General features: G+C 45.8%; 449 protein-coding genes, 1 tRNA gene and 1 other RNA gene (2 of these 451 running past the window's edge). 217 read left to right on the top strand and 234 right to left on the bottom strand.

Annotated features, from left to right (window positions below; genetic code table 11):
- From P2W83_RS15995 to P2W83_RS15980, 4 genes are all read left to right on the top strand, one after another.
- Window positions 1-381: the 3' portion of a hypothetical protein gene (locus tag P2W83_RS15995; protein WP_276134768.1), read on the top strand. The gene continues 606 nt to the left of window position 1, outside the view; the window shows 381 of its 987 coding nt (coding positions 607-987); the start codon falls outside the window, past its left edge; its stop codon occupies window positions 379-381.
- 16 nt (window positions 382-397) lie between these two features.
- Window positions 398-1,090, top strand: a complete 693-nt coding sequence (gene purQ / locus P2W83_RS15990) for a phosphoribosylformylglycinamidine synthase subunit PurQ (RefSeq protein WP_276134767.1) — start codon at window positions 398-400, stop codon at window positions 1,088-1,090.
- Window positions 1,091-1,182: 92 nt separating this feature from the next.
- A complete protein-coding gene (locus tag P2W83_RS15985) occupies window positions 1,183-3,300 on the top strand; it encodes a protein-disulfide reductase DsbD family protein (RefSeq protein WP_276134766.1) in 2,118 nt (705 codons plus the stop codon).
- 79 nt (window positions 3,301-3,379) lie between these two features.
- Window positions 3,380-4,936 carry an NAD(P)/FAD-dependent oxidoreductase gene (locus P2W83_RS15980; protein ID WP_276134765.1) on the top strand — a complete coding sequence of 519 codons (1,557 nt, stop codon included), beginning with the start codon at window positions 3,380-3,382 and terminating at the stop codon, window positions 4,934-4,936.
- Here the strand turns inward: P2W83_RS15980 and P2W83_RS15975 are convergent.
- The 3 genes from P2W83_RS15975 to P2W83_RS15965 all read right to left on the bottom strand — a co-directional run bounded on the left by P2W83_RS15975 (window position 4,933) and on the right by P2W83_RS15965 (window position 7,164).
- Window positions 4,933-5,433 carry a Dps family protein gene (locus tag P2W83_RS15975; protein WP_276134764.1) on the bottom strand — a complete coding sequence of 167 codons (501 nt, stop codon included), beginning with the start codon at window positions 5,431-5,433 and terminating at the stop codon, window positions 4,933-4,935. The two genes, P2W83_RS15980 and P2W83_RS15975, sit on opposite strands and share 4 nt — an antisense overlap.
- Window positions 5,434-5,519: 86 nt before the next feature.
- The gene (locus P2W83_RS15970) at window positions 5,520-6,260 is read right to left on the bottom strand and encodes an MBL fold metallo-hydrolase (RefSeq protein WP_276134763.1); all 741 of its coding nucleotides are present in this window, start codon (window positions 6,258-6,260) and stop codon (window positions 5,520-5,522) included.
- Between the two features lie 88 nt (window positions 6,261-6,348).
- Window positions 6,349-7,164 (bottom strand): hypothetical protein, encoded by an 816-nt coding sequence (locus tag P2W83_RS15965; protein WP_276134762.1) that lies wholly within the window; start codon window positions 7,162-7,164, stop codon window positions 6,349-6,351.
- 249 nt (window positions 7,165-7,413) lie between these two features.
- Between P2W83_RS15965 and P2W83_RS15960 the strand changes: the two genes are divergently transcribed.
- Both P2W83_RS15960 and P2W83_RS15955 read left to right on the top strand, forming a co-directional pair.
- Window positions 7,414-7,812: a hypothetical protein gene (locus P2W83_RS15960; protein WP_276134761.1), complete on the top strand. Its 399-nt coding sequence runs from the start codon at window positions 7,414-7,416 to the stop codon at window positions 7,810-7,812.
- A gap of 92 nt (window positions 7,813-7,904) precedes the next feature.
- Window positions 7,905-9,230, top strand: coding sequence for a serine aminopeptidase domain-containing protein (locus P2W83_RS15955; RefSeq protein ID WP_276134760.1), 1,326 nt, complete (start codon window positions 7,905-7,907; stop codon window positions 9,228-9,230).
- Window positions 9,231-9,232: 2 nt separating this feature from the next.
- Here the strand turns inward: P2W83_RS15955 and P2W83_RS15950 are convergent, their stop codons facing one another.
- The 9 genes from P2W83_RS15950 to P2W83_RS15910 form a co-directional block, all read right to left on the bottom strand.
- A complete protein-coding gene (locus tag P2W83_RS15950; protein WP_276134759.1) occupies window positions 9,233-9,445 on the bottom strand; it encodes a YwbE family protein in 213 nt (70 codons plus the stop codon).
- A gap of 2 nt (window positions 9,446-9,447) precedes the next feature.
- Window positions 9,448-9,915, bottom strand: coding sequence for a hypothetical protein (locus P2W83_RS15945; protein ID WP_276134758.1), 468 nt, complete (start codon window positions 9,913-9,915; stop codon window positions 9,448-9,450).
- Window positions 9,916-9,996: 81 nt separating this feature from the next.
- Window positions 9,997-11,733, bottom strand: a complete 1,737-nt coding sequence (locus P2W83_RS15940) for a T9SS type A sorting domain-containing protein (protein WP_276134757.1) — start codon at window positions 11,731-11,733, stop codon at window positions 9,997-9,999.
- A 222-nt stretch (window positions 11,734-11,955) separates the two neighbouring features.
- On the bottom strand, window positions 11,956-12,210 hold the full coding sequence (gene rpsT, locus P2W83_RS15935; RefSeq protein WP_276134756.1) for a 30S ribosomal protein S20: 255 nt from the start codon (window positions 12,208-12,210) through the stop codon (window positions 11,956-11,958).
- Between the two features lie 66 nt (window positions 12,211-12,276).
- A complete protein-coding gene (locus P2W83_RS15930; RefSeq protein WP_276134755.1) occupies window positions 12,277-13,401 on the bottom strand; it encodes a lytic transglycosylase domain-containing protein in 1,125 nt (374 codons plus the stop codon).
- Window positions 13,402-13,503: 102 nt separating this feature from the next.
- On the bottom strand, window positions 13,504-13,722 hold the full coding sequence (locus P2W83_RS15925; protein WP_276134754.1) for a Sec-independent protein translocase subunit TatA/TatB: 219 nt from the start codon (window positions 13,720-13,722) through the stop codon (window positions 13,504-13,506).
- A 144-nt stretch (window positions 13,723-13,866) separates the two neighbouring features.
- Window positions 13,867-14,967, bottom strand: coding sequence for an RluA family pseudouridine synthase (locus P2W83_RS15920; protein WP_276134753.1), 1,101 nt, complete (start codon window positions 14,965-14,967; stop codon window positions 13,867-13,869).
- Window positions 14,968-14,991: 24 nt separating this feature from the next.
- The gene (locus tag P2W83_RS15915; RefSeq protein ID WP_276134752.1) at window positions 14,992-15,921 is read right to left on the bottom strand and encodes a MauE/DoxX family redox-associated membrane protein; all 930 of its coding nucleotides are present in this window, start codon (window positions 15,919-15,921) and stop codon (window positions 14,992-14,994) included.
- A gap of 27 nt (window positions 15,922-15,948) precedes the next feature.
- Entirely contained in the window at window positions 15,949-16,197 is a 249-nt protein-coding gene (locus tag P2W83_RS15910) for a hypothetical protein (protein ID WP_276134751.1), read from the bottom strand.
- Between the two features lie 141 nt (window positions 16,198-16,338).
- On the opposite strand from P2W83_RS15910, the gene P2W83_RS15905 reads away from it, so the two are divergent.
- The 7 genes from P2W83_RS15905 to rnpB all read left to right on the top strand — a co-directional run bounded on the left by P2W83_RS15905 (window position 16,339) and on the right by rnpB (window position 21,452).
- Entirely contained in the window at window positions 16,339-17,241 is a 903-nt protein-coding gene (locus tag P2W83_RS15905) for a DUF58 domain-containing protein (RefSeq protein WP_276134750.1), read from the top strand.
- A gap of 122 nt (window positions 17,242-17,363) precedes the next feature.
- Entirely contained in the window at window positions 17,364-17,927 is a 564-nt protein-coding gene (locus P2W83_RS15900) for a YceD family protein (protein WP_276134749.1), read from the top strand.
- Window positions 17,928-17,939: 12 nt separating this feature from the next.
- Complete coding sequence (gene rpmF / locus P2W83_RS15895; protein ID WP_276134748.1) at window positions 17,940-18,149, top strand: 50S ribosomal protein L32; 210 nt, start codon at window positions 17,940-17,942, stop codon at window positions 18,147-18,149.
- Window positions 18,150-18,169: 20 nt separating this feature from the next.
- Complete coding sequence (gene plsX / locus P2W83_RS15890) at window positions 18,170-19,129, top strand: phosphate acyltransferase PlsX (RefSeq protein WP_276134747.1); 960 nt, start codon at window positions 18,170-18,172, stop codon at window positions 19,127-19,129.
- Between the two features lie 41 nt (window positions 19,130-19,170).
- A complete protein-coding gene (locus P2W83_RS15885; protein ID WP_276134746.1) occupies window positions 19,171-19,815 on the top strand; it encodes an alpha/beta hydrolase in 645 nt (214 codons plus the stop codon).
- A 59-nt stretch (window positions 19,816-19,874) separates the two neighbouring features.
- Window positions 19,875-20,948 carry a bifunctional transcriptional activator/DNA repair enzyme AdaA gene (locus P2W83_RS15880; RefSeq protein WP_276134745.1) on the top strand — a complete coding sequence of 358 codons (1,074 nt, stop codon included), beginning with the start codon at window positions 19,875-19,877 and terminating at the stop codon, window positions 20,946-20,948.
- Between the two features lie 136 nt (window positions 20,949-21,084).
- An RNA gene (rnpB, locus tag P2W83_RS15875) (RNase P RNA component class A) lies at window positions 21,085-21,452 on the top strand.
- A gap of 66 nt (window positions 21,453-21,518) precedes the next feature.
- On the opposite strand, the gene P2W83_RS15870 is transcribed toward rnpB, so the two are convergent.
- Window positions 21,519-23,093, bottom strand: coding sequence for a T9SS type A sorting domain-containing protein (locus tag P2W83_RS15870; protein WP_276134744.1), 1,575 nt, complete (start codon window positions 23,091-23,093; stop codon window positions 21,519-21,521).
- A 162-nt stretch (window positions 23,094-23,255) separates the two neighbouring features.
- Here P2W83_RS15870 and P2W83_RS15865 point away from each other — a divergent pair, with 162 nt between their 5' ends.
- Complete coding sequence (locus P2W83_RS15865) at window positions 23,256-25,886, top strand: valine--tRNA ligase (protein ID WP_276134743.1); 2,631 nt, start codon at window positions 23,256-23,258, stop codon at window positions 25,884-25,886.
- A gap of 10 nt (window positions 25,887-25,896) precedes the next feature.
- On the top strand, window positions 25,897-26,361 hold the full coding sequence (locus tag P2W83_RS15860; RefSeq protein ID WP_276134742.1) for a hypothetical protein: 465 nt from the start codon (window positions 25,897-25,899) through the stop codon (window positions 26,359-26,361).
- A gap of 11 nt (window positions 26,362-26,372) precedes the next feature.
- Here the strand turns inward: P2W83_RS15860 and P2W83_RS15855 are convergent, their stop codons facing one another.
- Both P2W83_RS15855 and tamL read right to left on the bottom strand, forming a co-directional pair.
- On the bottom strand, window positions 26,373-27,320 hold the full coding sequence (locus P2W83_RS15855; protein ID WP_276134741.1) for an arginase: 948 nt from the start codon (window positions 27,318-27,320) through the stop codon (window positions 26,373-26,375).
- Window positions 27,321-27,368: 48 nt separating this feature from the next.
- Entirely contained in the window at window positions 27,369-29,807 is a 2,439-nt protein-coding gene (tamL, locus tag P2W83_RS15850; protein ID WP_276134740.1) for a translocation and assembly module lipoprotein TamL, read from the bottom strand.
- 35 nt (window positions 29,808-29,842) lie between these two features.
- On the opposite strand from tamL, the gene P2W83_RS15845 reads away from it, so the two are divergent.
- Window positions 29,843-30,583 (top strand): TrmH family RNA methyltransferase, encoded by a 741-nt coding sequence (locus tag P2W83_RS15845; protein ID WP_276134739.1) that lies wholly within the window; start codon window positions 29,843-29,845, stop codon window positions 30,581-30,583.
- Here the strand turns inward: P2W83_RS15845 and P2W83_RS15840 are convergent.
- The gene (locus P2W83_RS15840; protein WP_276134738.1) at window positions 30,570-31,187 is read right to left on the bottom strand and encodes a phosphatase PAP2 family protein; all 618 of its coding nucleotides are present in this window, start codon (window positions 31,185-31,187) and stop codon (window positions 30,570-30,572) included. The genes P2W83_RS15845 and P2W83_RS15840 overlap by 14 nt on opposite strands.
- Window positions 31,187-31,936, bottom strand: a complete 750-nt coding sequence (locus tag P2W83_RS15835) for an SAM-dependent methyltransferase (protein ID WP_276134737.1) — start codon at window positions 31,934-31,936, stop codon at window positions 31,187-31,189. The genes P2W83_RS15840 and P2W83_RS15835 overlap by 1 nt, the downstream gene beginning before the upstream one ends.
- 179 nt (window positions 31,937-32,115) lie before the next feature.
- Here P2W83_RS15835 and P2W83_RS15830 point away from each other — a divergent pair, with 179 nt between their 5' ends.
- Together P2W83_RS15830 and P2W83_RS15825 are read left to right on the top strand one after the other, a co-directional pair.
- Window positions 32,116-32,769 carry a tetratricopeptide repeat protein gene (locus P2W83_RS15830; RefSeq protein WP_276134736.1) on the top strand — a complete coding sequence of 218 codons (654 nt, stop codon included), beginning with the start codon at window positions 32,116-32,118 and terminating at the stop codon, window positions 32,767-32,769.
- A gap of 135 nt (window positions 32,770-32,904) precedes the next feature.
- Window positions 32,905-34,620: an MDR family MFS transporter gene (locus P2W83_RS15825; protein WP_276134735.1), complete on the top strand. Its 1,716-nt coding sequence runs from the start codon at window positions 32,905-32,907 to the stop codon at window positions 34,618-34,620.
- Between the two features lie 82 nt (window positions 34,621-34,702).
- Here P2W83_RS15825 and P2W83_RS15820 read toward each other — a convergent pair whose 3' ends face one another.
- On the bottom strand, window positions 34,703-35,602 hold the full coding sequence (locus P2W83_RS15820; protein ID WP_276134734.1) for a dioxygenase family protein: 900 nt from the start codon (window positions 35,600-35,602) through the stop codon (window positions 34,703-34,705).
- An 87-nt stretch (window positions 35,603-35,689) separates the two neighbouring features.
- Complete coding sequence (locus P2W83_RS15815; RefSeq protein ID WP_276134733.1) at window positions 35,690-36,103, bottom strand: DUF6157 family protein; 414 nt, start codon at window positions 36,101-36,103, stop codon at window positions 35,690-35,692.
- 509 nt (window positions 36,104-36,612) lie between these two features.
- On the opposite strand from P2W83_RS15815, the gene P2W83_RS15810 reads away from it, so the two are divergent.
- A complete protein-coding gene (locus P2W83_RS15810) occupies window positions 36,613-37,674 on the top strand; it encodes a hypothetical protein (protein ID WP_276134732.1) in 1,062 nt (353 codons plus the stop codon).
- 58 nt (window positions 37,675-37,732) lie between these two features.
- On the opposite strand, the gene P2W83_RS15805 is transcribed toward P2W83_RS15810, so the two are convergent.
- The 7 genes from P2W83_RS15805 to P2W83_RS15775 all read right to left on the bottom strand — a co-directional run bounded on the left by P2W83_RS15805 (window position 37,733) and on the right by P2W83_RS15775 (window position 41,455).
- Window positions 37,733-38,995: a sugar MFS transporter gene (locus tag P2W83_RS15805; protein WP_276134731.1), complete on the bottom strand. Its 1,263-nt coding sequence runs from the start codon at window positions 38,993-38,995 to the stop codon at window positions 37,733-37,735.
- A gap of 119 nt (window positions 38,996-39,114) precedes the next feature.
- Entirely contained in the window at window positions 39,115-39,471 is a 357-nt protein-coding gene (locus P2W83_RS15800) for a nuclear transport factor 2 family protein (protein WP_276134730.1), read from the bottom strand.
- A gap of 11 nt (window positions 39,472-39,482) precedes the next feature.
- Window positions 39,483-39,716, bottom strand: coding sequence for a hypothetical protein (locus P2W83_RS15795; RefSeq protein WP_276134729.1), 234 nt, complete (start codon window positions 39,714-39,716; stop codon window positions 39,483-39,485).
- A 1-nt stretch (window position 39,717) separates the two neighbouring features.
- Window positions 39,718-40,134, bottom strand: coding sequence for a DoxX family protein (locus P2W83_RS15790; RefSeq protein WP_276134728.1), 417 nt, complete (start codon window positions 40,132-40,134; stop codon window positions 39,718-39,720).
- 36 nt (window positions 40,135-40,170) lie between these two features.
- On the bottom strand, window positions 40,171-40,593 hold the full coding sequence (locus P2W83_RS15785) for a VOC family protein (RefSeq protein ID WP_276134727.1): 423 nt from the start codon (window positions 40,591-40,593) through the stop codon (window positions 40,171-40,173).
- A gap of 27 nt (window positions 40,594-40,620) precedes the next feature.
- A complete protein-coding gene (locus P2W83_RS15780) occupies window positions 40,621-41,034 on the bottom strand; it encodes a VOC family protein (RefSeq protein ID WP_276134726.1) in 414 nt (137 codons plus the stop codon).
- 10 nt (window positions 41,035-41,044) lie between these two features.
- Entirely contained in the window at window positions 41,045-41,455 is a 411-nt protein-coding gene (locus P2W83_RS15775; RefSeq protein WP_276134725.1) for a hypothetical protein, read from the bottom strand.
- Between the two features lie 169 nt (window positions 41,456-41,624).
- Here P2W83_RS15775 and P2W83_RS15770 point away from each other — a divergent pair, with 169 nt between their 5' ends.
- The gene (locus P2W83_RS15770) at window positions 41,625-42,599 is read left to right on the top strand and encodes a GlxA family transcriptional regulator (protein WP_276134724.1); all 975 of its coding nucleotides are present in this window, start codon (window positions 41,625-41,627) and stop codon (window positions 42,597-42,599) included.
- A 73-nt stretch (window positions 42,600-42,672) separates the two neighbouring features.
- Here the strand turns inward: P2W83_RS15770 and P2W83_RS15765 are convergent, their stop codons facing one another.
- The 5 genes from P2W83_RS15765 to gldD all read right to left on the bottom strand — a co-directional run bounded on the left by P2W83_RS15765 (window position 42,673) and on the right by gldD (window position 44,900).
- Window positions 42,673-43,014 carry a hypothetical protein gene (locus P2W83_RS15765; protein ID WP_276134723.1) on the bottom strand — a complete coding sequence of 114 codons (342 nt, stop codon included), beginning with the start codon at window positions 43,012-43,014 and terminating at the stop codon, window positions 42,673-42,675.
- An 11-nt stretch (window positions 43,015-43,025) separates the two neighbouring features.
- On the bottom strand, window positions 43,026-43,421 hold the full coding sequence (locus P2W83_RS15760; protein WP_276134722.1) for a hypothetical protein: 396 nt from the start codon (window positions 43,419-43,421) through the stop codon (window positions 43,026-43,028).
- Window positions 43,422-43,507: 86 nt separating this feature from the next.
- Window positions 43,508-44,089, bottom strand: coding sequence for a Crp/Fnr family transcriptional regulator (locus P2W83_RS15755; protein ID WP_276134721.1), 582 nt, complete (start codon window positions 44,087-44,089; stop codon window positions 43,508-43,510).
- 97 nt (window positions 44,090-44,186) lie between these two features.
- A tRNA-Arg gene (locus P2W83_RS15750) sits at window positions 44,187-44,258 on the bottom strand.
- 48 nt (window positions 44,259-44,306) lie between these two features.
- Window positions 44,307-44,900 (bottom strand): gliding motility lipoprotein GldD, encoded by a 594-nt coding sequence (gene gldD / locus P2W83_RS15745; protein ID WP_276134720.1) that lies wholly within the window; start codon window positions 44,898-44,900, stop codon window positions 44,307-44,309.
- A 112-nt stretch (window positions 44,901-45,012) separates the two neighbouring features.
- Between gldD and P2W83_RS15740 the strand changes: the two genes are divergently transcribed.
- From P2W83_RS15740 to P2W83_RS15730, 3 genes are read left to right on the top strand one after another with little or no spacing between them, the layout of a single operon-like run.
- Window positions 45,013-45,330, top strand: a complete 318-nt coding sequence (locus P2W83_RS15740; RefSeq protein WP_276134719.1) for a DUF3467 domain-containing protein — start codon at window positions 45,013-45,015, stop codon at window positions 45,328-45,330.
- A gap of 12 nt (window positions 45,331-45,342) precedes the next feature.
- Window positions 45,343-46,881: a glutamine-hydrolyzing GMP synthase gene (guaA, locus tag P2W83_RS15735; protein ID WP_276134718.1), complete on the top strand. Its 1,539-nt coding sequence runs from the start codon at window positions 45,343-45,345 to the stop codon at window positions 46,879-46,881.
- 14 nt (window positions 46,882-46,895) lie between these two features.
- Complete coding sequence (locus tag P2W83_RS15730) at window positions 46,896-48,179, top strand: ABC transporter substrate-binding protein (RefSeq protein WP_276134717.1); 1,284 nt, start codon at window positions 46,896-46,898, stop codon at window positions 48,177-48,179.
- Here the strand turns inward: P2W83_RS15730 and P2W83_RS15725 are convergent.
- Both P2W83_RS15725 and meaB read right to left on the bottom strand, forming a co-directional pair.
- Complete coding sequence (locus tag P2W83_RS15725) at window positions 48,146-49,216, bottom strand: glycosyltransferase family 4 protein (RefSeq protein ID WP_276134716.1); 1,071 nt, start codon at window positions 49,214-49,216, stop codon at window positions 48,146-48,148. The genes P2W83_RS15730 and P2W83_RS15725 overlap by 34 nt on opposite strands.
- 66 nt (window positions 49,217-49,282) lie before the next feature.
- Entirely contained in the window at window positions 49,283-50,206 is a 924-nt protein-coding gene (meaB, locus tag P2W83_RS15720; protein WP_276134715.1) for a methylmalonyl Co-A mutase-associated GTPase MeaB, read from the bottom strand.
- A gap of 29 nt (window positions 50,207-50,235) precedes the next feature.
- On the opposite strand from meaB, the gene P2W83_RS15715 reads away from it, so the two are divergent.
- The 9 genes from P2W83_RS15715 to P2W83_RS15675 all read left to right on the top strand — a co-directional run bounded on the left by P2W83_RS15715 (window position 50,236) and on the right by P2W83_RS15675 (window position 58,830).
- Window positions 50,236-51,495, top strand: coding sequence for an O-antigen ligase family protein (locus P2W83_RS15715; RefSeq protein WP_276134714.1), 1,260 nt, complete (start codon window positions 50,236-50,238; stop codon window positions 51,493-51,495).
- Complete coding sequence (locus P2W83_RS15710; RefSeq protein ID WP_276134713.1) at window positions 51,496-52,143, top strand: LON peptidase substrate-binding domain-containing protein; 648 nt, start codon at window positions 51,496-51,498, stop codon at window positions 52,141-52,143.
- An 83-nt stretch (window positions 52,144-52,226) separates the two neighbouring features.
- Window positions 52,227-52,970: a type III pantothenate kinase gene (locus tag P2W83_RS15705; RefSeq protein ID WP_276134712.1), complete on the top strand. Its 744-nt coding sequence runs from the start codon at window positions 52,227-52,229 to the stop codon at window positions 52,968-52,970.
- Window positions 52,951-54,246: a BamG family beta-barrel-assembly machinery protein gene (bamG, locus tag P2W83_RS15700; RefSeq protein WP_476704313.1), complete on the top strand. Its 1,296-nt coding sequence runs from the start codon at window positions 52,951-52,953 to the stop codon at window positions 54,244-54,246. The genes P2W83_RS15705 and bamG overlap by 20 nt, the downstream gene beginning before the upstream one ends.
- A complete protein-coding gene (lptC, locus tag P2W83_RS15695) occupies window positions 54,239-54,814 on the top strand; it encodes an LPS export ABC transporter periplasmic protein LptC (protein WP_276134710.1) in 576 nt (191 codons plus the stop codon). The genes bamG and lptC overlap by 8 nt, the downstream gene beginning before the upstream one ends.
- A 107-nt stretch (window positions 54,815-54,921) precedes the next feature.
- Window positions 54,922-57,078 (top strand): S46 family peptidase, encoded by a 2,157-nt coding sequence (locus P2W83_RS15690; RefSeq protein WP_276134709.1) that lies wholly within the window; start codon window positions 54,922-54,924, stop codon window positions 57,076-57,078.
- Window positions 57,079-57,162: 84 nt separating this feature from the next.
- Window positions 57,163-57,390: a hypothetical protein gene (locus P2W83_RS15685; protein WP_276134708.1), complete on the top strand. Its 228-nt coding sequence runs from the start codon at window positions 57,163-57,165 to the stop codon at window positions 57,388-57,390.
- A 31-nt stretch (window positions 57,391-57,421) separates the two neighbouring features.
- The gene (locus P2W83_RS15680; RefSeq protein ID WP_276134707.1) at window positions 57,422-57,853 is read left to right on the top strand and encodes an NUDIX hydrolase; all 432 of its coding nucleotides are present in this window, start codon (window positions 57,422-57,424) and stop codon (window positions 57,851-57,853) included.
- Window positions 57,854-57,861: 8 nt separating this feature from the next.
- Window positions 57,862-58,830 carry a hypothetical protein gene (locus P2W83_RS15675; RefSeq protein WP_276134706.1) on the top strand — a complete coding sequence of 323 codons (969 nt, stop codon included), beginning with the start codon at window positions 57,862-57,864 and terminating at the stop codon, window positions 58,828-58,830.
- 265 nt (window positions 58,831-59,095) lie between these two features.
- Here P2W83_RS15675 and P2W83_RS15670 read toward each other — a convergent pair whose 3' ends face one another.
- From P2W83_RS15670 to P2W83_RS15660, 3 genes are all read right to left on the bottom strand, one after another.
- Entirely contained in the window at window positions 59,096-59,665 is a 570-nt protein-coding gene (locus P2W83_RS15670) for a hypothetical protein (RefSeq protein ID WP_276134705.1), read from the bottom strand.
- Window positions 59,666-59,826: 161 nt separating this feature from the next.
- A complete protein-coding gene (locus P2W83_RS15665) occupies window positions 59,827-60,654 on the bottom strand; it encodes a hypothetical protein (protein ID WP_276134704.1) in 828 nt (275 codons plus the stop codon).
- Between the two features lie 126 nt (window positions 60,655-60,780).
- Window positions 60,781-61,194, bottom strand: a complete 414-nt coding sequence (locus tag P2W83_RS15660) for a hypothetical protein (protein WP_276134703.1) — start codon at window positions 61,192-61,194, stop codon at window positions 60,781-60,783.
- Between the two features lie 122 nt (window positions 61,195-61,316).
- Between P2W83_RS15660 and ftcD the strand changes: the two genes are divergently transcribed.
- The 5 genes from ftcD (at window position 61,317) to P2W83_RS15635 (ending at window position 66,994) form a co-directional block, all read left to right on the top strand.
- On the top strand, window positions 61,317-62,351 hold the full coding sequence (gene ftcD / locus P2W83_RS15655; RefSeq protein ID WP_276134702.1) for a glutamate formimidoyltransferase: 1,035 nt from the start codon (window positions 61,317-61,319) through the stop codon (window positions 62,349-62,351).
- The gene (lpxK, locus tag P2W83_RS15650) at window positions 62,348-63,457 is read left to right on the top strand and encodes a tetraacyldisaccharide 4'-kinase (RefSeq protein ID WP_276134701.1); all 1,110 of its coding nucleotides are present in this window, start codon (window positions 62,348-62,350) and stop codon (window positions 63,455-63,457) included. The genes ftcD and lpxK overlap by 4 nt, the downstream gene beginning before the upstream one ends.
- Window positions 63,438-65,483, top strand: a complete 2,046-nt coding sequence (gene rnr / locus P2W83_RS15645) for a ribonuclease R (protein ID WP_276134700.1) — start codon at window positions 63,438-63,440, stop codon at window positions 65,481-65,483. The genes lpxK and rnr overlap by 20 nt, the downstream gene beginning before the upstream one ends.
- Window positions 65,483-66,451 (top strand): polyprenyl synthetase family protein, encoded by a 969-nt coding sequence (locus tag P2W83_RS15640; RefSeq protein WP_276134699.1) that lies wholly within the window; start codon window positions 65,483-65,485, stop codon window positions 66,449-66,451. Before rnr ends, P2W83_RS15640 begins: the two co-directional genes overlap by 1 nt.
- Before the next feature lie 135 nt (window positions 66,452-66,586).
- Window positions 66,587-66,994 (top strand): EVE domain-containing protein, encoded by a 408-nt coding sequence (locus P2W83_RS15635; protein WP_276134698.1) that lies wholly within the window; start codon window positions 66,587-66,589, stop codon window positions 66,992-66,994.
- A 1-nt stretch (window position 66,995) separates the two neighbouring features.
- Here P2W83_RS15635 and P2W83_RS15630 read toward each other — a convergent pair whose 3' ends face one another.
- The gene (locus P2W83_RS15630) at window positions 66,996-67,955 is read right to left on the bottom strand and encodes a sterol desaturase family protein (protein WP_276134697.1); all 960 of its coding nucleotides are present in this window, start codon (window positions 67,953-67,955) and stop codon (window positions 66,996-66,998) included.
- Between the two features lie 65 nt (window positions 67,956-68,020).
- Window positions 68,021-68,584, bottom strand: coding sequence for a ribosome recycling factor (gene frr / locus P2W83_RS15625; protein ID WP_276134696.1), 564 nt, complete (start codon window positions 68,582-68,584; stop codon window positions 68,021-68,023).
- Between the two features lie 162 nt (window positions 68,585-68,746).
- Here frr and P2W83_RS15620 point away from each other — a divergent pair, with 162 nt between their 5' ends.
- From P2W83_RS15620 to P2W83_RS15585, 8 genes are all read left to right on the top strand, one after another.
- Window positions 68,747-69,091, top strand: a complete 345-nt coding sequence (locus P2W83_RS15620) for a HesB/IscA family protein (protein WP_276134695.1) — start codon at window positions 68,747-68,749, stop codon at window positions 69,089-69,091.
- Between the two features lie 16 nt (window positions 69,092-69,107).
- On the top strand, window positions 69,108-69,758 hold the full coding sequence (locus tag P2W83_RS15615; protein ID WP_276134694.1) for a toxin-antitoxin system YwqK family antitoxin: 651 nt from the start codon (window positions 69,108-69,110) through the stop codon (window positions 69,756-69,758).
- Window positions 69,759-69,969: 211 nt separating this feature from the next.
- On the top strand, window positions 69,970-71,709 hold the full coding sequence (locus P2W83_RS15610; RefSeq protein WP_276134693.1) for a hydroxysqualene dehydroxylase: 1,740 nt from the start codon (window positions 69,970-69,972) through the stop codon (window positions 71,707-71,709).
- A gap of 292 nt (window positions 71,710-72,001) precedes the next feature.
- Window positions 72,002-73,753, top strand: coding sequence for a hydroxysqualene dehydroxylase (locus P2W83_RS15605; protein ID WP_276134692.1), 1,752 nt, complete (start codon window positions 72,002-72,004; stop codon window positions 73,751-73,753).
- A gap of 15 nt (window positions 73,754-73,768) precedes the next feature.
- Window positions 73,769-74,503, top strand: a complete 735-nt coding sequence (locus tag P2W83_RS15600) for a transmembrane-type terpene cyclase (protein ID WP_276134691.1) — start codon at window positions 73,769-73,771, stop codon at window positions 74,501-74,503.
- Window positions 74,490-75,773 carry an adenylate/guanylate cyclase domain-containing protein gene (locus P2W83_RS15595; protein WP_276134690.1) on the top strand — a complete coding sequence of 428 codons (1,284 nt, stop codon included), beginning with the start codon at window positions 74,490-74,492 and terminating at the stop codon, window positions 75,771-75,773. Before P2W83_RS15600 ends, P2W83_RS15595 begins: the two co-directional genes overlap by 14 nt.
- Window positions 75,774-75,787: 14 nt before the next feature.
- The gene (locus P2W83_RS15590) at window positions 75,788-76,378 is read left to right on the top strand and encodes an HD domain-containing protein (RefSeq protein WP_276134689.1); all 591 of its coding nucleotides are present in this window, start codon (window positions 75,788-75,790) and stop codon (window positions 76,376-76,378) included.
- A complete protein-coding gene (locus tag P2W83_RS15585) occupies window positions 76,375-77,250 on the top strand; it encodes a YitT family protein (protein ID WP_276134817.1) in 876 nt (291 codons plus the stop codon). The genes P2W83_RS15590 and P2W83_RS15585 overlap by 4 nt, the downstream gene beginning before the upstream one ends.
- A 47-nt stretch (window positions 77,251-77,297) precedes the next feature.
- Here P2W83_RS15585 and P2W83_RS15580 read toward each other — a convergent pair whose 3' ends face one another.
- The 3 genes from P2W83_RS15580 to P2W83_RS15570 are packed head-to-tail and all read right to left on the bottom strand — an operon-like array spanning window position 77,298 to window position 79,702.
- A complete protein-coding gene (locus P2W83_RS15580; RefSeq protein WP_276134688.1) occupies window positions 77,298-78,455 on the bottom strand; it encodes a hypothetical protein in 1,158 nt (385 codons plus the stop codon).
- 18 nt (window positions 78,456-78,473) lie between these two features.
- Window positions 78,474-79,151 carry a hypothetical protein gene (locus tag P2W83_RS15575; protein ID WP_276134687.1) on the bottom strand — a complete coding sequence of 226 codons (678 nt, stop codon included), beginning with the start codon at window positions 79,149-79,151 and terminating at the stop codon, window positions 78,474-78,476.
- An 11-nt stretch (window positions 79,152-79,162) separates the two neighbouring features.
- Window positions 79,163-79,702 (bottom strand): RNA polymerase sigma factor, encoded by a 540-nt coding sequence (locus P2W83_RS15570; RefSeq protein WP_276134686.1) that lies wholly within the window; start codon window positions 79,700-79,702, stop codon window positions 79,163-79,165.
- 241 nt (window positions 79,703-79,943) lie between these two features.
- Here P2W83_RS15570 and P2W83_RS15565 point away from each other — a divergent pair, with 241 nt between their 5' ends.
- From P2W83_RS15565 to P2W83_RS15550, 4 genes are all read left to right on the top strand, one after another.
- Window positions 79,944-80,486 carry a fasciclin domain-containing protein gene (locus tag P2W83_RS15565; protein ID WP_276134685.1) on the top strand — a complete coding sequence of 181 codons (543 nt, stop codon included), beginning with the start codon at window positions 79,944-79,946 and terminating at the stop codon, window positions 80,484-80,486.
- 115 nt (window positions 80,487-80,601) lie between these two features.
- Entirely contained in the window at window positions 80,602-81,150 is a 549-nt protein-coding gene (locus P2W83_RS15560) for an RNA polymerase sigma factor (protein ID WP_276134684.1), read from the top strand.
- Window positions 81,151-81,154: 4 nt separating this feature from the next.
- Complete coding sequence (locus tag P2W83_RS15555) at window positions 81,155-81,985, top strand: anti-sigma factor (RefSeq protein ID WP_276134683.1); 831 nt, start codon at window positions 81,155-81,157, stop codon at window positions 81,983-81,985.
- Between the two features lie 294 nt (window positions 81,986-82,279).
- Window positions 82,280-83,236, top strand: coding sequence for a class I SAM-dependent methyltransferase (locus tag P2W83_RS15550; RefSeq protein ID WP_276134682.1), 957 nt, complete (start codon window positions 82,280-82,282; stop codon window positions 83,234-83,236).
- A 3-nt stretch (window positions 83,237-83,239) separates the two neighbouring features.
- On the opposite strand, the gene P2W83_RS15545 is transcribed toward P2W83_RS15550, so the two are convergent.
- Together P2W83_RS15545 and P2W83_RS15540 are read right to left on the bottom strand one after the other, a co-directional pair.
- A complete protein-coding gene (locus P2W83_RS15545; RefSeq protein ID WP_276134681.1) occupies window positions 83,240-84,772 on the bottom strand; it encodes a helicase HerA-like domain-containing protein in 1,533 nt (510 codons plus the stop codon).
- A 31-nt stretch (window positions 84,773-84,803) separates the two neighbouring features.
- On the bottom strand, window positions 84,804-86,582 hold the full coding sequence (locus P2W83_RS15540; RefSeq protein WP_276134680.1) for an acyl-CoA dehydrogenase family protein: 1,779 nt from the start codon (window positions 86,580-86,582) through the stop codon (window positions 84,804-84,806).
- Window positions 86,583-86,684: 102 nt separating this feature from the next.
- Here P2W83_RS15540 and P2W83_RS15535 point away from each other — a divergent pair, with 102 nt between their 5' ends.
- The 3 genes from P2W83_RS15535 to P2W83_RS15525 are packed head-to-tail and all read left to right on the top strand — an operon-like array spanning window position 86,685 to window position 89,056.
- Window positions 86,685-87,497 (top strand): alpha/beta fold hydrolase, encoded by an 813-nt coding sequence (locus P2W83_RS15535; RefSeq protein WP_276134679.1) that lies wholly within the window; start codon window positions 86,685-86,687, stop codon window positions 87,495-87,497.
- Entirely contained in the window at window positions 87,497-88,636 is a 1,140-nt protein-coding gene (locus tag P2W83_RS15530; RefSeq protein WP_276134678.1) for a glycosyltransferase, read from the top strand. Before P2W83_RS15535 ends, P2W83_RS15530 begins: the two co-directional genes overlap by 1 nt.
- Window positions 88,637-88,654: 18 nt before the next feature.
- A complete protein-coding gene (locus P2W83_RS15525) occupies window positions 88,655-89,056 on the top strand; it encodes a hypothetical protein (RefSeq protein ID WP_276134677.1) in 402 nt (133 codons plus the stop codon).
- On the opposite strand, the gene P2W83_RS15520 is transcribed toward P2W83_RS15525, so the two are convergent.
- Entirely contained in the window at window positions 89,053-89,757 is a 705-nt protein-coding gene (locus tag P2W83_RS15520; protein WP_276134676.1) for an SAM-dependent methyltransferase, read from the bottom strand. The two genes, P2W83_RS15525 and P2W83_RS15520, sit on opposite strands and share 4 nt — an antisense overlap.
- Before the next feature lie 55 nt (window positions 89,758-89,812).
- Here P2W83_RS15520 and P2W83_RS15515 point away from each other — a divergent pair, with 55 nt between their 5' ends.
- A complete protein-coding gene (locus tag P2W83_RS15515; RefSeq protein WP_276134675.1) occupies window positions 89,813-90,418 on the top strand; it encodes a DNA-3-methyladenine glycosylase in 606 nt (201 codons plus the stop codon).
- 49 nt (window positions 90,419-90,467) lie between these two features.
- Here the strand turns inward: P2W83_RS15515 and P2W83_RS15510 are convergent, their stop codons facing one another.
- Together P2W83_RS15510 and upp are read right to left on the bottom strand one after the other, a co-directional pair.
- On the bottom strand, window positions 90,468-91,505 hold the full coding sequence (locus P2W83_RS15510) for a PorP/SprF family type IX secretion system membrane protein (protein ID WP_276134674.1): 1,038 nt from the start codon (window positions 91,503-91,505) through the stop codon (window positions 90,468-90,470).
- A gap of 100 nt (window positions 91,506-91,605) precedes the next feature.
- On the bottom strand, window positions 91,606-92,256 hold the full coding sequence (gene upp, locus P2W83_RS15505) for a uracil phosphoribosyltransferase (RefSeq protein ID WP_276134673.1): 651 nt from the start codon (window positions 92,254-92,256) through the stop codon (window positions 91,606-91,608).
- A gap of 201 nt (window positions 92,257-92,457) precedes the next feature.
- On the opposite strand from upp, the gene P2W83_RS15500 reads away from it, so the two are divergent.
- The 4 genes from P2W83_RS15500 (at window position 92,458) to P2W83_RS15485 (ending at window position 96,973) form a co-directional block, all read left to right on the top strand.
- Complete coding sequence (locus tag P2W83_RS15500) at window positions 92,458-93,216, top strand: isoprenyl transferase (protein WP_276134672.1); 759 nt, start codon at window positions 92,458-92,460, stop codon at window positions 93,214-93,216.
- Between the two features lie 73 nt (window positions 93,217-93,289).
- A complete protein-coding gene (locus P2W83_RS15495) occupies window positions 93,290-95,848 on the top strand; it encodes a BamA/OMP85 family outer membrane protein (RefSeq protein WP_276134671.1) in 2,559 nt (852 codons plus the stop codon).
- A gap of 37 nt (window positions 95,849-95,885) precedes the next feature.
- The gene (locus P2W83_RS15490; RefSeq protein ID WP_276134670.1) at window positions 95,886-96,401 is read left to right on the top strand and encodes an OmpH/Skp family outer membrane protein; all 516 of its coding nucleotides are present in this window, start codon (window positions 95,886-95,888) and stop codon (window positions 96,399-96,401) included.
- Between the two features lie 71 nt (window positions 96,402-96,472).
- Window positions 96,473-96,973: an OmpH/Skp family outer membrane protein gene (locus tag P2W83_RS15485; protein ID WP_276134669.1), complete on the top strand. Its 501-nt coding sequence runs from the start codon at window positions 96,473-96,475 to the stop codon at window positions 96,971-96,973.
- A gap of 196 nt (window positions 96,974-97,169) precedes the next feature.
- Here P2W83_RS15485 and P2W83_RS15480 read toward each other — a convergent pair whose 3' ends face one another.
- Entirely contained in the window at window positions 97,170-97,778 is a 609-nt protein-coding gene (locus P2W83_RS15480; RefSeq protein ID WP_276134668.1) for a DUF1684 domain-containing protein, read from the bottom strand.
- A 257-nt stretch (window positions 97,779-98,035) separates the two neighbouring features.
- Between P2W83_RS15480 and P2W83_RS15475 the strand changes: the two genes are divergently transcribed.
- Complete coding sequence (locus P2W83_RS15475) at window positions 98,036-99,289, top strand: DUF6515 family protein (RefSeq protein WP_276134667.1); 1,254 nt, start codon at window positions 98,036-98,038, stop codon at window positions 99,287-99,289.
- Window positions 99,290-99,392: 103 nt separating this feature from the next.
- On the opposite strand, the gene lysS is transcribed toward P2W83_RS15475, so the two are convergent.
- The 7 genes from lysS to P2W83_RS15440 all read right to left on the bottom strand — a co-directional run bounded on the left by lysS (window position 99,393) and on the right by P2W83_RS15440 (window position 107,378).
- Complete coding sequence (lysS, locus tag P2W83_RS15470) at window positions 99,393-100,913, bottom strand: lysine--tRNA ligase (RefSeq protein ID WP_276134666.1); 1,521 nt, start codon at window positions 100,911-100,913, stop codon at window positions 99,393-99,395.
- Between the two features lie 96 nt (window positions 100,914-101,009).
- A complete protein-coding gene (locus tag P2W83_RS15465) occupies window positions 101,010-101,987 on the bottom strand; it encodes a WD40/YVTN/BNR-like repeat-containing protein (RefSeq protein ID WP_276134665.1) in 978 nt (325 codons plus the stop codon).
- A 203-nt stretch (window positions 101,988-102,190) separates the two neighbouring features.
- Window positions 102,191-103,525, bottom strand: coding sequence for a DUF58 domain-containing protein (locus P2W83_RS15460; RefSeq protein ID WP_276134664.1), 1,335 nt, complete (start codon window positions 103,523-103,525; stop codon window positions 102,191-102,193).
- A 5-nt stretch (window positions 103,526-103,530) separates the two neighbouring features.
- Complete coding sequence (locus P2W83_RS15455; protein ID WP_276134663.1) at window positions 103,531-104,514, bottom strand: AAA family ATPase; 984 nt, start codon at window positions 104,512-104,514, stop codon at window positions 103,531-103,533.
- On the bottom strand, window positions 104,477-105,718 hold the full coding sequence (locus P2W83_RS15450; protein WP_276134662.1) for a DUF4350 domain-containing protein: 1,242 nt from the start codon (window positions 105,716-105,718) through the stop codon (window positions 104,477-104,479). Before P2W83_RS15450 ends, P2W83_RS15455 begins: the two co-directional genes overlap by 38 nt.
- A 38-nt stretch (window positions 105,719-105,756) precedes the next feature.
- The gene (locus P2W83_RS15445) at window positions 105,757-106,428 is read right to left on the bottom strand and encodes a DUF4129 domain-containing protein (protein ID WP_276134661.1); all 672 of its coding nucleotides are present in this window, start codon (window positions 106,426-106,428) and stop codon (window positions 105,757-105,759) included.
- 5 nt (window positions 106,429-106,433) lie between these two features.
- Window positions 106,434-107,378 carry a stage II sporulation protein M gene (locus tag P2W83_RS15440; protein WP_276134660.1) on the bottom strand — a complete coding sequence of 315 codons (945 nt, stop codon included), beginning with the start codon at window positions 107,376-107,378 and terminating at the stop codon, window positions 106,434-106,436.
- A 60-nt stretch (window positions 107,379-107,438) separates the two neighbouring features.
- On the opposite strand from P2W83_RS15440, the gene P2W83_RS15435 reads away from it, so the two are divergent.
- Window positions 107,439-108,161 carry an RDD family protein gene (locus P2W83_RS15435; protein ID WP_276134659.1) on the top strand — a complete coding sequence of 241 codons (723 nt, stop codon included), beginning with the start codon at window positions 107,439-107,441 and terminating at the stop codon, window positions 108,159-108,161.
- A 4-nt stretch (window positions 108,162-108,165) separates the two neighbouring features.
- Here P2W83_RS15435 and rlmD read toward each other — a convergent pair whose 3' ends face one another.
- The gene (gene rlmD / locus P2W83_RS15430) at window positions 108,166-109,578 is read right to left on the bottom strand and encodes a 23S rRNA (uracil(1939)-C(5))-methyltransferase RlmD (protein WP_276134658.1); all 1,413 of its coding nucleotides are present in this window, start codon (window positions 109,576-109,578) and stop codon (window positions 108,166-108,168) included.
- Window positions 109,579-109,706: 128 nt separating this feature from the next.
- Between rlmD and P2W83_RS15425 the strand changes: the two genes are divergently transcribed.
- The 3 genes from P2W83_RS15425 to P2W83_RS15415 are packed head-to-tail and all read left to right on the top strand — an operon-like array spanning window position 109,707 to window position 114,591.
- Entirely contained in the window at window positions 109,707-111,155 is a 1,449-nt protein-coding gene (locus P2W83_RS15425; RefSeq protein WP_276134657.1) for a DUF5106 domain-containing protein, read from the top strand.
- 9 nt (window positions 111,156-111,164) lie between these two features.
- The gene (locus P2W83_RS15420; RefSeq protein WP_276134656.1) at window positions 111,165-112,604 is read left to right on the top strand and encodes a TlpA family protein disulfide reductase; all 1,440 of its coding nucleotides are present in this window, start codon (window positions 111,165-111,167) and stop codon (window positions 112,602-112,604) included.
- Window positions 112,605-112,626: 22 nt separating this feature from the next.
- Window positions 112,627-114,591, top strand: coding sequence for a peptidylprolyl isomerase (locus tag P2W83_RS15415; RefSeq protein WP_276134655.1), 1,965 nt, complete (start codon window positions 112,627-112,629; stop codon window positions 114,589-114,591).
- Between the two features lie 55 nt (window positions 114,592-114,646).
- Here the strand turns inward: P2W83_RS15415 and P2W83_RS15410 are convergent, their stop codons facing one another.
- Window positions 114,647-115,639, bottom strand: coding sequence for an acyl-CoA reductase (locus P2W83_RS15410; RefSeq protein ID WP_276134654.1), 993 nt, complete (start codon window positions 115,637-115,639; stop codon window positions 114,647-114,649).
- Window positions 115,640-115,696: 57 nt separating this feature from the next.
- On the opposite strand from P2W83_RS15410, the gene P2W83_RS15405 reads away from it, so the two are divergent.
- On the top strand, window positions 115,697-116,044 hold the full coding sequence (locus tag P2W83_RS15405; protein WP_276134653.1) for a 4Fe-4S dicluster domain-containing protein: 348 nt from the start codon (window positions 115,697-115,699) through the stop codon (window positions 116,042-116,044).
- A 46-nt stretch (window positions 116,045-116,090) separates the two neighbouring features.
- On the opposite strand, the gene P2W83_RS15400 is transcribed toward P2W83_RS15405, so the two are convergent.
- A complete protein-coding gene (locus tag P2W83_RS15400; protein WP_276134652.1) occupies window positions 116,091-116,609 on the bottom strand; it encodes a DUF6438 domain-containing protein in 519 nt (172 codons plus the stop codon).
- A 70-nt stretch (window positions 116,610-116,679) separates the two neighbouring features.
- Here P2W83_RS15400 and dprA point away from each other — a divergent pair, with 70 nt between their 5' ends.
- Together dprA and P2W83_RS15390 are read left to right on the top strand one after the other, a co-directional pair.
- Complete coding sequence (gene dprA / locus P2W83_RS15395; RefSeq protein ID WP_276134651.1) at window positions 116,680-117,792, top strand: DNA-processing protein DprA; 1,113 nt, start codon at window positions 116,680-116,682, stop codon at window positions 117,790-117,792.
- Window positions 117,793-118,039: 247 nt separating this feature from the next.
- Window positions 118,040-119,563, top strand: coding sequence for a hypothetical protein (locus P2W83_RS15390; protein ID WP_276134650.1), 1,524 nt, complete (start codon window positions 118,040-118,042; stop codon window positions 119,561-119,563).
- Between the two features lie 74 nt (window positions 119,564-119,637).
- On the opposite strand, the gene P2W83_RS15385 is transcribed toward P2W83_RS15390, so the two are convergent.
- Window positions 119,638-120,630: a c-type cytochrome gene (locus tag P2W83_RS15385; protein WP_276134649.1), complete on the bottom strand. Its 993-nt coding sequence runs from the start codon at window positions 120,628-120,630 to the stop codon at window positions 119,638-119,640.
- Between the two features lie 235 nt (window positions 120,631-120,865).
- On the opposite strand from P2W83_RS15385, the gene clpB reads away from it, so the two are divergent.
- Complete coding sequence (gene clpB / locus P2W83_RS15380) at window positions 120,866-123,490, top strand: ATP-dependent chaperone ClpB (protein ID WP_276134648.1); 2,625 nt, start codon at window positions 120,866-120,868, stop codon at window positions 123,488-123,490.
- Window positions 123,491-123,523: 33 nt separating this feature from the next.
- Here the strand turns inward: clpB and P2W83_RS15375 are convergent, their stop codons facing one another.
- Window positions 123,524-123,721, bottom strand: a complete 198-nt coding sequence (locus P2W83_RS15375; protein WP_276134647.1) for a hypothetical protein — start codon at window positions 123,719-123,721, stop codon at window positions 123,524-123,526.
- Window positions 123,722-123,816: 95 nt separating this feature from the next.
- Between P2W83_RS15375 and P2W83_RS15370 the strand changes: the two genes are divergently transcribed.
- Window positions 123,817-124,158 carry a DMT family protein gene (locus P2W83_RS15370; RefSeq protein ID WP_276134646.1) on the top strand — a complete coding sequence of 114 codons (342 nt, stop codon included), beginning with the start codon at window positions 123,817-123,819 and terminating at the stop codon, window positions 124,156-124,158.
- Here P2W83_RS15370 and P2W83_RS15365 read toward each other — a convergent pair.
- Complete coding sequence (locus P2W83_RS15365) at window positions 124,136-125,467, bottom strand: MFS transporter (protein ID WP_276134645.1); 1,332 nt, start codon at window positions 125,465-125,467, stop codon at window positions 124,136-124,138. The genes P2W83_RS15370 and P2W83_RS15365 overlap by 23 nt on opposite strands.
- Window positions 125,468-125,555: 88 nt before the next feature.
- Here P2W83_RS15365 and P2W83_RS15360 point away from each other — a divergent pair, with 88 nt between their 5' ends.
- From P2W83_RS15360 to P2W83_RS15350, 3 genes are read left to right on the top strand one after another with little or no spacing between them, the layout of a single operon-like run.
- A complete protein-coding gene (locus P2W83_RS15360; protein ID WP_276134644.1) occupies window positions 125,556-126,812 on the top strand; it encodes an ABC transporter permease in 1,257 nt (418 codons plus the stop codon).
- Window positions 126,813-126,816: 4 nt separating this feature from the next.
- Window positions 126,817-127,317, top strand: a complete 501-nt coding sequence (locus P2W83_RS15355) for a phosphoribosyltransferase family protein (RefSeq protein WP_276134643.1) — start codon at window positions 126,817-126,819, stop codon at window positions 127,315-127,317.
- Window positions 127,318-127,341: 24 nt separating this feature from the next.
- Window positions 127,342-128,292, top strand: coding sequence for an isoaspartyl peptidase/L-asparaginase family protein (locus P2W83_RS15350; RefSeq protein ID WP_276134642.1), 951 nt, complete (start codon window positions 127,342-127,344; stop codon window positions 128,290-128,292).
- 13 nt (window positions 128,293-128,305) lie between these two features.
- Here the strand turns inward: P2W83_RS15350 and P2W83_RS15345 are convergent, their stop codons facing one another.
- From P2W83_RS15345 to P2W83_RS15335, 3 genes are all read right to left on the bottom strand, one after another.
- Window positions 128,306-129,232: a hypothetical protein gene (locus P2W83_RS15345; protein WP_276134641.1), complete on the bottom strand. Its 927-nt coding sequence runs from the start codon at window positions 129,230-129,232 to the stop codon at window positions 128,306-128,308.
- Window positions 129,233-129,249: 17 nt separating this feature from the next.
- Entirely contained in the window at window positions 129,250-130,383 is a 1,134-nt protein-coding gene (gene darB / locus P2W83_RS15340) for a dialkylresorcinol biosynthesis protein DarB (RefSeq protein ID WP_276134640.1), read from the bottom strand.
- Between the two features lie 146 nt (window positions 130,384-130,529).
- A complete protein-coding gene (locus P2W83_RS15335) occupies window positions 130,530-132,029 on the bottom strand; it encodes a trypsin-like peptidase domain-containing protein (protein ID WP_276134639.1) in 1,500 nt (499 codons plus the stop codon).
- A 592-nt stretch (window positions 132,030-132,621) separates the two neighbouring features.
- Here P2W83_RS15335 and fusA point away from each other — a divergent pair.
- The 3 genes from fusA (at window position 132,622) to P2W83_RS15320 (ending at window position 135,920) form a co-directional block, all read left to right on the top strand.
- Entirely contained in the window at window positions 132,622-134,769 is a 2,148-nt protein-coding gene (gene fusA / locus P2W83_RS15330) for an elongation factor G (protein WP_276134638.1), read from the top strand.
- 96 nt (window positions 134,770-134,865) lie between these two features.
- Window positions 134,866-135,093 carry a hypothetical protein gene (locus P2W83_RS15325; protein ID WP_276134637.1) on the top strand — a complete coding sequence of 76 codons (228 nt, stop codon included), beginning with the start codon at window positions 134,866-134,868 and terminating at the stop codon, window positions 135,091-135,093.
- A gap of 575 nt (window positions 135,094-135,668) precedes the next feature.
- Complete coding sequence (locus tag P2W83_RS15320; protein ID WP_276134636.1) at window positions 135,669-135,920, top strand: hypothetical protein; 252 nt, start codon at window positions 135,669-135,671, stop codon at window positions 135,918-135,920.
- A 315-nt stretch (window positions 135,921-136,235) separates the two neighbouring features.
- Here the strand turns inward: P2W83_RS15320 and P2W83_RS15315 are convergent, their stop codons facing one another.
- Complete coding sequence (locus P2W83_RS15315; RefSeq protein ID WP_276134635.1) at window positions 136,236-138,188, bottom strand: T9SS type A sorting domain-containing protein; 1,953 nt, start codon at window positions 138,186-138,188, stop codon at window positions 136,236-136,238.
- Between the two features lie 67 nt (window positions 138,189-138,255).
- Window positions 138,256-139,290, bottom strand: a complete 1,035-nt coding sequence (locus P2W83_RS15310) for a flavin reductase family protein (RefSeq protein ID WP_276134634.1) — start codon at window positions 139,288-139,290, stop codon at window positions 138,256-138,258.
- Between the two features lie 171 nt (window positions 139,291-139,461).
- Between P2W83_RS15310 and P2W83_RS15305 the strand changes: the two genes are divergently transcribed.
- Complete coding sequence (locus tag P2W83_RS15305; protein ID WP_276134633.1) at window positions 139,462-139,671, top strand: hypothetical protein; 210 nt, start codon at window positions 139,462-139,464, stop codon at window positions 139,669-139,671.
- 33 nt (window positions 139,672-139,704) lie between these two features.
- A complete protein-coding gene (locus P2W83_RS15300; protein WP_276134632.1) occupies window positions 139,705-139,929 on the top strand; it encodes a hypothetical protein in 225 nt (74 codons plus the stop codon).
- On the opposite strand, the gene P2W83_RS15295 is transcribed toward P2W83_RS15300, so the two are convergent.
- Window positions 139,926-141,188: an MFS transporter gene (locus tag P2W83_RS15295; protein WP_276134631.1), complete on the bottom strand. Its 1,263-nt coding sequence runs from the start codon at window positions 141,186-141,188 to the stop codon at window positions 139,926-139,928. The two genes, P2W83_RS15300 and P2W83_RS15295, sit on opposite strands and share 4 nt — an antisense overlap.
- A gap of 81 nt (window positions 141,189-141,269) precedes the next feature.
- Window positions 141,270-141,887, bottom strand: a complete 618-nt coding sequence (locus tag P2W83_RS15290; RefSeq protein WP_276134630.1) for a hypothetical protein — start codon at window positions 141,885-141,887, stop codon at window positions 141,270-141,272.
- Between the two features lie 91 nt (window positions 141,888-141,978).
- Between P2W83_RS15290 and P2W83_RS15285 the strand changes: the two genes are divergently transcribed.
- Genes P2W83_RS15285 through P2W83_RS15255 form a run of 7 tightly spaced genes read left to right on the top strand, consistent with a single transcriptional unit; the run spans window position 141,979 to window position 148,505 of the window.
- Window positions 141,979-142,626, top strand: coding sequence for a DUF4291 domain-containing protein (locus tag P2W83_RS15285; RefSeq protein ID WP_276134629.1), 648 nt, complete (start codon window positions 141,979-141,981; stop codon window positions 142,624-142,626).
- Window positions 142,627-142,642: 16 nt separating this feature from the next.
- On the top strand, window positions 142,643-143,482 hold the full coding sequence (locus P2W83_RS15280; RefSeq protein WP_276134628.1) for a maleylpyruvate isomerase N-terminal domain-containing protein: 840 nt from the start codon (window positions 142,643-142,645) through the stop codon (window positions 143,480-143,482).
- 9 nt (window positions 143,483-143,491) lie between these two features.
- The gene (locus tag P2W83_RS15275; RefSeq protein ID WP_276134627.1) at window positions 143,492-144,070 is read left to right on the top strand and encodes a Crp/Fnr family transcriptional regulator; all 579 of its coding nucleotides are present in this window, start codon (window positions 143,492-143,494) and stop codon (window positions 144,068-144,070) included.
- A gap of 60 nt (window positions 144,071-144,130) precedes the next feature.
- Entirely contained in the window at window positions 144,131-144,727 is a 597-nt protein-coding gene (locus P2W83_RS15270) for a DinB family protein (RefSeq protein WP_276134626.1), read from the top strand.
- Window positions 144,728-144,785: 58 nt separating this feature from the next.
- A complete protein-coding gene (locus P2W83_RS15265) occupies window positions 144,786-147,062 on the top strand; it encodes an NADP-dependent malic enzyme (RefSeq protein ID WP_276134625.1) in 2,277 nt (758 codons plus the stop codon).
- Window positions 147,062-148,279: a BaiN/RdsA family NAD(P)/FAD-dependent oxidoreductase gene (locus P2W83_RS15260; protein WP_276134624.1), complete on the top strand. Its 1,218-nt coding sequence runs from the start codon at window positions 147,062-147,064 to the stop codon at window positions 148,277-148,279. Before P2W83_RS15265 ends, P2W83_RS15260 begins: the two co-directional genes overlap by 1 nt.
- A gap of 1 nt (window position 148,280) precedes the next feature.
- Window positions 148,281-148,505 (top strand): DUF2905 domain-containing protein, encoded by a 225-nt coding sequence (locus P2W83_RS15255; RefSeq protein ID WP_276134623.1) that lies wholly within the window; start codon window positions 148,281-148,283, stop codon window positions 148,503-148,505.
- Here the strand turns inward: P2W83_RS15255 and P2W83_RS15250 are convergent.
- Together P2W83_RS15250 and P2W83_RS15245 are read right to left on the bottom strand one after the other, a co-directional pair.
- A complete protein-coding gene (locus P2W83_RS15250) occupies window positions 148,502-149,629 on the bottom strand; it encodes an ABC transporter permease (protein ID WP_276134622.1) in 1,128 nt (375 codons plus the stop codon). The genes P2W83_RS15255 and P2W83_RS15250 overlap by 4 nt on opposite strands.
- Window positions 149,616-150,998 (bottom strand): M28 family peptidase, encoded by a 1,383-nt coding sequence (locus P2W83_RS15245; RefSeq protein WP_276134621.1) that lies wholly within the window; start codon window positions 150,996-150,998, stop codon window positions 149,616-149,618. Before P2W83_RS15245 ends, P2W83_RS15250 begins: the two co-directional genes overlap by 14 nt.
- A 96-nt stretch (window positions 150,999-151,094) precedes the next feature.
- On the opposite strand from P2W83_RS15245, the gene P2W83_RS15240 reads away from it, so the two are divergent.
- Both P2W83_RS15240 and bshA read left to right on the top strand, forming a co-directional pair.
- Window positions 151,095-151,421: a hypothetical protein gene (locus P2W83_RS15240; RefSeq protein WP_276134620.1), complete on the top strand. Its 327-nt coding sequence runs from the start codon at window positions 151,095-151,097 to the stop codon at window positions 151,419-151,421.
- Between the two features lie 92 nt (window positions 151,422-151,513).
- Window positions 151,514-152,659: an N-acetyl-alpha-D-glucosaminyl L-malate synthase BshA gene (bshA, locus tag P2W83_RS15235; RefSeq protein ID WP_276134619.1), complete on the top strand. Its 1,146-nt coding sequence runs from the start codon at window positions 151,514-151,516 to the stop codon at window positions 152,657-152,659.
- A 49-nt stretch (window positions 152,660-152,708) separates the two neighbouring features.
- Here the strand turns inward: bshA and P2W83_RS15230 are convergent, their stop codons facing one another.
- The 4 genes from P2W83_RS15230 to P2W83_RS15215 are packed head-to-tail and all read right to left on the bottom strand — an operon-like array spanning window position 152,709 to window position 154,864.
- Window positions 152,709-153,062 carry a carboxymuconolactone decarboxylase family protein gene (locus P2W83_RS15230; RefSeq protein WP_276134618.1) on the bottom strand — a complete coding sequence of 118 codons (354 nt, stop codon included), beginning with the start codon at window positions 153,060-153,062 and terminating at the stop codon, window positions 152,709-152,711.
- A gap of 3 nt (window positions 153,063-153,065) precedes the next feature.
- Window positions 153,066-153,530, bottom strand: a complete 465-nt coding sequence (locus tag P2W83_RS15225; protein ID WP_276134617.1) for a DUF4920 domain-containing protein — start codon at window positions 153,528-153,530, stop codon at window positions 153,066-153,068.
- 14 nt (window positions 153,531-153,544) lie between these two features.
- The gene (gene rfaD, locus P2W83_RS15220; protein WP_276134616.1) at window positions 153,545-154,519 is read right to left on the bottom strand and encodes an ADP-glyceromanno-heptose 6-epimerase; all 975 of its coding nucleotides are present in this window, start codon (window positions 154,517-154,519) and stop codon (window positions 153,545-153,547) included.
- A gap of 12 nt (window positions 154,520-154,531) precedes the next feature.
- Window positions 154,532-154,864, bottom strand: coding sequence for a hypothetical protein (locus tag P2W83_RS15215; RefSeq protein ID WP_276134615.1), 333 nt, complete (start codon window positions 154,862-154,864; stop codon window positions 154,532-154,534).
- 188 nt (window positions 154,865-155,052) lie between these two features.
- On the opposite strand from P2W83_RS15215, the gene P2W83_RS15210 reads away from it, so the two are divergent.
- Complete coding sequence (locus tag P2W83_RS15210) at window positions 155,053-155,619, top strand: HD domain-containing protein (RefSeq protein WP_276134614.1); 567 nt, start codon at window positions 155,053-155,055, stop codon at window positions 155,617-155,619.
- On the opposite strand, the gene P2W83_RS15205 is transcribed toward P2W83_RS15210, so the two are convergent.
- From P2W83_RS15205 to P2W83_RS15195, 3 genes are all read right to left on the bottom strand, one after another.
- Window positions 155,613-156,770, bottom strand: a complete 1,158-nt coding sequence (locus P2W83_RS15205) for a hypothetical protein (RefSeq protein ID WP_276134613.1) — start codon at window positions 156,768-156,770, stop codon at window positions 155,613-155,615. The two genes, P2W83_RS15210 and P2W83_RS15205, sit on opposite strands and share 7 nt — an antisense overlap.
- A gap of 78 nt (window positions 156,771-156,848) precedes the next feature.
- Entirely contained in the window at window positions 156,849-157,397 is a 549-nt protein-coding gene (locus P2W83_RS15200; protein WP_276134612.1) for a GNAT family N-acetyltransferase, read from the bottom strand.
- A gap of 35 nt (window positions 157,398-157,432) precedes the next feature.
- Complete coding sequence (locus P2W83_RS15195) at window positions 157,433-158,299, bottom strand: hypothetical protein (protein WP_276134611.1); 867 nt, start codon at window positions 158,297-158,299, stop codon at window positions 157,433-157,435.
- Window positions 158,300-158,497: 198 nt separating this feature from the next.
- Here P2W83_RS15195 and P2W83_RS15190 point away from each other — a divergent pair, with 198 nt between their 5' ends.
- Window positions 158,498-158,947 (top strand): hypothetical protein, encoded by a 450-nt coding sequence (locus tag P2W83_RS15190; protein WP_276134610.1) that lies wholly within the window; start codon window positions 158,498-158,500, stop codon window positions 158,945-158,947.
- 58 nt (window positions 158,948-159,005) lie between these two features.
- Here the strand turns inward: P2W83_RS15190 and P2W83_RS15185 are convergent, their stop codons facing one another.
- Entirely contained in the window at window positions 159,006-159,899 is an 894-nt protein-coding gene (locus P2W83_RS15185) for an alpha/beta hydrolase (RefSeq protein WP_276134609.1), read from the bottom strand.
- 54 nt (window positions 159,900-159,953) lie between these two features.
- Here P2W83_RS15185 and P2W83_RS15180 point away from each other — a divergent pair, with 54 nt between their 5' ends.
- A complete protein-coding gene (locus P2W83_RS15180; RefSeq protein WP_276134608.1) occupies window positions 159,954-160,382 on the top strand; it encodes a DUF1801 domain-containing protein in 429 nt (142 codons plus the stop codon).
- On the opposite strand, the gene P2W83_RS15175 is transcribed toward P2W83_RS15180, so the two are convergent.
- On the bottom strand, window positions 160,356-160,682 hold the full coding sequence (locus P2W83_RS15175; RefSeq protein ID WP_276134607.1) for a hypothetical protein: 327 nt from the start codon (window positions 160,680-160,682) through the stop codon (window positions 160,356-160,358). The genes P2W83_RS15180 and P2W83_RS15175 overlap by 27 nt on opposite strands.
- Window positions 160,683-161,163: 481 nt before the next feature.
- Here P2W83_RS15175 and accC (P2W83_RS15170) point away from each other — a divergent pair, with 481 nt between their 5' ends.
- Together accC (P2W83_RS15170) and P2W83_RS15165 are read left to right on the top strand one after the other, a co-directional pair.
- Window positions 161,164-162,645: an acetyl-CoA carboxylase biotin carboxylase subunit gene (gene accC, locus P2W83_RS15170; RefSeq protein WP_276134606.1), complete on the top strand. Its 1,482-nt coding sequence runs from the start codon at window positions 161,164-161,166 to the stop codon at window positions 162,643-162,645.
- A 107-nt stretch (window positions 162,646-162,752) separates the two neighbouring features.
- On the top strand, window positions 162,753-163,037 hold the full coding sequence (locus P2W83_RS15165) for a hypothetical protein (RefSeq protein WP_276134605.1): 285 nt from the start codon (window positions 162,753-162,755) through the stop codon (window positions 163,035-163,037).
- A gap of 48 nt (window positions 163,038-163,085) precedes the next feature.
- Here the strand turns inward: P2W83_RS15165 and P2W83_RS15160 are convergent, their stop codons facing one another.
- Window positions 163,086-163,631 carry a glutathione peroxidase gene (locus tag P2W83_RS15160; protein ID WP_276134604.1) on the bottom strand — a complete coding sequence of 182 codons (546 nt, stop codon included), beginning with the start codon at window positions 163,629-163,631 and terminating at the stop codon, window positions 163,086-163,088.
- 99 nt (window positions 163,632-163,730) lie between these two features.
- Between P2W83_RS15160 and P2W83_RS15155 the strand changes: the two genes are divergently transcribed.
- The 4 genes from P2W83_RS15155 (at window position 163,731) to P2W83_RS15140 (ending at window position 168,623) form a co-directional block, all read left to right on the top strand.
- Window positions 163,731-165,248: an Ig-like domain-containing domain gene (locus P2W83_RS15155; protein ID WP_276134603.1), complete on the top strand. Its 1,518-nt coding sequence runs from the start codon at window positions 163,731-163,733 to the stop codon at window positions 165,246-165,248.
- Window positions 165,249-165,292: 44 nt separating this feature from the next.
- Window positions 165,293-167,317, top strand: a complete 2,025-nt coding sequence (locus P2W83_RS15150; protein ID WP_276134602.1) for a S9 family peptidase — start codon at window positions 165,293-165,295, stop codon at window positions 167,315-167,317.
- 77 nt (window positions 167,318-167,394) lie between these two features.
- Window positions 167,395-167,853: a heme-binding domain-containing protein gene (locus tag P2W83_RS15145; RefSeq protein ID WP_276134601.1), complete on the top strand. Its 459-nt coding sequence runs from the start codon at window positions 167,395-167,397 to the stop codon at window positions 167,851-167,853.
- Window positions 167,854-167,855: 2 nt separating this feature from the next.
- Complete coding sequence (locus tag P2W83_RS15140; RefSeq protein ID WP_276134600.1) at window positions 167,856-168,623, top strand: exodeoxyribonuclease III; 768 nt, start codon at window positions 167,856-167,858, stop codon at window positions 168,621-168,623.
- A 52-nt stretch (window positions 168,624-168,675) separates the two neighbouring features.
- Here P2W83_RS15140 and sucC read toward each other — a convergent pair whose 3' ends face one another.
- Together sucC and P2W83_RS15130 are read right to left on the bottom strand one after the other, a co-directional pair.
- The gene (gene sucC / locus P2W83_RS15135; protein WP_276134599.1) at window positions 168,676-169,896 is read right to left on the bottom strand and encodes an ADP-forming succinate--CoA ligase subunit beta; all 1,221 of its coding nucleotides are present in this window, start codon (window positions 169,894-169,896) and stop codon (window positions 168,676-168,678) included.
- Window positions 169,897-170,011: 115 nt separating this feature from the next.
- Complete coding sequence (locus P2W83_RS15130; RefSeq protein ID WP_276134598.1) at window positions 170,012-170,917, bottom strand: DUF72 domain-containing protein; 906 nt, start codon at window positions 170,915-170,917, stop codon at window positions 170,012-170,014.
- 80 nt (window positions 170,918-170,997) lie between these two features.
- Between P2W83_RS15130 and P2W83_RS15125 the strand changes: the two genes are divergently transcribed.
- The 4 genes from P2W83_RS15125 to P2W83_RS15110 all read left to right on the top strand — a co-directional run bounded on the left by P2W83_RS15125 (window position 170,998) and on the right by P2W83_RS15110 (window position 175,452).
- Window positions 170,998-171,222 (top strand): CDGSH iron-sulfur domain-containing protein, encoded by a 225-nt coding sequence (locus tag P2W83_RS15125; protein WP_276134597.1) that lies wholly within the window; start codon window positions 170,998-171,000, stop codon window positions 171,220-171,222.
- Window positions 171,223-171,642: 420 nt separating this feature from the next.
- On the top strand, window positions 171,643-172,614 hold the full coding sequence (locus tag P2W83_RS15120) for a lytic transglycosylase domain-containing protein (protein ID WP_276134596.1): 972 nt from the start codon (window positions 171,643-171,645) through the stop codon (window positions 172,612-172,614).
- Window positions 172,615-172,714: 100 nt separating this feature from the next.
- A complete protein-coding gene (locus tag P2W83_RS15115; protein ID WP_276134595.1) occupies window positions 172,715-175,099 on the top strand; it encodes a penicillin acylase family protein in 2,385 nt (794 codons plus the stop codon).
- Window positions 175,096-175,452, top strand: a complete 357-nt coding sequence (locus P2W83_RS15110) for a hypothetical protein (RefSeq protein ID WP_276134594.1) — start codon at window positions 175,096-175,098, stop codon at window positions 175,450-175,452. The genes P2W83_RS15115 and P2W83_RS15110 overlap by 4 nt, the downstream gene beginning before the upstream one ends.
- A 188-nt stretch (window positions 175,453-175,640) precedes the next feature.
- On the opposite strand, the gene P2W83_RS15105 is transcribed toward P2W83_RS15110, so the two are convergent.
- Window positions 175,641-175,952: a YciI family protein gene (locus P2W83_RS15105; RefSeq protein WP_276134593.1), complete on the bottom strand. Its 312-nt coding sequence runs from the start codon at window positions 175,950-175,952 to the stop codon at window positions 175,641-175,643.
- A 292-nt stretch (window positions 175,953-176,244) separates the two neighbouring features.
- On the opposite strand from P2W83_RS15105, the gene P2W83_RS15100 reads away from it, so the two are divergent.
- The gene (locus P2W83_RS15100; RefSeq protein ID WP_276134592.1) at window positions 176,245-177,402 is read left to right on the top strand and encodes an AI-2E family transporter; all 1,158 of its coding nucleotides are present in this window, start codon (window positions 176,245-176,247) and stop codon (window positions 177,400-177,402) included.
- Between the two features lie 71 nt (window positions 177,403-177,473).
- On the top strand, window positions 177,474-178,391 hold the full coding sequence (locus P2W83_RS15095) for a pirin family protein (RefSeq protein ID WP_276134591.1): 918 nt from the start codon (window positions 177,474-177,476) through the stop codon (window positions 178,389-178,391).
- A gap of 99 nt (window positions 178,392-178,490) precedes the next feature.
- On the opposite strand, the gene P2W83_RS15090 is transcribed toward P2W83_RS15095, so the two are convergent.
- From P2W83_RS15090 to P2W83_RS15065, 6 genes are all read right to left on the bottom strand, one after another.
- Window positions 178,491-179,015: a hypothetical protein gene (locus P2W83_RS15090; protein WP_276134590.1), complete on the bottom strand. Its 525-nt coding sequence runs from the start codon at window positions 179,013-179,015 to the stop codon at window positions 178,491-178,493.
- Window positions 179,016-179,288: 273 nt separating this feature from the next.
- Window positions 179,289-179,816, bottom strand: coding sequence for a 3-hydroxyanthranilate 3,4-dioxygenase (locus tag P2W83_RS15085; RefSeq protein WP_276134589.1), 528 nt, complete (start codon window positions 179,814-179,816; stop codon window positions 179,289-179,291).
- Window positions 179,817-179,838: 22 nt separating this feature from the next.
- Window positions 179,839-181,107, bottom strand: coding sequence for a hemolysin family protein (locus P2W83_RS15080; RefSeq protein WP_276134588.1), 1,269 nt, complete (start codon window positions 181,105-181,107; stop codon window positions 179,839-179,841).
- Between the two features lie 55 nt (window positions 181,108-181,162).
- The gene (gene gmk, locus P2W83_RS15075; RefSeq protein WP_276134587.1) at window positions 181,163-181,732 is read right to left on the bottom strand and encodes a guanylate kinase; all 570 of its coding nucleotides are present in this window, start codon (window positions 181,730-181,732) and stop codon (window positions 181,163-181,165) included.
- Between the two features lie 101 nt (window positions 181,733-181,833).
- Window positions 181,834-182,247, bottom strand: coding sequence for a BrxA/BrxB family bacilliredoxin (locus tag P2W83_RS15070; RefSeq protein WP_276134586.1), 414 nt, complete (start codon window positions 182,245-182,247; stop codon window positions 181,834-181,836).
- A 123-nt stretch (window positions 182,248-182,370) separates the two neighbouring features.
- A complete protein-coding gene (locus P2W83_RS15065) occupies window positions 182,371-184,212 on the bottom strand; it encodes a CHRD domain-containing protein (RefSeq protein WP_276134585.1) in 1,842 nt (613 codons plus the stop codon).
- Window positions 184,213-184,418: 206 nt separating this feature from the next.
- Here P2W83_RS15065 and P2W83_RS15060 point away from each other — a divergent pair, with 206 nt between their 5' ends.
- The gene (locus P2W83_RS15060; RefSeq protein ID WP_276134584.1) at window positions 184,419-185,444 is read left to right on the top strand and encodes a formimidoylglutamase; all 1,026 of its coding nucleotides are present in this window, start codon (window positions 184,419-184,421) and stop codon (window positions 185,442-185,444) included.
- A gap of 104 nt (window positions 185,445-185,548) precedes the next feature.
- Entirely contained in the window at window positions 185,549-185,905 is a 357-nt protein-coding gene (locus P2W83_RS15055) for a DUF7674 family protein (RefSeq protein WP_276134583.1), read from the top strand.
- A 3-nt stretch (window positions 185,906-185,908) separates the two neighbouring features.
- Here the strand turns inward: P2W83_RS15055 and ypfJ are convergent, their stop codons facing one another.
- Together ypfJ and P2W83_RS15045 are read right to left on the bottom strand one after the other, a co-directional pair.
- Window positions 185,909-186,742 (bottom strand): KPN_02809 family neutral zinc metallopeptidase, encoded by an 834-nt coding sequence (gene ypfJ, locus P2W83_RS15050; RefSeq protein ID WP_276134582.1) that lies wholly within the window; start codon window positions 186,740-186,742, stop codon window positions 185,909-185,911.
- Window positions 186,743-186,780: 38 nt separating this feature from the next.
- Window positions 186,781-187,302: an RNA methyltransferase gene (locus tag P2W83_RS15045; protein WP_276134581.1), complete on the bottom strand. Its 522-nt coding sequence runs from the start codon at window positions 187,300-187,302 to the stop codon at window positions 186,781-186,783.
- Window positions 187,303-187,397: 95 nt separating this feature from the next.
- Here P2W83_RS15045 and P2W83_RS15040 point away from each other — a divergent pair, with 95 nt between their 5' ends.
- From P2W83_RS15040 to P2W83_RS15010, 7 genes are all read left to right on the top strand, one after another.
- Window positions 187,398-187,700, top strand: a complete 303-nt coding sequence (locus tag P2W83_RS15040) for an ATP-dependent Clp protease adaptor ClpS (protein ID WP_276134580.1) — start codon at window positions 187,398-187,400, stop codon at window positions 187,698-187,700.
- 144 nt (window positions 187,701-187,844) lie between these two features.
- Entirely contained in the window at window positions 187,845-190,013 is a 2,169-nt protein-coding gene (locus P2W83_RS15035) for a S9 family peptidase (protein ID WP_276134579.1), read from the top strand.
- A gap of 14 nt (window positions 190,014-190,027) precedes the next feature.
- Window positions 190,028-190,963 carry a YihY/virulence factor BrkB family protein gene (locus P2W83_RS15030; protein WP_276134578.1) on the top strand — a complete coding sequence of 312 codons (936 nt, stop codon included), beginning with the start codon at window positions 190,028-190,030 and terminating at the stop codon, window positions 190,961-190,963.
- The gene (locus P2W83_RS15025; protein ID WP_276134577.1) at window positions 190,941-192,323 is read left to right on the top strand and encodes a hypothetical protein; all 1,383 of its coding nucleotides are present in this window, start codon (window positions 190,941-190,943) and stop codon (window positions 192,321-192,323) included. The genes P2W83_RS15030 and P2W83_RS15025 overlap by 23 nt, the downstream gene beginning before the upstream one ends.
- 64 nt (window positions 192,324-192,387) lie before the next feature.
- The gene (locus P2W83_RS15020) at window positions 192,388-192,987 is read left to right on the top strand and encodes a redoxin family protein (RefSeq protein WP_276134576.1); all 600 of its coding nucleotides are present in this window, start codon (window positions 192,388-192,390) and stop codon (window positions 192,985-192,987) included.
- Between the two features lie 68 nt (window positions 192,988-193,055).
- Window positions 193,056-193,658, top strand: a complete 603-nt coding sequence (locus tag P2W83_RS15015; protein ID WP_276134575.1) for a MiaE family protein — start codon at window positions 193,056-193,058, stop codon at window positions 193,656-193,658.
- A gap of 101 nt (window positions 193,659-193,759) precedes the next feature.
- On the top strand, window positions 193,760-194,944 hold the full coding sequence (locus tag P2W83_RS15010) for a C1 family peptidase (protein WP_276134574.1): 1,185 nt from the start codon (window positions 193,760-193,762) through the stop codon (window positions 194,942-194,944).
- Between the two features lie 66 nt (window positions 194,945-195,010).
- Here P2W83_RS15010 and P2W83_RS15005 read toward each other — a convergent pair whose 3' ends face one another.
- The 4 genes from P2W83_RS15005 to P2W83_RS14990 form a co-directional block, all read right to left on the bottom strand.
- The gene (locus P2W83_RS15005) at window positions 195,011-198,265 is read right to left on the bottom strand and encodes a T9SS type B sorting domain-containing protein (RefSeq protein WP_276134573.1); all 3,255 of its coding nucleotides are present in this window, start codon (window positions 198,263-198,265) and stop codon (window positions 195,011-195,013) included.
- A gap of 209 nt (window positions 198,266-198,474) precedes the next feature.
- Entirely contained in the window at window positions 198,475-201,654 is a 3,180-nt protein-coding gene (locus P2W83_RS15000; protein WP_276134572.1) for a T9SS type B sorting domain-containing protein, read from the bottom strand.
- A 76-nt stretch (window positions 201,655-201,730) separates the two neighbouring features.
- Window positions 201,731-204,724 (bottom strand): T9SS type B sorting domain-containing protein, encoded by a 2,994-nt coding sequence (locus P2W83_RS14995; RefSeq protein WP_276134571.1) that lies wholly within the window; start codon window positions 204,722-204,724, stop codon window positions 201,731-201,733.
- A gap of 336 nt (window positions 204,725-205,060) precedes the next feature.
- On the bottom strand, window positions 205,061-208,045 hold the full coding sequence (locus P2W83_RS14990) for a T9SS type B sorting domain-containing protein (protein WP_276134570.1): 2,985 nt from the start codon (window positions 208,043-208,045) through the stop codon (window positions 205,061-205,063).
- A gap of 230 nt (window positions 208,046-208,275) precedes the next feature.
- Between P2W83_RS14990 and P2W83_RS14985 the strand changes: the two genes are divergently transcribed.
- The 3 genes from P2W83_RS14985 to P2W83_RS14975 are packed head-to-tail and all read left to right on the top strand — an operon-like array spanning window position 208,276 to window position 212,683.
- A complete protein-coding gene (locus tag P2W83_RS14985; protein ID WP_276134569.1) occupies window positions 208,276-209,097 on the top strand; it encodes an ABC transporter ATP-binding protein in 822 nt (273 codons plus the stop codon).
- A complete protein-coding gene (locus P2W83_RS14980) occupies window positions 209,098-210,783 on the top strand; it encodes a hypothetical protein (RefSeq protein WP_276134568.1) in 1,686 nt (561 codons plus the stop codon).
- Between the two features lie 19 nt (window positions 210,784-210,802).
- Entirely contained in the window at window positions 210,803-212,683 is a 1,881-nt protein-coding gene (locus tag P2W83_RS14975) for a M1 family metallopeptidase (RefSeq protein WP_276134567.1), read from the top strand.
- A gap of 72 nt (window positions 212,684-212,755) precedes the next feature.
- Here P2W83_RS14975 and P2W83_RS14970 read toward each other — a convergent pair whose 3' ends face one another.
- The 4 genes from P2W83_RS14970 to P2W83_RS14955 form a co-directional block, all read right to left on the bottom strand.
- Window positions 212,756-213,874, bottom strand: a complete 1,119-nt coding sequence (locus P2W83_RS14970; RefSeq protein ID WP_276134566.1) for a T9SS type A sorting domain-containing protein — start codon at window positions 213,872-213,874, stop codon at window positions 212,756-212,758.
- A 706-nt stretch (window positions 213,875-214,580) separates the two neighbouring features.
- A complete protein-coding gene (locus P2W83_RS14965) occupies window positions 214,581-215,297 on the bottom strand; it encodes a hypothetical protein (RefSeq protein WP_276134565.1) in 717 nt (238 codons plus the stop codon).
- Window positions 215,298-215,596: 299 nt separating this feature from the next.
- Entirely contained in the window at window positions 215,597-217,255 is a 1,659-nt protein-coding gene (locus P2W83_RS14960; protein ID WP_276134564.1) for a Kelch repeat-containing protein, read from the bottom strand.
- Between the two features lie 252 nt (window positions 217,256-217,507).
- Window positions 217,508-218,029 (bottom strand): hemerythrin domain-containing protein, encoded by a 522-nt coding sequence (locus P2W83_RS14955; protein ID WP_276134563.1) that lies wholly within the window; start codon window positions 218,027-218,029, stop codon window positions 217,508-217,510.
- 220 nt (window positions 218,030-218,249) lie between these two features.
- Between P2W83_RS14955 and P2W83_RS14950 the strand changes: the two genes are divergently transcribed.
- Window positions 218,250-218,942, top strand: coding sequence for a chitosanase (locus tag P2W83_RS14950; protein ID WP_276134562.1), 693 nt, complete (start codon window positions 218,250-218,252; stop codon window positions 218,940-218,942).
- Between the two features lie 28 nt (window positions 218,943-218,970).
- Complete coding sequence (locus P2W83_RS14945; protein WP_276134561.1) at window positions 218,971-219,294, top strand: hypothetical protein; 324 nt, start codon at window positions 218,971-218,973, stop codon at window positions 219,292-219,294.
- A gap of 50 nt (window positions 219,295-219,344) precedes the next feature.
- Here P2W83_RS14945 and P2W83_RS14940 read toward each other — a convergent pair whose 3' ends face one another.
- The 3 genes from P2W83_RS14940 to P2W83_RS14930 form a co-directional block, all read right to left on the bottom strand.
- Window positions 219,345-219,896, bottom strand: coding sequence for a hypothetical protein (locus P2W83_RS14940; RefSeq protein WP_276134560.1), 552 nt, complete (start codon window positions 219,894-219,896; stop codon window positions 219,345-219,347).
- Window positions 219,897-220,025: 129 nt separating this feature from the next.
- Complete coding sequence (locus tag P2W83_RS14935; RefSeq protein WP_276134559.1) at window positions 220,026-220,826, bottom strand: TerC family protein; 801 nt, start codon at window positions 220,824-220,826, stop codon at window positions 220,026-220,028.
- A gap of 89 nt (window positions 220,827-220,915) precedes the next feature.
- On the bottom strand, window positions 220,916-222,133 hold the full coding sequence (locus P2W83_RS14930) for an aminotransferase class V-fold PLP-dependent enzyme (RefSeq protein WP_276134558.1): 1,218 nt from the start codon (window positions 222,131-222,133) through the stop codon (window positions 220,916-220,918).
- A gap of 122 nt (window positions 222,134-222,255) precedes the next feature.
- On the opposite strand from P2W83_RS14930, the gene P2W83_RS14925 reads away from it, so the two are divergent.
- Together P2W83_RS14925 and P2W83_RS14920 are read left to right on the top strand one after the other, a co-directional pair.
- Entirely contained in the window at window positions 222,256-222,750 is a 495-nt protein-coding gene (locus tag P2W83_RS14925) for an FKBP-type peptidyl-prolyl cis-trans isomerase (protein WP_276134557.1), read from the top strand.
- Window position 222,751: 1 nt separating this feature from the next.
- Window positions 222,752-223,144 carry a DUF2784 domain-containing protein gene (locus P2W83_RS14920; RefSeq protein WP_276134556.1) on the top strand — a complete coding sequence of 131 codons (393 nt, stop codon included), beginning with the start codon at window positions 222,752-222,754 and terminating at the stop codon, window positions 223,142-223,144.
- On the opposite strand, the gene P2W83_RS14915 is transcribed toward P2W83_RS14920, so the two are convergent.
- Window positions 223,116-223,721 carry a YdeI/OmpD-associated family protein gene (locus P2W83_RS14915; RefSeq protein ID WP_276134555.1) on the bottom strand — a complete coding sequence of 202 codons (606 nt, stop codon included), beginning with the start codon at window positions 223,719-223,721 and terminating at the stop codon, window positions 223,116-223,118. The two genes, P2W83_RS14920 and P2W83_RS14915, sit on opposite strands and share 29 nt — an antisense overlap.
- Window positions 223,722-223,924: 203 nt before the next feature.
- Between P2W83_RS14915 and P2W83_RS14910 the strand changes: the two genes are divergently transcribed.
- Window positions 223,925-224,749 (top strand): phosphatase PAP2 family protein, encoded by an 825-nt coding sequence (locus tag P2W83_RS14910; RefSeq protein ID WP_276134554.1) that lies wholly within the window; start codon window positions 223,925-223,927, stop codon window positions 224,747-224,749.
- A gap of 83 nt (window positions 224,750-224,832) precedes the next feature.
- On the opposite strand, the gene P2W83_RS14905 is transcribed toward P2W83_RS14910, so the two are convergent.
- From P2W83_RS14905 to P2W83_RS14870, 8 genes are all read right to left on the bottom strand, one after another.
- Window positions 224,833-225,747: a L,D-transpeptidase gene (locus P2W83_RS14905; protein WP_276134553.1), complete on the bottom strand. Its 915-nt coding sequence runs from the start codon at window positions 225,745-225,747 to the stop codon at window positions 224,833-224,835.
- 166 nt (window positions 225,748-225,913) lie between these two features.
- Window positions 225,914-226,375 (bottom strand): GNAT family N-acetyltransferase, encoded by a 462-nt coding sequence (locus P2W83_RS14900; protein WP_276134552.1) that lies wholly within the window; start codon window positions 226,373-226,375, stop codon window positions 225,914-225,916.
- On the bottom strand, window positions 226,376-227,179 hold the full coding sequence (locus tag P2W83_RS14895; protein ID WP_276134551.1) for a class I SAM-dependent methyltransferase: 804 nt from the start codon (window positions 227,177-227,179) through the stop codon (window positions 226,376-226,378).
- Window positions 227,180-227,230: 51 nt separating this feature from the next.
- Window positions 227,231-228,565, bottom strand: coding sequence for a GEVED domain-containing protein (locus P2W83_RS14890; protein WP_276134550.1), 1,335 nt, complete (start codon window positions 228,563-228,565; stop codon window positions 227,231-227,233).
- Between the two features lie 107 nt (window positions 228,566-228,672).
- Complete coding sequence (locus P2W83_RS14885; RefSeq protein WP_276134549.1) at window positions 228,673-230,025, bottom strand: T9SS type A sorting domain-containing protein; 1,353 nt, start codon at window positions 230,023-230,025, stop codon at window positions 228,673-228,675.
- A gap of 187 nt (window positions 230,026-230,212) precedes the next feature.
- Window positions 230,213-232,609 (bottom strand): alpha-ketoacid dehydrogenase subunit alpha/beta, encoded by a 2,397-nt coding sequence (locus P2W83_RS14880; protein ID WP_276134548.1) that lies wholly within the window; start codon window positions 232,607-232,609, stop codon window positions 230,213-230,215.
- A 112-nt stretch (window positions 232,610-232,721) separates the two neighbouring features.
- The gene (locus P2W83_RS14875; RefSeq protein WP_276134547.1) at window positions 232,722-233,090 is read right to left on the bottom strand and encodes a hypothetical protein; all 369 of its coding nucleotides are present in this window, start codon (window positions 233,088-233,090) and stop codon (window positions 232,722-232,724) included.
- Window positions 233,091-233,117: 27 nt separating this feature from the next.
- Window positions 233,118-234,032, bottom strand: a complete 915-nt coding sequence (locus P2W83_RS14870) for a DMT family transporter (RefSeq protein ID WP_276134546.1) — start codon at window positions 234,030-234,032, stop codon at window positions 233,118-233,120.
- 168 nt (window positions 234,033-234,200) lie between these two features.
- On the opposite strand from P2W83_RS14870, the gene P2W83_RS14865 reads away from it, so the two are divergent.
- Window positions 234,201-235,613, top strand: coding sequence for a type III PLP-dependent enzyme domain-containing protein (locus P2W83_RS14865; protein ID WP_276134545.1), 1,413 nt, complete (start codon window positions 234,201-234,203; stop codon window positions 235,611-235,613).
- A 93-nt stretch (window positions 235,614-235,706) separates the two neighbouring features.
- Here P2W83_RS14865 and P2W83_RS14860 read toward each other — a convergent pair whose 3' ends face one another.
- From P2W83_RS14860 to P2W83_RS14850, 3 genes are all read right to left on the bottom strand, one after another.
- Complete coding sequence (locus P2W83_RS14860) at window positions 235,707-236,123, bottom strand: Hsp20/alpha crystallin family protein (protein WP_276134544.1); 417 nt, start codon at window positions 236,121-236,123, stop codon at window positions 235,707-235,709.
- A gap of 345 nt (window positions 236,124-236,468) precedes the next feature.
- A complete protein-coding gene (locus P2W83_RS14855; protein WP_276134543.1) occupies window positions 236,469-237,341 on the bottom strand; it encodes an SDR family oxidoreductase in 873 nt (290 codons plus the stop codon).
- A 74-nt stretch (window positions 237,342-237,415) separates the two neighbouring features.
- Complete coding sequence (locus P2W83_RS14850) at window positions 237,416-238,678, bottom strand: aminotransferase class I/II-fold pyridoxal phosphate-dependent enzyme (RefSeq protein ID WP_276134542.1); 1,263 nt, start codon at window positions 238,676-238,678, stop codon at window positions 237,416-237,418.
- 73 nt (window positions 238,679-238,751) lie between these two features.
- On the opposite strand from P2W83_RS14850, the gene pafA reads away from it, so the two are divergent.
- Window positions 238,752-240,437 (top strand): alkaline phosphatase PafA, encoded by a 1,686-nt coding sequence (gene pafA, locus P2W83_RS14845; protein ID WP_276134541.1) that lies wholly within the window; start codon window positions 238,752-238,754, stop codon window positions 240,435-240,437.
- Here the strand turns inward: pafA and P2W83_RS14840 are convergent.
- Window positions 240,424-241,185, bottom strand: a complete 762-nt coding sequence (locus P2W83_RS14840; protein WP_276134540.1) for a TspO/MBR family protein — start codon at window positions 241,183-241,185, stop codon at window positions 240,424-240,426. The two genes, pafA and P2W83_RS14840, sit on opposite strands and share 14 nt — an antisense overlap.
- Before the next feature lie 134 nt (window positions 241,186-241,319).
- On the opposite strand from P2W83_RS14840, the gene P2W83_RS14835 reads away from it, so the two are divergent.
- The 4 genes from P2W83_RS14835 to P2W83_RS14820 all read left to right on the top strand — a co-directional run bounded on the left by P2W83_RS14835 (window position 241,320) and on the right by P2W83_RS14820 (window position 246,150).
- Entirely contained in the window at window positions 241,320-242,633 is a 1,314-nt protein-coding gene (locus tag P2W83_RS14835; protein ID WP_276134539.1) for a DNA polymerase Y family protein, read from the top strand.
- A 26-nt stretch (window positions 242,634-242,659) separates the two neighbouring features.
- Complete coding sequence (locus P2W83_RS14830) at window positions 242,660-243,733, top strand: PA0069 family radical SAM protein (protein WP_276134538.1); 1,074 nt, start codon at window positions 242,660-242,662, stop codon at window positions 243,731-243,733.
- 172 nt (window positions 243,734-243,905) lie between these two features.
- Window positions 243,906-244,250: a hypothetical protein gene (locus P2W83_RS14825; protein WP_276134537.1), complete on the top strand. Its 345-nt coding sequence runs from the start codon at window positions 243,906-243,908 to the stop codon at window positions 244,248-244,250.
- A 13-nt stretch (window positions 244,251-244,263) separates the two neighbouring features.
- On the top strand, window positions 244,264-246,150 hold the full coding sequence (locus P2W83_RS14820; RefSeq protein ID WP_276134536.1) for a DUF4365 domain-containing protein: 1,887 nt from the start codon (window positions 244,264-244,266) through the stop codon (window positions 246,148-246,150).
- 370 nt (window positions 246,151-246,520) lie between these two features.
- Here the strand turns inward: P2W83_RS14820 and P2W83_RS14815 are convergent, their stop codons facing one another.
- The 9 genes from P2W83_RS14815 to P2W83_RS14775 all read right to left on the bottom strand — a co-directional run bounded on the left by P2W83_RS14815 (window position 246,521) and on the right by P2W83_RS14775 (window position 253,052).
- On the bottom strand, window positions 246,521-247,984 hold the full coding sequence (locus tag P2W83_RS14815; protein WP_276134535.1) for an N-acetylmuramoyl-L-alanine amidase: 1,464 nt from the start codon (window positions 247,982-247,984) through the stop codon (window positions 246,521-246,523).
- Complete coding sequence (locus tag P2W83_RS14810; protein ID WP_276134534.1) at window positions 247,981-248,343, bottom strand: BlaI/MecI/CopY family transcriptional regulator; 363 nt, start codon at window positions 248,341-248,343, stop codon at window positions 247,981-247,983. Before P2W83_RS14810 ends, P2W83_RS14815 begins: the two co-directional genes overlap by 4 nt.
- A 139-nt stretch (window positions 248,344-248,482) precedes the next feature.
- Complete coding sequence (locus tag P2W83_RS14805) at window positions 248,483-249,076, bottom strand: dihydrofolate reductase family protein (RefSeq protein WP_276134533.1); 594 nt, start codon at window positions 249,074-249,076, stop codon at window positions 248,483-248,485.
- A 45-nt stretch (window positions 249,077-249,121) separates the two neighbouring features.
- Window positions 249,122-249,490, bottom strand: coding sequence for a VOC family protein (locus P2W83_RS14800; RefSeq protein ID WP_276134532.1), 369 nt, complete (start codon window positions 249,488-249,490; stop codon window positions 249,122-249,124).
- Window positions 249,491-249,546: 56 nt separating this feature from the next.
- The gene (locus P2W83_RS14795) at window positions 249,547-249,900 is read right to left on the bottom strand and encodes a DUF2200 domain-containing protein (RefSeq protein WP_276134531.1); all 354 of its coding nucleotides are present in this window, start codon (window positions 249,898-249,900) and stop codon (window positions 249,547-249,549) included.
- A gap of 103 nt (window positions 249,901-250,003) precedes the next feature.
- Window positions 250,004-250,441 (bottom strand): carboxymuconolactone decarboxylase family protein, encoded by a 438-nt coding sequence (locus P2W83_RS14790; RefSeq protein WP_276134530.1) that lies wholly within the window; start codon window positions 250,439-250,441, stop codon window positions 250,004-250,006.
- Between the two features lie 63 nt (window positions 250,442-250,504).
- Window positions 250,505-251,080: a Crp/Fnr family transcriptional regulator gene (locus P2W83_RS14785; protein ID WP_276134529.1), complete on the bottom strand. Its 576-nt coding sequence runs from the start codon at window positions 251,078-251,080 to the stop codon at window positions 250,505-250,507.
- Window positions 251,081-251,168: 88 nt separating this feature from the next.
- On the bottom strand, window positions 251,169-252,296 hold the full coding sequence (locus P2W83_RS14780; RefSeq protein ID WP_276134528.1) for a T9SS type A sorting domain-containing protein: 1,128 nt from the start codon (window positions 252,294-252,296) through the stop codon (window positions 251,169-251,171).
- 168 nt (window positions 252,297-252,464) lie between these two features.
- Window positions 252,465-253,052, bottom strand: coding sequence for a T9SS type A sorting domain-containing protein (locus tag P2W83_RS14775; RefSeq protein WP_276134527.1), 588 nt, complete (start codon window positions 253,050-253,052; stop codon window positions 252,465-252,467).
- Window positions 253,053-253,283: 231 nt separating this feature from the next.
- On the opposite strand from P2W83_RS14775, the gene P2W83_RS14770 reads away from it, so the two are divergent.
- The 8 genes from P2W83_RS14770 to P2W83_RS14735 all read left to right on the top strand — a co-directional run bounded on the left by P2W83_RS14770 (window position 253,284) and on the right by P2W83_RS14735 (window position 256,943).
- Window positions 253,284-253,523: a TMEM175 family protein gene (locus P2W83_RS14770; RefSeq protein ID WP_276134816.1), complete on the top strand. Its 240-nt coding sequence runs from the start codon at window positions 253,284-253,286 to the stop codon at window positions 253,521-253,523.
- Between the two features lie 37 nt (window positions 253,524-253,560).
- Complete coding sequence (locus P2W83_RS14765) at window positions 253,561-253,890, top strand: TMEM175 family protein (protein WP_276134526.1); 330 nt, start codon at window positions 253,561-253,563, stop codon at window positions 253,888-253,890.
- A 69-nt stretch (window positions 253,891-253,959) separates the two neighbouring features.
- Entirely contained in the window at window positions 253,960-254,526 is a 567-nt protein-coding gene (locus P2W83_RS14760; RefSeq protein ID WP_276134525.1) for a SixA phosphatase family protein, read from the top strand.
- Window positions 254,527-254,600: 74 nt separating this feature from the next.
- Entirely contained in the window at window positions 254,601-254,924 is a 324-nt protein-coding gene (locus P2W83_RS14755) for an ArsR/SmtB family transcription factor (protein WP_276134524.1), read from the top strand.
- Window position 254,925: 1 nt separating this feature from the next.
- Complete coding sequence (locus P2W83_RS14750) at window positions 254,926-255,390, top strand: SRPBCC family protein (RefSeq protein WP_276134523.1); 465 nt, start codon at window positions 254,926-254,928, stop codon at window positions 255,388-255,390.
- Window positions 255,391-255,396: 6 nt separating this feature from the next.
- On the top strand, window positions 255,397-255,786 hold the full coding sequence (locus P2W83_RS14745; RefSeq protein ID WP_276134522.1) for a DoxX family protein: 390 nt from the start codon (window positions 255,397-255,399) through the stop codon (window positions 255,784-255,786).
- Complete coding sequence (locus P2W83_RS14740) at window positions 255,783-256,370, top strand: YdeI/OmpD-associated family protein (RefSeq protein WP_276134521.1); 588 nt, start codon at window positions 255,783-255,785, stop codon at window positions 256,368-256,370. The genes P2W83_RS14745 and P2W83_RS14740 overlap by 4 nt, the downstream gene beginning before the upstream one ends.
- A 12-nt stretch (window positions 256,371-256,382) precedes the next feature.
- Entirely contained in the window at window positions 256,383-256,943 is a 561-nt protein-coding gene (locus tag P2W83_RS14735) for a DUF4256 domain-containing protein (RefSeq protein ID WP_276134520.1), read from the top strand.
- Between the two features lie 148 nt (window positions 256,944-257,091).
- Here P2W83_RS14735 and P2W83_RS14730 read toward each other — a convergent pair whose 3' ends face one another.
- The gene (locus P2W83_RS14730; RefSeq protein WP_276134519.1) at window positions 257,092-257,655 is read right to left on the bottom strand and encodes a YciE/YciF ferroxidase family protein; all 564 of its coding nucleotides are present in this window, start codon (window positions 257,653-257,655) and stop codon (window positions 257,092-257,094) included.
- 375 nt (window positions 257,656-258,030) lie between these two features.
- On the opposite strand from P2W83_RS14730, the gene P2W83_RS14725 reads away from it, so the two are divergent.
- Window positions 258,031-258,555, top strand: coding sequence for a DinB family protein (locus tag P2W83_RS14725; protein ID WP_276134518.1), 525 nt, complete (start codon window positions 258,031-258,033; stop codon window positions 258,553-258,555).
- Between the two features lie 147 nt (window positions 258,556-258,702).
- Here the strand turns inward: P2W83_RS14725 and trxB are convergent, their stop codons facing one another.
- The 15 genes from trxB to hutI all read right to left on the bottom strand — a co-directional run bounded on the left by trxB (window position 258,703) and on the right by hutI (window position 275,098).
- On the bottom strand, window positions 258,703-259,671 hold the full coding sequence (gene trxB, locus P2W83_RS14720) for a thioredoxin-disulfide reductase (protein WP_276134517.1): 969 nt from the start codon (window positions 259,669-259,671) through the stop codon (window positions 258,703-258,705).
- Window positions 259,672-259,762: 91 nt separating this feature from the next.
- The gene (locus P2W83_RS14715; protein ID WP_276134516.1) at window positions 259,763-260,686 is read right to left on the bottom strand and encodes a DUF4249 domain-containing protein; all 924 of its coding nucleotides are present in this window, start codon (window positions 260,684-260,686) and stop codon (window positions 259,763-259,765) included.
- Between the two features lie 46 nt (window positions 260,687-260,732).
- The gene (locus P2W83_RS14710; protein ID WP_276134515.1) at window positions 260,733-261,518 is read right to left on the bottom strand and encodes a L,D-transpeptidase family protein; all 786 of its coding nucleotides are present in this window, start codon (window positions 261,516-261,518) and stop codon (window positions 260,733-260,735) included.
- 156 nt (window positions 261,519-261,674) lie between these two features.
- Window positions 261,675-263,429 carry a PKD domain-containing protein gene (locus tag P2W83_RS14705; RefSeq protein WP_276134514.1) on the bottom strand — a complete coding sequence of 585 codons (1,755 nt, stop codon included), beginning with the start codon at window positions 263,427-263,429 and terminating at the stop codon, window positions 261,675-261,677.
- A gap of 125 nt (window positions 263,430-263,554) precedes the next feature.
- Window positions 263,555-264,682 (bottom strand): 4-hydroxyphenylpyruvate dioxygenase, encoded by a 1,128-nt coding sequence (gene hppD / locus P2W83_RS14700; RefSeq protein WP_276134513.1) that lies wholly within the window; start codon window positions 264,680-264,682, stop codon window positions 263,555-263,557.
- Between the two features lie 30 nt (window positions 264,683-264,712).
- On the bottom strand, window positions 264,713-265,870 hold the full coding sequence (locus P2W83_RS14695) for a homogentisate 1,2-dioxygenase (RefSeq protein ID WP_276134512.1): 1,158 nt from the start codon (window positions 265,868-265,870) through the stop codon (window positions 264,713-264,715).
- A 110-nt stretch (window positions 265,871-265,980) separates the two neighbouring features.
- A complete protein-coding gene (locus P2W83_RS14690; protein ID WP_276134511.1) occupies window positions 265,981-266,928 on the bottom strand; it encodes a hypothetical protein in 948 nt (315 codons plus the stop codon).
- A gap of 50 nt (window positions 266,929-266,978) precedes the next feature.
- Entirely contained in the window at window positions 266,979-268,313 is a 1,335-nt protein-coding gene (locus tag P2W83_RS14685; RefSeq protein WP_276134510.1) for an MBOAT family O-acyltransferase, read from the bottom strand.
- A 188-nt stretch (window positions 268,314-268,501) separates the two neighbouring features.
- Complete coding sequence (locus P2W83_RS14680; protein ID WP_276134509.1) at window positions 268,502-269,101, bottom strand: DUF445 domain-containing protein; 600 nt, start codon at window positions 269,099-269,101, stop codon at window positions 268,502-268,504.
- Between the two features lie 68 nt (window positions 269,102-269,169).
- Window positions 269,170-270,039, bottom strand: coding sequence for a glucose-1-phosphate thymidylyltransferase RfbA (gene rfbA / locus P2W83_RS14675; protein WP_276134508.1), 870 nt, complete (start codon window positions 270,037-270,039; stop codon window positions 269,170-269,172).
- A complete protein-coding gene (rfbB, locus tag P2W83_RS14670) occupies window positions 270,039-271,094 on the bottom strand; it encodes a dTDP-glucose 4,6-dehydratase (protein ID WP_276134507.1) in 1,056 nt (351 codons plus the stop codon). The genes rfbA and rfbB overlap by 1 nt, the downstream gene beginning before the upstream one ends.
- 95 nt (window positions 271,095-271,189) lie before the next feature.
- Entirely contained in the window at window positions 271,190-272,527 is a 1,338-nt protein-coding gene (gene accC, locus P2W83_RS14665; RefSeq protein ID WP_276134506.1) for an acetyl-CoA carboxylase biotin carboxylase subunit, read from the bottom strand.
- A gap of 103 nt (window positions 272,528-272,630) precedes the next feature.
- A complete protein-coding gene (gene accB / locus P2W83_RS14660; RefSeq protein ID WP_276134505.1) occupies window positions 272,631-273,131 on the bottom strand; it encodes an acetyl-CoA carboxylase biotin carboxyl carrier protein in 501 nt (166 codons plus the stop codon).
- A gap of 34 nt (window positions 273,132-273,165) precedes the next feature.
- Window positions 273,166-273,732 (bottom strand): elongation factor P, encoded by a 567-nt coding sequence (gene efp / locus P2W83_RS14655; RefSeq protein WP_276134503.1) that lies wholly within the window; start codon window positions 273,730-273,732, stop codon window positions 273,166-273,168.
- Window positions 273,733-273,856: 124 nt separating this feature from the next.
- Entirely contained in the window at window positions 273,857-275,098 is a 1,242-nt protein-coding gene (gene hutI, locus P2W83_RS14650; RefSeq protein ID WP_276134502.1) for an imidazolonepropionase, read from the bottom strand.
- Between the two features lie 103 nt (window positions 275,099-275,201).
- Between hutI and P2W83_RS14645 the strand changes: the two genes are divergently transcribed.
- Complete coding sequence (locus tag P2W83_RS14645; protein WP_276134501.1) at window positions 275,202-276,872, top strand: C45 family autoproteolytic acyltransferase/hydrolase; 1,671 nt, start codon at window positions 275,202-275,204, stop codon at window positions 276,870-276,872.
- Window positions 276,848-278,071, top strand: coding sequence for a DUF2062 domain-containing protein (locus P2W83_RS14640; RefSeq protein ID WP_276134500.1), 1,224 nt, complete (start codon window positions 276,848-276,850; stop codon window positions 278,069-278,071). Before P2W83_RS14645 ends, P2W83_RS14640 begins: the two co-directional genes overlap by 25 nt.
- Window positions 278,072-278,596: 525 nt before the next feature.
- On the opposite strand, the gene P2W83_RS14635 is transcribed toward P2W83_RS14640, so the two are convergent.
- Entirely contained in the window at window positions 278,597-281,149 is a 2,553-nt protein-coding gene (locus P2W83_RS14635) for a T9SS type B sorting domain-containing protein (protein WP_276134499.1), read from the bottom strand.
- Window positions 281,150-281,737: 588 nt separating this feature from the next.
- On the opposite strand from P2W83_RS14635, the gene P2W83_RS14630 reads away from it, so the two are divergent.
- Window positions 281,738-282,109: a hypothetical protein gene (locus P2W83_RS14630; protein WP_276134498.1), complete on the top strand. Its 372-nt coding sequence runs from the start codon at window positions 281,738-281,740 to the stop codon at window positions 282,107-282,109.
- A 20-nt stretch (window positions 282,110-282,129) separates the two neighbouring features.
- On the opposite strand, the gene P2W83_RS14625 is transcribed toward P2W83_RS14630, so the two are convergent.
- The 5 genes from P2W83_RS14625 to P2W83_RS14605 form a co-directional block, all read right to left on the bottom strand.
- Complete coding sequence (locus tag P2W83_RS14625; protein ID WP_276134497.1) at window positions 282,130-282,972, bottom strand: SRPBCC family protein; 843 nt, start codon at window positions 282,970-282,972, stop codon at window positions 282,130-282,132.
- Window positions 282,969-283,319, bottom strand: a complete 351-nt coding sequence (locus P2W83_RS14620; RefSeq protein ID WP_276134496.1) for an ArsR/SmtB family transcription factor — start codon at window positions 283,317-283,319, stop codon at window positions 282,969-282,971. Before P2W83_RS14620 ends, P2W83_RS14625 begins: the two co-directional genes overlap by 4 nt.
- A 56-nt stretch (window positions 283,320-283,375) precedes the next feature.
- On the bottom strand, window positions 283,376-283,780 hold the full coding sequence (locus P2W83_RS14615) for a putative signal transducing protein (RefSeq protein ID WP_276134495.1): 405 nt from the start codon (window positions 283,778-283,780) through the stop codon (window positions 283,376-283,378).
- Window positions 283,781-283,863: 83 nt separating this feature from the next.
- Window positions 283,864-284,649 carry a class I SAM-dependent methyltransferase gene (locus P2W83_RS14610; protein ID WP_276134494.1) on the bottom strand — a complete coding sequence of 262 codons (786 nt, stop codon included), beginning with the start codon at window positions 284,647-284,649 and terminating at the stop codon, window positions 283,864-283,866.
- A gap of 3 nt (window positions 284,650-284,652) precedes the next feature.
- A complete protein-coding gene (locus tag P2W83_RS14605) occupies window positions 284,653-285,312 on the bottom strand; it encodes an NAD-dependent epimerase/dehydratase family protein (protein ID WP_276134493.1) in 660 nt (219 codons plus the stop codon).
- A gap of 120 nt (window positions 285,313-285,432) precedes the next feature.
- On the opposite strand from P2W83_RS14605, the gene pyrR reads away from it, so the two are divergent.
- The 4 genes from pyrR (at window position 285,433) to smpB (ending at window position 288,398) form a co-directional block, all read left to right on the top strand.
- Window positions 285,433-285,960, top strand: a complete 528-nt coding sequence (gene pyrR, locus P2W83_RS14600; protein WP_276134492.1) for a bifunctional pyr operon transcriptional regulator/uracil phosphoribosyltransferase PyrR — start codon at window positions 285,433-285,435, stop codon at window positions 285,958-285,960.
- A gap of 15 nt (window positions 285,961-285,975) precedes the next feature.
- A complete protein-coding gene (locus P2W83_RS14595) occupies window positions 285,976-286,911 on the top strand; it encodes an aspartate carbamoyltransferase catalytic subunit (protein WP_276134491.1) in 936 nt (311 codons plus the stop codon).
- A gap of 148 nt (window positions 286,912-287,059) precedes the next feature.
- Complete coding sequence (accD, locus tag P2W83_RS14590; protein WP_276134490.1) at window positions 287,060-287,908, top strand: acetyl-CoA carboxylase, carboxyltransferase subunit beta; 849 nt, start codon at window positions 287,060-287,062, stop codon at window positions 287,906-287,908.
- Between the two features lie 43 nt (window positions 287,909-287,951).
- A complete protein-coding gene (gene smpB / locus P2W83_RS14585) occupies window positions 287,952-288,398 on the top strand; it encodes an SsrA-binding protein (protein ID WP_276134489.1) in 447 nt (148 codons plus the stop codon).
- A gap of 54 nt (window positions 288,399-288,452) precedes the next feature.
- On the opposite strand, the gene P2W83_RS14580 is transcribed toward smpB, so the two are convergent.
- Window positions 288,453-289,784: a saccharopine dehydrogenase C-terminal domain-containing protein gene (locus tag P2W83_RS14580; RefSeq protein WP_276134488.1), complete on the bottom strand. Its 1,332-nt coding sequence runs from the start codon at window positions 289,782-289,784 to the stop codon at window positions 288,453-288,455.
- 183 nt (window positions 289,785-289,967) lie between these two features.
- Between P2W83_RS14580 and P2W83_RS14575 the strand changes: the two genes are divergently transcribed.
- The 11 genes from P2W83_RS14575 (at window position 289,968) to P2W83_RS14525 (ending at window position 303,337) form a co-directional block, all read left to right on the top strand.
- Complete coding sequence (locus P2W83_RS14575; protein WP_276134487.1) at window positions 289,968-290,333, top strand: hotdog fold thioesterase; 366 nt, start codon at window positions 289,968-289,970, stop codon at window positions 290,331-290,333.
- Between the two features lie 92 nt (window positions 290,334-290,425).
- A complete protein-coding gene (gene gyrA / locus P2W83_RS14570; protein ID WP_276134486.1) occupies window positions 290,426-293,080 on the top strand; it encodes a DNA gyrase subunit A in 2,655 nt (884 codons plus the stop codon).
- A 99-nt stretch (window positions 293,081-293,179) separates the two neighbouring features.
- Window positions 293,180-294,448: a tetratricopeptide repeat protein gene (locus tag P2W83_RS14565; RefSeq protein ID WP_276134485.1), complete on the top strand. Its 1,269-nt coding sequence runs from the start codon at window positions 293,180-293,182 to the stop codon at window positions 294,446-294,448.
- A 146-nt stretch (window positions 294,449-294,594) separates the two neighbouring features.
- Window positions 294,595-295,701, top strand: a complete 1,107-nt coding sequence (locus P2W83_RS14560) for a fatty acid desaturase family protein (RefSeq protein ID WP_276134484.1) — start codon at window positions 294,595-294,597, stop codon at window positions 295,699-295,701.
- Window positions 295,702-295,775: 74 nt separating this feature from the next.
- Window positions 295,776-295,982, top strand: coding sequence for a cold-shock protein (locus tag P2W83_RS14555; protein ID WP_276134483.1), 207 nt, complete (start codon window positions 295,776-295,778; stop codon window positions 295,980-295,982).
- Between the two features lie 152 nt (window positions 295,983-296,134).
- The gene (locus P2W83_RS14550; protein WP_276134482.1) at window positions 296,135-297,292 is read left to right on the top strand and encodes a DUF4856 domain-containing protein; all 1,158 of its coding nucleotides are present in this window, start codon (window positions 296,135-296,137) and stop codon (window positions 297,290-297,292) included.
- A 75-nt stretch (window positions 297,293-297,367) separates the two neighbouring features.
- On the top strand, window positions 297,368-298,498 hold the full coding sequence (locus tag P2W83_RS14545) for an imelysin family protein (RefSeq protein ID WP_276134481.1): 1,131 nt from the start codon (window positions 297,368-297,370) through the stop codon (window positions 298,496-298,498).
- 9 nt (window positions 298,499-298,507) lie between these two features.
- The gene (locus P2W83_RS14540) at window positions 298,508-299,884 is read left to right on the top strand and encodes an HTTM domain-containing protein (RefSeq protein ID WP_338090254.1); all 1,377 of its coding nucleotides are present in this window, start codon (window positions 298,508-298,510) and stop codon (window positions 299,882-299,884) included.
- The gene (locus tag P2W83_RS14535; RefSeq protein ID WP_276134479.1) at window positions 299,874-302,054 is read left to right on the top strand and encodes a TonB-dependent receptor family protein; all 2,181 of its coding nucleotides are present in this window, start codon (window positions 299,874-299,876) and stop codon (window positions 302,052-302,054) included. Before P2W83_RS14540 ends, P2W83_RS14535 begins: the two co-directional genes overlap by 11 nt.
- A 50-nt stretch (window positions 302,055-302,104) precedes the next feature.
- Window positions 302,105-302,734 (top strand): hypothetical protein, encoded by a 630-nt coding sequence (locus P2W83_RS14530; protein ID WP_276134478.1) that lies wholly within the window; start codon window positions 302,105-302,107, stop codon window positions 302,732-302,734.
- A gap of 96 nt (window positions 302,735-302,830) precedes the next feature.
- Window positions 302,831-303,337: a DUF1761 domain-containing protein gene (locus tag P2W83_RS14525; protein ID WP_276134477.1), complete on the top strand. Its 507-nt coding sequence runs from the start codon at window positions 302,831-302,833 to the stop codon at window positions 303,335-303,337.
- 40 nt (window positions 303,338-303,377) lie between these two features.
- Here P2W83_RS14525 and P2W83_RS14520 read toward each other — a convergent pair whose 3' ends face one another.
- From P2W83_RS14520 to P2W83_RS14510, 3 genes are all read right to left on the bottom strand, one after another.
- Complete coding sequence (locus P2W83_RS14520; RefSeq protein ID WP_276134476.1) at window positions 303,378-304,001, bottom strand: hypothetical protein; 624 nt, start codon at window positions 303,999-304,001, stop codon at window positions 303,378-303,380.
- Window positions 303,998-304,258 carry a zinc ribbon domain-containing protein gene (locus P2W83_RS14515; protein ID WP_276134475.1) on the bottom strand — a complete coding sequence of 87 codons (261 nt, stop codon included), beginning with the start codon at window positions 304,256-304,258 and terminating at the stop codon, window positions 303,998-304,000. The genes P2W83_RS14520 and P2W83_RS14515 overlap by 4 nt, the downstream gene beginning before the upstream one ends.
- Before the next feature lie 84 nt (window positions 304,259-304,342).
- Complete coding sequence (locus P2W83_RS14510) at window positions 304,343-305,380, bottom strand: AraC family transcriptional regulator (protein ID WP_276134474.1); 1,038 nt, start codon at window positions 305,378-305,380, stop codon at window positions 304,343-304,345.
- A 101-nt stretch (window positions 305,381-305,481) separates the two neighbouring features.
- On the opposite strand from P2W83_RS14510, the gene P2W83_RS14505 reads away from it, so the two are divergent.
- Window positions 305,482-306,834 (top strand): glycosyltransferase, encoded by a 1,353-nt coding sequence (locus P2W83_RS14505; RefSeq protein ID WP_276134473.1) that lies wholly within the window; start codon window positions 305,482-305,484, stop codon window positions 306,832-306,834.
- A gap of 56 nt (window positions 306,835-306,890) precedes the next feature.
- On the opposite strand, the gene P2W83_RS14500 is transcribed toward P2W83_RS14505, so the two are convergent.
- Complete coding sequence (locus tag P2W83_RS14500) at window positions 306,891-309,251, bottom strand: TonB-dependent receptor (RefSeq protein WP_276134472.1); 2,361 nt, start codon at window positions 309,249-309,251, stop codon at window positions 306,891-306,893.
- A gap of 19 nt (window positions 309,252-309,270) precedes the next feature.
- On the bottom strand, window positions 309,271-309,855 hold the full coding sequence (locus P2W83_RS14495; RefSeq protein WP_276134471.1) for a DUF3347 domain-containing protein: 585 nt from the start codon (window positions 309,853-309,855) through the stop codon (window positions 309,271-309,273).
- Window positions 309,856-309,927: 72 nt separating this feature from the next.
- Here P2W83_RS14495 and P2W83_RS14490 point away from each other — a divergent pair, with 72 nt between their 5' ends.
- Together P2W83_RS14490 and P2W83_RS14485 are read left to right on the top strand one after the other, a co-directional pair.
- Window positions 309,928-311,892, top strand: coding sequence for an ABC-F family ATP-binding cassette domain-containing protein (locus P2W83_RS14490; protein ID WP_276134470.1), 1,965 nt, complete (start codon window positions 309,928-309,930; stop codon window positions 311,890-311,892).
- 47 nt (window positions 311,893-311,939) lie between these two features.
- Window positions 311,940-312,431 carry a YajQ family cyclic di-GMP-binding protein gene (locus P2W83_RS14485; protein ID WP_276134469.1) on the top strand — a complete coding sequence of 164 codons (492 nt, stop codon included), beginning with the start codon at window positions 311,940-311,942 and terminating at the stop codon, window positions 312,429-312,431.
- A gap of 48 nt (window positions 312,432-312,479) precedes the next feature.
- Here P2W83_RS14485 and rfbC read toward each other — a convergent pair whose 3' ends face one another.
- Together rfbC and P2W83_RS14475 are read right to left on the bottom strand one after the other, a co-directional pair.
- A complete protein-coding gene (gene rfbC, locus P2W83_RS14480) occupies window positions 312,480-313,031 on the bottom strand; it encodes a dTDP-4-dehydrorhamnose 3,5-epimerase (protein ID WP_276134468.1) in 552 nt (183 codons plus the stop codon).
- Window positions 313,031-314,170, bottom strand: coding sequence for a DegT/DnrJ/EryC1/StrS family aminotransferase (locus P2W83_RS14475; protein WP_276134467.1), 1,140 nt, complete (start codon window positions 314,168-314,170; stop codon window positions 313,031-313,033). The genes rfbC and P2W83_RS14475 overlap by 1 nt, the downstream gene beginning before the upstream one ends.
- Before the next feature lie 146 nt (window positions 314,171-314,316).
- Between P2W83_RS14475 and P2W83_RS14470 the strand changes: the two genes are divergently transcribed.
- The 5 genes from P2W83_RS14470 to P2W83_RS14450 all read left to right on the top strand — a co-directional run bounded on the left by P2W83_RS14470 (window position 314,317) and on the right by P2W83_RS14450 (window position 319,506).
- Entirely contained in the window at window positions 314,317-315,081 is a 765-nt protein-coding gene (locus P2W83_RS14470; protein ID WP_276134466.1) for a hypothetical protein, read from the top strand.
- Window positions 315,082-315,203: 122 nt separating this feature from the next.
- A complete protein-coding gene (locus P2W83_RS14465) occupies window positions 315,204-315,998 on the top strand; it encodes a class I SAM-dependent methyltransferase (RefSeq protein ID WP_276134465.1) in 795 nt (264 codons plus the stop codon).
- Window positions 315,980-316,714, top strand: a complete 735-nt coding sequence (locus P2W83_RS14460; protein WP_276134464.1) for a glycosyltransferase — start codon at window positions 315,980-315,982, stop codon at window positions 316,712-316,714. Before P2W83_RS14465 ends, P2W83_RS14460 begins: the two co-directional genes overlap by 19 nt.
- A gap of 67 nt (window positions 316,715-316,781) precedes the next feature.
- Complete coding sequence (locus P2W83_RS14455) at window positions 316,782-318,197, top strand: DUF6056 family protein (protein WP_276134463.1); 1,416 nt, start codon at window positions 316,782-316,784, stop codon at window positions 318,195-318,197.
- A 55-nt stretch (window positions 318,198-318,252) separates the two neighbouring features.
- Window positions 318,253-319,506, top strand: a complete 1,254-nt coding sequence (locus P2W83_RS14450) for a 3-deoxy-D-manno-octulosonic acid transferase (protein ID WP_276134462.1) — start codon at window positions 318,253-318,255, stop codon at window positions 319,504-319,506.
- Here the strand turns inward: P2W83_RS14450 and P2W83_RS14445 are convergent.
- Window positions 319,470-320,015 (bottom strand): hypothetical protein, encoded by a 546-nt coding sequence (locus tag P2W83_RS14445; RefSeq protein ID WP_276134461.1) that lies wholly within the window; start codon window positions 320,013-320,015, stop codon window positions 319,470-319,472. The two genes, P2W83_RS14450 and P2W83_RS14445, sit on opposite strands and share 37 nt — an antisense overlap.
- A gap of 310 nt (window positions 320,016-320,325) precedes the next feature.
- Here P2W83_RS14445 and P2W83_RS14440 point away from each other — a divergent pair, with 310 nt between their 5' ends.
- The 7 genes from P2W83_RS14440 to P2W83_RS14410 all read left to right on the top strand — a co-directional run bounded on the left by P2W83_RS14440 (window position 320,326) and on the right by P2W83_RS14410 (window position 326,230).
- Window positions 320,326-320,814 (top strand): hypothetical protein, encoded by a 489-nt coding sequence (locus P2W83_RS14440; RefSeq protein WP_276134460.1) that lies wholly within the window; start codon window positions 320,326-320,328, stop codon window positions 320,812-320,814.
- Between the two features lie 85 nt (window positions 320,815-320,899).
- Window positions 320,900-322,342 carry a TolC family protein gene (locus P2W83_RS14435; protein ID WP_276134459.1) on the top strand — a complete coding sequence of 481 codons (1,443 nt, stop codon included), beginning with the start codon at window positions 320,900-320,902 and terminating at the stop codon, window positions 322,340-322,342.
- A 6-nt stretch (window positions 322,343-322,348) separates the two neighbouring features.
- Window positions 322,349-323,146: an inositol monophosphatase family protein gene (locus P2W83_RS14430; RefSeq protein WP_276134458.1), complete on the top strand. Its 798-nt coding sequence runs from the start codon at window positions 322,349-322,351 to the stop codon at window positions 323,144-323,146.
- Window positions 323,147-323,149: 3 nt separating this feature from the next.
- On the top strand, window positions 323,150-324,193 hold the full coding sequence (thiL, locus tag P2W83_RS14425; protein WP_276134457.1) for a thiamine-phosphate kinase: 1,044 nt from the start codon (window positions 323,150-323,152) through the stop codon (window positions 324,191-324,193).
- A gap of 54 nt (window positions 324,194-324,247) precedes the next feature.
- Entirely contained in the window at window positions 324,248-324,733 is a 486-nt protein-coding gene (locus P2W83_RS14420; protein WP_276134456.1) for a hypothetical protein, read from the top strand.
- A 91-nt stretch (window positions 324,734-324,824) separates the two neighbouring features.
- On the top strand, window positions 324,825-325,739 hold the full coding sequence (gldA, locus tag P2W83_RS14415; RefSeq protein ID WP_276134455.1) for a gliding motility-associated ABC transporter ATP-binding subunit GldA: 915 nt from the start codon (window positions 324,825-324,827) through the stop codon (window positions 325,737-325,739).
- On the top strand, window positions 325,739-326,230 hold the full coding sequence (locus P2W83_RS14410; protein WP_276134454.1) for a metallophosphoesterase family protein: 492 nt from the start codon (window positions 325,739-325,741) through the stop codon (window positions 326,228-326,230). Before gldA ends, P2W83_RS14410 begins: the two co-directional genes overlap by 1 nt.
- A gap of 26 nt (window positions 326,231-326,256) precedes the next feature.
- Here the strand turns inward: P2W83_RS14410 and P2W83_RS14405 are convergent, their stop codons facing one another.
- The 4 genes from P2W83_RS14405 to P2W83_RS14390 all read right to left on the bottom strand — a co-directional run bounded on the left by P2W83_RS14405 (window position 326,257) and on the right by P2W83_RS14390 (window position 328,603).
- Entirely contained in the window at window positions 326,257-326,799 is a 543-nt protein-coding gene (locus P2W83_RS14405; RefSeq protein ID WP_276134453.1) for a DUF4199 domain-containing protein, read from the bottom strand.
- Window positions 326,800-326,940: 141 nt separating this feature from the next.
- The gene (locus P2W83_RS14400) at window positions 326,941-327,453 is read right to left on the bottom strand and encodes a VOC family protein (RefSeq protein WP_276134452.1); all 513 of its coding nucleotides are present in this window, start codon (window positions 327,451-327,453) and stop codon (window positions 326,941-326,943) included.
- Between the two features lie 82 nt (window positions 327,454-327,535).
- Window positions 327,536-327,997 (bottom strand): helix-turn-helix transcriptional regulator, encoded by a 462-nt coding sequence (locus P2W83_RS14395; protein WP_276134451.1) that lies wholly within the window; start codon window positions 327,995-327,997, stop codon window positions 327,536-327,538.
- A 21-nt stretch (window positions 327,998-328,018) separates the two neighbouring features.
- Window positions 328,019-328,603, bottom strand: a complete 585-nt coding sequence (locus P2W83_RS14390) for a glutathione peroxidase (RefSeq protein ID WP_276134450.1) — start codon at window positions 328,601-328,603, stop codon at window positions 328,019-328,021.
- Between the two features lie 243 nt (window positions 328,604-328,846).
- On the opposite strand from P2W83_RS14390, the gene P2W83_RS14385 reads away from it, so the two are divergent.
- Together P2W83_RS14385 and P2W83_RS14380 are read left to right on the top strand one after the other, a co-directional pair.
- Complete coding sequence (locus tag P2W83_RS14385; RefSeq protein WP_276134449.1) at window positions 328,847-330,445, top strand: hypothetical protein; 1,599 nt, start codon at window positions 328,847-328,849, stop codon at window positions 330,443-330,445.
- On the top strand, window positions 330,442-330,789 hold the full coding sequence (locus P2W83_RS14380) for a T9SS type A sorting domain-containing protein (protein ID WP_276134448.1): 348 nt from the start codon (window positions 330,442-330,444) through the stop codon (window positions 330,787-330,789). Before P2W83_RS14385 ends, P2W83_RS14380 begins: the two co-directional genes overlap by 4 nt.
- 79 nt (window positions 330,790-330,868) lie before the next feature.
- On the opposite strand, the gene P2W83_RS14375 is transcribed toward P2W83_RS14380, so the two are convergent.
- From P2W83_RS14375 to P2W83_RS14355, 5 genes are all read right to left on the bottom strand, one after another.
- Window positions 330,869-331,606, bottom strand: a complete 738-nt coding sequence (locus P2W83_RS14375) for a hypothetical protein (RefSeq protein WP_276134447.1) — start codon at window positions 331,604-331,606, stop codon at window positions 330,869-330,871.
- A gap of 58 nt (window positions 331,607-331,664) precedes the next feature.
- Window positions 331,665-332,876 (bottom strand): DUF763 domain-containing protein, encoded by a 1,212-nt coding sequence (locus tag P2W83_RS14370; RefSeq protein WP_276134446.1) that lies wholly within the window; start codon window positions 332,874-332,876, stop codon window positions 331,665-331,667.
- Between the two features lie 99 nt (window positions 332,877-332,975).
- Window positions 332,976-333,167 carry a cold-shock protein gene (locus tag P2W83_RS14365; RefSeq protein ID WP_276134445.1) on the bottom strand — a complete coding sequence of 64 codons (192 nt, stop codon included), beginning with the start codon at window positions 333,165-333,167 and terminating at the stop codon, window positions 332,976-332,978.
- Between the two features lie 87 nt (window positions 333,168-333,254).
- Window positions 333,255-334,223, bottom strand: coding sequence for a fatty acid desaturase family protein (locus P2W83_RS14360; protein ID WP_276134444.1), 969 nt, complete (start codon window positions 334,221-334,223; stop codon window positions 333,255-333,257).
- On the bottom strand, window positions 334,220-335,119 hold the full coding sequence (locus tag P2W83_RS14355) for a lysophospholipid acyltransferase family protein (protein WP_276134443.1): 900 nt from the start codon (window positions 335,117-335,119) through the stop codon (window positions 334,220-334,222). The genes P2W83_RS14360 and P2W83_RS14355 overlap by 4 nt, the downstream gene beginning before the upstream one ends.
- Before the next feature lie 140 nt (window positions 335,120-335,259).
- Between P2W83_RS14355 and P2W83_RS14350 the strand changes: the two genes are divergently transcribed.
- Window positions 335,260-336,489 carry a DEAD/DEAH box helicase gene (locus P2W83_RS14350; protein ID WP_276134442.1) on the top strand — a complete coding sequence of 410 codons (1,230 nt, stop codon included), beginning with the start codon at window positions 335,260-335,262 and terminating at the stop codon, window positions 336,487-336,489.
- Window positions 336,490-336,526: 37 nt separating this feature from the next.
- On the opposite strand, the gene P2W83_RS14345 is transcribed toward P2W83_RS14350, so the two are convergent.
- Window positions 336,527-336,934, bottom strand: coding sequence for a hypothetical protein (locus tag P2W83_RS14345; protein ID WP_276134441.1), 408 nt, complete (start codon window positions 336,932-336,934; stop codon window positions 336,527-336,529).
- 152 nt (window positions 336,935-337,086) lie between these two features.
- Here P2W83_RS14345 and P2W83_RS14340 point away from each other — a divergent pair, with 152 nt between their 5' ends.
- A complete protein-coding gene (locus P2W83_RS14340) occupies window positions 337,087-338,826 on the top strand; it encodes a hypothetical protein (protein WP_276134440.1) in 1,740 nt (579 codons plus the stop codon).
- A gap of 3 nt (window positions 338,827-338,829) precedes the next feature.
- A complete protein-coding gene (locus P2W83_RS14335) occupies window positions 338,830-340,269 on the top strand; it encodes a hypothetical protein (protein WP_276134439.1) in 1,440 nt (479 codons plus the stop codon).
- 64 nt (window positions 340,270-340,333) lie between these two features.
- Here the strand turns inward: P2W83_RS14335 and P2W83_RS14330 are convergent, their stop codons facing one another.
- Both P2W83_RS14330 and P2W83_RS14325 read right to left on the bottom strand, forming a co-directional pair.
- Window positions 340,334-340,750 (bottom strand): hypothetical protein, encoded by a 417-nt coding sequence (locus P2W83_RS14330; protein WP_276134438.1) that lies wholly within the window; start codon window positions 340,748-340,750, stop codon window positions 340,334-340,336.
- Between the two features lie 21 nt (window positions 340,751-340,771).
- Window positions 340,772-343,081 (bottom strand): FdhF/YdeP family oxidoreductase, encoded by a 2,310-nt coding sequence (locus P2W83_RS14325; protein WP_276134437.1) that lies wholly within the window; start codon window positions 343,079-343,081, stop codon window positions 340,772-340,774.
- A gap of 97 nt (window positions 343,082-343,178) precedes the next feature.
- On the opposite strand from P2W83_RS14325, the gene P2W83_RS14320 reads away from it, so the two are divergent.
- A complete protein-coding gene (locus tag P2W83_RS14320) occupies window positions 343,179-343,958 on the top strand; it encodes a hypothetical protein (protein ID WP_276134436.1) in 780 nt (259 codons plus the stop codon).
- Here P2W83_RS14320 and P2W83_RS14315 read toward each other — a convergent pair.
- Genes P2W83_RS14315 through P2W83_RS14295 form a run of 5 tightly spaced genes read right to left on the bottom strand, consistent with a single transcriptional unit; the run spans window position 343,952 to window position 347,289 of the window.
- Entirely contained in the window at window positions 343,952-344,326 is a 375-nt protein-coding gene (locus P2W83_RS14315; RefSeq protein ID WP_276134435.1) for a DUF7009 family protein, read from the bottom strand. The genes P2W83_RS14320 and P2W83_RS14315 overlap by 7 nt on opposite strands.
- 10 nt (window positions 344,327-344,336) lie before the next feature.
- Window positions 344,337-345,158, bottom strand: coding sequence for a formate dehydrogenase accessory sulfurtransferase FdhD (gene fdhD, locus P2W83_RS14310; RefSeq protein ID WP_276134434.1), 822 nt, complete (start codon window positions 345,156-345,158; stop codon window positions 344,337-344,339).
- Window positions 345,159-345,183: 25 nt separating this feature from the next.
- Complete coding sequence (gene mobA / locus P2W83_RS14305; RefSeq protein WP_276134433.1) at window positions 345,184-345,792, bottom strand: molybdenum cofactor guanylyltransferase; 609 nt, start codon at window positions 345,790-345,792, stop codon at window positions 345,184-345,186.
- The gene (locus P2W83_RS14300) at window positions 345,789-346,286 is read right to left on the bottom strand and encodes a nucleoside-triphosphatase (RefSeq protein WP_276134432.1); all 498 of its coding nucleotides are present in this window, start codon (window positions 346,284-346,286) and stop codon (window positions 345,789-345,791) included. The genes mobA and P2W83_RS14300 overlap by 4 nt, the downstream gene beginning before the upstream one ends.
- Complete coding sequence (locus P2W83_RS14295) at window positions 346,273-347,289, bottom strand: hypothetical protein (RefSeq protein ID WP_276134431.1); 1,017 nt, start codon at window positions 347,287-347,289, stop codon at window positions 346,273-346,275. The genes P2W83_RS14300 and P2W83_RS14295 overlap by 14 nt, the downstream gene beginning before the upstream one ends.
- A 159-nt stretch (window positions 347,290-347,448) precedes the next feature.
- Here P2W83_RS14295 and P2W83_RS14290 point away from each other — a divergent pair, with 159 nt between their 5' ends.
- Window positions 347,449-347,700, top strand: coding sequence for a YgaP family membrane protein (locus P2W83_RS14290; protein ID WP_276134430.1), 252 nt, complete (start codon window positions 347,449-347,451; stop codon window positions 347,698-347,700).
- Window positions 347,701-347,821: 121 nt separating this feature from the next.
- Window positions 347,822-349,672, top strand: coding sequence for a tetratricopeptide repeat protein (locus P2W83_RS14285; RefSeq protein ID WP_276134429.1), 1,851 nt, complete (start codon window positions 347,822-347,824; stop codon window positions 349,670-349,672).
- A gap of 13 nt (window positions 349,673-349,685) precedes the next feature.
- On the opposite strand, the gene P2W83_RS14280 is transcribed toward P2W83_RS14285, so the two are convergent.
- The 3 genes from P2W83_RS14280 to P2W83_RS14270 all read right to left on the bottom strand — a co-directional run bounded on the left by P2W83_RS14280 (window position 349,686) and on the right by P2W83_RS14270 (window position 354,789).
- Window positions 349,686-350,147, bottom strand: coding sequence for a hypothetical protein (locus P2W83_RS14280; RefSeq protein ID WP_276134428.1), 462 nt, complete (start codon window positions 350,145-350,147; stop codon window positions 349,686-349,688).
- Window positions 350,148-350,287: 140 nt separating this feature from the next.
- Window positions 350,288-354,295 (bottom strand): DUF7948 domain-containing protein, encoded by a 4,008-nt coding sequence (locus P2W83_RS14275; protein WP_276134427.1) that lies wholly within the window; start codon window positions 354,293-354,295, stop codon window positions 350,288-350,290.
- Window positions 354,296-354,399: 104 nt separating this feature from the next.
- Window positions 354,400-354,789, bottom strand: coding sequence for a YkvA family protein (locus P2W83_RS14270; protein WP_276134426.1), 390 nt, complete (start codon window positions 354,787-354,789; stop codon window positions 354,400-354,402).
- Window positions 354,790-354,837: 48 nt separating this feature from the next.
- On the opposite strand from P2W83_RS14270, the gene P2W83_RS14265 reads away from it, so the two are divergent.
- Window positions 354,838-355,341 (top strand): GNAT family N-acetyltransferase, encoded by a 504-nt coding sequence (locus tag P2W83_RS14265; protein WP_276134425.1) that lies wholly within the window; start codon window positions 354,838-354,840, stop codon window positions 355,339-355,341.
- Between the two features lie 78 nt (window positions 355,342-355,419).
- On the opposite strand, the gene P2W83_RS14260 is transcribed toward P2W83_RS14265, so the two are convergent.
- The 3 genes from P2W83_RS14260 to P2W83_RS14250 all read right to left on the bottom strand — a co-directional run bounded on the left by P2W83_RS14260 (window position 355,420) and on the right by P2W83_RS14250 (window position 358,112).
- Window positions 355,420-356,187, bottom strand: a complete 768-nt coding sequence (locus P2W83_RS14260; RefSeq protein WP_276134424.1) for a murein L,D-transpeptidase catalytic domain family protein — start codon at window positions 356,185-356,187, stop codon at window positions 355,420-355,422.
- 131 nt (window positions 356,188-356,318) lie between these two features.
- Window positions 356,319-357,089 carry an exodeoxyribonuclease III gene (gene xth, locus P2W83_RS14255; protein WP_276134423.1) on the bottom strand — a complete coding sequence of 257 codons (771 nt, stop codon included), beginning with the start codon at window positions 357,087-357,089 and terminating at the stop codon, window positions 356,319-356,321.
- Window positions 357,090-357,149: 60 nt separating this feature from the next.
- Window positions 357,150-358,112, bottom strand: coding sequence for a Na/Pi cotransporter family protein (locus P2W83_RS14250; RefSeq protein ID WP_276134422.1), 963 nt, complete (start codon window positions 358,110-358,112; stop codon window positions 357,150-357,152).
- A gap of 208 nt (window positions 358,113-358,320) precedes the next feature.
- Between P2W83_RS14250 and P2W83_RS14245 the strand changes: the two genes are divergently transcribed.
- Window positions 358,321-358,761: a response regulator gene (locus tag P2W83_RS14245; RefSeq protein ID WP_276134421.1), complete on the top strand. Its 441-nt coding sequence runs from the start codon at window positions 358,321-358,323 to the stop codon at window positions 358,759-358,761.
- A 37-nt stretch (window positions 358,762-358,798) separates the two neighbouring features.
- Here the strand turns inward: P2W83_RS14245 and P2W83_RS14240 are convergent, their stop codons facing one another.
- The 3 genes from P2W83_RS14240 to P2W83_RS14230 form a co-directional block, all read right to left on the bottom strand.
- On the bottom strand, window positions 358,799-359,332 hold the full coding sequence (locus P2W83_RS14240; RefSeq protein ID WP_276134420.1) for a hypothetical protein: 534 nt from the start codon (window positions 359,330-359,332) through the stop codon (window positions 358,799-358,801).
- Between the two features lie 59 nt (window positions 359,333-359,391).
- A complete protein-coding gene (locus P2W83_RS14235; protein WP_276134419.1) occupies window positions 359,392-360,150 on the bottom strand; it encodes a hypothetical protein in 759 nt (252 codons plus the stop codon).
- 95 nt (window positions 360,151-360,245) lie between these two features.
- Window positions 360,246-360,605 (bottom strand): endonuclease domain-containing protein, encoded by a 360-nt coding sequence (locus tag P2W83_RS14230; protein WP_276134418.1) that lies wholly within the window; start codon window positions 360,603-360,605, stop codon window positions 360,246-360,248.
- Window positions 360,606-361,014: 409 nt separating this feature from the next.
- Here P2W83_RS14230 and P2W83_RS14225 point away from each other — a divergent pair, with 409 nt between their 5' ends.
- The 3 genes from P2W83_RS14225 (at window position 361,015) to P2W83_RS14215 (ending at window position 365,647) form a co-directional block, all read left to right on the top strand.
- A complete protein-coding gene (locus P2W83_RS14225; protein WP_276134417.1) occupies window positions 361,015-362,514 on the top strand; it encodes a hypothetical protein in 1,500 nt (499 codons plus the stop codon).
- Window positions 362,515-362,927: 413 nt separating this feature from the next.
- Window positions 362,928-364,739, top strand: coding sequence for an ABC transporter ATP-binding protein (locus P2W83_RS14220; protein ID WP_276134416.1), 1,812 nt, complete (start codon window positions 362,928-362,930; stop codon window positions 364,737-364,739).
- Window positions 364,740-364,795: 56 nt separating this feature from the next.
- Window positions 364,796-365,647: an FkbM family methyltransferase gene (locus P2W83_RS14215; protein ID WP_276134415.1), complete on the top strand. Its 852-nt coding sequence runs from the start codon at window positions 364,796-364,798 to the stop codon at window positions 365,645-365,647.
- Between the two features lie 329 nt (window positions 365,648-365,976).
- Here the strand turns inward: P2W83_RS14215 and P2W83_RS14210 are convergent, their stop codons facing one another.
- Window positions 365,977-366,267 (bottom strand): hypothetical protein, encoded by a 291-nt coding sequence (locus P2W83_RS14210; RefSeq protein ID WP_276134414.1) that lies wholly within the window; start codon window positions 366,265-366,267, stop codon window positions 365,977-365,979.
- Window positions 366,268-366,490: 223 nt separating this feature from the next.
- On the opposite strand from P2W83_RS14210, the gene P2W83_RS14205 reads away from it, so the two are divergent.
- A complete protein-coding gene (locus P2W83_RS14205) occupies window positions 366,491-368,371 on the top strand; it encodes a CocE/NonD family hydrolase (RefSeq protein WP_276134413.1) in 1,881 nt (626 codons plus the stop codon).
- Here P2W83_RS14205 and P2W83_RS14200 read toward each other — a convergent pair.
- Complete coding sequence (locus tag P2W83_RS14200; RefSeq protein WP_276134412.1) at window positions 368,368-369,999, bottom strand: ABC-F family ATP-binding cassette domain-containing protein; 1,632 nt, start codon at window positions 369,997-369,999, stop codon at window positions 368,368-368,370. The genes P2W83_RS14205 and P2W83_RS14200 overlap by 4 nt on opposite strands.
- Window positions 370,000-370,139: 140 nt before the next feature.
- Between P2W83_RS14200 and P2W83_RS14195 the strand changes: the two genes are divergently transcribed.
- The 3 genes from P2W83_RS14195 (at window position 370,140) to P2W83_RS14185 (ending at window position 372,503) form a co-directional block, all read left to right on the top strand.
- On the top strand, window positions 370,140-370,571 hold the full coding sequence (locus P2W83_RS14195; RefSeq protein ID WP_276134411.1) for a hypothetical protein: 432 nt from the start codon (window positions 370,140-370,142) through the stop codon (window positions 370,569-370,571).
- A gap of 95 nt (window positions 370,572-370,666) precedes the next feature.
- Window positions 370,667-371,701, top strand: a complete 1,035-nt coding sequence (locus tag P2W83_RS14190) for a DUF2157 domain-containing protein (protein WP_276134410.1) — start codon at window positions 370,667-370,669, stop codon at window positions 371,699-371,701.
- Window positions 371,702-371,738: 37 nt separating this feature from the next.
- Complete coding sequence (locus P2W83_RS14185) at window positions 371,739-372,503, top strand: tRNA pseudouridine synthase A (RefSeq protein ID WP_276134409.1); 765 nt, start codon at window positions 371,739-371,741, stop codon at window positions 372,501-372,503.
- Here P2W83_RS14185 and P2W83_RS14180 read toward each other — a convergent pair.
- From P2W83_RS14180 to P2W83_RS14155, 6 genes are read right to left on the bottom strand one after another with little or no spacing between them, the layout of a single operon-like run.
- Window positions 372,496-373,122, bottom strand: coding sequence for a VIT1/CCC1 transporter family protein (locus tag P2W83_RS14180; protein ID WP_276134408.1), 627 nt, complete (start codon window positions 373,120-373,122; stop codon window positions 372,496-372,498). The genes P2W83_RS14185 and P2W83_RS14180 overlap by 8 nt on opposite strands.
- Entirely contained in the window at window positions 373,119-374,354 is a 1,236-nt protein-coding gene (rocD, locus tag P2W83_RS14175; protein WP_276134407.1) for an ornithine--oxo-acid transaminase, read from the bottom strand. Before rocD ends, P2W83_RS14180 begins: the two co-directional genes overlap by 4 nt.
- Window positions 374,355-374,363: 9 nt before the next feature.
- Entirely contained in the window at window positions 374,364-375,347 is a 984-nt protein-coding gene (locus P2W83_RS14170) for an ion channel (RefSeq protein ID WP_276134406.1), read from the bottom strand.
- Entirely contained in the window at window positions 375,319-376,767 is a 1,449-nt protein-coding gene (locus P2W83_RS14165) for a lipopolysaccharide biosynthesis protein (RefSeq protein WP_276134405.1), read from the bottom strand. Before P2W83_RS14165 ends, P2W83_RS14170 begins: the two co-directional genes overlap by 29 nt.
- On the bottom strand, window positions 376,739-377,269 hold the full coding sequence (locus P2W83_RS14160; protein WP_276134404.1) for an acyltransferase: 531 nt from the start codon (window positions 377,267-377,269) through the stop codon (window positions 376,739-376,741). The genes P2W83_RS14165 and P2W83_RS14160 overlap by 29 nt, the downstream gene beginning before the upstream one ends.
- On the bottom strand, window positions 377,269-379,731 hold the full coding sequence (locus tag P2W83_RS14155) for a YfhO family protein (protein WP_276134403.1): 2,463 nt from the start codon (window positions 379,729-379,731) through the stop codon (window positions 377,269-377,271). Before P2W83_RS14155 ends, P2W83_RS14160 begins: the two co-directional genes overlap by 1 nt.
- A 173-nt stretch (window positions 379,732-379,904) precedes the next feature.
- On the opposite strand from P2W83_RS14155, the gene P2W83_RS14150 reads away from it, so the two are divergent.
- Window positions 379,905-381,983, top strand: coding sequence for an alpha-ketoacid dehydrogenase subunit alpha/beta (locus tag P2W83_RS14150; RefSeq protein ID WP_276134402.1), 2,079 nt, complete (start codon window positions 379,905-379,907; stop codon window positions 381,981-381,983).
- 5 nt (window positions 381,984-381,988) lie between these two features.
- Here P2W83_RS14150 and P2W83_RS14145 read toward each other — a convergent pair whose 3' ends face one another.
- Both P2W83_RS14145 and P2W83_RS14140 read right to left on the bottom strand, forming a co-directional pair.
- A complete protein-coding gene (locus P2W83_RS14145; RefSeq protein WP_276134401.1) occupies window positions 381,989-383,014 on the bottom strand; it encodes a S41 family peptidase in 1,026 nt (341 codons plus the stop codon).
- A 14-nt stretch (window positions 383,015-383,028) separates the two neighbouring features.
- A complete protein-coding gene (locus P2W83_RS14140; RefSeq protein WP_276134400.1) occupies window positions 383,029-383,856 on the bottom strand; it encodes a hypothetical protein in 828 nt (275 codons plus the stop codon).
- 396 nt (window positions 383,857-384,252) lie between these two features.
- Between P2W83_RS14140 and P2W83_RS14135 the strand changes: the two genes are divergently transcribed.
- On the top strand, window positions 384,253-384,582 hold the full coding sequence (locus tag P2W83_RS14135; protein WP_276134399.1) for a hypothetical protein: 330 nt from the start codon (window positions 384,253-384,255) through the stop codon (window positions 384,580-384,582).
- A gap of 47 nt (window positions 384,583-384,629) precedes the next feature.
- Here the strand turns inward: P2W83_RS14135 and P2W83_RS14130 are convergent, their stop codons facing one another.
- Window positions 384,630-386,117 carry a pyruvate kinase gene (locus P2W83_RS14130; RefSeq protein WP_276134398.1) on the bottom strand — a complete coding sequence of 496 codons (1,488 nt, stop codon included), beginning with the start codon at window positions 386,115-386,117 and terminating at the stop codon, window positions 384,630-384,632.
- A 122-nt stretch (window positions 386,118-386,239) separates the two neighbouring features.
- Between P2W83_RS14130 and P2W83_RS14125 the strand changes: the two genes are divergently transcribed.
- Together P2W83_RS14125 and P2W83_RS14120 are read left to right on the top strand one after the other, a co-directional pair.
- Window positions 386,240-386,866, top strand: a complete 627-nt coding sequence (locus tag P2W83_RS14125; RefSeq protein WP_276134397.1) for a hypothetical protein — start codon at window positions 386,240-386,242, stop codon at window positions 386,864-386,866.
- Between the two features lie 269 nt (window positions 386,867-387,135).
- Entirely contained in the window at window positions 387,136-388,200 is a 1,065-nt protein-coding gene (locus P2W83_RS14120; RefSeq protein ID WP_276134396.1) for a LamG-like jellyroll fold domain-containing protein, read from the top strand.
- A 56-nt stretch (window positions 388,201-388,256) separates the two neighbouring features.
- Here P2W83_RS14120 and P2W83_RS14115 read toward each other — a convergent pair whose 3' ends face one another.
- The 3 genes from P2W83_RS14115 to P2W83_RS14105 form a co-directional block, all read right to left on the bottom strand.
- Window positions 388,257-388,766: a thioredoxin family protein gene (locus P2W83_RS14115; RefSeq protein WP_276134395.1), complete on the bottom strand. Its 510-nt coding sequence runs from the start codon at window positions 388,764-388,766 to the stop codon at window positions 388,257-388,259.
- An 84-nt stretch (window positions 388,767-388,850) separates the two neighbouring features.
- Window positions 388,851-389,477 (bottom strand): alpha/beta hydrolase, encoded by a 627-nt coding sequence (locus P2W83_RS14110; protein WP_276134394.1) that lies wholly within the window; start codon window positions 389,475-389,477, stop codon window positions 388,851-388,853.
- A gap of 155 nt (window positions 389,478-389,632) precedes the next feature.
- The gene (locus P2W83_RS14105; RefSeq protein ID WP_276134393.1) at window positions 389,633-390,700 is read right to left on the bottom strand and encodes a branched-chain amino acid aminotransferase; all 1,068 of its coding nucleotides are present in this window, start codon (window positions 390,698-390,700) and stop codon (window positions 389,633-389,635) included.
- A 76-nt stretch (window positions 390,701-390,776) separates the two neighbouring features.
- Between P2W83_RS14105 and P2W83_RS14100 the strand changes: the two genes are divergently transcribed.
- From P2W83_RS14100 to P2W83_RS14080, 5 genes are all read left to right on the top strand, one after another.
- On the top strand, window positions 390,777-391,268 hold the full coding sequence (locus P2W83_RS14100; protein WP_276134392.1) for a hypothetical protein: 492 nt from the start codon (window positions 390,777-390,779) through the stop codon (window positions 391,266-391,268).
- Between the two features lie 6 nt (window positions 391,269-391,274).
- The gene (locus P2W83_RS14095) at window positions 391,275-393,179 is read left to right on the top strand and encodes a RecQ family ATP-dependent DNA helicase (RefSeq protein WP_276134391.1); all 1,905 of its coding nucleotides are present in this window, start codon (window positions 391,275-391,277) and stop codon (window positions 393,177-393,179) included.
- A gap of 28 nt (window positions 393,180-393,207) precedes the next feature.
- Complete coding sequence (locus P2W83_RS14090) at window positions 393,208-394,218, top strand: Gfo/Idh/MocA family protein (RefSeq protein WP_276134390.1); 1,011 nt, start codon at window positions 393,208-393,210, stop codon at window positions 394,216-394,218.
- Window positions 394,219-394,540: 322 nt separating this feature from the next.
- A complete protein-coding gene (locus tag P2W83_RS14085; protein ID WP_276134389.1) occupies window positions 394,541-394,975 on the top strand; it encodes a cupin domain-containing protein in 435 nt (144 codons plus the stop codon).
- 5 nt (window positions 394,976-394,980) lie between these two features.
- Window positions 394,981-395,817 carry a CvfB family protein gene (locus tag P2W83_RS14080; protein ID WP_276134388.1) on the top strand — a complete coding sequence of 279 codons (837 nt, stop codon included), beginning with the start codon at window positions 394,981-394,983 and terminating at the stop codon, window positions 395,815-395,817.
- Between the two features lie 12 nt (window positions 395,818-395,829).
- Here the strand turns inward: P2W83_RS14080 and P2W83_RS14075 are convergent, their stop codons facing one another.
- Window positions 395,830-396,843: an MBL fold metallo-hydrolase gene (locus P2W83_RS14075; RefSeq protein ID WP_276134387.1), complete on the bottom strand. Its 1,014-nt coding sequence runs from the start codon at window positions 396,841-396,843 to the stop codon at window positions 395,830-395,832.
- A gap of 170 nt (window positions 396,844-397,013) precedes the next feature.
- Here P2W83_RS14075 and P2W83_RS14070 point away from each other — a divergent pair, with 170 nt between their 5' ends.
- Window positions 397,014-398,396 (top strand): DUF58 domain-containing protein, encoded by a 1,383-nt coding sequence (locus tag P2W83_RS14070; RefSeq protein ID WP_276134386.1) that lies wholly within the window; start codon window positions 397,014-397,016, stop codon window positions 398,394-398,396.
- Here the strand turns inward: P2W83_RS14070 and P2W83_RS14065 are convergent.
- Genes P2W83_RS14065 through pheT form a run of 4 tightly spaced genes read right to left on the bottom strand, consistent with a single transcriptional unit; the run spans window position 398,358 to window position 402,240 of the window.
- Complete coding sequence (locus P2W83_RS14065) at window positions 398,358-399,074, bottom strand: DUF6048 family protein (RefSeq protein ID WP_276134385.1); 717 nt, start codon at window positions 399,072-399,074, stop codon at window positions 398,358-398,360. The genes P2W83_RS14070 and P2W83_RS14065 overlap by 39 nt on opposite strands.
- Entirely contained in the window at window positions 399,055-399,564 is a 510-nt protein-coding gene (locus tag P2W83_RS14060) for a DUF6452 family protein (protein ID WP_276134384.1), read from the bottom strand. The genes P2W83_RS14065 and P2W83_RS14060 overlap by 20 nt, the downstream gene beginning before the upstream one ends.
- On the bottom strand, window positions 399,557-399,832 hold the full coding sequence (locus tag P2W83_RS14055) for a hypothetical protein (RefSeq protein ID WP_276134383.1): 276 nt from the start codon (window positions 399,830-399,832) through the stop codon (window positions 399,557-399,559). The genes P2W83_RS14060 and P2W83_RS14055 overlap by 8 nt, the downstream gene beginning before the upstream one ends.
- Window positions 399,832-402,240, bottom strand: coding sequence for a phenylalanine--tRNA ligase subunit beta (pheT, locus tag P2W83_RS14050; protein WP_276134382.1), 2,409 nt, complete (start codon window positions 402,238-402,240; stop codon window positions 399,832-399,834). The genes P2W83_RS14055 and pheT overlap by 1 nt, the downstream gene beginning before the upstream one ends.
- A 429-nt stretch (window positions 402,241-402,669) precedes the next feature.
- On the opposite strand from pheT, the gene dnaB reads away from it, so the two are divergent.
- Window positions 402,670-404,394, top strand: coding sequence for a replicative DNA helicase (gene dnaB, locus P2W83_RS14045; RefSeq protein ID WP_276134381.1), 1,725 nt, complete (start codon window positions 402,670-402,672; stop codon window positions 404,392-404,394).
- 77 nt (window positions 404,395-404,471) lie between these two features.
- Here dnaB and P2W83_RS14040 read toward each other — a convergent pair whose 3' ends face one another.
- Window positions 404,472-405,143 carry a hypothetical protein gene (locus tag P2W83_RS14040; RefSeq protein ID WP_276134380.1) on the bottom strand — a complete coding sequence of 224 codons (672 nt, stop codon included), beginning with the start codon at window positions 405,141-405,143 and terminating at the stop codon, window positions 404,472-404,474.
- Window positions 405,144-405,287: 144 nt separating this feature from the next.
- Here P2W83_RS14040 and P2W83_RS14035 point away from each other — a divergent pair, with 144 nt between their 5' ends.
- The gene (locus P2W83_RS14035) at window positions 405,288-407,165 is read left to right on the top strand and encodes a T9SS type A sorting domain-containing protein (protein WP_276134379.1); all 1,878 of its coding nucleotides are present in this window, start codon (window positions 405,288-405,290) and stop codon (window positions 407,163-407,165) included.
- Between the two features lie 51 nt (window positions 407,166-407,216).
- A complete protein-coding gene (locus P2W83_RS14030; protein ID WP_276134378.1) occupies window positions 407,217-407,669 on the top strand; it encodes a hypothetical protein in 453 nt (150 codons plus the stop codon).
- Window positions 407,670-407,719: 50 nt separating this feature from the next.
- On the opposite strand, the gene P2W83_RS14025 is transcribed toward P2W83_RS14030, so the two are convergent.
- On the bottom strand, window positions 407,720-408,898 hold the full coding sequence (locus P2W83_RS14025) for an acyl-CoA dehydrogenase family protein (RefSeq protein ID WP_276134377.1): 1,179 nt from the start codon (window positions 408,896-408,898) through the stop codon (window positions 407,720-407,722).
- 332 nt (window positions 408,899-409,230) lie between these two features.
- On the opposite strand from P2W83_RS14025, the gene P2W83_RS14020 reads away from it, so the two are divergent.
- The 3 genes from P2W83_RS14020 to P2W83_RS14010 all read left to right on the top strand — a co-directional run bounded on the left by P2W83_RS14020 (window position 409,231) and on the right by P2W83_RS14010 (window position 412,145).
- A complete protein-coding gene (locus P2W83_RS14020) occupies window positions 409,231-410,088 on the top strand; it encodes a sigma-70 family RNA polymerase sigma factor (protein WP_276134376.1) in 858 nt (285 codons plus the stop codon).
- A gap of 104 nt (window positions 410,089-410,192) precedes the next feature.
- Window positions 410,193-411,437 (top strand): hypothetical protein, encoded by a 1,245-nt coding sequence (locus P2W83_RS14015; RefSeq protein ID WP_276134375.1) that lies wholly within the window; start codon window positions 410,193-410,195, stop codon window positions 411,435-411,437.
- A 30-nt stretch (window positions 411,438-411,467) separates the two neighbouring features.
- Window positions 411,468-412,145: a hypothetical protein gene (locus P2W83_RS14010; protein WP_276134374.1), complete on the top strand. Its 678-nt coding sequence runs from the start codon at window positions 411,468-411,470 to the stop codon at window positions 412,143-412,145.
- Window positions 412,146-412,200: 55 nt separating this feature from the next.
- On the opposite strand, the gene P2W83_RS14005 is transcribed toward P2W83_RS14010, so the two are convergent.
- The 23 genes from P2W83_RS14005 to P2W83_RS13895 all read right to left on the bottom strand — a co-directional run bounded on the left by P2W83_RS14005 (window position 412,201) and on the right by P2W83_RS13895 (window position 434,037).
- The gene (locus P2W83_RS14005; RefSeq protein ID WP_276134373.1) at window positions 412,201-412,566 is read right to left on the bottom strand and encodes an ApeI family dehydratase; all 366 of its coding nucleotides are present in this window, start codon (window positions 412,564-412,566) and stop codon (window positions 412,201-412,203) included.
- Window positions 412,553-413,203, bottom strand: coding sequence for a flexirubin biosynthesis protein LolB2 (gene lolB2, locus P2W83_RS14000; RefSeq protein WP_276134372.1), 651 nt, complete (start codon window positions 413,201-413,203; stop codon window positions 412,553-412,555). Before lolB2 ends, P2W83_RS14005 begins: the two co-directional genes overlap by 14 nt.
- A complete protein-coding gene (gene lolA2 / locus P2W83_RS13995) occupies window positions 413,178-413,819 on the bottom strand; it encodes a flexirubin biosynthesis/transport protein LolA2 (protein ID WP_276134371.1) in 642 nt (213 codons plus the stop codon). Before lolA2 ends, lolB2 begins: the two co-directional genes overlap by 26 nt.
- The gene (locus P2W83_RS13990; RefSeq protein WP_276134370.1) at window positions 413,806-414,573 is read right to left on the bottom strand and encodes a polysaccharide deacetylase family protein; all 768 of its coding nucleotides are present in this window, start codon (window positions 414,571-414,573) and stop codon (window positions 413,806-413,808) included. Before P2W83_RS13990 ends, lolA2 begins: the two co-directional genes overlap by 14 nt.
- A gap of 9 nt (window positions 414,574-414,582) precedes the next feature.
- Window positions 414,583-415,656 carry an iron-containing alcohol dehydrogenase family protein gene (locus P2W83_RS13985; RefSeq protein ID WP_276134369.1) on the bottom strand — a complete coding sequence of 358 codons (1,074 nt, stop codon included), beginning with the start codon at window positions 415,654-415,656 and terminating at the stop codon, window positions 414,583-414,585.
- A 54-nt stretch (window positions 415,657-415,710) separates the two neighbouring features.
- Window positions 415,711-416,454, bottom strand: a complete 744-nt coding sequence (gene kdsB, locus P2W83_RS13980) for a 3-deoxy-manno-octulosonate cytidylyltransferase (protein WP_276134368.1) — start codon at window positions 416,452-416,454, stop codon at window positions 415,711-415,713.
- Window positions 416,455-416,494: 40 nt separating this feature from the next.
- On the bottom strand, window positions 416,495-416,884 hold the full coding sequence (locus tag P2W83_RS13975; protein ID WP_276134367.1) for a DUF423 domain-containing protein: 390 nt from the start codon (window positions 416,882-416,884) through the stop codon (window positions 416,495-416,497).
- Window positions 416,863-417,381 (bottom strand): shikimate kinase, encoded by a 519-nt coding sequence (locus P2W83_RS13970; protein WP_276134366.1) that lies wholly within the window; start codon window positions 417,379-417,381, stop codon window positions 416,863-416,865. The genes P2W83_RS13975 and P2W83_RS13970 overlap by 22 nt, the downstream gene beginning before the upstream one ends.
- Window positions 417,378-418,631: a CinA family nicotinamide mononucleotide deamidase-related protein gene (locus P2W83_RS13965; protein ID WP_276134365.1), complete on the bottom strand. Its 1,254-nt coding sequence runs from the start codon at window positions 418,629-418,631 to the stop codon at window positions 417,378-417,380. The genes P2W83_RS13970 and P2W83_RS13965 overlap by 4 nt, the downstream gene beginning before the upstream one ends.
- Window position 418,632: 1 nt before the next feature.
- The gene (locus tag P2W83_RS13960) at window positions 418,633-419,049 is read right to left on the bottom strand and encodes an acyl-CoA thioesterase (RefSeq protein ID WP_276134364.1); all 417 of its coding nucleotides are present in this window, start codon (window positions 419,047-419,049) and stop codon (window positions 418,633-418,635) included.
- Between the two features lie 2 nt (window positions 419,050-419,051).
- On the bottom strand, window positions 419,052-419,834 hold the full coding sequence (locus P2W83_RS13955; protein WP_276134363.1) for an SDR family NAD(P)-dependent oxidoreductase: 783 nt from the start codon (window positions 419,832-419,834) through the stop codon (window positions 419,052-419,054).
- Window positions 419,835-419,878: 44 nt separating this feature from the next.
- Window positions 419,879-421,786: a PKD domain-containing protein gene (locus P2W83_RS13950; protein WP_276134362.1), complete on the bottom strand. Its 1,908-nt coding sequence runs from the start codon at window positions 421,784-421,786 to the stop codon at window positions 419,879-419,881.
- Window positions 421,787-421,832: 46 nt separating this feature from the next.
- Window positions 421,833-423,734, bottom strand: a complete 1,902-nt coding sequence (locus tag P2W83_RS13945) for a PKD domain-containing protein (protein ID WP_276134361.1) — start codon at window positions 423,732-423,734, stop codon at window positions 421,833-421,835.
- Between the two features lie 6 nt (window positions 423,735-423,740).
- A complete protein-coding gene (locus tag P2W83_RS13940; protein ID WP_276134360.1) occupies window positions 423,741-424,556 on the bottom strand; it encodes an alpha/beta fold hydrolase in 816 nt (271 codons plus the stop codon).
- Window positions 424,556-425,701: an Lnb N-terminal periplasmic domain-containing protein gene (locus P2W83_RS13935; RefSeq protein WP_276134359.1), complete on the bottom strand. Its 1,146-nt coding sequence runs from the start codon at window positions 425,699-425,701 to the stop codon at window positions 424,556-424,558. The genes P2W83_RS13940 and P2W83_RS13935 overlap by 1 nt, the downstream gene beginning before the upstream one ends.
- A 57-nt stretch (window positions 425,702-425,758) precedes the next feature.
- Window positions 425,759-426,535: a succinate dehydrogenase/fumarate reductase iron-sulfur subunit gene (locus P2W83_RS13930; RefSeq protein ID WP_276134358.1), complete on the bottom strand. Its 777-nt coding sequence runs from the start codon at window positions 426,533-426,535 to the stop codon at window positions 425,759-425,761.
- Between the two features lie 24 nt (window positions 426,536-426,559).
- The gene (locus P2W83_RS13925; protein WP_276134357.1) at window positions 426,560-428,536 is read right to left on the bottom strand and encodes a fumarate reductase/succinate dehydrogenase flavoprotein subunit; all 1,977 of its coding nucleotides are present in this window, start codon (window positions 428,534-428,536) and stop codon (window positions 426,560-426,562) included.
- A gap of 35 nt (window positions 428,537-428,571) precedes the next feature.
- Window positions 428,572-429,240 (bottom strand): succinate dehydrogenase cytochrome b subunit, encoded by a 669-nt coding sequence (locus tag P2W83_RS13920; protein WP_276134356.1) that lies wholly within the window; start codon window positions 429,238-429,240, stop codon window positions 428,572-428,574.
- A gap of 153 nt (window positions 429,241-429,393) precedes the next feature.
- Entirely contained in the window at window positions 429,394-429,954 is a 561-nt protein-coding gene (locus P2W83_RS13915) for a hypothetical protein (protein WP_276134355.1), read from the bottom strand.
- A 41-nt stretch (window positions 429,955-429,995) separates the two neighbouring features.
- A complete protein-coding gene (locus P2W83_RS13910) occupies window positions 429,996-430,316 on the bottom strand; it encodes a rhodanese-like domain-containing protein (RefSeq protein ID WP_276134354.1) in 321 nt (106 codons plus the stop codon).
- A 3-nt stretch (window positions 430,317-430,319) separates the two neighbouring features.
- Entirely contained in the window at window positions 430,320-432,188 is a 1,869-nt protein-coding gene (locus P2W83_RS13905; protein ID WP_276134353.1) for a T9SS type A sorting domain-containing protein, read from the bottom strand.
- Between the two features lie 2 nt (window positions 432,189-432,190).
- Window positions 432,191-433,009 carry a PASTA domain-containing protein gene (locus P2W83_RS13900; RefSeq protein WP_276134352.1) on the bottom strand — a complete coding sequence of 273 codons (819 nt, stop codon included), beginning with the start codon at window positions 433,007-433,009 and terminating at the stop codon, window positions 432,191-432,193.
- Window positions 433,010-433,038: 29 nt separating this feature from the next.
- Window positions 433,039-434,037 carry a D-alanine--D-alanine ligase gene (locus P2W83_RS13895; protein ID WP_276134351.1) on the bottom strand — a complete coding sequence of 333 codons (999 nt, stop codon included), beginning with the start codon at window positions 434,035-434,037 and terminating at the stop codon, window positions 433,039-433,041.
- A 154-nt stretch (window positions 434,038-434,191) separates the two neighbouring features.
- Between P2W83_RS13895 and P2W83_RS13890 the strand changes: the two genes are divergently transcribed.
- A complete protein-coding gene (locus P2W83_RS13890; RefSeq protein WP_276134350.1) occupies window positions 434,192-435,016 on the top strand; it encodes a DUF817 domain-containing protein in 825 nt (274 codons plus the stop codon).
- Between the two features lie 104 nt (window positions 435,017-435,120).
- Entirely contained in the window at window positions 435,121-435,681 is a 561-nt protein-coding gene (locus P2W83_RS13885; RefSeq protein WP_276134349.1) for a GNAT family N-acetyltransferase, read from the top strand.
- Between the two features lie 57 nt (window positions 435,682-435,738).
- On the opposite strand, the gene P2W83_RS13880 is transcribed toward P2W83_RS13885, so the two are convergent.
- On the bottom strand, window positions 435,739-436,425 hold the full coding sequence (locus P2W83_RS13880) for an alpha/beta fold hydrolase (RefSeq protein ID WP_276134348.1): 687 nt from the start codon (window positions 436,423-436,425) through the stop codon (window positions 435,739-435,741).
- Between the two features lie 259 nt (window positions 436,426-436,684).
- Between P2W83_RS13880 and P2W83_RS13875 the strand changes: the two genes are divergently transcribed.
- Both P2W83_RS13875 and P2W83_RS13870 read left to right on the top strand, forming a co-directional pair.
- Window positions 436,685-437,821, top strand: coding sequence for a PQQ-dependent sugar dehydrogenase (locus P2W83_RS13875; protein WP_276134347.1), 1,137 nt, complete (start codon window positions 436,685-436,687; stop codon window positions 437,819-437,821).
- 154 nt (window positions 437,822-437,975) lie between these two features.
- Window positions 437,976-439,328, top strand: a complete 1,353-nt coding sequence (locus P2W83_RS13870) for a patatin-like phospholipase family protein (RefSeq protein ID WP_276134346.1) — start codon at window positions 437,976-437,978, stop codon at window positions 439,326-439,328.
- Window positions 439,329-439,402: 74 nt separating this feature from the next.
- On the opposite strand, the gene P2W83_RS13865 is transcribed toward P2W83_RS13870, so the two are convergent.
- Window positions 439,403-440,164, bottom strand: a complete 762-nt coding sequence (locus P2W83_RS13865) for a cupin domain-containing protein (RefSeq protein ID WP_276134345.1) — start codon at window positions 440,162-440,164, stop codon at window positions 439,403-439,405.
- Window positions 440,165-440,246: 82 nt separating this feature from the next.
- Here P2W83_RS13865 and P2W83_RS13860 point away from each other — a divergent pair, with 82 nt between their 5' ends.
- From P2W83_RS13860 to P2W83_RS13845, 4 genes are all read left to right on the top strand, one after another.
- Complete coding sequence (locus tag P2W83_RS13860; protein ID WP_276134344.1) at window positions 440,247-441,230, top strand: helix-turn-helix transcriptional regulator; 984 nt, start codon at window positions 440,247-440,249, stop codon at window positions 441,228-441,230.
- Window positions 441,231-441,367: 137 nt separating this feature from the next.
- Window positions 441,368-441,691, top strand: a complete 324-nt coding sequence (locus P2W83_RS13855; RefSeq protein ID WP_276134343.1) for an ArsR/SmtB family transcription factor — start codon at window positions 441,368-441,370, stop codon at window positions 441,689-441,691.
- Window positions 441,688-442,191, top strand: a complete 504-nt coding sequence (locus P2W83_RS13850) for an SRPBCC family protein (RefSeq protein WP_276134342.1) — start codon at window positions 441,688-441,690, stop codon at window positions 442,189-442,191. The genes P2W83_RS13855 and P2W83_RS13850 overlap by 4 nt, the downstream gene beginning before the upstream one ends.
- Before the next feature lie 29 nt (window positions 442,192-442,220).
- Window positions 442,221-443,621, top strand: coding sequence for a hypothetical protein (locus P2W83_RS13845; RefSeq protein ID WP_276134341.1), 1,401 nt, complete (start codon window positions 442,221-442,223; stop codon window positions 443,619-443,621).
- A gap of 12 nt (window positions 443,622-443,633) precedes the next feature.
- On the opposite strand, the gene P2W83_RS13840 is transcribed toward P2W83_RS13845, so the two are convergent.
- Complete coding sequence (locus tag P2W83_RS13840) at window positions 443,634-444,230, bottom strand: TMEM175 family protein (RefSeq protein ID WP_276134340.1); 597 nt, start codon at window positions 444,228-444,230, stop codon at window positions 443,634-443,636.
- A gap of 111 nt (window positions 444,231-444,341) precedes the next feature.
- Between P2W83_RS13840 and P2W83_RS13835 the strand changes: the two genes are divergently transcribed.
- On the top strand, window positions 444,342-444,998 hold the full coding sequence (locus tag P2W83_RS13835; RefSeq protein ID WP_276134339.1) for a M949_RS01915 family surface polysaccharide biosynthesis protein: 657 nt from the start codon (window positions 444,342-444,344) through the stop codon (window positions 444,996-444,998).
- Window positions 444,999-445,043: 45 nt separating this feature from the next.
- Here P2W83_RS13835 and P2W83_RS13830 read toward each other — a convergent pair whose 3' ends face one another.
- The 3 genes from P2W83_RS13830 to P2W83_RS13820 form a co-directional block, all read right to left on the bottom strand.
- On the bottom strand, window positions 445,044-445,316 hold the full coding sequence (locus P2W83_RS13830; protein ID WP_276134338.1) for a DUF4242 domain-containing protein: 273 nt from the start codon (window positions 445,314-445,316) through the stop codon (window positions 445,044-445,046).
- A 143-nt stretch (window positions 445,317-445,459) separates the two neighbouring features.
- Window positions 445,460-446,101 (bottom strand): Crp/Fnr family transcriptional regulator, encoded by a 642-nt coding sequence (locus tag P2W83_RS13825; RefSeq protein WP_276134337.1) that lies wholly within the window; start codon window positions 446,099-446,101, stop codon window positions 445,460-445,462.
- Window positions 446,102-446,203: 102 nt separating this feature from the next.
- Window positions 446,204-446,605 (bottom strand): hypothetical protein, encoded by a 402-nt coding sequence (locus P2W83_RS13820; RefSeq protein ID WP_276134336.1) that lies wholly within the window; start codon window positions 446,603-446,605, stop codon window positions 446,204-446,206.
- Between the two features lie 98 nt (window positions 446,606-446,703).
- On the opposite strand from P2W83_RS13820, the gene P2W83_RS13815 reads away from it, so the two are divergent.
- Window positions 446,704-447,435, top strand: a complete 732-nt coding sequence (locus tag P2W83_RS13815; RefSeq protein ID WP_276134335.1) for a hypothetical protein — start codon at window positions 446,704-446,706, stop codon at window positions 447,433-447,435.
- A 125-nt stretch (window positions 447,436-447,560) separates the two neighbouring features.
- Entirely contained in the window at window positions 447,561-448,988 is a 1,428-nt protein-coding gene (locus P2W83_RS13810; RefSeq protein WP_276134334.1) for a DUF6600 domain-containing protein, read from the top strand.
- 51 nt (window positions 448,989-449,039) lie between these two features.
- Here P2W83_RS13810 and P2W83_RS13805 read toward each other — a convergent pair whose 3' ends face one another.
- Window positions 449,040-449,978 (bottom strand): ROK family protein, encoded by a 939-nt coding sequence (locus P2W83_RS13805; RefSeq protein ID WP_276134333.1) that lies wholly within the window; start codon window positions 449,976-449,978, stop codon window positions 449,040-449,042.
- Between the two features lie 124 nt (window positions 449,979-450,102).
- Here P2W83_RS13805 and P2W83_RS13800 point away from each other — a divergent pair, with 124 nt between their 5' ends.
- The gene (locus tag P2W83_RS13800; RefSeq protein ID WP_276134332.1) at window positions 450,103-452,067 is read left to right on the top strand and encodes a PAS domain-containing sensor histidine kinase; all 1,965 of its coding nucleotides are present in this window, start codon (window positions 450,103-450,105) and stop codon (window positions 452,065-452,067) included.
- Window positions 452,068-452,106: 39 nt separating this feature from the next.
- Here P2W83_RS13800 and P2W83_RS13795 read toward each other — a convergent pair whose 3' ends face one another.
- On the bottom strand, window positions 452,107-453,543 hold the full coding sequence (locus P2W83_RS13795; protein ID WP_276134331.1) for an aminotransferase-like domain-containing protein: 1,437 nt from the start codon (window positions 453,541-453,543) through the stop codon (window positions 452,107-452,109).
- 105 nt (window positions 453,544-453,648) lie between these two features.
- On the opposite strand from P2W83_RS13795, the gene P2W83_RS13790 reads away from it, so the two are divergent.
- From P2W83_RS13790 to P2W83_RS13770, 5 genes are read left to right on the top strand one after another with little or no spacing between them, the layout of a single operon-like run.
- Complete coding sequence (locus P2W83_RS13790; RefSeq protein WP_276134330.1) at window positions 453,649-454,611, top strand: DMT family transporter; 963 nt, start codon at window positions 453,649-453,651, stop codon at window positions 454,609-454,611.
- 12 nt (window positions 454,612-454,623) lie between these two features.
- Entirely contained in the window at window positions 454,624-455,673 is a 1,050-nt protein-coding gene (locus tag P2W83_RS13785; protein ID WP_276134329.1) for a branched-chain amino acid aminotransferase, read from the top strand.
- Window positions 455,674-455,675: 2 nt separating this feature from the next.
- Entirely contained in the window at window positions 455,676-456,140 is a 465-nt protein-coding gene (locus P2W83_RS13780) for a GNAT family N-acetyltransferase (protein WP_276134328.1), read from the top strand.
- 12 nt (window positions 456,141-456,152) lie between these two features.
- A complete protein-coding gene (locus tag P2W83_RS13775; RefSeq protein ID WP_276134327.1) occupies window positions 456,153-456,938 on the top strand; it encodes a PhzF family phenazine biosynthesis protein in 786 nt (261 codons plus the stop codon).
- A 1-nt stretch (window position 456,939) separates the two neighbouring features.
- Window positions 456,940-457,506: a DUF1572 domain-containing protein gene (locus tag P2W83_RS13770; protein WP_276134326.1), complete on the top strand. Its 567-nt coding sequence runs from the start codon at window positions 456,940-456,942 to the stop codon at window positions 457,504-457,506.
- Between the two features lie 35 nt (window positions 457,507-457,541).
- Here P2W83_RS13770 and P2W83_RS13765 read toward each other — a convergent pair whose 3' ends face one another.
- The gene (locus P2W83_RS13765) at window positions 457,542-457,958 is read right to left on the bottom strand and encodes a DUF6249 domain-containing protein (protein WP_338090253.1); all 417 of its coding nucleotides are present in this window, start codon (window positions 457,956-457,958) and stop codon (window positions 457,542-457,544) included.
- 132 nt (window positions 457,959-458,090) lie between these two features.
- Between P2W83_RS13765 and P2W83_RS13760 the strand changes: the two genes are divergently transcribed.
- On the top strand, window positions 458,091-458,666 hold the full coding sequence (locus P2W83_RS13760; RefSeq protein ID WP_276134324.1) for an RNA polymerase sigma factor: 576 nt from the start codon (window positions 458,091-458,093) through the stop codon (window positions 458,664-458,666).
- 17 nt (window positions 458,667-458,683) lie between these two features.
- A complete protein-coding gene (locus P2W83_RS13755; protein WP_276134323.1) occupies window positions 458,684-459,175 on the top strand; it encodes an anti-sigma factor family protein in 492 nt (163 codons plus the stop codon).
- On the opposite strand, the gene hxpB is transcribed toward P2W83_RS13755, so the two are convergent.
- Entirely contained in the window at window positions 459,167-459,823 is a 657-nt protein-coding gene (gene hxpB, locus P2W83_RS13750) for a hexitol phosphatase HxpB (protein WP_276134322.1), read from the bottom strand. The genes P2W83_RS13755 and hxpB overlap by 9 nt on opposite strands.
- Before the next feature lie 203 nt (window positions 459,824-460,026).
- On the opposite strand from hxpB, the gene miaB reads away from it, so the two are divergent.
- Window positions 460,027-460,061: the 5' portion of a tRNA (N6-isopentenyl adenosine(37)-C2)-methylthiotransferase MiaB gene (gene miaB / locus P2W83_RS13745; protein WP_276134321.1), read on the top strand. The gene runs 1,390 nt beyond the window's last position; 35 of the gene's 1,425 nt are visible here — the first part of the coding sequence; the start codon lies at window positions 460,027-460,029; the stop codon falls past the right edge of the window.

Raw genomic sequence — 460,061 nt, 5'->3', positions numbered from 1 at the left:
TTTCCAGCTATTAAACTTTGGCCCCATACCGGGTTCGCAATACCAGCGCATTTCAAAGCAGGGTTTTATGCTGTCACGGTGATTGTTGGGTTGGTAGTGCTGCTAATACTGGGTTTGTACGTAATGCAAGGGCAAATGCAGCGCTCTGCTGTGTTCCTGCGTCGTAGTTGGGTAATGATCTCAGTGGCCTTTTTGTTATCGGTGGTGGCATCAGGCGCAACTGACGCGACAATAAAAAATGGATGGCTGATAATGATGCCAGCATTGAGTTTGATCGTTGCACAGCCATTAAGTCTTGAAAAAAGCAAACGGTTTAGTAATTTTACATTTTACTTCTCTCTGCTATTTATAATCATATGCCAGGTGGCATATAACTATTAACAGAACACTTTTTATAATGAAATTTGGAGTTATTGTATTTCCCGGCTCAAACTGCGACAGGGATATGATGCATGCATTACAGGATGATCTTGGACAGGAAGTAGTGATGCTCTGGCACAAAGACAACGACCTGAGCATGTTTACCAAAGATGACTGTATCGTATTACCGGGTGGTTTTTCTTATGGAGACTACTTGCGTTGCGGAGCGCTCGCCCGTTTTAGCCCGATGATGGAGCAGGTAATCAAGTTTGCTAACGAAGGTGGCAAGGTGCTTGGTGTGTGCAATGGCTTCCAGATACTGTGCGAGGCAGGATTGCTGCCGGGTGTTCTTCTGCAGAACGACCATCAGAAGTTCGTTTGCAAAAACGTTTACATCAAATCTGAGAACGACCAGAACATGGTTGGCAAAAGCGTAGGAAAAAACATTCTACAAATACCGGTAGCGCATGGCGAAGGCAGGTATTATGCTGATGCCGCCACTCTCGACAAGCTGAACAAGAATAACCAGATAGTTTTCCGCTATTGCGATGAGCAAGGCGAGGTGCACATTGGTTCAAATCCCAACGGTGCTACTAATAATATCGCCGGTATCTGCAATGAAAGCCGTAACGTGTTTGGTATGATGCCACATCCTGAGCGTGCTTGCAGTGGAGAATTAAGTAATATCGACGGTCGCGCGATATTGCAGGCGTTCACGCATATGAACTAAGCGTAAGCTAAAATTATCTTAAAGTCACTAAGAGAACCAAACGAAAAACAATATCTTGGGTTTCTTTACTTAAGAAAAGAATCTTTACAGCAATGGTCACACACTTCAGAACGGCGCTACTTGTAGCGCTTAGCTTCTTCATATCATGGACGGTTAACGCCCAGATCATTGAAGATCCATCAGAATGGAAATTCGAGGCTAAGAAAAAGAAGGGGAATGAATATGATCTCATATTCCATGTGAATGTAAAGAACGGGTATCATATCTATTCGCTTGATCCCGGTGGAGATGGAAGTTTCCCGCCACCTGAATTCAATTTTACCAAAGGTGAGAACTTTAAGCTAAACGGCAAGGTTACCGAAAAAGGACAGCGTATAGACGAGACCATTGAGGATATCGGCACTGTACACTATTTCAAAAAGGTAGATTATATACAGCCGGCAACAATTACTGCTAATGGTAAGATAACCGGTAAGTATAGCTACATGACGTGCAATGAGCAGGGTTGCTTACCTCCTAAAACCAAGAGCTTCACCTTTACGATCAATGATCCGGAACTGGCATCCGGCACAGATACGGTAAGTGCAGATACCGCTAAGGCGGATTCTCTAATAGGTGCTGCAATTACGCCCGCAGCTGGGATGAATACAACCCATAAAGCGGTGGTTGAGGGTGCTAGCGCAGATGATGCACCTAAAGAAGAAAAAAAATCGCTGCTGTGGTTATTCTTCATGGCCCTTGCAGGCGGTTTCGCTGCGGTGCTGACACCTTGTGTGTATTCTATGATACCCATAACCGTGAGCTTTTTCACAAAGCGTAGCAAGACACGTGCAGAAGGTATCAGGAATGCCATCTACTATTCGCTGTCGATCATCATCATCTTTACGATACTAGGTGTATTGATATCGGTGATGTTTGGTGGTAATGCATTGAATAATCTATCGACCAACTGGATCGCGAATCTTTTCTTCTTTATCATTTTTGTCATCTTCGGTATTTCGTTCCTTGGAGCATTTGAGATCACACTTCCTTCTTCGTGGACCAGTACGACAGATTCGAAGGCTGGATTGAGCAGCTTTGGAGGTATCTTCTTCATGGCGCTGACGCTTGTGATCGTGTCTTTCTCTTGCACGGGGCCCATCGTTGGTCCTCTGTTGGTAATAGCAGGTAAAGGTGGTATTGCAGGGCCTATGTTAGGCATGTTTGGTTTCTCTATCGGCCTTGCTATGCCGTTTGCCATCTTCGCGATCTTCCCGGGTTTGCTTAATAAAATGGCGGCTTCGGGTGGATGGCTAAACCAGGTAAAGGTTGTGCTCGGTTTCCTTGAGCTAATGCTGGCGCTGAAATTCCTCTCGAATGCCGACCTCGCCATGGGCTGGCGTTTGCTGGACCGGGAGATATTTATTGCGATCTGGATTGTGCTAGCAATACTGTTAGGCTTCTACTTGCTGGGCAGACTGAAGCTGTCGCACGATGACGCTACCCCCAAAAATATTTACGGACAGGAATACGTTTCGATCTTCCGTTTGTTTCTCGCGATATGCAGTTTTACGTTTGCATTATACCTGTTCCCTGGTATGTGGGGGGCGCCGCTTAACGGTATGAGCCAGTTTGTACCGCCTATGGGAACCCAGGACTTTGTAATTGGCGCTGGCGGTTCCGGTGCAAGCCATGGAGACGCCAGTACTCACAGCGACAATGGTGTAGCTCCGGTAAAGTATGTTGAGGAAATGCGCATTTACGAGCCTCCGGTGGTGAAGAACCTCGGGCTGGTTACATATTTTGAATATGAAGAGGCAATTGCAGCGGCTAAGATCCTGAAGAAACCAATTATGCTCGACTTTACCGGCATCAACTGTGTGAACTGCCGTAAGATGGAATCACAGGTATGGTCTAAACCAGAAGTTGCGCAGAGATTAAAGAATGACTTTATCGTAGCATCGTTGTATTGTGATTACGATAAGAAAGACCTGCCGGCTAAAGAGCAATATTATTCGCAAGCATTGCAGGCAGATGTGGTTACTGTAGGCGATAGGAATGAAGACCTGCAGGCCGCTAAGTTTAATTCGAATTCTCAGCCGTTCTATTTCTTTATCGATGAGAATGGTAACAAGCTGGCTGAGGAAGGTTATCCTTACGACCCAGACGTTCAGAAGTTTGTAAAACACCTGGATAGGGTGAAAGAAAAATATGCAGCTTCAGTAAAATAATATTTGGTGCCGACTACAACTTAGTCGGCACATCTTTATGAAATAACAGTCCGCTTTTTAGGATAAAAACCTAACGCAGATGAGAAAGACAGTTTCCATTTCCCTGCCTCCGATGGAGGCCTCAGACGCCACACTGGTAAAACGCGCCGCTGCTGCAGACGCAGGTGTGCAAGCCAAACGTGTTACAGGTTATTCCATTCAAAAACGTTCTATCGATTCCCGTAGCAGACAGCCTAAGGTTGTTATGCAATTGGAGGTGTTCATTGACGAAAAAGTAGAGGAACGAACAGCATTTGATCCGCAACTGCGTGACGTGACGAATGCGCCGCACATTGTGATTGTAGGTGCTGGTCCGGCAGGTTTGTTTGGGGCGTTGAGAGCTATATCACTTGGATATAAACCCATAGTGTTGGAGCGAGGTAAAGATGTACGCCGCCGCCGCCGTGACCTGGCAGCAATGAATAAAGAAGGTATCGTAAATGCCGAATCCAACTACTGCTTTGGCGAAGGTGGGGCCGGTACTTATAGCGATGGTAAACTATATACCCGTTCTACTAAACGTGGCAATGTGCAACGCATACTGCAACTGTTCCATCACTTTGGTGCGGATGAACGGATATTGTATGAAGCGCATCCGCATATAGGAACGAATAAACTCCCACACATTATCACTGCTATGCGTGAGCAGGTGATAGCCTGTGGTGGCGAAGTGTTATTTGAAAAAAAGCTGACCGATATTCTTTTGGACGGAGATGCGATAGCAGGGGTAAAAACGGTTGATGGCGAGACGATCCCAACCCGCGTGGTAGTATTGGCAACGGGCCACTCAGCACGCGATATATTCGCATTGTTGCACTACAAGAAGATCGAAATAGAAGCAAAGCCTTTTGCACTTGGCGTACGTATAGAGCATCCGCAACAGTTGATAGATAAGATCCAATATCATTGCGATTTACGCGGCGACTATCTGCCGCCGGCAAGCTATTCTGTCGTTGCCCAGGAGTATGGCAGGGGAGTATTCTCGTTCTGTATGTGCCCCGGAGGTATCATTGCTCCGGCTGCAACTGCACCGGGTGAAGTAGTGGTAAATGGCTGGTCGCCATCCAAGCGGAATAATCCATATGCCAACTCCGGTACTGTGGTTGCCGTAGATGAGCGTGACTATGCCGCATACGGTTTTACGGGCCCATTGGCCGGCATACAATACCAGCAAATGGTAGAACAAAAAGCTTTTGCTATTGGTGGCGGCAAACTGGTCGCGCCAGCTCAGCGTATGGGCGATTTTGTAGATGGAAAAATATCGTCGACGCTACCAAACTGTTCTTACTTGCCGGGCGTGCACAGCGCAGCAATCAAAGATGTACTGCCTAAAGAGGTAAGCGAGGCTTTAAGAAAAGCTGTTGTTGACTTTGGCAAGAAAATGCGTGGTTATTTTACCAATGATGCGCTGCTGGTGGCGACTGAATCCAGAACAAGCTCACCGGTGCGCATACCTCGCGATAAAGACACTCTTCAGCACACGCAAATAAAAGGTCTTTACCCATGCGCGGAAGGCGCCGGGTATGCAGGGGGTATCGTTAGCGCTGCCATCGACGGAGAGCGCTGCGTAGAGTCTGCGATCAATCACTTGTCTTAAGCACCGAGATAGGCCGAATACATCCACAGCAGTTTTTCCTGCTCGCGTATATAATCGCTTACCAGCGAGTTGGTGCCCTCATCATCCAGCTCCGCAGAAAGGTGAAGGATCTCCCGCTGGCTGTCGAGAATAGTTTGCATGCTGTCAACGATCATGCGCACGCAGATTTTACCTTCAGTGATGTTGGTTTCCTCCTTGATCTGTGAATTCTTCAGATAACCAGAGAATGAATGTATGGGTGGATAACCCAACGTTACAATGCGCTCTGCTACTTCGTCTATTTTAGTGGCCAGGTCGTTGTAGAGTTGTTCGAATTTTACATGCAGTTCAAAGAACTTTTCACCCGAAATATTCCAGTGAAATCCTCTTGTGTTGATATAAAATACCTGGTAATTAGAGAGAAGTAAATTCAATTTTTCAGCTAGTGCCTTCGACTTGTTAGGGTCCAGGCCAATGCGTGTTTTCTTAGTAAGGCTGTGTTTAGCGGCTTTTGCCATAAGTGCAGATTTTCAAAGACTAGAGATAAAAATTGTACCGTTACAGTTGCTTTGTTACTGACGGTCACGACGGCGTTGCAAGTTGTCTATTCAGGATACCAATCCCGAAGTCTTACGTTAATGTCATTATTCTTTTCGTTCACCAGCCGTTTAAACTCATTGATATCCTGGCCACGATGGTGGTAGGGATAAACGTTACCCGGTTTAAACTCCAGCACTGCGCTGGCTGCCTGGTTCACATCCATGGTATAAGGCAGATTCATGCACACAAACGCGATGTCTATATTTCTTAATGCACGCATCTCTGGTGTGTCCTCTGTGTCGCCCGAAATGTACACGTTCTTGCCGCTGATATTTATAACGTAACCATTTCCGCGGCCCTTGGGATGACGTGAATCTGCGGTTTCAGGAAGATTGTACATAGGTATGGCGGTAAAGCCAACCTCTTGTTCGGTCACGCTTTCACCGTTTTTCATAATGATCATTTTGTTGGTGTACAATGGTTTTAAGGAATCGGCTACTGCCTGGGGAACAATAAAAACTGCTTTGTCTTTTTTCAAACCGTCCAGCGTTTTCTTATCCATATGGTCGCTATGGATATCTGTGATCAGAATGATCTCAGGTTTGGGAAGACTTTGGTAACGTTCTGCACCCCCGGCCGGGTCCACATAGATCGTTCTGCCTTTCCATTGTAATACCAACGAAGCATGCTGAACCGGTGTTATCTTAAGTTTGCCTTTTTCAACTGGAAATTCGTCGGTGTGCAGTTGTGCGCCGGTTGTACAGGCAACTATCAAAAACAGTGGCAGAAGGAAGAATGTTTTCATAACGGTATTGTTGCTGTGTAAAGCTAGACACAAATTCAATGCCCTGAAGCAGCAGTGAATTGTTACCCTACATGCTATGCCAATCACACTAATTAGCAAAGACCAGGGTAAAGACTGCTCTTAAACCAAAGTCAGGCCTGCTTTCTTTGCTCCCGGCAACCGGCATGCGTGGACCTACTGCCAGCTGTACAGGTTGATTGCCAAGCTTCGTGACTGCAGAAGCAATTGGATTAATGAAGATGGACGTTGTCTCTGATTCCCAATTGAAAGTCATTTCGGAGTTGAGCGTAACACCTGCGCCACTTTTCCAGTTTTTTGCAAAAAAGGGTTGAAAGAATAATTGATTGACATCGCTTCTGTTATCATCTCCGGCAAATGACCAAAGCTGGTTGGTTAGAAATCCATAAGTAAGGCCATTGGCTTGTCGCAATAGTAGCAAGGTTGGGCCTGCTGCCCACTTCCGTGTGCTTAGCAGATCATCGGTGCCGATGGGCACCAGAAAAGCTGGCCCTGCTCCCCAAATGATACCGCTTTTTTTGGGTGTTGAAGGGGAAAAGAAAAAGCTGATCGTGGCATCGCTAAGCCCGAACTCGCTGGTATGATCTGCAACTACGTCGCGCTGGTCTACCACGGGTATGATCCATCGTGTGATCAAATTGAGCTTCTTATTCAAAGCAAACGGTATCACTGGCTGAAAGTTTACCTGGTATTTTGAGCCGTTATGGCGCCCGATACCGTAATCAGAATTGTGTTGAAGGGGTACGCTGATCATGTTGGCTACGGGGTTTGATAGTTTATTTGCCACTGCTTGCGGGTCTGCAGCTGTCTGTTGAGCGGTTGAGCGGAAAGCTAAGCCTGCTAATATGATCAGTAAAGTAATGTTGGCGGCTTTTATGGTTTTCATGATTGGGTTTTGGTTTGTTCTCGTTTTGAAGACATACTGAAAGCATGCTTCGTTGCTTAAAGCAAGTTAGCTTGGCGTTCGAGTCTTAGGTAGTTTTGCCGGCAATATCTTGCAAAACCTTTCGAAAAACTTTGCCTGAAATCAACCAGCTTTTTTATATCCAATTAGTTATGATCTGCATCGAAAACTCTACAATAGAACGTAATTATTTGACGTTACTACGGTAACTTTATTCGAAATCTGTTCTTTATGAAACGCAACATATGCGCGATTGTGTTGATCGCTATAAGCCTTGCAGCAGTTAATGTTTTAGCGTCCTGCAATAAGAAAGCTAAGAAAATCTATAATGTAGGTGTAGACGTGCAAACCCAGTTTGAAAACGATAAGGTCCAGATCTATATTGACGACGAGCAGATACTCGATAAGCAATTAACAACCAATGATGTTTTAGGGGTTTGCCTGCCTGATGGTATTGTGCACAAAGAGATAAAGGAAGGTAAGCATAAGCTTAAAGTGGTAGTGAATGGTTCGGCTACCAAAACTGAGAAATTCTCACTTACAGAAGACGTTTATATCGGTGTCAGATATGATCGTTCCTCTGGCGATATTTCTTACCTGTTTCAGAAGGAAAAATTCATGTATGACTAGGTTATACATGTCAGTGTGATTTTCAGGGTGATTTTGACACATTGGCTTTTACGGGGCATTTCTTGTTTTTAGTTTCATGCAAAATACCGCGCATGAAACGCACGCTTTCTTTCGTTATTCTTTTCCTTTTTGCAACTAACATAGCAATCGCACAAGAGGCTGTTCGCAAAGGATGGATGGGCGCTAATGGTTCTTTTTCTGAACGCGGTATGGCACTCGATACAGCTATACCGGGTTCCACGATCCATACAATGGGCTTGCGCAAAGGCGATACCATCGTGGTATTAAATGGAACGATGATCGTTGATGTGTCCGCTTATAACCGGGTAGCGAGTGAAATACGAACCGGCGATAAAGTCGTAGTAAAGTTTAAGCGCGGCAGTAATACAAGAGAGAAGAGATCGATTGCAGTTATGAAGCCTTTTGATACACTGCCTAATGGAGAAGTGGTGTATGGCTGGGCGCAAATGGGCAATTGCAAGCTGCGCACTATTGTGCGAAAGCCTAAACGGTCTCAATCTATGCCTGCGATCTTGTTTATTCCCGGTTATAATTGTGGATCAGTAGAAGGCTATGGACAAGGCAGTTATGGAAAACTGATCAATACCTGGATCTCCAACGGATTTGCTGTGGTGACAATAGAGAAAACGGGTCTCGGCGATAGCTATGGATGTGTTTCCTGTATGGATGCAGATCTGGCAACAGACATACAGGTCTTTGAAACTGGTTATCAATTTATGGAGCGCCTTCCATATGCCGACAAGAATAACCTGTTCATTTTTGGGCATTCTATGGGTGGCGTGATCGCACCAATAATTGCGGAAAAGCATTCGCCTCGTGGTGTGATAGCATTTGCGACAGTGTATCGTCCCTGGAGTGAATTTCTGTTAGAGATGCACAGAGTGCAGTGGCCGCTCGATGGAAAGAGTTATGCAGAAACTGAAGACCGGACGAGGCTCATCCAAAAAGTTTACTACGAATATTTCAGGCTAAAAAAATCACCGGCAGAATTGTATGAGAACCCTGAGTACAAGGATTTGGTTGCGAGTGAACTTGAATACACTCCTGGCGCGCAACATATGTGGGGCAGACATTGGCGTTTCTGGCAGCAGCTTGATTCCGTTGACCTGGCCAGGAGTTGGAGCAATGTAAACGCAAAAGTTCTATCAGTATTTGGCGGTGCCGATTTTGTAGCCTGTTCTGAGTTGGAGCACGAGCTGATTGTTCGTGCGGTAAACAGCACGCATCCTGGCAATGCTGAGCATCTCAATATTGCGGATGTAGACCATCTAATGATCCGTAACCCTGACTGGCCAAGTGCGCACAAGCATTTTATGGATGCAGCCTATAAGAAGGATAATTTTCATCAAGGCTTTGCCGACAAGTTAACAGGCTGGATGAAAGGTGTGATGCAGTGATCCTACTCCGTTTCTTCGTCTATTATTTCTATAACCCGGCCTACCTGTCCATCATCCAGCATTACCTTAATGCCACGTGAATGATAAGTGGCACTAGTGAGCAGACGTTTTACATATCCTCGTGTGCGTTCGCCTGTGCGTTGGTCTTTCTTTAAAATAATATCCACTTCCATGCCGGGTTTTACATCGGCACGGTATTGCCCGTTCTTATTCATTTCTATTTGTCTTTCGGAACTAATTGAAAGCTTACACCGCCTGTCAGGCCAATGCACACATCTATATTAGTAAAGTGGAATGAACCCAATTTTAGTTTTTGCTGATAGCTATCGGCAAGCAATAATGTTTTTACTATTGTACTGAGCATTGCTTTGTCTTTATGCTGCTCCAGGATAGCATCCCTTTTTTCTGTGGGTATGTCGGTGGCTTTTTGAAAGTGGAATGTCACATCGGGTGGAAGACCAAGGCTTACTGTGATGCCTGTTGTAGCAAATCCGATCTCGTCAATAATGGGTGACAAAGAGATGAGGTCATTCATGAAGTTGATAGATTTCTCTTTGGCGCTATCACTCATGCCTGTAAACTTCTCCGAAAACTTAGCGAAGTTCAGGTTAGATTCAAAAGCTTCAACAGCGGCATCTCTTGTTTCAGCCACCTTTTCAGTCATCTTATTCAGCAGGTCTTTCATATCAACAAAACTTGCTGCAAAGATAGGTACAAAAAAACCGTCCGCTTGTTGGCGGACGGTTAAAGTAATGGGTAAAAGCTTTTATTGCCGTGTGAATCGTCTATTGATGAGTTTGCCAGTATCGTCTGCGAGCCGCAAAGTATACAGACCTGGCGCCAATTGTGAAATATTTAACGGGTTGCTGCCTGTTGCCAGCTGATATCTGGTAGCCAATACCGTTCTGCCCAGATTATCGATTACAGTAACGTTAACGTTCCTTACAGTTGTTTGGTTATCGATAAAAATTTCAGCGCCGGTGGCCGGGTTGGGGGAGAGCAGTATGCCACCTTCGCCCACTACATTTGAAACCGAATTTGGCAGGTACATTTTAAGCTGTGCCGGTGCGCTGGTATCATGATATATTCCGCAGCCAGGATCGGTAGATTTAATAATGCTACGGAACCACCACTCGGCCATGGAGAGCGGAGGGTTTTTCACCAGCAGGGTGGAAGTTTTTGTGCCTTTATAAAGAATATTGTCATTTATATTTGAATAGGTAATGCCGTCGGCACTAGCCTGCCAGTAGGTATTATAATTCTGACCATTTACAGAGATTGTGAACGCAGCATCTTCAGTAGGCTGTACTTTCTGGTCTACCGGACCGCCTGGATTTATTTCCGGTGGGGTAAGAACGGTAAGTGGAATGGAGGCAGAGGTTACCCCGCTACATTGTCCTGTCGCTGATACTACACAACGGAAAATATAATCGTTTAAGGTGTCTGGTGTATTAACGATGTTGAGTGTTGGCGATGTGGTGCCCGAATACGGGAATGAGTTTGGCACATCGCTGAAAATACCGACGGTTGCAATTGCCATTTGCCACTGGTAGCTGGTTACTGAGCCGAAGGCGGTCACATTCATGCTCGTTGCCGCTGTTTCGCATACACTGCCCGACATTGTTTGATTAGTGATCGTTGCGCCGGGCATTACATTAAGCGTTGCAACGTTTGATGTAACAGGGTTGTTACACGCACCCGTAAGAATGCAACGGTATTGATTGTTATTATAAGGCATTGATATCGTTGCTACGTTGAGGCTGCTTGTAGTTGCTCCGCTGTAAATGGCATTGTTGTTAATGTCAACAAATCCAGATCCGGTATTCACTTGCCATTGGTAAAAGCTGGTGTTGGTAGCAGTCACAGAGAAGTTGACATTTGTACCCTCGCACTGGTTCTTGTTTTGAGGCTGTGCGCTTAAAACAGGAGAAGGGCATGTTAGGATATCAAACCCAAAACCTGCATAGGTACCATCATACCCGCTGCCTGAGGCGGACCCATATGTACCATATATTCGACGGCCTGTCAGGCTGTTTTGGTAAACCGAAAAGCCATTTGAATAGCTCTGGCTTTCTACCATGACGATGATGTTTGATGTGCCGTCAAAAACAAACGGAGTTTGAAGCGTTATCTTCTGCCAGCCGCTAGCTATGTTGGGAACGGAGGCCATTACATACGATGCACTGGAGACAACGGTGGTCAACCCTGTTGCAGGATATGTAGACGACGTCCACGCAGAGGTTGACGTTAATCCCATTTTGATCGAGAAATTGGTGTACGTGGCATTGGTTGCCGATGAAGATGTCCGAAAATATATATCGGTAATCGTGCCTGCAGGAGGTGTGCCAAAGTCACTCGGCAGGTATAGCCAGGCTACTTTGTTACCAGCTGTAGTGTTGAAAGGATAGCTGTTGCTACCAGTGGTGCTATTTACAGAATACTGCTGGGCGATAGCCAGTTCACCAAACAACACGAAAAGAACGAGGAATAAAAGGTGTTTCATCTTCTACTTTTTAAAGGGTTGTTATTGTATTGTTAATAAATATAACAATCAAACCGCATTAAAAAAATAGGAATTAGTGACCGTTTGTAGCTAGTTTCCTATAAGTTATTGATGTTTATCGCCTTATTAGTTGCTAGTTAATAAAGTGCCGGAAAAATATTCTGGAGAAACGCAAAAATCCCCGGAATTCCGGGGATTTTTCAATGAGATATATAAAAAGGCTTAAGCCACTGCGCTCAATTTCTTTACGATACCTGATTTCAGGTTGCTGGCTTTGTTCTTGTGAATAACATTGCGTTTAGCCAGTTTATCGATCATAGATATCACTTTCGGCAGTTGCTCCGCAACTACAGCTTTATCGGTAGTAGCCAGCAGGGTACGAATGGCATTACGAGTGGTTTTACCGTAGTAACGGTTGCGCTCGCGACGTTTTTCACTCTGACGGATATCCTTTTTGGTTGCTTTATGGTTTGCCATCTAATTAATATTCTTTTTAAGGGACTGCAAAGGTAGTACAAAAACTTGTAACTGAAAAATATTTTCTTACATATTCAGAGCGCTGTAGATCTGCCTGGAGCGTTTCGTCAGCATTTCTTTCTTTTCAATGAAATTATCCAGCTTTTCTTTGGGTATACGCAGACTATAGAATTCTGTTGCATATGTTCCCATTTCGTACATGTCGTAGTCTGGATTCCATTTGTCATGGGTCTTTTTATCAAGCCCCAGCTCTTTCACCATCAGTTCTTCACTCAGCGGTTCAGACAAGCGTACAATAGCCATGTTTTTCAACTCATCGTCGCTGAAGACGATCTTCGGTTTTTTGGGCATTGCCTTTTTGTCAACAAGCGCAACATCCTCTTTAGTAACGCTCATATCGTCAGGCAGGTCGCTGATACCAATGAACTTGCTCATGTTCTCAAATATGGTAGCCGTAGCAATAAATGCCATCACGTGACCCTGGGTTTCTTTAGGCAAATGCTGTTTTATATCCCAGAAGCTATTGCTACCGGTGCGTGCTATAGCACGGTGTATCGGTGCAGGACCACTGTTATAAGCAGCGACCACAAGTAGCCAGTCATTTAGTTGATCATAGAGGTAAGCCAGGTATTTTGCCGCCGCGTTGGTCGACTTATACAAGTCTCTTCTTTCATCTTTCTTACCGCTTACTTTCAGGCCCATCATGCGCGCTGTCGACGCCATAAATTGCCATGGCCCTACCGCACCCACACGCGATACTGCATTGTGGTTGAGCGCAGACTCGATAACTGCTAAGTATTTCAGCTCTTTTGGGATATCATGCTGTTGCAGCACATTGTCCATCAGGGAGAATTGAGTATTACCACGTCCCATCACCACGCTAAGTGTTTGCTGGTGCACACGGAGGTACTTCTTCACAAATTCCTTGATATAATCATCCATTGTACCGTAGTACGCCTTTTCGCCAGCCAGGGGCACGGGCTTGTATGGCTTCTTTTCCGGAACTGCCATAACAGCATTGGCTGCCAGCGTCTGAGCAGGCATACCAGGCTTTACAAGCGGCTTGCGGATAACAATGGTGTCAGTTTTTACCACCTTCGTATGCGGCGCCGGTTTTTGGCCGGTTTGCGCGCTTGCCGAAGCTATGGTGAGTGTGGCTAACGAACTCAGTAAAAGATCTCTTAATTGCATGTTTTGATCGTTTTAAGCGGTGAAAACAATGCAACCCAATGGGCTACTTTCTTTCCCAGATTTAATGTTTCTGTAAACACGGCTGCACTAGCAGCTAAGGCCTTACTGAGCCTTCTCTTTCTCCCTCATACCAGATTCGATCTCGTTCTTAACGCCTTCTTTAGCGTCATTGAACTCACGAATGCCTTTGCCAATACCGCGAGCCAGTTCCGGAATTTTCTTACCACCAAATAGTACAATAACAACGATCAGGATGGTGATCCATTCTCCACCACTTGGCATAGAAATCAACAATTGCGGTTGAATCGCTAATAATGACATAACAATCTGTTTAAATGAGTATGCAGCAAAAATACGGCATCTCAGCCACTTAGAACCAGCCGAGCTTACCTTTTAACATTGGCAAGTTAATATTTAACAACTGGAAAACCGACTTATGTCGATAAGCTTTATGTGTTGGACGTTCTAACTTAACTGGTCTCTCAGTTGCTGAGTCATCCCGCTGGTGTAAGTGCGCCATTTTTCAATCACCTGTTTCATGTCGTCAGGTATCTCAGAGTCGAACTGCATCCACTGCCTTGTTTTGGGATGGGTAAAACCTAGTTCTTTGGCATGCAGGGCTTGCCGGGGCAGTATTTTGAAGCAGTTTTCTACAAATTGCTTGTACTTGGCAAACACAGTACCTTTAATAATGCCGTCGCCGCCATAGGTAGCATCATTGAAAAGTGGGTGGCCTTGCGATTTCATATGAATCCTGATCTGGTGGGTGCGGCCGGTTTCCAGTCGCAGTTCCAGTAAGCTTACATAATTGAAGCGTTCCAACACCTTATAGTGGGTGATGGCTTCTTTGCCATGGTCTCCATCGGGGAATGTTGCCATGATCTTCCTGAACCGCAGGTTGCGGCCTACGTGTGCATTGATGGTTCCTTCGTCCTCTTCGAGATTGCCCCAAACCAACGCAATATAACGGCGGTGTACGGTGTGCTTTTTGAACTGTGAAGCAAGATCGCTCATTGCTTTTTCTGTCTTGGCGATCAGTATCAGACCGCTTGTGTCTTTGTCTATGCGGTGTACGAGACCTACACGGTGCAGCGAGGTCACTTCAATATGCTCTTTTTGAAAGTAATAAGCCAGGCCATTAACCAATGTGCCGGAGTAGTTGCCGCAGCCGGGGTGAACCACCATACCTGGCTTTTTATTGATCACCATCACATCGTCATCCTCGTACACTATATCCAGCGGTAGTGGCTCGGGTATGATCTCCGTAGTTTCGGGACGGCGGGTATCGAGAACGATTATCTCATCGCCCGGCTTTACTTTATAGTTAGGTTTTACAACCTCATTATTCACTTTAATGAAGCCTTCCTCAAGCGCTTGCTGTATCTTGTTGCGGGTCGCGCCTTCCACGCGGTTCATCAGGAATTTGTCGATCCTAAGCGGCTCCTGGCGCTTATCTGTTACAATGCGCAGGCGCTCCACCGGCTCGGCAGAGGTTTGTTCTCCTTCCTGTTCATCCTCATCGTCCAGCAGGTCGTCTATATCTTCTATTTCGTCAATTCCGCTCATTAGTATGGCATTAAGGCTGCAAATTTATTGTTTTACCCACTTCTTTATCAACTGTGGGTCAAGTTGGGTGTAGTTGCTTTTGTATTCGATCACGCTGTTGTTTACCCAATAGATGGCAGGCACGTACTCTCCGGCCAGTTCAATAAATGCGGGCTTGTTGTCGAATAACATGTGGGGTACCCTATAGGCTTTCGATTCCTCGAAAAACGCTTTGAAATTCTCTGGATCTCCATTCAATACCAAGTAAATAGGAAGCTTGGGATCATTCTTCTTTAATACTTGCAAAAAATAGGCTGCTTTCCTGCAGTGTGGGCAGGTAAGACTCATAAAAGCAACAATGTGTTTACCCGACCGCAGTTCTACTTCTGGTTTTTGAGAGCCGGCTTCATATAGCAGGCTAAGGTTGATAGGCAGATTGGCTTTTTCTGGCGTGTTGTTCACATTTAGTGGCTCCAAAACAAAAGGCGTTACAATAGCCGCCAGCCATTCCTGGCCTTTGTAAGGGCGAACAGGGTATAAAATATACAAGAGTCCTACAGCCGCCAGCATAGCCACGTTTTTCCATATGGCCTCCATAGGTTTCATATAGATCCAGTCGCCGAAACATCCGCAATTGCCTGTGTTTCCCTGTTTTGCCAGCAGGAAGACAAGGTAACCTGTGAGTGCCAGCAACATAAATATGGTAGCAGGGTAGGTGACCTTTGTCAGGTAAATATGGAACAATAAGAAAAACGCTATCAGGAATTCAAACCCGATAAATAGCCGTGCAATGACCGAAGCTACCATGATATTGGATACGCCTAGGTCAACAAATGTCCACTGAAAGGCCTCGAATGAAACCAGTTTACTATAGGCTGAAAATAAAAATACTGCTGCGAGTGCCAGCAGCAGTATTAATCCTAAGATCCTTTTTATATAAAAAATAGCGCCTGATTTTTGAATTGTATCTGCCATAGCTTGTATGGCTCAAAAATAAGGCAATTAATATAAGTAGCAGGTTTCCTTTGTCTTAATGCCATCCATCTCAGATTCAACCGAGTTTTGTTCGCACAGCGATTTGGCTTTCTTTTTCGTTTCGGTGATAGGATAGTCCCGGAGTAGAGTGTCAGGTAAGCCGGGCTGTCCGCTGTAGGTTATCTCACACTGGCATGTATAATCACGTCGGCACGAGGTCATGCTTGTGATCAACAGCAGGGAGGCAGCAGCTAACAGTACGAGGCGTAATTTCATTGGGTTACTATTATTTGAACGGTTGAAGATAAAAGTAAATTTTCAAAAGCGCAATGCAAACGTTAATAATAATTGAATTCGCCGCCTGATGTAGCCGTGCACGTTTGATTTCGCTTAACTTTACTAGGTCAAGATGACCCAATGATACAGCCAAATCCCCTGGTAGAAAACCTCGAACTGCTTGCCCGGCAGGTAGTTGAAGGTTTTATTATCGGTCTCCATAAAAGCCCGTTTCATGGTTTTTCGGTCGAATTTGCCGAGCACAGATTGTATAATCAAGGCGACCCGCTCCGGCACATAGACTGGAGAGTATATGGGCGTACCGATAAACTTTTTATCAAGCGGTTTGAAGAAGAGACCAATCTTCGTTGCTGCGTGGTGCTAGACACTTCGTCTTCCATGCATTTTCCTAAAGATGAGAAAAAGTATAGCAAACTGCAGTTTGGCTGCCTGGCTGCCGCCAGCCTTTTTCAACTAACCAAACGCCAGTTGGACGCCGCGGCTTTAGCCTTGTTTGACGAGGAGATATATTATTTCTCCGATTGCAGGTCGGCTCATAGTCATTACCGCTTGCTCATCCACGAGCTGGAGAAGACGCTATCGTATAGCCCGCTGAATAAAAAAACGAATGCAGCCTCAGCACTGCACCAGGTAGCTGAGCAGATGCACAAGCGGTCATTGGTCGTAGTTCTGAGTGATATGATGGATGATGCCGAGCAGATTGAGGAGATGTTCTCTGCGATGCAACACCTCAGGTATAACAAACATGAGGTGATTTTATTTCATATAATGGACGGTAAACATGAAATGGCTTTCGATTTTGAAAACCGGCCATACGAGTTTGTGGACATGGAAAGTGGCGAAAAGATAAAATTGCAGCCTAACCAGGTAAAAGAGCAATATGTACACCAAATGCAGGAATTCCAGGATATGATAGAAGCCCGCTGTCATCAATATAAGATAGACCGTATCCCGGTAGATCTTTCGGAACCAGTAGAACAAGTGTTGTATGCATTTTTATTAAAGCGAAATAAATTACTCTAATTCAGAGGATTTTTATACCTTTGCACCCCATTGAAGTTTTTTGACAGAAGTGAAGTGAGAATAAGGGTGTATAATAGATTGTTATATGTTATAGGCCCTATAAGAAACGGGAGATAAACGAAATGAAACATAACCGGGAATTTGAAATAGCATGGCAAGGGTTAAAGCCCGGCGTTCATGTGTTTCAATACGACCTGAATGATAAGTTCATTGAAGAGAAGGGTGGAACTGAAAGAGAATTTCGTGACCTCGACGCACAGGTAGAACTGAAATTCGACAAAAAGACGAATTTCTTTCTTTGCCATTTTGATATAGATGGCAGTGTAACAGTACCTTGCGATCGTTGTGGCGATGATTATAAATTGAGGCTGTGGGACGAGTTTGACCTGGTCATTAAGCTGACTGGTGAAGAACACGAAGAAGCAGATGACGATGCCGATGTTGTATTCATTTCGCGTGGCGAAACTGTGATAGACATCAGCGACTGGTTGTACGAATTTGTGATGTTAAGTATACCTTTGCAGCACGTACATCCTGACAATGCAGACGGTACAACCGGTTGCAACCCTGAAGCCCTGAAACTGCTCGACCAGCTGTCGGGGCCGGAAGACAAGCCGGCCAATGATATCTGGAAAGGTCTGGAAGCCCTGAAAGAAAAAACGAACAATAAACGTAAATCGAAATAAAATCTAAGTAAGATGCCTAATCCGAAGCGACGTCACTCACAACAACGCGGTGCTAAACGCCGTACGCACTATAAAGCTGTTGCTGCAACTTGGAGCATTGATCCGGTAACTGGTGAAAGCCACCTGCGTCACCGTGCTCATTGGGTAGAAGGTAAACTGTACTATCGCGGTAAAGTCGTGATGGACAAAACACCAGCTACTGAAGGAGAAACAAATCAATAAACAGCTACATTACGGTTTGAATGAAGATAGCGTTTGATATCATGGGCGGAGATTTCGCGCCCGCGGAAGCTATTAAAGGTGTTCAACAATTTTTTGAGCAAGTGCCCGATCCGTCGGTGCACTTGTTGCTTATTGGCAACGAAGAAGCGGCCACACCGCATCTTTCGCTATTAGAACCGTATAAAGGACGGTTTACCGTCGTTAGTGCTCCCGAGGTTATCGGGATGCACGAACATCCTACTAAGGCGCTGAAGGAGAAACAAAACTCCAGCATCGCCATTGGTTTTGGTATGCTGGCCATGAAAAAGGCCGATGCATTCATCAGCGCAGGTAATACCGGCGCTATGATGGTGGGTGCTATGTATTCAGTAAAAAATATCGACGGTATCCAACGCCCGACCATCGCTTCGCCTGTACCAAGGCCAAGCGGTAAGTTTGGTTTGATGCTGGACGTTGGTATCAACGCCGATTGCAAGCCTGAAAACCTGGTGCAGTTCGCGCAGCTGGGTTCGCTGTACGTAAAGAATGTTTACGGTATCGAAAATCCACGTGTGGGCCTGCTGAACATTGGTGAAGAAGAAGGCAAAGGCAATATCCTGGCTCAAGCTACTTACCCGTTGCTTAAAGAGCAAACCGACATCAACTTCATCGGCAACATCGAAGGTAGAGATGTATTCTCTGAAGATGTTGACGTTATTGTTTGCGAAGGCTTTGTGGGTAACGTTATCCTAAAGATGGCCGAGTCGGTACATACTATCTTAACGGAGCGCAAGTTATCAGATTCATTCCTTGATAATTTTAACTATGAGATCTTCGGTGGTACGCCGATCCTGGGCATTAATAGCCCGGTGATCATAGGCCACGGTGTTTCTAATGCGCTTGCGTTCAAGAACATGATCGACGTAGCCCGTAAAATAGTTGCAGCCGACCTGATGAGCGTGTTCAAAAAACGCTTTGCTCCAACTACTACAGTTGAATAATTTCTCGTAAGTCTGGTATATTTTTATTGGCAGTATTGCCAATGGGTAAAATATATTGTCTGAGCGGCATCGGTGCCGATGACCGCATTTTCGGTAAACTGTCCATTCCCGGTTATGAGCTGGTACACCTGGCTTGGATCAAGCCGGAACGTAAAGAAACCTTACCGCAATATGCCCTTCGAATAGCCAAGCTTATAGATGAGGAGAATCCTATTATCCTCGGCTTGTCTTTTGGCGGCATGCTGTGTACGGAGATAGCTAAGGCGCTACCGGTCAAAAAAGCTTTCCTTATCTCCAGCGCTAAGACAAAACTCGAACTGCCTAAGCTCAACAGGGCAGTGCAGGCATTGATCAGGTCGCAGATATTACCCCCTTTTGTTTTTTCTATTCCTAACAGGTATATCTGCAAAATATTCGGGGCTGAGACTGCAGACGAGATACGCCTGCTAAACGGTATCATTCGCGATGCCGATGGTGCTTTTGTCAAATGGGCATCGAGGGCCATTGTCGAATGGCATAACGAGGTAGTACCGCCGAATATCATCCACATCCACGGAACCAACGATCATGTGCTACCTTCCGCTATTTCGAAGCCTGACTATTGGATTGATGGCGGTACACATCTGATGGTATACAGCTGCGCCGGCGAAGTGTCTACCATCATAGCCGGCGAACTCTCACACTAAAAAAATGCCTGTTCAATTTTCGGTTGTTGCTTGCGTGCAGATGCGGTTACTTTGCACTAATGCAGCAGGAACTGACACCGGAGATTATGTACGAGGCCAGCTGCCGTAAAGATGCCTCTTTCGAAGGGCTGTTTTTTATGGCGGTGAAGACTACCGGTATCTTTTGTCGCCCAGCCTGCACAGCGCGCAAGCCAAAGTTTCAGAACGTAGCGTTTTTCACCGAGGCTAAAGATGCTTTGCTGAATGGCTACCGTCCTTGTAAGGTTTGCAAACCCCTGCAGCAAAAAGGAGAAACTCCTGCTTATATCAGCACATTGTTGGCAGACCTGCAACGCGACCCCGCGTTACGGCTAAAGGACTGGGATCTGCGGCAGCGCGGGGTAGAACCGGCAACATTGCGCCGATGGTTTAAGCAGCATTACGGAATGACTTTTCAGTCTTATCAACGCTTCCTGCGTATCAACAGAGCTTTCGGTCAGATCAGGTACGGCGATAAGATCACAACAACGGCATTTGATAATGGTTTCGAGTCCCTAAGCGGTTTCGGAGAATCATTTCGTAAACTCACCGGCCACACACCACAACAAAGTAAATCACAGCAATTGGTAACTATAACAAGGATCACTACACCGGTAGGCCCTATGATAGCCGGCGCTACGGACGAAGGGATTTGTCTCTTCGACTTCGCCGAACGCCGCATGATGGAAAGCATCATGAAGCGTATAGAGCAAGGGCTGAATGCCAAGCTCATTCCCGGCGATCACCCGCATTTTAAAGTGCTGAATGAGCAGATGCAGGAATACTTTACCGGGCAAAGAAGAGAGTTCGATCTTCCGCTTCATATTATTGGTACTGAGTTTCAGCAGAAGGTGTGGCGCGGCTTGCAGCAAATAGCCTATGGTACTACCAAATCATACAAAGGTCAATCCATTTTTCTGGGCAATGAGAAAGCGATACGTGCGGTAGCTCGAGCTAATGGCGAGAATGGTATAGCTATTATTATTCCATGTCACCGCGTGATAGGGGAGAACGGACACCTCACAGGTTATGGCGGCGGCCTGTGGCGCAAAAAATGGCTGTTGGAGCATGAGGCTAAACATGCCGGTTATGATAAGCAGTATTCCTTGTTTTAAAACTCTTCGCAGCGCTCCATTCAATATCACGATCCTACAGCCTGGGTCGAAAACCCAAACGTGCCAAAATGTTAAATGCATTACTGGCTGGAGTTTTATTTGATTAGATGAGCTATTTTTCTTTAATTTTGTATCGACTACAAACCGGGTTATCGCCTCGGCGCAAGCAGGGGAGGAAAGTCCGGACAGCAAAGAGCAGCGCACCACCTAACGGGTGGGGTTCCGCGTCAGCGGAATACAGAAAGTGCCACAGAAAATAACCGCCTTCACATTGGGGGTAAGGGTGAAAATGTAGGGTAAAAGCCTACGCATCGCCATGGCAACATGGCGAGGGGGTAAACCTTGCGCGCTGAAATGCCAAATAGGCGGACGATCGAGGGCGGCTCGCCCGATGTCCGTGGGTTGGCAGATAGATCACGCAAGCGATTGCGTGACCAGATAAATGATAGCCGTCTCAATGACCATTTGAGATTACAGAATCCGGCTTACAGGTTTGTGGTTGTTTTGGTTAAATGATGAAGCGCCGGTATTGTCCCGGCGCTTATTTTTTTATTGGTCAGTCAGTTTGTTTTATCGTTGTATCACCAGCTTCTCCGTTCGTAATCCCTCTTCCGTTTTTAGTCTCAGTGTGTACACGCCCGCAGGCAGGTCGGCAACAGAATATTTCAGTGCAGAATATCCGCTTTCAATACGTGCAGCAGCCGCCAGTCTTTTGCTAATCTTTCCGCTGATGTCTACCAGATCAATCGTAGCTGTTACTGATTTGTCCCAATGGCATTTTACAACCAGTTCGTTGGTTGCCGGATTGGGATACGGTTCAAACAACACCTCGCCTTTATAATAGTTGCCCACAGATAGTTCTGCCAGTGTTGAAGTGTCGATCTGGATATTCTCATCGCCAGCCTGGTACTTGGTGTAGATGAAGTAGGTTAGCATCATTTCATCGGTCGTATTCTCACCTGCGCTAACGTTCTGTGGCGGATTGCTTGGGTTGAATGGATTATTGGTCGTGTTGTCGTAAAACGCATGCGAATACAGGGTAGAGCCTGCGGCTACCTTCACGATATTGCGCGTGGCATAGAATCCCTGCCAGTGAAAGTCCCAGTTGTTGATGCGGATGAATTTGACCGTGTCGTTCGCCGGCGTGACGGCAAAAGTGGTGATGTTTCGGCCTATCAGGTGCATATGCGGTGCGACGCCTAATATCGACGCATCTCCGAGGATAACAGGGATATTGAAGGATTCAGTGAATGTCTTGGTGGCGTTAGCAGGAATGAATAACGGTTGATCGATATTAGTAACGTGGTTCAACACAGGGTTGATATCTACCCGCCTTACCGGACCTGATGCGAAGAAGAAATGGACCTCGGTGCTGTCGATCTGCGTATTTGAACCTGCAGGATAGTGAATCTGGATGACGATATCTGCATTCTTAGGCAGACGTATGCCAAAGCCAGAGGGGAGCTTGATAGGCGCTGTTCCCGGAACCCAGCCACCCAATAGTTTTGCATCGTTAGTGCCAACACCGCCAAAACTTACATAGCCGGGGTTCGGATCATTTGCGTCAAGAGAGGCGCATGTACCGGTCGTGTCTGCATAAACGAGTACGTGGTGTACGATGGGTCTATTGCCAGGCAATGCTTCAATGGCTGTGATGTATTTATCCGCAGCCTGTCCGCTGGGTATTACAAAACATTGGTACAGGTCGCCGGAAGTGGCCGTAGATGTAAAATGCGGTATCTTAGAAATAAGGTCTGGTGTGCCCGGCAAGTCGCCATTAGCCGGAAAGACCGGATCTGGTGGTGCCAGTGTCGGGTCGCCCTGCGGTTTGCCGTTGTTTGCCCATGCCAGTATTTTATCTATTTCCTTTTGCGATAATAGTCTTTCGTGGGCCAGCCTGCTGTAGCTTGGGTCTGGAGGCCATGGGGGCATGCGCTTGGTTTGAACAGCGTTTGCTACGCCGGGCTGTGCCATCAAATTGTTATATCCAATAAGCGAGAACGGCGCAATACCACCTTGCCTGTGGCACGATGCGCACTTGTTGTTTATTATCGGGGCAATGTCAGTGCTCCATACGGGTGTCTGCGCTTTCACGGCTGTCAAAGTGGTGAAGAGTGCCGAGGTGATGAGTAAGAGTTTTTTCATTTGGGGCGACGTTTACTGCAAGATAAGCAAAAATATTGCGATATGTGTTTGTCGGTTGTTGCAGGGTTTTACATGAGCTTAACAGAGCAAAATGTTACAAATTCTGAAGGACGGGAGTTAGGTATTATCTTTGCACACTTATAATTTGCGCTCAGCGAAAACATGGAACTAAGTAAGAATTTTCAGCACGGCGAAGCCGAACAACGTTGGTATGAACATTGGGAACGTTCAGGGTATTTTAAATCAGTCCCTGACGAACGTCCGCCATATAGCATTGTCATACCTCCGCCCAACGTTACCGGTGTGCTGCACATGGGCCATGCGCTGAATAATACTATCCAGGACATACTCATCCGTCGTGCTAAAATGGAGGGTTTCAATACCTGTTGGGTGCCGGGTACAGACCACGCATCTATTGCTACAGAGGCTAAGGTAGTGGGTATGCTCCGCGAAAAAGGCATCGATAAAAAGTCGTTGTCGCGCGATGAGTTCCTGAAATATGCCTGGGAGTGGAAAGAAAAATACGGCGGCATCATCTTGCAACAGCTGCGCAAGCTAGGCTGTTCGCTCGACTGGGACCGTACTAACTTCACCATGAACGACGAGTACTATGCTGCTGTAATGCGCGTATTCGTTGAACTATACAACAAGGGTTATATCTATCGCGGCGTAAAAATGATCAACTGGGATCCCAAGGCAAAAACTGCTTTGAGTGACGAGGAGGTGATCTACAAGCAAACCAACTCTAAACTGGTTTACGTTCGTTATAAGATCGACAGTGACAAAGAAGAATACATAACGATAGCTACCGTTCGTCCTGAAACTATCCTGGGCGATACTGCTGTGTGCGTGCATCCGGAAGATGAACGCTACACTCACCTGAAGGGCAAATTCTGCTTCGTACCGCTGGTAAACCGACGCGTACCGATCATTTTTGATGATTACATCGATAAAGAATTCGGTACTGGTGCGTTGAAGGTTACTCCTGCGCACGACATCAATGACTACAACCTTGGTCTGAAACACAACCTGCAGGTTATAGATACACTGAACGATGACGGCACCATGAGCGAAGCTGCTCAGCTGTACATCGGTGAAGACCGTTTTGCTGTACGCAAGAAAATACTCGCCGACCTGGAAGCCGCGGGCAACTTGGTAAAGGTAGAGGACTACAGCAACCAGGTAGGTTTCTCAGAGCGTACCGATGCTGTTATTGAACCAAAGCTGTCAGTGCAGTGGTGGTGTGATGTAGAGCAGTTGGCTAAACCTGCACTCGAGAATGTACTGAATGATAATATCGAACTGATCCCGGCTAAATTCAAAAACCTGTATCGTCACTGGGTAGGCAATATCAAAGATTGGTGCATTAGTCGCCAGCTTTGGTGGGGGCAACGTATTCCTGCATGGTACGACAGCGAAGGTGCTATTTACGTGGCTACCGACGCCGCAGGCGCGCACGAACAATACAAAGCTAAAAAGCCAGAGTTAGCGGCTAAGCAACCAGAACTGAGGCAAGATGAAGACGTGCTGGATACCTGGTTCAGCAGCTGGTTGTGGCCAATGCAGGTGTTTGGCTGGAACAAAGACCCTAATAACGCTGAACTGAAATATTACTATCCTACAAGCACACTGGTTACTGGTTTTGATATCATCTTCTTCTGGGTGGCGCGTATGGCCATGGCTGGTTTCGAGTTCATGGACGAGAAGCCATTCAACAAGGTATACTTTACGGGTATGGTTCGCGACAAAGAAGGGAAGAAAATGAGTAAGCAGTTCGGTAACTCGCCCGATCTGTTGAACCTGATTGAACAATTTGGTGCTGATGCCTTGCGTTTCAGCGTGATGATATCTGCTCCCGCTGGTAACGACCTGCTGTACGATGAATCATCTCTGGAGCAGGGCCGCAACTTCAGCAATAAAATGTGGAACGCCACCAAGCTGGTGAAGATGTGGGAGAGCAGGATAGCTGATGGTGTTGAGTCAAATGCAGGTTTTGCTATCGATTGGATGGAACACAGGCTGGCTGATGCTTCTGCCGAGGTAGCAGATTTGATGAAAGACTTCCGCCTCAGCGAAGCTTTGAAAACCATCTACTCTTTGATATGGAATGATTTCTGCTCGTGGTATCTTGAATGGATAAAACCTGCACAGGATCAACCAATGAGCCGTGATGTGTACGACCGTACTATCAATATCTACGAAAGTCTGCTGCAGCTGTTGCATCCATATATGCCGTTCATTACCGAGGAAATATTCCATTCGCTGCGTGAACGCAAAGAGGGTGACGACCTGATCGTAAAGCAACTGCCCACTACAAAAAGCGTTGATAAGGGAATACTTAAAGATGGCGCATTGTTGCAGGAGCTGATCACAGCGGTTCGTGACACGCGCAACAAGAACCAGCTGAAGCCCAAAGAGACAATCAAATTGTGGATAGATACCGCGCAGCAGGATTTCTACAAGAAGGTAGAACCCATCTTGGCAAGGCAAGTAAACGCCGAGCAGATCGGTTTTACTGCTGAACCAAAGCAGGGCAGTATTGCTATAGTGGTGCAGACCGATAAACTGTACATTGAGGCCGATGCTGCCAATGTAAATACTGGCGCACAGAAAGAGCAGATGCAAAAAGAACTGGACTACCTGAAAGGGTTCCTGGGAAGCATTGATAAGAAGTTGGGTAACGAACGCTTTGTGCAGAATGCGAAACCCGAGGTGATAGAAATTGAGCGTAAAAAGCAGGCTGACGCCTTAGCTAAAATAAAAGCTATTGAAGAAAGCCTGAGTTTATTATAACTTTAGGAAAATGAATACGAAGCTAAAATTTGTTGTGATATGTCTTTCGTTGGCGTCTGTAACTGTATGGGCGCAAACGAAAGATAAGAAGACAGACAAGCCGGTAAAACGCATTCCAGTTTACCTGGGGCGGTCGACTGTCTCTGATGGTAAGCTGAGCAAAAAGACTTTTGATTCATTGTTGAAACAAGGGCTCACGTCGCGCGATTCCCTTGGGATGCCATATGGCGTCGACGGATTTGCACTCACCTATGGCGAGCGCAATCTCTATGAGGATTCAGTAGGCAACCTGATGTGGGTGACCGACCACTTGGTGGAATATTGTATGGGTGATAGCCTGACCACGTTTCTTCTGAATAACATCACAGAACGCTCAAAACCAGGCGATACTGTATATTTTGACCAGATCACAGTGCGCTCAGCTGCGGGCAAAGCTTCTCCCGGTAAAGCAATGCGGCTGGTGTTGACAAAGTAGTGGTTAGAGAACTAGTTCACTAAGAGCAGGTTCACGCTACGCTGTAGAATGTTGAAGGCTATCTCAGCCATCAGGTTTTCTTTATCCAGCGTTGGGTTTACCTCTGTCACCTCGAAGCAGCAGATCTTATGGTTTTGCATAAACGAAGCTATAAGGTCTTCTGCTTCTCTTTCTTTCAGCCCGTTGCTTACCGGTGTGCCTGTGCCGCGCGATATAGAGCTGTCAAGGCTATCTACGTCAAACGAAACATAGATATCATCGCAGGCGCTTAGATGGAGTAGCGCAGAACGTACTACACTCTCCACACCTTTACGACGCACTTCCTGTGTTGGAATTACTTTGATGCCATATTTCTTGATCAGGTGTTCTTCTTCCTTTTCAAAATCGCGCATGGCAATGTAAACGATGTCTGACGGCTGGATCTTTGGCTCGATCTTGCCTATGCTTTTCAGCTTATTCCAGAATTCTACGGTTTGTGCGTCAGGGTTGTGTACCTGGCTCTCTATGTTATCCTCGGCAAGGGCAGTAGCGAGTGGCATACCGTGCATGTTGCCTGATGGGGTAGTATAGGGCGTGTGCAGATCAGCATGTGCGTCTATCCATATTACACCTAGCCTGTTCTTAGGACGTGCCATTTTGATGCCTGCAATAGTACCACCCGCGGTGCTGTGATCACCAGCCAGTACCAGTGGGAACAGTCCTGATTTCAAAGTGTCGGCAACACTTTTTGCCACACGCTCATACATGGTATAAACACCTTGTATACGCTTGGCGTAGGGCGATGCTACCGGTTCGTATAAAAGACGGTTCTCGTTCTCTACCTGTTCAGAAGGAAAGTTTACAAAAAAGCTGCTCATGTAGTCGAGCGCCGCTATTCGTATGGCATCTATGCCGAGGCTTGCGCCTCTTGTTCCTGCTCCTATCTCAGATCTTACTTCTATGATCTTAATATTACGCATATGCGTCAAAGATATTAAATGCGATGCGCTTCAGCAAAAGCGCCAGTGTTAGAATGGATAGCCGATGGATACGGTAAGCACGAGGTTTTGTTTTGCCCAGTCTTTGTAGCCAAAAAATTCGTCGAGTGCCCAACCACGGCGGATCAAAGTACCATTTACATCGCGCGCTATCTCGTCATCAGGAAGGTAAAAAGGCCGTTTTATCGGTATACCTACGTCCGCTCTTACGAGAAAGAAACCCGCAACATCTATCCGCGCACCTGTGCCAACGTTAATTGCAATATCTCTGCCCAGGTTTTTAAATTGGAATTCTCCATCTGGATAGTCGCGTGTACTGTCTGCAAGCCAAATGTTTCCCGCATCGGCAAATAAGGCACTTTTCAAGTTCATCGCACCACCAAACAGGCGTACTACATCAAAACGGTACTCACCGTTTAGCTCCAGCCTTATGTCGCCCGTGCGGTCTACTACGTTCGTTCCTTCATCGGGCGTAACATCAACATAGCTGCCTGGCCCAAGTGTGCGTATACGGAAGCCGCGCATACTATAACCACCACCAACGTAATATTGTTTCAGGTATGGCAACGTTATCGAGTTGCCATAAGGCAAACCTATGCCGCCAATAAAGCGGAATGCCCAGGCTGAATGTCGTCGTGGTACGAAGTGTTGTGCGTCAAAGTCAAACTTGAGGTACTGCGAATACGAGCTGTCCAGTTTTGGAATGAAGGTGTTCAGACCACGAAGAATACCTCCTGCTTCTTCCAAACCAAGACGCGCGTAGAAATAATTTTTACCCAGTCGCTTTTCGCGGTCGGTGAAAATGAATGCAACGTTTTCCCCTTCAATGAATGTTTCTGTATAGGCGTTTCGTAGCCAGCTGTTGGTTCTTAGCAGGTTGTTGAATGAATCTGTAACAACCGGAAGACGGATAACGTTGGCAAAGATGGGCGTTAGCTCCCAGTTCTTGGTAGATGTTTCCCGCCATTTATACCTAAAGTTGGCCGAGGAGTTGAGCACAGTAAAGTATTTCACACGTTCCTGTATGGCCGTGCCCAAGTTGATCTCGGTACGCGGAATATTCTTTTTACTAATAGTGTGAGAACGGAACGGCAGGAGGAATTTTGGAAAGTCTATGCCCGCATTTACACTAAGCGTACGGGTCAGCATATGAAAACGGTCAATGAAGTTTTTACCGATGGTATCATGCGTCATTTCGATGCCGCCTGCTGCTGTCAGCGTCAGCATGTTTCCACCACGGCCAAAGTTTCGGTTGCGCAAACTTACAGACAGGGCATTTCCCAGCTGGTAAATTGAACCGTTTGATACCTCTAGGTTTGTATTGAAATCGAATTTCTGGGCCGGTGTAAGGAACACGTTAGCATTCAGCCAGCCCGGACCGCGTGTGGTGTCTTCGCTGAAGCTAATACGGATGGATTGGAACGATCCTAATTCATTGAGTTTATTGACAGTCTGGTCATATTCCTTCTGCGAATAATAGCGGTCGGGCTCGAGGAATAGGTGTCTGTAAATGATGTTCTCGCGTATATAATAGTCGTGATACTTGAATGTGACCTTGCCAATGGCCCTTTGGATCATTGTGGTATCGCGGAAGTCAGATCCTCCCTTATAGTCGGGAAACACCCGCACGCGGCTAATGCCATACCGGTAATACGAACTCGGATCTTCATCGGCGCGGATGATGATCTTGATATCCAGCGTTGGCTTGCGTTCATTTTTTTGAAACGCCAGCACATTGATCGCGTCCTCTATCAGGTTTTCATCGCTTCTCAACATGCGCTTGTTAGCTGTATCCAGCTCAAAGCTGATGTTATTGTTCGATATCTTATAATACCCCTGGTTGCGTAATACGGTTATTAGTCGTGTTCGTTCTTCTTCCAGCAGGGTATAAGTAAACTCTATCCCCGGTTTCAACACAGTGGCTCCTTCATTCAGTAGAACGAAAGAATTGATGGTGCTATCGTCGATATCATAAATACGGTTATTGATAAGGTAGTTGCTTCCCGTATTTACGAAATAGGTGACATAGGCTTTTTTGTCTTTAAACTTTGTGGTATCTGTAACCTTAGAATAAAAATACCCCTGGTTAAACAGGTAACTGCGCATGTTCAGCGCCGAGCGTCGCTTTGAAGCACTATCGTAAATAACCGGCGCCTCAACTGTTTTAGTACGTACCTGGTAGTGCCCGCTATCGTGCTGAAATTTGTTATAACGCCAGTTGTAAAAAATCAGCTTATACGGAATGCCAAGGAATTTTGTATTCGGTTTTTGCACGATCAGCGCTTCCAGGTTATCCCTGATCTCGCCCTTGCGTGTTATGTTTTGTTTGGAGTGAAGTTTTACGTCGTTGCTTTTTAGCAGGTATTCACCCTCTTTCAGGTGGCGGGTAATGTTACAACTTCCTGATACAAGCAACACTATCAGTAACGATAATGCCTGGACGGAGAAAACAATTCTTCTATGACTCATGTATCAGGTTAAGACAATTCAGTTAGCTTTGCTCTATGTTGTCGAAGGCGCAAAATAAATATATTCGGTCGTTATCGCTGCAAAAATATCGTAAAGAACACAATGTATTTATAGCCGAAGGCGACAAAATATCCCGTGAATGGCTGTCTTCAGATGCACCCATCCAGCACATAGCTGCGACTTACGAATGGGCCGAAGCTAACCGAGCGCTAATTGACAGGCATGAAGAAGCCACACTTCATATTGTCGACGATATTCAATTGAAGTCTATTTCCACTCTGCAAACACCCAATCACGTGCTTGTAGTAGCACACATGCCAAAACATGATGATGCGATGCCGGCTAATGAGTGGTGTATTGCGCTTGATGAGATTCAAGACCCGGGCAATATGGGTACTATCATTCGCATTGCCGATTGGTTTGGTGTCAAGCACATCATCTGCTCTCCTGGTTGTGTCGATGTTTATAATCCTAAAGTAGTGCAGTCAGCTATGGGCGGACATTTGAGAGTGAACATTCGCACAGCGCCTCTCAATGAATTCTTATCGCAGGCGAATATGCCTGTATATGCAGCTGCCCTCAATGGACAGAACATCTACGAGATTTCGAAACCAGCTTATGGTGTATTGATCATCGGCAATGAATCAAAGGGCATTTCTGATGCCATCCTCGATAAGGCGCAACACAAGGTCACGATCCCGCGTCTTGGCGGAGCAGAGTCTTTGAATGCAGCTGTGTCAGCAGGTATTATTTGTGCCTTGCTTATGGGGCGGTAGGCGCGGGTTTGACTTTAACCTTATGCGGTTTACTCAGGTCGAATAGGCGATTGAAGATATTACCGGTCAGCGTGCCTGCAACTGCACCCACCAGTCCGCCGCATATCACATCCAGCGGAAAGTGCACGCCAACATACACCTGTGCATAGCCGATCATAAATGCCCAGATCATGGTCATCCACCAGATGCCTTTTACTTTGGAGTGTAAGGTTGTGGCCATGAATACACCTAATCCAAAATGATTGGCCGCATGAGCGCTGGGGAAACTAGGGCCGCTTCCGCACGGTACTATACTATGCACCATTGTTTGCAGGAAGGGATTGTTGCAAGGCCTTGTACGTATGAATAAAGGTTTCAGCATAGATGCGCTCACGTAATCGGCAATGGCAAATGTGAGCAGGAAGAAGATGCACCAGATCCATCCCCTGCGTCCAAAGTTCATGGTCATGAACATAAGCAGGAACAGGTAGAGTGGTGCCCAGGCCCATTGGTTGCGTATGTATGGCATGATGGCATCCAGTATATAGTTATGCCATTCGGTGTTCAGGTAATACCACAACCCGTAGTCGAATGTTATAAGTAAGTTCTGGAGGTGCTCTAGCATCAGGCTTTTTTAAAGATCATGATCATTCGCGGCGAATCGGTAGGGTGGTAAGAGTTCAGCTGGTAATCGCCGAAGGTCCCCACCAGCGTCATTTTTGCACGTTTGAACATCTGGATGAAATCAGCCAGTGTAAAAGCGGCTACACTTTCGGTATAGCGCCTATGCTTGCCGTCGGCATCGGAAAAATCTATTGTTTTGAGAATGTGATTCCGTTCCAGTTTACGCGTAATGTGAAACGTATAACTCCCCCTTTGTACGGTCTCTTCCGGCACCAGTCCGCCAAGCACATATTCTTTGTTCAGGTAGTCTACCACCAGCAAACCATCTTTTTTCAGAGCGGCTGCAAACGCTTTGGCGGCCATCATATGGTCGCGGTCGTGGGCAAAATAACCGAAGCTAGTGAAGAAGTTAAAGGCATAGTCGAAGTAGTTAATGTAAAACGGGAAACGCATGTCGTGCACAAAAAACTGCAGGTGCTCTTCCTCAAACTGTTTTGCAGTTTCGATGCTGTGGTGCGACAGGTCGATACCTACTATGTCATACCCATGCTCAGCAAGCTGCACGGCAAAGCGGCCTTCGCCGCAGGCTATATCGAGCATGCTGCTGCCGGGCAGGGGTTGCAGGTGGTCTATCAGCTTTTCTACAAATGCCTGTGCCTCCATTTCATCCCTGTTCTGATACAAAATTTTGTAATAAGGGGACCCGAACCAACTTTCAAACCAATCTGTCGCCTGCGTGACTGCTTCCATGGTGACAAAAGTAAGACGTAACTCCCAAAGCAAGGCACAGCAGTTGGGTATTCGGTTACAAAACAGCTCATCGGTTAAGGCGTGAGCCGCGTACAGCTGAATATTAAGAAGATATGTAATAGCCTTATATGTGGTGTATCACCGCGCGAAAACTTATCTTTGCAGCCAATTTTTAAGTAATGAAGGCAAGTCTCCGTCGTTTTATAGTATTCAATCGCATACCTCTTGCAGTAGTATTGATTGGCCTGGGCTTTTGGCTAGGCTTTTCAGTTACCTGGTGGATCGCATGGCTGCCGTTCCTGGTGGCCATCCTGATGGTTGCTGCTCACTTCCTGATCGGACCAATGACGCTGATACAGGGTTATATTGAGGATGGAGATATGGAAGGTGCTCAGGCGCTGATGAAACGCGTAAAGTACCCGGACCTGCTGTACAAGCCTGTACGTTCGTCTTATTACATGTTGCGCGCCAACCTGTCTACCATGGGCGACGACCTTGACCAGGCAGAAGCTGATATCCGTAAAGGACTGGAGGCTGGTACCGAAAAAGAACTGGAAGGTACTGCCTACCTGCAGCTGGGTTCTATCGCGTACCGCAAAGGCAATACCAAAGAAGCATACGAGAACCTGCGCAAAGCCGTGAAAGCCGGTCTTCCTGATAAAGACAGCGAAGCAACGGCTTACCTGCAACTGTCAAGCATCAGCATGCAGCGCCGCGATTTCCGTGCTGCAAAAATGTACTTTGCAAAAGCAAAATCAATTAAGGCTACCAATCCGCAGGTGGTAGAGCAGGTAAAAGAGCTGAGCAAGTATATTGCACGTATCCCTGGTTAATTAACTAACGAACTTTTATACAAAGCCGCCTCACAAAGCGGCTTTTTTGTTCTGTATAGCAGACAGTATGCTATTGATCCTGAGTCGCTAATTGTGCGGGTATGGCTTTTGAGCTGAGTTGGGAAAGAACGATTGATGAACCAGACGAATAAATGGGCTATACTGTCAGGTGTTATACTCGCCATGTTACTTTCCTCGCTCGACCAGACCATTGTGTCGACCGCCATGCCAACCATAGTACAGGAACTGCACGGGCTTGAACACATCAGCTGGGTATTTACCGCCTATATGTTGGGGTCTACAGTTACGGTACCCATCTACGGTAAGTTGTCCGATATGTTTGGCAGGCGTGTACTCTATTTGTTGGGTATTGGCATTTTCCTGGCGGCGTCTATGCTTTGCGGGCTGTCGCAAAATATGACGCAGCTTATATTCTTTCGCGCACTGCAGGGTATTGGCGGTGGCGCTATGATGGTCAACTCTTTTGCCATCATAGGTGAAGTGTTCCCGCCGGCCGAACGGGGTAAGTTCCAGGGATTTATAGGTGGCATTTTTGGATTGAGCAGCATTGCCGGTCCCTTGCTTGGTGGTTGGATAACGGACAATACAACCTGGCGTTGGGTGTTTTATGTGAATATACCGCTGGGTGTGATCGCGATCGTGGTGTTGCTGGCGACATTGCCGAAGATAGCGCCGCACCACAGGGACAAAACTATCGACTGGCTTGGGGCATTTTTTATTGCCGCTACTCTCATCCCGCTGTTGCTCTCGCTGGTATGGGGCGGTAGCGTGTACCAGTGGAGCTCATGGCAGATCATCAGTTCCCTGGCGTTTGCAGCTGCATCCCTGTTCATTTTCATCCGCGTAGAGGGCAGGGCGCGCAATCCCATATTATCGCTGACATTATTCCGTAACCGCGTATTCATTGTATCGGTTGCTGCTATGTTCCTTACAGCTATGGGCATGTTTGGTGTCATCATTTACGTGCCCATATTTTCCCAAGGTGTTATTGGCGGTTCAGCCACACATGCCGGGCTTGTGCTCACGCCTATGATGCTATCGCTTGTGGTGGCATCCAGCGTTGCAGGACAAGTTATTTCGCGCACCGGCAAGTATAAAGTTTTGGCTATTGCAGGAACAGCTCTTACGGTGGCCGCTTTGTTTTATTTCTCTACTATCGATGAGCATACCTCCAATATTTCTCTCATCGTGCGGATGGTATTGCTGGGCGCTGGTCTCGGCGCTACTATGCCCATCTTCACCCTGGCTGTGCAGAGTGCTTTTCCCATGCAGCGGCTGGGAGAAGTAACTGCTGGTACACAGTTGTTCCGTAATATAGGCGGCACAGTAGGCACTGCTATTTTAGGTGGCATCATGAACAGTAAGCTGACAGAGCAGGCCAGTATGCTGAGAAGCGATCCATTTGTGGCGCAGATGAAGCAATTAAATACAAGCGGCAGCGGTAGCCATTTTGATGGTACCATGCTTCAATCGGTGCTCAACCAGACCAACCAGGAGCATATAAAACAGATGCTGGCTAAGGTGCCGCCTAATATGCAGCAGCAGGTGTACAGCAATTTCGAGCACTTTATTGGGCTTGCTAAGGTGGCATTCAGCGCTGCCGTAGACAGTGTGTTTTTTGTAGCTGCCTGCCTGATGCTGGTGGCGCTGATCGTTGTTTTCTTTTTGCCTGAGATACCATTGCTCAAAGCCAAACACCCGATCGTGGAAGAAGCAGGCATCATGCTGGAGGACGAATTTGGCCAAAGCGACGACGAAGCACAGCCAAGGACATATACAGACACAGAACGGAAATGGCAGGGTGACGGTAACCGCCTGGCTGATTCATGAAATAGAGAAAGCCGCTTTTCAGAGCGGCTTTCTCATCGTATAAGTTCTTTATTGTGGTGTCAGGTGGCAACACTTGACACGGTTATATATTTCCGATCAGAAAACTTCTTTCGCTGAATGCGGGAATACTTGGCGTGCCCTCGTAAAAATAGTTGATCTCGTCGCTCTTATCGGTGAGGCCGAGGCTGTATAATACCGGCACATAATGGTCTGGTGTTGGCGCTGCCAGTTTGCCTAGTTTGTGACTTGTTTCATACTTAACGATGTCGGCAAAATTGCGTGCGTCTATCGTTTTTTTGAGCCACTCATCATACTCGGCTTCCCAGCCATATGGGGTCATGTCGTTGCGGCTCATCTTCTGTCCTGCCAACTGCAGGTTGTGTATCAGCGAACCACTGCCTATGATCAGTACACCTTTCTCGCGCAGCGCCGCCAGTTGTCTGCCTAGTTCAAAATGATATTCCGGTTTTGCATAGTAGTCTATGCTCATTTGGAACACGGGTATGTTGGCTTCAGGAAACAGGTGCATCAGCATAGGCCAGGCGCCGTGATCCAACCCCCAGTCGGTGCTCTCCTTTACAGAAGGCACGATCTTCGCCACCTCGTGCGCTATCTCAGGTGCACCTTTTGCATGGTATTTTACTTCGTAATACTCTTTTGGAAAACCGTAGTAATCGTATATCTGCTGTTGCTCAGGCGATATATTGACATAAGTGCCACGTGTACACCAATGTGCCGACACGATCAATGCCGCCTTCACGTCGAAATTGTTTTGCAAACCCTTACCTAGTTCAAACAGCGCATTCCAGAAAGGGCGCTCGTCTTTGCTCAGGGGTATGTCCATCGGGCTGCCGTGGGACGTGAACAATACCGGCATCTTTCTGCCTTGCTTAGGCAACCCGTCTGTAAAATTTTTAAAGCTGGTGAGCGTACCCGCCGCCGAAAAAGCCAGCATCGTTCTCAGGAAGTCTTTTCGTTCCATGTATGCAAGTTACAAAACATCTATTGTAGGTACATTGGTTGCGGATAAAGATTAACAATAGGGGTATTAAATTGATGTTTATAGCACTTATTTACTACTCCTCATCGCCTTCACGACTTTCAGGCTCTTGTCCTCAGCCATCTTTTTGTATTCGGTCGTTTCGGCTCCATAAATGGCTATGCGACCAGCCTCGTCGCTGTGTACACCCCAGCCATATCGCTTGGTGAGGGGAGAGGTACGAAAACAGGGTTGACCCTTGGAAAAGAATGCTTTGCGCGCTTCAGCCGTTTCGCCTTTTTTGATCCCATTGCGATCGGCATACACCTGGAACAATACGTCGTCGGAAGTGTACTTGTACGGATTGTCATACACCATATCAAACTGCATGTTGGCTACCGTCTTTTTATCGCCCTTCAGTGGTGGCATCTCGCCTGCCTTTACAGGGCAGTCCTCAGCTATCTCGATAAACGCGTTCTGGTAGTTGGTGGTATGCTCTTTCATCTTTCCGGGCTTTACTAATGTAAATTTAAGAAACCGGGGCCACAAGTTTTAGGTCATTTAATGAGTAAAATGTTGTATATTTGTATTTAATAGCATTCTGGATAGATATTGAATGAAGACACTATGAAAACCTATCTTAAAATACCTGGCTTCAATGCTAGCCCCTGGAGATTTTTGGCTTCACGGCGTTTCACTCAAAATAATGAACACCGTTTCGACAACAAACGACAACAAATCAAGCTCCGACAACAAACGTCATTTCCGCCTGCGATCCACTTCGGAAGCATATTACAGCCTAAAATGCTACACGACACCAACCAGAATTCGACATTGGTTTGATAGAAAAACCAACAAAAACCAACAACGGATATTACGAACGATAATATAAACTTATACGCCAAATAAAAAAACGTGTTTCAACGGTATTTTAAGTATCTATATATGTTTACATTTGAAATGGGATAACAACAAACACTCATCATCATTAATCACCACACAACTTCTATTCTATGTTTGGATCAGCAATCGTCGACGTTGGTATTGGTCTTATCGTGGTCTTCATCCTGGTAAGCACCATTTGCACCGCGGTAAGGGAGGGTATTGAATCAATACTCAAAACCCGCGCCGCCTACCTGGAACATGGCATCCGCCAGTTACTGCATGATAAAGGTGGTAACGGACTGGCCAAAGAACTTTACCAGCACCCACTGGTAAGCGGCATTTTTTCTGGCGACTATAAGCCAGCCGACGGTACAGACAAGCCGGGGCTTTGGGCAAGGGGCCGCAACCTGCCTTCGTATATCAACGCGAAGAACTTTTCGCAGGCATTAATGGACATTGCAGCCCATGGTAAGCAAGCCGGTGACATTAACACGGCAACCGCAGGTCAGCCAATCTCGCTCGAGGCGATACGCAAGAACGTGGCTGAGATACAAAACCCGCAAGTACAGCGCGTATTATTGCATGCCGTAAATTCAGCACAGGGAGATATGAACAAGGCGCAAAAAGTTATTGAAGACTGGTTCAACAGCGGTATGGACAGGGTATCGGGTTGGTACAAGCGGTCCACTCAAATGATCATATTCGGCATAGCTGTGGCTGTTGTTGTAAGTATGAACATTAATACTCTCAGGGTTGCTAACTACCTTTCGGTAAACCAATCGGCCCGTGAGCTGGTGGTAAAGGAAGCAGGGACGATAACGGCCAATGGTGCCCCTGTTGATTATAAAGTGGCCGAATCGCATTTGCAGGCTCTTACGCTGCCAATAGGCTGGGATGGCGACCATCCGGCATGGATCAACTCAAGAGGCCAGGGCGGAGCGTGGAACTCATTTTGGGGTGTAGTCCTCGGCTGGCTTATTACGGCCTTTGCTGCCACGCTTGGCGCACCTTTCTGGTTCGATATACTGAACAAAATAATGGTGGTGCGCTCGACAGTAAAACCAAAAGAGAAGAGCCAGGATGAAGGGTCGGAAGACCGCCAGCCAGCGCCTCCAAGGTATATGCAACTACCACAGTCCCCGTTGATAGGGCAACCGCAGCCTACCACGGCAGACAATGGTTCAAAATAGAACAACAAGGGCTACCTTCTCCGGAAAGTAGCCCTTGCAAATTAGATAACAGGATAGGCTATTTTTTGTAGCCCACCTTATGGCCCCAAATGGCGAAATAAAGGATGTAGAGATAGCATGGTATCAGGATCCAGTAAGCAGCCTGGTTGTTCTGCAGATCGGCCAGGTGACCATAGAGCAGCGGTAACACAGCGCCACCTGCGATACCCATGATGAGCAGCGCGGCCCCGGTTTTGGTAAACCGGCCCAGTCCTTTAAGCGACATGGGCCAGATGGCAGGCCACATAATGGAGTGGGCAAGACCAAGGGCGGCAAGGCAGTAAACAGAGAAACGACCGTCGGAGGTCAGTACGCCAATGGTGAACAATATGCCGAGTACAGCACATACTTTCAGCGCTGTTTCCTGCGATATGAAATTGGGTGTAAGCAATATGCCGAGAAAGTAACCGGCTATCATACAGCCCAGGGTGAACGAGGTAAAGAACTTTGCCTCATTGATAGGTATACCGAGGTAGGTGCCATAACTGATGATCGAGTCGCCTGCAATCACCTCCACACCCACATACAGGAAGATGGCAAAAACGCCAAAGAACAGGTACGGGTGTTGGAAGATAGACGTGGTGCGGCTGTCGGCCTTGATGTCAGGGTTCTCCTCTTCGTCGTCAATGTCGGGCAGGGGGGAAATGAGCACCAGCAACGCTAGTACCACCAGTGCTATGGTCAGCACGATATATGGGTTGATGATACGGCGGGCGAGGTCGTCGAGCAACTGGCTTTTAGCAGCCACATCTGCTGCAGAAGCCAGTTTGGTTTTGACCGTGTCAATATCGCCCAGCAGTATAGTGGCCAGTATCAGCGGGCTCAGGATGCCTGCTACTTTATTGGCAATGCCCATGATGCTGATACGACGTGCAGCGCTTTCTTCAGAGCCGAGGATGGTTACATATGGGTTGGTAGCTGTCTGCAGTATTGATAAACCTAGACCTTGTGTAAACAGACCGATGAGGAAAAACGTAAAACTGCGTTGCATAGCCGCAGGTATAAAAATGACGGTGCCAATGGCCATCACAAAAAGCCCCAGGCTCATCCCCTTTTTGAAGCCGGTAGCCCTCAGTATTGCCGAAGACGGCAGGGCCATTACGAAGTAAGAGATGAAGAACGCAAAGGTGACGAAGTATGACTGGAAGTTATTCAGCTCGCAGGCGGCTTTAAGGAAGGGTATGAGTGTACCATTTAGCCAGGTCACAAACCCGAAAATGAAAAACAGGCAGCCTACAAGAAAAAGGGACGTAGTATATGATTGCTTGGTGTTTGACTTCATGCTTTGTAGTGTAATGGACTAAAAATAGTGCAAATGGCGGGAAATGGAAATTTAGATATACACAAATGCAAATGGCGCCCGATGCCGGCGCCATTTAGTAGTACGTGTTATGATGCTTGTTATCTGTATTCTACTATGTACGAGTTAAGTTCCTGTATCTTGCCATCGCGCATTTGGTATACATCGCAAAAAGCGCCGCGCCATTCTTTACCGTCTTTTTGCGTCATGGTCATTTCTCCGTCGCACATTACCATTTCGCCTTCGGCAATCAAGTGCTTGACGGTGAAAACTGGTGGCTGCGATGGCATGTTCGTTTTCATATCCTCGCGGATAGCATCGGCGCCTACAAGGCCGTGTGCGCCTACCATGCTCCACCGTACGTCGTTGGCACAGCTGGCCAGGAATGTTTCCATATCGTTTTTTGCGAAGGCATCATTCACCTTCCGTATGATCTCTTTGTTGTTTTCTGCTGACATAGGTAATTGTTTTAATAGTCTAAAATATGGCAATTGTAGCCGAATTGATTTACAATATTGATGATGGTGTTCGTGCACAACATACCACCTTCTATTCTCAACACCTTGTCACAATCGTCAAGGTCGAAGCTGGGTTTGCTGTTTGGGAATCTTGCCAAGAGGGCATCTGCCAATAACTGTGCTTCTTCGGGTACAGCCACGTCTGTTTTGAAAACCTCTACCATCGCTTTTGTGGTGATCATCATATTATCCCAGGGTTACAGGCGCACCAAAAACAGGTTGTGGATTCTTTGCAGCACGCAGTTTTAAACGCTTATGATAAAATATGTATGATGTAAACAGAAACAACAGCACGACTATCATAAACAGCCATCCGAGATCGTTAGGAGCAATTGATAAAACAGAATACGTGGCGAGAATTATGTCAAAAGCCAGGCCGGCATATGCCCATTCAGTAACACGTGGAAAGCCGGGAACAAGGATGGCTACAATGCCAAGAAACTTAGCAAAGCCGACAAAAGACACGAGGTATTCGGGATATCCCAGGCTTTTGAAGATGCCGATCCAGTCTGGCGTGGCCAGCATGTTAGGAATAGCCGATGATAGCATAAAAGCTACGAATGGTAGTGTAACAGACCAATAAATAATGTTTGTCTTTTTCATGATTATGGAATTTGAGTGTGTGGAATAATTTGATGGTTAGTTATTGTTGTTATCAAAGCTGATCATCCATTGTACTTTGAATTTATCGACGAACATGCCGAAATAGGCGCCCCAGAAAGTATCTTCCAGTGGCATCATTACCTTGCCGCCTTCTGAAAGGCCCTTAAAAAGCTTATCCGCTTCTTCGCGGCTGTCTGCGTTTACAGACACGTAGAAGTTGTTTCCGATGCTTGCAGGGCCGAAAGCCTGGGGTACGTCGCTGCCCATTAATACGGTGCCGCGACCTATTGGTAAGGATATGTGGAGCACTTTATCACCTTCAGCTTCTGTCATAGGCGAGCCGGGAGGCGCATCTTTAAAACGGCTCATAGTGTAGTCTCCACCAAAGATTGATTTGTAAAAGTTGAATGCTTCTTCGCAATTACCATTGAAGTGTACATAAGGATTCAGAGATGCCATAATGTTTGAGCTTTATTGAGTGAATTGTTATTGTTGATTTTTATTGTAATGGAGCAGCCAGTTGATGCCAAATTTGTCTTCGATGGTGCCGAATTTGGCACCCCAGAACATCTCTGCCAGTGGGTCGATTATTTGTCCGCCATCAGAAAGCTTATTAAAGTAACCGTTGATCTCGTCGTCGCTGCTGCAGTTCAGCATCAGCGATACCCGGTTGCCACCCGCTAGTTTTTCTCGTGCCATATCCGAGGCCATGATCATTAGGCTGTCTTTTTGTAAAGTAGAGTGGAGTATATGCTGGCGCATTTGTGGTGGCATTTTATCGGCCATGGGTGTTCCATCTACAGTTTGCAGAGTAAGCTCACCGCCAAGACATTCTTTGTAATAATTCATGGCTTCCCGGCAATTGCCGTTGAAAGTGAGGTATGCATTTATTTGAGTCATGTCTGTTTTATTAGGGATTGATCTTTACCATTAACTCTACCTGGTCGTTGCCTTTATACCATTCTATGCAAAAGGAGTCAGGGTCCAGTCGTTTATCTGCCAGCATAGTTTGAAATGTTGGTCCTATCAGCTCTTTATTATTACGCCAATCAAAAATGGTTTCTACGAGGTAGGTGCCCTGTTTTACTGTAATATTTTTGCACCCATATTTTTCTCCTTCGCCTTCATATTCTTCCAATACTGCAGCTTTATAGTTAATGCCGCCTTGTTGATTCATATTCGACAGTCCGTAGAATGTACGCCCTTCAGTTGATGGAAGTAATCCTTCCAGGTTTTTGAACGCAGCTTCTACGCCCGATGGAAAAGTTTCTGCTTCTATATAAAATAGCTTCAGATCATTTTCCAGATTGTACGTTTGCATATTATTTCCTTTAGCTTACAATGCAAACGTACTACTGTTAAATTTGCATTATGGGTGGTAATTGCGTCAATTAACGGGTTGTTTACGACAGGATTTTTGACGAAATTTATTCCTCCAAATTCACTGTGTTGAAACTCAGTGTTTTAATGTCATTATCAAACCATTTCAGATGAAACATATATCGATCCTGGTGCCTTCGGGTGCTGTTTTAGGTAGCATAGAAGGACCACGTCAAGTGTTTGTAGAGGTCAATAAATTCTTGCAGAATACTGGCCGGCCTGTGTTGTCCAAAGTAGAACTCGTTGGCTTACAGAAAGAGACACCTGCTGCAGGCGGCAAATATGTAGTACATGCAGATGCTGTCATTAATGACGTAGAAAAAACAGACCTTGTCATTATTCCGGCTCTCGATGGTGATATGGCTAAAGTGTTAGACACAAATAGAGCTTTTGTTCCGTGGATAAAGCACCAGTATGCAAATGGTGCCGAAGTGGCTAGTCTTTGCGTAGGGGCATTTATGCTGGCCTCTACAGGACTAATTACGGGGAAAAACTGCGCTACGCACTGGATGGCCGCTAATGACTTTCGCAAGATGTTTCCCGATGTGAAATTGGTTGAAGACAGGATCATCACCGATGAAGATGGTATTTACTCCAGTGGAGGTGCATTTTCTTACCTCAACCTGATTCTTTATCTGGTAGAGAAGTATGCTGGTCGCGAGACGGCTGTGTTTTTTGCTAAAGCCTTCCAGATAGACATGCAGCGTAACAGCCAGTCACAATTCATCATCTTCCAGGGACAGAAAGATCACGCAGATTCGGAGGTCATGAAAGCCCAGGAATATATCGAGACTAACTATGCTGAGAAGTTATCAGTAGACGATCTTGCATCGATGTTGTTTATTGGCAGGAGAAACTTTGAGCGCAGGTTCAAGAAAGCAACTTCTAATACTGTGGCTGAATACATTCAGCGAGTGAAAATAGAAGCGGCGAAAATGAGTCTGGAAACAATGGATGAGAATGTGAATGATATCATGTATAAAGTAGGATATACGGATACTAAGGCATTCCGTAATACTTTTAAAAGAATAACAGGATTATCTCCTGTACAATACAGAAATAAGTATTTAAGAGCAGCATCATAAAAAGAAAGAGACGCAATTGCGTCTCTTTTCGGTAGTTCTCAATGGAATTTGCTCTTGTTTTAAGGGGCGTAGACTATTTTCCGTGCTGTTGATACAGTTTCGCTTCAACGTTTGCTGTGCCGGGTTTCTGCCTTTTCTTCAATACTTCTACAAACTCCTGGGCTGCCTGCAGGCTTTCGGCCTCTTCGATCACTATCACATGTTTTTCATTTTCTGCGAGGCTGCAAATTTGAAGCACTTTAATGCCCGCCTGTTCACGAACAGAAGCTCCCGCATCAAAGGCTTTTTTCCATTCAGCAAAATTGTCTATAGTAAGGGAGACTATCAACGTTACTTTATTCGTTTCTTTAGCACCTTTGGCTGTTGCGGTTAAAGAGCCAGCGATTATCACGCTTGCTACTAACAGTTTTTTCATTGTTGTTGGTTTTATGCTTTTTGAGAGAATAGATTTGTTGTCGAGCGCTCCACAGCTATGACAGTATCGCCAGGATGGGTATTAAAGCATATGCGTGCTGAGGGCGCGTATTGATGGACAATATTTATTAGCTGTTCGAACAGCAGGAAATTCTGCTCCGGAACACGTATTCCTGCACCAATGAGCACACTGTCGAATGGCTGTAGCTGCAGTTTTTTTCTTAGGATGTCTGTTGCTGAGTTGCCGAAGTCGGTCCAGCAAACGTCTGCTTTGTAGCCTTTTTCAGTGAGGTGGTTGACCGCGTTCTTTATTCCGGCTTCTACTTTTTGCGCATTTAAGCTGGGAAAGGCGGCATATTCTGCTGATGTAAAGTCAATAAGGTAAGGATCTATACCAACGATAAGCACCTTCGGGATGTCCTAGTTGTTGTGTTTTAAATTGTGACACAAAACTATCCGGCATTGGGCCGCCCTCCATTGACATTTGTTAAGATTTAACCGGAAGCAAGTTTTTTTCTGATGCGGCTCAGACTTTCGGGACTTAATCCAAGATAAGATGCTATAAAGTGCTGAGGAACGCGCTGAAATAGCCCCGGCCTTTTCTTTAACAGGTCAAGATATCGTTCCTCTCCAGATCTTAGCTGCATGTCGGCCATCTGCTGTTGCATCAGAGTTGCCCATTTTTGGTAACCTTTTATGTGCGCTTCGGCCCACCACGGAAATAACTGAAAAGAACGTTCCCAGTTCTCACTGCTTATTGTGAGCAGCACGCAAGGTTCAATTGCCTGGAAGTTAAAATCACTGGAAACTTTGTTTCGAAGTGCCGGCAGGTCGCCGATGAAATGCCGCTCTTCTGCAAAATATACTATCGACTCAGCGCCTTCATCGTTCACGAAAAATTGCCGCAAGCAGCCCTTAATTACAAATATGGAGAACTTAGGAATAACACCGGCTTTAAGGATCAATTCATTTCTTTTGAATTCACGTACCTCCCACAGGTGTAGGAATCGTTCGATCTCTTCATTGCTAACGCTGATACGTTTTTTTATCTCTTCCTTAAATACCGATGTATCCATTGATTGAACAAAATTAGCAACATTATATTCGGGAAGAAATTGATACCAGCAACCGAAATATACCAAAGAAAAAAAGCCGCTCATTGAGCGGCTTTCGTAGCCCCGCCAAGAATCGAACTTGGATCTAAAGTTTAGGAAACTTCTATTCTATCCATTGAACTACAGGGCCATTACCTAAACCGGATTGCAAAAATAACTTTCTGAATGAAAATGCCAACTAATTTCTCCAACGCAGGGTTTGGATCATGTGCTCCATGTCTTTTCGAAGGAAATCGTTCACTGGTTTTAGTGAGTCCGCATTAGGTGTTACATCGAAATACAGTGCGCCGCGAATATAGTTTTTTACCGAATCTGTAGCATAGAACTGGTATGCTGATGCTGCGTTGCCCGTCACATTGTAGAAAATACCATGAACACGGGTAGTGTCGTTATGAAATACAAAATCGTCTATGTAATCAGCTCGCTTGGTGTGAAATGAGGTCATCTCATAGGAGTCTTCCAGTAGCTTTTCAATTGTCTGGTTCGGGCCGATCACTTTATAGCTAACATATATTCGTCCGCCTATAGAAGGAAAGTCGATGTTGATCCAGTAGGGATTTTCTGGTTTTTCGCCGAAAAAGTTGGTGTCGGGAATAACCTGGCCATATACCGGGTACTCAAAGCTGTACGGGTAAGTGGGGTTATCAAATTTTTGATAGGCTCGCTCCGGAAGCTCGACTTCGTAGTAGCCTCGGGGCTTGGGCGTATAGGTCTCGGGCCTGCATGAAAGCAGCAGCGAGCAAATGAAAACTGCTATAATGTAACGGGACATGCCGCCAAAGCTACAAAATCCCGCAAACCTTTGCCTGTGAGGCTTTTAAACTTAGACTAAAACGACTGGGTTTCTTTTGTTAATTTCGCACCCAAATTCTCAAACCGATCCAATGACGCAAGATCAACAACCCCAGGAACAACAATTAAACATTGAACTGACTGAAGAAATGTCGGATGGTGTTTATTCGAACCTGGTTATCATAACGCACTCATTTGCAGAATTTGTATTTGATTTTGTAAATGTGATGCCCAACGTGCCTAAAGCAAAAGTCAAATCGCGTGTGGTGATGACCCCGCAGCATGCAAAACGACTGATGCGTGCTTTGGTGGAAAACGTAAAACGCTTTGAAGCAGCTAATGGTCCAATAAAAGAACAGGAACAAGTAAACGTTCCTTTCAACTTTGGTGGTACTACTGGTCAGGCTTAATAAAAATACTACATGAACGAAAAGATACTCATACTCGATTTTGGCAGCCAGTATACACAGCTTATAGCGCGTGGCATTCGCGAGCTGAACATTTACTGCGAAATACAACCTTGTACCAAGCCAGTAAACTATACCGCAGACCTGAAAGGTGTGATCCTGTCGGGAAGTCCGTTCTCTGTGAACGATCCGACTGCACCCAAGCCGGATATAAAGGCGATAGCAGATAAGCTACCGGTACTTGGTGTATGTTATGGCGCACAGTTGCTGGCACAACAGAGTGGTGGAGAAGTAGGTAAATCTACTCACCGTGAGTATGGGCGTGCACACCTTCAGGCTATTGTGCACGATCCTTTGTTCGCAACAATATCGGATGGTTCCCAGGTATGGATGAGTCACAGCGATTCTATCAAACGCCTGTCTGAAGGATTCACAATCCTGGCGCATACTGAGTCTATACCCGTTGCTGCTTACAAGGCAGCCGATGGTTATGCCAATAACCCGGTATATGCTATCCAGTTTCACCCGGAGGTGACGCACAGTACAGATGGCCGCCAGCTGTTGAAAAATTTTGTGGTTGACATCTGTGGTTGCACGCAAGACTGGACACCTGCAGCGTTCATTCACGAAACGGTTGAACGTATCAAAGAACAAGTTGGCAATCAGAAAGTGGTAATGGCATTAAGCGGCGGTGTGGATTCAACTGTTGCGGCAACCCTGGTACACAAAGCCATCGGCGATAACCTGTTTTGCATATTCGTAGATAACGGCCTGTTGCGTAAGAACGAGTTTGAGCAGGTATTGGAAGGCTACAAACACCTTGGTCTGAATACCAAAGGTGTTGATGCAAAGCAACTGTTCTATTCTAAACTGGAAGGAGTAACAGATCCTGAACAAAAACGCAAGATCATTGGCGGTCTCTTCATCGATGTATTTTCTGAAGAGGCAAAGCATATAAAAGACGTGAAGTTCCTTGGCCAGGGTACTATTTATCCTGATGTTATCGAATCTGTATCGGTACACGGTCCTTCAGTAACCATCAAGTCGCACCACAACGTAGGCGGCCTGCCTGAAAAAATGCACATGCAGCTGGTAGAGCCACTGCGCTTCCTGTTCAAAGACGAAGTGCGTAGGATAGGCCGCGAGCTGGGTATCGATGATATCTTCTTGTCTCGTCACCCATTCCCTGGACCGGGTCTTGGTATACGAGTACTGGGGGCTATTACCGAAGACAAAGTAAAAATGCTGCAGGAAGCTGATGCTATATATACGCAACATCTGCGCGATAGCGGCCAATACAGCCAGGTATGGCAGGCTGGAGCTATACTGCTTCCGGTGCAAAGTGTAGGTGTAATGGGTGATGAGCGTACGTACGAATATACTGTTGCACTTCGTGCTGTTACTTCTGTAGACGGCATGACTGCCGACTGGGCACACCTGCCATATGAGTTCCTGGCCAAGGTGTCGAACGATATCATTAACTATGTAAGAGGCATCAACCGCGTGGTGTACGACATTAGTTCGAAGCCACCGGCTACCATAGAGTGGGAATAGATAAAAAGCACATCATGAAACGGACCGTTTACTTTTTGCTGCTGACGCTGTTTGTGGCCTGCTATGGCAATACCGCAGAGGCACAGATATGGCAGAAGATATTCAAAAAGGAAAAGCCGAAAAAGAAAGCGCCGGTTAAAAAAGCACCAGGTAAAAAAACTCCGGTAGCCAAGCCTTTTAAGAAACGCGAGATCGACTATCCTGTTTCAGTAAAGAAAGGTCGCTACAGGGTAGATGTGCTGGTGCCGCTTTACCTTGATGAACTGGTGCAGAACGATAAGGTGACCTTTAAAGGTAAACTCCCTGCAAAGGCAATGTCGGGTATGGAGTTTTATGAAGGAGTAAAACTGGCGGCAGATACGCTCACCTCATTAGGTTTTGATATCGATGTGTATGTTCATGATATCCAGGATGCTAATAATACGCCGGCCTTTCTGTCAAAGAACAAAGGTCTTGATTCCTCAGACCTGATAATAGGTGCAGTGCAGTCGCAGCAAATACCCGCATTCGCATCATTTGCTAAAGGCGGGAGGATCAATTTTATCTCGGCACTATCACCCTCCGATGCCGATGTGACAGACAATCCCTATTTCACTTTGTTACAGCCGACTTTGCAAACGCACAGTGAGCGCATCATGACCGCCCTTAAAAACAAGTACCCCAGATCCCGGCCGATACTTTTGCACCGTAATTCCGTTACGGTCGATCAGAGTGCTTACAAATACCTGACTGGTGTAGACAGCAGCATGAAAAAACTGCTTGTCAACGAGCTTCCCACGAGACAACAGTTGAAGTCACTGTTGGATAGCAATAGCACCAATGTCCTGATAGCTAGTGTTGTTGATGTCGTTTACGCAGAGAAGTTACTGAAACAATTAGTTACGCTCTTTCCATCGTATAGGTTTGAGGTGTATGGAATGCCGTCATGGACTACAATGGCCAGCCTGAAAAATGCAGGCAACTATCCGTACATGGCGATCTATATAACTGCACCATTCTATTACGATGCGTCAACTCCTGCGGGGCAAGCGCTCGCTAACGAGTATAAAAAGGCATTTAACGTTGGCAAACCCGGCGAAATGGTGTACAGGGGATACGAGACCATGTATTGGTATGCTTATCTATTAGCTAAGTATGGCACCATCTTCAACACTGAGGTTGATGACAATGGGGGCGCTCCGTTCACTAAGTTTGACGTTAAGGCAAAATGGGATAAGGATAACAACTTATACTACCTCGAGAATCTTCACTTGTACTGGTTCCGCTATTCCGATGGTTCATTTACCGTGACACCATAATTAGATTTCTCCAGCATTTTTTTGCGGATAAAAAACACGGCCGTGAAGATGGCAAGAGTTGTAATTGCAGCGGCTGATAGCATTACCGCAGCGCCCGCACCCTGTAAAAGATAGGCCAGGATTACGATCAATACATTCGAAGCAAGGATTACTAGTACAGCCTGTATATGGGTTAGACCAGTATCCAGAAGGAAGTAGTGGAGGTGATTCCTGTCGGCGCGAAAGGGGGATATGCCCTTGCTCAAACGTATTACGAATACCCTAAGACAATCAGCTATGGGCATCGATAGAAGGCAAAGAACAAAAGCATTTGCTGTAGTGCCGTCGTGTATCCAGTAGGATATGTCGGGTTTCCAGTTGTAGGAGTTGAGGAATAGCACCGAAAGTAAGGATATGGTAAACCCTAACAATAATGATCCTGTATCTCCCATAAATATTCGCGCAGGGGTTATGTTGTAGCGTAGAAAGCCAGCAGTTGCACCCATAAGGCTAAAGGCAAGACATGCGGCTCCTGTATACCCGGTTAGGCAGAGGCCAGCGCCGAGCATACCCGTATAGAATATTCCCATCGTACCAGCAAGACCGTCAATGCCATCGATAAAATTGAAGGCATTGGTAAAAAAGGTGAAACCGAATATAGTGATAAGTACACTAGGCCAATAGGGAAGTGTCATGACCTCAAAGAGTCCGATGGTTTGAAGGCGGAGATCACCTGGTATCACTACAATGGCAATAGGTACTAATTGAGCAATCAGTTTTTTCCACGAGCTTAATTCAACCAGGTCATCCATCAAGCCTGTAAGGAAAAATAGCAATGATCCTGCTATCAGGTAATGCCATTTGCCAAAGGCTTCCGGCTGCACAACTAGCGAAGTAACGATGATATAGGCAAAGAAAATGGCAACACCGCCAAGGCTGGATATTGTATGACTATGGAATTTTCTATGGTTATCCGGTTCGTCAAATAATTGTCTCCTTCCGGCCAGCGCTATAATCGCCGGGGTTGCAACGAGGCTTACAATAAAAGCCCCGACCATGGATGTGAGAAACAAAATTTTTGGCGAAACGTCCATACCAACTGCAATTACGTAATAAACTTGCGTTTATTTTATGTCCTGCTCAAATCTTTTTGTAAAGGCGTAAATATTGAAGGATGAATCGGCCAGCGCTGTCGCCAGTTCGTTACGCAGTTTGCTTTTACTGATGCTTTGCATTTTCCTGGCCTGGATGATCTGCCAGCTTTTTTCGGTTAGTAAGTGCAAGCGCTTTTCCGGGGCCGTGTTATGGTCAGCGAAGTATTGTTCAACAGCTTCGGCCAGGTCGCTTACACCTGTACTTTCGGTAGCTATGGTTTTTACTACAGGTATCTCTTTGCCGTTGTGCGCCTTTTCGTGCACCATAATGCGGAGGTTGCGGTACAATGTTTCTGCTGCGTCGCGGTCGGCTTTATTAACCACAAAAATGTTGGCTATCTCCATTATCCCCGCTTTCAGCGTTTGTACCTCATCTCCGGCTTCTGGAACTAGTGCCACAACAGTGCAGTCAGCAAGCCCGGCAACTTCTACTTCACTTTGCCCAACACCTACGGTTTCAACCAGTATCAGGTCAAAAGGCGCGGCTTTCATCAGGTCTGTTATCTCGATGATCTTTGGATGTAATCCACCCAAAGCCCCACGACTAGCCAACGAACGGATAAAAACATTAGGGTTTGTATAGAATTCACTCATACGTATACGGTCGCCAAGCAAAGCGCCGTAATTAAATGGCGAAGAAGGGTCTACCGCGATGACAGCAATTTTCTTTCCCTTACTTATCCAGTGCTGGAGCAGCGCATTTACCAGGGTGCTTTTGCCAGCTCCGGGAGGTCCGGTTATGCCGAGTACACGGGCTTGATGCGTGTTTTGCAATTCAAGTAACAGGTCTTCGTAGCCGGGTAACTCATTTTCTACTATGGTGATGGCCCTGGCCAGCGCATTATAGCTGCCGGATTGTATTTCTGAAAGGAGTTGTTTTATCTTGCCCTGCACTAAAAAGTTGTTGCGTTCGTTATTGAAAGATGAGCTCTACCCGCAAAAATAGTTTTCTCAGTCATAAACTCATATCGAGGACTAATATAGCATTGGTTGCGATATGCTGCATGTTGGCGGGCTTTCTTACATCCCGGGCATTGCTATCATTTGGGATCACTATGTTTGGTGTTGCCGGGTTGTGGGGCATGCATCCCAAAGAGTGGCTGAAACAAAAATGGTGGTTATTGGGTGTGGTGTGGGTGTCTATATTGGCGCTGTCCTATTTCTGGTCCTCCAACAAAGCAGACTGGGCGTACCGGATGGAGATAAAGATGCCGTTTTTGTTATTGCCATTGGCATTTTCTTTGTTGCCCGCCTTTTCTTTAAATCAACTACGGGGTTTTACCGTTGCAATATGTTCTCTTTTGCTGATCAGCGCCATATACAGCGCGTCTTTCCTTGCGAGTAATTTCAATGACCTTATTTATGGATACAAAGTATCTAAGGTCTTGCCTACGTTGGCCGAGAACGATCATATTCGATTCAGCCTTTGCATTTTGCTGACCATTATCTGGTGTGCTTATTTCTGGCCGCGCCTCGAAGGTAAAATCATGAAAGGATTTGTTGCAATAACAATGGTGGTTCTCAGCGTATACCTGCATGTTTTGGCAGCCCGTACGGGACTTATGCTATGGTATCTCTTTATTATAGCTTACACGGTGTTCTATGTGTCACGCCGAAATAAGGCGCTTGCAATAGCTGTTTTCATAGTACTGATCGTGATGGCTTTGGTAGCGATCGAATATGTACCAACGCTAAGGAATAGGGTAGGGTATTTCAACTACATGTATATCCTGTTTCGTCAAGGTGAGATATCTGCCATATACAGCGACATGAACCGGATGATATCGTATGAAATATCCAGCCGCGTTATTGCCGCTCATCCACTGGCCGGCGTTGGCCTTGGTGATATGATGACAGCTATGGCAAAGGGTTACGATAAATACTATCCCGGCACCGATAATGATCTTAAAATACTACCGCATAATCAGTTCCTGGTAATGGGTTTGGCCGTCGGTATCCCAGCCTTGCTGCTGTTCGTTACATGGGTTTTTGCGCCATTGCGCTATGTGCGGCGTAACCGGGACAGTTTCTTTTTTGCTATGGTATGGCTTGTATTGCTGTTACCTCTGCTGGTAGAACCCATGCTGGAAATTCAATTCGGAGTGTTTGTATATTTGTTTTTCCTGCTCTGGCAAAGACACATCTTGCTAAAAGGGATCACGGGGCAGCAAAAGCAAGCATAAATGAACTTTATACCAATATTTCCGTTAGACGTAGTAGTATATCCGGGCGAGCCTTTGAACCTGCATATATTTGAACCTCGTTATAAGCAGCTGATAAATGAATGCATGAGAGAACGAAAGGCTTTCGGCATTCCGGTTGTTCTTGATAAGGATCAAGGGGTAAGGGAATACGGTACGTCGATCGAGATATTGGAACTGGTAAAGGAGTATGAGAACGGCGAAATGGACGTCCGCACTCGTGGCTTAAATGTATTCCGCATACTCGAAGTCGTAAAAGAAATTCCGGATAAGCTGTTTTCAGGTGCAATAGTGAGCTATCCCCAGAATTTTATGGCTTCAGGAGATTCGAACCTGGCGAATCATGTGTTTAGTGAAGTAAAACGTTTATATGCGTTGCTAAGCCTGTCTGAGAAGTTTCCTGAACAAAAAAAGCCGATGGTATCCTATGAAATAGCCCACCAGGTAGGATTGACCAAAGAGCAGGAATATGAACTTTTAAGCATATTTACTGAAATACAGCGCCTTGAATACCTTCGACGTCACCTCGATAACATGACGAAAGTAGTACAGGAATTGGAAAAGGTAAAAGAACGGATACAGTTGAATGGTCATTTTAAAAATCTCTCTTTGGGCGATATTGATTTATAGATTTTGATTTTCCCCGGTCTGTATAGACAATCAGACTAATTTTACTATTTTAGAGATATTCGTACACCTAAATACAACTGGATATGTCAGTAAATCTCTGTGTTGACTGGGGTAATACCCGCGTAAAAGCTGCTGTTTACAATAGCGATCAACAAGTGGAAGCCCGTAATTTTTCAGCTGCAGAGGCACCTGAAGCTATCAATGAGCTTATCAACAGTTACCACCCTGCCAAAGGTATTATGTGTGCTGTGACCAACCACACATCTGAGGCAGAGCAAGTAATGAATGATAAGCTGAAGGCTTTTATCAAACTGACGAATAGCACCCGTGTACCGATAATGAATGCCTATTCATCGCCGGATACACTTGGGGCTGACCGTTTGGGGCTTGCTGTAGGTGCGCACATGCTCAATCCGGACAAAAACAACCTGGTGATCAGCATTGGCACTTGTGTGACATACAACTTTGTTCAAAAAAATAAGACTTTTCGCGGCGGTGCTATATCACCGGGTCTTCATATGCGTCTTAAAGCAATGCATGCGTTTACAGACCGTCTTCCGGAGGTGCCTCTCGAAGGCGAATTGCTGCTCCTGGGCTACGATACAGCGACTTGTATGCGTAGCGGTGCAGTGTTTGGTATTGCTGCGGAGATCGATGGCATGATAACTGAGTTCACTTCGCAATACCCCGATTTTAACGCCATCTTAACTGGGGGTGATTTGCCCTTCTTTGCAACCAAGGTGAAAAGTAAGATATTTGCAGACCCTGACTTGTTGCTCAAGGGACTAAATCTAATCCTGAACTATAATGTTCCACACATACGCTAAGTATTTTTTTACGTCGGTTCTTTGTTTGTCGGCGGGTTTTCAAGCGTTTTCTCAAAATGATGATATTGTTTCAAAACGGGTTACCGGCGAAAATTCGCCCTATTCCCGTTTTGGTATAGGTGAGCAAAGAAATGGCGTGAATACGCTTCTTCGCGGTATGGGCAGCATCTCGAGCGCGTACTCTAACCCTTTCGCAGTAAATACTGACAACCCGGCCTCGTATAGTGCACTAAAACTGACTACTTATGAGGCGGGAGGCGAGGGCGGTATCCGCAATGCGACCACCGGAGACCAGAAATATTCAACAGGCAGCGCTACCTTATCGCATCTGAATGTAGGTATCCCTGTGGCCAAAAATGCTGGCATCAGCTTTGGTCTGCGACCGTATTCCCGGGTATATTACAATCTGCAGGATAGCAGCTCGGAGCCCGGTTTGGGTAAAATAATTAACGAGTTTGCAGGCTCTGGAAGTACCAGCTATGGTTTCGTAGGGGCTGGTGGCCGGTATAAGGGTTTTAGTGCCGGCTTTAATGTTGGCTACCTGTTCGGTACCATCCAAACAGCACAGCAGCTATTGAGTATCGATACAGTAAAAGCACACCATAGTGCCTTTGTCAATGCTACCCAGCTGGGCGGTATCTATTGGAAAGTCGGGGCAATGTACGATGGTGAATTGAACAAAAAACTTGGAATACGTATTGGCGCAACGTTGGCTACTACTCAGACTATCGGTGCTGAACGTGATGAGTACTGGTTACTGAGAAACAGCGCGACCACAACTACTACCTACGATACCGCACTGAACCACGGTGGCCTGGAAGGCAAAACTACGTTGCCTATGACCTACACAGCTGGAGCGCAATTGATAGGTACCGATAAATGGATGGTTGGTGTAGATTACACTGGTACTAAGTGGAGTGAGTTCAGGAATTTTGGCGCAGTTGACTCTGTTGAAGACAATTATAAGCTCAGTATCGGTGGTGAATACACGCCGAATATGGCAAGTATGACCCGTTATTTTGATCGTGTAACGTATAGGTTAGGTCTAACGTATGGTAAGGATTATATTTCCTTACGCAATACGGATCTGAACTATTATGCTGTAACAGCTGGTTTGAGCCTGCCTTTCAGACGTACTACCGATCGTATACACACTGCGTTGGAAATAGGTCGCCGCGGTACTACCAGCAATGGTTTGATCCGCGAAACTTTTGTGCGCCTCGCACTTGGTATTTCGCTCAACGACCGTTGGTTCATCAAACGCAGGTATGATTAACCCCCGGGCCTTACATAGCCTTTTTATTGTTGCAGGATCGGTTGGTATTCTATCTATTGCTTCCTGTAAAAATGATCCTAAAGAGATCGACCGGCTGGTAACCAAGCATAGCCCGCAGGAGGATCGTGCCGAGGATGTGACGATACTATATAGCGAACATGGTCACTTGAAAGCACGCCTATACGCCAAAGAGTTTATACGCAACGAGGTAGCTAAGCCTCCGTTTACTGACATGAAAAAAGGGCTGAAAGTCGAATTCTTCGACGATAGCCTGAAGGTAGAGTCAGTGCTCACTGCGCGCTATGCCCGCTACTACGAAAAACAGGAGAACGTCCTGATCCGCGACAGTATAGTGGTAGTAAACAAAAAAGGCGAGCGCCTCAATACTGAAGAATTGGTCTGGAACCAAAGCATCCGCAAGTTTTACACGGAGAAGTTCGTTCGTATCACAACGCCTACGCAAGTGATGTATGGTGACGGACTGGAGGCCAATGAGGACTTCAGCTGGTACGAGATCAAAAATCCCAAAGGCATCGTACAGGTAAACAAGAGCGAACTGCCTGAATAATAACGCTAAATCCCCCATTTTTCTAACCCCGAATTGCTGCAACTAGTAGTTGCTATTTACTATTTTTGCGGCCTGTTGAGTTTTTCTAATTAAACGATCAAATAAAAATGAAAAAAATTCTTTTATCGCTCGTTGTTGCAATGGGGCTGCTGACTGCCCGTGCCGATGAGGGTATGTGGATCCCCCACCTGATAGGGAAGAATTATGACGAAATGGTTCGTTTGGGGCTGAAACTGTCGAAAGAAGATCTTTATAGTATTAACCAGGCAAGCCTGAAAGATGCCGTTGTTCAATTTGGTGGCGGCTGCACTGGCGAGATCATATCGCCTAACGGCCTGCTGATCACCAACCACCACTGCGGCTATGGCGCAATTGCGGGTCTTAGCACTGTCGAAAAAAACTACTTGGACAATGGTTTCTGGGCATATAGCTATGCGGAAGAACTTCCTGCAAAAGACGTAACAGCCCTTTTCCTGGAGCGTATCGAAGACGTAACAGACGAAGTGAACAAGGCTACTAAAAAGCTGAAAGGCGAGAAGCTGGCTAAAAAAATGGAAGAGATCCGCAAAAAGATCGAAGACCGTGCTTCTGAGAACAAGAAATATACAACACAGGTAAAAGAATACTTTAACGGTAACCAATACCTGCTGCTGGTGTACAAAAAATACACTGATGTTCGCCTGGTAGGTACTCCGCCTAAATCGCTGGGTAAATTCGGCGGCGATACAGACAACTGGATGTGGCCTCGTCACACTGCAGATTTCTCTATGTTCCGCGTATACGCCAACAAAGACAACAATCCTGCGGAATATTCTAAAGACAACGTTCCTTACCGTCCTAAGAAATACCTGCCGATCTCTATTAAAGGCGTAAAAGAAGGCGACTATGCAATGGTCTTCGGTTACCCTGGCCGTACCAACCGCTACGAAGTATCGAGCGGCATCAGCATGGCCATCAATGAAGTGAACCCTTCTATCGTTAAGCTGCGCGACAAGCGCCTCGCTATTATGCGCAAGCACATGGACCAGGATAAAGCTGTTTACCTGAAGTACACTTCTTCTTACGCCAGCATCTCTAACTACTGGAAGTATTTCATTGGCCAGACAGAACAACTGAAGCGCCTGAACGTGGTTGATGAAAAGATCGCTAAAGAAAAAGCATTTACTGACTGGGCTGTTAAAAACAAGAAATCTGAGTACAAGAACCTTACTGCTCAATACAACAACCTGTACGGTACTTATTTGCCATACGCGAAGCACGTAACTTATTATGGCGAAGCGTTCCGTGCGCCTGCACTGAGCCGCCTGGCTGCGTCTTTGGAGCCGTTGTATAAAGAACTGGAAAAGAAAAGTCCTAACGCCGATACAGTTAAGAAGCATACCGACGATCTGAAGAAGAACTACAAGGCTATCGTTCGCACACTGGATATACCTACCGATAAGGACTTGTTTGCTGCAATGACGCAAATGTTCTACAACGACATCCCACAGGCGCAACATCCTTCGATCTACCAAAGCACTATCTTCAAAAACTATGGTAGCAGCGCCAGCGAGAAAACTTATGTTGACTATACAAACTATGTATATGCCAACACGTTCTTGCTGGATAGCAATAAGCTGAATGCTTTCATCCAACAGCCTACTATCGAAAAGCTGAATAGCGATCCGGCTTTTGCTTATGCTTACAGCTTTGTGAAGAACTACAAAGACAACTACGAGGCTAAAGTGAACGATTTCAACGACAAAAAGAAAGAGTTTGCTAAGACCTACATCAAAGGTCTGACGGAGATGAATGAGAACGCACTGTTTTACCCGGATGCTAACTCCACAATGCGTATCACTTACGGGACAGTTGCCAGCTACGAGCCACAGGATGCCGTTAAGTACGACTACTACACTACTATGGACGGTGTGATGGAGAAATACAAACCAGGCGATGATGAGTTCGATCTGCCTTCTGAATTGATTGAGCTGTATAACAAGAAAGATTATGGCCGCTACGCTAACGCAAATGGCGAACTGGTAACCTGCTTTATTACTACTAATGATATTACCGGTGGTAACTCGGGTAGTCCTATTATTAACGGTAGCGGTGAGTGGATCGGTATTGCCTTTGACGGTAACTGGGAAGCTATGAGCGGTGATATCGCGTTCGACAAAAAGTACAAGCGTACTATTTGCACTGATTCTCGTTTCATCCTCTTCCTGATCGAAAAGATGGGTAAAGCCCACAACCTGCTGGAAGAAATGGACATCAGGAAATAAGATCATTTTCGACAATTTTATCAATGGCCTTGCAGATGCAAGGCCATTGATGTTTATGGGCATGATTTTGCCGAAGCTCCGGATATGCAACGATACGCAGCTGTTTCGGGAGATGCAGGTGTGGTGGGTTACGAGATACTGGAAGATGCGGTCATTCTCGAGTTCCGGGATGGCTCGCAATATTTGTACTCCTATGCCAGACCAGGAATGGAGCATGTGGAGCAAATGAAGGTGCTTGCTGCAGCAGGTAAGGGTTTGACCACCTACGTCAATCAACATATACGTGAAGACTATGATAAGCGTCTGAAATAAAACGGTATTTTGCCAACTGATAGCTTGACATATGCCATACACCTACGAATATCCCCGATTTGCACTTGGTACAGACGCCGTGGTTATTGCAAAACTCGGAGATGGTTTTAAAGTGCTTTTGATACAGCGGAAAAATGAACCTTTTAAGGGGATGTGGTCCTTGCCCGGCGGGTTTGTGGATATAGACGAAACCTGCGATGCAGCAGTGCACCGCGAGCTGGAAGAAGAAACAGGCGTGCGTGGTGTAGAACTACGGCGGATAGACGTATTCGACGCCGTGCACCGCGATCCCCGCGACAGGGTATTATCGGTAGCATATGTTGGTGTAGTGCCCAAAGAGTTGGAGGTAAAGGGACAGGACGATGCGGCAGATGCGAGGTGGTTTGATGTGACCGCATTGCCGAAGTTAGGTTTCGACCACAGCGAGATCATACAGCGGGCTTTATCGATGGTATCAAAATAGCATTGATCATGGAGCGCTGGCTGAAATTGTTGTCGTTTGTTGTCGTTTTCATAGTGGTGAATAAAACCGCACGATGCCAGGTGGTTACAAAGCCGCATCGCTTATTGCTCATCCTCAACGGTTCGGCGGGAATGGGAGCGAGCTGGCAGGGACAAGCTACCAAGTACAAACTGGCTTCGCAGCTGATTACTGGCCTGGCCGAAGAAATGTACCAGCACAACGACGATATACAGATGGGCCTGCGGGTCTACGGTCATCTCTTTCCTCTGTCTTATAATATTTGCAAAGACTCGCGCCAGGAAGTCCGCTTTTCCAAAGAGAATCATTTCCAGCTTGGCCTGAGACTCGCGGACATTAAACCTACAGGCAAGGGCGAATTGAATTATGCTTTTTCCGAGGCTATTGCCAATGAGCTTGCTGATACTGCTCATTTTCAATACAGCGTCATAGTGGTGAGCGATACCGGCCGCCAATGCCAGGCAGATAATTGCCTGCCTGCTGGTAAATTCTACCGGAAGTACCTGGTGGAATATGGGCGGGCTACGACCACCTGCTACGATTCTGTATTTAGTGGAGACCCGCTGAAATACCGGGCGGTTATTGACTATATCATTTCGCAGTATCCAGCCAAGGGCATGGCTACGATCATACAGCCCCCAGTGCGTGCCGATACCATCCGCATACCGATATATACTATGCGCAAGTTGACGCAAACCAATACGCCACCACGATCCGAGGTTGCCGACAGAGGTACGGCCATTATTTATAATACCAACCAGTTGTACGCTATCGTGCTTTATGTGGAGGAGCAGGGAGGGTACCGTAAGCTGGACGAGATCTATTTTTCCGGCGCAGCCAGCAGGTCCATTATGCTTGGGCCGGGCCGGTATAAAGCCGCCTTTATGGCAAATGGGGTAGAACATGCCAAGGTCTTTTCTGTCCAAAAAGATCAGTCGACCGAGGTTCGGGTAGAATAGGTGATAGGGCATTTGTTGACTGTTTAGTGCAAATTCCAGCCTTTTGAGCTGTTAAAATTGTTACAAACTCGCTTTTGCACAACCCTGAACTTCGCTCCCGTATTGTGTTTGAGCACGAATTTGTGTCAATTTGTTGCCGATGTGGCACCCCCTAGGCCTTTTGTAACATTCGGGTGTGGCAAAAACAAAGGAATGCGTATTTCAGGGCCATAGTGTTTTTAATTACTATAGCAAAAATACGCAAAAAATATAAAATAGTGTGTTGCTATTTCTTGGCGAGGTGGTCTTTTAGTGTCACGCCACTGAGCACATCGTCAACCTCTTTCTTGAATTCGGGAGAAAGCCTTGAATCGGCCTTCAGCTGGGACAGAAGTTGAATAACACCCGGGTTCTGGTAATTCATAACGATCTTATTGGAAGGCGATGGATACTTGTAGAGCACTATCTGGGCTATCAGTTCTTCAGCCGCGTTACGTGTTCTATATGCCCGGTATGCCGTACTCGCGAACTGCAGGTATTTGTCGAGTGGCAGATTGCTCATGGCGTACGCTGCAATTTGCTTTTGCTGGAGCGTATTGTGGCCATCCTTTATAAATGCGAGTGCAGCAGTAAAATCTGGTTCGGGGTTTTCAAACAGATCGACATAGGTAGCCGAGTAGTCAAGGTCGGCGGCTTCTTCCATGCTGGAAATATCGCGTTCGATCACTTGTATCTTTTCAGCAAAAGTTCGTGTAGTGTCTGCGACGCGAGTTGTAGGCGTTTTCTCTGCGTCCATTGTAGCGCAACTCTGACACAGGCAGAGCGCGGCGGCTGCGAATAAAATTAGTGTTTTCATAGTACACTAAAATTACGAAAACGGGCAAGGGTATTGGCGTTGGGTTTGCACAAAATACGAAGCGACCGATGAGGTTGCTTTTCAAATGTGTTTGGCCACTAACACCTTTAAAATCATCTTTTTGCTAAGCATAATTATGAAATTGTCGTTTGCTGAGGTAGTTAATAGTACTCAATCTCTCGTATTGACATTTGTTTTAGCGCAGGGTCACCTTCGAAATCTTTTGGAAAATCTTCTATACATTGTGTCCAGTTACCCCGACTGTCGTAAATGTATTCGCTAACGAAGCGCCTGCCTGCAGATCCATCGCTGACGCGTTCTTCTGCTAAAACCTCATTGTTGTGTTCGTCGTAAGTATAAACTGTTTTAAGGTCACCAAAACTGTATCGTTCACTTTCTGATTTGATCCTTCCTTTATCGTCGTAGGTATATTGGGTGGTGATGTTATCATTTTCTTCGATCAACTGGCCTTTCTCATTATACTTGAAAGTTTTTGTTCTGTTGATATTCCCGCCAACTGTTTGTTTTGCTATTAGTTGCTCTCCCAGATAAGTGTACTTTATCCGGCCAGTATCTTTCGTTCCGCTAATGTAAGAGCGCTCTTCAACTAATTTGTCAGACGTGTCGTAGATAAATATAATGTACAGAGTATCCTGAGGGTTTTGCTCTGTTTCACTATTCCAGTGATATTCTTTAACTAGAATTCCCCTCTGATTGTATTTATATTCTACACCTCCGCTTGTTTTTCCCCGATCTACATAGTATGTGCAGAGCATAAGTCCTTCGTTATTAAAACTATCTACCGAATAGCCGTCTTTATTAAAAGACATTGTCTTCGTTTGAACTTCACTCAAAAAACCATATCCCGACGTGCGGACAATTTTCACTTTGCCCAGTAGCGGCGCTCTTTTAGCAGATGTACGCATAGCTGGGTCTGCAACGCAAGCAAAAGAAAATGTCAGCACGAATGTTGTCAATACTGTTCTCAAATCTGCTAGATTTTACCCTAAAATACTTAATAGTATGCTTGATGCTACCGGGCGGTGGAGTTTGGAGAACTAAAAAAAGCGGCTCAAAGGCTGTTTATATCACAACAATGGGTCAAGTTTTATATTCTAGTTAAGCACTAGGTTGATAGTACCGGTCGCCAGCGCATTATCTTTTTCGTGTACAGTGACAGTATAAGAGCCCTTCGGCAGAGGTTTGCCGAGAGATACGTTCTGTGCATTGCTCTGGGCGTTAAAATTGGCTGTGAACAGAGTGATCTTTTGATCGTCTTTAATGGCTACTACGTAGTCCTTACCTACCTGGAAATCACCATTCAGCATGATGTCATTACCCATCACGAAGGTCTGAAACTCGATATGGCTGGCAACCTGTGCAGCAGGTGCCGCCGTTTTTTTGACAGGTGCAGTCGTTTTCTTTACTGTCGTGGTAGTTTTGGTCGTTGTAGTCTTTTTTTTCGTCGTCTGCGCCGTTGCGATAGCTGGCACAGCAAGGATAAGGAATAAGTAAAGGCTCTTTTTCATAACCGCCTGTTTTTTGGACTTTTATTGTTATCAAATTTACCGCAATCTGCTGATACTGTAGTTATGGCAGGTTAATTTTCACTTTTCTGCAACGGTGCACATTTTGCTACATTTACTGCAACATGACCTCTAAAGGACCGATACTGGAGTGCGTACCCAATTTTAGCGAGGGACGTGATCCTCAAAAAATACAGGCAATTGCAGATGCCATCCACTCAGTAAGTGGTGCGCAGCTACTGCATATAGATACCAGTCCCGCAGCCAACCGCACGGTAATGACCTTTGCCGGCGAACCCGGTGCGGTTTGCGAAGCCGCCTTCCAGGCTGTTAAAAAGGCAGCTGAAGTAATAGACATGACAAAACAGGAAGGTGTACACCCACGCATAGGTGCCACCGATGTTTGTCCGCTGATACCACTTTATGATATGACCGTCGATCAAGCGATCGCTCTTTCGCGGCAATTAGGAGAACGTATAGGTAGAGAATTAAATATTTCTATTTATTTATATGAACAGTCGGCTACTGCTGAACATCGCCGTGCGTTGCCCGATATCCGGAAGGGACAGTACGAGAAGTTTGCCGAAAAAATGAAGCTGGCGGAGTGGAAGCCCGATTACGGTCCACTTGAACTGTCACTTCAAACTGGTGCTACGGTAATAGGTGTCAGAGATGTTCTTGTTGCGTTTAATATATCATTGAAAACCAATGATGTAAATGCTGCTAATTACATTGCTGATAGAATTCGTGAAAGAGGCTATTACGAGCAGTCACCTCAAGGAAGACTTAAGGTGCCTGGACTGCTTCCGAAGCTCAGGGCGATAGGATGGTACATGGCCGATTTCCAATCTGCGCAGGTATCTATGAACCTGCTGGACTATAGAATAACATCGCCGCTTAAGGCCTGGGAGGCAACGAATGCCTTGGCCCAACCCTTGGGCGTCGAGGTGATCGGTTGCGAGGTAGTGGGACTGATTCCCGAAACCTGCCTGCTGGAAGCCGGCGCTTTTACCTGGCTGAGGGAAGGCAAAGAGCTACCGCATGACAAAGAGTTACTGGTGCACGCAGCTATCGAACATTTAGGATTAAACAGAGTCAAACCCTTCGACCCGCAGGAAAAGGTTTTGGAATATGCACTTAAAAGAGCGGGATTGATATGAGTCAAAGGAACATTTTCTATTTATTAGGCAGGATATTATTGGCACCATTTGCACTTATTTACGGAGCGGTGGTTTGGTTGCGGAACCGATTGTATGATGCAGGTGTTTTCTCGTCCATCGAATTTAGTCCGCCGGTTATTTCTGTCGGCAACCTGTCGACCGGTGGCACGGGCAAGACCCCGCACGTTGAATACCTGATCCAGTTGCTGCAATACCGTTTCCAGGTTGCCACTATGAGCCGGGGGTATAAACGCCGCACGCAAGGTTTCCTGCTGGCCGATGCGGAGACCAATGCCCTGCGTATAGGTGACGAGCCTATGCAATACCATATGAAATACCCTGAGCTGGTAGTGAGTGTGGCTGAAGAGCGCATTACGGGCATTCCGAGATTGCTACAGAAACGTCCGAATGTTGAAGTGATACTGTTGGACGATGCCTACCAGCACCGTTCGGTGAAGGCTGGTGTCAATGTGCTGATCACCGATTTTTCGAAACCATTCTATGCAGATCACATTCTGCCAATGGGTAGCCTGAGGGAAAGTCGCAGCGCCTATCACCGGGCTGATGTGATCATTGTTTCGAAATGTCCACCCAACCTGGATAGGGCCGTGGCCAATGACATGATCGCTAAGATCAACCCGCTGTCGCACCAAAAGGTATTTTTCACGGGTATCAGTTATCGTCAGCCGTATGATTTCTTTAGTCATGAGCCGGTATCGCTGCGCGGAAAAAGCGCAGTATTAGTATGTTGCATTGCCAAACCGGAACCGCTGGTAAGGTATTTGCAGGATGAGATGAAACAGGTGCATGTGCTGTCTTACGCAGATCATCATTATTTTGTGAGTAAAGACCTTGAAGAGATCAAAGAAGCCTACGGCAATTTTGAAGCAGAGGGTAAAGTAATAGTGACCACCGAGAAAGACGCTGCACGCCTGCACCTGCATTATGAGAAACTGAAAGAATGGAACGTGCCGATAATAGTATTGCCAATAGGGGTTTCTTTTTTATTTAATCAGGGCAATGAGTTTGACAATGTAGTTTTGCAATACGTTGAACAAACAATAGCCGAAAACAACCAGATGTTCTATGGCAGCCAGGAAATCTAAGGCATCACATAAAAAGAAAGTAGACAGCTCCGGCAGGAAGACCTATGTAGGTAAGCTGGAAATAACTCGCGGGGGGATGGGCTTTGTGATAGTGGAAGGGTTAGAAAAAGACGTGTTGATACGCAGGGGAGAGACCAGCAACGCACTGAACGGCGATGAAGTGAGGGTGGAGGTGATAGAGCGCGGACGCAAGTTCGGTGCAAGGCCCGAGGGTAAGATCATAGACGTGGTACGTCGTAAGCAAACCGAATTTAGTGGCAAGCTGGAAGTGCATCCGCATTTCTCGTTCCTGGTGCCTGACAGCGATAAGATGCCGGTAGATATATTCATTCCGTTGCACCTGTTGCATAATGCCAAGAACGGCGACCATGTGATAGCCCGTATAGTAGAGTGGACCGAAAAGACGAAGAATCCGGTAGGCGAAGTGGTGAGCATCCTCACCGACGAATCGGTGAACGAGATAGCCATGCAGGGCATATTGGTGGAGAACGGCTTCCCGCTGCATTTCCCCGATGATGTGATGGAAGATGCCGCAAGGTATCCGGAAGGGGTGCATAGCGCCGAGCTGAAGCACCGCCGCGATATGCGCGATACACTGACACTGACCATCGACCCAATAGATGCACGTGATTTCGATGATGCGATATCCTTCAAACACCTGAACGGTGATATATACGAAATAGGTGTACACATTGCCGATGTGAGTCATTACATAGAGCCCGGTTCAGCACTGGATAAGGAAGCTTACAACAGGGCTACCAGCGTGTATTTGCCTGACAGGGTGCTGCCTATGCTGCCAGAAAGGCTGTCGAACGAGTTGTGCTCGCTGAGGCCTAATGAAGATAAATACACTTTCTCTGCCATCTTCCAGATGAACACGCAGGGAAAGGTGAAAGACTACTGGCTGGGCAAGACGATCATTCGCTCGCAGCGCAGGTTTACCTACGAGGAGGTGCAGCTGATCGTTGAAGGCGCTGAGGGTGACCATAGAGAAGTATTGCTAACACTAAACGAAACCGCGCAGAACCTGCGTAAGGCACGTTTCAAAAAAGGCGCTATCAATTTCTCGTCTGAAGAAGTGAGGTTTACACTCGATGAATCGGGTCGTCCTACAGGTATAGTAGTAAAAGAAAGTAAGGAAGCACACCAGCTGATAGAAGAGTTTATGCTGCTGGCCAATAGGACTGTAGCTGAATACGTATCGGGCATTATAGTGAAAGACAAACAAGTGCCTTTCCCTTACCGTGTACACGACGTGCCCGATGAGGCCAAGCTGCAGGTATTCGCATCGTTTGCTGAGACCTTTGGTTACAGGTTCAATATGAACACGCCTCAGAGCATCCAATCATCCTTTAACGACATGCTGAGCATGGTGCAAGGCAAACCCGAGCAGCACGTGCTGGAAACACTCGGCATCCGCACCATGGCAAAGGCGGTGTATACAACAGATAATATTGGTCACTATGGCCTTGGTTTTAAAGACTATTGCCATTTTACCTCGCCCATTCGTCGTTATCCCGATGTATTAGTACACCGTATACTCGAGGAATGCCTGAAGAATGATGTAAAACCTATCAAACACCTTGAACAGCAATGCCGCCATTGCAGCGACCAGGAGCGCAGGGCCATGGAAGCAGAACGCGCTGCCAACAAGTACAAGCAGGTAGAATACATGACCAACTTTGTGGGCGAAGACTTTGAAGCCGTAGTGAGTGGCGTGGCTAGCTTCGGCTTCTGGGCGGAGACAGTAGAGCACAAATGTGAAGGGATGGTATCGATAGCCGACCTGGCGCAGTTTGACGATTTTGAACTGCGTGAAGGCGAATATTGCCTCGTAGGTCGCAGCACCGGTTTGCGTGTTGGTATGGGCGACAAGGTAAAAGTGCGCGTCGTATCAGCCAACCTCGATAAGCGCCAGATAGATTACACAGTATTAGAATTACCCGAACAAAAACATAAGAAGAAGCGGAGCATCGGTGCAGAAGGAAAGGTGAAAAAGAAAGCCCCTTCGAAACGTAAAAAATAATGATGCACAGCTTTACACAACTGGTAGAACAATTTGAAGACAGGCTTTCTAAATTTTTACCTTTTCCTGAGCAGCCGGGTACGCTTTATGATCCCTGCCGTTACTTTATGCAGATAGGCGGCAAGCGGATTCGTCCTGTGCTGTGCCTGATGGCCAATGAATTGTTTGGCGAAATAAATGAAGATGCATGGCATGCAGCAATGGGCATAGAGCTGTTTCACAACTTCACGCTCATTCACGACGATATCATGGATAAGGCTCCGTTGCGCAGGGGCAAACAAACTATCCACGACAAATACGGATTGACGGCAGGTATACTTTGCGGTGATGTAATGAGTATCCATGCTTACGATCAACTGGTGAACGTACGCCATAACCTGCACATGATACTGCATCTGTTCAACCGTACATCGATAGAAGTATGCGAAGGACAACAGCTCGATATGGATTTCGAAGCAAGGAACGACGTGAGCATCGATGAGTACATTCACATGATCACGCTGAAGACTTCAGTGCTGTTGGCCTGCTCACTGAAAATGGGAGCGCTGATAGGTGGTACGACAGAAGGCAACTCGAATAAGCTGTACACCTTCGGCAAGAACCTGGGTATTGCTTTCCAACTACAGGATGATTATCTCGATGCATTCGGTGAGACAGATAAACTGGGTAAACAAAACGGCGGCGATATAAAGTCGAACAAAAAGACCTACCTCTTACTAAAAGCAAGAGAAACTGCGAACCCAGAACACCTAAAACAAATAGACGAATGGTTGCAAAAGGACGGTGAGGATAAAGTACCTGCTATGCTGGAACTGTTCAAACAAACAGGGGCCGATAAAGCCTGCCGCGATGCTGTGGAATTGTATTCGCAGCGGGCATTCGACTGCCTGGAAGAAGCTGCCGTGACCAGTAAGCGCAAACAACCACTACATGATCTTGCCAGCTATTTGCTGATGAGGGATAAGTAGTTGGTCTGAACCATAATTTATAGAATTAAAGAATGACCGGAATTCTATTAATTCCTGAATTCTATAAATTCGGGTTCTGACATTAATATAGTTGCGCAGAAACCACAACTTACACGTAGAAAATCATCGATCGATATGAATTACTGGCTCGTAAAATCAGAACCTTTTAAATATAGCTGGGAGCAATTCCAGAAAGACAAGAAGACCCATTGGGATGGTGTGCGCAACTATGCTGCACGCAACAACCTGAAGGCAATGCAAAAAGGCGATCAGGTGTTTTTCTATCATAGCAACGAAGGGCTGGCTATAGTAGGTATTGCTGAAGTAGTGAAGACTGCTTACCAGGATCCTACAACAGAAGACCCGAACTGGGTTGTGGTAGACCTGAAACCAGTAAAGGCCCTGCCTACACCAGTAACGTTGGAACAGATAAAAGCGGAACCATCACTGGCCACTATGGACCTGGTGCGCTTGTCGCGCCTATCAGTAGGTGCAGTAAAGCCTGATGAGTATAAGAAGATAATGAAGATGGCAGGGCTGTAGGCTAGTACACCTCTTCCAGCTTTTCCATTTTTGCTTTACGTTTTGCAGCAGATGCCTCAGCCATCTGCTTTCTTTTTGCCCGTATCCAATCCACGCGCATTTGTTTGGTGGTTTGGCGGCTGCCATCGTGGCTCCAACCCGGTACGTAAAACAGGTATTTCAATTTGTCCTTCCAGCCTATGTCCTGTTTCAGGTCGGCGCCTATAGCTTTCCATTCGTGGAAGATGCTGTGAACGGGGTGGTGAGGATTTTCGATGGGCGAAGTGATGCCGTAGCGCGGGGGCTCTTCAGCCATTTCTTCGGCAAAGGTGCCGAACATCCGGTCCCAAATAATGAGCACCATGCCCATGTTCTTATCAAGATAGGGCACGTTGCTGGCGTGGTGTACGCGGTGGTGAGATGGTGTTACGAAAATGTATTCTATCCAACGCGGCAGCTTCTTAATGGCCTGTGTATGAACCATGATGCCGTACACCTGCGTGATAGCATACATGAACAGGATATCCACCGGGCGGAAGCCTATCAGGGCCAACGGTATAAAGTACAAGAAACGGTAGAACGGCATGAACACCGAAGAGCGGAAACCGGTTGTCAGATTGTATTCTTCAGACGAGTGGTGGGTAACATGCACAGCCCAGAATACGCGTACAGAATGATCAACATAGTGCTCCAGCCAGAACATGATGTCTTCGCAAAGGAACAGTAGTCCCCAATATACAACCGGGTGCCATTCGATATGGAGTTGGTATTGTGAAAAGAACATCAGCACTGCAAGGGCTACACCACGCAATAAAATGTCAATACCGGCGCTGGCGGCATTCATGTAAATGTTTACCAGTGTTTCTTTCCAGCTGTAAAATTTCCACTCGTGGAAATGACTCAAAAAGATCTCGAGCGGGATAAGGACAGCGTATATAGGGATGGAAAACAGCAACAAAATCTGTTGATGCAGTTGATCCATAGTTAGTTATGTGTGTTTAGGCGAAAAATCAAAAAAGCCCCCAAAATTAGGGGGCTTTTTCGAAATTATATCGTCATGATCTCTTTTTCTTTGTCTTTGCAGTGCTGGTCCACCAATACAATGTGCTTATCAGTGATACCTTGTATATGAGCTTCTGTGTCTTTGGCTATGTCCTCGCTCAGGCCATTTTTCTGTTCTTTTTTCACAGCTTCGATGGCGTCGCGGCGTATGTTGCGGACAGATACCTTGGCGTGCTCACCTTCGCCATTCACACGTTTTACCAGTTCTTTACGGCGCTCTTCTGTCAGCGGCGGCAGGAACAGACGTATCATGATACCGTCGTTTTGCGGGTTCAGGCCTATGTTGGAGGCGATGATGGCCTTTTCGATTGGGCCCATCATTTGCTTTTCCCATGGCTGAATGGCCAGGGTACGGGCGTCAGGAACGGTGATGTTAGCAACCTGGTTCAAGGGGGTAGGGTTGCCATAATATTCAACAAAGATCCCGTCTATAATCATCGGGTTTGCCTTGCCGGCGCGGATCTTGCTCAGTTCAGTTTCAAGATGGCTAATGGCCTTTTTCATAAGCTGGGATGCTTCGTTTACGATCCCATCCAGGACTTCGCTCATATAAGTAGTCGTTTTAGCGGTAGCAAAAGTAAAAAATGTTCTTTAACATATTTTATAGAATAGGCTGGTTATACAGATATTGGCAGGAATTATACTTTAACGTTCGGCATTTGGATAGCCTTTAGCGGTATGGTAACTTTGCATTAAAGCGACTAATAATCAATGGATACAACGATACAAAGCCCGGTAGCACTAACAGAAGGCGCAATTGCCGAAGTAAAAAAACTGATGGCTGACCCCGGATTTGATGCGACCCAGTTTCTACGCGTAGGCGTAAAGGGTGGCGGCTGCTCAGGACTGAGCTATGTACTTGGTTTTGATGCTAAAGAAGAAGACGATGAGATATATGATATAGAAGGTATACCTGTGGTAATGAAAAAGGCACATGGGATTTACTTGCACGGCATGCAGGTTGATTTTCAGGATGGCCTGAATGCGCGCGGATTCGTATTCAAGAATCCGAACGCCAGCAGTACCTGCGGTTGCGGCACCTCGTTTGCCGTTTAATGATTATCTTACAAGGATGAAGAGAGCCAGGACAATATTGATGGGTGCGATGTGCATGCTGAGCATCGGCGCGGTTAAAGGTCAGGAGAATCCACAGAGGTCGGGCCAGGCATATAACCAGACCGATGACCGTGGCAAGCGCCAGGGTCTCTGGGTGGTATCACAAGGGGAACGCATGGGAGAACCTGGTTACACCGAATTTGGCAATTACGACCACGGTATCAAAATTGGCCCCTGGTATAAACTTGGCGGTGAGGGCGAGCTTCAGGCAATGGAGACATTTAAGAATGACGTGAGGGATGGCGAAGCTAAATACTTCGAAAGTGGCCGTATGGTAGCTGTCGGACAGTACCGCGGCCTCAATCCCAAACGTGAACGCGATACATTTTTGGTGGAAGACCCTATAACCGGCGCGCAAAGTTTACGCTCTGTGGCTACCGAAAAAGGGAGTGTACGCCACGGCACGTGGAAGTTTTACGATCCTGCCACGGGTCGGTTAATTCGTGAAGAAGAATGGCAGGTCGATGAACTGGTCTTTCAGAAAGCATTCCCGATGTCGAAAGACGACAGCCTGTATTTCCAAAAGCGCGAAGCAGGCATGCCGCACAATACCAAGAAGAACTATTATAAGCCGCCTTCTAATAAGCGAACTAGTTATAGCAATTAATTAAAGCCACCGCCCGGTGGCTTTTTTGTTTCCAATTTTTCCGAAACTGAGATTTGTTGGCAAACAGTTTATGTCAATTTCTTTCTTTAATTAACTGCTTTTTGTATTTTGTTTTCCTGAATGTATAAAGTGACTGACTTTGTGCATTCATCTGCTATCGAACCATCGTCCCGGAAAACACTTCTAAACATCAATCTAAAAACGATATCGTATGTCAAAGAAAGTCATTGTTATAGGCGGTGGAGTAGCAGGCATGAGCGCTGCGCATGAATTGGTAGAACGTGGATTTAAGGTTGAAGTGTACGAGCGAAACAAAATCTATTGCGGCGGTAAGGCACGTAGCGTAGATGTGCCGGGCTCTAATCAACAGTATACGGACAAATTTCTTCCCGGTGAACACGGCTTCCGTTTCTTTCCCGGATTTTACAAACATATTACTGATACGATGTCGCGTATCCCTTTTGGTAGTGGTAGCGTACATGATAATCTGGTGCAGGTAGACCGAGTAGAGATAGCACGGTTTGATCAAACGCCGATTGTCACGGTGGTGAGCTTTCCTAATTCAAAAGATGATCTGAGAGCCATCTTGGCGTCCATGCATTCCGATACTGGTTTGACATCGGCAGAGATCGATCTGTTCAGCTCTAAGGTCTGGCAGATACTGACCTCGTGTTATGAGCGTCGTATCAACGATTATGAGGGTATTGGCTGGTGGCAGTTTATGGATGCCGATAACCAGAGCAAGAATTATCAAACGCTGTTGGTAGAAGGGTTGACCCGTACGTTGGTGGCAGCCAATGCCAAATATGCCAGCACAAAAACCGGCGGCGATATCTTCCTGCAATTGCTGCTGAACATGGCTAATCCACGCATACAGGCCGACAGGGTATTAAACGGTCCTACCAATGAAGTGTGGCTGAATCCCTGGATACAATATTTGAAAAGCTGCGGTGTTGACTACCGTTATGGCGCAAGCTGTACGAAACTCGATTTTGAGAATGGGCAGATAACAGGTGCCTGGATAAGCTTTGACGGTGGTGAACCTCAGAAAATAACAGGTGATTATTATGTACTCGCTGTACCTGTAGAAGTAGCTGCACCATTGATCAACGATGACATGATAGCCTATGACATGAGTTTGCAAGGCATACGTGATCTTGCACCATCGGTAGCCTGGATGAACGGTATGCAATTCTACCTGAATCAAAATGTAGAAATAGTGCATGGACACTGTATCTATGTTGACACGCCCTGGGCGCTTACGTCTATTTCGCAAATACAATTCTGGAAAGACTATGATCTGGACAAAAGGGGTAATGGCCAGGTGAAAGGAATTCTTTCTGTTGACATGTCGGATTGGGAAGTGCCAGGACTGAATGGCAAAGTAGCAACGGATTGTACTCTGGATGAAATAAAGAAGGACGTTTGGGAACAGCTGAAGAAAAGCCTGAACATAAACGGCAAAACTGTTCTCAGCGATGAGATGCTGGTGGACTGCTATATAGATTCAGATATCCATCCATCTGAAGCCAAAGACAAACCTTACGCGCTGACCAACACAGAGCCGTTGTTGGTGAACAGGGTGAACACATGGGGCTTGCGACCTGAAGCATATACGCGCATACAAAACTTCTTCCTGGCCAGCGACTATGTACGCACCTTTACCGACCTGGCTACCATGGAAGGCGCCAACGAGGCGGCCCGTCGCGCTGTGAATGCCATCCTCGATATTTCGGGTGTTGATGCTGAGGACTGTGATATCTGGAACCTGCACGAACCACATTTCGTAGTGCGTGCGCGTCATCATGATAAAGGGCGTTACGACAGGGGCTTACCCTATAAAGACCTGAAACGCCCGCTGTTGTCCACTGCGGGTAAAATACTCGGCTGGCCGATAGAAGAACTGAAAAAGATAGCAGGGAGAGGCGTTCCCGAAGACCAGGGAGAATAGCTTTATTTCAAATAGCGCGAAAAGGCGTGCAGTGACACCATCAAAAGAATTATCACAAGCCGCTGTTCAATAAACGGACAAGCTAATAGCAAAGAATTTAGAAGCCACCTTCTGGTCTTTTATTTACGATGACGATTATAGTATGGTTATTTTATTTATATCAATTTCTTTCTCTAATTATTTATTTTTTGTATTTTGTCTACCCTGAATATGTAATGGCCTAGTATTGTATGCTTATTGATTTATCACTCTGAGCCATGTCTCTATTTGTAATATTTTAAAATATCACTATATGAATAAAAAGGTAATTGTCATTGGCGGGGGGGTAGCAGGAATGAGCGCTGCGCACGAACTAATTGAACGTGGTTTTGAGGTTGAGGTGTACGAAAAAAACCGTACTTATTGCGGCGGCAAGGCTCGTAGTGTCGACGTACCGCATACCAATAAGAAATATAAAGACAAGTTTCTTCCCGGCGAACATGGGTTCCGGTTTTTTCCGGGCTTCTACAAACACATTACGGATACCATGATGCGCATACCGTTTGGTGATGGTACTGTGCATGACAACCTGGTACAGGTGGAACGTGTGAAGATTGCCCGCTTTGATAAATTGGCGATCGAAACGGTATTGAAGATGCCTGTGACACAAGAAGACTGGAACGAGTTTTTTGCAACTTCGCACTTTGGCACCGACCTTACTCCCGATGAGATCAAGCTTTTTACGTCCAAAATATGGCAACTGCTTAACTCCTGCTACGAACGTCGCGTAAACGATTACGAGCGTGTAAGCTGGTGGCAGTTCATGGAGGCTGACAGCCATAGCGAAAATTACCGGGCGCTGCTTGTAAACGGACTGACCCGTACACTTGTAGCAGCCAATGCAAAATTCGCCAGTACCAAAACCGGAGGTGACATCTTCCTGCAACTATTGTTGAACATGTTCGACAAGAAAATACAGGCAGACAGGGTATTGAATGGCCCTACCAACGATGTGTGGCTGACACCGTGGTTAAATCACCTTAAAGAAAATGGTGTTGATTACCGGCCCGGAGCGAGCTGTACTAAGCTCGAATTTGAGAATGGAAAGATAACGGGCGCGTGGATAAGCTTTGATGGCGGCACACCCGAAAAAGTAACAGGCGATTATTACATCCTGGCAGTACCGGTTGAAGTAGCAGCACCACTGATGACCGACGATATGGTGGAGTATGACATGACGCTGGACGGCATACGCAAACTGGCAGACTCTGTAGCATGGATGAATGGGATACAGTTTTACCTCAACGAGGATGTAGGAGTAGGGAAGGGACACTGCATTTATGCAGATACTCCCTGGGCACTCACGTCTATTTCGCAGATGCAATTCTGGGGAGATTATGATATTGAAAAAAGAGGCAACGGCAAGGTGAAAGGCATTCTTTCAGTTGATATATCGAACTGGGATGAGCCGGGACTGCCGCCGACAAACAAAATCGCTTCCAAGTGCGAGAGCCTGGAGGAGATCAAGGAAGAGGTATGGGCACAGCTGAAAAAAAGCCTCAACGTGTGCGGCACGGAAGTGCTGCGCGATGACATGGTAGAGTATTGGCACATAGACGCCGATATTCATCCGTCGCGGGCTAAAGACCATCCAGAGCTTTTGAGGAATGAAGAGCCATTGCTGGTGAACAGGGTGCATACCTGGGCCCTGCGCCCCGAAGCCTACACCCGGATAGAGAACCTATTCCTGGCAAGCGACTATGTGCGAACATTTACCGACCTGGCAACTATGGAAGGCGCCAATGAAGCAGCTCGCCGCGCCGTTAATTGTATCATCGAAGTATCGGGTGAAGAAGCGGATGAGTGTGCTATTTGGAACCTGCATGAGCCGGATCTACTGGAAAATGCCCGCGATCATGATAAGAAGCGATACGACAAAGGACTCCCGTACAAAGATATGAAACGTCCGCTGCTTACTCTTGTAGGGCAGGTTATTGGCTGGACTATTGCAGAGCTGAAGAAGATCTCTGGTAAGGATACCGTAACTAAACCGACAGAAGACTAATCATAGATATATCACATGCCATTTACTGACACAACTCGCCACATACTTCCTACCGACCACATACAAAACCTGGTCGATTACATCCGCACGCCGCATCCGTGGGTTGATACAACCTACTATGAACTGCCGGTGGTCATTATATTCTTTTGTGCCGCGATGTTTTGGGTATGGGCCTATATCGACACCATCCGCGGTATCATAAAAAAGAAGACTATAGGTGTTCCTGTAGTGGCCATCTGCCTCAACTTTGGCTACGAGGTCACTGCCGCTTTTTTCTTTCTGCCAGATATGGGCAAGGCCGTAGTGTTCGGCTACGTAGGATGGTTGGTGCTGGATCTCTACATTGTCATACATGCCTTCAGGTATGGTGATAAGCAAATACGTAATCCGTACATAAAAAAGAACTTCAAAACGCTGTTCCTGGTGGGATTGGTTATGGCGTTCACCGCCGAGTACCTTTTTATGACGAACTACGATATACCTATCGCAGTATTCGATGCCTACATCATTAACCTGATTATGTCGGTATCGTTTATCTACCTGGTATTTGTACCCGGGTTTGAGGGTAACTCGCTTGTTACAGCATGGACGAAATTCCTGGGTACAGGGTTGACCAGTGTGGCATTCCTGCTGCATTATCACATCCCTTTCCTTACAACGTTGTACGTTGGCTGTGCAGTTTTCGATATTTACTATATATATTTATTGTACCAAAAACGAAAAGGAGCGCTCGCTTATGCGATCAGGTGATTGGTTTAGCACGTTTGTGCCTCACGAGGCAAAAACCGACGAATGGGAGTACCGAAAACAGAGGATATTTGTTTCGGTTTGTTTCATCAGTGCGTTGTATGCCCTGGCATATATACCGCAGGTAGTGTGGCTGGATTATTATGCGGCACTTTCTGTGATCATTGCCTTTGCCGCCGTAAATATCGCACTACCATTTCTGCTGAAGCGCGGTGTGCAACTGCCACTATTGGTTAACTGTTATATTGCCGCAATGGCCCTGGCCGAGACCCGCATTATGTATGTGAGTGGTGGGGTGTTCCATACTGCGACAGATCCGCAAATATTGGCGGTTTGCTGCCTGATGGCCCTCTTCTTCCTGGGGCGTAAACCGGCCGTGTTCTGGTTTTTTGTGGGGGTGAGCATTATCGTTACTTATGGCGTGCTGCAGGGACAGGGATATGAATTTGTTCCGCAATTCAATCCTAAATACTGGCTGTTTCAGACAGTAGTAGCTACGGCCGGTCACCTGGTTATTATCTTCATGGTGGTGAACATGTATGATAGCGAGAAGAATAAGGCGCTGAGTATACTGAAGGAAAAGAATAAGATCATTGAAGAGGAGAAACACCGTTCTGAAGAGCTGCTGCTGAATATATTGCCGGCCGAGGTGATGGAAGAGTTGAAGGAAACCGGCAAGACCACAGCACGCAACTATGACCTCGTTACCGTGCTGTTTGCCGACATCAAGGATTTTACATCAATTGTGGAAGATCTCTCGCCTGAAGAGCTGGTATCAGGCATCGATGAGTACTTTGAAACCTTTGACGGGATAGTAGGAAAATACGGCGTGGAGAAAATAAAAACAGTGGGTGATGCTTACATATGTGTGTCAGGTTTGCCGGTAGCTAATTCTAATAACCCCGTGACGATCGTGAACGTTGGCCTGGAAATGGCGGCCGCGGTTAATGAGCTGTCTGAGAAAAGGAAAAACCTGGGACGAGTGGCTTTTGAGGTGCGCATCGGTATACACTCTGGTCCGGTAGTTGCAGGTGTGGTTGGTGTCAAAAAGTTTGCTTATGACATATGGGGGGATACCGTAAACATGGCTGCTCGCATGCAACAACACGGTGAACCAGGCATGGTCAATATTTCCCATACTACACACAGTCTTATTAGACACAGGTTCAATTGCATATCCCGCGGCCCGATGATGGCCAAACACAAGGGTATGGTTGAAATGTATTTTGTATCAGGAAAAAAAGAGTCGGCCATGGCCGGCAGTTTGTCTTAACGAAAAGCCCTCTCATGCAATTCAACGAAGTCAAAACTTTCATACTGGATAAACTTACGCAGGAACTACCTGCACATCTCACTTACCATAGTGTGGGGCATATACGGGACGTTTATGATTCAGCCGGCTATCTTGCAAAGGAAGAGGGGGTGAGGGGTGAAGACCTGCAACTTCTGCTTACAGCAGCGTTATTTCACGATTCCGGTTTCCTGATCAGCCAGAAAGAGCACGAGAAGCTGTCGTGTGAAGTGTGCAAGCAATACCTTCCCGGCTTTGGCTATACACGTGAGCAGATAGAGAAGATCTGTGGTATGGTCATAGCCACCCGGATACCACAGCAACCCCAAAACCTGCTGGAGCAGATAATCTGTGACGCTGATCTTGATTACCTGGGACGTGATGATTTCTTTCCGATAGGCGATCAATTATTTTCCGAACTAAAAACCTTTAAGGTCATAAATACAGAACACGAATGGAACAGGCTGCAAGTCGATTTTTTGGAGAAACATCACTACTTCACCGCTACAGCCCTCCAGCTGCGGAAGCACAAGAAGGAAGAAAATCTCATGCTGGTGCGGGAGAAGGTAAAAAGCGCGGCAGTCTGAACCCACTCAATAAGCTACCGGCAACCCTTCACGATGTAGTATATATCCTGGCTGGTGTCATTATTGCCGGATTTGCATTGAAAAGTTTCCTTGTCCCTAACCAGTTTCTCGATGGTGGTGTTACCGGTATTTCGCTGCTGGTGCATGAGATCTACCACCTGAATATCGGCTATATAATCATACTGGCAAATATTCCGTTCATTATCATGGGCGCTGTGCAGGTGAATAAGAAGTTTGCGCTAAAGACCCTGGCCAGTGTTGTAGCGTTAGCAGCTTGCCTGTTGTTTATTCCATATCCGGTAGTTACCGCTGACAAGTTGCTGGTATCCATGTTTGGAGGTTTCTTCCTGGGGCTTGGTATAGGCCTGGGTATGCGTGGCGGCTGCGCGATAGATGGCATGGAAGTGCTGGCATTATATACGCTTAGGCGCAGCAGTTTTACCATTAGCGAGATCATTCTGGGCATGAACGCTATTATCTTTTTAATAGCGGCATTACACTTCCATTTAGAGACAGCACTGTACGCAATGCTTACCTACTATGTAGCTACGCGTACTATCGACTACGTTATTGAAGGTCTCGAAGAGTACACCGGAGTTACTATTATTTCAGGCAAGAGCGACGAGATAAAAGAAACGCTTGTTAAGAAACTGGGTCGCGGTATCACCGTCTACAAAGGTGAGCGTGGTTTTATGAAAGACAGTTTTGAGGTAAGCGAAGATTGTGACATTGTATTCAGTGTCATCACCCGCCTCGAAGTGCGCAGGCTGCGTACTGTGGTACACGAAATCGACCCCAAAGCTTTTGTATTTACCAATACAATTAAAGAAGCCGCCGGTGGAGTGCTGAAGCGCAAAGCAGGAGAACACTAACCCAATTATAATAAAGCAAAAAGGCAGCTTTTGGGCTGCCTTTTTGCTTATAGTATCTTAAATAAGACGGTGACCCCAACCGTTGTCTCCTCCGGCTCGAGGAAATATAAGTCCATGCTGATACTGGTGGAGCGTGAAAGGCTATATTTGCCATAGAACCCCCAGCCGTCACGGCCGACGGTAGGGTGCGTGAACTCATCGTGTAGCAGGTACCTGACACCTATTGAACTACGATAAAGAGGTAGGATAGTATTTTGCTTGGTAAATATCGATCCCCATTCAAAGTTGATAAATGTGAGGTCGTAAGCATTTATTTTATTCCCGACCCTATCGAAAAGACCCAGCATTGACATTGAGGCACCGAAAAACATGTAGTTTCTGTCGCGCATCAGCCATTTATAATTAAGCCCAACACCTAGATTGGGCGCCAGGTCGTTCCTGAATAAACTCGCGCCTATGTTGAAGTCTGCATCAATCCCATTGAACATGCCGCCTGCACCTTCTGTGGTCATTACTTTTTTGGCTTTTGGGTTATAGGGGTCGTACACAGCATCAAGGCCGTTATACCATGCGTTGGGGAACATCCATTTGTCTTCTTTCTTTTGCACCAGGTTATCAAAAGCCGTTTCTACACTGTCTACAAGTTGCTCGTTGAAAAGAGTGTTGATCTGGTCGAGATCTTTAAGGATGAAAGTGTACTGAACCTGTACGAGCGAAGGGTAGTGCTTATGTGGGATCTTTGCAAAAGTCTTCAACACCCTGATCGTGTCCATCCCGATCTTCAGAGGCATATTACTGCCTTTATCCATCACCACTACGTTGCTTTCGGTGATATGTTCTGTTGTCCTTACAGTAAGCGGTTCATAGCTGATGGGGATATTGATGTCGATCCGTTTTGATGTACCGGGTCTCTTAAATGAATCCGCAACATTTGCTGCTACTTCCCTTGCGGTAGAAACCACCTGTTTCAGAAAACCTTTGTCAGGCCAGTAACCCAGTTTTTTAAATTCTATGGTCAGGTAGTTGTTGTCAGGCAAGTTGGCTCGGAAGTAATAGCTGGCATCCAGCGTGTCCAGGTCAAACAGCGTTTTGTTGATGTCTTTTTCGCTGGTTACCGGTGTGCGGGATATCTCATCGTCTTGCGCCTGTGCCGTTTGTACGCATACACACAGCCCTGCGATGAGCATCGCTAATTTCAGTTTCATAAGTTGTCGATTATAAGTTTAGTTAGCTCTGAAGAGTGACGAAGGTTTGCGATCGTTGTCAGTATTTGAATATTGTCGTCCGGGTATTAAGTTCACTATACGCTGTGACAAACCTTGCAACTCTTTGCGGTTTTGTATCACCGCCTGCCTGTTCTCGTTGTCTATGTCCAGCAGGTGTATGGCTTTAGGACGTTTTATTACAGGCTTCACCGTTGCTACTGTTTGTTCTACATTGTCTGTTACCTCCGGTTGTACGGGATCTGGCTGGGTATTGGCAATATGCTCTTCAACAGGCAGCGGTTGTGAATCCGGTTGTACCATTTTTTGCACCGGGGCTGTTTTATGTGTGGTGGCTTTTTTTGCAGCAACCACGGTTATTGGTTCCGGTATCGGTTCAACTTTGGTTTGTGTTGCGGCAGTATGAGTATCAACAGCTGCAGGCATGGTCGCCACGGGCACTGTTTTCGCAACCTGCTCATTAACGTTTGGTTTGTTCATCTGTATTCTCACCATCAGCGCGACGATAATAATGGCCACTAATGCCGCTGCATACCGCCATGCAAAGGTTTTATTCTGCGTCTTCTTCAGTCGTGGAGACAGCTCTTTCCAACTGGCCTCGCGGTCGAAGCCAGGGAGGATGCTGTCAAGGTCGGTGCCATCCAGTTCTTCTTTCAGTCTTTTATAATCATTGCTCATACCGCGACTGTTTATACGTTCTCTAATATTTTCTTTTGCAGCAGCTTCTTTGCTTTATGCAGTTGTGTTTTCGAGGTGCTTTCGCTAATTCCCAGCAACAGGCTTATTTCTTTATGGTTCTTTTCTTCAAACACATGCAGGTTGAACACCGTTCTGTATCCATCCGGCAGGGTGTGTATCAGCCTGATGATCTCTTTGGCACTCAGCCGCCCAATCGTGTCGTCGCCGCCTGCTGTTTCATCGTTTACTGTATCCGCATCTGCAAAAACCATTTTCCTTTTCCTTAGGTACATTAAGCACTGGTTCACCATTATCTTCCTCATCCAGGCCTTCAGACTGCCGTCGCCTATGTATTGAAAACTGCCGATATTCTTGAACACATTATAGAAACCATCCAGCATCACCTCCTTTGCATCCTCCCTATTTGGTACATACCTGTAGCAAATTATCATCATAGCGTCCACGTGCAGGTCGTACAGCCTTTTCTGGGCCATCGGGTCCTGTTTACAGCAAGCTTCTGTCAGTTGTAGCTCGTTTACTGTGTCGTTCACGCTAAGTGTTTTTTGTCGCACTTACACTATTATAAATGCATATTCAACGCAAAGGGTTGCCTGCGTTGCCGGAAAAATAAAAATATTTATTGCCTTAATGTAATAATGCTGGCTTCTCAAAGTATTAGAATTGCCGGTTTGACATTGAAAAATTTCTTCAGCTCCTGGAAAAACCGTTCTCAAAAAAGCTTCGTAGATGTTCTTATCAACCGATTTAAACAAACCAAAAACAAAACATCTTATGAAACAGATCTTCTTGATCCCGGTGATGGCCATTGCGTTTATGGCTTCGGCAACAGCGCAAAAAACTGTAATGGTGGGTGGTGCGCCTATGTATCCTACTAAGAACATTGTGGAGAACGCCGTGAACTCTAAAGACCATACAACACTGGTAGCAGCAGTAAAAACTGCGGGACTAGTAGAAACACTCCAGGGCGAGGGGCCATTTACTGTATTTGCCCCGACCAATAAAGCATTCGATATGCTGCCCAAAGGGGCAGTAGACAACCTGCTGAAGCCTGAGAACAAGAGCCAGCTGACAACCGTGCTGACCTATCATGTAGTGCCTGGCAACCTGGATGCGGCTACTTTGATGGAATGGGTAAAAAAAGGCAATGGTACGGCTACGCTGAAAACAGTACAGGGAGAAGAACTTTGGGTGATGCAGAAAGGCAAAAAGCTTTGGGTAAAAGACGCTAAAGGCGCAATAGCACAAGTGACTATCAGCGATGTACGCCAGAGCAACGGCGTAATACATGTGGTTGATCATGTGCTAATGCCTTAAGACTGACAGGCAAAATCAAAACAGCAATGAAGGGGAATTCTAATTCCCCTTTTCTCTATTGGATGCCTATTGCGATTTTTATGTTTTAAACTATATTTTTATAGACCATTACTGCGTGCAGACAGCAATAACATATACGGAAGAGGAACTGGTTTCTTTGCTGAAACAGCAAAGCAAGGAAGCCTACAACTACCTGTACAGGCAGTATTCAGCCGTGTTGTTTGGTGTCATCAAACGGATAGTAATGGACGAACAGACAGCCCAAGACGTGTTGCAGGAGGTGTTTGTGAAGATATGGAACAACATACAGCAGTATGATCCGGTAAAGGGAAGGATATATACCTGGATGATCAACATCGCGCGCAACAGCTCGATCGACAAGCTTCGATCAAAAGGGGAGGTAATGAAAGGCAAAATCCGTGGCGACGAAGAGACCGTAAATAATATTGGTGGTGGACTACAAACGGAACAGAATACGGATGCGATTGGACTAAAAAAGCTGGTGGACGAGCTAAAGCCGGAACATAAAGCGATAGTGGAGCTGGCCTATTTTAAAGGTTATACCATGGAAGAGATAGGAAAAGCGCTCGATATACCGGTGGGCACTGTTAAAACCCGCATGCGTAATGCGATACAAACATTAAGACAGCAATTTAGCAGGTAATAAAGTGAACATAAAAGAGTACATAGAATCGGGAATATTGGAAGCCTACGTGTTGGGAGCGCTTAGCGAAGAAGAGCGTGCTGCCGTAGTGGCCAATATTGCACAGTATCCTGAGCTTGCTGCCGAGGTTCAGGAGATAGAACGCGCTATGTATCAATATGCTGAGGCCAATGCGGTAACGCCGCCTGCCGGTATGCAGGAAGATATTTGGGCGGCAATACAACCCAATAGCCCGGTAATCGCCCGGCCGTCAATTCCAACTAATCCCAAAGCTATTCATCTTCCTGTGACCGTGCCCGAACGTCGTACCAGCTGGGTGCGTGCTGCAGTTTGGGTGGCACTTGCCGGAAGCTTGCTGACTAATGTGTTGCTGATGAACAACCAACGGCGGAGCGGGGAAGAGATGCAGGCTATGAAGGATGAGATGCTGAAAAACAATAGCAAGCAACAGCAACTGTCAGCCAGGTTAGATATGTATGACCGTCAACGGGCTATGCTGATGGATGCCAATATGCAGCCGGTAATTATGCGTAGCGCACAAGCTGGTAAGAAAATGATGGGTATGGCGATGTATAACAAGACAAAAGGGGAAACATACGTTTCGCTGATGGATATGCCGATGCCGCCACAGGGCAAGCAATACCAACTCTGGGTAATACAGGATGGAAAGCCCGTGGACATGGGTGTCCTGTCTTCTGACATGATCGCTTCAGGCGCTATGCAAAAGGTGCCTATGAGCATACAAAACGGGCAGGCCTTCGCTATCTCTCTCGAGAAAGAAGGCGGTAATCCTACACCTACTGAGGTAATGGTGGTGGGGGAGATCAAACCATAATCGTTTTTCTCATTCCGATTTATTGTTGTATTTTTGTAATTGTAATTTTATGGGTTAAAACGCGAATTAGATCTGATGAGGCAAATGCAGCGAAATGTGCAGATGTCAAAAACGACAACAAACGACAACAAAGCCCGCAGCAACAATATTGTTAATCAACGAATTGTCGAAACTCGAGAATGGAATTTGATAAGGTTGGCGCGAATTGGCTACAAAGTCTACAACGAATGAGTTAAAGTTTGATGTGATGGTTTTGGAACTGCGAGCTACCTTTAACCCTTGAAATAACTGCCAATGTCCCGCGATTTCTCTGCCAAGCTACCAATGTTCGAAAACCGCCTGCGGAAAATGTATAAGCATTACAGCAAGCTGGCGCGCAGGCAGGAGGTAGCCTGTTTCCGCTTTTACGACCACGACCTGCCCGAGTTCCCTTTTGCTATCGAGCTCTATAAAGATGTTGTTCATGCAGCAGAGTATAAGCGTCGCCATGGTATGGAGGACGAGGAGCATGAAGAATGGCTGGCAGCTTGTAAAGAAGTGATAGCCCAGGTAATGGAAATACCGCTGGACACCATATTTATGAAGGAGCGTCAGCGCAAAGCTGGTCGCCAGGGGCAGTATGAAAAGTTCAGCGAGGAGCGGGTAGAACGCATTGTGCCGGAGGGCGGTCTTAATTTCATCATCAACCTCACCGACTATCTCGATACAGGTCTGTTTCTTGATCATCGTATTACCCGCAACATGGTTAGGGAAGAAGCGAAAGGTAAACGGGTGCTCAACCTGTTTTGTTATACCGGTTCTTTCAGCGTTTATGCTGCCCACGGCGGAGCAAAAAGCGTTACTTCAGTCGACCTGTCGCGTACCTATATCAACTGGGCTAAGCGAAATATGCAGTACAACAAGCTTTATAATGAGGATAAACATGAGTTTGTGCAGGATGACGTGATGGCGGTTATCTCAGATATCCCCGCCGACACTTTTGATCTTATCATCTGCGATCCGCCCACATTCAGCAATAGCAAGCGCATGGAAAAAGAGTTTGACGTGCAGCGCGACCATGTATGGCTACTGAAACAGCTACTAAAAGGTTGTACTGATGGCGGCCAGATCTATTTCAGCAACAATTATCGCGGTTTTGAGCTGGATAGGGATGCCATACCTACGCCAAGTATAGAAGATATTACAGCAGCAACCACGCCATTCGACTTCCAGGGGCGACTGCACCGAAAGTGCTATTTGCTCACGAAATAAAACCTAGAACCAGTTTTTCCTTCTCCTGCTACCAATGCCTAACGACCCTAACAAACTGCGAACGATCGTATTGCCGGCGGTGCGCATCATGCTCTTTACCACAGTATTGTCGCCCAGCTCTTCGAGTACGCTTTTTTCTTCCTTAGCTGCCGCTGTTTTTCGCCTTGCCGGAGCTTCTTCTTCTGCCGTTTCCAGCTTTTTGCTAAGGATCTCGTGGGCGCTCTCGCGGTTTACCAGTTCTTCATACTTCGCTACCAATGGAGAATTGCTTACCAACTCGGATATATCTTCCTTCGTTAGCACACCCATGCGTGATTTTGGTGGATACATCACCGTATGTACCAGCGGAGTAGGAATACCTTTTTCATCTAGTAGTGTTATCAAAGCTTCGCCTATGCCCAGTTGAGTGATCAGTTCTTTCGTATCGTAGTACTCTGTTTCGGGATAGTTGGCCGCGGTCTGCACAATGGCTTTTCGGTCATTGGCAGTGAAAGCCCGCAACGCATGCTGCACTTTCATACCCAGCTGACCGAGTATAGACGCCGGTATATCGGTAGGTGTCTGTGTACAAAAGAAGATACCTACGCCCTTTGAACGAATGAGTTTTATGACCGTTTCCAGTTGCTCTATCAAAACCTTCGATGCATCATTGAATATGAGGTGCGCCTCGTCTATAAACATCACCAGTTTTGGCTGCTCAATGTCACCTTCTTCAGGTAAGGTAGCATATAGTTCTGATAGCAACTGCAGCATGAATGTCGAGAACAGTTTCGGCTTGTCCTGCAGGTCGGTAACGCGTACTATCGAGATAACCCCACGACCATCATCGGATATACGCATCAGGTCGTCCACCTCAAACGAGCGTTCCCCGAAGAACTTGTCGGCGCCTTGCTGCTGGAGTTCTATCACCTTGCGCATAATTGTACCAACCGAAGCTGCCGATATATTGCCATATGCAGCGGCCAGTTCTTTCTTGCCTTCGTTAGCAGCCCATTGCAGAGTTTTTTGCAGGTCTTCCAGGTCAAGCAAAGGCATCTTGTTATCGTCGCAATACTTGAAGATCATCGATAGGATGCTCTCCTGCGTGGCATTGAGGCCGAGTATCCTTGACAGTAGCACAGGGCCAAATTCGGTAACCGTGGCGCGTAGTTTTACTCCCGGTTCGTTGCTCAGGGTCAATAATTCTACAGGGTATTTGCTGCTGATAAAATCGCAATCCAATTGTTTGATTCGCTCCGCTATCTTTTCATTGAGTGTTCCTGCTGCGCCAATGCCACTCAGGTCGCCTTTGATGTCCAATAACAGCACTGGCACACTCGAGTCACTTAGTCCTTCGGCCAGCAACTGCAAGGTCTTGGTTTTACCCGTGCCGGTTGCACCGCTGATGAGGCCATGGCGGTTCATCATTTTCAGTGGAGCGGCAACCGTGGTGCCTATCAACTCTCCATCAAGCATGGGCTTACCCAGTGCAATGAAATTCCCCTTAAAGCTATACCCCTTCCTGATATGCTCAGTAAATAGTTCGACGTTCGACATAGAAATGAGTTACTCTTATCTGAGAGTAAATCTAGAAAAAGTATCCGCGCTTATCAATAACTGCTGCGGCTATCTTTCTGCGGGCGTCTTTGGTGTTGAAGTTATCTGTTTTGGTAAAACGTTTTAGTCCCATCAGCATCATACGTTGTTCGTCACCTTCAGCAAACGAGTTAATGGCATTTTTACCGGCATGGTTGATGCGGTCCGCAGCATCAGCTATAAAAACGCGTGTGGCATCCAGCGCCAGCTTAGCATGTTCGTTTCCGTTGGTCTGCATTTTCATTGCACGCAGCAATCCACTTTCTGCCTGGAAGGTGTCCATCACCATATCCGCGAGGTACATCAGCAATTCCTGCTCATGCTCTATTTTCATCATCAGCTTTTGTACGGCGGCCCCAGCGCACATCAGGATGGCTTTTTTGAAGTTGTCAATGGCCTTCAGTTCTGCGCCAAACGGACCGCTTTCTTCACCAAATTCAGGTACACTCATCAGTTCCTTTTGCACAGCCATTGCAGGCGCCATCAGGTTGATACGGCCCTTCATAGCGCGTTTCAGGTACATGTCAAGCGTCAGCAGACGGTTGATCTCGTTGGTGCCTTCAAATATGCGGTTGATGCGACTGTCGCGGTAAGAGCGGGAGATATTGTATTCGTCAGAAAAGCCATTGCCACCATGTATTTGTACGCCTTCATCCACCACGTAGTCTAATGTTTCAGAACCTATCACTTTCATCATGGCACATTCAATAGCATATTCTTCCGCAGCACCTAGCAGGGTTTCTTCTGACGGCTTACCTGCAGAATGTAGTTCTTTCTCTTTATCGTCTATCCATTTCGCACTGCGGAACATCGCACTCTCGGTAGTAAATATCCTGATGGCCATTTCGGCCAGTTTGTGTTGTATAGCACCGAAATTGGCTATTGGAGTTTTGAACTGTTCACGGGTAATTGCATATTCTACGGTCGTGTTCATAGCACGCTTGCCACCTCCAAGGGCTGCTGCGCAAAGCTTTAGCCGGCCTATGTTCAGAATGTTGAACGCGATGACATGGCCACGCCCTATTTCGCCCAGCAGGTTCTCTACCGGCACTTTGCAGTTCTCAAAAAACAGTTGGCGGGTGCTGGAGCCTTTAATACCCATTTTGTGCTCTTCTTCGCCAAAGCTCAGGCCTGGCGTATTGCGGTCCACGATAAAGGCACTGAACTTATCGCCATCTATCTTGGCAAAGACCGTAAATACATCGGCAAAGCCAGCGTTGGTGATCCAGATCTTCTGCCCGTTGAGTACATAATGTTTGCCGTCCTCGCTGAGTGTAGCGGTAGTACGTGCCGCAAGCGCATCAGATCCGGAGTTAGGCTCAGTGAGTGCATAGGCGCCTTTTAGCTCGCCGGAAGCGAGCTTGGGCATGTATTTCTGCTTCTGCTCTTCGTTGCCGAAATAGAGTATAGGCAGAGAACCGATACCAGTATGGGCAGCCATAGCCACTGCGAACGAATGTCCGCCACCCAAGGCTTCTGTGATCAGCGTGGCCGTTACGAAGTCTTCGCCCAGACCGCCATACTGCTCAGGGAATGCGGCTCCGAGTAAACCTAGTTCAGCAGCTTTATCCAGCAGCGAAGGCATCAAACCCGGTTGCTGTTTGTCAATATCAAGAATATGAGGAAGTACTTCTTTATCGAGAAATTCGCGGCAAGTGGCCTCTATCATCCGCTGTTCTTCTGTAAAATCTTCAGGCGTGAAGGTATTGGCAGAGTCAGAAGGGTGAACCAGGAAGCCACCGCCCTGCTGTGTGTTGATCATAGTTTCCATAAACAACCAGATTGTTTATTTAAAGCTAAACAAAAATCGTGCTCAGTAAATGTTAAACCTCCTGACGCTGGTCAGCCTAATGTTTTATTTTTGAGCGGCACGATGCATACGTTATCGGGATATATCACATTAGGCAATGAACAGCTGCATTACCTGGCTATGGGTTCGGGTAAAAAATTGCTCCTAGCTTTTCATGGCTATAACAATGCAGCGCAGATCTTTCAGCCGTTTGCGGCCTACCTGGGTAAAGAATACACAATCATTTCGATCGACCTGCCGCACCATGGAAAAAGTGAATGGCCGGAACTACGCCGGTTTGATGTGCCCCAGCTAAAGCAACTGGTGAAATTCCTGCTGGCCGAATATAAGGTGGACGACCTGTGCCTTATGGGTTATAGCATGGGGGGGCGTGTGTGCTTGAAAGCTGTAGAGCTGATGCCGGGTCTTATAGATAAAGTCCTGCTCATTGCTCCCGACGGCCTCGCGTTTAATCCGTTCTATTATTTTATGACTCGAACAGTCCTGGGCAGCACTATCTTTCGGAGGTTCCTTACAGACCCCCAGCGGTATATGGGGCTCATAGAGTTTGCAAGAAGGCGCAAATGGCTGGACGAGTCACGGTACAAATTTGCGATGCAATACCTGCAAACCGAGAGCGCACGAAACTTTTTACTTCGGGTATGGCCGGGCATGAGTGAATTGATACCGGATAGCAAAAAGTTGAGAATGGTGATTCGGAAACATCACGTTCCGGTGCACATCTTCATGGGTAGCTACGATCGCATCATACCAGTGCCGCTGGCAAAAAAGTTCAAGAACGAACTGGATAGCGTGGAATTGCATATTTTGGAGAAAGGCCATCGTTTTTTTGATTCTGAATCACTGCCTGTAATGGCTAAATGCCTGTTAACCTGATGCTTATCCTGCAAATTATTTGCCTGTCGTTCACCATTAGCTACGTCATCCTGATGATTTTATACAGGCGTGGGTGGCGTTTGCAGCCACAGTTCAAAGTGGAGGATAGCTATAGTCCATTTATAAGAATAAGTGTCATTATACCAGCGCGTGACGAGGCTCGTAACATTGGGAATTGCATTGAGTCGTTGCTCGCACAAGACTATCCGCGCGAGTTACTGGAGGTTATTGTAGTGGACGATCATTCTTCCGACAATACAGCGGCGATTGTCGAGTCGTTTGGGCAGCCGAATATTCGCTGCATTGCCCTTGCTGATTATGTAGCTGCAGGGCAAACTGTTGCATACAAAAAAGCTGCGCTGTCGGCTGGTATTGCAAATAGTAATGGTGAGCTCATCATTACCACGGATGCGGACTGCGTCGCGTCGCCATCGTGGCTAAGACATTTGGCAGCATTCTATGAAATGAAAAAGCCAGTGATGATAGCCGGCCCTGTAGATTTTACTACAAATGGTTCTTTTGTACAGCTATTCCAGTCGTTAGACTTTATGAGTATGCAGGGGATAACTGCTGCGGCCAACAGGCTTGGCCTGGGAAGTATGAGCAATGGAGCCAACCTCGCATTTTCGCGAGATGCCTTTAACCAGGTTGAAGGGTATAAAGGCGTTGATCACCTGGCCTCAGGCGATGACTACCTGTTAATGGTGAAAATGCAAGCTGCCTTCCCTGGTAAAATTGGCTATCTCAAAGCAGAAGAAGCGATCGTTAGAACACCTCCGCAACCCGATTGGACAAGTTTTTTTCAGCAGCGTATACGCTGGGCCTCAAAATCAGGTAAATATGATGATAGTAAGATAACCGGCATCCTTTCGCTGGTTTACCTGTTCAATTTCTCGTTAGCTGCGTTGTTGATAGCTGGGCTGTTTTATCCCTGGTTCTTGATAGTTGGCGCTGCTATGTTAATTGTAAAGATCATTGTTGAGCTTTGGTTCCTGTATCCTGTCGCGAAATTTTACAACAAAACGCAAGAATTATTGTTATTCCCTTTCCTGCAGCCGTTGCATATCGCCTACATAGTTAGTGCGGGTTTGCTCGGTTTTATTGGAGTATATAAATGGAAAGGACGAACCGTAAAATAGATTTATTAATTTCATGGTATGAGATTCGTTTATCTACTCATGTTGTTTGTCGGTCTTGCTGTTGCAGGATATGTTTACTGGTATTATTACAATCCATACAGCGATGGCTATAGGGAGGGCATATTGCAGAAGTTCTCGCGCAAAGGAAACGTTTTCAAGACACATGAGGGTGAATTGATACAGCTGGGCTTTGGCCAGCGTGGCGGTATGATCAACTCCCAATATTTTTATTTCAGTGTAGCAGACGAGCAGCTGGCCGATAGCCTGGAAGCTTGCCTTGGGAAGCGCGTAAAATTACATTATACCCAATTTCGCCGCAACCTTCCCTGGCGCGGAGAAGACTATGATAAGACCAACGCAGAACCTGGTCAATACATAGTTGATGGCATCAAGGATGTAAAAGACGCCGGTAATTATTAAGCCAGGAAAAGGAATACTGCCGGGACTTTCTCCAATGTTGGTTTATTCTTTTTCCATTCAGCCATCGACTTTGTTTTGATGCTGGCGTTGGGAGCTGTTATGTTCTGGGCGATGCAAAGGCGGGTACTATTCTGGCAATTCTTCAACAGGTCATCGAGCATGTTGTTATTCCGGTAAGGCGTTTCGATAAACAGCTGTGTTTGCATTTCCTTCTTTGACTGCTGCTCCAAGTGTTTGATACGCTGGCTGCGTGCTGGTTCCTTTACAGGCAAGTATCCGTTGAAGCAGAAGCTTTGTCCATTGAGGCCTGAGGCCATAAGAGCTAAAATCAGGGAATTGGGTCCGACAAGAGGAATGATTTCGGCGCCATTCTCCTGTGCAACTGCTATAAGCTCAGCACCCGGGTCCGCAATACCGGGACAACCAGATTCGCTCATTATCCCTACAACGTGGCCTTCTTTTAGCCATTTCCGGAGCAGGCCTAATTCAGGGCCATTGTGTTTGTCGATCTCGGAGAACTGGATATCGTCGATAACAATCGTTGGGTGTATTGAACGCAAGAATCGACGGGCGGTACGAATGTTCTCAACAAAATAGTGTTTAAGCCCGGAGGTTACATCCAGTACTTGCGACGATAGCGTACCATTGATGCCTTCGGCAATGGGGATAGGTACCAGGTAAACTCTTGCGTGCTTATTCATAACGGCTAAAAATACTGCTTTACTGTAACCTGTGCCAAATCCATATTTTTGGCGCATGATTTTGCCGCAGTCGTTTTACACCCGGAAAGATGTAGTTAGGATAGCCAAAGAGCTGTTAGGAAAGGTGCTGGTAACGAATTTTGATGGCGTGCTGACTTCGGGTGTGATCGTGGAAACTGAGGCTTATGCCGGCGAATTTGATAAAGCTTCTCATGCCTATGGCAATCGTCGCACTGCGCGTACCGAAACGATGTTCAAGGAGGGCGGGGTAGCATACGTGTATTTGTGCTACGGGATTCACCATTTATTTAACGTAGTCACTCATATGGCCGATGTGCCACACGCCGTGCTGATAAGAGCTGTTGAGCCATTGGAAGGTATTGACCACATGTTGCAGAGAAGAAAGAAAGAGAAACTTCAGCCAGCTTTAACCGCCGGCCCAGGCGCTATGAGTATGGCTTTGGGAATACATACCCGCCATACAGGCAAGTCTCTGCAAGGACCCGAAATATGGATAGAGGATAGAAATATCAAGGTTTTTACCGGCAATATTGTATCCGCCACGCGGGTAGGAGTGGCCTATGCGGCAGAAGATGCGCTAGCACTGTACCGGTTTTATATCCGAGATAATCCCTACGTAAGCAAAGGGAAAGGACTATAAGTAAAAAGCCCCCGCGTTTGCAGGGGCTTTCTTTATATCGTTAGGTTGATTAGAAACGAGGGCAAGACACGTTTGGTGTGCGTGTAAACTCGCGTTTGTTGATGCAACCGTTGAAGATCAGCGATATTTCATAACCACCGTTACCGTTGGTAGCAGGTGAGAAGCTAGATACGTTTACATCATAGCTGATACCGAGTTTCATTTTAGACCATTCGAAGCCGATGTAAGGAGAAACTGCATCGCCGTAACGGTACCAACCGCCCAGGTACAGCAGGGTGTTCTTAACGAACTCTTCATCGTGGCCTGGGTTCAGTACGAAACCTACAGCAGCACCAGCAAGAATTTCATGGGCAGCTGCCTGTGTTTGGTATAAACCGCTCGCAAACAGTACGATGTTTTCATTCAGATCGAACGAACCACCCAGGTAACCTGTGTAGCGAGAGTGGATCTTGTGATCTTCGCCAAGGAAAGATTCAACTGGTTGAGTCAGGTGGTAAACTGACAAGCCAGCGTAAGCTGTAGCATGGTCAGAAACACGGCCAGAGTACATTAAACCAAGGTTGAAGTCAGGATAAGTAAGATCTGAGTTGCCTACATTTTCGCTGGTATTGTAAGGAGTGCTACCAGTCATGCGGTCGAATTGGTCTTCGAATTTCAGCTTGGTAAAGTCGATATTCTTTTGAACCAGTGAACCTTGGATACCACCCGAAATAGTGTGCTGTTTTTCAACACCAAACGCCTTGTGGTAAGCAGCAGAAACGCCAATTGTGATGTTTTGGAGGCCACCCAGACCAGAACGGTCGAACAGGCCGATAACACCAAAACCAACGGCATCGCCATTGTTTAGTTTATCCTTCATAGTAGCCATGTCAAACGACACAGTACCAGTGATGTACGGATTTGTAGAAACGCTCGCCCACTGATTGCGATAGTTAGCAGCCAGACGTAGGTCGCACTGAGTAAGACCTGTCAGCGCCGGGTTCAGGGTGAGAGGTGATGCAAAATATTGAGTGTAGTGCGGATCTTGAGCCATAGCTGTAGTTGCCAATAACATTGCTGCACTCGCCCCAAGTAATATTTTCTTCATCTGGGTAACGTTTATGATGTTTAGTTTAAATTTCCGAAAGCCAAAATAAGCAGAATTCTATTATTATGCAAGACGGTATAAAATAATATTTTCGTTGGGGTTATGCTTGCATTTTAGTTCCGTAGGCCAGATCGCCCGCATCACCCAGTCCAGGCACAATGTAACCGCGTGCAGTTAGCTCCTCATCGATGGCGCCGGCCCAGATATAAGCTTCGGGAAATTTGCGCTTCACCATTTCAATACCTACGGTGCAGGCGATCACTGAAACTACATGTATTTGCGATGGCTTTTCTGTTTCGGTCATCGTTTCCAGCGCCAACACAACCGACGAACCCGAGGCCAGCATAGGGTCGGCCACGATCAGTGGGCGTCCCTCCAGCTCGGCACTTGTAATATATTGTTGTTCAATTTCGAAAGATCCATCCCTGTGATGCTTCCTGTACGCAGCAATAAAGGCGTTATCGGCTTTGTCAAAATAATTGAGCAGGCCATGATGGAGCGGAATACCCGCTCTCAATATGGTGGCTAGTACCGGCTGCTGCTCTAGCTGGAAGCAGGTTGCTTCGCCCATTGGAGTCTGCACTGTAACCTCTTCATAAACCAGGTGTTTGCTGATCTCGAAGGCTGCGATCTCACCGATTCGTTCTATATTACGGCGAAATCTCATGCGGTCGTCTTGTACAGAAACATCCCGTATTTCACGTATCCAATCGCACATGATGCTAAATTGTTGACCCAGCTCGGTTATCATATCGATTTATTTATAGAAAGATAAGCAATTACGAGCTAACCTGTTTACACCGTTTGTATGTATTTGTTTTTGTGGTATTTATAAATAGAGGCAGTTAAATAAGAGTTAAACTGATAGGTACCAATTTTGATACATAGAGCATCCTGCTATTTTTGTACCTTTGCACACCTTTTATAAAAAGCAGTATTCTTAATAATAACTATGGATATTCTTCAATCCATTGACCGTACCCGACTGCCAAAGCATATTGCCATCATTATGGATGGTAATGGTCGCTGGGCAAAAGAACGCGGTCAGGACCGCGTTTACGGGCACCACGAAGGCGTGTTGAGCGTTCGCGAGATCGTTAATGGCTGTGCTGAGATCGGCATACAATACCTGACACTTTATGCATTTTCTACTGAAAACTGGAATCGTCCCAAAGAGGAGGTGAATGCATTGATGGAGCTTCTCGTTAATACCATAAGAAAAGAGGTGGAGGAGTTGAAAAAGAACAATATTAAACTTCATGTGATCGGCGATATTGAAAGCCTGCCGGAAGTTTGTCAAAGAGAGTTGGCTGAGGCTAAAGAGATAACAGCCGGTAATAATGGCCTGAACTTAATATTGGCGTTAAGCTATAGTTCACGCTGGGAGATAGTTGAAGCAGCCAAAAAGCTGGCGAAAGATGCGATGGAAGGCAAGCTGAAGCCCGAAGATATTGACGATAAGACGTTCCACTCTTATCTGAATACTGCAGAATTCCCCGACCCAGAGTTGATGATACGTACAAGTGGTGAATACAGGATCAGCAATTTCCTTGTTTATCAACTTGCGTATGCCGAGTTTTATTTTACCCCTGTACATTGGCCTGAATTCCGCAAACCAAACTTATACGAAGCCTTACTGGACTACCAACAACGCGAGCGTCGTTTTGGCAAAACCAGCGAACAAATCCAAACTACTCCCCAGCATGCATAATTTTTTGCGTTATTGTTTATTCCTATCAACTGTTCTCTGTTTTTCCATCGAGGGGAATGCTCAAATTGGCGGGATGGGCGGAAAAACACAACAAACGGGAGAAAGAGCCCGGGAATATGAGATCGGTGGTATTACCGTATCTGGTATCAAATACCTGGACGAAGATCTCTTACTTACTGTAACCGGTTTGTCGGTTGGGGATAAGGTTAGAATTCCCAACGATGATAAAATATCGCGCGCGATACGCAACTTATGGCGCCAGGAGCTGTTCTCGGATGTAAGCATTAGTATATCCAAAACTATCGGAGACAAGGTTTTCCTCGATATCAAAGTAGAAGAACGTCCACGCCTTAGCCGTTACAATTTTAAAGGCATTAAAAAGGGCGAAGCGCAAGAGTTGAAAGACAAGGTGAATCTTGTGCGCTCTAAGGTGGTAACTGATGCCACCAAGAAAGATGCTGTAACCAGGATACAAAAGTATTTTGCCGACAAAGGCTATGGCGATGTGGCAGTGAATGTCATAGAAAGGGTGGATACGGGTGGCACCAACACCGTGATATTGACGTTTGACATTAATAAGGGTGTAAAAACCAAGATCAACCAGATCAATATTGCCGGGAACTCGAAGGCTACCGATCTGAAGTTGAAACATACCTTCAGGTCGACAAAAGAGATGGCACGGTTGTCTTTGCATCCTGCCGACGAGATAAGCTTATACCAGGATAATAGCCGCTCATTTGGCACCTATGTTAAAGATCTGGGTTTTCTATCGCTGTCTAAGACACTGAATGCGGTTGATCCCTATTTCAGGTACAACTTTTTCTCTTCGTCGAAATTCGACCAGTATAAATATGAAGATGATAAAGTATCGTTGGTAGATCATTATAACTCGCTTGGGTACCGCGATGCCTCTATTGTAAGGGACACTGTGTATAAATTATCCAATGGGCACATCAATATAGACCTCGAGGTAAGAGAAGGCCGCAAGTACTACTTCGGCGATATACAGTGGAAGGGTAATACCAAATACAGCAATGAACAGCTCTCAAGAGTGCTTGGCATAAAAAGGGGAGACGTTTATAACCAGGAATTGCTGGAAAAACGACTGGGTAAAGTGTTAAGCCCTGAAGGTGGAGAGGACATCAGCAGTCTGTATATGGATGATGGTTACCTGTTCTTTAACATCGACCCCGTTGAGACTTCGATCATCGATGATACCATTAACTATGAGATGCGTCTCACTGAAGGTCCGCAGGCTACTATCCGAAACGTAACCATTGCAGGTAACGACCGTACCAATGAACATGTGATCCGCAGGGAATTGCGCACGCTTCCTGGCAATAAATTTAGCCGTGCAGATCTTATCCGTTCAAACCGTGAGATAGCGAACCTTGGTTTCTTCGACCAGGAAAAGATAGGCATTCAACCAAGGCCGAATCCAGAAGATGGTACTGTTGATATAGACTATACTGTAGTTGAAAAATCAAGCGACCAGCTCCAGCTTTCTGCTGGTTTTGGTGGTGGCGTAAAGTTCTATGGTAACGTTGGCGTGACATTCACCAACTTCTCTTTGCGCAATATTTTCAAACCAAAATTCTGGGATCCGCTGCCGGTGGGAGATGGTCAGCGCTTCTCGGTTAACTATCAGTCAAACGGTGCATATTACAACTCACTGAACTTTTCGTTCACAGAGCCTTGGCTGGGTGGTCGCAAGCCGAATGCGCTGACTACCAGCATGGCTTATACAAGGCTGTCTGGCGCGTCTACGGGAGCCGATCCTAATTCTTCTTATCTGAGGTTAATTGGTGGTGGTGTTTCGCTAAGCAAGCGTGTGAAATGGCCGGATGACAACTTCGTATTTACCTACGGTGTCAATTATCAGAATTACCGTTTGAAGGATTATACCCTAATATCTGGTTTTGATAGCGGGATCAGTAATAACCTGTACTTCAAGTTAGTTCTTGCTCGTTATTCTGTTGACCAGCCGTTGTACCCCCGTAGTGGTTCAAATATCAGCTTTACCTTCCAGTTTACTCCACCATACAGCGCGTTTAGCGACAGGGATTATGAGAGTGAAACAACTGCCGAAAAGTATAAGTTGATAGAGTATCATAAATATCGTTTCACCGCAGAATGGTATCAAAAAATAAGCGGCAACCTTGTATTCAAACTGGCAACCAAATACGGATTCCTGGGATACTATAATCCTCAACTTGGCTTCTCTCCGTTCGAGCGTTTCCAGGTGGGTGGCGATGGTCTTAGCGGTCAGAACTATTTTATTGGTCGGGACATCATTGCGCAGCGTGGTTATAGCGGACCCTATGCAAGTGCGGCAACGATCTTCAACAAGTACACCGCCGAGATACGCTATCCATTCTCGCTGAGTCCAACAGCTACGATCTATGGTCTTGGCTTTGTAGAAGCTGCCAATGCATGGGACAATTTCAAACAATACAATCCCTTTAAGCTTAATCGTTCAGCGGGTCTGGGTCTGAGGGTATTCCTGCCAATGTTTGGTTTGCTTGGGCTTGACTATGGTGTTGGTTTTGATCGTTTCAATAGGTCGACAGGTGCCACCAGGCTGACAGACATCGCCAGCTTTACGTTCATGCTTGGCTTTGAACCTGATTGATATTAGTTATATTGCGAAGCATAAAATGGAGACAGCTATGAAGAAACTACTTTTGAGCATTGCTATTTTGCTTGGTGTTACCATTGCGGCATCGGCACAGCGCTATTGTGTTATCGATTCCAAGTACATCCTGGACAGGATGGTAGAATATAAAGATGCCCAGACGAAGCTCGACCAATTGTCTAAAACCTGGCAAACAGAGATAGACAACCGCATGGCCGATGTAGAGCGCATGTATAAAAGCTATCAGGCTGAGCGCGCGATGCTGAGCGACGATATGCGAAAGAAACGTGAGGACGAGATCGTGCAAAAAGAGAAAGCAGTAAAAGACTTGCAGCGCCAAAGGTTTGGTTACGAAGGTGATCTTTTCAAAGAACGCCAGAAACTTGTAAAGCCAATTCAGGATAAAGTATACAACGCCACCCAAAAAATGGCTACCTCCAGGGCCTTCGACCTGGTACTTGATAAGGCCGCAGGCATTAGTATATTTTACGCAGACCCTAAGCTTGACCGAAGCGACGATGTGTTAAAATTGCTTGGAATAAACAAATAATGGCATTTACTTTGCACCGGTAAAATTACATTTGCACCTAATACCAATTTAATAAAGACCAGATTATAAAAATGAAAAAAACCGTATTATTCCTCGCTTGCGGATTATTGTTGAGCAGCATGACCTTCGCTCAGAAATTTGGCTACATCAATTCTGCCGAATTGCTGCAGGCGATGCCTGAGATCAAGAAAGCCAATGCAGATGCCGAAGCATATGCTAAGACTTTCCAGGAGCAACTGCAAACAATGGGTAAAGAGTATGAGTCAAAAGTGCAGGCATATCAGGCGAGTGAAAAAACAATGTCAGACGCAGTGAAAGAGGTTAAGGTGAAAGAGATCCAGGATCTGCAAGCCCGTATCGAAAGTTTCAACCAAAGCGCGCAAGAGAAAGTAGGCAAGAAGAAAGAAGAACTTTACAAACCTGTTCTTGAAAAAGCTGATAAAGCGATCAAAGACGTTGCTAAGGAAAAAGGTTTCGACTATGTTTTTGATACAAGTTCAAACGTGTTGCTGTACGCAAAAGAAACAGATGATATCCTTCCGCTGGTAAAAACTAAACTGGGCATTAAATAAGCTCATTGGGAACTATAAAAAGAAAAAAGAGACGCATTGCGTCTCTTTTTTCTTTTGCGGGAAGTCTCTCCCTGTTATCCCATTTTATCTGTTATTGGTCTTTGCATAAACTTACGGATGCTTATAACTTTTCCCAAGAGTTTCCTGACTGCTTAGAGAGCTGGACGAATGAAACGAGAATTTTTATGGTCGTTGTTTAATGCTCAGTTCCCTTGCCAAAAAGTTTTTCTCCCGCTTTTATTGAAACAGGAAGTCGGTTTTCGCGTGGCGGTATCGGGCAGTTAAACCCATCTGCATAGGCACAGTATGGATTGTAAGCTTTGTTAAAATCGATCGCGATCTTTCCGTTGTTGATGTCTTTTAAAGATAAGTCGATGTAGCGACCTCCGCCATATGTTTCCTCGTAGGTTGTCAGGTCGGTAAATGGTACGAACAAGTGGTCTTTATATTTTGGATCTTTGAGGAGGGCCTGGCTTTGGAAAACCTGCAAGCTACAGGTTTTGTTTTTCAACCTGAACGTTAGTAGTCCGTATTGCCTGTACAGCTTTTTTTTGCCACTGTGGGTTGGCATGTCAAACTCTTTTGCATCAGGTGTCAGCGTTAGCTCAGCATTGACTTTAAACCGCTCATCAGGAGCAAAAAATCTTAGATAAGCGGTATCATTCCCTTTAAGTGGACTACGTTCCTCAGTGACGAACTCTTCCTTATAGTGCTGACGATGAAGAATTATACTGTCGCGGTAGGTTTGGGCCTTGCTATCGAAGAAACATGCCATAAGCAATGCTGCAAAAAATATCGATCTCATCAAATAAAGTTAAGAAGCGCCCAGCAATTGCTCTATCTATTTATTAACCAGAGTGAGGTCTATACAAACTATTGTAATTGTTGGCGCTAATAGCTAAACGGCTGAGGCGAATAATTAACAGGGTATGTTTGCCCGCATTAATTTTCAAAGGATATTTTGCACAAACAATCTATTTCATTAGCAAGCCACAGCGGCTTTAAGTTGGTTATAACATGCGGAGGCATGTACATTGCATATACTGCAAAAAACTAAGGGTTATGGGAATAGTGAAGACAATAAGTAGACAGTACATCGGGAAGATAGTCCTTCTATTATTTACGGTATTGATGTTGGATAGCCTTGACGTTATGGCTCAAAGAGGTGGTCGCGGTGGCGGCCGAGGTGGTGGTGGCCGCGGTGGCGGCGGTGGAATGCGTGGCGGCGGCGGTGGTCGCGGTGGTGGCGGATTTGGTGGTGGAGCTCGTCCATCGAGGGCATCAAGACCATCAGCGCCCGCACGTTCAATGCAGCGTCCTGCACAACGACCCGCAATGCAGCGTCCTGCTCAAAGGCCAGCCGTTGGTGCTGGTCGTGGTGGAGTTGGTGGTGGAGCTCGTCCTGCACAAAGGCCAGCTATGAATCGTGGTAATATCGGTAATCGCCCGGTGGATCGCGGCAATATCGGTAACCGTCCAGGTAATATCGGTAATCGCCCAACGGATCGTGGCAATATTGGTAACAGGGAAAGAAACCTGGGTAGCGATAGGAATATACACCGTCCGGACAATATCGGTAACAGGAATATTGGCAACAGGAATGTTGGTGATAGGAATATTGGTAACAGGAATACAGACATCCGCAACCGCGAAAGGAATGTAGATCGTTCAAGGGGTGATCGTACAGTAGATCGTTCAAGGGGTGATCGCACAAGAAATGTGGATAGAAGCAGAACGGTTATTGCGGGTAATACGAGAAACACTGCAGTAAGACGTGGTAACGCTGCCTATAGCCGTCCGGGTTATGGATATGGTGGTCGTCAGTATTATGGACACTATGGTTATGGCTATCATGGCTGGTCACCTTATAGCTGGGGTTCTGGCTGGCATCCATGGGGATACGTTGCAGCAGGTCTGGCAACAACAGCAGCGATCGTCGCTATTGCTGATGACGATGATGATAATGATGATGATTACTACTACGACCAGGGTGTGTATTATACACCTAGCGAAGGTGGATACACTGTGGTACAAGCGCCTGTTGGTGCAACCATTAATGAGCTGCCTAGTGGCTACGAGACAGTAGGAGGTGAGGGCGTTAGTAATCAATATTACTATGGCGGCGCTTACTACGAGCAAAGTGGTAGTGGTTACCAGGTGGTACCACCAACTGCGGGCGCTCTGGTAGAGCACGTTCCGGAAGGCGCGCAAGAGGTACAGGTAGGTGACCTGAAACTACTGCAGTATGGTGATACATTCTACCAACCTGTTGTAGTAAATGGTAAGAACATGTATGAAGTAATGTATGTGGAATGATAAGTCCATTTTTTGATACAAAAAGTATTTATAACGAAGCGTTATAAAGACGGGGTCCTTCTATAAACCAAAAAAGCCCGCTGTTCAGCGGGCTTTTTCCTATTTAATCATTTGTCTTTTCAGGTCTCATTTGCGGGAAGAGTAGTACATCTTGTATTGACACTTGTCCTGTCAACAGCATAGCTAGCCTTTCAATTCCAAAGCCGATACCTGCTGTTGGTGGCATGCCATATTCCAATGCGCGAAGGAAATCATAGTCGATATACATTGCTTCATCGTCGCCACGCTCCATCAGGCGAACCTGGTCTTCAAAACGGTCGCGCTGGTCTATCGGATCATTAAGCTCGGTATAAGCATTCGCTATTTCCTTACCGTTAATGATCAGCTCGAAACGTTCAACCAGGCCCGGTTTGTCGCGGTGCTTTTTGGTAAGCGGGCTCATTTCTATAGGGTAGTCGGTAATGAACGTTGGCTGGATATAGTGCATTTCGCATTTCCCGCCGAATATTTCGTCTATCAGTTTTCCCTTACCCATTGAAGGATCAGTTTCGATCCTCAGTTGCTTACATACATCACGCAATTGGTCTTCGTTCATTTGGCTAATGTCGAAACCTGTATGCTCTTTGATTGCGTCGAAGATGCTGATACGTTTATATGGCGCTTTAAAGTCGATCTCAACGGTATTGACAATCGTCTTTGTACTTCCATTGGTTGCGATGGCGGTCTCTTCAAGCATTTGCTCGGTAGTCTCCATCATCCAGAGGTAGTCTTTGTATGCTACGTAGAACTCTAGTATGGTAAATTCCGGGTTGTGCGTACGATCCATACCCTCGTTACGGAAGTTGCGGCTGAACTCATATACCCAGTCGAAGCCGCCTACTATAAGGCGCTTCAGGTACAGTTCGTTAGCAATACGTAGGTACAACGGAATATCGAGTGCGTTATGGTGTGTAACGAATGGACGGGCTATAGCTCCTCCAGGTATGCTTTGCAGTACCGGAGTATCAACTTCCAGTGCACCACGGTCGTTCAGGAAAGAACGGATGGCGTTCTTCATTTTTGTGATGCGGATGAACGTATCACGGACATTCGGATTTACGATCAGGTCTGCGTACCGCTGACGGTATTTGAATTCCAGGTCAGTTACTGCGTCAAATACTTCGCCGTCTTTTTCTTTTACTATTGGCAGCGGACGAAGGGCCTTTGAAAGCAATGTGAACTTCTCAACATGTATGGAAGTTTCGCCGGTCTTGGTGGTAAACACAAAGCCCTTGACTCCGATCACATCGCCAATATCCATCAGTTTCTTCCAAACGGTACTGTACAGCGTTTTATCCTCGTCGGGGCAAATGTCATCGCGTTTGATGTATATCTGAATGCGGCTGGTGCTGTCCTGGATAACGGCAAAATTTGCCTTACCCATATCGCGGACGCTCATGATACGGCCTGCGATGGAAACCTGTTTGAACTCTTCCTTTTTTTCTTCTGTGTAAGTTTCCTTTATCTGGCTGGCAGTATGCGTAACTTCAAACAATGGGGCAGGGTAAGGGTCGATGCCCAGATCCTGTAGTTCCCTTAGTTTCTCTCTGCGGACAACTTCCTGTTCGCTTAATGTTGCTTGCATTAAATACTAGAATTATGATAAGTGTTCCGGCGAACATACCGGAAAAATGTGTGCAAAAATAATAAGTAAACAGGCAAAAGCCTAAAGGTATTTGTGTTAGTGTGCCAATAGCTTGTATAAGCTGCCATTATCGCCGCAGACGATCAGCTGTCCATCGGGAGTTTGGGTAATGCATCTAAGGGCGTTGCTGGTAAATTTTTTATATAGGTCCCAGCTGTGGCCTCCATCTGTGGTATGGATGACAACCCCTTCCTCACCAACAGCCCAGCCGTTGGTACGGTCCTTAAAATAGATGTCCAGGAGCCGGTAGCGAGGCTTTTTGATATCATTGCCGGAGCGAAATTGTTCCCATTTTTCACCGCCATTGCTGGTGTAATAAATACTGCCATTATAGCCGCACACCCATAATTCATTTTCACTTTGAGCGTGTATTGCCGTGAAGTTATCGTTTTTAATGTCCTGCAATTTCCACTTTACAGCTCCGTCAGCAGTTTTAAGTACGACGCCGTAACCGCTAATATACCCGGTTCGGTTGTCCAGCATTTCTATATCGTTCAGCTCGTAGTTGAAGGTGTCGTAACGGTAAATATCGTTTTGATCATCGATGTAGGCCATTACACCGTAATTGAAGCTGATGCCCCCAATAATAATACCAGTAGAGGGTTCGATGAACGTAAGGTCTTTGTAGGGCTGGTAGCTATTCATTTGGAAAAAGCTCCAGTTATCGCCGCCATCCGTAGTTCTAAGCAATTTACCATCGAATCCAACAGCATAGACCTCGCCGGTTGGTTTTTGAGCCACATTGAAAATGCTTTTCCCAGCTTCAGGAATGTCGTGCAGCTCCCAGGTGTTACCACCATCTTTCGTAACAAGGATGGTTGATTTATCAAAACGTAATCCGCCAACTGTGTACCCAAGTGTGTCGTTTAAAAAATAAATATTGTTCAGCCTGTGGTTGCAGTGACTTTCCAGTTTTTGCACCTGCTGCCAATCCAGTTTCTCTTTTTTACATGCAAAAAGAGTAGATAGAAGTGCAACTGAGGCTGCTAAGACAATATTAAATCGAATATGCATCTGATAATAAGCCTGCTAAAATAAAAAAGCCTGCTATAAAAATAACAGGCTCGCGAGTAGAAGTATCAAAATAATCCCTGATGAACGTGCTTATATGGCTGGCGTCCGGGTCAGAATTAAAGGTAATTGCCAATATTTGAACGCAGAGAGCCGGCACTAGATATGACGTGAAAATGATATCCTGCAAACCGTTTTATGACAAATCAGGTAAGTTGCCTGGCTTTTAGTTCAAGATATTTGTTGATGGTGTTTATCGTCAGATCCTTCGGGGTTGTCAGGATCGAAATAATGCCCTGTCGCCTTAGTTCCTTGACGATCTGCCTTTTTTCGTAAGCAAACCTGTCGGCGATGGTTTTGATGTAAATACCTTCAGTCGTATTAGGTTGAGTAGTGTGTATTTGTTGCAGTAATGTATTTTGAAAGAAGATCACGCAAAGAAGATGTCTGGACGCTATTCTTTTCAAGTAGGGCAATTGCCGTTCGAGTGAAGCCATTGTTTCGAAGTTGGTGAATAGCAATAGGCAGCTGCGCTGTGTTACCCGATTATGCAAGAAGTGTGACAGTGCTTCGTAGTCACTTTCCATGAAATCGGTTTGCTGGTGGTACAAAGCCTCCAATATGAAATTAAGTTGACCGGTTCTTTTTTCAGCAGCAACAACTGTATTGATCGTGTTGCTGAATGTGATAAGACCTGCACGATCATGCTTCATGAGTACGATGTTCGACAATGCCAATGCTGAATTGATAGAGTAGTCGAGAAGCGTCATTTCGTCAAAGGGCATTTTCATAATGCGGCCCTTGTCTATCAGGCAATACACCTGCTGCTGACGAGTGTCAGTAAAAGTATTCACCATTAGGTTGCTTGTGCGTGCTGTCGCTTTCCAGTTTATAGTGCGTACATCATCGCCATGAACATAGTTTTTGATCTTTTCGAACTCCATGCTATGCCCAATACGCCGGGTCTTTTTTACTCCCGACTGCGGAGTATTGCTCAGCGCCAACAGTTGATATTTTTTCAACTGTTGATAAGAAGGATATGCTTTTACAGTCGTTGCATTTCTAGCCTTTACGCGCCGTTGCAGAAGATTGAGCGGTGAGGAAATATAACAGATCGTCTCCCCAAATTCATATTCGCCGCGTGTTTTTGGACTGAGTTTGAAGAAGAGCTCCTGGCTTTGTCTTGGCGGCAGCTTTTGGTGTCTTTGAAAATTCCTTTGTTGAAATTGTTCCGGTAATTCTTCGATGACGGATACGTTAACAGCAAAGGGAAATGTGCTTGTAAGTTTGATTTTGATTATGTTTTCATCGCCGAGGCTGAAGCGTTGCGGTAGGTCGCGGTTGATCCGGACTGTTTTGTCGCCCCCAAAGAGAAGTACATAGTCGGCAATTGACAGGATAACCGCCAGCGCAGCATATGCAACAACCCATTCATAAAGTGCAGGAAAGAAAAAGGAAAGCAAAAATGCTACAACAACGCTTGCCATCATCAAGAACCAACGGCTGCGCAGAAACAAGTTTCCTATGTAGTAGCTAAACATTTTATCTAACGCGGGATTTCCAGTCTACCCATTATCTCTTTCAAAACATCATCGGTTGTTATGCCTTCCATTTCTCTTTCAGGTGTAAGGCTGATACGATGGCGTAACACTGCGGGGGCTGCCATCAGAATATCTTCCGGTATTACAAAGCTCCGTTCGCGAAGTACGCATAAAGCTTTGGACAATTGCAATAACGCAACAGACGCACGTGGCGAAGCTCCGATATAAAGCGACTTATCGTTGCGGGTTTCCTGCACCAGTTCAGCAATAAATTTTATCAGCCGTGGCTCTACATGTACACCTCTCACCTGGCTACGGGCATACTGAAGCACTTGTGCAGTAATGATTGGCTCAACGGTTTGAAGCAGCTCTGAAATAGGTTGCTGATTGCTGCGCTCTAATATGGTCACTTCTTCGTCAAGGGTGGGGTAGCCCACAACGATCTTCAATAAAAAACGGTCGAGCTGTGCTTCGGGCAAGCGGTAGGTACCCTCGTGTTCAATAGGGTTTTGTGTGGCTATGACCATGAAGGGTGCATGTAACTTGTGCGATTGCCCGTCTATTGTAATTTGTCGTTCCTCCATCACCTCAAATAGCGCGGCCTGAGTCTTTGCAGGGGCGCGGTTTATCTCGTCAATCAAAACAATATTGCCGAAAATAGGCCCTGCTTTGAATTGAAAGGTGGCGGTTTGCGGATTGAAGACATTGGTTCCCAGTACATCGCTGGGCATCAGGTCTGGTGTAAATTGTATCCTGGAAAAATGAGCATTGATCAGCCTTGAAAGTAATTTTGAGGTCAGGGTCTTTGCGACACCTGGCACTCCTTCTATCAGAATATGACCGTCTGCAAGCAATCCGGCAAGTAATAATTCTATCATGGAACGCTGACCAACAACAACCTTCTCGATCTGTTGCTGAACGTCCTCTACAAGCTGAATGAGTGGGGCTGTATCAATATGCTGTGGCTGATTGGTGCCTTGAATGTCCATTGGTATTCGTGTGGTTATTATAAAAATGCTCGAGTTGCTGGTGTAGTGCTACTAAAGTCATCTCATCAACGCCGATATTTCTTAGCCTGATGTTATGAATGCTACGCACAACATGTTGCACCTCATCGATGTCAAGGCCCGATTTATGAGCAAGTTGTGTGGCAAAATGTTCATTGAGTTCATTGGTATTCAAATGATAACTCAGTCGTACCCATTCGAGGAAATGCTGTATGATCTTCTCGGCAATGTTATTGTGGTCGCCGGTGTTATAGTACAGGCGCCCCACTGTTTCTATGAAAGATACTGAACTATTTTCAGGTTTTTCTATGATGGGAATAATGCGCTGTCGGCGCTTGCTTTCAAAGGCGACATAAATGAGAAGTGTAATGGCGGCTATGATCAGTGCCCAACGGGTGGCGGGATATTTCCATAGTACTCCGAGATCAGCGCCTTCACTACTGTGCTTGAAGTACTCGTTCCAGTATATTGCGCTAATGTCGCTAGGTATTGTTTGCCAGATGCCATCGAGGTATTGCCTGTTATTTTTTTGTAGGAGGAAATAGTTGCTCATTACAAGCGGTGCTGCATGAAAGGCAATATGGCCGCGACCAATATTGTACCTTATAAAATTTGGCGTGTTCTTGAAAAATCCCAAACTATCTGGAACAGTGGAAAACAATTTATTGTCGGTTTGCACGCTGTCTGCAGGGAGGTTTTTTAGCTGAAAATAGCCTTGCAGAGATCTGCCCTCATATCCAAAGGTCTTATTAGTTTGTAACTTGAGCGAAAGTGCGTCGATATTTTGCCGGCCTGTATTTTCGTCTGACAGTTTTACTTCTTCCAGTCCGCGTGCCTGTTTGTAACAACCAAATGCGTCTTCGATCTTAGGATCCAAGGTACTGCTGAATATTAGTACCTCGTTGCCCCTGCGCGCGAATGATAGCAATGATTCCAGTTCGCTTTCTGAAACAAAGAGGTCAAGCCCGAGCAAGACCAGCAACTGTTTTTGGTTTTTCTGTGAGTTTATTCCCTCGTCAATTGAGGTATACCGAAAACCCCTGGGCAACGTTTCTACCAGTTTGTTAGGAAAGTATAGCGCAAGCGATTGAAAAGCCAGGTAACTACCGTATGGATTTTTGTCGTCTGATGCCAGTGTGACCTGCCAATTGGTCTTTTTTTTGTCTGAGAAACAGCCTGACAGCATGAGGACTGCAAGGCAACCAATTATTTGAAAAACATACCTCATGATTGTGGCAAAGTGCTTTTCAGGTTGGCGAATGTGTTCATGTACGTATGGTACGCTTCGTCTGAAATTCCGATGTGTCCATACCATGTATATTCATATTGTTTGCTCAGCTGCCTGAAATCATTTTTTAGCTCTATTCGCTTTAGCTCGTTATAATAGTCAGTATTGGTTTTGTTGTCCTCAAAATGAATCAGGTTGTTTTGTTGCAGTAGCTGCAACATACGCATAAAACTATACCTTATTGCCAGCCGGTTATCGGCATTCTGTATAGCGAGTTGAAGATGGTGCTCCCAGTTAGTGTTGACCAGAGTTTCTTCAAGGTTTTCGACTGGCGTTTCGCGTACGGTTTTTGGTTTTTTACCGAAAAGTGGAACGTTTCCGGTAAAGATCTTAAACAAGGTCCAGGCCAGAAAAACGAAAAATACAATCCAACCGATGAACTTACCAGTCGGACTGGTGAAGAATGTCAATAGTAAGCCGCCGAGTTTATCCAGAATATTGTTTTGTGCCGGTTCTACTTTCTGTAGTGCTTCTTTCTGATCCCGATAATGGAAGGCCGGATCGTTGATGAGTTCGTTCCATTTGCGATCGATATCAGCTGCTGCAAATACGCATGTGCAAGCAAATGACAATCCTGCCGTTGTAAGACATCGAAAAATTGTGCTCATCCGTGTCATAACCTTGCCCGCCTGCTTAGTTTTTTTGGGTAAAAGACAAAATACCAAAGAATAAAGAGCAATGATAATGCCAGTATCGCCACGCTGAGCCAGGCAGGCATATTGGTATGCCGGGTTACAAAACCTTCAAAAAAAGCGGCAATGACAAAAATTGGGACAAGTGCTGCAACGATTTTCACTGCGTCCCGCGCTGCGCGGGTAAGCGATTGGAGTCGCGTAAATGTTTTGGGGAATAGAATCGCATTGCCTATGATCATTCCCGCTGAGCCTGCGATTACAATTGCTGAGATCTCGAGCGTACCGTGGATGAACACAACAAGCAGCGATTGAATACCTAACCCGTGCTTGAAGAACAGGTGTTCAAACACGCCCAGCATTAATCCGTTCTGAAACAATACGTATAACGTTCCTACTCCCGCAAAGATGCCCATGGCGAAACAGTAAAAAGCAACGCTGATATTGTTAAAGGCAATGCGTAGGAACATGGACAGCTCATTTTGCTTTTTGTATACTCCAAAAGGATCTCCGGCTGCAATGTTCTGTTCGGTCATATCAACATAACTGTCGCCGAGTATCGCACGAACAAAAGACTGATCGTGTGCAGAAGAAAATACACCTATTGATACAAATGCGATAAAGAACGCAAACGTATAGAGAAGCGTCTTGTGATGTTTGGCAACAATAAGAGGCAGCTCAGTGGTCCAGAATCCCAGAAACCGGCTGCGTTTTTCTTTTTTGTTCTTGTAAATAGAAAGGTAGATATGGGCAGCCAACCCATTGATATATTTAACCGTATTGCTGAACGGGTAGAACGTTTTGGCGTAAGAAAGGTCATCAACCAGGTACGTAAACCTTTTCGCTATCTCATCAGGATCCTGGCTTGGCTCCTCATAATTTTTCCAGCGGTCAATATTTCTCTTTATGAACTGTCCCTCGCGCATGATGTTTGCAGAAAGTAAAGTTATAAGGTATAGTAATATCTTTTACATTTGTTCTGGCCAATGAGTATAATAACCGTTCCGACAGCCTTTAATATCGATCTGGAATTCAGCCTGGCGCCTATACATAAACGCCTCCTGGCATGGCTCATTGATGTGCTCATCATTTATTGTTTCATATTCGGTATGCTGCGGTTTGTAGCGCCGGTAACCGGTATTAATGAGGCGCTTGGCGATACGTTGACCATGCTGTTGACTGTTATTCCAGCCTACTCTTACCACCTTTTTATGGAGTTATATGCCGAGGGACGGTCAGTTGGGAAGATTGCAATGGGATTAAAGGTTATGGACATAAGCGGCCGCGAAGCGACATTAAGCCAATATTTGCTCCGGTGGATTTTCCGGATCGTCGATATTGGCATTACCATGGGTGCTGCTGCAATTTTCTCGCTTTCACTTACCCGCCATAATCAGCGTCTCGGCGACCTCGTTGCTGGCACCATTGTTATCGATCAGCGGGAGCAAACAAAGCTGCAGGAGACTATTTACCTGGAGGTTTCAGAGAAGGGCTATAAAGTGCTTTTCCCGCAAGTAATGAAACTTACGGATCGTGACATAAATGGCATACGTGGCCTGCTGGAGATGCGAGAAGGCAGTAGCGATAACGAAGAATATATCCAGCAGGTAAGTCAACGGATCAAAGAAGTACTCCAGATCGATACCGACCTGGAGCCACGCGAATTGTTATTTCGCCTGCTCAGCGATTACAACTTTCTCACTAAATAAATAGTTATCGGAGTTCCAATAGCGCCACATTCTCAATATGATGTGTATGTGGGAACATGTCAACCGGCTGTAACCTGGTAACACGATATGCCTCGTCAAGCAGTTTAAGGTCGCGCGCCTGGGTCGCAGGGTTGCAACTTACGTATACGACTTTGGGAGCTCGCATTTTTAATAGCTGCTGAACCAGTTTTTCGTGCATACCGGCCCTTGGGGGGTCTGTAATGATCACATCTGGTCGGCCATGTGTTGCAAAAAAATCGTCGGTGCAGATATCTGACACGTCGCCCGCAAAGAACTCGCAATGCAGTAGTCCGTTCATTTCGGCATTTTTGTAGGCATCTTTCACCGCATCCTCTATTACTTCGATGCCAATCACTTTTTTTGCCTGTTTCGAGCAGAATATTCCAATACTGCCAGTTCCACAATAGAGGTCATATAGCGTTTCGGTACCGGTAAGCCCGGCAAATTCGCGTGTCACCTTATATAGCTCCTCCGCCTGGTAAGTGTTGGTCTGGAAGAAAGATTTAGGGGATATCTTGAAGCGAAAATCTTCCAGTGTTTCCTCGATATAGCCCTTGCCCGCGTATGTGTGTACTTCGAGGTCGTGAATGCTGTCGTTTACTTTAGGATTTATGGTATAGTGGAGTGTGGTGATACCGGGTATATTGGCCAGCATGTGATCGAGTATAGCCTTTCGTTTTGGTTTGTCCTCAGATCCCAATACAAGGTTAATAAGTATTTCTCCGGTTCTGGCGACGCGGATCACCACATTCCGGAGCCAGCCGGAGTGGCTGCGATAGTCGTAATAGGGTAGCTTATTCGCCTCGGCATAATTCCTGAGTACGTTCAGCAAAATGTTTGTCGGTTCCTTTTGCAGATAGCAGGTGTGTATTTCCACCACTTTATCGAATAGTCCAGGAGCATGGAAGCCCAGAACGGGTTCTTGAGGGAATACTGCATCGCCGGCTTCGCGTATCTCTTCCACAGTCCTGTAGCGGTGTGTGCAAAAAGTAAATTCCAACTTGTTACGGTAATATCGTTCCTCTTTGCTGCCCATTATGGGTTGCATTTCGGGCAGTTCGATCTGGCCAATTCGCTGCAGCTGGTCTAGGACCTGCTGTTGCTTATATTTCAGTTGCTGGGAGTAGGGGAGCATTTGCCATTTGCACCCACCACAAGTGCCGAAGTGAGGACAGAATGGATCTACACGGTCAGGAGATGGCTGAACCAGCTCCAGGACTTTACCCTCGGCCCAGCTCTTTTTGTTCTTTGTTACGCGTACATTCACTACGTCACCGGGAATGGCATTTTCGACAAATAGTACTTTGCCTTCTTCCAGATGTGCGATGCTTTTCCCTTCCGCGGCGTAGGCATCAATAGTGATATTATTAATCTGAGGTTTCTTCTTACGTGACAAATGCAAAAATTAAGTTAAATGAGGTGCAAAGTTACAAACGATAGATTAGGATAGACTGTCTGTATTGTTTAATTTTGGACAAGTACCATAAATGCCTGATTGGCATTGGGTTTCACAATAATACAAGAATGAGACAGACTTTATTGACCCTGTTGCTCCTGGCAGGTCTAACAAATTTTGCATTTGCAGGAAATGGCTACCGTGTCGGGATTAAATTCACAGATGTAAATCTTGCTGATTCGCAGGTATATCTTGCGCACTATTATGGCAAGCCACTGCCTACGATCTACAAGATAGATTCTGCGCGTTTTGACAAAACAGGCATGGCTATTCTTCAAAGCAAGGATACTATTGTGGGCGGTATTTACATTGTCCTGCTAAGTGACAAGAAAACCTATTTTGAATTCCTTCTGAATAATGGGGACGATATTTCCATAACAGCTAAAGCGAGCGAATTACCAGTTGGGCTTAATTTTAAGAACTCACCGGAAAATGATCGATTCATATCGTATATCAGGTATTTAGGAGAGTATTCTCTCAAACAACAACAGTATCAACAAGAACTTGCGAAGGCTAAAACTAAAACTGACTCGGTGTTGGTTTTCGAAAAGTCGGCAGCTGAGGGTAAGTTAGTGACGTCGTACCGCACGGATTATGTAGCAAAATATCCTGGTTCTTTACTAGCCAACATTTTCAACGCGATGGAAGTGCCCAAAGTTCCAGAAGGTAAACATTACCTTCCTGATGGAAAGGTAGATTCAATGTTTCCGTATGACTATTATCGTGCACACTATTGGGACAAATTTGATTTCCGTGACGACAGACTTGTATTAACTCCTATCTACGACAGTAAGCTCGACGAGTATTTCAATAAGGTCATTCCTCAGATACCCGACACGTTTTCAGCAGAGGCCGATAAGTTGTTGGAAAAGACCCGCGGTACTAAGGAGCTGTTCAAGTACACTCTGCATAACCTGGCACAGTTTGCACAATACAGTAAGATCATGGGTATGGATGAAGCATTTATCCACTTGGTTGAGAATTACTATATGAAGGGTGATGCTTACTGGCTAAGTTCCGACATGCTTGCAAAATATGTTGATCGTGCCCAAAAAATAGCTCCTAACGTGATTGGTAATGTGGCGCCCGAATTGAAGATGATCGATCTCGAGAACAAAGAACATTCCTTGTTAGGATTAAAAGCTAAATACACGTTACTTATTTTTTGGTCGCCAACATGTGGAAGTTGCCTCGAGGAGGTACCTAAGCTAGATTCTCTATACAGGGCTGTGTTGAAAGATAAGGGTGTCAGAATATTTGCGGTGCGTACAGATAGCGATTTGAAGATATGGAAGGAAAAGATCGATAAACTAAAGATCAACGATTGGGTGAATGTGTATGACCCGAAACATACATCCAATTATCGCGACTTGTATGATGTTTACGGCACGCCGACCGTATATTTACTTGATGAAAGAAAAATCATCCAGGGAAGGAGAGTCGGACATGAAAATATTCTGCAGCTAATAGAAATATTAGAATCAGGACACACACCAAATTCTCAGAAAAAATCATAAACTTACACGATGCAACGCTCGTTATTTACACTTATTTGCCTATTAGTATTAAGCCAGAATGTTCTTGCCAAAGATGGCTACCGCGTTACAGTTAAAATGCCTGGGGTGACAGATAGCATTGCTTTCCTGGCGCATTATTACGGCAAGCCGCTGCCAACTATTTATAAGTCAGACTCGGCTTTTTTCGACAAGACAGGTACAGTCTCTTTTAAGAGTAAGGATAGCATTCTTGGTGGCATTTACATGATCTTATTAGGTGATAAAAAGACATATTTTGAGTTTTTATTGGATAATGGCGATGAGATAGACATAACGGCGCCAGTTGAGGGATTGCCTTATTCTCTAAAATTCAAAAACTCGCCGGCAAATGACGATTTTCTGGACTACATGAGGTTCCTGAAAGGTTTTGGTGAAAAACAGGAACAATACAATGTGGAGATCGCTAAAGCCAAGACAAAAACGGATACAACTGCGATCAATAAAAAATACGAAACTATTGGAAAGTCGCTGGTAGAATATAGGCGCGACTACGCAAAGAAACACCCGGAAAGATTTCTAACGGACATTTTCAATGCCATGGAGATGCCGGAAGTTCCAAAAGATCAGGATAAACGCTCAGATGGCACGATCGATTCCATGTTCAATTACACGTATTATAAGTCTCACTATTGGGATAAATTCGATTTTACTGAGGATCGTCTTATTAACACACCCATTTTTGACGCCAAACTTGACGAATACATGAACAAGCTGGTGTTGCCATTGGAAGATAGTGTGATCAAGGAAAGCGATATGCTACTGGCCAAAGCAAGACCTAGTAAAGATCTTTTTAAATACACGCTTTGGTGGTTGACGCGCAACGCAGAAACCAGCAAGATCATGGGTATGGATGCCGTATTTGTTTACCTGGTTGAAAATTACTTCATGAAGGGTGATGCGTGGTGGTTGGAAGGAGATCAATTGCAAAAATATGTAGAGCGGGCACATAGCATTGCGCCTAACGTGATAGGTAATTTGGCTCCGGAGATCAAACTTCCGGATATAAATAATCCCAAGCTGATCCACTCTCTTCATGACGTGAAAGCAAAATATACGCTGGTGGTGTTCTGGGCGCCCGATTGCGGTCACTGTCAAAAGGAAATGCCTATCCTCGATTCGTTGTATAAGGCAGTACTAAAAGGCCGGGGCGTGAAGATTTACGCTGTGAAAAACAGCGGTACCGACGAAGAACTGCGTACTATATTGAAAAAGGATGGATTAACAGAATGGATACATGTGCACGATCCTCAGCGCACGTCAAGATACAGAGCCGACTATGATATTTACAGCACGCCTGTCATATATTTGCTTGATGAGAAAAAGATCATCAGGGGTAAGAGGTTAGATCATAGCAACATAGTATCTCTGCTCGATATGCTGGAACGTAAACAAGCAAAAGCTAAATCTTAAAATAAAACAACTAACATACACAATGCGAAAGCTGGTATTATCATGTTTTGCTGCAGGCCTGTTCATCAGTTCAGGTTATGCTCAAACCTTATTCACATTTGGCAATAACCCTGTTAGCAAAGAAGAATTTTTAAGGGTTTATCAGAAAAACAGTATTAACAAAAAGCCTGATTATTCAGAAGCTGCGTTGAGAGAATATCTTGATCTCTATTCGCTGTTTCGTATGAAAGTGAAAGAAGCTGAGTTACAGCATTTGGATACGCTTTCTTCGATAGAAACCGAGCTGAATAACTACAGGAAGCAGCTTGCAAGGAACTATCTTACAGATGAGCAATTGAGCAATAAGCTGTTGGAAGAGGCATATGGCCGGATGAAAGAAGAAGTGAAAGTTGCGCACATCATGATCATGTCATCGATGACCGCTACTTCGGCAGATACGGTTGCTCCATATCGCAAGATCGATAGTATTGCGACAGCAATAAAAAAAGGTGCTGATTTTGCCCAGTTGGCTAAACAGTTCTCAGAAGATCGCGGTTCAAGAGACAAAGGCGGCGAAGTTGGTTATATTACCGCACTTCAAACTGTATACCCCTTCGAAAATGCTGCATACAGCACTCCTGTTGGTAAAGTATCGCCGATTATCCGCACTCAATTCGGATATCATATCGTTAAGGTACTAGACAGGCGACCAGCACTCGGTGAGGTAAAGGTAGCCCAGATACTGGTTACTGTTTCAAAGTCGAAAGGCCAGGAAGGCTTGGCTGCAGCCCGTAAAAAAGTGGACAGTATCCAGGCAGAGTTGAAGCAGGGTGTTCCTTTTGATCAATTAGTAAAAAAATACTCTGACGACAAATATTCTATCAACGATAACGGCGTTTTACCGGCATTTGCTGTTGGTAAGTTATCTCCTGAGTTTGAAAAAGCTGCTTTTGCTTTGAAGAAACCGGGTGATGTTTCGGCTCCGGTTCAGACGGATTATGGATTCCACATTATTAAGTTGATCGAAAAAAGAGCGTTGAAACCCCTGGATAGTATGCGGACGACGTTGAAACGTAAGGTTGACAACGACTCGCGTTCGCTAACCGCTCGCGAAATGTTCTTTGAAAAGATGAAGCAAAAAAATGGTTTCAAAGAATACCCTGAGAATCTGGATCCGCTGTTAAAGAGGGTTGCTACTATACCCGATACAGGAGCAAAAGCAAATGTGTTCAGTGCAGATGAATATCTTCAGATGAACAAGCCTTTATTTGCATTGGGTGGTGTAGAGTACAAGCAGAGTGACCTGATGAAATATGCAGAGAATATGACCCGTGGCCGCTTAATGGGCCCTAAATCTGCAGTGCTGAAGGATATCTACGGTAATTACATCAAGACTATAGTAACCGATAAAGAAGAACACAGGCTAGTTGAGGAGCATACAGAATTCAAAAACCTGATGACCGAATACAGGGATGGTATTATGTTGTTCGAGTTGATGGACCGCAACGTGTGGGGCAAGGCAACTCGCGACACATCTGGTTTGAAGGCGTTTTATGCCAGTCGCAAAGACAAATATACCTGGGAGCCTGGTTTTACAGGGTCTGTGTACCGTTTCAAGAACGAGGATGCGTTGAAAGAAGGTAAAAAGTTGATGGCAGACAAAAAGCTGAAGGACGAAGATATTCTGAAGAAAATGAATCTTGACAATAATCCGGACGCAGTTACCATTCAGCGTGGTCACTATGAGTTCTCAAAATTCACGCAAGTTCCTCGTGCCGCTATTATTGCAGGTAAAGCTACCGAACCTAAAAAAATGGATGACGGTACTTACCAGGTGGTTCGTGTGGACGAAGTATTTGATCAGCCAACTCCAAAGTCTCTGGACGATGCCCGTGGTTATGTTGTAGCTGAATACCAGGATTACCTGGAGAAGCAGTGGAACGATGAGATCAGGAAGAAGTATTCTGTGAAAGTGAATGAAAAAGAGTTTCAGTCGCTTGTGAAATAAGTCAATTAGATAGAAAGAAAAGGCCGCTCTTGAAGCGGCCTTTTTATTTTGAAATTTATAAGCTACAAAGAAATGCCATCGTGTCAACACCATCTGCGTAATCGTTCAGAGCGGGACATTGAGCATTGCCAAAGGGTATGAATCCGTGGCCAACGATACATTGTATATCATCACTTTGGCTCATCTCGTTAGTGAGTTGTTGCTTATCGTCGTAACGACGGTAGTGTACAACGCTTACTGCAGAAAAAGGGGATGCATTTTCTACCAGCAACACGCTGTTATTGGTATAATGGTGAACTTTGTTGAGCAAATAAATGGCCAGGTAATAGTCGAAATTGTTCTTGTATTTGTTGTGCTCAATTAGCTTCTCAAATGGCTGAAACGAATCCATTAGTTTCGTTAAGTCATAATCCCGTGGTACGCACACCTGAGTTACATTTCTGCAGCCCAAGCCAAAATAGTTGAAAATATCGCCGCCCAGAAGGTGCAACTCTTCTTCTGTCTCTGTCCCGTCTAGTATTGCAACAGAAGTCCGGTTTTTTCGAATGATGTTAGGGTATTTTGCAAAGTACTGTTCAAAATACCTCGCTGTATTATTGCTGCCGGTAGCAATATAGGCGTCGCAATTTTTTAGTTGCTCTGCAATGTGCACCTGCTCCGCAACCTTTGGCTCCCATTCAGTTAGCTTTCTGACGATATGGGCCATGAGTACTTCGTCTTTCGATGAAAGTTTGATCAATAGCTTATGTCCACTGACAAATCCACAGAGAAAGTCATGAAATCCTACCATCGGAATATTACCGGCCATCACGATGCCGACTGTCTTTGGCGTTTGTGGTAAATCATAGCTTTTGATCCAGTCGGTGAGTTTATCTCGTTGTAGGAAATTTTTGACGATATTGGTGGCCGCCATCTCGATATGATCCAGTGTAAACCACGCGTTCATAGTTGTGGCCCTGTATTGCGCGGCTTCCCACTGCTCATCGTCGGATAATAAATAATTTCCAAGTTTTACAAGCAAATCAATTCTCTGAGCTAACGAAATCATAGCATTTTCATTTCCGGCTGCAAATTGTAAATTTGCCGGGACATAAACTAAAAAACAATGGCAATCAAAATAACTGACGAATGTATCAATTGCGGGGCGTGCGAACCAGAATGCCCGAATAATGCGATATATGAGGGTGGAGTAGAATGGGCCATCGCTGACGGAACTGCTGTTAAAGGTGATTTTACACTAATGGATGGCTCTCATACCGATGCGAGTGAGCGCCATGAACCTATGGCGGTTGATACATATTATATTACCCCTAATAAGTGTACGGAGTGCCAGGGCTTCCATGAAGAACCCCAGTGTGCTGCTGTATGCCCTGTTGACTGCTGTGTCCCCGATGAAATGTACCAGGAAACAGTGGATGAATTGTTGGCTAAAAAGGAGAAACTACACCTGTAGTTGTTTCTAAATAAGAAGAAAGGCTGCCATTAGGCAGCCTTTCTTCTTATTTAGGTTGTTTTACTTCTCCTGTTTTTTTCCATGATTTGTCCGGCAGGCCGATCTTATCGATCTTATCGGCCATTGTTTTTAGGTAGCCTGGGCCAAAGTCGGCATGTGTAATGCGTTTTTCGGTGGTGCCGAATTTGAAAGTGTAGATGATTCCAGGCAAGTCTTGAATATAAGCTTCATAGTTATTGCGGCAGGTATCAACCCGGTAATTTTTGAAGTCTGTAATTATTTCCTGCGTTTTTTGTGCGCCGATGTTTTTCTCGTAGACTCCCTCGTATTCGGTGAAATTGCGGCTCGTATATCGTACAAGACCATCAGGATACAATTCAATAAGGTAAGCAGGACAACGACCGAAGCAGGCAGTACGTTCCATGCCAACATAATTTAGCTGTTTAGCCTGTTTATTGCTGATGGTTGTTTGCGTGGTAGTTGATGATGTATTCTTTTTTTGCTGCGCGCAAGCCGTCAGCACGATCACAAGCAAAGCACCAATGGCTAAAATGTTTTTCTTCATTTTTTTATATTTTCCGTTTCAAAGATAAGCCTTAGAAATTCCGTAGGTTCTAAAATTGTTACAATCAAATATGTTGCCAGTTGATAACGAGACCCTGTTTTACCGAATAGCATTAACATTTGTTAAGGATATTGGCCCGCGCAGGTCGAGGACATTACTTGAGCAGTTTGGAGATGCTCCTGCAATATTTAAAGCACCATTGAAGGAGCTAAAGAAGATCGATGGCTTGACCGAAACGCGAGTGAAAGCGTTTAAAGATCCCCAAGTGCTCGCGCAGGCTGAAACAGAATTGAAATACGTTGAGAAGAATCAAGTGCAAATTCTTTGGTTCGGCGAAGACACATACCCGCAACGCTTGAAAAATTGTAGCGACGCACCGGTACTGCTTTATCATAAAGGAAACACCGATCTTAATGCGCAGAAGATCGTAGCTGTGATTGGCACAAGAAAAAGTACAGATTATGGTCACAGAGTAACAGAGGGGTTACTGAATAGCTTGAAAGGGCAGGAAAATATGGTCATTTCAAGCGGTCTCGCTCATGGTATAGATGCGCTCGCCCATAAATATTCATTACAAGTTGGCTTACCCACTGTTGGTGTGCTAGGACACGGTCTGGATCGAGTATACCCAGCAACTAATAAACAACTAGCAAAAGAAATGATGGAAAACGGAGGTCTGCTGAGTGAGTTCCCATCTGGTACTTTGCCGGATCGATCAAACTTCCCAATGAGAAACAGAATAGTTGCCGGAATAAGCGATGTTACGGTTGTTGTTGAAAGCGATATAAAAGGCGGAGCGTTGATAACAGCGCGTATCGCAGATAGCTATAATAGGGAAGTTGCGGCATTTCCGGGCCGGGTTTACGATACACGTTCATCAGGATGCAACGAATTAATACGCACTAATGTCGCCGCGATGATAACAAACGCAGACGACCTGCTTGAGCTAATGAATTGGAATACCGGTAAAAAGCAAAAGCCGGTGCAAAAGCAATTGTTTATTCAACTATCAGAAGATGAACAGAAAATTGTTGATCTTTTACAAACAAAGGATTCGATGCATGCAGATGAGTTGTTGTACCAAACGGGCATCGCTAATTCTCAATTACCGGCTGTTTTGCTTCAACTTGAGATGCAAGGATTAATAAAGGCACTGCCAGGTAAGCAATATAGAATGAATTAATTCTAAACAGAATGGGCGAACATTAAAGAACCTGATGGAATAGCCGCTTTATCGATTTCATTTATAATGTCGGTTCCCAATTATTTTTTTTTAGGCGAATATTAAAACTGATTATCAAACTACTGCTGTGTTTTGAAAGCTCTTCAGCAATTATCATTTATTACAATAGTTGTTGACAGGCGCGAAATTGTTTGATACGTTTGTAGGGACAACTATTTCTTTTCACCATTTTTAAACAACCATCATCATGTCAAGCGTCTTATCAACGTGGGCACAGTCGCCTATTCTTCTTTCTGAAACACTCAACGATGCAGTATGGGAAAATGCCGGTAAAATGGCAATACCTGGCGGATTTTTACTGCTGAAGAACGATGCGCACTTTCTTTATGCCGCGCTAGACCTGGTGCAGGATACCAGCAATGATGCCGGTACCGGAGACTATTTCTGGTTTACTTTCGATCGCGACCGTAATGGTAACATCAATCCCAACGTTGATGTGAATTACGGCTTGTATCCAGGTCAGCCTGATAAAATGGGGCGTCAATATTATTTAGGCCCTGGCACATGGACAGGCTTGTTGAATGAAGTAACACAGAGCAAGTGCAAGGTTGCATTTGAAAGTTCACCCGATTCTGCTGCGCCGCACAGGATCTGGAAATTGCGTTTTGAGATAAGCCATCTTAATGTGTCGCTGGCACCGTCTCTATTCCCTCCCTTCACAAGATTCGGAGTAAAAGTGCATTCATCTGCAGCTCCTGGTTTTGATTATTCCACGCCTGCTAATTTCTTTACCAGCTTTGCAGGGTTACATACCCTCTATTTTTCGCGTAAGCCGGTTACGCCAACTGTTGACGCAGGTCCGGTTATCGGTAGCGTTGGTCTTATACCAACAACTAAGATAAACAGCGCAACGGGTAAAGCTACAACTGCAGCCGGATACTACGTCCACGTGGAAAATGCAGCATTTGGAGGTGGCTTGAACCTTATTGGTAATCGGACTACTCTGCAAAATGTGTGGGCAGCGGGAGCCAGGAAATATAAGATCAAACACCGTGAAGGCATTAGTGGAAGCTTTGATGATATGAGAAGTTCCTGGTACAATTATCGCTGGAACGGTGTTGACTACGTATTAGAAAGCTATGGGCCTGATGCAAATAATTTCTATCAATTGCAGCCGCCTTCTGTTGATTTCTCGATTGATGATCTTTTACTTCAGTTTGGTTCTAATACGCTGAACAAAGGAATGCATCAATTCCAGGTTGAGTTTTTTAATACGGCAAATGCTCTGGTGCCTACATCAGCTCAAACGCTTACGTTGTTTATTGACAATACAATACCGGTAGTGAAATTGAATTCAATAAAACATGCCGGAGCCAACGTTAGTGCATGCGCTATAGTACAACTCACCAGCGACACTGACGGCCTTGCGTTTAATATTGATGCACATGATCCGGAGGGTAACCTTCATAGCTATGCGTTAACTGCCGCATGGGGTAGCGGCGCCAGCGAAGTCATCAAGGCTGAAACGTACAACACGGCAATGGGCCCCAACTGGGTAGGTGTTCAAAACCTAAATGTTCCTCCGTCAGGTAACTGGGTTCCTGATCACAGCTGCGCTTATTCGTTCACTGTATCGGCATATGCCCGTACTACCAACGGTTACGGATATATCGGCTACAATTCAGTTAGTAAATACATTACGTTGTTGAAGCCAGCCGGCACTTCAGTACCTGGTATGCGCATCGTAATGCCTAAAGGTATAGAAGTATAAATCCACCATCTAGGTCACCTGAAAACAAAAGCCCCTGCATACACAGGGGCTTTTCAATTTTAATAATATTGCTGTTAGCCTTTTGGCTTAGGCATCAATTCAATTTCATTAGGAGCATAAACGCTTTTTGCTATCGTTTTCTTAACCGGGGCAACAGTTTGAAGGTAGCGATAGATCGCTTTCATGTCTGTCTCATTCATTCTTGAGAAAGGGCCCCATGGCATAGGTGAAGCAGCATGCACACGGCCTTGTTTGATGCGTGCAATGAACGTCTGTTCGCTCCATCCGTTCAGTTTGCCGGTCTCATCTATTGTTATGTTAGGAGTTACAAAGCCATAGCCCTTTGTTTCCGGCGAAGGTTCCATAACAAAACCGCCACCAAAAGGTTCGCCAATGAACTCACCTGTTTTTAGGCTTCTGTCTGTATGGCAGCCATAGCAATTGGCAACTGAGTGAGCCAGGTATTTGCCGTATTCCGAAGTCGTATCAGCATCGATCCTCTCTGGGATTGGCTCTGTTGGCATGCTGGGTTTAAAGATGAACGTCTTGATGAATTTTCCCAGAAAATTATATTCCGATGGCTCAACTTTATGTTTTACCGGCGGCGTGGAGCGTAGGTAAGAAATGATGCATGCCATATCATATTCGCTCATTTGCTGGAATGGCATAAACGGTACGATCGCCTCGCCCTGGTGGTTAACGTTGAAGCGCATGGTCCGTGCGATCTCGCCGTCTGAAAGAGCGCCTATACCTGTTTCTTTGTCTGAGGTAAGATTGCGGGCACGGAATACACCGGGGCCAATATTTAATTCAAAGCCGCCGATCAGCGGCAGTTCTTTGCCGGCTTCCACTTGTGCTTCCTGTCCTTTGTCTGTATGACAGTTGGCGCAGTGCGCGGGGCCATACACCAGGTATTTACCATGTGCGATCATTTCAGGATCCTGGCTGGCCTTGGTGGTGGGGTAAGGGGTTTCGTCAAATGTTTTACGGTAGCCCAACTGAACATAGAGGGCGAAACCTGCAACAAGTACAAGGAGTACCAGTGCAATACGGAGTACGATCTTCATAATGTGGTGTGTGTAAATTGTCATGCAAATGTAAATGCATAGTTTTTATATTGCAAGTGTCGTAAACGTTATTTGATTGTTATTGCATGTATTATGGTTTCTTCTGTAATAATTGCAGCTGAAAATCAATAAATACGACAAGTTGTCAAGGGAAATTGCGGTAAACTGCCATATTGTAATAAAACGTTAGTTTGGAACATTTTTTATGCCTTAAGGGATAGGAGAATAATAGAATATGAACCTGAATAATTTTACAATCAAAGCCCAGGAAATGCTGCAGCAGGCACAGCAACTGGCGTACAACAACCAAAACCCTAGCATAGAAACGGCCCATATGTTACAAGCGCTGCTTGATGACAATGATGGACCAATTGGCTATTTGCTTAAAAAGAACGACGTCAATGTAGGCTTTGTAGAAGGCAAGCTGCAAGACCAGATCAATCGCCTTCCAAAGCTTCAATCTGGTGGTGAGCCCGCGCAAACTGTTAGTCGCGAGCTAAATAATGTGCTTTTGAAGGCTGGGAATATATCAAAGGACTTTAGCGATGAATTTGTTACCCAGGAACACCTGCTTATAGGCTTACTTCAGGTAAATGATGACACAGCTAAACTGCTGAAAGACGCGGGACTTACAGAAAAGGGACTGACTACAGCAATAAAAGAGCTGCGCAAAGGGAACACTGTTAATTCGCAAACATCTGAGCAACAGTTTAATGCCTTGCAGAAGTATGCAAAGAACCTAAACGACTTAGCCCGGAATGGCAAGTTAGACCCAGTAATCGGTCGCGACGAAGAGATCCGTCGTACCCTCCATATTCTGTCACGTCGTTCGAAGAATAACCCAATATTGGTTGGTGAACCAGGCGTTGGTAAAACGGCAATAGTCGAAGGTTTAGCACATCGTATTATCAATGGCGACGTTCCCGATAACTTGAAGTCAAAGATCATATTTACCCTTGACATGGGGGCTTTGATGGCCGGAGCTAAATACCGTGGCGAATTTGAGGAACGCCTGAAGGGGGTCATAAAAGAAGTAACAGAAAGCGAGGGAGAGATCATCCTTTTCATTGATGAGATACATACGTTAATAGGCGCCGGCGCGATGGAAGGTGCTATGGACGCAGCTAATATTTTGAAACCGGCATTGGCCCGTGGCGAACTGCGCGCTATCGGTGCAACAACGCTGAATGAATACCAGAAATACTTTGAGAAGGATAAGGCCCTTGAGCGTAGGTTCCAGAAAGTATTTGTTGATGAGCCTTCTCCAGAAGACGCCATCTCCATATTGCGCGGCTTAAAAGAGCGGTATGAGACCCATCATAAGGTGCGTATAAAAGATGATGCTATTATCGCAGCTGTGGAGCTTTCACAACGTTATATTACCGATCGCTTTTTGCCAGATAAAGCTATCGATCTCATAGACGAAAGCGCAGCAAAGCTGAAGTTGGAAATGAATTCGATGCCCGAGGAACTGGACGAGCTGGAGCGTAAGATCAGGCAGCTCGAAATTGAGCGTGAAGCGATCAAGCGGGAAAATGACGAGGAAAAGCTGAAACAGCTTAGCCAGGATATCTCATTGCTCAATGTAGAGCGTGATACACTAAAAGCTAAATGGCTGGAAGAAAAAGAGATCGTTGACAAGCTCAATAAATCAAAAGGCAATATTGAAACCCTGAAACTGGAAGCTGAGAAGGCTGAACGTGAAGGCGACTATGGCAAAGTAGCGGAGATACGTTATGGTAAGATAAAAGAAGAAGAAAAGAATATAGCTGAGCTTAGTAGGCAATTAGCTGAAATGGATGATCAGCATAAGCGTTTGCTAAAAGAAGAGGTAGACGCTGAGGATATTGCTGAGAACGTGGCTAAAGCTACTGGCATACCAGTGCAGCGTATGTTGCAGGGTGAACGTGAAAAGCTATTGCACCTCGAGGATGAATTGCACAAGCGCGTGGTGGGCCAAAGTGAGGCTATAGTTGCTGTTGCTGATGCCATCCGCCGTGGCCGTGCTGGGTTGCAAGACCCCAAACGCCCTATAGGTTCATTTATCTTCCTGGGTACAACCGGTGTTGGTAAGACCGAGCTTGCAAAAGCGCTTGCGGAAGTATTGTTCGATGACGAGTCGATGATGACACGCATAGACATGAGTGAGTACCAGGAAAAGCACAGTGTCAGCAGGCTGGTAGGTGCACCGCCGGGATACATTGGCTACGAAGAAGGTGGTCAGCTTACAGAAGCTGTGCGACGCAAACCATACTCGGTAATATTGCTTGATGAGATAGAAAAAGCGCACCCGGATACGTTCAACATTTTATTACAGGTGCTTGACGATGGCCGGTTGACAGATAACAAGGGCAGGGTGGTGAATTTTAAAAATACCATCATCATCATGACCAGTAACATGGGTAGTCAGATCATACAGGAAAACTTTGCAAATCTTGAAGGCAAGGACCTGGATACTGTTGTCGAGGCCACAAAAGAAGAGGTGATGGACCTGCTGAAACAAACTATGCGTCCTGAATTCCTCAACCGTGTGGATGATGTGATCATGTTCCACCCTCTGATGCGCAAAGAGATAAAAGGTATCATCAGGATTCAGCTGGAAAATCTGCAGGAGCAGCTTGCTAAGCAGAATATAGATCTGCAGTTCACGGATTATGCCTTGGACTACCTATCGCAGAGAGGATTCGATCCTCAATATGGCGCTCGCCCCTTAAAGCGTGTCATTCAGAAGGATATCATCAATCTGCTGAGTCGTAAGATCATTGCTGGAGAAATAGATAAGTCTAAACCAGTATTGATAGACGTTTTCGACGGAGTTGTAGTGATACGAAATGAACGAATAGCTGAGAAACAAGACTAGGAAAAAGCCCTGCATTGCAGGGCTTTTATTTTTTTACTTTTTGTTGCGGCCATTACCATTACCCTGGCGTCCAGGTGAGCCTGGAGCACCCTGTTTCTTAGGTTGTTGCTGTTGTTGTTGCTGTTGTTGTTCTTTCATGGGTTCGTGCGACACACCCTTTTTCAGATCTTTATTCTGTTCCTGCCTCTTGTTGGGTTGCTCGATACGACCCTGTCCGTTTTGCTTTGACATAGTATTCGATTAATTAGTTCATTGCGAAGGATAAAAAAATGTATGCCGCAAAGCTGGTTATTAATTTACTTTGGGTGTTTTTTAACCTTCGCCGTATGCGCACAATTTTATGTCTGCTGATTTCCAATTGTTTCATGACTTACGCATGGTATGGGCATCTGAAGAAGGTGGACTCGATGCCGCTTATCAAACTCATATTTATCAGTTGGGGAATCGCGTTTTTTGAGTACATGTTCATGGTGCCAGCAAACAACAAATTCGGCATCCAGGAAGGTTTTAGCCCGTTTCAGCTAAAGACTATCCAGGAGATCATCTCGCTGTTAGTGTTTGCAGTATTTGCCGTGCTGTTCCTCAACGAGCCAGTTAAGTGGAATTATATTGCTGCTTTTGTATGCATTCTGGGAGCCGTACTATTTATGTTTTATCCTTCTCGTTAGGATCAAGCTTCATGGAGCTCAATAGCGGTGCTTTGATGTAGGTCACTCCCACAACAACAAGCGTCATTATTCCGCCAAAAACTACGGCTGGTACTGTGCCCATCCATTTGGCCGTAAAACCGCTTTCCAAGGCACCAAGCTCATTAGATGAGCTGATGAACATCGTGTTTACTGATGCAACTCTTCCGCGCATGTGATCTGGGGTATAGAGTTGGAGGATGGTTCCCCTGATAATAACGCTTACCGAGTCAAACAATCCACCCAGCAATAGCATAAAGAAAGCTAGTAGAAACGCCCAGGAGATATTAAAACCGAATATTTCTGAAAGCCATGGCAATGGGGCAATACTCGCAATCTCCCCCGATACACCAAATATTATAGTGGTAATGCCGAAGAGCGCGATGCTGCTCAGCAGTTTGGCACCGGCCTTTGTCTTTAGCGGCACAAACGACAGAATAAACAGGCAGATAATGGCTCCGATGCCGGGTGCAGCTCTTAGCAACCCATAACCGGCCTCGCCGACTTTTAGTATATCGTCGGCATAGACAGGCAATAGCGCCACAGCCCCGCCGAAGAGCACAGCAAACATATCTAACGACAAGGCCGCAAGAATCACCTGTGTATTGAATACGAATTTTAATCCGCTCTTCAAGCTTTGAATGATGGGCTCTTTTCCTTTCATCATCAGTGGCAGTCGCGGTATGGTCATTATAGCTGCCAGTCCGATAAGCTGAATCCCTACTACGCTTGCTAAGCTCCAGGTAAAACCGCTCAAGGCCAGCAAACTGCCGCCCAGCAACGGGCCGATCACCGCACCAAACTGCCAGGCTGTACTGCTCCAGGTTGTTGCATTGGCGTATAGTCTTTTGGGAACGATCAAACCCATCAATGCAAAATTTGATGGGCTAAGAAAGGCACGCAACATCCCTCCAATGAATACCCCTCCGTATATAAGCCAAACCGTAGTATTCGTACCAATACTTTTTTGAAAGTCAGGTAATGCCAGCATTACATAAAATGCAGATAGCAGTAAATATCCAGCAACGCATTGTAGGAGCAGCGTCCGCTTTTCACGGTGGTCGGTGTAAGGGCCAGACACTAGTGAAAAACCGAAAGCCGGTATTACCTCCCAAAGACCTAGTAAACCCAATGAGAGCTCATCGTGAGTCAGTTGGTATACCATATAGCTGACGATGGTCATCTGCATGTTCAGCGACATGATCATGGAAAACCGCAGCATCAGGTATTTCCTGAAAAGAGGGTAGTTGAGTGTTTTGTTTTTGACTAAGAATGATAATAGAGGACCCAATGAGTGGTTTTTCAGCGTTTGCAAATTTATCAATAAGCACCATATCTAATAGGCTAAATTGCTGGCCAAAGGTTAAATTTGCCCGTTCATGAACAGCACCGCGCAGATCATCGGCACTTCCATCACCCAGGCTTTTTTGGAGCTTCGGGCAAACAAGCTGCGCACATTCTTGTCTCTGTTAGGCATCACTATCGGCATTTTTTGTATTATTGGTGTGCTTACTGTGCTCGACAGTATGGAGCGCAACCTGCGTACTTCTATGGCTGCACTCGGCGACGACGTCTTGTACATCAACCGCCAGCCGTGGATGCCTGAACAGGGCGAAGAATACAAATGGTGGGAATATCTTCAGCGTAAGCCACTGTCAGAGATGGAGCTTCGTGCTATAGAGCATAACGCCAGCGGTGTTCGCTACCTCGCAATTTATGACCGAAGCAGGGTGACCGTAAAGTACATGGACCAGGAAGCAGAGGAAATAACCGGTTTTGCGGTTTCGCAGGACTTTGAGAGGATTCAAAATATTGAAGTGGAGAATGGACGGTATTTTTCAACTGCTGAACTGGCTGGCGGTAACAATGTTGTTTTGGTCGGCCGAGAGTTGTATAAAACGCTGTTTACCGGCGATGCAATTGATAAAACTATCAGTTTTCTTGGAAAGAAGTTTACCGTTGTCGGAGTGTTGAAAAAATCCGGGCAAAACATGGCCGGGTTTAATTTCGACAATGCAGTTGTCTATCCTTACAATGCAGCTAAGGCGCTCACAAATCTTTCGTCAATGGACTGGGGCAATGACCCGATGATCATGGTAAAGGCAAAAGAAGGTGTAAATGTGGAGGATATGAAATACCAGGTGGAAGGGATTCTCCGCGCTGTACGTAGAGTAAAACCCGGGGAGAAGAATAATTTCTCGATCAACCAGCTAAGTCAGGTATCGAAGCAGATGGATATGATATTTTCTTCTGTGAATGTGGTTGGTTCCATTATTGGTGGTTTTTCGCTGATAGTGGGAGCTTTTGGTATCGCCAATATCATGTTTGTGACGGTAAAAGAGCGCACCAAGGTGATAGGTCTCAAAAAAGCTATTGGTGCACGCCGAGGCAGCATACTTTCCGAGTTCCTGGTAGAGGCCATTACGCTTTGTATTATGGGGGGACTGATAGGTATTGTAATAGTCTTGCTAATGAGTCTTGGGCTGACGTACGGAGCAGATTTTCCTGTAACACTTTCCTTCAAAAATTTCTTTGTAGGCATCGGTATTTCTGCCGGTGTAGGTATATTAGCGGGATATATACCAGCACGGTCAGCCGCACAGCTGGATCCCGTGGTAGCTATACGGTCAAACTAATATTATGAGCAAACAACGCGTACTGATACTTGATAAGGAGCGAATAAGCTGGAAATTGCAGCGCATGGCTTACGAGGTATTGGAGCACAATAGCCAGGAAACAGCTATTACTCTTGTTGGTATACAAGGTACAGGACTTGCTGTGGCAAAAAGCCTTGCAGAAAAGCTTAAGGAGATCAGCAAGCTGAAAGTTGAGGTACTGCCTATACAGATGAACAAGAAACAACCATTGAAAGAAGAAATTACCATCAATGGTGAATTGGCTGGCAAAACAGTACTGCTGGTTGACGATGTAGCTAACTCTGGTAAAACTCTGCTTTACGCATTGAAGCCAATGCTTGAATTTGAAACCAAAAAGATAATGATCGCCGTTTTGGTTGATCGCAGACATAAATCTTATCCTATCTCTCCTGATATTGTTGGCTATTCAATCGCCACGACTTTACAGGAACATATTGAAGTAGAAACTGATGGCGATACCATATCAGCTGCTTATTTACAATAATTTTCAAAAGATAACTCGTAATAAATGCCCATTACATTAGCTATACATGGCGGCGCAGGAAATATCACGCCTGCTATGATGAATAAACAACAGGAAGCAGAATATGATGCAGGATTGAAGGCAGCTTTGGATGCTGGCTATGATGTACTCAAGGGTGGTGGCAATGCCATGGATGCTGTCGTTGCCGCAATCGCTGTACTGGAAAACAATCCCATTTTCAACGCGGGCAGAGGTTCTGTATTTACCAAGAAAGGATTGCATGAAATGGATGCCGCAATAATGGACGGCAGAAACCTGGCTGCTGGCGCGGTAGCAGGTGTTCGTAACATTAAAAACCCTATTAAGCTCGCAAAAGACGTGCTGGAGCATTCTGGCCACGTTTTACTGAGTGGTAGTGGCGCTGCCGAGTTTGCATTGTCTCGCGGGCTCGAAATGGCGACTGATGATTATTTCTTTAATAAACTGAGGTATGATCAGTGGGTAAAGATCCGCGACAGCGATTTCACTCAACTCGATCATGAAGGTGATAACCTGAAAGGAGCTGCTACTAATCCGGATTACAAATTTGGTACGGTAGGTGCTGTAGCCTGCGATGAACAAGGTAATCTTGCTGCGGGTACATCTACGGGCGGCATGACCAACAAGCGCTATGGTCGCGTAGGCGATAGCCCGATAGTTGGAGCCGGAACATATGCTAATAACAATACCTGTGCCATTTCATGTACTGGTCATGGCGAATTCTTTTTGCGTGCAGTCGTTGCACACGATGTGGCTTGCCTGATTGAGTATAAAGGATTAACACTGCAACAGGCTTGTGATACAGTCATAAAGGACAAATTAGTGAAAATGGGTGGAGAAGGCGGACTGATAGCGGTTAATGCCGGAGGCGATCATTGCTTCAGCTTCAATTCAGCCGGTATGTACCGGGCTGTAAGAGATAGTAAAGGTTATGAAGAAATAGCTTATTACGGATAGCAAAAAGGCAGGATCAGATCCTGCCTTTTTCGTATTCAATTCCTTTGAAGTAGTCAACGTCGCGCATCAGGCTTTTCTTCTTCAATTGCAGTTTGACTGAGGCTGTGAGTGACGACAACGGCGAGAGAACAAATATTCCCAGCATCAGCAAACGCTGAAATAGTTTTACTCTCGCCTTCCTGTTTGGGTCAAGCGGACCACCTTTTTCACGGATGAACTTTGCCCAATATCGGAAGTTCTTAATTCCGCGTTGCTCTAGCAACACCAATCCCGGTTTTAAATTGACGGCACCTTTTTGTAGCAGATCGCTTTGCAAACTATCAAATCGGTTTTGTTGCAGGTGTGTCAGTATTGGATGTCCAAAGCGCTTTGACTCTGAAATATCTTGATCCTGCACGCCGGCTGCAGGTAATAAACCAGATGCTTCCTTCTGTCCTTTAAATGCCCAGCGGATAACTGTAAGTAGGGATACGAGGTTAGGGTAGGTGTCAGTAAGAACAATGTTACCTACCAGCTTAGCACCAGCTTGTTGCAGGTCTTCCTTAACCTTTTCCTGTCCATGAAGCCACATATTACGACACCCCACGACAGTTACTACAGGTTTATCTTTCAGTATAGACGCCCATTTACTTTTCAGGAACGATGTAACCGGTTGTGCCGGGTTTAGAAACCATGGCTGGTAACCAAATATTACCAGGTCGTAGTTCTTGTTCATCACCTGGTCGGGCAACGGTTTTATTTCTGAAGGTATGCGTTCTACTGTTTCTGGCATTGCATCAAAGAACGTATATGCCGTCCAAGGAAATGGAAAAGGCTTTACTGGCTCGTAATTGACAAAATCAATTTCTGCCTCGTGTTTGATGTCGTGCACGACACTGTTTAGAATGTCGCGAAGCTGTCCCGATTGGGTGTAGTACAATACAAGAATGCGTGGTTTCATGGATCGCTAAAGTAGTATTAAACTACCGTAAGATAAAGATATGCGTAGGTGAAGCGGGCGCTTTCCGGTACCATAACCAATATGCGTTCGCCTTTTTTCAGCTTCCCACTGTGGTATAGTTCTTCCAGCATTAGGTACGGAGAGGCGCTCCCTACATTGCCCACTTTGGTTAGGTTATAAAACCATTTTTCCATGGGTATGTCCATCCCAATGCGCTTGTGGTGCTCAATGATCTGGTTTTTGAAATACTCGCTCGACATATGGGGCAGGTAGTGATCTACGTCGTCCACAGTCAGATTGTGCTTTTGCATTAATTCGGCCAGGTAAACACCACCTTTAGGAACGATATTTTCGCCAAGAAGTCTTGTGTCCTGCTTTAGCGAAAACACACTGTCGTTCGTCCAATTGTTGATCTCCATATCATTCCAACCGGTAAGTGATTTATCTTCCGCCTTTACCCCGCCGGCATACATACAGGTTTCTAATTCGTCGGCAAAGGATGTGATCTCCAGCCATTCGATCTTCAAAGACAATTCGTTTTTATTGGGCTCAGGTTGCAATAGCGCAGCACCGGCGCCGTCGCTAAGCATCCAACGTAGAAAGTCCTTCTCAAATGCAAGTATCGGGTTGTCTGTCAACTTGCTCATATTATCCGCTTCAGGCTGAAAGCGTGAAGCCTGAAGGTAGGCCGAGAAACGTTCTGTACCGCAAGCTGCAGCTGTATCGTTCAGGCCGCTCGCTACCGACATGTAGGCGTATTTCAACGCTTGCATACTACTGCAACAAGCACCTTGGGCTGATATTAGCTCGAGTCTTGGCAATCTAAGCTCGCCATGTATCATGGCAGCCTGCGATGGCAATATCTGCTCGGGAGAGGTAGTGCCGACCGCAAGCACCTGCAATTTGCTGGCAGGTAATTTTTCGTCAAACAAACCTTTGATGGCATTAGTAGCTATCTGGGCATTAGTATGCGTGCGAACGCCGTCTTTATAGGCGTAGTACCGGGTTTTGATGCCATTATTGCGTAATACAATAGCGCGTGCTTTCGAAGGTTTGTCGTTCACCATTCCTAACACACTTTCCATTTCGTCATTTGCAACCGGGTCGTTCGGAAAAAACTTTGACAGGCGCGTAATATAAACAGGTCTCACTATCTTGATTCAATTTGAGGTTGCAAAAATAGCTATTTCCATAGCTTTTACACAGAACGTAATAATACGGATTTCTTTGCTTTTGAGGTATAAAATGAAAGCCTTATGTGACACATAAGGCTTTCAGAAATTGTTTGATTTTTTGATTACTGTTGTCCAGCCACGGCTTCGTCTACGTTGTTGATGCCATAGTAGTACATTCCCCGCGAACCGGGCATAAATCCGGCTATCTGGATTGACTTGCTGGAGGCCAAAACATTTTGAATGTCTTCAACAGTGCTTACTGCTTTATCATTCACGCTGGTGATCACAAAGCCTTTTTTCATATTTGTCTGCTGTGAGATCAGCCCGGTGCTGATGTCTTCAACAACCACACCGCCAGACACGTCATATTTTTTCTTTTCGTCATTGTTCAACGTCCGAAAGTTAGCTCCAAGGAGTTTTACCGCACCTGGTTGCTTGACAATTTCTGTCGTACCCTGCACGTTCCGTAGCTGAACAGTAGTATTACGGGTGTTGCCGCTACGGAGATAGCTTACGCTAATATTGTCTCCTGGCTTATACCGTGCCAGTTGTTCTTGCATTTCCGGCTCGGTGCGTATAGCATTACCGTTAATGGCGGTGATAAAATCTCCCTTTTGGATACCTGCCTTTGCAGCGCCGCTATTTGATACAACGCCTTCCACGTACACGCCATCCGTTTTGTCTATTCCCAAGGCCGTCAATTGTTCCGGCTTGTAACCTTTGCGGTCGCGATACTCGATACCAAGATAGGCGCGCTGCACAGAGCCATATTGCATCAGGTCATTCACAACTTTTTTTACAATGTTGGATGGGATTGCGTAGGAATATCCCGCGTAGGATCCCGTAGGTGACGCAATGGCAGAATTGATGCCTATTAGCTGGCCGTCGGTATTTACCAGCGCACCACCACTGTTACCGGGATTTACAGCCGCGTCAGTCTGTATAAACGACTCAATAGCATTCTTTGATTGGCTGCGGTTTATGCCTATCGCGCGTCCTTTAGCACTAACGATACCTGCTGTCACGGTGGCATCCAGGGTTAGTGGATACCCAACGGCCAATACCCATTGTCCCAAACGGACATCATCGGAGTTTCCTATCTCCATATAGGGCAAGTTGTTTTCGTTCACCTTCAGCACTGCCAGGTCGGTCGAGGGGTCACTTGCCACAACTTTGGCTTGTGCTGTATAGCGATCATTAAATGTCACGGTTACTTCGTCGGCACCCGCTACCACGTGATTGTTGGTGGCGATATACCCGTTGGGCGATACGACAACACCGGAACCCGAGCCGATCTGCTGTGGCAGCATGTATTGGCGCGGACCGAAAAACTGCCCAAAAAAATCATTTGGATCGTAAGCGGTTACCGCTCGTGCTTTTGTTGTTGTTTTAACATGTACTACTGCTTTTACAGAGGCTTCAGCTGCATCCTGGAAATCGGCGGGCGGAGTACTGCGCACCATCGCGGTATTGTTGTAACTCGCATAGTTCACAGGCAATTGAGCCTGCTTTTCCGCAGTGGTTAAAAAAGGCAAATGCTCCTGGTATTTGCCCGCAATGAACATGGTCGTTACGGATGTGAGCGCAGCTGTAAAAATGACTGGAATTAATCTGGATTTCATAAGCTACTTCCTTGTTATTTTTTTAAAACTGTAGAACAAATATACCGCCTTGTCTTATTAGGAAATTGTTAAAAGCATTGCTGCGAGTGCTTTACTAGGGTGTTTTTAGATTCGATGGTTCAAGACTATTGTTTTTAGAGACAAAAAAGTCGTTTCACCTCTGTCAAATAAAAGGCATCGAACGCGCATGTCAACGATGCTGTGACACAAACTCAAACCAAACTGCCATAAATGCAGTGTAAAGAAGTTGACTAGATAATTGCGGAAGGATAGGCGCCTGCGCGTTATTTTTCCTTGACTGTTGGAAAAAAACTTCATCGCATTCGTTGAGGAATTTACAGAGGTCGATAACGATCGAGGCGCGGGGTGCTACGGTAACAGATTGAATATGTCATTGTCGTATTTGAAAAATGCACATGCATTGTGGGCCAATAAGGACGTGATGGATGATGACTGGCTCGCGTTATCGGAAAAAGGCGCTTTATCAGGCTCGATCCCGCCAATTTTCACATTTCTTAATTTTCCAACTTTCGTATTTATTACCTACCTTTGCACCTCATTTTGAAAAATATTCATAATTAATAACTCAACAATGGCAGACTTACGCTTACAGCGCAACTTTGGTATTGCAGCGCACATCGATGCCGGTAAGACCACTACCACAGAACGTATTCTTTATTACACCGGTGTAAACCACAAGATCGGTGAGGTGCACGAAGGTGCGGCTACAATGGACTGGATGGCGCAGGAGCAAGAGCGCGGTATCACGATCACTTCGGCTGCTACAACGTGCTTTTGGAACTTCCCGACAGTTCAGGGTAAGCCTTTGCCAACTTCTAAAAAATACAAATTCAATATCATCGATACTCCGGGCCACGTGGACTTTACCGTTGAGGTAGAGCGTTCTATGCGTGTACTGGATGGTCTGGTAGCCCTGTTCTCTGCGGTTGACGGCGTTGAGCCTCAGTCTGAAACAGTATGGCGCCAGGCAAACCGCTACCGTGTACCGCGTATCGGTTTCGTAAATAAAATGGACCGTATCGGTGCTGACTTCCTGATGGTGGTTCAGCAGGTGCGCGATATGCTGGGTGCAAAATCTGTACCGCTGCAGCTGCCTATCGGTGCTGAAGACAACTTCAAAGGTGTAGTTGATCTGATCACGATGAAAGCGATCGTATGGGATGATGCTACTCAGGGTATGACCTACACTGAAAGCGAAATTCCTGCTGATATGCTGGAAGAAGCTAACCACTGGCGCGCTCAGCTGGTAGAAGCAGTAGCTGAATATGATGATCAGCTGATGGAAAAATTCTTCGAAGATCCTAACAGCATCTCAGAAGACGAGATCCACGAAGCAGTTCGTAAAGCAACTATCGACCTGAGCATTATCCCAATGCTTTGCGGTTCTTCTTACAAAAACAAAGGCGTGCAGAAAATGCTGGATTGCGTGATCCGCTACCTGCCTAGCCCTGTAGATATCGAAGCGATCAAAGGTACTGACCCGGATTCAGGCGAAGAGATTGTTCGTAAACCAGATGCTAAAGAACCATTTGCTGCCCTGGCGTTCAAGATCATGACCGATCCTTTCGTAGGCCGCCTGGCGTTCTTCCGCGCTTACTCTGGTCACCTGGATGCAGGTTCTTACGTTCTGAACGTACGTTCTGGTAAGAACGAGCGTATCAGCCGTATCATGCAGATGCACGCTAACAAACAAACTCCGATCGATTTCATCGAAGCTGGTGATATCGGTGCGGCAGTAGGTTTCAAAGACATCAAAACCGGTGATACCCTGTGCGATGAGAAAAATCCGATCGTTCTGGAGAACATGTTCATTCCAGAGCCGGTAATCGCTATCGCGATCGAGCCTAAAACACAGGCCGACGTTGATAAAATGGGTATGGCTATCGCTAAACTGGTAGAAGAAGATCCTACACTGCGTGTTAATACAGACGAAGATACAGGCCAAACCATCCTGAAAGGTATGGGTGAGCTTCACCTGGAGATCATCGTTGACCGTATGAAACGTGAGTTCAAAGTTGAGATCAACCAGGGTGCTCCTCAGGTTGCTTACAAAGAAGCATTTACTACTAAGATTGAGCACCGTGAAGTGTTCAAGAAACAAACAGGTGGTCGCGGTAAGTTCGCTGATATCCAATTCGAGATCGGCCCTGCTGACGAAGAATTCCTGAAAGAAGGTAAAGGTAACTTCCAGTTTGTGAACGATATCTTCGGTGGTTCTATCCCTCGTGAGTTCGTTCCTGCTATCCAGAAAGGTTTCGAAGCTTCTATGACTACAGGTGCCCTTGCTGGTTTCCCTGTTGAGAGCATGAAGATCCGCGTATTCGACGGTTCTTTCCACGCGGTGGACTCTGATGCTATGTCATTCGAGCTTTGCGCTAAATCTGGCTTCCGTGAAGCTGGTAAGAAAGCAAAACCTGTTATCCTTGAGCCAATCATGAAAGTAGAGGTTACTACTCCTGATCAGTACATGGGTGATGTTACAGGTGACCTGAACCGCCGTCGCGCGATGCTGGAAGGTATGGACAGCCGTAACAACCTGCAGGTTATCAAAGCTAAAGTACCTCTGAGCGAAATGTTCGGTTACGTAACTCAGCTGCGTTCACTGTCTTCTGGCCGTGCAACATCAGTAATGGAGTTCAGCCACTACGCACCAGCTCCTCGTAACATTGAGGAAGAAGTAGTAGCTAAAGCTAAAGGCAAAAAAGTAAGTGCTGAGTAATTAGCAAATGCTGCTGAATATTTTAAAAGCTCCGCAATCGCGGGGCTTTTTGCTGTCGGCACGTTTTTATAGCAGGTTGGGTATTAATTGCCGTTTATGGATGCAGAAGCCCTACGCCAGGAGATACAATCATTTCTAAAGGAAGGCTTGGTTTACAAGCCCGAGGTCACCCAGGCTAAGGTGGTTTCTTACCTGCGTTCGATTGATAAAAGCGTGGAAGAAAGCACCGTTGTCGCGCTTCTTAAGGATATGGCCCAGAATAACCTATTCAGGCTAAAAAAAAATGCGGACGGCGAAGAGGTAGTTGTAATGCCATCCTATTGACGTTTTTTAATCAGATATAAAACTTTTAGCGATATACTGCTTTTTTGATGAATGCTTATTATCTTGTAACGAAATCGTACGTCTTTTATGAAATTCATGCTTTTCGTTTTAAGCGCATGCCTTTTAATAAGTCTTAGCTCATGCCTCAAGGAGTATACCTGCGAATGTGAAAGAACCTATTACAAAGCCTACAGGGCAGATAGCACTGTTAAATCCACAGCCAGTTTTAACGGCTCACGAAAAGCACCGGTTATTCAAGATTGCAACCGTCTTGCAGATAGCGTACGCGATGCTAACGGATACGGCCATATTACCAGGTGCGAGGTACTGGAGTAATTCTAACATATTGATACACAAAAAAGCCTGTACTGTGTACAGGCTTTTGCTTTCTAAGGCCAACAGTATGCCTTGGATCAACAAAACAAAACAAACGCCGTTGTACATGCCGGTACGTCGACAGAGCAAACGTACGCAGGGTTTGTTTTCTTCTTTCAGGTGTTTTCACGGTATTTTTTATAGCACGTCTTCTTTCTTTTACTCCCGTTTTTTTCTATTTTTAGTTTCAAATTCCACAAATGAGAAGATTACCATCCGCCATTCTGATACTGTTGCTGGCCGTTTCGTTTGCGTCTTGCAAGCGTGACTATACGTGCATCTGCAAAGAAGATGTTTATGTTGAGCATCAATATTCCAATCAGAATACACGCATTGAGGTGATAAAGGCGCGGGACATAAAGCAAGCCAGTAAAACCTGTGTCGCAAAAAATAGTGAAGCCCTGGATGAGGTAGGATCGGGTCATAAGACAATCTGCGACGTAACTAAGTAAGCTGAATAGCAATAAAAAAGCCCGTGAGCGATCACGGGCTTTTTTTGTTTATGAAGTCGTTATTTGATTTTGCAGTTTTCAAGCTCACCTTTATCCTCGCATTTATTCTCAGCTTGGTTATGGGTTCTTGCATGAATGCTATATTCCGTCACTTTGCCCTGGTGATCAGTGCATTCACAATTATAAAACTTAGTGCAGGAACTGAATATGGCTGATACTGATAAAGCCACGATCATAACCAGGATTTTATTGCTCATAACTAACTCGTTGTTTTTCGGTCTACAAGGATACAAAATATTTGCTGAATATTAAGGCCTATTGCTTAATCCATTTTTGGCTATTTTTCGATGCAGCTGTCCTTACCTCAACAATGTACGTAGCAGGTGGAAGGTTGTTCAGGCTCATTTTAAGCTGATTGGGGCCGGCAGCAATCTGTTGAGCCTGCGTGTGCACCTGACGGCCACAGTGATCGTAAATAATTATGGTTGCGACATCTTCCTGAGCGCTTTGAATTGCCACGGAAAGTGCTCCATCGGAAGGATTAGGGTATAGCTGTACAACATTCCTTGTTTGGATCTCCGGCACGCTCACATCGAACTTGAAATAATAGCAATAGGCAGAGTCAACAGTACCGATACCCAGGTTCTCGTAGTTGCCTGAAGGTGTCTGTTGGTTCTTTGCCGGGCGCACCATATAGTATTTCACCCCTTCAGAGCCGGCTGAGTCAACAAAACTAGTTCCTGCCACCAAACCAGACCGCCTGCTGTAAGCACCAAATTCGGTATTGGATCGGTACACATAATAACCAATCACACCTGCATCAGGCGATGCCGTCCATGAAACCGTGGTGCCTGTCGTAGCCGTACTGGCAATGTTAGGTTTGCCATTTGGCTTGATGTAGTCTGTTCTCAAACTCAGATCTCCCATAAGTGCCTGGTGTACCATTTGTGTAGCAAAGCTTACAGGGTTGTATACGTTACCATCGGTATTTTGTGAAAGCCAGCTGCCATAGCCTATGTTTTCACCCAGCGCCATATGATGCAGAAACCAGTTTGGCCTTCCTACCCAGGCTGATATCAACGCAGGTGTATTGGAACATAGAGGTGCTCTCAGAAAACAGTTCGGTGCATCAAAATCTCCAAAGTAGCTGCCGAATAGGAAGGTGAAGATTCCGTTTACATTGTTGCTTGTAAAATCGTTGGTAGTACCTATGCCTCCAGCACTGGCATAGCTGCCGCCCCCGCAGCCATATGCCCACTGGTAAGGAGTAGTATTAAGCGTGCTTATAAAATCCAATGCTTTGATGCTATCGCGGCTAACAATAGGATTGAAGTTTCTCCACCCATTTGCTGCAAATGCCTCTGGATACGAGCTGGCGGGAAAATTGTCGTCGATCAGGGCCCGTTTCACCATATTTAGCGAGTCCATTTTATAAACATGGTCCCGGTTCAGGTAGTCCTTCATCATCTGGACCTCGGTCTTGCCAAACGCGGGCATATTGGCAAAATCAATCCGGCTCACCTGCAATTCTAGGTTGCTGGGTATGGTGCTTTGATCCCATTTGCCGTCGCCGGGTACGTTTTTGTTTTCCGGACGAACGGCTGCGATGGTATTTACCGTTGCATCTGTCCAGGCGCCATCTACGTCGCCATAGTACACGTCGGCCGCCCAGGCTCCCTTATGATCTGGATGTCCGTCAGGGTTGATATCGCCGCTATAAGGCACGGCGATGTGGCCTAAGATCAAGACAGCCCTCAGGTTAGGCGTTATCTGGTATTTGTTTTGGATGATGGTTCTGATAATGTTAGCAGGCACTGTACCCGGTTGACTAATAGCTGATACTTTCCAGCCGTCGCCCCGCAGGTCGCGAAATAGTTGCACTAGCTCATCCTTACACGAGTTGGTAAATGTAGTGTCGATGATCACAAAAATCCCACCTCTGTCATGAATAGCAGGTCCTTTTACAGCCGCATTGATATAGCCCGTTGCCGTCACCGTGCTACCTTGCTTCACCACCTGGTATTCATAGGTAGTATCAAGCGCTACATTATTATCTATCCAACTGGTATCAGCGGTTGTTAGCGAAACAAGTTCGGTGCCCCAGCTATTAGCCCCCTTGGCTTTTCTATACACCTTGTAAGACAGTGTATTGGTAAGTGGTTTCCAGGTCAACTTTATCTGCGGCGGAGATTGCTGTATCTGTGCTTCCAGTTGCACTGCATAGTCGGCCGTAGTTTGAGAATTCGCGGTAAAATGAACGGAGAGCATGATGCAGGGTAGAAGTAACCATTTATACATAAGAGGATATATATTGATTCCTATAAATTTATGGTTTTTATTTAATTGTTAGTTCAATATTTCCTTCCACTGGATAGCCTGTGCATGTGAGTATCAACCCTTTTTTTAATTCAGCATCGGTCAATACCTCATTGTTCCGATGCCAAACTTTGCCATGAGTACACTGCGCAACGCAGCTGCCGCAAATGCCGTTTTCACAACTGTAAGGCAGTTCTAAGCCTGCCTTTTTAGCTGACGAAAGTATTGTATCGGGGTAAGCAGTTTCAAAAACACGCCGTTCGCCTTTGAAGGTAATAGACACAGAATGGCTTTCCTTGTCTGGCGGCTCTAGCTTTTGAGTAATGACCGAGGTATTGAAGTTCTCTTTTTTGATATTTTGCGCGGGCACGTTCTCTTCTTCCAAAGCGAGCTGCACCATACGCATGTATGGAAACGGCCCACAGAGGTAAAACAATGTTTTTTCGTTGTCTGCCTTCAGGTGCTGATGCAATAGCTCCGGCAAAAATTGCTTGTTTAATCGCGCTCGCAAAAGGTTAGGGCTGTTGCTAAACAGGAATTCCGCGACCAGCTTGTTAGGATGCAAATGTTCCAACTCTTGCAGCTCACTGTAAAAGATCGCAGACTTTTTTGAACTATTACTGTAGATCAGTGTCGTATGCACGTCCGGAAATTCACTTAGCAGCGATCTTAAAAGCGAGAGAATAGGGGTGATGCCAACGCCTGCAGCCAGTAATACTACTTGCCTGTAGCTAGTCATATCATCAGGAAGTGTAAAAAAACCAAATGGACCTGAAACACTTATGTGATCTCCAGGTTTGAGTTCGTCTATAAGATGACGGGATACCACGCCATTCGCAACACGTTTTACGGTAATCGCTGGATTCTTGTCTATTCCGGGAGCGGTTGAAAACGAGTATGATCTCCTCTGGTTACCGTCCTGCGAAAGTACCGTGAGGAATTGGCCAGCTCTGTAATCCATTTCCTCGTTTAGTACGAACGTCTTGACATCGCTTGTCTCCTGATGGATATCAAGTATCTGCACCAAACGAAATTCGCCTGTGGAAGGCAGCATAGGTGAACTGAAAGTTATTTTTTCCGAAACTACTCAATTTGTTTCGGAATGATTGGCGAGTTTATTAATTTGTCAATCCTGTTTTTTGCGTTCTTTGCAGAAGATCTAACAGGGTCGAGGGAGCGAGATGAGCTACCGGAATTTATTTAGTGAAGAGAAAATCTCAGCAATATGAATACCCTATATATAACAAACAAGACAGATAAGCCGATGAAGGCCACCATATCGGACAACTATACCGGCAATAATGTGCTTAGTTATGAGTTGATGCCCGGTAATAACGAGCTTATATTCAATTCTCTGCAGACCGGTGCATACACCATATGCATTAGAGATGCCAACAATGATATTTTTTATAACCAAAAACTGATCAAGGACTAAAACCCTTGGTATGAATTTGTAGCATGCATTGACATGCTGAAAGTTGTAGAGATCAGTTCGATCATATTTACCGGCAGTCCTTCCGAAGTACAGGACCAATTATCGGCGTTCCTGAAAGATAAAAGTATTAGGATATATTCTTTTGTTCAATCGCAAAGCACTGTGGGAGATAGTGTGCAGATCACCGCAACGTTACTCTATATTGAGTATGCCAAGGAGCGCAAAGAAGTGTTAGGCTTCAATACACCACGCTATTAGCTTGCTTTTTTGATGTCCTCATTAATGTTGCCGGCCAACGGTTCGGTGTGTATCCTTTCATTTGCCTGCATTCGTTTGTTCAATAGTGATGCTATATAGATGCAGCATATGGCGATAGCAATGCTGAAATATCCGGTTACGTTATAATGCAGGATCGTGTTGTCCGGTTGCTTCACTACAATAAAGCCGGCAACTACAGACGCGAGCCCTACGAAAATTTGTTGCACAGATGAATTGAAGCTCATAAAGCTGCCGCGCCTATCGGCAGGAACCACGTGGCTGACCATGGCTTGTGCCGGTATTGCCCGTCCGCTGGAAACCACGAACCAAAAACCAGTAACACACAATACAACGGCAAATGGTATATCGGGAAGATTGGTTATGATAGCCACGGGTACCAGAGCAATAGTTGCAAGGATGCTGAACAAGCGGTATTTACCCACCTTATCGGCCACACGGCCAAACAACGGCGAGGTGAACAACGTCAGCAACCCGCCGACAAAATAGATCATTGGCGTCTGTGTCTTGCTAAAGCCTTTGTTGAATTCCATAAATGGATTCAGGAATGGGATGATCATAAAATGGCCCATCATTAGCGTTGCCGATAATCCAAGTGCCAGCACCTGGCTACGGTTGTGCGCTATATCTTTTACAAGTGTTATTGGGTCAACACGCTTTTCTTTCGCCGTGTGTACATGCTTGTTCATTGCTGGTATATACCGTAGAATAAGCGGCAACAGCAGAACGCCTAATCCGGCAGCGAAATAAAACGGGGCATGCCACGAAAAATGATTAGCCAGGTAGAGACCAAAGGGTACACCAAATACCGAAGCCACTGAAAATGCAGCCATGATCATTCCCATGGCAGACGCGCGGCGGTCGTATGGTATAAGGTCAGAAACTATGGACAATACCTGGGCGCTGATAAGGCCACCGAATAATCCGGCGACTATTCTTGCGCCTAATAACATGGCATAGCTAGGCGCGATCGCGCAACAAATAGTACCTATGAGAAAACCAGCAAAGCCGAACAGTAGTACGCTTTTCCGATCGAACCGATCAACAAAAAAAGCGGCGGTAAAACCGGAAAGACCGGCACTAAATGTATAAGCCGCCACCAGCATCGAAAAAGCCTGCGAGGTAATATTGAAATAAGGCATCAGGAAGTTTCCCAATGGCATCATGATCATAAAGTCCATGATGTGGGTAAAGTTCAACGCAGCCAGCAGTAAGAGAATGATCCGTTCTTTCGCACTCATATCGATCAAATGCTGCAAAGGTCAGCTTAATACATGGCAATAAAAAGCTGTTCTTCATTGCTATAAAATATAACCCTATAGTCACTCATCAAAAGACAGAAAGCCTTTGATGAGGTTGGTCCATTGCATTTCTGAAAGACCGGCGAGAGCACCTGCTGCTACGGCTGCATTCCTAACAACATCGGCTGTGTTGTGGGCCTCTGTATTCGGTACTTCGTTCCTGCCGTAATAATGTGCCATAAGCAACTTACCGTGCCGCTCTATGATAAAAGTGCTTGTCGCATCGTCTTTAAAAAAATGCGCTACTTCCTCATTGTTATTGACCGGTGCAGGGCAGGGTCGGACTTCCATTAATATGCTTTCCGTATGTTCGTCAGGATAATCATCGTACGTGATATGTTCAATATGCACCCAGTCAAATCCCCCCCCGGTGCTGGAACCTGGTCCGGGGATATTTATTTTTATGTAGTCGCCTTTGTGTGCTTTCCTGTGGAGATCATTGCCATGATGATCAGCAAGCTGAAACACCGCACTGGCAGAAACGGATGTTTTGTCCCAGTTGTTGACATCCAGCAATTTGTTTTTTGCTACCACGAACAATTCTTCGGCATCGTCGGCGTCTTCAGCTGTATAGCTATGTTTCAGGTCCTTTTTTGCGCCATGCACGTGTTCAGGGATGTTATGCCTTGGATGCTCCATAACAGAGATTTGTTATATTTATGGAAATTCATGCCAATCATTGCTGTTATATGGCATGAATTATTTGGCCCGCGTACTGTAAATCATCTCTATGCTCATTTTTGAATCTCACGACGAACACGAGAAGCATTTGCCTGCCGTAGGTAAGTTTATTATTGCTCAATTTAATGAGGAATCTATAATTGTTTACCAGGCTTTCAGGGATAGCATTGCTGAATATGCAGTTAAACACCAGCGTTTCGGCGGGGACGATTATGACTTTAATCGTACTACATGGCTGAAACCCAGCTTCTTGTGGATGATGTATTATTCGGGGTGGGCAAAAAAACAAAACCAGGAAAACGTCCTTGCTATAAAAATGACGCGTAAGGGTTTCGATGAGATATTGCGCTTCGCCATAATGACCACTTTTTATAAGGATATCTACGGAGATAACGCTTCCTGGAAAAAGCAACTGGAGAATTCAGATGTGCAGTTACAGTGGGAGCCCTATCATGATCTGTACGGTAACAAGACCGAACGCAAAGCTGTTAAGATCGGGCTTAGCGGTAAAATGCTTGAACGCTTTAACTCTGAATGGATACAGGAGATCCGGAATATCACACCTCATGTACAGCAACAGCAAAACCTTGTCAAAGCAAATAAGGTGAACGAAGTTCGCATGCCTCGCGAACGCGCTTATGCGCCCGGTGATCTTACAATACTCACCAAGATAGATGCAACAACCATTTCCCTGTAGATTGTATTTTTGAATTATGATCCACCATGTAATACCTATAGAGGTGCTCCATCTATTTCCAAAGCTAGATGCTAGACTGGTTGAGCTCCTGTACTCTCTATCGCCGGAAGAATGGCACAGGCAAACAATCACGCGAAAATGGATAGTGAAAGATATTGCCGCGCACTTGCTCGATGGCAATTTGCGTACTTTATCAATGTTGCGTGATCATTACTGGGCCAATAAACCTGAACATATCAACACTTATAAGGACCTGGTGATCTATCTGAACGAAATGAACGCAGAGTGGGTAACTGCTTGCAAAAGATTAAGCCCCCATGTGATCATAGAAATGCTGGAAAGGACAGGTAGGCAGTATTCGGAATTTCTGGCAACGCTTGACCCCTGGGATGATTCTGTGTTCTCTGTTGCGTGGGCAGGCGAGGAAATATCGAAGAACTGGTTTCACATCGCTCGCGAATACACAGAAAAATGGATACACCAGCAGCAGATAAGAGATGCTGTCGGTAAGCCGGGCTTAATGACCAAGGAGTTATTCTATCCGTTTATCAACACTTTTATGTGTGGGCTACCACAAACATATAAGTATGTGGATGTACCCACCGGTACGAGCGTTGAGGTCGTGGTAACAGGCGATATCGGTGGAGTATGGCATATCAATAAAACAGATGAAGGTTGGGTATTGCGCCATTTTACCAGGCTTGAGCCGAATGCACTCGTTGAGATAGACCCTGAAACCTCATGGAGACTTTTCTCAAAAGGCATCAGTCCTGAAGAAGCCCTTGAAAAAGTTAAAATAAAAGGCGATGAAGATCTTGGTAAGATCGCCCTTGGAATGGTATCTGTAATGGCATAAACAGTCTTCTTGAACGCACACAACCTCTTAAAACAACAGATTATAGCTGTTCATCCAATCGATGAACAAGCGTGGGATGAACTAGCTCGGCGCTGGACCGAAGTAAGCTATAAACGCAAGCAGGTCATTACTATGGCTGGCGAAACTGAAAAATACTTGTACCTGGTGCTTGACGGCGTGCAACGCGCTTTCTTTGAGCACGATGGCAAGGAGGCTACACTGGTGTTTTCATACCCGCCGTCTTTCTCCGGTATTATCGATAGTTTCTTTACGCAACAACCATCAAAATTTTGTCTGGAGACTATAACGCAGAGCAGTTTATTGCGCATACACTTCAATGATCTGGATTCGCTCATGCAAAAACACCGTTCCATTGAAACGTGGGTTAGGGTAGCCTTGACGGGAGTATTGTCGGGTACTTTGCAGCGACAGGTAGAGATCATGTCTTACTCGGCTGAAGAGAAATTCACGACTCTGCTGCACCGCAGCCCACATGTGTTGAACCTGATCCCGCACAAGTATCTTGCTTCGTACATTGGTGTTGATCCCACAACCTTCAGTAAACTGCTGGGTAAGGTCAAATTATAAATCTTGGTTTATGCCAAGATTTATGCTGAAGCGCGTGGTTAGTTTTGTAAAAAAATAAATATGCCGGTTTTTAATACCACCGAACTGCTGAAGAAACTAACCGTTGATGTACAGCAGATAATGAAGACTACCGAGAATATTCGTGGTCTGGATAGTGCAATTCTCAATAGACAACCTGCCACGGGCAAGTGGAGTGTAGCACAAGTTGTTGAGCACCTCAATAGCTATAACCGTTACTACCTTCCGGAAATGGAAAAAGCCCTGAATGACGGCATAGCAAAGCGCATGTTATTCGTGCCTCGGTTTAAAAGTGGTTGGTTCGGTAATTATTTTACCAACATGATGCTTCCCAAAGCAGACGGCAAGATCGCCAACAAAATGAACGCACCTACGGATCACGTACCGGCAGCAGATCTTGATGCAGAAAAAGTCATTGCTGAGTTTGTAGCCGGGCAACAAAAAATGCTACAATTATTACAGGCATCAGCAAAAACGGATATTGGTAAGTTGAAAGTTCCTATCAGCATTAGCAGGTTCATCAAGCTAAAACTTGGAGACACATTCAGGTTTGTTATTGCACATCAGAAGCGACATTTTGTCCAACTGGCTAAAACACTTGATGCTGTTCAGAATGACCGTGCTAAAGCTGTAGCATAGAGTGGGTTGTGCATACAACTGGCTTTTTACTACCTTAGTTGCTTCTTAACGAGCAACAATGGCACAACTTATAAGGAAAGAAGACGCGCTGGAATATCATGAGAAGGGCAGGCCGGGGAAGATAGAAGTAGTTCCTACAAAAGAAACCAAAACGCAGCGCGATCTTGCGCTGGCATATTCACCGGGGGTGGCAGAGCCTTGCCTGGAGATACATAAAAATCCGGAGGACGTTTATCGGTATACCGCAAAAGGAAATCTCGTAGCTGTTATTAGTAATGGTACTGCCGTACTGGGTTTGGGTGATATAGGTCCCGAGGCTTCAAAGCCAGTTATGGAAGGTAAAGGCCTTCTGTTCAAAATATTTGCCGATATCGATGTGTTTGATATTGAGATCAGTCCTAAGACGATCGACGAATTTGTCACAGTGGTGAAAGCGTTGGAACCTACTTTCGGTGGTATTAACCTCGAAGACATCGCAGCACCAGAATGTTTCGAGATCGAGCGTCGCCTGAAAGAGGAGATGAACATTCCTATCATGCACGACGATCAGCACGGTACGGCTATCATTTCCGGCGCCGCGCTGCTGAATGCCCTCGAACTGGTTGGGAAAGACATTTCTAAAGTGAAATTCGTTATCAGTGGTGCAGGTGCCTCTGCAGTATCTTGCTGCAAGATATACCTCGCTCTTGGAGCCAGGTTGGAGAATATGTTCATGTACGACAGTAAGGGTTTGGTCACCACAAGCCGCGATGATCTTGACCCGTACAAAGCATATTTTGCACAAGACACTGCCTCGATTCCATTGGCGGATGCCCTCGTGGGCGCAGATATATTTATCGGTCTATCTAAGGGTGGTGTGCTGAATAAGGAGATGATCAAACCGATGGCCGACAAGCCGATCATCTTCGCGTTGGCCAATCCTGATCCTGAAATTCCGTATAACGATGCCCTTGAAGCTCGTCCCGATGTGATCATGGCAACAGGACGCAGCGATTACCCCAACCAGGTCAACAACGTTCTGGGTTTTCCATTTATCTTCCGTGGTGCGCTCGACGTACGTGCAACCGGTATTAATGAAGAAATGAAGTTGGCTGCCGTCAAGGCGTTGGCGACGCTCGCTAAGGAACCGGTGCCTGATATGGTGAACGTAGCCTACAATGAAAAGAGCCTGCACTTTGGCCCAACGTATATCATTCCCAAACCAATTGATCCACGCTTGTTGACGACGGTTTCGCCAGCAGTAGCAAAGGCGGCCATTGAAAGCGGTGTTGCCCGCAAGCCGATAGAAGATTGGGATGCCTACGAAAATGAACTATACCGCCGCCTTGGCAGTGATGATAATATCTTGCGGTTCGTTATCAATAAGGCCAAGCAAAACCCTAAACGTGTGGTATTTGCCGAAGCAGAAAATCTGAAAGTGCTGAAAGCAGCGCAGATTGCAAATGACGAAGGCATTGCGATACCAATTCTGTTGGGTAATGAGCGTCGCATTAAACACCTCATCGAACACAATGGCATCCAGCTAAAGGATGTGACCATCATCGATCCTCGAAGTGATGACCAACACGCGAGGAGACAGGAGTACGGCAAGCTGTTTTTCGAGAAACGTAAACGCCGCGGGTACAATGTATACGAAGCCAAGAAAGCGATGCGCGATCGTTCCTACTTTGGTTGCATGATGGTGGAGACGAATGAGGCTGATGCTTTGCTTTCAGGACTTACACGCCAGTATCCTAATACGCTACGTCCCGCGCTGGAGATCATTGGTATGGGTGAAGGAATCAAACGTGTAGCCGGCATGTATATGATGCTCACTAAAAAAGGCCCGTTGTTTTTCGCAGATACTACGGTCAATTTCAATCCTACTGAGGAAGAATTGATCGATATCACTTTGCAAACAGCGAAGGTTGTGGAGCATTTCAATATTAAGCCTCGCATTGCTATGCTGTCTTATTCCAATTTCGGCAGCAGTGCATCGCCTGAGGCTATAGTGAGCCGCAATGTTGTGGCACGAATTAAAGAGATGTACCCTGACATGGTGATAGATGGTGAAATGCAAGCTGGCCTGGCCTTTAATAAAGATCTGCTAAGCGAAAACTATCCATTCTCCGATCTGGTAACAGGCCCGCCCAATGTATTGATATTCCCTAATCTTGCTGCTGGTAATATTGCCTATCACTTGTTGCAAGAGCTTGGTGGTGCTGAAGCAGTTGGGCCTATGTTGCTTGGTTTGCGTAAGCCTGTACATGTGTTGCAACTCGGTAGTACTGTCCGTCAGATCGTAAACATGGTGGCCATTTCGGTAGTGGAAGCACAGGTAAAATCCGGTCACTAATGCGGATCGCCATTATTGGTGCCGGTGCTGCAGGCTGCTTTGCGGCCGCTAATATTCCATGGCAGGAAGGCAGAGAAGTGACCGTGTTCGAAAAGACGGGCAAAGCGCTGCAAAAGGTAAAGGTGTCGGGTGGAGGTAGGTGCAATACGACACATGCCTGTTTTGATGTGCCAGAGCTTATCGATCGTTATCCCCGTGGCAAGCCCTTACTGCGTCGCTCGTTATATCAATTCTCTCCCCAGGATACCATCAGCTGGTTTGGCGAACGTGGCGTGCGATTGAAAACGGAAGAAGACGGACGCATGTTCCCGGTTACTGATAATTCGCAAACCATCATTGATTGCATCTGGCAGGAGATGATGAAGCAAAAGGTGCAGGTGCGTTATCATAAGGCCGTTGAGCGAATTGAAAAGACGGATGATGGTCTGCGTATCGATTTTGGCGACAAAACCTTTTACACTGCGGACAGGGTATTGATAGCCTGTGGCGGTTTCCCGAAAAAAGACCAGTATGCGTGGCTGGAGCAATTAGGACACAAGATCGAAACTCCGGTGCCCTCGCTGTTTACGTTTAATATTCCTAAACACCCGATCACAGAGCTGATGGGTGTGAGTGTACCGACTGTTACTGTTAAAATACAAGGCACCAAAATCGTTGAGCAGGGACCAATACTGATCACGCATTGGGGACTGAGCGGACCGGTAGTATTGCGGACTTCAGCCTGGGGAGCCAGGGAATTGGCAGAGCGCAACTATAATTTTAAAGTCCAGATAAACTGGTTGAACGATAGAAACGAACAGGATCTGAAAGATACCATTGCCCAGATCAGGCGCGAGCGGGGTAAACAAGCCGTTCAGTTCAAAAATCTTTTTGATCTGCCTAAACGATTGTGGGAGTATTTGCTACATCAATGCGGTATTAAAGACGAAACAAAATGGGGAGACCTGCCTGCCGCGCAGCAGAATAAGCTAATAGAAAAACTGGTGCGCGATACTTACGAAGTAAAAGGTAAAACAACCTTCAAAGAAGAATTTGTTACCTGCGGCGGTATTAGTCTATCACAGATAGATGCACAAACTATGGAGAGTAAACTTATTCCTGGTTTATACTTCGGTGGTGAGATACTGGATGTAGATGGTATAACAGGGGGCTTCAACTTTCAAAATGCATGGAGCAGTGGGTATATTGCCGCACAAAGCGTGATAAAGGAAAAATAATATGGAGCGCTTAGGTAAGTCGGTCGTTATCATTGGTGCAATTATCGTGTTGGCCGGAGTTGTCATCTGGCTCTTTGGAGATAAGTTGCGTTTCCTCGGTCGCTTGCCTGGTGATATTCGCATTGAGCGCGAGCATTTCAAAGTATTCATTCCCATCACCACCATGATATTGGTGAGTGTCGTATTGTCTTTGATACTTTGGCTGATCCAACGTTTCAAAGGCTAGGCGCGAACGTCGAGTACATCCCGTAAGGCATTTCCCAAAATATTGAAAGCATACACCAGCAGCATAATAGCAATGCCCGGTATGATAGCCAGCAACGGCCTATTAGTAAGCAGGAAGTTGTAGTGTTCTTTGATCATTAATCCCCACGACGGCATAGGTGGCTGTACGCCGATACCCAGGAAACTCAAACCTGCTTCTATCAATATTGCTGTAGCAAAATTGCTGGCGGCGATTACCATGATCGGTCCGGCAATGTTTGGCAGTATGTGTCTGAAAATGATCCTGGCATCGCCCAGTCCGAGGGCTTTTGCCGCAGTGATGTACTCCATCTCGCGTATCACCAATACTTGTCCTCTTATCAGTCTCGCCGCGCTCACCCACATCGTAAGTCCGATAGCAATAAATATTTCCCAGAAGCCTTTGCCGATCGTTAGTGTAATAGCAAATACCAGTAGTAGGGTAGGTATAGCCCACAGAATATTGATCACCCACATCACCGTATTATCGATGATGCCACCAAAATACCCGGCTACGGAACCGAGTATGATGCCGATAGTTATCGATAACAGCACAGCCACGAAGCCAACGGCCAGGCTGACTCTCGAGCCCACAATTACGCGCGACAAAATATCCCTTCCATACCTGTCGGTTCCGAGATAGAATGTCCGTTTAACGATCTGGTGTTTCTCCAAATATTGTCGTTGCTCCTTGATGCTTTTTGTCTTCTCCCCCGTCGGAAGCAATTGCTGGAGAGCGAAGGTCATGGTGTCTTGTAACCCTTCGTCTATGTAGTGTTTTATATAAAGTTTGTCACCGTTGAAGTGATAACCATTCAACGGTATCGCATTGTAGTCCGATGGTGTTCCGGATAGCCACTCAGTTCCTTTGTTCGTCCTCTGTTGTGTTATTGTTTTTGGAACTAGCAAAAGTTGTTTAGAGAAACCGGGTTCTCTTGCGCCAAGCTCAATGATCATTCGGTTGGCATTGGGAGTATTGTCCGGAGCCAGCAGGTAAGCAAATAAAGCGATCATTGCCGTTAGTAATATGATACTAATAGCAATGATCGCTGAAGGTTTTTTCAGCAGTTTTTGCAGTATGGTATCATTTGTATCACGGCTGGACATTTCCTGATTTCAATCCATGTTCACTTACAAGGTACACCAGTGCGGTCAAAGTAACTGCGCCCAGTTTTAACTCTCTGTGGTTCACTGCTTCAAACACGTCGTTGGGTGTATGATGCAAGTCAAAATAGCGTTGGGGATCCGGCACAAGCCCTGCAGCAGGCACGCCCTGCTTGCGTAGGGGCGAAATATCTGCGCCACCATGCTCTTGGGTAAAATCATAAACACCGTACGGAAGGAAAAGGTTGCGATAGGCTTTTATCTGCTCCCTTTCGCTTTCACCCATGTCCAGCGATATACCTCTTGGCGAAAATCCACCTGCATCCGTTTCTATAGCCAGTATATGTCTTTCATTTCTAGCTTTGGCCGAGTCTCCGTAGGCAAGTCCGCCTTTAAGACCGTTTTCTTCATTCATGAATAATACGGCACGGACGGTGCGCTTTGGTCTTATACCAAGTGCTTTCAGGGCGCGTATCACTTCTATCGATTGAACACAGCCGGCACCATCATCGTGTGCGCCTTCGCCCACATCCCATGAGTCGAGATGACCACCGACCAACACGATGCTCTCTGGATATTCCGAACCTGTTATTTCTCCAATGACGTTGTAAGACCTTACCGTGCCTTCCATCCTGCATTCAGATTGCATGAACGCGGTAGCATTGCCTTCTTTCATTTTTTTCTCGAGCATGTCAGCGCTGGTATTGCCGATGGCCATAGCTGGTATCGGCTTTACAGTATCTGCATATCGCATAGAGCCGGTGTGTGGTGCATCGTCCAGCCCGGTAGATACAGAGCGAATGATGGTACCGACAGCTCCTTTCGCTGCGGCCATGTTTGGCGCAGTCCAGCGGTACTTACCGCAGTCGCCATATCCATCAAACGTATTGATGATATCCTGGCGGAAGCGGTAATTGAAGAATACGATGCTCCCTTTCACTTTTTCTGCAGGCAACGCATTGAACTCGTCTATGCTATTCACCATAATCAGTGGCGCAGAAAGAATCTTGCCATCGGTGCCGACCGTATTGCCTATCGACAGCACAGGCACTTCGACTATTTTTTTATCCTTGCCAAACTGAAATTTCAGGCTTTCTTTTCCCCTTATCCAATAAGGCACATCTACCGGCTGCAGCCATACTTTATCGGCTCCTGCAACAGTCAGTGCATTTTGCCCCCATTCAACAGCCTTTGCTGCTGCCGGAGTGCCGCTCAGTCTATGACCTATTTGCTTGCACAACACACGCAGGTTATTGTAGCAGGCGCCCCGAAGCATGATCTCGTCCGACATTGTCTTGAGGGTGAGAGAATCATTCGCAAAGCTGCCCGTAGCCGAAATGGATAGAAGGGAACAGAGAAGTAGCTTTTTCATTCCGTAAAAATAACAAAGCATACAAAAGCAACGAATACTCTTGTCGATACAATATTTCGCAAATTCTCCTTACATTTAAGGCTGAAAACCTCCCTTATGAAAAAACTCTTTACAATTTTTTCACTCATGTTTACCTCAGTACTCCTCACCGAATGTACCCCTAAGAAAACTGCTTCAGGCGAAATCTCGCCGGAACAAAAAGTAGCCGATGTAAAAAAGAACTATACCGAAGCTCAATTGGAAGAAGGCAAAGTTCTGTGGCAGAACAATTGTGGCAAGTGTCACAAGCTGTTTGAGCCCGAATCACGTTCTGTTGACAAATGGGAAAAGATCCTGCCTAACATGTCGATGCGTGCAAAACTCAATGATCAGCAAGCAGCCCTGGTTCGTGCGTACATTCTCTCGCACGCCAAACTCAGCTAGGCAACTCGTTAATACTTAATGCTGAACCGGTCATTACCAAAGCTTATTGTTTTTGTAATGACCGGTATCTTGTTTATACGGATATTTGCTAAATGAAAATTGGCATTGTTTGTTATCCAACATTTGGCGGTAGCGGTGTCTTGGCTACCGAGCTTGGAATGGCGCTATCTGAGAAAGGACATGAGATACACTTTATAGCCTACCAGCAACCGGTCAGGCTTAATTTTCACCCTAATATTTATTATCACGAAGTAGCGGTGCCGCCGTACCCGCTTTTTGAATACCCGCCGTACGAGACGGCCTTGTCGAGCACCATGGTAAATGTGATCATGAACAATCAACTCGATCTGTTGCATGTTCACTACGCAATACCGCATGCCTCGGCTGCATATTTTGCCCGCCAGATACTCAAAAAAGAAGGTCGTTGTATTCCGTACATAACCACGCTGCACGGCACGGATATTACCCTCGTCGGTAAAGATCCTACCTATGCACCGGTGGTAACGTTTTCCATAAATGAATCAGATGCAATTACTGCGGTATCGCAGAACCTGAGAGACGAGACGTTTAAGTCATTCAAGATCGAGAAGGATATTCTTGTTATTCCCAACTTTGTTGATACCAGCCGTTTCCATCAAACAGATAAGAACCATTTCAAGCTGATGCTGGCTCCCAATGGCGAGCGTATCCTGGCACACGTATCCAACTTCCGTAAGGTGAAAAGGGTAGAGGACGTAATAAAGGTGTTTGAAAGAGTGCATGCCGAGATACCGTCGAAACTGCTAATGATAGGCGATGGTCCCGAACGTCAACATGCTGAGGACATAGCCCGCCACTTGCCTTTTGCCCAGGATATCCGTTTTATAGGCAAGCAGGAACAAATGGACGAGATACTTAGCATCACCGATCTCTTCATATTGCCATCGCAATATGAGAGCTTTGGTCTGTCGGCGCTTGAGGCTATGGCTTGCAGAGTGCCGGTTATTTCATCCAATGCCGGTGGTATACCTGAGATCAACATTCACGGTAAAACAGGCTTCCTGAGTGATGTAGGCGACGTAGACGACATGGCGAAAAACGCTCTTTACATTCTCCGTGACGATGCAACTCTCGAACAATTCAAAGAGGCTGCCATTCAACATGCCCGCAGTTTTGAAAAAGGAAGTATCATTCCTTTGTATGAAACACTGTATGAAGAAGTGATCGAAGCTTATAAAAGCAAAGTGCAACCTGCATAAAATAAGAAAGCCGTGATCTTCATCGCGGCTTTCTTATTTATTATTTCAATTAGCTTACATCAGCAGTTTGAAGGGCTTCCCAGTACTCAGCCGCCCTCCTGGTGTGTGGTATCACAATGGTACCGCCTACAATATTTGCCACAGCAAATATCTCGTACATCTCCTCGGTGGTAATGCCTTGTTCATAGCTCTTACCAAGATGATACTTGATACAGTCGTCGCAACGTAATACCATGCTGGCAACGAGTCCCAGCATTTCCTTGGTTTTTACCGATAGCGCACCTTCTGCGTAGGTATTAGTATCGAGGTTGAACAGCCTGTTGATGACTTTATTTTGCTTGCCAAGAATGACCTCATTCATTTTGGCCCTGTAATCATTAAACTCTTTTACCGGATCCTGCATCTTTTAGTTTTTCACCATTACACCAACTGCTTCAATGCGCAGTTCTTGTTTTGGAGTATTTATCCTTGCTATTTCTGCTTCGCTTGCACCTGCGTCTTCAGCCAGGTGACGCTGCTCGTCTACAGATACTTCTTTTTTGATCGCTTTGCCGGTAACGATAGCAGCCCTGCCCGAAAGGTCTTTAGGCACAACGAAAGCATGATCTTTGAACTTTACAAATACGTCTTCACCTTCCGCGTTCTTTAGTTTCACCCAGCAACCTTCAGCCTGGCAAACCTGCGAAATGCGGCCTTCAAGTTTGATGTTGTCCAATTCCGTTTTATCGGTCATGGCTTTGTTGAGTGAACGCATAGTATGAACGTTCTCGATCTTGAATTCCTGGCCGTATTTAGCCCAGTTATTTTGAGCGAATGTTGTGTTGGCGCCGGCAAAAAGGGTTACAGCGGCGATAAAGAGTAGTTTTTTCATTGGTCGGTATTTACTCAAAAATACAAACCTTTTTCGAGGAATTCACCTACATAACCATTAATACCAGCCTGTAAAGATTGGAATGGCCGGTCATATCCCGCAGCACGTAGTTTGCTCATATCGGCCTCCGTGAAGTACTGGTATTTGTCGCGAATATCGGCTGGAGTGTCGATATATTCAATGTTCACGGGTATTGAAAGGGTATCGAATATTGCAGTGACCAGCGATTTAAAGGTCTCGGCCTTACCTGTACCCGCGTTATACAGGCCGCTTGCAGGCATTTTTTCCATCAGCCATAGGCATATAGAAACGATATCTATCACATAGATGAAATCTCTCATCTGTTCGCCGTCCCTATATTCCGGGTTATGCGATCGAAAGAGTTTAACCTTTCCGTTGTTCTTGATCTGGCGGTAGGCATGGAAGATCACCGAAGCCATGCGGCCTTTATGGTATTCGTTGGGACCGTAAACGTTGAAAAACTTAAGACCGACCCAAAATGGGGGAGTTTCTTTCTGAGAAAGCGCCCAAATGTCAAATTCATTCTTTGAGCGACCGTAAGGATTGAGTGGCGCCAGCTGTTCGACGATCTCGTGGCTGTCCTTATAACCAAATTCACCATTCCCATAGGTGGCGGCCGAAGAGGCATATACCAGCGGAATGTTTTGCTCAATACAAAGCTGCCAAACCTTTTTGGAGTAGTCAAGGTTTAGCCGTTTATGGACCTCATAGTCCATTTCAGTAGTATCCGTCCTGGCACCAAGGTGGAAGATATGCTGTATGGCATTGCCATTGGCCCATGCAAAAAAATCATCGCGGTTCACTTGCTCACGATAAGTTTTTCCTTCGAGGTTCTTTGCCTTAGCGGGATTGGAAAAGTCGTCAACCAGCACCAGGTTCTGAAAACCTAATCGGTTAAGATGACCAACGAGATAGCTGCCAATAAAACCGGCCGCGCCGGTTATGGCTATGGTATCCGTCGTACGCATTAATTCAGACTATTAATGGCCTTCTGCGTGGTGTGTTGTGTCAGCAGCGGCGCCGTGTTCTGCTTCAGTATGACCCGCTGCAGGTGTAGCTTCCGTTTCGATAGTGTGGCTGGTGCCAGCTTCATGAGCCGGTGCAGCATGTTCTGTTGCATGTTCAGTGCTATGCTCGCTGCCATGTCCACCTTCATCATCATGACCCATTACGTTAACGAAGTTAACAGCAGCAATGAACAGGCCCGCCAGGATACAAACGAAAAAGAACGCTGATCTGAAAGAAGTTGTTGATTGGGTTTTATCAGAAACTTCGTGGTGGCCATGTGTATCGTGATGTGTATCGTGTGCCATGTATAATTATACTTTTTTTAAATTAACAGACGCAAAAGTAATAGTTTACGGCGATTTCTCTAAACCTTTCCCTAAGAATGTCATTTTGAATGAAATAGTAATGGGAATGGAGGCTAGCCGAGCTCTTTTCGCTCTACGATCGCCCCTTATACTGACAAGAAAACAGCTTTTTCCCTATCTTCATACAGATGCAGGAAATACTGGATAAGATCATTGCCTATACCGATGCCGCACATCACGAGCAAATGCGTAGATATACCCCTGAGCGGTACATTGTGCATCCAGTCCGGGTCATGAACACTTGCCGGGCGTATACGGCCGATCTTACAGTTCTTGCAGCCGCGATTCTGCACGATGTGTTGGAAGATACCCCGGTGACACCTGTTGAGCTACTTCAATTCCTGAATACAGTCATGACGCCCGCAGAGGCTGAGCGCACTCTGGCCCTGGTCGTGGAGTTGACTGATGTGTATGTCAGGGATAAATATCCCGGTATGAGTCGCAGGGAGCGCAAAGCAAAAGAGCAGGATAGGATGTCGGCCACTAGTGCAGATGCGCAAACCATAAAATATGCAGATATCATGGATAACTGTGCAGAGATCGTCAATCACGATGCTCATTTTGCCCCGATGTTTTTGCAGGAATGCAGGCAACTGCTGAACAGGATGAACCACGGCAACCAGGACTTGTTTCATCGTGCGATGGCCGTGGTCGAGAGGGGGTTGGCTATGGTCGATGATCAGGGGCCTCAATAAATCAAATCACCTGTATTGTTTATCCTGAGCAGGAAGATATTGGGCTCACCCTTTTTTTCGCCATAACTTTTTGTATTCCCTATCAGTAGCAACCCGTCGTTATCAGCAATAATGTTAAAGGCCCTATCCTCATTACTGCCTCCTATCGTTTTTTGCCACAGTTTATTGCCAAATGCGTCAAGTTTTACCAGCAAAATATCTGTTGAGGCGACGGAACCGTTATCTTGTATCGATCCGGCAATGATCATGCTTCCATCGTCATGCAGGTGTATAGCCGATGCCTGCAACTGACTGCCATTTTCACTCAATTCCTTTTCCCAAACCTTGTTGCCATCACCATTAAGCTTTAGGACGGAGATGGCATCCAGGCCGCCCGCATGTGCAGTTCCAATTGTAATTATTTCGCCGTTCGGTTGGACTTCGGATGTAATGCCAACCGATGTTTCTGTCGCTGGTGGAATACGTTCCCATAACTTATCACCGTTGCTTTTGGTTTTCAGCAAATAAGTGCCTTGAGCATAACCGTCCGGCACGGACGAACCGGTGAGCAAAATATCGCCAGACTTAGCAACCGATACATCATAGCAAGCTGTAAGCGCCGTATAGTTTTTTTCCCATACCGCGGTTCCATCTTTTTGGATATTGCCGAGATATACGTCGACTGTTCTTCTGGTTGAGTCTTTATAACTGCTGCCTGCCAACACTATATGGTTATCAGCTGTGGTGGCAAGTTGGCGTGCGATAGTAATAGCTGAACCTCCATAATAGTTTTTCCAGGTCTTTTGCCCGTTAGCATTCGTTGCGATAACAAAACTGCTCTTATTGTCACCACCGGCGATCGCATACCCACCTTGTGGCAGTTCGGCTATGCAGGTTATCTCTGCTCCCGGATCTACAAAGAACGTTCGTTGCCATATTATAGAACCCCTGCTCGTAAGCTTGACAAGTTGTGCCTTCGTGTCGCTCATGCCACAGATCACAATGTTATTGTCGCTTGTCTTGATGGCGGTATTGCCGCTAAAAGCCAACGTGCCGGGCAAGGTGTAAAATCCCGAGTCATAGGTGGTCTGTACCTGGGGCGCATTAACATCTTCCTTTTTGCACGAAGTGATCAATAGAAAACCGGCGGCCACGACAAGTAATTTCTTCATGTATATCCGTATAGCTGTGAACGGTTATAAATATAATGTAAAACCGATCGCGAAGTACGCCTTTATTGCTGCCTGGGTTTAACTTCCCTTGAGTTTGCTGTATACTACAGTATCGTAAAAATCTCCACGGAAATGATAGTTTTCTTTGAAATGTGCTTCCTGCACAAAGCCTTTTTTTTCCAGCAAGCCTCTTGAGGCCGTATTTCTTGGATCAACTTGTCCTTCCACACTGTGCAATTTCATATGCTCAAACCCGTACTGCATCACAGCCTGTATCGCTTCTGTCAAATAGCCCTTGCGCCAGTAGTCCGGATGGAGCATATAGCCGATTTCTGCGCGGTGGTGCGGACGGTCTATTCTCCACAAGCCAATTGTACCCATAAGCGTAGGCTCGTCGTGCCGGGTGATCACCCAGCTGATGGCTTCATTGGTGTGATGGTCGTTTTGTACGCGCTCTATCATTTTAGCCACCTCATCTTTGGTCTGGCGTTCTTTTTTGATATAGCGCATAGCATCGTCATTGTTGCGAAGTGCATGCAATGCATCAACATCCGACTGGCTCATTGCCCGCAACAGCAAACGTTCTGTGGATAGTAGAGGAAACGGGGTTAGTTGTAACTCCAGCATGTGTCAGCAAATTATAGATAACAAATATAGCCGCATTATTCTACCAGTACCTTTGTTTCCTGCAGTGTGGTCTCGCCTTGCTTTAGCCTGATATAATAATTGCCCGCAGGTACATTGCTCGATTCAAATTGCACCGTGAATCGGTGTCCTGCCTTGCCAAATGTACGGTTGCTGAACACTTCCTGTATCATTTTACCCTGCTGGTCAAAAACGCCTAGTGTTAGCTTTGCTGGTTCCTCCAGTATTTGTTCGAACTTGGCGTATATCTTGAGTGCTTTAGGGGAGTATACTGGCTGACCTGCCGCTTCATTCACCGCTCTGTCAATATAATATTCAGGTTTGGGCTTTCCGGTAATCGAAACCAGGTATTCAATTAATTTTGCCGATTGCTGATCTCGTGCAGGATCGTATACTTCACTCAGCGAATGACCGTTGGTTATCACCCACACAGCGTCTTGTCCCAACTGGTCAAACAAAACATTCTTCTTGATATAGGCCAGCAACTTTACCAAGGTGTCATTTTCTTTGTGCGAGTACGAATAGACGATGTCTTTTTGCGGTGCGTTTTTGGGGGCGTCAGCACAGAACGTTTGTACATCCAACTGCCCGTCTTTGAATGGCTGCAGCGTGATCATTTCATCTCCGGCGCACACCAGCGGCTGAAACGCAGCATCAGCCGGTTTAAATACGACGCCCTGGTTTACTTTCAACTGTATGGTCGAACCACTTTTGTTTACCAGTTTTACTCTTAACCCCCGCGCTTTATAGCTCTGACCGGTGGCAATGGCTTCGGCCTGCACCATGTGCACTTTAACAGCCTCGCTCAGGTCCATTTTTACGATGTTGGCCCACACAGGTGAAACGGCTGTGAAGCACAGTAAAACGAGCATTAGTTTTTTCATACGAATAACTAAGATACTGATACTAGCTTTAAACTTATCCTAAAGCTCATCAATATTCCCACGTCAGCAATTTGGGGAAGCTCGTTTTTCGCGATTATTCATTGCAATTTTTAGCGGGTTCATACTCAGTTTAATGTTCAAAAAATGGCTGAAAGGGGTATAGTTTTTTTGCAATAAAGGCAAATCAAAAGGACTGCTATGAGATTGCAACTATTTTTTGCCGGCGTATTGCTGGTTGCTGCTCCTCCTGTTTGCGCTGCCCAAAACAGCCAGAAAACAAAGGTGAAAGCAAAAGGAGACGGCACCGTAAAGCTAAAGACACAGGACTCGAAAGTGAAATACAATAATACAGCTCCGCCTGCCTGGGCGGAGGCGCATGGTTATGAGAATAATGGTCATGTCTACTTTCCGGACTACTATCTTTTCTACGATCCTGCCCGTGGCTATACCTATTGGGATGGATCTGTATGGACCACGTCTACAACGGTTCCGACTTATATGTCAACTGTTGATCTTAATGCAGCGAGGGTGGAAATGCTTCACGACGCCCGTCTTAATGAACACCCCGAACTGAAATACGATACCTATATAAGACAATATCCTGCGCAGCCTGTAAGCATTACAGTGCAGGTGCCTCCAATGAGATAAGAGTAGCGGATGAAGTGGGTTGTGAATAAGGCGGAACTTCTGTTCCGCCTTTGTGTATTTAGATATTCAACATTCGCTTCAGTTTCTGCGATATGCTGTCGGCATAGTACTCAGGGCCTTCGATATGGGCATGCCCGATCTCGTAGAATTGCTTGGGTTGATTAGCCTGTTCGTATAGCTTCTTACCCATAAAGAACGGTATCACCTTATCCTCAGTGCTGTGGATCACCAGCACGGGCTTATGAAACCGCGATAGTGCCTCCATAGCGCTGTATTGCTCATTTACTAATGCTCGTCCTAAAACCGGCATGCGGGCGGCTGCAATGTCTTTGTGAGATGAAAAAGCGCCCTCTATAATTAGTCCGTCTACCAGTTGCTCGTTGTCTGCGGCTACCACCGCGGCCAGGTGGCCGCCCAACGATTGGCCATAAACAACCAGCTTGCCGTCTTTTACTCCGGGAAGCGCTGAAAGCCAACGCAGTGCAGTATTCGCATCTTTACGCACATTGCTGCGTGTGGCGCTGCCACCAGAAAAGCCAAATCCGCTATAGTCTATTATCAATACCTGGTATTGCTGTTGCACGAGAGGCAGCACAGAGCTGATGTGACTCAGAATGTTGCCCGCATTGCCATGAAGAAATAATATGGTTGCAAGAGGCTTACTATTCACCGGTTTTACAAACCAGCTATATATATCGTTGCCGCTGCTGCTTTTAATGAAATTACTCTGTATTGTGAAGCCGGTCTTTTTGGGTTGATCCCGACCATCTTTCAACTCGGGCAGCAGGTTATTGCCACTGAAATAGACAACCGTCGTATCGCCGGTAACCGGGTTGGTCATGCGCAGCTTTTTCACCGCTGGGGGTAGTGGCTGCGGTTGCAGGTATACCTTATTGAAATTGCAGGCTGTACAGCTAATAGCCACTGCCAGTACGAGTAAATAACAGCGCATATCCACCAGTTTATACTTCCAAATTAATACATTTGAAGAGCTAAAACCAATGCTATGGCAAAGACCAAGACCAAGACCGCATGGACGGCAGAGAGCGTTGAAGACTTTATCAATGCAGTACCAGACGAGAGAAAGCGTGCTGACAGTTTCCGTATCCTCGATATGATGGAGCAGGCCACAGGTCACAAAGCCGAAATGTGGGGACCAACTATCATTGGTTTTGGTAAATACCACTATAAGTATGACAGTGGGCATGAGGGCGATGCGCCAAGAGTAGCGTTTTCTCCGCGTAAAGACGCTCTGACGCTTTACTTGATGCCGGACGCCAACAAGCGCGAGGCCTTATTGGCGCGTCTTGGTAAACATAAATCAAGTAAAGGCTGTGTATACATCAAACGCCTGGAAGACGTCGACGAGAAAGTGCTGAAGGAAATGATACACGAATCGCTGAGTCACCTACAGGACTTGTATCCCGCTGAGTAATTCCGGATCTTCAGTTACGTCTGCTTTGAATTTTTTTTGCCATTTTACCGGTTCTATTGCCGTTTCTTCGGTTTCGTCATCAAAATAAATCCATCGGTTACAAGCTTCTGACATTTGTTTGAGCTGGTCAATATCCTGTTGTGAGATGACGTCATTCCCAAATGTACATGGGCCGTTTTGAAGCGCGTTCCAGAGCACATACTCCAGGTTGCCCATCCAGCTGGCGTCGTAGCAGCGCTCAGAGATCTTGCTCATCGCGATGGCCAGTTTTTGTTCTCCGGGATTGAGATCTTCCAGCATGTATCAGTTTTTAAGAATATCCTAAGATACAAAAAATGATGGCATGCAATAGTGGTATATTATCATCTTTATTTTTCCATCGGATTTCAAAGTTCTCTAAGCAGCACCCAACTCAGGTCGACCGTAATACTGCTCGTATGGTTTCAGTTGCATGATTAAAATCTTTAAATTTTATTACGTATAAAAGTCTATTTATTGTTATTTTGTAGTATATTTGTATTGGTTGTTGGGTGGTTTAGAAACTGTAAAATCTTGATTCTATGGCGTTAAATGTTAATGTGTTTCGTTCGCTGTTCAATATTGATTTGGCAGCATTCAGGTCGCTTCCTCAAAATCGACAACAAACGACAACAAATGCCGGCTGTTTTGATGGCGTTCATGCAAAAAGTCTACAGGAACCTACAATGAATAAGCGGATAGTTTAATATGTAAGGTTATGAACTAATCAACTATTCGGCCAAACAGGCTTATCTTAGCGCCCATGCAAAAAATACTGGTAGCCAACAGGGGAGAAATAGCTATGCGTGTAATGCGTACGGCAAGGGATATGGGTATTAAAACAGTAGCCGTTTTTTCAGAAGCCGACAGGAATATGCCATTCGTCCGTTATGCTGACGAAGCGGTGTGTATTGGTCCGGCTCTGTCTGCCCAATCTTACCTGCGTGGCGAGAAGATAATAGAAGTTGCCAAGAAACTGGGAGCGGATGCTATCCACCCTGGATATGGTTTCCTTAGTGAAAATGCTGGCTTTTCGAAGGCTGTTTCTGATGCAGGCCTGATCTTCATTGGTCCTTCTGGCTATTCTATAGAGATGATGGGTAGCAAGATTGCTGCTAAGCAGGCGGCTAAAAAGTTTAATGTGCCCATGGTGCCTGGAACTGAAGATCCGATCAAGGATCTGGCTGAAGCTAAATCTATTGCTGCACGTATTGGTTTTCCCATCCTTATCAAAGCATCTGCCGGTGGCGGTGGTAAGGGTATGCGCGTGGTAAACAGCGAGGACGAACTGGAACAACAAATGCAGACCGCAAAAAGCGAAGCGCTGAGTGCCTTTGGCGACGATGCGGTGTTTATTGAAAAATATGTAGGCGCTCCACGCCACATCGAGATACAGCTAATTGGCGACCAGCATGGTAACTATGCATACCTGTTTGAGCGCGAGTGTTCTATACAGCGCCGTCACCAGAAACTGATCGAAGAAGCGCCATCCAGCTGCCTGACACCTGATATCAGGAAGGCTATGGGCGAATGCGCTGTAGCAGTGGCCCGTTCATGCAACTATTATGGTGCAGGTACTGTAGAATTTCTGGTAGATGAGAACCTGAATTTCTACTTTCTGGAAATGAATACCCGCCTTCAGGTAGAACATTGCGTGACTGAAATGATCACTGGTATCGACCTGGTAAAAGAGCAGATCAATGTTGCGCGCGGCAACAAACTGTCGTTTGCGCAGGAGGACCTGAAAATAAGCGGTCACTCGTTAGAGCTACGTGTTTGTGCCGAAGATCCAATGAACAACTTCCTGCCCGATACCGGAAAGCTGGAAATGTACCAACCACCGAAAGGTCCCGGTGTACGTGTGGACGATGGTTATGAGCAGGGACAGGATATTCCTATATTCTACGATCCGATGATCGCCAAACTGGTAGTGCATGGTGCAAACAGGGATGAAGCAATTGAACGACTTTGCCGCGCTATCGACGAGTATTATATACAAGGCATTCAGACCACGCTGGGCTTTGGTAAATGGGCCGTACAGCACGAAGCGTTCCGTTCTGGTAACTTTGATACCAAGTTCATTGACAAATACTTTAAACCTGAACTCCTGATGGAAGAAGATCCGGAGCGTGAAGAAGTAGCGGCTTTATTGTCGGCAGTCATCTGGGAGCAGGAACGCAAGCCTAAAAGTGCAATTAGTTCTACAAACGGCTCAGCTACCGGTTGGAAGCTCCGTCGTAAGTAGGTTTGTAACTGCAAGTTATTCAGTGATTTGCGAAGTTCTTTGTATAGGAAAAATGCCTTGGTAGCTTTGGTAGCATAATTGCATGGTGTGTACCAAAACTACCGGGTATGAAAGCGAAAATACTGGGCCTGCTGCTGATGTTGGGTATGTGGGTTGGTTTGGGAGATGTATACGGTCAATCGCATACCAAGCGTTGGAAGAAAAAATGGGAAAAAACATTTGGCACGCCACGCAATCCGAAACCGCCTCCGGTTCCGAAAGGTTTTCCGCAGCCGCCAGCCCCTCCAAGGGCACCAGCGCCGCGTAAAGCACCGTCACCGCCGGCTCCGCCTCCGAAACCTCCAACACCGCCGGCACCACCAAAGCCTCCGGCTCCGCCGGTGCCGCGCTAGGGCAATAAGACAAAAAGAAAAAGAGCAGTTAACCACTGCTCTTTTTCTTTATTGTTCGATGGCTTTTGCCAGCTCAGTGCTTTCTGGTTTTGTCTTCGAGTAGTAGACGCCTATTAGCTCGCCTTTCTCGTTGATCAGGTATTTCTGGAAGTTCCAGCGTACACTGCTGCTCTCAAATCCGTTGTTCTCCTTGCGGGTCAGCCAGCAGTATATGGGGGCTGTGTCATCGCCTTTCACGGAGATTTTGGCGGCCATAGGGAAAGAGACGCCGTAGTTCTTTTTGCAGAAGGTGGCGATCTCCTGATTAGAGCCAGGTTCCTGCCTGCCAAAGTCGTTGGTTGGGAAGCCCACGATCACCAGTTTGCCTTTATACTTCTCAGACAGCTTTTGCAAGCCTTCATATTGGGGAGTATAACCGCACTCAGAGGCAGTATTAACGATCAGTATCTTCTTGCCTTTGAAAGCTGAGAAGTCGATTGTGCCGCCTTCCAGGGCCTCTACTTTGAAATCGTAGATGCTTCCGTTTGGTGCATTGTTATCGGGCGTAGGTGCAAAGAAGAAGAATTTGAAGAATAGAAGAATGGTCAGTAGCATATATGTATCTGTTAAAACCTGTGAAAATTGATACAAACCTAGCACTTTTATCCTTATCACTGTGTGCAAACCCTGTCTGAAATGTTATTTTTGAGCCCGATGAAATCCATCTGTTTCCGCGTTTTTTTGATTTTCATATTGTCTGGGGTTGTAGCGGGTTGTGCTAACATAGTACCACCCAGCGGAGGCAAGAAGGATACAACCCCTCCTAAACTGGCGTCCATATCGCCAGCTGATTCGCAACTTGAAAGGCGAGTGACGAAGATAGAGATGCGTTTCAACGAGTTCATTAACGTGAATAATGCTTCTACCGAAGTTCAGGTATCGCCGTTGCTCAAGCTGCCAATAAGCGTGACGAACGTAGGCCGAAGGGTGTACGTGGAAATTCCTGACACGCTGCTCAACGACAACACCACATACCGCCTCACCTTTGGTAATGCGATCAGCGATCTGCACGAAGGGAATGTATTTACCAACTATGCATATACATTTAGTACGGGCAGTTATTTCGACTCGCTAAATCTTGATGGCATTGTTTTGAATGCTGCGGCAGGGTTGCCTGACAGTGGTGGAGTTGTAATGTTATACGAAGCTGCGACGTCAGACAGTGTAGTGGTTCGTGAAAAACCAGTGTACGTAGCTCCTGTGCAGGCTGGTGGCCACTTTTCTATCAAGGGACTTCCTCAAAGAGCATTCCGTATCTATGCATTGAACGACGGAAATGGCAACCTGGTGTATGATGGGGGTGAAGAAACAATAGCCTTTCTTGACAGCCTCGTTACACCGATTGACAGTGTAAGTCCTTCAATCGTGCTAAAACGATTTAAAGAAAAACTGGTGGATACGCTCGGCATGGATTCGACTGTTTCCATGGCCTCGGGCAAATTGGCTGCGCGTTCAAGAGGAGCCGAACGTGAAGGTTTTTTCTACAGTGTGGCTGTCGACACCAGCGATGCGCGTAAACGCACCTTCGATATTACAAAGCCATTGTACATCACGTTCAACAAACTGGTCGACAGCATTGTAAAAGGACGTGTCAATTTGACCTTTGATAGTGCTGATATAGCTGTAGAATCAGATTTTACGCTTGGATTTGATACAGTTCGCGAGGAACGCCTCTGGTTGAATACCCACTGGAAGGAAAATACGGTGTACACCCTGCGACTGTTAAAAGGTTTTGCAAAAGATTCTGCAATGACAGATGCCATGCCATCGCGGTACACGTTTAGAACAAAAAGCGATGAAGATTATGCACGGCTGCATATTCACCTTCCATCTAAATACAGAAGCTCTAAGTACGTATTAATGGTCAATAACGAGACCGACACAGTCTACCAGAAGCCCGTGGTCGACACTATGGTGCATTTATCAAGACTTCAACCTGGCAGCTATAAAATGCGTATCATAGTGGACGAGAACGGTAATGGCTTCTGGGATACCGGCGACCTGTTTGAAGAGATACAACCCGAAGAAGTGATACCTTATCACGAAGCTTTGCAACTCAGGCCAGGTTGGGACAATACCATTGATTTTGAACCAGCACCTCCCGCGAAAAGGGCAGGAGCACGGGGTACTAATTCAGGGAAGTCATCACCCCCTAAGCGGGATAAACCATGATCTTGTTCGATTTATATTTAAACGCTTTCTAACAAAACCTGTTTATGAAATATTTATTACTCCCCTTGTTACTGGCTTCAGCTTATTGCCAGGCTCAAAACAAAATGACGCCTGAGCTACTTTGGAGCCTTAAACGTGTAAGTGGTGTCAGCGTTAGTGATGATGGAAGGACGTTATACTTTTCGACTCGCCAGATAGACTGGCAAACTGAAAAGTCGACCAATAAAGAATACGAACTTGACCTGCAAACCGGCAAGCAAAAAGAATGGGCCCTTTCCGGTGGGAAAAGCTATTTCCAACGCGACAAGGAAACCATCTATGCCACAGCAGAGAATAACATATACCGCAGTACAGATAACGGCATGAACTGGTCGCAGGTATACAATGGCCTGAGAGATGCTGATAACATTCGGGTATCACCCAATGGTAAGTACGTAGCCTTCTCGCGCGAAGTACTGCTAAAACCGATGATGGGCACCGACATTTACAACGACCTGCCTAAAACTACAGCACAGGTATATACAGACCTGAACTATCGTCACTGGGATACCTGGGAGGATGGTAAGTTTCAGCACGTGTTCATCTACAGTGCCAAAGACGGTACGATCAAAGACCTCATGTTGAATGAGCCATACGATTCTCCTCAAAAGCCTTTCGGAGGTATAGAAGACTTCGTTTGGTCGCCCGATAGTAAAGGGCTGTTGTACGTGAGCAAGAAAAAATTTGGGAAGGAATACGCGCAAAGCACTAACACGGACCTGTACTACTACAACCTCGAAAGCGGCACAACTACCAATTGGACTGCAAACATGGAGGGCTACGATACGCAACCCCTGTTCAGCCCAGATGGTAAGCGTATTGCCTGGACCAGCATGAGGCGCGATGGCTTTGAGGCTGATAAGAGCGATCTGTTGGTAATGGACCTGGGTAAGGAGCAAGGATACAAGGTGAACATGACCGGTGGTTGGGATGGTACCGTTGAAGGCTTTGCCTGGGATAAATCGGGTAGCGCAATTTACTTTACTGCACCGTGGAAAGGCACACAACAATTGTTTGAAGTGAAGCTTCCTGCCAGCCGTTTAGGTAAAATGTCTCCTGTAATTCGCCAGGTCACTGATGGTAAATTCGATGTAACCGGAATTGTTGGCCAGTCATCGAACAAAGAGCTGGTGATATCACGCACCGATATGAACCATGCAGCTGAGCTGTACACAGTTCAATTAGCCAATGGCGCAATGAAGCAAGTAACGCATGAGAACGATGCAACTTACAATTCTTTGAGTCAAAGCAATACTGAGCTGCGTATGGTTCCAACGTCTGATGGAAAGCAGATGGGTGTGTGGGTGGTATATCCACCGGACTTTAATCCAGCTAAGAAATATCCAACCTTGCTCTATTGCCAGGGTGGCCCTCAGTCCGCATTATCACAGTTTTATAGTTTCCGTTGGAATTTCCAGCTGATGGCTGCACAAGGATATATCGTGGTAGCGCCCAACCGCCGCGGTATGCCAGGTTGGGGTGTAAAATGGAACGAGGATATCAGTAAAGACTGGGGTGGTCAGCCAATGCGCGACTACCTGGCTGCAATAGATGACGTATCGAAGGAAAACTATGTGGACAAAAGTCGCCTTGGTTGCGTAGGCGCCAGCTATGGTGGTTATAGCGTGTTCATGCTGGCTGGCATGCACGATAATAGGTTCAAGTCTTTCATTGCCCACGACGGCCTGTTTGATATGAAAAGCTGGTATGGCACAACAGAGGAACTTTGGTTTGCTAACTGGGACTTAGGTGGCGCATATTGGCGAAAGCCAATACCATCGGGATACGAAAAATTTAATCCAAGCAACTTTGTTGACAAATGGAATGCCCCGATCATGATCGTACAAGGCGGTACTGATTACCGTGTACCGATAGAACAAGGTTTGGAAGCCTTCCAGGCGGCGCAGTTGCGCGGTATTAAGAGCAAATTGCTTTACTTCCCTAACGAGAACCACTGGGTATTGCATGCGCAGAATGGTATTGCCTGGCAGCGCGAGTTCTTTAAATGGCTGGATGAGACATTGAAATAAAATGAATTTCTCTTTTTATAAACGCTGTAACACCATATGTTGCAGCGTTTATTTTATTTTGCTCAAAATCGAAAACGATGCTTAAGAAGGTTCTGATAGTTTTGTTGATACTACTAGTAGCCATTCAATTCATACGTCCTGAGCGAAATCAGTCGAATGCACAAAGCCCCAACGATATCACATCGCACTACGATGTACCTGCCAATATACAGTTGGTGCTTCAGAAAGCCTGCTATGATTGCCACAGTAATAGTACTAAGTATCCATGGTATACAAATATCCAACCTGTTGGCCTCTGGTTGCAGAACCATGTAGATGAAGGTAAGGAACATCTTAACTTTTCAGAGTTTGCCAGCTACAATAAAAAGAAGCAAGCGCATAAGCTGGAGGAAGTTGGCGAAACGGTAGAGGGGGGCGAGATGCCGTTGTCCAGTTATACCATTATACACCATGAGGCTAAGCTTTCAAAAGAAGATAGAGACCTGTTGCTCGCCTGGGCAAAATCATTGCAACAGCAAATAGCAGCACAACAATAGTTATGAGGATCATTACTTACAATATCAACGGCATCAGAAGTGCCATCAAAAAGGGGTTTATTGATTGGCTGAAAACCGATCCTGCCGATATCATTTGCCTGCAGGAAATAAAAGCAGAAAAAGAGAATGTAGACTTTGCTGCTATCGAAGCGCTGGGATTTGATACCTACTGGTTCTCTGCAGAGAAAAAAGGCTATAGTGGTGTAGCAATATTCAGCAAGCGCAGGGCAGATAATGTGTTCTACGGCAATGGCATCATGCAGAGCGATGCAGAGGGTAGAGTATTGCGTGCAGACTTTGGAGACGTCACATTGGTCAATGCCTATTATCCCAGCGGAACGAGTGGAGAGATCAGGCAAACTTATAAATACCAGTGGCTGGATGAGTTCTTTGAATACCTCGAAGAATTGAGGAAAGTGCGTCCGAAACTGATTATTGTAGGAGACTATAATATTGCGCATAAGTCTATCGACATTCACAATCCGGTTGGCAATAAGAAAACTAGTGGCTTCTTGCCAGAAGAACGTGCGTGGATGGATAAGTTTTATGAAAATGGGTATGTAGATACCTTTCGCGTATTCAACGAGAATCCCCATCATTACACATGGTGGAGTAGTAGGTTTCCTACTGTCCGCGAGCAAAACAAAGGCTGGCGTATCGATTACATCAGTGTCACTGAACCACTACGCAGTGCATTGAAAGGGGCAGCCATCCATCCGGACGTAAAGCATTCCGACCACTGTCCCGCATTTGTGGAGATCGACTTCTAAATAATAAAGCCCGGTTATTAAACCGGGCTTTATTTATTGTATTCTGTTAAGATTAGTTAGCGCTAACAGCTTGCTGTACAAGTTCTGCAGCTTCGCTCAGCAGGATAGCCGACTGTACTTTTAGACCTGAATTCTCGATCAGTTCTTTTGCTTGTTCAGCGTTAGTGCCTTGCAGGCGTACGATGATCGGGATGTTGATGTTACCCAGTTTGTTGTAAGCTTCGATAACACCAGCTGCAACACGGTCGCAACGAACGATACCGCCGAAGATGTTGATCAGTATAGCTTTTACGTTTGGATCTTTCAGGATGATACGGAAGCCTGCCTCAACTGTTTGAGCGTTGGCAGTACCACCTACGTCCAGGAAGTTGGCTGGTTCGCCACCTGCCAGTTTGATCATATCCATAGTAGCCATTGCCAGACCAGCGCCGTTCACCATGCAACCTACGTTACCGTCCAGTTTTACATAGTTCAGGTTGTGTTCAGCAGCTTCTACTTCTGTAGGATCTTCTTCATTTTTATCGCGCATATCTGCCAGGTCAGGATGACGCATCAATGCGTTGTCATCCAGGTTCATCTTGCAGTCAACAGCGAATATCTTATCATCAGCCGATTTGAACAGGGGGTTGATTTCAAGCATAGCGCAATCCAAGCCAACGTATGCATTATACAGGTTGGTTACGAATTTTACCATGTTCTTGAACGCTTCGCCGCTCAGGCCGAAATTGAAAGCTATTTTGCGAGCCTGGAATGGCTGCAGTGTCATGTTAGGAGCAACCCACTCTCTATATATCTTCTCAGGGGTGTTGTGTGCCACTTCTTCAATGTCCATACCGCCTTCTGTGCTGTACATGATCACGTTTTGCTTCTTAGCGCGATCCAACAGGATAGAGAGGTAGAATTCTTTACGTTCGCTAGGACCATCATAGTACATGTCCTGGGCAACTAGGATCTTATGAACTACTTTACCTGCTGCGCCGGTTTGTATAGTAACCAGCGTATTCCCCAGGATATTCTTTGCAACTGTTTCTACATCTTCTGCACTCTTTATCACTTTTACACCGTGTTGTTCCGGCACTTCCTTCATTGTGCCCTTACCTCGGCCACCTGCATGTATCTGTGCTTTAACTACAGCGAACTTCGTTCCTGAGTCAACAGATATTTGTTTGTATGCGCGTACAGCTTCGTCAACAGTTGATACGGCAATGCCCGACTGTGTAGGTACGTTATATCGTTTCAGCAGCTCTTTGGCCTGGTATTCGTGCAAATTCATAGTTGCAAAAAATTTGGGCGAAGATAATAGATAATTGTGCAAAAGAAAATCGCTGACGGCAATTCTCTATTATTATAAGTCTGGTAAATGTTTAATATGTGTGCCTTCTTTGAGATTATTTGAACAAATCGCCTTCATATTGCATTTTTGGAACAGATATTTCAGTTCCTGCATGCTTATTTAATTGCTCGATAAAATACTTGATCAACTCGGGAGAGTGAAGCTCCTCGTGCTGGTGCATGAAAAAATAGCAGGTTTCCAGCCCTTCTTTCATCCATTTTTTAATGCGCTTTACCCAGTCATCAATGCGCTCGTAATCGGTTTCGTGTAGGGAGTTGCCGACAAAGCGAATGAAGCATTCTGGTGTGGATAGGTGCATGTGTACACAATCGCGTCGGCCGGCGGCATCGGTTATGATAGTTCCCCTCTTTTTCTTGCGAAGGAAATCAAAGAGTTCCTGGTTAAAGCCATATTCATCTTTATACCAGTCGGCGTGGCGAAGCTCAAGGAAAAGGTCCATGTCCTTAGGAAAGTTTTCCATGAACCCGGTAATATTTTCCATTGACTTAGGAGCCATCTGTGGATTGGGCAGCAGGAATATCGGGCCAAGATTCTTGCCAAACTCAGTTATCGCGGCAAGGTAGTCATCAAGCTCCCTGTCGACATTCTTTAATCGTTTTAGGTGAGTGATGGTTTGGGGGAACTTGGGACAAAACAGGAAGTTATTAGGGACTTTTTCCTTCCACTTCAATACCTGGTCTGCTGTGGGCGATTTATAGAACGTGGCATTAAACTCAATACAGTTGAAAAGTCCCGCGTAATGCTCGAGGAAATCTTTTTCCTTAGTGCCAACCGGGTACAGTTTGCCTACCCAATCCTTTCGGCCCCATTTAGCGCAGCCGATATAGAATTTCGTTTTGCCCTTACCTTTTTTCAGAACCTCTTTTGTTCCAGGAGGATCTGGTGGTAACGTGAAGTCTATCTGTTTGAGTTCGGCATCGGTTACCTTTCCAAATTCCATAGCTGAGTATTTGAGTAAAGATACATTGAGGACACATAAGTTTTCGGCAAGTAGATTACTTTTACGGCTCAAATAAAATTATGGCTGCAACTAAGATCACTGTTAACAGTAACGGTTCACTGAAGGTAGAAGGCGATTTCGAAATAGTAGACAAGGAAGGAAACGTGTATGACCTTGGCGGAAGGACAGTAGTATCGATATGCAGGTGCGGTCTCTCCAAGAATAAACCATTTTGCGACGCTTCACACAAAGGCCACTTCGAGCACGAGGCGATTGCGTTCGCATTACCTCCTAAAAAAGTTTAATCTAATTCCAGGAAGAGTTCTTGCTTTCAGCCTTTGTTCTTGACACAGTTTTCGAAGGCCGATCTTGATGCAAATCTTAAGTTTCCACTCCTGCGCCGCATAAGTGGTGGCGAAGCTATATGCAATTCTTCACCCCCGGGCATTATGACTAATTTTCTTGGCCTAGAATCTGTCTCAAACCGCGTCCGAGGGCAATTTTCAGGTCGTTTACTTTCGGATATGAAGCAATCAAATCGTAGAGTTTAAGCAACGGTTCGCCCACATTCACTGTTAAATTCTTTAACAGTTTTACAGTCGTTTTCACATATATACTGCGGAATATCACTCTTTAACTGAACGAAACGTTATAACCCATCACGAAAAAAAATTATACCAGTTGTTAGGGGTACCTTTGCCTTGTTCGAATTCAAAAACTAGACTATGAAGAAAACAGTTAAACCTATAGCGTATTTCTTTGCCGGTATATTCCTAAGTGCATCGGTTTTTACCGGTCTCGCCTTCCGTGCGGCCGAGGAAACGGAGCAACGTATAGACATGGAGAAGGCAGCTGCAGTTGATGCTGCCGTAGCCGAGATCAGCAAGGAAGGTAAGATACAGTTCAAATGGTATCCGCCTACATTGCCTGCTTCAATGAACTTTGCCGGTGAAGCCGTTCCCCTGCATAGGTGGGATGTACGTGAGCAGTTTGATCGTGAGTTGACTTACAACTACTATAATCCAAACGCTATGATCTCGATCATACGTTTGTCAACAAGGTATTTTCCGATCATTGAGGAGAAGTTGAAGGAGTACGGTGTTCCTGAAGATTTCAAATACCTGGCTGTAGCAGAGAGTGGATTGCGTAACGTAGTTTCTCCCGTAGGTGCTGCTGGTTTCTGGCAGTTCATGCCAAAGACCGCTCCAACATACGGGCTGGAAGTAAACGGTGAGATCGATGAACGCTATAATGTAGAAAAAGGTGCTGAGGCCGCGGCTAAATACCTGAAGGAAGCATACGAGAAGTTCGGTTCGTGGACTATGGCTGCAGCATCGTACAACGTAGGAATGGGTGGTGTTAATAAGTTTGCCAATCAGCAATATAAGAACAGCTACTACGACCTGCATATGCCTGAAGAGACCATGCGCTATGTATTCCGCATCCTGGCGTTCAAGTACATTTTGACCCAGTCGGAAAAATTGGGTTTCATGGTTTCGGCTGAGGACTCGTACAAGCCGGTAAATACTAAGAAAGTGGAAGTAACCAGCACCATTGAAGATCTGCCACAGTTCGCGATCGAGAATGGGACATCATACAAGGTATTAAGGATGCTCAATCCATGGTTGCGAGATACAAGGCTTACAGTAAGAGGCGGTAAGTCATATAATATCGAAGTGCCCGTGGATAACGGATAAAAGAATAGCGATCCATTTCAAGAACCCATGCTTAGGCATGGGTTTTTTGTTTATCCGGTATAAGCTAAAATTGTTAGCTTTAATAAAACAAAGATTTCCTATGCGGAAATTGTTCGCTGTACTGGCCCTGGTATTTGTCACTGTCCTCATCATACTACTCGACAGACCTCTTGGTAGCTTGCCCGCTTTGGGGCGATTGCTGGACCCCATTAACGGCGCAATGGCCAGTGCTGAATCCGTTGACGATGACTTCAGCCTTGAATTTTCTACTTCCTCGCTTCAGCAACCAGTGCAAGTTTGGTTTGACGATCGCCTTGTACCACACATCAAAGCAGCCAATGACCATGACCTCTATTTTGTGCAGGGTTACATTCATGCATATTTCCGCCTTTGGCAGATGGATCTGCAGACCCGTGCAGCTGGTGGCCGGGTAAGCGAGGTGCTGGGCAAAAAGGCTCTGCGGTTTGATAGAGAGCAGAGGCGTAAAGGCATGGTATTCGGTGCAGAAAAGTCGCTGGCAGCAATGGAAGCGGACCCGCGTACCAAGCAAATGCTGGATGCTTATAAGACCGGCGTGAACGAATATATAGCTTCTCTTAACTACCGTAATCTTCCCATAGAATATAAGCTGATGGGCTTTGAACCTGAGCCGTGGACCAATTTGAAAAGCGCCTTGTTGCTTAAGTACATGGCTGATGATCTTACGGGCAAGACCGATGATATTGCCCTGTCCATTTTGCGCGAACGCTATACGAAAGAACAATTCGAAGACCTTTTCCCTGAAAGGATCAATGGAAGTACCCCTGTGATACCAACGGGGTCCATTTATTCTGTACCCTCGATGAAACAACCTGCGGCGCCGCCTGATAGCCTTGCATGGGCACATCTTGATTCTGCGGACTTCGTTGAACAAAACGAAGAAGGGAAGGGTAGCAACAATTGGGCAGTTAGCGGTTCCCGAACAGCGAGTGGTGCGCCTATTCTTGCAAATGATCCGCATCTTGGTCTCAATTTGCCCAGCCTTTGGTTTGAGGTGCAATTGCAGGCACCGGGTATTAATGTATACGGAGTGTCTTTGCCAGGTGCGCCGGGTGTGGTCATTGGTTTTAATGATCACCTCTCCTGGGGATTTACCAACAATTACCGCGACGTAAAGGACTTTTACGCAGTGGAGCTGAAAGATGATAAAAGTTATCTCTTCAATGGTAAAGACGTGCCTTTGACGATAAAAGATGAGGTCATTAAAATAAAAGGCAAGCCTGATTATATTGATCATGTCAAATACACTTTGCATGGGCCTGTTATTTACGATGAAGAATTTCATGGCCCCGGTGGTTTGAAGAAGCCGCTGGCGCTCACCTGGATGGCACACAAGGGTACCAACGAATATCTTTCCATCTATCTTTTGAACCGCGCTACCGATTATAACTCCTTTGTCTTTGCTATTCAGCAATTCCAGTGTCCCGGGCAGAACGCAATCTATGCCGACCGGCAAGGAAACATAGCACTATGGGGCCAGGGCCAGTTCGTGAACAAATGGAAGGAACAGGGACGGTTTGTCATGAACGGTACCGACAGCTCCACATTATGGAAAGAACTTATTCCCATGAGCGAGAATCCACATGCTATGAATCCGGCGCAGGGGTTTCTTAGCTCAGCCAATCAGTCCGTTACAGATGGCACCTACCCATATTACTACAACGGACTGTTCTACGAGTTCCGGGCGTGGCGTATCAACCAAGTGTTAGGGCAATTGAAGAAAGCCACCGTCCAGGATATGTTTGCCCTACAGAATGATGTGTATTCTATACTGGCTGCCAATACGCTGCCTGTGATGCTGCGCCATCTCGATTCAAGCCATGTACAAGGCAAGCAACGAGAATACCTCAATACGCTGGCCGGCTGGGATTACAGACTTGCCGCTAAAAGCAAAGCCGCATCGGTCTTCCAGATATGGTCGCACTTCTTGTACATGGCTATATGGAAAGACCGTTTCAACAAGGTGCCAGACAACCTGATGCCGTCGCCGGAGCGTACCATGCAATTGATGCAGGCCGACACTGCCATAAAAGGTTTGCGTGAATTGGCGACTGCCAGTTTTGCCCAGGCTGCAGACAGTCTCGACAAAGTGGACAACGATGGTCTGGAATGGTACAAAGTCAAAAAGCCAATGGTGCGTCACCTCACCAAATTACCGGCATTCAGTTATCTGGAACTGCCTATTGGCGGGTGGGGTAATACGCCTAACGCCATGAAGGTGGACCATGGACCATCGTGGCGCATGGTAGTGCAAATGGGCAATGAAATAGAAGGCTATGGCGTATATCCCGGTGGCCAGTCGGGAAATCCCGGCAGCAAGTATTATGCGACATTTCTCGATAAATGGGTAAAAGGCGAGTACTATCGTCTGTCCTTCGTGCCTGAAGGCCAGACGCCTGACAATAAAACCGTAAAGCACACCTGGAAAATTCAACCTGCAAAATGAGAAACCTCATATATCCACTGATCATTGCCTTACTGGCTGGTATCGCTACCTGGTTCCTGCCCTGGTGGATGATAGCGGTCATTCCCTTTGTACTGGCTATTGCCTGGCAACTGAGACCCGTTAATGCCTTTCTGTTATCGGCGGCAGGTATTTGCCTGCTTTGGTTGGTAGTGATACTGGTGAGGGACATACCGAATGATCATATTTTGTCTTCACGGATGGCAAAACTGTTTAGTTTGCCGGGGGCTTTTCTGTTCATAGTTGTCAATCTTGTGGTCGGTGGCCTGGTTGCTGGATTGGCCGGCTGGGCTGGGGCGCTGATGAATCGAGCTTTTCGCCGAATAGCACCGTAATTCTAAAAGCCAATTCCAGACTGTAATCTGTCGCCAATTTGTTACAGAATGTTGTCGAATTCCAACGGCTGCAATTTTTCATTCAAACGCTATTTTGTTGTCAATTGTTGTCATTTTGCGGTCGATACAAAAAAAGACCCCGGCACTTTTTGAGCGTAACCGGGGTGCTATAAGGTGTTTCATGTCTCTTAGTTGCTATTAACCAGGCTGTTAGCAATCATTGCGCGCATCGGGTGGAATTCGTACTTGTTAAGTTTGGACGCCGGATCACCGTCAATTATTCGCTCCAATTCTTCCTTGTTCTCAACGGCAACAACACCTACACCGTATACAGCCTGAGGATCTAATACCGGGCCGAACACCAGGACCTTGCCTTCGTGCATATATTTCATCCAGTAGCCAACATGTTGTTGCATGATGTCATTTTCTTCAGGCGTCATTGTCTGTGCAAAGTCGGGTCGGCAGGGATTCAGTTTGACGAAGAAGTATTGTTTGTTCATAAAATCCGCTGTTTTGATTATTATAGCAAAAATACACAAAATTTGTATGTTGACAAAATGCGTGGGTTGATGTCGGACTGTCAAATAGCTCTTATTGACCTGGCTGTTCAACAGGCAGTGGCATCCTGGTGATATGCCGAACGAAAGATTCAGATATAAGAGGCAAGTAGTCAAGGCGTAATGAAATTACCTGTCCTGAAAAGTAAGTTCCGGCGCCTCGTATTGACATTCGTACATAACAAAAACAGCTGAAAGCGTTATCTTGTGTAACGAAAACAGCACTAAAGCTATAATGAACAAATTACCTGTAACGGTTCGCCGATCTATTGAATTGCTGGGTTTGTGCGGGCTGGGTTATATCATTACTAAAGGTCGCGATATCATTATGCCCCTGATCATGGCCGGCTTCCTGGCTTTGCTGTTGTTGCCGGTTCTAAGGTGGCTGCGCGGACGTAAGCTGCCTGAAGTCGTTGCCATAGGTATGTCGCTCGTGTTGCTAATACTTGTTGTAGCCGGCATCGGTACGTTCTTTAGCTTCCAGGTGGCCAGTCTGCTAAACGACATACCAGAGATGCAGAAAAATCTCAACCATCACTGGCAGGCTATCAGCCACTGGATCGAGAGCCACTGGAATATTCCCATACAAAGGCAACTGGCTGTTATTAATACTCAGATCGGCAACCTGGGTAACAATGTTGCTGGTACCTTGCAAGGAGCCGCGCTAACCTTGGGTGGTGTGTTGGTCTTTATTGGTTTGTTACCGATCTATATTTTCCTGATCCTGTTTTACAGGCAGCTTATACGCAAATTTGTCTTTCTCTGGTTCAGTCAGGAAAATCACGGAGAGGTGGAAAATGCCTTCAATGAAACCGAGACCATCGTAAAGTATTACCTCGTTGGGTTGCTGATTCAGATTACCTATCTCACTGTTTTGGTGGGCGGCATACTCATGCTATTTGGCATCAAGCATGCCATCCTCATTGGGTTAATGTTCGGCATACTCAACCTGATACCGTACATCGGTGCGCTTATTGGCAATGTGCTGGGCGTGCTGATAACGCTTACATCTTCGCCTGAATTGTGGCATATCTGGGCTGTACTTGGCACAATAGCCGTTGTTCAGTTTCTTGATAACAATATCCTGATGCCACGCATAGTAGGCTCAAGGGTGCAGGTGAATGCATTGGCAAGCATCGTCGGCATCATCATAGGTGGCGCACTTGCCGGTGTTGCAGGCATGTTCTTATCGATACCACTGATGGCGATGCTAAAGATCATTTTTGAGAAAACGCCGCCTTTGCGTCAGTGGGGTGTACTGTTGGGAGAACCTGTGGATGAAAAAGAGAAACCCGGACAGACACCTGTACAGAAAATGAAAGACTCGCTGGAACGAAAACGGAATGAGGAGATCGATGAAGAAGCGAAAAAAGATAAAAGCACGGATAGCTAAACAAAATGGGGCGGATGGATGAGTGCACGAAAATGAATTAGGGGTTAACTTAGAATTCTTAAGCAGAACTTATGCTCGACATTGTAATAGAGGCACGCAAAGCAAATATCGGCCCTGGGCTGTCTGTAAACCGTATTCTTCCGTTTCGGTTGAAGCGCATGGTGGGACCATTCATTTTTATGGATCATGCCGGACCTGTAAGCGTGCCTGTACAATCCGGCAGTAGCATGGATGTGCTGCCGCATCCACACATTGGTCTCTCAACAGTCAGCTATTTATTCGATGGGCAGGTAACCCACCGCGATAGCTTGGGTGTAGAACAGATAATACGGCCCGGTGAAGTGAACTGGATGACGGCAGGCCGTGGGATAGCGCACAGCGAGCGGTTCGAAGATCCGGCAACACGTACAGGCTCTCTTGAAATGGTACAAACCTGGGTTGCTTTGCCTGAAAAGGACGAAGAACAAGCGCCCACTTTTGATAACTATACTGCGAGTCAGTTGCCCGTATTCACCGATACCGGTGTATGGATGCGGTTGATAGCCGGCAATGCTTATGGCCTAAGTAACCATGTAAAGACACACTCGCCGTTGTTTTACCTGCATGTGGTTTTAGATGCAGGCGCTAAAATAGCTTTGCCAAACAATTATAGTGAACGTGGAGCATACGTGGCTAAGGGTAGTGTAGAGGTGAATGGTCATACTTACTCAGCCGGGCAAATGCTTGTGTTTACCAAAGGTGGTGATCCGCACATCAGCGCAAAAGAAAAAACTAAGCTTTTGTTGCTTGGCGGAGAACCACTGGGCGAACGGCATATCTGGTGGAATTTTGTTTCATCGCGCAAAGATCGGATCGAGCAAGCCAAAGCAGATTGGAAAGCCGGACGGATCTTATTGCCGCCCAATGATAACAAAGAGTTCATACCGCTGCCGGAAGATAAGTCGAAACCGGCCAGCAGTGCACCGCCTGCACCAGAATGTCTTTCATAATAGTTGAGCAAATAGCTCTACAAAAAAGAAAGGTTGTGTATGACTACACAACCTTTATTGTTCAGACCTCCGTTGGAAACGGGTTAGTATTATAATGTGCTATTTTGTTTTAGTTCCTTCGGCAGTGCTTTTCAATTTGCCATCACCGTCTTTCACTTTTGTTTCATCGCCGTCCATTTTGGATTTGCTTCCATCTGCATTCTTCACCTTGATCTTATCTCCTTCTATTTTGGTTTTGCTGCCGTCGGGATTTTCAATTTTAATGTCGTCTTCATCTATTTTTATCTTCGACTCATCGAGGCGCAGATCATTATCTACATGTATCAGTGCATTGTTCACGTTCTGGCCGGTTTTACCATAGAAAGTATCGAGCGTTACTGCATCCACATAAAACTCTACGGGATTGCCTGATGCGTCGATATAAAAGCCTGTTGATGCGTCACGTGTCACTGTAGCGCCTGTTTCAGGGTCTATATATGTAGTTGTTGTAGTGCTGCTGCTTGTTGTAACATCGGTAGTGCTTAGCGAATCTGATGTTGTGGTCTCGCTTTCTTTAGTGTTGCTGCACGAGGTAAAAAATGCCACAGAAGCGGCGACGATCAAAATAGCTAATAGCTTTTTCATAAATGCATATGTTTTTGAAAAGGTTTATTATAAATACTTTGCCAACGCTATCAAAAATTGGCATTGCTGATTTCCAGTTATTTGGAAAAAGATCGGAATAAAGAGGGTATAATTTTTTAAGACTATTAACGGATTCAGTACACTAGCTAAACCGTCGATCATGCTTACACTCTTATACCTTTTCAGCGCAACCGTCATTATACTACCCCTTGTTATCTGGTATATGCAAAAAAGCCTCAAGTAATACCTGAGGCCTGAATTTAGAGAGAGGTCTTATTTCTTTGGTGCAGGTGGCTCCATAACATGGCCACAATTCTTGCAGGTTCGTTTTTCAATATCCGAATAGAAACGTTGCATCAGCGGAGGTAGCTGCGAAACGATATCGGTGAGTTCAAAATACTCTTCATAAAGCTTTTCGTGGCAGTTCTCGCAATACCAGATGAAGCCGTCGATCTCTTTATCTTCTCGCACTTTTTCTATTACCAGCCCAACTGTGTTTTCACCACGCTGTGGTGAGTGCGGTGTTTTGCCAGGCAACAGGAACATATCGCCTTCCTTAATGGGGATGTCAACGATCTTGCCGTCTTCATATATCCGGACAACCACATCGCCCTCCAGCTGGTAAAACAGCTCTTCGCTTTCGTTGTAGTGAAAATCCTTACGACTGTTGGGACCACCAACAACCATAACAATAAAGTCGCCGGCCTCTTTATACACCTGCTGATTGCCAACAGGTGGTTTCAGTAAGTGACGGTTTTCTTCTATCCAGTTGTGCAGGTTGAAAGGACGTCTAACAGCCATATGTGTGCGTTTTGATCAGTTGTTATTGATACGTTTTAAGGACCTTCATCTTCACAGTTTCGATCCTTGTTTCCGTGACTAAAAGTATGTCAAATTCGTAATGATCGATAATGATGCGGTCCTTTATTTTAGGGATCGTCTCGTGATGGGATATGATGTAACCCGACAGTGTTTCAGTCTCGTCTTCGGGGAAATTGAAACCGTATTTCTCATTCAGGTAGTCAAGCTCTATACGTCCGGAGAAAATGTATTCGCTTTCGGCTATTTGTTTCTCTACGTGTTCCTGAACATCATACTCATCGTTGATATCGCCGAATATCTCTTCCAGTACATCCTCCATGGTAACTATACCTGAGGTGCCACCAAATTCATCAATAACCCATGCAATACTTTTGCGTTCGCGGGTAAAGCGGTTCATTAGGTCTACAGCACTCATTGCCTCAGGAACTGCCGAAATACTGTGCAGCACTTCTTTGATGGCTTTGGGCCTGCGGCTCAGATCGAGATGATGCAGGTAGCCAACAATGTTGTCGATAGAACCTTCGTATACGATGATCTTGGACAGCTTTGTTTCGATGAACTTGTTGCGGACAGACTCAACCGGAGTATTCAGCTCAACGGCTTCTACCTCGTTGCGTGGTATCATACACTTGCGCACCTTTACATTTACCAGGTAGAGTGCGTTCTCAAACAGTTCGGTATTCACTTCGTTGCTATCCGTTTCGTGGCCGTGCAGGGTTTGTTTTACAAATACCTCGAGATCTACACGGTTGAATATCGCTTGATTCTCTTTGATCCGTACGTTGAACAGGTATTTCAGGATAAACTCAGAGATCGAAACAAATATCTTGGCAAAAGGGTAGAGGATGTAGTAAGATATCAGCATCGGAAAGCTGAAGAGTGCTAACACCTGTTCTGCTTTGGTACGGAATACCGCCTTGGGCAGAAACTCTGCAAATATCAGGATGACCACCGTAGCCAGGAAGGTGTCCAGGATCAGGTGCATGTAGTCAGAATTAAGCGGCGGTGGCAGCATTTCCAGGAATGGCTCCGTGAGGCGGGTCATCAGTAAGCCGTAGATAACCAGCAGCACATTGACACCAACAAGACTGGTGCCGATGAACTCAGAAGGGTTTTCCATAAAGCGCGACAGTATGCGCCCGGAAAAGGTGCCCTGCTTTTTGCGCAGCTCGATATTGAGCTTATTGGCAGATATGAACGCTATTTCAGTGCCTGCAAAAAATCCTATCAGTAAAATACACCCAAAAATGTAGAACAATAAATTCGACATATCCATAATACCAAAGATAATAAAATACTGAAACCGTAAAGATTATGCCATATGCCTATTCCTGCACGAAAGCCTGCACAGTATCAAGCAGTTCGGTAGTGGCCGCCTCCAGGTTGTCGTTGATGATGATACGATCGAACTGTGTAGCAAAGCTGAGTTCGAATCCGGCCTTACTGATGCGTTCCTCAAGGCTGCTGACCGATTCGGTACCGCGCGATTCGAGGCGCTGACGCAGTATCTCGAGCGAGGGTGCCTGGATAAACAAGGTCAGTGAAGCGTCAGGGTATGCATCTTGTATAGCTATGGCGCCTTTTACATCGATATCGACCAACGGAACGCGGCCGTTGTCCCATATACGCTGCAGTTCCGATTTCAGCGTGCCGTAGTATTTACCGGTGTATACCATTTCCCATTCTACGAAGGCACTCTCATCAACGAGCGTTTTAAAACGGTCTTCGCTGTAGAAATAATAGTCTTTACCATCGGCCTCACCCGGGCGTGGCTGACGCGTACAGGCCGACACAGAGAATGCCAGTTTGGGGTAGGCATTCAGCAGGCGTTTTACCAGTGTGGTCTTTCCCGAGCCTGACGGAGCTGTAATAACTATGATCTTACCTTCTGACAAGTGAAACGGAATTGGGTGCGAAGAACGGAAATAATTTTGGCTTTTACTAACGAAAAAGGTGCATGAGGACCATGCACCTTTGAATTATATACATTTAAGATCTAGCAATAAGTTTCGAAAGCCTGCGCCAGGTTTGCAGCGATCATCTGCGCCGGGCGGCCTTCGATCATGTGGCGTTCGATCATATGAACTACTTGACCGTCCTTAAGCAGGGCTATAGCCGGCGAAGATGGAGGATAAGGCAGCAGGTAAGTACGAGCTTGCCTTACAGCGTCGATATCGAAACCGGCAAAGCTGGTCAGCAGCTGGTCTGGCTTTTTGGGCGAGTTAAGAGCTGCCATGATAACACCAGGGCGCGCAGTACCTGCCGAGCAGCCGCAAACTGAATTAATGAACAGTAAGGCAGTGCCAGGTTTTTGAAGGGCTGCATCTACTTGTTCAGGTGTCAGCAGTTCCTGGAAACCTTTTTCTGTGAGCTCAGCCTTCATCGGGCTAACTATTTCTATCGGGTACATTGATTCTATTGATTTTCCGGCAAATTTACTGCAAGAATCCCGTTTGTAAGCAATTAACGCATAAGTAAAAACAATAAAGCCGTCTGCCGAGGCAGAACGGCTTTACTCCTTACAAAACCACACTTATTCTTTTATAAGCTTGTAGGCCATTTGACCCTCCGTATTATAAATATTTACAAAATAGACCCCACTGGCCAGCGAAGCCATTGGGATGGTTACCCTGTTTTGTCCCCCCGTCAGATCCGCGGATTTTATCCAGATCGTTTTGCCGAGCATATCTGTGAGTTGTACCTGGATCTGGGTTGCGTCCTCCAGCATGATATCAAGATTAGCACCTTCTGATGCTGGGTTAGGGTAGAGATTTACGGATACACTGTTAGAACCGAATATGTCTATGCCATTAACGATATCATTGCAGAGCTTGCGGGTCAGGTTGCCGCGCACTTCGCCATTGGGATTAGCAGTAGTATGGAAATTCACGTACATACTGTCTTTTCTAAACTTGTTAGACATCACGGTATCAAATGCAGGAGTAGAATTTTCATCCCAATAGCCAAACACACCGCCATTGTTGTATTGGCTGCTAAAATCAAAAATTATTGGGCCGTTTTGTCCTGCTATGTGATTGTGAAAATGCGAAGCCGTATAATTTGTCAGCGCATTTACGCCAAACATGTAGTGCGCGTTGGTTTGGTCACGGTCTATTGATACCATACCCGTTCCCGAAGCGCCCGAGCTAACCGGCGGTACTTGTTGGGAACCGTTGATGTGACAAGTATAACCTTCACGATAGCTTCTGTAAACTTGTCCGCGCGCTTCGCCTGCAGGGTTGGCCACAGTATGCACGTTGAAGTAAATACCGCCTTCCAGCAATTGGCGCTTAACTGAATCAACCAGATCTGTGCCGGCAACATATCCGGATATTGTACTGCCAGTGATGTTAGGATTGGGTATTCCTATCACAATAGGACCTGCCACACCAAGTCCTGCACTGTGGAAATGTGCTGCTTGTATGGCTCCTGTCAACCCGGTTAGCTGGGCGTCATACCAAAGTGTATCTAAGGTATAATTTAGTTTTAGTGTTGTTAATCCTAATGTAGCATTACCCGTTACCACGTTGGCTTCCTGCATAGTATCCATCGGTGCATCGTAATAGAGATAGGGCCGGATAAGTAGTTGACCGCGTATCTCACCGCCAGGGTTAGAAACAGTGTGGACATTGATGTAAATGCTGTCTGCGAGAAGGGAACTCAGATATAGTGTCGGATCGACGTTGCCTGATATCACATTGCCGTTGATGAAGGGGGTTAAGTCTTCAACGATCGGGCCGGGGTATCCTGATGCCTGCCTGTGTAGATGTGCACCAGTAATAGCGCTACTCAATCCGTTCACTACTACATGAAACGAGAGTTTTTGCATGCTTTTAGAAAGGATGAATGAACCGAGGCCGGTACCGCTAGTGGCAACGGGTGGTGTTTCCTGGATCCCCTGTAGCCAGGTGGTGATGCCCTTGTCTTCTTCCGGCAGTAGCTGGCCTCTTATTTCACCGTTAGGGTAAAGCGCTGTATGCACATTGATGTAGAACATACCGCTTAACAAGTTAGCCATAAGTTGAGGGTTGACGGTAGCACCGGTTATAGTAGCCTTGACGCGATTGCCAGTCAGGTATGGCATAAGATCAACTACTACGGGACCACTAACACCAACCGGACCTGCGTGAATATGTACGGCGGTAATTGGTCCGCTAAGACCGTTTACTGTCATTTCCAAACAGGCGGAGTCGAGATCGTAGCTAACAAACAAGGTAGCAACACCAAGGCCATTAAGCGGCACAGAAGGTACCTCCTGCGCTCCGTCTAGTTTTGCAGCGAATAAGTACTTGGCAGTTAAGTGATCGGCAGAAGCAGGCTTGAAGAAAAATAGCATGACCGCCAGGGCAAGCGCCAGTTGTGTAAATCTTTTCATGAGAGATCAGTTTTTGGTTGTTATGGTTAAATACGAGATAGTGAGGCGTATGGATTTTAGCTTCAGGAAAAGAGCACAGTTCTAAAAAAAGGATAAACGGCAATGCGCCAGCGTAAAAATTATGCCCTTATTGTTTTATGAATTAGTTTAAAGCCCTGAATGAACCGAGCGCAATTGTCAATCGGAACATTCTGTAAGAATTACACATGGGGAAATTCGTTGTTACTACGCAAACTGATCTTGAAAAGATCATTGGTCGCCGCCAGGGTGAAACGAAACTGGGGGAACGCATGCAGCTTATTGGGGATGATAACTGGCAGGAAAATCTAAAGACTTCCAGTGCAAAATTTGTGGTGCTCGGTATACCTGAAGACATAGGCGTGCGCGCCAATTTTGGTGTAGGCGGTACGCACACGATGTGGCCCGTAGCATTGAAGGCATTGGTCAATGTACAAAGTACCAAGGCATTGCAGGGGGAGGAAATACTTTTGCTTGGTGCTTTTGATTTTGCTGCTAAAATGCGACAATCGGAGAACATTACGGTGGAGCAGTTGCGCAATCTCGTTCACGAGATCGACGAGATGGTTCAACCGGTTGTTACCAGCATCATAGCCGCTGGCAAAGTACCGATCGTCATAGGTGGGGGCCATAATAATTCATATCCGCTCTTAAAGGGGGCGTCGCTTGTAAACGACAAGCCTGTCAACTGTATCAACCTGGATGCGCACAGCGATTTCAGAGCGATGGAAGGCAGGCATAGCGGCAATGGTTTCAGGTATGCACACCGCGGAGGTTTTCTCGAAAAATATTCAGTTATCGGGTTGCATGAGAATTATAACTCGCAGGAAGTGATAGATGAACTGGTGGATGATCCCGACTTGAATTTTAGTTTTTTCGAAGACATTTTTTTACGAGGCAAACTCAGTTTTGAGGAAGCAGTGAAGAATGCCATTAGCAAAACAGCCGGTCGTCCCGTGGGTCTTGAGCTGGATCTCGACTGTATTGAACGTACCTTGTCGAGCGCTTATACTCCGTGTGGCATAACAACTCTGCATGCTCGTCAATACATCAATTGGTGTGCACAACTTGTTCATCCGGTGTATCTGCATCTTACCGAAGGTGCGGCAGAACTGCGCGATGGCCGCAAGGCCGCTTCCACCGGTAAGCTGATAGCGTACCTTGTTACAGATTTCATAAAAGCATACAAGCACAAGCGTGGACTTTTCAGCTGATAGTGTGATTGTTATACATCTGCAAAGCAATACGCTGCGATTTTCAGGCATCCGTAGCTTTCCTGTGGCATAACCTTTTGATATTCTGTGTTAAACAACGAGTGATGTTTAACGATACTGAAGCGGGAAAATTGATAAGCCAGGAATTGCCAGAGTTGAATGAACGTTTTGAAAAGGCGCCAGTGCAAGGCCTACACAAAATAATGCGCGCGTTATTCGACTATACGCGGGAAAAAGTAGATATCTACGATCTTAGCGCAGTGGGCAAATGCTTTTCGGTGGTGGAACGCTTATATGACAGTGGAGATGCTGCCATAAGAAACGCGATCGAGAGTGTCTATGTGTTTTCACTGGAAAAGATACTGTGTAACACATGTAAGCACAAGGCTGAGTTAATGAACCTGATACCAGAATCGATACAAGGTGCTTATGTGCGCCAAATGATCTGCAGTAATATTTAGTTACTATAGATCGGGGGCATTAAATGTGTCGCCCTGGTTGAGGTCGCCAGTATCGTAGCCTTTTTTGAACCAATACATACGTTGCGCTGATGTGCCGTGTGTAAAAGCATCTGGTACTACATGTCCTTGTGCTTCCTGTTGCAAGCGGTCATCGCCAATCGCGTTGGCTGCATTTAACGCTTCTTCCATATCCCCACTTTCCAGGATGTTTTTCATGCGTTGCGCGTGGTGGGCCCACACACCTGCAAGAAAGTCGGCTTGCAGCTCCAGTTTTACAGACAGCCGGTTGCCCTCTGCTTCGCCTACTCGCTGGCGCATTTGCTGTACTTGATCAGAAATTCCCAGCAAGTTCTGTACATGATGCCCCACTTCGTGAGCCACCACATAAGCCATGGCAAAATCGCCAGGGGCATTGAAGCGTTCTTTTAGCTCGTTATAAAATGAAAGGTCGATGTATAGCTTGTGATCCAGCGGACAGTAAAAAGGCCCTGTCGCTGAGCTTGCATTCCCGCACGCAGAGGCCACATAGCCATTGAAGAGCACCATTACAGGTTCCTGGTATTGCTTGCCCATATCGCTAAAGAGTTTGTTCCAAACGTCCTCGGTATCGGCTAGCACAACGGAAACAAATTTTGCTGCTTCGTCTTCGGCAGCTTTTCCTTCCTGCGTTTGTGGCGCACTCTCCTGTGGCATGATAGCCGAAGGGTCGCCACCTAATAGATAGATGATCAGGCCAATAACAGCAGCACCAATACCTCCGCCAAGAAGTTTACCTCCTCCACCCAGTCCTCGTTGGTCTTCAACATTGCCGCTTTCGCGCCTGCCTTTCCAAAGCATATACAGTTTTTTGAAAAGCTATATAATATTGATGCCAATTATTTTCTAACAAGCTCCCACAATACTACGCCCATACTTACTGATATGTTGAGCGAGTGTTTTGCACCCCATTGAGGTATTTCTATAACGCCATCAGAAAGTACCAGTACTTCATCGTTCACTCCAGTTACTTCGTTCCCGAACACCAGTGCTATCTTTTCATTGCTCCAGCTAAAGCTATTAAGCTGGATACTGTTATGAGCTTGCTCAACAGAGTATATCACATAGCCGGCGTCTTTGGCCACCTGTACTGCTTCAACGGTTGTTTTGAAATGTTGCCATTTAACGGTTTCGGTGGCACCCAATGCAGTTTTGTGAATATCGCGGTGGGGCGGAGTAGGTGTGTACCCGCACAGGTATAGCGCCTCGATGGCAAAAGCATCGCAGGTGCGAAATGCCGAGCCAACGTTGTGCATACTGCGAACATCGTCCATTATCACGATAACCGGGTGTTTTCCAGTGGCTTTCATCTCGTCGTGCGAGAGCCGGCCCAGTTCCTCCATCGATTTTTTTACGAACATGCTGCAAAAATCGAAATTATATTGGTAATGCCCGCTTCAGATGGTCGAGTTATGATTTTCCTTATCTTTGCGTGAAATAAGAAAACCTGAACATTATGAGTGCTTTATGGGAGAACCAGGGAGGATTGCAATGGCAAACCCAGGGTGAAGAAGACCAGGACGTCCTGGTGGAGGAACTGCACAACCTTATCGTCTGGAATGATGACATAAACACATTCGACCACGTCATAGAATCTCTGATTGATGTTTGCGAGCATAGCCCTGAGCAGGCTGAGCAATGTGCTATGATCATTCACCACAAAGGAAAATATGGCGTTAAAAAAGGCAGCTTTGATTTTCTGAGGCCATTGGCAGAAGCACTCATTAACCGCGGTATCCAAGCCACGATCGACTATTAAACAACCTCTTTTAAATAAGTGAAGGGTGCAGCAATGCACCCTTTGTGCTTTTTATCCCCCTTATTTTACCCCGAAATCATATTGTAGGCATTTCATTCTCTGACGCTTAGATGTTATTTTTGGACGTCTTAATAATGTCTCATTATGCGCTATTCCTGGTTAGCACTTATTTGTATCGCCCAACTATCGTTTGCACAAAAGAAACAGATAACCCTTGAGGATATCTGGGTAAAAAATACCTTTCGCCCGAAAGTGGTTCCGGGATTCAATGCCATGAGCGACGGCAAGGTGTATACACAGATAGACAAAGAAGGCGACCGCCAGGTATTGCGTGTATACGATCTGAAGACTGGTAAGCAGGAACGCACAGTATTCGACAATGGTGAGCACACTCTTGAAGGCAAACAGCTTTCACTGGATGATTATTCGTTCAGTAAAGATGAAAAAAAGATATTGATCAGGAACGAAGGGCAGCCTGTCTACCGCAGGTCGGCCCTCTACCGTTCATATGTATACGATATGAGTACTGGCAAAGTACTGCAGATAGATACAGCTAAAGTGCTGCATGCTACGTTTTCGCCCGACGGCAGTAAAGTAGCGTTTGTTAGCGCAAATAACCTCTATTATAAAGACCTGAAGACCGGAGAAACTGTAGCGGTAACAACCGATGGTGTGGTAAACAAGGTCATTAATGGTAACTGTGACTGGGTGTATGAAGAGGAGTTCGAGTTCACCCGCGCCTTTGATTGGTCGCCCGACAGCAGGTACCTGGCCTTCTACCGTTTTGATGAGTCACAGGTGCCTCAATACATATTACCCATGTACACCGGGCTGTACCCATATAACTATGTCTACAAATATCCCAAAGCCGGTGAGCCTAATTCGGTGGTGCAGATCAAAGTATACGATGTAAAGGATGCGAGGACTGTGACGGCTAACGTGGGTACCGAAACCGACCAGTATATACCTCGCATCAAATGGACCAAAGATGCTTCAAAGCTTTGCATTTTTAGGCTTAATCGTTTGCAAAACAACCTGGATCTGCTTCTGGCCGATGCGACCAGTGGTAATTCGAGCGTTATTTACAACGAACAGAACCCTTATTATATTGATATTGATGACAACCTTGCATTCCTGCCCGACAACAGGTCACTAGTATTACACAGCGAACGCAGCGGTTACAATCACCTGTATCGCTGGGACTGGAAAAGCAAGAGGCTTACAGCGCTTACCGGTGGCAATTATGATGTGGAACAAATTGTTGGTATAGACGAAAAACGCAACCTGGTATTTTATACTGCTGCTGAGAAAACACCGGTAGAGCGCAAACTGTATTCGGTAAACTTTGAAGGAAAGAACAGGAGGACACTGACACCCGAAGAGGGAACGCACGGGATCACGCCAATCGAAGGGTTTAATTATTTCCTCGACAGGCACTCAACGCTCACTATGCCTTCTGTATATACATTGAGGGATAACAAGGGGAAGGTCGTTCGTACACTGGAAGACAATGCTGCACTAAAAGGAAAAATGTGGGAGTACGATCTCGGCAACATCAGCCTGAGGCAACTGGAAGTGGGAGATAACAAAACACTTAATGCATGGGTCATCACTCCGCCAAACTTCAACGATCAGAAAAAATATCCTGTGTTGATGTTCCAGTACAGTGGCCCGGGTTCTCAGGAAGTAGGCGATCGGTTCCCTGTGCGTGATTTCTTCTGGCACCAGATGCTGGCAGAGAAAGGGTATATCATCGTGTGTGCAGACGGTACCGGTACCGGTTTTCGCGGCCAGGAGTTTAAGAAAAAGACTTACCTGCAGCTGGGCAAATATGAAAGTGACGACCAGATCGCTGTAGCAACATACCTGGGTACGCTGCCTTATGTTGATAAAAGCCGTATTGGTATCTGGGGCTGGAGCTATGGTGGTTTTATGAGCAGCACCTGCTTGTTCAAAGGCAACGATGTATTTAAGATGGCAATTGCGGTTGCACCGGTTTCCAACTGGCGCTATTATGATAATATCTATACAGAGCGCTACATGCGTACACCGCAGGAGAACGAGAAGGGGTATGACGAGAACGCACCTGAGAAGATGGCTGACCGCCTGAAAGGCAAGTTCCTGCTGGTGCATGGTACTGCCGATGATAACGTGCATTTTCAGAACGCTGTGATGCTAACGGATGCGCTTATAAAAGCCAATAAAGAGTTTGATGGCGAATATTATCCTAACAGGCACCATGGTATTACCGGTGGAAACGCCCGCTTTCATCTCTACAAAAAGATGACGGATTTCGTTCTGACCAATCTTTGACCGTACTTTGCGGTATGACAGTACTGCAACAGTATGTTAGGCAGAGTAGACCGGTACGTGTTGTAAGGGATAGGGCAAAGAAGATCATAGTTCCGGGTACGGAAGGATTATCGCTATACGAGGTAACGAAATTCTTTTTGCAGGGTATCAGGAACAGCAGGCTCAATGTGAGCTGTGCTGCAGTTACTTACAACTTCCTGATGGCCATACCACCTACGTTGCTGTTCCTGTTCTCGCTGGTGCCTTACCTGCCGCTCCATGATGTGCAGAATACGATCCTAATGGTGTTGAGGTATATTACTCCCAACGTTAACGCCTACAATAACATAAGTGGCATCATAGTAGACTTTATGAACAATACCCAGGAGGGTGTGCTTTCATTTGGTCTTTTGCTGACGATATTCTTCTCGTCAAATGGTATGATGGGCCTGATACGCAACTTTGAGAAAAGCCTTCCTTTCTATGTGAAGCGATCGGGGCTAAGAAAACGATGGACAGCTATAAAGCTGACATTTATGTTGATGGGCGTTGTGATACTAACACTGGCTGCCCTTATCATACAAAGCCAGGAGCTGAATGAAATTATTCTGCAGGTATTTGATAATACCTTAGTGCCAAGGTTGGTGAGCTTGTTAATCATAGGTCTGCTTATTTTCAGTTCGATATCAGTGGTGTATACATACGGTCCGTCGCTCAACGACCGTTTCGATTTTGTGTCACCCGGTTCCGTATTTGCTACTATCCTTTGTATCATCACCACATTCGTATTTTACTTCCTGGTGAACAACTTTATAAATTACAGCAAGGTTTACGGTTCTATTGGTTCGATCATGGCCTTCATGGTGTGGATGTGGCTGAATACAATGGTCATACTGCTTGGCTACGAGCTGAACGTAAGCATCATGCTGGCACAAACTTCTAAAAACGATGTTCCTGAAGCGCAGGTTTAATATATTTCTTCTTAGTGCTGTTGCTCTGTTATCGTCATGTGGCGGTGAACAGCGACTTCCCGACCAGGTTACCTTTACAGAGCATATTGCGCCATTGCTTTATAATAACTGTACGATTTGTCACAGGCCCAATGGTGGAGCGCATTTCGATCTGATCTCCTACAAAGACGCGAAGACATACGCGGCATCGATGGCCTACATGGTAGGCGAACGCCTGATGCCGCCATGGCCTGCAGATCCACACTATACAGAGTTCGTAGGTCAGCGCGTGCTGAGCGAGCACGATATCAAGCTGGTACAAAAATGGGTGCAAGATGGTGCCCTTGAAGGGCCCAAGGATAAGATGCCGCAACTTCCTGCGTACCCGGAGGGTTCTACTATCGGCAAACCGGATATGCGCATAGCTGTTCAGCCGTACTTTCTGCCGGCAAATAGCGGTGATAAGTTCCTGATCATTAAAGTACCATTTGAACTACCCGCTGATACCTATGCCAGTGTTATAGAATTTGTGCCGGGTAACAACAGCGTCGTGCACCACGTGAATGGCGACATGATCAAGTACCAGTTTGAAAAGAAAGGTAACGTTTATGAGGGAGATCGTGTGGCCGATATGGTAAATGATAGCACTGTGATGCTGGCCTATAAAAAGCTCGGCATACCTAACGACGATGGTTCATTCCCAACACTGCAACGGTCGGTGGTTAATTTTCTGCCGGGTGTATTTGGGCAGCTGTATCCCCCAGGTGTTGGTGGTTACCAGTTACCACGTAAAGGGGCTTTTTTATTGAACGATCTGCACTATGGATTTACAAAAAATCAACCCGTTTGGGATAGCTCTTATATCAACATATTCTTTGCTAAAACACCGCCCAATCGTCCGGTAAAAGAGTTTCAATTGGGCACGCTTGGCGTGTCGCCGGTTGAACCGGACCTGGTTGTTCAGCCAAATACGGTGAAGAAAGTATGGAGCAGGTACAAAGTACCGGAAGAGATTTCGATACTGACCCTTAACCCGCATATGCACATGATCGGGAAGAGTTTTAAAGCGTATGCGTTACCTCCTGATGGCGGTGATACTATTAAACTCATATCGATACCACGGTGGGATTTCAACTGGCAGTATTTCTACACGTTCAAAAAAATGGTGAAGGTACCCGCAGGCAGTACTATAGTTGCTGAAGGTTTGTATGATAACACCAAACAGAACATGAATAATCCCTTCATGCCGCCGCGCCTTATTCGCGATCAGCAGGGTAGCATGCGTGCAACCGATGAAATGTTCCAGTTGATCGTCATGTACTTGCCCTACCAGGCTGGCGATGAAAATATCAGCCTTGATACGAAGACAGCCGGTAAGTAAGCTAGGTATTGATGAAAGCGTGCAATGTCTTTTATCCTTAACTTTAGTAGAAAATAAGCCATTAATGAAAAAGATAAAACTGTTAGCGACTGCTATTACCCTAAGTCTTTCAACTGCTGTTTTTGCGCAAAGCCTGGAGATAGGCGCGGGTATACCTATGGGCAACGACAAGTTCACCTCGGTAGACAAGAAAGAAGTGTCGCTTAATTCTGCTAAGACTGCGAATGGGTTATTGGTGATGTTCTCGTGCAATACTTGCCCCTACGTGATCAAGAGCCAGGAGCGTACTAAAGAAACTATAGACTATGCAAAGAAAATGGACATAGGTATGGTTATCGTTAACTCAAATGCGGCGCAGCGTGATGGGGCAGATTCACACGAAGCTATGAGCCGGTACGCGAAGAAGCAAGGGTACAGCGTTCCTTACATAGGCGACGACCAGGCGAAACTGGCAGATGCCTTTGGCGCAATGCGTACCCCAGAAGTGTTCCTGTTTGATGCAACTGGCAAGTTGGTGTATAAAGGCGCAATGGAAGATAGCCCAGCTGATCCTGCAGCATCTAAACAAATGTTCCTGAAAAATGCCATCAATAACATGTTGGCTGGTGCAGCTCCAGATCCTAGCACCACTAAGTCGATCGGATGCACTATCAAAAGACTTTAAGACAACACTATATATGAAAACCGGCCATAGGGCCGGTTTTTTTATTTTGTGGCTATTTTTGCTGCTTCATGAGTACTGCCGAAAATTCGATACTTGGTTTAAAGATGCCTACCGACCCACGATGGGTTGACCTTGCTGCCGTTTCCCTGGAGGAAATTCTGACAGATCATGCGTTTTGTGAGCAAAAAGCTGCAACACAGTGCATTTCACTTATACAGCTTTATCCGGACAAGCAAGAATTGGTAGATGCGTTATCTCCAATAGTGACCGAAGAGTGGGGACATTTCCGCATGGTATGGGCCGAGATGAAAAAACGCGGATACGTATTGAGCAAGCAGCGTAAGGACGACTATGTAAATTTACTGTTGCAACACACTCCTAAAGGTGGCAGTGGGGGAGACCGGCTGTTGCACAAGCTTATGATCTGTGCGCTGATCGAAGCGCGTAGTTGCGAACGTTTCCGGCTGCTTTCGGAAGGGCTGGAGGATGAAAAGTTGCGTAAATTCTATTATAAGTTCATGGTATCCGAAGCGGGCCATTACAGGTTGTTTATTGATCTCGCTACCACGTATTTTTCGCAAGAAATGGTACGCGCCGCCTGGAACCAATGGCTGGCGAACGAAGAGGAAGTACTGCAGGCACTGACGCCAACCGGCAGCCGGATGCACTAATAAAAGCCATATTTCACCCTGATTTTCACCTTTATACAACAGAATAGTAAGGTGTTAATGCGTATTTTCGTACACTCTTAAAAATCAATACTCAACAACTGATGAAAAAGTTTGCTTTGCTTTTCGCCACGGCAATGCCTGTACTCGTTTTTGCACAGGATGACCTGGTGAAGAAACTGGAAAATAACAAGAGCGATAGCTCAAAAAAGAAATTCGTTTTTACGGATGTTATCAATCTTGAGAATACCTGCGTAAAAAACCAGGGTAGCTCTGGTACTTGCTGGAGCTATTCAACCAACTCGTTCCTTGAAAGCGAAATGGCTCGTATGGGCAAAAAGCCCGTTGATATAGCGGAGATCTACACCGCGCGTAACGTTTACATCGACAAAGCGGACGTTTATGTTCGCATGCATGGCGACGCTTCATGGGGTGACGGTGGCTCTTGCCACGACGTTATCAATATGTACGCAAAATACGGTGCGGTTCCTCAGTCGGTATATAGTGGCCTTAACTATGGTACTACGAAGAATAAGTTCGGAGAGATGCAGGCAATTCTGAAAGGTATGCTCGATGCGATAGTTAAGAATCCGAACGGTAAACTGACACCTAACTGGAAGAGAGCTTTTGTAGCTGTACTTGATACCTACCTAGGTAACGATCCTCAAACTTTTACCTATGATGGCAAGCAATACACACCGCGTACATTTGCTGATAAGATGATCGGTATTAATCCAACCGACTATGTTGAACTGTCTTCATTTTCTGACAAACCGTACTATCAGAAGACGATCCTGATGGTGCCTGACAACTGGAGCTATGACCAGGTGTACAACGTGAAAATGGGTGATATCACAGATATCATCGATAACGCGCTGCAGAATGGTTATACAGTTGCATGGGCAACTGACGTGAGTGAAAAGTATTTTAGCTGGAAAAATGGTGTGGCTTTCGTTCCTGAAAAAGACTGGGAAGACATGGAAGAGGATGAGCAAAAAGAATTGTTCAATGGACCAAAGGCTGACAGGAAGATCACTTCAAAAATGCGCCAGGAAGCTTTTGATAACTATTCTACTACCGATGATCACGGCATGCACATTGTTGGTTCTGCTAAAGATCAAACAGGTAAAGAATACTATATCGTAAAGAACTCATGGGGCGAGAAGAATGACTACAAAGGTTATATCTATGTAACGAAACCTTATGTAAAATATAAGACTACAGCGATACTGCTGAATAAAGGTGGCATCCCCAAAGACATGCGTCAGAAGCTTGCTTTGAGATCATAGTTGATCGTATTGAGATGAAAAGCCCCGCAAATGCGGGGCTTTTCTATTATTGGGATATAGGAGAGATTACCTGATTAGGGTAGTGTTGCCTCTGTAAGATTCGATGTATCCATCAGGGAAACCGATCTTGATCGAATAGGTGTAAGTATCCATATCCTGTGGCTCACCTTTCCAGTTGCCATCCCAACCGCGGTTATCGTTGGCCATGAATACTTCCTGGCCCCAGCGGTTGAACACCCTGAATTCGATCACCTTCTGGAAGGTGAGGTTGGCAACCTTGAACAAATCGTTCTTACCGTCGTTGTTCGGGCTGAAGCCGGTAGGAACGAACAGGTTGTCGCGATAATCTATATCGACTTTCACTGTGTCGAAGGCACGACAGCCGTTGGCTCCAATACCACCTGCTATATAAGTGGTAGGCTCAGTTGGTGTAGCGATCGGGAACGAAGTGTTAGCATTATTGAGAGAACCAACAGGACTCCAATTGTAAATGCGCGCACCACTCGCCATCAGTTGCAGGCTCTGACCATACTTAACAAATGTATCGCGGGTCAGTATCTTGATGTCTGGCAATGGCTTCACCGTTACTTTTGCCGTCAGTGTGTCGATACACCATACGCTATCGTACACCGCAATTTTGTAGACGGTTGTTTTCAATGGTCTCAGTACAGGGTCAGCACAATCCCAACAAGTTGTTTCTTTTGTATTAGACAGGATTTCGTATTCACCCTTATCGTTTAGCCTGTACCATTTGTAAGTAAAACCACCGCCTGTTGTGTGCATTGGGGCAGTCTCGTTGAAGCAGATTGCCGTATCGGCAGGCCACACAGCATAATTGTGCTCAGGAATGTAAATGTCGGCGGTGTCATATAATGTACAGCCATTTCTACCCATCGTTTTCAATACATATTTTATGCTCTTAGGTACATAAGCCAAGGGGCGCAAAATGGTTGAATCTGAGAGGAAAGTGGCTGGAGTCCATGTATACTCCATATCTGCAACAGGCGCATTACAGAACGTGATACCAAACAGTGGCCTTGTTGTTCCTTCATCAATAAGCGTTGACTTAATCGTACCGCAAACATTCGTCGTTGCAGGATTTGCCGATTTTAGCTTGAGGCTGGAAACATAGCTTGTTGGAACATATCTGATGATGGAATTGCAAGTGCCCAAAGTTGCGTCATCGCCAAAACACAGTTGAACGATCAGGTTTTGTGTTGTGTCCCAGTTGTATGGTTTGTCAAGCGTGAATTTGTGCCAGCCTTTAGTAAACTTGGTATTGCTCGTCGCAGTATATACGTTTGTCGTTCCGTCTTCGAAGCCTGTATTGCGATTCAGCTCTTTTTTATTGGTGCATTTCAGCGAAATACTGAAATTACTGATATCTGCATTAGGATCCTGTTCGTTCACTACCTCAAAGGAAATGCTTTTAATGGTAGACGGTTCTAATCCATATTTTCTTAATTCTTGTTTTGTGATCAGGAATTGTTGTTTTGCAGTAAATACGTCATTAGGTATCATTGCTGCCGCAGGACCTAGCGTATCAAAGCTGATGAAGGCCTCGTACGAAGGAGATCCGAATATAGTTACAGAGTCAGGTGTTACGCAGTCGGATGTATGGTCAGTACCGCACACCATATTTTTCAAAGGTTGCTTACCTGTAAACCTTGCATCCAACTGGAGATAATCAGGCCGGCAGAGGATGATCGGGTTATTGGGAAATACATCTATCGTGTTGCTCATATCTGGTTTTAATACGAGGGTATCTCTGGCCTTACATTGCCCGGTAAGGTCTGGGGTCTTTACAAGATATTCGTTGTGTCCGCTTGCATAAATCGTAGGGCGAATGCTGAATGGCGAATCTAAACCAACCGCGGGAGAACCATCGAGGGCAGACCATTCAACGCGCAGTTTATATTCGGTACCTTTTACAAACACCTGGTGGCCCTTAGGATTGAACTGGCAGGTTACCAGATCCGGTCCTGCATCAATACCTTTTGTAACACGTATAATAAATGGGGCTGGACTTCTTAACACAATCGGTAGGTCACTATCACAAGTTGAATCTTTTGCAATAATAGTAAGGTCATGATCACCGACATCACTCAAACCTGGTGTCCAGCTAAATGTTCCGCGAATAGTATCAGTTCCTTCTCCTGATGTAGTAAATGTTGATCCAGGCAAATTTGCAATATTGGTTTCCCAATACAGGTTATTGACCTTGCTCGGATTGCTATTGTACGCCGTAATATTGAACGTCATGCTGCTACCCGGACAAACGTAGATAGCAGAGTCGCGATCATTGTAGGATTTCCATGTGGCGCTTTCCAACTGCTGTGGTAAGGAATCGATAACTGGTGGCGCCTGCTGACAATCCAGGATAGCTACTTGTACATCGCGGGTAGTATATGCCAATAGCGCGCCAGTATTCTTGTCCGTTTTGTCGCAACGGAAAGCAAGTACGTGCGGACCGGAAAACGGGGGAGTGAATTCGGCCACACCCGTAAGCGAGTTCACAAAAAATCCTGAGACAGATCCTATGGGGTTTGCCTGAGAGTATCCTACACGATAAAAATATGGTCCGTTTGCTGCCTGGAGCGGAGTTATTGAATAGGTAGACAGACTGTTGTTCTCACGGTGTACATCGCCATCTACCGGTCCGTTTAAGTATTTGAATTTATTGTTGACGCAGATATAGGGTAGAGGAAATGTTGTGAAGCGCGGTGTACTCACGTCAGCTTTAGCTACGTTATTGATACCAGCCTCAACATAAGCGTCCCCCTGCGGACTATTGCCATTAGGTGCGGTAACGATGTTTTTTATCTTACCGTTTCTTGCACCCAGCGACCACCAGAATTTCCAGTCGGTTTGTGCAGAGTTCAGTATGACCGTTGTTTTGAATATCCATCTTCTGTATCCGGGGGTCTTGTCAAAGTTAGCTGGGGTATTGCAGGAGTTTTGTTGCTCGAAAGCAGGACATAACTGATGGACAATATCACCGGTATATCCAGGTGGTATCGGCGTGACACCGTCTGCCATCACCGGCGTCATATTTTTTGAAGTGAAGAATGCTGCGTTTGCTGATTCCCATCTGAGCAATCCATCTGTCGGGTCAAAATTTACACTGGTTGGTTCGCAGGCGGCATACAATATCAGAGTCACGGAATAGTCCAGGCTTGGTTTTCCGGTACAGGGATCGGTGTTGCCGATATAATCAACATACAGGTCGATGGCTGCTATGTGTGACGCGTTTGCGCGACTGACACCAAGCAATAGAAACGTCGAAAAAAGAACTAATTTCTGCAGGAATCTTAAGGTCATTGTACTAAGGTTTAAAAATGATAAGTTTTGTTGCTAGGGCAACTTTGTTGAATGGGTAGTACAATCCTGCGATTGCCGGATAGAATGTTTATAGCGGCAACAATAAAATAGACAGCATAGCAATAAGGAACGTTTGTTTTTTTGTTGAGTTCTTTTAAAAAAGAAAAGCCCCACTTTCGCGGGGCTTAAATTATGTGAGTGTTTTAATATTACCTGATCAGGGTGGTATTACCACGGTAAGTTTCGATGTAACCGTCAGGGAAACCTACTTTGATAGTATAAGTGTAGGTATCCATATCCTGCGGTTCACCTTTCCAGGCGCCATCCCAGCCTCGGTTGTCGTTAGCCATGAATACTTCCTGGCCCCAACGGTTGAATACCCTGAACTCGATAACCCTTTGGAAAGTCAGGTTAGACACTTTGAACAGGTCGTTCTTGCCATCGTTGTTAGGGCTGAAACCGGTTGGAACAAACAGGTTGTCACGATAATCGATATCTACTTTTACCGTATCGAAGGCGCGGCAGCCATTAGAACCTATACCTCCTGCGATGTAAGTAGTAGGCTCAGTTGGTGTAGCTACTGGGAACGAAGTGTTAGCGTTGTTCAGAGAGCCAACGGGGCTCCAGTTGTAGATGCGTGCACCACTCGCCAACAGCTGCAGGCTTTGACCATACTTAACAAATGTATCGCGAGTGATGATCTTGATATCTGGCAGAGGCCTTACCGTTACTTTAGCGGATATAGTATCAATACACCATACGCTATCGTATACTGCGATCTTATAAACTGTGGTTTTCAGTGGTTTCAACACTGGATTAGCACAATCCCAGCAACTTGCTTCTTTAGTGTTAGACAGGATCTCGTATTCACCTTTGTCATTGATCTTATACCATTTGTAGGTAAAACCACCACCTAAAGCATGCATCGGAGCACCTTCGTTGAAGCATATTGATGTATCTGCAGGCACAACGGAATAGTTGTGAACAGGAATGTATACGTCGGCCGAGTCTTTTACGATACATCCGCTACGTCCAACAGTACGCATTGCATATACAATACTTTGTGGCACGTATGCGAGTGGTTGCTCTATGCTCGAATCCGATAGGAAGGTCGACGGCGTCCAAACAAGAGTAAAACCTTTGTCAGAAACAGTCTCTGCAAAGTCGATACGGAAGTTAGGGCGTGCAAAGTTGGTCGAAATATCGGCAGAGGCGTTTGTTGCGCAAACACTTGTTTGGGTTCCGGTTGCTTTTAGCATCAAGGTAGACGTGTAATCTGTTGGTACAAAGCTGATCACTGGGTCGCCCGTTGCCGCTGTATTACCTGAATAACATATCTCCACGAGGAGGTTTTTGCTCGTATCCCAGCTATACGCATCAGCGAACTGGAAGGAATTCCAACCGTTAGCAAATGTTACCGCAGGTGAAGTATACTCGGTAGTTAAACCAGTCTGGAAGCCTTTCGTTTTTGATATTGTGGTCTCATCGGTACACTTGATGGCGATACGGAAGTTTTTGTATTCGTAAGCTGTATTTGGCGAGATCGCTTTGAATGCTATGGCTTTGATCGTACCATATAGTACACCCGATTCATACAGATCACCCCTCCTTATCAGGAACTGCTGCTTAACACTTGTTGTATTTGTGGGGAAGGTAGACGTTAGAGGCCCCAGTGTATCGAAACCCGGACCTAAGCTACCGCGTATCTCGATCTGCTGTACAGTTTTAGAAAGCGATGTATCCGAAGTGCCGCACGCAATTGGTTTCACCGGTGGAAGACCAAAAACTTTTGTTTCCAATTGCAAATAATCTGGGCGGCAAAGGATGATCGGATTGTCGGGGAATACATTGACTGCGTTGGTTGTATCAATATAGACAGCAACTGTGTCGCGATTCTTACAAATTGCAGGTAGATCTTTGGTCGATACCACATATTCTGTGCGGAGTTTTGGAGATGCAAATACGATCTGTCCTGTGTCTGCACTCAGGCCGGTTGGTTTGGAACCGTTGATATCCGTCCATGTCAGTTGATAATCGTCTGCACCTTTTACGAATATCTCAGCCGGAATGCCACCTTCAAGACATACGCCTCTATCAGGGCCGGCATCGATAGACGGTAGCACAGTAAGGAGAATTACTCTATGGTTTTTGAATACCACAGGCGACGCACCGTCGCAAGTGGAGTCTTTTACTGTCACAATTAGCACGTGTTGGCCAATGTTGCCATAGTGCGGTGTCCAGGAAAAAGTACCTGTTACGTTGGTAGTGCCGTCGCCGGTAACAGTAAGCGAGGCGCCGGGGATAGTGCCGACGTTAGCCTCCATGTATAGCTTACGGTTGGGCAAAGTAGTTGTGGCATTAATATCGAAATCAAATTTCACACCTGCGCACGTGGTGAATTTGTCCTTGTCGTTCGACAGCTCTCCAAAAGTGATATTCTGTGGATCGCTAACGGCTGGCGGTTGTCCCGTGCAATTTAATACAGCTACCTGTACGTCGCGGTTAGCAAAACCAAGAAGTGTTTGTGTCTTCCTGTCATATTTGCTCACCTTGAAGGCCAACACCTGGAATGGTCCTGCAGTTGGTGTAAATGTAGCAGTACCTGTTGCAGGATCAGTTGAATAACCCGTAGACGATCCTATTGGGTTGGGCTGGGTATAACCGGTGCAATAATTGTAAAAGGTGTTCCAGTCGCTACGGGGTATCACGTTTTCTGTTACCAGTGAGTCTCCCAATGGATCGAACGGACCGTTAAGGTAGATCGATGGTTGGTTGATACAGAGGTAAGGTAGAGGCATTATCGTAAATACCGGAGTTGAGTTGTCATATCTCCACATGTTGTTGAGCTTAGCGTCAACGAAGATGTTGCCCGAAGGGTTACAACCCGTGGTGGTAGTTGAGATGTTCTGAATGTTACCATTCCGGGCACCGGAGAACCAATAGAAAGTCCAGTCACTTCGTAACGATGGCAGTGTAACGGTACCCACACTTCTTGTTCTCTTAAAGCCAGGATACTGCTGGTTTGCCGGATTGTTACATGAGTTTTGAGACTTGTAACCTTCGCACAGCTGATCCACGATAACAATTTCATTGCCGTTGGTCCAGGTCATGTTTATGGACTTATTGGGCGTGCTGCCGGACGGATTTTGGCCAAACGGGTTATACGGAAGATTTTCCGCACCTCCGGCGCTTTGCGAAAAATAATACACGGTGCCTGCACCGCTTGGTGGCGCACTGCTTGGTTCGCATGCAAAGTACAGATCCACTGTAATACGATAGGTGAGATCTCCCGGCCCAGTACCTGCATATTCAACAATTATGTCCACCGCAGCATAGTGCGAGGCCAAAGCCTTAGTGCCAATTCCCACTAACAAGGCTAGTATGAGCAAACAGCTTTTTCTACAAAATGATAACATGTGCGTTTGTATATTCTTGTTTACTAAGTCTCTTTCTTATCTATTGTTGCTACCTGATGAGAGTCACGTTACCTTGTCTTGATATTTTCTGACCAGTGAACGATTCTGCTTCGATAGTATAGATATACACACCTATCGGTTGAGGCTCGCCATTGTAAGTACCGTCCCATCCTTCTTCAATATTGTTGGTTTCAAACATCTTCTGTCCCCACCTATTGAATATGATGAAGCTCTTCAGTCTTGCTTCGCCAAGATGCAACACTTTCAGTTTCGAGTTGTGGTTCGGCGTGAACGCGTTTGGTATGCCAACTTCGCTGTCTGCTGACACCAAAACATCTATTGAATCGGTAGTAGTACAACCAAATTCAGTCGTGGCTTTTACAATATAACGTGTGTTTACTTCTGGCTTAGCGACTGGGTTTGAGATATTGGCATTATTCAAACCAACAGGTGGGAACCAGCTGTAATACAGGGCGTTACCTTTAGGATCCATCTGATGGCTCTGGCCAGGGTACAGTTTCACGGTAGAAGGCAGATCTATGATCGCTGCCGGTTTCACGGTTACTTTCACTCTGGCAGTATCGAAGCATCCATTGGTATCGCGTGCATATACAGTGTACAGCTGGGTACCGTCAGGCCAAACGGTCGGCAGGAGGCTTACTACATCGCTGATATTGGTTGACGGTGTCCAGAAGAACGATTTCAGACCATTGCCAACCATTGCCAGTTGCGCGGTATCGCGAGGGCAGATGGCGGTATCCGCAGACAGGAATACGAAGTCAGCAGGGAAAACTGTGAGCGTAATGTCGTCGTCATCCTTACAGCCTGCCGATGTTGATACTGTGGCTTTCAGTGTAGTAGTAGCCAGAGCTTTAAATATAGGATTTGGAACATTAGACGCAGTGAGCGCAGTACCAGGCGTCCAGTCGTAAGTATAGTTGTATGGAGGCGTTACAGTGGCACTAAGTTGCATAGTGTCACCGTGACACATAGCAGCATCTTCCTGCAACGTTATTGTAGGTACAGGCTGCACTTCAATATCAAAGCTAGCTATACTATCATGAGGACAGTTAGCGTGCTGTGCCTTAATCTGGTATTTGAATTTCCCTGTCAGTGGTGACACGCCCGGCGGTGTAATAGTTGGTGTCAGGCTGGTTGGATCAGAGATCGAACTATTGCCAATTGAGCCATCGTTCAACGCAGTCCATGTATAAATATAGCGTGAGTCACCTACTGCATTCACCGTCACACTCTGACCAAAGCATATAGCCGTATCAGGCGTCAGGATCTTGAAGCCGTCGAGCACATCAACTTTTACGGTATCGAAACCTTTACACGTGTTATTGGTCGCACCAATTTCTACGAAATAAGTGATATCCCCTTGAGGTGTCACGATCGGAGTTTCGGCAGTAGCGCTGCTCAGGTAAGTAGCAGGGAACCATTTTACATTATAAGTGACACCCGCAATAGGCTGCAGTTTCAGGTCGAACGTGTCTGGTTCTCCCGGACAGGTAAGTAGATCTGTAAGCGGCGTAAATGTTGGTGACGGGAGCATGTTTATCACGACTGTATCCGCATTCTTGTCGCAGAAAGCGGTTTGTTGCGAAACAACCCTGTAAGAGGTCTGGTCATAGGCTGTAGCAACAGGAAATTGAATTGTGGTGTTATTCAGCGTGCCCCCGCCAGATATAGTACTCCATTGGAAGTTCCCACCACCCGTCACACTCAGCTGTACAGGCTGGCCAGGACAAACAGTAGTATCATTGCTGGCTTTGGTGGCAGGCCATATAAATATTGGAATGGTAGAAATGTACGAATACATGATACCGGGAGGATCGCATGTAGAATCGCGAACGGTAACGGTAAGGTTGAACAAACCTGATTGGTTAGGACCAGGAGTCCAGCTGAATTCGCCACGTACGGAATCTGTTCTTTGTTGGAAATAAGTTGTAGTAGCCGCAGGTATTGACGCATTGTGGTTATCCTCGCCAATAAGTACAGCGTTGGGGTTAGATGATTTCAGATCGTACCCGAATGTTAATAGCTGGCCGGCGCAACCTTGTATCTGGCCGCCTACTGTTGGCACCGTGCTTGGTGGCTTTGGCGTTACGGCAGGAGCCGTAGCACCGCAGTTACCGATTACTTGTACCTGCACATCACGCAGTATCGAACCGATCAATACCCCTCCGCGGAATTCTCGGGTGCGTATGGAGAGCGTTTGAGGCCCTGTTACGGGAGCTGTAAAAGTTATTTGACCAGTAACAGCATTTAATGAGAATGTATTCGCAGTTTGGATGGGGTTGAAAGGTAATGCGATCGGTGGGTATGGTGTTTGAGGATTGTTGAACGCCGCAGCAACTGGCAATGAGTTACAATCGCCACCAGGGTAGTGGTAAGGTTGCTGCACATCGCTTGCTAGTGAGTCACCGTTAGGATCCACCGCACCGTTGTTGAACTGGTAGGGAACGTTTACGCAAACGTAGGGTATCGGTTTGTTTGAGAAGTAGGGTGAAGAGTTCCCCTGAAAACTACCTGTATTATTAAAAGTGGTTTCAGTATAGAAGGTCAAACTAGTTGAGTTCAATATATTGTTACTCGGGTTACGTGCGTTCAAGAACGTGTAAAACGTCCAATAGTTACACTGGAATGGGAGCGTAACATCGGCATAGAACCACCACTCGTGGTAACCAGGAATTGGACTCGAAGTATTAGTACAGTTGGTGGGATATAACGTCGGAGAGCAACCCAATGCTACCGGCGAACCATTTGCAACACCGGGAGGAATAACGCCCGGATACACTTGCATGGTAGTCTGGTAAATTGTCGTGTTACAACTATTCTTATAGCACAGCGGCATAGATGTCGGCGCGGTGGTACCGGTACAGTCGCGATAGAACTTACAGAATACCCTGTAGGTAGAATCACTTATCCACTCGTAAATGATCTCACCTCCAGCTGCGTGTGATGCTCTTGCCTTGTTGGGCATGAGAATAAAAAAGCAAGCTGTAAGCGTAAGCAATAAGCAAGGTACTAGCTTCTTCATTTTTTAGGTATTTAAGGATATAATTTTCAATTTATGGTTTCAACCCGACCGTATTTATAGACATTAAGATTAACAAAATGGTTTGCTGGCTAAAAGCCAACAATCCTAAATCAAATTAATCCACATGTGTACATGCTCGTAAAGTTAACAAAGTGTAAGCATTTTGCTAAAAAAAATATTAACATATTGACAATTTGAGCGAGTCGATGTCAAGTAGAGGTTAGTTTGGTTTTAGTTGTTTGTTTATCAATGTTTTATGTATCTTTTTGATATTGCCGGCAGGCAAAACGAAAGCCCGGCCGGAGCCGGGCTTTATAAAAAGGTTGCATTTTTATCTTAGCGAATCAGGGTTACATTTCCTTGCCGGTTTATTTTGCGACCGCTGTATGCCTCTGCCTCTACACGGTAAACATAAACACCCATAGGCTGAGTTTCACCTTTGTATTGTCCATCCCAACCCTCGTCTATATTATTTGTTTCAAAAACCTTAACTCCCCACCTGTCAAAGACGGTGAAGCTCTTAAGTTTGGCTTCGCCAACTCTCAGCACCTTTAATTTGCTGTGTGTTGGTGTGAAAGCATTTGGTACCTCAATATAGCTATCCGGCATAACGATGATATCAATCGAGTCTGTAACGCTACAGTTGAATTCGGTTGTAGCTTTAACTATATACCGTGTATTCACGTCCGGTCTTACTTCGGGGTTGGCTATATCTGTTTTACTAAGGCCGACATGAGGGTACCATGTATAATATAATGCATTGCCGTTAGGTTGCATTTTGTACGTATCGCCAGGGTAGAGTGTTATTTTTTCGGGCAGATCAATGATGGCTGCCGGCTTCACGGTTACTTTTACTCTCGCAGTGTCAAAACATCCATTTGTATCGCGTGCGTATACTGTATACAGTTGTGTACCGGCAGGCCATGCAGTTGGCAGCAGGCTCGTTACATCGCTGATGTTTGTAGATGGTGTCCAGAAGAATGATTTGAGACCATTGCCAACCATTGCCAGTTGCGCGGTATCGCGAGGGCAGATGGCTGTGTCTGAAGAGAGGAATACGAAGTCTGCAGGGAAAACAGTCAGCGTGATATCGTCATCGTCTTTACAACCTGCCGATGTAGACGCTGTAGCTTTCAGCGTAGTAGTAGCCAACGCCTTGAATATCGGGTTAGGAATATTAGATGCAGTGAGTGCTGTCCCTGGAGTCCAGTCGTAAGTATATTTATAAGCAGGTGTTACGGTAGCGGCGAGTTGCATGGTGTCGCCATGACACATAGCAGCATCCTCCTGCAGCGTTATTGTTGGATTGGGCTGCACTTCTATATCGAAGCTAGCTACACTATCGTGAGGGCAATTAGGATGCATCGCCTTCAGTTGGTATTTGAATGGACCTGTCTGCGGCGACGTGATTTGCGGTGTGATAGTTGGCGCCATATCGTTCATATTAGAGATAGAAGTACCGCCTGAACCGTCATTCAATGCAGTCCAGGTGAATGTGTAACGTGAATCACCAATGACATTGACTTTTACACTTTGACCCTGGCAGATTGCGGTATCTGGAGTCAGTATCTTGAAGCCGTCAAGTACGTCCACTTTTACGGTATCGAAACCCGTACACGTATTGTTAGTAGCACCGATTTCTACATAATAAGTGATATCGCCTTGAGGTGTTACTGTTGGCGTTTGAGCCGTAGCACTGCTTAGATAGGTAGCAGGGAACCATTTTACATTGTACGTAACCCCGGCAATTGGTTGCAGATTCAGATCGAAAGTAGAGGGAGTGCCCGGACAAGTCAGGATATCAGTCAGTGGCGTAAATGTAGGTGTAGGCAACATATCTATTATAACTGTATCTGCATTTTTCGTACAGAAGGAGGTTTGTTGTGAGACAACTCTGTAGGTTGTCTTGGCATATGCAGTAGCTACAGGAGAGGCGATTGTGGTATTATTCAACGTGCCCGGTCCCGACACAGTATTCCACAGGAAGTTACCACCACCCGTTACACTCAATTGTACAGCCTTGCCAGGACAAACGCTTGTGTCGTTGTTGGCTTTTGTAGGAGGCCAAATGAAAATTGGAATTGTGTTAATGTAGGTATACAGGATACCAGGAGGATCACAGGTGGAGTCGCGAGCTGTAACCGTAAGCGTAAAGAGGCCTGACTGATTGATTCCTGGTGTCCAGCTAAACATACCACGTACGGAGTCTGTTCTTTGATTGAAATAGGTTGTGGTAGCTGCAGGTATCGAGGCGTTGTGGTTGTCTTCGCCAATTATGATCGCATTTGAGTTGCTCGATTTCAAATCCCAGCCAAATTCGATCAATTGTCCTGCGCAACCCTGTATCTGGCCATTGACAAATTGCACGCCCGGTGTGGTTATCACAGGCGTAACAACCGGAGGGACGGCCGTGCAGCTACCTATAACCTGCACTTGCACGTCGCGTAGTATCGAACCGATTAATACTCCGCCACGATACTCGCGAGTGCGGATGGATAATGTCCAAGGACCTACAACCGGAGCGGTAAAGTTCATTTGTCCTGTTGCAGCATTCAACGAAAATGTGTTAGCTGTTTGGATAGGATTGGACGTCAGCTGAATTGGTGGATAAGGTGTTTGTGGTGAAAACGGTATGGCGATAGGTGTAGAACTGCACGTGCCGCCGGGAAAATCCCGCGGTTGTTGCACATCAGTCGACAAAGAGTCACCGTTGGGATCAACAGCGCCGTTGTTGAACTGGAATGGCACATTTACACAAACGTATGGGATAGGCTTGTTAGAGAAATAGGGTGAAGAGTTGCCTTCGAAAGTGCCCGTATTATCAAATGTTGTTTCTGTGTAGAAATAAGTACTCGTAGCAGCAGTAAGATTGAAACTATTGTTGCGTGCAAACAGGTACGTATAAAATGTCCAATTGTTGCACTGGAAAGGTAAAGTGATATCTGCATAATACCACCATTCCTCGTAGCCCGGGATGGTGCTCGCGGCATTAGTACATTTAGTAGGGTAGGTGGTGGGAGAGCAACCAAGGGCTACCGGTGAACCATTTGGAACGTTTGGCGGTATTACACCGGGATACAAGGCCATCGGCGCCTGGTAAATCGTAGTATTGCAACTGTTTTTGTAGCACAGTGGCATCGTCGTTGGCGCACCGGGGCCGGTACAGTCGCGATAAAATTTGAAAAACACCCTATAGGTGGAACCACTGATCCATTCATAAATGATCTCACCACCAGCGCCGTGGTTGGCCCTCGTTTCGACAGGCAGTGCAGAGAGAACGATCAGTAAACAACTGAGTAAATAGAGCGGAAGCTTTCTCATGAGTTTACGGTATTTGTTAGTTAAGGTAACGGAGACTTTTTGCGATAGTCTTAAGGAGATAGACGTTGTACTCTACTACATGGTTGGCGTTGAAAAATGAGTGAAATTGCTGTTATTAATTACAGGTTAAAGTTTTTCGTCATTTTTCAACCATCAGTTGAAATAAAAATTTTAACATTTTTCGGCATTCCGCTACTTGTGAAGGTTATAGCCCAGCATAATTTCTTAGATTGCGTGATAGAATCAACAATAGCATCGTATTTATGGAACCAGTGATCACGATACACAGACTGTCAAAGCGTTATGGCGAGAAACAAGTACTAAAGGATATCAACCTGGAGATATTCCCCGGTCAGATAATTGGGTACATTGGACCCAATGGCGCCGGCAAGTCTACCACTGTTAAAATACTCACCGGCGTGATCCAGGATTATGAAGGTGACGTAATGGTTGCCGGCAAAGATCTGCGTGCCCATGTTCTTGATATAAAAAGGATCATTGGCTATATCCCTGAACTGGCAGAACTATATGATCTGTTGACACCACGTGAGTACCTGACATTTATCGGCAAACTGTACCATTTATCCGATGCGGTAATTCAGTCACGTTCCGAAAAAATGCTCGATTCATTTGGCCTGCTGGCTAATATAGACCAACGTATGGATAGCTTTTCAAAAGGTATGCGCCAAAAAGTATTGATCACGGCAGGCCTCTTGCATAATCCTTCTATCGTTATCCTTGATGAACCTTTGTCTGGACTTGATGCCAATGCAGTGATCCTTGTAAAAGAATTGTTGCAAGTACTGAAGCAGGAAGGCAAGGCTATTTTTTACTGTTCGCATATGATGGATGTTGTAGAAAAAGTGTCGGACAGGATAGTACTGATCAACAAAGGCGAGATCATTGCCAATGGTACCATCAGCGAACTGCGCATGGAAACAGGAGAATCGTTGGAGCAGATATTTGCCAAGCTCACTTCTACCGATCATCCAGGCCGCAAAGCTGATGAACTTGCAGCTGCTTTTAGTGAACAAAACAATTCTGCGCTCTAGATGAATAAGTTTATTCTCCGGCTGGTGATGCTATTCTCCGGTCTTTGGAAAAATATGGGTGCTGATACAGAGCAGCTTCGTGCGATACTTGATACCAAGTTAAAGATCGATGACCGAAAGCCGTTAAACTTCGGACGGCGTAGACCCAAAGCGCAGAGCAAATACAATTCATTGCTCAGCATGTTGTTCTCGTTTTTTGCGGGGTTTGTTTACATTTATCCACTAGTTGCATTCAATGATCCTATCTTTTCGTTGTGGGCCTATTTTTCGACCTTCCTTTTTCTGCTCACTTTTTCGCTGATCACCGATTTTTCGAATGTGATTGTCGATACCTCTGATAAACTAATCTTATTACCACGACCGATAAATGACCAAACACTATTTCTTTCGAGGATCATACACATATTTATCTACCTGGTCAGGGTAGTATTTCCAATGTCGCTGCCCGGATGGATCATCATTGGCCTTGACAGAGGATGGCAAGCCGCATTACTGTTCCCATTACCGTTACTGATGATGGTGTTTGTAGCATTGTTCACGGTTAATGCATTTTACCTTGCTATATTACGGTTTACGAAGCCCGGTAAATTCAAAGATGTAATAGGATCGCTGCAGATAGCATTCTCCATCGTTGTGTTTGCCGTTTTTTACCTGATGCAGGGTATTACTAGGACCAGCGCGGTACGTAACATTGATATTAGCCAATATAGTTGGATACAATTTACGCCACCATATTGGCTGGCAAGTTGCTACTCGTGGCTTGGGGTTAAAGGCACTTTTTCCAACGCAGGCTGGTTTAGCATTCTGTCAATAGTTTTTCCCTTGTTTGCTATCTGGGCAACCGTAAAATGGCTGGCGCCCAGTTTTACAAAACAATTGGGTAGTATCGATACTGTAGATGTAGAGGAGTCGTCTGGCGCGTCCAGAAAAATGATCAAGCGGGGCACTTACAATAGATTGGCGAATGTGTTTAACTATTCGGACGCAGCAAAATCTGGCTTTATTATCACATGGCTGCAAACAGGCCGTAGCCGTACTTTTAAAATGAGGGTGTATCCTATGCTGGCATATGTGCCAGTATACTTTGTATACATGTTGTTAATGACCGACCAGCCGTTCGTTGAATTGTGGAACGAGTTGCCTGAAACGAACATGCACCTTTTCCCGTTGTACATGTGTGCCCTTGCTATGGTGCAGGCACTTAATTACATTAGCATGTCAGATCAATACAAAGCGGCATGGGTTTATTATTCAGCACCAATTGAAACTCCCGGCGAGATCCTCGCTGGCTCGTTCAAGGCGCTTTGGATCAAATATTTTCTTCCATTCATCAGCATTATTGGTTTGTTTGTTGTGTGGATATGGGGACCTCGTGCTGTGTGGGACGTGCTGCTTGCAATGGTCAATGTATCTGTCTTTGCCATTTGTGTGTTGAGACTGAGCCATCGGATATTTCCTTTTTCGATGGCCGAACAAATGAAGGAAAAAGGCGGGAAAGGCCTGGTTCGCGTATTATTCACCTTCGTATTAATGGGCGTCTTCGGATTTAGCCATTACCTCCTTATACTCGCCGGCTTCTTGTGGCTTAAAATTTTGGTGTTAATATTGTCTTCCATTTTCTTCTGGATGGTATGGGAGAGTTGCAAAGCAACTGATTGGAAGAGCATGCGTGCCGCAGAAGCATAATCTTAATTGAATTTTCTACATGATGAGAATAGTTGTATTAAGCGCAGCTGCGCTCTCTTTGTTTTTTACGTCGTGCAAAAACAGAGTTGTTGCAGACAACGAATCTGCTAAAACGATAGACACCACTACCGCCCGCGATCGGCATACACAATCGAATGCGGATAGTGTAACGATGAAACATCTTGACCTTGATATAGCGGTAGACTTCGCCAAAAAGCAAATCGGTGGTCGTGCTACATGGGATATATCCAACGACAAGAAAGCTTCTGTTTTAAGGTTGGATACTTACGATCTTACAATAGACAGTGTGACAGCTGATGGCAAAAAGGTACCACACACAATGGGGGCCTTTGTAGAGCACCTCGGTAATGCACTCAATATTCCCATCACGGAGCAAACCAAACAAGTTTCTATATGGTACCATACCGGTGCAAAAGCTACAGCACTGCAATGGTTGGAACCGCAGCAAACATTGGGCAAAAAGCAGCCGTTCCTCTATACGCAGTCTGAGTCGATCTATGCACGTTCGTGGATTCCAGCTGCCGATGGCCCCGGCATACGCTTTACCTATAGTGCACGTGTTACCGTGCCTAAGGGTTTAATGGCGCTTATGAGTGCCGAAAATCCGCAACAAAAATCGGCCGATGGTGTGTACACATTCAAGATGGATATTCCTATTCCGGCATACCTGATGGCGCTGGCTGTGGGCGATATTACATTCCGCAGCATAGACGCGCGTACAGGTGTTTACTCTGAACCAAACATGGCTGATAAAGCGCAGTATGAATTTGCGGAAGTAGGTAAGATGGTAAATACTGCAGAGCAATTGTACGGTCCTTATAGATGGGGTAGATACGATGCGCTCGTATTACCTCCGGGCTTCCCGATAGGTGGTATGGAAAATCCTAAACTCACTTTTGCAACACCAACCATTATAGCCGGCGATCGCTCACTAATGAACCTGATAGCACACGAACTGGCACACAACTGGAGCGGTAACCTGGTAACTAATGGCACGTGGAATGACTTCTGGCTGAATGAAGGTTTTACAGTGTATTTCGAACGCAGGCTTACCGAGGCAATGACAGACAAGAGCTACGCAGATATGCTTTGGGAACTTGGTTACCAGGACCTCGAGCACACTGTGGAGGATATCGGTAAAGACAACAAAGACACTTGGTTGAAGCTTGATCTTACTGGTCGCGATCCGGATGATGGCCTTACTGATATAGCGTATGAAAAAGGCGCCTTGCTCTTGAAACTTATCGAGAATAATGTAGGCCGTGAAAGGATGGATACATTCCTGAACAAATACTTCAAGGAATACGCGTTCAAGACCATCACGACGGAAAAATTCCTCAATTACCTCAATGAGAATTTAATAAAAGGCGATAAAGAACTGGAGCAGAAACTCAATATCAATGCATGGGTATATGGCCCAGGTATTCCATCTAATGCCCCGCGTGTGCAGCCAGAACGTTTCAAAGCAGTAGATGCTGCACGTGATGCATTTCTCGGTGGTAAAGCTCCAGCAGAATTGGGCACAGCTAAATGGAGCACTAATGAGTGGCTTCATTTCCTGAGAAAAATGCCTAAGCCAATGGACAAGGAAAAAATGGCTACACTGGATAGACAATTCAAGTTTACTACAAGCGGGAACAGTGAGATAGCTGCACAATGGTATGTAATGAGCATTGCTGCCGGTTATGAGGCCGCTTATCCTGCAATGGAAAAATTCCTCAGCCAGGTCGGCCGTCGCAAGTTCCTCGAGCCGTTGTACGAAGAGATGATGACAACCGGCAAGCAGGATATGGCAAAAAGCATTTACCAGAAGTACCGGATGAACTACCATCCGCTGGCACAAACCACGCTTGATAAGCTCATCAATAAAAAATCTTAAAGGCATTTCTAACAAAATGAACGACGCCCGCATATTGCGGGCGTTGTTCATTTTGTATTGTTGTGAAGAAATTTATCTCTGGTAGCTGAACCTAGTATTTTGCGTTTCATCTTCCGCTCTTACCTGTAACTGGTAAATACCGTTAGCTACATTAGGTATATTGATATCTTCGCTACCAGTTGCGCTCGTTATCCGGGTAGCAAAAACAACCTGGCCTATCGCGTTAACTATTGATATCGACAATGGTTTGTTTTTTGTTAGTCCCTCAAGTTTGAATCTGCCGCTGTTTGGGTTAGGGTATAGGTCGACTGACGGTGCGCTACTAAGATCACTAACTCCAAGGTTGATCCGCACACGCAGCCTGTTGCTCAACGAAGTTTGGGGGCAATGCGCAGAGGCATCTGCAGTCACCTTTACCCATATGGTATCGTTGTGTTGAAAATCTACGGCTGTTATACCTGTGTAAGTTGAATTAGTTGCACCAGGTATATTTACACTATTCTTCACCCATTGATACGTTGGGTTTGCACCGGCGTTTGATACATTGGCTGTAAATGTTACCTGGTTCATCGGTCCTGTATAAAGGGAATCCTGGCTGGAGATGAACACGTTGGGGATCAGCAATGTATCTACTACAACATTCAGGTAAGTTGTATCCGAACGACAACCCGTTGTCGGCACCTCTGCTATCACCTTATAAATACCAGATTTTACTACTGATGCGTTCGTGATATTCACAGTTTGGCCGGTTATGCTCAGCGCAACAAAGTTATCTGGCCCCGTCCAGTAAAAATAATAGGTGACAGCCGGGGTATTTGTTGCCATCATAGTTATTGTATCGCCTTCGCAAATGGGACCGTTGTGGGTAGCAGCCGGTAACGCAGGAGTTGTGTTGGGAGTGACGGTCACGGTGTCTTTATATATGCAGCTCCCGAGAGTGGCAGTTACTATATAATCGCCGCCCCCAGCGAACGTGATAGCCGGAATAATATCGTTTTGTTGTGCAGATGTATAGCTATTAGGGCCGGCCCAGCTATATGTGGCGCCCGGTATAGTACTTGCATTTAGTTGGACGTCTTTACCCATGCATGCAGAGGTGGGAGTGTATGTGGCAATTACCTGGTCGGTGCATTGGGCAAAGGAGTTGACTTGAAGTAGGGTCGCGGTGGCTAGTAGTAAACGTTTTATCATAATCATCATTGGTTCAGCAGGTAAATTTAATTGTTTTTGCGATTGATATTTTCTCGCTGTGTTAGACCATTTTGAGTTTCTGCATTGCGGAAGCATCAATGTATTATGATTTATTGAATGGAATTTAACATCTATGTAAAATATAACATGTATAAAATATTTGACTTTCCGGCCGCTGAGGCCTACCTTTGCATTGGTTCTTCAGGGAAAAAATAGCGCGAGCGGCTACGGTGGAAGTTGATCCCATGCCTTTAGTTCCCGGGCACTCCCTTTCCGGAATAATCCATGCCTTGTGAAAGGCGGAAGATAAAGCGCAGACGTAGCCAATAACAGATGTGGGATACTTGGTCGTACCTTAGAATCAGTTGGCGAAATCTGCGCCTCTTTTTGCGTACAGAAAAAACACAGGCTCCACTAAAACAGATGTGGGATTTTTGATGGCCGTACCTAAAATCTGCTCAGTGAAAGCCTGCGCTATGTTTAATTCAGATCGAACTGAGGGATGTGATTGCGTGTCACTCAATGCTTTGACCTAATGGTCATGAGTGGCGTGAAGGTCTATCATTTTTTTACAAAGTGCAAGGAAGTTTAGTGACAAATGTGCCAACAATTATTGTATGATAATTGGAATGAATGAAATATTCTTACTATAGCAAAATGCGCAGCCAATTTGGCTGCGCATTTAATATTTCAAGATATTCGTTCATTAAGGCAATATGTCTTCCCATGCGGTCGGTTCAAATTCAGCAGCATACTTTTCAGCATCGGCTGCTGTTTTCATTTTGTAGTATTGACGCACATCCGCGGGAAGCTCATCCACATCTCGTACTGCGCTATATATTTTTGAACGCACCATCAGCCATTTTGGATCCTTGGCTACCATCTTGTTTACAAGTCCAAGAATAAACGTGGTGTCCTTAGGATTGATGTTATAGTAGTTTTGAGCATGCAGTGCTTTTGCAGGGAAATAGCTAAAGATTGCAAGCTTCGTCAGCTCGTCGTCTATCTTTAGTTTTTTGCGCATCATATCCTGGTAGTACACTATGGCCGAACTGAATTCGCTATTAGAATACGAACTCTTAATTGCGAGATCATAAAGGTCAAGCTGTTGCTGTTTGCTTAGCTTAGCTTTTTTCAATGTCTGGTAGGCGTACTGGTGAGCTTTGGCATATTCACCCCTTTTATAAGCAGCCACCGCTTCCTGGTATTCCCAATCGGCTCGTTTCAGTTTCAACTCAGCCACCTGCTTTTCACCGGTAGCGGCATCAATATAAAATATTGTATCAACACGCCCCTGGTATTTAGCTTTTTCCGGATGCAAAGCAAAATCCTTTTGCTCTGCAATAAATACTTTGTCTGTCGAATCTTGTGCCCAGGTCATGAATGGTGCTGTCATCAAGAAAATAAAAATCATCCGTTTCATAACAATTGTTCTTTAAGTCAATTCCGCTCATCACTTTAAAAATCACATGCCAGCTCACCATTAAAACTCCTTGATAGAATGTTAAGAATGTTTAGCGATTTTATGTTTTCATTATCGATTGATTATGAGAACTTGACATCGTTAAACATTAATTCAGTGAAAAAAAATGCGCTTCGTATCGCGGTTAAACTGTGTCTAGTAACCGCTACAGTAGAGCTACTGAGGCATATTATCCCAACAATAACATGAGGTTCTGCAAAGGAGCATAGGGATTCGCAAACTGGTGATTAGTTTTTCTTTTAGTATTGCGATGGGAGTAGGTCTGGGTTGGCGAACGAGCTTGCAACTATGATCTTGTCAGTTGGGGAAGATTCAAGACCGGCAGGACCGATATTTACTTTTGTAAGTGCCGGTTTGCGACCGTTACATTCAACAAGTACCCAGTATTGTCCTTGCTGCAGATTGGAGACATTTATTTGCTCCTTTGTATCGCCAAAAGGGATCACTGATTTGGTAAGAACGATTTGACGGAGGGTATTGAGGATGCTTATCTTAACCGTTTGAGTTTCGTATTTCCAAAGGTCAGCTATAAGGAAATCGCTATTTTCCGGATCAGTATAGACCCACTCGCGTATCTGCTTCCTGGCCGCATGATAGATCGGGTTTGACGAACCTGCATAGAGTGCATTCAGGGCAATATGCGAAGGCTGCCATATATCTGCTGTTGCCGTGGCGATCGTGTTGCTAAAGTCTGTTCCGCCTGCAAATATTATTTGGTCGCTGTACGTAGCCACTGCAACGTTAGCGCGCGGTTGCGACAGGTATTCTATGCTCCATGTGTCGTTAGCGATATCAAGTACTTCACACCGGCTGGTTGTCGTGCTAATATTGTTGATGAAGCCACCTGCAAAGGCTATGCAAGATGGTGTTACAGCTACGGCCATGCCATGACGACGGGCTGGCAGAGTAGTGACAGTCCAGGAATCTGTTTCACTATCGTACACCTCCAGTTTGTCAGAGATGATATCTCCTTTCAATAAGCCACCGGCAATGTACACTTTAGTGCCGTATACAGCTACAGACATGCCGTGTTTTGCTTCAGACAGGGTAGCCTTCTTCCAGCTGTTCCGAACTGCATCGTAAATGTCGATCGTGTTTGAGGGTTGCAGGCCTGTTGCGGAAGCGTTGAGTCCTCCGGCAAAAATTATCTTATTGCCGATGCTAGCTACCGAAATGTCATACCTGGTGTCAGATAGTCTGGAAGTGGTCCACGTTTTCGAGTGTATTTCATAGATGTCTATCGCGCTACTGGCAACTGGAGAACCTATATTTCCTGAAATACCGCCTGCGAAAACTATTTTGTTAGCTGCTGCGCCTACAGCAAGCTTTGTACGTGCTTCTGATAGGTTGTGGCGCAGACGTTGGCTGTTTTCCGTATTGAAGATGTCGGCGCGACTAGAATAAACATTATTAGCTATACCACCGGCAAAGATCACGACGGTACCCAATGCACCCGCACCTCCAACCTCGCGCTTCTGAGACAAGCCTGAATGATACCACTGATCATTTTCTGCATTATAAATGTCAATCCTGTCAACAAACTCAGGAGCATGCTGTGATCCGCGCGCGCCACCCGCAAAAAAAGCATTTTGCCCCAAGGCAGCTGTGCTTATGCCGCGCCGTGGTAAGGAGAATTGATGTGTTTGCCAACGGTTCGATCTGAAATCGTAGATGTCACATGCTGTTGCTGAGGAAAAGATGGCCTTGCCACCTACCTGCAAACCTGATAAATGAAGCTTTGGTTGTGAAAGAAACTGAATGTCCCAATTGCCGGTTGCGATTTGCGTGGCATTTGCGACGGTTGCAGCCTGCCGACTTACATCGCCTTGTGCAAAGGAACTGCACACAGAAAAAAACAGGCACACTAGTGCCATATATGCGCTCTCTCTTATCCGCATATGCTATTTTTAAAAAATAGAGTCTGGTTCCCTTATAAAATGGCCTAACAACGGCCTGTTTCAATAACTGGCAAATCCCTTAAAATGCCATTTCTCAAATAAGTAATAAAATTGTGCCGGTTTCGGTTGAGTATGTAATTACTTAATTGATAGTTATTGAATTAAAGTTAGCAAAAGATCTCAAAAGGATGAAACGCTTTATGCACATTTTTTGCTTTTCTGTGTAAAACTAAACTTGACAAACTGTTGAAACTACACTGTAAAGTCAGAAAAGTTGCGATAGTTACCTTTGATGGTGCCGATAACACCTAAACGCTCATCGTGGCGCTCAAAATCTTTGCATGCTGCCTCCGATTCTTTAACGCTGAGTAATGCATCGGCAATGCTGAGTATTTCTCTTTCTTCTGTTTCTATTTCGTCTTCCAGTTCGTTCAGGTATTTATTCATTGCCAACCGTACAGTACGATAATCGTGCATGTTGTAGGCGTCCAGTATCTCCGATATGAATTGCTCCAGGTCCTGGTGATGACTATACATTTCATCTATAAAAAGGGCATCTAACCGTTGCGTACGTCCTTGCACCATTGGGAACAGCACCTTGTCCTCTTTCGGAAAGTGGCACATTTCCGTAAAATTGTGAAAGAATACGATCATGTCGTGGATAAGCGCCTGGTAGATGGTTGTGTCCTGGATACTTTGTACCTGTCGTGTTTTTTCAATTGCATCTATGAGTAGCTTATGCTCCTCATGAAGAATAGATACCGGATTGTTCATAAGAGTGTTTTTTAAGGTGACGAAATGTTGTCTCTACAATTCAGAAAGGGGAGTTCCGGTCAGAGGTACTAGATCCTTGCAATGGGTGTTTAAAACTTTGTCGGATATTAAATATCGGATAAAGCCAAATGATATGCAAATTTTCGGCATATTAATTGGGCCTACTTTTCAAAAATGCAGTACTTTAATAGAACAGTTCACCATTAAAATCCGCCAAAACATGATCACTCCCGCCATTAAAAACAAGATCGAAAAGGTCATCAATGCATTTGAAACAGGACGAGCCGATGGCAATTACGCCGGACTCGTAAAATATCGAGACTATCGCGATCCAGCCACCAGGATCTATATCACGCAGATAACGTATGGCCGCTCACAGACCACAGAGTTTGGCAACTTGAAACCGCTGATACAGAACTATGTTAATAGTAATGGTACGTACGCAGCACAGTTAAAGCCTTATGTCAACAGGATAGGTCGCAAACCAAGTCTAAGTACTGACACCGTTTTTTGTAACCTGTTGATCGAAGCAGCAAAGAATGATCCTATAATGCGTGATGCTCAGGACCAGTTGTTCGATTCTTATTATTACCTACCAGCCCTGGGCTGGTTCAATGCAATGGGTTTCACACTGCCGCTCAGTTTATTGGTTATTTACGATAGCCACATTCACTCCGGCAGCATACCCGATTTTCTGCGCAAGCGTTTTCCTGCTGTGCCACCTGTACGTGGTGGCGATGAGAAAACATGGATAAAGCAATATGTAGATACAAGGCATGAATGGTTGCGTACGCATCCCAATAAAATACTCAACAATACTATTTACCGCACTACTTGCTTTAAAAAGCAGATGCAGGATAATAACTGGGACCTCGCGAAGCCGGTGAAGGCTAATGGTGTTTTGATAGCTTGATGTTATTTTTGCGTTCAAACTGCAAAGGATGTTTATCAAGAACCAGAAATTCAGCGACGAGGATATGCTTATGGAAACGCTTTTTGATTTTGGATTGGGTGATGCCAGTCCCTTAATGCAAGAGGTTATCCAGGACGTGAGCAGGATGATAGAGTCAGACCTTGAGCTCAGCAATCACCTGCGTACACTCGATGAGGAAGATGCCATGGAATTGCTGACTGACATTCAGCTGGAGCAGCAGGCAAAAAAGCTTCGGGAACAGTTCACTTCGTTTGCTGTGTCTAAGGCAAAACTTTATGGAATCACCGCAGACGGCGAAGAAAAGTTGCTGTACGAAATAGATCTAGTCTAAAATAAAAATGGCCGGTAATACCGGCCATTTTCTATCTCAGTAACTTTCTACTAGTAGTTGATCAGACCGTTGATGTTGGTAAATGTAGCAATGCCCTGGCCGTAAGGTACTGTAATAGTGCCTGTAAAGCTTCCTGTTGCATTAGCAAATTTACCGGTGCCACCAACAAAATCGCAGTTGATAGTACCTACAGCAGCGGTAGCAGTAAAGTACAGGTTGTAAGGGTAAGTGTGACAATACACCTCATCACCGTTCGCTGCAACAAACGAACCACATTCTATTCCAATTATCTGGCCTATCATAGCACCATCTTTAATCAGCGGTTGCGCGCAAGGCTTGATCTTAGATGTTGCATTTCCAAGATGGCTCAGGTTACCTGTGCCCACAAGATTGCCTACCGGCGTATATTCGCCACAGTCGCACGGAACATTCTCACCTACAAACTGGTACGTCATAGAGCCAGTGAATGGTACGCCGGATTTCTTTGCTGCGCTCTCAATTGATGCAGTGTTAGAATTGTCAGGCTTTGTACAGTTGTTCTCTTTCTTACAAGATGCGAAAAGTACTACAGACCCCAGGGCAATCAAGAATAGATGCTTCATAAAAGATACTTTAGAAAGTGTGTTAATGCGTTTCGCAAAGCTATTAAGTATCTTAAGCTTTTTTTGCAAATGACTGGTTAACCAACATTAAATTTTGCCAACTATGTATATAGTTTCAATGTTTATGTGTTACTCATTCATTTTCTCGGCTCTATCGGCATCTCGCAGGTGGATGTTCTGCTTTCTTTTTCGTAGTTGGATATTCAGCATCTCCACAGCGAGTGAAAACGCCAGGCAGGAATAAATGATACTCTTACTTATTTCCTGGTGAAAAGCATCTGCAATAAGCACAACGCCAATTACCACAAGGAATGACAATGCGAGCATTTGCAGCGTAGGTTGACTGTTGATCACACGCATTACCGGGCCGGAGAAAAGCATCATGATCCCAATTGATACTAACACGGCGATGATCATAATGATCACATTTTCAACCAGGCCCACAGCTGTTAATATCGAGTCGAATGAGAACACAGCATCCACTAATACGATTTGGATAATAACAGCCATAAAGCCTGCACCTGCTTTGGCAGCAGCTGTTTCTTCAGGCTCGTCCAGTTGCAACTTATGGTGTATTTCCATCGTGCTCTTGGCTATCAGGAATATACCGCCGGCCAGTAAGATGACGTCCTTCCAGCTTAACGCCATCGGCTCCGCCGTCTTATCAAAAATGGCTGGTATGGTTACCACAGGGTCTTTGAGACCAATGATCCAGTTGATGGTAAGTAAAAGGCATACACGGAAAACCATAGCCAGTGATAAACCAATGTTTCTTGCCTTTGCCTGCTGGCTTTCAGGAAGTTTGCCTGCAACGATGGAAATGAAGATCACGTTGTCGATACCAAGTACAACTTCAAGAAAACATAATGTTACTAAACTGATCCAAACGCCTGGATCTGAAAAATCAGGAAGAACAAGAAGCAAATTCATAATGGCTTTGATAAATAACTATTGTTTGAACGGCCTGCAAGTTTCATTTTTTTGCAAACCTTTCAAAATAATTAGGCCATGTTTGGATGTTAGACGGCCTTTTTTATCAGGTCCATTAGTTTATCAATGTCCTGTTTGTTGTTGTAGATGTGTGTAGAAACTCTTAGCGAGTTAAGGCCGTTTTCACCCACTGTTCTGATCTGCACTGTTTTTTCCATGCAGTCTTTATAGAATTTGGCGTTGTCGATGCCCTTAATGCGAAAACCGTTAACAGCACAACGCGAACGTTCTTCAGTTGGCGTTAGCAATTCTATCTTATCACCAAACTCAAGCAACCTTTGTTGCGTATAGTGGCCCAGGCTCTTAATGCGCTTATGGATATTATCCATACCAATGGTTTCGATGAAATCGATAGCAGCGTCTACACCCTTATACAACCCCAGCGACTGTGTGCCACCATAATAGCGGTGGGCTGAATTCGCATATTCTCCCATCTTTACCGGGTGACAAGCCATATCCCATTGTGCATTGTCGCTGCCGCCACCTACGAAATATGCCTGCAGGATATTCTGAAAATCTTTTCGCACATACATGAAGCCGGTTCCTTTAGGGCCTAGCATCCACTTATGTGTACAGCTGGCATACGTGTCGCAGCCCATATCATGAAGGTCGAGATGCAGCATACCGGGCCCATGTGCGCCATCTATTATAGAATAGATATTTTTCTCACGTGCTAGCGTACAGATATCTTTTACCGGAAATATCTGCCCTTGTGTGCAAGGGATATGAGGTACAGCTATTACGCGTGTTTTTTTGGTAATGAGCGCATTGATCCTGTTAAGCGTTTCATCTGCTGTTGATGCCGGCGTAAATGTTTTAAGCACAATGCCATGCAGGCGCTGTCTGCTCAACCAGGGAAAGGCATTACCAACGTGCTCATGTGTTGTAAGTATCACCTCGTCGCCTTTTTTTAAAGGCACTCCCCAACAACCTATATTGATACCGTCTGTTACATTGTGTGTTAAAGCAATCTCGTCTTCATTGGCTCCTACAAAAGCTGCAAGTTTTTTGGATGTCGTTTCCCAGCCGCCATACCTGCCAAATTGATCGCCTTCCATCATTCCTTTTTGAACTGCTTCAACTACGGGGTAGGGTGAAGGACCCATAGTGCCATTATTGAGATAGGTCCAGTCCTTTCTGAGCGGGAACAGCAGGCGAACGTTTTGCCAATAGTGTTCAATTTCGGTTACGTCATCGCCATTGTTATGCAACTGTTGGGCAGCAGCGATCTGATCGAACTCTGCCATGGAGCAGGCTGCTAACATTGATGCTGAGCGGATAAAGTTTCGGCGGTTAAATTTCATTGTAGGTAATGGTTCTGTTTGAAATATACAGCTATTTATATTTGAATGCCATACCCATTTGACGAATGATGCAAATTTTCCGTGAAACGCCATTGTCGACCTGCGAAACTATTTACCTTTGCCCTATGGGTATAGCAGACAGACTATTTGGAATGAAAGCCGAGAAGGCTGAAAAGAATTTGAAAGCCGGACAGGAATTCCTTGCGGCCAATAAGCAAAAGCCAGGCGTCGTGGAATTGCCAAGCGGCCTCCAGTACGAGGTGTTGGTCGAAGGTGACGGTCCCAAGCCTACGGAGTTCAACAAAGTTACCTGTCACTATCATGGCACACTGATAGATGGTACAGTTTTCGACAGCTCTGTACAACGTGGTAAACCTGCAGCCTTTCCGCTGAATATGGTGATCAAGGGATGGACCGAAGGGCTTCAGCTGATGGGTGTAGGAAGCAAATACCGCTTTTTCATTCCTCCGCACCTGGGATATGGTGACAGGCAGGTAAGCGCGCAGATAGGTCCTAACAGTACGCTTATCTTCGACGTGGAGCTGCTAGGTATCAACTAGGTTGTTACAATTTTTTGATATACTCCTGACCGTTGTTCACCTGCTGGTGATCGGGTTCAATTTGCTTGGCTGGATATGGCCTAAAACAAGGAGGGCACACCTGGTTTGTGTACTTCTTACGGCAGGTTCGTGGCTGGTGCTGGGCATCTGGTTCGGCTGGGGGTATTGCCCCATTACTGATTGGCAATGGGATGTAAAAACAAAGTTGGGAGAAACAAACCTACCCAACTCGTTTATTAAGTACTACGCTGATAAACTGACTGGCAAAGATTTTGATGCCGGCTTTATTGATACGGTGACAGCAGTTTCGTTTGCTATTGCAGGATTGCTGTCACTGTATTTCAACTTCTTCAAGAGAAAACATTCTACTTCTTCTTCGGATAAAAACGGGTAGGCAGTCTGCCTTCGTTTGCCGACTCGATAAACTCGGCAATGCGTTTGTCTTTGGTCACTGGTAATTTCGCGCTGCTGATCCAGTAAATGACGTATTTCTTGGGCGAGGGAATATTCAAATCATCGAAAAACTTCTTTGCCTTTTTGTTAGCTGGTTTTGCTAGCGCTTTTTTCAACTCAACCGGAGTGTCGAACGATTCAATGCTATCCAGTTTGCTCCAGCTCCCATTCTGTTTTGCTAGTTCTATTTTCTCCATACCAGCCGGCGTCATCATGCCTTCGGCTATTAGTCGTTCTATGCGTTCCTTGTTCAACTTCGACCATCCGCTCTTGGATTTTCTCGGCATGAACAACTGCATATAGCTTTCCTCGTCTAATGGGCGCTGGGTGGAGTCTATCCAACCATAACACAAAGCTTCTTCCACAGCGTCGGCATAGGGAACACGAGCTTTGCCACTATCTTTTTTATAGTAGATCAACCATATACCCGGTGCATTTTTATGGTTTTTCTCTAGCCATTTGCGCCATGTTTTTCTGTCCTGCGCATAGTACCTGTCAAAGCTGTCGATTATAGCCATAATGCAAGTGTTTTCCTCTAAATGTGCACAAATATAGCAGCTGCTGACCATCGCCATGGTATCGCAAGTATTGAAAATGTTTCGTGGGTAATGGTGACGAAGCTCATCATTCTTACGGGCTGATTTTTAACGATTTAGTAAAATTTTTAACAATATTTGGGTTATATTTGTATTAATCATTTAAAAACAACGAGGGGAAGGTTATGAGGAGGCTGATGAGCTTGATGCTCTGCATTTGTTTTTCATCTCAATTTGCAATCGCGCAAAGCCAGGATCTGGCAGCGAGTTTTCCAGAAAAGAATAAGGAGAGTATTCTTTTTTCAGACGAAAAAAAGACTGAAGTAGCGGTAGACGTCGCTCCACAGAAAAGAGAAGAAGGTATCAAACCCAGATCTTTCATTATGCCGGCTACACTTATAGCCGCGGGCGCTTTTACATTGGTAAACGAAGTTAAAGGCATCAATGAGTTTGGAAAGACCACTATGTGGCGCGACGGTTACCAGGACCGGATGAAGATAGATAACTATACTATCGGTCTGCCTGCAGTAGCGGTATATGGTTTAAACCTTGCCGGTATCAAAGGTCAGCACGGTTATCTCGATGCGACAGCGCTGCTTTTCATGTCGAGCGCTATCAGTAATGGTGTTGTTTTCGGTACCAAACATGTTACCGGTATTCCTCGTCCCGATGGCTCCGATAATCTTTCTTTCCCTTCAGGTCATACTGCGCAGGCTTTCGTAGCAGCAGAATTTATGCGACAGGAGTATAAAGACGTATCGCCCTGGTACGGTGCGGCTGGCTATGCAGTAGCGATCGGTAGCGGCATGCTGCGTATGTACCACGACAAACATTGGCTGGGCGACGTTGTAGCAGGCGCGGGTGTAGGTATTTTAAGTACACGTGTATCCTACTGGTTATATCCCAAGATCAAAGAGGCATTATTTAAGAACAGTAAAAGCAATATGATAGTAGCGCCTGTGGTAAGCAAAGGCGGCGGATTAGGAGCTTCGTTAGTATATACCTTCTAGTTGTTAGGATAGCATAAATAATGAGGCCATTGCGAAATTTGGTTAGCAATGGCCTCATTTGTTTTTGCGCACTCTAATATATCTTACTGTCCGCTGGCCCAGTCAGCTTCTCGTTGAGCGTATGAGCCGAGGGGGATTGATTCCATGTTTGACGGCAGATCGACACTCGATACTGCACCTTCACCTGATATATTCCATTGCTGTGGCCTGCCAGCAGGGTTATGTCCAATTACCATGACAGGTGTACCGTTCCGTGATACACGGCCCCCGCTTTGTGACCAGCCATTTGCCCATCCAAAGTTCCATTTTGCGTCTGCCTCACTCACTCGTACACAACCGTGTGACGCCGGATAGGCAATTGGCAGTGAATACTGGTGTACGTGCATCCCCAAGCGGGCATCAAAATTGAACATCCAATACATTTCCCAAAGCTCACCTTCCGGAGCTTCCGACGATAGTCGGTAATCATCCTTCCAGTTGAAATTATACCTGCCCACCGGCGTAAGGTCGTCGTTTCGTCCTGTTGATACCAGGCCCCATCGTACCAGCTTGCCATACTCGTATGCACCGAATGTCTGCGTGCTCTTATCTATGATAAACAGCTTTGGCATGTCTGTCGCTGCAGCATACTGAAATGGATAAGGCGAATAAGCTCTCCAGTCGTTGGGGAAAGATTTAGGTATCAGTAGCTTTTGCCCCATTTTCATGTTGTCGCCCGTTACGCGGTTTGTCAACTCTATTACGTAACGGCGGTCTCCAGTGTACTCCCCGGGCAGATCCTTTATGTAAGCAAGCAATTCGCTCCATTGTCCTTTGCCGTCCTTCTTGTTGTGATCCTTGTATATGTACACTTCCCAATCCACTTTCGGCACGTTGTCTATATCACCGATCTGTGTTTCCAGCAAAGGGTATACAGCCTGTTGGTCAACATACCCCTGTGCGAATAGGCGTGTTGTGGTAAGGATCACCATCGTCAATATCACTAAAGCCTGTCTCATACTTCGTCCATTTGTCTTCATCAAACCAGCAGGGAAAAAATTCATACCGCAATGCTAGTTGAGGTTGTTAAAGTTTGTTATGACCTTCAACACTTTAGGAGCTGATTTTGGTCAATTAACGACAAAAGCCCCGCTACAGCAGGGCTTTTAGAGATTATTCATGCTTTTATGCCATATCGTACCGGTCAAGTCCGGCTCCATAGCCATCCTTCGTTACCGCTTGCACCGTTAAGCCCATCTTTTCAAAAAAGCCAAAGGTTTGTTGGCTGGTGTCAAGTGTTATTTTGGCGCCGGGTAGGATTTTTTGCAATTCTTTTACACGAAATTGAAATAGCTCTTTGCCATATCCCTGTCTGTGCTCGTCGCTATGTACCATTCCCCACGCAATACTGGCTGCATGCTCGTCATTCAACAAATAAAAACCACCGCAAGCGATCACCTTATTGTTTTTCTCTAACACGTAAAAATGGTCGGCCGACGAATTGGGATAAGTCGGTTGGCCAGCATCCTGTGCGTTCAGCCACTGTTCTATAAATGCGCGTTCTGAAGGATCGAAATATTTTGGACAGTTGCTGTCAAATATGTCGAGGCACGCAGCCCTGTCAGTAGGTATATACGAGCGTATCATTTATTGATGTTTATGAGCCATTATAGAGTAGACCAGCGGGATCCTGTTGCCGTGATGAGCTACCCTAAATTTACCCCGTTCAACTTCCACAGGGTTTGCAAAAATATTGTAAGGCGAATAGTCAAATTCCTCAAGACTGTCTATTTCAAGGCCGTTTTTTATAAGGTTGTTAACCACCTCGCTAATGCTGTGGTTCCAGCCTACATACTCAATTTTCATTGGTGCGCTTTTATCAGCATAAGTTCCGTCCTGCGTTTCTTCGATGGGGCCGTCATTGAAATAATTATAGCCAACTTTTTCAACGGCATCATCAAACATCCAAAGCACGGGATGAAAGTCGACGAAGATGAACTGTCCTCCCGGTTTTAGGTAGTGAGATATTATTCCCGCCCATTTGTCAAGATCAGGCAGCCAGCCTATCGTTCCATAGGTTGTGAATACAATATCAAATTGCTTATCCAGGTGTTTTGGCAGATCGTAGATATCACAGCAGATAAAGTCGGCATCAAGCCCCATCTGAGTATTCAACTCTTTCGCTTTTTCAATTGCCTTGTCCGAGAGGTCCGCCCCCGTTACTTTAGCACCCATCCTCGCCAGCGACAAACTATCCTGGCCAAAGTGGCATTGCAAGTGCAGGATAGTTTTACCTTTCACATCGCCAAGCATGTGAAGTTCTATCTCCTTAAGCGATGATTTGCCGCTTAAAAAACCGGGGATGTCATAAAATTCAGACTCAACGTGTACCTCTGTTCTCTGGTTCCAGCTCTTACGGTTCTTTTCAATATAATCGGGTGCGGTGTTCATGTATTAAATGTAACGAAAAAGCCCCGCAGGAACGGGGCTTTCTATTCCAAATTACTGTTTTACAATTTGGTGTATCGATACAGCGGATCCTTGCATATGCTTCAAGATGTAAACACCTGGCTGCAGTTTGCTGATATTTAGCGTTGTCGTGGGTGTGTTGGTTTCTTGTTCCATAACCATTCGTCCGCTAACGTCGGTGAGTTGTACGATCGCGTTGCCTTGGTGTTCCGGTGATTCGATTGTCAATACGTCTGACGCTGGAGTAGGGTAGATATGAAGTGACCCTTCATTAAATTCATCAACCGAGGTTGGGTAGTGCGTAAATGCCTGCTTGAACTGCCAGGTAGAGTAGGACGATGCTCCGCAAACGCTACGAAGGCGTACGTAATATTTGGTAGCGCCATTCAGCGACGAAATAGTTGCCGAGAGTGCGGTTGTCGAAGTGCCCGACGGAGGCGGTGGCGTGGTAGTCAGTACCGAGTATTCATAGTTGACAGCATTGCTTACTGGGGTCCAGCTGATCTTGATGGAGTTCGTTGTGATGTCGTCGATGGTCATAGTTGGAGGAGCGCAGGGTGGTAGTGTTGTAAAAGTTTGCGTTACCCAGGTTGAATAATAGCCGGCGGCGCATTGAGTACGGAGATGGAAATAGTAGATCGTCGCAGGGCTCAATGTTGCTATGCTGGCAGTAGTAGTTGTACTATTGTAAGCTCCCATTGTTGGTGGCGTTGGAGACGTGGTAACATCCCAATCGTAACCCATAGCGCCTGAAACTGCAGGCCATGTCATGTCTGCACTGGTACTTGCAATATTGCTGATCGTGGCGCTTGAGGGTGGATCGCACGGAGTCGTTACTACAAGGTTATAATCTTCAACCTCACCATAATTTGCCTGGCTGCAGGCTGTAACCGTGGACGAGGGATTGTAAACGACCCTTGCCCTCATCCTTTTTGTGCCAAGTGATGTTCCTGCCGGTACAGGAAAGCTACCTGTTACAGAATCACCAATCGCTACTGCGCCCGACGCGATTGTTTCACCGGCGTCAGTAAAGTCACCATCTGCATTCCAGTCTACAAAAAGATAGTAGTTCTCCGCATAGACAGGACCGTTGACCAAGCTATAGTTTACCGAATTGCCAACACTTGTAGTATGGGTGTGGGCACTATAGTAGGTATACGCGGCTGTAGTTGTATTAGAGCAGCCGGTAAGGTAGTTGGTAATGTTGGTCAAGCCACCTGTAGTGCGAAATGACTGTATATAGTCATCATCGATGCAGCCGGTAAGGTAGAGATTGGTTGTGCAATACTGTGCGTTCGAGTTTAGAGTGCCAGCAAGCAGAACTGCCGAAAAAGCCGCGAAGCGGACAAGAGGGCATAAGTTTTTCATATATGATTTATTTGGTGTTCCAAGATAGCGAATATTAGTGCCTTTGTGCATATAACCGACCTAAATAACAAAAAAAGCCCCGCAAGCAGCGGGGCCTTTTAATTCAGTTATTGCTTTACAATTCGCTGTATCGATACTGTAGGGCCCTGCAGGTATTTTAGTATATATATTCCAGGTTGTAGCTTGCTGATATCAAGTGTTGTAGACGATGTGCCAAACCCCTGTTCCATGACCATTCTTCCACTAACATCGATCAGTTGGATTATTGCCTTATCTGCAGATTGGGCAGACTCAATAGTTAGCTTATCTGAAGCTGGAGATGGATAGATGTTGAGGTAGTCATTGTTTACCTCATTTACGGAAGTTGAGAAATGTGTAAATATTGGTATAAGGAGCCATCCGGAATATGTTGATGCGCTACAGATGCTTCGAACACGTACATAATACTTGGTTGCACTATTCAGTAATGAAATGCTGGCTGACAATTGTGTTGTGGGAATACCAGTTGTCGGAGGATTTGTGGTGGTAGTTATAGCATATTCATAGCTTATAGCTGTACTTGAAGGAGACCAGCTGAACTGCACCGAGTTGGTGGTGACGTCGTTTACCTTAAAATTGGACGGGGCGGTGCAAGCAGGCGCCGAAGTGGTTGTAAAAGTTTTTGTTACCCAGCCAGAACTCTGGTTGAAGCCACTACACTTCGTGCGTAAGTGAAAATAATAAGTTGTGTTTGGAGTGAGCGTGTTTGTGCCGATCGCAGTTCCGGTAACACTTCCGGTGCCCGACGAAGGGGGCGTTGGAGAAGTGGTGATCGCCCATTCATAGCCGATAGCGCCCGGTACTGCAGTCCAGGTCATATCTGCGGTAACCCCGGTGATGTTGCTGACTGTTGCATTTGACGGAGAATTGCATGGAGGCGCTGGTGCTACGATGTTCAGATTGTAATCTTCGATCTCGCCATAGTTTTCCTGGCTGCATGCCGTAACAGGCGTAGTGGGATTAAATACAAACCGCGCTCTCATTCGTTTTGTCCCGAGTGTAGTACCCGGCGGAACCGGAAAGCTTCCTGTTACGGAATCACCGGCCGGCACCGTGCCTGTTGTGATCGTTTCACCTGCGTCAGTAAAATCGCCGTCTGCGTTCCAGTCTACATAAAAGTAATAGTTTTCATTGTTGAACGGGTTGTTGACTATGCTAAAGTTAACGTTGTTTCCCACGCTGGTGGTGTGCGAAAGAGCGCTATAGTACGTGTAACCGTTGGTTGTGTTTGAGCAACCTGTGGAGGGGTTCATTATGTCACCCATTCCTCCGCTGGTACGAAAAGACCGGATATAGTCATTGTTTGTGCAGCCGGTCAGGTACAGATTAGTAATGCAGTACTGGCCATTCGATTTCAATGATCCGCTAAACAAAAGAGTTGAAAGGGCCGTGATGCGGCAAAAGGTGTACAGTTTTTTCATAAGTAGGTTAATGGTTCAGCCTAAGATACTCCAATAACGAAGCCGTGTGTATGAATGCTGTTTCTTTCAGTAGTTTTTTTATTTTTTCATGACAAAGTCATATACTCATGGCAATTGCGTTAATGTTGCTTTGGACAGAATAAAAAAACCCCGCGTAAGCGGGGCTTCAATGTTATGTTCGAATAGGCTATTCGGCCATCATTTCTTCGATGATCGCAGCGATATCTTCTGCATTTGGTTTCGAGAAGTAGTCGCCGTCTGTCGCATAAGCTGGACGGTGCGCCTGTGCGCTGATAGTACGCGGAGCTACGTCCAACCATTGGTAGCCCCCTTGTTTTTCCATCACCTGTTGGAACATGTAGGCAGATGCACCACCGGGCACGTCTTCATCTATAAACACAATGCGGTTCGTCTTTTTCAACGATTCAACGATCATGCTGTTGATGTCGAAAGGTAGCAGTGTTCTTACGTCAACCACTTCGCAAGAGATACCCAGTGGTTCGAGGTAGTTGACAATAGCCTCTTCGATGACACGCAGGGTAGAGCCGTAAGAAACGATCGTAATATCGGTTCCTTCGCGCACTACTTCCGGCACTCCGAAAGGTACTGTATACTCAGCCAGGTTATCCGGCATCATTTCCTTCAGGCGGTAACCATTCAGGCACTCGATCACGATACCGGGCTCATCGCTCTTCAGCAGGGTGTTGTACATACCAGCCGCCTGTGTCATATTGCGAGGCACACACAGGTGCATACCACGAATAGAGTTGATGATCATGCCTATCGGCGAACCACTGTGCCAAATGCCTTCCAGCCTGTGGCCACGTGTACGTACTATAAGCGGACATTTTTGGCCGCCTTTGGTGCGGTATTGCAGTGTAGCCACATCATCACTCAACGGTTGCAAACCGTACAGCAGGTAATCCAGGTACTGGATCTCCGCTATAGGCCTCAGGCCACGCATCGCCATACCCAGGCCCTGACCCATGATAGTTGCTTCGCGGATACCAGTATCCGATATGCGCAGCTCTCCGTATTTATCCTGCAATCCTGCGAAGCCCTGGTTTACGTCACCAATTTTACCCAAGTCTTCGCCGAAGGCTACTACAGCGGGATTGTTGGCAAAGGTTAGGTCAAAGAACTTATTCAGTATCTCATACCCATTCAGCGATTGCGATGCATCAGTGAATACTGGCGCTACTTCTTTTACCTTCATTGCGCTGTACGGCGACTCTGAATGCAGATGTGAGTTGAACTTGTCCCTGTTATCTGCCATCAGGTTGTTGTACAGGTTGCGCAGGCTGCGTACTGCATCGCTGTTACCTGAGCACATGCCTAGCACGCGGCGCAGTGTCTGCATCACGTCTTTGCGGATAGGTTCTTTTATTGCGTTCAGCTGTTGAACCAGCGCAGCTATTTGTTCTGTATTAGCGCCACCTTCATACACCACCTGGTTGCAGGCATTGGTTGCTTGCTGCACCTGTTGGCGAATGGGGGTGATGAAGTTGTCCCATGCGCGTTGTTTGGCAGTACGGGCTTCCTCCTTAGCAGTATCTTCTAATTTATTGATCTCCTCTTCAGTAGCGATATTATTCTCCAGGATAAACTCGCGCATTTTAGCGATACAATCCCATTCCTTTTCCCATTCCAGGCGTTCTTTGCTTTTGTAACGCTCATGTGAGCCTGAAGTAGAGTGGCCTTGAGGTTGCGTAACTTCCTGTACGTGGAAGATAGCAGGGATATGTGTTTCACGTACGCGGGCAATACCTTGCTGGAAGGTTTGCATCATGCCGGGATAGTCCCAGCCCTTTACTGTATAGATATTCAGGCCACCTTTCTTATCATCCCATTGCATACCTGCCAGGGCCTCAGATATCGAGTTCTTGGTTGTCTGGTATTTACGCGGAACAGAGATTCCGTAACCATCGTCCCACACGAAGATCGCCAGAGGTACCTGCAATACGCCGGCGGCGTTCACGGTTTCCCAAAACAGACCTTCTGAAGTAGACGCATCACCGATGGTGCAGAATACTACCTCGTTACCGTTCTTGGTGAATTTCTCAAAGCCTTTTTTTGTTTCCTCCACATTGCGGTACATCTTAGATGCCTGGGCCAAACCCAATGCGCGCACCATTTGTCCTGCAGTAGGAGAAATGTCGCTCGATGATTGTGGTGTTTGGGTAAGATCTTTCCAGTCGCCATTATCATCTACCCAGCGGGTGCCGTAGTGACCGTTCATCATACGGCCGGCGGTAGAAGGTTCATGTTCCACATCCGGGTTGGCATAAAGCTGAGAAAAGAATTTTTCGATATCGCTCATGCCCGTTGCAAACATCAACGTCTGGTCGCGATAGTAGCCGGAACGTACATCGCCGGGCTGCATGCATTTGGCCGCGGCTATCTGGGCCAGTTCTTTGCCATCGCCAAAGATGCCAAACTTGGCTTTTCCGGTCAGTACTTCGCGACGGCCGATAAGGCTTGCTTCACGGCTGGCCACCGCCATGTGAAAATCGTTCAGCACTTCCAGTTTAAATTCTTCAAAAGATAACCTAGCGGACTTTTTAGTAGAGGCTTCCTGCAGCATAGCTGCAAAGGTACGATGGTAACGTAAAATCTAAAAGGTATAACATAAAAATAGCGTGCGTAGTTGCATATAGTCCTACGCCACTTGTTACATTTTCTGCTTTTTTATCTCTTTAAGCACTTGCAGGCCCTTGTATAGGGCTGGAATTGGTCCTACCTATATGCGGCTTCATCCTCGCCAGTTCTATGGCTTTTTCCCACTCTTCGTAGTTCAGTACAGTAAATTTCGCAGTGTCGTATTGCAGGTAAGTTATTGCCAGGATATTGCTATCAGTAAGCACTGTTTCGTTAGATAAGATGTTTATTGTGTCAAGGTCAATGGAGATGGCCGCTGTGACAGCGTCATTCAGCATGAACACAAGGTGCTTAACTGAAAGTACCAGTCTGCCGTTTTGCATTACCGATTCGGAGTTGACCCACACCGCTGGCTCACTCTTCAGAATTCCTTCGTTGGTTAGTTTCTCTTCTATCGTCAGGCCCATAACACAAAATTTATACTATAAAGGTAGTTAATCTATCCCTGCTTTTTCTTTAATATATCCCGGAGAAGCTTTTGGCCGCAGGATACGTATGGTTTGCAGAACTACCGAGAGGCATATCAAAGCCATGCCAGCGTAAAAGCCGCTATGCAGCTCTTTGTTCTCCTTAAAAAAGATAAAAGCAAGCACAATACCATAAACCGGCTCGAGGTTAACGCTTAACGTAGCAGTAAAGGAACTGATGTGTTTTAGTGCATTTATGGCCAGGCTCTGTGCCCACACTGTGCAGCACAAACTCAAAACTACCAGCCATACCCAATCCATGGCCGATGGCAGGATCACAGTGTCTGGTATATAGAATAACTGAATGGGCATCAGCAGGGTAAGCAGCACTAGTCCCGTCGACATTTCGTAGAAAACAATGGTGCGGGCAGGGTAGCGGTTGGCGATGCGTTTGTTGATAACCGTAAAAACCGAGCTCAGAATGGCCGCTATTACGCCGAAAATAATACCCAGTACATAAGATTGCTCCATGCGGTAAGTATGGTATATCAGGAATACCCCTGCAAGTGCCAGAAGGCCTAACAGCAACTCATATATATCATGTTTCCCCTTATTTACGAAAGGGTCAAGCAGTGACGTGAATATGCTCGCAGTGGACAGGCAGACAAGTGCGATCGAGGCATTGGAGAATTTGATAGAGCCGTAAAAAGCCACCCAGTGCAGCGCCATCAGGCTGCCTACTGCAGCCATAGGTGCTATGTCTTTGCGGCCTATGCTGAGCCATTGTTTGCGGTATTGCAGTATTACGAACATGAAAACTGCTGTGAGCAGCATACGGTACCACACCAACACCGGGGCGCTAAGATCGATAGCTCTGCCCAAGACGCCGGTAAAGCCCCAGAGCAGAACAGCCGCGTGAATTTGAAGAAGTGCTTTTTTCATTAATGGATCAGACAGCAAACATAGCTAATTGAAAGGCGTATCGCGATAAAAAATAATGGCTGCAGCCGAAAAAAATCGAATTGCATTCAATCAAATAACTACTTTTGTTTTCTCAATCAAAAACAAACAACGGGACACTAATCGTTTACAATCCTTTCAGGGGCATAGATGAACAATACATACACTGATCTTGTAAAACAAACCTTTGATTTTCCACAAGAAGGTTTTGAAGTATCCGACAATAACCTGCATTTTAACGGGCTGGACATAAGAAAACTCATCGACAAGTATGGTACGCCGTTTAAGCTGACCTATCTGCCGAAGATCGGTTCGCAAGTCAATAAGGCCAAAAAGATGTTCAACGATGCGATCAAAAAGCATAAGTACGATGGCGAGTACTTTTATTGTTATTGTACCAAGAGTTCTCACTTTTCTTTCATCGTAGAGGAAACGTTGCGGCATAATGTACACATAGAAACCTCGTTCGCTTACGATATCGAGATCATCAAGCAGCTATACAAGCGCCGTAAGATCAACAAAGACACGTATATTATTTGTAATGGTTTCAAGACAAAGCCTTACACGCGCAATATAGCCCGCCTCATCAACGACGGCTTTAGGAACGTCATTCCCGTTCTGGATAACAAAACTGAGTTTGAAGACTATAAAAAACTGATCCGATCTAAGGATCCCGTAAACATCGGTATTCGTATAGCCACTGAAGAAGAGCCTACATTCGATTTCTATACCTCGCGTCTTGGTATTCGTAGCCGCGATGTACTGGAATTTTATGTAGACAAGATCAAAGGCAGTGAGAAGTTTCGCCTGAAGATGCTGCATTTCTTCATGAACAAAGGTATTAAGGACGATATCTACTACTGGAGCGAGTTGAATAAGGTCGTAAACCTATACTGCCAACTGAAAAAGATCTGTCCTGAATTGGATGGTCTCAATATCGGTGGTGGGTTTCCCATCAAACACTCACTTGCTTTCGACTATGACTATAATTATATGGTCAACGAGATCGTGTCGAATATCAAGCAGGTGTGTAAGCGTAATAAAGTAGATGTTCCCAATATCTATACAGAGTTTGGTTCATTTACAGTGGGCGAGAGTGGTGCGGTTATTTACAGCATTCTTGATGATAAGATGCAAAACGACCGTGAGATCTGGTACATGATCGATAGTTCGTTCATCACGACACTGCCCGATACCTGGGGTATTGGTGAAAAATTCCTGCTGTTGCCCATCAACGGCTGGGACCGAGAATACCAGGAGGTCCACCTTGGCGGCCTTACCTGTGATAGTCACGACTTCTATACATCCGAAGAGCACATTAACGCTGTGTTCCTGCCTAAAATAGATAAGGCTAAGGGCGCTGAACCACTATATATCGGATTCTTCCATACCGGTGCTTACCAGGATCAGCTTGCTGGGTACGGAGGCATCAAGCACTGTATGATTCCATCGCCCAAGCACGTTGTGGTAGAGCGCAATAAGAACGGTGAGCTGGAGGACTGGCTGTATGCCAAAGAGCAGACCGCTCAGAGCATGTTGAAAATACTAGGCTACGTAAAATAGTAAAACAGCGAAAGCGAAAAAAAACAAAAAGGGCGAAGTGAAAACTTCGCCCTTTGCTTCGTCTGTTAAATCTTAAACCAATCCTAACGATCTTTAGTTCACTGATATTTGTTGTGTTGCCGGTTCGGCATTCTCCTTTTTAGGCAGTTCTATTGCCAGTATACCATCGGTATATTTTGCGTTGATGGCGGAGGTGTTTACCTTATCATTCAGTGTAAAGCTTCTTTTGAAGGCTGCTGCTTTGTATTCGCTCCTCAGCCATTTACCTTCCTGGGCAGCCGCGTCTTCTTTCTTGTCGTAAGAAATTGTCAGAATGTTGCGTTCCAGGTTGATCTTAAAGTCGTCTTTTTTAAGACCCGGTGCTACCAGGTGTACTTCATAGCTTTTTTCTGTTTCCAATATGTTAGCCGGAGGGTTGGCTTTGAATTCAGTATTGAAGTCATTGAATAAGCCTTCCAATATGCCACCAAAGGTGTGGGGTGCGCTGTAGCGAGATTTTGCCTGATACATAGTTTAATTTGTTTAGTTGTTAGCGTTTTTGTTTACGCAGATACCTAAACAAACCATGGACCATTCAAAATTTTCAGCCATTATGGCGTAATGTTGTCCCTTTAGGTGACTTTTTGTCTGTCTGTGTCAATTTTTAGCTGACGGGATAGCATTTTAAAGCCCGGTAGAACAGTCTGCAAATCATTGCATTCAGTCCTGCCGGGCCATTAAAGCCATAATTTAATATTGGAGAAAAATTAATTTCCTTTTGAAAATCCTTTTTCAGATATTTGCTTTACTTACGATGGGTTAGTAAGTACAGTCCTATCCCGACTTACCACGGTATGTCGGGATTTCTTTTTGCCTTTAACCAAGGATTTCCTGCAGGTAGCTATCTACGTTCCCGAAGAGCATTTCGGGGTATTCATTGCTGAATTTCGATTTTACAAAACCACCTAATAATGGACGTGCAGCCGGTTGTTGCAACTCTGCAGTGCTCATCGGTATCAGGTCGTATTCAGCATGCGGGAAATAGCTTAACACCTTCAGCGCCAGTTCTACGCGGTTCATGTAATCGGTGCTCCCTACGTGGTAGATGCCGTGTTTGCTGTCACGCAATAGCACGTACATAGCGCGGGCTATGTCCCAGGCATTGGTTGGGGACGCGTATTGGTCGTAAGGTAATTTCAGGGTGAGTTTTTGTTTGTTTAAGCACTGGTCTACTATGCGGGCTACAAAGTTTTTTCCTCTCGCTTCATTGCCATAAACATTAGTAACGCGCAGTACCAGTGTTTTGTCCAGTTCTTTAATTGCCAGTTGTTCTGCTTCCAGTTTATGGCGGGCATATACACTCAATGGATTTACCGGTGCGTCTTCGCGATAAGGGCCGCTCTTTCCATCAAATACATAGTCGGTAGAAATGTAAACAAAGCGCGCTTTGCATTGCTTTGCTACCTCTATCAGGTTTATCGTGCTCTGCACAGTTTGCTGGTAGCTCTCGTCCTCATGTGTTTCGCAGTAGTCAACATGCGTCATCGCTCCGCAGTGTACGATCACATCGGGTTTCCAGCCTACTATGTCAAAGTTCTTTGAGTTGACAGTGTCGAGCGTGCTATAAAACACAGTGCCTGGTTGCTCGTAAGAAAAATAAGATCCTTTTACATCCCAGCCTTGCTCACTGAAATGCTTCATGCAATTATTGCCCACGAGGCCCGATGCACCGACGATAAATACTTTCATTATGGTTCGTAAAGTTCGAAAAATACGAAAGCCATCTCAATACAAGATGGCTTTCGGAAAAAATGATTATTGAATTAAGCAGTAACCGCTGCCTTTGCGTTGATGTTCGGCATTTCCTGCGGGTACACTTTGTTGTCCAGTTTCTCGCGCAGTTCGCTGAATGCTTTCAGTGTCAGGTCGATGTCTTCGTCAGTGTGTACAGCTGTAGGTATCAGGCGCAGGATGATCTGGCCTTTTGGAATAACAGGGTATACAACTACCGAGCAGAAAATGTTGTAGTTCTCGCGCATGTCGAAGATCAGCTGAGTAGCATCGAACAGGCCACCTTTCATGTGCACTGGTGTTACCGGTGTGTTGGTAGTGCCTATATCGAAGCCTCTTTCGCGCAGGCCGTTTTGCAGCCTGTTCACGTTATGCCACAGTTTTTCTTTCAGCTCAGGCTTGGTGCGGAGCAGGTCCAGGCGTTTCTGGTTACCTACAACGATAGCCATTGGCAGCGATTTAGCGAACACCTGCGAGCGCATGTTGTAGCGCAGGAAGGTCAGCACTTTTTTGTCAGCAGCCAGGAAGCCACCGATGCTCGCCATAGACTTAGCGAATGTAGAGAAGTATACATCGATCTGATCCATGCAACCTTGCTCTTCACCGATACCGGCACCTGTTTTGCCCATTGTACCGAAGCCGTGTGCGTCATCTACAAAAAGGCGGAACTCGTATTTGCTTTTCAGGGCAGCGATCTCTTTGATAGCACCCTGGTTGCCTGACATGCCGAAAACGCCTTCGGTGATCACGAGGATACCACCACCTGTTTGCGCTGCCATTTCTGTAGCGCGCTGCAGTTGTTTTTCGCAGTCTTCAACGTTGTTGTGTTTGTATACATAGCGATGGCCGGGGTGCATGCGCAAACCGTCGATAATGCAGGCATGAGATTCTGCGTCGTAAACGATCACGTCGCGGCGGCTGCACAGGCTGTCGATGGCTGAAACCATGCCCTGGTAACCGTAGTTGAATAGCATAGCGTCTTCCTTACCTACGAATTCAGCCAGATCTTTTTCCAGCTGCTCGTGGTGGTTAGAGTTACCGCTCATCATGCGCGCACCCATTGGGTAGGCGAGGCCATATTGTTCTGTTGCTTCTTTGTCTGCTTTACGTACTTCGGGGTGGTTGGCAAGACCCAGGTAGTTATTCAGGCTCCAAACGATACGCTCTTTGCCCTGGAACATCATCCTGTTTCCTATCTCTCCTTCCAGCTTAGGGAATGCAAAATATCCGGGCGCTTTTTCGGCGTAATCACCAATCGGTCCAAGTCTTGATTCAAATTTGGCAAATAAATCCATAATTACCTGATAATGATTTTAGTGTAAAGAATTGGGTATTTACGGGTGCGAAATTAATCAAATTATCCTCAAAATGCTTGCCCACGCTCACTATATTGCAGCGCAACTCCGCTATTTCATGAGGCATTTTCTCTTCTTATTCGTCTTTTTAGCATCTGTATCTGGCTCTAACGCACAAAATAAAGCTGTTCCCCGGCCGAAGCTGGTGGTGGGTATCGTGGTCGACCAGATGCGCTGGGACTATCTTTATCGTTACTACGATCGCTATACTGAAGGCGGTTTTAAGCGCCTGATGTCGGAAGGATTCAATTGCCAGAATACCATGATCAACTACCTGCCTTCGTTCACGGGTCCGGGACATGCTTGTGTGTATACTGGTTCCGTTCCTTCCATCCACGGCATCGCTGCCAACGATTGGCTCGATAACATCACTGGTAAATATTCTTATTGCGCACAGGATGATAATGTGCGACCTGTAGGTGGTAGCGTGGTTGCTGGGAAGATGAGCCCCAAAAACTTAATGGCCACGACTGTCACCGACGAACTAAAGTTGGCGACCAATAGCCGTTCAAAAGTATTTGGCGTAGCCATTAAAGACCGCGGCAGCATTTTGCCGGCTGGACACATGGCCAATGGGGCCTACTGGTTCGATGACAGCACTGGCAATTTTGTTACCAGTTCATTTTATGGAAACAGCTTGCCCGAATGGCTGAATAAATTTAACCTTGCCAACCATGATACTTTTGTTTCTCCTGATTGGTCTTTGCTTTACCCTTTGAATACATACAAACAAAGCGTGGTCGACGACAATCGCTACGAAGGTCCTTTTCCCGGCGAACGCGCTCCTATATTTCCGCATTCGGTAAAAGGTTTTGATCGAAGCAGGTTGGGATATTACGGGCTGCGCTATTTGCCCTATGGAAATACAATGGTCTTTAACCTGGCAAAGGCTTGCATCAACGAGGAGAAACTAGGGCAGTCAAACGATCCTGATTTTCTATGTGTGAGTTTTTCATCGACGGATTATGCCGGGCATCGCTTTGGCCCAAATTCGGTAGAAATGGAGGACATGTTCCTTCGGTTTGATATAGAGCTGGCTGAGTTTCTGAAATACCTCGATCGGTCGGTAGGCAAGGGTGAGTATACTTTGTTCCTGACTGCGGATCATGGAGCGGCGCACAATCCAACGTTCATGCAGGATATGAAAATTTCTGCAGGTTCAGATAATGATACTGTAACTGCGCGATTGCTGAATAGTCATTTGAAAAACACTTTCGGTGTTCATGATACGTTGGTGCGTCTGTTCACCAACTACCAGGTATACCTCAATGAATCGGGCATTGCGCGATTGAAACTGGATCGTACGCAGGTGAAAGCTGCTATTACCGATTGGCTGGGCAAACGTCCGGGGATTGCTTATGCAATAGATATGGAATTGATAGGCAGGCTGGCCTTGCCCGAGCCGATAAGGGAAATGGCCATCAACGGCTATAATCGTAAAAGGAGCGGAGTCATTCAAATAATATCCGAGCCGGGCTGGTTCAGTGGCGATCATGGCGCTACTGGTACTACACATGGTTCCTGGAATCCTTACGACACGCACATCCCTTTGTTATGGTATGGTTGGGGTATTGCCAAAGGTGAAACCCACCGCACTGTATATATGACCGATATAGCTCCAACCCTTGCTGCATTGCTCAAAATACAGATGCCAAGTGGTAACATTGGAAAGGTGATCGCGCCTGTTATGAAGCGCTAATGTGACGTGTCCTGGATTTGTCCCATATGCCTAATCCAATTATCCACGCAACACCTGCCAGGCCTGCAATGAGTGCAACTGCTGCCACGCGGTGTTCGGTGTCATGCACTTGAATATAGATAGCAAGAATTGCCCAGGTTACTACAATTGGTATACTTAAGTCGCGGAACAACCGGCTTAATAACATAGCCAGACCCAGGGCCAGGGCAAGCATTATGTTCGTCCACAGTATTTCTGAAACGCCGCCGCCGCGCCAATCTATACTAGCCAGCCAGATCCCAATGTTAGCGATTGTTGCGACGGATAGCCAGGCCATGTACAGGCCAAACGGAACGGAGATCCACTTGTTTGTCCTGTTCGCCAGTGCTGCATTCCGGGTAAGGGCATACATAACGATAGAGGAAACAAGCATTGCAATAATTATTGCAAGACTGGCAGTAATAACATCATTTCTAAAAGCTACCTGCCAGGCCATTCCCAACAGGTTCGATATAATGAAAGTCGTTGCCACATTGTCGTAAAGTTTATTGGCCCTTTGTGCAGGTAATAACTGGTAAACGGCGTAGATGATAAAGGACAAATAGATAACTCCCCAGATAGCAAATGCATAACCAGCAGGCCTGAATAGTGTATCATACTGATCGGTTATTTCCACCATCGACCTTCCTGCCAGGGGTGTAAGCCCTAATAGCCAGTCGAAAAATGGATTGATGATGCTCAGTATCAAGACTATCCATCTTCTTGCCATGGTATTGTTTTGGGAGTTTGCTTCAAAACTGTGCCATGTACAAGTTGGTTTGTACATTAATTCTAAATAAATGTCCAATAAAAATTTGTACAATTGTCCAAATGTGCTAGTTTCGGCTTAGCAAACGGGCATTTATGCGGATCTCGGCTAACTCATACAACGGAACTAACGGCGCTGTCATCATGTATGTAGACATGAACAGCTACTTTGCCAGTGTGGAGCAGCAGGACAACCCCCAATTCAGGGACCGCCCGCTGGGTGTGCTCACGTTTGATAGTCCCAATGCTTGCATCATCGCACCGTCTATAGAAGCCAAACGTTTTGGCGTGAAGACCGGCATGCGCCTCGGTGAGGGCAAGGCCTTGTGCCCGCAGATGATGACGACCACCACACGTCCGCACCGCTACCGCGAGATACACGTGGCCGTCATGAAAGTGCTGACCAGCTATTGCGACACGCCGAACGTAATGGCCAAAAGCATTGATGAGGCTGTGATGAACTTTAGTTCATACAAACTTGTCTATCCTGATTTCAGGGAGGTGGCTTATCGCATAAAAGAGGACATTCGAAAAGAATGCGGTGACTATATTAAATGCTCCATAGGTATTGCGCCCAATTCTTTCCTGGCCAAGCTAGGCACCGAGCTGCAGAAGCCCGATGGACTGATAGTGATAACCCCGGATAATATCGACGACTACCTGGCCACCATGAAGCTGACCGACCTGCCGGGTATAGCAAAAGCCAACGAAAAAAGATTGCAAACCATCGGCATCCGTACGCCGCTGGAGCTGCGTCATGCTTCAGATGCTTTGCTGCGCAGGGCCTTTGGTGGTGTGGTGGGCAACTACTGGCATTCACGGCTTCACTTCCGCGAGACGGATCTGTATAAGAACGATTACCGTGCTATGAGTGCTACGCGTACGGTATCGCAGGTGCAGCGAGAATCGAAACAATCGTTGGAGTCGTTGCTGATATCGCTGTGTACGAGACTGGAGCAGCGGATGGTGAAGCAGGACGTGTTCTGCAAGGAGGTGAGCTTTTTTATCAGGTACAAAGATTTCACCAGTTGGGAGACGAAAATAAAGCTGGCCGACCCGACGCAGGATGCCATGGAGATGCGCAGTTATATCTACGATCGCATTGCAGAGTTTGAACGCCCGCGCAACATTGACACTATTTTCAACAACAGGACGATGCAAATGGGTGTGGCTATTTCAAACTTCATTCATGGTGCGCGTATACAGTATAGCCTGTTTGAGAATAAGATAAAGGCCGATACTGCGCGAAAGACCATGTACAATATCAAAGACCGCTACGGCAAGAACGCTGTACGCAAAGCCTGCGAGACGATAAGGCCAAACGAAATGGCAGATGCTATCGGCTTCGGTTCGGTGAAAGACCTGTACGAAGGCGATAAGTTCAATAAATACATGCTGGAAGAAGATTAAAACACCCCACCACAAAACAAAAAACTATGATCAACCAAAGAGCAAACGAGCGTTTCGACAAGGGCAGGGGAGCCCAGTTCAATCCAAAGAACAGGTTCCTGAAAGGGGAGTATGTGCAGGAGCATCCCGAGGCTATCGATGATTGGGAAGTGGAAGAACGTAAGACCGAATACATCTTTGACGATAGTAAAACGCTGGTCAATAAGGTGACCAGTCCCGATGTAGGCATGATGTTCTCCGCCAATCCTTACCAGGGCTGCGAGCACGGTTGTATCTATTGTTATGCGCGCAACTCGCACGAGTACTGGGGTTACAGCGCGGGTGTAGATTTCGAGAGCAGGATAGTGGTGAAGAAGAATGCACCGCAGTTGCTGAAGAAGTTTTTCGAGAACCCCAATTGGGAACCATCAGTTATATCCCTCTCGGGCAATACGGATTGTTACCAGCCTATAGAACGCCGCATGCGCATCACCCGCAAGTTGCTGGAGATCTGCCTGGAGTACCGCAACCCCGTTGGCATACTCACCAAGAATGCACTCGTGCTCCGTGATCTTGATATTATCAAAGAACTAAACAGGCTCAACCTCGTACGTGTATTCTCTTCCATCACCTCGCTGGATGAAGACCTGCGCAGAGTGCTGGAGCCACGTACTGCTTCTTACCGTTCGCGCTTGAAAGTGGTGGAGACCTTAGCGAAGAACGGTGTACCTACAGGCATCATGAATGCACCGTTGATACCGGGACTGAACGATATGCACATGCATGATGTGTTGAAGGCATCAGCAGAAGCAGGAGCGAAATGGGCAGGGTATACGGTAGTAAGACTGAACGGCGCCATTGGACCGATATTCAAAGACTGGCTGTTCAAAGCCTTTCCCGACCGTGCAGAAAAAGTATGGGGCCAGATAGCAGCCTGCCACGAAGGCCAGGTGAACGATAGCCGATGGGGCAACCGCATGGTAGGCGATGGTAAGTTTGCCGAACTGATACGCACGCAGTTTCATCTATACTGCAAAAAATATGGGCTGAACCAAACAGAGATGGAATGGAATACTTCATCCTTTAGAAGGATAAAGCATGGGCAGTTGCCGTTGTTTTAGGATCCAAATTATTGGTTCGTGTTTGTAGGAATGCTGACTGGGGACGAGATAGCTAGAAAGAAAACGCAAAAAAAACTTTATTTTTCTGTATGGCTAAGAAAAAGATAACCTTCTTGAAGTTTATAAAGTAGAAGCAGAGAAGTATAATAAGACACGAGATATCCAGTGGAAAATGAATGTTGCTTTGTGGACTGTCATTGTGTTGGCTAGCTACGCTAAGGCTGAAAACAAAATTAACTTTCCAAGTAATCACGAAACCGGTTTGTTTATCGGCTTTCTTTTCATCCATGGCTTATTTATCGTCTTTATCAAACATTCGCAATTGAAAAGTTTATCAAGGATGCGAAACATAGCAACGTTTGTGTGTGAAAAAAATGAAGAGGAAAATATTACCTGGGAAGGCATTGAAAAATACCATTGGAGCTGGAATTGGAGTTGGGAGCTAATAACATTTGTCATAACGTTTGTGCTCCTTTGGGCGTATTCGTTTGTAAAAGTATCCGGCATCCCTAACTAATAGTCATTTAAGTATGAAAGTACAAGGCAAGAAGATTATTGATGCAAAACCTGCGGGTTATCCTTATACGAGTTCAACAGAACAAGAGGTAAGGGATATTTTTCATGTTTTGTTAGATAGAAAATTTATTAAAGGGGATGTTCGTACTCTCGATAAAGTGCCCAACTCAGATGGTATTTTAGAGATTACTGATAATGAGCAATTTCCAATTGGTAAAATTGATATTCAATTAAAGACGCTTCAACCCAAAAACTATAAAAAACCGTCTTATCAGGTTGAAACCTCATTGTTAGCATACTGCGATATTTCCGTAATTCCCGTTATTCTAATCGTTGTGAATAGGGACGATAAAAAGGCGTACTGGAAATACTTTGACAGAAAAACTCTAATAGAAACTAGTCAAAGGATTAAAGGTAAAAGCGTGTCAATAGCTATTCCAATCGAAAACTGCTTAGATGGTACGAATAATTTGTATGTCGCTGACTGGATTAAAATCGCAAAAGAATCAATCGATAAAATACATGGGTACGATGAAGTGCTGGATGTTAATAGTAAATTGAAAGAAAGCCTCGAAAAGTTGCAAACGAGACTTGAAGCTCCTACTAATCTGCCAGTACAGGTTTTGAAAGAGATTCATGAATTCATTGATATCTACAATTACATACTGGATAGAGAGTTTAACTTCGTTAAGAAGTATTTGTATCCAAACTACTGGAAAATTGGTATCGGAGTATTTAAATACGATGCAGACGAGTTTAATTATCTTTTGTACCCCGTTGAATTTAAAAAAGAGCAGACTCTCGTTAAAAGTGTCAAGCGCGAGGATTATGATGACATTTTTCAGGAATTATATGATGGTACTATTTTATCAATAGCATCGAAGTTTAGTCCCGAGATAATAAAAGAAACGCCTTGGGTTTACGCTTATAAGGAACTTGAAAAAACAATAAATGAAACGATAGATAAATATACTTTCATTGTTCCAGACGAATTTTCCGCCAACGAGTACTTGATTAGCTTTATTGACACATTCTGCGATTATCTAGATTTTATACCAGGATTAGACTCATATTCTCTTAAAGACCTAAAACTGAAATTGTTTAGTATCCTTCCGATGCTTGAAGCCGAAAGTGGATATTATGCTGACTGGGTTAAAGAAGATAGAGTTAATATTGATCACCGGGCGAAAATTTCAAATCAAGAATTTCACCGGAAGAAAATTCAGAGTGCTATAGAAATGATTTCAATAAATCACCGACCTAAAGTTGAGGTTAGTTTAGATTCCAGGCTTTATAGTTTCAACGCTCTAAAATTTTATGTCATTCTGCTCGAAGAATTGGGATTCGACAATGCTGTTCGCGTTTATGCAAACGACGTTAATGAAAGAAGATATTCATTGTATCCGTGGCAAAAATGGAGTAAGGAGACTTTATGGGGGAATTTCAAACAGCTGAAGCAGAATTTTAGCAGGGTTTTCGAAAAATGTTTAAACGAATATTTTCCAAACATAAAAGAATATTTGAATTACCCTGAAAGCTCTGAGTATTCTCTCGTCCATGTTCTTAACTATACAGAAAGTGACTCAGTGAATAGTAGACCTCATCTCGAAACTTATCATTTACGACCCTTTTTACCTGAAATCGGCGAGCAATATTTTTACTTTATCGAAGACGAGCAACAGCCAATTAATCGTGAGAAATATTGGTTGGACAGAAAATTTGATGTTACTATTTCTAAAAGAAAATATCGAATAACAATGGTTCAAGGCAGGCCGATTGATTTTATGTTCAAAACATCTCCAATGAACGAATTACTTAAAATGGTCATTAAAGATCGGCTCAAGGATTTTTTTAAGCAACGAAAATCTCATGAACGAATATTATCTAACAATGATTTCTAGAGTACTCCCATCGAAAATATAAATTTTATATTTTGTTAATTTGTAGTATATTTGCTATATAATAACTCTTTGAAATCGCTGGGTTCCGACATCGCCGCTTGTGTATTTTTTGAAATAATCGAAAAAGTACACAATTGTACACACGACAGGGTGGGATAACGCTAATGATGTCCTCTTTGCCGGAAACAAAGGTTATCAATCTTCGTGCAGCAATGTTGTATCATTTTCGGCCGCGACTGGTTTATTGTCAACGGGTTCGTTTCGAAAGTGAATTGAAAACTCAAAATTGTAGTCTTTAAATTTCTCCCCAAAACGGCAACAAACGGCAACAAAAATCAGCAAATCGCACCCTGTTGGCTACCGAAACTTATTAGCGACTGTGCTCATAGTCTACAATACCGCTCAGCACGTTTCTGCACATAAGCTCAAGCTTAGTGTCATCGAGTATAAGGGCCACATTAGATGGGTCATTTATATTGCCACATTCAAGCAGAACTGCAGTATGTGCCGACTCGCGAATAACAAAGACCTTGCTATAGTCCGATACACTTGCGCTGACGTCCTGGGATTTGAGTCGCCCTGCGATAGCAGATGCAAGTATTTGGCTGCTTTGGTAATTGCTGTTTTTTGAGCTGATACCAAGTTTATAGTCGTTGGCATGTGCGTCTTTTGGATCGTTCTTGGCAAGGTGTACGGAAAGAAAAATGTCTGCTTGCTTATTGTTGCTAAGTTTTACCCGGTTCTCCAGCAACACCTGTTCGTCCCCGGTTCTTGTTGGGATTATCTCGATGTTGTACTCATTGGCCAGGTGTTCTATCTTTTTGCATATAGCAAGCGTGATATCCTTTTCCTGGTGGCCGGAGTTGCTGTTGGCACCTATATCGATGCCGCCATGCCCGGCATCCAAAATCACTACAATCTTTTTGCTGGCACGCGGGTGTTGGGCGGCATTGTCTGCGGCGCTAAAAGAAAGGAAAGCCAACGATAGCATTAAAGCCAGGGGAGCGCATACGCAGCGCACTATAGTGCTGGTGCCTTTAGAATTGTTTAGTATCATGTTAAGACGTCTTTTGATGGGGGAGTGATAAAAAAAGTTAACTATGGTATTGTTATCGATCTTGTAAGTGGAGTATAAGAGCATTCGGGCAAACGCCTCTGAGTCGTTGTTTTCAATGGCTGCGTTGTCGGCAATAAATTCATGCTGCAACCACAGCTCGCGTCTTACGAACCAGAGTACGGGGTTAAGCCAACAGATGCAGAGGATCGTTTGAACGATCAGCTTGTCAAACGTGTGCCATTGGCGGATATGAGCCAGCTCATGGGTTATAATACGAGTACCTTCAGCGCTATTTGCATCAAGATGCGCAGGCCAGAATATAGTGTTCACGAAAGAGAATGGTCCGCTAACAAGTGAAGACTCAACAAACCTAACGCCATTGCGGCGGTACCTGCTACCGAAATAATAAATGCAGGCTACCCACACAATTTTTGCGAGCGACATTGCGCCCAGCAATATTGCCACTGCATAATAGGTATTGTTCAAAATGTCTTTGATGGAGGTCTCACCACTGCCTTGGGAAAAGAACGTTGTTTCGATTTCGCCACCTGTACCAATAACCGGCATCATGGTGAACCCGGCTGCAGGAGCATAGCTGCCCAAAAGCGATGGAAGCTCTAATAGGGGTAATGTTACACTAAGCAAAACTGAGCAAAACAAATACCAGCGGTTGAACTGGTGCGTGTGTGTACGTTTTAATACCGCTAAATAGTATAAGAAAAAGATAGCCGCACATATCGACGATTGCATGATAAACGAGAAGATTGGTAGGCTCATGACTTATCTTTTTTTAGTTGTTTAAGTAATAGCTCCAGGTCACTTACAGACAGCTTCTTCTTTTTTACAAGAAATGAAACAGCATCGGTAAAAGACCCTTCAAAGTAATCTGCTACTAGGCCTGTTAATGTCCGGTTGGAGTAAGCGTCTTTTGTAACTGAAGGGTAGTATTTGTGAAACCGTCCAACTGGCTCTACGTGCACAAACTTTTTTTCTGTAAGTATTTTTAGAATGGTGGCTACTGTATTCTTATGTGGTTTGGGTTCCGGCATCGCCTCTACTATTTCCATCAAGAGCCCGCTACCGATCTCCCACAGAACCATCATTATTTGTTCTTCAGCTTTAGTCAGTCGCTTCATAATACGATATTGAACTAAGTTTATAGTTTAAAACTAAACTAAAAATTTAGTTCAACAAATTGTTTTTATGATTTTGTGCAAAAGAAGGTTGGAGAATATAAAAAGCCACTGAAACTCAGTGGCTTTGCTTTTCGCGGTTTTAGGCTCCGACGGTGCCCGTCTTGACCTTTCCGGCTCGCCGGTAGTTGGCCATTATAACACCGCTTGGTGTAACTGTGCTTTCTATTAATGTAAATGCTGCGGGGATGGCACCGTCGCGAAACAATTTTTTCCCCTTGCCAAGCGTCAACGGGTAAATTTTGAGCCACAGTTCGTCAACCAAATCATTCTGCAGAAGTAGCTGAATGAGCTCACCACTACCGTGAACCTGGATATCAGAACCTTCTGATTTTTTTAGTTTTTCGATATCAGCGACGTTATCGATGAAAACTGAGTTTTCCCACTCAGATTTTTTCATGGTTTTTGACATGACGTATTTAGTAACCTGGTTGATACCAGGCCATATAGCTTCATGATCTGGCCAATAGCTGGCAAAGATCTCAAATGTTTTTCTGCCTAAAAGCAGGTCTGTGGGTTTCAGCTGTTCCTTGAGGATCTTGCCAAAGACCTCGTCAAAATAAGGTGCTACCCAGCCACCATACTCGAAACCGCCCGAAGTATCTTCTTCAGGTCCACCGGGTGCCTGCATTACACCATCTAAGGTGATCATCGATAGGACGACAAGCTTTCTCATATTGTTTCACCTTTTTTGATCGTTGAATGATTAATTATTGGTGTACTATTTGCTCGCCGGCTCCCACAATTCGATCTTGTTGTCTTCTATGTCAAGAATGTGCGCAAACTTTCCGTACTCACCGAACGATTCTACATCACCCAACACTGTCACTCCTTCCTTCTTTAATTCTGCTACAAGTGCATCCAGGTTTTCAACCCGGTAGTTGATCATGAACTCTTTTGACGAGGGTTCAAATTTTTTGCTTTCTTCTGAAAAGGGACTCCACAGCGTATATCCGCCTTCCTGGGCCCAGTCAAACTTTGCTCCGTAGGGTGTTATATCAAAACCGAGATGGGTTTTATACCATTCCCTGAATTTCTCGGGGTCTTTGCATTTGAAAAAAATGCCCCCAATTCCTGTTACACGTTTCATTTGTATATGTGGTTTGTTGTGTTAATAAAAATTGAATCAGCAGTCAAGCTTGATCCTTACGATCTTAATATCTTGTCCATCTTCTTTCCCTTCGCTAGTTCATCTATCAGTTTGTCCATATAGCGAACCTTTTGTATCAGTTCATCCTCGATATCTTCTACTCGGTATCCGCAAATCACACCAGTGATCTTCGATGCATTTGGATTGATCTGTGGCGCCTCCGCAAAAAAGGTTTCGAAGTCGGTTTTCCTGTCGATCTGTTGTTGCAGTGTTTGCTGGTTATATCCTGTCAGCCAGAAAATGATTTCGTCAACCTCTTCTTTTGTGCGACCTTTTCTCTCCACTTTTTTTATGTATAACGGGTATACGCTCGCAAAAGGCATCCTGTATACTCTTTGGATATTATCCATTTTCAGTTGTATTATCTATCAAATCTATCAACTTCTGAATAGGTTCGCAAATAAAACAAAAGCCGCTGAGGAGCGGCTTTTGCTATTTTTGACGGCAAGACTCCTACTCAGGTATTTCTGTGTGGCTGCTTACCGATATGCGGTTCCAGGCGTTAATAACCACCACCGACATAATGATCTGGGCTATGGTCTCCTCGCTGAAATACTTCATTGCGTTATTGTAAGTAGCTTCAGTCAGTCCATGTTGGCTGATGAGCGTTACCTCTTCAGTTATGGCCAGTATCGCTTTTTCTTCGTCGGTGAACAAGCTGGTTTCTCTCCATGCATTCAGCAGGAAGATGCGCTGTTGAGTTTCGCCGTATTTCAGTGCGTCTTTCGTGTGCATATCAATACAGAAAGCGCAACCGTTTATCTGCGATGCTCTGATCTTGATAAGTTCTCTTTGAATGTTCGTGAGGTTGGACTTTGCTGAGATGATGCTTAAAGCATACATCGACTTGTATACTTCTGGCAGCAGCTTTCCGATATTCATTCTTTCCATTTGATAAAAAATTATTAGAACACAAATTTAGGCCTGAACCTTCGCCCGGTTGCTTAAACTGGTTTAAGATTTTCGTTTTGCCCTTATTTCACTCAGGTATTCAGGGGTAAAGCCCAGGAAAGATGCCAGTAAGTATTGCGGAACCCGCTGCACAAATTCCGGGTGTCTATCAGCAAATAAATGATAAGATTCCTCGCGTGAAAGGCCGTAAAGGCTCTTTATTCTGAACTGGGCTGCCGCATGGGCCCGCTGGTGTACCATCCTGAAATACCTTTCCATAGAAGGGTGTTGTTGCAATAGTATTTCCTGTGCAGCATAGGTTATGGCCATCACTTCTGCTTTCTCAACAGATTGTATATTGAACTCCGAAGGCTCCTGCCGTTCAAACGAGGTATAGTCAGCTATCCACCAGTTTTCCAGTGCAAACTGCGTGGTTTGTTCTACGCCCTTATCATTGATGAAAAACATACGCAGCAAACCTTTTACTACAAAATAGCTGTGCTTGCATACGCTGCCTTCGGTTAGCAGGTTTTGTTTTTTCTTTAGTTCTATCGTTTCGAAAAAAGAGAGTATCTCCTTCATTTCCTTTCCACCAATGCTGGTGAACTTCTGTATATGCTGTTGTAAGGCGCTTGACATACTGCGATTTCAAAACTAGGGATATTCTTTCTCGCAGCCGCAGCTAAGCTTAAAGTAAGTAATTATTAGTAGCTTCAGGCTCTGCGCATCAATGTTGCAGTATGAACTTAAATAGCTCGAAGGTGTGGTCTGAATTAATTACCCGAGCAATATATCCGCCGTTAGGTAGGTCAGAAATATCCCTCTGCCAGATGATGCCGAAGTGCTGATCGTTTACCACGATCTCGCCGTTCATGTTGTATATTTCAATGTAGTAAGTGCTTGTTTTTTCCATGGTCAGCGTCAATTTGCCGCGGCAGGGGTTGGGGTAGAGTGTGGTGTTGCCGGTGATGTTTTCATATTTGTCTTTATCCTCTTCCGAAATTCGCACTTGCCTGATCTCAGGCAGGATCAGGATCGGGTAGAAGTTCATTCGTACTTTTCTCTCTCTCGATGCACTGATCACATCCTCTAGCGTATAGTCGCAGTATGGTTTTTCTTGCGGCGGAGCATCGCCCACCAGGATGATGCTACATTTCTTTTTCGATTGCCAAAAATCGCTTTGCAGGCATTGCATAACCGCGTCATATACAGATTCCGGCCAGTCGGGGTTGCCTATTATTTCGATATCCTTTACATACTGGGCTGCCTGGTTATAGTTGGTTTCAAAATTCTTAAACTTGAACCACCATGGGCCTTCATAATTCTTGTCGCCATAGGTAGCAATGGCCAGCCGGGTGCCTTTATATTTTTTTACGGTATCAATGATCTGGTTGATACCCTCCTTTACCTTGTTGATATGATCGCCCATACTGGCAGTCCTGTCGATCAGGATTACCATGTCGGACTCCGTTGCAGAGGCAGCTTTTATAGTAGAAGTCATTTCGCTGACAACAGCAGATGAGTTCATAAGCACCTTCATGCGTCCATTGCAGGCTTTTGAAAGCTTGGAGAATTTGCCGGTTGCCGCTTCGTTTTCTTCAAATATCTCGTGTTGGTATACAGGTGGCAATCTCACGTACGTCGACGCCAACTGATCACTATAGATCTTAAATGAATCAACCTGGGTAACAACGGTATCTGTTTCTGAAATGACCACATGTTCTTCGGCGGCAGAAGTGTCGTTGTCCGCAACCGTTGAGGTTTCGGTCGGGTGATCGGTGTCCTGGGGTTCTTTTAATTTGCAGCTCCCAAACGATAAGGCCAGCAACGACAGGAATACTAATTTAAAATTCATAGCGTTCGTAGTAATAGTGTGAAAAATGAGGAAAAGAAAAATACATATAATTCCTCAAAGCTGCAAACTCTAAGCTGAGATCAGTTTGTTGACGATACCCAATGGATAAATATGCAAAAAGGCCGCTATTATAGCGGCCTTTTTGTGTAATGGTTGTTAGCTCTTTTGTTATTCTATGAACAGTTTTTGCACGGTTACGCTCTCATCTGCCCTGATGACAAGCATGTATATCCCTGAAGACAGATGTTTAATTGAATAGGTCTGTTCATTATTTGCTTCGGAAAGAGGATTCAATATTACTTGCCGACCAAGTGCATCTGCAATGGAAACTTGTAGTTTCAATCCCGCTGAGTTTATTTTTATTTCAGATTTTGCGGGATTCGGAGATACGGCGAAAAACTTATCGGGATTAGCCTTGACTGTGCTTGGTCCGATAACTGTAAAAGAGCCAAGCATTCCCATCGATTCATGAAACGAGCACTTGTAATTGTATGTGCCCTCAACGGTTGGTACATAAATAAAACTGGTGCTTGTGGATTGCAATGTGAAATCCCATGTGGCCGCGCCTGCGGGCACTGACGTGCTTGTGGTAGTATGCAGTCCGTTTGCCCAATTCCAGCGGATGGTATCACCCAGCCTAATACTGAGTGAGTTGGGCGCGAAGGCAAAATCGCCAACCGAAACAGTGTGCACTGTCGCCAGGGCATTGATTGAAAAAAGGAGAATGCCCAAAAGAGTTGATAAAATTGTTTTCATGAGCAAATAATTTTGTAGTGTAGTAGCTGCGTGCAAAAATCGCACCTACGAATCAATTGGTTTTCAAAGTCGCATTTGCGGGTATGAATTTTATAAAAATCGCACAACCGATCTTTTAAAGTTCAGCAATGATTTTATTGTCTTTTTGACCTTATCTATATACGGAAAACCGCTCGTCATTAGATGAGTTTCCCTGCCGCATGTTTGTTCTAATTTTGTTATGTGCGCCGGATGCTTTTTTGCCTGGCTGCAATGACTATGAACAAACAGCGTCTCGAGTCATTTTCGGATGCCACTGTGGCCATTATCATGACGATCATGGTACTGGAGTTAGATGTTCCCAATGGAACTGATTGGAATGCATTACTCGACGTGCTACCGGTTTTTATTAGTTATGTTTTGAGTTTTCTTATTTGTGGGCCTTTTCTGGTACAATCATCACCGTCTATTTTCGAAGGTTACCATTGTTAATAGTTATGTTCTTTGGTATAACCTGGCGGCGCTTTTCTTGCAGTCACTTCTACCGTTCACAACTGCCTGGGTAGGTGAGAGCAGGTTTGCCTCTGCGCCCGTGGCTTTATATGCTTTAGTCAACGGCTGTTCCAAAGTGCTGATCCTTCCCGTGCTTAACCATCTAAGGAAATTGCATGGACCAGATTCTGAACTTGCTAAAGAATATCCGGATGATTTCAGGATTTATCTCACCATTACAATGGATTTTGTTGCGGCTTTTGTTGCTGCAGCCGGATATCCGAAAATATCGTTTACCATCATGGGGTTTGTGACAATCGTGTGGTTCTTTCCCAATACAGTGTTCAAGTTAAAACGTGCGAAATGAACGCTGTTTTTATTAATTTGACTTACAAATCCATGTATGCGCAAACTGTTATTCTTAATAATTGCCGGAATGTCTATGCTTTTTTGTGACTGCAAAAAAGAAACAAAAGCCCAGATCGTGACAGTTAGAGACACCGTTTATGTAGAGGTGCGAGACACCACCGTTATTCCCGCATTGATCAGCGATACAACAACTACGCTCATCGTTCTGCGACATGCCGAGAAAGAAACCACTGGCGCCGACCCAAACCTGAACAGTGACGGACTGCTGCGCGCTGAAGAATTGAAACGCTTATTGGATAATCTATCTATAAGCGCCATTTATTCAACACCATTTAACCGTACACGGCAAACTGTACAACCGTTGGCAACTGCCAAGGGCCTCAGTATTACCGAATATCCAACAACCAAGTCCTACACTGACTTGGAAAGTGAGATACTTTCTGCTTATCGAGGAAAGATTGTCGTGGTGGTCGGTCACTCTAACACCGTTCCTGATATGGTGAAGGAGCTCAGCAATAATTCTTTCAATGTCATTATTGAAGACAGCCAGTACGATAACCTGTTTGTAGTCAGCATGCCTGAGAAGCTAAAGCCGACGGTGACACCACTTAAGTACGGCAAAGAGACGCCGTAATTATCCTTTTTTCAAAAAGAAAAATTTGTGTAGTTAAATAGCTACACGTATATTTGTAGTCAAATAGCTACATAATGAACCTGAGACGAGATGTATTTCAAGCCATAGCAGACCCTACCAGGAGAGCTATTCTTTTGCTCGTAGCTAGCCAGGCAATGACAGCCGGGGCCATAGCCGCCAACTTTGACACAGCCCGTCCTACAGTCTCCAAACACCTTCAAATACTTACCGAGTGCGAATTGCTGAAACAGGAGCAAAACGGCCGGGAAATATACTATCATATAAATGCAATGAAGATGAAAGAAGTAGCCGAATTTATTGAGCCGTTCCGCCAGATGTGGGACGACAGGTTCAACAAGCTGGAAACAATCATGAAAAACTACAAAGCGAAAAAATAGCATGGAACGTAAAACAAAGGTCCACGCCGAAGACGGCAAACAGGAAATTGTAATTACCCGGGAATTCGATCTGCCATTGGAGCTACTATTCAGAGCCTACGTAGAGCCTGAGTTGGTAGAGCAATGGATGGGGACCAAAGTGCTGAAACTGGAAAATAAAGTTCATGGCGGATACCTGTTCGAAACGACCGATCCACGAGGAGGTAAACACCGCTTCAACGGCGTGATCCATGAGTTCGTTCCGGAACAAAAGATCACACGGACATTTGAAATGGAGAATACACCTTTCCCCGTGCAGCTCGAGTTTATTGAATTTGAAAAGCTCACCGATGACACCAGCAAGGTTACTATGCATGTTGTATATAGGTCGGTAGGCCATAGAGATCAGATATTACAGTTGCCGTTTGCGCAGGGCATCAACATGGCGCATAATCGCATACAGGAAATTGTTAGCAAATTAAGATAACCAACCATGACTAAAACAAACAAGATCATCTATTGGATCGCCACGTTGTGGCTGTCGCTCGGAATGACATCCACAGGCATTGTGCAATTACTTAGAATGAAGGGTGAAGTAGAGTTTATTTTAGACCTCGGCTATCCCGACTACTTTCTGACTTTGCTGGGACTTACAAAACTTCTTGCCGTTGTTGCTATACTTATTCCACGCTTCCCCTTGCTGAAGGAATGGGCCTATGCAGGGCTATTCTTTATGATGTCAGGTGCTTTGTATTCACACATCGCTCACCATAATACTATAAAGGAAATAGCTCCGGTGATGTTGTTGCTGTTGCTGATCTCTGTATCCTGGTATTTCAGACCAATGGATAGAAAGCTGATTTCAGTTAATTTTAGCAAATGAACAACACGAATCCCAAAGCCGACTTCTACTTTGCAAAAGGTAAACCGTGGCAAAAGGAGATAGAACAACTTAGAGCTATTGTACTTGATTGCGGGCTGGAGGAAGAGTTGAAATGGGGTAGCCCTTGTTATGTTTACAAGAAAAAGAACATCGTTCTGATACACGTGTTCAAGGAGTATTGCGCCTACTTGTTTTTCAAAGGTTCTCTGCTAAACGACCCCAATGGCATCCTGATACAACAAACTGCAAATGTGCAGGTACCGCGGCAGATACGATTTACTAACGTGCGCGAAATAGTGAAGCTGGCTCCGGTTCTTAAAGCATATATCTATGAAGCTATCGAGGTGGAAAAGGCTGGCATAAAACCAGCGCTGAAAAAAACCACTGAATTCAAAATGCCGGAGGAATTTAAAACCGTATTGGGCAAAAACTCCAAACTGAAAAAAGCTTTCGAGGCACTGACGCCGGGAAGGCAACGCGCGTACCTGCTTCATTTTTCCACACCTAAACAAGCCAAAACGCGGGAGTCGAGAATAGAGAAATGCACACCGCAAATATTAGAGGGGAAAGGGTTAAACGACTAAAGCAAACACAACATGAGCAAAAAGAAATTATCGTCACAACAGGGTAGGGAGCTACTCGATATACTAAAGGCACGATTCGAAAAAAACATGAGCCGTCACAAGGGTATTGACTGGTCTAAAGTCGAAGCAAAGCTCGAAGACAAACCGGAAAAACTATGGTCACTCAACGAAATGGAAATGACGGGTGGCGAACCGGATGTTGTAGGCCATGATAAAAAGACCGGCGAATACACCTTTTATGATTGCGCGGCAGAAAGTCCTAAGGGTCGCAGAAGTATTTGTTACGATGCCGAAGCCCTGGAGTCGAGGAAAGAACATAAGCCCGCCGATAGCGCTGTAAACATGGCTGCCGATATGGGTGTCGAACTATTGACAGAGGAAGAATACCGTGAGCTGCAGCAACTAGGGAAATTTGACCTGAAAACTTCCAGCTGGGTACAAACGCCTGCGGATATCAGGAAACTCGGTGGTGCTCTCTTTTGCGATCGTCGCTATAATACCGTATTCCTGTATCACAATGGTGCGGAGTCTTATTATGCTGCACGGGGCTTTCGTGGTGCGTTAAGAGTTTAGCTTTCAGTGACAATTAAAGCCACTGCCCTAAAATATAGTTTCGGGGCAGTGGCTTAATATATTTAGCTCGGTTTGTGATATTGTTAATGGGGATTTTGAAAGAATGGATGAAGTCTCCCAGATGCCACTTCGTTATTGGTGATCAAGACTATTCTTCTTCGTCTTCTCCTGCCGCTTCGTAATTAATATCGTTCTCCGCGATATCTGTAAGAGTCAGGTCTGCCTCTTTTTCTTCGTTAAGCGTCTGTAATAATATACCGGCGACATCTGTGAGGCCTAATGTCTTTGCCAGTTGTACCAGGCCGCCATAGGTTGCTATTTCATAGTGTTTCACTTTTTGCGCAGCAAGGATAATGCCTACATCACGTGTCGCAGAACCATCGTCTGTATCTTCTACAATACTTTCGCCTTCTTTTACCAGGCCTTCCATCGCTTCGCATTTCTTAGCGCGAGCTTTTTCGCCCAGCAACTCGAATACCTCCTCAAGGCGACTTACATGAGTTTTTGTTACTTCGAGGTGCTCTCCTATTGCAGTGGCCAGTTGGTCGGTGGTAGCAGCCTTCATCATTTTGGGGAGCGACTTTACCAGGTGCTTTTCCGCCCAATAGATGTCTTTGATCTCGTCTTTGAATAGCTCCATTAATTTAGGTTCCGGATTGGCAGTTCCTGCATTACGTTTTTTTACGGCTGCTTTCTTGGTAGCTGTTGGCATTTTATAATTTTTTTGTTTTACAGACATTAAAATCGTGCCTTTTAATTGCCATTTGCTGCTTCGAACTATCATTGTGTTTATGTAAGTATTGTCGTATATTTGCTATTGTAAAAGTATGAGATGTGAACTTTTTAGATTTTAAATCAGCAGCTGTTGGTCACCGTTATTGTCGTTTAAAAAGAGAGTTTTTTGCCGGCAGGAATACAAGGCATTTGCACTCAACGATTTAGCGGTTGGCAAAAAGTTGTTGTTCTGAAATTCCTCCCCAATTCGGCAACAAACGGCAACAAAAAATGCCACTATAGCGATAAACGATATTGTAGATGTACCCCAAAGGCATAAATTGCCGCTCAATCACGACCTAAAAAAATAAACATGAAACCACTCAACCAACTGCTGATAGCAGAACTGCAAAGAGAAGCAGCAAGCACAAGAAAAATATTGGCCGTGGTGCCGACAGATAAACTGGAATGGCGTCCACACGAAAAATCAATGACCCTGGGCCGCCTGGCGTCGCATGTGGCCGAAATACCACATTGGTTAAACCGCCCGTTGGAAAATGATGTGTTTGACATGGCTGCACAACCATACAAACCAGCCAACTGCCAGAACACGCAGGAACTGCTTGATCTGTTTGAAACAAAACTGAGTGCAGCGATCGCGGCTTTGGAAAAAGCAACTGATGAAGACCTGGCTAAGCAGTGGACATTCCGCCGCGGCGAGCACATTGTCTTCCAGCTCAGCAGTTACGAAGCTATACGCTATATGATGGGCAACCACCAGGTACACCACCGTGGCCAGCTCAGTGTATTCCTCAGGCTGCTCGACGTACCTATCCCCGGCATGTACGGTCCCTCGGCCGACGATGTAGCGGCAATGGCAGCAACAGCAAAAAATTAAAAAAGCGGGAAGAGTGATCTTCCCGCTTTCATTTATAAATCCTTTCAAACTAGTGTCGTCATGAAAATCGACAACAAACGACAACAACCGAGCGCAGCGAGTTCATGAGCATGCCATTGAAATCATGAAGCGATGCGAATAACTTCCTTAGGCAGTTGCCTGTTGCTGCTCCATATGAGCATGCTCCAGCGCACCTAGGTAGCGCTCAGCATCGAGGGCTGCCGTACAGCCGCTACCAGCAGCAGTCACCGCCTGGCGGTATATCTTATCCTGAACATCGCCGCAGGCAAATACACCTTCAATGTTCGTCTTAGACGTACCTGGTTGTGTAATAAGGTATCCCGCTTCGTCCATATCCAGCCAGCCCTTGAACAGGTCAGAGTTTGGCTGGTGGCCTATGGCTACGAAAAATGCTTTTACAGGTATGGTAGTTTCTTCGTTGGTATGGTTGTTCACCACTTTAATGGCGTCTACTTTGTTCTCGCCAAGTACTTCCAAAGTATCGGTATTCCAATATACTTTGATGTTCGGGGTGTTGAACACGCGTTGTTGCATCACTTTGCTGGCGCGCATCTCGTCGCGACGTACAAGCATGTGTACGGTGCTGCACAGTTTAGACAGGTACAGAGCTTCTTCGCATGCTGTATCGCCGGCGCCTACAATAGCCACTTCCTGGTTTTTGAAGAAGAAGCCATCACAAACTGCGCATGCAGAAACGCCATGGCCATTCAGACGTTGCTCAGAAGGCAGGCCCAGCCATTTAGCCGATGCACCGGTAGCTATGATCACAGAGTCAGCCTCGATCCATTTCTCTTCATCTATCTCCACTTTGTACGGACGATTGGTGAAGTCTACCTTGGTAGCCATACCCCAGCGGATATCAGCGCCCATGCGTTGTGCTTGTTTTTCAAAATCGATCATCATCTGCGGGCCCATGATACCTTCAGGGTAGCCGGGGTAGTTCTCTACATCGGTAGTGATGGTAAGCTGGCCACCCGGTTGCAGACCCTGGTAGAGCACAGGTTTCAGGTTAGCGCGAGATGCATATATAGCAGCGGTATAGCCGGCAGGACCGGAACCAATGATCAGACAGTGTACTTTTTCTATTTCAGCCATGATATCTTATTATAAAACAGGACAACAAATTTGCGAAAAATTCCGCAGTGTTTTGGTTAGCAATTGCTTATTTGGGTATAAACGTGGAAAACTACTTAATAACTACCGTATCCAGGTAGGTTCCGTAGCCAGCCCACACGCCCAGCGCGCCATTGCTGATATTCGATTTTACACTAATGGGTGTAGCGAACGGGCTTCCCAGCGTTCCAATGGCGTACTCAAAGGTGTTATAGAACTCGTAAACCTTTTTGTCGATAGCTGCCCATTTAAGAACCACCGTATCACCCGGATAGAAGAAACCGAGGCTATCGCGGCCAACGGTGCTGTTCCGGTCTTCACCGCCAGACAGTGGCGTTTCGAAGTAAGTACCGTTGATGAATTCATCGGTATATACAGAGTTGAGACCGGGGTAGAACCGCTGTCCGTTGCGGCTGGTAAAGTAGCGCACAAAGTTACCTGCAGTATCGGGCTCCTTGAAAAACACCTTGATAAAGCGAACGTCGGGGTTGTTTTCCGGAATAAAAGGCGGTATGGCACTGATCACGGAATCAAGCCTGGTTGGGCTAGGGATCTTGGTGGTAGACGTATAGGTCTGGCCTTCAAATTTGATGGTCAGCGTATAGTACTTCTCTACCTCGCCAATCATGAAGTTATCCAGAGACGACGTATCGATAGAATAGAAGCTGAACTTGTTACCAAGGCCACTGGTATCAAACGAATACTCTCTCAGTTTCACTGTACGGTTGCCATCAGACAGGGTCACTTCAGCGCCATGTACAAAACTGTTCTGCAGGGTAGTCAGGTCGATCTTAGCAAAATAGCCTATGGACTTGGTAAGTAAAATAAATGGTGGCTGGCCTGTTTCGATACTGCCTTCAACTACAAGGCGGGCCTGGCCGTCCTGCAGCTTGATATCAACATCTTTCTCGCACGAAACGAGCAGAGTAACTATAAAAAGAACAACAGCAATACCTGAAAACTTGAAGGCATTGCTGTTGAAAATGAGTTTGAGCATAAATAAGAATGACGGCGCAAAAATATGGATAAACCGTCAAATGGCATTAGTTGTTCTGAAGTACGTACTTGCCGTCGGGCGTGTACATAACAGGCTGAATACGGTGATACCTTTCAAAATAGTCGTAACCGGACTTCAGGTTTACCCAGAAGCGTTGTTTGGCGTCGTCGCCGGCATAGGCAGTGCCCAAAAAGTTAAGGCCTGTCTTGGTAAACCTTGTCGGGAAGATATGAACCGGGATGTATGTCTGTCCAGAAAGCTTGGCGTTCAGGCACAACGTATATAGCTCCTGTATCACACCATCGGTCATAGGCATGCAACCTACGGTTACACAGCCTCCGTGAATGTAGATATCGCCACCTGGCTTTGCTTTGTCGCCCAGCACCATATCAGAATAGTTGGGGTAGTTCAGCAGCATCGACAGGTGGAAGTCGCTCTTAGGGTTAAAGTCTTCAATGAAATACAGGCCTTCGGGTACCTGGCGATCGCCTTCTACGCGCTTTGGTCCCAAAATGCCCGACAAAGCGCATATCCTGTAGTTCTTAACGAGTTTGTACTCAGCAGTATCATTATCACGCGCCCAAAGCTCCATTTCATTTTGAGCTTTAAAGGTACGGATGTAGATATCCGAAGGTGGGTAAGACAAGCCTTGCTGTCTGAACAACTTCTGCAAGGTGTCATTTGTCTTTGTCCAGGCCTGCGATACGCGGTTGAACGAAAACTGGAAGTTCCGGAACGTCTGTACGTCGTCCTGTCCATAAGAAACTGCGGAAGCAAACATAGCCACCGTACCCAACACCAAACTGCGCAACAGTTTTCCTGCTTTCATCATAATGAAGAATATAAAGTTTACCCTGACCACCTGCCTGATTATTATGCAGGTGATCTTTACAAAGTTAAATTTTCCCTTTCAAAAAGTTTTCTTAAAACGCATGAAAAAAGGGGCAATGCATTGCCCCTTTTTTTCTTATACATTATAAATATGAAATTATTTCTCAAGAACGAACTTTTGCGTGTAATGCTTGCCAGCAGCCTCAACGGTAATGATGTATTGGCCTGCACGTAAGTGATTAATATCTATGGTTTGTTGAGAACCATTGCCAGAAAGCTCCTGTTTGTAAACCCTTTTGCCTGTAACGTCCGAAATGGAAACAGAGGCTTTAACACGAGTAGCCAGATCGATGTACAAAAAGCCATTGGTTGGATTAGGATAAATTTTGAAGCTGCGGTTCTCGGTTACCTGGCTTACCGAAGTAGGTTTAGGAGTGATAGTATGTGCTACTTCATGCTTTTCAAAATGAATATTCTGAGTGCCTTTCATAAGATTGGTAAGTGTGATAGAAGCAGGGGTAGTAGTGTACCCGCCATCTTCAGGATAGATGCTGTAAGTGCCAAGCGGAAGGTTTTGGAACAGGTAGTCTCCATTGTTGTCGGTATATGTCATGGCGATGACTTGGTCGTTATTGTCGCGTACGAATATCAACTGACCTGCGATACCATTGCTAGTACCTTTATTGGCACCCAGGGTAACATTACCACCCACAAAGCCAGGGCCGCTTGTTACAGTACCCGTTTGCATCAAAATATTCTTACCAGCTGTGGCGCCTCCCATATGGTAGATAACAGAAGCTGTATTCCAGTAAAGGCTATTGAGGTGATAAGTCGGAAGGTATCCAGTGCCGCTTGTCGGGCCATCAAGTTGATGTGCTTTAACGCGGTACGCGCCATTTGGTTTATTTATGAAATTATATTGAGCATAGCTGGTGAAGCCATTTGCAACAACTTGTGAGTCTACGGCATAGAGATTATTGGTAGTTGAATCGAATTGAATGAGCCATACTTTGAAAGTATCCGAAGCTGTACTATCACCTATGATCATGCCTGTAATCCAGTTTGATGGCGTTTGTTTGTTGGTAATAACTGCGGTAGTATTGGTCGAGTCGAAACAAGATGAAGATGTTGTTGACAGAGTTACAGAATAGGTGCCGTTAGCGACATACTGGTGTGTAATCGGATTTCCCGTGCCGGAACTTCCGTCGCCGAACTGCCATGTATAAGTTTTACCCGCATTGCCGCCCGATGTAGTTGCCGAAAATGTTACGATGCCGTTGGCATAGTAAGTTTTTGAGATGGTAGACTGGCATCCCACCTTATTGGTAATATAAACCGAACTGGTGGTAGAATCGATACAAGGCACGGAGCTTGCTGATGAGATCAGTTTGACTATGAATGAACCATTGGTTGGATAAACATGTGAAACTGGAGAGCCGGTTGCGGATGTACCATCGCCAAATACCCATGTATAGGTGATGCCAGGGGTATTAGCAAGGTTGTTTGCCGTAAAAGTTACCAGACCATTGGCTCCGTTTACTTTTGTAAATGTGGAATAACATGGGGGGCAGTTGGCCGTTATGGTTTTAGTTATGGAATCGATGCATAAAACCTGTTGTGTACTACTATCTACAAGTTTAGCAATGAGCGTAGCACTTTGCGACCCGCATAACGGTGCATTTACAACGATAGCGCCGGAAGATCCTACATATGCTGTAGACCCATTCGAAAACCGTAAGAAATCCACCCGCATTGAGTTTGAGGGCGCATTAATAACTGTTGTGGAGTTGGTGATAATAACCGTCGTGGGTTGGCTTCCTGTGGTGCCGGTAAAATTTGCGGTAAGAGAGCATTGTGCATTTGCTGCCGCGGCTGAAGCGCATAGCAGGGAGGTAAGTAAAAGGTTTCTCATAGGTCTAATTTAGGATGAATAAAAAGGTTCAATTAGTAGACTATGAAATTAACCGGGCGGTTGGCCAAAAGCAAAAAACCTCTAAAAATATTTAGAGGTTTTTTGATATGACGAAAATATGTCAATTATAGATTGCCTCGTTTCTCTTGCTCGCGCTCGATTGATTCAAAAAGCGCTTTGAAATTACCTGCTCCAAAACTCTTAGCTCCTTTACGCTGGATGATCTCAAAAAACAAGGTAGGCCGGTCTTCAACCGGTTTGGTGAAGATCTGTAGCAGATAACCTTCCTCGTCACGATCTACCAGGATCTTCAGCTCGTGGAGTGGTGCGATGTCCTCGTCGATTTTGCCAACCCTTGCGAACAAGTCTTCGTAGTAAGTATCCGGCGTATTCAGGAATTCAACGCCACGTGCTTTCAGCTTGCGAACAGTGCCAATGATGTCGTTGGTAGCAACGGCAATGTGTTGAACGCCTTCGCCTTCGTAAAACTCCAGGTATTCTTCGATCTGTGATTTCTTTTTACCTTCTGCAGGCTCGTTGATCGGGAACTTTACGTAGCCGTTACCGTTGCTCATTACCTTACTCATCAGGGCAGAATACTCAGTGTTGATCTGTTTGTCATCGAATGTAAGAATGTTGCTGAAGCCCATAATGTCTTCGTACCATTTTACAGTCTCGTTCATACGGTTCCAGCCTACATTACCTACGCAGTGGTCAACGTACAACAGGCCAACGTCTTCAGGTTGGTAGCTGCTGTCCCATGTTTTAAAGCCTGGAAGGAATGGTCCTGTATAGTTTTTCCTTTCTACAAACAGGTGAACGGTCTCACCATATGTATAGATGCCTGACATACGCACTTCGCCGTGTTCATCACTTTTAGTTACAGGCTCCATATATACTTTAGCACCACGTTTGGTAGTTTCTTCAAATGCTTTATAGGCATCGTCAACCCACAGAGCTAATATTTTAACCCCGTCTCCATGTTTGAAAATATGCTCAGAAATGGGGTGATTCGAGCGAAGGGGAGTGGTAAGCACCAGGCGGATCTTCCCTTGCTGCAGTACATAAGATGCTGTATCACGCACACCGGTTTCAGGGCCAGCATAGGCCAGCGACTGGAAGCCGAAGGCGGTTTTATAGAAATGTGCAGCCTGTTTGGCATTTCCTACATACATCTCGATATGGTCTGTACCATTGATAGGCAGGAAGTCCTGGGCCTGCTTCATTTTTTCACTTACTGTAAGTTGTTCCATTTCTTTTATTGTTTAAAAAGGATCAAAAAATTATTCAGCCCAGCTCATTACATAGTTCTGATCTTCGATAGCCTGGGCATCTTGCGTCATAAATAATGGATGGAAAGTGTCCACCATTACAGCAAGCTCTTTAGTTTCTTTTGCGCCGATGCTTTTTTCCACCGCGCCTGGATGCGGTCCGTGTGGAATGCCTGCCGGGTGCAAAGTGATCATTCCCCTGGTAACGTGCTTACGACTCATAAAGTCGCCATCAACATAGTAAAGCACCTCGTCACTATCGATATTGCTGTGGTTGTACGGAGCTGGGATCGATTCCGGATGATAATCATATAACCTTGGCACAAATGAGCAGATTACAAAGTTATGCCCATCGAAGGTTTGGTGCACTGGCGGTGGCTGGTGAACACGTCCAGTAATAGGTTCGAAATCGTGTATGCTTATCGCATAAGGATAATCACAACCATCCCAGCCAACTACGTCGAACGGATGATTAGCATACCAGAAGTTATATTGAAGGCCCTTCTTTTTTACTTTGATAAGAAACTCACCGGTCTGGTCGATCGCTTCAATATCTTGTGGTTTCCGTATATCCCTTTCGCAAAACGGTGCGTGCTCAAGCAATTGTCCATAACGACTCAGGTATCGTTTTGGAAAAGCGATCGGTCCAAACGATTCTACAATGAATAACCTGTTGTCGGGTGTATTGAATTCGATCTGGTAAATAGTTCCCCTTGGTACGACTACATAGTCGCCGTAGCTGAAAGGTATTTTACCATATTGCGTTTTAAGTGTTCCAGATCCCTCATGGATAAAGATCACTTCGTCGGCATCGGCGTTTTTGTAAAAATAGTTGTTAGTTCCGCCTTGCGGGCCTGCTAGCGAAATCTGTACATCGCTGTTGAACAATACCACCTTACGGCTTTCCAGGTAATCTGAAGCCTGCTTAACACTAAAGCCTTGATAACTCCTGTGTTTAAGAATATTGTCAGTAGCCTGTTTGGGCTTTACATCTATCGGTTCTTCAACCCGAATGATCTGGGTTGGTGGATAGATATGGTATAAAAGTGTGTAATCCGAAGAGAAGCCTTCTGTGCTGAAAAGTTGTTCTGAATAAAGTTTCCCATCCGGCCTACGGAACTGCGTATGACGTTTGTGTGGAATATTACCAAGCGAATAGTAATGTGGCATTAGTCACAATTTGGTTTCAAAATTACGACATTAAGCAGCTTTTACAACAATTGAAAACTGATATTGGTCAATACTGTATCTCAATATGTTGTGGCCGTCCAAATTTGTCATTAGTTATTTTTGCCATCATTCACCAAAATGGCTTTTTGCTCATCAGCTATGATCACTTTTTCGATGTCGGAAGCGAGTGTATCTGTGAAAAGCTCCGCGCCTTTTTTGTTAAGGTGGGTATAATTGTAGAAGTAATCCTTGTTTGCTGAGAAGTTGGCGTTAGAGTAGTCGAGAAATACATTGTGGTCTCCTTCCAGCGACTTGAACTTTGTTATCAGTTTGTCGTAACCGTCGTAATAGCTACGTGCCCCTTTCCATGAAGGCATAAAGACTAAAATCACTTTCCTTCCCTTGGCATTCAGGTTTTCTACCACCTTCCTGTATTGAGTAAATATGTTTTCATTCAGAAAAACATGTTGCATGGTCAACTGTTGCAGTGTGTTGTTTTGTCCCCAGGTTAAGTTATAGGGCATCCATCCGTTACCCTCATAGCATGTATTTTCGTTCCTGTTAGTAAACAGAGATATCCAGCCATCAAAGGAGGAACGATACAGGCCTGCATTAAAAACAATGAAACCATACGGGGGGAAATTTTTGTAGCGCCTGAATTCGGGAGTACGGTTTAATAGATAGTTAGTCGAAATAAAACCATTCTCGGCCCATGGATAGTACCAATTAGGCGATTTGGGAAGTTCGCGATCATGCAGGCAAAAAACGCCTAACGCCAATATTACATAGTGTCCTTTTTTGCTGTAGCTATTATATTCATTTATCAGATCTCCGAACTGCGATATACTAGAGCCATCCATTGCAAGATTAAACGTAGGCTTGCCTAGTTTCTTTTCTAGAATTGGCGCAGCAATGCCGGTTTCACCTTCTGATGCGCCGAAGATAACCACCTCCTTATCGATTTTGTGCAGCATCAGCTCATTGATCTTGCCAATTCTACCTGATTGAGAGTGTTTGGCTCCAAATACAACTACAAAGTGCAGAACAAAGAGCATCATTCCCAGAAGGGAGAAAAAGAGCAAACTTTTTATAAACTGCTTCTTCGACATCAGAATTGAAAATAAATGAATTCATTAGTGGTAAAGGCGCCAAACAGCAGCAGGAAAATAATCATAGCATAGTATGCCCCCCATCGAATATATGTCGGCTTCTGCTCCAACCAATTCTTAAGTCCATATTCCTTGTAAAGCCACTCTATGGTGAACAAACTTACGATCAACAACAAACAAGCGACCAATTGCCATTGCGGAACACCCAAATAACTGACGCCTCCGAGGTTTACATTAGTGAGTTTAAAATAATCGGGGCTAAAAGAAAAAATGGTGGCTACGATATCTGTAGCCTGGGTGACGTTGCCTGCCCGGAAAAATATCCATGTTAAACAAATAAAAGAGAGCGTTATCAGTCGTGATGCGGAATTAAATAAACCTGCAGGTAGCCTTTCCGCCATACGGCCACGAAACTTTCGCGTAATTGCTTCAATGACAAGAGCAAATCCCAACAAACCTCCCCAGATCACAAATGTCCAATTGGCACCATGCCAAAGACCACTTATCAGGAATACGAAAAGGAGGTTAAAGTACCATCTAAACTTGCCCTTTTTGCTGCCACCTAAAGGTATATAGACATAGTCGCGAAACCAGGTAGATAACGAAATGTGCCATCGACGCCAGAATTCGGTTACTGACTTTGAAAAGTAAGGCGTGTCAAAATTCTTCATCAGATCTATACCAAGTATCCGCGCCGTACCAATTGCGATATCTGAGTAGCCGGAGAAATCGCAGTAGATCTGTACGGCGAAAAATATAGTAGCAACTAGATATGCACTACCACTATATGTAGTGCCCGGGCGGTATACTTCATTTACAACTATAGCCAACCTATCGGCGATCAGTATTTTTTTTACCAATCCCCACAAGATTATCTGCATTGAGCTTACGGCACGACCATAGTCGAAACTGTGTTTTTCTTTCAATTGATGAATGACGTTTTGCGGTCTTTCAATTGGGCCCGCCACCAGTTGTGGATAGAACATCACGTACAAGGCATAGATACCGAAATGTCTTTCCGCCTTCTGGTTGCCGCGGTATACTTCGATTGTATAGCTCATCGCCTGAAAAGTGTGAAAAGAAAGCCCTATCGGTAGAATGATACCGAGAAAGGAAAATCCACTATCTCCTTGCAGATTGAAAGCAGTGTTGATATTATCAATGAAAAAGTTGTAGTATTTGAAATAGGCCAAGACACCGACATTAGCCATTAGGCTCATTACCAGCCACCATTTTCGTTTTTGATGGGTAGTGTTTTCGATCAGGATACCGGCAAAATAGTCGATGACAATAGTGAAGAAAAGTATAAGGATGTAGACCGGGATAAAGGCCATGTAGAAATAACAGCTGGCCGCTAACAGATGAAACCACCTGTATTTTGGGGGTAATAGAAAATATATAAGCGTTACTACTGGAAAGAATAGTAAAAATTCAAAAGAATTAAATAACATTTATTCTGAATGTCTATACGAAATTAGGGCATGAAATCTAGCTGGTCAAGAATATTCAAGTGTTTATTGCCTTAACTTATGAGGGTAAGCAACACTTGCAAAAGACCTATAATAAATCCCAGTACACCCCCGATGATCTCTACGAAGAAAAACTCCTTCTTCATTATCGCGTTCAGAATATTTTCCAGCTTATCAGAAGAAAAATTGGACACTTTTTCTGTCACCATGCGCTGAACGTCTACTTTGTGACTGAGCGAGTCTGTGTATCGCTCTATGATCTCTGGTAGCAGCACTTCAATTTCTTCCATCATACCTTCCTTTATTTTTCCCATTGTTCCTTCACCAACGAACATGGAAATGACCGGAAGTTTCTCTTTTAGCTTTACTTGTAGAAAGGTATCTAGGTGTTTGCTTATAACAGGCTCTAGTTCTTTGAGCTGCCCCGGATCTTTCAAACGAACTGCAATTTCATCGAAATGCAGCAACTCGGTGGCTACGAGCACGCCTAGCTTTTCTGCGAACTGTCGCTGCCTCTTCGGAAATATGCCATGAAATGTAATTCCCAGTATTTTCTTTGGCTGTTTTGGGTGAAACAACATTTTAATGGCTATCCAGTTCGTAAACCAGCCGATGAAGGCAGAAATGATTGGTATGATTATTAAAGGGATCATGTTGTTCTCTTATAGCAAATCCCGCCTGTGCAGCGGGATGCGAATTTAATCTCTATTATTTACCCGAGTTATCGTCTTTCGTTAGCTATCATTGCGAGGTATGCGCCATAACCGCTCTTCATATATTTTTCTGCCAGCGCCGTCAACTGATCTTTGCCTATAAATCCTTTACGGTAAGCAACTTCCTCAATACAGCCTACTTTCAAACCCTGACGTTTTTCGATTACCTCGATAAACTGACCTGCCTCCTGTAATGAGTCAAAAGTACCGGTATCCAGCCAGGCTGTTCCACGGTCTAATACGCCAACTTCGAGTTGGCCTTTTTCGAGATAAACCTTGTTAACGTCTGTTATTTCAAGTTCGCCTCGTGGCGAGGGTTTCATTGATTTAGAAATAGAAACTACTTCGTTATCGTAAAAGTATAGGCCTGGAACGGCAAAATTCGACTTCGGCTTTGTTGGCTTTTCCTCAATGCTAAGCACCTTATTGTTACTATCGAATTCTACAACGCCATAGCGCTCAGGATCACCAACCTGATAGGCAAATACCACAGCTCCGTCTGGGTTGACCTTTTTCTCCAGAAAGGTGCCCATGCCCGACCCATAGAAGATATTGTCTCCCAAAACAAGAGCAACCGAATCATTGCCTATGAAGTCTGCACCAAGTACAAAGGCTTGTGCCAAACCCTCGGGGCGGGGTTGAACAACGTATTCAAAACGGCAACCAACCTGGCTGCCATCGCCAAGCAGCTTTTTAAAACCAACCTGGTCTTCTGGTGTGGTAATGATCAAAATGTCTTTTATCCCAGCAAGCATAAGTGTTGACAAAGGATAATAGATCATCGGTTTATCATAAACAGGCATTAGTTGCTTGCTTACAGCGATTGTAAGAGGGTACAGGCGGGTGCCGGAACCCCCGGCGAGAACGATACCTTTCATTATCTGTGTGCGTATTGCGATGAGTAATAGTTTTGATAATCGCCCGAGGTTACATGATTCAGCCACTCGTCGTTGCCAAGATACCAATCGATGGTTTGGCTTAGACCTTCTTCAAATGTCACAGAAGGAGCCCAGCCAAGTTCTTTGTTGATCTTGCTTGCATCAATTGCGTAACGGCGGTCATGGCCCGGACGGTCTTTTACATAAGTAAGGAGCTGGGCAGACGTACCGGGTCTACGGCCAAGCTTTTCATCCATTTTCTCACACATCAGTTTTATAAGCTCGATATTCTGCCATTCGTTGAAACCTCCGATGTTGTAAGTTTCGCCATCCTTCCCATCATGATACACCATATCAATTGCTCGGGCGTGATCAACAACGTACAACCAGTCGCGTGTATATTTACCATCGCCATAAACAGGTAGCGGTTTGTTATTCACTATATTATTGATGAATAGAGGGATCAGTTTTTCTGGGAATTGGTTGGGACCGTAGTTATTCGAACAGTTCGTGATCACAAAGGGCAGATGATAAGTATTGCCATAGGCACGAACCAAGTGATCCGAAGCTGCTTTTGAAGCAGAATACGGAGACTGTGGGTCATACGGAGTTGTTTCCAGGAAAAATCCTGTTTCACCAAGAGAGCCATACACCTCATCCGTAGATACATGATAGAACCTCTTACCCTCATAATTACCCTTCCACAATGTGCGTGCGGCATTCAGTAGGTTTGCCGTACCCATTACATTGGTTTCTATGAACGCATTTGGGTCAGTGATAGAACGGTCGACATGACTTTCAGCGGCAAGGTGTATAACACCATCAAAATTATACTGAGTAAAAAGGGCGGTCATCGCGGCAGCATCGCAGATATCGGCGCGCTCAAACACATAGTTTGGGGCATTCTCGACATCCTTTAGGTTTTCCAGGTTGCCGGCATAAGTCAACAAATCAAGGTTAACGATTTTGTAATCCGGGTATTTATTGACAAAAAGCCTAACAACATGTGAACCTATAAAACCAGCACCGCCAGTGATAAGCAACGTTTTTTTCATGCCGCAAAAGTAATTGATTAGGATTATATCATGAATTCAAACATTAAAGACATAGCGGAAGGCTATGTCTTTAAATATGTCGTTTTATTTAGTTTTTACACCAATTTGAAAGATTCGATGAACTTGGTGGTGAAATTACCCTTCCTGAAGTTCTCGTCTTTCATCAGCTGCAGGTGGAATGGTATCGTGGTTTTTACACCCTCGATAACATATTCACTCAATGCGCGCTCCATAGTGTTGATCGCCTCCTCACGTGTCTGTGCTACTGCTATCACTTTAGCGATCATCGAATCGTAATAGGGCGGGATAGTGTATCCTGCATAAATATGCGAGTCGATACGTACACCATGGCCACCTGGAGTGTGTAACACGGTGATTTTGCCCGGGCTTGGACGGAAATCATTGTAGGGATCCTCTGCATTGATACGGCACTCGATCGCGTACATTTCTGGTTCGTAATTGCGACCACTGATAGGAACGCCAGCTGCGATCTTGATCTGTTCTTTGATCAGGTCGTAGTTGATTACCTCTTCTGTCACACCATGCTCTACCTGTATACGGGTGTTCATCTCCATAAAGTAGAAGTTGCGGTGCTTGTCTACAAGGAACTCGATGGTACCCACACTTTCGTAATTGATGGCCGATGCAGCTTTGATCGCGGCATCTCCCATCGCCTGGCGCAACTCAGGTGTCATAAACGGAGAAGGTGATTCTTCTACCAATTTTTGGTGACGGCGCTGAATAGAGCAATCGCGTTCGCTTAGGTGGCACACCGTACCAAACTGGTCGCCTGCTATCTGTATCTCAATATGGCGAGGTTCTTCGATGAACTTCTCCATATAGATACCGTCGTTTTTAAAGGCAGCGCCCGCTTCTGCTTTTGCGGTGTTGTAAGCGCGCTCGATCTCAGATTCCGCCCATACTACACGCATACCTTTTCCACCGCCACCGGCTGTGGCTTTCAGAATGATAGGATAACCCATTTCGTTTGCCTGACTTATAGCCTGTTCGAGGCTATCCAATAAGCCGCCGGAACCAGGAATACAAGGTACGCCCGCCGCTATCATAGTTTCTTTCGCGGTCATCTTATCACCCATTTTCCTGATCATTTCAGGAGTTGGGCCGATGAATTTAATATTGTATTGTGCACAGATCTCAGAGAAGCCTGCATTCTCAGCTAGGAAGCCATAGCCGGGGTGAATGGCATCAGCATTAGTGATCTCTGCTGCTGCCATGATGTGCGGAATGTTCAGGTATGAATCTGCTCCCTGAGGTTTGCCTATACATACGGCTTCGTCGGCAAACCGAACATGCAGGCTGTCTCTATCTGCAGTAGAGTAAACTGCAACAGTTTTAATGCCCATTTCGCGACAAGTACGAATGATACGCAATGCAATCTCGCCGCGGTTGGCTATGAGTATTTTTTTAAACACTTTTTCTAATTAAAATGAAAAAAATCAGCGTAAAAAAGAAAGCAAAATGCAATGTGTTCTTATAAAGAGCGCATTACATTTTGCATTTTACATCTTAGTTTGTTTAAGCAGGTTCAACCAGGAAAAGAGGTTGGTCGTATTCTACCGGTGACGCATCGTCAATCAGTACTTTCACGATCTTACCGCTGAATTCACTTTCGATCTCATTAAACAGTTTCATTGCTTCAACGATGCAGATAACCTGTCCTTGCTTTACCTCGTCGCCTACATTTACGAACGAAGGTTTATCTGGACCAGGGCTACGGTAGAAAGTACCGATCATTGGTGACTTTATGGTCAGCAGCTTATCATTAGCTGGAGCTGCTGGCTGTGTCGGAGCTGCAGGAGCAGCAGGTTGAGCTGCAGGCAATGCAGCATGTTGAGCTGCAGGAGCAGCCATCTGCATAGCTGGCATTGCCGGTCCCTGAACGGCTACAAATTGTGTTTCACTTATGCTTTGAGCTTGCTTAATGGTAATCTTGAAATCACCTTCCTCAATGCTCAGTTCGCTGATGTTCGATTTGTTGATCGCTTTGATCAGCTCTTGTATCTGTTTATATTCCATGTGGAATTTTATTTAGAGTAAAGTATGGGTAAGATTATGCTTTTACGCGCTCAACGTATGCGCCTGTCTTTGTGTCCACACGGATCAGTTCGTCGGTGTCAACAAACAAAGGAACCATCACAGTTGCACCTGTTTCCATAGTTGCTGGTTTCAGGGTGCGGGTAGCAGTATCGCCTTTCAGACCTGGCTCAGAATAAGTAATACGTAACACAACGTTTGGAGGAAGCTCTACGCTCATTGGTTGCTCTGTTTCGGTATTTACCAGTACAAAGCACTCCTGGCCATCTTTATACAGCTCCGAACGCTCAATGCTCGATTCTGGCAGCGTGATCTGCTCGAACGACTGCTGATCCATGAAGTTGAAACCACTTTCGTCTTTATACAGGAACTGGTAAGGACGGCGTTCAACACGTACAGGATAAATATTGTCACCTGAGTTCCAGGTGTGTTCTATAGAGCGACTGTTGTCTACACCTTTAAGTTTTGCCCATACCTTGGCGGCTGCGCGGGCTGTTTTGTTCTGACCGAATTCTACTACTGAATAGAGGCTGCCATCCAATTTGATGATCATGCCGTTTCTGATGTCTGCTGTTGTAGCCATAAAAGTTTTTTATGCGGACTGCAAAAGTAATCATTAAAGGCAAAAACGGAAATCCTTCAAAAAATTAAAAAACGAACGGAAAATTGCCCAAAATCACTTGAAATCGGGACGATTTCCCCATTTTTTAAATAAAATGGCCGTTAATGATCATTTTGTCAACTGGGTTATTTCCGAAATCATAGGGTATATATGACACTGAAGGTATCTGTTTGGTTATGATAAGGTTGGCACGTTTGCCTTCAGCAATAGTACCGATCTCGTCCTGGAGTTCTAGCGCAGCGGCGCCGTTCAGGGTAACGGCGTTGATGGCCTCTTCGGGGGTCATTTTCAATTGGGTACAGGCCAAAGTGAGCAAGAAAGGCACACTTCCCGATGGGCATGAGCCAGGATTATAATCCGTAGCCAGGCATACCGGCAGACCGGCGTCAATGATCTTACGGGCAGGTTGGTATTGAATGCCGAGGAAAAAGGCCGCTGCAGGTAGCAAGGTTGGCATTGTGCTGCCTTCCTTCAAGGCTGCGATCTCTTTGTCGCCAACACATTCCAGGTGGTCCACGCTGATGGCCTTATGTTTCACGCCTACCTCAACACCCCCGGAATGATGGAGTTGGTTTGCATGGATCTTAGGTTTGAGTCCGTATTTCCAGCCAGCTTCCAATAGCCTTTCAGTGTCATCGATGCTGAAGAAGCCCTGCTCACAGAACACGTCCATATAATCGGCCAGGCCTTCGTCGGCAACGCGTGGCAACATTTCTTCTATGATCAGTTTCAGGTACCCTTCATGATCCTGTTTGTATTCCAAAGGGTAGGCATGGGCAGCCAGGAACGAGGCTTTGATAGGTATAGGCGCGTTCTCCTTCAGCTTGCGGATAACACGCAGCATTTTCAGTTCTGCGTCTGTGTTCAAGCCGTATCCGCTTTTGATCTCGATGGCGCCGGTGCCTTTGCCCATTACTTCGTGCAGGCGCTGCAGGCTTTGGTCGTATAGTTCTTCTTCGCTCGTCTCATTCAGCTTTCGGGCCGAATTCAGGATCCCTCCGCCGCGACGGGCTATTTCTTCGTAGCTCAGACCGTTGATTCGATCAACAAACTCCTTTTCCCTTGGTGCAGCAAACACAAGGTGCGTATGCGAATCGCACCACGCTGGCAATATTGTACGCCCGCTCATATCCATCACATCGTTGGCAGCCACGGCAGGTGGTTCGGACATTCGACCAAAGCTGTGGATCTTGCCATGCTCTATAAATAACCAGGCATTTTCAATCGAAGGCAAAACGCGCATGGCTTCGCCTTTTACCAGTGCCTTCCTGGCAGTGCCGGTCTCTACCTGGCAAAGTTGTTTGATATTGGTCAGGAGTAAATGCATATTGTCTAACTAACAGGTCTCAAAAGTAATGGTTCATTTTATATCCCCGGTTTTTAACGAATAACAAATTCCCAATTGCCAATTCCGGCCTACCTTTGCAGCCATGCGACTGTTGAAGAAGGCGCTCAAATGGCTGGTTACCTGCCTGGGCATCTTCCTGTTTATTTTTATTGTTTTCTGTATATATGTATGGTGTGTTTCCGATATTGAGCCACCAAAGCTGGCTGCAAGCCCTGCGTCTGCGCTTCAAAGCCAACACATTGCCGGAAGCTTGTACACTATTAATGAGAACTGGATACGCCAAAACAAATACGGACTCCACGAAATGTACGTTGCCGGTGCTCCTTATGAGCGCGGCATCATCACCGGCAAGCTCTCGCAGCCATTGATAGTAGAGCAGGAGGTAGCTTTTACGGAACAGATCAGGCAGATGATACCGTCTGAAAGTTACCTTAAGTTCCTCAAGTACATCGTCGGGTTTATGAACCGTGACTTGCCCGACCATGTGACCGACGAGTACAAGGCCGAGATATATGGGATATCTCAATCTGCTGCAGACTCCTTTAGCTGGATCGGCAACAATTACGCGCGGATACTTAACTATCACGCTGCTCATGATATCGGCCATGCGCTCCAGAATATGATGCTGGTTGGCTGTACCTCGTTCGGCGCCTGGGGCGACAAAACCGATAATGGCTCGATGCTTATCGGCCGCAACTTCGATTTCTGGGTGGGCGACAGGTTTGCTCACAATAAGATCGTTTCGTTCAATAAGCCTGATAAAGGCTTCCGTTTTATGTCTGTTACTTGGGGCGGTTTTACCGGCGTAGTATCGGGCATGAACGAGAAAGGTCTCACGGTCACTATCAATGCAGCCCGGTCCGATATTCCTTTCGGCGCTGCTACGCCGGTATCGCTGGTGGCGCGCGAGGTGTTGCAGTACGCGTCCAACATCGACGAAGCCATCCAGGTCGCCAGGCGTCGCAAGATGTTTGTGTCTGAAAGCTTCCTCGTGGGCAGCGCTACAGACCATAAAGCCGTCGTGATCGAGAAGACGCCTAAGGAGCTAGCCGTTTACGATCCGCAGGGCGACAATATTCAGTGCACCAACCACTACCAAAGCGATAAACTTAAAAGTCAGGAGCTCAACCGCCAGCAAATGGATAAGAGCGCATCGGTATACCGCTATCAGAGGTTGCAACAATTGATGGCTGCCAACTATCCACTTACACCGGAGAAGTTGGCTAACATCCTCCGCGACCGCCGGGGGCTCAACGATGCCAACATCGGCAATGGCAATGAAAAAGCCATCAACCAACTCATCGCCCACCATTCTATCATCTTTCAGCCCGATAGTTTGAGGGCTTGGGTAAGCACCGAGCCATGGCAGCTCGGAACTTACGTATGTTATGACCTGCGCAAGGTGTTTGCACTACGTGGCCTTCAGCAGGATGTTGACGTGGCAGATACAATGCGCAATATACCTGCCGATACGTTTCTGGCTACCAACGAGTACCGTCAGTTCCTCACCTTCAGGGCTAATAAGCTTGCCTTGCTGCAACACAAGCCTGTCGATACTGCTCAAACCGTTCATAGCAATCCCAATTTCTACGATGCCTATCGCATCGCCGGCGACTACTGTCGCGAGAACCGCTGGTATGCTGCTGCCGCCGGTTATTACCATCGTGCATTGGCGCTGGAGATAGCCACCAAAGACGAGCGCGAGTCCATAACCCGCAAACTCCGTGATTGCGAAAACCAATTAAAGAAATAGCTTCGCATTTCGGTATGATGGATAACAGGCAGCCGCTTTACGAGGCAGATTTTATAAGGCATAAGGCATGTGTATTGATGCCTACTTATAACAATGCCACTACCATTGCCTCAGTTGTCAAAGAACTTCTAAACTATACCAGCCAGATCATCATCGTGAACGACGGTTCTACCGATGATACTGAGGCCATCCTTGCAGCCTTCCCACAGTTGAAGGTCATTAGCTACAGGCCCAACCGGGGCAAGGGATATGCGCTTCGTACAGGTATCAGAGAGGCAGCCAAAGCAGGCTACCAGTACGCCATCACGATAGATAGTGATGGGCAACATTATCCTAAAGACCTCGTGGTGTTTCTCCGTCAGCTGGACGAAACCCCTGGCGCCCTTATGGTGGGCGCCCGCAATATGGACCAGGAGAACGTTCCCGGTAAAAGCAGCTTCGGTAACCGGTTTTCCAATTTCTGGTTCTGGGTCAATACAGGCATTAGCCTTCCAGACACTCAGTCGGGTTACCGCTTGTACCCGGTGCAGCCACTGGCTCGTAAGCGCTGGTTTACCCGCAAGTACGAGTTCGAGATCGAAGTGATCGTACGGGCTTCCTGGAGCGGTATTCCTGTAATCAGCGTCCCCGTATCAGTATACTATCCAAAGCCCGAAGAGCGTATTTCGCATTTCAGGCCGTTCAAAGACTTCACACGCATCAGCATACTCAATACAGTGCTGGTACTCATCGCCCTCCTATATATCAAGCCCCGCGATTTCATCCGTATGCTGGGTAGCAAAGACGGCTGGACCGCCATCTACCGCGCGCTGTTTGTGCACCCGGAGGAGAGCAACCACCACAAGGCCGCGTCTGTAGGCTTCGGGGTGTTCATGGGTATCGTGCCTATCTGGGGCTTCCAGCTGGCCGTTGGGATACCCCTGGCTATCCTGTTCCGGCTCAATAAGGCCTTATTCCTGCTGGCCGCCAATATCAGCATCTTCCCGTTCACTGCCTTTATCCTGATGGCCAGCCTGGCCACCGGTAAGATCATCCTGGACCAACCCTGGTCATTCGACTGGCATAGCTTGTCGCTGGAACAGGTAAAGCAGGATGGGGCAGCGTTCTTCCTGGGAGGGACTGTATTGTCTATCATTTCCGGGGCCATTGCTTATCTGTTTACTTATGCTATCCTGATGTTGTCCAGGCCAAGGCGGTAGTTTGTTGTAGGTGCCTCGGGTTATACTGATCCGCTGATTTTTTCCTGTCCTTTGAATCGCTTGCCTGTAGCGGTTTTGATGCCAAATTTGTTACAGTTTGTAGTCGATTTTGAAGCACTACATTTTGTCTCAATCCAAAATATGAAAGGCGAATTTGTTGCCGTTTGTTGCCGATTTGGGGCGTTTTTCAAAAGTGGCAACCGTCGCGTGGGCATAGTTGCCGATTTGGGGTAGGTTGATTTCTGCAATTCTGGTCATTCATTAATTCAAAGAATCCGGGTTCAGACTGGTTCAGGGTTATCACGGTCATAGCTTTCTATAGCAAATATACGTAAAATTAATCATTTTAGGAGCGTTAGCAATTAGGCGGAATTGCAACCCTCAGCAACCACCCCCGCCAATCAATACGCTTCGCGATTGACCGCCGTGCCCCTCCTTAAAATAAGGAGGGGAGTTTTCCTTTTCTGTAACAATAAAAAAAGGGCACCAGAGGCGCCCTTTTTCTTTTGGATATGCTTTTTGTGGTTAGCGTACCAGGATGAATTCACCTTTCTGATCGGTCCACTTGTTATCGCATTTGAAGTTGATGTGGTAGAAGTAAGTGCCCATATCAGCTGGCTCGCCTTTCATCATACCATCCCAGCCTTTCTCAGCGTTTACGTTTTCGTAAACAACCTGTCCATAGCGGTTAACGATCTGGAAGGTGCGGGTATCTTGGTGACCCGGGCTGATAGCACGGAATATATCATTCTTACCGTCGCCGTTTGGTGTAAAGGCAGTTGGGAAAGCAATTTCGCAGCAAGGCTTAGTTACCAGTTTAATGCTATCCATACTTACACAACCAAGTTCGTCAGTTACTTTCAGCGTAACAAAACCTGAGAAGTCGATACGGCCATAAGTAACCGGCAGGTTAGCGGCATTGTCAAAGAAGCGCGTTGGGGTCCATTCGTATTTAGAGCTAACCACGATCGTTTTGGCTTCCAGCCTCAGGCTGTCACCAGAGCATATCAGTGCTTTCTTAGCGTCGAAGCCGTCAAAATTGTTATCCTGGTTCTCATCATAGAACGCATTAATAGTAGCATCCGGCAGGTTACGAACATCTACGGTATCGGTAGCTTCGCCCACGCAAAGATCTTGTACCATTGTCAGTTTTATCACTTTACGGCCCGGTGTGCTCCACATTACGCCGTAAGGACCCTGGTCTGTAGCGAAGTGTGTAGTAACACCACCATCCCAGTTGAACTTGAAGGTATCGATGCCCGGAGAGAACTCATCCAGTACTACGATCCTGTCATCGTTCGGACAAACGTCAGAAGGAGCGTTGATGAAGGCGTATGGTATTGGCTTAACTGTTACATATTGAACAAACGGATCGCCGATACAACCCAGGTTGTTGGCAGACATGATCACCTGTTGCAGACCTGCAGAGTCGAAACGGATAGTTATCGGGTCGAGGCCGATACCGCCGCCAACGCTTGTAGCCGCAGGGCTAGGCACTTTCCAGGTAATACCCGTGAACTCGGTCGCGCTACCGAAATAAGTGAAAGTCAGTTCGTCGTGCTGGCAGATCCACGGAGTGTCGCTTACCAGTACCATTCCGTTTGGTTTGAAGGTTACTATTACATCGATCTTGCTGCGCGGACCTTCACAACCATCTATTTTTTGAGAAACGTACCATGTCAGGGTATCTTTTACGCTGGTACCTGGTACCGGAGCGATAACTGAACCTAAACCACCTACTGGGTCAACATACCAGATGAGACCGGTACCGCCTGCAGATAGTGGGCTTGCTGGCTCGTTTTCGCAGAATACCACAGGGCTAACCACAGTTGGCCTTACAGGTATCGGTGCTACTGTAATGGTAACAGCAGAACGTGGACCTTCGCAGTTGCCTACGGTTTGGCTGGCATACCATGTATAGCTGCCGGCCATGTTAGTGTTTACATAAGGAGGTACAGTAGTACCAGTACCGCCAAATGGAATAGTATACCATAATATATTCTGGCCATCAGCAATTACCGGCTGGAATGGCTCACCAATGCAGTATTGGTTTTTTGTAGTGATCTTTGGTGCTTTGGGCCTTGGTGTCACATTTACTGTAGCCGATGTTGTAGCAGAAGTTTCTGTACCGGCTGTATACCAGCACAGGTATTTACCTGCGTTAGCTAAAGAAGCATATATTTTAACTGTAGAGCTGGTAGGGTTACCAATGATGCCAGGGCCGCTCCAGTGGAAAACCGGGTTGGTTACGCAACCGGGAGGTACTGGAATAGTAGCAACCAGGGTAACAGAATCACCAGAAGTATCGCAGGCGTTGTTGTTGATAACCGCAACAGTAGGACCTGAACGTTTGAAGGTTACACCACCGTCAAAACCATAATGGAAAGATTGTATAGCCGGATTTGCCGGTATCGGGGCTTGCGAATTAAGAGGTAAGTTTGGATAACGACCATAACGTACACGCTCGCTTACAAAATCAGTTGGGTCAACCGACAATAGTGTTACACCGTTCAATGTAAAAGTTCTAGGACTGGGTATCACTGCCGGAGTTGTACCCTGGCCAATGCCTGCTCTTACAAACATTGTATCATTGCTGACGATCGCAAACCTCACTTCCTGACCAGCCCCAATTTCTGTTAGATTATTGGTGGTTAATCCCGTTACAACCGGAATAATACCTGATGATCCAGCGGTAATAGGACTAGAACTTCCTACAATTGGCCAGGTTGATATAGCTGAGCTGACTGATGGGTCGCTTGTTATACCTCCACTTGTTTGCCTTAAAACTGTGTAAACAGCACCATTGTTTGAAACAGTAACCGTCACACTGCCGAAGGTTACATTCACATCTACCATATGGAGGATGCTGAACTCGGTAAGAGTAATTGGGTAGCAATTAGTATTCTTAACGGTGAATGTTACATACTGTGGCGTAGCTGGAGCAGTAAAGTTACCAGTTACGTTGCCAGGGCTGTTGGTATACGCAGTGTTTAGAACGGTCTGCGCCTGGCCAGAAAGACAGCCTATGGCTGCAAGGAGCGACAAACCTAAACGCTTAATGGATGCTGTTTGTTTCATGAATTAGCTAATTTCAGAAAGCTTATAATATTATAGAACGTACCTGTTTAAAGACGGCAACGGTTGTGTTTCCGTTGGTTTTAACAAAACTTTTAAAGCTATTTTAAGCTGGCGATGCCGTACTGGAAGCTTTATATGACAATTCCGTGACAAACCAACAGGCTCATCAGCGGAAAATCAGGGTCTCATCCAGTAACTGCTTCAGCTTGATAACTTTGAGTTCCAAGATACAAAATTTTAACAGAAAAGCAACAACGAAACGGAATTATTAGAATTATTAAGAATTGCCGGAATGTTATATAAGAAATGGTGGTAATGGGTTGCCGTTTTTGCTGAAATTGGAGGTTGATTTGTATGATTTGACTGATTAACCTTAAACTCCCCTCCTTGGCTAAGGAGGGGATGTGTGCAGAAAGCCTGTAAGGCTTGTTGCGCACTGGGGTGGTTGGATGGGTAAAGAGGGTCTGTCATAATATTGAACTGTCGTACTAGTCTCAGCGTTTTCAACCACCCCCGACAGTCAATACGCTACGCGATTGACCGTCGGCCCCTCCTTAACTAAGGAGGGGAGTTTCTTATATTTGGCCTATGCGAAAGCTGTTTCCGCGTTTATTGATCATCTCTTTTGCCACCGGCTGTGTACAAACAACCGAGACCGCCTCGGATAATAGCAAGCCTGTACGCAAGCTGGCCTGGTACGATAGCCTGATACTGGAGTATATAGCAAATAATGACACAGGCGCATTGCAGCAGGTTCAGATCGACAATGCCGGGGAGATAGAATGGAAATTTGATGGGATGATAGAGACCGACAGCATCAATTTTATGGCATTTAGGGTGGGGCATACTGCTGAGGGGCGCTTTATGACCGATGACTGGGTGTATATAGACAGCAATAAAAGGCGGTTATACGGGTACGACACCGGTACCGATTCCATCAGCCTGTGGCAGAAGAAATAACAGCGCCGTACCCGTTATATTTATTGCTCTGCCAGTTCCTTTATTTTAGCTATCGCCTTGTTCCAAAGCGGCTCGTGCATTTTGAGATGCTTCACCGACAACGGACCAGCATCAATTGATAAGGTTGCTTTCCCTTTACCGTCGTCAGACATGGCATAAGTTTCGGTGTACGGGCGCTTGGTATGTTCTTCCTTCTGCTCGTCTGGGAACATTATCTTCAGCAGCGATGCTTTATTGCTGATCTCAACCGTGCCGCGGGCGCCTATGTTGCCGTCTTTGTCTTTCCATATCACTTCGGAGCTTTTTTTCCAGTCGGTTTCTACCCAGGTGCCTTCGCTAAAGGCTGCTGCCCACTGCGTGGTGTATTGTGGAGCTGTAAGTACATCCCAGATCTTTTCGGCAGTAGCATTCATTTCCACATGTTTCTTGATGGTGCCTTGTTCTACAAACTCCTGCAGCATGGTACCAAGGATAGCGGTCCAGCCTTCTACAAAGTTTTGTTTCGCAAACGCTGCTACAGTAGACGGGAAGGTTTCGAGTCCTTCATGGGTAAGCCTGACCCTTGTTGTGTCGCCTTCGGGAAACAGCTCCCATGTTACGTATGAATTGCCTTCGTAGCCGTCGTAGCGCCAGCTGTGCGTGAGTTTTTTATTAGGTATCACCTCTGTTATGGTGCAGATGTGCAGCCACTCAACGCCATCGTGGTCTTTGCCCACAAAACGAAATTCGAAACCTTCCTGTGGCTTAAAGTCGGCAATGTCAAAATACCATTGTTTCATTTTGTTTTTGTCGGTAAGCGCTTTCCAAACCCTTTCGGCAGGTGCGTTATACACACGTTCCACAATTATAGGTTCCTGTTTCATTTGTGTTTATGTTTTTTAGTTGGTTTATGTTTAGTTATTGTTTTTTCTTGTTCTAAAAAATCTCCGAGTGCGTCTAGCTTATAGTTCCAGAATTGCCGGTATTGTTCCAGCCATTCAGCAACTACACCAAGCTCCTGCATTTGCGCTTCGCAATAGCGCTTACGTCCCTGCTGGCGCACAATTATCAGGCCGCATTCGGTCAGTATCCTGATCTGTTTGGATATGGCAGGCCTGCTGATATCAAAGTTATCAGCAAGCGTATTCAGGTTCATGCTTTGCTTTGCCAATAAGCTTAGTATCTGGCGCCTGGTGGGGTCTGCAATGGCCTGGAAAACATCTCTTCTCATATTTTGCGTAACCGTTCGGTTACAAATATACGAAGAGTGACTGAATGGTTACGTTTTTAAGGAGAATTTTTATGCGGAATAGGCAGTGGCAATTCTATAGGCTTGCGAACCGGTTCGAGATAGGCGAGCGGGTCGTGTAGTAAATAGATAAGCGCCAACGCGGCGGCGAAAAAGAGGATGAATTTCAGGAAGCTGAGAAAAGGGTTTTTCCTTTTCTCAATAACTGGCGGCTGCGGTTGTGGCTGGCGATATCCTGATTCTGCCAGGATGCGCTGTGCTTCGGGTACATCTTCTTCGCGCACCTGCAGCTTGATGCCGCCCAGTGCGCCGTTGTAAAAGGGATTGGTGGTAACGGTATGCTCATCTTTCGGAAAAGCCGGTATGCCTTCACTCTCAAGTCGCCCCCTGACGACATTCATGTTAAAAGCATTGGCAAACGTGGCTATAGTAACTAGGCTCATCTTAATAGTAATGGATAAAGTTACCGAAAGCGGGAATGCATGCTTATTGGTAATGAGAATACAAGTATCAGTAAATCTTTGTCTTATTTCTGTGCTACGAGAAAAATGTAGTCGCCTTTATCGTTCTCATAGCTTTTCATGATGTCGTAGATCCTACGATTTACTATATCTGCTTCGAGAGCTGTCAACCCCGATGTCAGTTCTTCAGGCGAACAAAATGCAGCAAACGAAGAAGCATTCGCCCTGATCTCCGGCCTCAGGTATTGTTCGGGCCTATGTTTGTTCGAGTAGACGAAATGATCCTGGAGGTCTTCCTGCACAAAATATTTTTCAATGGTGGCCAGTTGGAAGCCGGCATTATTCAGTAGCAGTTCCATTTCAGGCAATTCCGGCAGCAACTCCCAGCTGCGCTTCATCATTTCAGGGAAGTAGTGGTTGAGCCAGTAGCCGCGCATCTGCTCGCCGCAGAAACTGAGAAAGACAATTTTGCTTCCCGGTTTCAATACACGGTTCACTTCTTTAAGGCCTTTCAGTTTATTATCCCAATGGTGAAGGGTAAATGTTGCCGTGCAGCCATCAAAGAACTCATCGCCAAAGGGTAGCGCTTCAGCCTTAGCATTGAAGAACTGAGCTCCGTTATCCTTTTTACGCGCTTCAGCCAGCATGGTTTCAGACGGATCAACGCCGTAGAATTTCACGCCTTTTTCCGCCAGCGCCGTGAGGTAGTTTGCGGTACCGCAACCAATGTCGAGATAAAGGCCATCCGGCCTGGGAGACAATAATTCGAATACGCGGCCAGCGATATAAGGATCAGCGCAGCGGGTGGCGTTGTAAGCTTTGCCTATGGTATCGTATAAGATCTCTGTCATTGTCTATCGTTTGGCCAGTTCAACTATATCAGTCACTTCCAGTGTTTTCTTTTCGTAACCTTTGGTTACTGTATGTATCATCGCAATGCCCACCTCTTTGAGTGTGCACGCGAGTTTCGGCATCAGGTTCCTGAGTATTGGGAACATCCAGTTGACGTACTTGTAAAAGCTGAGCGCGTTCTTTTGCCCGGGTGTTGGTTTCATAAAACCGGGGCGGAAGGCATAAAACTTTTTGAACATCTTAGCCAAATCATTCTCGGTTCTGCCCTTTACTCTTGCCCACATCACGCGGCCTTTTTCGGTGCTGTCGGTACCGGAACCAGACACGTAGCAAAATGTCATGTCGGGGTTACGGGCAGCTACTGTTTCGGCAAAGTGCATGGTGAGCGTGTGGGTGTATTTGGTATACTCTTCTTCGTTCTTGCCGATAGACGTAACCCCCAGGCAGAAGAAACAGGCATCATAGCCGGTCAATTCATGTGCAATTGGAGACAAGTCGAAGAAATCTTTGTGGACGATCTCCTTCAGTTTGGGGTGGCTGAAACCCGATGGACGGCGGTTAACAATAAGCACCTCAGAAACATCGGGGTGGAGCAGGCACTCGAGCATAACACCTTCGCCTACCATGCCGGTGGCCCCGGTAACGATCGTTTTGAATGGCATAGATGAGTTTGTATATAAATGTATGTCGTTTTGTGTCAATAGCTGTGGATGAGCAACATTTTTCCACGGTACTAAGAAAATCGGCCGCAGAATGTTATTTTTGCCGAAATCAATGCAGTCTTGAAGACCCTGCTCGATCATAATCAACTGAATATCACGCTCATGCGTCTTGCGCACCAGTTGATAGAAAACCACCTCGATTTTAAGGAAACAGCAATTGTCGGCATCCAGCCGCGCGGCATCTGGCTGTCGGACCGTATCGCCACCATGGTAAAACAGATCACTGGCCAGCGGATAGATTACGGAAAGATGGATATTACCTTCTACCGTGACGACGTGCATCAGGGCGCTGTAATAGTGCCAAATGAGACCGATATACGCTTCAGCGTAGAGGGTCGCAAAGTGGTGCTGATAGACGATGTGCTGTTTACCGGCCGTACCATACGCTCAGCCATGGACGCATTGTTGGACTTTGGTCGTGCCCAGGACGTGGAACTGATGGTGTTGATAGACCGCCGCTTCAGCCGCGAGTTGCCGATACAGCCTGACTATGTTGGCCTGACGGTGGATACTGTGAACACGCAGAAGGTGAAAGTGTACTGGAAGGAAAAAGATGAAAGAGACGAAGTGGTGCTCATTGATCAATAATATTAAAACAAACGCATGTCGCTATCGGTAAAACACTTACTTGGAATTAAAGAACTACAGCCGGAAGATATTGAAACGATCTTCAGGACGGCGGATAATTTCAAGCAGGTATTGCAGCGTCCGATCAAAAAAGTGCCAACGCTGCGCGATACCACCATTGCCAATATATTTTTCGAAAATTCTACACGCACCCGTATATCGTTTGAACTGGCTGAGAAAAGGCTGGGTGCCGATGTTGTGAATTTTTCGGCCTCAGGTTCGTCAGTATCTAAAGGCGAAACGCTGATAGATACAGTAAACAACATACTGGCCATGAAAGTGGATATGGTGGTGATGCGCCATTCGGCAAGCGGGGCGCCGTGGTTTTTGGCCAATCATATAGATGCCAGTATAGTAAATGCGGGCGACGGCATCAACGAACACCCTACACAGGCGCTGCTCGATGCTTATTCTATAAGGGAAAGGCTGGGTGATGTAAAAGGTAAAAGAGTAGCGATACTGGGTGACATCATGCACTCGCGCGTTGCGCTGAGTAATATATTCTGCCTCAATAAACTTGGAGCAGAAGTTACGGTAGCCGGTCCGCCAACGTTGATACCCAAGCACATACAAGACCTCGGAGTAAGAGTAGAATACAATATCAAAAAAGCGCTGGAATGGTGCGACGTAGCCAACGTGCTGCGCATACAGCTGGAGCGCCAGCACAAACCACTGTTCTCAACCCTGCGTGAATACGCATTGTATTATGGTGTGAACAGGGACATGTTGGACAGCCTGCAGAAAAACATCGTCATCATGCACCCCGGCCCCATCAACCGCGGCGTAGAGCTGAACTCAGACGTAGCGGATAGCAAACAATCTATCATCCTCGACCAGGTAGAGAACGGCGTAGCCATTCGTATGGCAGTCATCTACTTATTGTCGGGTAAAGGGGGGGAGATAGCCGAGTAAATCCCAAAATTTAAAGATCAAATTTCGGAATTCAATATTCATCAAGTGTGAATTTTGCTTTTTGGAGATTCCGCACCGTATCTTTGACGGCTGTAGTTGAAACAAAGAGCGAGCACAAGAAAACAATTCTTAACTAATTCAAAGACTTATGTCAACCTGGTTTCGCAGAATAAAGAAAGGGATATCGACCACAACAGAGGAAAAGAAAGAGGCACCAGACGGGCTTTGGAACAAATGCCCGGAGTGTAAAGCAACCTTGACAGCGAAGGAACTGGAAGACCACTACCACGTTTGTCCTAAGTGTAACTACCACCACCGCATCAACGCGAAAGAATATTTCCAGATATTGTTTGACGAAGAGCCTGAGTTGCTGTTCGAAAATATCGGCCCGAAAGACGAGCTGGGCTTTGTGGATCTGAAGCCATATAAGAACCGTATAGTAGACGCACAAAAGAATACCGAACTGAAAGATGCCATGACCGTAGGTGTAGGCAAGCTGGATGGCAGGTCGCTGGTAGTAGCCTGTATGAACTTCAATTTCATTGGTGGTTCAATGGGTTCGGTAGTGGGTGAGAAGATAAGCAGGGGCATAGACTATGCGATCAAGAACAAGATGCCTTTCATGATCATCTCGAAATCGGGTGGTGCACGTATGATGGAAAGTGCCTTCTCGCTGATGCAGATGGCTAAGACTTCGGCTAAACTTACCCGCCTGGCTAAAGCGCAACTGCCCTATATATCGCTGATGACTGACCCGACAACCGGTGGTGTTACAGCATCGTACGCTATGCTGGGTGATATCAATATCGCGGAGCCTAAAGCGCTGATTGGTTTTGCTGGTCCCAGGGTTATTAAAGAAACCATCAAGAAAGACCTGCCTGCGGGCTTCCAGCGTTCTGAGTTCCTGCTGGAACATGGCTTCCTCGATTTCATAATAACACGCCAGAACCTGAAAGAAAAACTGGTGAACGTGATAGACTGGTACGTGAAGAAGTAAGGCATGATTTTGCCAATTGTATTTTACCTTTTTGATCTAAGATTTGTCCGATAAAGTCTATATAAAGAACCGACCTGCCACCTTTGAGTATGCCATTGAAGACAAACTCACTGCGGGCATTATGCTTACCGGTTCGGAGATCAAGTCTGTGCGCAATGGCAAAGTGAGCTTTAACGACAGCTATTGTTTCTTTAATAAAGGAGAGCTCTGGATAAAAAGCCTGCACATTGCCGAATATGTAAATGCAGGTTATGCAGGCCACGACCCGATACGAGAACGTAAGCTATTGCTGAACAAACGTGAGCTGGCCAAGTGGGGAAATAAGATGAAAGAGAAAGGTTTGACCATCGTACCACTGGCTGTTTTCATCAATGACAAAGGCTATGCAAAGGTGGAGATTGGACTGGGCAAGGGTAAGAAACAGCACGATAAGCGGGAAAGCATAAAATCGCGAGATGCTGAAAGAGAAATGAAACGTTACTTGAAATAAAAAATGCCGGCAGAAGCCGGCATTTCTCTTTTGTTTTGTTATCTGTTAGGTGGTCTATTCTACTGTTTCTGTAAAACCAATACCATGATGTTGTAATTCGGTCAGCACCGGCTTGTACACTGAGGGTTGGTTTGGTATCAGCACGCCCTTTGGCGGAACTATCTTGTTATTCAGCACCATTCGTGCCAATATTCCCATAGGCAGGCCAACCGTTTTTGCCATAGCAGAGTGTTCACGGTTTTCGCCCTTCAGTACCATGGCGCTGGTCAGGTTTATCTTTTTGCCTTTGTGCAGGTATTCTACTTCGTGTTGCATCACTACCATGTCCCTGTCAGTAGGTTTCATTTCCCATTTGGCAAGGAGTATGTTCAGTAACACGTCGGCAGATGTGGCGGCTTTGAGGTCTTTTAATTCATCTTCGCAAAAAAGACCAAGATTATCCAGCATCTGCACCAGCTTCTCACCCTGTTCCATGTTCAGTGTTTTAGCCACATGCTCCTGGAGTGTAACACCATTACCATAGGCTGTTTTACCTTTTAGCCATTTGGCATAGCTGAAGCCGCTTGCGTCAATGCGATCCTGTTCGTCGGTTAGACCCAGGTTAACTACGGCCTGCCAGCCCTTGCAGAATGAAGGGTGCCTAAGAGTAGCCCGCAAGAAAGTCTTGATATCCGGAACGTCGTACAGATCGAGGTAACGCATTGAATCCCGGTTGGGATAATATGCCAGCGAGCCAAGACCTTCTACTTTTATCTTCTTGTTGTTGTCGAAGATCTTCTCGTAAGGAACGTCTACCTCTTTACCATTCAGCAGGTATTTGGCACCGCCTTTACCGGCTGTAACAATGTTCCTCGGGTTCCAGCTGAACTTATAATGCCAGGGGTTATCGTCCGATTCAGGAGCGACGAGTCCGCCGCAATAAGATTTGAATGATGTAATAACTGCCGCTACACGCTGTATGCTGTGGATGATCTGGTTAGCGGTCATGTGGTCGATACCGGGATCGAGTCCCATTTCGCACATAAACATTAGCCCAGCTTCCTTAACGGCTGCATCCATCTCCTTCATTTCCGGGGAAATATAGGAGGACGTTATTAAGTTTTTCTTGAATTTAAGACAATCCTTCGCCAACTCGATATGCAAATGCGGGGGCATCAGCGATACGACTATATCTGCTTGTTGGACAAGAGGTTCCCGCTGCGCCCGATTGGTTATGTCAATAACCGCTTTTTCGGCGTAGGGACTATCGTTTATTTTCTCCGAAATAGCTTCGGCACTTCCGTCGGCTACAATAACTTTCCATTTATTTCTAGGTGCGTGTGATAGCAGGTACTGAATTAAATAAATGGAAGATTTTCCGGCGCCGGCTACCAGTATGGTCCGCATTTAATCTTACTAAAAAATGGTACAATTAAATTCCACTCAAAAGTACTAGTATTGACGATTTATTAAAAAAAATACAATAATTTATCTTTTTCACATGCATACAATGCTTTATACAATATGAAAAAAATATGGAGAAATGAAAACATATTAGTTGAGGAACTTAATTTATTATCTTCTAATACAATGGCTGAGGTGCTGCAAATACGGTTTACCGAGGTTGGCGAGAATTATCTTAAAGCTACTATGCCTGTTGCCGACCTTACAAGGCAGCCGTACGGTCTGCTGCACGGTGGTGCATCGGCTGCCCTTGCCGAAACGGTTGGAAGTGTCGCTTCATCGCTGTGTATCAATAAGGAAAAACAAATATGTGTTGGCATAGAGATCAACTGCAACCACCTACGCGGCAAACGGGATGGGATGGTAACTGCAACCGTGGAGCCTTTGCATGTCGGAGCCACAACGCATGTCTGGGACATCAAGATCAGGGACGAGGCTGAAAAACTGGTATGTGTCAGCAGGCTTACCGTGGCAGTACTTAAGAAGCCATAACCCTGTTAAAATCCACATGTGTGAATAGCTTTCTCCTCGGTTTCCCGCCTGTTTTTCGTTATATTTGCACATCTTTTTTTTAACGCCCATTTATGGATCAAACCAACCAGGATTTAACGCCCCAGGACAATTCCAACGATTCCAACAAGATCATCCAAGTAAACATAGAAGAGCAAATGAAAACGGCCTACATCGACTATTCGATGTCGGTGATCGTTGGCCGTGCGCTTCCGGATGTTCGTGATGGTTTGAAACCGGTTCACCGCCGCGTTTTGTACGCCATGCACGAACTGGGCATCAATTATAACAAGCCTTATAAGAAATCTGCCCGTATCGTAGGTGAGGTTCTTGGTAAATACCACCCGCACGGTGACTCGTCTGTGTACGACGCCATGGTGCGTATGGCGCAGCCATGGAGCATGCGCTACATGCTGGTAGATGGCCAGGGTAACTATGGATCGCAGGACGGTGACGGACCGGCGGCTATGCGTTACACTGAGGCTCGTCTGCAACGTCTCGGCGAAAGCATGATGGAAGACCTTGATAAAGAGACAGTTGATTTCACACTCAACTTCGATGACTCTTTACAGGAGCCTACCGTAATGCCTACGCGCATTCCTCAATTGCTGGTAAATGGTTCATCTGGCATCGCCGTAGGTATGGCGACCAACATGATGCCGCACAACCTGAGCGAGGTTATTGACGGCTGTGTTGCTTACATCGACAATAAAGAGATAACCATAGACGAACTGATGAAGTTCGTGAAGGCGCCTGATTTCCCAACTGGTGGTATCATCTTCGGTATCGAAGGTATCAAAGCCGGTATGCACACAGGTCGAGGCAGGGTAGTGCTGCGTGGCCGTGTAAACGTGGAAACAATGAAATCGGGCAAAGAGCAGATCGTTATTACCGAAGTTCCTTACCAGGTGAGCCGCGACGCCCTTGCTGAAAAGATAGGATACCTTGTTAACAACAAGATCATCGAAGGCATTACACACGTTGCCAACGAATCAAATAAAGATGGTACCCGTATCGTGGTGGAACTGCGCCGAGATGTTGTTGCGCAGGTTATCATCAATCAGCTTTATAAATACAGCGAGCTACAAACATCTTATGGTATCAACAACGTGGCGCTGGTGAATGGCCGCCCGCGTACGCTGAACCTGAAAGACATGATCTCGGAATTCATTGGCTTCCGTCATGAAGTAGTCGTTCGTCGTACCCAGTATGAACTGCGCGAAGCTGAGAAGCGTGCACACATATTGGAAGGTTACCTGATAGCGCTGGACCACCTGGATGAAGTGATCGCTTTGATCCGCAACTCTGTGAACCCGGATGAAGCTAAGACAGGCCTGATCGAGAAGTTCGGTATGACCGAGATACAGGCTAAAGCGGTGCTTGAACTGCGCCTGCAACGCCTGACAGGCATGGAACGCGACAAGATCCGCGAAGAACATGCTGAGATCATGAAACAGATCGCTCACTTCAGGGAGATACTGGCAAACGAAGGTTTGCGCTACCAGATCATTAAAGACGAATTGCTGGATGTACAAAAGAAATTCGGCGACGACCGTAAATCTGAGATACAGTACCTCGCTAACGAAATGCGTATCGAGGACCTGATCGAAGAAGAAGACGTGGTTATCACCGTTTCTCACCTTGGCTATATCAAACGTACATCTGCTGCAGAATATCGCTCACAACGCCGTGGTGGCCGTGGTGCCATGGGTGGACGTACACGCGATGAAGATTATATCGAACACCTGTTCATAGCTTCAACGCACCATACGCTTCTGTTTTTCACAGAAAAGGGACGTTGCTACTGGTTGAAGGTGTACGAAATACCAGAAGCTGACAGGAATGCGAAGGGCCGTGCCATCCAGAACCTGATACAGCTGCCAACAGACGATAAGATCCGTACAATCATCGACATACCTAATCTTGAAGACAAAGAGTATGTGCAGAAACACTGCATCGTACTGTGTACCAAACAAGGTATTATCAAGAAAACATCGCTTGAAGATTTCAGCCGTCCGCGCCAGAATGGTATCAACGCGATCACCGTTCAGGAAGGCGACCAGCTGCTGGATGTATCATTGACCGACGGTAACAGCTTCATCATGATGGCTGTGAAATCAGGCCGCGCTATCTGTTTCGAAGAAGGCAAAGTGCGTACAACAGGCCGTGGTGCTATTGGTGTATTCGGTATCGAGCTTGATGAGAACAACGACGAGGTGATCGGTATGCTTTGTGTGTCGAAGGACGATGTTACCAAACAAATACTCGTGGTGTCTGAACGTGGCCTTGGTAAACGTACTCCGTTCATTGAACCATTGGATGAAAATGCAACCGCTGAAGACAAAGAAAAAGCGGTGAAGATCACAGACGCTGAAGGCATTGAGAAATTGTATGCGCTATCTTATCGCATCACCAACCGTGGTGGTAAAGGTGTGAAGACGATCAATATCACTGAAAAGACCGGTGCACTTGTCGGATTGCTGGCGGTAGAAGAAAAAGATGATCTGATGATCACGTGTCGCTCGGGTCTCACTATCCGCATGCGTGTTGCAGACATTCGCGAAGCTGGCCGTGCTACACAGGGTGTAAAACTTATAAACATTGAGGACGGCGATGAGATAGCTGCTATTGCTCGTATAGAGGAGCAGGAAGTAGAAGGAGAAGAAGATAAAGAAGCAGCAGGTATCGTAGATGTGAACCCTGCGCCAGAAGATGCACCGGAAGAATAGTATTGTAACCTCCAGGTAATAAAACGATCGGATCTCTCAATTTAACACTTGAGAGATCCGGTTTTTATAATTTTACATCCAATCTCTAAAATACAATTAATGAAAAAATTCATTGTAACTGCAGTGTGTTTGGCGGCGGGCTTTTCAGCTATGGCGCAGAAAATAAACATACAGAATGCGCTTAACTCACAGTCTGATAAAGAACTGGATAAGGCGCTTGAATTTATTGAGAAGGCAGCAGCTGATCCATCAACAAAAGATAATCCGAAAACATGGTATGTGCGCGGTTCTATCCTGCTTGATATGCAGAACGATCCGAAGTACAAAGCATCACAGCCTCTTTCTAAAGCGACTGAGTCTTTCGTTAAAGTTGTAGAGCTGGATCCTAAATACGAAAAAGAAACAGTGGGCAAAGCACTAAGGGGAATTGCCTTCTCGAACTACAATAACCTGGTAGATGCTTACAACGCAAAAAAGTATGAAGATGCATTGGCTTCGTCAAAAGAAGTAGCACGCATACATGAACTGGACGGCGGAAAGAAGTATGCTGCTGACAAATACTTCGATACCATAGCTACCAATGCAAAACTGTTTGGTGCATACAGCGCTGTAAATGCCAACAAAACTGACGAAGCGTTGCCGGTATTGCTTTCTCTGAAAGGTAACCCTATCATCCAGACTCCGAACGTGTACCTCGCTCTTATAGACATCTACAAAAAGCAAGGCAAGGAGAGCGAAGTGATCGCATTGATAGAAGAGGGTAGGAAAGCATATCCGAACAACAAGGCGCTGGAAGTTGAAGAGCTTACTTACTACACCCGTACCGGCAAGCAGGATGAATTCCTGAGAAAACTGGAAGACGCAGCTGCGAAAGATCCTTCTAACGCCAACTACCTGGCTAACATCGCAACTGCTTATACCAACATGGCATTCCCTAAAGATGCGCAAGGTAAAGCACTGCCTAAGCCAGCCAACTACGATGACCTGATAGCAAAAGCAAATGTCGCTTATACCAACCTGCTGAAAGCTGCTCCAAACAGTGCAGATTACAACTTCAACGCCGGCGTGTTCTATTTCAACCAGGCTAGCGAATACATCTCAGCCATGAACAAAATAGATGGCAACACCGCAGCCGATAAAAAGAAGATCGATGAGTTGAGCGCAAAAACAAATGCAGCTTTCGAACAATCGGCACAATACTTTGAAAAAGCATATATGCAACTGGAGCCTAAACTGGCTAGCCTGAGCAGCGATGATAAGAGCACATACTGGTCATCACTTTCGGCACTGAAGCAAGTATATACAAGGCAAAACAAAATGGATAAGGCCAACGAAATGAAGGCCAAGATGGACGCAATGAAAAAATAGTGCGACAGAATATTGAAAAATAGCCACCTATATGGTGGCTATTTTTTTATTGTCTATGTTCATGGTATTGATACACAATTGATATTAACAAGAAAATCTGGCAGCCCACGTCGATAAAAGACTATCTTTGCACAAATTTTTACGGTTTGTCAGTTACCACAAAAAAGATAGAAATAGTTCGTTTTGCTCCGAAGAACGGTGAAGGGTTTTACGATACCCTGAAAAAGAAAGTAGACGCCTATTTTGCTACCAATAATATAGAGACGCATGGTAATGCTGCTATGAAAAGGAAAACCTTTGCCATAGTTGCAATGTACCTGATACCGTATGCTTTTATGGTGTCAGGGATTGCCGCTTCTAACCTGTTCGTATTCTATGGCCTGTGGCTCCTGATGGGTGTGGGTATGACGGGTATTGGTTGTGCAGTGATGCATGATTCCAACCACGGTTCTTATTCTGACAATAAAACCCTCAATAAATACCTAGGTAAGATCATCGCGCTGGTAGGTGGTTACGAAGTAACCTGGAAGATACAGCACAACATCCTGCACCACACGTATACCAATATTGAAGGGCTGGATGATGATATCGATGCAGGCATCTTCCTGCGCTTTTCGCCACATTCTAAGAAATACTGGATGCATCGCTACCAGCATTTGTATGCCTGGTTCCTCTATGGACTGCTGACACTGCAGTGGGCGACTATCAAAGATTTCAGGCAGGTGTATGACTACCATAAAAAAGACCTGCTGAAAAAAGAAAAGATCACTCTTGGCAAAGCGATCGGTCAGCTAATCGTTTATAAGGCGCTCTACTATACTTACATGTTCGTTATCCCGATAGCCGTGATGGGTATAGCCTGGCAAAATGTACTGATCGGGTTCCTGATCATGCACTTTACAGCTGGTTTGCTGTTGTCGTGCATTTTCCAGCTCGCGCACGTGATGGAAGAATGTGAATATCCTGAGGTACCCGGCGACCGTAAGATGGAGAATACATGGGCGGTTCACCAGTTGCTGAACACAGCTAATTTCTCGCCAAAGAGCCCAATGATGTTCTGGTTTGTAGGCGGCTTGAACCACCAGATCGAACATCACCTGTTTCCGCATATATGCCATATTCACTATAAGCAAGTTGCGCCCCTTGTGAAGGAGACAGCAAAGGAATACGGGCTTCCATATTATGAACAGCCATCATTTGTACGCGCATTGATAGAACATGCGCGCATGCTGAAAAAGCTGGGCAGAGACTAGTTTTATTGTTAATAGGGTTGGTTTTTTCAGTCTATCCGCTATCTTTATACCTACAGATTTAAACTTATTATCAAGTGCAAGCAGAAAAATTAACCGGAACTGTAAAGTTCTTCAATGAAGGCAAAGGTTTTGGCTTCATTAAACACGATGGCTCTAGCCAGGAAACATTTGTACACGTGAGCGGCCTGAAAGACCAGGTAAAAGAAAACGACCACGTAGAATTTGAACTACAAGAAGGCCGAAAAGGTGTGAACGCGGTAAATGTTCGCGTCATACAATAATAATATTGAATATTATTACTCAGAGCCGGGCTTTTGCCCGGCTTTTTTTTGTGCTTTTTCCGGCGAACGACGTTTTTTTCCCAATTATGAAAATGAAAGAGAAGGGTACTCGGTAGCTTTGCCCCACTTTAATAAAAGGATACACCTTCCAAATGAAAAATCAAATACTTTTCGCGACAGCCGTTTGTGCAGCATTGTTCACTTCTTCTTGTAAAAAAGACGAAACAGCCCCGGTAAAAGTTCCGTATACTTCTCTGAGCAACACCAGCAACTACTTTGAAACTTTCAAAGGTATTGATGGCAAAACAAGTGTAGATCTCAGCGCTGCCACTACTCGTACTGCGATGGTAAAAGAGATGGACGCTTACATGAAAAAGGGTCTGACTCAAAACCTGGAAGCCCAGGTTCTGAAAAACATGTTCAACAACAAGAACAACGCCTTCACAAGTGCTACTCTGAACTCTGCGAGCGATATCACTATCCTTTCGAAACTTGCTGAGTCGTTTGGTGTTGACAGGACAACGGAAGAACAAACTTTCAATAGCTATTTCGACGGTATCGCTCTGGCTAGCTCTCAACGTTCAAACGTTGCCGCGGCAGGTCAGGCTGGTTTGCTGGATAACAAATACCTGGTTAACGAGAAAGGCTTTGAATATGGCCAGTTCGTACAAAAAGGTATCATCGGTGCTGTACTGTTGGATCAGGTGTCTAACATTTACTTCGGTACGGTAAAACAAGGTGCTGATAACAAAACTCTTGTTAGCGGTAAGAACTACACTCAACTGGAGCACAACTGGGACGAAGCTTATGGCAGCCTGACTCAAAACGAGTACTATCCTAAAAAAGATCCTAACGACGGTACAAAATGGCTGGAATCTTACCTTGGTTCTTATGCTCGTCAGGTGAACTCTACTACAGGCGGTCCTGAAGCTATCTATATGGCGTTCCTGACAGGCCGTGCTGCAATTGCAAACCAAGACATGAGCAAGCGTGATGAGCAGATCTCTATCATCCGCACCAACCTGGAAAAAGCTATCGCAACTATCGCAGTTAGCTACCTGAACAAAACAAAAACTGCTACTACTGACGGTGCTAAATTCCACGCGTTGTCTGAAGGTTATGGTTTCGTTTATTCACTGCGTTTTGCATACAATGCAAAGATCAACAAAGCAAAATCTGATGAACTGCTGAATATCCTTGGTGGTAAAACAAATGGTTTCTGGAGCTTGACTAACGGAGACCTGGATAACGTTCGCGATCAGATCGCAACTACCTTCGGTATCGATAAGAGTGCAGAAGTTAATCACTAATAATAGTTTTTAGGGCGATTGTATGAAGGCGGCATAATAATTGTCGCTTTCATGCGTAAATCTAAAATCTGACTCATGAAGAAAAATTGGTTTTTAGGATCAGTTTTGGCAGTATTGGCGACATCGCTGATGTTTGTTGCCTGTAAAAAAGATGATGACGACAATAATACCCCGTCAGACAACTTCGACCGTAAAGCAATGCTTACCAACTATGCGGACAATTATATTGTGCCGGCATATGCGGATATGGTTGTTAAGCTAAACGACCTACAGGCTAAATCTACCCAGTTTACTTCAGCTCCAACAGAACAGTCGCTTGGGGATGTTCGTACAGCCTTTCGCTCCGCGTATACTACGTGGCAAAAGGTAGATATGCTCGAGTTCGGTCCCGGCGAAGATGTATCGCTGAGGATGTATGTGAATACGTATCCTGTTACTGTTTCAAAAGTGAACGCGAATATTTCTTCAGGCAACTATGACCTGGAACAATTTGCTCACAAGGATGCCCAAGGCTTTGCTGCGGTAGATTATTTGCTGAACGGCATTGCAACCGGCAATACGGCGATTGTAGAACAATACACCACCGACGCACAAGCCGCGAACCGCAAAAAATATTTGCAGGATGTAATTGCTAAAATGGTGTCGAAAGTACAGACAGTTAGTACTAACTGGGGTACTTATAAAACTACCTTTATCAACAGCACAGGCGTTGATGCAAGCAGCAGTACATCGAAAATGGTCAACGCTTTTGTGTTGTACTTTGAGCGGTACCTGCGTGCAGGTAAAATAGGATTGCCTGTAGGTGCAATGACCGGCGTAGCCAAGCCTGAATTGACTGAAGCATTTTATTCGCCAGACCTGCAGAAGGAACTTGCTGTTGCTTCACTGACCAGCGTGCTGAACTTCTATGAAGGTAAAAGCTATAACAACGGTGCAGCCGGTATAGGTATGAAAACATACCTGGCAGCAATAGGTACAAAGGATGATAATGGCAAGTTGATGGCTGACCTTATATCTGAGGAGTTACAACAAGCACTTACAACTATGCAGGGTGTAAACGGCAGCATCGCAGAAAACGTAACGAACAATCGTACGGCCATGCTTCAGTTGTACGACGAGCTGCAGCAAGTCGTGCCACTGCTGAAAGTTGATATGGTGTCAGCCTTTGGGATATCGATTACTTATGTAGACAACGATGGTGACTAAAAGCAAATAATGCAGGACCTGAAACAAATATTTTCTAAGCAATATCTAGGGAAGCCGGTGTATTCGGCTTCCCTAGCTGTTTTTAGGATGATATTCGGTTTCATGCTTTTTGCAGGTGTGTTGCGTTTTTGGACAAAAGGTTGGATCGAAGAACTGTACATCCAACCGAAATTCTTCTTCCACTATTTTGGTTTTGAGTGGGTGCAGCCGCTAGGAGGATATACGTATTTGCTGTTTTTGCTGTGTGGTATCAGTGCCTTGTGTTTTGCAGCGGGTTTTATGTACAGGCTCTCGTCTGTAGTACTGTTTCTCAGCTTTACCTACATAGAGCTGATGGACAAAACGAATTATCTGAATCACTACTATTTCGTGACACTGGTTTTGTTCCTGATGATGTGGTTGCCGGCTAATGCGAACTTTTCGGTAGATGCGAAGCTGAAGCCCGAAATATCGAAGCGCTACATCCCTCGCTGGACTGTAGGCAGTATCAGGTTGATGCTCGGCATCGTCTATTTCTATGCCGGGCTAGCCAAGCTTAATTCAGACTGGCTGATGGAGGCTATGCCTCTGCGCTTATGGTTACCTGCTAAAAATGATTTTCCGCTCATTGGTGGCTTATTCAACCAACTCTGGGTAGCTTACTTTTTTAGCTGGTTTGGGGCTCTGTACGATCTCAGCATCCCGTTCTTTTTGCTGAATAAAAAGACTCGCCCGTATGCCTATGTCGCGGTTGTGGCTTTCCATATTATGACCTCGCTGCTGTTCCCGATAGGCATGTTTCCATATATCATGATCCTGGCTTCATTGGTGTTCCTGGATACGGAAAAAATAGACCGCTTTTTACAGCGTTTTAGGGGCCAAAGTTTAGGGTTATTTTATGTCAATATCAGCTATAATAGTTATATCTTTGCGCCGCTGAAACAGCGGATCGTTTCTGTGCTCTTTGTCATATTTTTTGCGATACAATTGGCGTTCCCCTGGCGCTACCTCGCAATGCCCGGAGAGCTATTCTGGACCGAAGAAGGATTTCGTTTTTCGTGGAGGGTGATGTTGATAGAGAAGATGGGGTATGCACAGTTCGTGGTGAAAGATGAAGCAACAGGGAAAGTGGTAGCTGTAAACAACAACGATTTCCTGACCAAGAACCAGGAAAAGATGATGGCCACGCAAGCGGACTTCATCATTCAATATGCTCATTACCTGAAAGCTCACTATAGAAAACAAGGCATGCAACAGCCGCGCGTATACGCAACGATATATGTGACACTGAATGGACGACGCAGCAGGCTGTATGCAAAACAAGACGTAGACCTGGCAACAGAATACGATTCTTACAAACACAAAAACTGGATCCTGCCATTACAGGACGAGATATATGGGTTATAGATTTTTGGTGAGTTTGGTTCTTATTTCGATTTATTCTTTCAGCTTTGCACAAGACACGACAAGGCTGAAGGAGGTAGAGATCATTGATAAAAAACAAAGCAACTTTGGTCATCTCAACCAGGTAGATGGCATGAAGCTCACAGCCGGTAAAAAATCGGAAGTGATCAATGTAGAGATGCTGACAGTGAATAAGGCAACTAACAATACCCGCCAGGTTTACGCTAAGGTTGCAGGTCTCAACATTTTCGAAAATGACGGTTCTGGTTTGCAGCTTAGTATTGGCGGTCGTGGCCTTGATCCTAACCGTACATCGAATTTCAACGTTCGCCAAAACGGTTATGATATCAGTGCTGACGCACTGGGCTACCCTGAAAGCTACTATACTCCTCCAACAGAAGCCCTAGGTAAGATCGAGATCATTAAGGGTGCAGCAAGCCTACAGTATGGAACACAATTCGGTGGCCTTCTGAACTTCGAAATGAAACAGCCGGGCGACGACAAAGCTATCACAGTTGTGAGTCGTCAGACTGCAGGTTCATGGGGCTTCCTTGGTTCTTTCAATAGTATTGCCGGTACCAAAGGCAAATTGAGCTATTATGGTTTTGCTCACTACAAGCGCGGCAATGGCTGGAGGCCTAATAGCCAGTTTGAATCGTTCAACGCTTACGCTGACCTGCACTATCATTTCAACGATAAGCACATGCTGGGCGTCGAGTATACCCGCCTACAATACCTGGCGCAACAACCCGGCGGTCTTGATGACAATATGTTTGCTGCTGACCCTACACAAAGCAATCGTGCACGCAACTGGTTTGCTGTGCAGTGGAACCTGCTTGACGTAGAGTGGGATTACCACGTGTCTTCCCGCACGCGCATCCAAACACGCAGTTATGGCCTTGTAGCATCGCGCGATGCGATAGGCTTCCGTCCTAATCGGCCTTCGCAACCGGACAATGGTGGCGCACGCGATCTACTGAAAGGTACTTTTGAAAATATTGCACTAGAGTCACGCTTGCTGCATCGTTATACTATTGCCGGCAAAAGCCAAACTCTGTTAACTGGCGTGCGTGCCTACCGTGGTTATAGCGAGAACAAACAAGGATATGTAAACAATGGTGCTGGTGCTGATTTTACATTTGCCAACGAGTCGAGTGAACTGTTGTCCGATTATGCCTTCCCGAATCTGAACATGGCCGCGTTTGCCGAGCAGATATTCCGCATCACTGATAAGTGGAACGTAACTCCTGGTATTCGTGCAGAATGGATACGCACCGAAGCAAACGGTACCTACCATGACAGAGTAACTGATCTGCGCGATAGTATCGTCAGTGACAAAGTAACTGATGAAGCAAGAGTATTGCCGCGCCAATTTGTTATTGGCGGCATCGGTAGCAGCTACAAGCCTAACAGCCATGTCGAGTTCTACGGTAATTTCTCGCAGAACTATCGTTCTATTACCTTTAATGATATCCGCGTTGTTAATCCATCGTTCGAGATCGATCCTGCGATAGCTGATGAAAGAGGCTGGAGCAGCGATCTCGGTGTGCGTGGAGATATACAGCAGATATTCCGTTTCGATGCCAACTTGTTTTACCTCTATTATGGCAACAGGATAGGCGAGTATTATACAGTAAAGAACAGCACACAGGTCATCCGTAAACGTGGCAATGTTGGTGTTGCACAGATATACGGCCTGGAGAGCTTTATGGAACTGGATGTGCTTCGCCTATGGCAGAGCATTCCTGAGCATTGGAACATGACCGTGTATTCTAACCTTGCGCTGACTAACGCGCACTATACGCAAAGCCCTGTTAAAAATATCGAAGGTAAACGCGTTGAGTATGTACCTTTTGTTAACTGGAAAACTGGCGTACAAGGTGCGTACAAGTCATGGAAGCTTACCTATCAGCTCAGCTATTTAAGCGATCAATATGCAGATGCTACTAATGCAGAGAAAGGTGGCTACAGTGCAGTGAATGGCAAGGTTCCGGCATACAAGCTGATGGATATTTCTGCAAGCTGGAATTGGCGTTGGCTAACACTAGAGGGCACGGTGAACAATGTTGCCAACGTATCTTACTTTACCCGAAGAGCTACCGGTTATCCCGGTCCTGGCATCATTCCGGGCGATGCGCGCAGCTTTTATCTTACTGCAGGGGTTAAGTTTTAACGAGTTATGGAATGATATTTTCTTCTTCGTAGCGGCTAAAACAATTCGCTATGAGACAGTTAATAATATTGTTCCTGGTTTGCCTCTTCTGTACTAGTTGCTCCAATTCATGGATCACTAGTTCATGGACCAAACCCAATACAACCTCAGTAACAAGGTATAACAAGATAATGGTAATGGCCATTACGGGACAGGATCGGGGCCTGAGAGACGCAATGGAATCAAATGCCGTGGCTCAGCTACGCGAACTGGGCTATAACGCCACTTCAGCATATGCAGAGTACGGCCCGGAGGAAATTAGCAGCAGGGATGAAGCAATGGCTGTAGATCGCCTCACCAATAGTGGAGTAGATGCAGTGCTCACTATAGTATTGCTGGACGTAAATCAGGAGCGTAACTATGTACCCGGTCGTGTGCTATATGCACCATATTCTACTTATTACGATCACTTCTGGGGGTACTATTCAACTGTTTACGATCGTATATATACTCCTGGCTATTATACAGTTGATACCCGCTATTTCTGGGAGAGCAACGTGTACAAAATGAGTAATCGTGAGATGGTGTACTCTGTGCAAACAGAAGCTTTCGATCCATCATCTGCTTCTGACCTTGGAGAAGATCATGCGAAGCTCATTGTAAAAGATATGGTTCGGAACAACGTATTGACCAAGAGATGATTCTCAGGTGATAAAACACAATAATTGCAAAAGCACAAGCCGTTAGCTTGTGCTTTTTGTTTTATCTGTTTACTTTTAACAAAATCACACTTTTTTATGGAAACACTTAACTGGTTCATTGTTCCAATTGCAGCGATCATTCCGCTATTAGTAGGTATGATCTGGTATAATCCGAAAGTTTTCGGAACAGCCTGGATGAAAGGTACGGGACTTACAGAAGAGCAACTTAGGAGCGGTGCTAACATGGGGAAAATATTTGGTTTGACATACTTGTTCAGTTTAATGGTGGCAATGGGTTTGGTGGCTATAGTTATTCACCAGATGCACATCTTCTCGGTATTGAATAATGAGCCTGGATTAAGGGAGAAGGGAACTGAGATCAATACCTATGTTACTGAATTCATGAGCAAATACGGGCATAACTTCCGCACGTTCAAACACGGTGCTTTGCATGGCACAATAGCCGGAATTCTTCTTGCACTGCCTATCATTGGTGTGCCTGCCCTTTTCGAAAGGAAGACAGGTAAGTATATTTTTATCAATGCGGGATTTTGGATAGTGTCAATGGCGCTAATGGGAGGCGTGATCTGCCAATTTCTGTAGCACTGTATCTGCTAATAAAATAGGGCACAGATTCTGTGCCCTATTTTATTTTCTTCAGTACTTTTTCTATTCGCTTTCGCTTGCTTTCCTTTTCCATATCATCCAGCCTCGACTCAAGTATCTTCCAGAATTGCTCTTTATATTTTGTTCCTATTGCAGGCAGTGCATTCTCCGCATACATTGGCAGCTGGTTTGGCAGGCTGTTTTTCAGCTGATCGAGCAGTAAGGTAGTGCAATCATCTGCATAAGCTTTGTGTCCAGCTAGCTTGATGAGTATACCTATGCTATGGTCTTTAGTGATAACCGAGCCTTTATCTGCAGCATCCATGATCGCTGAAAGATTTGCAAAAACTTCCTTTGGTGCCGCGTCTGTCATTGCATCTAAAGCTGTCATAGCACCCCATACCAGCCTGTTGTTTTTGCTGTTAAGCAATTTAATAAATGCTTCGTAATGCGGCGCTATCAACAAAGGGTCAATCGTTCCGATCTCGTATAGAACCTTGATGCAGTCGCTCTGGATGTCCTTGCTTTTATTGACAAGATTGGCCACAAGTTCATCAACTGCTTTCTTGTCCTTTTTAGCTGCGATCTTTTGCGCAAGTTCCTGGTTGGGAACTTCGTCCTTCCTGCCAAGCGAGGTTGCCAGCTGGTCTATGATGCTCATTGTTTCCAGCGTTCGAGTTTAGGAATGCCTTTGGTCATAAAGCCAGCCAGGAATCCCGGAATACCCATTTCCTTAAGTTTACCTTTTACAAAGTCCTGCATTTCCTTCACTGTGCAGTCGCGGGTGAATTTGCCGTTCTGGTAACAGAGGCTGCAATATTTATTGCTTTTTGTGCCGTCAGCATTGGTACCTCCGCCTTGCGGATCTTTGTTGAGCGGCATGCTGCAGCTCTGGCAATACTTGTATTCTTTTTCCATGTCTGAATTTTCTGCTGCAAAGAAAAGAGCTTTACTGACAACCCTATGGCAGTCTGCTCAAAAATTAATCGAAAAGTGCAGTTTTTAGGCAAACGCCGCTGAAACAGGCAACTGTTCGGCTTTTAGCTTTCGTTTTACCTCTTTCGGTGTTGTGTTGGTCCAAGTCTTAAATGCCCGTCTAAAGGCTGGCAGGTCGCCATAACCCAATACTTCCGCAACTTCTGTTACCGTTGCATCCGGGTTCTTCATCAGGTGCAGCGCCAAGTCTTTTTTTACTTCGTTGGCTATAGTACGGAAGCTAGTGTTTTCTTCCGTAAGCTTACGCTGCAATGTGCGTACCGTCATGCCCAATCCTTCAGCTGCTTCTTCAACGGTTGGTATTTGCCCTTTGAACTGCATGACGAGAAGGTTTTTTACTGTATCCCTGCAGCAGGTTTGTAGCGCAAGTGTTTTCTTTTGAGCGAGGATACCGCTGAACATCTGAAAAAGCGATGTGTCACTTGTCAGCACTTTTGTCTGCATATCGGCGGCATTGTACACGATCTTATGCAGTGGTGCATTGAATAGTACCTGGCATTTCAGCAGCTTTCTGTATTCATCTACGGCTTCTTTAGTATATTCTACTTCTACTGTCTGTGGATATATTTCTCTGCCAGTAAGGGTCTTTGTAAAACCTATCAGGTTGGCAAGGATAAAGTCAATTGAGATCCTTGCGCTTCTGGGCAACGACGACTTCCACATAGCGTTCTGATGCAATTCAATAATGGCCCTGTCGCCGTCGCGTTTGTACGCAAATGTGACCATAGGACAAACCATATAGCCGTACTTACAATAAACTTCAACCGCTTCTTCAAATGTATTGCTGGCTTGCATCAGGAAACCAACCATGCCGGTGATGCTGATATTGGTTTCTGTTCCCAGTATAAGACCTATTTGTTCGTTACCGGTCAGATCGGCTAGCAGGTCCCAAATGTTTGCTGCTTTTTCCCACTCAACCATACGGCCGGAATCACCGATCTCCTCAGCGGAAAAACCGGCAAGTTCTCTTAATTGGTCATACGCAACTCCATAATTCGAAGCTGAGAGCAGGATATCTCGTACTGTTGTGGCTAAAAGTCCCATGGCGTAAAATGACCTGTTTTGGGCACAAATTACGCTTTTTCACCTTTGTGGACCGGAGTTTCTTTGCAGCATAAACAAAAGAAAAACCAAATACGAAAGCAATGAGAACTACATTTGACAACACCCTCGAAGCCATTACGACAATGACAGCCGACAAGAAAAAGAAGATCCTGTTTGCTAATATCCCGGCCGATGGGCACTTCAATCCGCTAACCGGCCTGGCAGCGCACTTGAAAAACGAAGGTCACGACGTGCGTTGGTACACCGGCCCAACCTATGCCTCTAAGATCGAAAAGCTCGGCATTCCGTACTACCTGTTTGCGAAAGCGAAAGAAGTGACAGTACACAACATTGATGAGGTAATACCGGAAAGGAAGAAGATCAAAAATCATGTGAAGAAGGTGGTACTGGACATCTGTTCTTATTTTATTGACCGCGGAACCGAGTTTTTCGAGGATATAAAAGACATCAATCAAGGCTTTGATTTCGATGTGTTGATAGCAGACAATGCTTTTACAGGGATCACGTTTGTAAAGCGGATACTCAAGAAACAGGTAGTGACTATAGGCATACTTCCGCTCGGCGAAACCTCTAAGGAATTACCGCCACCAATTATGGGACTCACCCCTGCAAAGAGCTTTGCCGGAAAAACATTTCATGCGTTCTTAAGGTATATGACCGACAACGTGCTTTTGAAAAAACCGCACGAGCTGATGCACAAGTACCATGCACAGTATGGCGTAAAGCTGCCAAAGCTCAACATCTTCGATGTGCAGATACAACATTCAACGCTTTACTTGCAAAGCGGCACGCCAGGTTTTGAATATCGCCGTCCGCAGATGAGTAAGAACATCCATTTCATCGGGCCGTTGATGCCGTACTCAAGCGGTAAACCATACAAACTAGAATTTGAAGAGCAGATCAGGAAATACGATAAGCTGATTCTCGTAACTCAAGGCACATTTGAAGGTGATGTAACCAAACTAATAATACCAACGCTGGATGCCTTTAAAGGCACCAACAACCTGGTAGTAGTAACAACTGCAGGATGGCAAACAGCAGAACTGCGCGAGCGCTACCTGGATTATGAGAACATCATCATCGAAGACTTTATTCCGTTCAATGCTATCATGCCCTATGCAGATGTATACGTATCGAATGGTGGCTATGGTGGTGTGATGCTGAGCATTAATAACAAATTACCAATGGTTGTGGGTGGCGTGCATGAAGGCAAGAATGAAATATGCGCAAGGGTGGGATATTTCAAGTTAGGCGTTAATCTGCACACCGAACGTCCTAAGCCGGAGAAGATCAGGAAAGCCGTGGAGGAAGTGATGCGTAATAACATATACCAGCGGAATGTAGAGCGCCTGGCCGTTGAATTCAGCAAATACGATCCCCTGAAGATCTGTCAGAAGTTTATTGAAGAACTGCCTGCGAAGGCTGGTAAATAAGCAAAGGGCGCCATGGCGCCCTTTGCTTATTATCTCTTTCTTGACAATGATGCCGATTAGAATTTGAAGTTATAAGTGATGCTCGGGAGTATCGGGAAAATAGATACCTGTTTCACTTTGGCCTCAACACCTTCAGCCACGCTTCCTTGTGTATCCACATACAGGAAGTATGGGTTTTGCCTGCTGTATACATTGTATACAGAGAAGGCCCAGCTGCTTTCCCAGCGCTTTTTCTTTTTAGACTTCGGTGTATATACCGCCGACAGATCAAGCCTGTGATAAGGGAACAACCTGTACTCGTTCAGCTTACTGTATTGTGGTACTATCGTCTGTTCGATGAAGTAATAGTTGGTAGGCAGCGTAATGGCGTTTCCGGAGCCGTAAACAAATACGCTCGAGAACGTCCACTTATCATTTAGCTGGTAAGTGCCCACAACGGAAATGTCGTGACGGCGATCGTATTTAGCAGGGTAGCGCTCACCATTATTCAGGTCGGGGAACTGGCGATAGGTCCAGGAGAGCGTGTAGCCGATCCATCCGGTAAACTTTCCTTTGGTCTTGTTTACAAAAAACTCGGCACCGTAAGCTTGACCTTTACCAAATACAAAGTCCAGTTCCGGGTCACGGATGCTGTTTTGCACGTAACCTTCACGATACTCGATCTGGTTCTTCATGTCTTTGTAATACACTTCTACCGAGGTCTCCAGCATATTATCAAAGAAGTTGCGGAAATAGCCAAGTGAGTATTGCCATGCCTGTTGCGGTTGTACATAGAACGTACTAGGCACCCAAAGGTCGGTCGGCAGTGTGCTGCCATTATTCGATACAAGGTGGATGTATTGATAGGCTTTTGCAACGCTTGCCTTGATCGATGAGCTATTACCTGTTGTAAACCTCATGTTCAAACGGGGCTCCCATCCTCCATAAGTTTTTACCAGGTCGCCAGGGCCGAATACAGTACTGTCTGTTTTCTTCTGGTTGATATCGTACTGGTATTGTGTATAAGGTCCCGCTTGTCCAAACCACGAGTAGCGCACGCCAGCGGTCACCTTCATCCATTTGAACGGATCAAAATCGTCGGAGATATAAGCGCCACCTTCGTGGGCATATTTGATAAGTGCATTGTCGGGCTCAAGTACCGTGCTGCCCGCACGTCCTGACACCTGGTTAGGGATGAACTTGTGATAAGTGTAGGCGATACCACCTTTGAAGTGGTGATTGAAGCTGGTGAAATAGTCCAGGTCGGATTTCACGTTGTAATCCCGAATACCGGAAGACAGTTTGATCTCGAAGTCATTCTGACCTGCTGCGAAAGCAAATTTGTAATCGTTATATACTGCGGTTGTGTTTAGAAACAATTTGTCGCTAAACAAGTGGTTCCATCGCACCGTAGCTGTGCTGTTACCCCAGGGAATGTTTGCATCGAAGTTACCGCTGCTGCTTTTGAATGTAAATACATCACGTCCGAAGTAGCCGCTGGCATACACACGGTCTTTATCGGTGATCTTATAGTTTGCTTTTAGGTTGGCATCGTAGAAGAAATAACCAGAACCCGCAAATGAACCTTTCGCGAATGGTTTGATCAGTACGTCGATATAAGTACGTCTGCCCGACAACATGAACGAACCTTTATCTTTTTTGATTGGTCCTTCAACCGTCAGGCGTGAAGCGATCAGGCCAATGCCACCTTCCGCGTGGTACTCTTTCATGTTACCTTCTTTCATCGATACGTCCACAACAGAAGAAAGGCGACCGCCATAATTGGCCGGCATGCCCCCCTTTATCAGGGTTACGTTCTTCAAGGCGTCTGTATTGAATACTGAGAAGAAGCCAAATAAGTGACCTGTATTGTATACCACAGCATCGTCGAGCAACACCAGGTTTTGGTCAGGACCGCCACCGCGCACGTAGAAACCCGAGCTTCCTTCGCCCGCCGACTGAACGCCGGGCATTAGCTGCAGTGCTTTCAGGATATCGGTTTCACCAAATATCACGGGCAACGTTTTTATTTTCTCAGCAGAAAGCGTGATCGTACCCATTTCTGTGCCCTTCACATGGTCGTCAGCACGCGTTGACTTTATCTCTACTTCCTTCAACGTCGTTTTGCTGTCCATGTCAGCATTCAGTGTACGGCTCTCAGTCAGGGCAATATTTTCTGTACGGGAATTGTATCCAATATATGAATATATAACTGTATAGGTGCCAGCTGGCATTGAAATAGAGTAAAAACCGTAGTTGTTGGTCTGAGCACCTAGCTGCAACTCTTTTATATAAACAGTGGCTGACACAAGGGCCTCGCCACTTCCGCCATCGCGCATGTAGCCGCTCAGGGTCACTTTCTTTTGGGCTAAAAGCGTTGCTGGTAGCAACAATAGAACGAGCAGGGTAGATACTAATGGACGCGCTATAGGGAACATACAGTCTAAGAAAAAGAGGTTATTTTAAAGAATCTGTCACTTCGCCACATTCCAGCATCACTTTACCGAAATATGGGTTGCGTATTTCTGTTTCATTGCTCAGCCAATAAGCGCCCTTGTCATTGAACGCCATTGGGCAGTATTGCCTGTATGCACCGGCGTTTTTAATGTCGGCAGTTCTCAGCAAGGCAAACATCGCATCCGATACTTTTTCGAAAGCAATACGCTTCTTTTCTGTGGTTTCGTCTTTTACAGACAGGATGCCGTTTACACCTTCCTTGAGCGAGTCAAGTTGCGGCATCAGCGCGCTACTGTTAACGCTGTCCGTTTTGATGTAGCCGTCCAGGTCGTTCGCTGCCGCCATCAGTTTTGTAGCTCCTTCATCGGCTTTGGAAGCACTGGTTGCTACTAACGCATCTTTTAATTCGTAATAACTGCTGAGTACAGCCAATAATTTCTGCGTGCCGGTAGAGTCTAGCTTGCTTTGCGGTGGCAATTTAGGCTGCTCTACAGCAGTATTTTCGGCCTGTTCTGTCTTGGTTTCGTTGTTACAGCTTACCAGCCAGAGGCCGCAAAGCAGGCAAATAGCAGAAATGTGTCGCATCAGCTAAAAAATTTTGTGCAAAAATACGGTATGCTTCAATGCTAACCGCAGGTAGTGTAATTTTGCGGCCTTATGTTAGTATCGTTACAGAATATTTCGTTTTTCTTTGGTGCCCGCCCGATTCTTGAAGATGCCAGCTGGCAGATAGAACGAGGGGAGCGGATAGGCCTTGTTGGTAGCAATGGTGCTGGTAAATCGACGTTGCTGCGTCTCATTACCGGCGCCTATCGAGTAGACAATGGTGTGATCAATAAACCCAAAGACGTTACGATCGGCTTTTTTAACCAGGATCTGTTAAGCTTTTCTACCAATGACTCGATATTGATGGTGGGCATGCAGGCTTTTGAGAAAGCGCATGAAGTGGAGAAAGAAATGGCCCGCCTGATCAAAGAACTGGAATACAAGCCGGACGATGCGAAGTTGCTGGATGATTACAGTCATGCGCTGCACGATTTTGAAGTGGCAGGCGGGTATGAAATGGAACATCGTACTGCAGAAGTGCTGGAAGGCCTTGGTTTTTCTACGGCTGATCTTCAAAGACCATATAACCAGTTCAGCGGTGGCTGGCGCATGCGTGTACTGCTGGCGAAAATGATGCTGCAGGCACCCGATCTGCTGCTGCTCGATGAACCTACCAACCACCTTGACCTTCCATCTATTGAATGGTTGGAGCGTTATCTCATAGGATATCCAGGTAGCGTTGTGATCGTGTCGCACGATAGGTACTTCCTCGACCGCATGGTGACTAAAATAGTAGAAGTATGGCAACAGGACCTTCACCAGTACAGCGGTAACTATTCTTTCTTCCAGAAAGAGAAAGCAGAACGTATGGAACTGCAGCAGCGCGCTTTCGAAAATCAGCAAGACTATATCCGCCAGCAGGAACGGTTTATAGAACGCTTCCGCGCGAAGGCAACTAAAGCGGCACAAGCACAAAGTGCGTTGAAGAGGTTGGATAAACTCGATCGTATTGAAGCGCCTGATGGAACGATGCCGGTGATGAACATCAACTTCGACGTTGCCGTACAACCGGGAAAGATCATCAATACGCTTAAGAATGTAACCAAGCGTTTTGGCGACCTGACGATACTGGAACATGCAGACGCTGAGATCAACCGTGGCGATAAAATAGCCCTGATAGGTGCCAACGGTCGTGGTAAATCCACGTTGCTCCGAATAATAGCAGGCAAAGAGTCGTTTGAAGGTGAGCGCAAGGAAGGCCACAATGTAGAGGAGAGTTTTTATGCGCAGCACCAGCTGGAGGCACTCACCGTGGAGAATGAGATACTGGAGGAAATGAAGCGCGCAGGAAGTGGTAAAACCGAGTTGGAACTACGCCAGTTATTAGGTTGTTTCCTGTTTAGTGGCGATGATGTATTCAAGAAGATCAAAGTACTGTCTGGAGGTGAAAAGGCGAGGGTGGCGCTGGCAAAGACTATTGCCATGAAGGGTAACTTCCTGATGCTCGATGAACCTACCAACCACCTGGATATGCAGTCTGTGGAAATGCTGATTGAGGCACTGAACAAGTATGAGGGCACTTTGATCCTGGTATCGCACGACCGTTATTTTATCAGCAAAACTGCCAATAAAATCTGGCACATCGAGGACGGTAAGATCAAAGAGTTTATTGGCACTTACGACGAATGGTTAGTGTTTGAGAGCGAGCGTCAAAAACGCCTGCAAGATGCGGCAAAAGCTCAGCCTGTTGTGGCAAAAGTTGAAGAGAAAAAAGTTGAGAAAAAAGAAAAGCCAGTGCCTAATGTAAACGAGGCTGAATTAAGAAATCTTAAGAAGGAATACCAAAAGCAGCAAAAGACTTTTCAGAGACTGGAGGAAGAATTGGCAAAAATGAACGAAGAAAAAGCGAAGCTGGAAGCTCAGCTTGGCGACCCAACGTTCTATGCTGATAAAGAGAAGTTTAGAGAACTGGACGAAAAATATCGTCAGCATACAGCTAAGCTGGATGCGAAAAGCAAAGAATACGACAAGGCATTTGAGCTGATGCTGGAATTGGAAGAAAAGATAGGTAATTGATTTTTGAGTCCGGGATTAGTATTTTTACAAACAATCAACAACACCATATGCCATCATTCGACATTGCCAGCAAAGTAGATCCGCAAACGTTAGATAACGCGGTAAACGTTGCCAAAAAGGAAATTGATAACCGTTACGATTTTAAAGGTACGCACGTCGTGATCGACCTAAACAAAAAAGATATGGTCATCAACCTGGAGGTTGAAAGTGATATGCAGCTAAAACAGGTAGAGGACGTTTTACTCACGAAAGCCATGCGCCAGGGCCTTGAAGCCAATGCTTTCGATATGTCGAAAGAAGCAACTCCTTCTGGCAAATATGTGAAGAAAACTGTGCCTGTCAAGAATGGAATTGACAAGGATATGGCTAAAAAAATAGTGAAGCTGATAAAAGACAGCGGGCTCAAAGTGCAGCCTGCCATTATGGATGATATCATCAGGGTAACTGGTAAAAAGATCGACGACCTTCAGGACGTGATACAACTCTGCCGCAGTTCTAACCTCGACCTGCCTCTTCAATTTGTAAACATGAAGTCATAATAAAAGCCGGTTGTTACAACCGGCTTTCTTTTTATTCTGAAACGGAGTTTAGTACCCGTTTTTGGCATCTTTCAGCAAAGGCTGTGCCTTGTCTTTTTCGGAAACAATAGCCGTTGATAGGTCTATTTTCCAATCTATATTCAATGCAGGATCTGCGTAGAATACACCGCCTTCAGTTTCCTTGTTGTAAAAATGGTCGCACTTGTAAAATACGTTAGCCCGTTCAGAGAGCACAGAGTAGCCATGCGCAAACCCGTGCGGAATAAGAAACTGCAGGTTGTTATCGCCAGATAACTCCACGCCATACCACTGGCCATAAGTTGGGCTGTCTTTTCTTATGTCTACAGCTACATCCCAGATAGTTCCCTGCAACACGCGTATCAGTTTAGCTTGCGGAACAGGGGGATTTTGATAGTGGAGTCCACGCAATACATTTTTTGATGATCCCGCCTGGTTATCCTGCACAAAGTTTTCTGTGAAGCCTGTCGACGCTTTGAAAACACGGTCGTTATAGCTTTCTACAAAATATCCGCGGTCATCTCTGTGAACGGTTGGCTCTATGATCAGCAAACCTTCAATAGGTGTTCTTGTAACTTTCATTATTTGGTAAGTTGATCAATAATTGCAAGAAAATTGGTCGTGATATACTTCAGTTCTTCTTCTGTAAGCTCGGTGTGTACAGGCAATGAGATAACGCAATCCTGTAACATATCCGTCGCTGGCAGGTTGATATTAGCTGGTACAAACTCCTTCAGCATATTCTGCTTGTGGCTGGGCACAGGGTAGTAGATCATCGAAGGAATGTTCTTTTCAGACAGTTTTGTCTGCAGTTCGTCCCTGTTTACATTCTTAAGTTGCAAAGTGTATTGGTGAAACACGTGCTTGTTGTATTGCGCCTGGAAAGGTGTAATAATGTGCGGATTGCTTTTGAAAGCGTTGTCGTAATAAGTGGCAACATTCCTGCGGGCATCGCAATATTCATCAAGATGTTTCAGTTTGATGCGCAAAACAGCGGCTTGTATCGTATCCAACCTGCTGTTGCAACCTACCATCTCATGATAGTATCTTACTTTCTGACCGTGGTTGGCTATCATTTTTAGTTTTTCAGCCAACGCATCATCATTGGTGAACATCGCACCACCATCACCATAGCAACCCAGGTTTTTTGATGGAAAGAACGACGTGCAGCCAATGATGCCCATCGAGCCCGTTCTTACGGTATTACCATCCGAGAATGTGTAAGTGCCTCCAATAGCCTGGGCGTTATCTTCTATTACCGGTATATTGTGTTCTTTTGCTAGTTCCAGCAGCGGTTCCATATTGGCACATTGCCCATATAAATGAACCGGGACAATTGCCTTAGTTTTTGACGTGATGGCGTTCCTAACGCTATCGATATTTATAGTAAAAGTATCAGGATCAACATCTACAAATACAGGTTGTAAGCGCAGCAACGCCATTACTTCTACCGTAGCAATATAGGTAAAAGACGGTGTGATCACTTCGTCGCCAGGCTGAAGGCCCAACGCCATCAGGGCTATTTGTAAAGCGTCGGTGCCATTTGCGCAGGGTATTACGTGTTTTACTCCAAGATAGGCGGCTAATTCCTCTCCAAAATCCTTCACGTCTTTGCCACCTATGAATGCGGTACTATCAATTACGCGCTGAATAGCCGCGTCGACTTCGGGCTTTATTTTCTGGTACTGACGTTTCAGGTCAACCATTTGCAGATGCTGCATAGGGGAGTTTTTTAAATTGTGGGTGCAAACCTACACCTTCGGGTGCATTCAACAAAACGTCACATATACATTGTTTGTTTTAAGCGTTCTGAAAATTTACGCTAAAATTTTTCTCGTATCTTCACCACCTGAAAGGAAGAGTTTTCATGAAGCGAATTTGCATTTTAGTAGTTCTCGCGTTTTCGGCGTTCTCATCAATTGCGCAGAATGATCTTTTTACCGAAGAAAAAACACCAGCTCATAAAGGCTTCATTATTAATGCAAACGGGGGTGTCGACTTTCCCGCTGCAGATATGGCCGATCGTTTTGGTACCAACTATCGGATTGGTGGGGCAATACTTTACAAGACAAAAACAAACTGGATGTTTGGGCCGAAAATCGATTTTCTGCTCGGTAACAATATCAAGGAGGATTCTTTTTTGATAAATCTTACCGATGATGATGGGGCCTTGATTAACCAGGACGGTCAGCCTGTAGGCATCAATACTTATGAACGTGGGTATTTAATAGGCATACAAGGAAGCAAGATCTTCAATATTTCGAAATCAAATGCGGACAATGGTATTTTGATCACGACGACTGTTGGCTTTATGCAACACAAGATCAATTTGTTTGATCGCGAGAAGACGATTCCGCAGTTGCGCCGTGACTACCGCAAAGGCTATGACAGGCTAACCAATGGTATGTTTGTGGAACAATATATCGGTTACAATTTTTTCGCCCAAGATGGCCTCATTAACTTTCATATCGGGTTGAATGTAACTGCAGGTTTTACAGAAGGCCGCAGAGATTTTTTGTTCGACGTTCAACGTCCGGATCATGGATCACGCCTGGATGTTCTCTTTGGCATTAGAGCAGGTTGGTATTTCCCCATTTTTAAACGGAAGTCCGAGGAGATATTCTTCGAATAGCGATTTCGAACGGTAACTATTCAATCTTTTTTCCATAAAAGATTATCTTTAACGCTCAATTTAAGCGGTTTACACATTGTTGAAACTAAAGCCGGCCAGGTTGGCGGGTGTATTATTTGTATATGGATCTTAAAGAAGCCAAGTTCAGAACACAAAGTATTGTTGCCAGGCATCCTTGGGAATTAGCGCGGCTGGAAGTTGTTATAGACCTCGCAGAGAAACGTTTGGATGAAATGAACGCTTCAGGCGGTGTTTTACTGGATATGGGTTGCGGAGATACATGGTTCGTAGAGCAGCTTAGCTCCCGTTATTCCAATATCCGTTGTTTTGCCGTTGACATTAATTTTACCGACGATACGCTTGAGTTTTTGCGCGATAAGAACAAGCATACCAAAATACAAGTCTTCCGTACTCTGGATGACGCGCAGGTAGCCCTGGGCAGTGATAGCGTAGATATGGTCTTGTTGCTCGATGTTATCGAACATATTGCTGATGATATAGCCTTCCTGAAATGGATGCAGACATTTCAGTCAATTGACAACACGACCCAATTTGTCATCACAGTACCAGCCTTCCAGTCGCTGTTTTCAAGGCATGACGTATTCCTTGAGCACTATCGCAGGTATGACAATGCTATGCTGGAGCGCCATATTAACCAGGCTGGCCTCAAATCTGAGAAAAAAGGTTACTTCTTTCTTTCGTTACTGTTGGCACGCGCAGCTGCGGTGTTTATGGAAAAAGCGACTAAGAACGACAAACCAACAACCGGTCTGGTCGAATGGAACAAAGGCCATGGGGTAACAGCAGCCATCAGGAACGTAATGTTGTTCGATCATTATTTCACAAAACTGTTTTCCAAACTTGGCATTAAGCTTCCCGGCTTGTCAAACTATATTATATGCAGAAGATCTGCGTAATTATTCCCTGTTACAACGAGGAAAGCAGGCTTGATGTTAAAAGCCTGTCTGCATTTATGGACGCTCATCCACAGTATTCATTTCTGGGCGTTAATGATGGCAGCAAGGACAGTACCCTTCAATTACTTCAAAGAGTTGCACAACAATACCCGCGGCAATTCTTTGTGTTTGATATGCCACAAAACGGTGGCAAGGCCGAAGCCGTGCGCCAGGGACTATTATATGCCAACAAAATGTCAGGTTTTGACTATTACGGCTATTGGGATGCAGATTTTTCGACACCGCTCGAAGAGATAGACTGGTTTGTTTATTTTTCGGGGGGGCAACTCCAGCATCAGATCATCATGGGAACAAGAGTGGCACGCCTTGGAGCCGGAGTTGAGCGTAAGATGCTACGACACTACCTGGGAAGAATTTTTGCAACGGTGATAGCAAATATGCTTAGGGTACGCATCTATGACAGTCAATGCGGTGCAAAACTAATTCATAGTAGTTTGGTGACATCTTTGTTTGATAAACCATTTGTCAGCAAGTGGTTTTTTGATGTCGAAGTCCTTTTTCGCTTTTTGAAAAAAAGTGCGGGTGAAAATAGCCGTGGGAAGATATTAGAGGTGCCTTTGCGAACCTGGAAGGAAATAGCTGGTTCAAAATTGAAACTGTCCGATTTTATTAAAGCTCCTGTTGAGCTATGGCGGATCAATCGGCATTATAGATAATTAAAAAACGCAATTTGCGCTTGCGAGGGCGGATTTCTTTATTGTTAGTCCGTTAGATATCATTAATATGTCTAAACTTTTCAAAGGTCACCTGGGGTCATATTTTTTGGTCGCGCTTGGCGTGTTAACTCTTTTGCCATTTTTGATCATATCTCTATACAATAACCCAATAGCTGGCGACGATTTTTCCCTCGCACATATCGCCAGGGAAATGGGATTTTTGCAAGCTCAGAAATTCTGGTACACTAGTTGGACGGGCAGATACTTTTCAATGGCGCTTCTGTCTGTTACTCCGTTAGTGTTTGGGAATATCTTTCTTTATAAGGTAATACCTATTGCTTTACTACTGTTGCTAACCGGTGCACTGTATGTGCTGGTAAATGCGTTGTTCAGGAATATGTCTTTTATAGATAAGTCGGCGATTGTCTCAGTATTCATTTTTCTCTTCTTGTTCCAGCTCCCGTCCACAGCCGAGGGCTTATTTTGGGTCATTGGTTCCCTTACTTATTTACTCCCAAGCATTTTTACCATTGTGCTGTTTTTCGCGCTGGTTCGATTGGAACAAACGAATAGGAAAATTTACTTGTTGGCGGCTGCATTTTTGTGTTTTGCCATTGTGGGCAGCAATGAAACATCTATGTTGCTGTTGCTGTATATGCTTTTGCTGGCGACCGGGGTATATTTTATTCTGCGTAGGAAATGGAATTCGCATCTGATTATCCTGACCGGCCTCAGCGTGCTTTTTGCCGTCATCGTGTTGCTGTCTCCAGGTAATACTGCCCGTCAATCTGTATTTCCGAACAGTCATAACCTTTTATATACGGCAATGCAGACTATCGTATTGTCAATTGTTTACATTCCCAAATGGCTACCGATAATATTGCTTTCAGCTATAGTTTTGTATGATGTGCTCAGTTTGAATTCTGATAGTATTAAATCTGTCAAAGTGTTTGATGTACATCCCGCACTATCATTTTTAGTCATGCTGTCGTTCCCCGTGTTGTGCATATTCCCAGTTATATGGAGTGTTGGTAACGAAAACGCGTATCCGCGAATCATAAGCCTGGCATATTTTTTCACATTGTTAGGCTTCGTTTATTTTGTTTTTACCCTGTTTTTCTACTTCCGTAAACGAAATGAAGTAAAACCCATGGTAACGCCGTTTGTAAGAGTTCTGATCATTTTACTTGTTGTAGGACAAGTTTACCTTCCTCACCACACATATCATCCGAATAATATCCGGCAGGCCTATATGGACGTGGTGAGTGGTAGGGCAGCGCGTTACAATATAGAAGCCGAAAATCGTTTCAAAATAATTGCGTCGGCCCAGGCAGACACATGTAAAGTACCTCGGTTTAAGAATGTCTCCAGTATCCTGTATCCCAACGAATACTCTGTAGACATTACAACCAATCCAAAGGATTGGCGCAATCAATCGTTATCGAATTATTTTGGAAAAGGGCCTGTTGTTTTGTCAAACTGACCAGGTGTTTACTGTATTGCCAGAATTCGCTAAATTTATTGAATATTTGTAGTTGATGTCTTCAGCTATCTACTGGCTGGCTATTCGGTTTTACGGGCTAGCCGCGCATGTCGTCTCGGTTTTTGATCCAAAAGCAAAATTGTTTGTAAAAGGCAGACAAGGTTTGTTGGCGCACATAAAATATGCACTGATCAATGAACGTAGACCCAGAATATGGATGCATTGCGCCTCGTTGGGCGAATTTGAGCAAGGTCGTCCATTGCTGGAGGAAATGCGCAGGCGATACCCGCATTATGCTTTTGTGCTGACATTTTTTTCTCCTTCGGGGTATGAGGCACGCAAAACTTATTCTGGTGCCGACTATGTTTTCTACCTTCCTCTTGATGGGCCTAATAATGCTACCCAGTTCATAAAGACAGTACAACCTCACCTTGCGCTGTTTGTTAAATATGAGCTTTGGTATTTTTACTTATCCAGACTCGCAGCGCAAAATATTCCCGCCATACTAATTTCGGCCATTTTCAGGGAAGACCAGCCATTTTTTAAATGGTATGGCCGATTACATAGGCGTATGCTACATAGCTTTTCACACATCTTCGTTCAAAACGAGGAGTCTGTTCAAATGCTTGGGAAAGCTGGCGTTACGAATGTGACGCGAGCTGGTGATACTCGCTTTGATCGGGTGGTTGAAGCATCGCAGGCAAATACGCCTATAGCGATAGCGCAGGCATATTGCAAGGGAGCGAAGATGCTTGTTGCAGGCAGCACCTGGCCAGACGATGAGGACTTTCTTCAAAAGCTGATGCAGATATTGCCTGCGCAATGGAAACTTATTCTGGTGCCGCACGAGATAGACGAATCTCATATTCATGATATCGAAACGAAATTTGAAGGCCTTTGCGTGAAATGGAGCACCTGGCATGATCATTCGTCTGCGCGGGTTCTGATAGTCGACAAAATAGGTTTGTTGCTGCAGTTATACAGTTATGCCGATGTTGCCTGGGTTGGAGGCGCATTTAATCGCGATGGTGTGCATAACGTGCTTGAAGCTGCTATATGGGGACGACCTGTAGCCTTCGGTCCGGTATACGACAAATTCCTTGAGGCAAAAGAGCTGATCGCAGTAGGTGGGGGAGTGACTATAGATACTCCGGAGGCATTCAAGCACCAGTTGTTAAACTGGAAGAAAGATCAATACAGCTATGCTTACGCCTGCAAGGCAGCACGCGACTATGTGCTTTCGAAAGCGGGGGCTACTAAGGCTATTATCGGTCACCTGGAAGCAAAGAAACTGCTGAGCGTGTCGTAAAACGATTGAACTGCAAACTGGTCGTCTTTCCATCCGTAGCGCGAGTGTGCATGCTCGTCAAGCCATTCAACGGCCAGCGAATAATTGGTGCATTTGTTTAGGTTATCTAATACCTGGTCGTATGCCTCTTTATCGTTGCCAAATAATTCGCTGATAAATTGAAACTTGTCATTAATGCCAATGTATTTTCTGATATCCGTACCTGTTACCGTGGTTGGTTCGATTTGATCAGCCGGGGCTTCAAAGCTTTGTATTTGACTGGTAAGCTCAACGGATGGCGCGCTACCGCTCGGTATAGAAGGGGATTCCGTCTCATCTTGCACTGAGTCTTCAACCATTGTCGGCGCCAAGTTTTCACTGAATTGTTTCCTGTTTTTCCATTCCAGCAGGTCGGCATACATTACCCGGGTATAGTCGAGCATCAGGTCAATATCAATAGCAGAGATATTATCAGAATCGGTCTTCGAAAGGTCGTTGAGTTTTTGCAGTAGCGTATGAATTCTTTGCATGCGGTCAGTTTCAAAACAAATTTAAGTTACGCAATAATGTCGCTTTGTTAAAAAACGGTATGCAAAAACTCCCCATTTTGAGATGTACATACATAGTTGGCAAAATTGAATACACACTAGGTGCAGCTGTAATTTGCCGGGAATCGGGAAATGCCGAGCTTAATTATGACTTAGAAATATTGTTAGATCGCATCTTTACAAATAGCCAATAACCAATAACTTAGAACAAAAACTATTCGGGGCACAGTTTTTGGAGTATATCTATAAGAATGAAAGGATTGGTGCCGGATCAATAGAAAAATTTGAAGTTATGAAACAGAACAGAATTAAAAAGAATCAGAAGGCGCTGCAACGGATGAAAGTCAGACCCGCAGAAGTAATAGATAGAACAGCTGCTGACAAGAATATTTTCGACATTGTGTTAAAACACCTCTACAATAACGCAGATAGCGCATTGCACCTGGAAAACCAGATATATGCTCCTAACAACGTAAAGCTAAACAATAAGGAATCTGAACGTCTTTGGGAGGTAATGATCAGCTCTGGTTGGGTAACACCGGTTATCGGTTTTGGTAATGCAGGTAAGGTGGAATTAACAAAGACGGGCTATCAGTTAATGTCTCAGTTTGGTGGTTATTCTGAGTACCTGGTTGCCGTACAAGCCAACCAGCAACCGCAAACCATTATCCTGCCTATACAGATTCAGGATGATGATAGCAGCCAGCAACCGATACCGCTGCCTGCTGCAGGTGAAACAACTCCAAAGATCAACCGTAAAAGCAAATACTCAAAAAAATAAAGCCGGTTTCTGTTTCTGGCTACGGACAGGGTTTGCAACTTCAGCATATTTGAATAGCTCATGAATTTTGAGCTATTTTTGTTTTATGCGCCACCCGTTCTTCGTCGCCGTTTTATTGTTCACCGCTCTCTGTCAAAGCGCACCAGCCCAGGATACGTGGTCCTTGCAACAGTCAGTAAAATATGCATTGGAGCACAATATCTCTATACAACAAAATGTACTGAACGAAAGATTGGCTAAACTGACGCTACAGCAGAGCCGCCTTTCACAACTGCCTAATTTGAATGTTTCTGGTAACTATGGCCGCAGCTTTGGACGCTCCGTAGATCCCACAACTAACCAATTTGTGAGCGGCGACAGTTACGATTTTACAGGTACCAGTGGCAATGCTGATGTGCTCTTGTTTGGCTGGTTTCAGAAAAGGTATACTATAGTAGGTAATAAACTACGCCTTGATGCTGCAGGGGCCGAACTTGACCAACTGAAAGACGATGTATCGCTAAATGTAGCTACAGGCTACTTGCGAGCGTTGCTGGCACAAGAGCAGGTGACCGTGAGCGAAAAGCAAGTAGAGTTGTCTAAAGCACGACTGGAGCAGACACGCAAGTTTGCCGATGCAGGCAGAGTTCCGGAGCTGGACGTTGCTCAAATGGAATCTCAGCTGGCGAGTGACAGTGCAAATCTCATCACTGCGATGGCTGACTATACATCTGCAATTCTTGATATTAAAGCCCTGCTTAACCTTGACTTTGCTACTCCCTACGGCCCCGAAATACCACAAGTCACCGTGGCAGACGAAAAAATGCTCCTTACACTAACGCCAGAAGAAATCTATGATGAAGCAACTAGGCATCTCGGCGTTATTCGCAGCAGGCAGCTGCGACTTGCCGCTGCAGAAAAAAATCGTTCTTCTGCCTGGGGGGCGTTATGGCCTACAGTCGCGCTCAGTGCACAGGCTGGGACCAATTATTCTACTACCGTTAGAGATGTAAAGGTTACAGGGGCCACACTGGCACCTGTGACAGGTGCGTATGCTTACGATGCCCTAAATAATACCCAATACCAGATATTTCAAAGCTCACCCACCTTTTCTACTACTACCACAAGACTGGTTACGCAGTTTGATAATAACTTTCGCCAAACTGTGGCGCTCACGCTTAGTGTGCCCATATTCAATGCGTGGCAAGGGCAATACGGCCTGAGGCAATCACGCATCAATGTGCTTTCAGAGCAGCTTAATAAATACCAGGCTGAGCTGAAGCTGAAACAGGATGTATATAGAGCGTACAATGATGCCCGCAATGCTTTGCAAAAATATTACGCAGCTCTTCGTGCCTTCGATGCAGCAAAGCGTGCATTTGATTTTGCTCAAAAACGCTACGATATTGGCCTCACAAATACTGTAGACTATTTGACAGTGCAGAATTCACTCTACGCTTCTGCATCAAGGTTCGCCAGCACCAAATACGAACTGATATTTAAGATGAAGGTAATTGACTATTATTTGGGCAAAGAACTTAAACTTTGATTCACGATGAATGAACTGAAAGAAGTATTGATGCTAGCTACAAGAGAAGCAGGCAAGATCATACAGGCCTATTTCCAGGGTAGTTTTACCATAGAAAATAAAGAAGGCATCAATAACCTGGTAACCGAAGTGGATAAGCGAGCCGAGGAAAAGATCATCGAAATTATCCTCAGGCATTTTCCATCCCATAGCATTATCAGTGAGGAAACTGGCGAAAAGCTGCAGGATTCACCTTATCAATGGATCATTGACCCAATTGATGGTACTGTGAACTTTGCACACGGCATACCTATTTGCTGTGTAAGCATTGGCCTGTTGCATAATAATGAACTGGTGCTCGGGGCCGTCTACAATCCTATGATGAATGAACTGTTCTTTGCTGAAAAAGGGCAGGGTGCTACGCTCAATGGTGTGCCTATATCAGTATCCGCTAAAAAGGACTTTAGAAGGGCTTGCCTCGTTACAGGGTTTCCCTATAAATGGCCCAATACTACGGAACACCCGATAAAAGTATTTGAGCGTTTTATACTGGAGGGTCTTCCTGTGAGGCGTTTGGGTTCGGCCGCTATAGATCTTTGTTGGGTGGCTTGTGGCAGGTTTGATGGTTTTTGGGAATACAATCTTAGTCCATGGGATGTTGCAGCCGGCTACCTCATAGTGCAGGAAGCAGGCGGACGTGTCACTAACTTTGCGGGGAATGCTTTCAGCGTGTTCGACAAGGAAACACTGGCCACCAACGGCCACATACATGATGAAATGCTACGACTAATTTTACACAAAAACGGTATAGAAAAAACAATATAAAGAATGGACGGGCAACGTACAGAAATAGCCAGTTTGGGAGAATTCGGCTTAATAGATCATTTGACACAGAACAACGAAACAGTGCAGGCTGGTACACTGCTAAGCGTAGGCGATGATGCTGCAGTTATTGACCAATTCGGCAGGCAAACAGTGATCACTTCGGATATGCTTTTAGAAGGTGTACACTTCGACCTGATGTACACGCCTTTGAAACACCTGGGATACAAAGCCGTTGCCGTCAACTTGTCGGATATCTGTGCGATGTATGCTACGCCGACGCATATCACGGTCAATATTGGAATCTCTAATCGGTTCTCAGTTGAAGCATTAGGTGAGTTTTATGAAGGGATTTATGCAGCCTGTGAAAAGTATCATGTCGACTTGATAGGAGGCGATACCTGTAGCTCGCAGAGGGGTTTTGTCATCAGCGTGACGGCGATTGGCGAAGTAGCCCCTGACAAATACGTAACACGCGCCGGCGCGAAAAAAGGCGACCTGATATGTGTATCTGGCGATCTGGGGGCCGCATATACAGGCCTGCAGCTGCTGGAACGCGAAAAACGCATCTTCCTCGAGAGCCCGGGGGTACAGCCTTCGTTGCAAAACCGTGCTTACAATGTTGGCCGCATCCTGAAACCAGAACCACGTGTGGATATAGTAGAATGGCTGCGCGAGAATGAGATCGTTCCTACAAGTATGATAGATGTTAGTGATGGCCTGAGTTCAGAACTGCTGCACATTTGCCGTAAGAGCCAAATGGGCTGCATGCTTTATGAAGAAAAAATACCCATACATGCCGATACAAAGGAGATGGCGCTTGAGTTCAACATTGATCCAACAACCTGCGCACTCAGTGGTGGCGAAGACTACGAATTGCTTTTCACGATAAGCCAGGCCGACCATGAAAAGATATCAGGCAACAGCCATATCAGCGTCATTGGATATATAACTGAAGCTTCAGAAGAGACATTCCTTGTGACCAAAGGTGGCAACAAACATAAACTCACAGCCCAGGGCTGGAATGCATTTGATGGCGAAAAAAACTAGTCAACCCTTTACAAGCTCAATATTTTTTGTATTTTAGGGCAATAATCGCATAGCATGAAGCTTTGGAAACACACACTGGTAACAGCTCTGGCTTTTTTTGGAATCTGCACAATCGTCGTTCAATCTGCTTGTGACAGGGATAGCTGCCTTACGCTTAAATGTAAAAATGAAGCACCCTGCGTTAATGGCTTCTGCCAATGCCCTACGGGCTACGAAGGCGCTGAATGTCAAAGTCCCGCTACCGATAGGTTTTTAGGTAGCTATTTTGGAAACACAACCTGCAGCTCAACCATGCTGCCTGTAGCGGATTCTGCTGCAATAAACATAGAAAAGAATCCCAACGTGATCTACCTGACCTTAAAAAGCAGGCCGGGCGCTAAATACATTGGTACAATCGAAGGCAACAGCGTGCAGCTGCACGATACTGCTAACGTTCGCGTTGGCCACCTGGTGCTTGATATAAAGAAAATTTCTGTTGAGTTTGATGAAACAGTGAAGAACGAGAACAAGGAATGCACTTTTGTAGGCAACAGGCCTTAAATGATATTTTCTGAAGTAAAAGCCGGGCTGTAGCCCGGCTTTTTACATTTTATACAACTAAAAAACACGTTCATTTCATTAGTTTTGCTGCATGTCAATCAAGGTTTCTTCGCTTACTAAGGTTTACGGTACACAAAGGGCGGTCGACGGTATTTCTTTCGAGCTTAAAAAAGGTGAAATTGTAGGTTTTCTTGGTCCTAATGGTGCCGGTAAGTCTACTACGATGAAAATGATCACCGGTTATTTGCCACCTACCTCGGGTTCTGCCCAGGTTTGTGGTTTCGATATCGAAAAGCAGCCAATGGATGTGCGCAAGCGGGTAGGGTATCTGCCGGAAGCGAATCCTTTGTATCATGACATGTATGTGCGCGAATACCTGGAGTTCAGCGCGGGCATTCACCAGTTGGGCAAGAATACCAAAGAGAGGATAGAAGAAATGATCGTCCTTACCGGCCTGGGCAAGGAAGCTCATAAAAAGATAGGAATGCTTTCAAAAGGTTATAAGCAAAGGGTGGGTTTGGCCCAGGCTATGCTGCACGATCCTGAAGTGTTGATCCTTGACGAACCTACCTCAGGTCTTGATCCTAACCAGCTGGCGGAAATTCGCGACCTGATCATTCGCATAGGTAGAGAAAAAACGGTGTTGTTATCAACCCACATCATGCAGGAAGTGGAAGCCATGTGTAGCCGTGTAATTATCATTAGCAATGGTAAGATAGTTGCGGACGATACTATCGATAAGCTTCAACAAGGGAATACTAAACAAGCTGCACTCCTGGTTTCTTTCGAATCGAAGGTAGACGAACAGCTCTTCAAACAACTGAAGCATGTAACCCGCTACGAAAGCCAGGGGCAGAATAGCTGGAAACTGTATACAAACAAGCCTGATGAATTGCGTAAAGAAGTGATGCAAATGGCACTGACGCATGATATCAATATCAGCTCAATGCAGGCCGAAACGCAATCGCTTGAAGAAGTGTTCCGTACACTTACCAAACAGTCTTAATGACACGCATCGGGCTTATTTCCGATACACATGGGTACCTTGACGACGCCGTATTTCGACATTTCGAAAACTGTGACGAGATATGGCATGGCGGTGATTTCGGACCAGACGTAGTAGCTCCACTCAAGGCCTTTAAGCCATTGAGATGTGTTTACGGTAACATAGACGGCTACGATATTCGTAGCGAGTATCCTGAAAAACTCCGGTGGAAATGTGAGGATGTGGACGTGATGATGATCCACATTGGAGGTTATCCGGGTAGATATGCGCCTTCGATTAAGAATGAATTGTACACCGATCCGCCAAAGCTATTTATCTCTGGACACTCGCACATCCTGAAGATCATTTACGATGAAAAGATAAAATGCCTGCACATGAACCCCGGTGCGGCCGGTAAACATGGCTGGCACAAGGTACGTACGCTTGTTAGGTTTGCTATTGACGGCGACCGAATCAAAGACTGCGAGGTAATAGAACTAGGAAAAAGATAGCCCCGTAAAATACGGGGCTATCTTTTTTATGCGTTGGTCGCCAGGTCGGCTGGCTTCTTTTTTGATCTCAATAGCAATGCTGTGATAAGCGATATGATCAGTCCTATCGGGAATGGTTCGAAAAAGAACACCCAAAGAAAATTCGTCACGGGGTTCTGAAATATCTTCATGCCCCATTCCCTGTTTTTAGCTGCTTCTGCTAACTGCGCTTCACTGGCCCCCGAGGCTTTCATCTTTTCTACTGAATGAATATAGTACTGATCCATTATGTTGGGCTCAGTATTGTAATAGATCACCAGCCAGGCAAGGGTATAAAACAGGCTTGAGATAACAGTCACCCATAAGCCGATCTTAAATGCCCGTCCAAAACTCACATAGCCATTACCTACGTTGTTCTTGTAAGACAGCACGGCAAAGAATATCACGCCCAGCGACAATATCATGGTGGCATAGCCAACGGCCATGCTCCTTTCCCAGCCGATCTCTTTCCAGAAAATAGCGGTGAGGGTAAACATGACAATACAGATCGCGCCCGAGATCAAACCATACGTTCTAATAATACGGTTCATAAGCTTTGTTTTCTTTTTTGTGCAAATATGGGGGGCTGACTAGCGGAAAGACCTCATACTTTAGGATGATTTAGTGAAAATAGAGCCTTTTTCCGCCCAAAGTGGGAGAATTTTGTTGATTGGACCTAAAGGATTTTTCCATTAATACACGGTAATACCGCTGCCGATTTTGTCATATTCCTCATCGTTGGGTTCCCAAAGTTCAATCCGGTTTCCTTCGGGATCCATAATGTGTACAAATTTGCCGTAGGTATCGGCTTGTATAGTATCTATCGGTAAAATATTCTTTTGCTTCAGCTCGGCCAGCAGCAAGTCCATATTGCCTACGCGGTAGTTGATCATGAATTCCTTTTCAAAATACTTCGTGGTTTCTTTGAAAGGTGCCCACAGTGTAAAGCCCTTCTTTGTGCTATCGCCCGCCTGCCGCCATTCAAAATTGGTACCGTACTTGTCGGTGGTAATGCCAAGGTTATTGTCATACCATGCTTTTAGTGCTTTGGGATCTTTACATTTAAAAAATATTCCCCCAATTCCCCTGACCTTGTGAGGGGCTTTGCGTGTTTCTTTATTGCCGAGAGCATAACCCGCAACAAAAGAGCCGACGACAATAGCACCCATTGCAAGTGCACCGAAAATTTTGGTGGTTCGTTTCATAGATTTTCTTTTTTGAAAAGTCGAGGAAGCAGTTCCGTTGCTCCTCATACTTAAGAATGATTTGTGAAAACTAAAGTCGGATTTATCCTACCAGGTTTAATTCTCTTGCTTTAATAACGGCCTGTGTTCTGCGTTTGGCATCCAGCTTTAGCAGTATGTTGGACACGTGCGTTTTGACGGTACTAAGAGAAACATAAGTTCTGTCTGCTATCTCCTGGTTGCTCAGGCCTTCGGCCATCAGTTGCAATATCTCATATTCACGCTTACTGATGCCGAAGAGAGATAGTTGCTGGTCTGTGGCCATAATTGTAACAGCAGCGATAGGCATCGGAGTAGGCACAAGAACAGTCTTTTCCACAACTATCTCTTTCTTCCTGGTAAGTTTCTGACCCGCAATGATGCCGAGAATGGTAAACAACGCCGCTACAATGCCGCCATATACCTCTATGGCATGGTCTCTCACCACGAATTTGTATTCTACCAGCTTTAGCCCGATAGCTAACGCTGCCAGAATGATCCCGTAAAGAACCAGCTTCCACTTCATCGTCTGCAAAAGTAAGCCGTTTTACCCGGCCCGGAAAGCCAGCTTTTTGATATGTGCGGGTGGAACTGCAGGTCCGAAATAATGCGTTAGTAAGCCGCGTTCGTCTACCAGGTACTTGCTGAAATTCCATACAGGTGCCTGGTTGTTCCAGCCATTTTGTTGGCTGTCTGTTAACCAGCGAAATACCCGGTTCTGCTCTTTGCCTACCACATGCGACTTGCTCGCTATGGGAAAGCTGATATGATACCTGCTGCCGCAAAAAGCCGCGATCTCTTTATCTGTTCCTTTTTCCTGCTCCTTAAAATCGTTTGACGGAAATGCAATGATCGCCAACCGGTCATTGGTCTCTTTTGCAAGTGGCTCCAGTTCTGCGTACTGGTCGGTATAAACACAGTCAGATGCGGTGTTGATGATCAATACTTTTTTGCCTTTGAGGCCATCAAAATGGAGTGTCGTGCCATCATTTAGTTGTACTGCAAGTGCGTAAAATGATTCACCCGGCGATGCCGTTTTTTCATTTGTATGGATTGCGCCTTTTTCGGTAAAAGACATCATCCAACGGTACGCAGGGTAGATCGCTCTCAGTACATCCCTTCTCAAGCTCATAGCGCGGAAGGTACAAAGAAAAAGCCTTCCTGCTTTCGCAGAAAGGCCTCGTACCTATACTTTGCCTTGCCTGTAAATAAAGACGTTAGAAACGCATTGTCGGTTAGGCTGCGATCTACTTCTTTACCGCTCAGTGACAAAAGCCCAGTGTTTTACAACTTATTGTTAATAAAATTTATTTGACAAACCCAACCATTTATATAAAAAACCGCTCTATCATCTAAACACCAAAACTGATCTCCTATGAACAAAACCTTGCTTGTCTTCGTGGCCCTTTTGCTACTAACGTTCCGTGGCTTTGCCAGCCACGTCATCGGCGCAGATCTGCGATACGAGTTTAATGGCACCAATTACACCATTTATCTTTCCGTGAATTCTGATTGCGCCGGAGCTGGTGTGCCGTCTATACAAGCGGTAAATATCCTGTCGCTTTCCACCAGCACCAATACGAATCTCACTTTGACCCAGGCTTCGCAAACCACGACGCCAGCATGTCCGACTGCTCCTACTACCTGTCAAAACCCTTCGGCTTTGATAATGGGCTTTAAAACGACCGTCTATACTGGCAGCGTTACGCTGGCCCAAGCTAACGACTGGGTAATTAGCTACACAGTCTCAAGCAGGATGCCGCTAAATAATTTTACAAACTCTACGAGCGCTAACTTGTATGTTGAAGCAAAGCTCGATAACTCGGCTGCCATCAACTCAAACCCCATTGTGTCGGGTCATATTTCTTACATAGGCAAAGCCAGCACTGCATTGAATGTGCCATTGCAGGGTGCCGATGCTGACGGTGACAGTCTTGTATACGAACTGATCACACCTTTGCACTCCGCTGTACAAACCTTAGCATGGAATGGTCCGATGTGTACACCCGCTAATCCATTTGGTCCAAGTAGTGTTTGCACAGTAAATAATGCTACAAAAATGCTCACTATGCAGACAAGCCTTGTCGGCACTTATGCCATGGCGTTGAGGGTCAAAGAGTATAGGAACAACGTGTTGATAGCTTCACATGTCAAAGACTTCAGCTACTTTATTGTTAACCCGCCTAACCCTATTACGGTTCCAACACCACCTGCAAATATGACGATTTATACGTGTCCTGGGCAGATTAATAGCGTCACGCTCAATTTTACTGATGCTGGTGGTGACTCACTCACTATAAATGCAACCACGCCTACGATGTCTGGCTGGAGCTTTGCCAAGACTTATACATCTGGCCCCGGTGTCGGTTCGGTAAATCTCAGCTGGACAACGCCTGCATCGCTCAATCCTGCAACGCTTCCATACTTCTTTGTCAACATCAGTGCTACGGACAATGCTTGTCCGAAATCAGTAATGAATTACGTGTTTATTGTGCGTACGCAGCAATGCGCGTCAGATAGTGTGTGGCCTGGTGATGCCAATGGCGACTTTACCGTAAATATGTACGACCCGCTGGCTATCGCGATCGCGATGGGTAAAACAGGGGCGTCGCGCACAAGTCCTTCCACTTCGTGGGTGCCACAGTTTTGTATGCCTTGGGCCAACGTATTTGTTACAAACAACGTAAACATGAAACACGCAGACTGCGACGGTAACGGCACTGTGGCTTCTGCAGATCTAGGTGCTGTTACGGCCAACTACGGTCTGTCGCACCCTAAAGGTGAATACCACAACAAAACAACTGGTGCGCCACCACTGTACCTTGATCTAACTGGTATCATACTGACACCCGGCTCGACAGTAGCAATCCCAATTAAACTGGGCGATGCAATCACCCCAATGACCAGTATCTATGGCCTTGCAACACGCATTACCGTCAATGGTGTCACGATGAATTCTGCAGCACAAAAGTGATCGACAAAGATGGTGTGGAGATAACTGCTTTCGATGAACAGGATGCGAGTGCCACCATCCCAACGCACGTGAATGACCTGGTGAACGATGGCCTTTTTGCCAGTATCATCCCTAATCCATCTCACAATACAGCCCAACTGCGCGTAGTGTTGCCTGGAGCAACAACAGTTGATGTCCGTGTAACTGACATAGCTGGCAAGCTGGTATGGAAACACAGCGACCGCCGCGAAGCGGGCGAGAGCAGCATAGAGTTGCCATCAGTTGTTGCGCCCGGCATGTATATGGTAACTGTTGCTAACGGCAGTGAACCTGCAACACAACAGCTGAAGTGGATCAAACAATAACCTGCTATCATAACTGTATAAACAATAAAGCCACCCGAACGGGTGGCTTTATTGTTTATGATAAGTTTATCGAGATCTACTATGGCTCACGAGACAATATAGTAGTACATACTACAGTATCGAACGAGCTCATCACGGTATAGTTAACCTTGATGGTGTCTTTAGTGTATGAACCAGTACCGCTTACCTGGTAGAACATGATGCTCTGTTTAGGAAGTGTCAGCGTTTTGTTGTTGCAATCCAGGTTAGCAAAGAAGCCTGATGTAGAACCGATAGTGCCGCTCAGGAAACCGCTCATCATGATCCTGTTTGGTTTGCCGGTTACAGGCGAAACAGTAACAGAATAATCTGACGTGGCAGCGTTAGTGTCGCACTGGTCTGTAGCCAGGAAATCGCCAACCAGTTTAGAAGCACATTCAGAGATCGGTGCAACGATCAGGTTTACATTATATTCCCTTGAACCACTTTCGCTCTTAGCAACGATCTTGATCGGGTAGGTACCTGGTACCGCTGCATCTGAAGCTTTGAAAGTGATCATCGATTCAAAGGTTGGCGTACCGTTTTCCGGAGTTATTTTGGCGGTAACTGTATTGGGTAAGCCGGTGATTGAAATATTTACGTTTTCCTGTACACGACCTTTGGCTTGATCTACCATGATAGTGACAGTTGCGACGCTGTCGCGCTCAACGGTGATGTCGCTCACGTTGTTCAGGACGTAACCAACAGGCAAAGTTACAGTTGTGTTGTCAGTAGTCTTCCTTTCACATGCAACGAAAGTGACGCATGCAGCAGCAATTAGAAGATAGGCTTTTCTCATATGGGATATTTTGTAGTTATGGCGGCTAAGCTACTACGATATATTTTCATATGCAAGCTTAGAACAATCTAAGTTGCACACCCTTTGGTTTCTCCTTTGGTGGCTTTGCTTTTCCAAATACGGTTCGGCCTCCGTACTTCCACGACTTATTGCGTTCGTGTTCTATCAGCTGTTCAAAATTGTTATTAGGCTGAAAGTCTTTCTCCAACCGCTGTGCAGCTTTGTGTAGATTCTTTATCGCTTCATTTTTATCAGCGTTGCCTAGCTTCGCGCGGTTTACCGCATGCTCTAGTGTTTGTATTGTCTCGTCATACACTTTGGTGGGAACAGGAAAGGGATGCCCATCCTTGCCGCCGTGTGCGAATGAGAACCTGGCCGGATCTTTAAAGCGAGATGGAGTACCGTGTATCACTTCACTTACCAATACCAATGATTGCAGCGTACGAGGTCCCAGGCCTTCTAACAGAAGTAGCGATTCCATATCCAGCAGTTCTCTTTCATGGGCTACCGCCAACACGCTACCAAGCCGTTTAAGGTCTATGTCTTCTGCACGCACATCGTGATGGCCGGGCATAACCAACTTTTTTATTTCGGGTAGTAGGTGTGAAGGGTCTTCTTTCGCCAGTTGCAAAACACTGCTACGTGTAACATCAGCCTGCTTGTCTGTAATGTTTAAGATCAAACCCTGGTTGGGACCATAAATAAAACTATGAGGTTCCTCAACAAACGATTGAATGGCGGGGGAGTGCCAATGGTACCGTCGGGCTGTGCCGGTAGCATCATTCATGCCTTGCTGCACCACTGCCCATTCGCCCTCGTCGCTCAGGATGAAAGAATGCAGGTATAGCTGAAAGCCGTCCTGTATAGCCGTATTGTCAACTTTGGCCGAAAGCTTGCTGCTTCTTACCAGCAGGTCGCCGTTTAGTCCGGTTGCCTCGGCTATCTTCATCAATTCAGCCGGTGTTTCTCTCGAAAACCTGCCTTTTCCTCCGCATATGTAAATGCCCAGTTCTTGTGAACGCTTATTGACAGATCGCTTTAGCGCTCCCATTACCGACGTGGTAATTCCCGATGAATGCCAGTCCATGCCCAGCACGCAGCCCAGCGACTGGAACCAGAAAGGATCGCTCATACGTTGCAGCAATGCACTCTTGCCATAATCCATGATAATGGCTTCCACAATAGCCACGCCCAGCGCACTCATGCGGTTGTATAACCAGGCAGGAACCTGGCCATAGTGCAGCGGAAGATCGGTGTATGAACGTGACATAAACTAACCAGTAAATTTACGGAAAACACAGGGCTCAGGGCATAAAAAAAACATGCTCCGGGGAGCATGTTTCACTGATACTAAAGTATATGACTAAGATTAGATAACCTGTACTCGTACGGCGTTCAAACCTTTCTTACCATTTTGCACTTCATACCTTACTTTGTCGTTTTCGCGGATCTCGTCGATCAGACCAGAAACGTGAACAAAGACATCAGCCGAGCCATCAGCCGGTTTAATAAATCCAAAACCTTTGGTCTCATTGAAGAATTTTACTGTACCTTCTTGCATTGTAAAAAATTGAAAAAAAAATAATAGAGTCCGAAGGTACGGGTATTTCTCGTACAAAGCGCAATAATATTAGGTCGTTATGTTAAATTATTGTTCTATCCCCGTCATTTTATTCAATTCGGGGTTCCATACCTTCAATTTGAAGCAGGCGGCGATCTCCATTGGCTTCAGCGATGTGGTCTTGGCGTTTTGTAGTGCCGGTATGGCATGATAGACTTCCGGCAGGCGGTAGAAAGGTATGCGCGAGTTAAGATGGTGTATATGGTGATACCCGATATTAGCCGTCATAAAGCGCATGAAGGGGTTCATCAGCATATGGCTTGAAGATTCCAGGGCTGCTACCTCGTATTTCCAGTCTTCCTTGCAGCTAAATGAGGTTCCCGGGAAATTATGCTGGGCATAAAACAAGTAGGCGCCTATAGCCGATGATATGAAATGTGGAATGAATACAGTAAAAATCACAGCCTGCCAGCCGATATAGTGTTGCAATGCCCATATGATAGCACCATGCACAAGAAGCGCCACTAACGAGTCCCAGTGTTTTTTAGGTGCACTGGTGAACGACATGATGCACATACCATAAATGAACATGGTAAAATAGCCGAACAGGATGGTTAGCGGATGCCGTACAAACAGGTAGGTGCGTTGCTCGCCCCGGGTCATTGAACGAAATTTATCCTTAGTGGCTATCGGGTAAGAGCCGATGCTGGCGCTGAATAGTTTTGAATTGTGATTGTGATGATAATCGTGCGAGCGTTTCCAGATGCTGGTAGGCGCTAATATTAAGACCCCGAATATGCTCATAATTACATCTGCTATCACCGACATGTAGAGGATAGAATGATGCTGATGATCGTGGTAAATAACGAACATGCGTAACATGAGCAAAGCCATAAAGACACTGCTGATCAGTTTCAACGCAGGATGGGGCACGAGCAGGGTGCCTGCTGTTGCAACAATTAGTAAAACCAGTGTTGACAACAGGTACAACCAGCTTTTGCTGCGTATCTCTTTTGCAAAGGGTTTAGTAGCCAGTATTAGTTCTCTTCCGGTCATGCTATAGCTTTCTCTTTTACTGGTGTAGGGCGTTTATGTTTCCAGCGCCTGTGCGACCACAGCCATATCTCCGGTTGCTCAATAATATCCTGCTCCAGTTTCTTCGTGTGCAATTCCGATATTTCGCCATCGGTGGTGCTCTTCGGGTTGTCGTGCAGTACTTCGGCAAATATCTCGTAGTAGCCTCTTTTTACACGCTTCACTTTCGCATATACTATCGTATAGTTTACTTTGCGGGCGATCAGTTCTGTACCTTTAAACACGGGTGTATCCTGGTTCAGAAACTCCGTCCAATAGGCATTTTCAGGTGCCGGCGTTTGGTCGGCAATAAAAGCAGTAGCGTTCAGTTCTTCGCGGTTCGCCAGCATCTCCCTGAAGGTGTCTTTCATTGCGATCAGTTTAGTACCGAAACGTGTGCGCATACGGTACATCAGCCAGTCAAAATACTTATTGCGAATAGGGTGGTAGATCACATAAAGCTGGTGTTTGCACTGCATGCTGAACGTGTTGCCCGCCCATTCCCAGTTGCCGAAGTGCCCCATTACCAGCACTACACTCTTGTTTTCTGCTGCCAGGTCATCGAACACTTTCAACGCCTGCGGACTGAAATAGCAATGCTTGAGCATGGTTTTCCTGCTTACCGTAAGCGTCTTAAAGGTCTCCAGGAACAGGTCGCAGAGGTATTTGTAATAGTTGCTGGCTATTTGCTCTATTTCCTTTTCTGATTTTTCAGGGAATGACTTACGAAGGTTGGTCAGTACAACTCCTTTACGGTAGCCAAGCAGTTTGTACAGCACAACGTACATGAAATCCGACACCGCATACAATGCGCCAAATGGCAGCAGCGATACCAGGTAGATAAATGGTAAAACAAGGTAATATACTAAGGCCTGCACCGGGAAGATTTAAAACGGGTAAAGATAGCGCTTGCGAGGCACTTGTTCTGCATTTAAGGGGCATAAACCCCTCATTCTATGCTTATTTAACAGTTGCTGCTGTTTATTTCTTAATTTCAACGCTCAAACACACAACACAGTTGACTTTCGACGATTTTGATCTCGACCCCGACCTGATGGACGGGCTGGATACGATGGGTTACAAAACACCTACTCCTATACAACAACAAGCCATTCCCATCATATTAGATAATAAAGACCTGATTGCCTGCGCCCAGACGGGTACAGGTAAAACAGCGGCTTATGTTCTGCCGCTGCTCGATAAAATTCTGCATACCGAACAAGGTGCTGTAAACACACTAATATTGGCACCCACACGTGAGCTGGCACAACAGATAGACCAGCAGGTAGAAGGCCTTGCTTACTACCTTGGCATTAGCTCCATTCCTGTTTACGGTGGCGGCGATGGCAACACCTGGGAACAACAAAAACGCGCACTGAAACAAGGTGTAGATATACTCATTGCCACACCCGGCAGGCTGATAGCTCACCTTGCATCTGGTGCCATAAAACTCGATGGGGTAAAGCACCTGGTGTTGGATGAAGCCGACCGCATGCTGGACATGGGCTTTTTTGAGGATATTATCAAGATCGTAGGTTACCTGCCTAAAGACAGGCAAACGGTGATGTTCTCGGCCACCATGCCGCCAAAGATCCGCTCGCTGGCTAAGACCATTTTGAACGAACCTGAAGAAGTAAGCATCGCTATATCAAAACCGGCTGAGGGTATTTTGCAGCAGGCTTACCTGGTGAACGATGAACATAAGGTTGATCTGGTAAAGCACATACTGAAACACGGTAATTACTCCAGCATCATCATCTTCGCCTCTACCAAAGAGCATGTGAAGAAGCTGCACAAAGAGTTGAAACGCGGCGGCATGAATGTAAAAGCATTCCACTCCGACCTGGAGCAAGTTGAGCGTGAAGATATCCTGCGTGAGTTCAAAAGCAGGCAACTGCCCGTTATTGTGGGTACCGATGTGCTCTCTCGCGGTATAGATGTGGAAGGTATAGACCTGGTGATGAACTACGATGTGCCACCAGATCCTGAAGACTATGTACACCGGATCGGTCGTACGGCAAGAGCTGCTTCAACAGGAACAGCCATTACTTTCATCAATGGTAAAGACCAGCGCAAGTTTGCCCAGATTGAGATGTTGACCACGCAGGAAGTAACCAAACTGGCCAACCCGGAAGGTATACCTGCCGGACCGGAATATCACCCGGTGATAAGAAAGAAAAGAAGCGGTGGAGGTCATCACAAAGGCCAATGGAAAGGTCACAAGCACAAAGGCGATAAAAAACATTAGGATATTAAACACCCGTCCAGATTGAAGGACGGGATGTTTAATCCAGTATCATCCTCATCTTCTCAAACACAAAATTGGTTTGCAACCCGTTTTGTTCAATGCGATAGTGCAGATCAATTAACCTCGCACCATTATAGCTCACACCCTGCGCTTTTTTGAAGTTTTGCCAGCCTTGGCCATGCGTTATATCCATCAGCATGATGGCGCAAACACCATCGCCCTGAACATATACTGTGGCATAGTCTTTACCATCCTGCCGGTAATAATACGCCAGCCAGTAATCCAGGTTTTCTGCGCCTTTTTCTTTGATAAGACTGGCAAGCTCTGTCTTATACTCTGTAGTGTGGAAAGGCTGCTGCGCGATAATGGGATTGGTGTTTTTGCACTCCGGGCGGTCGCAGGAGGAAATAAAAATGACAAGAAAAAGTATAATAACTCGGTTCATAGTTAAGGTGTACTTATATCGAAATTAAACGCAGGTACTGATTCGCATTGTTTGCAAACTTGCCAATTTTTCGCGGGTTGAAAGCATAGAAAATGCACATCGACATGCGCTTAAATGTTATTTTTACGGCTACTATGATAAAACATTTTTCTATGAAGAAGCTTCTGATGGTTGTTATTGCGCTGTGCATATTAACTGAAAGTTTCGCACAACAACCGACGGTAGGCATAGGCTATATGTACGATAGCAGGACACACACTTTCCTGTCTATTGACTTTTATAATTATCTCCGGCTTGCCGATCTTCGGTTTGATGACGGTAAAGATGTTCCATTTAAACTAGCAAGCTTTTCAGGCCAGGCAAATTATTTTGTAACTGGTTCGTTTAATGAACGGGATTCCTTATATAAGATCGAAACTAAAAAAAATAAGGTAGAAGAGTTTTTGGGCGTCCATTTTACCGCGAGCTTTCAGATTTACAAAGATGGTAAACAAATTAAGACTGTCGCGTTAGATACCGTAATAGACAAGCGCTACAGGCGCATGGAATCATTTCTTATCCGGTCTTCAAATATCGATGTGCCCTGGTACGACGGTACCGCCAACATTTATTCTCTCGCTTGGGAACCCCTGGCCAGACAATTGGCATTACTTATGGGTGTGAAGCCCAAATTGCCCGAGCTTCAGGACAAAAAATTTTTTGGAAAACACTATTATTTCTATCAAAACCTTCTAGAAGACGGGAACATAGGCGATTGGAAGCAAAATGCGGAATCATTCGGTAAGGAAATGAGCAAACATAGTATACTTCGAATGGAACAACCGGTATTTACTGATAAGTATGTCAAGCTGCCATTTTCAGAGAACTATCGTTATGTTTTAAAGCCCAGAACAACAATCACCGAGTATTTCACCAAAGATGTTTTAGCGGATGCGACACTCGAAAATTGTATGGGATCTATTTTATGCTCTTACCAATACAATATTTGGGATCTGTTGGGGAAAAAAGATTATTTCGAGAGTCTGGATAATGAGCAGCGAAATAATCTGGGTTCTCTTATTTACCCTCGTTGGGAATATCCAGGAGCGGTGATCATGCACATGGAAACTGCCGACATGTTAGTTTCTAAAGGTGAATTGAATGCTGCGGTACTCTTGAATCTTCATGCTATTTCGCAAGTGCCAGCCCTAAAAGCAAGCAATGGTTACAAAACTATCCTAACCTCCAAAGCCTGCGAAAACTTGGCGCAGGTATGCCACAAGATGGAGAAAAATAGAGCTGAGGCTTGGTACACCCTATTGGGGAAAGCCAACGAGGCATACGCTGCTTCTGACAGTGCAAAGCGACAACATGCTCAACGTCAAAAATATGAGGAAGAGGTGCTGGCAGCATTTACACGGATGGATGATGTAATAGAACGAGGGCAGGCTGCTGACTTTTTGTCGACAGCTAAAGGCGTGATAAATCTTTCATTGGGTTTTGCGTCAAACGATATGAACCTAGGGAAAAAAGGGATGAGTCAACTATACAGCGGATGGATAGCGGAAGATATGAAAGCTGCCTCTAGAGAAGCTCTGAAAGATCTCGACATCGACCCCGCTGTTTCAGGAGAAGGAATGGAGCAAGGGGTTAATAAGATCGGGTCAAGGTATTTATATTATGTATTGAACAGCAAAAATATGGCCCCATCATTCATACAAGTCCTTTCATCCCAGGCTAATCCATTTCCTGTCTGTAGATCACTTGCTGCGTCGCTTGGCAAAGAACAATATGGTTCTGCCGCTTATACTGCAGCCTTGTTAAAACTCATCGGCAAGACAAATCAAATCGAACAGTTGATCTCAAAATTTGAAGGAAGCGGCATAGAAATTCCTTCGTCGGTTAAAATGTAAATCATGAGGTACTTTGTTGCAGCACTATTACTTATTACGAATCAAAGCTTTGGCCAGACAAACGGCAAAATACCAGAGGATCTTAAGTCATGCCCACAGTGTAAGGAGCTGTATAAAGCAGCTAATAATTTTTCAAATCCGGATGAAAACTATAAAGCCTATTATGCTGCATGGGATAAGTATGTAAAATGCATGAATAAATGTAAACCAACGGGAAATAATGATTCGCGGAATGGTTTAAGTCAAGGACAGCAAGATCTAAGTGAGGAAAAAGCCGAGTTGGAACTAGAACTTGAAAAAGTGAAAAATGAGAAAAAGTTGCTCATTGCAGCAAAAAAAACTCAGCAACAGTTTGATGCTATCGGCAACAGTGTTTTGGAAGAAGAAAAAGCGACAGACATAAGGTTCGACAACATACCCGACGATTCCACCAACGCAATTGATGAGAACAGCTTGGATATGGAGTTGAAAAAACAATTACGGCAAAAAATAGCTGCAAAGCGAAAGGAAGAACAGTATCAACAGTTGACTCGGAAGATGCTTAGTTCGCAACATGCTACTTTTAATCCATGCACAAGGGCAGGCTGGGGGGGGATGCAAATGGGCAAAGAGGGTTTTAGTAATGAGTCCAGCAATCAAAGTCTGAGAGGAGAAGCAAAGTGGAGCAATTGGCAACAACTTTATGGAACCGGGGCATCTACGCCCTCCGGAAGGGCTGGAGGTGTTCTGATTCGGTACTCTACCCGACAGCTATGCAAGCGGGAAAAGACAGTGATGAAGGATATTAAGTATGAGAGCGCTAAAGCGGATGTTGCAGTCGACGAAACGGAAGACTCAAAAAACGACTATGGATTTTTTCAATTGAAAAATTTGGAAGAGGTTGCTGTTGGTGGCGTGTTTAATTACACCTCTATTGATGAGTATGGCAAGAGTTACTCGGATGATCTCGCTTTTTATTTGTCTCCTGGTGAAACTTTACAAGAGACTGATTCTAATTGGTATTTAGGCTGTTCCTTGCAAACGGTCACTTTGAAAGAGTACTGTATATATAGGACAGAGAATAACGGTGGTTCAGGCCCAAAGGATACTTTTGCCACTGTTGATACAGTAAGAACGTGGGCTTCGGCAGTAGCTTGTTTCGGTCCATTATCTATCCGGTCCGTGGATATCCTGAATTCGAAATCAAACGTAGTCATCATATTTAAGCGTTATGATCTACACAATAAAAAAGAGGAGTTTAAAGTTGATATACTGTCTAACCTAAACGATTTGAGATTTATTATTAGAAATCCGAAAGACGGGTTGCTGTACAGAATTGATATTGGCGCCGGCGGTAAGCTGACGTTAATTGACGACAAAGAAAAAAGCTGTATTCTGATTCCGAATGGCCCGATAATATTTCCTGTCAGGCCAAGGACATCGGTCATAGGAACAAGAGGGTAGTTTGATTCTTTAAATGTTTGGTTGCAGTGTCCACTTCGACCTCATCTCCATTAAAGCATCCACTTTAACACCCACATTCCCCAATTACCTCCCGTTCCGCAACAATAGTGCTGTCTTTAGATTTGAGCTTTATCTTGCCTTTGTAGATCAGGGTATAGTCGATGCTGTCTGTGGCTTGTGTTTCAACTATCACCTCATACTGGTCATTGTATATTCTGCCGGTCGTATCGGTGGCAAAGCGGGTCATAACGCCATTTATCCGCATAAGTGGACCTGTAAATGCATTATGGGATAATATGAGCACTCCTCGCTTGTAGTCGTTGCTATCGAGCGCATAATAACACCCCGTATCCCAATCCTCTGCAGACATGGTAAACGTATCGATAGTAACGGCATTCTTGCGCGCTGCAGATTTTTTACCTTCCTGCTGACAGGCAGCCAGGCCAGCTATTGCAATTATCAAGACTATAATACGGATCATAGAAGACGTTTGATCTGATGCTCAGACGCCATGCTTCCTCACCTTCAACACCACCATCTTCGAAGTGGGTGTATTGCTCTTATCTGCAGTGCTGTTGATCGGCACTAACACATTGGTCTCAGGGAAGTACGTAGCGGTACACTGTTCTGGAATATTGAATGCGATAACAATGAATTTATGTGCAACCCGCTCCTTGCCCTCATGGTAGTTGTACAGATCTACCACATCACCAGCCTTCAGCCCGTGTTTGACAATGTCCGTCTCATTCATGAAGATGACACGACGCTCGTTGAACACACCACGATATCGGTCATCAAGGCCATAGATGGTGGTATTGAACTGGTCGTGGCTGCGGATGGTCATCATCATCAGCTCATCCTCCTCGATCTTATGAAAAGTAACATCAGCTACATTGAAATGCGCTTTGGTACTGAGTGTAGCAAACCTGCCTTCGCGGTTTACATTGGGCAGGTAAAAGCCTCCCGGCTTGCGCACACGTTCATTATAACTATCAAAACCCGGTATGGTCAGCTCTATATCGTTGCGGATGTAGTCGTAGTGCTCCAGGTATAGATCCCAGTTCACTTTGCTTCTTGGGCCGAACACTGCCTTTGCCATCCTGGCAACAATAACCGGTTCACTTAGCAACTGGTCAGATATAGGTTTCAATCCGCCTTTCGACATCTGCACCACACCCATCGAGTTCTCGCAGCTGATGAACTGGTTCTCACCATTCATGATGTCTTTATCGCTGCGGCCAAGGCAGGGTAGTATCAGCGCTTCCTCGCCATGCACCAGGTGACTGCGATTGAGCTTGGTCGATACCTGCACCGTCAGCTTGCAGCGTCGTAGTGCTTCGGCAGTGTATTCTGTGTCAGGTGTGGCACTCAGGAAATTGCCGCCCATAGCAAAGAACACTTTGGCTTTGCCTTCGTGCATGGCGTGTATACATTCCACTACATCGTAGCCATAGTGCCTCGGCGGCTCAAAGCCGTACACATGTTTTATTTTATCGAGAAATGACTGCGACGGCTTTTCATAAATGCCCATGGTGCGGTCGCCCTGCACATTGCTGTGCCCACGCACAGGGCAGGTACCAGCTCCCGGCTTGCCGATGCTGCCTTTCAGCAACAATAGGTTCACCACTTCTTTAATAGTATCAACCGAATTTTTATGCTGCGTCAGTCCCATGGCCCAGCAGGCAATGATGCGCTTGCGGTTTTTCAGCATTTCGGCCGCCTGCCTTATCTGCCCTATATCTATGCCACACGCTGCCGATAATTCGTCGACGTTGTACTTGCTAACATTATCTATATACTCGGTATAGCCAATGGTGTGTTCACTAATAAACTCAGGATCGAACACAGTGCCCGGCGCCTTCGCTTCTTCTTCCATCAGCAGTTTGACGATAGCTTTCAACAGCGCCATATCGCCATTCAGCTTCACCTGCAGGAACAGGTCGGTGAGCTTTGCTTTGATGCCTAACGCACCTTTTAAAGTTTGCGGGTTGCTGAAGCTGATAAGGCCAGTTTCTGGTAGCGGGTTCACAGAAATGATCACCGTGCCATTCTCTTTCGCCTTTTGCAAAGCCGATAGCATACGCGGGTGATTGGTTCCCGGGTTCTGACCGAGTATGATAATAGCTTCGGCCTCGTAAAAATCTTCCAGCGTTACAGAACCCTTACCCAAGCCCAGCGATTCGGTCAGCGCCACACCGCTCGACTCATGGCACATGTTCGAGCAGTCGGGCAGATTGTTGGTACCATATTCGCGCACGAACAACTGGTATAAAAACGCAGCCTCGTTACTGGTGCGGCCCGAAGTATAAAACACCGCCTCGTCGGGCGAGTTGAGTTCATGTAATGCTTTAGCTATCTTTTTAAAGGCTTCTTCCCAGCTGATGGGTTGATAGTGCGTAGCGCCTTTGGGCAGGTACATCGGTTCAGCCACCCGTCCTTTCTTGCCTATTTTATAGTCATCCAGCTTTGCCAGCTCAGCTACAGAATTATCGGCAAAGAATTTAGCGGTAAGTTTTTTTGTTGTTGCTTCTTCAGCAATCGCTTTGGCCCCGTTCTCGCAATACTCGGCAATAGGAGAACGCTCATCGTCGGGATCGGGCCAGGCACAGCCGGGACAGTCATAACCATCTTTTTGGTTGAGTGTGAGCAGCGCCTTAAAACCCCTGGAAAAGTCCATTTCACGAAGCACGTGCCGGGCGCTTGATAGCACAGCAGGCACACCAGCAGCTGTAACCTTGGGTTTGGTCAGCTTCATTCCGCCGGTAAACTCTTCCGGGTTCTCTGCATTGGGTATTTGCTGTTCTTCGCTCATAGCATGTCTTACAAATTACGTCATTATTGGCAAGACCGGCCGTCGATATTTGTCAACATGTATAATATTTGCTGAGGCAAAACGTTTTGCTGGTACGATGAGGAACTGTTTGCTGATCATATTACTAGTATTGTACACGCCTTTAGCTTTAGCGCAAAAAACACGCACGCAGCGTTGCGCTCCCGCCGAAAGCCCCAGGCAGAAGTACATACCACTTGTTTCCAGCTATGGCGACATGGAGTTTGGCGCGCGAAAGGCGTTTGTCTACAAATACAACGGTCGCCTTGATGAACATTATTCTTTTATCTCTCATGTGGTGCCATATGGATGCATCAGCTTCAACCAACACCTATTTGGCCGCTTTGAATTGTATGTTGCAGCCGAGGCTTATTTCAACAGGCCCGGCATACGCTTTAAATACGGCACCGCACGCGAGTACATGAGTGAAACCATGTGGGCAGGTTCTATTGGCGGCAGGGCTTTAGCTGGTTTGTCCTGCAACGTGGTGCCGGGCTGGAAGCTGACGGCAGCCCCGGCACTGATCTTCGCCAGCACCTGGGAGTATGCTTATTCAGGATCCTATGGGCGTATGGCCGATCCTACGGTTTCGGGGTACAGCTACAAGTGGGGCAATGAAGGGTTCTACGATAAGTTGTACGCCGGTCTCGACCTGCAAACGGAGCACTTCATTTACCGTGACATCTATTTCAACGCCGGTGTTTCATTCGAGTTTGCTTCACTCATGCCTTTCCAGGGTGAGGTGGAGATGGACTTTGTGGGAGCGGATACACGTACTTTCAAGGCAGATGCCTCGCCATACCTTATAAATGCCAATATCGGGTTAAGCTACCGGTTCGGACAAACCAGTAATTACTGATCCTTCTTTTTCAGCAATGGATTGTCGTAGTTATTCGATTGATCTTCAATAGTATCGTCAAGACACTTAAAGTCTTTCTCCAAGAGCAGGTATAGCTTATTTCCATTTTGCAAGGGCAGGTTATGTTCATACCCAACACGCTCGGTGGCTATCCACTCTTTTATCTGGGCATGCGGCATGAATATGGTGATCTTGTTGGTGCCAAGGGTGCAGTTCATTTGCAGCTCGTCTGAACCCTGCAGCGAATACACGAATAGGTCGGCACCTATTTCCGTACGGCCTTCAACAAAGCCTTTTTCTTCCAGTTCTTTAATATCATTCTTGTCCAGCCTGTAGCGTATCGAGTTGTTCTTTATTCTGAGCTTCATAAGTATGTCGTTATAAAATGATCCTTTGTTCGCCGGTATAGATATTGAACCGGTTGTCCCGCAAAAATCCAATTAAAGTTATGCCAGATTCTTTTGCCATTTGCACGGCCAGGCTCGATGGCGCGCCGACGGCGGCTACTATTTTTATTCCGGCCATGGTGGCTTTTTGCAATAGCTCAAAACTGGCCCTCCCGCTAAGTAGCAGCAAGTGATTGTCCAGGGGAAGCATGTTTCGCTCCAGCACTGCACCTATGAGTTTATCAAGGGCATTGTGCCTGCCTACATCCTCGCGCAGCAACAGCAGATTTCCGCCGGCGTCAAACAGGGCAGAGGCATGTAATCCCCCCGTCGATTCAAAAACATCCTGCTGTTTTCGGAGCAGGTCGGGCAGGGTATATATGAGCCTGGCAGGGTAGGTCAGCTTACCTCCATCCGATGGGATTTTACATACAGTTTTTACTGCATCTATCGACGATTTGCCGCAGACCCCGCAACTTGATGTTGTGTAAAAATTGCGCTCCAGTTTATTCAATTCCAGCTCAACAGTTTCGTCAATTATAATTGTAATAATATTATCATTTGATAAAACAGCTTTTACATGACTGTAATCACTTATGATTCCTTCTGTGAATAGAAAGCCGGTTGCAAGCTCTTTATCGTTGCCAGGGGTACGCATAGTCACAGATAAATTTTTTTGCATGCGTTTATCGGCCGGTCCGTGAACCAGTCTGATCTCAAGTGGTTCTTCAATTGCCAAAACATCATCAGTTTCAGCTATGTGACCCCTGGATACCTTGTGTATTTCCGTCTTGATGATCGCTTCTTCTTTCATAAGTTCGAAATGGAGTTAAAAAGAGCTATTTTGTATTATTATTATTTGTTTTGTATAACTGCAACATCACTTTTTCATAGCCATCAATTGTATCTATACTTTGAATCGCCATTTCATCGCCTGCTTCAATTATATCTGCTGAAACTTCTTTCAATATCCTCTGCAGCGATAGATTTTTTAGTCTAAAGTTTAGCTCTAGTGTGTGTTTTACAATTGATTGATAACCAGCTAATAATGGTTCGTAAAATTCATTGTCAGCATTGTAAAATGCTGCTGCGTTTTCAGATTGAAGTGTTGCTTTAGATAGTTGCTCGATATGAGCTTGTGAAAAGAAGGGATAATCACATCCAACAACCATAAAACTGGCCTCCGGATGCTGCTTGAAAGCAGTGAGCAAAGCAGCCATCGGACCTATGTCTCCGTACTCCGGATCATCCACTAAAACCTCGTATTCTGACGGAATGTCAGGCACCTGGAGGGCATTACAAGAGATAAAAACCCGTTCGCAGTGGGGTTTCATCAGCTCATAAAGATGGTAGCGCTGGGGTTTGCCATGGTAGTTAACCAGGCTTTTGTCGGTGCCCATGCGGCTGCTTTTGCCGCCGCAAACTACCAGGCCATAGCGTGAACTCATTCAAAAAAATTATCATTAATGATCATATCGGTGTTCAATCCATAGCGCTCGCAAGCTTCGTCAAGAAGGTAATTTCTGATCACCAACATCAATTTTTTACTATGGCTAGAATTATTATATGAATTAATTACATGTGTAACTGATGGCTCAAGCCCGGTGTTTTCTTGCAGTTCCAGCGTGCCTACTTCATCAATTATCATCCATTCAGGTTGACGTTCCAGGTCGCGTTCCAGTATCTCGCGGCCAATAGCAAATGCCCTTTTAAGGAAGCGATATCTACCCACCAGCAGGCATTCAGAATCGGGCATATCGTCCTCCGCCTCCATGTGGTAAAACTGGTTTTCGGCAATATCATACAGCATCCGTTTGCCTTCAATATCGGGCGTCAGGATACCTCCTGCGTGCACATTATTATTCCGTAGCCATTGCTGTAAGGTGGTCGTTTTTCCGCTGCGGACAGCACGGGTGAAGATGTATATGTTATGATCGGTCATGAATCGGGTATAGTGTAATTACGATCAAAATAAGCAAAAATGCCGGGTATCGTTTTACTCCGCTATGGTTAGCCGTGGCCAGCCTATAAGCTGGACGCACATAACCCTGTAGTTCAGGCAGCAGGTTCAGTATCTCTTCCAGCGACTCTTTGTGTTTCGACCGGCTTCTTTGTAGCCACTGTTTCAATGCAGCCTTTACCAGTGGATTGATAACGCCAAATATCAATACAAGTGCTGCGAGGGTTCTGAGTATCACATATTCGGCCTTGCCCAGGCCGGCTCCGCCAGCCAGCAGGAATATGCCCGCAATAATACCCATGACCAATAACATTGGCAGCAGCTTGCTCTTTTTCTTTCTGCCGTGGGCAAGTGTTGCTTCCTCCGTCGGGTGCAATTCGCGAAACTGATCGCTGATTATAGCCGCCCGGTTCCTTATCCTTTCCGGCAGGTGCGAAATCCATATACCGAGCAGCAAGCCCCATGCAGCATACAATCCTGTATAGCCCGCTATCAGCCAATAGCTGAAGGACATATCTGCCGGCAAAGAGAATGACTTAATAATATTCTCAAAAAATACATCCAGCGCCTCCCATAGCGATCGCCCATAGATCAGCGTCATAAAGATGAGCTTTTGCAGTGCTGACTCCAGCATAGCAACTATGCCAAACACTACTGAAGCCAACGTAAAATTGGGGATCAACCTGTATAACAGCGCACCAGCCAAACCCTGGAAACCAACCGCTATATACGCCTGCGGTGGTGATTGCGGACTGGCTGCAAATTTCACCAGCATCACCAGCAGCGTTGCTTGCAGCACCTCGCGGTAGCTGAAATGGCTATAACGGGCTATCAGTGCTACCATAACCACTGCTGCCCCCCCTACGAAAATGCCCGTTAAAGGAAGGTGTAGGGCATGCATCCAGCCACCAAGGCCACTTTCTGCCAGCGCCCACAAGGCCGTGAGCCTTGATATCGCTTGATGGTTTTGTTCGTTCTGTCGCACAGTTAAAGGTACGTAAGCTACAGCTTTTCAAGTTTTTGAACTCGCACTGCTTGTCAAAATATGTTAACACAATTTTTTTCTAAACCGTTAAAACACAGGCATTAAGAGCCCGGCGGTATAATTTTTCCTTGTAGTTGGCGGAACTAAAAACCATTTGCTATGAGAGACTTTTTCAGGTTTATGGCAGGAGGAGCAGGCAGATGGGCCAGGGGTATTATAGGTTTTTCTATGCTGGCGTGGGGGTATAACTATGCCGGCGGTATTAATGCCCCTCTTATCATCGCAGGCCTTCTGCCGTTGGCAACCGCAGTATTTGATCTGTGCTTGTTGGCACCGTTATTTGGTTATCACATTAGCGGTAAAGTGATACGCGAAAGACTAGGAACTGCCGGAGAACCCGGTGAAGCATAAAAGCTGTAATAAAACAGGCGTCTCCACAACGCCTGTTTTTTATTTAGGGCAAACTCGCCATACAGATGGCTAGAATATCCAGAACAATCTTATTATCTTTTGGCTTAATAAATACATGGTCATGTATTGCAAGCCTATTCGTTTTATTACCTTTTTTGCCATCCTGCTATTCACTGTTCAGGCAGTTGTTGCCAAAAGCTTTCGTCCCGAAACTTTCCAGGAAAGCTACAGTAAAGCCGCTTCAGATTCCGAACGCATCTATCACCTTGGTAAGCTGGCAGGCTATTATTACGCCATCCGTGAAGATGCAATAGCCGACAGCATCGTTGAAAAACAGATCATGCTGGCTGAAGAGACAAGGAACAAGAATTTGATAACGGCTACTCATTTTAATAATCCACGGTATATACTTCTGGGCACGGTAACGCGTAACAGTCAAAATATTGTTACCAGGGAAGCATCGGCAACTACACTAGAATACATAGAACGAGCATTATCCTACGCCAGGGCCAATAGAGATGATGAGCACATAGTTCAGGGCTATACGCTACTTTCATTGTTTTACCTGCGAGAAGGTGAATTTGAAAAAGCGATGAAGTATGCCAACCATTCATATAGTACTGCCATTATCACCAACAACGATTCTTTAAAAGCTACGAGCGCTCTATGGTTAGGTTGTGTTTACAAAAACCAGAAGAACATTCTCATGGCGTACAAACACTATTCTTACGCCTTCGATATAGCCAATGAAACCCGGCATCCGGTACTTCTTCCATTGGTATACCACTATTTTGCTGATCTCTATGCCAAAATGGGCAAAAAAGAAGAGGCTATCGATTACCTGTTCAAAAGCATTGAGTTGAACAAGTTCAATCACAATAACAGGGGACTTGTTGATGATTACCTTGCGATGGGTATATTTAATGACTATGCAATTGGACTTGAGTATCTTGATAAAGCTGAGGCACTGGCAGAGTCCATAGGTGATCTCTTTGGCGTAATGGAAGCGAGAAAATTTCGTTTCTCATACAAATTGCTTCAGGGAAATGTGAATGAACCGTTGAGATACGTAGCTGATAACCCTGCATTGAAGCATGTATGGGAAAAGACCGGCCCCAACTATTTTGATTGGATCATGGCTGAGGTGTACTATTACGGTGGCAAACCGGAATTAGCTTACCCGTTTTTCAAGACAGCCATGCCTTCATTGGATCAGCGATATAACATCCATATCAAACAGCGTTTCTTCGGCGAACTGGCATCTTACTATCGCGATATAGATAGTATACCACAGGCAATAGCGATGTACGAAAAAACATTGGGAATATGCTACACGACGTCCAGCACCAATTACCTGATGAGCACACTGAACGACCTGAGCCAACTTTACTATCTGAAGCGGGATTACAAGACCGCCTACGATTACAAGCAGAAGTACATGAATTTCAGGGATTCAGTTAATGCCATAGCCAAAGAAGAAGACCTTGCCGTTCTTGAGATCGACAACCTGAATAAAAAGCGTCAGAAAGATGCAGAGCTGCAGGCGCAGGATGAGACACGCAGGCACAATATTCAATACATGGTAATAACGTTATCTATAGCGGCAATATTTACGGTGCTCATATTCCTTGGCTTTTTCCCTGTTTCCCGGATAATGATCCGTATTCTGGGTTTTTTTGCTTTTATCCTGTTCTTTGAATTTGTTATCCTGATCGCTGATCATAAGATACACGACATGATGCATGGTGAGCCGTTAAAGATCTGGCTAGTGAAAATAGTATTGCTCTCCATGTTATTACCGTTGCACCATGTGCTGGAGGAAAAGATGGTGCATTTTCTCAATTCCAAAAAACTGGTCAGGTGGCGACACCGATTCTCTGCAAGAAAAATGGCGCTTGCTGTTATCTCCAGTCTCAAACACCATGAAGAAAATGGGGCCGTTGCCGAACCCCATTCTTCTGAATCAAAATAGTAAAGCGTAAAGATTACCGGTCAGCATCCATACCGCAGGTAGCAGGTGGAGGGCAGATCATCGTTCTCACATTGAATACCTTGTCGCGGTTATACCCCATTAATACTATAGGCTGATTGGTTGCCAGGGGTACCAGAGATGGCTCCATGCTATTATCCCTTACGTATGATTCTGCCGCGGGAGGAGTTAGTGAAGCAAAGTATACGTTGATGGTTTCTCTATTATCTCGCATACACATGTTTACCAATGCCTGCAGATCTTTTACATTCATTGACATTTGTTGCACGCCCACATACTTTGTCTCCGGGCGTGAATAATTGTCTATCATTTCCTTTCCGTACTTTTTGGGTTCAAGAGTAGCAGTCGAGTCCACGTGTTGGCGCTCACATGGCGGGCAATTAGCTGAACCTCCATCGTCGCCGCAGCTTCCGGCCTGGAGGATAATTGCTGAGAGGCAAACTAATAGTGCTTTCATAATACTTGGTCGTGTTTGTGGTTAACGAATAGATTGTCATCAAATATAATTTAATATTTTTTGACATGCAAGAGTAGTTGGCATTTAAAACAAAACGCCGGGCATTTGCCCGGCGCTTGTATCTATCGTAATGGTCGTTGTTATTTTGTCACGGTGAATCGGAGGTTGGCTATTGTTTCACCGTCCTTCAGTTTCAACAGGTACACACCACTGGCAACTTCCGGCATAGCTATTTCTATATTACCCTGGTTTACCAACACTGTGTTGCTGTATACGAGTTGACCTACGGCATTCACTATTTCAGCCCGTACGATCTCTGACTTGCTGATCGCGCCAATGCTTACAGTAAACTTACCATTGTTCGGGTTGGGGTAGAGTGTTACAGCGCCGTTGTCTGTTATATTATTGATCGACGTTGGAAAGCCTACTACTACTGTATCGCTGTTGGCAAGTTTTGGCGATGCGCAGGCATCGTTGCTGGTCACTATGCAGCTGATCTTATCGTTCGGGTGCAGGGTGCTGGCAGCCCAGTTGGCGTTTGTAGCACCTATTATATTCTGTCCGTTGCGCTGCCACTGGTAAGTTGGTTTATAACCACCATTGGTCACGCTCACCATGAAGCTTGCTGGCTGACCCGGTATTGGTTTGGCAGGAGTAGAAATGATCCGCGCTGACGGTGTTACCTGTATGTTCACTATCGCCATTTTAATGGTATCAGTGCTTACTGTTATCGGATCGGTACACACACCTACACTGTGCATGGTGCAGTAGTAAGTGTCGCCGTGGGCTACCGATTGTGTGGTGTACAGTAACGAGTTGGCACCTGAAATGGGTACCTGGTTCTTATACCATTGGTATACCGGTGCAGGGCCGGGGTTGGTTTGTATCGCCACAAAAGTCACCGTCTCACCCTCGCATATTGTGTCATTGGGGCTGGCCCAGCCACCGATGGTAGATACGATGTTTACCTGCACCGCCAGTGTGTCTGGATCAGACACGCAACCGTTCAGGGTAGCGCGAACTATATAATCGCCCGAATGCCAAACTTGCGCCGGGCTGATGGTTGGATTTTGCTGAGTAGAGTTGAAATTGTTTGGCCCGGTCCATTTGTAAGTAGCGCTTGGGATGGTAGATGCCGTCATGTTGAGCGTTGCACCAGCGCACAACACATTGTTGCCGGCAGCTACGGGCGTAGGTGTAGTTACGTGTACCTGCACATTAGTGGTTCCTGCAGGAGATGTACAACCAAGTGCCGTGGCTGTAACTGAATATACGCCTGCGTTTGCTATGCTCACGTTAGGTATCGACGGATTTTGCTGCGTGGAGCTAAAGCTGGCTGGTCCCGACCATGTATAGGTGACACCCGGTGTTGTACTTGCCGCTGTAAGGTTGAGTGTCGTTGTGGGACATACAGGGCTATTGCTGCCTGCGGTTGGTGTGGCGGGTATGATGTTCACTACAACGGTGGTTGTATCCGATGCCACACAACCATCACTGGTTGCTGTTACTATATAATCGCCGGCATGACTGGTTTGAGCATTTATGCGGTTAGGATTTTGCAGGGTCGACGTGAAACTGTTCGGGCCGGTCCAGCTGTATTGGATCGTTCCAGTAGATGTGGTAGTTGTGGTCAGGTTTAGAGTAGAACCTACGCATACCGGGCTGTTGCTGGTGGCATTCAGATTTTGCGGCAACGGTTTAACTCTTATATCCACACCGTTATCGAAAGAAGTTCGGCTAGGATTGGTTGCCACAATGCGTATGCGGTAGCCGTTGCCTGCAGGGGTGTTTTTAGGTATCACACAAACAATGGTATCATCAATAATGCTTGATTTGGTACCGATCACGTTAGGTACGCCAAAGACGCCAGCCGCATTCGAAAGTTGTACGCTAAAAGTATTACCCGGCTGGAAACCATAGGTTACACCATATTTTACTTTCAGTGTATCGCCAGGACAGAAAACAGTATCGTAGAATGGTTGCTTAATATAAACGATGGTGTCGGTAATAAAGCTGGCAATAAACGCATCATAAGTGCCGCCCAGGGTAGTCTGGTGAGCATTTGTAGTTGCAATACCATTGCTGCTTAGTGTGTACCCCGACAGGTAGACAAAGCCTGCAGGGCTCCAGGCGCAGTTGCCATAACCCCATTCGGTATTCGACCCACCGTAATAAGTACCCCATGATGGGAAACCGGTATTTTGGTTCATCTCTATCAGGAACGCATCTGTTCCACCGCCAAAGGTTGTCTGGTATGCACCCGTAGTGGCTATGCCGGAAGTGCTGTAGGTCGCGCCGCTCACATACAGGTACAGTCCCGGTGTACAAGCCAGTCCCCATGCATAGTCCTGGTTGCTGCCGCCGATATAAGTACCCCATTGACGTACGCCTGCTGCATCGAACTTAACGAGGAAACCATCGTATACTCCGCCTATTGTTGTTTGATAAGCTCCTGCAGTTGCTATGGCGTTGGTACTATAGGTGTGGCCAGATGCGTACAGGTTACCAAATGCATCACAATCCAGGTCATAAACCCAGTCCTGGTTGCTGCCGCCATAGTAGGTACCCCATTGCAATACGCCCGAACCATTGAACTTAGCAATAAAGCCGTCGTAAGTGCTGGTGCCTCCGTGGGTGGTCTGGTGAGCGCCTGGCGTTGCCATGCCGCTGCCACTGTTTGTCCATCCGCCTACGTATATGTTACCGCTTGGGTCGCAGGCAGATCCCCAGTTTTCTTCATAGCCTGAATCGCCGTAGTAAGTACCCCACAAGCGCACGCCCGCGCTGGTGAACTTTACCACGTAGGCATCACTGACGTTTGAACTTGTATTCAGCGAAGTTTGGTGAGCGCCTGCAGTTGCAATGTTATTAGTGCTCCAGGTTTCGCCGCACAGGTATACGTTTCCTGAAGGATCGCAGGTCACGTGACCTCGATCTTCACTGCCGCTGCCGCCATAGTATGTTGCCCATAGTCTCAATCCATTCGTGTTGAATTTAACCATCAGCGCATCATTGCTGCCACCCATGGTAGTTTGATGGGCTCCTATAGATGCCAGGTTTGCTGAGCTGGTAGTATAACCCGATGCATAAAAATTGCCCGAAGGGTCACATTCTGCTGCCCAGAACCAGTCGGAACCCGCGTCGCCGTAATACGTGCCCCATTGACGTACGCCTGCAGAGTTGAACTTTACTGCATAGGCATCCTGCATATTGGTAGAATTGATCGAAGTTTGGAACGCGCCCACAGTGGCTATATTGTTCGAACTATTGGTCCATCCCGCAGCAAATACGTTACCTGTATTATCAGCCGCAAGGCCATAAGCCCATTCGTTGTTAGAGCCGCCGTAATAGGTACCCCAGTTGATGGTGGGGTCTATCACCAATGTACCGTCAAAAGCAGCAACATCGAAGCTGAGCACGTCGTTGTTCAGCACAAACTTTGACGCAACTTCCGTTTTGGTTTCAGCATTGTAGCTATACGGTTTCTGTTCGGTGATCGAACCTAATTCTGTAATGGCGGTCAGCGCGCCATCTTTCATCTCCAGTGAGCTGGCACCGGCAAACTTCAGTTTGATATCGGCAGGGTTACCGCCCGGATGAACCACGAAGTCATACTTCAGCTGCCCATTGTTGGTGTACAACACCCAGTCGATATTCGGATAAATGTTTTTGTAGGTAACCTTGTTGTAAGTTGACGCTGTTATCGCGTTGCCTGCTGTTTGCTGCAGGTAATAATTCTCAACATACACTTGCTTGTCTTCGCTTATAGCAATGGCATTTTTATTAGCACCTATAAGGGTAACGTCCATCCTGTATATAGTCGCTTTGCCTTGCTTCGTTAACTCAGCCTTCAGCAGGTCATACATTTCGTGAGGAGCAGTTCCTTCAGGCATTTTGAAGTCATTGTCCAGCTTTGTCCATTGATAGTGGATGGCCCCATCGCCGATGAACGCGTTGATGCCCGGACTGCTTAGTTTGTAATCAATATCCTTTCGCGGCTTACGGTACTGGTCCATAAGCTGTCCTTTATTTTCTATAAAAGACAAAGGTTTGTTTTGCTGTTCAGGTTTTGAGATGCGTGCACTTGCCTGCATCGTCAATAAACAACAGATAAGGGTTAATACCTTTGGAAGGGTATAGTTGTTCATTTTTTGTGTCGTTTAATTGATAGTAAATTACCGAAATATCATAAAAAACTGACCGTAAATGAAACAAAGAGATTAAAAACAGATTAAAACAACTTCAGCGGTTTTTAGCTGATGGCCCGGTAAGACAAGAGGAGCGTAACCAGCCATATTGCAATGATCAAAACGGCGAACGCCCAGTTGCTTTTTTTCAGCCTTTCGGGATTTGTTTTTGCAGCGGCCCTTGCTTCATCCAATACCTCTTTCGGTATCATGCGGAGGGAGAGCCGGATAAGGACCGGCACAATGATCAGATCGTCTAAAATACCCAGCACGGGTATGAAATCAGGAATGAGGTCGATCGGGCTTAACAGGTAGCCTACAGTGACACCCACCAGCAACTTTGCAAGCACCGGCGTCCGCTTGTCTTTATAAGCCAGCACCAGTACCTGCAGCTCCGACTTTAATTTCCGGCTAGCCTGTTTTAGCTTGTTGAGCAACTTCACGGTATACTCCATACAAGTAGTTTGCCATTAGTTTGTACCTTCATACTAAACCTCCCCTCAATGAATTACCTCCTCTATGGCCAGGAAACTCCCCGGCTCACTTTCAACCGTGTAGATCTCAAATATGCCGATGCCTGGCTGAACCTGTTCAAAGAGCAAGGTGTTGCCCGCTTTGTAGGATTGGATCACTTGCCTACGCCTGAGGATCAATGCAACCAATGGTTCGAACGGGCGTTTACACGTATCGACAATGGCCTGGGAGGACTCAATGCACTGGTGAGTAAAGAAACAGGAGAACTAATAGGCCAGAGCGGACTGCTGGTGCAGGTGGTTGATGAACAAACTCATCTGGAAGTAGGATACTCTATACTGCCGCAGTACTGGCGCCAGGGATATGCTATCGAAGCCGCTTCAAAGTGCCGCGACTGTGCTTTTGAAATGGGGCTGACCGATACGCTCATTTCAATCATTCACACGGAAAACCACCCATCGATGGCAGTGGCTGAGGCCAATGGTATGAAACGATGGAAAACAACTCGACCGGGAAGAGTGGGAGCGAATTAAAACGTCTTAAGCTTGATCAGAGAAATAAAAAAAGCCCTCCTGGCAAGGAGGGCTTTTCAATTGGACTAAATTGATTGATTAGCTGTTTATCATTTGAGAACCGTTCAGGTAAGCTTGCTCAGGATAGTACAGGAACATTGCAGAGCCATTCTTGATTTTATCTATCACTTCAGCAGCCACATCATTCGGAAGGGCAGGGCAACCTTGACTGCGGCCCATATAGGCAGAGTTCACACGACCTGCATTTACATAATCTGCCGCATGTACGACGATCGCGCGGGCTTCTGCGTTATCGTTAAAGCCTTTTTCAATACCCGACAGTTTCAGCGACGTACCATGTTTTCCACTATAGGTACCTTTTGTTAAATAAAAGCCAAGACTACTCTTGTTCGATGATGGTACGTTAGAGAAACTATTCGCCTGGTCTACACCGGTATTTTTACCGTGAGCCACAAATGTATTCGTTACCAGTTTCTTACTGATCATATCAATCAGGTAGAAACGCTTGGCACGCGACGACTGGCTAAAGTCAACGATCGTCAAATAACGTTCATTGCCCAGGCGGTGTGCTCCTTTCAGCTTTTCATAACCTTTAGCGGCCAGTTCAAACGCCTGCTTAGACAGACCCGCGGCCTGCAGGTTCATCTCGTTATACAGGTTAGCAACTGTAGATACAGTATTAGTAGCTACTGCAGCAACTTTTGTAACCGGGGTACTGGCACTTGCTGTTGCTGGTACGCTCACCCTTTCTGCTACCGGACGTTCAGCACCGGCAAACGAAACAAATGAGGCTGATATTAGGGCGATAAATGATGTTGCAATTATTGACTTCTTCTTCAAATTCATAGTGTTTCTTCTTTGGTTAAATGCTACGCAAAGATAGGCAATTTATTGCCCTTTTTGGGCAATAATGGAAACAATATGAATCTCTTATGATTTAAGTTAAAATTATATGTGTTTGAAAAATGCTAATGCTTTTACTTCAGCTCTATCCATACCGGCGCGTGGTCGCTGCTCTTTTCCCAGCCGCGAACATGGTGGTCAACACCGGCAGCCTTTAGTCGCTTGTCTACATGCTTGCTAAGCAGGAAGTGATCGATGCGCAATCCTGCATTGCGCTCGTATGCATTGCGGAAGTAATCCCAGAATGTATAGATCACTTCGCCGGGGTGCAGCTTGCGCAGCGCATCGGTCCACCCCTGGTCTAATAGCTTTTGAAACGCAGCTCTTATCTCGGGCCTGAAGAGTGCATCATTCACCCAGCGCTCAGGTTTGTATACGTCTATCTCGGTGGGCATCACGTTGTAGTCACCTGTCAGCACTACAGGAATGTCCAGTGTCCAAAGCTCTGCAGCATGTGTTATGAAACGTTCAAACCAGTTGAGCTTGTATTCAAACTTTGGTCCCGGTGCAGGGTTGCCGTTGGGCAGGTATAAGCAACCCACTATGATACCATCCACCTTTGCCTCTATATACCTGCTGTGTTCATCCTGCGGATCGCCGGGCAGCACACGCCTCATTTCCATTATATCGCCCGACTTTGATAAGATCGCTACGCCATTCCAGCTTTTCTGTCCGTGCCAGATGGGTGTGTACCCAAGGTCGCGGATCTCCTTCTCGGGAAATTTCTCCTGCGGCGCTTTCAGTTCCTGCAGGCAAACTATATCAGGTGCAGCTTCTTCCAGCCAGCGCAGCAATACCGGCAGGCGTCCGTTCACTCCATTCACGTTGTATGTGGCGATCTTCATAGCAATCTCTTATCAGGCTAAGTTAAGCGGAAACGAAAAACGAGCACAAGAAAAAAACATTCAACCCGTCACCGGCGATCGCATGGACGCTTCGGGTTTATCAGGTACCATCCAATCCAGGAGCCGCGCTATGAGTTTTACAAAAGGCAGGAACAGGATAACACCCAGTACATTGAACATGATATGGCCCGTTGCTACCTGTTGCGCCAGGCTGGCTCGCCCCGAAAGAAAATAGATAAAATGTACGAACGGCTGAAAGAAGATAAGCCCGAGTATGATACTCACCAGGTTAAAACCAAGGTGAAACAAACCCGTCTTTATCGCCTGCCTGTTGGAACGGATGGTTGCTATCAACGTATCTGAGCAAGTGCCCAGCTCTGCACCCAGCATTACTGCCAGCGCGCCCGGCAGTTCTATCAATCCTTTCTTGGCCAGTGTTATGACGATACCTACCGTAGCGCTCGATGATTGGATGATGAGTGTAACTAATGCACCCGCGCCTGCGCCTTTCAGTGGGTTGTTCAATCGGTGCATCCATTGTATAAAAGTTCCGTCATCACGCAGCGGTTCTACTGAGCGCTCCATGGTATACAAGCCAAAGAACAGTATGCCGAAATAGATAAGCGCCCTTGCTGTTTTCGAAAGCCTGTCGCTGCGGCTGAACAGGCTCATGATAACACCTGCTACGATGGCGATGGGTGAATATTTACCAATATCCAGCGCTATGAGCTGAGAGGAGAAGGTAGTACCGATATTGGCGCCCATCACGATACCCATAGCATGGTGAAAGGTCAGCACCCGTGCGTTGACAAGCACGATGGTGAGGATGATAACTGCTGATGATGAATCGAGTATGATGGTGACAATAAGACCTGTGAGAATGGAGGAAAGGATATTGGAGACGTATTTCCTGATGACGTGCCTCGCCTTATCGCCCAGCAGATCGTTGAGTGTGGTAGACAGCATGTTGACAGCGAACAGGAACAAACCGAGGCCGCCAAGCACAAGCAATATGATCTCCATGCGCTACAGTGCAGCAAAACTATTCCAGTATGGGTTATCTCTGGGTTAGTTTTACACGCTATCATGTTAACTGCTGAATATGAAACAGAGTATGATATACATAACGCGCTGTCTTAAATAGCATTGCAGCAGCAGTTATATATAACGGCACATTCACGTTTAAAGGCTTAGTTTTATAGAAGAAGTTGACGACCGAAATTCATCAGATATGAGTAAGATGACAGTACTGATAGTAGAGGACGACAGAGATGAGCAGGAGTTCATGATGGACGCGTTTGTGCGGAACTGCTCGGGCTGCCAGGTTGAATTTGCGAACAACGGGCTGGAGATGACTGAGCTCCTGGCGCCGGGCGAGAACGGCGAGCCGCCGGTTTTACCGTCTATTATTTTACTCGATCTCAATATGCCCATCAAAGATGGCTACGAAGCCCTCAAAGAGATAAGGGAAACACCGGAGCTCAAAGACATCTGTGTAGTAGTGGTCACCTCATCGGGCCACCCTGAAGAAGAGCAGCGTTGCAAAAACCTGGGCGCCAACAATTTTTACCACAAGCCGATCTCTCTCGGCGAATACGATACCATGGTCCGCGAGATCATCAGCGAGGATATGCATATCCCGCTGAATAAGCCCGCTAAGAAGCACCAGTGATTTCACAGTTATTAGTATGGTATGACAACAGCGGTGGTCAACTAAGCCGTGTCATCCCGGCCTGCTCCATGGTCTTGATGCCCAACACTATCCTGGTATTGGGACTGAGCTCCAGCACCATTTCGTTGATAATATCAAGGTATTGGTAGACATCCAGGCCTACTTCTACAAAAGGAAGATCGGGCAGGCCTGTTTTGGCGTAAAAGCTAACGTTCTCGGCTTCTACCACGTACGGCTCTGGGTCAAAAACGATACGCGCTTTTTGTCCGCCGCGTATGTCTTTATTGATAGGCCACATGGTCATGGCCAGCAGGTACAGGTTTGCCAGCGTTATCAGCAAATAACCGGGAATGAGAAAAACGGAATAGGTCAGTACCTCGTGCAGATGATGCGGCCAGCCCGTAGTCAGAAATATCAGCAGTAGCAAGCCCCCGTACAGCGCCAACGGTACCAGGTACGTGATCTGCAACCGCTTCACATTAGTGCGCCATCGCTGCGCACGTACCCGCTGCAGCACCTCCATGTCCTTATCGGTTAGTGGTGCATAGTCTATAAAGCCAGGGTAGCGCATGGTTTAAAGATAGGGTGGATGGGGTGGAGGTGCAAGAATGAAGTGGAGTTGAATAGGAATCACTTTTTTATTATTACTGCCGGCTGATTTAATATCATCTTTTCTCCTTTATGCAGTGTCAACAATGCAGGTGGTGCATTATCTTCTCCCATTACTATAATACTGCATTCGTAGACGTATTCTTTGTTTTTGAAAATAAAACTGTGATTGCCACCGGTTCCATCAAATTCAATTTCTCCATTTTCAATAACAATATCTGGTTGCTCACTCATAGGTGCTGGCAGGGTCCAGGAAGCGTATCGAAAGTTGTTCTCGCCTAGGTCATCTATTCTGATCCTGTATTTTTTCGTTTCAAGGATGTGTAGTGGCCTATCAAATGCCTTGATCGATTCGTGCAATTTGCTTCTCTCTTGTTCGATCAGGTCACTTCTTCTTTTTGTTTCTATTTCTGATTGATAATTTACAGCCAGCAGCCTACCATCGTAGTCAAGCCAAATGTCACCATCCAAAAACATGATTCCTCGCCACCCGACTGCTGACCAATCCTTATCTGGTTTAGAATTTATTATCATTTTAATAAGGCGATCATCAAATACTTCATTATATCTGATCAGAAACTCATTTCGGTTCTTTATTGAGGGAAGAGGATATTGCCTTTCAAACGGGAACTCGACAAGTTTAGCTATTTCATCCTTTTTTTCATGCTTAACATAGTCAATAAAACGGGAAACCGACGTTTTACTTTCATTCTCCATTTCCTGACCGAAGACGGAAATGAAAGACAGAGACAGGAAGAATGTGGCAAGCAGATTTTTCATAGATTGGCTGTAGTAAACGCTTGCGTAAATTTACGATCTGGTATCTCGAGTTGCAAGCCTGGGGTAACGAGTGAATTGGTTTCTAAAGGTTAATACTATTTAGCCCGAAAAATCGCCTTAATGGTTGCCAACACTTCTTCTGGAAACTGCATCACCAACCCACTTTCAAAGCGCAGTACCGTTATAAAATTTTCCTCAAGAAATTTTGTTCGCTTTTCGTCGTGCGTTCTTCCTTCCTCCGTGAAATGGGCTTCACCATCCAGTTCAATACAAAGTCTCTCCGAGGGACAATAGAAGTCGAGTATATATCCACCCACGCTATGTTGTCGTCTGAATTTCTTTCCCTCAAGCCCGGAGCCTCTCAGCAATTTCCATAATTCCTTTTCGCCCTGAGTAGCATTATTTCTCAGGTTTTTCCTTAGAGCTTTTAGATCGGATCTATTGTGGAGTTGCATGGTACCTGAAATTAATAAATAATTTCCTTCCCCTCCTTGTTTTAAGGAGGGGTGCAGGGGTGGTTGAAAAGCTGAGGAGAGTAGTGAGGTCTCATGTTTTGCACTTAGCTACGATTTAGCTGTGTTACAAATCCTCATCAACCACCCCCGGCCCTCCTCAAGTTGAGGAGGGGGCTTCCTTCTTTTTCCCCTCCTTGTTTTAAGGAGGGGTGCAGGGGTGGTTAAAAAGCTGAAGAAAGTGGTGAGGCCTCATGTCTTGCACTTGGCTACGATTTAGCTGTGCTACAAATCCTCATCAACCACCCCCGGCCCCTCCTCAAGCTGAGGAGGGGAGATGTTGTTTCGTTTTTATTTACTTATTTTTCGTATATTTGTGTTATGAACAAATAACCGATAAAATCACCCTATCATGAATGCCAACCAGGAAACCTTCCTGCGCGAGTACTTGCGCACGGGAGACAAACGCCAAGCCTATCAGGCTGCTTATCCCAAAGCCAACGAATCATCGCTCAAGAACGCAGCCAACCGCCTGCTGCAAAACAACCCCGAGATCGCAGCCGCTGTAAATGCCAAAACAGCCGCGTGGCAGCAGGAAGCAGAAGAGGAGGGGAAAACCCGCGTAAAATTCAAATACCTCACCCAGCAGCGCGCCAAACAGATCCTAACCCTTACGGCAGAGGGCGTGCTGGAAAGCGATAAGGTCTGGCGCACGACCAATGGTTTTGTTACGCACCCCGTCACGCCCAGCCATGCGCAGATACTGAGCGCCATACATAAATACGCCATGATGGAAGGGTGGTACCAAAAGGGGAGAGCCGCAGGGGAGAAGAAAGAAAAAGAAGAGAAGTCTAAAGAGCCGGTGAGATTTAGGATATACATGAACAAGCTGCCCTGGGAAGAATACAACACGGTAACCCGCAATACCATGGAGGCTTATTTCGATCCCGATGGTCCAACGTGGCGCTGCCAGCCAGACAATAATCATACAGCCCACCAATTCCTTCCGCTGCAAAAAAAGCGCGAAGAGAAAAGAGATGCGGAACGTGCAGCCCGCATGACGCCGCAACTAAAACAGGAAGAAGAGCAGGCGATAAAAGAATTCAACGCCCGCCCCGTAGACGACGACGGATACCAGCATCATGAAAAGATCATAGAAGGACTGGTAACGGAATACTGCAAGAATCCCGACCCTGCAAAACTGGAAACCCTTACCGCCATCCAAACCATGTGCGGACTCCGTTTCCTCCACCACCGCCACCGCTACGAAGCCGAACACGCAGCCGGCTGGCAATTCCACCCATTCAATCATGCACTGATAAAACCGGTAAATAGCAATTGTCATTCTGAGCGCAGCGAAGAATCCCCCGGGAGTCAGCATCCAGTCCAATCGAAAGACGCAATAACACAAAACGAAAGCCCAATCGATAGTCACCTCCCCTTAGCCGCGCCATCAAAATCAGCGCTAGCGGCGAGGGGAGGCCGGGAGGGGTCAAACCGACAACAAACGACAACAACAGCCCCCTTACAAGGGGGCGCGGCTTGCCAAACTGCGACGCAAGATAAAAGCCGGGGGGATGTCCACTCGCAAAGAGAAAAAGCCCAACCGGAGCGAGAACCACCACCCAAACCCACACATCTCCAACTCCTAAAGCAAGGCTACACACCCCTAAACGAGCTCCTGCAAGACGAATACGACTACTACCTGAAGAACCAGTGCAGCACCACCTACAAGCAACTCAACGACCTGCGGAAATTTGCTAAACACCGCAACGCACCACCAGAAACCAAAGCACAAATAGAACAGGAAACCAGCTGGCTCTATCACCCCGACGACCCAAACTACGCCAAACGCCAGCCAGGTATCCCACTCGTCAGGACCAGGTTTAAAGGGCCACCCGGCATTGTCTGAACCGCTGATTAAAAATGATTAAAATGATTTCGCAGATTTCGAAAACCGGCATGAGCGACGAAAGCGTTAAGAAAAATGGTGGAACGGAGCGACCGCATTGAAAGTCACAGTAGCGATGAAAAGTAGAGATCAACATTGCCCGGCATATACTACAGCAGATGATAATAAGCTATTTCAATGCAGCGTAGTGAAGGCGTTTTTTAGCTTGAGTCGCTAAGCCTTGACTTTTTCTTGCTTCTTCTTTTGTTTCAAGACAAAAGAAGAAGGGGTGAGAAAAGCAAAAAAGCCCAATGAAACAGATATGCCCCAAAAGCCAAATAAGAGATTCGACCGACAATATGTCCCCATTAACCGAAAAAATCACCTAAAAACAGCAATAGCCCGTAGCTTTGCGACAATTTCCAAGATCCCACATGGCTAGAAGAGATAAAAACGGCGCAAAAGACGATATACCAAAGCTGAAGTTTACCAAAGAGAACCTGAAAGAAGGCATGCTCATATTCCGGTATGTGCAGCCATACAAGGCGCAGTTCATCGGCGGACTGGCGTTCATCACCCTCTCCAGCCTTACTACTATGGCCTTTCCGTACCTGCTGAAGCAGCTGATAGACAGCGCCCATGCTATGGAAATGCACACCGCCAAGTATACACCTACGCAGATAGCCCTGGTAATGATAGCTCTGCTCATGGTGCAAATGGTAGTGTCGTTCATGCGTATCTACCTGTTCACATCGGTGGGCGAGAACGCTGTGGCTGATATGCGTAAGGACATATATAAGCGCCTTATCATGATGCCCATGGATTTCTTCTCGCAGCGCCGGGTAGGTGAGCTTTCCAGTCGCATCAGCGCCGACGTGACCCAGATACAAGACGCGGTGACCGTGATGTTGGCGGAATTGCTAAGGGGAGTGCTGACCCTGTTGATCGGACTTGGTCTTATTTTATATATATCACCCAAACTGACCCTGATGATGCTGTCCATCATTCCGGTCATCATCGTTATAGCCTTTGTCTTCAGCAAGCGTATCCGCAAACTGGCCCGTACCGCACAAGACCAACTGGCCGATTCAGGAACCATCGTTCAGGAAACCTTACAAGGCATCAGCAACGTAAAATCTTTTTCTAATGAGTGGTACGAGAGCCAGCGTTATTCTAAAAGCATCAACGATGTGGTGAAGCTGGCCATCCAGAACGGCAGGTTCAGGGGAGCATTCGTATCGTTTTTATTATTCAGCGTATTTGGTGCCATTGTACTGGTGGTTTGGTACGGCGCGGGATTGATGCAGCAAGGACTGTTATCGTTCGGTGATATGACCGCCTTCGTAGTGTACACAGCCTTTGTGGGCGGTACCATGGCGGGCTTTGCCGACCTGTACAGCCAGCTGCAAAAGACGCTGGGCGCTACACAGCGCGTACGTGAACTATTGAAGGAAGAGCCTGAAAATGTGAGCGTTGTAAAAGAAGATCTGAAGAACGAATTCAAACTATCGGGCCAGGTAACCCTGGAGCATATTGCCTTCAGCTATCCAAGCCGCAGCGAGGTTCCTGTATTGAAAGATGTATCCGTAGACGCAGAACGGGGCCAGCAGATAGCCATTGTTGGTCCGAGCGGTGCCGGTAAAAGTACCCTTGTATCGATCCTGTTGCGATTCTATGAGCCTACCAATGGCCGCATCTTGTTTGATGGTCGCGATGCCCGCGAGATACCGCTGACACAGCTGCGTAAGCAGATGGCGCTGGTTCCGCAGGACGTGTTGCTGTTTGGCGGTACTATATTCGAGAACATTGCCTACGGTAAGCCAGACGCCACCCAGGCCGAAGTTGAAGAAGCAGCCCGCAAAGCAAATGCCCACGAATTCATAGCCCGTTTCCCAGAAGCTTACCAGACCGTGGTTGGTGAGCGCGGTATGAAGCTATCGGGCGGTCAACGCCAGCGTATAGCGATAGCCCGAGCCATATTGAAAGATCCGGCCATCCTGATACTGGATGAAGCCACCAGCTCGCTGGACTCAGAATCTGAATCGCTGGTGCAGGATGCCTTGCATAACCTGATGAAGAACCGGACATCGTTCGTGATCGCGCACAGACTGTCGACCATCCGCAATGCCGATAAGATCATAGTGCTGGAACACGGCGTGGTTCGCGAATCGGGTACACACCACGAGCTTATGGCAGTGGATGGACTCTATAAAAGTTTGAACGTGCTACAATTTGAAGGCGTTTAATCTTAGTTATTGAAGAAAAAACCTATCTTATACACTTATAACTCTATAACTAATACATGAGCCAGAACAGTGAATTATGCCGTTTGGCGTTCGGAAAAATGATCTTACCACTGGTGCCTTCGCGGTTAAAAAGGCGTGTGGCGATGGGCATTTACAACCATACGTCGCCATCCGTACAGGGTATTGATATCGTGGTGAAACAACCGGGCTATAAGCTGATGGTGAATACGAAAGACCTTATTGGCTGGAATGTTTTCTTCTTCGCCGAATATGAAAAAAGCACCAACAACGTGTTGGGCAGATTCATAAAACCCGGCGACACGGTCATTGAAGCCGGCGCCAATATCGGTACTGAAACGATCTTGCTGGCGAATCTGGTGGGCGATAATGGAAAGGTGTATGCCTTTGAACCCAATAAGGATGTTTTTAACAGGCTTAAGCATAACGCCCAGGTTATCAATAAGAAAAACAACGTCGTTTGCCTGGATATAGCCTTAGGCGAAAAAGACGGTACCATCCAGTTCAACGTTTATCCCGACGATTATTTCAACTCGGGTATGAGCAGCAAATACCATGGAGCTACCGATGTTGTTGACGTGCCACAACGCACGCTGGACAGCATGGTCAGCGCCGAGGAGATCAGCAAGGTCGATTTCATAAAAATGGACGTGCAGGGCGCTGAACCAGACGTATTGGCCGGCGCCAAAAATACTATGGAGCGTTTCAGGCCGGGCATATTCCTGGAAGCCGACGAACACGTAAACGAGCTGTTCGACACGCTGACCGGTGCTGACTATACAGTATACGTGATCGGGGATTCTGGCCTGGAACCGATCGACAAAAATGCCATCCGCAAAGCTGAAACACATACCAACTGGCTGGCATTACCCAAAGAAAAAGCCACTTGAGATGCAGGATAGTGAGGGTATATAATAAGGATAGCTAATGATACGGAACCACTATAAACCACATGAAACCAAACAGTCTCCAGACACAAAGCATTGACAATCAAGACAGCCAGAAAATCTGGTATCCATTTCTGTTCCATAATTTATATTATGTTAAGTAGAAACTTGGGAGTTATGACGTTATACATTTCACTGAACATAAGTTCATGACTGTAACAAAATCCAGCACCATGAACCACCACCTCCTATCACCTGTACCAAAAAATAAAGGCAACCTGTATGGGTCGCCTCTATTGCCACTGGGTAATCATTATAAGGTTCGACAACAATTACCCTGGTTGGTTTCTTTTAACGAATTGTTCCAGGTACTTCTTGCACGTGTTCCAAATTTCAGACTTAAGGTCTTCGCCGCCTTGCCTTGCTGTACCAATAAATTTCTGGGCATGCTCGTCCAGCTGTTTTCCCAGCGAATCAAGATGACTGTAATACGCATCATTGATCACCTGGTGCCTTTCGGTCGTAGCTGTCCTGCTACCGGTAAAAAGCTCTGCAGAATGGTCATCAACCAACTTCTTAGCGATGTCACGAAATCGATCCAATTGGTTTTGGTAACTCTTCATAACGGCAGATTAGTTTTAATACAGTATAGAAATTATATCCCTCAAGAGGTAATACTTATAAAATCCTTGCCAGCAGCGTGTTACAGAGGAAAACTTAGCCTTAAAAAACTCTTAAACGATCGCGGAATCTACTCCCCTCAAAAACTATTATATGTAAATATATGTGGAATGAAGCGGATATCGAATTAAAATTCTGTAATTATTTTTAGAAATTTAAGCCCTTATGAAGTACCTCTTTCATTTGCTGCTCTTTATCATTCCGGCTCAATGCCTTGCAGACGCAAAATCTGACTCAGTTTGGGTAAGGCAACATTACACAAAACGGGAAATCTACATACCGATGAGGGACGGGATCCGCCTTTACACTGCAGTTTATGAACCAAAAGACCGTGCCGAAAAGCATCCGATACTCATCAACAGGACGCCTTATTCCATAGCCCCCTATGGCGAGGACGCATTCAAGGCTTTCTGGAATAATTACTGGATGAACTACCTGCATGAAGGTTATGTGATCGTGCTACAGGACGTTCGTGGACGCATGATGAGTGAAGGCGTGTTCGAAGATGTGCGCCCCTATAACGACCATAAAAGCGACAACAACCGACAACAAATTGATGAAGCGAGCGATACTTATGACACTATAGAATGGCTGCTGAAGAACGTGAAAGATAACAATGGCAAGGTCGGAGCATTTGGTATCTCATACCCCGGATTCTATGCAACTATGGCAGCTTTAAGCCAGCACCCTGCATTGAAGGCTGCTAGTCCGCAGGCACCGGTTACCGACTGGTTTGCCGGTGATGATTTCCACCACAATGGCGCCTTCATGTTGCTGGATGCATTTGGTTTCTATAGCTCGTTTGGTAAGCCCCGTCCATACCCGGTTAAAACCTGGCCTAAGGGCTTTGACTACTATAGCAAGGACAATTACAAGTTCTACCTCGAAACCGGCGCTTTGAAGAATTTTGCAGCCCTTATGGGCGATAGTATCAAGTTCTGGAACGATCTCTATGCACACCCGAACTATGATGAATGGTGGCAGGTGCGCAACACCCGCAGTCATGTGCAGCATATTCCGAAAAGGACCGCTACCCTTGTAGTTGGTGGCACCTTTGATGCGGAGGATTGCTATGGTGCATGGAACTTGTACCAGGCCATAGAGCACAAAGCAAAGAACGATAACAGGCTGATCATGGGCCCATGGGCACACAATAACTGGGCGTTGAATAGCTATGAATACCTGGGCAATATCCGCTTTGGCAGCAACCTGTCTAAATACTATCAGGAGCATTTTGAGGTGCCCTATTTCAACTACTACCTCAAAGGCAAGGGTAACATCGACTTCATCAAAGAGGCTAATATCTATTTCAGTGGTGTTGATCGATGGAGAGGCTTCAACCAATGGCCACCCAAAGGCATGAATGAGAAAGCGCTATACCTGCAACCCGGTGGTGCACTCTCCTTCTCTAAGCCTGCCCCAGACGGCGGCAACAGCCGTTATACCAGCGATCCGGCCAATCCCGTACCTTATACCGAGGACGTGCACTTTGGCCGCGTAAAAGAATACATGACAGATGACCAGCGCTTTGCTTCCCGCAGACCTGATGTGTTAGTTTTTAAGACTGATGTACTGAAGCAAGACCTTACATTGGCTGGACCAGTTATTGCCGATTTCTTCGCTTCGATAACCACAACTGATGCAGATTTTGTTGTAAAGCTGATAGACGTATTCCCGGATGATTTCAGCTATCCAGACAGCATAAAAGGCAACGGTAAGAACTACCCTATGGGCGGCTACCAGATGCTGGTACGCGGAGAAGTAATGCGTGGCCGCTACCGCAATAGCCTTGAGCATCCGGAAGCATTTACACCCAAAGAAATAACCAAGGTGCGCTTCACCATACCCGACGTGGCGCATGTGTTCAAAGCGGGCCATAAGGTTATGTTGCAGGTTCAGAGCACGTGGTTCCCGTTGGTAGACCGTAATCCGCAACAGTTTGTCAACATATACAAAGCGGATGATAAAGACTTTGTAAAGTCTACCATCCGCTTATATCATGATGCCGAACATCCGTCAGCTATAGTGTTGCCTGTACTGGATTAGGCTACGCTTACTCCGTGCATTTCGGCACGTAAGTTCTTAACGCGTTCGTCCTTCAGATAATCATCGAAGTTCATTTCGCGATCGATGAGGCCGTTTGGTGTCAGTTCCAGTACCCTGTCGGCTACTGTCTGTGCCAGTTCATGATCTCGCGTTGTGAATAGGATCGTGCCTTTGAAGTCTTTCAGACCGTTGTTGAGGGCAGTAATGCTCTCCAGATCAAGGTGGTTGGTTGGCTCATCAAACAGCAGTACGTTGCCTTTCAGCATCATCATACGGCTGATCATGCAACGCATCTTCTCACCACCGCTCAGTACCTGGCAGTTCTTCAGCGTTTCTTCGCCCGAGAACAGCATACGGCCAAGGAAGCCGCGGATAAAGGTCTCATCCTTTTCTTCAGAATACTGGCGCAGCCAGTCGATAAGGTTGAGGTCTTTGCCAACGAAATACTCGCTATTGTCATTAGGTAGGTAAGTAGGAGTAATTGTTACACCCCATTTGAAATTGCCCTGGAAGTCGTTGTCCTCGCCCATCAGTATTTTGTAAAATGCAGATGTTGCCAGGCCATTATCCGACAGGATAGCGATCTTCTGGCCGCGTTTTACATCAAAGCTGATGTCTTTGAACATCACTTCACCGTTCTGTGTTTTGCTCAAGCCTTTTACTTCCAGTATCTGGTCACCTGCATCACGCACCTGGTTATTGAATAGGATAGCAGGATACTTACGGTTTGAAGCCGTCATATCATCCAGTTTGATCTTATCCAGCGCCTTTTTACGGCTGGTGGCTTGTTTCGATTTAGAGGCATTGGCCGAGAAGCGCGCGATGAACTCTTTTAGTTCCGCGATCTTGTCTTCTGCCTTCTTATTTGCATCGGTACGTTGTTTCAGCAACAGCTGGCTAGACTCGTACCAGAATGAATAGTTACCGGTAAAGATGGTGATCTTAGCGAAGTCGATATCTGCCACGTGTGTACACACAGCATCCAGGAAGTGACGATCGTGCGATACAACCAGTACGATCTTGTCGTAGTCGGCCAGGAAGTCTTCGAGCCAGCCGATGGTTTCCATATCCAGGTCGTTGGTAGGTTCATCGAGCAGTAGTATGTCAGGATGGCCAAACAGCGCTTGTGCTAATAGCACACGCACTTTCTGGTTACCATCCAGTTCTTTTAGTTGCTTGTAGTGAACATCCTCTTTGATTCCCAGGTTACTCAGCATGGTAGCGGCGTCGCTTTCTGCGTTCCAGCCATCCATTTCTGCGAAAATGCCTTCCAGTTCGCCGGCTTTGAGGCCATCGGCTTCTGTGAAGTCTTCTTTAGCATACAGAGCGTCTTTTTCCTGCATCACTTTCCAAAGCTTGGTATTCCCCATCATCACGGTTTGCAGCACCTGTACCTCATCGAACTCATAGTGGTTCTGCTTCAGTACGCTCATACGCTGGTCTTTGCCGATCTCTACCTTTCCGGTAGTAGGATCAATTTCGCCGGAAAGGATCTTCAGGAAGGTAGACTTCCCTGCCCCGTTGGCGCCTATGATACCATAGCAATTCCCTTCGGTGAACCTGATATTTACGTCTTCGAACAATACCCGCTTGCCGTAGCGCAGCGATAGATTTGAAACTGAAAGCATTTGAGTTATTCCTGTAGTCTAAAATGAGCCGCGAAGGTACGTAGAATACCCCGGTTTTCAGGTGAATACTTTAAACAGATCTGAAATATTAGTATTGTTATAACTTATCTTTAAGGATCTAAACAGATCAAAGCATCAATATGAAGAAGATAATAGGATTTCTACTGGTAATAGGGTTGTATGGCTGTGGCAGTCAGGAGAATCGAAATACTACTGCTCAGATCACCGATTCTACAGCTGCCACCCCGTTAACACCGGAACCACCCGGCGCCGATGCTGCGGCGGGTAATAGCGTGTTGACGGGCTCAATGGCCGGCTATTATGTAGAGAGCTTTGCCGGTGCAAACTCGCATAGCTATGAATTTAAATTCAAAAACGGAGGTTATACAGGTGTTTATGAAGAGTACCAGGATAGTGAGCACAATCGCATAGTTCTGAAAGATGTGATCGGTGATGAAACGGCTAAAACCTTCACTTTCGATCAAAATGGCATCCGGCTCACTGGTGCTATTACGGCAGTGGGCTTCGAACTCGGTGAAGAAACATTTGAACGCCGGGAGGAAACGAAATAATGCAGCGTGTAAATGTCTTTTGGTAAACTGTAAGTCTTTATCGACATAGTCGATACGCCTCTGCATTTCGTATCTTAGCAAGCGAATAACTGCTGATGGAAGTTGAAAAGAACGAATGGAAGGCACTAAAACGTGCTATTGATGACTGGGAGCAAGAAGGCAAAATAAGCCACGATCAGGCAGGTGAACTGCGCAAATCGGTCCAGCTAAAACGCAATGAACGCCAGCAGATCGCGCAGTATTTCTTTCTGGTAGCCATCTCGTGCACCATTCTGGCTTTTGGCGCCATATTCATCGATGAAAAGCTGTTAGAGAAAATCAAGTCTTATTTTGCATTAAGCAATATTGTTATTGCTCTTATTTCTGCGGTTCTCGGCGCGTTGTGGTTTGGTTTTGTTAAGAAGAGACGTCAGCAATATAGCATACCCGCCTACGAAGTGTATATGGTTCTTGGTGGGTTGATCTCATTAACTTCTCTGGTGTATATCTGTAAGGATACCGGGTTTGGCGCGTCACACAATGGTTTTCTATTAGCAGCATTTGCCATGTTGCTGGCCGAAGCGATCTTCCTCCACTCCCGCGCGCTGTGGATAGGTGCTATACTCGCTTTCATGGGATGGTTTGGTGCATTCAGCACGTGGCAAAGTACGGATAACCTATTCCTCGGCATGAACTACCCTATGCGCTTCACCGTATTTGGTGTGTTGGTCATTGCGTTGGCGTGGTTGCAATCACGTGTGGCAAGGCTTTCTTTTACACAACGCATTACTTACCTGGCTGGGCTCATCATCTTTTTTACGGGTCTGTGGGGTGTATCGATATTCGGCAATTTCGGTTCGCTCGATGAATGGTCAAAAGTACGACAGACCTATGTTTTGGCTTATTCGGTAGTGTTTGGACTAACTGCCGCAGGTGCATTCTATTACGGTATTAAATACCGCGACGATGCAACCCGGGATTTTGGTGTGTTCTTCCTGATATTAAATCTATACAGCAGGTATTTTGAGTTCTTCTGGGATTCGATGAATAAGGGACTTTTCTTCCTGATGTTGGGTGTTTCATTCTGGTTTATTGGTCGCCAGGTAGAAAAGCGGAAGAAGCGGCACGGTGTACGTAAGCCGGTCGTGTAGGTATTACGCCGCCACAACGTTATTTTTGCTGCCTGTTATGGCGCGCTATTTTCTTGAGGTTAAATATGATGGTACTGCATTTCATGGTTCCCAGTTACAGGGCGATTTGCCTACCGTACAGCTCGCTATCAACAAATCACTGTCTACGCTCCTAAGAAAAGAGGTGATATCATTCGGCGCCAGCCGTACCGACGAAGGTGTTCACGCACTGTGTAATTATTATCATTTCGATTTTGAAGCGCCACTGCATCCTGCATTTCTCTATAAGTTAAATGCAATACTGCCCCCAACGCTGTCGGTGAGTCGTATGTTTCAAACCCACGATCCGGAGTTCAACGCACGTTTTGCAGCTATAAGCAGGCGATATCGATACAGGATATATTCAAAAAAGGATCCGTTCCTGGTGAACCGTGCATTGTATTTTCCGTATACTATCAATGTAGCGGCACTACAGGAAACAGCTGCGATCATTAAAGAGTATACAGATTTCGAGACCTTCTCCAAGCGAAATACACAAACAAGGACATTTAAGTGTACCATCCTTCAATCTTATTGGGAGCAGCACGAAACCGAGCTACACTATATAGTTGAGGCCAACCGCTTTTTGCGAGGCATGGTACGGGGACTGGTAGGAACACAGCTGCAGGTTGCGCGTGGCCGTTGCGATACAGCTGCATTCAGACAGATAATTGAAGGGCGCGATTGCACCAAAGCAGATTTTAGTGTAGCCGGACACGGCCTATATCTTGAAGATATTACTTACCCGAAAGGTCAGCTCACAGAAGTAAAGGACGCTAAGTAAATAACCCCGCAACAACGTACGCGGCTACCGCCGCAGTAGCTCCTCTTAGAATATGGATGAATGCGGTGTTTATCGCATTTTGGCTCGTGTAACGTCCTTTCAAAAATCCGAAAACCAGTAGACAAATAGCTGTTGAGATCACCGATAGCTTGAAACCTTGCTGAACTGAAGCTGTAAAAAAAAATGGGATCAATGGTATCAATCCTCCAAACGCGTAAGCAAGGCCAATATTGAAAGCACTGTTCCTGGCTTTAGCAGCATCAAAAGAAGGTGATAAACCATATTGCGCAGCCAACTCTTCCCATTGCTGCTGGCCCTGTTTCGTTTCTTCCGATATCGCACTGACCACTTCAGGTTCCAACTCGAGGTTTTCCATCAAATGCTGTTCGTGCGTTAGGTCATGATCGTCTTCTTTAGCAGCAAAATAGCTACCTAGTGCCATTGACACTGAGCCGACTACAATTGCAGCCAGCGTCCAGCCGATCACAGTCATAGTGTTTATTGTAATTCGGCTGACGGCGGTGGCCAACGCAAATGGAACTACCAGTCCGTCGGAGATACCAACTAGAATATCAATTACAGGTTCGGTAACCGCTTTTTGTTCAGGCGGTTTGATCATGAAATAGCTTGCAGGCTTTTAGAAATAATACTGATACAGTCATCCATCTCTTCACGGGTAATCACCAGTGGAGGTGCGAAGCGTATCTTATCGCCGTGTGTAGGTTTAGCAAGCAGGCCGTTGTCTTTCAAATGGAGGCACAGATCCCATGCCGCATCTTTGTTAACGTGATCGATTACAATAGCATTGAGTAACCCCTTGCCACGGATGATGGAGACATGAGGATTGTTGAGCGCTTTTAGTTTTGAGCGCAGGTATTCGCCTTGTATCGCAGCATTCTCCGCCAGCTTCTCATCCTTCAAAACCTGCAATGCAGTGATAGCTACTTTACAAGCCAGAGGATTACCGCCATAAGTGGAACCGTGTTCTCCCGGCCTGATCGTGAGCATGATCTCATCATCGGCCAGTACTGCAGATACTGGCATAGTACCACCAGAAAGTGCTTTGCCTAATATCAGTATGTCAGGACGTACATTCTCATGATCACAAGCAAGCATTTTACCTGTGCGTGCAAGACCGGTTTGTATCTCATCTGCAATAAACAGTACATTGGCTTCGCGACACATGGCAGCTGCCGTGCTGAGGTAACCTTCGTCGGGCACTACTACCCCAGCCTCGCCCTGAATTGGTTCTGCAAGAAAGGCAGCAACATTCTTATCCTGAAGTGCTGCTTGAAGTGCAGCAATATTATTGTATTCTACTACTTCGTAACCAGGAGTAAACGGCCCAAAGTTGTTTTTGGCAGATGGGTCTGTGCTGAACGAGACTACGTTGAGTGTACGACCATGGAAGTTCTGTGCACAAACCAGGATCTTCGCTTTGTTCTCCTCCACCCCTTTCACTTCGTAAGCCCATTTGCGAGCAAGTTTCAAAGCGGTTTCCACTGCCTCTACGCCGGTGTTCATAGGCAGTACTTTGTCATAACCAAAATAGCTGGTGATATACTCGGTGTATTCAGCCATCACATCGTTATGGAAGGCGCGTGATGTAAGCGTCAGCTTTTGTGCCTGTTCGATAAAAGCTGCGATGATCTTTGGGTGGCAATGACCATGGTTCACTGCAGAATAGGCCGACAGGAAATCATAGTACTTCTTATCGTCAACATCCCAAACAAAAACGCCTGACGCACGATTCAATACAACGGGTAAGGGGTGGTAGTTGTGTGCTCCGAAACGTTCTTCCTGGTCCAGGTATTTTTGGGTAAGTGCCGATATGTGAGAAGTGCCTATCATATTGCGAATTTACGGGTTAATGGCTGATTTTTCCACGTCTGGCAGCTCCACATCTTTGTATTCACTCAACCTATCGAGTTCAAGTATCGTGGTTGTGCTGTCTCCAGAACGATGAAATGCAGGTGTGAATTTTGCACCATATGCGATCTCTGAGAAGACGTACGACGTGCGCTGCTGCACAGTATTAGAAAAATGATCGTCAAATCCTTTTATGTGATAAAGAAATTCGAGGTCGGCGTCGCGCATGTCTTCATAGCTTACACCGTATAAGGGACTTTCTTCATCTATAAGGTGCACTAAGGTCCAGCTTAGCGCCAATGAGTTGATCTTTTTTATTTCGAGTGGCAAACCAAAAAACTGGCGCACTTTTTTATCGTCAACACCTGTGTACATCGACAATGTCACTTGTGCCTCGACATCTGTTAGGTGATTGTCTTTGTACGTAGCTAGCCGCACCATAATAGCACGTTGTCCTTTATGCGGTGCCACAAGCAGATTCCTGCTGAACATGATATATGCCTTTGGCCGGGTAAAACGTCCGTACAACAAACCGGTAACGAGGGCGAAAGAAAGGATGCCAATAAACGATTCCAGGGATGCAACTATGTTTGCGCCTAAACTCACTGGGCTAATGTGCCCATAGCCAACAGTGGTTAATGTCTGCGAGCTGAAAAAGAACGCCTGTTGAAAGTTATTAAGCAGATTTTTGTCATCGTGTATGCCTTTCAGATTTTCAATGCCAATAATCAGATAGACACTCGCAAACAGTATATTCATTACTGTATAAAACAGAAACACAGATAGGAAGAACTTCCACCGTTTCATGCGCAAAAGCAAATGGTATAGGCTGGTCCTTCGCCAAAAAGGTATACCTGTCTTATGTAGATTGATCGAGCCGTCTTTGTTGGTCAGGCGACCTCCTTCAGTATTGTTACTGGTACTGAAGCCGGTATTTTCGATGCTTTTAAATCTGGATCTCTTCGGCTGCATCATGCTTTCTTTTTTCTACTATTAGCTCAATGTACAAAGACACCACACTCACAAACACCAAAAATGAGCTTCCTAAAACTAGCACAATTTCGGGTGAATAGTTTGCCGCGAAGAGATAATAGAGCGCAATAAAGGAAGAAGCAAAAACTATAAGTTTTATGCTCCAGCTAACTGCCGGGATCAGCTTAACAGGTGAAACTCTCAATTCCCGCCCCGAATGATAAAGATAATATCCCGCTTGCAGGTAGGTGCTAATGACAAAGCTAAGTGCTACCCCGGGCAAGCCCATAGCAATGTATAATGGGTACATCAAAACCAGTGCGAGAACCAGATCAAATACTGCGCCTTTATTGATTATATCGCCCCTGTGACGGTTTTGAAGAATAGTAGTAAAGCTATAAGTTTTTAGAGGCATAGCCAGTATCGCCATGGCAAAAATGGGGACGGATTGCAGGTATTTATCACTGAGCAATACCAAGAACAGTTCTTTGCGAAACACAAGGAAGAAAAAGAACAAGGGAAATACAATCGATGACAGGACTTTACCGGAACGGTTAACCACTGAAATTGCATTCTCCACGCTTTTATCGTGATCACCTAATCCTGAAAGCTGCATGAGTGCAGCACTACCTACAGCTCCTAATAGTAGCGGTAGAAAAGGTATTTCCAGCGAGCCATTATAGTAGATCGCGGACAGCTCATCTGTGAAAATAAGCGTGATAATGAACTTATCGATCCATCGGAAGAGTATCTGGGAAATGTCATAAACGCCGAGATGGGCCCAGAGCGTTTTTGCACTTCGGAGATCGTAGGAGTTGCTAAGTGCAGGCATTCCCGCCAATGCCTTTTTAAAGGCGATGTATGTCGCCAATAGTTTAGCGGCTACCAATATCAACAATATACTGAACAGCTTTTCAATGCTCCACCTTTCGCTCAACACCAGCCAGTGCGCGATGCAGAAGAGTACGGTGTAAATAAGGTTTGAAAATACAAGTATGCCATACTGTCGGAAGCTGATGAGTACAGACTCGAGAATAATAGATAATGAATAGATCACCAGGAAGGCGAAGGCCATTGTCCAGTTGAAGTTGTCGGCCTGCATGGCGGCGAGTACAGCTGCGCAAAAACAGATCCAGCCAATTAGTTTAAATATTGATTTGACCGAAAGGCTTCGGATCATGGCTGCTACCAACACTGGTTGATAGGTTACCAGGAAAGCCTGCAGGCCGACACAGGCCACAGTGCTTAATACCTGCAAACGAACCCAAAACTCTTGATAGATGCCGTACTCAGCGCGGTCAAGATAACGGGAGAAAGCAATAACAATGAGAAGATTGGCCAGCGAAGGAAAGAACCTTACCAGGAAAATAAAAAGCGAGTTGGTAACAAAAGAGTTATTTCCTTCCTGCTGCAAAAGCTTCACATTCGGTTTTGTTTAGTTGTTTGATGATCCGCGCAGGGTTGCCTGCTATCACGCAATATCCTTCAGTAAAACTCTTGGTAACCACAGCGCCCGCACCCACAATGGTGAAATCGCCCAGTTTTACGGACGGCAACACGACCGCACCCATTCCGATCCAACAGTAGGCACCAATATCGATGCCATCAGCGGGTGTGTATGCTTCGTTGTTCACAAAATCGTGATTGGAAGACACCAGCCCAACGTTAGGACCTATGTTAGTGTAGTCGCCAATGCGGATACCGTTGTTGGCGTTGATGTATACACCGGGGGAGTCGCCCGGAAATACATTTTTTCCCCTGGTGATCCGCTCCGGACAATGAATAATACTGGTATGATGAATGGGCCAGGTAACACCGGAATTTTGGCGTAAGATTTTCCTGAAAAGGAAATCAGTGAGGTAAAAACCCACACTCATTTCCTTTCGCAGGCCTAAATTCCTTCTTATGACGTCAGGTATTGCCATTATTGTTCTTCAACAGGGAGATTGGGTTTCTTTCCCCTGAATATTTGTACCAGTACGAATACACCCAGACCTAATAACAGTAAGCTGCTTATCAATGCTATTGTGTTACCAGTTTCAAAGCTTTTAGGACGGAAGTGGAACTCGATCTTGTGATTACCGGCAGGTACTTTGACTGCACGCAACAGATAGTCAACGCGAGTTATCGGCACTTGCTTCCCATCCACGTATGCTTCCCATCCTTTGTCATAGTATATATCCGAGAATACGGCAAGGCCATCTTTGCTATTGTTTGATTGATATTCGAGATCGTTAAGTCCATATTTGGTGAGTGCGATCCTGGCAGCACTGTCTTTTCCAAATACATAATTGCCGATCTCTGACCTGTGGCTTTCTCTTACAATAGCTACGCGTTTTGAATTCCATGGGTTTGGTACGATCGTGGTGTCACCAAGCCCCTGCGCTTTCATTGATAATATCTCCTCGTCTGCGGTTTTAGCCCATTGAATGCTATCAACAAACCACGCGTTACCATTTGCGGTGTTATTCACCTGTGCAACAGGATTATTCTCACTTGCATTATAGATAATGTATTTGGTGTTGAGCATGTTCAATACTTCTGTGTTGAACGGATTGCTCATATGCACATCTATCAGGTCCTGGTATACTTCCATTTTGGCAGGCGAGTAACCACCAATTGCTTTGTGGAAGTAAGACTGCATGGCATCATTATAAACGTTGCGCGACAGGTCAAGCACCCTGTAGTATGGATCTTTATCCTGTAATATCTGCTGATCGACAGGGCGTGGCTGAAAGAGGGCTTCGTAGTCTGCCTGGTCCTGGTAGTTATCTTCATTCAGGTAATTGTTGGCTACCGGAACGAGGTCGACAACCATCAGCAAACCTATACCAACCGTAAAAATTGTAGCGTTAACCTTGTCTTTTATAAATGCCCAAATGAGGCCTCCTGCTAGCAGGATAAAAACAGCGCTTCTTAAGCCCGACATCATCGCCAGATCCGCACGATCTTCTTTCAGGGCTTCTACCAACTGTTGCGGGTATTTTGTTTCTGTGGCATTTGTGAAATCGAAGAACATGCTGCCACCTACGCCGAGCAATAAGCAGAGACCAGCAGTAACACCAAGAGCGATCTTCAGTTTTTTCAATAGATCTTCGCTGCTTACTTTACGGTTCATAATCTCTACAAGCCCCCAGATGCCCAACAGCGGGAACAGGAACTGCGGAATAATGAGTGAGGTTGAGGGCGCACGGAACTTATTATAGAACGGAAGGTTGTCAAAAAGGAAATAGTTGAAGCCGGGAAGGTTTTTACCCCACGACATCATGATACCTAAGATACAGGCGGCGAGTATCCACCATTTATGGTAGCTACGTACTACCAGCAATCCTAATACGAAAAGGAAGCAAACGATAGCACCAAAATAAACGGGGCCGGCAAGGAAAGGTTGTGGCCCCCAGTAAAGCGGTACCGCGTTGTATCCCGCGCTGGAAAGGATCTCACCTGCTTTCGGTGCTTTTTCCAGGGGCTCGCTGCCCGATGAACCATACAGGTCGGGTATCAATATGCAGAATGTTTCACCAATGCCGTTGCTCCATTGGAACGCATAATCTTTGTCAAGTCCACCACCGGTTTTCGCTTTTTCCTTGTCGTGGTTGAATGTAAGCTCACTTTGTCCACCCCTCATGGTGGCTTTAGAATACTCCTGCAATGGAAGCATGCCTGCCATACCAGTGGCGATACCAAGACCAAAAGCAGCCAAAGAAACAGCGGACGCGATAAAGAAACGTTTGAGCTGTCCCTGCTTAATAGCCTGGATGAAAAAGGCAATAACTGCAATCCCCGTAATGAGTCCGAAGTAATATTCTATTTGAATATGACCTGCAGCATTGAAGAGCGCAAACGACACTCCGAGCAACACGCCTCCTGCGAGGTAATTGCCACGATACGTTATCAGCAATCCGCTTAGTACCATAGGCATATAGGCCATGGCCAGCATTTTGGTTTCATGACCGGTGGCAATGATCTCAACATTATAAGTAGCAAAAGTGAATGCAAATGCCCCAATGACCCCCAGCCAGCGATTTACACGCAGGGTACACATCAGGATATAGAATCCAAGCATGGACAGGAAGAAAAAATATGCAGGCTTTGGCAATACTTCGGTAATGAAGTTATGAATGTCACCCACCAGATTATTTGATTTGGGTATGTAATAGGTATAGGTAGGCATGCCTCCAAACATGCTATTGCTCCAAAGCGTATTCTCACCTGTTTTCTCATACCAGGCACGGGCTTCCTGTGACATAGCCTTCCACGACACGTTATCGCTGGCAGTCAACACTCCACCCTTCAGTGCGGGATATGAGTAGAACAGAGAGATCAAAAGAAACAAGCCAATGATAGCGGCATGCGGTAGTAGTTTTTTATAATCAAAAGACTGCATACGGTTTGTTTAATGATGACAAAAATAGGTTTTCCCGTAATGGTTCAGTGCACAATAAATAAAATATGTCTGTGTTTCTCAACGGGATATGATTTTGACGTCAAAAGAACCTACAACATAAAACTTATCAAGATTGATATATATGTAGGCAGCATGATTGCAAAAATGTACTTTTGCGCCTGCTTTACAGCGAACAAAACATGCTATCAAAAGATCTCTTGTTGAAGGCTTACAGGCTGATGATGACAGCCAGAGCCATGGCCGATACTTACGACGCTAACCGCCAGGTGTGCAAATACGTGCATAGTACATCACGTGGGCACGAGGCTATCCAACTGGCTACCGGCTTTCTGTTGCAGCCTTGTGATTATGTAAGCCCGTATTATCGCGATGAGAGTATCATGCTTGGTATGGGCTATCGTCCATACGAGCTGATGTTGCAATTGCTGGCCAAAGGTGACGATCCCTTCACTGGTGGACGTGCTTACTATAATCACCCAAACATCCGGCGTGACAACTTTCCTAAGATCATACACCAGAGCAGTGCTACGGGTATGCAGGTTGTACCTACAACCGGCGTTGCTCAAGGTATTCAATACATAGAAGACCAGAAGCTTATTAACTATCCCACTCCACCGGTAGTTGTTTGCTCATTGGGGGATGGCAGCGTTACTGAAGGCGAGGTTAGCGAGGCCTTCCAGTTTGCGGTGCTACACCAACTACCTGTCATCTACCTGGTGCAGGATAATGACTGGGGCATCTCTGTGAGCAGTGATGAAGCTCGTACCATGGATGCATACGAGTATGCAGCTGGCTTTAAGGGCCTGGAGCGTGTACGTGTGAATGGCAGCGACTTTGCTGACTCGTACAAGACCATGGAGTACACCATAAATTGGGTGCGTAAAGAGCGCAAGCCTATACTGGTGCATGCCAAGGTCCCTCTGTTAGGACACCATACCTCTGGTGTGCGCAAAGAGTGGTACCGTACCAACGAAGACCTTGATAAACACTACCTCGATGATCCGGGACCAAAGCTGCGCAAGCTGTTACTGTCTAAGGGCATTTCAGAGTCTCAGCTCGACGAAATAGAAGAACAGGAGAAAGCTTTTGTTCAAAGCGAGTTTGAAGCTGCGGTAGCCGCCAAAGATCCCGATCCTTCTACTGTAAGCGACCACGTATTTGCTCCCAACCCTGTGACCGAAGAACGTGGCACCCGCACCCCGCAGGGCCGCGATAAAGTTGTTATGGTGGATGCTGCATTGCACGCCGTTGAAGAGATACTACAGGACTATCCCGAAGCTCTCTTCTATGGACAAGATGTAGGCCGCAGGCTTGGCGGTGTATTCCGCGAGGCGGCGACGCTGGCTGACAAGTTCGGCGACAGCCGCGTGTTCAATACTGCTATACAGGAAGCCTATATCATCGGTTCAACCGTAGGGATGAGCGCGGTGGGTCTTAAACCAATAGTTGAAGTTCAGTTTGCCGATTATATATACCCCGGTATCAACCAGCTGGTAACAGAGATCAGCAAGAGCTGCTATCTGAGCTGCGGCAAATTCCCGGTATCCTGCATCGTGCGCGTACCGATTGGTGCCTACGGTGGCGGCGGACCTTACCATAGCGGTAGCGTTGAGAGTACCCTAGCTACTATCAAAGGTATCAAGATAGCTTACCCCAGCAATGCAGCTGATATCAAAGGCCTGATGAAGGCTGCTTTCCTCGATCCAAACCCTGTGATCATGCTGGAGCACAAAGGCCTGTATTGGAGCAAGGTGCCAGGTACTGACGATGCCAAGATGGTGGAACCAGACCGCGACTACGTGTTGCCGTTTGGTAAAGGAGCTGTGGCTTTAGAAGCCAACCAGGAGGCTATCGATAACGGCGAGTCGATATGTATCATCACCTATGGTATGGGCGTATACTGGGCCAAAAATGCCGCTAAGCAATACCCTGGACAGGTAGAGGTGATCGACGTACGCACCATTTTTCCACTAGACGAAGAACTTATTTACAGCACTGTTAAGAAGCACGGTAAGGTTATAGTACTGACCGAAGAGCAGCTGCGCAATTCATTCTGTGAAGCGCTTGCCGGTCGTATTGCTCAAAACTGCTTCCAGCAACTGGATGCACCTGTGCAGACCATTGGTGCACTTGACCTGCCTGCTGTGCCTATGAATATGGGTCTGGAAGCAGAGATGCTGCCCAATGCCGATAAAGTTGCTCAAAAGATAGGTTGGCTGCTGAATTACTAAGCTGCCTACTCTTCTTTCAATTCCTTAAGTGCAGCTTCCAGGATGCTGTCTTTCCCTTGTGATTCCGCTACGGGATCTAACTGTTTTGGATGTGTAGGTGCTACCCCTGGCAGCATACTGTTGCCATCCGATGTCAGCAGTATGGAGTTGGGATAGTGTACCCTCCAGCCATTAGGCAACTCATAGCCTGCGGTAGGCCCGCCATAACCCATGGTGGTATCGCCCATCGTTTTTACGCTTGCAATAGCCCTTGCGCCAGATGAAAATAGCACGGCATTGCCGGCATTATCTCTATTGGTGAGTACTATTACTTTTCCGTAAAACCTGTCGCCCATACTTTCTTTCAGCCAGGTATCGGTCAGTTTGGTGAACTGGTCGTGCTTGGGACCGTTCTTATAGGCTACCTGGTAGATCAATGTCGTGGTGTTCAGTAGTTCATCAGGTATATCGATCTTGGATAACAGCGTAAATACATTCTCCAGTTTGCCGCCCTTATTGCCACGTATATCTATCACCGTGCCTTTGGTGATCTGCGATTCTCTAAAGCGATTGATCACGCCGTCGATATCCGCTTCTGTCACGTCTTCATCAAAACTGCCATAGTAGACATATCCTATCGAGTCGATGATGGTGTGAATGAGTGGGCCCGTCTTTTCGTGGTTGGCGAGGTAAGTACGATCAAGCAATGCCCTATTGAAGTTGCTTGGGTATTTGTACCTGTCGTCGCGATGTGTTTGTGTAAAGCCTGCATCAAGCACCACCTGCGGATCGTCGAGGCGGGCCAGCATTTTAGCACAGGTGTCGAACAACTGGCGATCCGTCATCGAATCGTACACCAGCGGTTTAAATTCAGTATACACTGAATCCCAGCGTATCTTTTTATAGTTCAGCAACGAATAGCCATCGTCTATGGCATGCCATAGTTCTTCAAATACCGCGGTAGGCTTTTTATTGGCGTTCTTCGGCATCATCAGCTTCTCGCACGACGTGAGTGTAACAGTAACCAGTAACAGGTAGATCAACTTTCTCATGTATCCTTTCTTCATCAATAGTTAAACATAAAAGTGAGCGACAGCGTATGTTCTGCAAACCATACCGGTGCATCTGAATTGATATTGTAGTAATCCCAGGTATAACCCAATGCAATAGCATTGCCGTTGTGCAAAGTATAGTCGTATGTAAGACGACTGTTTACCCGCAAATATTTGCCGATGAACTTGGTGGTGCCGTTTGCCATAAAGTCGGCACCGGGTTTGTCTCCCGGGTCTATCTTATTTATATTATTCAAGTAGTCGGGCCGTGCATAGTAACCCACCAGCGGAACTCCTGCCGCCCACGAAAGGTGCGCCAGCCTGTGATCTGCCAGCTCTATTTCTTTGGACAGGCGCGCAGCCAGACCAAGATTGATGCTGAACTCGCGGGCATAACCAGAATTGGCCACGTGGTCGGCGTGGCGCCAATTGTAATTAGACGAAAGCATACCGCCGTAGCGGAAGTCGAGGCGTTCATTGCGGAGGCGTTTACGTATCAGCTGCTTGTAGTCAAATGCGGCGCGGTAAGAGCTAATACGTGGATCTGTGGGCTCCAGCAGGTCTTTGGTGAGCTTAGGCGCATGTGAATATTGCAGGTATACCTCAGACCAGTGGTTCTCGTTCTTTTTGATGGTACCGATGGATGCGGCCCATCCAATGCCCTGGTAGCGGGTAGATGATATCGATTTGTCAAGCACCTCATGATAAGCGCCACCTGCTGACAAGATCAGGTGACGGGTAAAGCCCATCGACGACAGGATGCCTTCTTCTTCATCCTGCGCGGTGGCGGTGCTGCACAGCAGACATAATAGCGGGATGATTCCCCACTTGCTCCTCCTCATTGTTCCGGATTGGTTTAAACCGTAATAATAATGAATTAATTGCAAAGGTTTTAGTGTTTTAGGGGGTGTTTTAGACTCACTTTTACTCTTGTTTTTCGCCTTTTGAAGCACCTTTCATCCCTTCTTTCTTTTTGGCTGAACCAAGAGAAAGAAGCAAAGAAAAGAGTTGCTATTTGCATAGAAGTGATGCAATTTCAATGATTGCCATGGCTTTGGCACTCTGCCATAAAACAACGTGTAGTAAGTGGTAACTTTATAGTATGACTATTATCGTCATACTGACATTGTTGTCACGGGATCTTGGATTATGTGCTAAAACTGGATCTTAAACATTTGCTGATTTAATAAACTCTGGTTAAGACGAACGATATGCTTGTTTTTATTAGTCTTTTTACAATGGTTTATCTCGCGGGGATAGGGATATCTGTGGGATATATAGCAAAACCCGACCTGAAGCGCACGCTGATAACCAGTGGCGCTATGGTGGCGATAACCGTTGTCACCCTGATAAGCTTGTTTGTCTTTAACAAGGGATATGATGGACAGGTTGCGTTCCTTGCGATCTGTACCGGCTTTCTCATTTACCTGCTATTAATTTCGCTGGCAGTCCTTGGAGTGGGAATATCAACGCGATCAGGCATTTGGATAGGAGCAGGTTGCACCGGTGTCATCGTATGCTCACTGGTGTTCCTGGTACTGAAAAGTATTTGGGATGCGAGTTTTTAGTGTTGAATCCCGGATCAACGTGGTTCTGTTTCTCAAATAAGAGTTGGTCAATCTCCAAAATACCTGGTTGCAATATCCATTACCCCACAGGTGTAGCGCTTTTTGATACGGTGGCCTCGGCTGCGTTTTAATATGTCGCGGAGAGAGTCTATTACTTTAAGGATGTTGCGGCCTTTGTTCACCATTACACATTCTGATATGGCGGCGTAGTAAGCATCGGTCACTTCAGCACGAGTAGCAATGCCGCGTTTGTTGAGGCTATCGAGTACCTGCGTGGCCCAGATCAGCGGCGCATGTCCAGCCTCGCTCACCCACACCAGTTCTTCCTGCACTTCGCTCAGTTGCTCAAAGCCAATTTCCACTGCCAGGTCGCCGCGGGCTATCATCACGCCATATACTTCCTCGGTCATCGCCTGCAGCAGTATAGAAGGAAAACGTTCTACTGCTTCGGAGGTTTCTATTTTCACAATGATGCAGGGGCGTTTGTTAAAGGCTGATATGACCTGTTGCAATTCTTGGACGTCAGCCGCCTTCCTGACAAATGAATAACCTATAAGATCGGCATTGGCACAAACAAAGGGGAGCACTGAACGGTCGTATTCTGTTAAGGCGGGCAGATCCAGCATCGTATCAGGAAAGTTGATACCCTTCTTTTCCCTCAGCCTGCGCTTTTTTGCCGATATGCGTACTACCTGTAGCAAAGCACTCCGCGGTAGTGTGTTGTCAACAACCTGCATCTCCACTACCCCATCGTCGTACAGCACCCTGTCGCCGGGTTTCAGCCGTTGCGTTACCCCGGTTTCGTCGCAACCAATTACTGCCATAGCGGGGTCAAAAAAAGCTTCGGGTTCAGCAAACAGTATTTTTTGGCCTTCGTATAGTTTAATACGCTTTTTCTTTTTGGTAACGGCTTTGCCAGTATTACGTATCACTGTACGGATCTTTGGACCTGCGAGGTCCATGTATATTTTGCAGGCTAAACCCGTTTTCCGGCACGCGGTCCTGGTAGTATTGATCATTTTCATCCAGGTTTCGCGATTGTCGTGGGCGCAGTTGATGCGTGCGATGTTCATTCCTCTTTCCAGGAGTTTGGTTACCAGCTTTACGTCATCTGCAAAACGCGCGTCGAAGGTGATCATGATATAGGGAATAGCCTCCACATCCTTAGTACCAAATAATTGGATGCTACGGTTATACAGCAGGTTGCGCGCTACGTGGTAGTTGCAGGGCGATAGCTCTTCATTTTGAATTTCTTTGCCCAGCATTTGCAAAATGGCTTCCACCTGCGCGCGTATATGCGACTCGCTGCTGTTGAGCGACGACAAGCCAAGCAAATGCAACCTGTCTTGCAGCGGACGGATGTCTTCACTTCTCAGTTTAAGATATTGAAGCAGGTTTCGCGCGCTGATCTGCTGGTCGGGGTGTATATTCTCGATAGCATGCACCTGTTGCTCAACAGCCTCATCCATGACCCTAAGGAACCGCTCCAGTTCGGTTACCAGGGCGGATGGTGAAAGAGTATTCAGTTTGTCCATGGGCTGCAATGCTTTAGATATCTGAAGAATCGGTGTATCGGTGGCAGTCTATTAGCAATAAAACTGTACCTGCATTGGTCCGCTAGCCATACTAAAGCGTTCAACCTACCGTTAATGGTTTCATGTCTGTAGTAATTAAAGCAGGCCGGGTATTGCTGTGGCTGAATTTATCGTTAGCAGCGTTGTTGCTGATGCTGAACATTGTCTTAGCGTTGCCGTTGATAACGTGTAGTGATGTTGCTCCGGGTGTGTCAGCCGACCGGATCAAAAAGGTAAACCTGGGGATGAAACTTGAGGAAGTTCTGGCATTACTTGGCCCGCCATACAACTATGAGATAGCCCATCAAATGCATATGATGTCTTGTAGAAATCCCGCACGAGGTTATTATGATGTTAAACCGGGTGAGGCGAAGAACATCTGTAGGAAGCTGGAGCGAATATTTGCAGATACGGCTTTTTGCTGCGAGGGCTATAGAAATGATCTGAATGAGAGTGGCTTTACCCTGGAGTATACCCGACCTGTAGAATTTTATGCTTATCCAATGCTTTGGGTGCATTTCGATCATCAATTTCGCGTACGATCCGTTTTCGCTAAAAAATATTATTGGCTAGATGAGCCTGTTATCTACTCTCTTTCACATGAAATAGACAGCAATTTGCTACTAATACCCGGCTCGAAGGAGATGTATATTTCTGATTGGGAATTCGAACGCACGTTTAATTGTACTGTTCAACAGCCTCCTTCTTGACCGGAAGGAACTGCTCCAGTTCGGTTGCCAGGGTGGACAGTGAAAGACTTTCTGCATGCTCCATAGGCTCAATGGTTTATGCTTTTAACAAAAATCTGCCGCCATTCCCAATTGCGGCAGTAAGCTGGTAACTAAAATTGTACCGTACACCTTTACAGGTACTATGCGCCAATGGATGAAAATGGACTTTCGCTGAATGAAACCATCGTTTCATATAATCCTGATTAGTATATCAAGAATAATTTTCTATTTTGCCTCAAAATAATCCTATGAAACTATCTATACGTTCCATCTTGTTTGTCGCGATCTTTTTCGCGCCTGTTGCTATGTTCGGGCAATCAACATTTGGCTTGGTGGCGCATTGGCCATTCTCAGGAAACGCTAGTGACAATACAGGTAAAGGCCATAACGGCACAATGAATAATGTAACTGCAACCGCCGGAAAGTCTGGTGTGTCTAATACGGCAATTAGATTTGCGGGCGCTTCGAACAGTTATATCACCATACCATATCAGCCTGATCTGAACCTGACCAATTATACTTTTTGTGCCGTGCTTAAACCCGAAGGTTTTTACACCAACACATGCCAGATCAGTATGATAATGGCCCGCGGAGTTGATCACGGGTATCCAGGTTCCTATTTTCTTAGTCTAACTGAAAATGTATTTGACAGCTCGTGCACTACTTTTGATACGAACAGGTATGTATTCACCTGCGGTGGAGGACCCTCCAACTATCCTTATCACTACAGCTGGGCAGACTCGCCTACTGTGCACACCAACCAGTGGTATTGCGTAATAGGCACTTTTGATGGTACAGCATTCAGGATCTATGTAAACGGCGACCTGCGCGTGATAGCGCCGCCCCAGGTACCAGTACCTATTGGAACGAGCACAGACGGTCTTTCCATAGGTGCTAATATTTTTGGCAATGCTTCTCAATACCCATATTGGTTCAAGGGCGTGATGGATGATCTGCGCATTTATAACCGCGTACTCACTGCCAGCGAGATCGCCAACTATTGCAACCCAGTGGGTGACGGTGGGACAGATACTACAGCTAGTGTTATCGGTATTGAACAGAACATATCAGTAGCGATAGCGCCCAATCCGAACTCAGGCAATTTTTCCGTACATGGCATCCTTACTTCCCCCACTGCCGCCATTGATGTGTATAACACGGTTGGACAACTTGTTTACAGAAAGGTCGTCGCTCCAGTACAAAATGCTATAAACGAACATATAGAGTTGCCAGTTGTGGCTGATGGTGTTTATATAGTAAAAGTGACAGCCGGTGTGGAAAGCAAGACCTATAAGATGCTCATCCGCAGATAAAAAACAGAAGGTAAGTATGATCAATAAAAAAGCCCGGTTTGAGCCGGGCTTTTTATTTATTTGTTTTTATTCTTCAGGATATCGTTGGCAGTCGCGAGAAAAACTGTAGCCTCTTGTCCCGGCTGGGCTGATGGATAGCCGAGTTTGCCAAGCGCTGAGATATTGAACTTCTGTGTTTTTTTGTCTTTATCGAGGTTGAATATCCAAACAGTTGGATAACCACCTACCTGGAAAACGTTTTGCAATTCAGCATTTTGCTGCGCAATTTTCTCGGGCAGCTGTGTGCGGCGCGGAAAATCCAGTTCTAACAGCACAACATTGTTTTTTGCCCAGGTTTGGAACTCAGGCTTTGCAAATACAGCGGCTTGCAGCTTTTTGCACCAGCCACACCAATCGCTGCCGGTAAAGAAGCCAAAGATTGGCTTATGTGTTTTTTCAGATATAGCCTGCGCCTGCTGCACATCATTATACCAGGTCAGTCCATTTTTAACCTCCTGGGCAATAGCCTGCGAACCTACAAATGTCGTGATGGCAAGGGCTAGTAGCGCGCGTCGAAAATTTTTCATTGTTGTATTGCGTATAAGCCAATAAAATTACAAAAAAGAATGCTGTAAATGCTCACAGAACGGTTTCACTCAACACTTTAACAATTACTTCTCTATCCAGTTGACCGCGGGGATGAGCCATTCGGAGATCGGGGTGTAGATAAAACCGTGTTTTTTACCGGTAGTTAACTCTATCTCCTTGTATTTGCTGACGCCTGGCGAACGTTTCTTTATTGCGTTACACGATCCGGCAAAAGGATCGGACTTTTCGTAGATGGAAAGAATTTGTCCATAAAGATCGTAGCGACCGGCGTCTTCATCATTACAACCGGCCATCAAAACATACTTCACTTTTTTATCCTTAGCGAAGCCGGAAGCACGCATAGCTATGCCCGCTCCCTTCGATGCGCCAATCACGGTGATGTTGTCACTTTTCACGCCCGTCTTCTTCAGGCTGTCTATCTGGCTTGCAACTTTAAGTGCATACGATTCGACAATGGTATTTGCCGCGCGTCGTTCGCTGATCACCACATAGCCATATTGTTTCAGCGCCTTGATGATGTTTGCATATTCGTACCTGCCATAGCTCTCGCTGATGGGGTCTGTTGTTGTACCTTCTACAATAGTGCCATGCAGGTAAAAGACGTACCGCTGTGCGAATGAAGATAGGTGTACGAACAGTAGCGCAAAAAGGAACAGGATGGTTTTCGACGTTCTTAAAGAGGTGGCCATAATCAAGCATTTTAAGAGTGTGCACGAACAGATCACCCAGTGGTGGTGACTAAATTTACTAATACCCTGTTCAACTTGTATGCCCATCCCCCAAACTGCATAAATAAAAAAGAGCCTGTAGTTATACAGGCTCTTTTTATTTATGTGGAATGATATTAAACGTGCAGGTTCCAGCCGTGTGTATCTTCTTTGCGGCCGTAACGGATGTCGTTCAGTTCTTGTTTCAGCCAGTTGGCAACTTCCCATGTTTCTACAGGAGGCAGCTGCATTTTTAGGTCGTGGTAAGTCAGCTCCGCTATGTTAGAGATAGAGGCAGCAGTACCGGTACCAAATGCTTCGCGCAGCTGGCCGTTCTTGTATGCTTCTACTATTTCGTCGATGCTCAGCGGACGCTCTTCAACAGTGATGCCTTTTTCGCGCATTACTTTGATGGCGCTGTCGCGGGTTACACCTTCCAGGATGGTCTCGCTGGTTTCAGGAGTGATCACTTTGTCGCCAATTACGAAGAATACGTTCATGGTACCGATCTCCTGTACATATTTATGGTGCAGGCCATCTGTCCACAGTATCTGGTCGTAGCCCATTTTCCTGATCTCCTGTGTAGGATACATGCTGGCACCATAGTTACCCGCCGCTTTGGTAAAACCAATACCGCCAGGGAAGGCGCGCACGTAACGATCCTGTATGTAGATAGATACCGGCTTAGAGTAGTAAGGACCGGCAGGGCTGGTTATGATGAGGAAAGTGAATTTCTCAGCAGGTTTTACGCCAATGAATTCGTCTGTAGCGATCATGAACGGACGCAGGTACAGCGAAGTATTCTCACCTGTAGGTATCCAGTTGCGGTCAAGATCAACCAGCTGACGCATACCTTCTACAAACAGTTCTTCAGGTATTTCAGGCATAGCCATACGTACCGCAGAACGGTTAAAACGCCTCCAATTGTCGTAAGGACGGAAGATAGTAGCATTACCTTCAGCATCTTTATAAGCCTTTACGCCTTCGAAAATGGCTTGGCCATAGTGCATGAAGGTAGTAGCAGGGCTCAGGCTGAGGTCCCCGAAAGGAACAATCTCAGCAGGCAGCCATTCGCCATTTTCGTAGTGGGCAACCAGCATGTGGTCAGCATACAGCTTACCAAATTGAATATTGGACGGATCCAGCTGATTTATGCGACTTTTTTCTACTTTGTGCACGGTTATATCCATAACGGAAACGCTCATGTCTTATAATTAAAAGGGACGCTAAATTGATTAATTTCGTGCAAAGAAACGAAAAATCCCTAAGCCCTGCAAATCAATGGAATGCAGGCACAGCCCAGTTATGACCGATTTTCCGAATATCATAGAATCCAAAATAATCAGCCAGGAATACAACGATCTCTGGAGTGAATTGAAGCTGCCGGCAACCGTGAACGAAGTCGCGAAAACCCTGGTTTTGTGCGCGGCCTATGCTGCAGGTGGCGCCGCAGAGATGCAACTAACTAAAATGATGCAGGCCTGCAAGCTGACAGAGACCGATTACAATACCATACAGGTAGAGGAAGGGAAGGCTATCGCCTGGCACCAGCTGCGCGATGCCCTCAAGCCAAAATACGTAGTACTTCTTGGCGTTCACCCGCAGCAACTGGGTATCTCTGCCCTATTCCACCTGTTTGCACCTACACGTTTCAATGATACGATTTGGATAGCAGGCCCGTCGCTGCAGGACTTGGAAAAACAACCCGAAGCAAAAAAACAGCTTTGGCTGAATGGCCTGAAACCTGTTTTTGTCGACAACGCCACAAACTAACCGCGCTTGCCCTCAGCAGAACAAATACTCAAACAATATTGGGGTTACAACGGCTTCAGGCCGCTGCAGGGCGACATCATTGAATCTATACTCAGTCAACGCGACACATTGGCCCTTTTGCCAACAGGTGCCGGAAAATCCGTTTGCTACCAGGTGCCTGCGCTTATGCACGACGGCTTTTGCCTGGTGATATCGCCGCTGATATCGCTGATGAAAGACCAGGTTGAACAGCTGAAGAAACGCGGCATTCTCGCGGAGTGCATCCATGCCGGTATGTATTATGTGGACGTGAAGCGTGTGCTGGAGAACATGCTGCATGGTCCATATAAGCTGCTGTACGTTTCGCCGGAACGATTGCAGACGGAGCTTTTTAGGGAATATCTGCCATCGTTCAATATTAGCTTTATTGCGGTAGACGAAGCGCACTGCATCTCTCAGTGGGGACATGATTTCAGGCCTGATTATCTGAAGATCGCTGCCCTTAGAAAACTGTTTAAAGTACCCGTGCTGGCATTAACGGCATCTGCCACGCCAGAGGTACAACAGGATATTGCCAGGCAATTGCAATTGCCATCGCCTGCTGTTTTTACACAAAGCTTTGAGCGGAGGAATATTTTTTACGAGGTTAGGTATTCGGAGAGTCGGAATAATGATGTGCTGCAGTTTTTGCGGGAGCAGCAAGGTTGCAGCATTGTTTACTGCAGGAGCCGCAAAGCAACGGAGGTATTGGCAAAGTTTCTTATCCAACATAATGTAGCTGCTACTGCCTACCATGCCGGCATGCCGAAGGACAAGCGTGATGAAGCCCAGCGCGCGTGGATGGAAAACGAATCGCGGGTGATAGTGGCTACTACCGCCTTTGGTATGGGTATCGATAAACCGGACGTGCGCTCGGTGATACATTATGATATACCAGAGCATCTTGAAGCATATTACCAGGAGTCCGGTCGCGCAGGCAGGGATGGCAAACCTTCGTATTCTCTGCTACTGAGTAATAAGCCAGGTATTGCCAACCTGAAAGAAAGTATTGAACTACGTTTCCCTAAAGAAGATTACCTGAGACAGGTTTACCAGTCGGTGGTAGAATACTTGCAGATACCTATAGGTACACAACCTGACCGGTATTTTGATTTCGATCTCGCAGAGTTTTGTAAATACTTCAAGCTGGAGGCCACTGCTGCGTCGTATGCTCTAAAATTGTTGGAGCAGGAAGGTTTGTGGACCATGAGCGACGCAGTGTTTAGCCCCGCAACCATACAATTTACTTGCACACGCGAAGAGCTGGACCAGGTTATGATGAGATATCCTGAGGCCGCCATGATCACCACTGCCCTGCTGCGATTGTATGGAACTATATTCCTCTACCCTACGGCCATCAGGATTGGTGCGATAGCAAAACAGGTAAGAAGAAGACAAGAAGAGACTGACGCCTTGTTGCTGCAACTGCACAAAAATGGCTTGCTGGAGTATAACAAACCCAAAGATGGTCCCCAGTTGTTCTTCCATCATTACCGTGTAGACAGCCAGCATCTCATCATCAATATACAGCGAATAGCTATGTTAAGGAGGCAGCATCAAACGAGGTTAGATGCCATGATCGCCTACCTGGAAGCCGCAACTGCGTGCAGAACGCGCATGGTGCTGGCTTACTTTGGTGAGTATAGCAATCATGATTGCGGGCATTGTGACAACTGCCGGGTGAAGCAACAAAAGAAACAGACCGTTAATACTAAAGAAATAAAAGCGCGCATTTTGCAACTGGCTGCTCAACCCGATATCATTACGCTGCAGCAGTTACCCGATAGTTTCCCTGCTGCAATAAGAACTGAAGTAACCGCGTTGATAAGGGAGCTGGTAGACCAGGGCGAATTGAAAATGAGCGCTAACGGGTCGGTGTACATAGCGAAATAGCGCCGCCGTTTTATACATTTGAGGCAACATGACTGAAAAGATACGATTCTCGATAGTTGGTTTTGGTAATATAGGCAGGCGGCATGCAGAACATATCCGGCAAAATCCGTCAACGGAGCTGGTGGCAGTATGCGATATAGATGCAAGCAAAGAAGCTTTGGCAGAAGGCCTTCCCTTTTATTCGAATCTTGAAGAAATGCTGTCGTCGGTACAGGCCGATGTGTTGTGCGTTTGCACACCTAATTACCTGCATGAGCGTCATACCATACAAGGCCTTGAAGCTGGTTTGCATACTGTAGTAGAAAAGCCAATGGCCATCAGCGTACCTGAATGTGAGCGTATGATAGCCGCAGCCGAAAAGACAGGCAAAACAATCTTTGCAGTAAAACAGAATCGTTACAACCCGCCGGTGCAGGCCGTTAAAAAGCTCATCGTCGAAAAACAATTAGGCGAGATATACATGTTGCAGGTAAACTGCTTCTGGAACCGTAGCGATGCCTATTATTCAGAGAGCGACTGGCGCGGGAAAAAGGACAAAGACGGCGGTTGCCTGTTTACGCAATTCAGTCATTTTGTTGACATTCTTTACTACCTGAATGGCAAGGTGGAGACGGTGGAAGGTTGGATACACAATTTTGCGCACCAGCATAATACCGAAGTGGAAGACACGGGCAGCTTTGTGTTGAGGGGACAGAACGGTACGATCATCAATTTCAACTTTACTACCTGCTCGTATGAAACTAATATGGAAGGTTCGATCACCATTTTTGCGGAAAAAGGTACAGTGAAAATTGGTGGGCAGTACTTGAATACGATAGAATACCAGAAACTGGAATCGGCGAAATTGCCAGAGATCAATATAAGCGCAAAGGCCAATAATTACGGCTTATACCAAGGCTCAATGAGCAACCACGATAAAGTAGTGCAGAATGTTGTAGATGTACTTCACTACGGCCATGCTGTAATGACCAGCGCAGCCGAAGGCTGTGAAGTGGTGCGTATGATAGAGCAGATGTATAAAGGAGCAACAAAAGTGTAACCACCTATTGTGTTACCGCGCCTTCGTCTTTCGTTTCAAAAATACTCCTGAGTATCCTGAGAAATAGTGTCTTAAAGAAGCTCTTTAAGGCTGAATCTCTTTCAAGCTTTGTTGGGGTCATGCGAAGCATTTGATTTTGTAAACAATACACTCTTTCTTATCGGCTTATATTCCTAGGTGTCGTTCACCAAACCGGGCTCAAAGATAATTTGCGGTTTTTAAACAATTGTTAATACCGTTAACAATTGGATAATTAATGCTTTTTTAATACTGAACCAGAAATGGAACAATATTTATATGAATAGTTCAGTAAAACGGTTTTATGGAAGTAAAGCATAACGACTCAACGATAAATCGTCCCTGGGGCGAACGTCCAATAGATGCGCCAATGGTGCCTATCGACTTGCATGCCTATACACAGCAGTTGATGTTGGAGGAATCGTGGCAAAAAAATGATCGCAACGCGATAACCGTTTTCAAAACCGATCAACTTACGATCGTATTGATGGCGCTACATGCCGGCACCGAAACAACACCTGCTACCGTTGAGGGGACTGGTGTAATGACCTTGCAAATGCTGGATGGCGACATCGCCTTTTCTGCAGGAAGTGATACCGTGGAGCTAAGCCGGGGGCAAATGGTCGTATTGCACGAACACATTCCATTCCGGATAAAAGCCAAGCAGGAATCGGTTTGCCTGCTGACCATGACCCGGGAAAACAATAATAATAAAGACATACCTTCGCCACTTCATTAAAAGATATGGCAGAAATTGGCAGGTTTAATAACCTGAGGGTTATAAAACAACTTGATTTTGGCGTTTACCTCGACGGCGGTGAAGGTGAAGAGATACTGTTGCCGAAGAGATTCGTGCCCAAAGGTGTCAAAGACGGAGATGAAATAGAGGTATTTCTTTATCATGATTCGGAGAACCGGATCATTGCCACTACTCAAAAACCGAAGGCTATAGTAGATGAGATAGCCATGATGGAGGTTGTGGACACTTCCAAGCACGGCGCTTTTCTTGACTGGGGCCTGATGAAGGACCTTTTCGTACCATTGTCGCAACAGGAGCTGCGCATGCAGCCTGGCCAATACCACCTGGTAAGGCTGTATTTAGATGAACAAACGGGCCGTATTGCGGCTACTGCACGCATTTCACGTTTTCTAAGCAACCATGATCTTACGGTTAAGGAAAATGACTCGGTGGAGCTGCTCGTGTATCAAAAAACGGACATAGGATATAAGGTCATCATCAACAATAAACACCTTGGCGTATTACATTACAACGAAGTCTTTCGGGATCTTGAGATAGGTGATAAAGAGAAAGGGTTTATCAAGACAATAAGAGAAGATAACAAGATAGATGTATCCTTAGGCGAGCGCGGCTATAGCAGGGTAGAAGGCGAAGCGGAGAAAATACTGCGCCTGTTGAAAGAAAATGATGGCTACCTACCCTACCACGACAAGTCTGACCCCGAAGACATCTACGACTTCTTCGGAATGAGCAAGAAAACATTTAAAATGACCATTGGTGCCCTATATAAACAAAAGCAAATAGAGCTGACCCAAACAGGTATCAAGCTATTGGAAGAATAAAAAAAGGGATGCTTATGCATCCCTTAATTTTTTAGGCAAATATTCATCACGCAATCTTTTCCAGAAGCTTTTTGGCTTTTTGTGTTTAGAGGCCAGCAAGTACACTCCGGCAGCCACTATCAATCCCAGCCCTATTGCCAGGTAGGCAATAATATTATCCCTTGGTTTAGGCGGAATGTATTTGAAACCGCTGGCATCGGCCACCGCAGGATCGTCGACGTAACGGCCTTTTTCCGGTATTGCCAGCTCATTAAAATGAACGGCAAGGTTGGTCAGATCAATGCGCATTTGGTCACCACTCAGCGGTTGGCCATGACCGCTTGCCACAATTGCCGGTTCCAGTTCCGAAAGGTTCTTTACAGAAATGCGCGCAGCATTCCAGTCGTACGTAAAATATTTTGGCGGACCAGAAAGCTTTTTCTTTTGCAGCATTACCGACATAACAGATTCGGCATTGGTTGTTACAATAGCATCCCCAGCTATCAGTACTTTATCACGTTGGCGGAAATAACTTACATGTCCCGGTGCATGTCCTGGTGTATTAATATATACCCAACCCGGCAGGAAGGGCACCCGGCCGTCAGGTGGTAGTATATGAAGCCTGCTTTCTACATTGATCGGCTTTTTCGGGTACATCCACGATATTTGTGACATCAATCCACCGCCCACTTTCGGGTCAGGTGGCGGGTAAGACGATCTGCCGCTCAGGTAAGGCAGTTCCAGGTAGTGCACATACACCGGCACATCCCATTCGTCGGCCAGTTTTTTCAACGATCCAACATGGTCGAAATGTCCATGAGTCAATAATATGGCATTGGGCCTGCTATTAGCTCCAAACAGTTCTGCAGCCATTTTTTTGATCTTAGGCGCCGAAGACTTAAGTCCCGCGTCGATCAATACCCATGAGCTGTCCTCAGGATTTTGCACCATGTACATGTTCACGAATATGTCCTTTGTTCCCCAGACATGCGGGGCCACCTCGAAATAGAGCGAGTGTGTATCCTTGTGGGCCAACTGTTCTTTCATAAAAAGATGATTTTCAATAAAAAATTCCTCGCACGCGCATCATTTTTCTACCGCCTGCAGTTGTGTGGTACCAGGTTATAAAAACATGCCAGCTGTACGGAAGAATTCTGTTCTTTTAACAACTGTTTTTCGTATTTACTGGCTATATTCAATTGTTTTTAAAACGATCGATGAACTGGAAAGAGATCAGATGGCGCATCAGGTACGGGCTGCAATATGTTCCCTTCACCTTCAATACGCTGCTTTGCCTGGTGGCTGCTTTTGCTGCCTATAAACTGTTATACCAACCTACCCCTAAAGAAGATCCTGCTCCCTTCCGGCCTTTTATCATCCTGATGGGAAAAATGGCTTTTTGGTTCATTGTGGTGTTGGTGGGTGTGTCCATTCTGAGTACAATAGCCAGCTGGCTGCATTACGTGTGGTTGAAGCGGCATAAACACTACCAGTTACAAGTAGATTTCACCACCGAGACAAAGAATGGCAAGAAGAATAAACTGTACCTGAACGCACTGCTGCAGGGAGTACATCGGCCGATATTGGGTTTTATAAAAGGAAGGTTGTTCTATGACGGCAGGCAGCTTACAGATAAATTCAGCCTGCTTTCTAACAAGCGAAAAGAGAACACCATCTGGCGTGCTGCAATTACAGGTCGTAGCAGAATGGCTTTGCCTGATGTTAAGGAATATCAATTGAAGGGCGGTTTTATCTACTTTGAAGACATGCTGCACATTTTTTCGCTGGCTGTGGCACAGCCCGTGAGCGGGCATTTTTATCAACCACCGGTATTGGCCCAAGACGACGATCGCGATGTATTTCCCAGAAAGACAGAAACGCTTGATGTGCGCATAGACCAGCTACGACGAGTGGAAGGCGAATACCTGAACTATAAAGATTTTGAAAGTGGCGACGATGTGCGGAGGATAGTGTGGAAAGTATATGCCAAAAATAGGGAGCTGGTGGTGCGCATACCCGAGATGTTCGAGCCGTATGCGTCGCACCTTTATTTCTATGCGTCGTTTCATGCATCTGTAAAAACGCAGTGGCTGAATGAAGGGTATTTCAGGGAAATGCTGAACTACTACAAGAATTGTGTGTGGACAGTGTATGACACACTCGCTAAAAAAGAATGGGAGTTGAAATATGTACCGGATCAGTCGTTCAATGTACCGGAACACTTATCGCGCGATGAGCGTGCAGCGCGCATCATCAGCAACAGTAACTGGCATGCGGATAAGTCGGTGCTTCAATACTTCAATGCAAAACAAGGCACTGTTTTGGTTATCTCTTCCTTGACAGACCCCGATGAGCTCGCCAATACACTGGAGCAATGCGATGCCGGAACTGTGGTCTATTTTGTTAAACTGTCAAAAGTATTCCGTCATTTCGTTGCCTGGAACTGGATAAAGAGATTGATCTTCCTGCCACCGAAAGACAGGTTGAATAAACTACGCGGCAGATGGGTGTTCTCGCCTATCCGGTTGCAAATACAGAAACGTGAGAAAGCCATTGAAGAGTTACTCCGCAGGAGCAACGTTAATAGCGGGACTCTTTAGACCGCGACGCCAGCGCATAGCATAGCTGATGTAAAAGTTGAAGTCGAATATTGTATTCTTATCTCCCGCTCCATAGCCCGAGACGTACGACGGGGGTAATGTTCTAAATGCTGTTTTATTGAGCAGGAATTTGGCACGAGCGGTCCAGCCTGCGAAGATGCCATTGAAGATCTCCAGTTTTGTTCCTGCTACTGCCTCAAACCAATGTGCTGTCATGTTCTTGCCGGGAATCGTGCCTATAGTTTCTCCCCAGAAGGCGTCGCGTGTACGATATAAAGCATCTCCCCTATCGATAAAGGCGATGCCATAGCGAAAGCCAATAAACGCCATATCGAAGTCGTTGGGAAGCACCCTGCTCAACATGCTCTTGTTAATGCCTGCCTTTAAAAAGACATTGCTGGACGATACGCTAAGCGAGGTATCACTCCACCTGGAAGTGCCCCATCCTCCGTCTGCAGCAAAGTACATTTCTTTTTTCCAGAAATAGTCTGCCTCCAATTCAATACTCTTACGGTCACCGGAAAACGAGTACATGATAGGCTTAGCGATATCGACGCCGAACCGCACCTGGCTGAAAGAGTCGGTAACCCTCACCTGGTCGGTGCTGTCGTCATCGTCTTGCGCAGTTGCCACAAACGATAATAGCAAAAGCAATATGCTAATAATAGATCTTAACATGCCTGATATTTACGTTGTCGTTTACGTCGGGCGTTGTAATGATGGCCGAGTCAATATTGTTGTTCGTTGTTCGTAAACCGTTAAGGAAATAGTGATACGTATAACCACAGGCTGTGGAGATGAAAGCCAGGCGCCTTTGGTAGTAGAACGTTACCGTATCAACATCGAATGGTCCTGTCTTTGCAGAATCAGGAATTATATAGATCCTGGTACTGTCGGCATGAGGAGAAAGCACTATGGGTAATAATGTCAGCCTTTTCCCAGTCTGACCAATTATCAACCTCCCCGGAGAATCTGGCACGCCGACAATGGCATTCGGCAAAGCAGAATCGCTTACGATGACGCCGGTGTCTGATTCCAAGGCTTTTTGGAATAGGATGCGCGTCGATACAGTGCGCGGCTGCAAACATGGATCACGCTCCTGCTCGCACGCCACGAAAACAACCGATAGTATCAGTATCAGCAATAAAATTTGTCCGGGCTTAATCATTCAGGCTGGTAAGTATTTTATCTATTTCCAGTATCACGTTGTCCAGTTGCTTGCGCATAGCCTCTTTCTCCTTATCGTTGGCAGTACTGCTGCTGATAGTAGCAGCCATTACAGACTGTTCCAGAACTGAAAGGTTAGAGTTCAGTGATTCTATAGAACTGATTTGCTGGGCTATAGTTTCCCTCAGGCGTTCGTTTTCTGCCTGCAGAGCTGCATATTTCTTTAAAAGTGCATCCAGCTTATCGTTCAATAGTTGTAGTTCCTGCATTACTCGCGAATTTGGGCCTGCAGTTTAGTTTTATACGCATTGGTCAGCTGCTGCATCAACTGTTCTATCTCAGTATCTGTCAAAGTACGGTCTTGCAGCTGGAAGGTATAACTGAGTGCGTAAGATTTCTTACCGGCGCCCAGCTTTTCACTTTCAAATACGTCGAACAGGCCGAACTGTAGCAGACCTTGCAGCTTTAGTTGTTCTGTAACCTGCTGTACCTGCTGGTAACTCACAGCTTTATCCAGTACTATGGCCAGGTCGCGCTGTACTACCGGGAACTTAGGAACTTCCTGGTATTTTATCTTGCTGCTGGCAGCAGCTTTCAGCCATTGCGCCCAGTTGACAACTATAAAGTATACGTCTTGCTTGATGTCAAAGTTGTCCAGCTTTTTGGCAGGAACCTGTGTTGCTGTTGCAACTACCTGGTTTTTATATTTCCATTCTACACGTGTATCAGCGCCTTCGGTGTAATGCAAAGACAAATTGTTTACTCCGCTCAGAGCTGCCATTTTATCGATCACACCTTTAACATAGAACATGTCGGCCCTTGCAGGTTTTGCATTCCATGCAGCCTGCTGCATGTTGCCTGTTACCCACAAAGCCAGCTGCGCGTCTTCAATGTATTTGCCATTTTCCTGCCTGTATACGGTTCCGAACTCGTATAAAGCAAGGTCCTGGTTTTTGCGGTTGTAGTTGTATTGCAGCACTTCCAGTCCGCTTTCCAACATCGATGGACGCATCACATCCAATTCGCTACTAAGACTATTGAGCATGCGAACCAGGTCTTCGCGCTCTGGATAGAATTTGCTGTTGACTATAGAGTTCGTCACGATCTCATTGAAACCTGAAGCTGAGAGCATGTTAGCTATCTTTTCGCGGTCACGGCGATCGTTGGCCATCGGGCGTGCCAGTGACATGCTCAGTCTATCGGGTATCTGCACATTGTCCAGGCCATCAATTCGAAGGATCTCTTCTACAACGTCAGCCTGTTGTGTTACATCTGTTTTGTTGGTTGGCACTTGCACGGTGAAGCCTTTTTCGGCTTCGTTCTGCATGGTGAAACCAAGCTCCGTCAGAATGTTCTTTACCGTAGCTGCGCTGTATTCTTTGCCACTCAACTTGTTAATGTATTCGTAAGTGACATCAACAGTTACTGGTTGTATTTTATTGACGTAAACATCAACAACCTCTGAAGCGATCTTAGCGCCACATATTTCTACCATTAAAGCGGCAGCACGCTTTAAAGCGGGTTCTACATTGTTGATGTCCACTCCTTTCTCAAAATGCGTAGCTGCATCGGTACGCAGGCCGTGGTGCATCGAAGTGCGGCGAATATGTTTAGCGTCGAAATAGGCACTTTCAAGGAATATGCTGGTAGTGTTATCAGTTACACCGCTGTGCAAACCACCGAACACACCTGCTATACACATGCCTTCAGATTCGTTGCAGATCATCAGGTCATTGCCCTGCAGCGTACGTTCTTTTTCATCAAGCGTCGTGAACTTGCTGCCTTCGGGCATGAACTTCACTATTACTTTGTTGCCTTTTACAGCAGCTGCATCAAATGCATGTAGAGGTTGCCCATATTCGTGCAAAACGAAATTCGTAATGTCCACAACGTTATTGATCGAGCGCACGCCAATGGTCTTCAGACGCTGCTGGAGCCATTCTGGGGACTGTCCAACTTTCACATTGGTGAGCGACAGTCCCATATAACGTGGACAAGCTTCTAGTGCTTCTATTGTAACGTTGATGTCAAGATTATCACTCTTTGCAGGTAGCTTAATTTCAGGCAATTGCACAGAATGCCTGCTGCCAGCGTGATGCGACAGATACGCACATACATCGCCGGCTACGCCGATGTGGCTCATGGCATCAGATCGATTGGCTGTGAGGCCGATATGAATCGCGTGATCTGGCTCAGAAATATTGAAATAAGTAGCAGCCAAAGTGCCTATAGGCGCGTCTTCCGGCAATATTTTGATACCAGCGTGGTCCATGCCCAGGCCTATCTCGTCGTCGGCGCAGATCATGCCTTCGCTCTCTTCGCCACGTATTTTCGCCTTTTTTATCAGGAAAGACTCACCTTCTGTCGGGTGAACCGTAGTGCCGATCGGAGCTACGATAACCCGCTGCCCTGCAGCTACGTTTGGTGCGCCGCACACTATTTTCAGCGGAGTTTCGCCGCCTATATTTACAGTTGTTACTTTAAGTTTGTCTGCATTAGGGTGTTTTTCAGCCGTCAATACTTCACCTATTACCAGTCCTGCAAGGCTTCCTTTCACTGCTTCAACGGGTTCGATCGCTTCTACTTCCAGTCCTATTGATGTCAAAATAGCGCCCAATTCGCCTGCCGGAAGGGGTTTGGGCAGGTAGCTGAGCAACCATTGATAAGAAATAACCATCTGTTTTTGAGAAAATTTGCCGTAAAGATAGCCTTTGAAATCCGTTCATGATAACAAACGGCATCCTTTAAAAAAAATCGCGTCAACGGGGTTTTATCCACATTTTTTTGTGCAATATATGTGCATAACCTGTGTGTGGATAAATAAGAATGTGGATATCACTTGGTTTTTAGAACTTTGGAGTGGAAAAACATGTGAAGAACCTGTGCGGCCACGGCTTAAAAGTTTAACCTCATCAAAAGTTTCGAGCATTCATTTTTCCATCTACTTTAGACATCAACCCCCGTTCTTAACACCCCGGTAATCGCCGCTTAACATTTTCGAAATGTTTCATGCGTCACACAGATAGGACTGTACTAAAAGCCGGGAGAAAATGAGGGTTAACGAAAACAACAGAGCGAAAACAACAGTATAACGTACTAACCATCAATGGCAGTAAATATTAAGAAGGATTTCGGCAACACCCGCAGCCGAAAACCCGATATCACTTCACTGGTTTACGGTAAAGTGCCTCCACAGGCCCCCGAACTGGAAGAAGCGGTATTGGGTGCGGTGATGTTGGAGAAGGATAAACTAGCAGAAGTATTAGAGATCATTCAGAGCGAGGACTGTTTTTATGTAGATGCCCACCAAAAGATTTATGCATCGATACGACGGCTATTCGACAAGGGTATGCCTGTCGATTTGCTGACGGTAACCGAAGAGCTTCGCCGCAGCAGTGAATTGGAGATCGTTGGTGGCGCTTATTATCTTACCCGCCTCACAATGAGCGTGGTATCGAGCGCGCACGTAGAAGCGCACGCCCGTATCGTGATGGAGAAATTCATCCAGCGCGAGCTTATCCGCATATCGGGCAGCGTGATCAGCGATGCCTATGAGGATAGCACAGATGTGTTTGACCTGCTGGACAAAGCAGAATCGAACCTGTACGAAATAACTGATAAACACCTACGTAAGAACTTTAAAAGCCTGAAAGAGGTGTTGGTGAATACGGTACAGGAGATAGAGGAAGCCAAGAATAAGAAAGAGAGCGTAACTGGCGTACCGACAGGCTATACCCACCTTGACAGGGTTACCTCGGGCTGGCAAAAGAATGCGCTCATCATCGTGGCTGCCCGTCCTGCGGTTGGTAAAACGGCGTTCTGTCTTAACCTGGCAATGAATGCGGCTATGAACTCTGATAAACCTTTCCCGGTAGCCTTCTTCTCGCTTGAGATGGGCGCGGGAGAGCTTGTAAAGCGTATGCTGGCCTGCCAGACGGAGATAGGCATGGATGCCATCACTAAAGGCCGTATGCAGGAGCATGAGTTTGTGCAGATGACCCAACGTATGAATAAGCTGGCCAGCGCCCCAATTTTCCTCGACGATCAAGCTGCACTGAATATATTTGAGCTTAGGGCCAAAGCACGCAGGCTGAAGCAGAAGTACGACATCAAGATGATCATCATTGACTACCTGCAGTTGATGCAGGCTAGTATTAATGGTGGTGGTAACCGAGAGCAGGAGATATCAAAGATCTCACGCGATCTTAAATCGCTAGCTAAAGAGCTGGAAATACCTATTATCGCACTATCTCAGTTGAACCGTTCGGTTGAGAGCCGTAAGGAGTCGAAAGTACCTCAACTGAGTGACCTTAGGGAATCGGGAGCGATAGAGCAGGATGCGGATATGGTTATGTTCCTATACCGCCCTGAGTATTATGGCATCAACAATGATGAAATGGGCCAGCCTATAGAGGGTGAAACACACGTGCACATAGCCAAAAACCGTAGTGGTAGTACCGATACGGTGAAGGTGCGTTTTATAAAAGAATACCAGAAGTTTGTTGACCTGCCGGATGATGATTTCGGCAGCTTCGGCGGCGGTGGCGGATTTGGTCCTTTTGCTGGCGGCGGTGGCGGAAACAGCAGCTTCGACCGTGCTTCAGGTGGCGGTGGTGGCGGCTTCAAACCCCAAAACGAAAATCCTGCAGCAGGTATACGTGGCAGGCAACCTGATACGAGCGATTTCGGCGGTAGCAAGATGTTCATACCGGGCGGCTTCCAGACAATGCCGTCAAAGGCCAACGATTACAATTTTGACGACGATGATATGCCTGCTCCATTCAAGCAAAAGCCCAATCCGGGCCAGATGGACGAGGATGCACCGTTTTAAGATACTCTTACTTACGAGACCCAAAACTAAAAGCCACCGCAAGGTGGCTTTTCTTGTTGATGATATTTTGTGGCTAGTTATTTTGAGTCTTTGTTGTCTCTACTCAAGGGGCAGCTCTTAGGGCAAGGACAAGACAGCTTATACCTGAAACCAATGGTAAGGGGCATATTGATGGTGGTCAGGTTGTTCTTGCCTGCCTCTCGACCAAAGTCACTGCCATTTGCTTTCATATTTATATAGTCTGCCGCCAGTTCTGCGTTCACCCCAAACCGTTTGGTGACGTTGTAGGTAGCACCGGCCTGCGCACCCAGCGTATAGCCATTGGCCAGGTTGCTTCTGGGCTTGTCGGTCGGCATCGTGCTCATGATACCAGCTGACAGACCTGAGTAAACCGTCAGCGCACCGAAACCAACATCACGTTTTACATTGGCAAATGCCTTCACGTTGTGTACCAACTCAGTGCCGGGGATGTAAGCGATATCGAACACCGGTGTTATCGGTGGGATAGAGCCACTATATATTTCACTGGTTATCACAGCCTCAAAAGGAAGATGTGTGAGATTGCCACTGATGCCCACCTGCAAACCGTTACAGACGTTGTATATTCCTTTTAAAGAATAATATAACTGAGTACCACCTGCATTTCGGTCAATAGTGTTGGCTATGCCGAAATTGCCGCCAACCTCTAATTTTTGTGCCTGTGCCCCGATCGCGAGGAGCATTGTGGTTGCGAAAAGGATGTGTTTCATAAGTGCAGTTTTATGTAACCTCAATCAATTAGACAGTAATTTAAGAAAAAACGTAAGGCAACGCGTTAATATTGTGTTCTTTTCTTCGCACAACAAGCTATTTTAATATCAATCTTTAATCATTAACTTTAAGGAAACTACCTCATGTTTCGGCTGGTTGCCATAATTGTATTGATTTTCAATGTCTGTCTGCCGAGGGCCCAGGCACAGTTCGTCTATTTCAACCAGCCCTTCAGCGATACTGTTGTTTGTCATGGCAAAACGGTAACATTAGGTTTTACCACAACAGGAACTTTCCAAAACGGAAATGTATTCACCGCCCAGCTTTCGGATGTAACAGGAAATTTTGTCGCACCTATCGATATTGGATCCGTTACTGCAAAAACTTCGGACAATATAACTGTTACTTTCCCTATCGGGTTAGTTGTTGGTAAAGGGTACCGCATGCGGCTGATAAGTACTTTACCGATGATAATTTCGCCTGATAACGGCAGTGATATTAGGATCGAATATGTCCCGAACGCCCCGATAGTAAGTAATAATTCGCCGGTTTGCGAACATGATACTTTACTTGTAAAAGTGACCAATGCTGGTTCGAGTCAAACAGACAGCATCGTGTGGAGTGGCGGTATCCTGTCTGCCCCGGCGCAGGCAAGTGCGCTGAGTGTCAACGATGCTCCCATTGCATACTCAGGAACGTACAATATTGTTCGCTATAGCAAATCTTCAAAATGTCCTTCGCCGGTTACTCAAACTATCGTGTGGGTTCAACCATTGCCACCCAATCCGACAGCTTCCGCCACCCCAACCGTGGTATGCGAAGGCGAGACTGTGCAGCTAAACGCTACAAGCACACCATTGGCACCGGGCTTTGAGTGGAGCGGTCCGCATGGCTTTGCAGACGGATCGAAAGACCCCTACATAGCAAAGGTCGCTGCTTCGGGCGAAGGCTGGTATAAAGTACGCAGTGTAGAGGCAGGCTGTTATTCTGGCAAAGTCGATAGTGTGTGGCTAGATGTGATACCTGCTCCGAAGCTGAGTATTACTACCAATAGTCCGCTTTGCGAAGGTGGTGAATTGCAGGCAAAAGCTACTGACACCGGCAATATTGTCTACGCATGGAAAGGTCCCAATGGATTCCAGGTAAGCGATTCGGCGCTCACAATACCGAATGCAAAAACTTCTTCCTCGGGAACATACTATATACACACAGTTAGGAATGGCTGCAACGGAGTAGACAGCATTGATCTGCGTGTAAAGCCTTATCCTTATCCCACGGTGCTAAATGCTAATAGTCCGGTGTGTGAAGGAGATACCTTACTCATAAACACGGTACAAATAATTCAACCCGGTGTTGTAACGTATCAGTTCACTGGTCCCAATGGCGAAAGTTTTGGGCCATCGTTCCCGATGATACCTAATGTTACAAAGACCGCAGAGGGAAAATACATATTGAGATCGGATATTGACGGTTGTTCCAGGACAGATAGCGTCGCGGTTATTATAAAGCCAACACCAGTCGTCACAACCGATAAAGAATTCATGGTGACTGTTCAAAAACCAGTGCAATTGACGGCCAATAGCTCTATTGCCGGTACCAGCTTTCATTGGAAAGGACCGAATGGTTTTAGTTCCAATGAACAAAATCCAACCATACCATCAGTCACCGAGCGAAACAAAGGCGTGTATACGGTAACAGGCAATTTTGCAGGCTGTTCATCTGATACATCGACAGAAGTCGGCGTATGGTATCTGACCGACTATACCTTGTTTGATGTAATTCCCAATCCCAATAATGGTGTATTTGATCTTGTAGGTCGAGTGAAGAAACCGCAGGTGGTCGAAATCGCCATTTACCATGGCGGCAGTGGCGTTGTGTTGTATAAAGATAAGATACAGTCGAACGGTAAGCTTATTGACACCAGGATCACCCTACATAGTCATCTTGCACCTGGTGAATACATTCTCAGAGCCCGTGCCGATGGTGAGGTTCAGGGAGTTAAATTTATCATTCTGCACTAATTTTCTGCATTGCTATCGATGCCGTAGTTTTGTCGCCCAAATTCAGACGAGATGAGTATACAGGTACAGGCAATGAATCGCGTGAACAGTTTTTTTGAATCATATGCACAGGCGCTCGAGAACTTCGATACCAAGGCAATGGCGCAACATTACTCTCTTCCCTGCACTTTCCTGGCCGACGATTCTGCTCAAGTATTTACGGAAGCAAGTAAGCTGGAAGGACTCTTTAACCAGGGCACCATGTTTTACAAACAGTTTGGTATTACTTATGCCCGGCCTGACATCTGGGGTAAAAGAGCCTGGAGTGACCGCATCATCAAAGTGAAGTTGAATTGGCAATATTTTGACAAGAACAAAAAGCCAGTTTACGACTGCGATTATAACTACATACTGCGGCTGGATAAACACGACAACTGGAAGATAGAAGTTGCGGTGTCTATCAATGAGAAGGAGAATATGGAGGCATGGCAGGCCAGCAGGAAGATTGCTGAAAGAATAGCTTAAAACGAAAAAGCCGGCAGTTAGCCGGCTTTTCTTATCGAAATAAGGATCGATTATTTAAAAGCATTGATTCCAGTCACATCCATACCCGTTATAAGCAGGTGAATGTCGTGCGTACCCTCATAGGTAACAACCGATTCCAGGTTCATCATGTGGCGCATGATGCTGAACTCGCCTGTGATACCCATTCCACCCAGTATCTGGCGGGCTTCGCGCGATACTTTCAGGGCGATATCAACACTGTTACGTTTAGCCATAGATATCTGGGCAGGTGTAGCACGGTCCTCGTCGCGCAGAACGCCGAGGCGCCAGTTAAGTAATTGAGTCTTAGTTATCTCGGTGATCATTTCGGCCAGTTTCTTCTGCGTAAGCTGGAAAGCAGCGATAGGTTTGCCAAACTGAACGCGCTGTTTAGAATAACGCAGTGCAGTATCGTAGCAATCCATAGCGCAACCCAAAGCGCCCCATGCGATGCCATAGCGGGCGCTCGACAGGCAGCTCAAAGGTCCTTTCAGTCCTTTAACACCCGGTAGGATGTTTTCTTTCGGAACTTTTACGTTGTCAAATACCAGCTCACCGGTTGCAGAAGCACGCAGCGACCATTTGCCATGAGTTTCCGGAGTTGAGAAGCCTTCCATGCCGCGCTCTACTATAAGGCCATGAATTTCACCTGCTTCGTCCTTTGCCCATACGATAGCCACCTGTGCAAAAGGTGCGTTAGAGATCCACATTTTTGAACCGTTCAGGATCACATGGTCGCCTGCATCTTTAAAGTTGGTCAGCATGCTTGATGGGTCAGAACCGTGGTTAGGCTCTGTTAAACCGAAGCAACCCATCCACTCGCCTGTAGCGAGTTTTGGCAGGTATTTCTTCTTTTGCTCTTCGCTACCGAATTTATAAATGGGGAACATGACCAATGAACCCTGTACAGAAGCCGTAGACCTTACACCCGAATCTCCACGTTCCAACTCCTGCATCATGATACCATAAGATATATAGTCCAGCCCGGCGCCGCCATATTCCTGCGGAACGAAGGGGCCGAAGCAGCCCAGTTCGCCCATGCCTTTGATGATCTGGCTGGGGAATTCTGCTTTTTGGGCATAATCTTCAATAATGGGAGATATCTCCTTCTTAACATAGGCGCGAACAGAATCGCGTATCAGCTTATGCTCGTCTGTCAAAAGTTCATCTACCAGGAAGTAGTCGGGATGTTGGTACAGGTCTTTTTGCATAGAAATGTTAAAATTGTGGAATATTTGTGGCGCAAAGGTAGCATTTTTGACATAGGTGCAGTAACTTTGCGGCGCTTTCAACTGAAAACTTTGCACAAGGGCTAATGCCTATCGGGATATAGAATATATCCATAACGATTGCGACACAATATGCATGAGGCTTTCACGTTAAAGTGACGATTAGGGAGGATTTATATAAAAAATCTGCCAAAAACTGGAACGCCTTTTGTGCGTATATAGTTTTAAGGGAATTGGATTAATAAAACAAACTTTTTTTTCAATTCTATTGTCTTATAGTATTGATCGTACACTTTTAAAATTAAAACTGTTATATGAGGCAGCTTAAAATTGCCACCCAGATCACCAACCGTGACTCCCAGGCCGTTGAAAAATACCTGCAGGAGATCAGCAAAATCTCAATGATCACCCCGGAAGAGGAAACCACGCTTGCCCAGAAAATACACATGGGCGACCAGCGTGCGTTGGAGAAATTGGTTAAAGCCAACCTCCGTTTCGTGGTATCTGTTGCTAAACAATACCAACACCAGGGTTTGTCGCTGAGTGACCTGATCAACGAGGGTAACCTCGGCCTGATCAAAGCTGCCCAGCGTTTCGATGAGACCAAAGGTTTTAAATTCATTTCGTACGCTGTATGGTGGATTCGTCAGTCGATACTACAGGCTTTAGCTGAGCAAGGCCGCCTGGTACGTCTGCCTCAGAACAAGATCGGTACGTACAACAAAGCTAATAAAGCATATATCGCTTTCGAACAGGAGAATGAGCGCGAACCGTCGACAGAAGAACTGGCAGAGATCCTCGACATGAGCGAAACTGAGATCACTAACATCTTCACAAGCAATACCCGTCACACATCGCTTGATGCACCTGTGCACGAAGCTGAGGACGTGGCTATGGGTGACTTGCTGGAAGGCGCTAACGATACTGATGACGACGTGATGAAGGATTCTTTGCGCAACGAGATCCGTCGCATCCTGAAATCGCTGAGTGTTCGTGAAGCTGAGATCCTGGCTGCTTATTTCGGACTGGAAGGCGACAATGGCCCGACCATCGAAGAAATTGGCGAAAAATACGACCTTACTAAAGAGCGTATCCGCCAGATCAAAGAGCGCGCTATTAAACGCCTGCAAAAGGCACGCTATAGCAATGCGCTGAAAGTTTACTTAGGTTAATTTCGTAAGTATAGACAAGAAAGCCGCCGGTGTGAGAACATTGGCGGCTTTTTCTTTTACTGCTTCCCGCCAATTCTATTATTTTTGGTGCGCTTCGTTAACACATGCAAGACCTCAAAAAATCCAGGATAGAGATAGGAATGTTATTCCTGCTGCTGGTCATGATCGTTCCCCGCCTGTCGATGCGGTTTGACTTTGAGTACTGGACAGACTGGGCACTCTATATCCACCGTCACGGTGTTACCAATATATACGATAACCCTACAGCTAACTACCACCCCATGTATTTCTATATCCTATGGATATATGATCTGTTGCAAGGTAGTGAGCATTATATACGCGAGAACATCTATTATCTCAAGATCTTTCCGCTGTTCTTTGATTTTCTGCCACTTATGGTGCTTTGCTGTTTCCGGCAAACTATTGTGAACCGCGAGATACCCTATATGTACCTGCTGCTAAACCTGGCTTACCTGTTCAACTCTTACGTATGGGGGCAGGTAGATAGTATTTATACGGCATTTTCATTCATGGCTTTGATATTTGCTTTCAACAGACCAGTATGGAGTTCCTTTCTGTTTGCAATGGCATTGGCCATGAAACCACAGCCAATAGTGTATATACCGGTGATAGGACTTGCATGGTTGTACAGTGTAAGGGATGTAAAGACATGGGTGAAAATGGTTGGCGTATTTGCAGCTACATGGTTTGCTATGGTACTGCCCTATCTTATCACAGGTAACGGTGGCGAGCTTTGGTATATCCTGTCAACGCCAGTAGGCAGGTATCCACAGGTATCCATCGGCGCATTCAATATGTGGTATGTATTACCCATGGCGGATCCTTACCATACGCCCGACTTTGCCAAATTCCTGTTCCTGACCTACAAACAATGGGGGCTGTTGCTGTTCTTCGCCTTGAGCGGACTGGCGCTGTTGCCCATGCTCTTCCGCGTATGGCGATACAATAGAACTGGCGTGTCGATAACCGACGACGACAAGCAAATGCTGATGCTGCTGTCTGGCCTGGTGACACTTTACTTCTTCTATTTCAATACACAGATGCACGAGCGTTACGCTCACCCTATCATGATCTTTTTCTTCTTTTATGCCGTTTACTCTAAGAATTATAAACTATACATACTTGCTTCGATCCCGTACTTCCTGAGCCTGGATAAGCTGTTCCCGGACTTCCTACCGGTGATACACTATAAGATCATCTGGGCCATGCGGGTGATAGCCATTTGGTTTACATTGACGATACTTTATGCGACATGGGAATACTTCAGGCAGTATAAGATAGGTGCAGAATACAGGTTGCTGAAAGCTTCAATGACCAAGGGTAATTAATATGGCATTCACTTTGCCGTTTAAAGCATTATGGCTTCTTATTTCAGAGTTTTCCTGCTGATCATTGGCATCAGTTTGTTCTATCAAAGCAATGCGCAGGAAGACCGTAAGGTTTCTGATACCATTCCGTCATTTAAGGCAAACCGGCAAGACCAGATGGTTTGGGGCAATCCCGAAATGCCCGACTCAAGCGATATACTGGCGGAAGACACCGTAAACAAGATCATGGTTTTCATGTATGGTGGACCTGCGTATATAGCGTACTACGATAAATCTAATAAGGGAACCTGGCCTGACACCAGCAACTGGATAACCTGGCCGTTATTCGATGGCGAAAGGTTCGGCTATATAGACCGCGAGTTTAGCGATCCCTTCCATGTGAATCTTCAATGGTTAAACATTTCTGGTAAGAAGTTGCTACAAGTAGATTGGAGCTACTCATTTAAAGGGAACAGGGTTTGGACACAGGAAGGAGGTGCTCAAATTTGGGACCTAAAAACGCAGACGTGTTATTTTGATCTTGAGACGTACAGCAATATTTATAGCAGCGGTGCAGGAACAGAAACCAGAGAATCGCACGAAGAGACGTGTAGTATTGAAATGAATAACAAAAAAGCAAAACTGAACATAACTAAAAATACTTGCGACAGTTTTCCGCGCCCCGGTAAGTATATATTGGCGGGCGACCATTTGGTGCGAACGAAATGACCTTCGCACAGGTATCTAATAAAAAAAGCCTCTTGTAGAGAGAGGCTTTTTTCGTTTATGCATTGGCAGGTTCGAAGCTGCCGGTAAGTTTAAAGAGGTCGTTGGTTTCATTCTTAAAAGAAGCGGTTACAGTGTATCCCTTCTTTTCCTGTTGCCAGCTGATGTTGATGGTTGGTTGTACATCAGGTGTTATCAGTTGCAGAAACTTTACTTGTCCCGCATCGCGCAGCCAGAGGTTTTGGTCTGTTTGCTGCTCCAGCAGTTCTTTCACCATTTCCATCATGCATACACCCGGTACTACCGGTTGACCGGGAAAGTGGCCTTTGAAAATGTCGTGTTGCTTATTGAAGGCAATTTTACATGAGATGCTGTTAGGGTCTCTCTGTAGGTATTCGATGCGGTAGAAATCATTCATCAGCATAAGAATCCAGTTTTGTCAGTTGTATTGTGAAGTTTGCTTTATGATGATCAATAAAAACCTGTTTTGGCATACCAGAAGGTTGATCTTTACCTTCGATATTCATTGTAACTACTTTGCTTTTCTCTCCAGCGTTCTCTATCCTAACTAAACGTCCGCTATCTTCAACATAGTATGCGTAGCCTCCACTAATATCAAGACGTCTGAAAATCAGTTTACCCCTATCTCTAAACACAACTTCTGATTCTTTTTTTAGTCCTTTCATCAAAAGCAGCTCTATATCCTTTCTCAACGTTTTGATAACTGCCGGTCTATCCAGCCGCGGCATTACCTGGTTTACTTTGAAGGAATCATTGTGATCCCATTCAAGATCGAAAAAGGTAAAGCCCATTTCATTCTGGTATATAGCACGTACCGTGCCATTTTCTAAGGTTTTGAAAAACAACAGGCCACTGAGGTGGAATTTTTTGAACAGGAATCCGCCATTTACTGTGCCACGGTATAGTACTTTATCGAAAACCGGCTTAAAGGCCAATGCCGAACCCTGGGGTGCCGGAACTGTTTGCAGCTTCTTGTAAGGGGAACTGCACGAAGCTAAAAAGAGGATGAAAATGCTACTTAACCTTAAACAACGCTTCATTCAGTGCTACATTGTGTTGTGTATTGGTAAAGTTCATGTCGGTAAAGTCACCACCGGTTTCGGTCATGGTTAGGCGGTCCACATCAAAATTTTTCCGGCTCAGGTATACGTCAATCTGGCTGAACATTTTCTTCATGGCAGCATTGGCAGGCGTGAGTGACAAAAGGTAGGTGCTACCGCTCTCGTACGCAGCAGTTTTGAAATCGGCATTTTGAAACACTGTCCCACGCATACAGTCTACCATAATGCGGTTGACCGATTGCATCGTCTTACTGTTTTTTGTGTTGATCTTACTAGTCTTTTGTTCGTCTTTCACCATCAGTTGGCCGCCGTTCATCACCAACAAGTATGAAAAAGGCTGCGTGTACTCGATGCGGACTTTATCTTCTTTCTTGAAATAGAACTTTCCTTTCGATTTGATCTTCTCTGCCAGCATCGATAAATTCTTTACCTGGGTAAAATCGCTGGAGATAGTTTGGCGTGATGCATTGACGCTGGTTAAAGACTGTTGAAAGGCACGTATATCTTTTACTGGCTGGTAACCCTTAGGCTGTGCAAACACCAGGAACGAGCAGAATAATAAGGCAATTGATCCGGCAACCTTAAGCATACGCATCTATATCGAGAAGTTGGTCTACGCGCGCAAAGGTAAAGCCCTTTTTGCGAGCCTGAACAATGAAATCCGTTAAAATTTCACGCGTAATAGCCATTGAATCATGCAAAAGGATGATGTCGCCACTTTTGATCTCGTTAAGCAGCTTGTTTAAAAGCTTTGAAGGCTCTTTTGCGCGGGTGTCTAGGGAGCGTACACTCCACCCTATAGAATACATACCTGTCTGGCTAACAGCACGAGCCAGGTTGGGGTTGGTGACGCCATAAGGAGGTCGGAAAAGTAGCGGTGTAACGCCAATTGTTGTTAAAATAACGTGGTTGGTCTGTTCAATTTCAGCAACCATTTTTCTTCTCGATTGCCAATCGAAATTGAACCCATGGTGGTAGCTATGGTTGCCTACCACATGACCCTCTTCATGCCAACGTTGTACCAGCTCAGGGTATTTAGCTGCGTTTTTACCAATCGTAAAAAAAGCCGCCTGTACGTTTTGTTCTTTTAGCACATCGAGAATGGCTGGCGTTATCTCTGCGGGACCGTCGTCGAATGTCAGTGCTATCTGCTTTTCTTTTTTGCCTTTATTGAACGATCTCAGGTAGAAATTCCACTCAATAAAAATAGCTCCCAGTGCCAGCAGACTGATATATGCCACAAACGGCAGCAGCAGCAGCCACCATTCCACTATCCCGCCCAGGTATGCTATATCGAGCAATACAAGCGCGATAACAAAGAGGATGCTGGTTAATTTATAAGGCCGCAATAGAAATAATTATAGCTTTTCGTATAGAGCACGCAGGCGTTCGCGGGTCATTTGCTGTTGCCAGTCTTTACCCAAGGCGTTTTCCCACAACGGCGCCATACCCAACGATACGTTGATCATCGTATCGAACTGTTCGTCGGTGAGACCCTTGGTCACACCTACAGGAATATCGATATTATTCAGGCGCACCATTTCGTGAAATTCGCGCACACCTTCAGGATAAAACTCTTCGAGATGATTGAAGACGATACAGTTCCCGATGCCGTGTTTGGTGCCCAACAGGTAGCTCAGGCCGTAACTTACAGCATGTGCCACACCAACCTGTGAGTAAGCGATACTCATGCCGCCGGCATAAGAAGCCATCATCAGCTTTTCATCACTTTCATCTGTCCAGTCGGTTGTTAGGAATACGTCCTGGCACAGCTCCAATGCTTTCTCGCCATAAGCGCGGCTAAATGCATTGATATAAGTGCCCTGCAGTGATTCAATACAGTGGATATAGCAATCCATACCTGTGTAAAAACGCTGGTTTTTAGGGGCGCCTTTTATCAGTTCCGGATCTAGTACAATTTGGTCGAATGGAGTAAAGTCAGAGTTCATGCCCAGCTTTTTGGTGGGGCCGGTCAGTACGCAGGTGCGCGATACTTCAGCTCCAGTACCAGACAACGTGGGGACACCAACTTTATATACAGCAGGATTTTTAACGAGGTCCCATCCCTGGTAGTCTTGTGCTTTACCGGGGTTGGTCATCATGATCGATACCGCCTTGGCAAGGTCTATTGTAGAACCGCCGCCAATACCAATGATACCTGAAACAGTGCCATAAGTATCTTTTAAACGTTGTGCCAGTTCGTCAACATAAGAGGTCTTAGGTTCGGTAGTTACGTCCGCATCTATCAGCACATCATTATCACGAAGCGGGATGCGTGTCCTCAAGGCATGGTCGTTGGCGAAATAATGGTCGAGCAGGAATACCATTGGCTGGCCATTCTTACGGCGTGGCGCCAATATCTCATCCAGCTGATCAAAACATCCCCTTCCATACACCACATAATCTACCATCTTAAAGTTGCGAAACTTCATAACGAGCTAATTAAAAGACAAACTTGTTTCTTGCGGGACAAATGTACGCCAAAGCTATTGAAGCGCCATTTGTTCAAGGTACGCTTCTGCACGGGCTATATCTTCGGGCATATCTATTTCAACACCCATATACTGGGTCAGCACCATGCGGATAGGCACACCATTCTCGAGGAAACGCAGGCACTCTATTTTTTCCGCAATTTCCAGCGGGGTCATTGGCCACTCCACGAAATCCATCAGCGCTTTTTTTCTGAAAGCATACACACCTATGTGCTCGTAATAAGAAATAGGGAAGTTCTTGTTGCGCCAGTAAGGTATAGGGCTGCGCGAAAAATACATTGCGTTCATACGCATATCCAGCACCACTTTTACGAAGTTTGGATCTGCAATCAGCTCAGGATCTTTAAGGCGCTGCACCAGCGATGCTACCTGGGTCGATTTGCCGTAGTCGCCTTCAAATACCTGAAGGAGTTTTTGCAAAGGGGATTTTTGAACGAATGGTTCATCACCCTGAATGTTTACAAAAACATCGGCATCCATATTTGCAGCCAATTCTGCGATACGGTCTGTTCCGCTTTCGTATTCTTTTTGGCTCTTATAAGTTTTACCACCTATTTTATCGATCTCTTCGATGATGCGATCACTATCCGACACAACATACACCTCATCAAACAGTTCGGTATTAACTGCAGATTCGTAAGTACGACTAATTACGCTTTTACCTTTGATGGGCATCAGCAATTTTTCAGGGAACCTGGTGGCGTTCAATCGCGCGGGTATCAGAGCTATCGACCTCATACGTTCTTTCTATGCGTTATCAGGAGTAAAAATATATCTATTATTTTTTTCTTACAATGCCCAGTAATAATAATAACCAGCCAATTATAAAGAAAAGTCCGCCAATAGGTGTTAAGATACCTAACCCGCCGAGGCCAACATCGCCCTGCAGTTTAAGTGCCGTCATGGCGTAAAGTGAGCCGCTGAACAGCAAAATGCCTACTATAAAACAAGTTGAGGCGGTTTTTACCAGTTTTTGCGGGAAAGAAGAATATATAATTCCTGTGGCAAGCAACGCCAACGCATGATAAAATTCGTATTTAACTCCTGTTTCGAAAGTTTGGAGCTGATCTGGCGTAAGGAGTGGTTTCAATCCGTGGGCGCCAAATGCGCCGAGAACCACGGCCAGGGCTGCAAAAAATACGCCTGCTACGAGCGCTGTTTTATACATGAGTCGATGATTTGCGCAAAGGTAGTATCCTGCAGGCTTTCTACCTCTAAAATATGGTCGGCCTGTTCATAAAATCCTTCTCGTGCGCTTAGCATTTGCTGTAGTGTAGGTAGTAAGTAGGGTGTTTGAGTTAATAAGGGCCGTTTGTCAGCCTCATTTTGCAATCGATTGGCAAGCGTTTTTATTTCAGCCTTCAGGTAAACAATACATCCTGCAGCACGCATGGCTTCCAGGCTTCCGTCATGAGTTACGGTACCACCACCGCTGGCTATGATGCCGTTACCGGTTGCGGTAATGATTTCTCTTAATGCAGCGGCCTCAATTTGCCTGAAACCACGCTCACCTTCAAGCTCGAAAATTTCGGTTATAGTTCTATTTTCTCTATTCTCGATATACTCGTCCATGTCCACAAACGGTAGACCTTGTGCATCGGAAATTCTGCGGCCCCAATAGGTTTTACCCGCGCCGGGCATCCCTGTGAGAAATATCAGGCTCATATTTTCTTTTGAAGAAATTTCCAAGCCATCAACATACCTACTTGCGTAGCCATGTCCTTGTTGCGTGGCCTGTCGTAATGAAATCTGAACTGTTTTGCTACCGTTCTCTGCTCATCCGCAACTGCGATCCACACTGTGCCCACCGGTACCCTGTCGTCTTCGCCGCCCGCGCTGAGCAAACCAGTAACCCCCAATCCATAATCAGCTTTTAGTTTTTTCCGTGCACCAACCGCCATTTCTATCGCTGTATGTTCGCTCACCGCGCCGTGTTCTTCAAGCGTTTCTTTCTTAACTCCCAGCAGTTTTTCCTTGATCTCGTTTTGATAACAGACAATGCTTCCCTGGAAATAATTTGCAGAGCCCATTACCTGTGTGATATGATGGGCTATATATCCACCTGTGCAGCTTTCCGCAAGACCAATTGTTTTCCGGTTCTCCAGCAGCGTACGGCCCAGTATATGTTCCAGCGGCAGGTCATGCAGTGAAACAACAATTTCTTCTACCCTGTTGGCGATCTGGTCCTGGTACATCTCCAGCTCTTTCACCAGCCGTTGTTTATCTGCGCCGCGGCCTGTAAGGCGCAATCTTACGACCCCTGCGCTAGGCAGGTAGGCTAGTTTTACATGAGACGGCAAAGCGGTTTCAATGTCTATTATTTTCTCGGCAATGAAACTTTCGCCTTCGCCGGCAGTAAGAATGCTGCGGTGTAGTAATGCATCGCTGATGAAGTTTTGCTGCAAATACGGGATCACTTCATCTTCCATAATACCCATCATTTCGAAAGGAACACCGGGCATCGCGATGATAGCCTTTTCGCTTCTTTCGAACAACATACCAGGTGCAGTACCTAATTTATTGAATAGAACAGTACAACTGTCAGGCACTTCAGCTTGCTTTAGGTTGCGTTCGAGGAAAGGTTTTTTCCGGACTTCAAATATCTTCTTCACATGTTGCAATACTTCCTCATTCACAATCATGTTCCCTCCGAAGTATTGACACAGCAATGGCTTTGTTATATCGTCGACCGTAGGACCAAGTCCGCCCGTTATCAGCACGACGTCTGAAACAGCTATTTCTGCATCTAACGCAGTTCTGATATCTGCGGCGATATCGCCTACAGATACACGGCGCTTTACTTCAATGCCTAAGTCATTTAATCGCTGCGCCATCCATACTGAGTTGGTATCAACGGTTTGACCTATCAATAACTCGTCGCCTATCGTTATGATGCTTACCTGTACGTTAGCCATATTAGTCTTTTGTAAAAAAAGGTTCTAGCCTGTGCTTTAATTCCTCAGGCATTGACACCTTTTTCTTTTCTTTTGGATCGTAGAATACCAGTGTGGTAACTCCCCTGTTTAACAGCTGTTCCTGCTCGTTATATAGTTCAGAGTGAAAGCAGATCTTAGGACCGTCAGGCATCGCTTTCAGTATCGTTTTCACAGTTATGAGGTTATCGTACAGCGCCGGCCTGAAATATTGTGAATTAAGTTCAACAACGGGCATTACGATTCCCATATCCTCTAGTTCCTTGTACGTAAATCCAAGTTGCCTGATCGCTTCTGCCCTACCTACTTCGTAGTAGAGCGCGTAATAACCGTAATAGAGGTAGCCCATCTGGTCGGTCTCTCCATAACGTACGCGCACTTGTGTCGTCGATGAATACATGGTTATTTTTGAATAGCTGCTTTTTCTGAGTCTTTTACTGTGTAGATGCCGTTGGCTTGGTTAAGGCAGGTGAGTGTTAGATCGTTGACGCAGACATGCGGTGGTAAAGTAGCGCAATAATAAACCACACCGGCAATATCATTAGCAGTCAATGGTTGCACGTCATTGTAAATACTCTTTGCACGTTGCTCATCTCCTTTGAATCGCACCAACGAGAATTCTGTTTCTGCCATTCCTGGATTAATGGCAGTAACCTTGATGCCATAAGGCAATAAGTCTATGCGCATCGATTGTGTCAGGGCGTCTACAGCAAACTTAGTTGCGCAATATACGTTACCATTCTTATACACAAGTTTGCCTGCCGTTGAGCCAATGTTTACAATATGCCCTGAGCCCTGTGCTTTCATCAAGGGGGCAACCTGGCGGGTGATATACAGAAGACCTTTTACGTTAGTATCTATCATGGTTTCCCAGTCGTCCACATCTCCGTCTTCAATAGACGACAACCCGGCGGCAAGCCCGGCGTTGTTTACCAGTATGTCTATGCGATCTATTTTTTGTTGTAGCAGACTTATTGCATCTTCTACTTCCTGCCTGTTCCTGATGTCAAACTGCAGCGTTGTAACTGCTATACCGAAATTATTTTCCAGTTCAGTCTTCAATTGTTCCAACCGCTCCTTGCGACGCCCTGTAATGCAGACATTATATCCATGCTGTGCGAATAGTGTTGCAATGGCTTTTCCAAAACCGGATGTTGCTCCAGTTACTAAAATAGTTTTGCTCATAACGGGCATAAAGATAGCCCCTTAGAATTTGCGAGCGAAGATTACTAGCGGATGAGTGTCACATCGCCTTTGATCATCTGTTCCTGGCCAAACCTGTCGGTAACACCCAATACCCAGAAGTAGGTGCCCATTTCGGCTACGGAGCCGTTAAAGGTGCCATCCCAACCTTCGTCAAATCGGTTGGTGCTAAACATCAGCTGCCCCCACCTGTTGAAGATGCGGAAGAAACGTACGTCACGATAACCGGCACCCAAAGGCTTTAGGAAATCGTTTAATCCGTCTCTATTGGGCGAAAACGCACTAGGAAGGAATAAATAGGGTTGCGCAACAACTAATACGTTGATTGAATCATTGCCTTCACATCCCACACCGCTTCTTATACGCACGACGAAATCAAAACGACCGGTATCTGGAAAATGACCACGTGGATTAGGAATAGTAGCCGAATTGAGCGCGTCAGCCGGCATCCAGAGATATTCAATACCTCCTGTTGCATTGAAATCAACATATTCCCCTCTGACTATAACGGTGTCGTTGCCGGCGAAAGGCCGAAAGTGTTCGACAAAAATGTCTTTGATCGCTGTGTCTGTACATCCCTTACCGTTGGCTGATACAAGTTTTACTTTATAATCGCCGCCACTTGGATAAGGGTGCGAAGGATCTTTTTCGCTCGAAAAACTACCATCGCCAAAACTCCAGGCCCATTTTGTTACAGGGGGATAGTCGGTTACAGAAAGATCGGTGAACTGCATCGGGCTGTTGGGACACGGCAGGCCTGAAATACTAAAGTCAGTAGTGAAATATGGGAAGATCTTTACTTCACGGCTGATAGTGTCGGGACAAGTGCTGCCTTCGTTCACCGTAAGTTTTACGATGTACACTCCTGTGTCAGGATAAGTAAATTCAGGTTCAAACTCTGTTGATGTGGCTCCCGGCACTCCAAACTCCCATTTGTAGCGGAAGCCGCCGGTGCTTTTGTTCACAAATTTTACTTTATAGCCGTCACATTTTACTATGTATGTATTGGGTTCATCTGAAAACTGTGGTATATCGGCTACCACTGCGCGAGAACAGTTGGTAACGTTAAACTGGAAGTCGCGCTTTACAGTATTGATCTTCACTCCATTTCGCCATTCATGGCAGCAAACTGTCACCACATGTCTTCCGGTAATGTTCGGCGTTCCGGTCATTAGCCCTGTCTTAGCGTTGATCTGCAACGGAGGGCTACCGGTCATCGGTTTGGCAGCCGAGTAAGGAGCAACATATACAACAGGCCCGGGCAATAATGATGTCAGTTGTATTGGTCTTGGGTTGTTTATATCGGCCAGGCCACCTTGCAAAGCGGCACAGAGTTCATAAGACAGAGAATCTCCATCAGGATCTGTAGCGGAATGGTCGTAGATCAAGGGGTTGTTCACGCAAATGATCTGCGGAGGAAAATTCTTAAAACGTGCACTACTGTTGCAAAAATTGTCCTGTATAGGTGGGATGTCAACGAAATACGTCGCACCTGTTACTCCCGGACTATTGATATTTTGTATGCTCTCGTTTCGGCAACACCGCATGTAGACGATCCTATGGGTGACGTTAGGCTGAAGCGCTTCATCAAAAATAAAGGTCACTTTTCTCAGGCAGGTGAGCGGTGAATTGTTGATACATTCGTTTTGAAAATTGGCGGGCACGTTCATGGTTGCCGCTGCGGAAACAGGCTTTGTTGACCCCGCGCCGTTAGATAAGTTGTAGACGCCAATATAAGCCGGCACATCCTGCGCTATTGCAGAATCGTTCCCCTCAAGGCAATCCTGGTAAATGCTTAATTCAATTCTATAGGTAGAGCCGCCGAGGCACCGGTAATAGATCTCTCCTCCTACTATATGCGAGGCCCTGGCTTCAATTCCTAATAGCAAAAACAAGCCCAAGCTCATCAATGACATGATGAACCGATGCGTCATAAAAACGGTATAATGTGTTTTCAGTTTCAAATTCAATCTTCTGCTGTTACCTGATAAGGGCAACATCGCCTTTTACCTGTTGCTCCTGTCCAAATCGGTCAGTTACGCCCAGTACCCAAAAATAAACGCCCATTTCGGCCTTGTTGCCGTTATATGTTCCATCCCAGCCGTCGTCGAACTGATTGGTATCAAACACCAACTGCCCCCACCTGTTAAAGATACGAAAGAACCTGATGTTCTTGTAACCTGCTCCCAGCGGGCGAAGTATATCATTTAATCCATCTTTGTTTGGTGTAAATGCCGAAGGCACGAACAAATAGGGTTCCGGAACAACATTCACATTGATCGAGTCATTGCCTTCGCAGCCGCCTGCGCTGGTTATGCGAACGTTATAGCTGAATGTACCGGTGTCGGGGAAGAAACCACGAGGGTTTGAAATGGTGGCTGAATTCAGACCATCGGCAGGAGTCCATAAATAACTGGAGCCGCCTGTAGCATTAAAATCGACAAACTCTCCCCGTACTATAAATGTGTCATTTCCTGCAAACGGCTTAAAATCTTCTATCGATACGGACTTTGTTACGGTATCCCGGCAACCTTTTACGCTTTCCGATGTCAGGGTGACCGAATAACTGCCTCCTGTCGGATATACAGTCACTGGATTCTGAAGAGATGAAGTGTTGCCGTTTCCAAATTGCCAGAACCATCCTACTACTGGTGGATGTGTCGCAAAAGACCGATCGAAAAACTGGGCGGGGGCGTTGGGGCATAATGGCTCTGCAACTTCAAAATCTGCACGGTAGTCGGGATATATCTTCACGAACCGGCTGATCGTATCCGGGCACGTGCTACCCTCGTTAACCGTAAGCCTTACAACATAAGTACCAGTATCCGGATATTCGAACGTAGGTTCAAATTCATCAGAAGTAGCCCCTGGCACCCCAAACTCCCATTTGTACCTGAAACCGCCGGTACTGTTGTTCATAAATCGTACAGTATGACTATTGCACTCTACTATATAAGTATTGAATTCATCAGAGAACTGCGGGATATTGGCAACTACTGCTTTTGAGCAATTGGTTACATTAAACTGGAACTCTCTCCGGGTAGTATTGATCTTCACACCATTTCGCCATTCATGACAACATACTGCTACCACATAGCGGCCCATAAGGTTAGGAGTGCCGGATATCATGCCTGTTACAGGATTTATCTGTAATGCCGGGCTTCCGAGAATTGGCCTGGCGGCAGAATATGGACTGATATAGACTACCGGCGGAGGAAGGTTGGGTTTCAGATTTTTGGGTTTAGGGTCATTGATGCTGGCTTCACCACCCTGGTAGGCCTCGCAAAACTCATAACTAAGCGAATCACCGTCCGGATCTGTAGCCGAGTGGTCGTAACGCAATGGATTGTTAACACAGATGATCTGTGGTGGGAAATTTTTGAAAACCGCACTGCTGTTGCAGGCGGCAACATTTAGCGGTGGAATGTCGCAAAAGTAGGTGGCTCCTGTTGTGCCGGGTTGACTGATATTCTGAATGCTGGCATTGCGGCAGCATCGCATATATACAACACGGTAAGGAACGTTAGGTTGCAACGTCATTTCAAAATTGAACGTCACTTTATTCAGGCAGGTAGTGGGTGGATTATTGACACATTCATTCTGAAAGTTTGCGGGAACTGCGATACTGGACGCAGCATCAACCTCGCCTACACTTCCTGTGCCGTTTGCGAGGTTAAAAACACCAATGAACGCCGGAGTGTCTTGCCGTATGGCAGTTTGTTCACCCTCAAAACAATCCTGGTAAATAATAAGTTGTATCTGGTAAGTGCCACCATTGGTGCAACGGTAGTATACCTCTCCGCCAACGATATGAGAAGCCTGAACCCGGAAAACTGCCGGTAATATCAGCAATATGCACAATATCAGGCTTTGCGGTCTCATGTTCTGCTATTGGGTTAACTTATAACAGTAGCGTCCAAATTCGGCCAGGTCGTCGGCAAGTTTCTCAGGGCACTCTAACATGCTCATGTGAGCGCTGCCGGGGTATATCGATATAAAATTAACGTCGGCCAGCGTACTTTGTTGCATCACCTTCGAGGGTGGTATCACAGAATCTTCTTTTCCAAAAATCCACTGCACCGGGTACGCAGCACCATTCAAAGTAGCGATTCTTTCAGGTCTGTTTATCATGGCATTGTAAAAAGCCACCATGCTTTTAGCTTCCAGCTTCAATCCCTTCACTATTTCCCTGTCCAGCGCCTCTTTATTATCTTTAAATGCTGTTGAAAATAAGGCGGGTATCATTTGGCGGATAAACGCCTCTTTACCACCCTTATTAATTAGTTCGATAGACTTCTTACGAGTGTCCTTCTTTTCGTCAGTGTCTGCGGCTGCAGTTGAGTGCACCAGCGCCAGGCCACGCAACATGTGTCCATAGAGCTCGGCAAAAGCCAGAGCCACATAACCTCCCATTGAATGACCGGCAATGATGGCCTCGCGAACGCCTTCATTATCAGCTATCAGTTTTACACTCCCTGCTAGCTGCTCAATTGATACGGTCTCCCCTTGAAAGCTGCTTTCGCCGCTGCCGGGCAGATCGGGTACAATAACAGTAAATTGATTGGACAAGGATGGCCACACGTCGCGCCACAGATCACCACTCTCCGGAAATCCATGCAACAGTATCACTACGGGACCGCTTCCGGTCTTTAGATAGGATAGCTGAGGGAAATTTTGGGCGGTGATACGCAGTTTCTGTTCCATCACGAGGATTTCAACTTATTCCGTCTATAAATCGTGCCATAGATAAACATAAGTGTCAGCAACAGAGGCCATAACTGAAGCAGTGGCAATTCCTGTACACGCAGTAAATGTAGCAGCAGTGCAAGCACCATCAATACAATGGCGATGATCGCGTACTTACCTTTATTACGTTTGGTTGCAAAAGCGAGTATCAGATTTGTTGGCAGCGCCCATAGTAGGTTCGTGTTGTTGCTGCATCCCTGGTGATCAGTTCCCAACCACATTACCATCATTAATACACCCAAAAGCCCTGTGATGAACAACAACAAAAAGCTCATGACATTTCCAAGCGGTTTCAGGCTTTTTACGGTAAGTCCAAGGATGGTTATCACGCCAATAATTAGAAAAGTTACCATCGGCCAGTTTACACCCGTAGGTTGTTTTACCGACCCTGGAATGATCAGCTCCCTGTCTGTGGATATTCTTTCCCCATTCAAACGTGCACCTACAATTCCATCGCTCAAAAAATCCGGCAGGAACATGATGTCTTCATTCGTCATCACTTTATCGATCTTGCTGCCCAATAAAATATTGATACCGAAACGCTCCCAATGCTTATAGTAGTAGTATTGGTTGATGATGTTGCGGAAGGTCAGCCTGTTGGTAGCTGCCGCCGTTTTACCAAACTCAAATCCTTTACCCAACGTGCGCGGAAATGCATCGCGTATACGCGTTGCGCAGTTGTCGTAAAAGAAATCGTATTTGTAGCTCCTGTTTTCGGATTGCGCGTTGTGTTGTAGAAATTCATACAGTTGTTGCTTCTGTCGGCCATTCAATAGTAGCACCTGCTCTTCAACGCTTCTCTGCGCACTGGCATACTCGTGCAGAAACGCCTCGTAAGGATAGAATGACAAATAATACAGCAACTTGCCTCTCATGAATTGCAAAGCAAAGTCATCATCAAACGCGAACGTACCATAGTTGTACACCATGTCTGTTCCCACGCTGCTGTCTGTAACTCTTAACGCTGTGTGTCCAAATGTTTCCCATACTTCAGGACCTGTTCCGCAGGTCAGCAAGCTGATACGTAGCCGACTGCTATCAGTCTGCGCGCTTACTGATATCCATGAGAACAAAAGACAAAGGAGAACGAGTTTTTTATACATAAGGCCAAAATAAGAAAAGGCTGCCTTTCGGCAGCCTGTAAAAATATTAAGTTTCAATTATACAGCGTTTTGCGATCCACCGGCGAATACAGCACCCATATATTCCCTGTTGAGGCGGGCGATATTTTCAAGCGAAATGCCTTTAGGACATTCAGCTTCACAAGCACCAATGTTGGTACAGCTGCCAAAACCTTCTTTATCCATCTGCTGTATCATGTTCACCGCACGGATCTGGCTTTCAGGTTCGCCCTGTGGCAGCATATTCAGGTGAGATACTTTGGCAGAAACGAACAGCATAGCTGATGCGTTAGGACAAGCCGCAACGCAGGCACCACAACCGATACAAGCCGCAGAAGCAAAGGCCTCATCAGCCACGTGCTTATCGATTGGAAGAGCGTTTGCGTCAACAGCATTACCTGTGTTTACAGAAATGTAACCACCAGCTTGTATGATGCGATCGAACGACTGACGATCTACCACCAGGTCTTTGATAACCGGGAAGGCATTAGCTCTCCATGGCTCAACAACGATGGTATCACCATCTTTGTACTCGCGCATGTGCAACTGGCAAGTTGTGGTATGGTGCCATGGGCCATGTGCACGACCGTTGATGTACATGCTGCACATACCGCAGATACCTTCACGGCAATCGTGATCAAAAGCGATCGGCTCCTTATTTTCAGCTATCAGCTGCTCGTTCAGCACGTCGAACATCTCCAGGAAAGACATTTCAGAAGAAATGTTTTTTACCTGGTAGGTTTCAAAACGTCCTTTGTCCTTGTTGTTTTTTTGCTTCCACACCTTTAAGGTGAGATTCATATGGTAGTGTTCCATAAAGGAATTCTAATTTCTGATTGATTATTTATAAGAACGTTGAGTTGGGTGAACTATTTCATAGTTCAGGTCTTCTTTATGCAGTTCAAACTGGCTGTCTGCTTTGTATTCCCATGCAGCTACGTAAGTGAACTTCTCGTCGTTACGCATTGCTTCACCGTCTTCTGTCTGAGACTCTTCACGGAAGTGACCGCCACAGCTTTCGCTACGGTGCAGGGCGTCCATACACATCAGCTCGCCCAGTTCCAGGAAATCAGCTACTCGGCCTGCTTTATCCAGTTCAGGGTTGAACTCGTTGATCTCGCCCGGTATACGTACGTTGCTCCAGAATTCTTTACGCAACGCTTTGATCTCTTCAATAGCTTGTTTCAGACCTTGCTCGTTACGCGCCATGCCGCATTTGTCCCACATGATCTTACCCAGCCGTTTGTGGAAGCTTTCAACGCTTTCTGTGCCTTTGATGTTCATCAGGCGCTGTATCCTATCATTTACAGATTTCTCAGCTTCTACGAATGCAGGGTGATCAGTCGGTATTGATTTGGTGCGGATATCGTCGGCCAGGTAGTTGCCCAGTGTATAAGGTATAACGAAGTAACCATCAGCCAGACCTTGCATCAGCGCAGAGGCACCGAGGCGGTTAGCACCGTGATCGCTGAAGTTAGCTTCACCAAGTGCATACAGACCAGGTACTGTAGTCATCAGTTCGTAGTCTACCCACAGGCCGCCCATCGTGTAGTGCACAGCCGGGTAAATACGCATTGGCACTTCGTAAGGGTTCTCACCTGTGATCTTTTCATACATCTCGAACAGGTTACCATACTTCTCTTTCACTACTTCTTTACCAAGTTTGGTAATAGTATCAGCATCGGCGTTGCCAAGACCTTGCTTGTTAGCTTCGATCTTGCCATAACGCTGGATAGCTGAAGCATAATCCAGGTAAACAGCTTGTTTAGAGGCGCCTACACCATAACCAGCATCGCAGCGCTCTTTGGCGGCACGGCTGGCCACATCACGCGGTACCAGGTTACCGAAGGCAGGATACCTGCGCTCCAGGTAGTAATCGCGTTCTTCTTCTGGTATTTCGTTGGCTTTGCGGTTGTCACCTTGTTTTTTAGGTACCCAGATACGACCATCGTTACGCAGAGATTCTGACATCAGCGTCAGTTTCGACTGATGGTCGCCACTTACAGGGATACACGTCGGGTGGATCTGCGTAAAGCATGGGTTACCGAAGTAAGCACCGCTCTTATGTGCTTTCCATGCAGCTGTTACGTTGCTGCCCATCGCGTTTGTAGAAAGATAGAACACATTACCATAACCACCGCTACACAGCAGTACAGCATGGCCAAAGTGGCGTTCCAGCTCACCTGTTACCAGGTTGCGAACGATAATACCACGTGCTTTGCCGTCTATCATTACGACTTCCAGCATCTCGTGGCGAGAATATTGGGTAACATTACCGAGTGCCACCTGGCGTTCCAACGCCTGGTAAGCACCTATCAGCAGCTGCTGACCTGTCTGGCCTGCAGCGTAGAATGTACGTTGTACCTGCGTACCACCGAAAGAACGGTTGCTCAGCAGTCCGCCATATTCGCGGGCAAAGGGAACACCTTGCGCCACGCACTGATCGATGATATTGGCACTAACCTCAGCCAGGCGATAAACGTTGCCTTCGCGGGCGCGGTAGTCACCCCCTTTTACGGTATCGTAAAACAGGCGGTAAGTGCTGTCACCATCGTTCTGGTAGTTTTTAGCGGCATTGATACCACCCTGCGCAGCGATAGAGTGCGCACGGCGCGGACTATCCTGGAAGCAGAAGGTCTTTACTTTATAGCCCAGCTCACCAAGTGAAGCTGCAGCAGAAGCACCGGCAAGGCCGGTACCGATAACGATCACTTCCAGCTGGCGCTTGTTGGCGGGGTTCACCAGCTTACAGGTCGACTTATATGTTTTCCATTTCGAGTCGATAGAACCGTTAGGAATTTTCGAATTAAGTGTCATATTCGGAGATCGAAAAAAGTTAGTGCTTAAATGAGTTATTCAATCCAGTGCAGGTAGAAGGCAATAGGCATCAAGGCAAATACCAGCGGCACTATGATAGAGAATGCCACACCAATACCTTTAATGATAGCTTTGTATTTATTTGTGGTCAGGCCCAGCGTTTGGAAAGAGCTGTAGAAGCCATGTACCAGGTGCCATGCCAGCGATATGCAGCCCAGCACGTAGATCACTACCACTCCTATATTTTGGAACTCTTCCCTCATCATATCATAAAGAGGAAGTTCACCGTTACCAACGGTTTGAGATACGCGGTTAGGTATCCAGAATTTTGACGTGTGGATCACCAGGAATATCAGGATGAGCGTACCTAGCAAGCCCATAGAACGGCTATACCAGCTGCTCGTTGCACCTCCTGCACTCACCGCATAGCGGCTGGTACGGCGCGATTTGTTCTTAGCCCACAGCATCAATCCTTGAATGATGTGTAGCAACAAGAAGAATACAAGGCCGATCTCGATGGTACGGATAATAAAGTTAGTTCCCATGAAATGGGCGGCTTCGTCGAACTTTTCTCCACCGTCATTCCAGAAGATCTGTGCATTGATATAACAGTGCACAATAAGGAAGAGGATAAGAAACAGGCCGCTAAAGCCCATTTGTAATTTCTTGCCGATGGAAGTGCTGAAATAATTTTTCCAGGTCATATTAGATTCAAACTTGTTTGAGTAAATCCCCGCAAAGATAATCGCCCGAGAAGTAAAACACAATGTATTTTTTCACCGTACATAATGATAGCCAGCCTGTAATTGAGCTGTTATCCACATATTGCATTCTTGAAAATAAAATACAGGGAGACTTTAGTCTAACCGGAGCATGGCATTATCTACCATCTGGAAGAAGTGCTGAGGCTGGAACGTACGCCAGTTGGGGTTATCCATCAGCTTGATGTACCTGTCTATGTGAGAGCGCTGAAAATCGTATTGGGTTTGTTCTGGCATGTTGACGGCCACTATCCAGCCACCATCGTCTTTGATATCTTCATACCATTCTTCATAGTAGTCAGTGTCGCTGCTATGAAAATTAAGTACGTTTTCGGCTACAAGGATAAATTTGGTCAGCCCTTTGGCTACCATCTGGTCTATGATATTACGCTTCAGCTGCATAATATCATTTTCTACTGCATCATTCCACTCTCCTATTAGCTCAATGATGGCATAGTTGAGCTCATAGTCGACAAAAAGCACCTTCATATACAGCGTGCGGGAGCCAAACTCGTCCCACTGCGGATGGATGTAATAATTATAGACGGTATTCGAAAACTCGAATTCACTATACTCACGACCATAGAAAGGCGAATTTTCATCCTCCTCCGCTGTATATAAATGGCGCCAGTTATAATATGGTTCTATCTCGTGCATGACTTATATGCACAAAAACCTCACCAACAGGTTTTTGAGTATTAGTTGATCTTTGCGTTACCGAATTTTTCGTGCCATGCCAGGATACCACCCTTTACGTTCACACAGTTGGTAAATCCAAACTGCTCCAGCATCATACATGCCTGCATGCTACGGCTACCCGCTTTACAGTGTACGATAAGTTCTTCGTTTTTCAGGTCTTCTAGTTCATCTATCTGCATGCTCATGATATTGCCCAGGGGTATCAGTTTCGCACCAATATTATCCTCAGCATATTCAGACGGTTCGCGAACATCTATAATGTTCAGTTTTTCGCCAGCATCAACTCTTTGTTTCAGTTCTTCGACTGTGATCTCTTTCATGAATTATAATTTGACAATTTTTTTAGGTGCAGAAGAAATTTCGCCCGATACTAATTGAATGTAATAAACGCCCGGTGATAATGCAGAAATATCGATTGGTTGATCGCTCTTCGTACTGCCGCGCATAGTTGTTCTGCCCTGCATATCAACGATGTTGAAATTTAGCTTTGCTGCACCATTGTATTGCAGGCTAACCGTTTCTGTTGCAGGATTGGGGTATACTGCCCACTCCTGCTGTTTAGGTTTCACCTCTTCTACGCCGCTCGGGATGATCGGTCCTACTATTGGGCGGATCATCACGGCGCCGGGATAATTGGAAGACTCCCATTTAGCCAGCAGATTATAAAATACGTGGCTAGGTCCTACCCTGTTTACATCCAGACCAAAGTACAGGCTATCGCTGCTAGCCAGTGCCGGCTGTATAGTTCCGATATAGAATTTACCTGCAGGCAGCGGCACCTTTTGGGCAAATTTGTATACGTAAAAGTTGTTCGTATTCAGATATCCGGGAAACAAAAAGTCTTCCTGGTAAATGATCTTTTCACTGTTACTACCAACGGTAATGTCCTCGTATACCGCAATAGAGAAGTATTTGTTTTGTCCGCCTGGTACTTGTCTGCCGAAATAAATGGCTACGCCCGATAAAGTGTCCGGTTCGTTCAGGTGGTGCTCAACTGCCAGTTTACCAGGCAGTGTCACGAACTGACTCAAGAAGTAGCTCTGTTCAGCTGTTCCATCATCATAGGCCAGGTAATTATGAAACAGTTGCTCCCTGACGATCGTATCGTTCTCTTTAGACTCTCCGGCAGGCGAGGTGACGTAGAACTTATTGATGAAGTTTACCGCTTTATATTTTTCAACCAGTGGGACTGTATTGCTATAAACCGAAAAATTAGCCTGTTGAACTTGTCGCGCACCGGCAGCAGTATTGGCGCTTGATCCACTTGTTAATGGTGTGCCGCTTTCTTCGGCAGCTGAATACCCATACGTAATGTTCTGCGTTGCATCGTAATTGTTGCGGAAATACGAGAAATGCTGTAGTGCTCTTTCGCTGCCGGGGTTGGCCAGGAACTGATGGTACGGCATATATGTGTAATCATCCAGCATATAGGTCGGATTCACAGTATAGGCAATGTCATTAACGGCAGTGTCATATAGATTCCGGCCAGCATGGATGCGTATGTAGTCCAGATTCCAAACATCGTCGTTTACATTGATGGACGCCTTGTTGACAAAACGGAACTGAAAGCCCTGGTATAAGAAAGACGGATCGCTTATACGGATCATCACTTGTTTGAATGACTGAATAGTAGTCCCAGGGACACTCCAGACTTTCACCCACACAGTGTCTTTAGTCAGGAAATACAGCATTAGCGAATCCTGTGTTTCTGGTGAAAAACCGTTTCCCTGCGGCTGATAGAAAAAGCTCATGTATACACTGTCTTCCGGCGCAAAGTCGTGCATGTTTAATCCCTTGGACGTTAGGCTATCGGCCGTGATCAACGCAATATTCAGGTTGGGATTGTAAGGCAGACCATGTTGGTTTAACGCGTCAAATGTTGCAACCCCGCGGCTTATCGGATCTACACACATGGTATTGTTTACATACACCTGCTTATCGAGCCACTTATATTTATCCACTTCCTGCGTATATCCGGTAAAATCCTCGAAAAACGGCAGATCAAGAAAAATAGGCACCACTGGGTCATCGGTGATCTTTAATACTGCTCCCCAATCATTCGAAGGTTTGTTAGATACGGCAGGATTATACTCTAAAGGCATCACCATTTCCTGCGCAATAACCTGTTGGCCTCCTGCCAGTATCAGCAGGCACAGTAAGAGTTTATATGGTTTCACGAAAAAGCTTTTCATTTTTATTCAACGACAGCTGTCGGATTTCTGTTGTACTCAAGCTCTTCGACAGTGGCTTCCTGTTTAATGAATATATCAATGATATCACCCTCTTTGATACGATTGGGTGCTCCCAGCTCGCTCATCGGTTTGGGCGACTGATTGTAGACGGTAGCAGCCGCCGAGTCGGTGATCTCACCTTCCCATATGGTAGTAAAATGGAGGCCTGTACCTCCGAGGATCGTTGCAGCTTCCTGGTAAGGCATACCTATCACATCAGGCACGTTGAATTCGGTGTTGCCCAGACCATCGCCTATCACCAGGTCGATACGGCTACCTTGTGGCACCATTTGTCCGGGACGAATAGGTTGTCCTTTGTATAGCTGTTCCAATACTGCTCCCTTAGCGATATCTGGCTTATAACTTGTGTCGCCCAACATTAGCTTCTGGCTTTTCAATATCATAGAAGCACTGCGGAACGAAAGGTTCATTAAGTTCGGCATTGGTGTCAGTGGCGGCTCTGCTTTGTTAATAGTAAGAAACACGGTCCTGCCTTTTTTTACCACTGCGTTCACCTCGGGCATTTGCGACAACACCACGAAAGGCTTAGCCTTCGGATCGTAAGCGGAATCAACGTCTACATCAAAGTCCATCTTTTCCAGCATGATCTTTGCGCTTTTGACATCGCGGCTAGTGACGTCGGGTACTTTTATCTCCTGGCCGTGACGGGTAATGAAACCCAGGCTGGCAAAAAACAGCACATAACAAACAATGCACAGCAGTACCACTATCAACAAGTTGAACCTAAATGATCTCCGCCTTTCTTCGCTTATTTTGAACATAAACCGTTATGAATATACAGTTTGTACGGTTAAAAAGTATTGTTTTTGATGCAGTCCTCTATAAGCGAACCATAAAATTCTTTCAATGTAAGGCCGGAGGCGCGTACCTGCTGGGGTACAATACTGTTCTCGCTCTGTCCGGGAGTAGTGTTTACCTCCAGGAAGTATAATTTATTTGTGCCCTTCTGCAAGATAAAGTCCATACGCACAACACCACGGCAGTTCAGATGCCTGTAGATATAAGAGGCTTTTGTTTCCAGCTGTTCGCGAATGCTGTCATCTATTGGCGCAGGAGTTATCTCGTTGGTAACACCCGGTGTATATTTAGCCTCGTAATCGAAGAACTCATTCTGGCTCACTATCTCTGTTGCCGGCAGCGTATGCAGGCGACCGTCTACTTTATACACACCTATAGTGATCTCGCGACCTTCGATAAACTCTTCTATCAGCACCTGGTTGTCTTCTTTAAAAGCCTTTTCGATAGCGGGCAGCAGCTCTTCAACTGACTTTACTTTGCTTACGCCCAGGCTCGACCCCATTTCGTTCGGCTTTACAAACATAGGCAGCTTCAGCTGTTCCAATATATTACCTACCGAATAAGGTTCGCCCTTGATAAGATGTACGGAGTTAGCGATGTTGGCGATGTTCAGCGCTTTTACCACCTTGTTGCAGTAGCTTTTATTAAAGGTGAGTGCAGACACTATCGAATTGCAGGTAGCATAAGGCACCTGGAGCATGTCAAGATAGCCCTGCAGTCTGCCGTCTTCGCCCGGAGTGCCGTGAATGGCTATGTATACCGCGTCGAACTTTATCTTATTGCCGCTCAGCGTGAGGGTAAAATCATTCTTATCAACTTCTGTCCGCTTGCCCTCTTCAGATTCGTACCACCAGCCCTCTTTTGTAACAATTATTTTATATACATCATACAGCTCTTTGTCAAGATTCTGTTCGATCGTTCCGGCCGTCTTAATAGATATGACATATTCTCCGGAGTATCCGCCTGCGAGCAGGGCAATGTTTTTCTTCATGAACAAATAACTAAAAAGTTGTTGCCAAAGGTAATAGAATTGACCGAAGCTTCACAGGTTTTATATACACTGTGGATCCGCCGCCGCCCGTTAAACTTGCGTTAAACCCTTTAGCCTTCTTTATAATGGGAACAGCATTTGGTTGCACATCCATATGCATTTCCTACTCAAACTCTTTTCCTTCGGCTATCAGCAGGCGTTGTGCTGTATTTTTCCTGTTGCCATTTTCGCAACGCTGGCGTTCACCAAATACGTGGATGTTCCTTTTTTCTATCGTTACGATTTCATTTTGCTCGTGTGCATCTGCATGCAATTCCTGATGGTCTACCTGAAGCTGGAGACGGTTGATGAGTTGAAGGTGATCTCGCTTTTTCACCTCATTGGTCTCTTCCTGGAGCTGTATAAGGTTAGTAAAGGCTCTTGGGCCTACCCCCAGTTTGCTTATACCAAGATCGGTAATGTGCCGATCTACAGCGGCTTTATGTATGCCAGCGTGGCCAGTTATATTTGCCAGGCATGGCGCCGGTTCGATCTTCGGTTCCATGACTGGCCATCGTCGTGGATCACCTTCCCGCTTGCTGCCGCCATTTATTTCAATTTCTTTACCCTGCACTACCTGCCTGATATGCGCTGGATCATTATCCTTTCATTGTTCTTCATCTTTCGCAGGTCGTATGTCACATTCGTGTCACGTGGTGTTACCTACAAGATGAACATCATTCTTTCCTTTTTGCTCATCGGCAGTTTTATCTGGCTGGCAGAAAATATTTCCACCTTCCTGGGTGCCTGGCAATATCCTAACCAGAAAAGACAATGGAATGTCGTGCACATTGGCAAACTCAGCTCCTGGTTCCTGCTTGTCATTATCAGTATTATCATTGTTGCCAACCTGAAACACATCAAGTACAATAAAAAGCCGCTGGCTACAGCCGGGCCGGATACACTTGAACCCGAAACGGTTACCGCCAGCGTACCTTAAATATGCAAACTCCCGGCTCATCTGCGCTGGTGTTGGTTTTGGTAATTTTTTAACTCTTAGCTAAATAGACTTGTGCTAACTTTATTATACAACAGGAGGGACTTATGCTCGCTACACTAAAGATCGAACCTTTCACAGCCAGGCTGAAAGACGGAACAGAGGTAACCATACGGGAGGCTACCCTGCAGGATGCATCAGAACTGATGCAAAGTATACGCAAATACCTTAGCGAAAGTGAATACCAGGTGATGGAACAAGACGAGTTCAGCCACCTGATGTCGAAAGGCAGGGAATGGATCAACGCTTTTATTGAAGAAGACAACTCATTATTACTGATCGCCGAGGTCGACGGCAAGATCGTCGGAAACCTTGACATTACAGGTGGTTCGCGCAAACGCCTTCGCCACAATGGTCTTATTGGTATCGGTGTACTCAAGCAATGCCACTCGCAAGGTTTAGGTAGCATGCTGCTGCAGGCTGGCATCGACTGGGCTAAGGACAACCCTTACCTGGAACGGCTCTGGATGCAGATAGTAGATGGCAACAAGGAGGCCATTGGCCTATATAAAAAGCTGGGCTTTGTAGAGGAAGGCCGTCAAAAGAATTTCATCAAGACAGGCGAAGGCACTTATGCCGACAACATTATTATGGCGTTGGTACTATAAAAAGGCTTTTTGGTTAGAGAGTCGGCTTCCGCTAAGGCGGGGGCTATTTTTTGCCGACTAGTTGGCAAAAAACTGGTTCAACAAAAATGCCAGCGCTTCAGTGTTCGATTGCTCTATTGGGTGATGTGTAGCGGGCAGCATCGCCATGCGTGCGTTGGGCAGAGCCTTATATACAGCCAGAGTTTCTTCCAGCGTCACCATTTTATCTTTATCGCCCAGCATGATGAGCGAAGGTGTTGCTATTCCCGTATAATCTTCCTCTTTCAGAGGATTATCTGCACCCATTGCCTGCAGCATGCCCACGGTGCGTTGTAGCAATACTTTCCAGTCGTTGGGGGCGTGACGTTCCTGCAGCGATTTAGCGAAAGCCGGCACCTTAACTTCTATCTTGTCAGCATCCAGCATCTGTGTCTCTTTAGCCGCCGTAGGTGCATCCCAATGAAACTTTGTTGCCAGCGTTGCCACCTGCTTTACTTTGTCGGGGTGGTGTTTTGCAAGGTACATGCCTACATATCCCCCCATGCTATAGCCGAAGATATTTACCTGTTCCAGTTTCTGCTCTTCAATAAACGCCAGTACCTCTTCCGCAAATTGTTTGATAGAAAGCTCGCCTGAAGGGAAATCTTTGCCTCCATGCCCCGAAAAGTTGAACGGAATGATGTTATAGCCCGAAAGTTTATCAGCAAGCGGTTGCAGTTGATCGGCTGCACCAATGGCGCCATGGAGAAAAAGTACAGGTTGCATACAGGCGAAGATATAGGCTGGCACTAAATAAAAAAAGGCTCCCAAAAATGAGAGCCACTATGCTTGATTAGAGAGAGACTTTTTTGTTGGTCAGCGTTTTACTTCCTGCTGACAACACAAAGATTAAACACATATTAAACTCATCAAAATTTTTTGATGTGTTTAACCTCTGCTTAGCAAGCAGTTAACTACCCGTTAGCAAGTAGTCTTTGCATATCTATGGCACAGTTTTGATGTTTTTTCTGCTAAAACCGTCACAATGAACTTTAAGTACCCGCCGCTTCTCGTCGCAGCATTATGCCTGGGTTTCCTAAATGCATCCTGTCAAAACAAAACACTTGAAAAAGTAGACGATCCCCGCCTCAATGATATCAAACTGCCGCCTGGATTTGTCGCCAATATATTTGCCGATAATGTAGACAATGCACGCTCGCTGGCGCTAGGTACAAACGGTACTGTATTCGTTGGCAACCGTACGGGCAATAAGGTGTATGCCCTTGTAGATGCCGATAAAGATGGTGTGGCCGAACAACGCTACACCATAGCCGAAGGAATGAACATGCCCAATGGTGTGGCCTTCCGCAATGGATCACTATACATCGCAGAGCTGGATAAGATCTGGCGTATGGATAATATCGAGGCCAACCTGGCAACTCCGCCCGAACGTGTGCTGGTAAGCGACTCATTTCCCTCTGACAAACAACATGGCTGGAAGTATTTAGCCTTCGGGCCAGATGGAAAACTGTATGTACCCATAGGCGCGCCTTGCAACTTGTGCGACAATGCAGAGCAAGACCCGCGTTACGCGTCCATTGTACGCATGAATCCCGATGGCACTAAATACGAAGTGTATGCGAGTGGCATACGCAATACAGTTGGCTTTGATTGGCACCCCATTTCAAAGGAACTATGGTTTACCGACAACGGTGCTGATAACATGGGTGAGAACAATCCGGGTGATGAATTGAACATGGCTTCAAGACCGGGCATGCACTTTGGATATCCATATTGTCACCAGGGCGATGTAAAAGACAAGACCTATGGCGACAGGCATCCCTGCAGTGACTTTATTGTGCCGGTTGCCAAGCTAGCGCCGCATACTGCTGCACTAGGCATGAAGTTCTATACAGGGAAGATGTTTCCTGCTAAATATAAGAACAGCATCTTCATTGCAGAACACGGCTCGTGGAACAAAAAAGAACCTATTGGCTACCGCGTGATGTTTGTAAAACTCAATGGCAACCTGGTAGAAAGCTATGAACCTTTCGCAGAAGGGTGGATGAAAGCCGGTACTGCCTGGGGACGACCTGTAGATGTGCTGCAGCTAAAAGACGGATCGCTGCTGGTATCAGACGATCATGCTAATGCGATATACAGGATCAGCTATAAGAAATAACAAGTCCATTATTAGTTTTTGCAAAGCCCGGTAATACCGGGCTTTGTTATTTTACCATTATCCTCTTGACGACACTGATAGCATTCGCTAAATTTGAACACCATGTAATTATAAGGGAACTATCATATTTACTCACACTTCAACACAATTCGCCATGCAAGATCAACGTAAGATCGGACTATCATTATCGGGAGGTGGCTATCGGGCCTCAGCTTTTCACCTAGGCACTCTCAACAAACTCGATGAAATGGGCATTCTGGACAAGGTAGATGTAATGTCTACTATTTCAGGTGGCTCTATTACGGGCGCAGCCTGGTGCCTGCACGAAGGAGACTATAAAAGCTTTCATGCTGAAATGAAGAAAAAGCTGGAAACTAAAAACGTCATCAGCTTCGTCTTCCGGTCAAAGGTATTTATTGGTACCGCCGCACTGATTATTGCTTTTCTTAGCGCTGCCGTAGCGCTGAGTTTTACCAGCTACGCTCCTGCATTGTTTTTGGTGCTTGGCGCACTTGTATTCATTTTGATGCGCCACCAGTACAGGATATACCCTGTAAGCAAAGTGATCGAAAAAGCCTACGATAAGTTTTTCTTTAACGGCAAAACTCTGTCGCAACTTTGCAAAGACAAGCCGGTAATAGCCATAGGCTCTTCGAACCTGGAAACAGGCAGACCATTCACGTTCTCACAGCGCAAAATGGCCGACTCCGGCTATTCCACAAAGCCGCAATACGAAACACCGGTGCGCTTCAAAAACGAGAATTTCCCGGTTGCAAGAGCAGTTATGGCCTCCAGCTGTGTGCCTTTTGCATTTAGCCCCATACAGATAGACCAGTGCTACTTTGAAAACCCTGAGGATGCCAAACGCGCACGGCCTGTGTTGGTAGACGGCGGTGTATACGATAACCAGGGTATACAGAAGCTGACCCAAGATAAAAGCAGCTACGAGTGCGATATCATTATCACTTCGGACGCAGGTGGTAAATTTTTTGCCGATAAAAAATATCCCAACACAATAGCCTTGCTGATACGTACCGTTGACCTGTTCATGTACCGCATCAAAGCTTCGCAAATGCAAACCAACCTGTATCACAACATCCAAAACGGTGCGAGGCCTATCTCCTATTTCTCTCTTGGCTGGAGCCTCGACCGCTGCATCAGCGGGTTTGTAAGCAACATGGTCGAGGGAACTATTTTGCCTGAAGTGATCAACCTGCACGGTTTTCAGCAGGCATGGATCGACTCGCCCGATAAATACCGTAATGAGATCACGGATCACCTAAAACAGCGTGTCGGCTATACTGCTATCTACGCCCGTAACCTGAATGAGAAAGACACTGCCATAGCTTCTAGCGTTGCTACCAATCTTACCAGTCTCTCGACCGACCAGACACGTTGCCTGATAACCCATGCCGAGAACCTGGCTGAACTGCAGGTGAAACTGTATTGCCCTATGTTGGTAAAAACTGGTGCACAGCAACCAACTGCGACTGCCGAATTTGCATAACATATTTCAGCCCAAATTTTCACAACTATAAGCCGCTCATTGAGCGGCTTTATTATTCGCACATTGCGATCAGATCACTTAAAGTACTTGTACAAGCTTTTATCCTCTCCCCTCCACTGCGCGATCTTCGCCAGCGCATTGATCAGCGGTTCCTGTATCATCGCCGGCATGAAGGGAAGGTAAGACTCGCTATACCCTAGCAGCAATGCCATGTGCCAGGGGTTCTTAGTCATTTCATTCTTCAACAGACCATCATTGATCAATCCGTACGCTACACGCAATGTTTTTTCCAGTCCGGCAGCAGGTGTGATCTTCACCAGCAACTGTGCTCTTTCTCCGGTAGCATTTTTGAAGAAATGCATATCCTCTTTGTCGGCTCTAGTGGTCTCGCCTTTGTTCAGCAACACTTCACTACCGTTGTGGCCGATCTTCACTTGTCCTTCCAGCACCGTAAACTCCTCTACAAATGTTTTGTGGTAATGCCAGTCATTACCTCCATAAGGCTCCAGTTCAACCTGTACGAGTTCATAGGCACCGCCGGTCTCTGCACCAGATTTCACAAAGGTAGCCGAGTAATTACCCTCGCCATTTACTATAGTCTTGTCGGTCCTGTTGCCGACGGTGCGGTCCAGCGGTGGCAGAAATGCCCCGAAGACGACAATAGAGAAATAGCTGAACAAGACAAGGAACACAGGCAAACCAATAACAGTGTACAAAAGTTTCAGCCAGAACTTCCTGTTCCCTTTCCATACCGTTACCACACCTGTTGGGTAAAATAAGACTGATAAGACTTTCAGCCATTTGCTGCTCTTTAGCGGCATTGTTTTCGCATCCATAATGATTAAATATTATTTTTGCGCAAAATTCGATCACCTCACCCGCTATCACTTAGGATAAACGGATTTTGATTTAGGCAAAATGGATAAAATTGAAAGCGCCCATTGGTCTGATGTCTTTTCGCACGACGAGCATACAGTTATCCATTCAGGGGAGCGGTATACTGAAGCCGTGATGCAATTCAGCGAACCTGGTCTTGCAGCCGGCAGCTCCCATGTCATCGCCACGCCCGAGTTGACGCTCACCCGATTTACGATAGATCCCCAAAGGCTGCTTCAGCTAAAAGACCCTGATGTATCAGAATCTGCAGAGTCTGTGTTTATTCTGAAAGGAAATGTGGAATCCCGCTTCTCGTCGTTTAAGAACCCAGTCACATTCGGCAGGCAAAACCATAGCATTCAATACAACACTAGTTTCGCTGGAAACCATATCATACAACCCGGCGGGTTCTCAGCACTTACTATCACTTATAATCTCGGTTATCTTAAGTCTGTATTGCAATCGGCAGCTTCAAAACAACTGGATGGTATTGCGGAGAGCATTGAACGCAAACAGAACTTTCTTGCACATCCGGGCAATCTCGATTGGTCGCCGCGAATTGCCGAGGTGATACACACCATTACTAACTGCAGCTTCCAGGGGCTTACACGCTACCTCTTCATTGAAAGCAAGATGATGGAACTGTTTGCGCTGCAGATAGAGCACCTTAATGCCGTGCAAACGGCAAAAGATGAATGGAGCATCGGCGACAGGGAGAAGCTATATGCTGTAAGGAACTACATCGATCAACACTATCTCGACGAACTTTCATTGAAAGAGCTCACGCAACGTTTTGCATTGAACGAATACAAACTGAAGAAAGGCTTTAAGCACTTTTTCCAGAACACTGTTTTCGGCTACATTCTCCAGCTAAGGATGCAAAAAGCAAAAGCGTTGCTGGAGAAAAAGGAAATGAATATTACAGAGGTCGCCTACTTCATTGGCTACCACAACGTAGGCAGTTTCTCAACTGAGTTCAAAAAGCGTTTGGGCTATACTCCGAACAGGATCTTGACAGGATCATAACCAGGCCCTGGAATTTTTTTTCCTGCTCATAATCACAGATTTACACTGAAAACGTACCAGTAACGTAAAAAATATTTTGCGCAACCAAATAGTTGCGCATATATTTGCAATCGAAAGGTTTCATAATTTAGCTTCAAATGAGACGAGACGTTTTTCAAGCCATAGCTGACCCAACCCGGAGAGCGATCATCACACTCATCGCACTGCAGGCGATGACACCGAACGCGATCGCCGAACATTTTGACATCACCCGCCAGGCAGTTTCAAAACACCTGCGCATACTTACCGAATGTGAGCTGGTGAAACAGGAACAGCAAGGCAGGGAAATTTATTACACCCTTGAGATCGAGAAAATGAAACAGATCGACAAATGGCTGGAACAATTTCGCAAGATCTGGGAAACGCGTTTCAGTCAACTAGACAACTTATTAGCAACAATCAAAAAACAGCAAAAACAATGAAAACAACACTGCAATTCGACTTCATCGTCGACAAAGAAAAAAACACCATTACCGTTAAACGCGAATTTGCTGCCGGCCGCCAGCTGGTGTGGGATGCATACACCAAAAGCGAACTGCTGGACCAGTGGTGGGCGCCCCACCCCTTCACAACAAAAACCAAATCAATGGATTTCCGTGAGGGTGGTTACTGGCTGTATTGTATGATCGATCCCGAAGGAAAACAATACTGGGGACGCATGGATTATACTAAGGTCAACGCAAGGGAAAGCTATAAAGCCCTCGACGCTTTCTGCGATGAGAATGGCGAAGTAAATCCGACGCTGCCACGCGCTCCATGGGATGCCCGTTTCAAAGACCTTGGGGAGAATACACTTGTAGAAACCATTGTCACCTACAACTCCCTGGCCGATCTTGAAACTGTTATTAACATGGGTATGAAAGAAGGTCTGACCTCTGCTCTGGAAAACCTGGACGCATTGTTGGACCGCCTGAAGAATTAAGGCGGATATTACCAGCTATCTATTTCAGGATGCTACGAAAGGAGCATCCTGATTCTTTTTCAGCTATCTTTAAGCATGCCGTAAACAAGCGCATGATCATGAGCAAGGTTTACATTTTATCATACCTTTCAAAAAAGATTTACATCGGCTCAAGCTCCAGGTTGCTAGCCTTTATCCTGTTGCTGTGCGTTAACATACGTTCGTATGGACAGCTGGTATTTGGCGGAGATACTTTAAAGGGAAATGTGAAGAAAATAACGGCTACGATGAATGTGTCTGACTACGTTGTAAAAGAAGTACTGACGCTAGATACTGTAAAAAGATTTGCGATAAACGGCATTTACAACGAGAGCAATGTGCTGATGGGAGAAGAGCGTGCAAAGTACGACGAACGAGGACATATTGTCGAAACAGGTCTTTACAGCAATGACAACATAAAATGCAACGGTTTTGCCTACAAGTTTGACTTGTCGGGAAAAATGATTCAAGAACAGTATGTTTCCACAATCGACGACAATTGTCATCGCCTTATAGACTGGTATGGGGGCATGATGTCAAATTGGTTCACGGGACCACAGTCTTCTCGAATTTCTTTGTCTAATTACCAGTATGATCACTTAGGCCGGGTGTCGGAAATGATATCAAAGGGGTTTACGATTTACCTACACCCAGAAGACCCTGAGACGGTCAAAATGAGAGAGTATTATAGGTCAGTTGGTAATGATGATCGAGATACAATTGCTAGTATGACCAATTACAAATATGATGCTCAAGGCAGGGTGTCAGAAAGGGCTGTGAAAAAATTTACGATTTACCTTGAACCAGAAAAACTGGATACAATTGAGATAAACGAATTTCAACGGTCGGTTACAGGCAACGAACACCTGGACACGATGATGGAAATAACCAGCTACCGATACGATACTAAAGGCAATACTACGCAGGAAATGAAGCAGGAGGTCCGTTTGTCTCCCGACTACCCGGACACGTCAGTTAAAATTACCGACTATAAATATGACGACAGAGGCAACAAGATAGAGGAGGCGGTATTTGAAGGATTGGCTTACAAAATAAAACACTGGTATGGTGATGAGAAGCAGTTTACTATCAAAATACTTTATAGTTACGATTATCACAACAACCTGAAGGAACAGAAGGAGTATGTTGAAGGTTATAGCCCTTCCACTGAACATTCTGGAATGCGTATTGGTTCAGTCATTGAATATAGCTATGACAGCCTCAATAAAAAGGTAGCATATACTTCTTACCATTTGTATAAGGAAGACAACGGCTCCGAAACAAGGGAAATATCACGCACCAGTTCGATAGATGATGAAACAGAGCAAGAAGACTACGACAAAAAGGGAAACGTCATTAAGAAAACGCGCGGCTCCGCCGTCATCTTTACGCGGGAAATAGAGTATTACTGATATTAATGGTCTTTATTGGTGCGTAGCACGCTCTTCACTCAGCGCTGCCTCTATTCTCTTGTCAGGTATCAGCCATAGGATCGTGGTGATGCCGATAGCCACGCCGGATATAAAAGGATAGTATAAACCACCCACAACGGCGATAATGTACAATACAACAGATACAAAACCCTTTGCCTCCTGTTTTTTCAGTGCTACTACCAATTTGCTGTGGTTAGATACCTGTGCCATAATAGTTTTCTGCAGAATGTAGAAAGCAATGGCGGCAAGCAGCAAGTTGAAACTATAAACTGCTATCGTAGTATTGGCAAAATGATTTTCGCCCATCCAGCCGGTCGTAAAAGGAATAAGCGACAACATGAATAGCAACCCCATATTCGACCAGATGATACCACTGGTGACGTGATGCACTGTGTGCAGCAGGTGATGATGATTGCCCCAATAGATAGCCACGAAAATAAAGCTGAGCAGGTAGCTCAGGAAAATGGGCCACAGTTCAGACAATGCCTGTAGTGTTGCTTCGTGCGGTATCTTCAGCTCCAGCACCATGATGGTGATGATGATCGCGATAACACCATCGCTGAAAGCTTCGAGTCGGGATTTGGTCATATAGCCGGGTTATTGCCGTGAATATAGATAAGGGCTTTCGAAATTCGAAGCTTTGACATTCTCAAAGAAATCAAGCAGTGTCGGTGCCAATATTTTTTCGGATTTTTAGAGATGAAAACGAAATCGATCTTTAATATCTCAGTATATCTCGTGCTTGTCCTCGTGCCGGAGTTTATGAGCTTCTTCTCGTGTGCTCAGAGCAACTTAAACCCTTCAAAAATAAATGTGAAAGATCTTCCAAAGGGAATAAGCTATCACGGACAAGCAAAAGCGGCGTTTCGCTGGCGAGACCGGTTGGGCGACAATATTACATTCATTAGCGAAACCGGTGAATTCAAACATAAGCTAGCCTACGGCGATAATCGGGACGCAACACTGGAAGCGGGGAGCTATCTTTTGAAAAACGGGTCGGTACAACAGATATGGAAGGTATACGACTTCGTAAAAGATTGCCCGCTTGATCTAAGGGCAAAATTCTTTGAAGATGCTTTTCAGATAACAGACTTGGATCACAACGGTATCGCAGAGGTTTGGGTGATGTATAAATTGGCATGCAGTGGAGATGTAAGTCCGGCGGAAATGAAGATCGTTATGTACCAGGAGAAAAAGAAGTATGCGCTCAGGGGCCGCAACCGGGTGCCAATGTCAAAAGATAGGTACGAAGGTGGAGAATATACGTTTGACACCGCCTTTCTCAACGGCCCCAAAGAGTTCAGGGAGTATGCAAAGAAGCTTTGGGCTAAACACCTGGATGAGACATGGCAATAAAAAACCGCTCATAAAGCGGCTTTATAACATTGAATTTGAACTTCTTTATTCAGCAGTCACCGTATCAATCACCGCGGAAACCCTATTGATCACGTCGGCTGGAAAACCACTCTGGCTGGCATGCTTGCGCACTATCTCCTCGTTGGCTGCGTTGTAGATGCAGTACACTTTGTTGCCTGTAACATAGCTGTGTACCCACTGTATTTCAGACCCGAGGGTAACTAATACGTTGTTGGACACCTGCGATATTTCTTTCAGCTTTTGGGGTGTGAATTGTCCAGCTCCGGGGATCTCGCGTTCGATCACATACTTTGGCATAACACTGATATTTTGGTTTTATGCCTACTCTGCGCGGTTTTCGGCGTCCCCGGTCATAAAGCTTACTGCCTTTTGACAAGACAAAGATGCGATGACCGGAAGGGCAAAAACGGTAACATTGTTACTTTTCTCTGTAACAAAAGTTACATATCCTTCAGCAGCTTTATCTGGTTGCGGTACAGCAGGAGTTTTTTATCTGTTTCGAGTTTCTTCAGCAGGCGGGATACCACTACACGATTAGTCCCCAGTTCGTCAGCTATTTGCTGGTGGGTTATATTGATCAGGGAAGATCCGGATATCAACGATTTCCCTTTAAGATAATTAACAAGTCGGTCGTCCATTTTTTTGAACGTCACCTCATCCATGCTTTTTATCACATCTACAAATTCGCTCACGATGGTAGACATCACAAATTTCTTCCACAGGGGATATTTGAGCATCCACTCTTCCATAATGGGCACGGGCACTACCAGCATGCTCAGGTCCTCTTCAACAGCGCCCTTTACCAGGCTCGACTGCGACATCATACCGCACGAAAACGTCATGGCACAACCCTGTCCTCCCCTTACATAGTACAACAACAATTCCTGTCCCTCGTCATTTACCCGGCTGACTTTTAAGGTGCCGCTAAGCATCAGCGGAACGACCCGGATGTTTTGTCCCATCTTTATCATCTCCTGCCCGGCAGCGGCCGTAATCAGCATAGACTTATCCTCTATTTCCTGTAGCAGAGCAGGCTCAAATACCGATGCATAGACCGATTGTAAACTGGGTGTTTCGCGCATAACAGTCATTAATGTACAAAATATATTTTTAATTAATATTCTGTTTCGACCAACTACCAACTAAAGGTTTAGCGGCATTATCCTGTGCCGCGCAGATCCGTATTACCATTCAGTCCATTCCTTTGAACTGGATTTCCTCAGTCTTGATGACAACTCTCTAAATTGTAATTCGTTGATATCAAGATAGCCATCACTGTAGGTTTGATCAGGATGCTGTCTATAAATGTCCTTGACGATACCATAATAAACCTGAACAGAAGTGTCTGGGTTACCATTTCGGGTAAATCGATAACCGGTTACCAAAATCAAACTATCATTGAATGTTACGGATTTAACACTGACATTGCCATTTACGTTTTGTTTTTGATAGTAAACACCCCGTAGCCTCGCAAGATCAACATAGGTAACATAAAAGCCCTTGCCCAAATTATACTTGGGCGCGTCAACTTGACAACTCGCCAGAGCAAAAAGGCCAAGCGAAAAAATTAATAGTCGATACTTCATTATTCTCTTTCAATTTTGCTGCGGTTTTACACTCTAACAACACACCAAACATAGCATATTATTCGTAAATTTGCTATAGACGTTAAACCGTCAACACCATGAAACAACCCTATTGGAAGCCTCAGCACGAGGTCTTTATCCGCTGTATGCTCCGCCACGGAGATGCTACCAAAGCCTACCGCGCAGCATATCCCAAGGCAAGCAAAACATCTGCCCGCGTCGGCGGCATCCGTTTAAACAGCTATTCCCACATTCGTCACCGCATACAACCCTTACTGGACCAGCAGAGAGAAGAAGCAAACAAACTCGCCATGCAACAAGCGCTCGTTCGCGAGAAAGCTTTACACGCCCGCCGCCACCACATCCGCACAACGATATGCGCGCTGGTACATGGCGAAATGAAGAAAGACCGCCGTTTTATAGTTAATGGCAAGGCTGTTACTGTCCAACAAGACATTTCGCACGGAACCCTGCTCGACTTAATTTTCCTCGACTTCAAACTTGCGAACAGCTACGACCGCTGGGCAACTATTGAGCGCCAGTTCGCACGGCTCACGCACAATACTTCAACAAATTCAAAAGCTGACGAAAAAGCTGTGGCGCTGCAAAAACGACAACAAACTGTAATAAATTTAAGCTCAAACCCAATGCCAAAGCGCTTTCCAAACAACGTCGCCAATCTGAAAAAATCACTTAAAAGCGACAACAAAACCACCTTAGACAACAATTTTTTAGGCCTCGAACGGTATTTTGACACCGCACTACCGCACTACCTGACCTATAAAGAAAATCTTGACAATGACCGCACTTCCTATGTAAAAAAGCAGTAATAACAGGCATTTAGGTTCCCTTTAACATTTTCTTGTGAAAATCGGGACTCTGGTTTGGTTTAACTATTCGAAAGACGCAGCGTCTAATCAATTACTTGTTACAGACCAATTTAAACAAAACAGAGATGAGTAGATCCTTAATGTGGGGAAGCAGTTTGCTGTTGGCCATTCTAATGATGGTGGCAGCACCGGTGAAAAAAGCGACTGCGCAACCGGGGGTATCGGTTTCCTTCCAAATGTTTTACGATCAGCTGTCGCCATACGGACAGTGGATCGATGACCCTGACAATGGCTACGTATGGTCACCGCGAGGTGTAGGCCGCGACTTTCGCCCCTATTATAGTGGGGGTAACTGGGCAATGACCGATTATGGCAACACATGGGTATCAGACTATCCGTGGGGTTGGGCGCCGTTCCACTACGGACGTTGGGCTTACAGTCCGTTTTACGGATGGCTTTGGGTGCCGGGTACTACGTGGGGACCGGCATGGGTACACTGGCGCGGTGGCGGTAGCAACTATGGTTGGGCGCCAATGGGACCGGGCGTGAACATTAATATAAACATCGGTGGCGGTGGTTATTATCCACCAAACGACTGGTGGACATTTGTGCCTTGCAACCAGATATACCATCGTGGTGGCTATGGAAGGTATTGGAGAGGTGCGCAGTACAATAACACGTACATCAACAACACCACCATCATTAATAACACGTACGTGTACAACAACAACACCTATGTTACCGGCCCGCGCCGCAATGACATAGAACGTACAACCGGACAACGTGTAAATGTCTACAATGTGCGCAACGACAACAATCCGGGCCGCGCCCGTATCGATGGTCGCAACCTTAATGTGTATCGTCCTGACGTGAGGCAAGACCTTGGTGGCAATGCCCGCCCGCAAAACCTGGTACGTGCAGACCGTGGCAACCGTGACATGAATGAAATGAGGCGCGACAATGCCGGACAACAAAACGGCGCAGTGCAGGAAGCACGCAACCGTCGCGGTAATGACCAAAATGCGATCAGCAATGCACGCCAGCGCGATGCACAGGTAGAACAACAGCGTAACGACCAGGTGCAGGAACGCAGGAACCGTGGCGTAGCTGCGCAGCAGCAACGAGATGCACAAATGCAGCAGGAACGTTCAAACCGTAATCAGGAGGTGGCAGAACGTCAACAACGTGAGATGCAAATGCAGCAAGAGCGCTCGAACCGTAACCGGGAGATGGCAGAACGCCAGCAACGTGATATGCAGGTACAGCAGGAGCGCTCGAACCGTAACCGGGAGTTGGCAATGCAGCAGCGCCAGAACGAAGCGCAGGCACGCGTGCAGCAACAAAGAGCGGTCGAACAACGTGCACAACAACAGCAGCAGATCGAAGCACGCAGGCAGCAACGCTACCAACAGGCACAGCCACAACCACAACAGCCACAACGCGTGTACGAGCGAGGTGGTGGCAACGGGAATACACAACGGATGGAAAGAAGTCAGCCGCAGCAAAATCAAAGTATGAACCGCGGCGGCGGCGAGAGCAGAGGAAGGCGATAGTAACCCCTAATAAACCAGCAGAACCGGACTTTTGTCCGGTTTTGTGTTTTATTACCAGACCAACGCTGAGGCACCAAGTATGGCCGCATCAGAATCAGGAAGGTCTGATTGAACCAGCATGATCTTGTTCTTGAACACCCGGAGAACATTCTCCTCCAGGTACTTGCGAACAGGATTAAATAATAGAGGACCGGATTTAGCCAGTCCACCAAAGAATATGATGGCTTGAGGAGAGGTGATGGCCACGGCATCAGCCAGGGCTTGCCCTAATATTTTGGCTGTGTAGTCAAATATCTCCAGGGCCAGTTTATCGCCTTTTTCGGCGGCTTCGTGTATCAGTTTGGCTGAGAGTTTACCCTGGTGATCGCGCAGGATGCTTTCATCTTGACGATCCTGTAGCCACTCCTCGGCTGTTATAACAATGCCTGTAGCTGAGCTGTAACGTTCCAGGCAGCCGTTCCTGCCGCAACCACATTTACGGCCGTCGCGTACAGCTATTACATGACCTAATTCACCAGCAAACCCATCATGACCATAGATGAGCTCTCCATTCGCTACGAAGCCACTACCCACACCAGTGCCCAGCGTCACCAGGATGAAGTCTTTCATACCTTTAGCAGCGCCATACATCATTTCACCCAGTGCAGCTGCATTGGCATCGTTGGTGATCGTCACTTTCAGGTGTAAGGCCTCACCGATCAGTTTAGCTAACGGTATCACCCCTTCCCAGGGCAGGTTGGCGGCATATGCTATTTCGCCAGTGAAGAAATTGGCATTAGGTGCGCCAACCCCAGCAGCAATTACGTTCTCCCTACCCGCTTCATCCATCACCTTATTCACCTCGCCTTTCAGGTTGTCAATATATTCCAGTACGCTACCACCTTTAGTGGCCATACTTCCTTTGGCCAGTATGCGCCCTCTCCTGTCTACAACTCCGTACGATGTGTTAGTACCGCCTATATCAATTCCTAATGCCAGTGGTTGGTTCATTGTGTCTGCCGTTTGTACAAGTTTAGTAAAACTAGTTAACAATAATATTGTTCCTTTATGGTGGAAACAAATCCGGTGATGCCACTGGCATACTTTTCTTGCACAGTTTAATACAATAGGTCGGGTGAAACATAACACTGAGCTTCAACAGTTTGCTGCATTTGTAAAAAATGAAAGGCTGCACGATTTTGCCCGTGCAGAGTTGAAAGCTATGCGTGACCTGAAGGTGCCATTGCTTAAACTGCTGGAACCACTCGGTGAGGACAAGCTGCTTGAAATAACGACAGACGGTCTTATTAAATTTTTGACCGGCATTGAGACCGGCAGCATGGCGGAGATAGAAAATGGCCTTGCGCAGTGGCGCCACAACCAGCTTCCACATAGTCTCAACAAAACCGACATTTCCCTTAATGACATTTTAATGGGCTATGCAGCCCAGAAAATGTCCTTCCTGTCATTTTTGCCAGACTATTTGGACCGGGCTCAAAAAAGTGTTGACATCGTCCTCGAGCTTGAAAAATATTACCACAAAGTACAAAAGCTTGCTCTGGGCACATTAGAAAGTATTCAGCTTGAAGACAAAAAGAAGCTACTGGAAACCGAAGAACGCTATAAAGACCTTTTTGATAATGCTACCGATCTCATTCACATATGCGCGCCCAATGGCGAAATATGGTATGTAAATAAAGCATGGAGGGAAACACTTGGGTATAGTGAGGAAGATATCAAAGGAGCGTCAATCTATGACCATGTTATGGAAAAAGATGTAGCCCAACTAAAGCATTACAGGGAGCGTATTATATCCGGCCATCAACCCGCTGAACGGATACTTGTATCCCTGGTGGCTAAAGATAAAAGCATAATTGTAACTGAAGCCTCAATAAACTGCAAATTTGAAGGTGATACACCCGTTTTTACCCGGGGCATACTGCGAAACATTACCGGGCGGTTGGAATATGAACAAAAACTTGCCTTCTATACCGAACGGATCGAGGAGCAGAAAAATAATATCGAGCAGATCATAACATCCGCTCCAGACGCCATTATAGTGATCAACGAAAGGAGTGAAATACTTTTATGGAACCCAATGGCAGAACAACTATTTGGCTGGAAAGCGAACGAAGTACTGGATAGGTTGCTACCCGAGGTCATTATACCCAAAGCCTATCGTGAAGCGCACCTGAATGGGATGCGGCGTCTGCTAACAACAGGCGAATCAACGATCCTCTATAAAACTGTTGAGGTGACGGGATTACATAAAACTAAAGGTGAGATCGATATCGCCATTACTATTTCGCGTATGCGGGTTAGTAGTAAATGGAACTTTATTGCTTTCCTTAGGGACATTACTATTGAAAAGGAACACCAGAAGCAGTTGTCAATTAAGCAACAGCAGCTTGAAAAGCAAAACGAAGAGCTGGAACAATATGCATGGCTCGCGTCTCACGATCTGAAAGAACCTTTGCGAAAGATCCAGACATTTAGCGACCTGCTTATTCAAAGACATCAGGCGCTGTTACCCGAAAGCGGGCAGTCCTATTTATCTGCGATCCACAATGCCGCCGCGCGGATGAGCAACCTGATACAGGATATACTTTCATACTCCCGCGTATCGCCCAACAACAAACACCTTGAAATGGTAGATCTCAACAAGATCGTTGCGGATGTGATACAGGACCTGGACCCCGTGATCAAAGAAAGCGGGGCAGAGATCACTGCTAATGATCTGGGAGTTATAGAATGTGATTCCACGGACATGTCACACCTCTTTCAAAATCTCATTAGCAATGCGCTAAAATACCGCAAGCCGGAAATAGCGCCTGCAATTAAGATCACCGGAGAACAAAATAACGATGTCTTGTATTTGCAGGTAAAAGATAACGGTATTGGCTTCGAGCCCGAATATGCAGAAAAGATATTCCAGATGTTCCAACGCCTACATAGTCAGAATGAATACGAAGGCACTGGTATTGGATTAGCGCTATGCAAGAAGATCGTGGAACGCTACAACGGGCACATTACTGCTGAAGGTATGCCTGGCGTTGGAGCAACTTTCACCATTACACTTCCGATAAAACAGATCGAATAAGACCAGTAATGATGTCCCACCAATAAACCGCTATCAATGTTAACTCATACTCTTCACCAGTCCGCCCAGCTTCTTGAGGGCGCGTTCTACTTCTGGCTTCCATTGCATGCCATAGCTAAGGCGCATACAGTTCTGGTATCGCTCTTGCAGCGTAAACATAGCACCGGGTGCAATGCTCATTTTCTGTTGCATGGCTTCCTGATAAAGCTGGTAAGTATCGATATGTTTTGCCAACTCCAACCATAGTATAAATCCGCCCTTTGGATTGGTAACTTTTGTGACCTCAGGAAAGTTCTCGCCAATGGAACGTATAAACTGCAGGCTGTTGGAATGCAGTGTCTGCCTCAGTTTGCGCAAATGGTGTTCATACCTGCCAGTAGCCAGAAAATTAGCAATAGCAGCCTGGTGCGTAGTGGCCGACGTAATGCTATGATACAGTTTAAGACGTTTCACCTTGTCGATATATTTGCCTGGCGCTACCCAGCCTACCCTATAGCCGGGAGCCAGTGTCTTGGAGACAGAACCACACCAAAGCACATTACCCTCTTCATCAAAGCTTTTACATGGTTTCGGACGTTGTGTACCGAAATAAACGTCTCCATACAGGTCGTCTTCGATCAATGGAACGCCGTGTTTGGACAAGAGTTTTACAAGCGCCATTTTCTGCTCGTCGGGCATACAGTAACCGAGCGGGTTGCTGAAGTTCGTGACAAAGAAACAAGCTTTGATATTATGTTTTTGCAGTGCCTTTTTCACATCATCGGGATCAACACCGGTGTCTGGATCGGTAGGCAATTCAATTACTTTGAGACCTATACTTTGGGCAAAACGAAGAGTACCAAAATACACCGGGCTTTCCACTGCAATAGTATCTCCCGGTTTCGTCAACGCCATCAGGCAATACGATATGGCATTCATACAACCCGCAGTAGTTACCAAATCATCGGGCTGCAGCCGGCCCCACTGCGCCGACCAGCGCGCGATCTGCCGCCTTAATTGTTCGCTTCCCTGTACCCGTTCATATGAAGTGCCATTGGCAGGAAGCTCCCTGGTAGCTTGTATCAGAGCCTTATTTAACTTTGCCAAAGGCAGTATCTCTGGCGCTGGAACACTTAATGAAAATTTCACCATGCCCGGCATCTCAAAATCGTCGTACACTTCAGATATGATAGCTTCTACGTTCTTATTCTTCGTGGACAAGCGCGGGTTACTCTTTTCTATCTTCTGCGGAAAGCGCGATGGATTAAACCGAACATAATAACCAGACTGTGGCCGCGACTCAACCAAACCTTTGCCCTCAAGATGATAATATGCCTGTAAAGTGGTACTCATGCTCACCCCCTGCTGCTTACTAAGCAAGCGTACGGAAGGCAGCTTATCTCCTATGTTCAACACCTTATCCATTATCTGTTTTTCAATATTGTCCGCAATATTTAGATAGAGGTGATCGTTTTTTGCCTTGGATGTGGTCTTCATGTTAAAAAAACTGTTCTGGTCGAAATTACGAAAATTGTATCTGTTTTGTTTCACGAAATACTTAGAATTTTGACAAAGAATTTGAACGAATTATAGTCTGTTGTAATGGCGAAGCACACGAAAGCATACATAGCATTGGTTTTCATCTGTATTGTTTGGGGTACTACCTACCTGTTCATAAGGCTGGGTGTAGAGCACTACCCTGCGTTTCTCTTTGCGGGTGTGCGCCAGGTGATATCTGCACTGATCATCATGGCTCTTGGACTCGCCATGGCTAAGAAAGTGGATCTATCGTGGGCCAGCATCAAACACCAGGCGCTTGTGGGCTTTTTGCTGATAACTGTAGGTAATGGCCTGGTGACATGGGCGGAGAAATATGTCCCCAGCGGTGTAGCCGCACTGATATGTTCGCTAATGCCGATCATTACTGTAATGATCAACCTTGCGTCTGCCAAAGGTGAGCGACCTAATCCATCTATTCTATTGGGCACGCTGGTAGGTTTTAGCGGAGTAGCCTTGATATTCAGAGATAACATCGCAGATCTGGCCAATACACAATACTTACTAGGAATGCTTGGCCTTTTATGCGCCACATCAAGCTGGTCATTAGGTAGTGTAATCAACAAGCGACACCAGTTTCCTACCAACCCGGTCTTCAACTCAGGATTGCAGTTAATGTTTGGCGGCATCTTCCTGTTGATTGCAAGTCCTGCATTCGACAGTTATGAAAACGTCTTCACATGGCACGCCGGGGCATTTTGGTCGTTACTATATCTAATCATATTCGGATCGGTGGCGGCATACACTGCCTACATGTATGCGCTAAAAGAATTACCTGTTGGTCTTGTTGCGACTTATGCTTACGTCAATCCACTGGTAGCAGTGATACTTGGCTATCTCATATTAGATGAGCAACTCACATGGTATACAGCCCTGTCATTTGCTGCTATCATGACAGGTGTATATATGGTAAACCGTGGATACATCCGCAAACACCTGGCAGCCCGTAGAGAAAAAGAGAGAGCGAAAGAAGTTTTACCAACGCCTGTAACAACAGGCTCAAAATAAAAACGAAGAGTTATGGAATACGCAATTTCGATTCTGCCTCAGAAAGAAAGGCAGGTGAAAGAAACAAGATCGATCCCGTTTGGCCAGCAGCCAACGGAGCACATGTTCATTGCCGAATACTATGATGGTCAGTGGCACAATAGCCGCATCGTTCCTTTTGCAGATCTGACAATGAGTCCGTTTGCACTTTGTCTTCACTATGGGCAAACAGTCTTTGAAGGAATGAAAGCTTTCCAGATGCAGAATGGAAAGATCAACATCTTCCGTCCCGAGAAACATTACAACCGTTTTATGAAATCGCTGGCCAGGATGTGTATGCCTGAAGTTCCGAAAGGACTATTCATCGAAGCGTTGCACCAGCTTGTGCAACTCGATGCTGCTTGGCTGCCCAAAGAAGCTGATGGTTCGCTGTACCTGCGTCCATTTATGATAGCCTCCGAGGAAAGACTTGGTGTAAAGGTTGCCGATAAGTACATATTTATGATCGTCTGTACACCGGCATATCAATACTACGCGAAACCACTTAAGGTGAAGGTTGAAACCGACCACGTGCGTGCAGCAGACGGTGGAACTGGATTTGCTAAGTGCGGTGGTAACTATGGCGGTTCGTTCTATCCTACGCAACTGGCCCGCGAAGCCGGATACGACCAGGTGATATGGACAGACAGCAAAACCAATGAATATATAGAAGAGTCAGGCACAATGAATGTGATGTTTGCTATAGACGGAACCATTGTTACGCCTCCATTATCAGGTACAATACTTGATGGTGTGACACGCGATTCTTTATTAACTTTAGCTAAGGATAATAATATCCCTGTTGATGTGAGACGCATTAAGTGGAAGGAAATAGAAGACGCGCTGATAGCAGGTAAAAGAGTGGAAGCCTTTGGCGTAGGTACTGCGGCAGTAGTAGCACCTATCGAAACCATCGGTATCAACGGCAACCACTACCCTTGCTACCTTGGCGACGATGCGATCATGAACAAGCTGCAGAATGCGCTGTACAGCATTCGCAGGGGTATCGGTCCGGACAAACATAACTGGAACTATATTTTGTAAGCATGGGAACCATAACAGTAGAATACCAAGGTTATATAATTACCACGGACAAAACGCAGCTTCAGCCGGAAGCCATACACAAATGGCTGTCGGAAGAATCATATTGGTCGAAGAACATTCCGTATGAGCTGGTAAAAAGAGCCTTTGATAATTCTTACTGTATCGGAATCCTGATTGACAACAGACAGATCGGCTACGGAAGGTTAATAACCGATTATACGACTTTCGCTTACCTGGCTGATGTCTATGTGGAAGAAGAACACCGTGGGCAGGGCCTGAGCAGGAAGATGATGGAAGTACTTATGGAACAGGCATGGGTCCAGGGGTTAAGGAAAGTAATGCTAGCGACACTGGATGCACATGGGCTCTACGCTAAATTCGGCTTCACACCCATGGTCATCTCAGAACGCTATATGGAGATCAGCCGGCCGATCATTTACGGTGATACTCAAAATGCGTGTAAATAAAAAACTGTATAAATGAAACAGTACATAGTTGATGCATTTACCGACGAACTTTTTTCTGGCAACCCTGCAGCTGTCTGTATTTTAGACAAATGGCTGCCCGATAAAATGATGCAGCGCATCGCGGCGGAGAACAATCTCGCTGAGACCGCTTTTTTAACACCGGTAACTGATGGTTTCCACATCAGATGGTTTACGCCAGCTGTGGAAGTGGATCTGTGCGGCCATGCCACCTTGGCATCAGCCCATGTATTGTTCAATCACGAAAGGTACCAGGGAAATAAGATCGTATTTGATTCGCGCAGCGGACAGCTAATTGTTTTAAAAAGCGCGAACCTGACACTGGATTTTCCAGTGGACAAAATTGAGAAGGTATCGAATGTACCACTAGCGCTGACGGATGCCCTGTCGCAAGTCCCGACAGAAGTATACAGAGGAAAGACAGATTATATGGCAGTTTACAGCAGCCAAAGCGAAATAGAGCAGCTCGATCCCGATTTTAGGGTGTTGGCAAAGCTTGATGGACGAGGAGTAATTGTTACCGCACCCGGGGATACCATTGATTTCGTATCAAGGTTTTTTGCACCACAGTCCGGCATTGACGAAGACCCGGTAACCGGTTCAGCGCACACCAGCCTCGCGCCTTATTGGGCAAGCAAGCTGGGAAAAGAGAAATTTTCCTGCCTCCAGCTTTCTGCAAGAGGAGGAAAATTATTCTGTGAGCTTGTTGGTGATCGCGTCAAGATTTCCGGAAACGCAGTAACCTATTCTATAGCCGACATTTTGATCAATACAAACTAGTATGGCAACTATCGAATACCTGAAAAGCGCCAAACGCCAATTCTTGTACTACAAGCAACTGGGCGAAGGGGCAATGGCGCAGATGAAAGACGAAGAACTATTCTGGCAGCCCAACGAAGAAAGCAACAGTGTGGCCACTATAGTAAAACACCTTCACGGCAACATGCTCAGCCGCTGGACTGATTTTCTGACCAGTGACGGAGAAAAGGAATGGCGCAACCGCGATGGCGAATTTGAGAACAACTGGAATACACGCGAGTCAGTGATGCAGGCGTGGGATATCGGCTGGAAATGCCTGTTCGATGCATTGGATAGCATAACCGACGAAGACATCAACCGCATCGTATATATCCGTAACGAAGGTCATACAATATTAGAAGCTACCAATCGACAAATAGCGCACTATTGCTACCACGTTGGACAGATAGTGTATATCGGCAAGATGTGTCGTAATGAAGGCTGGAAAAGTCTGTCTATACCACGTCACAAGTCGAAAGATTATAATGCAGATAAGTTCTCGCAAGAGAAAGGCACGCGTCATTTTACAGACGACCTGCTGAACAAATAACAAAAGCCCCGCCGGAAACAGCGGGGCTTTTACTTTTATCTGCTGAGTGCTTGTTTATCCAGCCATTGCCTTTTTTCGATCCGGTACGACAAGATCAGGCCTAATCCGCCTCCAATAGCCACCAGTGCGAAATAGATAAGAGGTTCGCGGGTGTCGTTAATACTGCTCCAATGCACATTAGACTCACTTCCACGCTCCATGATCACTTTATGCCCAAGCCAAACGACATCCACTAAGTAAGCCACGAACAAACCAAGTCCTGCACCCAAAAGCAACATGCCGTATTTTAGGTTGATAAATGGTTTAGGCTGCGCAATACCTTCTTTCGGATTCATCCCACGTTCTATCAGGGCCATATTTTCCCGGCTTTTTAGGTAAACCACTCCGAATATCAGGGCAAAAAGGCCCAAACAAATAAAGATAGGAACCAAAACTTCTGTTGCAGGTGTCATATTGTATGTTTAAAAATTGTTCAATAAACTGTTTACACAAACTATGACTACCTGGAAAGTAAACAGGTTACAACCAAAGAAAATAAAATTTTCCTGTAACCTGCATTAACTTTCTTGCGTCTACTACCTATAATGCAGCACTTACAGGATACTGATATCATTAGCCTGGTACTGAATGGGGATCAAAAGCCCTTTTCGGTACTGGTTGACCGTTACCAGCATTTTGTATTCACGATTTCCATGCGTTATGTAGAGAACCGTGAAGAAGCAGAAGAGATTGCGCAGGATGTATTTATGAAAGCCTACCGGTCGCTCGCGGGCTTTAATGGCAAGAGCAAATTCAGCACCTGGCTTTATGCCATCGCGCACCACACTTGCCTGTCCCATTTGAGAAAAAGAAAAACAATGATGGTGTCAGTAGATGCTCATCCGGCGATTGAGAATACCTTGCTGGCAGCAGAAAAGGCATCTGACAAGATCAATACCAATTCAACCCGAAACCTATTGGATAAAGCTATGAGCCGGCTGGATAAACAGGATGCGGAAATACTCACCTTGTTTTACCAGGCAGAGCAATCGCTGGAAGAAATAGCGACAATAACGGGACAGACACCAAACAACGTAAAAGTGCGTTTGTTTCGTGCCCGGCAGAGACTTAAAAACATATTAGAACAATACTACCCTGCCGATGCGGTAGCGTTGAAATGATTAAATTAGTAGTAGCTATGCAACAGCAGATGGAAGATATTGAGTTACAGATCTGGGAATACCTGGATAACGCCTGTAGTGAAGCGGAAAAGCAACGTGTGGAGCAGCTAATATCGTCGAACGAGGTATGGCGGAAGAAATTTGCTGAGCTGAAGGCGTTACAAAGCGAGTTACAGGAGTTGGAAGAACACCACCCCTCAATGCGTTTTACAGCGAATGTTATGGATAGCATAGCGACCGCACATGTAGCGAGCACAACGGTACGTTATCTTAATAACTGGGTAATAAAAGGGATCGCTGCTTTCTTCCTGGTGTTGATCGGTGCTGCCATTATATTTTCAGTGGTAGCTATCAATGCTCCAAACGCTCACGTTTCGAACGCTTGTGGCTTTAATAAGTACTTCAATAGCGATGTCCTAACCGCAGTGATGTTCATCAATATCCTCCTTGCATTAGCAGTCCTGGACAGGGTTCTCCGTAGAAGGCAGGAACAGAAACATCTAGTATAACCTTTTCAGCACATCCAGGTCAAAATCCTCAAGCGAGCTCAGTTTCGCGTCAGCCAACGCAAAGCGTGGATCGTCGAAATGAATAACATCCGGGACAACGATCACTTTCATTCGCGCTGCTTTTCCGGCTATCATACCGTTCACCGAGTCTTCCAGCACCACGCACTGCAGCGGACTTGAACCCATGGCTTTCGCGCAGTGCATGAATACCCCTGGGTGTGGCTTACCGAGTTCGACCACGTCTGCCGATGAAATGCAGTCGAAATAATCAGTGATCCCGAAATGATCTACCAGGGCATGTATCATACGAGCAGGCGATGACGATGCGAGTCCTATCTTAAAACCATTATTCTTCAAAAGCTCGAGCGACTGAATAACACCTGGAAGTACTCTGCCCGCTCTTTTCGAAGCGTCGATGATATCATCCAGTATCTCCTCAGCCACTTCTACTGAGGTGCTTCCATTCCATGGGTATTTTACGGACCAATATTCTGTAACCTCATATATGCGCAGACCGGTAGTTTCCTTGAACCTGTCCGGACCGATGGGTATCTTATGTTTTGCGGCTATACGCAGCATGCTTTCACCCCAAAGCGGCTCGGTGTCCAGCAACAACCCGTCCATATCATATAATACCGTATTGATCATATCCTGCCCTGATTTTGACCGCAAATATCCGTTGCGCGGACCAGATTATCTAAAACCGTGGACTTAAGCTACTGAAAGCCATGGTGTCATGTTTGAGTTTTTACCGGTCTATCCATACATCACGTTTTTCCATTGTTTATCTGCATTTTAGCTTCAAATTCAGCTCCTATTCCCCTACCTTTGCAGACACAGAATCGGAAATTATGGCAGAGACCCTGCAGAAAGTAGTAGAAGAAAA

Source organism: Polluticoccus soli, assembly GCF_029269745.1.
Taxonomy (GTDB): Bacteria; Bacteroidota; Bacteroidia; order Chitinophagales; family Chitinophagaceae; genus Polluticoccus; species Polluticoccus soli.
Note: the sequence above shows the minus strand (reverse complement) of the source record. Positions and strands in the feature narration are given on the sequence as shown.

What these genes read in the sequence shown, in the direction of transcription:
- purQ (WP_276134767.1), top strand. Translation starts at nt 398, where the DNA reads ATGAAATTTGGAGTTATTGTATTTCCCGGCTCAAACTGCGACAGGGAT.
- P2W83_RS15985 (WP_276134766.1), top strand. Translation starts at nt 1,183, where the DNA reads ATGGTCACACACTTCAGAACGGCGCTACTTGTAGCGCTTAGCTTCTTC.
- P2W83_RS15980 (WP_276134765.1), top strand. Translation starts at nt 3,380, where the DNA reads ATGAGAAAGACAGTTTCCATTTCCCTGCCTCCGATGGAGGCCTCAGAC.
- P2W83_RS15975 (WP_276134764.1), bottom strand. Translation starts at nt 5,433, where the DNA reads ATGGCAAAAGCCGCTAAACACAGCCTTACTAAGAAAACACGCATTGGC.
- P2W83_RS15970 (WP_276134763.1), bottom strand. Translation starts at nt 6,260, where the DNA reads ATGAAAACATTCTTCCTTCTGCCACTGTTTTTGATAGTTGCCTGTACA.
- P2W83_RS15965 (WP_276134762.1), bottom strand. Translation starts at nt 7,164, where the DNA reads ATGAAAACCATAAAAGCCGCCAACATTACTTTACTGATCATATTAGCA.
- P2W83_RS15960 (WP_276134761.1), top strand. Translation starts at nt 7,414, where the DNA reads ATGAAACGCAACATATGCGCGATTGTGTTGATCGCTATAAGCCTTGCA.
- P2W83_RS15955 (WP_276134760.1), top strand. Translation starts at nt 7,905, where the DNA reads ATGAAACGCACGCTTTCTTTCGTTATTCTTTTCCTTTTTGCAACTAAC.
- P2W83_RS15950 (WP_276134759.1), bottom strand. Translation starts at nt 9,445, where the DNA reads ATGAATAAGAACGGGCAATACCGTGCCGATGTAAAACCCGGCATGGAA.
- P2W83_RS15945 (WP_276134758.1), bottom strand. Translation starts at nt 9,915, where the DNA reads ATGAAAGACCTGCTGAATAAGATGACTGAAAAGGTGGCTGAAACAAGA.
- P2W83_RS15940 (WP_276134757.1), bottom strand. Translation starts at nt 11,733, where the DNA reads ATGAAACACCTTTTATTCCTCGTTCTTTTCGTGTTGTTTGGTGAACTG.
- rpsT (WP_276134756.1), bottom strand. Translation starts at nt 12,210, where the DNA reads ATGGCAAACCATAAAGCAACCAAAAAGGATATCCGTCAGAGTGAAAAA.
- P2W83_RS15930 (WP_276134755.1), bottom strand. Translation starts at nt 13,401, where the DNA reads ATGCAATTAAGAGATCTTTTACTGAGTTCGTTAGCCACACTCACCATA.
- P2W83_RS15925 (WP_276134754.1), bottom strand. Translation starts at nt 13,722, where the DNA reads ATGTCATTATTAGCGATTCAACCGCAATTGTTGATTTCTATGCCAAGT.
- P2W83_RS15920 (WP_276134753.1), bottom strand. Translation starts at nt 14,967, where the DNA reads ATGAGCGGAATTGACGAAATAGAAGATATAGACGACCTGCTGGACGAT.
- P2W83_RS15915 (WP_276134752.1), bottom strand. Translation starts at nt 15,921, where the DNA reads ATGGCAGATACAATTCAAAAATCAGGCGCTATTTTTTATATAAAAAGG.
- P2W83_RS15910 (WP_276134751.1), bottom strand. Translation starts at nt 16,197, where the DNA reads ATGAAATTACGCCTCGTACTGTTAGCTGCTGCCTCCCTGCTGTTGATC.
- P2W83_RS15905 (WP_276134750.1), top strand. Translation starts at nt 16,339, where the DNA reads ATGATACAGCCAAATCCCCTGGTAGAAAACCTCGAACTGCTTGCCCGG.
- P2W83_RS15900 (WP_276134749.1), top strand. Translation starts at nt 17,364, where the DNA reads ATGAAACATAACCGGGAATTTGAAATAGCATGGCAAGGGTTAAAGCCC.
- rpmF (WP_276134748.1), top strand. Translation starts at nt 17,940, where the DNA reads ATGCCTAATCCGAAGCGACGTCACTCACAACAACGCGGTGCTAAACGC.
- plsX (WP_276134747.1), top strand. Translation starts at nt 18,170, where the DNA reads ATGAAGATAGCGTTTGATATCATGGGCGGAGATTTCGCGCCCGCGGAA.
- P2W83_RS15885 (WP_276134746.1), top strand. Translation starts at nt 19,171, where the DNA reads ATGGGTAAAATATATTGTCTGAGCGGCATCGGTGCCGATGACCGCATT.
- P2W83_RS15880 (WP_276134745.1), top strand. Translation starts at nt 19,875, where the DNA reads ATGCAGCAGGAACTGACACCGGAGATTATGTACGAGGCCAGCTGCCGT.
- P2W83_RS15870 (WP_276134744.1), bottom strand. Translation starts at nt 23,093, where the DNA reads ATGAAAAAACTCTTACTCATCACCTCGGCACTCTTCACCACTTTGACA.
- P2W83_RS15865 (WP_276134743.1), top strand. Translation starts at nt 23,256, where the DNA reads ATGGAACTAAGTAAGAATTTTCAGCACGGCGAAGCCGAACAACGTTGG.
- P2W83_RS15860 (WP_276134742.1), top strand. Translation starts at nt 25,897, where the DNA reads ATGAATACGAAGCTAAAATTTGTTGTGATATGTCTTTCGTTGGCGTCT.
- P2W83_RS15855 (WP_276134741.1), bottom strand. Translation starts at nt 27,320, where the DNA reads ATGCGTAATATTAAGATCATAGAAGTAAGATCTGAGATAGGAGCAGGA.
- tamL (WP_276134740.1), bottom strand. Translation starts at nt 29,807, where the DNA reads ATGAGTCATAGAAGAATTGTTTTCTCCGTCCAGGCATTATCGTTACTG.
- P2W83_RS15845 (WP_276134739.1), top strand. Translation starts at nt 29,843, where the DNA reads ATGTTGTCGAAGGCGCAAAATAAATATATTCGGTCGTTATCGCTGCAA.
- P2W83_RS15840 (WP_276134738.1), bottom strand. Translation starts at nt 31,187, where the DNA reads ATGCTAGAGCACCTCCAGAACTTACTTATAACATTCGACTACGGGTTG.
- P2W83_RS15835 (WP_276134737.1), bottom strand. Translation starts at nt 31,936, where the DNA reads ATGGAAGCAGTCACGCAGGCGACAGATTGGTTTGAAAGTTGGTTCGGG.
- P2W83_RS15830 (WP_276134736.1), top strand. Translation starts at nt 32,116, where the DNA reads ATGAAGGCAAGTCTCCGTCGTTTTATAGTATTCAATCGCATACCTCTT.
- P2W83_RS15825 (WP_276134735.1), top strand. Translation starts at nt 32,905, where the DNA reads ATGAACCAGACGAATAAATGGGCTATACTGTCAGGTGTTATACTCGCC.
- P2W83_RS15820 (WP_276134734.1), bottom strand. Translation starts at nt 35,602, where the DNA reads ATGGAACGAAAAGACTTCCTGAGAACGATGCTGGCTTTTTCGGCGGCG.
- P2W83_RS15815 (WP_276134733.1), bottom strand. Translation starts at nt 36,103, where the DNA reads ATGAAAGAGCATACCACCAACTACCAGAACGCGTTTATCGAGATAGCT.
- P2W83_RS15810 (WP_276134732.1), top strand. Translation starts at nt 36,613, where the DNA reads ATGTTTGGATCAGCAATCGTCGACGTTGGTATTGGTCTTATCGTGGTC.
- P2W83_RS15805 (WP_276134731.1), bottom strand. Translation starts at nt 38,995, where the DNA reads ATGAAGTCAAACACCAAGCAATCATATACTACGTCCCTTTTTCTTGTA.
- P2W83_RS15800 (WP_276134730.1), bottom strand. Translation starts at nt 39,471, where the DNA reads ATGTCAGCAGAAAACAACAAAGAGATCATACGGAAGGTGAATGATGCC.
- P2W83_RS15795 (WP_276134729.1), bottom strand. Translation starts at nt 39,716, where the DNA reads ATGATGATCACCACAAAAGCGATGGTAGAGGTTTTCAAAACAGACGTG.
- P2W83_RS15790 (WP_276134728.1), bottom strand. Translation starts at nt 40,134, where the DNA reads ATGAAAAAGACAAACATTATTTATTGGTCTGTTACACTACCATTCGTA.
- P2W83_RS15785 (WP_276134727.1), bottom strand. Translation starts at nt 40,593, where the DNA reads ATGGCATCTCTGAATCCTTATGTACACTTCAATGGTAATTGCGAAGAA.
- P2W83_RS15780 (WP_276134726.1), bottom strand. Translation starts at nt 41,034, where the DNA reads ATGACTCAAATAAATGCATACCTCACTTTCAACGGCAATTGCCGGGAA.
- P2W83_RS15775 (WP_276134725.1), bottom strand. Translation starts at nt 41,455, where the DNA reads ATGCAAACGTACAATCTGGAAAATGATCTGAAGCTATTTTATATAGAA.
- P2W83_RS15770 (WP_276134724.1), top strand. Translation starts at nt 41,625, where the DNA reads ATGAAACATATATCGATCCTGGTGCCTTCGGGTGCTGTTTTAGGTAGC.
- P2W83_RS15765 (WP_276134723.1), bottom strand. Translation starts at nt 43,014, where the DNA reads ATGAAAAAACTGTTAGTAGCAAGCGTGATAATCGCTGGCTCTTTAACC.
- P2W83_RS15755 (WP_276134721.1), bottom strand. Translation starts at nt 44,089, where the DNA reads ATGGATACATCGGTATTTAAGGAAGAGATAAAAAAACGTATCAGCGTT.
- gldD (WP_276134720.1), bottom strand. Translation starts at nt 44,900, where the DNA reads ATGTCCCGTTACATTATAGCAGTTTTCATTTGCTCGCTGCTGCTTTCA.
- P2W83_RS15740 (WP_276134719.1), top strand. Translation starts at nt 45,013, where the DNA reads ATGACGCAAGATCAACAACCCCAGGAACAACAATTAAACATTGAACTG.
- guaA (WP_276134718.1), top strand. Translation starts at nt 45,343, where the DNA reads ATGAACGAAAAGATACTCATACTCGATTTTGGCAGCCAGTATACACAG.
- P2W83_RS15730 (WP_276134717.1), top strand. Translation starts at nt 46,896, where the DNA reads ATGAAACGGACCGTTTACTTTTTGCTGCTGACGCTGTTTGTGGCCTGC.
- P2W83_RS15725 (WP_276134716.1), bottom strand. Translation starts at nt 49,216, where the DNA reads ATGGTCGGGGCTTTTATTGTAAGCCTCGTTGCAACCCCGGCGATTATA.
- P2W83_RS15715 (WP_276134714.1), top strand. Translation starts at nt 50,236, where the DNA reads ATGAGCTCTACCCGCAAAAATAGTTTTCTCAGTCATAAACTCATATCG.
- P2W83_RS15710 (WP_276134713.1), top strand. Translation starts at nt 51,496, where the DNA reads ATGAACTTTATACCAATATTTCCGTTAGACGTAGTAGTATATCCGGGC.
- P2W83_RS15705 (WP_276134712.1), top strand. Translation starts at nt 52,227, where the DNA reads ATGTCAGTAAATCTCTGTGTTGACTGGGGTAATACCCGCGTAAAAGCT.
- bamG (WP_476704313.1), top strand. Translation starts at nt 52,951, where the DNA reads ATGTTCCACACATACGCTAAGTATTTTTTTACGTCGGTTCTTTGTTTG.
- lptC (WP_276134710.1), top strand. Translation starts at nt 54,239, where the DNA reads ATGATTAACCCCCGGGCCTTACATAGCCTTTTTATTGTTGCAGGATCG.
- P2W83_RS15690 (WP_276134709.1), top strand. Translation starts at nt 54,922, where the DNA reads ATGAAAAAAATTCTTTTATCGCTCGTTGTTGCAATGGGGCTGCTGACT.
- P2W83_RS15685 (WP_276134708.1), top strand. Translation starts at nt 57,163, where the DNA reads ATGCAACGATACGCAGCTGTTTCGGGAGATGCAGGTGTGGTGGGTTAC.
- P2W83_RS15680 (WP_276134707.1), top strand. Translation starts at nt 57,422, where the DNA reads ATGCCATACACCTACGAATATCCCCGATTTGCACTTGGTACAGACGCC.
- P2W83_RS15675 (WP_276134706.1), top strand. Translation starts at nt 57,862, where the DNA reads ATGGAGCGCTGGCTGAAATTGTTGTCGTTTGTTGTCGTTTTCATAGTG.
- P2W83_RS15670 (WP_276134705.1), bottom strand. Translation starts at nt 59,665, where the DNA reads ATGAAAACACTAATTTTATTCGCAGCCGCCGCGCTCTGCCTGTGTCAG.
- P2W83_RS15660 (WP_276134703.1), bottom strand. Translation starts at nt 61,194, where the DNA reads ATGAAAAAGAGCCTTTACTTATTCCTTATCCTTGCTGTGCCAGCTATC.
- ftcD (WP_276134702.1), top strand. Translation starts at nt 61,317, where the DNA reads ATGACCTCTAAAGGACCGATACTGGAGTGCGTACCCAATTTTAGCGAG.
- lpxK (WP_276134701.1), top strand. Translation starts at nt 62,348, where the DNA reads ATGAGTCAAAGGAACATTTTCTATTTATTAGGCAGGATATTATTGGCA.
- rnr (WP_276134700.1), top strand. Translation starts at nt 63,438, where the DNA reads ATGGCAGCCAGGAAATCTAAGGCATCACATAAAAAGAAAGTAGACAGC.
- P2W83_RS15640 (WP_276134699.1), top strand. Translation starts at nt 65,483, where the DNA reads ATGATGCACAGCTTTACACAACTGGTAGAACAATTTGAAGACAGGCTT.
- P2W83_RS15635 (WP_276134698.1), top strand. Translation starts at nt 66,587, where the DNA reads ATGAATTACTGGCTCGTAAAATCAGAACCTTTTAAATATAGCTGGGAG.
- P2W83_RS15630 (WP_276134697.1), bottom strand. Translation starts at nt 67,955, where the DNA reads ATGGATCAACTGCATCAACAGATTTTGTTGCTGTTTTCCATCCCTATA.
- frr (WP_276134696.1), bottom strand. Translation starts at nt 68,584, where the DNA reads ATGAGCGAAGTCCTGGATGGGATCGTAAACGAAGCATCCCAGCTTATG.
- P2W83_RS15620 (WP_276134695.1), top strand. Translation starts at nt 68,747, where the DNA reads ATGGATACAACGATACAAAGCCCGGTAGCACTAACAGAAGGCGCAATT.
- P2W83_RS15615 (WP_276134694.1), top strand. Translation starts at nt 69,108, where the DNA reads ATGAAGAGAGCCAGGACAATATTGATGGGTGCGATGTGCATGCTGAGC.
- P2W83_RS15610 (WP_276134693.1), top strand. Translation starts at nt 69,970, where the DNA reads ATGTCAAAGAAAGTCATTGTTATAGGCGGTGGAGTAGCAGGCATGAGC.
- P2W83_RS15605 (WP_276134692.1), top strand. Translation starts at nt 72,002, where the DNA reads ATGAATAAAAAGGTAATTGTCATTGGCGGGGGGGTAGCAGGAATGAGC.
- P2W83_RS15600 (WP_276134691.1), top strand. Translation starts at nt 73,769, where the DNA reads ATGCCATTTACTGACACAACTCGCCACATACTTCCTACCGACCACATA.
- P2W83_RS15595 (WP_276134690.1), top strand. Translation starts at nt 74,490, where the DNA reads ATGCGATCAGGTGATTGGTTTAGCACGTTTGTGCCTCACGAGGCAAAA.
- P2W83_RS15590 (WP_276134689.1), top strand. Translation starts at nt 75,788, where the DNA reads ATGCAATTCAACGAAGTCAAAACTTTCATACTGGATAAACTTACGCAG.
- P2W83_RS15580 (WP_276134688.1), bottom strand. Translation starts at nt 78,455, where the DNA reads ATGAAACTGAAATTAGCGATGCTCATCGCAGGGCTGTGTGTATGCGTA.
- P2W83_RS15575 (WP_276134687.1), bottom strand. Translation starts at nt 79,151, where the DNA reads ATGAGCAATGATTATAAAAGACTGAAAGAAGAACTGGATGGCACCGAC.
- P2W83_RS15565 (WP_276134685.1), top strand. Translation starts at nt 79,944, where the DNA reads ATGAAACAGATCTTCTTGATCCCGGTGATGGCCATTGCGTTTATGGCT.
- P2W83_RS15550 (WP_276134682.1), top strand. Translation starts at nt 82,280, where the DNA reads ATGTCCCGCGATTTCTCTGCCAAGCTACCAATGTTCGAAAACCGCCTG.
- P2W83_RS15545 (WP_276134681.1), bottom strand. Translation starts at nt 84,772, where the DNA reads ATGTCGAACGTCGAACTATTTACTGAGCATATCAGGAAGGGGTATAGC.
- P2W83_RS15540 (WP_276134680.1), bottom strand. Translation starts at nt 86,582, where the DNA reads ATGGAAACTATGATCAACACACAGCAGGGCGGTGGCTTCCTGGTTCAC.
- P2W83_RS15535 (WP_276134679.1), top strand. Translation starts at nt 86,685, where the DNA reads ATGCATACGTTATCGGGATATATCACATTAGGCAATGAACAGCTGCAT.
- P2W83_RS15530 (WP_276134678.1), top strand. Translation starts at nt 87,497, where the DNA reads ATGCTTATCCTGCAAATTATTTGCCTGTCGTTCACCATTAGCTACGTC.
- P2W83_RS15525 (WP_276134677.1), top strand. Translation starts at nt 88,655, where the DNA reads ATGAGATTCGTTTATCTACTCATGTTGTTTGTCGGTCTTGCTGTTGCA.
- P2W83_RS15520 (WP_276134676.1), bottom strand. Translation starts at nt 89,757, where the DNA reads ATGAATAAGCACGCAAGAGTTTACCTGGTACCTATCCCCATTGCCGAA.
- P2W83_RS15515 (WP_276134675.1), top strand. Translation starts at nt 89,813, where the DNA reads ATGATTTTGCCGCAGTCGTTTTACACCCGGAAAGATGTAGTTAGGATA.
- P2W83_RS15510 (WP_276134674.1), bottom strand. Translation starts at nt 91,505, where the DNA reads ATGAAGAAAATATTACTTGGGGCGAGTGCAGCAATGTTATTGGCAACT.
- upp (WP_276134673.1), bottom strand. Translation starts at nt 92,256, where the DNA reads ATGATAACCGAGCTGGGTCAACAATTTAGCATCATGTGCGATTGGATA.
- P2W83_RS15500 (WP_276134672.1), top strand. Translation starts at nt 92,458, where the DNA reads ATGGATATTCTTCAATCCATTGACCGTACCCGACTGCCAAAGCATATT.
- P2W83_RS15495 (WP_276134671.1), top strand. Translation starts at nt 93,290, where the DNA reads ATGGGCGGAAAAACACAACAAACGGGAGAAAGAGCCCGGGAATATGAG.
- P2W83_RS15490 (WP_276134670.1), top strand. Translation starts at nt 95,886, where the DNA reads ATGAAGAAACTACTTTTGAGCATTGCTATTTTGCTTGGTGTTACCATT.
- P2W83_RS15485 (WP_276134669.1), top strand. Translation starts at nt 96,473, where the DNA reads ATGAAAAAAACCGTATTATTCCTCGCTTGCGGATTATTGTTGAGCAGC.
- P2W83_RS15480 (WP_276134668.1), bottom strand. Translation starts at nt 97,778, where the DNA reads ATGAGATCGATATTTTTTGCAGCATTGCTTATGGCATGTTTCTTCGAT.
- P2W83_RS15475 (WP_276134667.1), top strand. Translation starts at nt 98,036, where the DNA reads ATGGGAATAGTGAAGACAATAAGTAGACAGTACATCGGGAAGATAGTC.
- lysS (WP_276134666.1), bottom strand. Translation starts at nt 100,913, where the DNA reads ATGCAAGCAACATTAAGCGAACAGGAAGTTGTCCGCAGAGAGAAACTA.
- P2W83_RS15465 (WP_276134665.1), bottom strand. Translation starts at nt 101,987, where the DNA reads ATGCATATTCGATTTAATATTGTCTTAGCAGCCTCAGTTGCACTTCTA.
- P2W83_RS15460 (WP_276134664.1), bottom strand. Translation starts at nt 103,525, where the DNA reads ATGTTTAGCTACTACATAGGAAACTTGTTTCTGCGCAGCCGTTGGTTC.
- P2W83_RS15455 (WP_276134663.1), bottom strand. Translation starts at nt 104,514, where the DNA reads ATGGACATTCAAGGCACCAATCAGCCACAGCATATTGATACAGCCCCA.
- P2W83_RS15450 (WP_276134662.1), bottom strand. Translation starts at nt 105,718, where the DNA reads ATGCTGTCAGGCTGTTTCTCAGACAAAAAAAAGACCAATTGGCAGGTC.
- P2W83_RS15445 (WP_276134661.1), bottom strand. Translation starts at nt 106,428, where the DNA reads ATGAGCACAATTTTTCGATGTCTTACAACGGCAGGATTGTCATTTGCT.
- P2W83_RS15440 (WP_276134660.1), bottom strand. Translation starts at nt 107,378, where the DNA reads ATGCGCGAGGGACAGTTCATAAAGAGAAATATTGACCGCTGGAAAAAT.
- P2W83_RS15435 (WP_276134659.1), top strand. Translation starts at nt 107,439, where the DNA reads ATGAGTATAATAACCGTTCCGACAGCCTTTAATATCGATCTGGAATTC.
- P2W83_RS15425 (WP_276134657.1), top strand. Translation starts at nt 109,707, where the DNA reads ATGAGACAGACTTTATTGACCCTGTTGCTCCTGGCAGGTCTAACAAAT.
- P2W83_RS15420 (WP_276134656.1), top strand. Translation starts at nt 111,165, where the DNA reads ATGCAACGCTCGTTATTTACACTTATTTGCCTATTAGTATTAAGCCAG.
- P2W83_RS15415 (WP_276134655.1), top strand. Translation starts at nt 112,627, where the DNA reads ATGCGAAAGCTGGTATTATCATGTTTTGCTGCAGGCCTGTTCATCAGT.
- P2W83_RS15410 (WP_276134654.1), bottom strand. Translation starts at nt 115,639, where the DNA reads ATGATTTCGTTAGCTCAGAGAATTGATTTGCTTGTAAAACTTGGAAAT.
- P2W83_RS15405 (WP_276134653.1), top strand. Translation starts at nt 115,697, where the DNA reads ATGGCAATCAAAATAACTGACGAATGTATCAATTGCGGGGCGTGCGAA.
- P2W83_RS15400 (WP_276134652.1), bottom strand. Translation starts at nt 116,609, where the DNA reads ATGAAGAAAAACATTTTAGCCATTGGTGCTTTGCTTGTGATCGTGCTG.
- dprA (WP_276134651.1), top strand. Translation starts at nt 116,680, where the DNA reads ATGTTGCCAGTTGATAACGAGACCCTGTTTTACCGAATAGCATTAACA.
- P2W83_RS15390 (WP_276134650.1), top strand. Translation starts at nt 118,040, where the DNA reads ATGTCAAGCGTCTTATCAACGTGGGCACAGTCGCCTATTCTTCTTTCT.
- P2W83_RS15385 (WP_276134649.1), bottom strand. Translation starts at nt 120,630, where the DNA reads ATGAAGATCGTACTCCGTATTGCACTGGTACTCCTTGTACTTGTTGCA.
- clpB (WP_276134648.1), top strand. Translation starts at nt 120,866, where the DNA reads ATGAACCTGAATAATTTTACAATCAAAGCCCAGGAAATGCTGCAGCAG.
- P2W83_RS15375 (WP_276134647.1), bottom strand. Translation starts at nt 123,721, where the DNA reads ATGTCAAAGCAAAACGGACAGGGTCGTATCGAGCAACCCAACAAGAGG.
- P2W83_RS15370 (WP_276134646.1), top strand. Translation starts at nt 123,817, where the DNA reads ATGCGCACAATTTTATGTCTGCTGATTTCCAATTGTTTCATGACTTAC.
- P2W83_RS15360 (WP_276134644.1), top strand. Translation starts at nt 125,556, where the DNA reads ATGAACAGCACCGCGCAGATCATCGGCACTTCCATCACCCAGGCTTTT.
- P2W83_RS15355 (WP_276134643.1), top strand. Translation starts at nt 126,817, where the DNA reads ATGAGCAAACAACGCGTACTGATACTTGATAAGGAGCGAATAAGCTGG.
- P2W83_RS15350 (WP_276134642.1), top strand. Translation starts at nt 127,342, where the DNA reads ATGCCCATTACATTAGCTATACATGGCGGCGCAGGAAATATCACGCCT.
- P2W83_RS15345 (WP_276134641.1), bottom strand. Translation starts at nt 129,232, where the DNA reads ATGAAACCACGCATTCTTGTATTGTACTACACCCAATCGGGACAGCTT.
- P2W83_RS15335 (WP_276134639.1), bottom strand. Translation starts at nt 132,029, where the DNA reads ATGAAATCCAGATTAATTCCAGTCATTTTTACAGCTGCGCTCACATCC.
- fusA (WP_276134638.1), top strand. Translation starts at nt 132,622, where the DNA reads ATGGCAGACTTACGCTTACAGCGCAACTTTGGTATTGCAGCGCACATC.
- P2W83_RS15325 (WP_276134637.1), top strand. Translation starts at nt 134,866, where the DNA reads ATGGATGCAGAAGCCCTACGCCAGGAGATACAATCATTTCTAAAGGAA.
- P2W83_RS15320 (WP_276134636.1), top strand. Translation starts at nt 135,669, where the DNA reads ATGAGAAGATTACCATCCGCCATTCTGATACTGTTGCTGGCCGTTTCG.
- P2W83_RS15315 (WP_276134635.1), bottom strand. Translation starts at nt 138,188, where the DNA reads ATGCTCTCCGTTCATTTTACCGCGAATTCTCAAACTACGGCCGACTAT.
- P2W83_RS15310 (WP_276134634.1), bottom strand. Translation starts at nt 139,290, where the DNA reads ATGCTGCCTTCCACAGGCGAATTTCGTTTGGTGCAGATACTTGATATC.
- P2W83_RS15305 (WP_276134633.1), top strand. Translation starts at nt 139,462, where the DNA reads ATGAATACCCTATATATAACAAACAAGACAGATAAGCCGATGAAGGCC.
- P2W83_RS15300 (WP_276134632.1), top strand. Translation starts at nt 139,705, where the DNA reads ATGCTGAAAGTTGTAGAGATCAGTTCGATCATATTTACCGGCAGTCCT.
- P2W83_RS15295 (WP_276134631.1), bottom strand. Translation starts at nt 141,188, where the DNA reads ATGAGTGCGAAAGAACGGATCATTCTCTTACTGCTGGCTGCGTTGAAC.
- P2W83_RS15290 (WP_276134630.1), bottom strand. Translation starts at nt 141,887, where the DNA reads ATGGAGCATCCAAGGCATAACATCCCTGAACACGTGCATGGCGCAAAA.
- P2W83_RS15285 (WP_276134629.1), top strand. Translation starts at nt 141,979, where the DNA reads ATGCTCATTTTTGAATCTCACGACGAACACGAGAAGCATTTGCCTGCC.
- P2W83_RS15280 (WP_276134628.1), top strand. Translation starts at nt 142,643, where the DNA reads ATGATCCACCATGTAATACCTATAGAGGTGCTCCATCTATTTCCAAAG.
- P2W83_RS15270 (WP_276134626.1), top strand. Translation starts at nt 144,131, where the DNA reads ATGCCGGTTTTTAATACCACCGAACTGCTGAAGAAACTAACCGTTGAT.
- P2W83_RS15265 (WP_276134625.1), top strand. Translation starts at nt 144,786, where the DNA reads ATGGCACAACTTATAAGGAAAGAAGACGCGCTGGAATATCATGAGAAG.
- P2W83_RS15260 (WP_276134624.1), top strand. Translation starts at nt 147,062, where the DNA reads ATGCGGATCGCCATTATTGGTGCCGGTGCTGCAGGCTGCTTTGCGGCC.
- P2W83_RS15255 (WP_276134623.1), top strand. Translation starts at nt 148,281, where the DNA reads ATGGAGCGCTTAGGTAAGTCGGTCGTTATCATTGGTGCAATTATCGTG.
- P2W83_RS15250 (WP_276134622.1), bottom strand. Translation starts at nt 149,629, where the DNA reads ATGTCCAGCCGTGATACAAATGATACCATACTGCAAAAACTGCTGAAA.
- P2W83_RS15245 (WP_276134621.1), bottom strand. Translation starts at nt 150,998, where the DNA reads ATGAAAAAGCTACTTCTCTGTTCCCTTCTATCCATTTCGGCTACGGGC.
- P2W83_RS15240 (WP_276134620.1), top strand. Translation starts at nt 151,095, where the DNA reads ATGAAAAAACTCTTTACAATTTTTTCACTCATGTTTACCTCAGTACTC.
- bshA (WP_276134619.1), top strand. Translation starts at nt 151,514, where the DNA reads ATGAAAATTGGCATTGTTTGTTATCCAACATTTGGCGGTAGCGGTGTC.
- P2W83_RS15230 (WP_276134618.1), bottom strand. Translation starts at nt 153,062, where the DNA reads ATGCAGGATCCGGTAAAAGAGTTTAATGATTACAGGGCCAAAATGAAT.
- P2W83_RS15225 (WP_276134617.1), bottom strand. Translation starts at nt 153,530, where the DNA reads ATGAAAAAACTACTCTTTATCGCCGCTGTAACCCTTTTTGCCGGCGCC.
- rfaD (WP_276134616.1), bottom strand. Translation starts at nt 154,519, where the DNA reads ATGCGTACGACGGATACCATAGCCATAACCGGCGCGGCCGGTTTTATT.
- P2W83_RS15215 (WP_276134615.1), bottom strand. Translation starts at nt 154,864, where the DNA reads ATGGCACACGATACACATCACGATACACATGGCCACCACGAAGTTTCT.
- P2W83_RS15210 (WP_276134614.1), top strand. Translation starts at nt 155,053, where the DNA reads ATGCAGGAAATACTGGATAAGATCATTGCCTATACCGATGCCGCACAT.
- P2W83_RS15205 (WP_276134613.1), bottom strand. Translation starts at nt 156,770, where the DNA reads ATGAAGAAATTACTTGTCGTGGCCGCCGGTTTTCTATTGATCACTTCG.
- P2W83_RS15200 (WP_276134612.1), bottom strand. Translation starts at nt 157,397, where the DNA reads ATGCTGGAGTTACAACTAACCCCGTTTCCTCTACTATCCACAGAACGT.
- P2W83_RS15195 (WP_276134611.1), bottom strand. Translation starts at nt 158,299, where the DNA reads ATGAAAAAACTAATGCTCGTTTTACTGTGCTTCACAGCCGTTTCACCT.
- P2W83_RS15190 (WP_276134610.1), top strand. Translation starts at nt 158,498, where the DNA reads ATGAGATTGCAACTATTTTTTGCCGGCGTATTGCTGGTTGCTGCTCCT.
- P2W83_RS15185 (WP_276134609.1), bottom strand. Translation starts at nt 159,899, where the DNA reads ATGCGCTGTTATTTACTCGTACTGGCAGTGGCTATTAGCTGTACAGCC.
- P2W83_RS15180 (WP_276134608.1), top strand. Translation starts at nt 159,954, where the DNA reads ATGGCAAAGACCAAGACCAAGACCGCATGGACGGCAGAGAGCGTTGAA.
- P2W83_RS15175 (WP_276134607.1), bottom strand. Translation starts at nt 160,682, where the DNA reads ATGCTGGAAGATCTCAATCCCGGAGAACAAAAACTGGCCATCGCGATG.
- accC (WP_276134606.1), top strand. Translation starts at nt 161,164, where the DNA reads ATGCAAAAAATACTGGTAGCCAACAGGGGAGAAATAGCTATGCGTGTA.
- P2W83_RS15165 (WP_276134605.1), top strand. Translation starts at nt 162,753, where the DNA reads ATGAAAGCGAAAATACTGGGCCTGCTGCTGATGTTGGGTATGTGGGTT.
- P2W83_RS15160 (WP_276134604.1), bottom strand. Translation starts at nt 163,631, where the DNA reads ATGCTACTGACCATTCTTCTATTCTTCAAATTCTTCTTCTTTGCACCT.
- P2W83_RS15155 (WP_276134603.1), top strand. Translation starts at nt 163,731, where the DNA reads ATGAAATCCATCTGTTTCCGCGTTTTTTTGATTTTCATATTGTCTGGG.
- P2W83_RS15150 (WP_276134602.1), top strand. Translation starts at nt 165,293, where the DNA reads ATGAAATATTTATTACTCCCCTTGTTACTGGCTTCAGCTTATTGCCAG.
- P2W83_RS15145 (WP_276134601.1), top strand. Translation starts at nt 167,395, where the DNA reads ATGCTTAAGAAGGTTCTGATAGTTTTGTTGATACTACTAGTAGCCATT.
- P2W83_RS15140 (WP_276134600.1), top strand. Translation starts at nt 167,856, where the DNA reads ATGAGGATCATTACTTACAATATCAACGGCATCAGAAGTGCCATCAAA.
- sucC (WP_276134599.1), bottom strand. Translation starts at nt 169,896, where the DNA reads ATGAATTTGCACGAATACCAGGCCAAAGAGCTGCTGAAACGATATAAC.
- P2W83_RS15130 (WP_276134598.1), bottom strand. Translation starts at nt 170,917, where the DNA reads ATGGAATTTGGAAAGGTAACCGATGCCGAACTCAAACAGATAGACTTC.
- P2W83_RS15125 (WP_276134597.1), top strand. Translation starts at nt 170,998, where the DNA reads ATGGCTGCAACTAAGATCACTGTTAACAGTAACGGTTCACTGAAGGTA.
- P2W83_RS15120 (WP_276134596.1), top strand. Translation starts at nt 171,643, where the DNA reads ATGAAGAAAACAGTTAAACCTATAGCGTATTTCTTTGCCGGTATATTC.
- P2W83_RS15115 (WP_276134595.1), top strand. Translation starts at nt 172,715, where the DNA reads ATGCGGAAATTGTTCGCTGTACTGGCCCTGGTATTTGTCACTGTCCTC.
- P2W83_RS15110 (WP_276134594.1), top strand. Translation starts at nt 175,096, where the DNA reads ATGAGAAACCTCATATATCCACTGATCATTGCCTTACTGGCTGGTATC.
- P2W83_RS15105 (WP_276134593.1), bottom strand. Translation starts at nt 175,952, where the DNA reads ATGAACAAACAATACTTCTTCGTCAAACTGAATCCCTGCCGACCCGAC.
- P2W83_RS15100 (WP_276134592.1), top strand. Translation starts at nt 176,245, where the DNA reads ATGAACAAATTACCTGTAACGGTTCGCCGATCTATTGAATTGCTGGGT.
- P2W83_RS15095 (WP_276134591.1), top strand. Translation starts at nt 177,474, where the DNA reads ATGCTCGACATTGTAATAGAGGCACGCAAAGCAAATATCGGCCCTGGG.
- P2W83_RS15090 (WP_276134590.1), bottom strand. Translation starts at nt 179,015, where the DNA reads ATGAAAAAGCTATTAGCTATTTTGATCGTCGCCGCTTCTGTGGCATTT.
- P2W83_RS15085 (WP_276134589.1), bottom strand. Translation starts at nt 179,816, where the DNA reads ATGGCTGTTAGACGTCCTTTCAACCTGCACAACTGGATAGAAGAAAAC.
- P2W83_RS15080 (WP_276134588.1), bottom strand. Translation starts at nt 181,107, where the DNA reads ATGTCGAATTTATTGTTCTACATTTTTGGGTGTATTTTACTGATAGGA.
- P2W83_RS15070 (WP_276134586.1), bottom strand. Translation starts at nt 182,247, where the DNA reads ATGTACCCGATAGAAATAGTTAGCCCGATGAAGGCTGAGCTCACAGAA.
- P2W83_RS15065 (WP_276134585.1), bottom strand. Translation starts at nt 184,212, where the DNA reads ATGAAAAGATTTACACAACTGGCGCTTGCCCTGGCGGTCATGCTATTT.
- P2W83_RS15060 (WP_276134584.1), top strand. Translation starts at nt 184,419, where the DNA reads ATGGGGAAATTCGTTGTTACTACGCAAACTGATCTTGAAAAGATCATT.
- P2W83_RS15055 (WP_276134583.1), top strand. Translation starts at nt 185,549, where the DNA reads ATGTTTAACGATACTGAAGCGGGAAAATTGATAAGCCAGGAATTGCCA.
- ypfJ (WP_276134582.1), bottom strand. Translation starts at nt 186,742, where the DNA reads ATGCTTTGGAAAGGCAGGCGCGAAAGCGGCAATGTTGAAGACCAACGA.
- P2W83_RS15045 (WP_276134581.1), bottom strand. Translation starts at nt 187,302, where the DNA reads ATGTTCGTAAAAAAATCGATGGAGGAACTGGGCCGGCTCTCGCACGAC.
- P2W83_RS15040 (WP_276134580.1), top strand. Translation starts at nt 187,398, where the DNA reads ATGAGTGCTTTATGGGAGAACCAGGGAGGATTGCAATGGCAAACCCAG.
- P2W83_RS15035 (WP_276134579.1), top strand. Translation starts at nt 187,845, where the DNA reads ATGCGCTATTCCTGGTTAGCACTTATTTGTATCGCCCAACTATCGTTT.
- P2W83_RS15030 (WP_276134578.1), top strand. Translation starts at nt 190,028, where the DNA reads ATGACAGTACTGCAACAGTATGTTAGGCAGAGTAGACCGGTACGTGTT.
- P2W83_RS15025 (WP_276134577.1), top strand. Translation starts at nt 190,941, where the DNA reads ATGTTCCTGAAGCGCAGGTTTAATATATTTCTTCTTAGTGCTGTTGCT.
- P2W83_RS15020 (WP_276134576.1), top strand. Translation starts at nt 192,388, where the DNA reads ATGAAAAAGATAAAACTGTTAGCGACTGCTATTACCCTAAGTCTTTCA.
- P2W83_RS15015 (WP_276134575.1), top strand. Translation starts at nt 193,056, where the DNA reads ATGAGTACTGCCGAAAATTCGATACTTGGTTTAAAGATGCCTACCGAC.
- P2W83_RS15010 (WP_276134574.1), top strand. Translation starts at nt 193,760, where the DNA reads ATGAAAAAGTTTGCTTTGCTTTTCGCCACGGCAATGCCTGTACTCGTT.
- P2W83_RS15005 (WP_276134573.1), bottom strand. Translation starts at nt 198,265, where the DNA reads ATGACCTTAAGATTCCTGCAGAAATTAGTTCTTTTTTCGACGTTTCTA.
- P2W83_RS14995 (WP_276134571.1), bottom strand. Translation starts at nt 204,724, where the DNA reads ATGAAGAAGCTAGTACCTTGCTTATTGCTTACGCTTACAGCTTGCTTT.
- P2W83_RS14990 (WP_276134570.1), bottom strand. Translation starts at nt 208,045, where the DNA reads ATGAGAAAGCTTCCGCTCTATTTACTCAGTTGTTTACTGATCGTTCTC.
- P2W83_RS14980 (WP_276134568.1), top strand. Translation starts at nt 209,098, where the DNA reads ATGAATAAGTTTATTCTCCGGCTGGTGATGCTATTCTCCGGTCTTTGG.
- P2W83_RS14975 (WP_276134567.1), top strand. Translation starts at nt 210,803, where the DNA reads ATGATGAGAATAGTTGTATTAAGCGCAGCTGCGCTCTCTTTGTTTTTT.
- P2W83_RS14970 (WP_276134566.1), bottom strand. Translation starts at nt 213,874, where the DNA reads ATGATAAAACGTTTACTACTAGCCACCGCGACCCTACTTCAAGTCAAC.
- P2W83_RS14965 (WP_276134565.1), bottom strand. Translation starts at nt 215,297, where the DNA reads ATGAAACGGATGATTTTTATTTTCTTGATGACAGCACCATTCATGACC.
- P2W83_RS14960 (WP_276134564.1), bottom strand. Translation starts at nt 217,255, where the DNA reads ATGCGGATAAGAGAGAGCGCATATATGGCACTAGTGTGCCTGTTTTTT.
- P2W83_RS14955 (WP_276134563.1), bottom strand. Translation starts at nt 218,029, where the DNA reads ATGAACAATCCGGTATCTATTCTTCATGAGGAGCATAAGCTACTCATA.
- P2W83_RS14950 (WP_276134562.1), top strand. Translation starts at nt 218,250, where the DNA reads ATGATCACTCCCGCCATTAAAAACAAGATCGAAAAGGTCATCAATGCA.
- P2W83_RS14945 (WP_276134561.1), top strand. Translation starts at nt 218,971, where the DNA reads ATGTTTATCAAGAACCAGAAATTCAGCGACGAGGATATGCTTATGGAA.
- P2W83_RS14940 (WP_276134560.1), bottom strand. Translation starts at nt 219,896, where the DNA reads ATGAAGCATCTATTCTTGATTGCCCTGGGGTCTGTAGTACTTTTCGCA.
- P2W83_RS14935 (WP_276134559.1), bottom strand. Translation starts at nt 220,826, where the DNA reads ATGAATTTGCTTCTTGTTCTTCCTGATTTTTCAGATCCAGGCGTTTGG.
- P2W83_RS14930 (WP_276134558.1), bottom strand. Translation starts at nt 222,133, where the DNA reads ATGGCAGAGTTCGATCAGATCGCTGCTGCCCAACAGTTGCATAACAAT.
- P2W83_RS14925 (WP_276134557.1), top strand. Translation starts at nt 222,256, where the DNA reads ATGATGCAAATTTTCCGTGAAACGCCATTGTCGACCTGCGAAACTATT.
- P2W83_RS14915 (WP_276134555.1), bottom strand. Translation starts at nt 223,721, where the DNA reads ATGGCTATAATCGACAGCTTTGACAGGTACTATGCGCAGGACAGAAAA.
- P2W83_RS14910 (WP_276134554.1), top strand. Translation starts at nt 223,925, where the DNA reads ATGAGGAGGCTGATGAGCTTGATGCTCTGCATTTGTTTTTCATCTCAA.
- P2W83_RS14905 (WP_276134553.1), bottom strand. Translation starts at nt 225,747, where the DNA reads ATGAGACAGGCTTTAGTGATATTGACGATGGTGATCCTTACCACAACA.
- P2W83_RS14900 (WP_276134552.1), bottom strand. Translation starts at nt 226,375, where the DNA reads ATGATACGCTCGTATATACCTACTGACAGGGCTGCGTGCCTCGACATA.
- P2W83_RS14895 (WP_276134551.1), bottom strand. Translation starts at nt 227,179, where the DNA reads ATGAACACCGCACCCGATTATATTGAAAAGAACCGTAAGAGCTGGAAC.
- P2W83_RS14890 (WP_276134550.1), bottom strand. Translation starts at nt 228,565, where the DNA reads ATGAAAAACTTATGCCCTCTTGTCCGCTTCGCGGCTTTTTCGGCAGTT.
- P2W83_RS14885 (WP_276134549.1), bottom strand. Translation starts at nt 230,025, where the DNA reads ATGAAAAAACTGTACACCTTTTGCCGCATCACGGCCCTTTCAACTCTT.
- P2W83_RS14880 (WP_276134548.1), bottom strand. Translation starts at nt 232,609, where the DNA reads ATGCTGCAGGAAGCCTCTACTAAAAAGTCCGCTAGGTTATCTTTTGAA.
- P2W83_RS14875 (WP_276134547.1), bottom strand. Translation starts at nt 233,090, where the DNA reads ATGGGCCTGACGATAGAAGAGAAACTAACCAACGAAGGAATTCTGAAG.
- P2W83_RS14870 (WP_276134546.1), bottom strand. Translation starts at nt 234,032, where the DNA reads ATGAAAAAAGCACTTCTTCAAATTCACGCGGCTGTTCTGCTCTGGGGC.
- P2W83_RS14865 (WP_276134545.1), top strand. Translation starts at nt 234,201, where the DNA reads ATGAACAATACATACACTGATCTTGTAAAACAAACCTTTGATTTTCCA.
- P2W83_RS14860 (WP_276134544.1), bottom strand. Translation starts at nt 236,123, where the DNA reads ATGTATCAGGCAAAATCTCGCTACAGCGCACCCCACACCTTTGGTGGC.
- P2W83_RS14855 (WP_276134543.1), bottom strand. Translation starts at nt 237,341, where the DNA reads ATGAAAGTATTTATCGTCGGTGCATCGGGCCTCGTGGGCAATAATTGC.
- P2W83_RS14850 (WP_276134542.1), bottom strand. Translation starts at nt 238,678, where the DNA reads ATGGATTTATTTGCCAAATTTGAATCAAGACTTGGACCGATTGGTGAT.
- pafA (WP_276134541.1), top strand. Translation starts at nt 238,752, where the DNA reads ATGCTTGCCCACGCTCACTATATTGCAGCGCAACTCCGCTATTTCATG.
- P2W83_RS14840 (WP_276134540.1), bottom strand. Translation starts at nt 241,185, where the DNA reads ATGGCAAGAAGATGGATAGTCTTGATACTGAGCATCATCAATCCATTT.
- P2W83_RS14835 (WP_276134539.1), top strand. Translation starts at nt 241,320, where the DNA reads ATGCGGATCTCGGCTAACTCATACAACGGAACTAACGGCGCTGTCATC.
- P2W83_RS14830 (WP_276134538.1), top strand. Translation starts at nt 242,660, where the DNA reads ATGATCAACCAAAGAGCAAACGAGCGTTTCGACAAGGGCAGGGGAGCC.
- P2W83_RS14825 (WP_276134537.1), top strand. Translation starts at nt 243,906, where the DNA reads ATGAATGTTGCTTTGTGGACTGTCATTGTGTTGGCTAGCTACGCTAAG.
- P2W83_RS14820 (WP_276134536.1), top strand. Translation starts at nt 244,264, where the DNA reads ATGAAAGTACAAGGCAAGAAGATTATTGATGCAAAACCTGCGGGTTAT.
- P2W83_RS14815 (WP_276134535.1), bottom strand. Translation starts at nt 247,984, where the DNA reads ATGAGCCTACCAATCTTCTCGTTTATCATGCAATCGTCGATATGTGCG.
- P2W83_RS14810 (WP_276134534.1), bottom strand. Translation starts at nt 248,343, where the DNA reads ATGAAGCGACTGACTAAAGCTGAAGAACAAATAATGATGGTTCTGTGG.
- P2W83_RS14805 (WP_276134533.1), bottom strand. Translation starts at nt 249,076, where the DNA reads ATGAGAAAGCTTGTCGTCCTATCGATGATCACCTTAGATGGTGTAATG.
- P2W83_RS14800 (WP_276134532.1), bottom strand. Translation starts at nt 249,490, where the DNA reads ATGAAACGTGTAACAGGAATTGGGGGCATTTTTTTCAAATGCAAAGAC.
- P2W83_RS14795 (WP_276134531.1), bottom strand. Translation starts at nt 249,900, where the DNA reads ATGGATAATATCCAAAGAGTATACAGGATGCCTTTTGCGAGCGTATAC.
- P2W83_RS14790 (WP_276134530.1), bottom strand. Translation starts at nt 250,441, where the DNA reads ATGGAAAGAATGAATATCGGAAAGCTGCTGCCAGAAGTATACAAGTCG.
- P2W83_RS14785 (WP_276134529.1), bottom strand. Translation starts at nt 251,080, where the DNA reads ATGTCAAGCGCCTTACAACAGCATATACAGAAGTTCACCAGCATTGGT.
- P2W83_RS14780 (WP_276134528.1), bottom strand. Translation starts at nt 252,296, where the DNA reads ATGAATTTTAAATTAGTATTCCTGTCGTTGCTGGCCTTATCGTTTGGG.
- P2W83_RS14775 (WP_276134527.1), bottom strand. Translation starts at nt 253,052, where the DNA reads ATGAAAACAATTTTATCAACTCTTTTGGGCATTCTCCTTTTTTCAATC.
- P2W83_RS14770 (WP_276134816.1), top strand. Translation starts at nt 253,284, where the DNA reads ATGCTTTTTTGCCTGGCTGCAATGACTATGAACAAACAGCGTCTCGAG.
- P2W83_RS14760 (WP_276134525.1), top strand. Translation starts at nt 253,960, where the DNA reads ATGTCTATGCTTTTTTGTGACTGCAAAAAAGAAACAAAAGCCCAGATC.
- P2W83_RS14755 (WP_276134524.1), top strand. Translation starts at nt 254,601, where the DNA reads ATGAACCTGAGACGAGATGTATTTCAAGCCATAGCAGACCCTACCAGG.
- P2W83_RS14750 (WP_276134523.1), top strand. Translation starts at nt 254,926, where the DNA reads ATGGAACGTAAAACAAAGGTCCACGCCGAAGACGGCAAACAGGAAATT.
- P2W83_RS14745 (WP_276134522.1), top strand. Translation starts at nt 255,397, where the DNA reads ATGACTAAAACAAACAAGATCATCTATTGGATCGCCACGTTGTGGCTG.
- P2W83_RS14740 (WP_276134521.1), top strand. Translation starts at nt 255,783, where the DNA reads ATGAACAACACGAATCCCAAAGCCGACTTCTACTTTGCAAAAGGTAAA.
- P2W83_RS14735 (WP_276134520.1), top strand. Translation starts at nt 256,383, where the DNA reads ATGAGCAAAAAGAAATTATCGTCACAACAGGGTAGGGAGCTACTCGAT.
- P2W83_RS14730 (WP_276134519.1), bottom strand. Translation starts at nt 257,655, where the DNA reads ATGCCAACAGCTACCAAGAAAGCAGCCGTAAAAAAACGTAATGCAGGA.
- P2W83_RS14725 (WP_276134518.1), top strand. Translation starts at nt 258,031, where the DNA reads ATGAAACCACTCAACCAACTGCTGATAGCAGAACTGCAAAGAGAAGCA.
- trxB (WP_276134517.1), bottom strand. Translation starts at nt 259,671, where the DNA reads ATGGCTGAAATAGAAAAAGTACACTGTCTGATCATTGGTTCCGGTCCT.
- P2W83_RS14715 (WP_276134516.1), bottom strand. Translation starts at nt 260,686, where the DNA reads ATGCTCAAACTCATTTTCAACAGCAATGCCTTCAAGTTTTCAGGTATT.
- P2W83_RS14710 (WP_276134515.1), bottom strand. Translation starts at nt 261,518, where the DNA reads ATGATGAAAGCAGGAAAACTGTTGCGCAGTTTGGTGTTGGGTACGGTG.
- P2W83_RS14705 (WP_276134514.1), bottom strand. Translation starts at nt 263,429, where the DNA reads ATGAGAAACCTTTTACTTACCTCCCTGCTATGCGCTTCAGCCGCGGCA.
- hppD (WP_276134513.1), bottom strand. Translation starts at nt 264,682, where the DNA reads ATGGAACAACTTACAGTAAGTGAAAAAATGAAGCAGGCCCAGGACTTC.
- P2W83_RS14695 (WP_276134512.1), bottom strand. Translation starts at nt 265,870, where the DNA reads ATGCCACATTACTATTCGCTTGGTAATATTCCACACAAACGTCATACG.
- P2W83_RS14690 (WP_276134511.1), bottom strand. Translation starts at nt 266,928, where the DNA reads ATGATGCTCTTTGTTCTGCACTTTGTAGTTGTATTTGGAGCCAAACAC.
- P2W83_RS14685 (WP_276134510.1), bottom strand. Translation starts at nt 268,313, where the DNA reads ATGGCCTTTATCCCGGTCTACATCCTTATACTTTTCTTCACTATTGTC.
- P2W83_RS14680 (WP_276134509.1), bottom strand. Translation starts at nt 269,101, where the DNA reads ATGATCCCTTTAATAATCATACCAATCATTTCTGCCTTCATCGGCTGG.
- rfbA (WP_276134508.1), bottom strand. Translation starts at nt 270,039, where the DNA reads ATGAAAGGTATCGTTCTCGCCGGGGGTTCCGGCACCCGCCTGTACCCT.
- rfbB (WP_276134507.1), bottom strand. Translation starts at nt 271,094, where the DNA reads ATGAAAAAAACGTTGCTTATCACTGGCGGTGCTGGTTTTATAGGTTCA.
- accB (WP_276134505.1), bottom strand. Translation starts at nt 273,131, where the DNA reads ATGGAATATAAACAGATACAAGAGCTGATCAAAGCGATCAACAAATCG.
- efp (WP_276134503.1), bottom strand. Translation starts at nt 273,732, where the DNA reads ATGGCTACAACAGCAGACATCAGAAACGGCATGATCATCAAATTGGAT.
- hutI (WP_276134502.1), bottom strand. Translation starts at nt 275,098, where the DNA reads ATGCATTTACTCCTGACCAATATCAAACAACTTTGCCAGGTAGAGACC.
- P2W83_RS14645 (WP_276134501.1), top strand. Translation starts at nt 275,202, where the DNA reads ATGCGACTGTTGAAGAAGGCGCTCAAATGGCTGGTTACCTGCCTGGGC.
- P2W83_RS14635 (WP_276134499.1), bottom strand. Translation starts at nt 281,149, where the DNA reads ATGAAACAAACAGCATCCATTAAGCGTTTAGGTTTGTCGCTCCTTGCA.
- P2W83_RS14630 (WP_276134498.1), top strand. Translation starts at nt 281,738, where the DNA reads ATGCGAAAGCTGTTTCCGCGTTTATTGATCATCTCTTTTGCCACCGGC.
- P2W83_RS14625 (WP_276134497.1), bottom strand. Translation starts at nt 282,972, where the DNA reads ATGAAACAGGAACCTATAATTGTGGAACGTGTGTATAACGCACCTGCC.
- P2W83_RS14620 (WP_276134496.1), bottom strand. Translation starts at nt 283,319, where the DNA reads ATGAGAAGAGATGTTTTCCAGGCCATTGCAGACCCCACCAGGCGCCAG.
- P2W83_RS14615 (WP_276134495.1), bottom strand. Translation starts at nt 283,780, where the DNA reads ATGAGCCTAGTTACTATAGCCACGTTTGCCAATGCTTTTAACATGAAT.
- P2W83_RS14610 (WP_276134494.1), bottom strand. Translation starts at nt 284,649, where the DNA reads ATGACAGAGATCTTATACGATACCATAGGCAAAGCTTACAACGCCACC.
- P2W83_RS14605 (WP_276134493.1), bottom strand. Translation starts at nt 285,312, where the DNA reads ATGCCATTCAAAACGATCGTTACCGGGGCCACCGGCATGGTAGGCGAA.
- P2W83_RS14595 (WP_276134491.1), top strand. Translation starts at nt 285,976, where the DNA reads ATGTCGCTATCGGTAAAACACTTACTTGGAATTAAAGAACTACAGCCG.
- accD (WP_276134490.1), top strand. Translation starts at nt 287,060, where the DNA reads ATGTCAACCTGGTTTCGCAGAATAAAGAAAGGGATATCGACCACAACA.
- P2W83_RS14580 (WP_276134488.1), bottom strand. Translation starts at nt 289,784, where the DNA reads ATGCGGACCATACTGGTAGCCGGCGCCGGAAAATCTTCCATTTATTTA.
- P2W83_RS14575 (WP_276134487.1), top strand. Translation starts at nt 289,968, where the DNA reads ATGGCTGAGGTGCTGCAAATACGGTTTACCGAGGTTGGCGAGAATTAT.
- gyrA (WP_276134486.1), top strand. Translation starts at nt 290,426, where the DNA reads ATGGATCAAACCAACCAGGATTTAACGCCCCAGGACAATTCCAACGAT.
- P2W83_RS14565 (WP_276134485.1), top strand. Translation starts at nt 293,180, where the DNA reads ATGAAAAAATTCATTGTAACTGCAGTGTGTTTGGCGGCGGGCTTTTCA.
- P2W83_RS14550 (WP_276134482.1), top strand. Translation starts at nt 296,135, where the DNA reads ATGAAAAATCAAATACTTTTCGCGACAGCCGTTTGTGCAGCATTGTTC.
- P2W83_RS14545 (WP_276134481.1), top strand. Translation starts at nt 297,368, where the DNA reads ATGAAGAAAAATTGGTTTTTAGGATCAGTTTTGGCAGTATTGGCGACA.
- P2W83_RS14540 (WP_338090254.1), top strand. Translation starts at nt 298,508, where the DNA reads ATGCAGGACCTGAAACAAATATTTTCTAAGCAATATCTAGGGAAGCCG.
- P2W83_RS14535 (WP_276134479.1), top strand. Translation starts at nt 299,874, where the DNA reads ATGGGTTATAGATTTTTGGTGAGTTTGGTTCTTATTTCGATTTATTCT.
- P2W83_RS14530 (WP_276134478.1), top strand. Translation starts at nt 302,105, where the DNA reads ATGAGACAGTTAATAATATTGTTCCTGGTTTGCCTCTTCTGTACTAGT.
- P2W83_RS14525 (WP_276134477.1), top strand. Translation starts at nt 302,831, where the DNA reads ATGGAAACACTTAACTGGTTCATTGTTCCAATTGCAGCGATCATTCCG.
- P2W83_RS14520 (WP_276134476.1), bottom strand. Translation starts at nt 304,001, where the DNA reads ATGAGCATCATAGACCAGCTGGCAACCTCGCTTGGCAGGAAGGACGAA.
- P2W83_RS14515 (WP_276134475.1), bottom strand. Translation starts at nt 304,258, where the DNA reads ATGGAAAAAGAATACAAGTATTGCCAGAGCTGCAGCATGCCGCTCAAC.
- P2W83_RS14510 (WP_276134474.1), bottom strand. Translation starts at nt 305,380, where the DNA reads ATGGGACTTTTAGCCACAACAGTACGAGATATCCTGCTCTCAGCTTCG.
- P2W83_RS14505 (WP_276134473.1), top strand. Translation starts at nt 305,482, where the DNA reads ATGAGAACTACATTTGACAACACCCTCGAAGCCATTACGACAATGACA.
- P2W83_RS14500 (WP_276134472.1), bottom strand. Translation starts at nt 309,251, where the DNA reads ATGTTCCCTATAGCGCGTCCATTAGTATCTACCCTGCTCGTTCTATTG.
- P2W83_RS14495 (WP_276134471.1), bottom strand. Translation starts at nt 309,855, where the DNA reads ATGCGACACATTTCTGCTATTTGCCTGCTTTGCGGCCTCTGGCTGGTA.
- P2W83_RS14490 (WP_276134470.1), top strand. Translation starts at nt 309,928, where the DNA reads ATGTTAGTATCGTTACAGAATATTTCGTTTTTCTTTGGTGCCCGCCCG.
- P2W83_RS14485 (WP_276134469.1), top strand. Translation starts at nt 311,940, where the DNA reads ATGCCATCATTCGACATTGCCAGCAAAGTAGATCCGCAAACGTTAGAT.
- rfbC (WP_276134468.1), bottom strand. Translation starts at nt 313,031, where the DNA reads ATGAAAGTTACAAGAACACCTATTGAAGGTTTGCTGATCATAGAGCCA.
- P2W83_RS14475 (WP_276134467.1), bottom strand. Translation starts at nt 314,170, where the DNA reads ATGCAGCATCTGCAAATGGTTGACCTGAAACGTCAGTACCAGAAAATA.
- P2W83_RS14470 (WP_276134466.1), top strand. Translation starts at nt 314,317, where the DNA reads ATGAAGCGAATTTGCATTTTAGTAGTTCTCGCGTTTTCGGCGTTCTCA.
- P2W83_RS14465 (WP_276134465.1), top strand. Translation starts at nt 315,204, where the DNA reads ATGGATCTTAAAGAAGCCAAGTTCAGAACACAAAGTATTGTTGCCAGG.
- P2W83_RS14460 (WP_276134464.1), top strand. Translation starts at nt 315,980, where the DNA reads ATGCAGAAGATCTGCGTAATTATTCCCTGTTACAACGAGGAAAGCAGG.
- P2W83_RS14455 (WP_276134463.1), top strand. Translation starts at nt 316,782, where the DNA reads ATGTCTAAACTTTTCAAAGGTCACCTGGGGTCATATTTTTTGGTCGCG.
- P2W83_RS14450 (WP_276134462.1), top strand. Translation starts at nt 318,253, where the DNA reads ATGTCTTCAGCTATCTACTGGCTGGCTATTCGGTTTTACGGGCTAGCC.
- P2W83_RS14445 (WP_276134461.1), bottom strand. Translation starts at nt 320,015, where the DNA reads ATGCAAAGAATTCATACGCTACTGCAAAAACTCAACGACCTTTCGAAG.
- P2W83_RS14440 (WP_276134460.1), top strand. Translation starts at nt 320,326, where the DNA reads ATGAAACAGAACAGAATTAAAAAGAATCAGAAGGCGCTGCAACGGATG.
- P2W83_RS14435 (WP_276134459.1), top strand. Translation starts at nt 320,900, where the DNA reads ATGCGCCACCCGTTCTTCGTCGCCGTTTTATTGTTCACCGCTCTCTGT.
- P2W83_RS14430 (WP_276134458.1), top strand. Translation starts at nt 322,349, where the DNA reads ATGAATGAACTGAAAGAAGTATTGATGCTAGCTACAAGAGAAGCAGGC.
- thiL (WP_276134457.1), top strand. Translation starts at nt 323,150, where the DNA reads ATGGACGGGCAACGTACAGAAATAGCCAGTTTGGGAGAATTCGGCTTA.
- P2W83_RS14420 (WP_276134456.1), top strand. Translation starts at nt 324,248, where the DNA reads ATGAAGCTTTGGAAACACACACTGGTAACAGCTCTGGCTTTTTTTGGA.
- gldA (WP_276134455.1), top strand. Translation starts at nt 324,825, where the DNA reads ATGTCAATCAAGGTTTCTTCGCTTACTAAGGTTTACGGTACACAAAGG.
- P2W83_RS14410 (WP_276134454.1), top strand. Translation starts at nt 325,739, where the DNA reads ATGACACGCATCGGGCTTATTTCCGATACACATGGGTACCTTGACGAC.
- P2W83_RS14405 (WP_276134453.1), bottom strand. Translation starts at nt 326,799, where the DNA reads ATGAACCGTATTATTAGAACGTATGGTTTGATCTCGGGCGCGATCTGT.
- P2W83_RS14400 (WP_276134452.1), bottom strand. Translation starts at nt 327,453, where the DNA reads ATGAAACGAACCACCAAAATTTTCGGTGCACTTGCAATGGGTGCTATT.
- P2W83_RS14395 (WP_276134451.1), bottom strand. Translation starts at nt 327,997, where the DNA reads ATGAAGTGGAAGCTGGTTCTTTACGGGATCATTCTGGCAGCGTTAGCT.
- P2W83_RS14390 (WP_276134450.1), bottom strand. Translation starts at nt 328,603, where the DNA reads ATGAGCTTGAGAAGGGATGTACTGAGAGCGATCTACCCTGCGTACCGT.
- P2W83_RS14385 (WP_276134449.1), top strand. Translation starts at nt 328,847, where the DNA reads ATGAACAAAACCTTGCTTGTCTTCGTGGCCCTTTTGCTACTAACGTTC.
- P2W83_RS14375 (WP_276134447.1), bottom strand. Translation starts at nt 331,606, where the DNA reads ATGAGAAAAGCCTATCTTCTAATTGCTGCTGCATGCGTCACTTTCGTT.
- P2W83_RS14370 (WP_276134446.1), bottom strand. Translation starts at nt 332,876, where the DNA reads ATGTCACGTTCATACACCGATCTTCCGCTGCACTATGGCCAGGTTCCT.
- P2W83_RS14365 (WP_276134445.1), bottom strand. Translation starts at nt 333,167, where the DNA reads ATGCAAGAAGGTACAGTAAAATTCTTCAATGAGACCAAAGGTTTTGGA.
- P2W83_RS14360 (WP_276134444.1), bottom strand. Translation starts at nt 334,223, where the DNA reads ATGACCGGAAGAGAACTAATACTGGCTACTAAACCCTTTGCAAAAGAG.
- P2W83_RS14345 (WP_276134441.1), bottom strand. Translation starts at nt 336,934, where the DNA reads ATGAACCGAGTTATTATACTTTTTCTTGTCATTTTTATTTCCTCCTGC.
- P2W83_RS14340 (WP_276134440.1), top strand. Translation starts at nt 337,087, where the DNA reads ATGAAGAAGCTTCTGATGGTTGTTATTGCGCTGTGCATATTAACTGAA.
- P2W83_RS14335 (WP_276134439.1), top strand. Translation starts at nt 338,830, where the DNA reads ATGAGGTACTTTGTTGCAGCACTATTACTTATTACGAATCAAAGCTTT.
- P2W83_RS14330 (WP_276134438.1), bottom strand. Translation starts at nt 340,750, where the DNA reads ATGATCCGTATTATAGTCTTGATAATTGCAATAGCTGGCCTGGCTGCC.
- P2W83_RS14325 (WP_276134437.1), bottom strand. Translation starts at nt 343,081, where the DNA reads ATGAGCGAAGAACAGCAAATACCCAATGCAGAGAACCCGGAAGAGTTT.
- P2W83_RS14320 (WP_276134436.1), top strand. Translation starts at nt 343,179, where the DNA reads ATGAGGAACTGTTTGCTGATCATATTACTAGTATTGTACACGCCTTTA.
- P2W83_RS14315 (WP_276134435.1), bottom strand. Translation starts at nt 344,326, where the DNA reads ATGAAGCTCAGAATAAAGAACAACTCGATACGCTACAGGCTGGACAAG.
- fdhD (WP_276134434.1), bottom strand. Translation starts at nt 345,158, where the DNA reads ATGAAAGAAGAAGCGATCATCAAGACGGAAATACACAAGGTATCCAGG.
- mobA (WP_276134433.1), bottom strand. Translation starts at nt 345,792, where the DNA reads ATGAGTTCACGCTATGGCCTGGTAGTTTGCGGCGGCAAAAGCAGCCGC.
- P2W83_RS14300 (WP_276134432.1), bottom strand. Translation starts at nt 346,286, where the DNA reads ATGACCGATCATAACATATACATCTTCACCCGTGCTGTCCGCAGCGGA.
- P2W83_RS14290 (WP_276134430.1), top strand. Translation starts at nt 347,449, where the DNA reads ATGAGAGACTTTTTCAGGTTTATGGCAGGAGGAGCAGGCAGATGGGCC.
- P2W83_RS14285 (WP_276134429.1), top strand. Translation starts at nt 347,822, where the DNA reads ATGTATTGCAAGCCTATTCGTTTTATTACCTTTTTTGCCATCCTGCTA.
- P2W83_RS14280 (WP_276134428.1), bottom strand. Translation starts at nt 350,147, where the DNA reads ATGAAAGCACTATTAGTTTGCCTCTCAGCAATTATCCTCCAGGCCGGA.
- P2W83_RS14275 (WP_276134427.1), bottom strand. Translation starts at nt 354,295, where the DNA reads ATGAACAACTATACCCTTCCAAAGGTATTAACCCTTATCTGTTGTTTA.
- P2W83_RS14270 (WP_276134426.1), bottom strand. Translation starts at nt 354,789, where the DNA reads ATGGAGTATACCGTGAAGTTGCTCAACAAGCTAAAACAGGCTAGCCGG.
- P2W83_RS14265 (WP_276134425.1), top strand. Translation starts at nt 354,838, where the DNA reads ATGAATTACCTCCTCTATGGCCAGGAAACTCCCCGGCTCACTTTCAAC.
- P2W83_RS14260 (WP_276134424.1), bottom strand. Translation starts at nt 356,187, where the DNA reads ATGAATTTGAAGAAGAAGTCAATAATTGCAACATCATTTATCGCCCTA.
- xth (WP_276134423.1), bottom strand. Translation starts at nt 357,089, where the DNA reads ATGAAGATCGCCACATACAACGTGAATGGAGTGAACGGACGCCTGCCG.
- P2W83_RS14250 (WP_276134422.1), bottom strand. Translation starts at nt 358,112, where the DNA reads ATGGAGATCATATTGCTTGTGCTTGGCGGCCTCGGTTTGTTCCTGTTC.
- P2W83_RS14245 (WP_276134421.1), top strand. Translation starts at nt 358,321, where the DNA reads ATGAGTAAGATGACAGTACTGATAGTAGAGGACGACAGAGATGAGCAG.
- P2W83_RS14240 (WP_276134420.1), bottom strand. Translation starts at nt 359,332, where the DNA reads ATGCGCTACCCTGGCTTTATAGACTATGCACCACTAACCGATAAGGAC.
- P2W83_RS14235 (WP_276134419.1), bottom strand. Translation starts at nt 360,150, where the DNA reads ATGAAAAATCTGCTTGCCACATTCTTCCTGTCTCTGTCTTTCATTTCC.
- P2W83_RS14230 (WP_276134418.1), bottom strand. Translation starts at nt 360,605, where the DNA reads ATGCAACTCCACAATAGATCCGATCTAAAAGCTCTAAGGAAAAACCTG.
- P2W83_RS14225 (WP_276134417.1), top strand. Translation starts at nt 361,015, where the DNA reads ATGAATGCCAACCAGGAAACCTTCCTGCGCGAGTACTTGCGCACGGGA.
- P2W83_RS14220 (WP_276134416.1), top strand. Translation starts at nt 362,928, where the DNA reads ATGGCTAGAAGAGATAAAAACGGCGCAAAAGACGATATACCAAAGCTG.
- P2W83_RS14215 (WP_276134415.1), top strand. Translation starts at nt 364,796, where the DNA reads ATGAGCCAGAACAGTGAATTATGCCGTTTGGCGTTCGGAAAAATGATC.
- P2W83_RS14210 (WP_276134414.1), bottom strand. Translation starts at nt 366,267, where the DNA reads ATGAAGAGTTACCAAAACCAATTGGATCGATTTCGTGACATCGCTAAG.
- P2W83_RS14205 (WP_276134413.1), top strand. Translation starts at nt 366,491, where the DNA reads ATGAAGTACCTCTTTCATTTGCTGCTCTTTATCATTCCGGCTCAATGC.
- P2W83_RS14200 (WP_276134412.1), bottom strand. Translation starts at nt 369,999, where the DNA reads ATGCTTTCAGTTTCAAATCTATCGCTGCGCTACGGCAAGCGGGTATTG.
- P2W83_RS14195 (WP_276134411.1), top strand. Translation starts at nt 370,140, where the DNA reads ATGAAGAAGATAATAGGATTTCTACTGGTAATAGGGTTGTATGGCTGT.
- P2W83_RS14190 (WP_276134410.1), top strand. Translation starts at nt 370,667, where the DNA reads ATGGAAGTTGAAAAGAACGAATGGAAGGCACTAAAACGTGCTATTGAT.
- P2W83_RS14185 (WP_276134409.1), top strand. Translation starts at nt 371,739, where the DNA reads ATGGCGCGCTATTTTCTTGAGGTTAAATATGATGGTACTGCATTTCAT.
- P2W83_RS14180 (WP_276134408.1), bottom strand. Translation starts at nt 373,122, where the DNA reads ATGATCAAACCGCCTGAACAAAAAGCGGTTACCGAACCTGTAATTGAT.
- rocD (WP_276134407.1), bottom strand. Translation starts at nt 374,354, where the DNA reads ATGATAGGCACTTCTCACATATCGGCACTTACCCAAAAATACCTGGAC.
- P2W83_RS14170 (WP_276134406.1), bottom strand. Translation starts at nt 375,347, where the DNA reads ATGATGCAGCCGAAGAGATCCAGATTTAAAAGCATCGAAAATACCGGC.
- P2W83_RS14160 (WP_276134404.1), bottom strand. Translation starts at nt 377,269, where the DNA reads ATGGCAATACCTGACGTCATAAGAAGGAATTTAGGCCTGCGAAAGGAA.
- P2W83_RS14155 (WP_276134403.1), bottom strand. Translation starts at nt 379,731, where the DNA reads ATGCAGTCTTTTGATTATAAAAAACTACTACCGCATGCCGCTATCATT.
- P2W83_RS14145 (WP_276134401.1), bottom strand. Translation starts at nt 383,014, where the DNA reads ATGAGAAAGTTGATCTACCTGTTACTGGTTACTGTTACACTCACGTCG.
- P2W83_RS14140 (WP_276134400.1), bottom strand. Translation starts at nt 383,856, where the DNA reads ATGAGGAGGAGCAAGTGGGGAATCATCCCGCTATTATGTCTGCTGTGC.
- P2W83_RS14135 (WP_276134399.1), top strand. Translation starts at nt 384,253, where the DNA reads ATGGTTTATCTCGCGGGGATAGGGATATCTGTGGGATATATAGCAAAA.
- P2W83_RS14130 (WP_276134398.1), bottom strand. Translation starts at nt 386,117, where the DNA reads ATGGACAAACTGAATACTCTTTCACCATCCGCCCTGGTAACCGAACTG.
- P2W83_RS14125 (WP_276134397.1), top strand. Translation starts at nt 386,240, where the DNA reads ATGTCTGTAGTAATTAAAGCAGGCCGGGTATTGCTGTGGCTGAATTTA.
- P2W83_RS14120 (WP_276134396.1), top strand. Translation starts at nt 387,136, where the DNA reads ATGAAACTATCTATACGTTCCATCTTGTTTGTCGCGATCTTTTTCGCG.
- P2W83_RS14115 (WP_276134395.1), bottom strand. Translation starts at nt 388,766, where the DNA reads ATGAAAAATTTTCGACGCGCGCTACTAGCCCTTGCCATCACGACATTT.
- P2W83_RS14110 (WP_276134394.1), bottom strand. Translation starts at nt 389,477, where the DNA reads ATGGCCACCTCTTTAAGAACGTCGAAAACCATCCTGTTCCTTTTTGCG.
- P2W83_RS14105 (WP_276134393.1), bottom strand. Translation starts at nt 390,700, where the DNA reads ATGAGCGTTTCCGTTATGGATATAACCGTGCACAAAGTAGAAAAAAGT.
- P2W83_RS14100 (WP_276134392.1), top strand. Translation starts at nt 390,777, where the DNA reads ATGGAATGCAGGCACAGCCCAGTTATGACCGATTTTCCGAATATCATA.
- P2W83_RS14090 (WP_276134390.1), top strand. Translation starts at nt 393,208, where the DNA reads ATGACTGAAAAGATACGATTCTCGATAGTTGGTTTTGGTAATATAGGC.
- P2W83_RS14085 (WP_276134389.1), top strand. Translation starts at nt 394,541, where the DNA reads ATGGAAGTAAAGCATAACGACTCAACGATAAATCGTCCCTGGGGCGAA.
- P2W83_RS14080 (WP_276134388.1), top strand. Translation starts at nt 394,981, where the DNA reads ATGGCAGAAATTGGCAGGTTTAATAACCTGAGGGTTATAAAACAACTT.
- P2W83_RS14075 (WP_276134387.1), bottom strand. Translation starts at nt 396,843, where the DNA reads ATGAAAGAACAGTTGGCCCACAAGGATACACACTCGCTCTATTTCGAG.
- P2W83_RS14070 (WP_276134386.1), top strand. Translation starts at nt 397,014, where the DNA reads ATGAACTGGAAAGAGATCAGATGGCGCATCAGGTACGGGCTGCAATAT.
- P2W83_RS14065 (WP_276134385.1), bottom strand. Translation starts at nt 399,074, where the DNA reads ATGTTAAGATCTATTATTAGCATATTGCTTTTGCTATTATCGTTTGTG.
- P2W83_RS14060 (WP_276134384.1), bottom strand. Translation starts at nt 399,564, where the DNA reads ATGATTAAGCCCGGACAAATTTTATTGCTGATACTGATACTATCGGTT.
- P2W83_RS14055 (WP_276134383.1), bottom strand. Translation starts at nt 399,832, where the DNA reads ATGCAGGAACTACAACTATTGAACGATAAGCTGGATGCACTTTTAAAG.
- pheT (WP_276134382.1), bottom strand. Translation starts at nt 402,240, where the DNA reads ATGGTTATTTCTTATCAATGGTTGCTCAGCTACCTGCCCAAACCCCTT.
- dnaB (WP_276134381.1), top strand. Translation starts at nt 402,670, where the DNA reads ATGGCAGTAAATATTAAGAAGGATTTCGGCAACACCCGCAGCCGAAAA.
- P2W83_RS14040 (WP_276134380.1), bottom strand. Translation starts at nt 405,143, where the DNA reads ATGAAACACATCCTTTTCGCAACCACAATGCTCCTCGCGATCGGGGCA.
- P2W83_RS14035 (WP_276134379.1), top strand. Translation starts at nt 405,288, where the DNA reads ATGTTTCGGCTGGTTGCCATAATTGTATTGATTTTCAATGTCTGTCTG.
- P2W83_RS14030 (WP_276134378.1), top strand. Translation starts at nt 407,217, where the DNA reads ATGAGTATACAGGTACAGGCAATGAATCGCGTGAACAGTTTTTTTGAA.
- P2W83_RS14025 (WP_276134377.1), bottom strand. Translation starts at nt 408,898, where the DNA reads ATGCAAAAAGACCTGTACCAACATCCCGACTACTTCCTGGTAGATGAA.
- P2W83_RS14020 (WP_276134376.1), top strand. Translation starts at nt 409,231, where the DNA reads ATGAGGCAGCTTAAAATTGCCACCCAGATCACCAACCGTGACTCCCAG.
- P2W83_RS14015 (WP_276134375.1), top strand. Translation starts at nt 410,193, where the DNA reads ATGCAAGACCTCAAAAAATCCAGGATAGAGATAGGAATGTTATTCCTG.
- P2W83_RS14010 (WP_276134374.1), top strand. Translation starts at nt 411,468, where the DNA reads ATGGCTTCTTATTTCAGAGTTTTCCTGCTGATCATTGGCATCAGTTTG.
- P2W83_RS14005 (WP_276134373.1), bottom strand. Translation starts at nt 412,566, where the DNA reads ATGCTGATGAATGATTTCTACCGCATCGAATACCTACAGAGAGACCCT.
- lolB2 (WP_276134372.1), bottom strand. Translation starts at nt 413,203, where the DNA reads ATGAAGCGTTGTTTAAGGTTAAGTAGCATTTTCATCCTCTTTTTAGCT.
- lolA2 (WP_276134371.1), bottom strand. Translation starts at nt 413,819, where the DNA reads ATGCGTATGCTTAAGGTTGCCGGATCAATTGCCTTATTATTCTGCTCG.
- P2W83_RS13985 (WP_276134369.1), bottom strand. Translation starts at nt 415,656, where the DNA reads ATGAAGTTTCGCAACTTTAAGATGGTAGATTATGTGGTGTATGGAAGG.
- kdsB (WP_276134368.1), bottom strand. Translation starts at nt 416,454, where the DNA reads ATGAGGTCGATAGCTCTGATACCCGCGCGATTGAACGCCACCAGGTTC.
- P2W83_RS13975 (WP_276134367.1), bottom strand. Translation starts at nt 416,884, where the DNA reads ATGTATAAAACAGCGCTCGTAGCAGGCGTATTTTTTGCAGCCCTGGCC.
- P2W83_RS13970 (WP_276134366.1), bottom strand. Translation starts at nt 417,381, where the DNA reads ATGAGCCTGATATTTCTCACAGGGATGCCCGGCGCGGGTAAAACCTAT.
- P2W83_RS13965 (WP_276134365.1), bottom strand. Translation starts at nt 418,631, where the DNA reads ATGGCTAACGTACAGGTAAGCATCATAACGATAGGCGACGAGTTATTG.
- P2W83_RS13960 (WP_276134364.1), bottom strand. Translation starts at nt 419,049, where the DNA reads ATGTATTCATCGACGACACAAGTGCGCGTACGTTATGGAGAGACCGAC.
- P2W83_RS13955 (WP_276134363.1), bottom strand. Translation starts at nt 419,834, where the DNA reads ATGAGCAAAACTATTTTAGTAACTGGAGCAACATCCGGTTTTGGAAAA.
- P2W83_RS13950 (WP_276134362.1), bottom strand. Translation starts at nt 421,786, where the DNA reads ATGACGCATCGGTTCATCATGTCATTGATGAGCTTGGGCTTGTTTTTG.
- P2W83_RS13945 (WP_276134361.1), bottom strand. Translation starts at nt 423,734, where the DNA reads ATGAGACCGCAAAGCCTGATATTGTGCATATTGCTGATATTACCGGCA.
- P2W83_RS13940 (WP_276134360.1), bottom strand. Translation starts at nt 424,556, where the DNA reads ATGGAACAGAAACTGCGTATCACCGCCCAAAATTTCCCTCAGCTATCC.
- P2W83_RS13935 (WP_276134359.1), bottom strand. Translation starts at nt 425,701, where the DNA reads ATGTATAAAAAACTCGTTCTCCTTTGTCTTTTGTTCTCATGGATATCA.
- P2W83_RS13930 (WP_276134358.1), bottom strand. Translation starts at nt 426,535, where the DNA reads ATGGAACACTACCATATGAATCTCACCTTAAAGGTGTGGAAGCAAAAA.
- P2W83_RS13925 (WP_276134357.1), bottom strand. Translation starts at nt 428,536, where the DNA reads ATGACACTTAATTCGAAAATTCCTAACGGTTCTATCGACTCGAAATGG.
- P2W83_RS13920 (WP_276134356.1), bottom strand. Translation starts at nt 429,240, where the DNA reads ATGACCTGGAAAAATTATTTCAGCACTTCCATCGGCAAGAAATTACAA.
- P2W83_RS13915 (WP_276134355.1), bottom strand. Translation starts at nt 429,954, where the DNA reads ATGCACGAGATAGAACCATATTATAACTGGCGCCATTTATATACAGCG.
- P2W83_RS13910 (WP_276134354.1), bottom strand. Translation starts at nt 430,316, where the DNA reads ATGAAAGAGATCACAGTCGAAGAACTGAAACAAAGAGTTGATGCTGGC.
- P2W83_RS13905 (WP_276134353.1), bottom strand. Translation starts at nt 432,188, where the DNA reads ATGAAAAGCTTTTTCGTGAAACCATATAAACTCTTACTGTGCCTGCTG.
- P2W83_RS13900 (WP_276134352.1), bottom strand. Translation starts at nt 433,009, where the DNA reads ATGTTCAAAATAAGCGAAGAAAGGCGGAGATCATTTAGGTTCAACTTG.
- P2W83_RS13895 (WP_276134351.1), bottom strand. Translation starts at nt 434,037, where the DNA reads ATGAAGAAAAACATTGCCCTGCTCGCAGGCGGATACTCCGGAGAATAT.
- P2W83_RS13890 (WP_276134350.1), top strand. Translation starts at nt 434,192, where the DNA reads ATGCATTTCCTACTCAAACTCTTTTCCTTCGGCTATCAGCAGGCGTTG.
- P2W83_RS13885 (WP_276134349.1), top strand. Translation starts at nt 435,121, where the DNA reads ATGCTCGCTACACTAAAGATCGAACCTTTCACAGCCAGGCTGAAAGAC.
- P2W83_RS13880 (WP_276134348.1), bottom strand. Translation starts at nt 436,425, where the DNA reads ATGCAACCTGTACTTTTTCTCCATGGCGCCATTGGTGCAGCCGATCAA.
- P2W83_RS13875 (WP_276134347.1), top strand. Translation starts at nt 436,685, where the DNA reads ATGAACTTTAAGTACCCGCCGCTTCTCGTCGCAGCATTATGCCTGGGT.
- P2W83_RS13870 (WP_276134346.1), top strand. Translation starts at nt 437,976, where the DNA reads ATGCAAGATCAACGTAAGATCGGACTATCATTATCGGGAGGTGGCTAT.
- P2W83_RS13865 (WP_276134345.1), bottom strand. Translation starts at nt 440,164, where the DNA reads ATGGATGCGAAAACAATGCCGCTAAAGAGCAGCAAATGGCTGAAAGTC.
- P2W83_RS13860 (WP_276134344.1), top strand. Translation starts at nt 440,247, where the DNA reads ATGGATAAAATTGAAAGCGCCCATTGGTCTGATGTCTTTTCGCACGAC.
- P2W83_RS13855 (WP_276134343.1), top strand. Translation starts at nt 441,368, where the DNA reads ATGAGACGAGACGTTTTTCAAGCCATAGCTGACCCAACCCGGAGAGCG.
- P2W83_RS13850 (WP_276134342.1), top strand. Translation starts at nt 441,688, where the DNA reads ATGAAAACAACACTGCAATTCGACTTCATCGTCGACAAAGAAAAAAAC.
- P2W83_RS13845 (WP_276134341.1), top strand. Translation starts at nt 442,221, where the DNA reads ATGCTACGAAAGGAGCATCCTGATTCTTTTTCAGCTATCTTTAAGCAT.
- P2W83_RS13840 (WP_276134340.1), bottom strand. Translation starts at nt 444,230, where the DNA reads ATGACCAAATCCCGACTCGAAGCTTTCAGCGATGGTGTTATCGCGATC.
- P2W83_RS13835 (WP_276134339.1), top strand. Translation starts at nt 444,342, where the DNA reads ATGAAAACGAAATCGATCTTTAATATCTCAGTATATCTCGTGCTTGTC.
- P2W83_RS13830 (WP_276134338.1), bottom strand. Translation starts at nt 445,316, where the DNA reads ATGCCAAAGTATGTGATCGAACGCGAGATCCCCGGAGCTGGACAATTC.
- P2W83_RS13825 (WP_276134337.1), bottom strand. Translation starts at nt 446,101, where the DNA reads ATGCGCGAAACACCCAGTTTACAATCGGTCTATGCATCGGTATTTGAG.
- P2W83_RS13820 (WP_276134336.1), bottom strand. Translation starts at nt 446,605, where the DNA reads ATGAAGTATCGACTATTAATTTTTTCGCTTGGCCTTTTTGCTCTGGCG.
- P2W83_RS13815 (WP_276134335.1), top strand. Translation starts at nt 446,704, where the DNA reads ATGAAACAACCCTATTGGAAGCCTCAGCACGAGGTCTTTATCCGCTGT.
- P2W83_RS13810 (WP_276134334.1), top strand. Translation starts at nt 447,561, where the DNA reads ATGAGTAGATCCTTAATGTGGGGAAGCAGTTTGCTGTTGGCCATTCTA.
- P2W83_RS13805 (WP_276134333.1), bottom strand. Translation starts at nt 449,978, where the DNA reads ATGAACCAACCACTGGCATTAGGAATTGATATAGGCGGTACTAACACA.
- P2W83_RS13795 (WP_276134331.1), bottom strand. Translation starts at nt 453,543, where the DNA reads ATGAAGACCACATCCAAGGCAAAAAACGATCACCTCTATCTAAATATT.
- P2W83_RS13790 (WP_276134330.1), top strand. Translation starts at nt 453,649, where the DNA reads ATGGCGAAGCACACGAAAGCATACATAGCATTGGTTTTCATCTGTATT.
- P2W83_RS13785 (WP_276134329.1), top strand. Translation starts at nt 454,624, where the DNA reads ATGGAATACGCAATTTCGATTCTGCCTCAGAAAGAAAGGCAGGTGAAA.
- P2W83_RS13780 (WP_276134328.1), top strand. Translation starts at nt 455,676, where the DNA reads ATGGGAACCATAACAGTAGAATACCAAGGTTATATAATTACCACGGAC.
- P2W83_RS13775 (WP_276134327.1), top strand. Translation starts at nt 456,153, where the DNA reads ATGAAACAGTACATAGTTGATGCATTTACCGACGAACTTTTTTCTGGC.
- P2W83_RS13770 (WP_276134326.1), top strand. Translation starts at nt 456,940, where the DNA reads ATGGCAACTATCGAATACCTGAAAAGCGCCAAACGCCAATTCTTGTAC.
- P2W83_RS13765 (WP_338090253.1), bottom strand. Translation starts at nt 457,958, where the DNA reads ATGACACCTGCAACAGAAGTTTTGGTTCCTATCTTTATTTGTTTGGGC.
- P2W83_RS13760 (WP_276134324.1), top strand. Translation starts at nt 458,091, where the DNA reads ATGCAGCACTTACAGGATACTGATATCATTAGCCTGGTACTGAATGGG.
- P2W83_RS13755 (WP_276134323.1), top strand. Translation starts at nt 458,684, where the DNA reads ATGCAACAGCAGATGGAAGATATTGAGTTACAGATCTGGGAATACCTG.
- hxpB (WP_276134322.1), bottom strand. Translation starts at nt 459,823, where the DNA reads ATGATCAATACGGTATTATATGATATGGACGGGTTGTTGCTGGACACC.